The sequence below is a fragment of the Fictibacillus sp. BK138 genome (assembly GCF_004216955.1).
Taxonomy (GTDB): domain Bacteria; phylum Bacillota; class Bacilli; order Bacillales; family Fictibacillaceae; genus Fictibacillus.
Genome location: NZ_SGXL01000001.1, coordinates 285,758 through 747,130, shown reverse-complemented (window position 1 = coordinate 747,130; position 461,373 = coordinate 285,758). Strand labels below are relative to the sequence as shown.

The following is a 461,373-nucleotide window of genomic DNA, read 5'->3' as shown; positions in this document are numbered from 1 at the left end:
GCAGACCCTTCCACTGTGAATTATCAGTTTCACCTAATAAACCATGTACATCTAATGGTTCGCTCACAGCAGGCAATTTTCCTTTTTCATCACGGACCCAATCTTTCCGGTCAACATCTCGATAAATTTCTATCCCGTTGTTTTCAGGGTCTTGCAGGTAGATGGCTTCACTGAATTTATGGTTGGATGCTCCAACAAGGCGGGTATCTGATTGTATAAAATGCTGAAGAACATTCGCTAGATCCTTCCTTGTGGGTACTAGCAATGCTAAATGATATAAGCCAGCACTGCGAACCGGACGCTGTTCAAGGCTTGAATTGCCTTCCAATGTCAGAAGCGGCTGAATTCCGTCAGCTGTTAACTGTGCAGCAGAATCGGATCTAGTCAATATTTTTAATCCGATGGTCTCTGTATAATACTTAATCAGTTTCTCCAGGTCTCTTATCTTGAGTGTGACATTACCGATATGTGTATCTTTATGAATAGGCTTCATTTATAAAAACCTTCTTTCTAAATTTAATTACTTTATGTAAGTAATTATAAAATAGTTATTAACAAACTTCAAGCGCAAAAAAAAGAAGCTGATTTTCATCAGCCCCCGATATATGACATTTCTATCTTTTTTCGTTCTTCAGCATTCTTTTCTCTTCTTTCATCTGAATAGCGGTCTTTTCTATTGCCCCATGTGTTTACTACTCGCTCATAAATCTCATGATCAGGAACTCCATCACGTATAAAGTGTTTAAAATCCGTACCGCTTGAAGCAAACAGGCAAGTATACACCTTTCCATCTGCTGAAAGCCGAGCTCTCGTGCATGTGGAACAAAAAGCATCACTAATAGAAGAAATGATACCGATCTCACCTTTTCCATCTTTATATTGATACCTTTTTGCAACTTCACCATAATAATGGCCGGAAACCGGTTCAAGAGGAAGTTCATCACCGATCACCTTTAGGATTTGATCCTTAGTAACGACATCGTCCCAATTCCATCCATTCGATGTTCCAACATCCATATATTCAATGAACCGAAGCACATAAGGAGTGTTCTTAAAATATCGGGCCATCGGAAGGATCTCTCGGTCATTGATCCCTTTTTTGACCATCATGTTAATTTTCACTTTAAGACCTGCCTGGTGGGCAGCTTCAATTCCTTTTAAAATTGGCTGAACCCCTACACCCCGTCCGTTTATATGACCGAAAAGTTGATCATCAAGTGTATCCAGACTTACGGTAACCCGGTCCATCCCTGCATCTTTAAGTTCAACTGCGAGTTTAGGCAGCAGCACACCATTTGTAGTTAATGCAATATCTTTAATTCCTTCAATAGAACGAAGTCTTTTTAAAAGATCAGGTAACCCCTTACGTAATAAGGGTTCGCCGCCTGTGATACGGATTTTCTCAACGCCTGCATGAGCAAATTGAGTGGCTATCCGGACGATCTCATCAAAAGATAATAACTCTTCATTTGTTAAGAAGGGATAATCCGTTCCGAAAATTTCTTTAGGCATACAGTACGTACAGCGAAAATTACATTGGTCAGTCACTGATATCCGCAGATCCCGGAGAGGACGCTGCCATTGGTCAACAACTTTCTTTTTATCCATAACATCACGCCATTATTTTTAGACTTTTTCTAAATGTACCACGAATAAAAGGAAGTTAAAACCAGAAAGGCATTTTCAAAAGTCATCTCTATATGAGAGTGTAATTATAGTTAGTAATTACTATTTACCTAATGTCTGGTAGTTTATATGCATCGATTTTACCAAATTTTTATAAATTTTATTCATCATTTCCTTGATGGACCGCCGTTTTCAGCCGCTAAGAAATCAAACGAAAATAATCGTTTGCCACTTACCCTTGTGTATTGAAGATGAAAGTGTTACGATTAGGAAGAATTATTTTTGTTCGATTGTAACAGGTAATGATTATCTTGATATTTTTGAGCAAGGATAGTATTATTGTGCGGATTGGCACGACAGGAGGCAACAAACATGGAACAAGGTAAAGTTAAATGGTTTAACGCAGAAAAAGGTTTCGGATTCATCGAGCGCGAAGGTGGAGACGACGTATTCGTACATTTCTCAGCTATCCAATCAGAAGGATTCAAGTCATTAGATGAAGGTCAAGACGTAACTTTTGAAGTTGAACAAGGTCAACGCGGACCTCAAGCTACTAACGTACGTAAGGCGTAATAGCCTAAATAGATAAACAGGACTCTTTCGTAGAGGCCTGTTTTTTTTGCCTCTTACTCTATATATCGACATCTTTTTTAATTATTTCATACTTTTAAAAATTTTTCAGTAATTTCAAACATATATGAATTGTTTTTGCTACAATAAAATTAATGTCTGAAATTATTAGGAGTTGTAAATGGATCTTCAAATGAAGCAAAAGTCAGATCAGATTGAAATCGGAAACAAGATTAACGAAAATGCAGAACAAATCGCACTGAAGATCATCAAAAACATTACAGATAATGAAACATATGTGTCGCTTCAGCAAAGAGACCAAAAGCAGGAAGGACTAGAGGCGTCCATCACTTTTATTCGATTAGTGGGAGACGGGATTTCCGGTAAAATCGATGATCCAAAAAAGACGATCTCTGAGTGGGGCGAAAAGGTCGGAATGCTTGCGGTTCATTCCGGACAGCCGTTAAATGAATCATTGGAAAGCACTTCTTACTATCGAAATGCCATTTGGGATTTTATTAAAGAAGAAGGCTCATTGCAATCCATGTCAGCAGAATCTGTTTTACACATCTCAACTACGATTAATCCGATGATTGATTATGCCGTACAAGCGTTTAGTAAGTCCTATGTAAACAACTATAGAGATATGGCAGAAAAGTTTCACTTATCCCTTCAAGAGCTTTCCGTTCCAGTCGTTCCACTTTTTCCTGGTGTAGCTGTTCTTCCTGTCGTGGGAGAAATTGATACAAATCGAGCGAAAATATTATTAGACTCCACTTTACAACAATGTGTGGATAGCGAGATCACATCACTTGTCATTGACTTATCAGGAGTAAGCTATATTGATACAATGGTAGCCCACCGTATCTTCCAGCTTGTTTCAACGCTAAAACTTATTGGAGTGAAAACGACACTTACCGGTTTAAGTCCTGAAATTGCACAAACTTCAGTGAGTCTAAACTTGGATTTTGACGAAATCACTTTAAAAGGTAATCTCCTTCAAGCATTAGCTGATTTTGGATATGGCAAACTCAATAAATAAAAAAAGAACAGATCGTTAAACGGTCTGTTCTTTTGAGTTTTAAGGTTGTTTGCGTTTAAGATCTTCTAACTCCTTTAAGAGACTGATAACCATTTCATCACTTTTTTTCAACTCATAATTAAGCATGGTAATGGTCTCTTCCTCCCAAGCAAATGGATCTCCTTGTTCAGGTGTAGTTGGGATATTTTCATAGATATCCCCCTCTTCTCTATCATCGCGGTCAAAATATACAGCTACTTCACAAATAGGATCATTTAGAGCAATTCGTTGACGCAACGTGACTTTTCCATAACCGAATTTCCGTGCTGCAATGCCACCTAGCACACTGGATGTCATTTTGCATAGGTGTGGGGCATCCTTAACAAACTCTCCGAAAGGACACTCTTTTGCACGAATTACTACATGGTCAGGATCCACACTGACAATTTCAAAATGCCCGCCGATTGCATTTTTCAAATCCACTATTACATGAACATATTGGTCAACAGTCCAGTGCAGTGGATCATCATAAAAACTTTCGATCCATTCACCTGTTCTCAGTCCAAGCTGTTCAATATATTTATCAGCAGCAGGACCGATTGTTTTTCTATGAATTAAGGCATATTGAGTAATAAGTTTTGCTAAAAAAGTGTGTCCATTTAATTCACCTTTTGAAAGGCGCATAACACATCTACCCTTTCTTTTATGAATTACATGCTGTTCTTAAATTGTTTGGTAAGATATGGACAACACTCTTTGAATACCCGTTATAAAGAATTTGAAACCTTAAAATACATAACAATGAAATTAAATTACTTATTTTTCCCAAAAGCACATGCCATCTTTATGATCGGTTAACTGAAATCCTGATTTTTCTAATACTCTGGCCGAAGGGATGTTTGTATCTAAACACTCAGCTGTTACCTTATTTACGTCTGACCGTTCAAGAAGCCATTCTGTTAATTTTGAAACCATTTCAGTAGCATATCCTTTATTTCTTGCTTGTCTCACTAATCCATAGCCGATCTCCACGACTCCCTTGTCGTTAGGACCGCCTTTACAGCCAATCTCTCCGATTAATGTGTTGCTCTCTTTTTCAATTACAATCCGGCTCCAAATTGAGTTTTCAGGGTGTTGTTTCAGCTTTTCTTTTTTTTGCGGAATTCGTTTTGCATAAGTCGGGCTCGGCCATTCGTCAGAAACTTTGCAGCCTAAAGCCCTCTCTAACTCTCTTTTACCCTTTAATGTAGCTTCTACCAACTCATATGTATATGGAATAATAAGAAGACGACATGTTTCAATCATACTGATTTCCCCATTTCATAATTATGTTCTGCATGTTTACGAACCACCTTTTATTTTAACTGATTTTTCCACAAAAAAAGAGACTTCCAAGAAAGTCTCTTTTTCATTGCTTTATTATTCAATTTCTTTTTCGAGTTTGGAATGTCTCTTTGAATATAAGAAGTATACAGCAGCACCAATTCCAAGCCAGATGATAAACCGGACCCATGTGTCTCCATCCAGCTGTGCCATTAAGAAACCGCAGAATATAATTGCAAGTAATGGTATCCATGGTACACCTGGACATCTGAAAGCACGAGGCAGATCTGGCTGGGTTCTTCGCAGCACAAGTACTGCAATGGAAACGAGCACAAAGGCAGACAACGTCCCGATATTAACGAGTTTTGCAAGCTCGTCAAGCGGGATCAGTGCTCCCATAAGTGCAGCGACTATTCCAAAGAACCACGTAGAACCATATGGCGTACGGTATTTTTTATGAACTGTTCTGAAAAACTTCGGCAACAGTCCGTCACGTGACATCGCATAGGATACACGTGTTTGTCCATATAGCATAACAAGCATTACGGTTGTCATCCCCAGGATCGCACCTACATCGACAATACCCGCTACCCAATTCTGACCTGCCACTTGAAGAACAAGTGAAATTGGATGATCTTCGTTTCCTTTAAAGTCAGGGTACGGAACCACTCCAGTCATGATACCGGTAACAATCACATAGAGGAACGTACAGATAAGTAATGAATAGATGATTCCTCTCGGAAGATCTTTATTTGGATTCTTTGTCTCCTCAGCCGCCGACGCGATCGCATCAAACCCGATGAACGCAAAGAACACTAAGGCTGCAGCCGCAAAGATTCCTTCCATACCGAACGGCGTAAACGGTGTCCAGTTCGCCGGCTTCACATATCCGAAAGCCACAACGATAAACAGAATAACAACAGCCACTTTAATGACAACCATGATGTTGTTGACGCGTTTCGACTGCTTTACACCTACGGACAGCAAGAATGTAATCAGCATTACGATCAAAAACGCTGGAAGATTAAAATACGATGTAAGACCTGGAACCGCTCCTGGTGCTGCACTAAGTGAAGCTGGAATATAGATGCCAAACCCTTTTAATAGAGATTGGAAGTAACCAGACCAACCCACTGAAACGGCACTAACCGCCAAGAGGTATTCCAAGATCAAGTCCCACCCGATAATCCATGCTAAAAATTCCCCAAGCGTTGCGTACGTGTACGTATAAACCGATCCTGAAACTGGCACAGTTGAAGCGAATTCTGCATAGGAGAGTGCCGCAAATAAACATGCCAGCCCGGCAATCACAAATGATATGATAAGTGCCGGTCCAGCCGTTAGTGCCCCCGCACCAGTAAGGACGAAGATCCCCGTTCCGATGATCGCTCCAATACCGAGCATCGTCAAATCCCAAGTGCCTAGTTCTTTATTAAGTGTCGTACCTGTTTTAGAAGCAGCAACAAGGTCAGAAATACTCTTCTTTCTGAAAATACCCATAGAGATCCTCCATTAAGTAAACTGTTTATGTTTTTTAAACTTCTCTCTTTTCTATAATTCGTAATTTTTCGAAATTTTGTGGTGCAGTAAAAAAATGGCTGGTGAGCAAGTATGTAATTATTCTTATTCATAACGAAAAAAGAGCAACTCTGCGTATAAATCAGAGTCACCCTTACTATTCCCATAATTATCTAATTCAATGTGCCTCATTCATCTGATTCTTTTCTTTTACAAACCTGCCATCTTCCATATAAAGAATTCTATCGCATAAGTCCAACATCCGTTGATCATGCGTGACCATTACAGCTGCTTTTCCTCTTAATTTCACTTCATCTGCTAGCATCTGTACAACTTCTTTTCCTCTTTCGGAATCAAGACTAGCAGTCGGCTCATCTGCTAAAATGAGTTCGGGATCATTCATCCACGCCCTTGCAATAGCCACCCGCTGACGTTCACCTCCTGATAATTGTTCAGGATAATGATTTATTCTGTGAGACAGTCCAAGGCGTTTAATCATTTTTTTGGCTTTACTTTTTGCATCCTCTCTTTCCTTGCCTGACAACTCTGAAACTAGGATTAGCTGGTCAATAACTGTCAAATACGGAATGAGATTTGAAGACTGAAACACAAATCCTAATTTTTCTAAGCGAATACGATTTAATCCGCTTTCTGATAGTTGACTTAGTTCATGGCCACCTACAAAAGTCCTGCCACTTGTTGGAGCAAGCAATGCACCAGCAAGCGATAGAAATGTACTCTTGCCCGATCCTGAAGGTCCCACAACAGCTACAAACTCGCCTTCATTTACTTTTAGCGTCATATCTTCAATTACACTGACCCTTTTTTCACCATCCACAAAGGTTTTACTTACTTTATCTAAAATTAACTTATGCTCCATCATACAGCCCTCCCTATCGCATCAATAGCATCAACTTTTGCCACTTTGAATAAAGAAAGGAATGATCCTAATAGTGCTACCGTTAAAAAAAGTAAGGAGCAGATTACAATAAGGAATGGACTAAGATCAAAAGGGAAATGATCAGGCAGCACAAAAGAAGCTGTGAATGTTAGTGCAATGCTAATTAAGAGACTTACAGAAGACAAAAACATCACTTGAAAAATAATGTTTTTAGCAAGGTAGCCTGTTTTGGCACCTATTGCCTTTAATACCCCAAATTGATTTATTTTTTGAATGGTGATCACATAGAAAAATACGGCTAATACAAAAGCTGCAATGACAAAGAGAAACACGATCATCATCAATAGTGACCCTTGTTCTTCCTGATAACCCGGAATTCCTTTTAAAGCCTGACTCTTTGATACTGTTTCTATTCCTGAAAAATTCTTTTCAACTTGTTTGGCCGTATTCTTATCACCCTTCAATGCTATAGCATGAATCGTATTTTCATTTTTGACGGACAGCAAGGTTTTCATATTCATATGAATAACTGGCGAGTGACTAAATGATTGATTCTTCGTAAATCCAATAATTTTGAGCTTTTTTCCTGAAGTTTCATCTATGATCCTGTCTCCAAGTGAAAAACCTTCATTTTTTATGGATTGGTCAACAACAATTTCATCAACTGATTCATTGGTAAACATTTTTCCTTCTGTGATCTCTGGCTGCAGCAAACCAGGTACTTCAATTCCAAAATACGCTGCATCTAATTTTTTTGAAGTCCCTGGCTTCGTTAAAGTTGCCATGTAGATACTTAATAGAGCAGATTCCGTATCATGACGTTGTGTAAATTCTCGGATATCCGCTGCTAAGTCGTCATCTAAAGCGGAGCGGTTAATTCTCTGATCTGCTTCTTTTTGAAGAACTAAATATTCGGGCTTCATGGTTTTTATAGACGAAGCATTATCTGAAGAAAGACCATTAGCGAGTCCTGACACAAAGAGAACCAGCCAGGCGATTAAGATCATAATTAAAGAAATCAACAAATAGCGTACTTTCGCATGCTTAAACTCACGCAATGCAAGAAACATGGTTCATTCATCTCCCTCATTTGATTAACTTACAATTAAAGTATAGGAAACGAATATGAACAGAAGATGAACAGCTAATTACAATCTCGGAAATTCAACATAAAAAGTGGTGCCTTTGTTCAACTCGCTTTTCGCGTAAATATCACCTTCATGAAGCTCAATAATCTTTTTTGTTATTGCTAGCCCTAAACCGCTGTTGCCTTCTTTTCGATTTCTTACTTTATCTGCTTTATAAAAGCGGTTAAAGATATGCGGCAAGTCATTCTTAGAGATGCCGATGCCCGTATCTTGCACTTTGATATAACAACGGTCATTCTCACTCGTTAGATGAAGTGACAGCGTCCCTCCTGCCGGAGTGTACTTGACCGCATTTGTAATCAAGTTCGACCAAACTTGGTGAAGCAATTTTTGATCAGCATGAATATATACAGATGGGAGGTCCATCTCTACGGCTATATCTTTTTCACGCCAGCTATATTCCGTCATAAACAGAACTTGTTTGATTTGTTCTCCTAAATCATATGTACTTTTTTCTAAGATACCTTCTTCTTTATCCAAGGATGCTAGCGTAAGCAGCTGTTTGCTTAACGCTGATATTCTTTTGCTCTCACTTTCTATAATAGAAAGATACTGATTCCTCTGTTGCTCCGTTATATGATCGGATTGCAGCGTTTTAGAAAACCCTTGGATAGAGGCTAGTGGTGATTGGATCTCGTGTGAAACATTCGAAACAAATTCCTGCCTCATCTCTTCAAGCTGCTCTAAATTTTTTGCCATATAGGCGAAATGACCCGCCAGTTCGCCAATTTCGTCTTGACGATTAACATTCAGATCTATTTTATAGTTACCTTTTGATATCGTTTTAGTTGCCTCCGTCAAAGTAACGATAGGTTTGACTATATAGCGGGTGCTGATAAAAACAAATAAAATACTTAAGATCAATGTGAACGCTAACAGCAAAGCAAAAAAGATCCGCATCTCTCCAAATTGAACTTCAAGGTTTGGTCGTATGAATAGAGCTTGTGTCTCACCTTGATATTTTACTGGAACACCGATCGTGTTTCGAATGTCATTATCGAAAAAGCCTGTAATAAAAAGCTTTGCAGGAAAATCTTTAATTCCATGATAATTATTACCTGCAACAACACCGTGAACGACTGAAGTCTCCAGCTTTTTTTCACGGAATTCCTCACCGTAAAACGTGCCGTTTTTATTTTCACTTGCTAGAAAGAGCTGATAACCCAAATTTCCTAAACTGTTTAAATAACGATTAAATTCAACATCATTGGTTCGTTTATTAAACATTTGAATTTGATTGGCCATGGCGGTTATCTTCTCATCATTGGCTGGCTTTAGATAGAATTGATAATAAGCATTAGCAAGAATGAAGGCGATAACACTGCTTATTAACATCACTAGGATGGTCGTTAATACAATACGCAAATATAGTGTTTTCACCTTTTACACTCCAATTTATACCCGACCCCTCGGACCGTTTGAATGCTGAAGTCATCCGTAACATCTTTAAACCGTTCACGAAGTCTTTTAATGTGGACATCTACTGTCCGATCATCCCCTGCAAAATCAGCACCCCAAATGAGATGGATTAATTCCTCACGATTGAATACACGTCCTGGATAGCTTGCCAATTGAGCCAATAGGTCAAATTCTTTCATAGGAAGCATAAATATTTTCCCTTTACTATGGACCTCGTAACTTTTTCTATCAATCAACGTTTTATGAAGAAATATTTTTTCAGCGTTAACAACACGATACCGTCTTAACAAAGCTTTAATCCTAAACAATAATTCCTTCGGTTCAAATGGTTTTGTTAAATAATCATCCGTTCCAACCAAGTACCCTTTTTCTTTATCAACAAGCTGATTTTTAGCCGTTAATAAAATGACAGGAAAGTCGTAATTCTTTCTGATTTCTTCACATAGCTGATAACCATCTTTATTCGGCATCATGATATCGATCACAGCAATATGAATCTGACTGTTTAATAGAATTTGTGAAGCTTCTTCACCATCTCTCGCTTCATAAATAACATACCCTTCCGATTGAAGATGGTATCGTAAAAGCTCACGGATATGATCATCATCATCGGCAATCAAAACATGGATCATGTAACGAACTCCTTATCTATCACGTAATGTTCTCAGAAATCAAAGACGTTTCTTTTTCAGGAACTGCCAGGAATATCACTGCAATCACTATGAACGCCCCGCCTAATAGCTGATAGCTCCCAAAGGAATCATTCAGCCATGTAATGGATAAAATCCCAGCCACTAATGGTTCGATACTTGATAGCAGGCTTGTCTCCACTGCAGATAAGTATTTTAAACTGCCGATATAAAGAACAAAAGAAACCGTTCCGCTTATTATGATCAAGATAAGCATGGAGAATGTGCTTACCGTTAATGAACCGGACATCTCTGAAAAACTAAATCCCGGATTCACCAAATATAGGACGATTCCACCAATCAGCATCCCCCAACCTACAATGACAGACGTCCCCCATCGCTTAATGAGTGAAGATGGATGCAGCGTGTAAAACGTAAATCCAAGCGCTGTTAATCCCCCAAAGATGATGGCATTCTTTGATAGTACAATGTCCTGCACAGATCCGTTTGTGATCAAATAGAAAACACCTGCCAATGCAGCAATTAATGCGATGAACTGCATGGAAGAAGGAAGCTTTTTATTAAGAAATGCAACCCATACCATAATAAGAACAGGACCAAGAAACTGAAACAAAGTAGCCGTTACAGCATTACTTATGTACACCGTTTCAATAAAGGCATATTGCGCTCCTAGCATGCCAAGGACCGAAAAGATGATGAGCTGGATCCATTGACCAGGATGTTTCCAAATCACAAAGATATCTTGCTTCGTAAAAAATAAAAAACTTAATAGAATGATACCCGCTGCTATTAAACGGACAACTAAATAGTCAGCTGATGTTAGTTCAGTTTTTTGAAAAAGCCACTGAATCATGGGACCAGAAATTCCCCATAGCGTGGCACCACTTATAATCATCATTAAACCGATTTGACGAGAACGTTTCATGAAGCATACCTCCTAAGCTGCAACTTGCTTTTACCTTTATAAAATGATAAGCATAGAGGTATTATAATGAAGTTCTGACTCTATAAAAAGTGTCAGATTTTTAAAATACAAGGGGGTCAGTTTATGGTTGAAATCACACCAAGCCTCGATACACACAGCAACAAGCCTCTTTATATTCAACTCTATCATTTTATCAAACAAGAAGTGCAAAATGGCAACCTGGCTCAGAAAACGAAACTTCCTTCTAAACGAAAGCTAGCTAAGCATCTGAACCTCAGTCAGAACACCATCGAATCTGCCTACAGCCAGCTTGTCGCCGAAGGCTATATCGAATCCATTCCGCGTAAAGGCTATTTTGTCTGTGAAGTCGATCAAAACCATGTAGATGTAAATCGGAACATCTCCATTGTCAAAGAGAAAACATACAGAGATAGAACATATACTTTTGACTTCACGAATACAGGCATTGAAGGAAATGCTTTTCCCTTTTCGGTCTATCGGAAAATAGTAGGTGAAGTGATCCGGACTGAGAATAAAGAGCTTTTATTGTTAGGCCACCCGCAAGGAGAATACGGTCTTCGGGAAGAAATCTCGAAATACGTATATGAATCACGAGGTGTTCGCTGTTCACCAAGCCAGATCATTATCGGAGGAGGAACACCTTATCTAATAAAAGTCCTCTTTCAGCTGTTGAATGGCAGTACGTTTGCTGTTGAAGATCCTGGCTATCACCGAAAGTTAGTCTTATTCGAAAATCCGGCTGATAAAGTAAAGATGATTCCGCTGGATGAAGGTGGATTGGTTGTTTCTGAACTTGAAAAAAGCGGAGCGAATGCCGTTTTTGTCACACCTTCTCATCAATTTCCGTGCGGGATGGTCATGCCTATAGCCAGGCGGCTGCAGTTGTTAAAATGGGCGGAAGAGAAGACGGATCGCTTTATCATCGAGGATGATTATGACAGTGAGTTTCGGTACGAAGGAAAGCCAATCCCTGGCCTTCAAGGACTTGATACTTCCGAAAACGTCATTTATATGAGTACTTTTTCAAAAGCTCTAATTCCTTCATTACGGATAAGTTATATGATTCTTCCAAAGCCGCTTTTAACAATCTATCAAAATGATTATTTCTTTTACACACAAACTGTTTCCCGCATCGATCAGGAGATTTTAAAGCGTTTCATAAAAGAAAGACAGTGGGAAAAGCATATAAATCGGATGAGGGTCGTTTATCAGAAGAAAAGAGATGCGCTGGTTGCTGAAATTTCGAGGTGTTTTCGTGAATCGGTTGAAATAATCGGACAGGATGCAGGACTCCATATCTTAGTTCGGCCAAACAATGGGATGACAGAAAAAGAGTTGGTAGAGAGTGCCGCTGCCTGCAGCATTAGGGTATATCCCGTTTCAGCATATGGCAGATGTGATCATCAAACGGTGTTGATGGGTTTCGCTGTGCTTTCTGTAGAAGAAATTAAGAAAGCTGTTGAGCTGCTGGCAGGAGCTTGGTTTAAATAAATGGCTGTTTTAGCATACATTGTTGCTCTTAATGTGATTGATTTCCGCTCCAGGTTGCTCGCTTTCCACGGGGCGAACGGTGAGCCTCCTGCCGCTTTGCGCCATTAGGAGTCTCCACCTGACCGCTCGTCCCGTAGGACAAGGAAGGCTTCGGCAGCGTTACATCGCACGAAGAAAATGTGATTTTCATTTTCGAGGAGTCGGCAACCTTGCGCTTCAATCAATTTGCAGATGAAGAAGAGAGCCAAAAGCAACAATCCTTCGCCGAAGATTGAAATTAATAAACTCGCGGGAAGTGGTCCCGCGAGAAGCTTTATTCCTTATTTATTATATCTTCTGGTTTCAATCGGATTAAAAAGTATTCAGTGGCATCTCTTTGTTTTGAACAACCGTTTAAGATAAAAGCAGGCTCAGCTGGTTCTTCCATTAGGATTTCAGAACAGATATCTTTATAAATCCCTTTGTCTTGCCCAGCATAACCATCATGGGAATTATCATAAGTGTAATGATATTTTTCTCCGTCAAAAACAAGATCCTTAAAGATTGGGTCCCCTTCCATTGTATAGCTCGTGATTCGAATTTCATCTTTCTTTTTTGCATTCGTATTTGTTAAAAACTCTTGAAACCGCTCAATATTGTAATCTTCATATCCCCATATAATATCGCCTCTCTTTTTTGCCTCATTCATGTTGTAAGCTTCTGAAGGGGGTTCCTGAATTGGGAGAAGAGCTGTTTCCTTTCCATCTCCATGTTCATATAATCCGTTTAACCATATACCTGCCGTAATCGTAGCGACTAAACTCAAAATCTTCATTGTGCCTCCTCAAATTTCGTTCGTTTATAAGATTAGACGATATACAAAAGGATTTGGTCGCAATTTCCATTTCCACTTAAAACGAGATTTAAGTTAAAATGAAAATAAAACCGCTTTCATTAAAGTCTGCTTAACTAAAAGGAGAATTTCTATGAATTTAGAACAGATTAAATACATTGTAGAAGTTGCTAAAGAAAGTTCGATCACAAAAGCTGCAGACAAGCTTCACCTCTCCCCTTCTGCGATCAGTCAATCGATCACTCAGCTAGAAAGAGAGTTTGGCATCTCCATATTTACACGTTCTAGGCATGGTACACTCCCGACTGCTGAAGGAAAATTCATTGTATCTAAAGCGTATGAAATTCTACATAAGATGGATGAACTACAGAAAGAGCTTTCTATTAATCAAAAAGCAAAAAGACTATCATTAAAAGTAGGCTGTGCACCAGCACTCACATATATGGTCTACGATGCGTTTATCCTGTTTCATGAGAAATTTCCTGAGGTTAACGTCATGATCAAGGAAATCGACCAGGAACATATTTTAGAAGAAATTAAGAATGGTAGTATCGATATCGGATTAAGTTCCTTTACAGAGTATGATCTCTCTTCTATGAAGCATGAGAAAGGAATTGGCTATGAACCGCTTTATACGGGGCATGTATGTGTTTGTGCAGGAAAGAAATCGCCTCTATACTATAAGGAATTTATAACCCCTGATGAACTGACGGATCAAAAGATCGTCATTTACAATTCTAAAGGCGGAACAACGTTTAATGATACGTATTTTAATAGTAATCAGATCCTGTTCTCATCAAATAATGTTGAAGTGCTGCGATCAGCTATTCTAGACGGACATGCGTTTTCTTTTGTTTTGAACTTTACTTTTAAAAAGAACGCAGATGTCCTAAATGGAAATCTAGCCCTCATTCCATTTAAGAATCCAGATCTGATTTCCCAAGATTTTTGGACGCTTTATCCTCTTACTAAAGGTTTCACGGCAGAAGCAAAAGAATTCGATAGAATCGTAAGGTATTTACTAAATCAATAACAAACCGTTAATTAGCATTTCGTTCTTTCTCTAGGATGCTCTTTTGATAATAAAAGATTAACTTATCTAGCATCTGGCTTTGTTTGACCAGTTCATGGTTCGAAAAATCATTTGAGCCCGGTCTAAGGTCATACATTTTTTGACGGCATCTTTTGATTTCTTGCAATAGTAATTGCATCTCGTAATCCATTAAAGCAATCCCTTTCTAGCACACTAGTTTATTCCATTTTCTGTTTATAAGATAAGGATAGAGCGAACCCCATTTTATGTAAATTTAATGTTTTTTAATAGTCTTTCAATATGGCTGAAGTTAATGGTAGAAAGAGGTCACTTGGATTTCTTGTACATATTGCACCCTTCATTGAGTGCAACGGGTCCAACAAGATTTGAGCTTTTCGGAATCAGCACGCTTGTTTTGACGAAAATCTACATGTGTCGAAAGTACCTATTTTAAGGAAATTTATGTTAAAATCAAATGTGGTTATTAATGTTAATTGGGGTTAATGGAGGGGGAAAACTTTTGCCAAAATTTCTTCTGCATTTGGAAGGATTGTTCGTATTCATAATAAGTGTATATTTTTACTTTCAGAATGAATTTAGCTGGTTGTTGTTTATTTTGTTACTCTTTAGTCCTGATTTATCCATGTTAGGCTACCTTATTAATAATAAAATAGGTTCAATATGTTATAACTTGTTTCACACTTACATTTTAGCAATCATCTTATTGATGTCAGGTTTTATTTGGTCAATCGACCTGCTCCTTGCATTAGGACTGATCCTCTCTGCCCATATCGCCATGGATCGATCAATTGGATATGGACTCAAGTACCCTAGTCACTTTAAAGATACTCATTTACATAAAGTGGCGTCTTAAAAAATTCCACTTTTCTATCATTTATTCGTCCAATCACTTTAGACAAGCCTGCGTAAGATATAGAAGAAGGAGGATGTATTCGTATACTCTCTTTCCTAGTTTCAAAATAGGGGGGTGTCTATTTTGAGTCTAATCCGCGTTCTAGATAATTTCTTAAATAATAAGAAAAGAGCTAAGAGCAAGAAAAACAAGAAAAGAATTGGCTAACCCCAATAATAAAGAGCTGACCTGGTGGTTAGCTCTTTTCATGTGTCAATTTCTTTGTTGCTCTTGTAAGTGGTTGATTTCCACTCCAGGGTACTCGCTTTCCGCGGGGTGGGCAGACTCGACGCTTTGCATCCATAGGAGTCTCACCTGTTCCACTAATCCTGCTGGAATCTCGCACCTTTCGTCCAATCACAAAAGGATAGCAAGCAGAACAGGCAGTGTGATTAGAGAGAGTAGTGTGCTGACTAGTGTAGCGCTGGATACGAAGTCTGGCTCTGTCCCGAATTGAAGAGCGTACATGGTTGTGTTCGCCGCAGATGGCATGGCTGCCATTAAGATCATGATCGATTTAAGCATTGGGTCTATCGGTAAAAAGAGAGTGATACCATACGCGATCGCTGGTGAGACGAACAATTTTAGCAATAGCGAGTATGTCAGCTTTTCGACCTGAACATTTCGCAACGAAATTTTTGCTAGCTGCATACCTAAAATAATCATGATGGTCGGTATGGCAGAGTCTGCGACTAGATCGAGAGCTTCTGCAATGGAACCCCCAATTTTGATTTCCAGCTGTTGAAAGAGAACTCCCGCTATCGCACCATATAGGATCGGCATTCTTACTACGGCTCTTAATGCAGATGAGACACCATCGTTTTCAGGACTTCCCTTTGCGGCGTAATAAATCCCCACTGTACACATCACCAGCTGCTGAATAACCATTAGAACAACCGCATAATCAAGTCCTGCAGCTCCAAAGGCAAAAAGAGCGACAGGTGTTCCATAGTTTCCGTTGTTCATGAAGGCTGACGAGAGAATCATTCCACATGTTTCACGCATGTTGTATTTTTTTATAAAACTGACCGCGTACACAAACGTAATGAGTGTAAAACAGAGTACAAGCGTGTAAACGAGCATGTAACCATATGTCTTCGTCAATGTAGTTTCATAGAAAGTACGGAAAACAAGAAAGGGAGACATTAGATAGAGAGCCATTGTGGAAAGTGATTGTGTATCAAAGCCGATTACCTTTTGCCCGATAAATCCGATAGAAAAGATAGCAAAAACCGGCAAGACGATACTTAGCAGTTCTAACATGTATAAACCTTCTTCCTTTTTTCACTTCAATGTTCACTTCATTCATCGTAACATAACGTTAATGGAGACTTGTTATAAATAGCTCTGTTAGCTAGAAAACTAAGATCCCTCTGCCAGAACACTTTTTTCTCCTCCATTTCATTCATAAGAATTTGAACAGTTACCTCTGTTACACACCTGCATATCATGATTAGATAAATTTATCAGAGGTGGTTCTTATGAAACACAGTGATTCAGATGCATGTTTCCAGCCGTTTATCAGTCCTAACCCGATTACTTCATTTAACCCTATTCAAATTTGTCCAACCATTGATAAAAGTGCGTTTATTAGTCCTTTTACTAGTGTAATTGGTGATGTCACCATAAAGAAAAATGTATATGTAGCTCCTCTTGTTAGCATACGTGCAGATGAAGGTACTCCTTTTTATGTGGGATCTAACACCAATCTTCAGGATGGGGTAATTCTGCATGGCTTGAAAGATAAATTCATTAGTGTAGACGGGAAGGATTACTCCATTTTCATCAACAAGGAAGTCTCCATCGCTCATGGAGCGTTAGTGCATGGACCTTGTTATATAGGAAAGAAAGTATTTGTTGGCTTCAAAGCGATTGTTTATGACGCCATTATAGGAAGCGGATCATTTATTTCGTATAATGCCGTCGTCACCAATGGGGTTCATGTGGCTAAGAATCGATTCGTTCCCCCTGGAGCATACATCGATTCTCAAAAGAAAGCAGATGCTCTCTCAAAGGTACCTGCTGACAGCAAAGAATTTGCAAGAGAAGTACAGCGAGTCAATCAGGAGTTCCCAGCAGGTTATCATTTATTGTTTGGCGATTGCCGCTGTTCATGCGGGGTTGCTTATACGGATGATAGCAAAAAGAAAAAAGAGTAACCAAATTTTACAGTTAATAAATGTAAAAACACTGCAATCTGATCTGAACCCGAAAAGTTAGACACGAATGATCAGGCGGCTTCTTGGGCTTGAATCCGGTATTGAACTGGACTCAAGCCTTTTAATTTTGCCTTAATTCGTCTGTGGTTATAGTAATAAATATATTCCTCTAGCTCCAGTATAAAATGCTCCATGCTTTCAAACTTTTTAATGTAGAATAATTCACTCTTCAATACGCCAAAGAAGCTCTCCATAGCGGCGTTATCAAGACAGTTTCCCTTACGGGACATGCTTTGGATAATTCCATGTTCTTTCAGGGAATGTTGATATCGCGTCATCTGATAATGCCAGCCCTGGTCGGAATGAAGCAGAGGGGAATCATCCTTCTTTATTTTTTTAAATGCTTTATCTAACATTCTCGATACGAGTGGATAAATTGGGCGTTTCTCAAGTTGATATGCAATGATCTCACCATTATATAGATCAAGAATAGGAGACATATAGAGCTTTTCTCCATGGACATGGAACTCCGTCACATCTGTTACCCATTTTTCATTAGGTTTTTTTGCCTGAAAGTTACGTTCTAAAAGATTAGGTGCAGTTTTACCTACACTCCCTCGGTAGGAGCGATATTTTTTCATACGTACCAGACATTTTAATCCTAATTTATTCATCAGACGCAGGACTGTCTTGTGATTTAGTAAATACCCTAATCCTCGTAAAACTAAAGTAATTCGACGGTAGCCATAGCGACCCTTATTCTCATCAAAGATTTGTTTGATGGTTTCTTTCACCTCGTGATATTTGTCTGGTTGATTCATTCTCTTTGACCAGTAATAATACGTGCTTCGTGGAATATCTGCTATCTGTATGAGATCGATTATTTTGAACTGATGCCTTAACTCACGGATTACTTGCGCTTTAATTTGTTCTGTTGGCTTTCCTTTTCCTGAATTAAGGCGTGTAACTTTTTTAAATAAGCATTCTCCATGCGTAAACGTTCGTTCTCTTTACGTAGTGTTTCCTCAGATCCTTCTATTGGCTGGTTTTGGCTGGATTTTTTCTTCATGGATGTACGCCCCCTTTTTTTAGCTCGGAGAGCGTCAATACCACCCGTTTCAAATAACTGTTTCCACTTCCAAACAGTACTAGACGTGGGAATATTGAATACGGACGATGCATCTCTAGTGGACGCTCCTGTTTCGTTCATATATTTAAGTACGTCCATTTTAAACTTCACCGTGTAGTTTGTATATGGTTTTTTAAGACCTTCCAATCCATGAAGGCGATAACGAGATACCCATTCTTTTAAAGTTGTTAAATCCACTTTATACGTTTGAGCTATGTCTCTAAAGGATTCGCTTCCCTCAAGATAAGCATGAGCAGCAGCCAGTTGAATATCCAAAGAATATTTGGTCATAAAAAACAGCACCTCCAATTGTTAGTTGTGTCTAACAATTGGGGTGCAAAAGTTTATGTTCCTCAAGCATATCAATATTTCTTTTGTTCTTTGTGTAATCTTTAATATGCTTTCCTATCTTAGCGTATAATTCTACATTCTCTAAATCTGATAAAGATACCCACTTCACATTTGTTTGATTAGGGTCAGGTTTGTCAGGCAGTCTTGGTATAGAGCCCTTTTTTAACGTACATTCAAACATCATAACTAAAGTGTGTGTCTTTCCATACTTTTCGCCGTTAAGATGCGGTGCATACTCATAAACAAAGGCTAATGGCCCAACTTCAACATCTACACTGGCTTCTTCTTTTGCTTCTCTCTTTACAGCCTCAATAATTGATTCATTTGGTTCAGTTCCTCCAGCAGGCAAATCATAAAAAATTCCCCTATAAGGGTCATTAAATTCAGTTAATAAAATCTTATGATCTTCAATAATTATTGCACCAGCTCTTACTCGGATATGACCAGACATATTTATATCTTCTCCCCAATCGATCTCGGCACTAAACTAAGTTTCAGGACGAGTCTCCATTGTTTTGCATTACTTTTTAGACGGCAGATTAATCGTAAAGCATGTTCCCTTTTTCAACTCGCTCTTAATTGTAATTTGTCCACCCATTTGCTTCACGATTTGATGGCATACGGTTAACCCAAGGCCAGTCCCTTTTTCCTTTGTTGAATAATACGGGCTGCCTAGTTTTTTGATTTGGACCTCGGACAATCCTACACCGTTATCTTTAATTTGAATGGATATGAAACCATTGGAATTCTTTGCAGCAGATATCCAGATCTCCCCTTCGCTCCTAATGGCTTCGATCGCATTTTTTATGATGTTGATCAATACCTGTTGAATTTCTAGTTTCAGCCCCTCTATTTTGAGGGATGGTTCTACTTCCTGCGTGATATGTATGCTGTTCAGAATAGCGTACGAATGCATGACGTCAATGGACTGTTGAATGAGCGAGGTTAGATCAATCGTTTCATATTGTTCGGTTTGTGGCTTCGCCAGTGCCAAATATTGATTGATGATTTCCTGCGCACGGTCTAATTCCTCAATTGAGATGCTTATGTACAATTGCTGTTCCTTCGTTAGATCTTCTTTTTGCATCAACTGCATAAATCCTCGAACAGATGTCATCGGATTGCGGATTTCGTGTGCAACAGAAGCCGCCAGCTGGCTGACGACATTCATTTTTTCAGTTCGGATCAGCTCTTGTTTCATTTTAATCTGTTCATTCATGTTTTCAATTAAGTAGATGATAGCAATCAGAGTTGCCAAAATAATAAGGGAAGAGCTTAATTCGAAAAAGGTTTCTCGGGTGTCTCCTTTTAACTGAAGAAAAATCGCTCTTGTAATCGGGATTGTCATATAAAACAAACTGATTACGATAACTTTGCCTTTTATTCGATACTTATGAAACCAGTTGGATACAGGGAGTAACAATAAACTGAAGACTGTATAATTTCCTAATAGGATCAATAGTTTCTGGTCTGTAAAGTAACCGATTACGAGCAGAGCTAAAAAGGATGCAAACCCTGCCCTTTTGCCTCCGTATAAAAAAGATAAGATGATCACAATTGCTTTAAAATCATACTTATAGATTTCAAAATGATAGACAGGCTGGCTCATTGTAAAGATTAGTATAATCAGCATGAATAGAAAGAATTTGGAACGAATCTTTTTCCGCTTCTCTTCTCTTTCATTAAAGAAGACTTGATAGATAAGGATTGTAAAAAGAATGAAGACCACGTGCAAGCACATGCTTTGAATTGACTCCCACATACGGTTCCCTACTTCCTCGTTTTACCTGTCTTTTTGATTTTCGACAAAATCTAGGGATTTCCTTGTATATAAAAACTAAATTCTAGGTATTTATATCTAAGGGTTGTGGGAGTTTGTCAATCTATTCATAAAAAAATACAGGCACGTCTCGTTACGCACCTGTTAGTTAAAAAAAACAAACGATATATTCAATGATATAAGCTAATAGTGAAGTTAAGATGATATCAATAATTATCCAACTCTTTTTCCGTTTCCTATACTCCGGCTCCATGAAATATCGGATAGCATAAAAGATCATGAAGATGATGAGTATTTCTAACATCTTACATATTTACGTTTAAATCCAATTCTCCCTTTATCTACTTCCTTTTGAATATTTTTGGATGGAATCAGAAAACTGCTTTTTTTCTCATCTCGTTTGAGTTCTACTGTACCCACTGCCTTTGCATTCTCGACCGCTTTATCATGGAGCGGTAAGTATGAAACTCCTACTGTATAAAGAAAATTATTCATTGCCGATTTTGTGCGCTCAGGAGAATCGTGGATCGTATTTTTCACCTGATCCAGCATACTAGCGATCTTGTTCGTGTTAAATTCAGCATCCGGACGATTCCCCAAAAGCCAACAGTAGCAGCTCCAGCCCGCTGACATTCTCAACTCTTCGCCGCTTGCGATCCATTTATCAGCAACGGTCTGGGCGATGTCTGTTTCAGATAAAGTTACTGCAACCACATAATCGGACAACATATAAAAATACGCCGCATCCATCCAGCGATCAAAGTCTGCCTCAGTCATGACTAGCGGGTCCGCAATTACCCCTGCAAAGTACATTGCGTCGTAATTTCCGGTAGCATATAACTCCTCAGCCAAAGATTGATCTTTTTTGATTTTCTTGGAGATCGGCTTCATTTGCCCTGTAGCTACACCAAATAGCGGCTCATGTGCGCCATTTGATATGTACATCTTCTTCGTGCGTTCTTTGCCGAGAGCTTCAAGCTCTTGCATGACCATTTGTAAATCCACCTTGTTTCACTTCCTTCTTTCTTCCCTATTAGAATCATTTAAAAATGCATTTCTCCTTCTTGAAGAAATGCACACGATCGCACTAGATTGAATGTAATAGACTTATAGACTTTCACTGTATTTTTTAAAATTATCCAGAAACGCCTGCCAGCCTGCTTCTTGCATTTCAACAGGATTGGTAGCTTCCGCTTCAAACGTCTCGATTACTTTCGTTTCGTTATCTTGGCTGATAAAAGAAATCGTAACTTTTCTGCCATCATCAAGTGTGTAACCAATGAACTCGTTTGGTTTTACTTCATCATACGCGCCGCCAAAGTCAAATCCAAAGCTGCCATCCTTAGCTTCCATTCTCGTGAGAAATCTTCCGCCAGCCCTCAAATCATTTTCTGCATTAGGAGCATGCCAATCATCAGAAGCAAAACTCCACTTTGTGATATGTTGAGGCTCTGTCCAGTATTTCCAAACTTCTGCAACTGGTTTTTGAACTGTGATTTCTACCGTTATGGTTACTTTATTGCTTGTTTCCATGTGAATATCCACCTCTCATTAGTATATTTTACTAGACTTCTATAAAATTAATCCTCCTTTCTCGCTAACTAATCTATTGTTTAACTTCAAGAAAAAAGTGCACTTTTCCTCCTTGAAGAATTTCTATAAAACTACCTTATGAATCGATAAAGAAAATAGATATTGAGCAAGAAAATAGGTAGACATCACCAAATAGTTTCTATATTTTAAAGGTTTGATGAACCGATCCCAAGCAAGCGTGGCATCTGAAAAATAAAAAAGAAAAGCTGCCAAGATGATAAATAGATTTTCTGTCAAAATAGAAACCCATACCATACTCGTAATAAGTAATATGTAAGTAAACACTGCAAATTTTAATGGGGACCCACCTGTAAACCGTTTTCCTTTTACTAACCGAATAAAGTATATAAGCGCAATTGCAACTAAACTAACTGAAACTAAAACATTCAATTCTTTCTGAAGTTGTATTTGAAGGAAGGCAATAATGTAGCAAACATGAGCAGTAAGGAAAGAAGCAAGTCCTTGAAGAAATCGATCTTTAGGAACCATTAAAAATATGTCACCTAGTAACGAAAAAAGCAAACCGATGATGATCCACCAGGCATAAGTTGAAGGGGTACTCGTTAGTGCAAAAAGGATAATGATGAGCATGGTCGCTGGTTTGAGAATATAAATAAGCATTTGTTTTTTACGTTTAATTGCATAAAGGTAAGTTATAGATGAAATCAGAATAATAGAAGAAAAAAGGCTAATAGTCATTGCAATCCCCACTCCTTCATTAAACACATAACCTTTTATATCGTTCCATATCCAAGTGGACTTTTCCTTCTTGAAGAAACGCACGTAAATTACAAATAAAATGTACCTCCTCGTAAAAAAGGTACACTTTTGTTAGCAAGTTTTTTATGCACTAATCATTTAATCCTTTTCCATCGAGAATTTGCTGCATATATTTTTCAACCCTCGAAACTCGAGTCTTGGATTGTTTCGGTTTAGAAAAATAAAGAATGTATGCTCGCTGCCTTCCTGGTGTCAAAGCTTCAAAAGCAGGCTTCAAAGCAGGGGTATCGTCGAATTTACTTTGAAGTTCATCAGGAATTTGATATTCTTCATGCTTTTTTAATTCTACTTTCAAACCCGCTTTTTCAATTTCAATGGCTTCAAGAATATAGTCCTTTAAGATGGATTCCATTTCTACGATTTCTTTAACATTGGTGAATCGAATCTGCCTTGCCGCCTGCACGTTCTCCGTTTGCTGAATTAGAATACCTTGGGGGTCTTTCAACAAAGCTCCTTTATGAAAGAGAAGTGCGCAATATTCTTTGAACCCATGCATTAAAACAACATTTTTATCCTCAAACATATAACAAGGATGCATCCATTTAATATCTTCAGTCAATCCAGTTTCAAGAATGATCGTTCTTAGCTTCTCAAATTCTTCCTTCCACTGTTTTGCTTTTCGTAAAAATCCATCCACTTTACGATTCGTTCTATTATCTGTCATCAAGGAACACTCCTCTTAACTTTTCGATAGATACTCTCCCTGAGAAAAAGGTAGCACCCCCACCCATGTCTGCGATGCGATCAGGCGTAAGCGCGTTTACCAGATGTTTTGTTCCATCCACTGCACCCCAGAGGCCTTGAGTAACAGCCACACCGGGAAGAACATTGTCTCCAACACTCGCCTTTAAAATACATTCTCCTCGCTCGTTCCAAACTCGTACCTGCTCTCCATCATTTATGTTCAACTTTTCAGCATCTTCTCGATTCAAAACCACTACAGGTTCTTTTTCAAGTTCAACATGTTTTGTCTGGTTCGCAAACGTTGAATTCAAAAAATTATGGTTTGGCGCCGCAATAAATTGAAAGGGATGATCAGAATCCTTTATTATAGGTATATAGGTCGGTAATGGAGGATAACCGTCCTGTTTCATCCTTTCTGAATATAGTTCAATCTTTCCGCTCGGCGTGGGCAGTCTGTCAGGAAATTTTGCCTTTGCCTTCAGGTACTGATGTTTCGTTAAGGCTTCGTAATTTATCTCTTCCGTATAAGGATTCATAGGATTTTCTAGTGATTGCTCGATTAATTCTCCGTCCGTCTCACCAAATGCCGCTTCGGTAAAGCCCATCCCTTTAGCCAGAAGCCGGAACACGTCCGTGTTTGATTTTGATTCCTCGAATGGTTCGATTACAGGCTGCTGAAGCTGAATATAGTGATGCCAATACGATGTATAAAAATCCGTGTTTTCAAAGGATGATGTAGCCGGTAACACAATGTCTGCGTATCTTGCCGTCTCTGTTAAGAATAGATCATGAACGACAGTAAATAGGTCTTCCCGTTCCAATCCGCTCCGAATTTTATTGGCAGCTGGCGCAACAACAGCAGGATTAGTCCCATATACATAGAGCGATTTTACAGGGGGATCTAAAGTATGCAATGCTTCTCCTAACAAATTCATATTAATCACACGCGTCCTTTTCTTCTTTAACAAATCAGGCCGCTGCAATTTAGCTGTATTGTGGGAAAGATAAGCGGAATTTCCTTTTATCGCCCCTCCTCCTTTTACCAGCCACTGTCCGGTTAAAGCAGGAAGGCATGAGATCGTTCTCACAAACATACCGCCATTGTCGTGATGCTGCGGACCATTTCCAATCCGGATAAAAGCAGGCGAAGTTTCACCATACATTCTTGCAAGTTTTATAATATCCTCCACCGGAACACCGGTAATGTTCGATACAGTAACAGGATCATACTGTAAGACATGTTCACGCAACTCTTCATGACCGACTGTGAACTGTTCCAAAAATGAGGAATCCACCATATTTTCAGCGAACAAAATATGCATCAGTCCTAGAGCGAGAGCAGTATCCGTCCCGGGTAAAATGGGGATAAACCAGTCTGCTAGTCTAGCCGTTTTGTTTTTATGAACATCAATCACAACGATTTTAGCGCCATTTTGTTTCCGTGCTTGTTGAGCAAGGGTAGCTTGATGCATGTTCGTACTTACAGCATTAACACCCCAAAAAATAAACAGTTTAGTGTGGATGGTCTCCTCAGGATCGGTCCCATAACTGCCACCCATCGTATATTTGTAACCTTCTGCACCGGCAGAGTTACAGATACTCCTGTCGAGCTGTGAGGCTCCCAATCGATTGAAGAAACGGCGGTCCATCCCTTCAGCACTGAGGTTTCCCATATTCCCGTAAAAACTGTAGGGAAGAATACTTTCGGCACTGTCGTTTTGCAGCAGTTCCTTCCAGCGGGTGGTAATCGTATGGATAGCTTCCTCCCAGCTGATTCGCACAAATTCTCCTTCTCCTTTTGCACCAATTCGCTTCATAGGGTATTTGAGCCGTTTTTTATCATAGATTCGTTCTGTCATATTTCGTACTTTGTTGCAAATAAATCCCTTCGTAACGGGATGATCGGGGTCACCCTCGACTTTAATAATTTTTCCGTTCTTTTTATGAAGAAGCAGCCCGCATTGATCCGGGCAGTCCAGTGAACATACGGAAGGAAAAATCCCATCCGGTTTATCTAAAAAAGAGGACATAGTCAGTCTCCTTTCTATTGGTGTCACGCAAACATCAGTCGGGACTATTCATGCTAACCAATCTTCTACTAGTTGTTGTATGATTTTGCGTTTCTCAATTTGAAGCATGTGTCCTGTTTTATCTACTATAACAAAAGTTGAATGTGGAAATGTATTGAGGAGAAAATCATAATCTTTATATCCACAAATATGATCTTGTTTACCAAGGATAATAAGTGCTTGCTGCTGTAGCTCAGAAACATCATGAAAAGGTTCTTCTGAGAAAAAGTATCCCTCTTCTCTCCAATTTGATGTTAAAAAGTCTCTGTTGGCTAATAACCGCCCCGGTTGTATTTCTCTTAAAAAACAGTCCAAGCTCTCTTTATTTTGGTAGACAAACAGTGTTTCAAAAGCAGTTTTTTTATCAGAATCCAATCCACCGAGTATAGATTCATCTTTTTCTAGAACTACTTTTTCAGGCAATGTCCTCTCTTTTAGATGAAGAGCAGATGCAAGTAAACAAATACTTTTTATTTGGTTCCGTCTATAGTGCAAGATTCCTTGAGCTAAATACCCACCAAAAGAAAAGCCTATTAAAGAGAAGGTCTTATTAGGAATAATGGTATCTATAAAATCGAAAATATTTACAAGCATATCATCCGTTGATCTAACGTTTTCATCAATAGCACTTTTTCCGTGTGCGGGCAAGTCTATGTAAATTCTTTGGTACCCATTAATATGTTTAAAAATGGGTTCAATCCAAGCCTTCATAGAACGGTGATCTGTTCCCATAGAATGGAGGATCAATAAAGGTTTACCCTCTCCAACGACTTCATAAAAAATACTGCCCATCTTTACTTTACAATTCATCATAATGATCCCCGATCTATAACCCAATCAAAAAAATTCAACATTTCTGCTATTACATTCAATAAGAAAATGCACTTCTCCTTCATGAAGAAATGCACCTATTAAATAAAAACAAGCTCACCCAAAGATTAATTATCCTAATTCAATTTATTTGAAAAGGAGTTATCAAACATAGAAGTTCAGTGATTTTTTATTATACTTTGATTAGGTATCTTTAGCGGGAAAAATGAGAGTAAACTAAGCTAAACTAATAGTAAGTTTTTTATACATACAATGTTGTTAAGAAGGCACAATATAAAAAAGTTCAAAGTTATAGTCGTATCCCCCCTTAATACAAGTAGAAACTTAGTGGGGTTAAAATCTTTCATTTTATCGTTACTTTTCATAAGAAAATAGAGGCATAGAGAATAAATGAAAAATGGATGGTGAAAATAGTGGATTTCATATGGCAATCTTTTTTGTTAATCTTTGTTGGTATTTTGTTACTACGCCTCTCAGGCAGAAAATCTATCTCTCAAATGACACTAGCTACAACGGTTGTCATGATATCTATCGGAACGATCATCGTGCAGCCGATCATCGAAACGAGTGTAGTTCGTACAATTATTGCTGCTACCATTTTTGTAAGTGTTCTCATCATGCTTGAATTTCTTCAAGTGAAATTCAATCTTTTTGAGAATTTATTAACTGGAAAATCAATAGTCGTAATAGAAAACGGTCAACTAAATATCAAGAACCTAAAGCGCCTCAGATTAACCGTAGACCAGCTTGAGAAACGATTAAGACAAACAGGGATCTCAAATATTACAGACCTAAAAACAGGTACGATCGAAACAAACGGCCAGCTTGGCTACGAATTTACGGAAGATGCTAAACCTTTAACCGTCGGTGATTTCAAAAAAATGATGCAGGCTTACGGCTACACGTTTCCCGTACAAAAATCTGAAAAACCGAGTATTTTTAATGAAATTATCAATGGTCATACGAATTCAAATCCTGATCAACTTCAGTAGGGGATCTTTAGGAGAATAGCAGCCCTCATTTTTTATGAGGATAGATACAATATTCAACCTCACCTAGATATCTACTTTTCTGGCTTCTGCTAGCTATATTTGTCCACTTGCTAGTTTATCATCAATATTTCAATGACAGAATCATGAAAATGCCTATCGGAACCTTTCAAGCAATACTTTCATAATTTGATAAGGTAAAAAAGCATCATACTATTGGAGGAACGAGAATGAACCCTATGTATGCCTATCGCTTAAATCCGCAAGTACCACAAAACGGACCCATGCAAGTTATAGTCATAGAACCTTTCGTATATGAAGCGTTACGAGGTTTAATAGGAAAAAGAGCCGTCCTAGATACCACACGTGGTTCCGTTAGTGGAATGGTTGTCGATGCAAAGCCTGATCATGTTGTTATTCAAGAGCATGATTCTACATTCTATGTTCGCCTATGTGAAATCGTTTGGATCATGCCTGAATCTTAAACCCAGCCATGATCTATTTAGCTACTTCAGCAGGTAAGCTAACAAACCATCTGGTCTCTGTGCGCTAAAGATGTTCCTATAAACTCAAACAGATTAATCCATAAAAAAAGAATAAGTCTGTTTGAGTTATTATCATTTTTGAATCTTCTTTAATCTGGTCTGTTTCATAAAAAAGAGGCACATTTCTTATTACAGAAATGCACCCTCGCTATACTTTCCAATTCAAGGAATTTATTTTTAATTATATAAACGTTTGTACAGCCTTTTCCTTATCTTCTATAATCAGTTTCACATCTGCCAGATCAGTTATTGTATAATCGGCTGCTTCGGCTTCGTCCCAGTGAGGGCTTGTTTTCCAGACGGCTAACATTCCAGTGTTCTTCGCGGCTTCTACGTCATTTTTCGGGTGATCGCCAACGAACATGCATTCTGTCGTCTTAACATTTAATCTCTCTGCAGCTCTCTCGAACAATTGTGGATCGGGCTTCCTCAGCCCCTCCATCTCAGATATAAGGATCGCGTCGAAGTATTCCTTAATTTCAAGTGCTTTAATGGTGTCATTTTGAAACACACCGTATCCGTTCGTGACCAACCCTAGACGCAGGCCTTTTTTCTTCAGTTCATCCAGCATGCTCACAAGGTTTGGAAACGGCGTGCAATGGTGTTTGAACTGTGTTAAATAGTCATCGAGCAGTTCTCCTGGGGGCATTCTCTTGACAGCCAACTCCTCGGCTAGCTTCAGATATACTTTGTCTTTCCACACATATCCGTTCTGCTCAAGCTCAATAAATCTTTCTGCAAATTTTTTTTTAGGAATATGGGACAGCACGGATGACAGACGGGTATGCTGATCCTCTACAAATTTCTTAACCGATGTGTCGCGGTCCAAAAGCGTTCCGTCCAAATCAAACAATACAGCTTTTATCAAATTAACACTCTCCTATCCTTGCATTCACAAGATAAATACCCTTAATTATGACTTCGCACGCTTCATATTACTCACCCTATGTGGAAACATAACAAAATTGGGAAATACTTAATAACCCTTCTTCCAAAATTAAAAAAGATGCATTCCTTGTTCTAGAAATGCACCATTCGAAAATTACTCTCTCTCGTTTTCTCGATCTTGGTGTAACAATTGCAACCTTTGTCAAACAAATCCTTATAACGTTTTTATAAACCGGTCAATTCGACGCATTGCTTCTTCAAGCTTTTGAACGGAGGTTGCATAAGAACAGCGGACATGCCCCTCACCGCTTTCTCCAAAAACACTACCCGGTACAACTGCAACCTGCTCTTTCATCAGGAGCTGTTCTGCCAACTCTTCAGATGACAGTCCAGTCTTTTCAATAGAGGGAAATACATAAAAAGCACCACCTGGGACATGGCACGATAAACCCATTTCCTCTAAAGCATGAATGACCAAACTGCGGCGCTGCCGATAGCTTTCTTTCATTTTCACGACATCTTTCTGTCCATTAACGAGCGCTTCAAGAGCTGCATGCTGAGCCATGGTCGGAGCGCACATCATCGTGTACTGATGTATTTTCAGCATGGCTTGCAAAATAGCTTTAGGACCGCAGGCAAAGCCTAATCTCCAACCGGTCATAGCAAATGCTTTTGAAAATCCAGAAATTAAGATCGTTCGGTCCCGCATATTTCTCACAGCAGAAAAACTTGTATACGGTTCATCGTACGTTAGTTCCGCGTAAATTTCATCTGAAATAACGAGCAGGTCATGCTTCTCCACTACCTCCGCAATTCTTTCCAAATCTCCCTTTGACAACACAGTGCCTGTTGGATTATTCGGACTGCATAACATAATGACTTTCGTTTTTTCAGTTATAACAGCTTCAATTTGTTCAGGCTGAAGTTTGAAATCATCCTGGCTATACGTATTTACCGGAACAGGGACTCCGCCTGCCAATGTTACTGTTGGCGCATAGGAAACAAAGCTTGGCTCAACGACAATGACTTCTTCTCCGGGGTTAACGACCGCACGTAAAGCAAGATCAATTGCCTGTGAAGCACCGACTGTAACCACCATTTCTTCTTCCGCACTGTACGTAACTCCAAATCGCCTTTTCATATATCGAGAAATCTCTTTCCTCAACTCCAAAAGTCCGGCATTGGCTGTATAAGCCGTATAGCCCTGTTCCAACGAGTGATAACTTGCTTCTATCACGTTCCAAGGTGTAACGAAATCCGGCTCACCGACGCCTAGGGAAATGACGTTTTCCATAGAAGAAGCAAGATCAAAAAAACGACGGATACCAGATGGCTGAATGGATTGCACGGTATTTGCTAAATATTTTGAAGTGGGTTCTGTAATCACGGCGACACCACTATTCGTTTATCCTCATCATTATCACTAAAAACAAGGCCGTCATGCTTGTATTTTTTTAAAATGAAATGAGTAGTTGTCGATATGACCGAATCTATTGTCGAGAGTTTTTCAGATACAAAACGGCCAACTTCTGCCATCGTTTTACCTTCGATCGATACCGACAAATCGTAAACGCCTGACATGAGATAGACCGCTTTAACCTCAGGGAAACGGTAGATTCGCTCAGCAACTTTATCAAAGCCGACACCTCGCTTCGGTGTGACTTTTACATCAATCATGGCTGTTACAGCTCCTTCTTCGGTACCTTTCGTCCAGTCAATAATAGCAGAGTACCCTAGTATAACTTTTTCTTTTTCGAGCTTTTCTAGGATTTGCTTTGTTTCATCCACTGAAATACCCATTAACCTTGCGATCGTTGCTGTTTCAAGACGTCCGTTTTTTTCGATTAATTGCAATAGTTCGCGTTCTTTAGAATCCAAATCAATCACTCGCTTTTAGTAGAATATGCTGACCATTATAACAAACCCTCTAAGTTAAGCCACTCTGAAACTTTAGAATTAATTTGAAATATAAAAAACAGTGGAGCTCTTCTTCTCGAAGAAAGACACCCTTTTCTTGAAGACTTGCATTGAGATAATTTTTTTTGTTGCCTTTAATTTAAGGGATGTTAATTTATTTTAGAATAAATACAAGTGTCAATCAGCTGGCTGCCATCTGCGGATCGATCCTCATTCCTTAAAGTACCTTCGTATACAAAACCAAGTTTTTCCGGTATAAAGCGACTTTTAGAGTTTCTAGATTCACATCGTATTTCAATTCTCTTAAATCCGAGGTGATTCAATCCGAAATCAGCTAACTCCTTTACCGCTTCCGTCATATATCCATTACCGCTATATTTTGTATTAATCCAGTACCCCATTTCACATTTTGGAATGTCCCAGTCAATTCTATGAAGGCTCGCCGTTCCAATAAAGTCCTTGTCGCCGCCTTTATCAAAAATAAGAAAACGAAAACTTTCTCTTTTTAAAAAATCTATATGAGCATTCCTTAACAGGATCTCTGTTTCTTCAATAGTAGGAATTTCTTGAAAAAGTGACAACCACGCTTTTAATTCATAATAGGAATCTTTAATTGCTTGATACACAATTTCTCCCTCTCCCGAATGAAGTGGTGCTCGAAGAATTAGCCTATCGGTTTCTAATTGTAAAGGAATATCTAATAACAAAGGATTCATTTAATTTTCCCTCCCCTTGAGTATTTTAAATTAATAATGAAAAGCAGTAAGAACATTTCTCCTTCTTATAGAAATGTACCCGATGGTTTATGAGAAATCTTTAAAATTAAATCTTTTAAAGTTCTATTCAATATTTATCAGATTTTCTCCGCCAGTTCTAAAATAATTCCCTCTGGACCACGAACGTAGCATAGCTTATAACTTTCTTCATATTGCTGTATCTCACTAAAGATTTTCGTACCTTTCTTTTTCAACTTTGCAATAATAGCTTCAATATCTTCAACAGCAAAGCATATATGTCGGATACCCAGCGTATTTGCAAAAGGTTGCTGAATATCTATTTCATCTAACGGTGTATAATATTTGACTAGTTCTATCCATGCTAAACCTTCTGGCATTCCCAATCCTACACATGCCGTTTTAACATTTTGAAGCCCAACTATTCTGTCCAACTGACTTCCTTCCAATTCCCATTCGGCTTTCACTTCAAGTCCTAAATCAAGAAAAAACTCTTTAGCCTTTGCAAGATCGTTTACGTTAATACTCACATGATCTATTCTATTTATCTTCATATCTCATACTCCTATGTTTCTATTATTTTAAGGTTTGCTTGAAATTGAAATTTGCTTAAAACATAAAAATATACTTCAATTAATCTGCTAGTTTTTAAATAAGTTCCATAAAAAAAGCGTTAATCCTTTTGAGATCAACGCATCCTTGAATAACAAAGGCTTAAGAGCATGTGATTGCTAAATTATTCCTTTATTTCTTAGCAAATTGCTTTTTAGGAAACTCAAAACCTATCGTCAAATCTTCCTTTAATATGAGCATAGCATCGAACTTTCTCTTCTCTTTTGCTTTTGGCTTGAATCCTTTAATGACATTTGTTTTGCCTTTCGTACATAAATCCTTAACTTGCTTCTCAGTAATATTTTTACTTAGAATTTTCCCCGGAAAGGTTTGTTTACAACCATTCGCATATTCTGAGCAGCTATAGTATGAACGATTCGTGGTGATGTTTCCTTTTTTGCAGCGAGGACACACAGCGATTGGGACCTGATTCATATTCTTAACACCATCAATACTCTGCTGGATTGATTCAGCATTCAGTTGTCCAGGTACTTCTTCGATCAGTTTGTTAAGAAACTTTGCGATACTTCCCAAAAACGCTTGAGGTGTGCCGTTTCCGTTTCCGATTTTCTTTAGATAGTTTTCCCATTTTGCCGTCATGGAAGGGCTGGAAAGCAGGTTACCTTCTATCGACTGACAAAGAATCTTCCCTTTTTCGGTAATATATACAAGGTTCTTTTTCACTTCAATGTATTGGTGTTTTTTTATGGTTTCGATGATCCCACTTCGTGTCGCTTCCGTTCCTAAGCCTTCCACTTCTTTTAAGATTTCCATCTCTTCTTCATTTTCAACCGATTTTCCGCACGTTTTCATCATGGAAATTAGTTGACCTTCCGTGTATGGCTTGGGAGGAGTGGTCAGACCTTCTTTCATTTTGACCAGACTCTTCACGTTCTCCCCTTCTTCAAGTTTAGGAAGAGGTTGTGCAGCGTTGTCATTATTCTTACTTTTATTATCATTTGAACTGTAGTTAAACAGTTCTCTCCAGCCTTTGCTGATTTCTGTTTTTCCTACCGTCTCGAAATCTAAACCATTCACATCCGTTGTTACTTTTGTTTCTTCATACACATAATCATGATGAAACATAGCTAAAGTTGTGTTTAATACTTCATAGTAAATGTTTCTCTCTTCTATTGATAACCCTTGAATTTTCGCACGCGTTGGAACCATTTTGGTAGGAACAATCGCATAGTGTTCTTGTACCTTTGATCCATCCACATACCTTTTATTTGGTCTTTTAGAAATTGGGGTAAAACGGTTCTCAATGAGACCTTGATAGCTTTCAAGATTAGCAGATAGATAGGCAAACTCATTTTCCGTTATGTATTGCGTATCTGTTCTTGGGTAGGATAAAATTTTCTTATCGTACAATTTTTGAACCGTATCCAGAACCTTCTTCGGACTGTATTTCCATCGTTTATTTGCTGTTGATTGCAGAGTGGAGAGCGCATGCAGTTTAGGTGATTTAATACGCATTTCCTTTTTTGAGACGGATTTAATGATACCCGTATCATTTCCTGCGATGTTGTGCTGATTAAGCAGCTGTTGAACTTCTTCTTTGTTTTCACTTTTTATTTTAGCTTTTCCTTTATATTTACCATTGGAAGCTGTAAAGTGGCCATCAATCTCATAAAACGGTTTAGCTACAAAGTTCTCGATCTCGAGGTGTCTTTGATAGATCAAGTATGTTGTTGGCGACTGCACCCTGCCAATGCTCAAGCTATCTTTAAGTCCCTTTTGTTGTAAGAGTAAGGTATACAGGCGGCTTCCGTTCATGCCAACGAGCCAATCAGAGATTTGACGTGTTTTCGCTTCTGCATAAAGTAATAGATCTTTCTCATTATCATGAAGGTTAGAAAACCCTTTTCGGACCTCATCCACTTCCAGAGAGTTAATCCATAGTCGTTTAATGGTCTTGCCTCTCACACCTGTCATATGGTAGATCGAATAAAAAATGTTCGAACCCTCACGATCAACATCGCAACCGTTAATGATGATGTCCGCTTCCTTAAACAACCGTTTTACCGCATTAAACTGTTCATATTTTCCTGACGCTACCTTAAATTCATATCGTTCAGGCAAAATCGGTAAGGAAGATAAACGCCATGTTCCCCATTCTGGCTTATATTCTTTCGGTTGCTTCAGCTCTACGAGATGGCCGACTCCCCATGTAAGTGTTGCGCCATACGGAAATATGCTGCATGGGTTTAACTCAATAAAGGTTTTGTCTTTCTTTTTTATTGAAAAGGCATCTGCATAAGCCTTAGCTTGTGACGGTTTCTCAGCTAGAATGACTACTTTGCTCATAGGACTTCACCTTTGCACATAATTTTTTTTACTAAGCTGTTTCCGTATACATTGTTGCTCTCCGAAAGTAGTTGATTTCCACTCCAGGTTGCTCGCTTTCCACGGGGCGTGCGGTGAGCCTCCTGCCGCTTTGCGCTATTAAGAGTCTCCACCTGTCCGCTCGTCCCGTAGGAGTCGGCAACCTTCCGTTCCATTCAACTTGCAAAGGAGGAGATTGGAAAACACCCAAAAGCAACAATCTTTTAGAAATGAGCCTTTTTCTAAAAGAAAAATAAGGGAAGCGATGCACTACCCTTATTACACATTTCTTTTTTGACTAGTCATACCTCTTCATTTGGACTAAACATTAATTTGTTAAATCCAAGATTTCAATCTGATATCTGTGGGTTTACTTCTTATTGTACCATTTCGTTTACAGACCCAATAATCATCCACTAAATTCAAAGGGCGGCTTCTTGTTCAGTAAAAGCTCAGAATAAGAAAAACATAGGAAAAATTTAATCTTCCTATGTTTTCATTCCTATTATTTATCTGTTTGTTTCTGTTTCTTTTTTAAATAATCCGCACGTAATTTTTCAATATGCTTCTTTTTATCAAATTTGACTGGTGTCTGTTTTTCATGGAACTTTGTCACAGCTACCTGACCTTTGTTATCCAATTGATATTTCCCCACTTTGCTCACCTACTTTTCTTATCTTTAAAGAGAAATCTATTCGACAAGTATAATATACCTTTTTACTTTATAGTGTACGGTTAACTATGCAAATATCAGTAAAAACATTAGAAATTTAGTAATATATTCTAGGTTACAAATGATCGGTTATATTGATAAATACCTTATCATTAAATGTCCTATTTAACAATATGGCGCGATTGTAGAATAAAAAAAGACTCAAGTTGAATTAGAGAAGAAAATTGTAATTCGCAAGGCTTTTAGCAAGTGAATTAGTATTATAATTGGATATGTACATAACATCAAAAGCGACCAGACAAAAATCTGATCGTTTTACTCTTATTCAATTTAAGCACCCGATAGTGGAACAAAATCAACGATATTGTTCTCTGAAAATCAATTTAAATCTAGGCTTGAAAGTTATTTCAATAATATTTTCATATCTATCCGATTCACCGTGAAACAAACGTATTTTTGAATAATCCTTACTGTCTTTTACAATTTCAATTTTATTTACAGAGAGTAATTCGAGATGTGACAATTCCTCATCTGTTTTCTTTTCCTTAATACTCATAGAAAATTCGTGATAAAAAGGAGATAAGATTATCTCGTATACTTCATTATCGGTTTCTAATAGAAAGGTTGATTGATCGTAATAGAAAATATCTGTTTCATCTTTCCTTTTAGGTATTGATTCAAAAACTGAAATTAGGTCTAATTCATCTGGAATATCCATCCCCATCTTTATCTCTCCATTGAGTGTAATGTAGGTTTTTTTACAATACTTATTTATATTTAGTTTAAAGGGCATCTTTCTTCCACAATCCTGCACGTTTGCTTAATATAAAGAGCTGCATAATCAGCTCCTTGGATCTTCAATAAAAGCACCCGTTTGCTGAAAAACGAATTAAAGCTTTTCAAGAGAAAATACCAAATCATTAAATTCAGTTTCAAATCCATATGAATTACATTTATAAACACATAAACTGTCATTTTCGATTATCAACATTCCCGATGAGTGCGCTTCAGATTCTCTGCCGTCACCTTCATCCCAAATATTATAAATACTCAATTTGCCATCGTTAGTATGACATTTAATTATAACTTCTTCTGGAGATGTGTCCTCCCATAAGCTTATGCTCTTTAGACTTCACTATTTAATTCAGATATTTCTATACCTTTATCAGTTCTTATCCAAGTTCCCTGTCTGTGAGGCGAGTTTTTTGAAATGAATTTAATTTTAACTAATTGACCATCAATAATATTCTGAACATCCCATAAAACCACATTTTCTAATCCCTTTTCATTAAAGGCTTTATTAAAGATTCTTTCTTGTCCTATCTCCATTGATCCTCCTATTATGTGTATTAAAAGCTTGTTTGTACAATAGATTCAATAAAAAGAGTGCTTTACCTTCCTAAATAAACGCACCCTAATCTAATTAAAAAAGTACATTTCTCCTTCTTGAAGAAATGCACCCGTTAGTTGAATAAGAGGATGTGATAAAGACTATTATTTAAACTTAACCATTAATTTTTTACCTGATTCTTTTGTTCCTTCAAATATAATGGTATCTTTATATGCTAAATCTAATTTGGCATTGTAATAATCCCAAGTGTTCGTATTTTTTAAATTCTTTTCAATATCTTTTAATACTTCATTAATTAGCTTAGTTGCTTCCTCAACTGTTGGTTGCTCTTCGAGAAGTAGTCTAAACTTTACAGTTTCACCATCAAATGCTCCAACACAATCAATACCTTTTGACTTTTTAAAATATTCCTCTGATTTCGAAACAGCGTCACTTATATCTTTTTCTGGTGGTTTATTACATCCACTAATAATTACTAATGAAATTAAATAGATGAAAAAAAACACGAATTTTCTTTTTTTCAAATAAGTTCCTCCTATGTAAAAAATGTACACATTTAACACGCATTCATTTCTTAATGTTATTTTCATATTCAGCTAACCTGCTACGTTTGTTCAATAAGTTCCATAAAAAAGCGTTAATCCTTCTTGGGCAACCCACCTGTTAGTGAAATATCATTTATCTAATTTCCATATTTAAAAATGCAACTATCATAGTTATTGGTACACTTAAAACAAATGAGGAAATTAGGATTGTTCTCAAACTAAATTTATAAAAAGGGTTGTATGGATGCTGCACCAAACTAAGTAGCTTAAAAAAGGTACATAAACACAATAAAACAATTAATAAAGTAACCAAAGTGTTAATATCACTCAATTATAACCCTCCAAAGATAAGGTGAATATTAAATCTGACCTATCAAGAAACTATTTATTTTTATGCACCTGATTACTGAACAAAGATTAGCCTTTTTCCCATCGTAAAAAAGCCCAAAATTCTAACATATCCATTTTTAAAGGGTATGAATGATTCAAATATTCCTCATTAACTCCTTTAATTATTGGAAAGTCAGCTATTACCTCCGTACAGGCTAAGGTTAACAATCTCTTTTCTTCCTCTGATGGTTCCCCATCAAAATAACCTATCCAATGCAGAGTTTCGTTTTCAAACATTACTGTTAGTCCTCTTAAATTATGAGGAATAGCACCTAAAAGGGAGCGATGGCAACTTATTATTAAATTATTTATTGTTATGTCCATATTAAACACCACCATTAGATTTAAATAACATAAAATATATTGTTCAACAATCCTGCTAACGTTTGCTTTATAAGTTCTTAAAAAAGAGCACATCTCCTTCTTGGAAGAAATGCACCCGATTGCAGAATAAAGAATCACTTAGGTTCATGAGTTTTTAGAAACTTTATTAACTCGTTTTCGTTGTAGGTTTTGAACACAATATCGTCAGTATCAAATAGTACAAATGCAGGGGATTTTTCTAATTCAAGAAATTTATAACTATTATTGGTATCATCTAATGAGCTTCTGCCATGGATTGTTTTAACATTATTAATATCATTTTTTTCTTGCCATTCTTGACCAAGATCATATCTACCTGCCTCATTAACCACGAGAAGTGAATAAAAATTTTCATCTTCCGAGAACAAAGGATGAGAGGGTGTCTGTTCGGATTCATCTGATATGTTACATCCGATTAAAGATAATCCTAAAATACTAACCAAAATTACCAGCTTGTTCATTCCCCACCTCCATTTAGTAAAGCAAAATTCTCTAAAGCTTCTTCTAAAATCGCACGTTCGCTAAATAAGTAAGCTTCTACTATACATCAAAACTCACGTTAACTACTTTCCATTCATTATTGTGGAATTTAAATGTTAAATTAAGAAATCTTGGAGGACTTTCCGACTCTCCGTCTACATTCTTGAAAAATTCTCTTAAATGCACTCTGTAAGTATTACTTTCATTGTGAAATTCAAAACCTTGTATTAACCAATCATCTAATTGCTGACCGTCATAAGGAAATAATAGCCATTGATCGTTAGCGTGATTGTTAATGTATAGTTTATTATCCTTTTCTTCAAGAATAAGGTCCCCTGAGATCATTGATTTTAATTTTTCTTTATTGCCTGAAGTATGAGCATTAACGAATTCCCTAGATAAATTACTTACATGGGAGAATAATTCTTTTTCTTTTTCGTTGACCTCAATTTGTTTTCTCAGTTCCATAATTGTCTGATTTAGTTTCTCTTGGTTCTTTTCACTTTCATTTAAACTTGCTGTTAATTTATCTTTATCTTCTTTAAGTTGAATAGTGGTCTCTTTGGTATTTGTGCAGGCTGTAACCAAGGAAATGCTACAAACAATTACAAAAATGAAAGTCTTTTTCATTTTTATCCCCCAAATTAACAAATTCATTAAATTGTATAATTCTACCAATAGGTACAAATTCCTTCTTCCACAATACTGCTCGATTGCTTAATACCAATTATTTTAAAATCTATTAGTTAACTCAATCTTTTTTTTCAATAAAAAAGACACTTACCTATTACAAGCACCTGATTATGGAATAAGGCAAGTTCTGATTTTTCCTTTTTAAAGCTTTATAATTTTAAATTAATTGCCCCAAGTGCCCATACTTGAACGACCTCCCCAAGGTGAGGGAAATGCGTGACCCAGCCCCCCCATCCTTGAAATGAAAAAAAGGTACCCAATCAGGTACCTTTTTGTTAAAATTTCTTAGGTGTTTGTTTGTTTATACGAACAAATCATCTTTTCTTTCTCTTTTTATGACTGCAATCTCCAAGTCCATGTCCAGCCCCATTGTCTGAACTATTGCCTGAACCACTGTTTCTAGCTTCTGAAACCACTTGAACTCTTTCTAACCTGTTTCTACAACGTCTTCGCCATTCGTTATCATTTCGATGTTTATTCCAACTACTTTTGTCACACTTATTTCTTTTTTCGTGGCAGTCACACTTGTGATGTTTATGATCGTCTTTTTTGTGACAGCCACAATCATGATGTTTACGACTATCTTTCTTATGACAATCACATGAATGGTTACTCGAAGAACTTTCCTTCCAACTCATAACTAACCCCCCCTTTTGTTCTCGAAGGTAAACCTTCGATTAAAATATTTTATGAAATAAATTAGAAAGTGCTTGTACATATCGAATAACAGCACCCAATAATGCTGAGTGCTGTTGCAATACTGAATAAAATAGAACTGGATTATCAACTCTTTGGTTCTTCAATCAAAGCACCTTTCGTATTATACGGTTAGCCAGAATTTTGTGGAATAAAGACCGGCTCGAAGAATCTGGTATTGGAGGAAGATTGCCGGTAACAATCATTTCAGAGATTGGTGAGATAGAAAGGTTTAATCACATAAATAACCTATTATAGAATTCCAAAAAAAGCCCGAGTTATTTTGTTTGTTTATAAGGATAGGTGCTGAGAAGCGTTTGTTCTCACCCTTACGTAAATTATCTTGCATGTTTTTTGTAACAACCAGTCCTTCAGAGAATATGATGATATTGAATATCATTTAGGAGGCAATCTTTTGTATTACGATAAAGATAATATGAATGCTGGTTACCATATGTCTAATAAAGATTATCATATGGCAGACACCATGCAACACCACATGAAAATGTGTAAAGAAAATGTAGGGCGTTATTGTGAGGTGGAAATGGCTGATGGAAATGTGTATCAAGGTAAGATACACAGCTATGATAACGACAATATGTATATGATTATGCCTATGTCAGATCAATCCGAGCGCGTATTTGGTGGTTTTGGAGGATTTGGATTTCCATTCTTTGTGAGGCCATTCTTCCCAGGATTTGGACTTTTCGGCTTTCCATTCTTCCGTTTTAGACGCTTCAGACGTTTTTGGTGGTGATTTTTCCGTCTAAAAAGCCAATTTAAAATTGGTTTTTTCCTTTTTTTAGACAAGGATGTGACTGTAATAAATGAGGAGTCTAAAAACTTACATCCATTTTAATTTAGAAGGAACCGATTTCGATATTTGAAAATGAAAGAACTAAAAGAAGAGGAAGATGAAGAAGATTCACATCCATGTTTACACTTTCTGCAACTCATGATAAGTTCATCCCCTGAAATTACCCAAATTCGATTTCGGTTTTTTCATTATATGGAGAAAAGGACAAGTTGTGCAGTCGAAATTGGTGGAGGTGACAAAAAAAGATGTACCTATTAATTGACAATATCCATTCAATACGTCTCCAATTATAATTCCCGCATCTGTTCTATTTTTATATCAATTCTTTAACAATCCTACCTTTTAATGAAATAAAAAAGCCTCCGGCTATTAAAGCCTGGAGGTTGGATCAGGAGCTTGGCAATCCATAAGGATACTCTTACATCTAATTTTATGTAAGAAAAATAAAATTATGTCTAAGACTCAATGATTATTTTAACGACATTTAAACTAGAATTTTAACATCTGAATTCTAAGATACTTCAAATAAAGAGCACGTTTGTTGTAGTCGTCCTGGAAAATCAAAACTGAATAGATACTTCAGAAAGCACCCGTTTCTAATAAAAGGTAGATTTAGTAGCGTTTTTTATAGATTATACGGATTGCAGCGTCGGCCGAATCACCATCTCATTCACTCCAGTATCATCGGGAAAGAGAGCTGCCGTATTCAATAAAAGGACCCGATAGTTGAACAAGAGAGACACTAACACTGATTGCTGATTATGAAAACTGAGTAAGAGCAGATACAAACGACATCTTAGTAAATATTGAAGCTATTTTAAGGAAGTTTTAATGTAGCCAGGATAGATGTGGATCAGAAACAAATTGCAACCAAAGTAGACATAGGTATTACTAGATGGCCTATCAAGAATGGGGATTCAAAACAAGAAATGAGGCAAACATGAAAGGTGATTCAAAACTAATCTGTGAAATAAAAAAGGTGCATCACTATTGTAGTCGCACCACCATTGGATTGGATTAATCCCAGATACTGATTCTTGGAACACCTGCTGTTCTTAAATAATCCAATAACTGACCCGTATGAATAGATTCATGATAACCTACACGTAATAACATGTCGCCTAAATCTCTTATGTAACCCGAATCAGAGCGGTCAATCTTTAAATTTTCTAAGTCTACTTCAGAAAATGACTTGATTGTATCTATGAACGCTTTTCTATAAGGTTTAGCATATTCCAATTCGTCATTTACTGAGGTAAATGGACGATTTTCGAAAGGAGAATTGAAAACGGACAAACTCCCTCTATTTTTTATTGCTAAGTGATAGTAATGTTCACTTTCTAGTACGTGTCTAATCATTTCTAGGCAATTCATTGCTTCTCCATCCGGCTTCCAATGGAGTTTCTCATCAGGAATAGATCTCCAAACTTTAATGCTTCTTCTCCTAATTTCATTAAAGTTTAAAATAATTAAATCAATAGAATTCAATAAATTTCCTCCTTTTATTAGAATATCTTAATTATACACGAACGAATGTTCGTTTCAATGAAAAAAAGAAACATTTAGTTAACTTATTTCTCAGATATAATTATGTCGCATTTTAAGTCTACTACGCAAAATAAGAGTTACTCCACAATCTGGCCCGTTTGTTGAATAACTAAAAAAAGAGTTCACCTATTGGCAAACTCTCATAATTTTAGTTAAAAATTATTCAAAATCAATCTAATGTAATTCATTCAGAAAAATTACTAAAAATCATTCTTATAAATTTTAACCAGATTCCTGTTAATAATGAAAAATTACAGTTAGTTACCTACTGCCACATTTCGTTCCACTACATCATGAACAAGAAGGACACCCAACTGGTGATGTTCATTTTGATAAAGGGAGCCTTGAACGAATCGAATCTCTCCGTTTAGATCAAGTACTTCGAGTTTACAGTAGGCTGCGTTAATTTGCAGTGCTTTGTACAGGCTTGTTTCATGTGTCAGTGTCACACCGTTTACTTTTACAATAATTTCTCCGACCTTTAATCCCATTTTAGCAGCAGGAGTTCCAGGTACGACAGCAAGTATGATAACCCCTTTATCCCTCTGAACAAAGAGAGATGGTCTTGTGTCATCGCGCTGACTGGTAATGAGCGTAATGAGTTCACGTCCGGCAAGACCTGCAGCGATCGCGATGGCAATCAATAGCGGCAGGTTATAAAAATGACCAGCAGCTGCAATAGCTAGAACAAGCAAACCTAAAATCGTAACTTGTTTTCCAAGATGTTTAATCGCTTCAACAGGGAGCGTGTGTGTAACAAGCTGGCGATAGCCGATTGCAAACGGTACTAAGAAAAACGAGAACCCGACTGCTCCCATCGGAAACAACGGCCACCAGTCTAATACCGGGATTGAACCAACCGGTAGAACGAGAAACTGAGGAACGATCCAGAATCGCGTTGCTTCATGTGCTCCTACATAATGACCTCTTTTTCCTTTAAACAGACGTGGCGAAGTGCGGTCTGCACCTTTCCATAAGATCAAGATCCCTTCCTGAATCAGAAGCACGCCTAGGATGACAGCTAATGAATCAAGCGGTGTATTTTGAATATCTTCAATCCATCTATCCACGACCGCCATTCCGGTATTTAGTTTAGGCAGCAAAAGGCCTGCAATCGCAGCTAAGCTTACCGCATACGCTGGTGCCATAAAGCGCGTTTTCATTGTCATTACAAGGATGACATACATCAATCCGATTAATACGATCATTCCAATCGGCAAAGTCACGCCAGCTGCAATAAAAATAACCGATCCTATAAGTCCAATTAAAATACCAGGCAGCAGTGAAAATATTAGGTTATCAATCACGGGATGAACTTTTACTTTAAATTCTTTTCGTTCCCGTTTCACTCGTTTTAGTCCGATCAAGAATGCTACGAATATAAAGCCATAAAAAAGCGGGTGTAAAAACAGCAGCCCGATGCCTTCTATCAGTTCGTTCACAAAGGTGTCTGTCATGGGCGTTCTCTCCTCTTCTCTTCTTGCAGTCTATCCACTTTTTCTTCAATTCTTTTAAGTCGTCTATCACTTGATACAGCTCGTTTGATCAGCATCCCGATTCCGCTTATGATAGCGAGCAGAACTAGGAAAGCCATGAGCTGAAACAGAATGTCTCCAACATTAAGTGATCCCATCAGCGTTACCCCTTTTTCTTATACAAAAAAAATCCGCAGAGAATATTTCCTCTACGGATAGTATTCGTGTTTCGGTTGTTTTTTCCTGCCATAATGCCTTATTTTGCAAGTAATTCGATGGCTGTTTTACGCTGAACATCGTTTTTCTCGTTGCGGATCGAATCGATTACTTTCGCTTCCATCTTACCTGCTGTTTTTTGATCAATTTTCCCTGTAGCTGATAAGCTGTTCGCGCGCTGGAACGCTGTTACAGCAGCCTGGGTCTTCTCGTCAAAATACCCGTCTTCACGTCCGGTTTGGAAACCTAATCCGTTAAGCATCACTTGCGCATTTTTAACTTGTTCGTTATTCATGTCATACACAAGCGGCTTTTCGATCGAGATCGGATTCGTGTAGAAGTATTCAGGCTGTTTCACCTCATACGTTGGCTTCACGCCTTTTTTATGAATCCAGTTTCCGTCAGGTGTCAGCCATTTAAAGAGTGTCAGCTTAATATTTGAGCCATCGCCTAAATCGATGGACTGCTGAACCGTTCCTTTGCCAAACGATTTCTCGCCGACTAGATCGTAACTGCCAGCTTCTTGAAGGGCAGCAGCTAGAATCTCAGATGCTGAAGCACTTCCTTTATCGATCAAACCTACGATCGGGTAATCTTTCTTTTCTTTTAGTGTGGAAACATAACGCTCTTTGTTTCCTTTTCTGTCTTCAATCTGAACAAACGGCTTATTTTCTGGAATGATTTGGCGTAGAATGCTGTCTACCGCCTCAAGGTATCCACCTGGATTACCGCGGACATCAATCACAAGTCCGTCGATCTCTTTCTCTTCAAGTTCAGTAAGCTGTTTCTTAAAGTCTGAACCCGTTTTTTCAGAGAAAGATGTGATTTCGATGACGCCAATATTTTTGCCGTTTACTTTTTCGATATCCGAATAAACGGTCTCGATCGGAATCTCGTCACGTGTTACTTTGATCGGCATAACGTCGTTCACACCGCTGCGCTTAACACCTAAAGTAACAACAGAGCCTTTTTCACCGCGGATCTTTAATACGGCTTTATAAAGATCTAATCCTTCAACACTTTTACCGTCGATCGTAACGATCTGATCGTTCGGCTTTAAGCCCGCCTTCTCGGCAGGTGAGTCTTTAAACGGTGCAACGATCGTTACTTTGCCGTCCACCATACTTACTTCAGCGCCGATTCCTTCAAAAGAAGAATCCAATGACTGCGTGAACTGGCTTGCGGTTTCCTCATCCATATAAACGGAATAAGGGTCTTTCAATGTTTTTACCATTCCTTGAATAGCACCTTCAAGCAATTTTTCACGATCCACATCTTCTACATAACGAGAAGAAATGATCTCGTACGTCTTTTGAAGCTTCGCGAATTCTTCATCGCTGTTTACCTTTGTTTTCGTTTTCGGCAGATCGCTTACCGTGTCGTTTTGAACAAATTTCGAGTCGTTCCCGAACAGCGCCATTGAACCATACATTCCACCAGCACCAACAAGCAAGGAAACAACAATCAGCAGGGCCAACATCTTTTTATTTACGTTCATTCTGCTCACCTCATTTTTGCAGGAAAAGGCATCACACCCTGCAAAGTGCGATGCCTTCCATTGTAAGAGATTCGACGAAAGAAGCCTGTCTCCTACTTCACTATATGAATAGCTTGTTTACTTTATGAGTTTATTTTACCAATATGCCGCAGGATTTACAGCATTAGTTTTTCCTGCATTCCAAGGTCCTTTGTGAAGTTCAAAGTGCAGATGCTGACCATGAGAACGTCCTGTGTTACCCATGTTTCCAAGCTTCGTGCCTTTTGAAACCGATTGGCCAGTTGAAACTAAAGGCGTTCCGGACATATGCGCATAAACGGTCGTCCACTGCTGACCTGCAATCGAGTGAGAAATATAAACAACATTACCGTATGAAGATGAATATTCCGCTCTGATTACCGTACCATCAGCTGCTGCATAGATTGGAACTGTTCCGCCTTGAGCGATATCGATTCCTTCATGCATTCCGCTGCTTCGGTTGCCAAATGGAGACGTGATCGCACCAGCTGCAGGCTTGATGATCATGCCGTTACCGATAACAGGCGCTGAAGAGGAAGATCCTCCGCCGCTAGAACGTCTTGCTGCTTCTTGCTGTCTAGCACGTTCTTGTTCTCTCTTAAAGGCTTCTTCTTGAGACTTTAAGATTTCCGCTTCGTTTTCGATCTTATGCATTTCAGCTTCCAGGTGTCCTTGCTCTTTTTGAAGAGAAGCCATCAGACGGTCTTTTTCAGCCATTTGAGCTTTAAGCTGCTCTTTTAACACTTGCAAGTCTTTCATTGCTTTTTGAAGATTGCTAAGCTTTGTCTCAACAGATGCCATCTTGTCTTCTAGAAGCTCTTTATCTTTCTTTTGCTCTTCTAAAAGTTCACGGTCTTGTTCTGCGATCATGTTTAATGCTAGAACACGGTCAAGAAAATCACCGAAATCTTTAGAACCTAATACGACTTCCAGGTAAGAAACAGCTCCACCAGATTCGTACATGGAGTTAACACGCTCTTTTAAAAGCTTGTCACGCTTGTCGATTCTTTTTTGAACAACAGCGATTTCTTCTTTTAATGTTGCGATCTCCGTTTTTGTTTGTTTAATATCTGCTTGCTTTTTTTCGATCTTCGCATCTGTATCAGATGATAATTTATCAATTCTTGTAATTTCAGTTTCTAATGAAGCTTGGCTTTCCTTGTTAGCCTCAAGCTTAGATTTTGAATCCTTTGCTTTCTTTGCATTCTCTTGTTGTTTTTTCTTGATGCTTGATAAAGATTCCGCGTGAACGACGGATTCAGAGTGATACACAGTAAAAGCGCTCAGTGCCAAACTTAAAGACAGCACTGTACCAACCACTTTGCTTTTCATTCGTTTTCCTCCCTAACCCCTATTAATTTGTTTCGTTTTCTTGAATCTTTACTTCTGCGATCTATTAAATCTTTAAGAACTTACGAACAGACGTCAAGCTTCCCCATACTCCGATAACTCCGCCAATCAGCAGCATCAATATTGATAACTGAGGAATAAGCGGTGTTACTGGAAGCAGCTCGATAAAGACTGTCCCAAGCTTCTGATTAACAATGTCAAATATCGCTTGATATCCTACTGCAATTACGATTATTGGAAGAATAGCCCCCATAACACCTAATGCAAATCCTTCAATAAAGAACGGCCAGCGGATAAATCCATTTGTCGCACCAACGAGTTTCATGATTTCAATCTCACGTCGACGCGTTACAATGGTTAATTTTATAGTATTTGAGATCAAGAACATCGCTGTGAATACAAGTCCCAGAACGAGCACGATTCCAACGTTTCGGGCAGCATCTGTAACTTTAAAGAGCTTTTCAACTGTCCCTTGTCCATACTCTACTTTATTTACGAATTTAAGTTTGTCTACTTCTTTAGCTACCGCAGCCGTATCCTGCGGTTCTTCCGTATAGATGATAAAAGCATCACGAAGCGGGTTCTCGTCTTTTAATGAAGAAAAGGCTTCTCCTTCATCTCCAAGACTTTCAATCAATTCATCTAGCCCTTCTTCTTTCGACTGATACTTAACGGATTTTACCTTATCAAGATTCTCTAGCTGTTTTTGATAAGCATCATAATTCTCGGATTTCTCTGTTCTTTCAATATAAGCTCTGATTTGTACATCATCTTCTATTTGACTGGCGATATGGTTGATGTTCAATAGAATCGCCAGGAAAACACTTACCAACAGTAATGTTACAGTTACTGCAGAGATCGAAGCGAAAGACATCCAGCCGTTTCGTCCCATGCTCTTGAATGCTTCTACTAAGTGACGTTTTATTGTTCTAATCTTCATAGCCGTAATCCCCCTTCGCCTCATCACGTACAATTCGGCCGCCTTCGATGGCAATTACGCGCTTTGTGATTGTATTAACGATTTCTTTATTGTGAGTGGCCATGACTACTGTCGTGCCACGGTCATTAATCTCTTTAAAGATGTCCATGATTTCCCACGCGGTTTCTGGATCCAAGTTCCCCGTAGGCTCGTCCGCAATGACAACTGGCGGCCGGTTCACGATAGAACGCGCGATCGATACACGCTGCTGTTCTCCACCGGATAACTCATCCGGGAACATGCGGGCTTTATTTTTCAGCTTAACAAGGTCAAGAACTTCCATAACGCGCTCTCTGATCACTTTAGGAGTTTCCTCAATAACTTCCAGCGCAAACGCTACGTTTTCGTAAACTGTTAAACGCGGTAAAAGTTTAAAGTCCTGGAAGATAACGCCCATTTTTCTTCGGACTTTTGGAATTTGTCTTTCTTTTACCTTCGCAAGGTTCGTGCCGTTTATAATAATAGATCCTTGTGTCGGCTTTTCTTCACGGTACATACATTTTATAAATGTAGATTTTCCGGCACCACTGGGTCCGACTACATAAACAAATTCACCTTTTTCTATGTAGACGTCAATCCCGTTTAATGCCATGACACCATTCGGGTATGTTTTCCAAACATCAATCATTTCTATCAAGCTAAATCACTTCCTTACTACCCCAAAAAAATATTTCCCTATTCAATCAACAATCTATTAATAAAGTCTTTTCGACAATCACGCGATAAATGTCAGTTTTTTTCCGCAATAACTATTATAACATCTCGAACTGTCAATTTTATTACAATTGTATTTCATCTTGCCTACAACAAGGGACCTTTGTCGTGTTTTCTCATGGCTGTGATGGTTAAAATACGACACGATTCGCTGAAATCCTTCATTTTCTCATAAAACCTGCAAGTAAACTTTTCGACATTCGGAGGTTAAAGTCGACCATCGATTTGCAAATTAGGCACTTTTGTACTGTGTATACGGTACATAACATCGGCTTATATTACAGAATTTGTAGTAAGAACGGCTGATTTATGTCATAAGTCCTACAAAACCATACAAAAGCCAGCCGTGTGTGTCAACGGCTGGCAAGATTCGACTTATGGAATTATGGATTATTATCCGCGTTTGAAACCTTCTCCAAGCACTTCATTCGAATTTACAACGATTACGAAGGCTGAGGGATCAACGCTTTTGACATATTGTTTTAATTTCGTAACTTCATATTGCGCAACAACGACCATCAACATCGGACGCTCATCCTGCGTATAACCGCCGAATGCATTGATCTTCGTAACGCCGCGGTAAATATGAGTAAGGATGCCTTGACGCAGCTCTTCTTCTTGATCAGAAATGATAAGCGCCATTTTGGACGTACCCAGACCGATCTGCACAACATCGATCGTTTTTGCGGTGATAAACATCGCGATCAGGGCGTAAAGAGCTTGTTCGATTCCAAAGATAAATGCGGATGCGAGTACGATCGTCCCGTCAATAAAGAGGATAATCGTTCCGAGTGAGACCCCGATATATTTGTGAATGATCTGTGCGAGGAGGTCTACTCCCCCTGTTGATGCTTTTCCTCGGAATACGATACCAAGCCCGGCACCAATTCCAAGACCACCGAAGATTGCGCCTAAGAGAGGTTCTTGTGTAGCTGCTCCCCACTCTTCGAAAATAAAAACAAAGAATGGGAGTACAAGTGTCCCGACTAGCGTCTTCGCGCCGAATCTTTTTCCGAGGAAGAAAAGTCCCGCGATGAACAGCGGTATGTTGAGACTCCACTGCACATAAGAAGGCTTCCATTGGAAGAGTCCGTAAAGGATTGTCGAGATGCCGCTAACTCCGCCCGATGCGATTTCGTTCGGGAGCAGGAATACCGAGAATGCCAGAGCCACGAGCCCTGAGCCGATTACAACATAAATATATTCTAAAATAAGTTCAACTGTCGGGTGAAGAATTCCACCGCGTCTTTTTCTCATTGCCATCATCATAGCTGTCTGTAAACCTCAAACTTTCATAAGGAATTTCGGATTTCTTTCAAACGAAAAAAGTATACCAAGCCTAGTATGCCCTTGTAAATGAGACCTTAGTGCCGCGGTGATGAGGTGAAGTGGTTGATTTATGGATGGAATTTTGAATAGGTGCGAACTGGCGTGGCCAGTTGGGTCGTATGAGTACTGCTTGCTGTGTTGAATTTGTTGTGAATTGTCGAAAATCGTGTATTTGGAAAATAACGTGCGATTCTTGAAAATAACGTGTGATTCAATCGTTTTAACGTGCGATTATCTTGAATAACGTGCGATTCTCATAATCTGCATAACAGAATTGAGAAAATGCCCCTTTGTATAAAGCCGATGAAAGTACCATGATAAGAGTTAACTATTTTAAATTATAGAAGGAAGTGAATCCAGTAGAAAAACACCGAAAAACTCCCCTATTAATTGATAATTTATCTGCCTTCTTAAAGAGATTGCCTTCTCATCCTAAAAGAAAAGAAATGGAGGAGTATTTAGCTCGTCAAAAAGCTGGATTTAAAGGTGAGCTTTCACTAGAATATTTCTACAGGTACTTACCTCTAAACGAAGTAATCTTTTTGCACAATATTAGAATTCTTCATCAAAATTATTATTTTCAGATCGACACCCTCATTCTTACTCAAAAATTCTTTCTTATTCTAGAGATTAAAAATCTGAGTGGCCAAATCTACTTTGATAATCTGTATTCGCAAATTATTAGGAGGATTAATGATATTAAAGAATCCTTTGAAGATCCTATTTATCAAGTAGAAAGACAAGCGCATCACCTATCAGAAATTTTAATGCTATACAAGATCCCTTTTATTCCAATTGAAACTCTTGTTGTGATAACAAATCCAAATACACTCATTGAAAGTGCACCTTCTCATACTGACGCTCTTTATAAAGTGATTAAAAGTGCTGGATTAAAAAAGAAATATGTTGAATTCAAACAAAGATATAATGAAGATAAATTAACTAAAAAAGAGCTTAAAAAAATCGTAAAGCTTATAAACAAACTAAACCAGCCATACAATCCTGATCTTTGCAATTTGTTTAAAATCAACAAAGAGGAGCTAATTAAGGGAGTGTTTTGTCCTAGTTGTGAGGATGCTTTGCTTGTTAGAAGAAAAAGAAGCTGGTTCTGTATTACTTGCAAAGAGACGAATCACTATGCCCATATCAGTGCGTTAAAGGATTATGCACGATTCATCTCAACTACAATAACAAATAGAGAATGCATGCAATTTCTGAATCTCCCATCAAGAAGCCAATCCTATCATCTCCTCCACTCACTCAACCTTCCTTTTACAGGTACAACTAAAGACCGCACCTATCTTTTACATTCTTTATTGGAGGAGTGAATTCAGAAAAAACAGCCCATAATTGGCTGCCTAAAATTATTTTACTCAATCAAAGGGTTGTCAAAGATGCTTTAACAAGATTTTTGGAAATACTGTTATCTTGGACTTGGTGAATCATCCATATGCCAGTTATGCTTTAGCTCATTTTTTTGAACATATTTCATATCCTTTGCATCCGCCTTTCCGTCGAAATCACTTTCTGCCTATCTGTTTTTCCAACTAATTTCAATCGACACAAAATGAATGTACCTATTTGTTTCTAATAAAATAATTGTACGGCTAACAATGATTAAAAGCCATTGGGGTTTCAGTCGGGACTCACAGCCTATTTCAACTGCTAACTTAAGGGGGGATACCGTTAAATAAACGATAGAAATAGTAATTTTGACTTAAAAAACGTAAAACCGAATTGGGGTTTTCTTTAGTAAAATAGAAATATCAAAATAATAGTGGTTTATGTTGGGGGGCAGATGAAGTCATGCTAGAAGGGAAAATCATTAAGTTCTATCGTGAACGCAGAGATATGACGCAAAAGGAGCTTGGGGACGGCATCTGTTCGGGTACGCATGTCAGTAAAATCGAACGGGGCTTAACGGAAGTCTCAAAGGAAACGATACAATTTTTAGCAGACAGACTGGAGATCGACATAGAGAGTGAGATCAAAATCTATAGAGGATTACACACCCTTTTAAAGAAATGGGAAGAAGCCATTATCATGAAGCTTCATCCAAAGGCAGAAACTCTTAAACAGCAGCTAGGGGAAATTGCTTTGCTGCAGATTCCTGATTTCTATAGGTCGCACACGCTTCTGTTAGCCAGATTCTATTTGATGACGGGAGATCACACAAAAGCGCTATCGATTATACAAGAGATGGACAGATGGCAAAATCCTTCTCCGCTTGAGAAAAATATGATTCTTCATATTAAGGGAATCTACGGGCTCCAAAGCAAACATGATTACTCTGAAGCTATCGAATTATTAAAGAAGATTGACCATGCTCATTACCATAATCCAGAGTATTTCTATCACCTGGCCGTTGCCTATCATTCCATTAACTCTCGTGTACTTGCCTATTATTATGCGAGCATCGCTCTTCGTTTTTTTGAAGAATCTCATTGCTATGTGCGCGTGATTGAAACGGAGATGCTGATGCTCATACAAGTGGGACATGATACCACAAGCGGACCTCAATACGGAAAGTATGAACAGCTGATTGAGATGTGTGATAACTTTGGCTTGGAAAAGCAAAAAGCTCTTCTCCTCCACAACTATGGCTATCACTGCATCCTGCACGAAGACTTTGAAAAAGCATGTGAGCATTATTTTGAATCGATGAAGCTAAAGGACCCTTCTTCACCAGAGTATATTGGTTCACTTGAAGGATACATAAATGCCTCTGTACTTTTAGGGAAAAAATCAACCACAGAACTTTTATCACTTGTCGAAAAAGGGTTAAACCTAGCTAAAGACATTCATTCCACAACCTTCATCCATTTTTTTCAGCTGCACAAATACCGGCTCACAGATCAAGAAGCGCAGTATTATGACTATCTTGAGACAGAAATGTATCCCTATTTAAAAAGGTTAGGCTATGTGCTTCCTGCCGAACATTATGAAATAAAGCTTTTTGATTTTCATATGGATAAAGGAAATGCAAAAAGAGCCAATGAATACGCAGCATTAATTGCGGAAAAAAACAGACGCAGCAACCATTTTGTATAAAAAGAGGAAGCCCACATCAGGCTTCCTTTCTCATCTTTATGAAGGTCTTTTCATCTGTACGACTTTTTCTTCCTGCTCCTCTAAACGTTCAGCAACAAGCTTCTTCCGGTACACCCATCTTGATAACATGATGCTGATCTCATAGAGCACGAGCAGCGGAATCACCACGAGAAAATCTGATACAATGTCTGGCGGTGTGATTAATACGGCCACCACTACGAGTGCAAAGTAGGAAATCTTTCGGGCTTTTGCCAGCATAATAGGATTGATGATTCCGAGTGACGTCAGAAACATCACTACGAGCGGGATTTCGAACAGGAATCCGAACGGCAGTGTCAGGTTCAGCATGAACTTGAAGTATTTTTCCGATGTGAAAAAGGTCTGGAAGTTTCCTTCTGATAGTCCTAGCAAAAAGTTCAGCACCATCGGATAGACGACGAAATAGCCGAATGACAGTCCCAGCAAGAACAATAGAAACAACGCGGGAATGTACGACAGCGTCACCTTTTGTTCTTTTTTATCCAATGCCGGCTTAATAAACATCCATGTTTGATGAGCAGCAACCGGTATGGTGAGGGCTATAGCAATCACCCCTGATATCATGAAATACACCCAAAGAATTTCACTTGGTCCGAGGACGGCAAGTTGCTGGTCCAGATCTCGGATCAACCAGCTGTAGATTGGTTCCACATAGAAAAATGACACGGCGAGTACCGTCATAAACATAGCGAGTGTTATGATGATTCGTTTTCGAAGTTCACCCAGATGTTCCACAAAGTACATCTCTTCTGCTTTCACAGCTTCAGCCTCCTTCCACTTTTTAATGAAGAAAAGATGCAAGCTTGCTGTTGCGCCCGCATCTCCCTTACAAAATCTCTTTATTTCGACTGCGGTTTTTCTTCTTTTTCATCAGAAGACATTAGATCTTTTGCAGAATTCTTGAATTCACGAAGCGTACTTCCGAATGCGCGTCCAATCTCTGGCAGTTTTGATGGTCCAAAGATGATAAGCGCGATGATTAAGATCAGAATCAATCCTGGTACTCCGATATTAGTAAAACCCATGTGGATCGCCTCCTAAAATGATGTTAGTCGTTAGAACCTAAAGCCAGTGATTGCCACAACAGACGGACGCGGCTGATTGCCTCCGCGAACTTGCGGCCATGTGCTTGTCGGATTTGCTTTATCTTCCGTTTCCTCTCCTGGATGCTGCACGGAAAGGAATAGTGTTCTTTCGTTTGGTGTGAAAGATGGTCCTGTCAATTCCGCTTCTTTTGGTGCTGATGCGAACTGGAATGCAACACCCTTGTCTGGACCGACTGTCGGAATCATGAACATCCCGTTGTTTCCGAAGCTTGTCCACGCATCAGAGTTCAATTTGCTGGATGAGATATCCGTTACGGTCCAAAGGTTCGCGTTTGAGTCGAACGTCAAGTTATCTGGGGCACTGAAGCCGCTTTGGCGTCCGCCAGCTGCGAAGATCTCAAAGTCAAAATCCTCTGCGCCATGGTCTCCGTCTTTTTCAAAAAAGCGTGTGATGTGTCCGTGAATGTTTCCGTGCTTATCATTGTTCGTATGTGCGATGAACACGGTTTGATCTAAAGGTGAAATCTCAACGTCTTCCGGTCGGTCTGTTGGTGTTGCACCTAGTAAGATGGCAGCGTCATGTGCGTTTACAACAACATCAGCTTGTGTTTTAAACTTTTCTAAAAGTTCAGCTTTACCTGCCGCTTTTTCGCGAACCGCTTCGATCGTTAACGCTACCCATTTACCCTTTTGCAGGTCTGCAGTATATAGCGTTCCTTCTTCTAAAAGTTTGCTGTTTTCCTTGCCTTTTGCTTCTACGTACTTACCTTTACTCACAAACTTGTACACGCAAGCATCTTTTTTATCGTCACCCATATAAACAACTACGCGTCCGTCTTTCGCGAGACCCATACTCGCATTCTCGTGATTGAAACGGCCAAGAGCGGTGTGCTTTCTTACTTTGAAACTTGGATCGAACGGGTCTACTTCAATCACCCAGCCGTAGTGAGTTTGGTTTAAACCGGCCGCGTCAGACGTATCTTCATAGTTTTCTTCACATGACATTACCGTGTTCCAGAGAGTACGTCCGCCTGAACAGTTTGCAAACGTTCCCTGAACAGAAGTGGCTCCAGAAACCGCTGCGTTTCCTTTAGCTGGCCCTGTTAATGCGAAAGGTGTTAAGCCAGTTACACGACGAGCTAGTTCAGAATTCTTGTTCAGCGTCCACTTTCCATTTTTTACTTGGACCTCAATAATGGAACCGCCTTGGTTGTATAGCATTTTTTCGATTTGAGCTGCTGTATATTTACCACCCTTTTTTTCACCTTCTACATATAAAGGGTTCGTGTATTCATGGTTCACCCAAAGCAAACCATGTTCGCTGGAGTCCTCGATCGGAAAGTACATGGTAAAATCGTTGTTGAATCCAAATGTGTCGCCTTTTTTATTGATCACATCCCCGTAGGATGCAATCACTTCATATTTATAACCTCTTGGTAAAACAAGTTCGTCTTTGTCTGTTGGTGCAATTGGGTGAAACTTAAATCCTTTTTTGCGAGGCTTCATGCGCATTAAACTGTCTGATTGAGCGTTCGCTTTTTCCGTTAAAACGCCTAATCCAGAAGTTGCTGCAGCAAGTGCAGTTGCGCCTGTTCCTAAATACGTTAAAAAGGTTCTTCTATCCAATGGTTTCTTTTCCACTCCGTTTTCCCCCTAGGACCAATAATTTATCTTGCACCTTTAAGGATAAAGCGGAATTGTTAAGCCACTATGTAGCGCATTTAAACAAACGTTTAAGGTTTTCTAGATTTTTCTAAAAGTTGTGGAGAAGCGGACGTAAAATCCTGGAGTGCAGCGACACTTACCATTAGATATTGAACTATTGTTAGTTTGAACCTTTCCACACCTTAAGAATTCCTCTATATAACTTCTAAGTTGGGAAAATAGCTATATAAACGTAACGCTAAATGATAGGCGCATCCTATGATTTTCCCAATTTACTTAACACGGTTTATAGGTATAATTAACCAGAAGGTACTTTTATTGAGGTGAAGCGATGGATATCGAAGTGGGAAGTCGTGTCGTTTATAAAGGCGTAGAGTACCAAGTGGTGTGGATTTACGAGAATGGGAATGTGGAGATTGCAAAAAAGGGATATTCAAGTAAGATCGACCTTGTTCCGAAAAACGATCTTACAATAATAGACTAAAAAAACTTCCGAAGCTTGGGGCTCGGAAGTTTTTGTTGTTGTTGTATTTTGGTTGTATAAAAGCTTCGCTGAAAAGTTGATTGGAGCGCAAGGTACGAGACTCCTGGGGGATCAGCGGGACAGGTGAGACTCCTAACGGCGCAAAGCGCAGAGGAGGCTCACCGCACGCCCCCCGGAAAGGGAGTACCTGGAGCGGAAATCAACCACTTCCATTAACTACAAAGCCTAATTTTAAAGCTTAGATCTCAAGTAAGAATCAATAAACGGCGTGATTTCTCCGTCCATTACAGACTGCACGTTACCAACCTCAGTGTTTGTACGGTGGTCTTTTACTAAGCTGTACGGGTGGAAAACGTATGAGCGGATCTGGCTTCCCCAGCCGATTTCCTTTTGTTCACCGCGGATTTCAGCTAATTGTGCCTGCTGTTCTTCCAAACGTCGCTGTACAAGCTTCGCCATCAGCATCTTCATCGCACGTTCACGGTTCTTGATCTGTGAACGCTCTGTCTGACAGGAAACAATTGTGTTCGTTGGCGTATGTGTAATACGAACCGCTGAATCCGTCGTGTTAACGTGCTGACCGCCAGCACCTGACGCACGATACGTATCGACCTTCAAGTCCTCTGTACGGATTTCGATTTCTGTATCATCGGTGATCTCAGGCATGACTTCACATGAAACGAATGATGTGTGACGGCGACCTGAAGAGTCAAACGGCGAAATACGCACTAAACGGTGTACCCCTTTTTCCGCTTTTAAATAGCCATAAGCGTTGTGTCCTTTAATGCTCAATGTTACGGATTTTACACCCGCTTCATCACCAGGAAGATAGTCCAACGTTTCTACCTTATACCCTTGGCGCTCAGCATAACGCGTGTACATACGTAGCAGCATGGACGCCCAGTCTTGGGATTCCGTACCGCCAGCACCTGGGTGAAGTTCCAGGATCGCGTTGTTTTTATCATAAGGTTCGTTTAATAAAAGCTGAAGTTCGAAGTCGTTCAGTTTTGCGATTAGTTCTTTCGTGTCTTTCACAAGCTCTTTTTGCATGTCAGCATCCGCTTCTTCTTTCACAAGCTCGTGTGCAATTTCCAAGTCCTCATAGGAAGAAGCAAGTTCTTCGAATTCATTGACCTGCTCTTTTAATCCGTTTGCCTCATTAATAACCACTTGTGCTGCGTTCTGGTCATCCCAAAAAGTTGGTGCACTCATCTGTTCGTCTAGTTCAGCGATGCGTGCTTTTTTTGCATCGAGGTCAAAGAGACCCCCTAAAGTCGTTGATACGTTTTTCGATAACGTTGAGTTCCTGCTTTACTTCTACTAAATCCATAATCTTTGCACCTCATTTTATGATTGTAGCTACTTTTTTAACGTATGCTGTTGGATTTGAAAAATTCTTTGGGCGGAAACATGCGCAAAGAGAGCCCCGAAGAGACTCTCTTCACTCACAGAACTGAATTATTCCTGCTCAGCACCGTGACATTGCTTGTATTTTTTACCGCTTCCGCAAGGACATGGATCGTTGCGCTTAATGTCCTGCTTTTTGCGTACTGGTTTCTTTTTAGAAGCTTCCGCCTTGTCACTTGGGACAACTGCTTTCCCTTCAGCCACTTGTTCACGCTGCATGTTTTGTTCGATCTGCGATTTTAAGATGTAAGTCGCAACTTCTTCTTCGATCGCAGCAACCATCGCTTCGAACATCTCGAAGCCTTCGAACTGGTACTCACGCAACGGATCTGTCTGGCCGTAAGCACGAAGGTGAATCCCTTGGCGAAGCTGTTCCATCTGATCGATGTGATCCATCCACTTGCTGTCGACCGAACGAAGGATAACCGCTTTTTGGAATTCAGCGATTTGCTCTGCAGGCAGCTGCTTTTCTTTTTCAGCAAATGCCGCATGAACCTTCGCCTGAATCTTCTCAATGATCTCTTCACGATCGAGACCGTAGAAATCTTTTTCCGTAAACACAGGCTCTGTGAACATGACCCCGTTCACATAATCTGCGATTTCTTTCGTGTTCCACTCTTCTTGAACTTCAGATTCTGGCGTGTGAACCGTTACGATGCGGTCGATTGTAGAATCGATCATACGCAGAACGATATCGCTCAAGTTCTCAGAGTCCAGTACGTCCTGACGCTGAGCGTAGATGATCTCACGCTGCTGACGCATAACATCATCATATTGTAAAAGCTGCTTACGAGCATCAAAGTTGGAACCTTCCACTCGTTTTTGTGCAGATTCTACAGCTTTTGTAACCATTTTGGACTCAATCGGCGTATCTTCATCCATGCCAAGACGCTCCATCATCGTCATCAAGTTGTCAGAACCGAAACGTTTCATCAACTCATCTTCCATTGAGATGTAGAAACGGGAAGAACCTGGATCTCCTTGACGACCAGCACGTCCGCGAAGCTGGTTATCGATACGTCGTGATTCGTGGCGCTCTGTACCTAAAATGTGAAGACCGCCAACTTCAATAACACCTTCGCCAAGCTTGATATCCGTACCACGGCCGGCCATATTTGTCGCGATTGTAACCATGCCAAGCTGACCCGCGTTCTCGATGATCTCTGCTTCACGCTCATGGTTTTTCGCGTTCAAGACATTATGTTGAATTTTACGCTTTGTTAAAAGTTGAGAAAGCAATTCAGATGTTTCAACGGCAACCGTACCAACAAGGATCGGCTGGCCAGTCTTATGGCGCTCTTCGATTTCAGCTGCGATCGCCTTGAATTTCCCTTGCATTGTTTTATAAATTAAATCCGCTCTATCATCACGTGCGATCGGACGGTTCGTCGGAATTACGATAACATCCATGTTGTAGATGTTGCGGAATTCCTCTTCTTCCGTTTTCGCCGTACCCGTCATACCCGCAAGTTTGTTGTACATACGGAAGTAGTTCTGGAACGTGATCGTCGCAAGGGTCATACTCTCGCGCTGGATCTCCAGGCCTTCTTTCGCTTCGATCGCTTGGTGAAGACCGTCGCTGTAACGGCGTCCAGCCATCAAACGTCCTGTGAACGGGTCAACGATTACGATTTCGCCTTCTTGAACAACATAGTCCACATCACGATGCATGATGATATTCGCTTTTAACGCCTGGTTGATGTGGTGATTAAGTGTTACATGCTGATAATCATAAAGGTTATCGATCGAGAACATCTGCTCAGCACGGTTGATTCCCTCTTCCGTAAGCTGCACGTTCTTCGTCTTTTCATCAACGGTATAATCCGTATCTTTTTTCAGCTGGCGCACAAACATGTTTGCCATTTGATAAAGCTGGGTAGATTTCTGTGCAGAGCCAGAAATGATCAGCGGAGTACGCGCTTCATCAATTAGGATGGAGTCAACTTCATCGACGATCGCATAATTACGGCGCTGAACCATCTGCTCTTTGTAAACCACCATGTTGTCACGCAAATAATCGAAGCCGAACTCGTTGTTCGTACCATAAGTAATATCTGCCGCATACGCTTCACGCTTTTCCTCTTTTGAAAGGTCAGAAACGTTCAATCCAACCGTCAAACCTAAGAAATTGTAAAGCGGCCCCATGATTTCAGAGTCACGACGAGCCAAGTATTCGTTGACGGTTACAACGTGAGTCCCTTTACCATCAAGCGCATTCAAATAGACCGGCATAGTCGCTACGAGCGTTTTACCCTCACCGGTTTTCATCTCAGCAATATTACCTTCATGAAGTGCAACCGCACCCATAATCTGTACGGGATAATGACGCATGTTCAATACACGAGCTGATGCTTCGCGCACTGTCGCAAACGCTTCTGGCAGCAAATCGTCTAATGACTCGCCTTTTTCAATGCGGCTTTTGAATTCAGCCGTCTTACCTGCAAGAGCTTCATCGTTTAACGCTTTAAACTCTTCTGCTAACGCTTCTACTTTTTCAGCGATTCTTTCATATCTATTTAGCGTCCGATCATTGGAACTTGGAAAAATCTTTTTCAAAATGCTAATCATCCGATAAACGCTCCCTGTTCTCGAGAATTATATACCACTTCTATTCTACCAGTTTGTGAAACGAGCCACAAGAAATCCCAAATCTTTTCATCCGAATTGTAGCATCCGCTAGTATATAAATTCCTATTTATGTGAAAATTTCTATAGTTTAAGAAGACAATAAACCTAAATTTTGGTAAAATAATAAAAAGGTTGCTGGGAGGTTCTTAATGGAAAAAGCGGAGTTACAAAGGGATAGCACCAGCGAACAAAAGGTGCGCAGCGAAAAAAATAGAACAATTATTTTAACGCTGGTTTTAAGCTTTTTTATTATTGGGGGTCTCGGAACGTGGGGGTATTACGAGCTTTTTGGTACGAAATCCGCATCAGATTTAGATCTTCCTTCTAATGAAGAAGTGATGAATGCTGAAAAAACGAGTGGTACTTCGATCTACAAGCCCACTTTAGAAGTTCCGGTTACGGAAATCCAGCGACGGATTAATGTCATGCATGAATTCTGGAACCGCGAGCTAGGATTTAACGCTTGGAATAACTATAGCATCGCAAGGAATAAGGAAGAATTGATGGATGTGAAGGAAGATATACAGGACAAACTCCTTCCTTATGTGTCGGGTCCATTGAAGGCAGATATGGAAACTGCGATTGTAAAAATAGATTCAAGCATGAAATCAGATAGTGTAGGACCATTAAAAACCGCCCATCGTATTTTTCATGATCTGGATATTACGCTGAACGGCTATAAGCAAGATGGCGTGTATTGGGAAGTAACGAAAACGTGGGAATGGCTTCAAAAAGCACATTGACGATTTGCAACTTCATTAGAATGGTGCTATGATGAATCTAGTTATTTTTGTTCGGTGTAATCAATAGTTTGAAATATAATTTTCTTCTTGAGAATAGATTAGGGCAAGGATAGTAATATATTGTGTGGTAACGCACGAGGAGGCAACAAACATGGAACAAGGTACAGTAAAATGGTTTAACGCAGAAAAAGGTTTTGGATTTATCGAACGCGAAAACGGAGACGACGTATTCGTACATTTCTCTGCAATCCAAACTGATGGCTTCAAGTCTTTAGACGAAGGCCAAAAAGTAACTTTTGAAGTTGAGCAAGGTGCTCGTGGAGCTCAAGCTGCTAACGTTCAAAAAGCATAATCTTAGATGATTATAGGAACAGACTCTCTTTAGAGTCTGTTTTTTTGTTGTCTATAAAAATAATCAATAAAAAACCCCGCTCAACAAGTTGAGCAGGGACATGGTACAGGAAAAGTAAAAAATTTATTGCATTAAAGGTTATGCATAGTATACCATACAAAACACTTCAATAGTGTTATTATACAAGCATTGCTCTTAAACCGTTTGAGAGCAGTGCTTTTTCTTAAGTAGCCGGTGTCATATAATGATCTTTCAGCTGGTCTCGCAATGTTCGCTTCAAGAACTTCCCGACCGAAGTCTTCGGGATCTCATCCATGAACACGATATCGTCTGGAATCCACCACTTCGCAAACTGCGGTTTCAAATATTCCATAATATCTTCTTTCGGCACTTTTCCTTTTGCTTCCGGTTTCAAAACGACACAAGCGAGCGGCCTCTCCTGCCATTCCGGGTGTGGAACCGCGATTACGGAAGCTTCAAAAACATCCGGATGCGCCATGATCGCATTCTCTAAATCTACCGACGAGATCCACTCTCCGCCGCTCTTAATGAGATCCTTCGTCCTGTCGACAATCTTTACGAAGCCTTCTTCATCAACGGTTACAACATCCCCGGTATGAAGCCAGCCATCAACGAACGTCCCTTCCGTTCGGTCATCATTGTAATACTCATCAGCTATCCAGTTGGATCGGAGCAGAAGTTCACCCATCTCATTTCCGTCCCACTTTACATCGCCATTGGCCCCGATTACTTTCATTTCAACACCTTGGACAACATAGCCTTGCTTTGCTTTGTAATCTAATTTTGTCTCTTCGTCCAAATCCATTTGATAGGTTTTCAGACGCGTTGCAATCACGAGCGGACTCGTTTCGGTCATACCATAGGCGTGCATGAACGGAATGTTATGTTTTTCCTGGAACGTTTTAATCATCCCTTTAGGTGCAGCTGATCCCCCACAAATAACAGCTCGTAGACTAGAAGTGTCATATCTTTTCTGTTCGAGTTCTTGAAGAAGTCCCATCCAGATCGTTGGGACACCTGCGGCAAAGGTTACTTTTTCCATCTCGATCAGTTCCGCTAAAAGCTGTGGCGTGAATCGTGGTCCAGGCATCACTTGCTTCGCACCAAACCAGGTCGCCGCATACGGAAGTCCCCAAGCATTGACGTGGAACATAGGCACAACCGGCATCAGAACATCACTTTCCGAAACAGAACCGCCATCAACAAGTCCTAGTGACATGGAGTGAAGAACAGTCGAACGGTGTGTGTACGTTACACCTTTTGGATTTCCAGTTGTTGCTGATGTGTAGCACATCCCAACAGGATCATTCTCATCAATATTTTGAGGGAACTCATAAGCTGGGTCACCTGCCTCAAGAAGTTTTTCATAATGATAAAGCGGCTGAAGCGGTGACTTTGGTAGCTCATCTTCATCGGTCATTAAAATAAATGCTTTTACGTTCGGAATATGGTCTTTTATGGCTTCAACAAGAGGAAGAATGTCCTGATCGATCATTAAAATCTGGTCATCGGCATGATTGATAATGTATGCGATATGCTGAGGGGAAAGTCGAATGTTTATCGTGTGAAGTACTGCTTCCACACCTGGGATTGCAAAATATGCTTCAAGGTGGCGATGGTGGTTCCATGCGAGTGTACCAACGCGTTCACCTTTTTGAACACCAAGTCGTTTCAGCGAACTCGACAACCTGCGGGTCCGTTCCCCGATCTCCCGGTAACTGAACTTGCGAATCCCTGACATCGTACGGCTCGTTACTTCTTTTTTAGCAAAATAACGTTCCGCATGCTCCAACATACTCGTTACTCGAAATGGCACATTCATCATCATAACTGCTTCTCCTCCTTTAATATAAACAAAACCAATGTTGTAAGCGCTCTCACTACTCAACTAGTTCACCTTACCTAGGAGGAAATCCTGCATCAAAAACATATTTATTGGAGGGTTTTGCTGGAAAGAATTCATCAGCTGAAAAATAATGTAATGTTCTGCAGCTCATTTACGTTAAACTATAAAAAACGGCATAAAAAGGAGTGTCAATTATGCCAGATTGGTCGTATCATACATTTTTCAAACCCGTGCTGTTCCGGATGAAACCAGAAACAAGCAGGAATTTTACATTGCAGTTGATGAACACGCTCGCAAGGCTTCCGCTTGGAGATAAAGTTATAAACTTCTTCGGACACATGCAACCGTCTGCAGAATTAGTACAGAACATTGCTGGCATTCGTTTCCCTTCCCCTGTAGGCATTAGCGGAGCTTTAGATCCTAACTTAAAAGGGACTTCGGCTTATTCTAATCTTGGGTTCGGTTTTATAGAAGTTGGACCGATTTCAATAGAACCTTGTAATTTGCAAAAACCTATCATACGCAATACAGATGAAGAAACATTATGGTATCAACATTTAAAGTCTAATATGGGGTTAGATGAAGCACTTGGAAAACTTCAAAAGACTAAGCGGACCGTTCCGATGGGGATTTGGATTAAGGGTGAAACAGAAAAAGAGTTATTACAACTGGCTGAAAAACTTGATGAATATGCTGACTTTTTCATTGTTGAACTTACTGGTGCTAATCACATTAAGAAGTTGAAGAGTATGACAGGTAAGTCGATTTTCTTGGAAGTAGCTCACCACCAGTTAGATATGAACAAATTTAACGATCAAAGTATGGATGGATTTTTAATTCGGGAAGGTGTTCAAAAAGACGGCGGAATTGAATTAGGAAAATCGGAAATGGCGGCGTTAAAAAACAGCATTCAGCAGCTTTTACCTTTTAAAAAACCGATTATTGCATCCGGCGGTATCCACGAACCTGGTGATGCGATGGAACTTTTTCGCTCCGGCGCATCACTAATCCAGCTTCATAGCGGATTTGTTTTTTCTGGACCAGGTCTTCCCAAAAGAATAAATGAGCGATATGTCTATGAAAGGACTTCCGAAACCAAGCAAAATACAAAAGGCTGGCTATCGTTTTTCTTGATGGGTTTGGGTGTTTTTCTCGCAGGCATCATCGCGTTGTTCATCGGTCTTACTGAAGTTCTTCTACCATATGACGAGGCATTCTTAGGAATGAAAAGCGAAGAAATCATCGCTTACAATCACCATCTGTTTCACTTCATGTCGCATGATCGGATCTGTCTCGCTGGAGTCATGATATCCGCAGGTTTTATGTTCATGCAGCTTTCTTACCACGGCATACGAAAAGGTGAGCATTGGGCAAGAAAAGTATTCGTGATTGCGGCAGCTGTCGGTTTTCTAAATCTCTTTTATTTTATAGGGTTCGGGTATTTCGATAAGCTTCACTTTCTCTATTACTTAATTATTTTCCCTTTTTTCATTTATGGACTTTACCGGACCCGAAACATGACAATTGGAAGCGGTGGTACGAATTTACACAACAGCAATTCATGGCGTAAAAGTCAGCTTGGGCAAAGCATGTTTGTGATTTCTGGCATGTGCTTGTTGTCGGCAGGAATTGTCATTTCGACCATCGGCATGAATGGCGTATTTGTACCTGAAGACCTGATGTTCTTTTCATTGACGCCTGAACAGATAATAGCTTTCAACGAGAAACTCATTCCGTTAATCGCACATGACCGGGCAGGTTTTGGCGGTGCATTGATATCAGAAGGATTTCTCCTGCTAACCATTGCGTTATGGGGATATAAAGAAGGAGCTAAATGGATTTGGTGGATCCTTGCGATCGGCGGTCTGCCTGGGTTTTTGACAGGTATCGGCACTCACTTCATGATCGGTTACGATAATCACTTCCACCTGTCCCCTGCTTATCTGTTGTTTGTGTTTTATATTTTGGGGTTGGTTTATTCGTATCAATATTTGTGCGGCCGTAAAGAGCAGTCCATGTTATTTAATCGATATGAAGCAAAAAAAGTGTAGACGCGTTTGCATCTGCACTTTTTCTATTTACTTCACTTGAGTTTGTTTTTGAAGATTAATCGCTTTTCGGATCGCGATGATCGTTCCCATATGCAGTCCTTCATGATAAAAAGTCCGCGGCAGCACTTCGGCAAACGTACTCATGCCAAGCTCAGTCGGTTCATCTAACTCCTGTTCGAGACGATGACCGAATTGCTGCTCAATATATTGAACCTGCTCCATTAAACGGTTGCGCAATTCTTCAAGCGTTGGAGGAGTCTGCTGCCAGTTTTCAGGCTTCGTTCCGTAACCGAACAGCTCGCGGTAGTGCCGCGGTGCTGGATTATCCTCACGCGTTTTATGATAAAGCCAATCGTACTGATCTAAATAGATGTGACCTAAGTTCCAGCGGATGTTGTTGTTGAAGCCCTCAGGCACAAAATCTAATTCCTCTTCTGTTAATCCTTCAACCGCGCTGAGCGTATTATGGCGGAAAGCAGCGAGCTGTTTTAATAAGATTTCATTACTCAACTTAATAACCTCCTTCAATGACCTTCTATTTACTTTTTCGCTTAAATGTACGAAAATCCCTTCTCCGCGCAAAAAAGCACGCCCTATAGAGAGCGTGCTTTCATCAATTTTTTATTAAGTTACATATCTCCAGCAATCAGTCCATATTTGCCGTCTTTACGTCTGTACACGACGTTCATCTCACCAGTTTCGGCATTGTTATAGACGAAGAAGTTATGGCCCAGTAAGCCCATTTGAAGAATCGCTTCCTCTGTGTCCATCGGTTTAAAGTCGAACCGCTTTTCACGGACGATTTCGAAGTCATCTTCTTCCTCTAACAGAGCAGTGGATACTCCCTCTGTTCCGTTAGCGAACATGTGCTTCGTGCCTTCAGCATTTCTGAATTTGCGGTTTACTTTTGTTTTGTGTTTACGAATTTGACGCTCTAATTTTTCTACCACCAAATCAATCGCAGCGTATAAATCCAAATGACGTTCCTCTGCACGAAGCAAGAGTCCCTTCATCGGTATCGTAACCTCAATGGATTGTTCATTGTTATACACTTTCAAATTGACGTGTACTTCAGAGTTCGGAGTTTCGTTAAAGTATTTTGTGAGTTTAGTTACCTTCTTCTCCACGTAAGCCCTAATAGCTTCGGTCACCTCGATGTTTTCCCCGCGAATGTTAAAATGCATAACTTAACTCCTCCTTTCGGTGATGTATATATATTTCTATGTACCCTAAAAGAATTCCTCCGTAACATTTAAAATATTTTGACAATTTCTTTACATTCTCGACATTTTCTTAATATAACGACGCTATACAACTTTAGATATAAAGGAATTTGAATCGAATTTCATAATAAATTATAGGAATTAAAGAAGTACATTACTTTGTACACAATGGAACGCTATTTTAAAATAAATTAAAGTTCTCATAAAAAATAAAAACCCGCCTGCAAAATACAGGCGGGATCTAATGTTTGGTCATTAATGCTTTGAATTATAGTTTAGTTACGTTAGCCGCTTGAGGCCCACGTGCGCCATCTACAATATCAAACTCAACTTGCTGACCTTCGTCAAGGCTTTTGAATCCTTCAGTGTTGATTGCGGAGAAGTGTACGAACACATCGTCCCCGTCTTCGCGCTCGATAAATCCAAAACCTTTTTCTGCGTTAAACCATTTTACTTTTCCTAACATGCCTTTCACAATCCCTTCATCATGCGAATCTTTGTATAGTAAATCTATACACTTCATAGTATGACACATACCCAAAAAAGTTGTCAAAGGCTTAAGATTAGCGAATAATAAGAAGTTTTGTCGAAAAATCTCAGTGTGCGCTTATGTATAAATATACATAATATTCATGAAAATAACCGATTATGATAACCGGTTATTTTATAGCTAATTATTACATTTGAGAGACCATCTGAGCCAGTTTCGCACACAAAACAGCTGCATATGTTCCAACAACATTACCTAACAAGCCCATCAATAGACCAACTGGTGCCAAAGCCGGCTGGAAAACAGACGCAACAACTGGCGCTGAACTTGTACCGCCAATATTACCTTGTGACCCAACTGCCACAAAGAACATCGGTGAACGTAATAATTTTGCTGCAGCAAACAAGAACAGAATGTGGATCGCTAGCCATACGATTCCCATTAGAATATATTGAGGTGCTTCAACCACATAGATCAAGTTCGCCTTCGCACCAATTGTCGCAAGCAGCAAGTAGATTCCTGCGTATCCTACTTTACTCGCGCCATAGTTCTCTAATTCGCGTACTTTTGTAAAAGAAAGTGCGATTCCGATCGCAGAAACAATCATGATCGTCCAAGTCGCTGCATTTAGAATATCTCCTTGAGGCAGCTTCTCAGAAAACTTTCCTACGATAAAAGCTAAACCGAATCCAAGACCTAGAATTGCAAGCAATTGAGGAACTGCAAGCGGACGTGAGTTCTTTTTCTCAAGATCTCCAACCTGCTTATTTACCTCTTCAATAATACGGTTATCGGCTTTGTTCCATTTATCAAAACGCGCCTGATAACCAGCAAGTGCGATCATGATCCCCATCCAGCTGTATCCAACAACCGTATCAACTACGATGATCGGCGAAAGGATGTGTTCTGGTGTATCAACGGCTTCAACAAGCGCCGCCATATTCGCAGAGCCGCCGATCCAGCTCCCCGCAAGCGCTGCTACACCAGTCCAAGCATCTTCTGGCAAGTACGGCTGGAAGATCGCAAGCGCAATCGGTCCACCGATGATAACTCCAAGCGTTCCAGCTAAGAACATCAGAATTGCTTTCGGTCCAAGCTTCAATGTCGCTTTTACATTAATCGATAAAAGCAATAACAGGAGTCCGACCGGCAGGATGTAAGCGGACACAAAACTATATAAATCAGAGCTCGAAGGTATGATTCCAAGCGTCGTCGAGATCATCGGTAAGAAGTACGTCCAGATCAACGGCGGTGCATAGTGGAAAAACTTTCTCAAGAAGTTGTTTTTAGACTCACCCAAAATAAATACGAAACCCACAAGCGCTGCTAGGTAAGCAAAGATCGCCATAGGTTCCTGAATGAGCGGTCCATTGGATGTTGCAAACATATCCCTATTCCCCCTTAAAAATACTTGAGTGACAAGTATACACGAAAAAATCAGCATTCCCTGTATAGTCCTTCTATTGCTAAAGTTGCGAATAGTAGCAACCTTTTTCACACTTCTAATTCAGGCTTGACCACATATAATGCAATATACAAGCTATGGAAACTTAAACAAGTGTTTAAAAAGGAGGCAATGGACGTTGTTGCATATGATCGAAAAAGTCGTCCTAAGCATGGCCGCAATCCGTATTTTTTCCGGAACCCTCGAAATCACGGCAGCACTTTTCATGCTGCATTACAATACCGTTGAACGCGCACTCGTCATCAATTCCCTGCTCTCCATCATAGGACCGGTCATCTTCTTCTCTACGATGACCCTTGGAATCTATGGATTGTCTACCAAACTATCGTTTACCAGCTTGTTGTGGATCATGGCAGGGGTTATTTGTATTGTTTATGGGATTAAGAGGTAGTGCACCTTTTTTAGTGGGGAGAAATTGTTGGTTATCCCGTTTGGCTCATAGAGGAGCAGTTTTGACTCATAGACCTTTGGTTTTGACCCATAGAAAGGTGTTCGGTTCATAGACCTATTACTTCGGCTCATAGACTAAAGAGTTAGACTCATAGAAAGTTGATAACGACTCATAGCCAACCAGTTTCGACTCATAGAACATTCGATGAACAGAAAAAAACCACAAGTTTTCCTTGTGGTCAGTTCTTCTTATCAAAATACATCCCATCCGCCGACAGCGTCTGGTACGGGTTTGCATATTGTACATTCTTCTCTTTCTTCTTCTTCATCATCGATAAGTTGTGTTTGATCTCCTCAAACTGGCGCACCAGCAATGGTTCGATCGTTTCGTTCATCTTAACGATCATCTTCCCCATACGCTGTTCTTCCTCTGAATACATAGCAGGCAGTTTCCCTATGATTGTATGGCGCTGATCCAGCAGCTCATTCAACCTCTCGATGTATGGTTCGCGCTCATCTTTTGGAAGCCCGCTCCTTACATGGTCAAACAGGTTCTTCGTAATCTCCAGCAAAATCTTAACGGCTGACATTACACGCGACCAGCCTCGCCGTGCTGCATGCGGCGGTTGATCTGGATCACTTCTTTCCACGTATTACGGAAATCCAGCACATAATCTTCCACTTCATCTAGAATTTCAACATCACTCTGGATGTTTGCCTCGATCAGACGGCGATTAATGTAATCGTACATCTGCATCAATGACTTCGAAACTTCCAGATCCATGTTGAGCGTGACCATCAATTCCTGAATGATCTTCTGTGCTTTTAAAAGATTTTTATTCTTCTCTTCTGTATTCTTCATCTCAATCGCTGTACGCGCGAGACCGATAAACTTCAAACATCCGTTATAGAGCATGAGCGTCAACTCGCCAGGAGACGCCGTTTGGACTGAGTTGTTCTGATACGCCTTGTTCGCGTTAAGTATGGACATGTAAAGGTAACACTCCTTTTTGGTTTAAAGATTACTGTCCGCCGCCAAACTGTTGCATTAAGTACATCGATTGCTGATTTGATCGCTGGATTGCTTTTTCCATGGCGGAGAACTGACGCCAGTAGCGGTCCTCCACCTGTTTAAGACGATCTTCAAAAGCGGAGATACGCTTGTCCACATCTGTTAACTCGCGGCCAAGGGTGAATTGAGCATTTGTTCGTAGAGCGTTTCCCGCTTTTAGTTCAATTTTATCAACGGTTGTATCAATCGACTTTCGAATTTTTTTTGCGATTCCTTCGACTGAATCTGTGCCTGTAAATAGCTTCATTACCGCATCGGGACTTGCCGCTAAAGCTTCACGAAGTTTCTTTTCATCGATCTCCAGCTTCCCTTTATCCAGATAGTTTCGCGATGTTGTAATTCCGATCTCAGAAAGCTGATCATAGTTTGTATCTCCCGTATCTACGTAGGCATACATATTTTGACGCATAGTGTTGAGTCCACTTGTTAAAATAGAATCTCCTCTAAGCATTCCGCTCTTTGCCTTCTCATCCCACATCTCTGCTTCCTTTTCGGAAAGGTCTTTTCTCTGTTCATTTGTTAATGGGGGAAAATCACGGTATTTCGTTTCACTTGTTTTCTTATTAATTGCTTCAATTGTTTCGTTATATTTATCTATAAAACTTTTAATAGAGTCGACTACTCCATCGGTATCCGTATTAGAGCTTATTACTGCTTCTCCGATTGCTTTGAGTGAGTATGAAACTCCACTGATTGTAAAGTTATTAGAGGATCGTTCCAATCCAGTAAGCCCATTCAAATCAAATTTAGCATTTAAGCCGTTGTCTGTTCCACCGAGTACTTGAGGACCAGTGGAGCCTGCAATCACACTATCAAACCCAATATCCTCAAAGAAGGCTACCGTTTGATCTGTTTCAAGTGATAAATTTGAGCCACTGCCTGTTAAATTATTTGAGATAACAAATTTACCGGTTGAATCGTCATAAAAGGCAGATATATCTAATCCTGCTTCTGACAATTTTTTAGCCACTGACTCCAAAGTATCCTTTGTAGGATCGATGTTGATTTTTTTTGAGAGTTCAAATGCAGTATTCCCTGGTTTTTGAACCTTAATTTCCAGATCAAAAGCAGTGCTTCCAAATGCAGTCGGATTTATAGTATTCAACGTGGCAGTACTGCTTGCACGAGTAAGACCATCCTCGTTTTTAACTTCTGTAGAGACCCAGTTCCTAGCTGTTGCCAGCTGGGTTACATTTATTCTCGATGTAATATTTGAAGCACTTCCTGAAACCGTTGCCGAAACTGCGTTAGGATTCGTGCTAGTAACTGTTTTTTGATTAAAGGTTCTCTGTAAAGCAACGCCATCCAGAATAAAACGGTCTAGTTCATCGAGCAACTTATTCATTGAACGATAGTCATCGCGCTGCCATTCAAGAGTAGTTTTCCTCTGCGAGAGCTTGTCTAAGGGTATACGCTCGGCACGCATCAAATCACCAACTAGTGTATCGATATCCATTCCACTAGCTAATCCGCCAATTCTCATAACCACGGTTCATCACCGTCCCTAAATTTTTTTATCAACAAAAATACCCATAAAGTCAATCATTTCTGCATACATATCAAGGAACTTTTTGTTCGGAATTTCTTTTACAACTTCCTTAGTCACTTCATCTACGATCTGCACATAATAATCGTTCAGTTTTTCATGCAGAACAAACTTTGACGAAGTATGTGCTTGCTCCAGCATATCGTTCATCGCACAAATTATTTTTTCTAATTTTTCTTTACTTGGTTTTACTTGTACTGAAGCTTCGGCTTGTGGAGTAGTTTCTTGTGTGTTTTGGCTTTTAAGCACAGGCTCAGATTTTTGAATAACAGGAGAACTAATTGCTTTCAGTTCCACCTTCATCGCCCCTTTAATTTTTCTCTAAATCTTATATCGGATTGTTCATTTAATTGTTGAGGAAGAAGGGGTAAAGAAAATCTCGAGAAATTTTATTACAATTCTATGAAACTACTCTATTGGTCAGTTTTTTATTGTAAAATAGTTGATGTTAAAGAAGATTAATGAAATAAAATTAACAATAACTAACTTTCTATTTAAACCCATAAAATAAATTAACTAATAAATAAAATCCTAAAATAATACTAACGAGAGGATAATGGCAGTAATGAAAGACCAACATAAAAAACAACTAAAGAAACATGCCCGGTCTACAAAGAAACGGAAAGCAGCCATTGAAGCACCTCTACAAAAAAACCGATACATAACTGGCCTCGATGGATTAAGAGCCATCGCTGTTCTTGCAGTTATTGCCTATCATTTGAATTTTGAATGGGCAGCTGGAGGCTTGCTAGGGGTAACTGTCTTTTTTGTTTTATCAGGATATTTAATTACCGATCTCCTGATAGCTGAATTTGTTGAAACTGATAAAATCAATTTTAAAAACTTCTGGATTCGGCGAGCTCGCAGGCTACTCCCTGCCATGTTTACAATGCTTCTCGTGGTCATAACTTGGGTTACTATTTTTGAGCAAACCATGTTAGACAAATTAGAAAAAGATACATTGGCAGCTATTATGTATGTAAGCAACTGGTGGTATATATTCCAGGACTTATCTTATTTTGAGAGTTTTGGCCCCCCTTCCCTGCTAACACACTTTTGGTCGTTAGCGGTGGAGGAGCAATTTTATATTCTATGGCCACTCGTCATACTTTTAGTCTTAAAAATGAAAGTAAAAGAAGGCTCATTATTTTCTATTATTCTACTGGGAGCTATTGCTTCAGCAGCTGCAATGACTTTATTATACGAACCAGGAACAGACCCAAGCCGGATATATTATGGAACGGATACCCGTGTCTTTTCACTTTTACTAGGGGCTAGTCTGTCGGTCATTTGGCCAAGTCGAAAATTATCAACCAACTTACCTTCAGAAATTCGCTGGAAGCTAGACTTTGTAGGACTGTTTGCTCTAGCTTTCATTTTCTATATGTTTTGGAGCACGGATCAGTATCAAGACTTTCTTTATCAAGGCGGAATGGTGGCGATGTCCGTTGCTTCAATGCTCGTAGTTGCGGTAATCGTACATCCTTCGAGCAAACTAAACACTGTGTTAAGCTTCAAACCATTGCGCTGGATCGGCGTTCGTTCATATGGGATCTACTTATGGCATTTTCCTGTAATTGTGCTTACAAGCCCTCAATGGGGAGCAGATGCACCTAGCTTAGTTCGTACGTCATTACAACTTTTTTTAATATTGACTTTAGCAAGCCTATCGTGGACGTTTATTGAAAATCCGATTAGACAAGGCGCATTAACACGATTTTGCAGAGTTGTTAAGTGTGGTGAATGGAAACGAGAAAAATTCTTTATCGGAAGATTTGTAACAACCGCAACCATACTGGGTGTTTTTCTTTGCATTTCAACGATTGGCATCACAACGACTTCAGTTGCATTAAGTAAAGACAACGTGATTAACGCCATTCAAGAAAAAGTAGGAAATGAAGAACCACCAACGGAAAATTTGGTAAAAAAGCCAGATGCACCTAAAAATGAACTTCCGTCAAAAGACAATAACTCTGAAGAAGTACCTAATGATAAACCAGCCGATCAAGTGCCTTCTGCGAAAGAATCCCGCCCTGTCACGGTAATCGGTGATTCCGTTATGATTGATGTAACACCGCACCTAGAAGAGGCTTTTGCAAAAGTTGAAGTTGATGCGAAAATCGGCCGTCAATTTAGGGAAGCAGAAGATATTGTAAAACAAAAGAAACACAATGGTTCCTTAGGTGAAATCGTTGTAATTGAACTTGGAGCTAACGGGCCACTTTCAGACAAAAAGCTAGCTGATTTAGTAAATGTAATTGGGAATGAAAGAGACATCTATTTCATCACAACACGCGTCCCTAAACCCTGGCAGAGAGAAATAAACGATACTATCAAAAATGTTGCTGGAGAATTTCAAAATGCTAAAGTAGTGGATTGGTTTTCAGTAAGTGAATCGCATCCGGAATATATAGGAAGTGATGGTGTGCATCTTACATTAACCGGTGCAAAAGCATATGCCGATTATCTGATTAAACACATTCAATAAAAACAGAAAAGCCAATCACCCAATATATAGGTGGTTGGCTTTTTTATTCCTCTTTTTCTTCTCCTGAACCTGTAAGTGGATTTTCTTTCCCGCCTGGTGCCGGATAATCTTCAGCCGGCAAATCCTCTAAGTAATCTGTAAGTTCAGGTAAATAATATGCGGCAATGATAATTTCGTATTTCAGCTGATTTGGATTTGTTTCTACTGATGCCATCTCTATCTCACTAAGACCAGTAAAAGTAATCCCCTCAATAACAATTACACGTTTCAGCTCTTCAATAGTTCGCAGGAATATTAACAAACCATTATAATCTTTAGAAACAACAGACATTTCAGCAGTAATTTTTTTTACGCCTTCAGGTAAAACCTCTGGTGCAGGTGGTTCAACAGCCTTAATTGTTGTTGTATCCTCTTCCGGAGTACTTGAAGAAGCTTCTTTGTTTTCTTCCTCAGATGCTCTGTGGTCTTCCGCATTGTTTTGTGTATATTCCTCTTCATCGTCTACTTCTCCGTCGCTGAACTGCATCGTCATAATTAAGCTATCTGATAAAACTTCAGCTTTTTCAAATTGAAGCATTAGCTGATCAACTAATGGAACGACAGGTACTTCTTCTTGGAGGGAAAATGTATTTTCTATTGCCATTGGAACATCCAGAACAGCATTCTCTGATTTTATTAAAAGAACTTTTTGCTGTTTAATTTTAGAATCAACAAATGAAATTCTTTCATGCATTGGCGATAGAATACCAAAGTACCCATAAGCCCCGCCTGATAGTAAGAGAATTAACAATCCTATGCCTAAGTATGTAAGAATGCGTCTATCCTTACTCATGAACTTCACCTTTTAATTCTTTAATTTTTTCTTTTTGAAAGCCAATTATATATTGAGCTCGATACCGTGGAAGAATATTTTCAAAGGCTGTCAAATCCTCTCCCTCATTAACTTCTTCAAAATTAGTTGTTTGCATTTTATCTATTGAGGCTTCTTTTATATATGGTGAGTTCGTAAGTTCATGGAGATAATTAGATGTTTCAGCCAATGTATCAAATTGAGCTTCCACCATAATAGAAGTTCTGTCTTTATATTCATATTTAATAAAAAACCCCCGTTCTGGAAGCAGTGCAACAAGGTGCTGTAAGAGGTCAGTAGCGGCTATTTCTTTTCCCCGAATATATTCAACTTTTTCTACTAGTGGAGAAATATCCGTAACTGTTGATTGTTCCCGATTTTTCATTTTTGTTTGAACCAAAAGCTTTTCTTGTTCTAGTAAGCGTTCTTTTTCTTGAAGTGTATTTGCACTCACATAATAATCCAATCCTAACCATGTTGCTGATCCTAACAAGAAAGTAACAGCTGCAATGATAAGGATAGTAGATCTTAAAGATTTTGCTTCTTTTACGGGTAACAGGTTAATATCGACTAACATAGCTGCACCTCTTTTAATCCGAGACCAAGAACAACATCAAATTGTTGTGGAAGCTGAGTATCTGAAAGATTAAGTATCAAAACCGGAATATCTAACTTTTGCTGCATACGCTCCTGTATGTAGTGAAGTTCCGGCAATTCACCAGAAAGGATTACTTTTGTTATACCTTGTCGTCCATGATTGATTGTAAACTTGTAATAGTTAATAATTCGATCAATCTCAACCAGTTTATCTTCAATTAAACCATGAACATAACCAGGATCCCCTTCCCATCGGATGTGCTGAACCCCGCTATTATACTGGTTAAAGTTCCAACTCTTAAAATCAGTTTCCAACTTTAAATGATTAAAAAAATAGGGCTTATGGTGATGAAAAATACTAAGTTGAATAGCAGGTATCTCAAACTGCAAACAAAGTGCATGATCTTCTACCGAAACGAGCCGATTCATAAAAATAAGCCGATAAAGAGATAGACAAGAAACATCGGCTACAACCGGCTTCAATTTCGCTTGAGATAGCAGGCTGGAATATTCGCTTACCATTTGTTCAGAAGCAGCAAAAAGTAAAATCTCTTTATTTTCTTCATTTGTTTCAAGTAAAACATATTCAAAAACTGGGTCCTCAAAAGGAAGGTGAATCGTACTCCCAAGCTCCATATACAGATAACCTTTAATTTCCTCATTATTAAGATTGTTTGGGACCTGGTGTTTCCGAATGACCAGTTTGCTGTCAGGAATCAAAAATTGAACCTCTCTGCCTTTAATTCCCCAATCTTCTACACATTCTTCCAAGATATTTAATAGTGTTTCACGATCAGTAATGACCCCATCCTGAATAAGGCCTTCTGGCAGATAACGTTCTCCAGAACTTTTGACATCAAGCTGTTCTGGCTGTTTCATATCTATATAACGGATGACATGGTCTTGAATGATTAAATTAATTCTTTTCTTGTTAAATAAACTTAGCCCGAATTTCATCAGATACACCTCAATAACCCAAAGTATTAGCATTAAATTCCTTTGACCATTTCACAAGCCGTTTTGCGTAATCGTTAAAAGAATTTGTCTTAATTTAGAAAATGCCCCTCCTGGGGAGGAGGGGTAAAAATAAATATTAATTATCTCCTTCTTCTGACCCTTCTTCTTCAACTCCACCTAAATAATCAGTTATTTCTGCTTCTGTAGCGGTAGTTGCTCCCTCAGTATCTGTGGCAATAGCTGCTGCATCGTGATTATTGATAGAATAAACACCATCAGCTAAAGTAACAGTCCACCCTTCAGCGTCAACACTGCTTAAATAATCTTCTAGTTCTTCCGCATTCCATTCATTCCCCGAAGCTCCTTCTGAAGCATGAGACAACTTCGCTGCATTAATGATTTGAGATGCTTCTGTTACAACTGCTTTCTCTTCAGTACTATTAATTATCCCGCCAATACTCACTACCGCGATCGCAGCAATAATACCTAAGATTACGATAACAACCAGCAATTCGATAAGCGTTAAACCTTTTTCATTCTTCAAATGCTTTTTGATAAGTTTTAACATTTTTTAATCCCCTTTAATTTATTTGTTATTGCTTTGTTGCTGTTAACCAATGGTTTTATACACTTCAAACATCGGCACAATAATCGAAATAACGATTGTACCAACAATGGATGCTAAAAAAACGATCATCAAAGGTTCAATTAAAGCTTTTAATCTATCTGTAGAAGTTTCTACTTCTTTTTCATAAAAATCAGCCACTTTAGCAAGCATTTCATCTAAAGAACCTGTTTCTTCCCCGATAGAAATCATTTGGGTTACGAGCGGCGGGAAAATCCAGTGTTTTTTCATTGGCTCCGTTAACCGCTGACCCGCTTCAAGAGCGCCTCTTGATTCCTTTATAACCCTTGAAACCACCTCATTCTCTACCACTTTCTCTACAATTGATAGAGATTGCAAAATGGGAACAGAGCTTGAGAACAGTGAGCTTAATGTGCGAGTCATCCTGGCTATCGCTGATTTTTGAAGCAGCTTTCCAAACACAGGTACTTTTAAAAGCACGTAATCAAAATAGTATTTACTAGCTTTGTTTCTGAGAGTAAAAATGAGAGCAAGATAGATTAATAGTCCAAATAATAAAAGAACCCACCAAAATTCTTGCATAAAATCACTAGCTCCTAAGACGAACAACGTAATACCTGGCAATTCTCCTCCTGCATCCTGGAGCATTGCCGCAAATGTAGGTACAACCTTTGCCAGCAGGAAAATGACTACAAAAACTGCTACCACTCCTACAATCATCGGATACATCATAGCTGATATAATTTTTTGCTTCGTGTAGTGCTGTTTTTCAAAAAAGGTAGCAAGCTGATCAAGCGTATCATCGAGACTTCCGCCTGCCTCTCCCGCCGAAACCATATTAATTACAATAGGAGGAAAAATAGCTCGGTGCTTGCTCATCGCCATAGATAACGGATTTCCTGACCGCAATTCCTCTTCAACGTCCGCTAATACCTTCTGCAATGCTTTACTTTCGGTTTGAGCTGACAGGATGTTTGTAGAATCGACGACAGATACTCCTGCCCTCAGCAATGTAGCAAACTGCCTTAAGAAAATAACAAACTGCTGTGATTTCACTTGCTTTCCAATGTTTATCTCTTTGTTTAGCAACGTTTGTTTCATTTCTTGAACTTCTGTTACGGCGATGCCTTTTTCCTTCAGCTTTAAAACCGCTTCTCTTTTTGATAGTCCGAGAATCGATCCAGACCGCTTTTTGCCGTTCTTATCACGGCCCACATAACTGAATTGTGCCATCTCATCCCCCCTTCTCCAGGAGATATGGCTCTACGAACTCTCTTGAAACTTCATTTTTTTCAAGAGCTTCCTTGGCTGACATTTCAAACGTATGCATGCCTGCGTTCTTGCTCGTTTGCATGACACTATGAATCTGGTGAATTTTTTCATTGCGAATTAAGTTTGCTACTGCCGGCGTGTTCACCAAAATCTCAGTTATTGCCCTGCGTCTTTTACCATCGATAGTAGGAAGTAATCTTTGCGACATTACCCCGACTAATACTGATGCCAACTGAATTCGGATCTGTCCTTGCTGTTCAGGCGGGAACACATCAACGATACGATCAATCGTTGACGAAGCATTGGTAGTATGTAATGTGCCTAATACAAGGTGACCCGTTTCGGCTGCCGTAATAGCGGTCGCTATGGTTTCCAGATCACGCATTTCGCCAAGCAAAATAACATCGGGGTCCTGTCGCAATGCAGAACGAAGACCATTGGCAAAATTGTTCGTATCAAATCCAATTTCACGCTGATCGATCACACACGTTCGATGGCGGTGCAAATACTCGATCGGGTCCTCTAACGTAATGATGTGCCGGCTCATCGTCCGGTTCATAAAATCGATCATCGAGGCAAGAGTCGTGGATTTACCGCTTCCTGTAGGTCCCGTAACAAGAACAAGGCCTTGATGTTTCATCGCCATCTTTCTAACTGTTTCAGGCAACGATAAATCTTCTAAAGTAGGAATCGACGTTGGAATGATTCGAAAAGCAAGACTCACACAAGAACGTTGGCGGTAGGCGTTTACCCGGAATCGAGACAACCCTTGAATGCCATAAGAAATATCAATCTCTCCCACTTCTTCAAATTCGGAATAGTATTTTTCATCGATTACAATCCTAGAAATTTGCTGCGTATCTTCAGGCGTTAAAGATTCACTTCCGTATCGTTTCAGTCCCCCGTTAATTCGAAAAACAGGAGGCATCCCAACAGAAAGGTGTACATCTGATGCTTTTAATTGAAAGGCTGCTCTAAGCCATTGTTCCAACTTTTCCTTCATGTCAGCACCTACTCATTGATTGCTACTCGCAAAACTTCTTCTGTCGTAGTTAAACCTTGTTTTACTTTGAGAAATCCGTCATCAATCAGAAAGATCGTCCCGTTTTTCATCGCATAATCTCTTAGTTCAACAATCGGTCTGTTGTTCATGATCAACTGACGGATATGCTCGTCGATCACCAATACTTCATGAAGAGCAATTCGGCCTTTATATCCCGTCATGTTGCACATCCCGCATCCTTTACCTCGGGAGATGACTTCAATTTTAATACCGCGTTTTGCGAAAATCTCTTTCTCACGTTCTGTCGCTTTATATGTCTGCTTACAATCCCGGCAAACTCTTCGGACAAGTCTTTGTGCAATAACACCAGATAAAGAAGCTGCTACTAAGAACGGTTCTACTCCCATATCGGTTAACCGAGCAATCGTTGCGATGGAATCGTTTGTATGGAGCGTACTTAACACAAGATGCCCTGTTAATGATGCACGTACCGCAATTTCAGCGGTTTCTGTATCACGAATTTCCCCAACCATGACGATATCAGGATCTTGACGAAGAATGGATCGTAAACCACTTGCGAACGTTAACCCTACTGCTGAATTAACTTGAATCTGATTAATCCCCCCAAGCTGGTACTCAACAGGATCTTCAACAGTAATCACGTTCACTTCCTCTGTATTAAGCTTGTTTAATGTCGCATACAGTGTGGAAGATTTCCCTGATCCTGTAGGGCCTGTAATTAGTATGATTCCGTTCGGCTGTTTAATAAGCTTTTCGAACCTTTGCATGTTCAGCTTGTTAAAGCCCAGATTTTCAAGTTTGTTTAATGAACTTCCCAGATCCAAAATACGGAGTACTATCTTTTCACCATAGATTGCTGGAAGTGTTGAAACACGCAGATCAACAGGATGCATGTCCAAGTTCATTTTTATACGGCCATCCTGTGGAAGACGGCTTTCCGTAATATTTAAGTTAGCCATAATCTTAATCCGTGCTGTTAGCATATTTTGCATATGCTTTGGAAGACTTCGCTCCGTTTTTAGCATGCCATCAATACGATAACGAACAACGAGCTTCGTTTCGTGAGGATCAAAGTGAATGTCACTTGCTTTAAGCTGAACCCCTTGTTGAATAAGCTGGTTTACAAGCTTTACAACAGGAGAGTCATCTTCCGTAATGCGGCTATCATCCTTAAGAGAAGCTCCCTGAGGAAGAAGATCTAGAAACTCTTCCATTGAATCATCAATATCGTAAAACTTTTTGTGAGCGCGTATAATATCATCTTTTGCAGAGATAGCCCGTTCAATTTGAAATCCCGTGGTAAGTCTAAGATCATCTATAACCGTAAAGTCCATCGGATCAGCCATGGCAACGAAAAGTTTATCGCCATCTTTTTTGATCGGCATAAGAAAATGTCTTCTAGCAAATTCTCTCGGAACAATAGATATTGCCTGTTCTTCTATTGGATATCGGTACAGGCTGATATGCGGAATTCCAAGTTGAAATTCCAGAACTTCAATCAGTTGCTGCTCAGTGAGTAAACCTTTTTCAATAAAGGCGTCACCAAGCTTTTGGTTACTGCGTTTTTCTTTTAATGTTTGCTGAAGAACATCTTCCGTTATTAAACCAGACTCTACTAAAAGATCACCAAGACGCTTTTTTTGAACAATCACTTCGCCTCACCACCGGATTCTTTTTCGTCATCAGAAGGAGTTTTTTTCTTTTCCTCAACCTTATTGTCCTTAACATTCTCTGTTGGTGGCTGTGCATCAGCACCTGGAATCCCGGGAATGCCTGGAATGACCGGAGCATTCGGATCAAAAGGATTTGCAGGGTATGGATAAACTGGATAAGGATAAGGCATTACAGGAATACCGTTTTCAGGATTTGTTGTATCAGGAACCTCTTTGTCCTCTACCGGATAACCTCTCTCCTCAATACGGTGCTTAGGCGGATAAAAATCCTCTGAGAGTTTAATTGATTCAACAACTTCACCACCAGAACCGAATGATTCACGGTAGACCGCCGCCAAGTATCCTTCACTTCCTCCATCCACAACAACAGAACTTAAAAAACTTGCAAGCTGCTCATTAAAACGTATAATCGTTTTTGGTTTAAAAACCTGTTTATCCACTTTTACCTTATATGTAAATGGAAGTGGTACACCTACTATCGAAACCACTAGATGATCTTTGTCTATTAGAAACTCCAGTTTATAAGGCGCAGCATTTGGATTCTGAAAAGAAAAGTCCATATCAGCAGGCTTCACAAACGCTTCAAACCCAAGCTCAGCATATTCAGGCAATTCTCTCGATGTATGACGTTCAACAATAGTGAAGTTCGTTTTTTGAACCGCTGTATAGATACCGCTTGCCAAAACATTTAAATCTATTGAATCTTGGGCGGTCAGACTGACTTCTTCGATTGCATGGATGAGGGAAAATGAACTGCCTGGCTTAATCTCATAACCATGCAAACCTTTAATCCAGTCAGCGAGTAAAACATGTTCACCAGGAAGTTTAACTGTACTCTGGCTCACCACTTCCTCAGCCTGACCAAAAGTAGTAAGGAACTCATTAATATTAATTTCAAGATTACTTGTTGGAAGTTTTGCTCCAACTTGCTTTAAATGAGCATAAAGCATCTCTTCATCCAGCAATTCTTCAAGCCCAGTAACATTTAATTTAAACACTGAACTCTTAACAGATTCTTTATCTAATTCAACAAGCAGTTTATTAGAATTTCCTGAAATCTTCTGGACACTTTCTTCAACCTGAAAGAGCCACGTATCGGGACTTAATTGAACTTTTTGTTCGTTGTAAGAAAGATATACCGGATATTGATTCTGCCACTCAGAAATTTCTTCTTTTACAATAGACTCTGCTTCCTGCTTTGTGGCATCTTCAACAAGTATGGAGCCCACTCGGACCCCCTTACCAAATCGTTCTTCCTCGAAAATATTAGAGTATACGTCTGTAACAAAAACACTTGAAAAGAAAAGAAAAAGAGAGGCAAGGCTAATGGATACAAATATCATGAGAAAGCTTTTTGGATTGAATTCTCTTTTAGCCATAGCTCCCTTTTAGCCTACAACGTTCATAGAAAGTTCAGCTAGAACGGCAGGACCTTTCTCTTGTGCTTTTCTCACATCTTCTATTTCTAGTGTTGTACCATTAGGGAATAAAAGCTTACCATCTCTTTCAAAAATATCTTTTGTTGTTGTTCTGCCTGTTAACAGTGCAAGTTGTTTCTCTATAACGTGATTTATAACGACATCTTCATTCGTTGCTTCCATTTCATCTTGTATTGAATCATTTAAAAGCAACTCTTCTCTATCCAAGAAATTCAGTTGAGCTTCTTCTTTTACAACAAGCAAATCTCGTCCAAATGTAATAAGCTGATCTGCTGCTAGTACCATCTTTTTAGAAGGTGATGAAAGCTCTACACCAAGAATTGCACCATTATCATCATCAATAAAAAATTCAGTAGTTTCACCGATAAGCTGACCTTTTCTGTCTATGACCTTAGCACCGACTACACTTATTTTCTTCTGTACAAGTTCATTAGCAATCGGAATCTCAGTTAGATCGAATATGGATGTACTGTCTTCGATCATAACTGCAAACTCACCAACCCCAACAATTTTCTTGAACGGAATTGCCCGAACACTAATCTGCCAATCTCCATGTTCAACCGTCAGGAAATCCACTGTTCCTTGTTTTGGATTAACAACTAATGACTTTACGTGACCTACTTCTGCCCCATCAGCGATACTGATGATAGGTAAAGCTATAAACTGATTACTTTTTTTCATTACACTCACCCAATCTCTTATGTTTTGAAATATGTTTGATTAAACGCCTACTGGCAAAGCGTCAAAATACCGTTCAGTCTCTTCGGCTATAACGGAATAACCCCTTAATTTCTCACTCATGGCTGTTAATATTTCCTTCATATGTGCAGAGTCATCAACTTTCACATAAGAATCTAGCAAAAGCTTAGAAAATAGATAAAAGTCTCTATCTGATAATGGTTGACTAATAATGGAGTGCAGCATTACTTGATATGATTCTTCATCACCTTGTTCTTGATAAAATGAAAGTGTGTTTAATAGCATGTCCTGCACATCATAATCCATATCCTTAGTAAAGATGACTTCTTCTGTTTCACAATTTACATCTACTAAGGTTTCAACTTCTTCAAAAGTCTCTCTTATTTCTGGAGGTACTTCTCTTTCATCCATTTCGCCGATCATCGTAATCTCTGATTCTATTGAAACAAGTTCATCGAATTGGTCGTCCATTGCAAGAACTTCTTGCATGTCACTCGTTTCCTCAATCTCATGTTGTTTTTCTTCAAAGATTTGTTCCTCTGGATCCATTAACTCTTCTATCTCTAACAAATCTATAGAATCTGCTTCTTCTATAGTTATCAATTCTTCTTCAGGCTCAGTCAATGTATCTTCGAGTTGATCCATTTCATCTAAAAATTGTGAGCGCTGATTGATAACTTCTTCATTTATATCGGTAAGAACAGGTTTGTCTATAAACTCATCTGCCATGATTTCTCTGCTTTCTAGTAAAAATGAAAATTCATTTTCCGCAACTTCTTCTGTCGGAATAATAGATTCGATTTCTAGCTGAGATAATTCTTCTAATTCATCAGATACAGCCTGGATTTCTTCAACTTCTGTCTTATCTTTTACTTTAGACTCTATCTTTTCTTCCATATGTAAGTCTTGTATGTCTTCAATAGGTTCAATTTGAACGTCTTCAGGTGGCACATCCAAAGTTGCAGCACTTTCTCGGGTTTCGTCAGATATATTATCTACTGAAACTTCCTCTGGTTTGTCTTCTGAGATCGGAAGAAAAAATTCTGTTGGACCAGTGCTTATTCCAGCTAGATTCATTTGTTTTTCGGCAAAATATGAAGAGATAAATGCCGCTCCAACTATGACACCTAAAATGTTCCATACAGAGAGATTATTAACAAGAAACAAGCCACACAATGCTAGAAAAAATGATAGCCCTATAAGAATCATTTTAAATTTCAATGGAATGTTCGGTGGATAAAAATAAAATATTGAGCTTATGATCATCGTAAAAATAATTAAAATAACAAAATGGGTCAATATATCCTCACCTTCTATTACCAAAATAATCTATTTTTATCTATAATACTACAAATTTACTAAAAAACATCCAATAATAGCAAAATTTTCTGAAGAATAATGTATAATAAAATAGAAATATGAAACTTTATAGTTCTTTTTGCCTAAAACTAAAGACGAGGTGTAAATCAATGCTATCAGATAAAGGATTTTCTTTAATAGAAGTGCTCATCTCTTTAACAATCCTCTCTGTTTCAGTTATAGGCATCTCTCAATTCTTTACACAAGCTAATCAAATATCTTCTAGCAATAACAACAAATTAGTTGCTACAAACCTTGCCAGAATGACACTGGAAAGGATTCATCATGATTACACCACCTACGGAATAACACCTTTCACGCATACATACGACAAGTCAAACTGCAGCACTGCCGACTGCGAACAATTATTTCAAACGATGATTAACAATGTTACCTACGATATTGAAATTGAAGCTACTGAACAATCTGATCAAGAATTAACCATTAAACTTCTGCCTATTAAGGTCACCATCAGTTATGGTCCAGAAGATAAACGAAAACACACATCAGTAGAGGGGTATGTAAATTATGCTGACTAAGCTGCTTAACCAAAAAGGAGCTACGCTAATTGAAGCTCTCCTCTCGTTATTCCTTTTTTCTATTATCGGTACTGCTGTCTATTTTGTTTTGTTAAACGGAGTAAAGACAGAAAATAAAATTTACACAGAAACCATGATTCGTGACGAAGCAGACCTGGTTATGTCACAAATCATTGATGTACTTTATACAGCTCCAGCTTCTAAAGTAAAAGATGTATCAACTGGAAGCCAAAATCTGCTAGTCTACCAAGATGAGTCACAAACCACTTCTGTCGGTTTTGCAGGTCATAAACCTGTAATAGACGGAAAAGCAATCAGTACTAACGATTTTGATTTTAAAGATTCAACTATTATAAAAGCTGATAACAGCATTAAGATCGTTTTAAATATAAAGAGCAAAAAAAATAAAAACGCTCGTCCATTATCTTTACAAAGTCAATTCGGACTTATGAAGGAGTGAGTAAAATGAAGAAGATACTTTCTGAAAAAGGAAATACACTGATTATTGTTCTTCTAATGATTGTTATTTTTACTGTAACTGGACTCTCTTTAATTACCACGACCTTCAACGGAGTAAAGAAAACTGATGCACGTGAAGCTCAAATTCAATCGGTTGAGCTTGCAGAAAAAGGGATTGACTACTTATCCGCATTATTGGAATCAAAAACAGAGAAGCTCTTAGATCTCCCAGTTAGTGAATTCGATGGTGCCATCTCAAAACTTTTAGACCCTTATGAAGTAAGCGATGCAAAGGCAGAATTCTTGCCTGAATCAGAGCTGAAATCAGACAGCGGAACTTTGAAGGTTAAAGTCTACAACCGCTACAAGGTCGCATCATCGCCAGATGATCTATCACAGATTATGACACTGCACAGTGAAGCGATTGTAAACGGAAAGAAAAAAACATTAATCACAAAAATAAAATTAGGAGCTAAAGAAGTTCCTGAGGCACTAAAATATGCTGTTGGAGCATATAACCCGTGTAAAGGGAAAGAAGGATGTACGACGCGAAGCGATGATGGCAATATGTTTTTGCATGGGGGAGTTGCCATTAAAGGTGATCTATATGTAGAGAAAAATTTAATCACAAAAAATAAAGGAATTGTAGGAACAGATACGAACTGGATTCTATCCGATCTTCCAAGTGTCGAAGGGCAGAATGGAAGGCCGGCACAATTAATATTGCCTGGAAACCTCTATAAACTTACATCAGATCGAAACTACAGTTCACATATAAGAGAAACTGACTTCTTATCAGGATATGGCTATCAAAAAATCAATAAGAAAAATATTAACTCAGCCTTTACAGAGTATAGAGAACCTAACAAAGAATACGTCCCTATTGTAGAAACGAAATCACCTTCTTTTGCTCCTATTGATATTACAGGGCAAAAGAGTCAGTATTATTACTCAAATAGCCATTCTTCATTCCCAGTATCAGAGGTACACGATGGGAACTTTAATAACAATCCGCATAAAGAAAATATTAAAATACGGTACGAAAATGAAAACGTCTTTGTAAACTCTAATAATGATATAAAAATAGATGGTAGTTTTACTTTTAACCGTCTGAGTACTAAAGGATATTCACCATACCGGAACATCAACATTACGAGCCGCCCTGATGATTGGGGCAAACTCACATTTAAAGAAGGAGCTTATTTTGGCGGCGACGTTACCATTGGAGACCCTAGAATCTATCACTACAATACAAACTACTACGATAAATTTGAAATTGATGGACCTATCTTTATTGACGGAGATCTAACGATTTGGGGAGCGAACGTTAAGTTCAATTCTACGATCTATGTAACAGGAAAGACTACCATTCGCTACTCCAGGCTGCAAGGTACAACAGATTCAAACAGAGTTGAAAAATCACTTGTACTATTCGGCAGTGATTCTATCCTGATTGCAAATAATAATGTATTTGGAGATAACCCGAATATCATTAGAGGATTCTTTTATTCTGAAGAACTATTGGAAATCTACGGGGTTGGATCGAACGTGGAAATTCAAGGTGGAGTATTCGGAAGAAAAATTGTACTGAATGCAACCCGAGGGAAAGTTACACCAGGCTCAGGATATGACGATGAGCGAACGAATGGATTATATAATTTCCAGTCGAACCAGACTCAAATCTCTCCATCAAAGTCTCGATTAAGAATTATTTATAATCCCGAACTCATTAAAAATCCGCCAGAAGGTCTTCCTAAAGTTAAAGATTTAGCAATCACAAAATTAGAAAGAGAAATTGAGTAAAGGCTTTCCCATTCCGGGAGAGCTTTTAATTTTATGAGAACAGTAAAATGTTTAAAATAAGATGCCATATTACCACTAACGTATAAAGAGTTAACGCAATATACAGCAGTGTTTTAACTCTATCCATCAGTGGTACAAATCCGATAATAAAAATTAAATATGAGAATAAAAACTTTACGAATAAGAAAAGAATTGGATTAATCATATATAGAGCATTCATAATAGGATTTAATTCAGTCCCACCTTTTAAGAGAAGCCGATGAGTGAATAAAGCATCAGCAGCATTAAAAACAGCCAAACATACGCATATCCAAAGATGACGCTGTACCTGAAACACACTCTCCATCCAGCTCCCTCCTCTCTTAATTGGAGTATACCCAGTTTCAGAAAGGAAGTTTACTAGAATTGTGCATCAAATAGCGACAGGAGGTGTCGGAATATAGAAGTAAAAATAAAAAAGACTCGGCTAAGAGTCCTTTTTACAGTTTTAAATCGATTTGACTTCCTAAGTGTGGTTGAACCGATTGTTCTAGCATCTTTGTAAAGTTTACGCTGTTTTGCTGAGCGGTGTTCATCGCCATTTTCATGACAGAGAGATTAGCTTGCTGCTGGAGTTGAGATTGGTTTAGCATGATGGATAGAGCTGGAATGTACATAGAAAACCTCCTGTTATTAAAAAAGAGATCTTAGACGAAGCTAAGATCTCTTTTTGTAAGTTTAAAATTAACGAAGAAGTTGAAGAACTCCTTGTGGTTGTTGGTTCGCTTGCTTCGCGGCTATGTCTTTCGATCATAGAATAGACTATATCTTCATCCTTTGTTTACAAGGAGCTGGGCACTTCGAACGGTTTTACCGCCCTACGGAGTTCATTGTCATAGCGATTGCCTTAGACAGTATCTCCTAGTCGTTGAACGTTCTCCAGAGTTTCCTCTTAGGAGCTTCGCTGCTGATTATCCAATCCTTTTATTTTTAAACCCGTCACGCTCACCGTTTCCAATCACGTTGTGGGATAAAAGGCTCTAAGGAAGTTCCAGCAATTCACCCAGTGGTACTCTAACCCGTTACCAAGTTAGACGCCCTTCTCATCATTACCTTAAGAGTTGTAAAACTCCTTGAGGGGTTTGTTGAGATTGAGCCAACATTGCTTGTGCTGCTTGAGAAAGAATAGAATTCTTTGTTTGTTCCATCATTTCTTTGGCCATATCTACGTCACGAACACGAGATTCTGCGGCAGTTAAGTTTTCAGAAGACGTGTTCAAGTTGTTAATTGTATGCTCTAAGCGATTCTGAGCTGCACCTAGATAACTACGTCCTGATGAAACTGCTGCAATTTGTGTATCAAGCGCTGTCATAGCAGCATTTGCATTTGTATTGGAATCAAGTGTCAGTGCAGCAACAGCTGTATGCAGATCTGTTAACTTAATACCAGCAGTAGAAAGGTCTAAATCCATTGTTTGAGTCGCATTAGCTCCTACTTGAAGCTTAAGAACACCGGCTGTACCAGCAGAAGCGTCAAGTAGATTCATCGTGTTAAACTGAGTAGTGTCATGAATTCTCTTAATCTCCTCTGAGAGTTGGTCGAACTCATCTTGTAGAGCTGTTCTATCCGCTGTTACGTTAGTATCAGTAGATGCCTGAACTGCTAATTCTCTTTGTCGTTGAAGAATTGAATGAACTTCGTTTAAAGCACCTTCAGCAGTTTGAATTAATGAAATTCCGTCTTGAGAGTTTTTAGAAGCCATATCTAATCCACGAATTTGTCCACGCATTTTTTCAGAGATAGCAAGACCAGCTGCATCATCTCCCGCACGATTAATACGAAGTCCTGAAGATAATTTCTCCATTGACTTACCTTGTGCACCATTTGCAGTATTCAACTGACGATAGGTATTTAATGCAGCGATATTATGGTTAATTCTCATTTTAATTTCCTCCTTGAATGTGTTCCGCCCACGTCCTTGTGGTAGGATTCTTTATTGAAACTCGCCTTACTTTTACGGCCGTTAAAAGTACTGCTTGTCCCTACATCATTAATATCGGAGAAAAAAGAAACATGTTTAACTAGATTTCATTCTTTTTTAATTTTTTTAATTGTTGAAATACATTTAATGAGGTATGTGCTGCTTCATTATTTTCTTGTTGAATGGCTAGAAACACTTCTTTGCGATGAATGTCTATGTTTTTTGGTGCAGAAATCCCTAGCTTTACTTGTTCTCCATCTATAGACAATATTGTCAGTTCAATATTATCACCAATTTTAATTGCTTCTTGTAACCTTCGGGTTAATACTAACATGCTTAACCCTCCTGTCCTAAGCTAGATTCTGATAATTCATGCCTTGTTCTGTATCTGTTATCAGAAAGTACTACTTGCTTAGCCAATTTTTTTTTAACATTTATTACTACTGGTGCTTGAAGATTTGCTGTTGATTTCTCCAATGGATCTTGAATCGTTAAGATGACTTGTACCTGTACATCTGCTTCTTTTTTGATTTTTAATTGTTCTTGTACAGATTCTATTAATTCAAAATCATATTCCTTAAAAAAAAGAAATGGATTTGTTGTGAAAAAAGCTAGTTCTTTTGTAGTTACTGATTGTAATGTTGAAAAAGGAGTCCCTTCTATTGGCAGAAGAACAAACTGTTTTTCATCTTCAAAACCTGGCAAGCCATGTTCAAACTGCAATATTTCCGATTCATTAACTTCAATTGTTTCTTCAAATTTTGTATGAAGTATCAATTTAATCATCCTTTACTTTTTTCATCAACATGTAGACCTACGAAATCAATCTTTAAAGAAGGCATTTGTGTCAGATTAACACTTACAGATCCAGGTATATATTGATGATATGGTTTATTTACTTGAATATCAATTTCCGGCTTATGCGTTTGCCAGTTTAATTTTACACTGCTAGGCTGATAGTTAATCTTAACGCTGTTAACCGATGGGATAAAACCAATGTTAAATTCATAGATGGGACTTTCACTGTTTATTTTCGCATGTTCTAGAATCGGATTGCCACCATTTTCAATGCTCATAAGGTCATCACCTTCTTGAGCCACCCTAGCAAGTCCGGTTAGCCAATCTTCGTAACCTTTTTGTGCAAACTCTTCAATTCTTCTAGAAATATGTTTTAAGTCCATATCTGCTCGAGCTTCCGTTTGGTCTATGGTCAATAGTGATGGTGTACGCTCGATTTCTAAATTAGCTTTCGGTTGTTTTATCCTTAAGTCTGCTGGTTGCTGTTGGATTTTTTGTATTGGACTACTTATCTTTATTCCGATTTTAGCAGAAGTAGATTCCATTCTAATTTGAGGAAAGTTCATATTTCTCCCTCCAAAAGTTTTATCTATTGCAAGAAAAGAGCTATCAAATGATAGCTCTTCTAATTAACGTAAGAAATCCATTAATGTTGGCTGAATAATTCTTGACCCTACAGATAGTGCTGCACGGTGAATACTTTCTTGCATCTTTAAATCTGTAATAACACGCTCAATATCTGCATCTTCATTATCAGAAAGAATGCGGTTGGCAATCACTTCTTGCTCACCCACCCGAGCATCAATTAGTTCAACTCGATTGTATCTTGCTCCTAGCTCAGCACGTTCTGATAGTAAGTTGTCGATATTAGTATCCAATTTACCTAGAAAGTCATTAATAGGTGTTGTGTTGTTACCTTTTAGAGCTTCTTCCAATTCAGCAATATCACCGAAAATATCTGTATTAAATACTTTTGTTGGATTAATATTTACGGCAACATCAATCCCCTTGGACATTTCTATTTTCACTTGTTCTTGATTAATAGATACGGTTGGAGGGTTCGAAGATAAATCAACCGGTGCCTTTGTCGTGTCATTACCGTTAAAAATGTACTTTCCAGCTACTTTAGTGTTTGCAATAGAAGCTAGATGTTCTTTAAGGTGTCCCACTTCTTTTGCGATCATCTCTTTTTGTGAATCCTCGATAGTGCCGTTACTTGCCTGTACAGTTAATTCCCTTATACGGTGCATAACACTTGTAGCTTTGTCTAATGCAGCATCTGAATTTTCCATCCAATTGTATGCTTCAGATAAGTTGCGTTTATACTGTTCTACTTCTGTTAAATTCGTTCTGTATGTCATTCCCTTCATAGCTACAACGGGATCATCTGAAGGACGGCTGATTTTTTTACCAGTAGACAATTGTTCCTGTGTTTTCCCCATTCGTTCATAGCTTTGACTGATATGACGAAGCATGTTATTAGATAACATTGATTGAGTTACTCGCATTTACTGTACCTACCTTCCTCCAACGCCCATGCCGTTTATGATTTTATCAAGCATCTCATCAATCACTGTGATATTTCTAGCTGAAGCATTATAGGCATGTTGAAACTGAATCATATTTGTCATTTCTTCATCTAGTGATACTCCACTTACGGAAGTTCTTCGTTGTTCAACTGATTCTGTCAAAACGGCTGAATTATTTGTTAATCTTACAGCCTGCTGAGCATCAACAGCCATCTTACCAATAGCTCCTTCATAGAAGCTTTGCAGCGTTGCCGTACCACTTCCAAAAGGCAGATTTGTATTTTTGACTTTTGCTAGTTCAAGAGCATTACTTCCATCACCATTAAAGTTACTATTCGCAGCTGCTATATGATCCAGATTGTCAGTATCAGAATGAAGAGTAATAGCTTTTGCGGCGCCTGCTATGTCATTTATTTCATTGAAAAAAGAATAGTTTGTATTCCCATCTAAGCCTGTACCACTTTTATGAACAGTATTGAATTCAACAGTAAACTGATACGCCATTTCGTCTAATTTTGTAAGCATTTCTGGATAGATGCCATTAACTTTTCCAGCATCATTGTATCCATAGGATTCAAGTAATCCCTTAAGTTTTCCGCCTGCAAAATCCTTCAAGTTAATAGCTGAGCCATCAACAGTAATCGTATTAGCTAACTTATTTGTTCCATCATATTGAATGGATAAGTAGTTTACTTTTTGTGCATTGGATTCTAACAAACTAACTTTACTTCCATCTGCGTTAACTAATTTAATATCGTAAAGCCCTTCAGCGAATGAGTCAGGCTTACCTCCGCTTGGACTCTTACTCACTTCAATATTCACTAAAGTTGATAGACGATCTACCAATGCATCTCTTTCATCATATAATTTATTAGGCAAGTAACCATGGGGCTCTACTTCACTAATTTGCTTGTTAATGCTATTGATATCATCAAGCAGTGCATTAATTTCAGTGACATTGAGTTCTGCTTGCGTTTTAAGATCTCCTTGAATAGTTGACAACGAGTTTGATAGATAATTGAATGTTTCAGCTACTGCCAGACCACGCTGGCGAACAACCGAACGAGCTCCAGAATCTTCTGGATTAACAGCTAAATCCTGTAGAGATTGCCAGAACCGATCCATCGTTTTAGCTAACCCATTCTCAGATGGTTCATTCATGATATCTTCCATCTTCTGTAACGCCTCACTGCGGGCACCCCAAAAACCAAATTTATTATTTTCGCCTCGGAACTGTGTATCTAGAAAGCCTTCCCTAACGCGTTGAATAGATCCGGCTTCAACTCCTGTTCCCATCTGTCCAGGGATTTGAGGACGGTTCCTTGCTGGAGCAGGATAAGCTTCTGTTTGCGAAAAATTAACTCGTTGACGAGAATAGCCAGGGGTATTTGCATTAGAAATATTGTTCCCTGTTGTTTGCAAAGCTATCTGCTGCGTGAACATTCCTCGGCGAGCCGTTTCTAATCCGTGAAAAGTTGAAGTCATTTCTAGTTCCTCCGTTATGCTTAAGCTTTTGAATCAAAAAGAGATGCTGCGTTAGTATTGTATGGATTGGACTTTAAGTTGCTGTATGTTGCTGGTTCTGTATGCGGCTGAACCATGCTTAAAGACATATTCACATACTGAAGTGATTGCACCAACAATTCTTGATTTAGTTCATTCCTGCTTTTAAGAATTTCATAAGCTTGGACAAGCTGTTCTTGTAAATGTAGAAGTCTTTCTTTTTCAGGATCTTCTGCTTGTTCCAGCATATCTCCAAGAGTCACATTCGCAAACTTAATCAATCTTTCTTTTTCAATCGACTGCAGTTTTTTCACTTGAAGATCTTCTTCTTTTAATAATGCATCAAGAGCTTTCATATCGCCCTGTTTTAGAACTTCTGTTTTACGCTCTCCAAGAGCTAAAAGATCTTCATGAGATTTCAATAATCGTTCAAGCAATGATGTCATCTGTGCCGTTTCCATGAATGACCTCCTATAACTTTTGCCAGAAGTTAATAATTGATTTCGTCGTTTCAGATACATTAACTTTGTATGTTCCTTTATCTAACTGATTCTTAATTTCATTTACTTTGTCAGCACGATCTTGTTCAAATTTTGAAGAGGATAAAAGCTTTTTCGCTTCATCAGAAATCTGAAGTTCATCTCTTTTATATCCAGACTGAACTTTTTCTTGTTTCATATCATGCACCTGTTTTTTATAAGGGTTGTTTTGTATAGAATTAAAATAGTTTATACGCATAATTCGTCACCTCTTTTAGAGATTGTTTTCTCCTATTAATTATATCGGCAAAACCCTAAAAATCTTTAAAGAATGAAAAGAATATAGGTTATTTGTCCTCAGTATGGTAAGAAGGTAAGACTTCTTGTTGCTTCTTTTTAATTAAATCTTCTATTGAAAGATCAGCCATAATTCGAGTTTTACAATCCTGACATAGCCGACTATCATTTATAGGCTTTTGACATCCATCACAGGGATAGGTAAAGTTCGGAAACCCTTTTACTCGAATTCTTCCCTGATGAATAAAATATATAATTTTATTTTCAGATACAGATGTAGCTTCACTTACATCTATTATAGTGGCATTCCGATTTTCGCTTTTTCTTATAAATCTATAAACTTTGTCATATTGTTGTTCTTCTTCCTTAAAACAAACATCGCAATGTTCACGAAGATATTTCACAAATAACCTTCCGCATTGCGGACAGTTTATTACATTGTCCATATTTCCCGCTCCTTAGCAAACTATATATCTTCCTTATATATCGGAGGATGTTAATTAGGTTTTAACAGGACAATGTCTTTATTTATCTTCCCAGTGTTATAGAAGAAACTTGTTTTGCACCTGCGTCCAATAAGACTTTAGCCGCATATCGCAATGTGCTACCCGTCGTATAAATGTCATCTATTAAAGTGATTCGTTTATCTATAATCTCTTCAGAATTAATTATATCAAATGGATTTGACTTATTCTTAACTCTATCTTTTCTGTTCTTTTTACTTTGTTTCTCTTCGTGAATGTTTCTTTTTAGTGAAAAATTTAAATTCCTATTAATTCCTCTAGCAAGCAGTTCCGCCTGGTTAAATCCTCTTTCGTAATGTCTTTCATCACTTAACGGAACAGGAATAAGAATAGAGTCTCTGATCATTGGTTTACATGTTTTGTGAATAATCGGATAAAAAGCTTTCATTAATTCTGCATCACCCCGATATTTAATATTTGCTATGACCTCTTTCAGAAAATCGTTATAGACATAAAGTGACCGATTTTGCTGCAGGACTCCTGCCCATTCTTCATCTTCTTCCCACCGAATACAGTCGTAACAAGAATCACCATGTCGATATTGCTCGGGAAATAATGAAAATGGTCTTCCGCATATTCTACAAATATCCCCCATAATCAACTCAAGACTCGAAGTGCATGACTGACATAGTAAAGGTTCAGCATTTAGTCCAAAAAGTGCTGCCCAAGACCATGTTTCTGAATATGATTGATGACAATATAGGCAATAACTCAAAATCCCGCCTCCTTGTTCATTTCCCGAATATGTTTTATGGCACTTAGCATACTGAGAGATTTTCCGTAATGAAAGAAAAGCACATGTCCATTATGATCATCTTTGCTTCTGCCAGCTCTGCCTGCCATTTGAACGAGTGCACTTTCAGAAAACACTTCATGATCTGCACCAAAAATGACAACATCTAAGAATGGAACCGTTACACCCCGTTCTAAAATCGTTGTTGTTACTAGAAGCTGAATCTCTTCCTGTCGAAATCGTTCTACTTTATCTTTTCTTAGCGGATCTTCTGCATGTACAAAATCAACGATGACTTCTACATGTCTTCTTATAAGTTCAGTTATTTTTTCAATGCTGGATACAGAAGGTACGAAAATCATTGCCCGCCTTCCACAAACAGCTTGGGACTTAATCCATCTCAAAAAAGCAGGAGGTAATTTTCCTCTTTCTAAACGCTTCTTCCACTCTCCACTCCAAATCAATTTGGGTCCTGGTAAAGGAAATCCGTGAAATCGAATCGGTATTTTTACACAAGGGAGTCTGTTTTGAATGACTTCTTTTTTCATCTTCCGGGAAGGAGTTGCTGAAAGGTAAAGATGAAGAGCATCGGGGTGTGCGGCAGTAGAAGCAGCATGCTGAAGAGTTTTATCGTAGGAATATGGAAACGCATCGACTTCATCAACGATCAGAAGATTAAACGCTTGTTTAAATCTGTAAAGCTGATGCGTGGTTGAGATGACTAATTGTGCAGGTGCTCCTCTTTCTTCAGATCCGCCATAATAGCTGGCAATTGAAGTATCTGGGAAAGCCTTTTTTAGACGAGGCACGAGTTCAAGAACGACATCGGTACGTGGTGTTGCGATGCAAACACGAAAGCCCATCTTCAATGCTTTTTCTATTCCATGAAATAGAACTTCGGTTTTTCCCGCTCCACATACTGCCCAAACCAGTAGTTCCCCACATTTGCCGACTTGTTCAACAAAACGATCAGAAGCGATTTGCTGTCCTGCCGAAAGTTCTCCTTGCCACGTTAACTTATGATTTAATTTATGTTCCACTTCTGGACCTGTCCAAGACAAAAGAGGCGTACACACACTTACTCTACCCATCATGATACAGTTCCGGCAATAAACACAGCTCTCACTTTTACAACGAAAGCAAGAAAATGAAGCAAATAAATGATTATTCTCATTACCGCATCGATTGCATTGCCACCCGTACTTGGTTTTCTTAACACCGGGGTTGTACATGACAAAACCATTCTCAAAGTGCTTTTGGATATTTTCTAAAAGAAAAGGAAGTTCATCAAGAAGTAGCATCTTACCATAGAGGATTTGCTGGAGTTTTTCACTATACTCAAACAAAGATTTCAGAGGTTGGGGTTTTATTTCAGGAAGTTCTCCAAAAGGAACTGGCTTTAAATCAGGGTTTTCTACAAGTGTTTCAGGCGCAACTATTAAACGATTGTTTAAAGAATAGGAGACAAACCTCATTGAGTTGTCTCCTGGTGTGTTAGAGAATGCATTTTCATCTCTCCAATATTATTCTTATTCTTTTATCCAAGTGATTCCGAGTGAACCTTCACCTAGGTGAGTGCCGATTACCGGGCCAAAATAGCTGATCGAAATATCTGCGTTCACATACTTTTCGCGAAGTTCTTCTGCAATCTCAACTGCATCGTCTTCACGTTTCGCATGAATGACACTTATAGTCACTCTATCATCAGTCTTCAAATCTTCATCCATCAGATCAAAAATACGCTTCAACGCTTTCTTTTTCGTACGGACTTTTTCAAATGGAACGATCATTTTATTTTCGAAATGAAGAATTGGCTTGATCTGCAATAGATTCCCTACGAAAAGCTGGGCTGTGTTTAATCGGCCTCCGCGATGTAAGTGATTTAAATCATCTACTAAAAAGTACGCTGGGATTCCATTATTCTTCATCTGTAGCAGTTCGTTCATGATGTCATATCCATTTGCACCTTTACTTGCAAGCTCTGCCGCTTTTAACACATAAAAAGCTTGTGGTGAACAACTTATTTCAGAGTCGAACACATGCAGGGTAATACCTTCTACCATTTCACCAGCAGCGACTGCACTTTGGTATGTCCCGCTAATTCCGCTGGATAGTGTGATCATAACTGCTTCATCGTAGTCTTTAGATAGTTCTTCTAATAACTCGACTAATTCCCCAATCGCGGGCTGCGAGGTCTTTGGCAGTTTTTCTTCCCGACTGACCATTTCGTAAAAATCATCTACTTTTATTTCTGCTTCTTCTTTGTATGTTTCATTGTCAAAAATCACGTTGAGCGGAATCATTACAATGTTCTTTTCACTGCGGATATGCTCGGGTATGTATGAAGTACTGTCTGTAATGACGGCTACCTTGCTCATATTTTTTAATCCTCTCTTATGCAAAAATCTCGTTTTCTTTACCTTTAACAGTGTACACCATCAGGTAAAGTAATTCACCTTATTCACTTTTCTCTTTCGTTTGTATTCGACTTTTCTATAGTGTATCCTTTAACGATTTTAAAGGTCTTTTAAGCGTTTGCTGCATAACGAATAAGCACCGTACAAAACAGAGCGATTTTGCATAGTCGAAATTCTCAATTCCGGCTTAACAGGTACATATTTTTCAAGACTTTCATCTATTTTACTTAAGTATGGAGTAAGCTCGCTGCCAACTCCTCCACCTAATAGGATCACCTCTGGATTCAGAATTGCTGCTGCATTTATAATGGCCGCTGTAAGATGTCTAACCGCATCACCAATAATCTTCCTGGCACCTCGATCACCTTCTTCTGCTAACTTAAACAACTGTTTAGTGGTTACGGACCTTCCCGTTTCTTTTTCATATTTATGAGCGATTCCAAACCCGCCTGCCTGTGTACTTAAATACCCATATCCAGGACGGGCCGGCGTGAAGCCATCAATCAAGACATCATTATCCGTCACCATATATCCGACTTCACCAGCTGAGAACTGGCTTCCCGCATAAACTTCCCCGTTAATGAGTACTCCCGCTCCAATACTTGTACCAATCATGAAATAAAGAGCGTGCTTCACATTTTGCAGACTTCCTTTTTTAATTTCTCCTAACAGTCCAGTGTTCACATCGTTTCCAACATAAACAGGAATTTCAAGAATATCATGCAGTTTTTCACCTAACGGATAACGATTCCACTTTAGGCTAGGTGCTTTCAAAACCATTCCTTTTTCCGTATCAACCAATCCCGGTACACCTAATCCAATACACCACACTTCTTCCATCGTTATTCCTTGTTCGTTCATGCGCCGTTTCATTTCTTCAGCCAGACACTCGGCAACATCTGACAAAATGACTTCACTCGTGATTAACGTTTTGGCATTTAAAAGCTCTCCATCTGCATTAAATAATCCACATTCTATTGTAGTTCCTCCTACATCTGCTGCTAATATGTATTTCTTTTTCAAGCTTTTCACCACCGTTCAATATATAACGTTCTGTATTTTTTCAACACAAGAAAGTTTAATCTTTTTAAAAAATATTTTTTCGATTGAGGAAGGAAATTGTCGTATTTGGAAGAAATTACAATGTGACATAGGTTAAAAAGGAGGGGCAGGACCATTGGATCATAATCTATACATCGTCATATTATCTCTATTCGTTTGTTTTCTCTTCGCACTTGTTTCCATAGAATGGGCTCAAAGACGATCAGAAGAGCAAAAAATGCAGCAGCGATTTTTAATTTTAGGTTCCGTTACAATGGGTATTGCCGTGTGGGCGACACACTTCATGGGCATGCTGTCCATTCAAAGCCCGGTCACTATGTATTACGATCTCCAGACTATGTTACTTGCTTTTGCAGCAGGTATCTTATTTTCTTATGTATCATTCTATCTTCTTCAGTATAACGTGCAAAAGCTTCCAAAAAAAATTTGGGCACCTGTGATTATTTTTGGATTCGGATTAATTTTAGTTCATTCAATAGGTTTACTATCTATGCATGTCCATATGCCACTTCAGACAGACTTACCCTTGATACTGTTGTCCTTTAGCTCTGCGTTCTTTTTCTCGTGGGTAGGTTTTCGAATTCTGCTTTTACAAGCGTTTAAGTTTAGACTGATCATAGCCAGCCTATCCCTGACAAGCGGAGTCAGTCTTATGCATTATATCGGTGAGATGGCGTTGGTCGGCGGGACACCTACATTTAATTGGCATAACGAGTTTCCTCTTACAAACATAAATATCCTTTCAACCTTACTGGTATTAGGGGCAACGAGCATTGTACTCATTCTGTATATATTGGAGCAACTTGATCAGAAAAAAATTGTTCAGCAGAGAATTGAACTTTTAGAGAGCGAGCATCGCTATAATTCACTTTTTGATCTTAATCCAGAGGGTGTATTTGTCATCGGTCCCGATCAGAATTTTATCAAAGCAAACAAATCAATTGAATCCATTACTGGCTATTCATTCGAAGAACTTCAAAAAATGCCTTATACGAACTTGTTAAAAGAAAACCAAATCGAAAATTCATTGAACTTCCTAAAAAGAGTTATGGAGGGTGAAACCGTTAAACATCCCTTGACGATTCATCATAAGGATGGCCATGAAGTGGAACTTGAAATCACCAGTCTTCCTTATTCGATAAAAAATACCATTACAGCGGTTATAGGAATTGCGAAAGATATGACTGCCGTTAAGGAGTCTCATGAATATAAGCAAAGAGCTCAGACACTTACTTACGTTGGTGAACTTGCTGCTGGTCTTGCTCACGAAATCCGCAACCCACTTACTTCGATTAAGGGCTTTGCTCAACTTTTCAAGTCACAAGATGAAACAAACGAAAAAGACCACTTTTTAGGTATCATGCTGCGTGAAACGGAAAGAATCAATTTTATTATCAGCCAGCTCATGATTTTAGCTCGTCCCCATATGATTATCAAAAAAGATCATGACTTAAATGCCCTTATTAACCGTTCCCTAAAATTTATGGATGATGAAGGTGATTTCCACACAACTACATTTCAATTAAATCTACCTGATCAACCTGTTGATTTCCATTGTGAAGAAAACCTGATGACCCAGTTGTTTTTAAATGTTCTTAAGAATTCTCTAGAGGCCATTCCAAGTTGGGGAACGATAACTGTCACACTCACTCAATCAGATGAAACGATTCAAATCTCTATGAAAGACGATGGACCCGGTATTCCAGAAGACATATTACCGATGCTTGGTCAGCCGTTTTATACAACAAAAGATAGTAACCCAGGTCTTGGACTCATGATCTGCTATCAAATCGTTGAGAATCATGGAGGGAAGATCCATATTGAGTCAAAAGAAGGCAGTGGAACGACGGTATCGATGGAATTTCCTAATAATGTGGCAAGAGGTGAAGCAAAAGAATTAGAGATGACTGGCGCATGTTAAGTCTATGAACCAAACTAGCCCTTCTATGAGTAAAAGCAGCTCTCCTATGAGTCAAACTACAGTTCCATAACTACAACAAAAAAAGACCTTCTCACACGAAGGTCTTCTCATTCCTCATCAATTAACGTACTTTTACCCAGCCATTTTTAATTGCTTCAACTACAGCTTGTGTACGGTCGTTTACATTCATCTTTTGCAGAATGTTACTCACGTGGTTCTTAACTGTTTTTTCACTGATATACAGCTCTTCCCCGATCGTACGGTTGCTGCGTCCGTCAGCCAAAAGCTGAAGTACTTCACACTCACGGCGCGTTAAGATGTGCAATGGCTTGCGGTATTCCACTTCTACAAATCCAGCTTTGTTTTGCTGTGTTTTGTTCGTCGTTGATAGACGACGGAATTCGTTCAGCAAGTTATACGTGATCTTCGGGTGAAGATAAGCTCCACCATCAGCCACCACGCGAACTGCCTCAATCAAGGAGTCTGCGTCCATCTCTTTTAAAAGATAGCCTGATGCTCCTGTCTGAACAGCATGGGATACATATGTCTCATCATCATGAATGGAAAGGATGATCACTTTCGTGTCAGGAGACTTCTCCACAAGGCGGCGAGTTGCTTCAACGCCGTTGATGTTCGGCATGTTGATGTCCATCAGCACTACATCTGGATTGTGATCGCGGACGATACTTTCCGCTTCTGAACCATCATCACCTTCAGCTACAACAGAGAACTGATCTTCCATATCTAAAATACGTTTTACTCCTTCACGGAACAAACGGTGGTCGTCGATAATCGCTATTTTCGTTTTCTCAGGTGCTGAGGCGTTATTTTCGTACACATTAACATTATTCATGTGTGAACCCTCCTAGTCTTGAATGGGAATTTGAATGTAAACACTTGTACCGTAGTTCAAGCGGGATTTAACTTTTAATGTACCTTCAAGGAGTTCTACCCGCTCCCTCATCCCCATCATGCCAAAGGAATTGGATTTTGCAGGCTTGGATGTATCAAATCCTTTACCATCATCTCGAATATATAATGAAATGAACTTTTGAGTAAACTCCAGTTTAACCTCGATTAAGTTTGCATCTGAATGTTTAACTGCATTGCTGACAGATTCCTGAATCAAACGGAATATGGCAATCTCCATTTTTGTAGGAAAACGTCTGGATTGTCCCAGTGCATGCAGTTCAACTGTCTTTCCTGATCGTTCCTTTACATTACGTAAATACTTATCCAATGTAGGAACGAGACCAAGATCGTCTAATGCCATCGGGCGCAGATCATATATAATCCGGCGGACTTCTTTTAAAGAGTCACGAACCATTACCCTTAAGTCTTTTATTTCGGCACGGGCAGCATCAGTTCCTTTTTCGACATAGATTTTCTCTAGCAATTCTGATCGAATAAGGACGTTAGCCATTAGTTGAGCTGGTCCATCGTGAATCTCTCTGGATACCCGTTTTCGTTCTTCTTCCTGCGCCTCAATAATTTGCAAACCAAATTCCTGCTTTTGCTTAGCGTCTTGAACGAGTTCATTAATCTTTCTTAAATCACCGTTCAAATAATTCAAAACAACTGAAATTTGTCCTGCTAGAGATTCAGCTTTATGAACAGTGTCATTAAGCGCTAAGATACGCCGTTCAAGTTCATCTCTTTTTTCTCGAAGCTGTTTTTCTGTTTGTCTAATAATTGAAAGTTCGATCTGATACTTATTAGCATTTTCATATGCGTCACGAATATCTGATTCACTGTACTTTTGAAAATGCTTACTCACTTCCGCCAGACGTGTTCTTGAATACTTAGCAGATTCCTCTGTTCGGTCAGCCTTATCGATCACTTCAATAACCTGCTGTTTAACTAAATCAAGTTCACGGGTTAGCTGCATAAACTCTTGACGGGACTGTTCGCTTATTTCAAAAATTTGCGATTGACTTTCGGTTACCGTATCGATGGTTTTATTTAATATTCCGTCTAATAAATGTGGATCTATCGCTAATTTAGCTGCAGACATGTAAATTTCCCCCAATTAAAACGATAAAGAAGTACAAACGGAAGTTCTAGAACCATCTTGCCTAATTTTTATATAGGACTTCTTATCCATTTACATAGATAGTAATGAGAAGTCATTAATCCATCTTATATACTACATTCGCCAAGAAGTGGAATTTTATGACTTTTCTTACTAAAAAAACTTAAAAAATTTAAATACGTTTTAAAATACCTTATAATGAAGAATATCATGTAACATGACAGGATTGAAGATTTTTCGACAATTTTGACATTAAAATTTTTATTACAACTAATAAAGGGAGCTTTTCTATATATGTTATCCGACTATCTTACTGTCAAAGAAACTGGCCAACACGAAATCGTAATTGATAAATCCCGATTTATTGCACATATCTCACGAGCAACGACGGAAGAAGAAGCAATTAGTTTTATCCAATCTATCAAGAAAGAACACAACAGTGCCACACATAATTGTTCAGCCTATTTAGTTGGTAAAACAGACAACATTCAAAAAGCAAACGATGACGGAGAACCAAGCGGTACTGCTGGTGTTCCGATGTTAGAAGTCCTCAAAAAAAGGGAATTGAAAGACACGGTTGCCGTCGTGACCCGCTACTTCGGCGGAATCAAACTTGGCGCAGGCGGATTAATCCGTGCATATGGCAAATCCGTTTCAGAAGGCCTCAACCACATCGGTGTCGTTCAGCGCCAGCTACATCAGATCATCCACATAACAGTCGACTACACACTTCTAGGAAAAATGGAAAACGAACTTCGCAACTCGGTCTACCCCATAAAAGAAATGAACTACTTAGAGAAAGTAGAAATTCAAATGTATGTACCGATAAAAGAAGCAGACTCATTTAAAGACTGGATTACAGATCTTACGAATGCTCAGAGTGAGATCACATTAGGTGAGGAAGAATATTTGGAAAAGGATTATTTGTAGACGAATCTTTTTCTATTGAATTTTGCTTAAAGATTTTTTGGTAAAAACACTTCTTTGCTTAGTTGATTGGAGTGCAAGGTATGAGACTCCTATTGGACGAGCGGGACAGGTGATTCTCCTAATGGCGCAAAGCGGCAGGAGGCTCACCGCACGCCCCATGGAAAGCGAGCAACCAGGAACGAAAATCAACTTCTTTCAAGAGCAACACAGCTTAACCAAATATTTCATAGTCCTTTTTCCCTAATTTCAACAAAATGTAACAATAATTTTGTTGCTATTTTCCCTTTCCTCTCTTAACATTAAACTATTGCCAAAAAATTACGGTTAAGTTGACGCCAACATTATATATATTTGGTACGAAAGATTTATACTATGGGTATAGGCCCTTATTTCTTTGAATGATAAAGGAGTTTTCCATTATGAATAGAAAAGTAATGCGCCAAAGGAGAAAGAAACGCCGTCGTATACTTTTTATCTTTGTTCCATTGCTGGTCATAGTACTTGCATCTGTAGGTTACGGCTCTTATTTAACATATAAATTAGCAAATGCAACTTCTAATGCGAACGAAGAACTAGGTCGCGGCGGGAAATCCGATAAGCGTGAACAAGCTGTTGACCCTTCGGAAGATCATTTTTCTGTGCTGTTAGCAGGTGTAGATGACAGTTCAAAACGTGGTTTCAGCGCAAATGGCGGTTACAAAGGTGTCAGATCTGATGCTTTGATCTTAGCTACCTTCAATAGAAAAGATAAATCGGTTAAGATGGTCAGCATGCCTCGTGACTCAAAAGTAGAGATTCCAGGTCGACGAAACACAGACCGTATCGCGCATGCTCACTCTTACGGCGGTATGGATCTAACGGTTGAAACGGTTGAAAATCTTTTCGATGTTCCCGTTGATTATTATGTGAAATTAAACTTCGATGCTTTCCTTGAGATTATTGATGCTCTTGGCGGTGTTGAAATCAATGTAGAAAAAGAAATCACAGAACAAAACAGTAAAGATGAAGCTAAAGCGATTCACCTTGAACCTGGTGTTCAAACGTTAGGACCAGAGGAAGCACTTGCATATGCAAGAACTCGTAAGCTTGATTCTGATATTTATCGTGGTGATCGTCAGAAGCAGCTTGTTGAAGCGATCATTAAGAAGTCAGCTTCAATGGAATCTATTCCGAAGTACGGAACGGTTATTGAAACAGTTGGTGACAACATGGCAACGAACTTTACGTTTGGCAATATCTTGGCTTTATTCAAGTATTCAAAATCCATTGATTCCATTGAGAACTTAAAACTTGAAGGCTATGATGATACAAGTACTGGTGCTTATTATTATGAGCTTGACGAAGCTTCCGTTGAAGAAGTATCCGAACAGCTTAAATCTCACTTAGAACTTCCTGGTTATGAGTACAATCCTGACGATTCAACCAGCAAGTCAGAAGAAGAATCCAACGAAACACCTTAACAGAATCTTTACAAAATCTTAGTTTAGCTTCCCTATCTTTAGGGAAGCTTTTTTTGTATGCTTTTAGAGAGGTCGCCGAATTGTAAAATAACTGGAAATAAGTGATGGTTTATGTATCCCAACAAAACATGTTACACTTACGAACGTTGTTATTATGAAATTTTTATTATGAGAAAAGATTTATCCATGGAATTAAAAACGAGGTGAAAGACATGAATAACAATACTTTACAGCGACCTCAACAAATTCGTGAAATTTACTTGGTTCGTGCATTAGCCATTATCGGAGTTATTATGGTCCATTCCACTTCTGGTGTGGTAGCTGCATTTAACCCAGACTCCTCACTTTATGGAGTGTATAACTTTTTAAATATTTTCTTCAAATTTGGTACACCGACATTTATTTTCTTATCTAGTTTTGTACTTTTCTTTAATTACTATCACAAGCCTTTAACAAAAGAACGGATTTCAAGCTTTTATAAGAAGCGATTATTGTTCATCATCATACCTTACTTCATTTTTTCATTCTTGTATTTTGCGATGACTGCAACGGTGCAAGGATACGCAAGTACGGGTGAGATGTTCAAGGCGTTCATTATGGACTTTTTAACGGGTAAAGCATACACGCACTTATACTTTGTGTTTATCTCTATTCAGCTTTATATTCTGTTCCCGTTTATCTTGATGTTACTGAAAAAGTTCCCTAAAGTGACAAAGCATACGATCTGGATCGGATTCGTTCTTCAGTGGGCTTTTGTATTATTGAACCATTACTACTGGCAGTATTCTTTAAAAGGAAGTATTTCGTTCTCTTATATGTCTTACTACTTCCTTGGAGCCTTTATGGGAATTCACTATCAGCAGATTCATGATTATCTGATCGTGACAAAAGAGAAGCTTTTCTCTAAAAAAGCTCTCGTTTGGATTCCGCTTTGGGCGATTTGGATTGGTGCTTCTGCCGGTCATGTAGGAGTATGGTATGTGACTCGTGCAAATGGCGCGATGATTGACTCTAAGATCTATGAATTATTATGGAACGTTCATACCTTTACGTCTGCTTTAGTTCTGATGCAGATCGCATACTGGTTATACCGTAACCTGCATGAAAAGGTATTGAACGTCATGATTCACTTAGGTGTTGTATCATTCGGTGTTTACTTGATTCACCCGATCTTGTTATTAATCGCACGTAAGTTCTTTGTGACATCAGATCCGATCCTTTACCATGTATCAGTCGCAGGCATGTTCTTATTTGCACTTATTGGTTCATGGATTATTGTAGGAAATGTTATGAAGTTCCAAAAATCTTGGGTACTTTTCGGACCAAAACCGAAGAACCCTTATGTACCAAATACTAAAAAAGAAGCTTATCAAGCTTCTTAAGTGATCAGAACTGACTCGTTAAACGGGTCAGTTCTTTTTTAATTGAATTTTACGGTACGTGTTCTTTTATTTATTACACGTTCGCGCAGAAAAATGGGGTTTTCACGCTGAATTGTGGTAGTTTCACGCATACGTTATGAAGTTTAACGCGAGAATAGTCGAGTTCCACGCAAACGATTATGGTTTTCACGCACAAACCCATTTTTATTATGAAAAAAAGAGAATGCACAGGGCATCCTCTTACTTATTATTTAGTTTATTTAACACATGACCTGCTAAATAGTAACCTTCACTGCCTTTTAATTCAGTTTCAGGTTCAATTCGTTGCTGCAAGGTCGTATCAATATACCCTTTTTCCACAGCTGTGTTCCAAGCTTCTTCTTCAGATACTGAAACACCATTCAAAACTAACAGCATTTGAGCGGCTTGCTGTCCCGTTAAAACATCTTTTCCTTCATCAATCAGTTTTTTCATTTCCTGCATCTTATATTGGCCTGCTGTTTCTGGCATCATACGGTTAATTCCGTTCGTTAACAAGTTGCTGAATGAAACTTCACTGATTGGTTTATTTACAGGAAACTCATTCGTATAACCACCAACCACTAAGCCATAATCGATGAGAGGCTTCGTATTTTCGTAGAACCATTCTCCTTCATAAGGAAATTTGATATCAAACGCGTATAGGTTAGCGCCTTGTTCTTTCAAGGTTTCCTGAAGGTTTTTGATCAACTCTTTATTCTCAGACATCTCACGGAAAGTCGTTTCATTTTTAATCGAAATCGCTGATGCTGCACCAGCTGCCTCACCGAGTGTCATCCCCGTTGGAACAACACGTGCACTTCCTGCCGCAATCGAACTGTATCCTGCAGCCTTGCTCGCGATCAACAAGTTATCCACTTTTAATGGAATCAATGAACGGAAAGGAATCGCATACTGCTCGGGTTTTGAAATGACATAACCGTAATCTCCAGGCGATGTAGCCTGAACATCAACCGGATACGCTCCAAATCCAATGGAATCCCAGTGATCCTTGTTCTCCCAAATATCTGTCATCGGAAGCTGATATTCTGTCTTCACATGACGTGTCTCTCGAACATATAACTCTGGCGGGAAGCTTTCGACCTCAGCTTTTTCAAACCCAGGGAACTCTTTTTGCAAGTAAGCTAAAATATGCTTTGTTTCTTCTTTTGCAATTTCAATAGCTTTTTGTTTGTCGGATTCATCTAAACCGTTAATTCCAAAAACCTGCAGCGCGTTAATGTAAATCGAACCATCATCCTGCCGAACCACATTCAATCCACGCAGTCGTGTTTGTGGATTCACTGGTTTGTAGTCATAATGTAAGTCAGAAAAACCCCATGCCACATTACTCGTCACTTCCCCGCCGCCAAACACACCGTCTTTGGCTGCTTGTTGAACTTTGTCCCAATCCACATTGCTAAAGTGCAACATTAGCGTAACAGCCATTTTACGGTCTTCCAAGCCAATATCTGCTCCACCTTTAAAGAATGGAGCTTCGGCAGCCGTTGCTAGGTCTGCGTCTTGAGTCGCATCGATAAAACGTTTTGCAAAAATGGTATGTTGTTCACCACTCTCATCAGTTAGTACGATGCCTGTTAACGCATTGCCGCTCTTTACAACATCATTCATTTTTGTGTTTAAAGATAAGGTCAGATTTTCTTCTTCTTGTACAAGCTTCATGAACGCAGTTTCAGCATCTTCTAAGTCAAACCCGATCCTGCTTCCAGTTAGCTTAAACCACTCAAGGAAAACACCCTGATTCGCCCATTTACCGTTTTTATCATAACTCACATCTAGAAAGTTTAATGCTCCATATGTAAATAAACCGCCTAATCCATCCCGGTGTTCAATAAGCAAAGTCTTTGAACCATTTTTTGCAGCTGAAACCGCTGCTGCCACTCCTTCAGGTTCTCCCCCAACCACGATTACATCATATTGATCTTTCAAATCAGGCGCTTCATACGGCTGTACATCCATTTTTGCAACCGTAGTAGGATATGGATAAATCTTTTTTATAAAAATAAACGCCATTACCAGAACGACAAGCAATCCTCCTGATACAGCCCATCTTATCCAACCTTTATTCCTCATCCCCACAACATCCTTTGTAACGAAAATTTAACATAAAATTAGTATATCAGACAATTTTTACCCAGTATACTTCTAGTTTTGTCGATTTTTGCCGAATTAGACTTTACAAGAAATATACAGTTTCTTTACAAAAGAAAAGCGGACTAGGTATAATTTATTAGACTAAGGAAAATTTATTAAACAATTGTTTAACGGGGGTGTCGATTTGCAACAACGAAGGTCTGCGTTTTTTGGAACTCTTTTCTTTACATTTGTATTTTCATTGGCTTTAAAAGCCTTATTTACACGATATATATTATTTCAGGATATCAATTTACTAGATACCATTTCGCTTGAACTCAGTTATATCCTTCTTTTTGCTTGTCTTATTGAATACATAGTGAAAAACAAGCTAAAATTCCCGCTTTATTTGATGTTGAATTTGCTACTATCCACGTTCTTTTTCGGAATAGCCGTTTATCACTCTTACTTCGGCAACATTCCAACCTATTATGCCCTAATGCAAGCTGGACAAGTAGGTGCGGTGAAAGATAGTGTGACACAGCTGATTCAGCCGGAATATTTCCTTTTGTACGCTGACTTTCTTGTTATGTTAGTGGTTTTCTTAACTAGAAAACTTCCCTTATACTCTAAATTCAAACTTTCTAAAACAAAGCTAGTGGCTCCCATTTTGGTGCTTTCTTTTGCAGCTTGTTTAGCCAATTTATTTCTTCATAAAGATGAGATCATCACGAACTCTGCACTAGCTGCAGAAACGAAAGGAATTTTTAATTTTGAAGCACTGCAGGCTTATTACGGACCAAACGGCGGACTGCCTCAAGCTGCGGCGCTAACAGACAAAGAGATTAAGAGCGAAAAAACGATTCAAGATAAAATTAATGAGATTAAAGGCATTGAGGATATTCCCGATTCTGAGCGTCAATACTTCGGGGCGGCAAAAGACCGCAACCTGATCCTGATCCAGTTCGAGTCGATGCAAGACTTTCCGATTGGCTTGAAGATCGATGGCAGAGAAGTAACACCGAACATGAACAAGCTCATTCAAAACAGCTTTTATTTTAACAATCTTTATCAGCAGACCGGCGCTGGAAATACGTCGGATGCAGAGTTTATCGCGAACACTTCCCTCTACCCTGCAGGTATGGTTGCGACTTCAAGTTTTTTTGAGAAAAAAGCATTTCCGAGTATGCCGAAGCTTTTGCAAGAAAAAGGCTACGAAACCTTCACGCTTCATGCGGATAAAGTTGAGTTTTGGAACCGTGTAGAACTGTACCCTTCTTTAGGTTTTGATAAGTACTATGCGCTAGACTTTTTCGGAAAAGAAGATCTTATTGGTCTTGGCCCTTCTGATGAAGTGATGTTTAAAAAAGGAATGCCGCTGTTAGAGGAGCTACATGCTAAAAACAAACCGTTTTACGCACATTTTATCTCTATGACAAGCCATCACCCTTATGAGATTCCGGCTTATAAAGAGGTGTTTGAACTTCCGGATAAATATAAGAATTCCATCGTTGGAAAGTATATTCGAGCGATCAGCTATAACGATATGGTATTGGGCAAGTTTATCGATCAGCTAAAAGCGGAAGGAATGTGGGAGAATACACTGCTCGCTTTTTACGGGGATCACATGGGGATGCACCATACGATGTTTAAAGAGAAGGACCCTGAGATTTTGAAGGAATTTTTAGGACATGAATATACGAAGATTGACCGCTTCAATGTCCCGTTTGTAATTACAGCACCTGGGATAACTGATGGTGGAATGACTTCCGATCAGCTCGCTGGTCAGCTGGATATGATGCCAACGCTTGCGAACTTATTAGGCGTATCATTGAATGATTATGTTCATTTCGGCCAAGATCTGTTGAATCATAAGGAAAACTTAATTGGTATGCGTTATTATATGCCAGCTGGCTCGTTCTTTAATGGTGAAGTGGTGTTTCAGCCGGAAAAATCATTTGATGATGGTGAGGCTCTGACACTCGAGACTGCAACGAAGGTGCCTCATGCACCGTACAAGCAAGATTATGACCGGATTTTAAAACTTTTGGGCTTATCTGATCAGTATTTAAAATCACTGCCAGAAAAGTAGAAAAGAGTTAGTGTATTTTTACTCGATAAAAAACATAAGTAACAAAAAAGAGCTCTGCAAATTGATTTTGCAGAGCTCTACTATATTGAATCAAAAAATTTTGCGCTTGAATCCACGAATTATGGTTGTTAATCCACGAGTTTCCGCGCTGAATCCACGAGTTTAAGCAGTTTATCCACGAGTCTACAATCCTCGACAAAGTGGAGACACTAAGTGTGTTTTAAGAACGTGCAAACAACTCAATCGCTTGCTTCGCTGTACCTTTCGCTTTCGCAGTTAATGGACCAACTGCTGCAGCCAACTTTTCTTTCTCTTGCGGCAGCACCTCAAGATGGCGACTCAACGCCAAAGCTAACTCATCGCTTGTCCACTCACCATCAACATGAGCAAAAACAGGTTGATTCGCTTGCTCTGAGAATGCATCGATCTTAGGATCATATGACAACGCCAGGAACGGCGTGTTCATGATTCCCGCAAAAATCAATGCATGAAGTCTCATCGCTAAAAGCATATCTGACAAGCCAATGATCGAAACCTTCTCTTCAATTGAAGCATCAAAAGGCGCAACATACGCTTTCTCGTTCATCATCGCTAAAATCTCGCGGGAAGTATCATCATCATGCTTATCATGCATCGGAATAAACACAACCTCATTCCCTCTTCGAATAAAGTCATCCAATGCTTCAGCAATCTTCTTTTTAAAATCATTAGTCGTCGGCCACTCACGAACAGAAACAGTCAACACTGGCTTTGTAAAATCTTGTTGCTGGTACCAGTTCGACTTCGGCTCTTCTAAATGAAACCCAAGCACCGGATCTGGAACGAGCTCCATCTCATTACGCAAACCGATATCCTTCAACAACTGGATCGATCCGGTATCACGAAGGGTTATCTTCCCGGCTTTCTTAAGCATCATTCTCGTTAAGAACTGACTCACCGATTTATCGATCGGTCCCATTCCTTGTGAATAGATAAAGAATGGTTTCCCTGCCATGCGAGCAAGCATCATGATTCCAGTGTAATACGGGATACTCTTCATACCTGTTTTATCCTGAAGCAAACTTCCTCCGCCTGAAATCAATCCATCAGACGTTTTCAATACAGCAAAAACATCTTTCATCTGCCAACGGTTAATAGCATCAACGCCATACGTCCTTTTTGTAAATTCAGGATCATTAGACAGCACCACGATCTCGATATCCGGCTTTTGTTCTTTTAAAGCGGAGATGATCGATAGAAGAATCGCTTCATCCCCGATGTTGTTAAATCCGTAATAACCTGATAAAACTACTTTCATTGTATCCACCTTTCACGTACGTACGGGTACAACTTATCTTTTATTACTTTATAAAGAGCGATCATCACAAGTCCGATGACAAGTCCTATAACAAGTGCGTAAACGGAACGCAGAACAGACAATAGTAAAGGAATGTGCAGATGCGTGAATGTGTTCATCATCGATGCAAATCCGATGGAACCAGCGACCAAAAATGCACTTGCGATTCCTGCATATCTGCGGAACAAGTAAAGTCCAAACACAAAGAACGGGAATCCGATTAGGAACTCTTTCGTACGCGGACGTACAAACATAAGCTCTTCAAGCTTGCTTCTTAATGTCAACTCAAGCGCACTCGCTGTTCCTGCGTTACCTGAACGGCTTAAGTAGTATGCACCGATAACGACAACTACTCCCAGTACTAGTACATGCCAATAACGAACAGGACTATTAATGTAACTGATAAACTTTCTAAGAGATGAAGCATGGTTAATCTGAAGACCAAGAACGATTGCCGTTACGAGAATCGGCAATGCAAGAAGTACTTTAATGCCACGGAATTCTTCAAGTTTATATAGATATGGATCTCCATAAAGTAAACTCACTACAAGCCATGCTCCTGCAAAAACAATTAGAACAGCCGTTATATAATTAACAACAATTTTATTGATGTTTTCAGCATGGCGGACTCTAAGTACTGCCCAGATCGGACCTGCTACAGCTACTAATAAAGCGAATCCTTTTAACAGCATCCCTATCCCAAGTAAAAGGTAACCTGCTGAAATAGCTAATCCCCCAATTAAAGCAAGCATAGTTAGTTTTTTATGAACAGATGCAGCAGCTAATGCAAGATAAACAGAACCACCTAAAAAGGCAAATAGCTGTAAAAGCTTATAGTCCTTCATATCTTTAAAAGGCTGTGCTTCACCTGTTTTAAAGTAACCTGGTACTTCTGCATGAAAGTCTTGAATTTCGTTAATCATTTGTTTAAATTCTGCTTCAGCTGTTTTATCATCTAACTTTTGAACTTTCACTAATAGAGTTCGAATGTTACGTTCTTTTACTGCTCGTGATAATCGTTCAGAAGCGGCGTTTTCACTCGTTCTGTTCTCAGAGTAAAGTCTCTCCGCATCATAATTCATTTCATTCGCAAAAGTTTGCATCCCCTTTTGCTCTGTTCCTTCAATAACAACCACATCATAGTCATTAGCTTTTAATTGTTTTGCATATTTAACTAATTTTTCTTTACCCGTACCATCATAACCAACAACTTCTTTGCCAATGAACAGAACTTTATCTACTTCGTTTTTAGGGAACTTTAATAATTGTTTAACCATGGTATCGTTGCTGGAATGACCATCTTCTTCATCTGATGATGAATAGTCATTCTTTATACGAGGAACCACCTGAAAGCCATTGGACACTATCTCTTCGTATGTGTCTGTATTAAAATAGCCTAATGATTTATCCTCAATTTTTGGATCGTCATCTGTTTTTCCTTCAATAAAATAAAACTTCTGACCGTTAGCAGTTAAAGTTGAGATATCATCTTTAAATGCACGTTGCAGGTAATCCTCAGATTTGTGACCTTGCTTAAGATAGCTAACAAAGATACCTTCATTTGCAGGAAGTTTGCTTGTATTTAAATTGTTCGTCAAAGCAAAGTAATTCTGAATATCACTTTTACTTAGAACAGCAACTACACCTTGAGTTTCAAGTGAACTAATATTTTCAGGCTCAAGAGTGATAGAATGCACTTTAGCGTCTTTCAAACCTTTATAAATTTCTTCTGTAGAAACATCTTCACTCTTCAAAATTTCAAGGTCCGTATATGGAACCATCACTTCATATGTATTGTTTGCCGACTCGGTTTTGATGCGTTCATAGATCATGGGGCTGGTGAGCAGCAAGGATACAATCAATAGGCCGAATAATACTTTTTTCAACAAAGAACATTCCTTTCTCGGTTCAGGTCGTGGTGCTTTTATTTTACCTTAATATCAACATTCTTATAAAGAGCGGCAAGAGATACCCATAAAATAAAGGACACCAGCTAACTGATGTCCTTCTTCATTTTTATTTTCCGACTCTCGGATTCGTTTTAAGTCCGTAAAAAATCTTTCGTAAGAATTTATTTACAGGCGCGTGATCTTTTCCGACCAAACCGATTCGTTCAGCGATAAACTGAGTGATCAGCAGCAACACGGATAGGATTAAGAGTGATCCCCAAAGTGTTGTTAAGTTGAAAAGAATCGCTGCAAGTCCGAAGATTGCACTCATTGCGTAAATCACAAGTACCGTCTGGCGGTGAGACATTCCGCTGTTTAATAAGCAGTGATGCAAATGCGATTTATCTGGTGCAGACAATGGCTTCTTGTTCAAGAATCTGCGAATGATCGCAAACAGTGTATCTGAGATCGGTACACCAAGAATGATAATCGGTACAACGAGTGAGAATAATGTGATGTTCTTGAACCCTAATAGAGAAAGAACAGCGATCATGTATCCTAAGAATAGCGCTCCAGTGTCTCCCATAAAGATTTTCGCTGGATGCCAGTTGTAAACCAAGAATCCTAAAGTACTTCCTAGCAAGATGATACCAAGTGCAGCAACTAAAACGTTGCCGTTGTAAATCGCCATACCTGAGATGGTGATCAATACGGTTGATGAAACACCCGCCGCAAGTCCATCAAGACCGTCAATCAAGTTGATGGCATTCGTAATTCCGATAATCCATAAAAGCGTTAAAGGAATACCAAGGAATCCAAGGCTTAATCGGTAATCGAACGGCAAGTTGATGAAATGAACTTCAACTCCCCCATAAATAACGATACCAGCTGCAATCACTTGCCCAAGCATTTTCACTTTAGGTGAAAGCTCGTAAATATCATCAAAAACACCAGTGATGATGATCACGATTGCTCCAAGTACGATCGGAACCGTGTATTGGCTCGCCGGCTGTACGATAAGTACGCCGAGCACGAAGCTGATGAAGATCGCTAATCCGCCTAGCCGCGGCATAATTCTTTGATGAACTTTTCTCTGGTTGGGCTTATCCGTTGCACCAACGAAAAAGGCGAACCTTTTCACGACCGGTGTCAAAAGAACCGACGCAATAAAACATATTAACAATGCCCAGTAAGTCATAGTTACACTCCCCAATTGGCGTGATGATTATTGTTTGTAAAACGCAATTTATTTTTGTGTTTGATTTCGACAAAAATCAACTTTAAATTTATACACAGAGAAAATTATAGCATAGATAATTTCGATTTTGTGTGAAAAAATCGTTAACAAATTATTAAATAAATGAAAGCGTTTTTCTTCTATAGTTAGTTTCCGCTAAATACTTAAGCATTATTTTTAGAAACCCTGCCAAATCGACCCAATTTCTTTCCGATAACCGGTAGAGATTGTAATTCTTCTACTGTCATTCCCTTTGTCAGCAAAATGAAAACCGCAAAAAGCGCACCGCCGATTATTATTGCAGCACCTGCATACAATAAGCTTGCAAGACGACCTGTTAAATTAAGCAATAACGTTGGATATCCGATTGCAACTCCCATTATCAGACTTCCAACCGCAAAAGTTAAAATGGACCGATTTACAAAAGGTAATTTAAACGTTTGTTTAATTACGAGCGCATTGGCAATCGTAATAACAACATAAATAACCAATGTTGCGATGGCTGCACCTAATAATCCATACTGTGAAATCAGCATAAAGTTTAACAATGCTTTTCCGATCCCAGCTGCCACGATAATGACTGCCGCTGCTGTTGGACGGTTGATTCCTTGCAGAATACCTGTCCCTAGAACAGCAAGTGAAGTGAATACCGAACTGAAGCTCACGATCGCTACTACTAAGCTTCCTTCATCATTTGTAAAAAGCGCGATGTTTAATGGAAGAGTTAGTGCAGCGATCCCTACAGCTGCTGGCCAAGAGAACAAATGTGTTAAGTTGAACGAGCGTTTAATTACTCTATTCGCTTCATCCATCTCGTTTTTGGCTATTTTCCCCGTAATTAATGGGATTAACGGCAAAACGATTGATGTAGAAAAGACCGTTGCGATCTGGACAAGCGATGTTCCACGTGCATAAATACCGTTTAAGTAAAAGGTTTCTTTCGCTGTGTTCCCTGCCATTTTAAGCGCTGAAGGAATGGTCAACGAATCAACAACATTCAACAAAGCCATCGTTAACGCACCTACACAAATCGGCAGAGATAGCTTTAATATGTGCTTACTCGACGTTTTAAACGCCTCTATTGTATATGGACGATGCGAGCCCGGTTTAAGTTTCGATTTTTGAAAAAGAATTCGTAAAAAGATTAAAGAAATAAGTGCCGCAATAGCTGAACCCGCCATCGTACCGGCTGCGATCGTCTCGTTGTCTGCAGAAATTGATACAAAATAATAAGCAGCAACGATAACGAGTGCCACACGAATAAACTGCTCAATCACTTGTGAGTAAGCAGTTGGCTTCATGTCTTCGTAACCTTGGAAGAATCCACGGTAGACTGCCATGTAAGGCGCGATCAAAAGCGTGATAGAAACAACAATAAGTGAGCTTCTCGTTTCCTGACCACCCAGGATTTCTGCAATTTGATACGAAAATCCGTACAAAAAGCTGAAAGATAGAATTCCGAAAATAACAGCTAAAATCCCTGCCGTGTTAAATATGTTTCGGATTTCAGTATCCTCGCCTTTTGCACGAGCTTCTGAAATTAATTTTGAAATCGCAATCGGGATTCCGGCAACAGATAGAATTAAAGCTGTCATGTAAACCGGATAAACAAGACTGAAGATCCCGAGAACATCATCACCTGCGATATTTTGCAGTGGAATTCGGAAAACAGAGCCTAAGAATTTTGATAAAAAGGTCGCGACTGTTAAGATGAGCGCTCCTCTGATGAACGTATTTTTACTCATGCTTGCCCGTCACCTTTTGCTGGATTACTTTTAATGCGAAGTGCGGCAGGCTAAGCTGGCGCTTCCAGCGAGATGGCTGCTTCATCAGACGGTAAGCCCACTCCAGATTCATTTTTCGCCAGAATTCTGGTGCACGCTGAACCGCTCCAGCCAGTACATCAAACGATCCGCCGATTCCCATGAACACACCTTTTTCGAACTTGTCCATGTTCTGCCCAATCCAAAGCTCCTGTCTTGGTACACCTAATGCAGTAAAAATAAGATCCGGTTTCGTGCGCTGAATCTCGTTAGGGATGTGATCATCGTTCCAATCAAAGAATCCGTGATGAGCACCTGCAATTTTTACGTTCGGAAATTGCGTCATGATCTCAGCTACTGTTTTTTGAAGCACTTCATCCTGCGCACCAAGCAAATACACACTATATCCTCTTTCATTCGCAGTCTGGAGAAGCCCCATAAACGTTTCAAAACCAGTAACACGTTCAGGAAGCGGTTTGCCTAAAATTCCCGCTGCCTTTACTACACCAATGCCATCGGCCGTTACATAGTTTGCTTTTTCAACGACTGCTCGATAATTTGCATCCTCACGAACCTTCATGACGATCTCTGGATTCGCCGTAACAACAAACGTCTTTTCTTCTCTCTCCAAATGTCCGCTTAATGTATTTAGAAATTCAAATAATGTTGAGTTTACGAAATCTACACCTAGAATTCGAACTGTATTTTTCAATGAAAGTCACCACTTTTTCCGTAATTAACTTTGCGTGATTTAGCAAAGTTTACCTATTTTAAATAAAACACTAATAAATATATCATAAAACGGCCCTAAACCATATGGTCCGCAACTATAAGTTTCATCTTATATAGGTCGTCTTCCACTTTAGTTTTTGAGGGAGGTGGTTGGATTATCCAATATTTCGCAATGTAAACGAAAAAAAGCCCGACATCCCAGGGATATGTACATCCCATTTAGTCAGGCTTTCAATCATTTATTCTTTTGCTAAATCTAACAACTTCATATTTGTTCCATATGAAGCTCCGTGGCTGTAAACATAAGCTTTTTTATAATCAGTACCATTTAAATTTTTTGGTACAATCTCATACCATGTTCCTTCTTTTTCGGTCACAACTGTATCCAAAACTAACACTGGAGAACCTGTTACTGTAAGTTCATATAAAAGATTATCACTAACAGTTGATGTGCTTCTTACTTTAGTTGTAGCACCTTTAGTTAAAGTAACCGCAATATTATACTTATTACGTTCCCTTCCACCTAACGCTACATCCATCCTGTGCATGTGACCTGCAATCTTTTGACCCCAGTAAGGATCTGCCGCATAAAAAACGTTCATACCCAAATCTTTGTTTCCAAGGAATGCTCCATGATATCTAAATGGAGATTTTGTAAAATAACCATCATTAGGATTAGTCAATCGTTTGATAATTGCTTCAAAGCCTTCATTATAACTTTTAAACTTTGCTGCACCGGGCGTTCCGTCAACTGCATCTATTCCAAAGAGGTTAAAATTTTCCTTTGAGAACTTGCTAGTTCCCCATTCACTCTCATGAATTGCATGAGCTAATAAATACATCGCATTGATGTTATGCTCTTCTTCAACTTCCTTAAACTTCGCACCCATGTTCTCAAGAACTGAAGTACCTAGTGTAGAAGGTTTATTTTCTCTAACATATTTATTAAGATCTTCAGCTGTATAGGATGTTTTCGTGTATAGAGGCAGCTTATTGAAATACTGATGAGCTTCATATGTTGTCCCTGTTAAATTATTCTTATAGAGACTGCCATTTTCACTTACATACCTGCCGTTAGGCATATCTGCATCACTTCTGCCAAACAGATAAGATTCATGCTTTTGAGTATGTGCATTATACACGAAATGTCTTAGTAAACCTTCTCTGACTTCGTAGAAGCTCTCACCTTTAACTTGCACTGAAGGAATAAGCTTAGCTTCTCTAATTTTTACATACCCGGTCTTTTTACCAAATTTTACTTTTACCCAATTCCTACCAGACTCTAAAAATTCAACCGGTGTCCCTGATGCCACACCGATAATGACATGGTTAAACGTTGTATCATTCCAAAGGTTAACTGTTGGTGCAAGAGTACTGTTTGTTACTTGTCCATCTTTCATGGAAACAATCTTTTTATATTTTAAGACGACTTCATTTGTTCCGGTTGCTGCTACTTTTGCTTCAGCATAACTTCCATACTGCTGTCCTTGTTTTTTTTCATTAGCAGTTACCGTTCCTACATAATAAACCGGTTTTGCATAATCCAGCATACGGACTAAAAATGCTGAAGTCATTCCCCGTGTAGCATTGTCTTTTGGTTTCAGCTCATTGTTCGATCCTGCTAGAATTCCAGCACCCACAATTCTCTCCATGGAAAGTTTTGCATAGGAACTTACTTGATTTGCATCTTTATATGTAGATAAATCTTTCACCGGAAGAGTAATCCCTTGTTTCTCTAACACACTGTTCATTATTGATGCGATCTGCTCGCGAGTAATATTAGCTGTCGGAGAAAACTTTCCATTTCCTGTACCGTTAATTATTCCTAATTGCGCAGCTTGTTGAATGGCAGTATATCCCCAATAAGTTTTCGGAACATCTGTAAAGTCAGTTGGGTTGGTTACTGTCATGTTTTCTTTTCCAAGTACACGAACCATTAACGCTGCAAATTCGGCTCTAGGAATTGATTTATCATGCTCAAAATCAATTACGCCGTTTTTATCTGTACCTTTCAATAACCCAAGTTCAATTAGCTCCCTCATCGGCACTTTAAAATATTTATTTTCCAATCCATCACTGGCTGACACATCTTGTGCACCCAATCCGAACAAAAGCACAAATGGTAATATAAAAAAGTATAAAAATTTCTTCAAAACTTCCCCTCCAAAATAAGATTTTTCCACTTTCCCACTACCATTCTATCAGACTGAAGTAAATCTTTACCATTAAAGTTATAATATTTTCCTAGACGAAAAAAGAAAAAGGCTATTGAAACTAGTTTCAATAGCCTTCTACGAAAATATTATTTTGCTAATGGTAGATCTCTCATCAGCGTTCCATAAGGACCACCATGGCTGTAAACAAACGTTTTCTCATAATTAGCTCCGTTTAGATTCTTTGGAACGATTTGCAGCCACGTGCCTTCATTTGTTTTAGATGTAACTTTGTTTAATACAAGTACTGGTGTACCTTCCAATGGAATGGAGTATAATTTACTAGCACTTGCTGATGCATCATTTCTTACATTAACACCATCTGTTAATGTTACAGATATACCATATTTGTTTCTTTCATTTCCTTTTAAATATTTATCAATTCTATACATATATCCAGCAATCTTTTGACCCCAATACGGATCAGCTGCATATCGAACATTCATGCCAAGTTCTTTGTCACCGACAACTTCCCCGTTTGCTTTCCAGCCTTGAATAAAATAGCTGGAAGTTGGATCAAGTAAATATTCTTTTACAAGTACTTCGATACATGCTTCATAGGATTTATATGTGTCGCCGCTTTCATAAGCTGAACCATCATATGCTTTGATTCCAAACAGGTTTTTCTTATCAATAGCAAGTGGACTTGTTCCCCAGCCACTTTCATGGATAGCATGAGACAATAAATACATTGCATTGACGTTATATTTAGCCTCTACATTTTTAAAGGCTTGTCCTAAGTTCTCAAGAATTGTATTGTTAGCAGCAAAATCCGGCTTATTATTCTTAACAAAATCATTCAGCTGTTCTGCTGTGTAGCTAGTTTTTGTATAAAGAGGCATTACGTTAAAATATTGATACATGTTATACGTATTGCCGTTTCCTGAAAAAGAATGGCCGTCCTTACTTGAATATTTACCATCAGGCATACTTCCGCTGCTTCCAAACCAAAATGCGCCGTAAGTATCTGTGTTCACGTTATACGTATAGTGAGTCAGCTTTCCGCCTTCAGCCTTATAATAAGATGCACCTTTTACTTTAACAGTCGGATGAAGTGTTGCTTCATTCATTTTAAAGTAACCGATTGTGTTATTGAACTTTACCTTTACCCAAGTTTCACCTGCATCTAAAAATTCAGTTTCTGTTCCTGCAACTAAGCTAAAATAATGATCTCCAAATCCGCTAGTTTTATAGAGTACAGATGCAAGTGGATGTATTTGAGCTGGTGCAACCACTCCACTCTTCATGTAAACCACTTTGTTGTCTTTCAAAACAACATGATTGCTTTGTGTTGCGGCCGCTTTTGCAGCATCATAAGTTTCATATTCTTTTACCTTTGTAGTAGCATCTGCTGTTACAGTTGCAAGGTGAAAATTAGGTGCTGGAGGTGGTGGCGGCGGAGTCTTTAGTTCATTAATCATACGAACTAAGAATGCACTTGTAACACCTCTTGTAGCATTCTCTGCAGGACGGAAAGTATTATCATCGTTTCCCTTTACAATACCAGCAGCAACCATTCTTTTTACTGATAAAACAGCCCAGCTTGAAATACTTGATGTATCTTTAAATTTGAGCTCTGTTTCAGGCAGCTTAATTCCTTTGTATTCAAATGCACTATTCATCATTGCTGACATTGCTTCTCTTGAAATTGGTGCATCAGGTTTAAATGTTCCATCAGGATTACCGTTAACAATGTTCATTTCAGCAGCTTGTTGTACTACCCTGTAGTACCAAGCACCTTCTTTCACATCAGAAAAGCTTTTTGGATTAATAACCTCCAAGTTTTGTGCTTCAAGAATTCGAACTAAAAATGCTGCGAATTCAGCTCGTGTTACGTTACGATCTGGTTCATAGAAAGTTTGACCATCTTTTATCGTTCCTTTTAAATATCCCAGATCAATGAGCTCTCTCATGTCCTGTTCAAAATAGTGCCCCGTAATATCATCTGCAGCATTAGCTGCATTTGAACTGAAAAACAAAACAAATGGCAACAATAACAACGCCAACCACTTTTTCACATTTTCTCCCCCATTATGAATATTTTACTAAGTTTTACACAACCTCTATTAATCTACCAATATTCTACATTATTTTCTAGTATCTTTCTGACTATCTTTTATATGGATATAATAGTTTTTAAAATAAAAAAATCCCGCTATAAGAATAGCGGGCAAGATTTTTGATCTTTTTTAAGGAACGATCTTTTTTACAATAGGAATTTTCTGCAGAATAAGCACAGCGACATAACTCGACAAGGTGACTGTGATAAATGTTGCTGGTATACCGAATAAAACATGAAATGTCTTAGCATGCAGTGCAAACCCAAATAATTCTTGAAAAGGACCTGATTTATACAACGTTAAAAAGAAAGGGTGAACTAGATAGATTCCAAAGCTTGCAGCTGCAAAAGAGTTAACAAAACGAATATTAGCTTTAAACATATGTTTAAACAGCACGAAAATCGCCATTGATACTAACAAAGTATTCGGAGCCAGATAATCAAACCAGAAAATATCTAATTTACCTTTTGCTTCCGTCATATGATAGGTGCCGTATATGGTAACAAGTAATCCTATTATTCCACCCATATAGATAAGTGCTGTCACTCTTTTTGATAACTCGTGTTTTGCTAAAAGGTACCCTAATAAGAAGTAACCTGTGAACCCCCAAAACATCCCCATTTTAAATCCAATATGTATCGATGTGAAATAGTAAATGACATTCTCAAGCGTAAGCAAAAACCACACCACAACAAAATAAACTAGTATTCTACTATTTTGTGCAATCGGACGAAAAATTGGTGTAACAAAGTAGATACCAACGATCATATACAAAAACCAAAGATGATAATAAGCTTTCCCGCTATATATATTTTTTATCGCCGCTTCTACTGAGAACATATCTAACTGAGTGCGCATCTTAAACAGTTCGTAAAAAACTGTCCAAAAAATAAAAGGAATAATTATCTTTGAAGCTCGTTTTTTAAAAAATGTTGATAAGGATTCATTTTTACCTAATAATAATGCTCCGCTTACCATTACAAAAACAGGAACGCTCCACCGGGCGGAACTATCAATAATATTAGCGAGCCACCATGTTTTAGATATATCGATTATCATTAAATTTCCCACTACGTGAATCATTACGACGGCCATTATAGCTAGGGCTCTGAGTGCATTAGCGTATTGAATCAACTGATCCCCTTCTTTCTTACTCAATCGTTTCTTTAATCATACAAATCCCGACCATTTATGACAATATCTTCTTTTACAAAATAGAAAAACCATGCCTTTCAAAAGACATGGTTTAATTAATTTCTTTAGTTACTCTGAAACAGTTTGAGAATCAACTTTAGTATCTTCCTGACCATTGTTCTCTGTAGAAGTCTGTTCTTCTAAAACAGATTCCTCAGCAGTCGGGTCTGTTTCATTTAGCTGTTTTTCATTTGTGGCTTCTTCATCAGATGTACCACCTTCTGAAGCTTTTGAAGGATCTTCTTCTGTTTGTGTTTCTGGTTGTTCCTCAATATTCGATGTTTCTGGTGAAGTTGTTACTTCTTGAACAGGTTCCTCTGCAACCGGCTCTTCAGCTGGTGTAGCCGCTGGTGCTTCATCAGTTGTTATATGAACCGTCCATTCAGAAGGCGACCACGACACATCAAATCCAAATGCATTAGAAATGATACGAACAGGAAGCATTGTCGTATTTTGATCAAGGATGGCTGGTTCACTTACAAAGATGTATTTACCATTTACTGAAATGGTTCTTTCTTTTAGGTTAATTACCATTGTAGTATTGTCCTTAACAGCCGTTGCAACATAATCTTTATATGTTACTGTTGCACCCATTGCTGTTAATAGATCACGAAGAGGTAAGTAAACCGTGTCATACCCATACATATGAGCAGCCGGATCAAAATTTTGCACTGCGCCGTTGATAGTAACGGATACTGGATCTGGATTTTTCACTTTTGAATATTTCACATAGTTGTCTGTAATGGAAGCCGTATAGGTGTCGTTATTCCACTTTGTTTCTGCACCTAATGCATTTGCAATAAATCTTAGAGGCACCATTGTTCTGCCGTCGCTGATTTGTGGTGCAGTATCAAAAGTTATTGTCGAAGTACCTTGATCCGTAACGACAGTTGCAGTTGTTGAACCAACTTTCAGTGTAACTCTTCTATCCCAGCGAGTAGCTTTAATCTCACCTGTAGAAGCATTATAATTTACTGTCGCTTCTAATTCTTCAAACACACCTCGAACAGGTACAAATGTACGCCCATCTTTTAAATATGCGTTTTCATCATAGCTGAACGTCTTGCCATTTATTTGGACTGTTATCTTTTGTTCCGGATTATACCGAGGACTTTTCAAATAAAGTTTGTAGCCTTCTTGTGCTACATATAGCCCAACATATTTATTCTGTGACCAGATCGCAGGATATTCTGAAACCGGAACGTGAGTATTCCCTGCATAGTTGCCAAGCTCAGGCGTAAAACCTGGACGTTTGTACTTGATGATAAACCAATCTGTAAATCCTCCGCCAGAAGGATTTGTGCCTGGATACACCAAGTCGTACCCTGTCATATATCCGATAGTTTGAGCATATTTATGATCGCGTTCTTTCCAGCTTCCTGTCTGGTGGAAATTCCAATATAAAATCTCACCACTCGTATGATAAGCCACTGCCATCTCAGGGTTGATCTGATTCGTGAAGTTGACGATCGCTCTTGATTCAGCCTGGTTTACAGGCGCGGTACCTTTGTAATTACTCCAGGACGGACCTGATTTATTGTTCTTAATGTTTGCCCAGTCAGCATCGTACTGACGGTTTAAATCAACTCCGCGAGCATTCGCTTTCCAGCGTTGAAAATTTGTACTTCCCTCATTCATGTTGATTAGTTTCCAATGGTCAGCAGAAGGAAACTTGGAAAGTCCGTATTGCTGAAGAGTTACTCCGTCCGGATTCACCATCGGAACGAACCACATTGTTGTTTTATTAAGAATATCGCGTACATTATACTTACCAATATAATCCCCATTCGTATAAGCACTCGCATATTCATCAATCATGTCCATGGATAAATTTGTCGATATCCATTCACGGGCATGATGTGAGCCGTTAACAAAGACGTTCGCGTTTCCTTTTCCTAATTTAATCGCATAGATCGGGCGGTTGTATTCACTGCGGCCAATCTCTTTATAGCTGATTAAACTAGGATAATGGGCAGCCAATTCTTTCATGTCTGTAATCATCTCGTCGTATGTATAAAATTGATTCGGATTTACCAGATCATGAGCAGCCTCTGCCTTTTTCCCGCCGGATAGCATCGCTGTTGAAAAAAGTGAAATGATTAAACATAAGACTATTAAACTATGAAGTTGCCTTTTTCCCAAAAACATTCTCCCCCTCCAAATTTTAACTACCCTAGTAGCGTATAAGTAATGTGTTTTAACGTCAATGTAAAAAAGACTTATCTTTTGTTAAATTATCGTTATAAAACATCAAAAATCTGTATAATATGGTTTTCTCTACAAAACAACAAAGACCTGCCCTTAAATTTGGACAGATCTTTGTTAGGATGTGTTACTTAGTATCCTGTATATCGGTTATATTTACATAATGTTTAGTAATATTACTTAGTTTTCCAATTAATTTATATAACGATCGAGCATAGATGAAAATTCAGCTCTTGTAATAGCTATTTCCGGGCGGAAAGTACCATCTTCATACCCACCGGTAATACCATTTGCTAATATTTTTTGAATGGAATTGTATGCCCAATGTCCTGATTTTACATCAGAAAAAGTTTTTGTTGTTGTTCCTTCCAGATCATACGCTCTCTCCATAATGGAAGCCATCTGTGCACGTGTTAATGAATCATTTGGACCAAATGTACCATCAGGATGTCCTGTTATGGCTCCAATTTCTGCGACAGCTGCTATCGTTCCATATCCATACGTACTCGGTGTAATATCTTTAAAACCAGGGTCCTCAACATTTGTAGTATCTAGTCCTAAATGTCTGGAAATCATTGTAGCAGCCTGTAAGCGGGTAATTTTATCGTTTGGACCAAATTTCCCGTTAGAGTAACCGCTGATTATTGATTTGCTCGTTAATGCGAGAATGGAATTAACCGCCCAAGGTGCTTGATTTAAGTCAGTAAAAATAGGTTCTTCATAGTTTTCGTCATAGATCGCTTGCAGATTTTCCATATAGATCGTGCCTTTATTTTGTTTTGCTGCATTTGTTTCTGCAAAATAAAGCTGTTTTACTTTAATCGGAAAGGCAAGTGTAGAACCGAGTTCCACTTGAGAATAGCCCCAGCCTTTCCAAGTCATTCCTCCTGGTTCTGTAAAATCGACTTTGTGTGATTTCCCGTTCGCATCGATTACTTCACCTCTAAGCCAGTGACCAGAACCATCATTATATACCCATACACCTAAAGCATGAGGCTTACCCTCGACATGGATAGCTTGGCTAGCTTCTAAATAAGCTGCAGCCGTTTCCCCGTTTGCTTCTGTAAAATCATAGTTTACCTTTGCTGCATAACCTTCTCGAGCTTTGTACCGGTCGGCTGAAAGTGAAACATTTGCTCGTGCTCCTACTGTACTCCAGCTGCTTAATGAATCAAAGCCTTCGAGTGGTAAAAACTTTGTTCCTAAAGGTACTGAGTTTGTTACTGTTACAGGAATTCTCGCTGTAGCACTGCCACTGCTTGCTACAATCGTCCCCGTTCCTTCAGATTTCGCAACAAAGGTGTTACCTTCCATTACTCCCACGCCGCCTTCAACCGTCCATGTAAGCTGAGAGGCTGTTAGATCCATAGGGTTATAATTATTATCCAATGCGTATTTTAGAGAAATAGGAGCCTTCATTCCTACTTCAAGAGTTGGTGCAGAACCTAAAACTAGTATAGCGGCTGACCCTGTTGGCGCCATGTTTACCACCTCTAAAATAGAGGAAACCGCACGTTCCACTCCGTCAGATGGAGTATTCATTAAAACAGGCTCATATGCACCATACGGACGTGCTACCATTGCAGATGATCCGCCGCCATCAAGATTCATGGCATAGTCAGCACCAAGAGAAATTAAGTAGTTTGCCATTGCAGGGAGACTTGACCCTCTGCTATCAGATGTCCTTCCGTCATTTACAACAAAAAATACTTTTTTATTATCCGCATCATATGCTACCACTGTTCGTGGTGCACGGTCTTTTACAAGATAGTCGTTAGGAGACATCGAGATTTCTACTTTTCCATCTCTAACAAGCATTGGACCGCTACCCACGATAAATTTAGCATCTTTCCATTTCGCTTCAATATTGGCTGAAACAGAGACGGTGTCTCCCGGTTTTACACTCGATAATTGTTCCGATAGTGTTTTACCTGCAAAAGAAACGATCATACCTCCAGGCGGAATCGATTGACTGCCTGCTTGTCCTAATCTAGTAACCTTTGAAACCGTACCAGTGATAGTATCACCAAATCCAATTTGTGCTGGGTCCTTAGATGTATTTGTAATAATGATTTCTGTTCCCCATTCGTTAGTACCTGATGTTGCTAGTTTGTTATTTTTGGTATAGAGAATTCCCTTTTCAGATTCCCGTACTGAGTTCATACTGTAAATCGGTAAAGTTTTTCCGTTGAAGCCAAAGGATAGGGTAGGTTTCGTATAATCAATTATTGGTTCTCCGTTCGCACCTATACCAAAACCAACTGCAACATTCATGGGTGAAGTGGAGTCCCCGGTCACCACACCATAGTTTACAATCTTGTTGTCTTGTGAAAGGACACCCGTTGGAGCATAACCGTATTTATCATTCGATCTAAAGAATGAAGCATTTACTGCACCCACTACATAATGTCCTGCACGATTATCCAGCTTCGCTCGTTTAGACACTGTCATTAAAGAACTGATCGGATTAGGTACTCCGACTTTAATTTCCGTATTAGGATCTCCCATTTTCGTTTCTAACATATAGATATCCTGATTAATTGTTGTTGTACTCGTTTTCGTGCTATATGTAATTTCCTTAAAAGTTGCAGCTTTTGATAGATTATACTGTTTTACCGTTTTTCCATTATTGAATTCAGATGCATATGTATAACTAGCACCAAATAAAGTTTGCCCTGCCAATATCAATGCCAAAAAAGCCCCCGCTTTTCGGCGAACTTGCTTACCCCTCATTTACTTCTCCCCCATATTCTTGATGAAAAATTTTCCAACCCTATATTATTTTATAATAAAATCCATAGATTGCAAGATTATGTCAAAATATAGTGAAAAAGGACTAAAATTGTTTTATTAGGAAAATTAATGTAGAATATTTCGGCAGAAAAATAAAAGTTGTTGTATAAGCAGTTCATGAGGTAGACTTTTTTTGGTTCATTGATCCTTGGTTGGCTAGTAGATTCTTGGTTGGCTCATAGACTACTCGGTTAGACTCATAGAACCTTGGGACGGCTCATAGAAACCTTGGATCGGCCCATAGATTCTATGGTGACTCATAGACTACACCGTTTGACTCATAGAATCCTTGGGACAGCTCATAGAATCCTTGGTTCGGTCCATAGATTCTCTTTTGGCTCATAGACTACACTATTTGGCTCATAGGTTTGACTCATAGACTTCTCAGTTTGACTCATAGATGAACAATTTTTGTCCAAATAAAATAAAAGAGACTGACCTACTGCACATGGCGTGCACATTTAGGTCAGTCTCTTCATTTATTTAATTTTATTTTCAACCTTTATTAAGATACCCGAAACGAGCGCGTAGCCTTCTTTTTTCAGAAGTGGTCTATTTTCATCCACTCGCTTGAATACTTCATCATCCAGATAGCCTTGCTTTGCCGCAGCCGCCCAAGGATTGTTGCGCTGTTTATCTTTCTTGATGAACCACTCAAACATCCAGCGAGCAGCTTTATCGCGCGTTAATGGTTTGTCACCTGTCACTTCTGGCCATTCAATTGATTTGTAGAGCTCCAAGTCCGTTCTCTCAACACCATTCTTCACCATCCACACAAACTGATCCTCTGTGAAAGATTCGTTTGGCTTCAAGTCATTTTCATAGCCAGCGAACAGAATACCCCTCGTATATAGATCCTTCACAGCTGGATAGAACCATTTGCCTTCATATAAGTAGTCTAAATCAAAATGGTAGAGGTGAGCATCTTTGGCTATCAGCTCATCCTGCAGCTTTTTCACCAGTTTTTTATCCTTCGACATCTCACGGAAATCCACATTGTTTTTATACGATAAAACAGATGCTATACCTGCGGCTTCTGCTGTCGACATACCTGTTGGCACAATACGTGCGCTTCCTGCAGCCAATGAAGAATAACCAGATGCTTTACTTGCTACAAGAAGATTATCGATTTTCTTCGGAACTAATGAACGAAACGGGATCGCATACTGCTTCGGATTTAAAATGATATAGTCTTCCCCGTCTGGTTCAGTAGCCTGTACGTCAACAGGATATGACCCAAACGCAATCGAATCCCAGTGGTCTTTATACTCCCACACATCGGAAATCGGCAGCTGGTATTCCGCTTTGATGTGTCTCGTTTCACGAACATAAAGTTCCTCAGGGTAGTCAGCAATCTCTGCATTTTCGAACCCCAGGAAATTTGCCCGTAAAAATGCCAATACATGCCTTGTTTCTTCTTTCCCGATTTCAATCGCTTCTTTTTTCGATTTTTCATCTAACCCATTCGCCCCGAATATCTGCAGTGCATTAATGTAGATATCGCCATTCGTTACGCGTGCAATGTTGAGTCCGCGTAACCGGGTCCGGTCACTCTTTGGCTTATACGCCTCAACAACACCCCAGAAACCATACGCCGTTCGAGGCTGAACGACGGCTTCACCGAACGTTTCATTCTTCGCCACTTTATAGACTTTGCTCCAGTCCACATTTTTGAAATGCATCATAAGGGTAACCGACATGCTCGTGTCTTTTTTACCGATATCCTCTTGACCGATAAAATAAGGAACCTTCGCTAATGCCGCAAAGTCAGCGTGTGCCGTTGTATCAATATAACGCTTTGCTTTATAGCGCATGACACCATCAAAATTTCTTGCTTGAATTTGGTGAATAGCCGTCTGCTCATCATTCAGCTCTACTTTTTCCACTTCTGTTTCAAGCTTCAGTGTAATATTTTCTTCATTCTTCACCAGCTCATCAAAAGCTTCCTCAGCTTTATCGGTATCGAAAGAGATTTCCTTATCCACCATCTCGTGCCATTCTTTAAAGATTCCTGCGTTCGCCGGTTTTTTGTCTTTATCAAGACCGAGGTCAAGAAAATTCAACTCACCGTATGTGAACAAACCGCCTAGTCCATCGCGTTCAACCAGTAAAAGTGTTTTAGCGCCAGCTCTTGCTGAAGCAACAGCTGCTGCCACTCCCTCTGGCTCACCGCCTACAACGATTACATCATATGTTTTTAACGGAATATTTTCATCGATCCGCACAACATCATCATTTTTATAGAGGTAATAGCCAGTCCCAGCTCCCGCTATTAACACAATTCCCAAAATTATCGCTATCCACTTTTTCAACAATATCCCTACTTTTTATGGACGATTCTTAAATGACCGCCTCATTCATATGTATAAAAGTACATCTCTTATTCTAGCAAAAGTCTTTTTACAAGTTTAGACAAATTTCTTACAAATCATATCAATCTGGAAAGGAAAGTTCAAATGAAGAGTAGATTCCTCGCAATTATCACCTTGTTCTTTGCTCTGTTTTTGTTCGTTCTCGTTAAACCCGCAAAGGCTGACCATGGAAGCTCCCTTATTTTTGCGGCACATAATGACCAAATCTTATTCAATCTAAGTCCTGCTCCCAGAGTAATAAATGGTGTTTCATATGTACCGGTACGATCGTTCAGTAAGCACTTTGGATTTCAGGTGGATTGGATCGGGGCGACTGGTGAGATTAGACTTACCAAAGGCAGTCAGGTTATCACCTTAAACACGAAAACAAAACAATTTATTCAAGGAAACTCTTCTGTTCCTTTTTCCTATATAAACATCAATAATAGTGTACTCGTTCCATACCGCCAGATTAGTGAGGCTTTCGGGTACAACGTTTCTTTTTCCTATAAAGGACCGATTGCGCGAGTTTCGGATGAAAACGCAAAGTTAACGTTAGATCAGCTATACGAAACAAATAAAACGCAGATTGAAGCATATCGTAAAGAACATACTCCTCCACCGCCAAAACCGCCTGCTCCATCACCGGCAAAAAGAGCATTCTTAACTTTTGACGATGGACCAAATAAACATACAGCGGGGATTCTGGATTACTTAAAATCGAATAACTTGAAAGCTACCTTCTTTGTTCTAAAACCGAATGCAGATAGCAACCCCGCATTAATTAAACGGATGTTTAACGAAGGTCACACGATTGCCTGCCATGGGGTGACACATGACAAAAGTAAGTTCTATAGTTCGCCTTCTTCGGCAGTTGGAGAGATGAAGTCATGTTTTGATACAGTTAAGAAAATAACAGGAGGAGCGGCTTCAAACGTCATCCGAACGCCATACGGCAGCAAGCCCTACATGACAGATTCTTATCGAACGGCGATGAATACAGCAGGTTATAAAATGTGGGATTGGAACGTGGACAGTATGGACTGGAGCTATAACAGTGCGACAAAAACGAGCCAGTATACAAATGAGCAGATTAATGCAGTTATAAAATCTGGTGCAGCTCCACTTGTACTTCTGCATGATCGGACGGATACTGTTGCTATCCTGAAGTCCGTCACATCGAACTTGAAGAATAAAGGATATACATCAGTCCCGGTCACATCATCCATTCAGCCATATAATTTTTGGAATAAGTATGTATTGAAATAATAAAAAGCTGAACTCCTAAATTAGGGGTTCAGCTTAACATTTTACTTTCGGTATGAACCGTAAAAGAGGTAATAGAGCGCAAAACGATATTGTTTCAGAGTTGAATTATACTGAACAGATGTAAGAATTACTGGTTTTTCCTCATTAAATTCCGGATACCACTCAGCATGCAATTCTTCAAAATAACCATCTTCTTCTACTTCCCAATTATTATCCATTTCAGAAGCCCCACCATGAACAGCTTCTAGCTTCTGAATTAGCTCCTGATACTTTTGGGTCGCTTCTTCTTTCGTCATAGATTCTGAAGCGTAATGATATTCAATACTTTTAAGGGAACGTTCTTTCGGAAAGAATTCGTAGCCCGTTTGACCATCTGGACCTAAGACATTCTCACCTTTATAAACTAAATACGGATATGACTCCTCACCAAATTCGCCTTTTTCAAGTGAACGAACCATCGTGTCGTCCATGCCAAGTGAGATGTCCCCAATCGTTTCAATCGGTTGAGATGGAAGTTTCTCAAAAAAACCGCTTGTTTCAATGTCTGCATGCTTCATGGAGAAGTAAGAACTCCAGTCTTGTGCACCGACAGCTCTCTCAAAAAATTCAACAGAGTCATCTCCATCACGTTCCACAGATAAACCAATTAATTCTCCATCATAGTTAAATAGAGGAGTACCGAAGAGCGAGTTTGTGAATCTAGTAATAGTATAAAATTTGCTTGCAATAAGCTCCGAGAAATCTTCAATTTCGATTTCCACTGCCTCTTTTGCAGATAGAGATATAGCTTTTTCGCCTGCTTTGAAATCATTTGAAATACGAACCGGCTCAACATCTACCGGCGAAGAAAGTTTTAGAAGCGCGAGGTTTTTATCTTTATCTAACTCAACTACTCCTTCTACCGTAACCTCTTTGCCGTTGCTCATTTCAATAACTGCACCTTGTGCCTGATGAACAGCAGTTTCTGTCGTTAAAACTAGACTAGGACTAACAATCACACCTGCACCACGATACAAATAACGCTGACCGTGTTTGATTTTGTGAATTGTAACCACTTTCTCTTTATTTTCCTGAACGATTTCTTTAAATAAAGTATTCGTAATATATACACGGTGCGTATTATGATCGTACGCCATGTTAGCACCAAAAGCTTCTCCCACAAAACGCAGCGGCACGACTGTCCTATTATTTTTTATTTCAGCTGGAACATCTAACAATTTTTTCATCCCATTGATATAAGCATTTTTGGAACCGATTTTAAGGGTTACCGTTGCTTTGCTATCCTTCATAATGACTGTTTGATCAGCAGCATTATATTTAACAGTTGCACCTATATCTTCAGCAATGCCCCTCATGGGTACAAGAGTTCGATTCTCCTTTATAAATGCTGGTTGGTCATAAAATTGCTTGGCTCCGTTTACAAAAATAGAAATAGGTGATGATACAGCATGTGTTGATGTTAGAGGGGTTAAACATACTGTCAACCCAACTCCAAAGCTGATGATCTTTTTATGTAGTTTCATTAATAATCCCCCAAAATTGTTATATGGATATTATACCATTTTATGTAATATACAAAGGGTAATTTATTGATTATTGGAAAAATTAACGTAATCTTCATATAAAAAGCCCATACCAAAAAGGTATAGGCTGTTAAACGATTATTCTAATTCATCTAGAAACTCTTCTTCTAAATATTCCTCATCAATTTCATCATATAAGATGTTGTTAAGATAATCGGAAGTATAAACTTTCCATACTCCGCCTCTTTTTATTAGGTAGTATTCTCCTGATTTATCGATCGTTTCTGGAACTTCATACAGTTCGCCAGTTTCTGGGTCAATCGTGTAATAATCAACTACTAAATCTTGTACATCTACTTTAATAAATCTTGTTGACGAATCCACTACCTCTGTTAAAGGCTCCGAAACAATTTCAACTACCACATCTTGATCATGTTCAAAAAGAAGTTCAAATATTTGAGCATCTAATTTAGCATCTTCATATGCTAACCCATAACGATTAGTCTCATTAACTGCGAAAATTGTTTCAGCATCTTTATTATTAATAGCTTCTACAGTATCAAATTCACTATTGATCACTAAATCCATAGCGGCATCTGCATCTGGAAGTTCGACACCTTCAAGCCACAGTGAACGTTTTAGCATAGCAGTTGCTTCTGCACGAGTTGCATCGCTATCAGGGTAGACCTTTGTTTCCGTTTTCCCTTTAATAATACCAACTTTACTTGCCATAAGAACATGGTTATATGCCCAATGGCCAGATTTCAGATCAGTAAAGCTTTTATTTGATCCACTTTCGAAATCTACTGTAGATTTAAAAGCACGAACAATTATTGCAGCAATCTCCGCACGAGTAATCTTCATATCAGGCATAAATTCAGTATCTGTTTTTCCGGAGATAATTCCTAGTGCACTAGCTGTGTTGATATCGTTCTTTGCCCAATGTGTTTTTGTATCAGAAAACGCTTTACCAGCTTTATCTGTCTTTAATTCAAGTGCTCTAACTATTAAAGATGTAAATTGCGCACGAGTAATCTTGTCATCAGGCTTTACATACAAAAAACCAAATTCATCTTTAAATCCTTTAATAATTTTTGCCTGTAGCATATTATTCAGGTCATTTTCAGCCCAATGGCCGTCGATGTCTTCAGCATAATAGATATACGGATCGGCAAATTCAACTGGATCCTCTTCTGCAAATGCAGTTTGTGAAAAAGGTGATACAAGTAAAGTTGCTGCTAATAATCCCCCAATAAACTTCTTCAAAAAAGTCCCCTCATTTCAAAATTTTATACATTACGGAAGAATTTTATATTTTTCACACCTATTTGTCCTATGCCATTAGAACTATTTATTATGTGATTACTAAAATATTTTCTTGCTCATACTCCTGAAATGTCGCTCTTTTATTTGAAAATTAATTTTATAAGAAAAGTAATCTTTTTAAGTAGAGCATGACTTTGCTTGCTCAAGTTTTTTAAAATAATGAGTTCTATGAGCTACAATGTACCTCTATGAACCGGAATGGTAATCCTATGAATCTAATTTTAATTCTATAAGCCAAAATAAACTTGCTATGAGTCAAACTGAAGACACTATGAGTCAAACATAATTCTATGAGTCAAAAAAGAGTTTCTATGAGTCAATTCTGCCGTCCTATGAACCGAACGTTAGACCGAATTGATTTCTCAATAAAAAAACCGAACGTATCAACGTCCGGCTCTATTTTTATTCTTTTTTCATAAACTTCTCTAACACATCACTAAAAATCACTTTATCTGAGATGTTCAGTTCTTTTTTCGCTTGGTCGTAAGCTGGTTTACAGAGGTTGATGTCTGTAATCTTTCCTGTCTTTCCGTCAAAACATGTTCCTTTATCAAAGAACCCGTCTACTGATGATTTGTATGTGTAATCACCGTTCGTGAATGAAAGATCACGCTGCACAACGAGTTGGTTCTTCTCTTCAAACAAGTTACCACCCATCATATAACGGTCATCGAATGGAACGCCAAGTGCATGAAGAATTGTTGGTGAAAGATCTAGCTGTCCGCCCGTTCTTTCATACGTGCCTTTTCCTTCATCATTCGGCAAGTGCATCACGAGTGGCACTTCATGGAACGTTTTTTCAATATTGTACGGAGTGAAATCTTCCCCAGCGATTTTCATCATGGCTTCGTTATTATCGACACCATAGTCATGGTCTCCGTATAGAAGCAGTACCGTTTCATCCCAAAGATTTTCTTTCTTAAGGCGTTCAACTAGCATACCAACCGCTTCATCTACATAGTGAACAGAATGCAGATAATCGCCGACGATCGAACCTTCGTATTCTCCTACATCCAGCGTACGGAATTTAGACTGGATGTTGTATGGATGGTGACTCGTTAATGCGACCATAAATCCGTAAAAAGGTTTTTTCATCTTAACTAGCTCGTCCACTGATTGCTGCATGAATGGCTTGTCTCCAAGCGTCCAGCCTGCAATCTCGCCATCTTTAAAGTCCCCTTCACCGAAAAAGTGGTCAAAACCATAGTTGTCATACACAACGTAACGATTCCAGAAGCTCTTTTTATAAGCATGGAAAGCTGCTGTTTCATAACCGTTTTGTTTTAAGAGACCTGGTAGTGAATCGAACGTGTTGCTTGGATAGCGTACATACACAGATCCCGAATATAACGGATGAAGTGATGCGTTCGCCAAGAATTCTGCATCAGATGTACGTCCTTGTCCCGTTTGAAGCGAGAAGTTCGGGAAGTACATACTGTCGTTGATCAGTTTATTGATATTCGGCGTGATTTCCTCGCCGTTGATTTTTTGGTTGATCACGAAGTTTTGGAAGGCTTCCAACTGAATCATAATGACGTTTTTATCTTTAGCCACTCCATAAAATGGCGTTTCTTTGCTCATCTCTTTTTGATGATCGTTGAACCACTTTTTGATCTCTTTGGATTCTTCTGCAGAGATTTTTTGCTGCTGGAAGAATGCTTCATTTACATAGCGATAGATGTCGAAGCCGTGGAAACCTAAAAGACCAGTTTGACTATAAAGAGCCATGTTATACCAGTTGCTCGCAAAAAGTGCAGAGCCATACTTTTTCGTATATTCATTGATCGGACTCATAACGAAAAGGTATCCGATAACAAATGCAGCAAGACCAAGAGCTCCGCGTGTTACCATACGAGCTTTCAGTTTCCCGTTCCCGCGTTTAATTAAGATGATAACAAGCGGGATCAACACTAGTAAATCTGCGATAAAAATAATATCTTTTGCCTGGAACAAATCTAGTATACTACCAGAAATCGCACCGACCTGATTCGCTTGAGACAGCACAGTCATGGATAATAGATCGTTAAAATATCGGTAATAAATGAGGTCACCTACGATTAGAAACGTTAGCACCGCATTAAGGATAAGCAAGCTGATCCAGCGTTTGCTTTGTTTTAAAAACAATGTCCAGAAAGAAACTAGTAGTAGTGCCCCGACGCTGATTAACGTCAAACCTGCATAGAATCCAATAATCGTTCCTTCATTGAATAGTTTGCTTAAGCTCTCTTTTATGTAGCCCACAAGGCCTGTTCGAGCGAAAACTGTATCAGAAAAAGCACCAAATAAGTAGAGTTTAAGAAAAACAGCGAGCAGAAAGGCACCATAGAAAAAATAGTCCCAACCCCAACGCTTGAAAACTTGTAGAATCATTCACTGTATCCCCTTTCAGTAACTCTCTCATTTTACAGTTTTATAAAAAAAAGGGCAAACATCCCTGATGGGAGTTTACCCGCTAAATTAGTTGATTTTTACCTTCAATGAGTATGGTGTTAACGAAGCATTTCCGAATGAGTCAGTCACTTTAATGAAATAACTTCCTTTCTTCACAGAGAAGTTAAGTACTTCTGCATCGCCAATTCTATACAAATCTGAGGTTCCAATTACCTTTCCTTTGCTGTCGTACAAGCTGATCACACCATCGATCTGGGCATTGGTAAGTGTTATTTGGCCGGTATAGGAGCCTGCTGCATTAAACTTGTACCAGTCTGCATCTCCATTTGTAACACCAGGATTGAAATAACCTGTTCCTTCCCACTCTTTCTTAGACTTACTCTTTAACGTAAGAGGTTTTGAAGGAATGTTATTCTTCAAAACGGATGTTTTATCCTCGTCATTTGTGTTAACAGGTTTTACTGTCAGTTTATACTCATTCAGATTCGAAACAGCACCTTCAAACGACCATTGATCCGCTATAACAAAATAACCTTTCCCTTTTTGAGCTTTGAATGATCCTTGTTCAGGCTCGTCATCCCAGCCTTTATCAATTACACGAACATTTCCTAATTCTTCAGGGTCTAAAATGCGGTTATCGTTTTGATCATCAACGATTACTACTACTCCATCAATTGGTTTTAATAATTCTTTTGGATACTTTGCTTTTAATTCCTTTGACGCAGGAAGAGGTTCATAGTTTACCCCATAGATTCCATTCTGACCAGCAGTGACATAATAAGCATCTATATCACCAGTCATTGCATAGTTTCCAATCACAGTTTCATCTGCCATCTCTTCAACGGGCTCAGTTCTGAAATTGTCGTTGTTTTCATATTCATCTTCTGGTGCTTCGACAGTTAATTGTGAACTGATCTGGTATGGATCTAAGCTAGGCTGATAGTTGGGATTAACTACTCTTAAATAGTACTCATCACCGGCACGCAGACCAGCAGATAGCGTACTTTTTGTTTCTATGTCATTCATACCCATCATAAGATTGCTAGCAACAGGCATTAATTCTTCTGTTTCTTCAAATTGTACAACCTTGTATATCTCCATTGCAGGAGCAGATTCGCCAAAATTCATCTCAAAAATACCGCTATTTTCAGGGGTGATGCTGTACCAATCCTCATCACCATTGTATTGAAGATAACCTTCTGCGTCCCAACCTAATTCATATGGCAATGCAGCTTCTCTTATTAATGGAAGCATATCTTCTTCATATTCTTCTTCTCCCATTAACATGTCATGGAAGTTGCGGCGCGACTCATTTTTCTTTGCCACATATTCTTCAAGATCTATCTCTTCTTCCATATACTCTTCTTCAAGGTCTCCTCCCATCGGGAAACCATCTTCATCCTCAGGAAGCTCTTTGCTATCCATCGTAACTTGATAAGGGAGATGTGATGATGGAAAATCAAAACTTAACCCATTAAATAAAATATCAGGGAAGAAGAAACCTGGTGTATGATTATTGATTTCGATCATATATTCAACATCCGGCATCGCTTCAAAGGTCAGCTGTTCTCCTTGACCAGCAGGTTTGCTGTTTACGATTTCCATGAGGTTTTCAATAGGACCAAAATCTTCACCCTCGGGCATTTCCTCTTCAGGAATCTCCTCAAATACATATAAACCAAGAGCACTATCCACCCCTGCGACTCCAGTGGACGCAAATTTAACAATTTGCTGTTTATCAGATTTAAACGTGTAGTAGTCAGAGTCGCCTTCTGAATCATGTGCGGTGAATGTCACATCACCTGCTACTTGTTTAAATGGGAGTGAGTTCACTGCTGCTGGATTTTCTCTTGTATTCGTATCTTCAATTAAGCTTTTAAATCTTTCAACCGTTAATGTATATCGTGAACTTCCATCTTTATTGTAATTGCCGTTTACATCAGAAACGACTGCGACTAGAATTCCGCTGCGAGGCACTTTATATAAATGCCCTTCAGTTTGTCCTTCCTGCACTTTATTTATTTCTAATTGTTCAGGAACCCATCTATGATCCACTAAGTAAAGGGAATATTTATAATCGTAGTCCTCAGATCCACTCAAAGTGGTTTGAATGTATTCCCCAGCTTTCACATTAAACTGAATCATTTTCTCCTCGTAAGGAAGTTTAATAGCATCACTTTTTACTAACTTACTAGAAAGATTTACTTTCTCTGCTTTGTTCAATAAATTAGATCTTGTTTTCTTTAGATTGATGGAGCTTGGAATTTTAGATACATCATATTGAAGTGCTTTTACTGGATCAACCAAGCCATTCCCAAACTTAGTATCAAAACCTTTTTTTCCTAAGTCTTTTGAAGATTGTTCAAGTATGTATTCTACTTGCTTAGGAGTCAGGTTAGGATGTTTAGATAGTAATAAGGAAGCTACACCCGAAACTACCGGTGTTGCCATTGAAGTTCCACTCATTTTTACGAATGTTGATTTTTTCTCATAATCGTATAAAGGTGCATAGATCGCCTCACCAGGTGCTACTAAATCTACTGATGACCCAAATGAAGAATAAGATGAAAGTTCGTTATCTTTGTTAGTTGAACCAACACTAATTACACCTTCAAACGATGCAGGATAGTTCTTTAAATCCATGCCATCATTACCTGCAGCAGCAATGACTGTAATATTTGCAGCGAGTGCTTTGTTTACCGCATCTTCAATAAGAGGAGAAGGATAAATACTTCCAAGTGACATATTAATGATCTTTGCTTTCTTTTCAATTGCATGGATAATGGCTTCAGCAATTACATAATCTGAAGCACCCCATCCTCTATCAAAAACATCTATCGGAAGGATTTCTACATTTGGATTAATACCCACTCCGCCAATGCCATTATTTTTTTCTGATGCGATAATCCCTGCAACGTGAGTTCCGTGGAAATCAGGAGCACCAGGGTTCATCGGATTAACCATATTATATGAAGAAAGAAGTTTATTCTTTAATTCAGGGTGTTTAGAATCGATACCAGAATCTATCACGGCTACACGTACTTTGTTCTTGCCGGCTAATGATTGAGCTTTGTTAATATTTAATAATGATAAGTGATATTGTTCATTTAGTTTAGGATCAGGGGTTCCAAGTTTAACAAAGTTGGCACTTGGTGATACACCGGTTACACTGCTCATCTTTGCATAAGCTGCTGTCACGTCTTCCATCTTTTTACCTTTATTAAGCTTTACAACGTCATAGCCTAAGGAGGAAATTCTTCTTACTAATGAAGCACCAGCTTTTTTATGATCACTGCTTGATAGAACTTTCTTGTATTTTACTAATAGAACAGTCTCACTTAACTGACTCTGTTTATTGTTTTTATACAAGCTTTCTTTTCCTGTCATACCAAACTGGGAAAACCTTAACGAATCTATGGAACTCTTTTTCACCGCAAAACTGCCATCTAGTGCTGAAACAGAAGTAAAACTTGGTGTGACCATAACTGCACTTAACCCCATAGTAAGCAGTGCTTTTTTCCAGCTGTACATTCATCCATCTCCTCAAATTCATCATAATATGGAAAACTATTAATATTATACTATTTATTTCCAATTTCACAAATAATATTTTTTAATAACTTACACTTTTACCATAATCTGATATAATTGTAATAGAATTTTGTGGGGAGAGAATGACATGCTAACTTTTATAAAAAAAGCCTTTGATCAACAAAGCATAAGCTTAAAAAAGTATCAAAAAATAGTAAATGAGATAAATGAGTTGGAAACTGATATTGAAAAATTATCCGACGAGGAACTCAAATATAAAACTGTTCAATTTAAAAAGTATTTAGCGGGCGGACAATCCATTCATGATATAAAAGTTGAAGCCTTCGCTGTAGTTAGAGAAGCTTCAAAACGAGTACTTGGTATGCGACATTTTGATGTGCAATTATTAGCCGGGTTGATACTTGCTGATGGAAATGTTGCGGAAATGCCAACTGGTGAGGGTAAAACGCTAGTTGCCTCTTTACCAAGTTATTTACAAGCTCTAACTGGAAAGGGAGTTCATGTTATCACAGTTAACGAATATCTTGCTAAGCGTGATAAGAATACAATTGGTAAGATCCATGAATTCTTAGGATTATCTGTAGGTCTCAATCTATCAGATATATCGATTGATGATAAAAAACAAGCCTATAACAGTGATATTACATATGGAGTTGGAAATGAATTTGGATTTGACTATTTAAGAGATAATATGGTCTATGATCCTCAGCATCGTGTTCAAAGACCTTTCCATTTTTGTATTATTGATGAAATTGACAGCATTCTAATTGACGAAGCTAAAACACCTCTAATTATTGCTGGTATGACTGATGTTAATGCAGAATTATTGTTGGTATGTAATCGTTTAGTTAAAACATTTGTTAAAGAAGAAGACTTTTTGTTCGATGAAGAAACAAAATCCGTTTTGATTACCGATGAAGGAATTACAAAAGCGGAAAGGTTCTTTAATATTGAAAATATCTATGATCTAGAACATGCCTTAATCTATTTCTATCTTCTTCAATCTTTGCGAGCTCATATTATGCTTCAGCTCGATGTTGATTATATTGTTAAAGATGGAAAGATCGAACTGATCGATGCTTTTACAGGAAGAATATTAGAAGGAAGAAAATATAGCAACGCTCTTCATCAGGCTATTGAAGCAAAAGAAAATGTAAAGATTACAGAGGAAAACCAAACTCATGCAACTGTAACTTTGCAAAACTTTTTCAGAATGTATCCGATGGCATCGGGAATGACTGGAACAGCAATGACAGATGCAAATGAGCTAAGGAATGTGTATAACCTGGATGTGTTCCAAGTGCCAACGAACAAACCAAGAATCAGAAAAGATTATGATTTCGTTTTGTTTGGCTCGCGCAAGGAAAAATATGATGCAGTAATGACTGAAGTTCAAAAGATACATAAAAATGGACAGCCTATTTTAATCGGTACGAGTACAATAGAGCAATCTCAAGAGCTAGCAAAACTACTTGAAAAGAAAAAAATAAAATTCCAGCTGTTAAACGCAAAAAATGAAGAACAAGAAGCTGAATTAATTTCAAACGCTGGCCAAAAAGGTATGATAACAATTGCTACAAATATGGCTGGACGAGGTACCGACATCTTGCTTGGAGACGGAGTTGCAGCTCTAGGCGGTCTCCATGTTATCGGGACTGAGTTACATGAGAGCCGTAGAATAGATAATCAATTAATTGGTCGTGCAGGACGTCAAGGTGATCCTGGTTCTTCACAATTTTTCATCTCCCTAGAAGATGAAATTATAAAACGCTTTGCTTCAGAAAAGTTTAAAAAGACGATTTCAACTATTTCTACTATAACTGGAGAAATTACGGATAAAAAGATAAAAGAAGAAGTAAAGCAAGTTCAATTAAGATGTGAAGGCTACAATTTTACCATAAGAGATTACACATTAAAGTTGGATGAAAATCTTTCAAAACAACGTTCTATTATTTACGATTTAAGAAATCAAGTGATCGATTCTGAAGATCCGTTATCTATCGTACTTCCATTTATAGAATCATCAATCAAGAAGATGGTTAAGAAAGAATGTCCTGAGGAAACGTTACCTGAAGAGTGGCCGTTAAAGGAAATTTCTAAAAAAATGAATAAGTTTATCCCTATTTATATTATTTCACTAGATCCGAAAGACTTCAGCAGTCAAGAAGAATTAATTGAGATGCTGTTAATCTATCATTCCAAGTACATCAAGCATGTTGAGAGCTTCAGATCCTATTTTGAAGAATTTGATAATGTATTAAAAAGACAGATTTTAATGGTCATCGACCATAGCTGGCTACAGCATATGGAAGCAATGAACGATTTAAAAGAAGGAATTGGATTAAGAGGGTATGCGCAGGAAGATCCTATGAAGATCTTTGAAAAAGAAGGTTATGAATTATTCTTAGCAACTCATAATGAAATAAAAAAACAAATTGCAACACAAATTGCTCAAATCATGACAAACATAAATAAAAAAGAAACAACCTCAAGCAGATAGCTTGAGGTTGTATTTTTACATAAAAGCGATTTTTATTTGTGAATCCAAACTGCACCTGCAGAGTTATCAAATGCTTCTCCAATAACTTCGAATTTCAGGCCGTGAGTTGGAAGCTTTCTTCCGGCATCAGGAATAGCTGTATTCATATAAGTCTTAGAATCATCAAAGATTCTTACGCCTGCTAATCCCTTGTAATCATAGATTCCACGTGATGGACTGTTAATGTACCAAGCAGGAGAGTTGTCATAAGAGAAAGCAGCATCCGCTACTTGATAACGAGTAGATTGGTTAATTGTTGGAATACCATTCAATTTACCCCAGATAGCTTCAGGGTGTGAATCTACTACTCCAAGGAAACCTTCACCTGGGTGAACGCCTACCCAGTTATCAGTAAAGCTGTCATCTCCGTACCAAACTAGTAAACCAGTGTTATATTTAACACCACGTGATCCAGTTAAAGCTTTATCAGATCCAGCATAGTTTCTCCACTCTAGGTAGTAGTAGTTTTTAGCATATGAGAATCCGTTGGAAGTAATAAATCCATCTAAAGTAAATTTAGGTGTTCCTTCGGCATCGTCTTGGAAAACGACAGCGCCATCTACAGTAAGTTTTGCATTATCCAACGCAAAACCATCTAATGCAAGACCTCCGTCAGTTACATAATCAAAGTAAAGTTTAACTTTTTTACCCGCAAATTGGCTTAGGTTATAAGACTTATTTACCCACTGACCTTTAGTAGATTCAGCACGAGCATCTCCGTCTGTATCATCATCACCATAAACATCAAGTTCAACTTCCTGTCCATCGTTTGTAACGGCAGTAATATATAAATAATCATAATCAAACTCAATATCGAAATACGTATCAAAGCTAAATGTAGCATTTGTTGCACTTGTTAAATCAAATTGAGGTGTGCTCATTGTTGTATGAAGATCATCACCTTTTGTACTGTAATAGTATTTAGCACCATACTTTGGTGTAATACCTTTAACAGGCTTGTCCGGCAAGTTTACTTTAACAATACCTGGGTTATTTGATTTAGTTACGCTTTGGTCAATAATTCCTGCAAAACCATTGCTTGTGATATCTTTAGAATTAATTTCTGTTATATTTGCCCAGTTTCCACCCATTGTTTTTTGGAAGAATTCTTTATTCTGTGGTGAGAAACTTGTAGGCTCAGTACCTGCAATGTTACCATTCCAGCTTCCCCCACTCATAATAGACCATGAAGCTACAGGCTCACCATGTCCTGTATATTGAGTGTCATACTCGTCTGGAAGACCTAAATCATGTCCGAATTCGTGAGCAAATACACCTACAGCACCATCTTCTGGTTGAATAGTGTAATCATAGGCAGCCATTTTCCCGCCCCAATATCCAACTTTAGCAGTTGTGTTTGGTACCGCGAAAACTCCGTTTAACACCCAACGGTGAGACCAGATAGCATTATCTCCTAAGCGTCCTCCACCTGCTTCTTGGCCAGTACCAGCATGAATAATCATTAAGTGGTCAACCAATCCATCAGGTTCATTTTGATTTCCGTCACCATCTAAATCATATTGATCAAACTCATCATACTTAGACAAGTCCATTCCAGATGCAACTGCAGCTTTTAAAGCTTCTTTTACTAAATCACGCGGTCCAAGTGGAGCTAGGTTATCATGTCCACCTAGAGGATTGTCATCACCATAATCCGCAGCTTTACCTGGAACTGTTAACCAATTAGATACTGTTCCATCAACTGTATAGCTTCCACCGGATTGTTCCTCGTAATATTGTTTAAAAGTCTTAACTTTTGAACCATTAAACAATGTAAATTCCTCGTTACCAAACATTAATTTCTCATAATGTTCTTTGTTAAAATCATTAGCGTACATGTAACCTGGTTCTTGATCAACATTATTATGCTTAAAATCAGAGAACTCAGTTAAAAGAACAAGAACTTTGTCTTTTCTAACAGCACCATCATATCCTTGTGATTTAGCAACTGGAACCCTTACACTAGAGGGCTTTCCAGGAGCTAGTTTACTAGTACCAGGTAAACTTTTAGATAGTTGTTCTTTTTGTCTTTCTAAGAATTCTTTCGTCTTTTCATCCATTTCATTGGAGTGACTATCTATAGCAGCTGATGTTTTCATTCCTTTTTTAGCTATGTAGGAATTTACTGCTTTTGTAATTTCTTTTTGTGATGCATTGCTAGGAATAAGACCTTGTTTTTTTAGCGCTTTTGCTAATCGCTCTTCATCAATAATGTTCAAATCAATTGGTGCTGAAGTATAAGCTGAGTATCCATAATTTTTTGTATCCATTGTTTTGGCAAATGCTCCAGGAGCAAACGCACCTGCGATGATACTAGTTGCCAATAAGGACGTTCCAAATTTTTTCTTCCAGTTCCCCAATGTAAATCCTCCTCTTAGGTCATATGAATCAGAAAACTATAAAACTTAATAACTAGTATTTTTCGTGACTTTAGCCCCCTTTTCTACAAGAATGTATGTAAATTATATCATAATTGTCAAAATAATGTAGTATTTTTAAAATATTTCAAAATATATTTTCCAACAAAAACCTTTATATTATGACAAAAGACCCCCCTATTAGAAATTCTAATAGAGGGGTCAAAATAATAATTAGTTAGATACTGTTACTTCACGAGCAGGGTTAGCTAGATCTGCATCGTAGAATCCAGTTCCATCACCATTAAGTGTTCCATCATAATCCCAAACCCACATGTTTCCATCAACATCTTTCTTAACTTTAACAGAAAGTTTAGCAGTAGATAGATCACCATTTAGAGTGATATCTTGAGCTAGAGTTAATAGAAGCTTATTAGTGTATTTAGGGTAGTCAGGGTAGTCAACGTCAACAACTTGATATTTGATTCCATTTACAGAAACTTCAAAATTGTTTTTCGCTTTTACTACATCTGCAATAACATCTTCATTAAACGTTACTTCTAATTGCTTAGTACCTTTCAACTTAGCAGAAGTAGCTGTAGGAAGAGTATTGTCGTGTAGAGAAACGTTAGCTGTTACAGGAAGCATAGACTTACCTGATTTGTTAGTAATTCCTTCTACCTTAACTGTGTATAGACCATCACGATCGATTGAATCTTGTGGAAGAGTTATTACAACAAATCCAACTTTCTTACCAGCAACCCCACCATTACCTAGTACTGTTGCTAATGTATCAGAACCATTAGTAACTAGATCCTCAGCAATGTGGTAAGTTACAGTTGCTTTTTGGTCAAGTTTCTTACCATTAACTGTGTAGTTGTTTTTGTTTAGTGCACTTGACTCAAGAACTTCTCCGTCAAATACTACTACAATCTTCTCACGGTTTTCTGGTAATTGCATGTAATCATAAGATCCAACAGTGTTTTCATTTCCTTTTATTGTTGAAATCTTACTTGCAGATCCAGCGTAAACACCACCTGCAAAATCCCAAATATCATGACCAGAGTAGATTAAGCCCTTAGTTGTTTGAGGAACAAGTCCTTCAACTGAAGGTGCAGGTGTAGTTACTGGTTTTGGTACAGTAATGCTGATGTTAGATTCTTTAATAGCATTTAAATTCCCAGTAGATTGTGGAGTAACTTTAATTTCGCCAGCACGGTTTGCATCTGTAATCGAACCAGCTGTGAATGCTACAGTATATACTGCATCAGTTTCAAAGTTGTCAACATCAACTACTACAGTTTTTCCTGCAGAATAAGTAACGTTATCAAGTTTTGTGTTAGCTCCAAGGATTGTTACTTTAGCGTTAGCTACATCTACATCATAGCTTGATGTAACACCTTTAGAATTTGTTTTACTTACTGTTAACTTACCAGCACCTTTTTGGATGATTCCATCCCAAGGAGCGTCTACAAAAGGAATGTATAAGTTACCAGCAGTATCAAATCCACCCTTAGTTCCAATTACTGGTGCAACAGTATCATGCTTAAGTGTTAGAGATTTGCTGTAAGTTGTACCAACATAATAAGCTTTGTCTGCATCTTTAATAGCAGTCGTAGCTTTAACATTTGTTGGATAGTAGTTTTCAACAACTACATCACGGATCGCTTGATCTTGACCATCATAGTTAAGGTCTTCTGAACCATTATCAGCTTCTGCTTTATTTAGATTAGCATCTAAAGTTACTGTCCATACTTTACCATCAGCAGATTTAACAACATCGCTCTCTGCAACTGTGATGTCAGTCCACTCACCTGATTGGAAATCAGATTTTTTGAATGTAACAACTGGTTTGCTAGCATCAAATGATGTTACTGCTTGATCAAATGTTACTGTGAACTTGTTATCCGCAATTTGCTGAATACCTGTTACAGATGGACGAGCAAACACTTCAGGTGTTGGAGGCTTAACTTCAGGTGCCTTAAGAGTAAACGTACCAACATAAGGGTTTTGTGTGCCAGTGTTTACATTTTCATGTAAATCCATAGCGCCAACAACTTTAACTGTATGTGCAACATCTTTTTCAAGATCAAGTCCAGCAAGGTCAACAACTAATTTCTTATGATCAGCAACTGAACCAGTTGTAGAAGCGATTTCCGCAGCTACCACATTGTTGTTGATAGAAACTAGCATTCTATGGTTTTCATTGTAGCTCTTAACAGGCTCATCAAATGTGATTACAAGCTTGTTATTGTCTGTGTAAACAACAGATGACATACCAACTACAGATGGAGCAACTTTATCTTCTACTTTTAAAGTAGCTTCAGAAGTGTTGATGTATCCTTTTGTAGCAGCATCTTTCACGTTACGAACTTGGATGTTTGCAGATTCGTTGTACTTTAATCCTAAAGCATCAACTTGCTCGCCATTAGTAGATTCGATGATTACATAGCTAACTGCTTGACCAGTAATTTCGTTACCATCTTTGTCTTTCTTAATTTCTTGGCTGCCAGCTGTTACTGTCCATTTACCATTAGCTGCAGCTGCGATTGAATCATCAGCTAAGTTACCATTTCTGTCACCCATATCTGATAATAGGTTCATGTAGTAGTTACCTAGGTTTTTAACGTTAGCATCCCAAAGTACAGGGTTTTTAAAGCTAACTTTGATTTGACGCTTGTTCATTAATTGAACAGCTTCAACATTTTGTTGTCCTACTAATGTAACTGCAGTGAACTTAACAGAACTGCCTTTGTAAGTTACTGTGTACTCTTTACCAGCTTCAAGTGGTGCAGAAGTATATACAGTTACTACGTTATCAGTAGTAGTTACACCTTCAACAGTTGCTCCAGCGATTGAGATGTCGTCTTTAGTCAAGTTAACAAGAGGAGCATCGCTTAATACTAGAGTTACTGCATTACTGCTGCGTGCTTCTGCAGACTTAATTGTAATTCCAGTAGTTGGAGGTGTTGGTGGTTCAGGCTTAGGCTCTTCAACCTTAGGAAGTTTTGTTAACGTTTTATCAAGGAATGCTACAAATCCTTTACGGTCAACAACTTCTTTTGGATTATAAGCAGTTCCGTCAGCAAGGATTCCATAAGAGTAAAGAATCGCTACATCGTTACGGTACGCGTTTCCATCAAGATCCGTGTAAGGAATTTCTACTTTACTTCCATCAACTTTATCACGAAGTTTGAAAGCATTTACGATAGCAGTTGCCATTTGCTCACGAGTAAGTGAAGAACCAGCACCGAACTTGCCGTTTCCAACACCATTTAATACGCCATGTGCTTTAGCTACAGCTACAGCTTTGTAGTACCAATCACCAGGCTTTGCATCAGAGAAACCAGGATCGGCAACTTCTTCATTAATGTCAAGTTCTAGAGCGTAAACTAGCATTTTTGCTAATTGCTCACGAGTTACTGCTTGGTCTGGAGCGAACTTACCGCCGCCAACACCACCGATAATATTTTTTTCTACTAAATTAGCTAAAGATCCACCATACCATGCATTAGCTGGCACATCTGTGAATGTTGTAGCTGCACTTGCTACTGGTGCTACAGCTGAAGCAACTACTGCTGCAGAAAGTCCAGTTGCGATAAACTTACGAGACTTAGACGCCATTGCGTTATTTCCTCCCTTAATATGTAACTAGAAATTTATGATTTAACTAAGCTATGAGTCCCAGGGCCCATAGATTAGTAAATACCAAATTATACAAACATTAACAATAAATAGTATATTTGTGGGTAAAAGGTATGTCAACAAAAATATCCACTAGTTACAAAATATTATTGTTTTACCATCTTTCCTCACAAGTGGTAGGTTTTACCTTATTACAATCATTTTACAATATATTTCATTATTTGCAATATATTTCCCAGTAGTGAATTCAATAAAATATATTTTCTTGTAATATTTGGTCGAAAACAAGGTCTATTGTCCCCTACAATTACCTATATCGACACATTTTTAACAATGTTTAGGAGAAATGGAAATAAAATATATTACAATATTTTCTTGTTATTCCAAAAAAATATAATTCGTTTTGTTACAATTGTTACATAACTGTAAACTACTAAAGTCCCGAATTGTGATAGACTAACTTTTGTAGAAAAAAATAGAAAATTCACTAAATACTAGTTTAAAAGGTCACTTCTTAGGGAAAGGTAGGGTTTTATGGTTAAAAAGTTGGGTGCTTGGATCTTATCTCTATTAATGGTACTTACTCTTTTGCCAGGACAAGCTAAAGCTGACGATAGAGAAAACTTAGTTGCAACTGCAAAAAAATACATAGGTATAAAGTACAAGTGGGGCGGCACTTCACCATCCACAGGTTTTGATTGTTCAGGTTACCTTACATATGTATTTAAGCAATACGATATTACACTTCCTCGTACGACAACGGATCAGTTCAATGGAGGTACTGCCGTTAAGAAAGCTGATTTAAAATTAGGAGATCTTGTTTTCTTCACGACCTATAGAGCGGGAGCATCCCACTCGGGTATATATGTAGGAAACGGAAATTTCATTCACGCTTCATCATCTAAAGGTGTAATGATCTCGTCATTAAATGATCCTTATTATTGGGGAGATAAATATATTGGCGCACGCAGATATATGAAAGAAACTGTTGCATCATTAGCTGTATTACCTAAAGGACAGTACCATGATGTTCCTTCTAACTATTGGGCTTTTAATCCCATCACAAACTTAAGCAAAAAAGGTGTAATGAATGGTTATGAAAATAGCCAGTTTAAACCAACGAAACCAGTAACACGGGCTGAAGCTGCAGCGATTATCGCAAATGCACTAAATATTGATGCTTCCTCTCAATACAGTCACTTTAATGATGTCTCTACGAAGCATTGGGCTGTTGGATCGATTAATGCTGTGAAAGAAGCTGGCATTATTTCTGGTTATCCAGACGGAGATTTTAAACCAAATCAAGAAATGACACGTGAAGAGATTGCAGCTTTAATTTCTAAAACTTTTGTATTAACTAAGAAAACCACAGACAATTCTTTTGTAGATGTTAGCACTGATGATTGGGCATACAATTCCATTCAGCTTTTAAATGCAAACAACATTGTGTCTGGCTTCCCAGATAACACTTATAAGCCATTAAAAGATACATCTCGCGCTGAATTCTCTGCTTTCTTCTATCGAGCATTCACTACATTGCCAGTTAAATAAGACAAAGCCATCTGAACAAAATCAGATGGCTTTTTTTGTTTATTTAAGATTTTCTTCTATCGTTCTGGAAAGAAGTACGGCCATTTCTGAACGTGTTACAGGATTGAATGGCCTAAACGAGCCGTCTTCATAACCATTTGCTATAGAAATGGATGAGTATCGTTTTATTGCTTCAAAGGCAAAATAGTTTGATGATAAATCGTGAAATGCTTTAGATTTTTCTAAGTCAGTCTTCAATTTGAAAGATCGATCTAATAGAGCGATTACTTCTCCCCTAGAAATAGTTTGCGAGGGTTTGAACTTCCCGTCAGGATATCCGCTGATTAAGCTTTTTTGTGTCATAGAAGCGATGTACCCTGAAGCAAAATAACTGCTTTTTACATCTGGAAAAAGAGTGTACCTTGGTGTTCCATCAAGCTTTAATACCCGTCCGATCATTGATGCTGCTTCGCCGCGGGTTATCTGTTTATCTGGATAAAAATTACCGTCTGGATAACCCCCTAAAGCATTTCTTGCGTTTAAGTCATACACATATTTTGCATACCACTGCGTTGCAGTAAAATCAGGAAACTGCTGATAAACTTTAGCCATAATTGCAGCTTTTTCTGATTCTATTCCGTTTTCGTTAACCGCTGTTACTTCATAGAGATAAAAACCGGGTTTTAATTGTTCTTTAATTTTCTTTGATTTTGTAAGATTAACAACCTTTTTGCCATCTCTATACACATTAAAACCAACTATAGAAGATCCAGTAAAAGGCGATTCCCAGCTTAATGCGATATGAGCATCACTTGTGAGCTGATAATGAAGTTTGTATGGAAAACCAGGTTGTGTCATCAGCTCAGGTGCTTGGATAAGTCCATATCCAAATTGATTATCTCTGCCTATTGGTCCTAAATCTTTAGCATGTTTTTGTATTTTTGTTCGAAGTTCATATGTTGATAAGTTTGGATAGGCTTCCTGATACAGTGCATATATTGCCGTAACAAAAGGGGTAGCCATAGAAGTTCCTGTTAAAAACTCATAACTTTCATTCTTATATGTACTAAAAATATTTACACCTGGTGCTACGAGTTCCAACTCTGGTCCTGAACCTGAAAAATATGGATGATTGTTGTTCTGATCCACCGCTCCTACTGCTATTACGCTTTCATACTTTGCTGGATAATAGACAAACTGCTGGTTGCTAAATGTATCATTTATAAGATTTCCGGAAGCTGCGACTATAAAGAGTCCCTTTTTATAAGCTTCATCAACTGCAAGTTTAAGAGCATAAGATCCATCTTCCCCTGCCAAGCTTAAATTTACAATGTCTAAGTTATTTTGAGTAGCCCATTCTAATCCCTTTATAATCTGTGAGTGCTGACCAACACCATCTTTATTTAAAACTTTAATAGCATATATATCAGCATCTGGTGCTAAACCCTTTATCCCGAACAAATTATCCTGAGCCCCAATGATACCTGCCACATGTGTACCATGCCCATTTTGGTCATCATAGGAAGCAGTCTCTGGAACGAACGAAACTCCCCCAGCAATCTTTAAGTCTGGATGATCTATATCAATTCCTGTATCTAAAACTCCTACCTTAATACCTTTTCCACTATAAAAGCTGTTTGATTGTAATGACTGAATTTGGGGGAAATTCAACTCCTGCAAGTAAGGACTGATGTACTGTTCTTCTGCCTCAACCTTTTTATCTACTTCTAAAAAGCGGATTAATTTTGAAGTCCTTAAGTGTTGTGCAGCTTCTACTGTCAGGGTTGCAGAAACAGCATTGATACTCTCAAGTTCAGTGGTAACTACTCCCCCATGTTCTATAATGAGACTTTTATTAATTTTATCAATAAAGCCAATGATGTAAGAGTATTCCTTGTGCTGATCTTCACTGTAATTTGCATAAGTCTGTTCGGAAGGTATTATTGTGGTTGTTAATAAAGAAGCAGAAAAGAAAAAGACCCCTATTTTGGACTTGAAATTGAGCATAATAATCCCCCTGTAAAAGTAAATGAAAGAAAAAATGAAATTGTTTGGGGACAGTCCCCTTTTCTTAACTATCGGTTTTATGCTACACAGATTAATAGAAATCGGAAATAGTTTAGCTGTGAAGGAAAAAGTCCACCTGTGCAGGAGTAAAGTGTCCTGCTCAGGTGGACTTTTTATGAGTTTGTATTTGTCTGGGGTCAGACCCCATTTTAATTATTGGTGAAATAATCTTTGATACCTAGATGGATCTGATAAGCTGCTTTTTTGCGCCATGTATCTGATGCCAGTTTAGCAGCATCTTCTTTATGATCAATAAAACCTAGTTCTACTAATGTGCTTGGCATGTTGTATTGATTTTTTATAACATAGAAATTAGCTTCTTTCACTCCACGGTCTCTCATGTTTAGATCGGAATTTATCATTCGCTTTTGAATGTAGGTCGCTAATTTTTTGTTTTCTGCACTCTTGCTGTTGTCACCATTATAATAAGTTTCTGTCCCGTGAGCATCTCCATTGAACTTATTTACATGGACAGAGACAAATGCTTGACCTCCAGCTAAATTAGCAATAGAGACTCTTTTTTCTAAGGAATGAAAAATATCGGTCTCACGAGTCATAACCACCTTTGCCCCAGCTGCCTCTAAATAATCTCGGAGGTGCTTTGCAGTTATTAAAGTAAGATCTTTTTCATTCATTCCGTAACCGATAGCTCCTGGATCATGATCTCCATGTCCTGCATCGACTACTATTATTTTTCCTTTTAATCCAGTGGATTGATCCGTATCTTTTAAATACGCACCGTGTACATAACCCTTTAAACTATTAGTACTTACGTAAGCCCACCCATTTGATAGCTTTGTATATACGTTAACGATTGTTCCGTTTGGATACTGTCCAATACGGGATGCATTCGCATCAGGAGCGGTTCTTACATTTAAGAAATCAGCTGTTACTTGCGCTATACCAATTGGTTTTGGTTCAGCTGGGTTACTCCGAAAAGCAGGATTTAATACTCTTGCAAGCATTAATGCAAAATCAGCACGCTTGATATAGTCTTTTGCGCCAAATGCCCCGTTTGAATATCCGCCAACAACACCTGCTGTAGCTAGCTTATTAATAGGAACATATGTAGGAGAATTCGAGCCAACATCCGTAAATGTAAGATTACTTGTCTCAGTAAAAGTCCAAGCTCTTGTTAGTATTGATGCCATTTGTTCGCGTGTAAGCTTGTCATTCACACCATAATAACCATTCCCGTAGCCCGCCAAGATGCGTTCATTGCTCATATCTTGAATGTATCCAGAGGCAAAGTGCCCTTTTGGAACATCATGATATTCTGTTTCCCTATAACCACCCTTTAATTGAAGGGCACGCCCGATCATTGATGCTGCTTCTGAACGTGTAACAAAATTATCAGGTTTGAAAGCACCATCGCTATACCCGCCTACAATCTTTTTGTTAGCTAAATACATGATTTCATCGTACGCACGGTGACCTGCAGACACATCAGGAAATGAAGCAGCAGAAACATAGCCAGGCGACGAGAAGCAAAGCGCAGCCATCATCAAAAACATCAATATGGCGACAAAATTCTTGCCTTTCATCTAAATTCCTCCTATTTTTTCTAAGATGTAATAGTTTACTAGCACCTGCTATAGGGTATTTATACAATTTGTACTTATTGGAACCATCATGAACAAGTAGGAATTAGTTGAAGTATTTGTTTAGCAGCAGGTAACTTCACTATTTCTATGTTAATATCGACAAAATCTTACAGTTTTGAATAATATTTTTGAAAATTTAATTTTTAAATTTGAATATAAAAAAGCCTTAGAAATCAGATTTCTAAGGCTTTTTTCCTTACTATTTAGTTTTTTGCCATTGTTCGATAAGGTTTCCATATATAACATCATCAGAGATACTTAATTCTTCTACACTTGTTTCATATAGTGGCTGACACTTTTCAACTGACACAGTTTCCCTTGAACTTAGGTCATAACAAGTACCGTTCTGCAAATTCAAATCATACGAGCTCTTATAATAGAGATCGTCTGTTTTAACAGACCCATATCGGAAAACGACAGTTCCCTTTTTCCCATCTAATAAATTGTTACCCATGTGATGGTACTCTTTTTCTATTCCGAACAAATGCAGCAAAGTCGGCATAATATCTACCTGGCCGCCAGCTTTGTCAAATTCTTTCCCTTCTACATCAGGAACATGAATGAATAAAGGAATTCCATCTTTTACTTCAAGCTCACCAAGAGCATCAGCATCTTTTCTCGCAAATATGGAAGACTTTGTGTTTGCCTGCATATATCCCGTATCATGATCTCCATAGAAAACGACTACTGAATTCTCCCATAAACCTTCTTTTTTAAGTTTATCGATAAAAGTACCTACTGCTTTATCAACATAATGGACTGATTGCAAATAGTTTCGAAGGTTTGCATCACCCACATCATCTAGTTTTAAATTTTGATACTTTGCTGGCATTGTATATGGGTAGTGTGACGTTAATGCAATCATGAAGGAATAAAACGGCTCTTTCATACTCTTTAACTTGTCAGTTGATTGTAAAAAGAAGTCCTCATCACCAATTGCCCAGCCAACTTGTTCACCCTCTTTATAATCTTCAATACTATGAAACTCATTAAATCCTAAATTCGGGTAAACGATATATCTATTCCAAAAACCAGGTTTGTAGGCATGAAAAGCGGCCGTATCATACCCGTTTTGTTTAAAAATACTTGGTAATGAATCATAGCCGTTTCGAGGATACCTCACATATGCTGAACCGGTTGGCAGCGGATAAAGTGATGTATTTGCTGCAAATTCTGCATCTGAAGTACGTCCACTGGCTGTTTGATGGTGAATATCATTAAAATATAACGATTCTTTCTTTAGCTTATTTAAATTAGGCGTGATCTCCTGCCCGTTTATACTTTTATCAATAATGAAGCTTTGATACGCCTCTAACTGCACCATAATTAAATTCTTGCCTTCAGCTTTTTTAAAATATGGAGTTTTTATTGAAGGTATCTCATTTTTCTCATCGAACCACGCCTTCGCATCTTTCCGATCTTTTGCACTTACTTCCTTTTTATTTAAAACATATTCATCTAGATATTTATACGTATCGAACCCATGAAAACCTAACAATCCCGTTACCTCATAGACCCTCATACTCGATAAGGTTTTATCAAAAAGATATGCGCCGCCTTTTTGAACAAAATCATGAAGAGGATAAAAGAAAAGCCATGCCCCGGCAGCCCCGGCTAACAAACCAGTGGCTAAACGCAATGCAGGATTGGCATTACTTTTATTTGATGTTTTCTTAAAGAACAAGATAGTCAATGGAATAAGCAGGATAAGATCAAAGAATATGATAAAATCATTCCAGCTAAACAAATCTCCAACTGAACTGCCCAATGAACTCATCTGCTTGATTTGCAATAGGACTGCGCTGGAAATCAGATCTTCAAAATACCTAAAGTAAATGGTATCTGCTAAAATGATAAAGGATAAGATAAAGTTAAGTATAAGCAGGGCAATAATTTGCTTACGAACCTTTAAAAATAATGTCCAGAACGATGTTAGGATGACAGCCCCAAACGAAACTAGTAAAACCCCTTTACGTAAAGGTGAAAAGGATTCATTATTTATAAAAAATTCATACATGTGTTTAAACATGTCCACTATTCCAAATTGGGAAAACAGAGTATCTGATTGATCTGAGAACCAAGTTAATTTCCATCCAACTAAAACAACAAAAATTCCGTATATAATTAAAGAAATACTTAATGTTTTGAATTGTTTTTTCATTGCTGCCTCCTTCAGGCCACATTACATTTATTACATAAGTGTAAACTTTATGTAAATGTACTATTAAAACATATATTTTTCAATGATATCCTACCTATTCCCTATATTTCCAGTTAATCTAACTCGTAAAAAAGTTTTTCACTAGGAGAGTACATACGCATATGAAAAAATTATTTATGTTGCTGCTCATAACCTTTCTGTTAGGTATGGGATACGCTGCTTACAATGGGATAGAAAATGAAATTAAGAATAATAAAAATCACGAGAACGTGCTTGGAGCAGCTGTAAACACAAAAATAGAGAATAAAATTCCACCTATAAAAGTACCTTTGATACTGCAAAAACCTGAGCTAGATCGAGGATGTGAAGTTACTTCACTGGCTATGATGCTGCAGTATGCAGGTGTTGATGTTGGAAAGATGGAGCTCGCTGAAAAAATAAAAAAGGATACTACTCCTTACAAAAATGAGTATGGGACGTATTATTACGGCAACCCCAACGACGGGTTTGTCGGTGACATTTATACCTTTGATAAGATGGGCTATGGTGTTTATCACGGGCCGGTTGCTGAGTTAGCTGAGGAGTATATGCCGGGGAAAATTCGTGATTTGAGTGGAAGTTCATTTAAGAAAGCTGTATTGGAGCCATTGTCTAGCGGAAAGCCTGTGTGGATAATCACAAACTCCAAGTACCAGAAGCTCAAAGAATCAGAGTTCCGAACATGGAACACCCCATCTGGACAAGTCCGAATCACATGGAACGAGCACTCTGTTGTCGTAACAGGATATGATGATGAATATGTGTATTTCAATGATCCGTTAGGTGCAACAGTCAAAGCAGGACGAACAGGATTTGCAGAAGCTTGGGTTCAGATGGGCTCCCAGGCGATTACGTACAAATAAGAATGATTACTATTAGGGGACAGACCCGGGTCTGTCCCCTTTTTACATGGTGTGAAAATTTTATTGTAAAATACGAAACCTTACAAATCTTTCCTTCGTCTTACTTTTGAAACAAATATAGAGAGGGGAAAATCAATGTTGAAAAAGTATTTTGCACTAATCATTACATCCGTTTTTATGATCAGTATGTTTTCATCTACTGCTAGTGCTGCAGACTCCAACCGAATCAAAGTTTATATGAACGAAGGAGAAGTATATTTTAATACGTCTCCTTTAATTAAGAACGAAAGAACCTTCGTTGAGTTGAGACCAATCTTTGAACAAGCACAGATTAAACTTTCTTGGGATCAAGGCACTCAAACCGTTACTGGAAAAAAAGAGAATACGACGATTAAGTTAAAAATCGGAAGTAAGACCGCTTACGTAAATGGAGAACCCGTTGCCTTAGAGGCAGCTCCTTTCATTCACAAGAATTACACGTTTGTCCCGCTTCGTTTTATTGCAGAAGCTTCTGGTTATAAAGTCGAATACAACCATTCGTTACGCCTCATTCATATTCATAAAACTGGTGAATTTATCGAACAACGTGCTTTTAAAGAAGAACAGCTTACGAAAGAAATGCTGCTTACTCTAAGAGAAGGGCGTTTCCCTGAATCTCCAGTCGGATTGAATGCTGGTCCTGGCCCTCTATTGGATTTAGCTGGCCCACCTAAAACATTTTTCGTTAAAGTACCGGAAAAAGGTGTTACTGAAAAATGGATTTACGGTAATTACTGGTATGACTTTGGGTATTATGAGAACGGCTTTCGAGCTATACATGTAAAGCCTACACTTACGACCATAACGATAGATGAAGTATTGGATGCACTTGGACCTGCTGAAAACATATATAGCGGCATGAATCAAGGAGAGACCATTTACGCATATTACGAAGGAATCTATATGTATGAAGTGTTAACAAATGCTGAAGGTAAAGTTGAATTTATCACATTAAAAACATGGATCTCAGATGAAAATATTTAATACAATTTAATGATCGATAAAAAACCAGCCATCGGAAGTATTACACATTCCGAGAGCTGGTTTTTCTGATAGGTCTGTTACGGTAGATTAAACTTGCAAGCAGTATAGCAGTAGCTCCACCGCTCATGTCTATGAGAACATCTTCCACATGGGGTGTGCGATTTTCGGTAAAGTTCTGATGTGTTTCATCAAATGCGGCATAGCTCGCGACTAACGCTAATGCAATAATTGCTGATTTTATCGTCTTGCTTCCGTTTATTCGTATAGCCCGAAAAGCAAAGAATCCGAGTGCAAAGAAAACGGTAAAGTGAGCACCTTTACGTATAAAGAATTCAATAAAACTCGCTGGACCTTTCGCTTCTACGCTCACTTCTGAACCAGCGTAATTAAGTTTGACATTGCCGAAGTTTTTCTCTACTTTTTCTAAATCCACATATTTGCCGATCTCTGGCCGAACGTCTTGCTTTTGATACGGCTGCGAGGATGAATAAAATACACATATAACAATCAACAGAACAGGAATCCATTGATAGAATTTATACAATCTCAAATTTCAAAACTCCTTTACACTTCGTAATTGTTCATTATACAGCATATCCAAATGTTTCTGAATAAGACCTGCACATTTACATAAAAAAGGCATCAGTTCGCTTAACTGACACCTTTTAATCAATATGCTTATTTAATTGACATTATGAAGATCTACTAACTCGTATGTAAGCTGTGTTTTGTTGTTCTTCCAGGTGATTTCAGTTACTCGCGCTTTTCCAGCCGGCTGTGATTTTTCTGACTTTTGAACGGTTTGAAGGTTGTTTAGAACGTATAGATGGTAGCCTTCAATCTCAAGTTTAAACGTATTTCCTTCAATTCTTTTTTCGTTGCCGCTCGTTAATATACATGTATGCATCGTAAAAGGCATGTTCATTAATAAACACTCCCTGCTTTTCTTTTCTTACTTTCTATTTTAAAAGAAGCTGCCTCGTTCGTCTAATATTAATTGAAAATAAAAAAGCCTGCGGCGAAGCGTGTGGCTTCCACTGCAAGCTATGGTTCTATCGTGCTGTTTTTCTAAATTTAAAAACAAATCCAACGATAAAAGATAAAATTGTCATGATAAACAATGCTGTTGAGATCGTTGTAACGCCGGCATTCATATTTAATACGTGATACACTTGTGCGCTGATGCCAAATGGAATCGCAAAGAACAAGAACAACATTCCAAAAATCGCATTTTTTGTATTATATAGTTTAGTCTTATGTGCGATGTCTAAAACTTTTAAACTTAAGATCCAAAATGCACTCGTAATCGACCAGAATAGGAGTATGGAAGAAATAAATGAAGTTGAAGTTAGTCCTAGAATTCGGTCGATGACCAAATTAATATTCCCCCATACCATCACTGTTTGATACAGTCCTAATGTAAATAGTGCTGCTAAGAAGATAAACGCAAATCCAAACCCCGATGTAATATGTTTCATCCCCAAATATATTCTCCTTCCCCAATTCCGCTAAAACGAAACCTAATTTTCAAATTATTTTACAATATTTTTTAGAAAATTGGAACCCTTTTGTACACATTGTCAAATAATTTACATAAGTGATCTAGAATTTAGGGGGGTCTGTCCCAGGGACAGACCCCCTATAAATACAATTTTGATGATTTTGTACTTTTAGGAGAGACATTTAAATTCCTTTCTGATGTTTCTAATAAATGCTATATAGGTTTAAGGCCCTGTATTAATTGAATATAATGGTATGCCTTGCTGAAGGCATTCTTATTAAGAAGGGAGATTTTAATGGGCAACTATTCTAACACAAGTATTTCAAAAGCTGACGTATTGATCGATACACCTCAAGGCGAGAAGCTAGCACTATTTGTAGGAGAGAAGAAAAAAGACTTCTATTTTAAGAAGCGGCAAAAGGATAATAGCTGGAATTGGGCTGCTTTTTTTCTCACCTTTTTATGGCTCGGTTACAGGAAGATGTACCTTCCTATCCTTTTTGTTCTTATAGGGTTTTTAGCAATTGATATTATCGCGTTACTTTTAGGAACAATTAGCACAACGGTTGATACCTCAATGGGCTTTGCTCTATCTGGGGGATTAGGTGTTGGCGGTAACCTAATCTACAAAAGACATGCCCAAAAGCAGATCAATGAAATCGAAAAACACTCCGTAAGTGAAAAGGTAAAGATGCATGAGATTAGAAAACGCGGTGGAACGAGCTGGATGGGTGTTCTTTTGGCATTGTTAATGTTTATTGGCTATCTTGTAATCTCCGCTATTCTTTTAACAACCTTTTCATAACACCTATTAAAAACAGAAAAAGATAACTCGATGATGAGTTATCTTTTTCGTGTTTATGAGAATACTTTTTCTCTTTTGTTTAAAATCTGACCAAGGTTATGCTGCAATAAAGCAGCCTTGTTTAATATTCCCTTTTCAAACTGTTGAATTGTCGTGTTATTGCCGTTACTTTTAATCGGTTCAATGTTAATGATGTCTTCTAGCTGTTTGCGGTCTGCCTCGCTTTCGTCATCCAAAATCAATTCTTCATTTTTTAACTTCTTCATAAAAATGAACGTATCCATATCTCTGTAGTTGAGTTCGATTTCAATCCCAATCTGGTCATTGACATATAAGAAGGTTGTCTTCCAGCTCCCATCTGTCGCAACCGGTTCGGAAAATCCAAAATCGTTTACTAGATATGAGAAACTCTCTTCCGTGATCGATGAGAATAAATTCAATGGTAGCACCTCCGTTTATTATAGTTATCCTTCACTTAATTATTTTCGTAATTAATTCCTTACAGTTTACATGGTTTCTTTACATAAAGATATTACTAATACTTCGCTCTGTTTGCGTCGACTCCTCTTTTAAGAGAAAAAAGGACATAAAAAACCACCAGGAGAGGAACACGGCATCTGCCATGTCCTTTCCTGGTGGACAAAATTGGTGTTTTTGTATTTGTATGGGGTCAGACCCCAAGTTTTATTCTGCTACCTTAGTTACACGGCCTTCGATTTTAGGTTCAACTGTTCCAGCTGCTTTAACATACTTGATTAATGCATCAAGGTCTGTAATGTTTACAGTTGGGTTAGTACCGCTCTTAAGTACTGTGTACCCGTCTCCACCAGTAGCCATAAAGTTGTTTACAGTTGCAGTATAAGTCTTTGTAAGGTCGATTGGTGTACCGTCTTTAAGTTTAACTTCTTTTACTTCACCTGTAACTTTTCCTCCGCTATCCGTTGCAGAAGTATACGTGAACGTTAATCCAGAAACTTGAAGGATTTTTGCTGTTCCTGTTGCCCATTGCTGGTTTAATAAGTCTACTACTTGCTGACCTGTTAACTCCATTGTAACAAGATCATTTCCGAATGGCTGAACTGTGAACAGCTCTTCCCACGTGATTTCACCCGCATCAACACTTGCACGAACTCCGCCTGGATTCATGAATGCTAGATCCGTTCCTGTTTGTGCAATCATGGAATCAGCAATCAGGTTACCCATCAAGCTTTCTCCATTTTCATTTAGATCCTTCGTGATTTCTATTTTAGCAGTTCCAATTACTTCGTTTAATTTTTCTTTTACTTGATCATAAGCAGCTTCTACCATATCCTTAATTTCCTTATCAGGTGTGATACCCTCGTGGAAGGTAGTAATGATTTCTGCTGATTTTTTCACGATATCTCCTGTTTTCTTGTTAATTAACAAGTCGATATCAGAGAAGGCTGTTCCAGAAGAGAAAGATTGAACGATTAGCTTATTATCTACAATTGTATTTGTATATTTATGATTATGTCCTGCGTAGATTACGTCAACTTCATCATCAATCTCTTCAGCCATTTCGATAACTTCGCCTCTTGCGTTTGTTCCATCTACGTTAGATTCTGCAGGATTATGAGCTAGAACAACAATCGATTCAACACCTTGCTCTTTTAGTTCAGCCGCATATTTGTTGATTGCTTCTGTTTCATCAGTAAAGCTTACTCCTTCAACACCGCTTGGAATAACAATGCTTGGTGTTTCAGTTGTAACAACACCGATAAATCCAATTGGTACGCCGTCTACTTCATATACTGCATACGGATCTAGAAGCGGCTCACCTGTTTCATCTTCAATTACGTTTGCAGCAACATATGGGAAATCAGCTCCAGCAAAGTCACCCGTTGTTTCATGCTCACCACCAAAGATCAGGCGAAGCATTTCATCTATACCTTCATCAAACTCGTGGTTTCCTAGAGTACTAACATTAAAGCCTAGTGTATTCATAATATCAATAGTAGGCTCGTCCTGTAGAAGAGCTGATGCAGGCGCACTCGCACCAACAGAATCACCAGCAGAAACTTTTAGTGTGTTCTCTGGGTTTTCTGCTTCATGCATTTTTAAGTAAGCAGCTAAGTATTCAGCTCCACCAGCTAACTTACCATCAACCTTTTTATACGTATTGATCTGTCCGTGGAAATCGTTGATTCCTAAAAGCTGAACAGAAACTAGTGAACTCTTAAGCAAGTTATGTATTACTGCCGCACCTTCTGCACGAACTGTAATATCCTTTGGCTCTAAAGTAGTATCTGTTTTACCATTAATCAATCCATGTTCTACGGCTACTTTAACTACTTCTTTAGCCCATGTGCTAACTTTATCCATATCGTCAAAATCAGGAGTTTCAGAGGATACTAGTTTTTCGCCTCCAAGATGGTGTTCATAAGCACGAACAAGCATCGCAATCATTTCTTCACGAGATAATGTTTTGTTAGGATCTAGCTTTGTTTCAGACATCCCTTTTACTAGACCAGCTGCATAAGCTGCTGCAATGTCATTTGAAGCCCATGCAGGAACATCAGTAAATGGTGTTTTCTCATCAGTAGCTGGCAAATCTAAAGCACGTGTAATCATTACAATAAATTGTGCACGTGTAATGTTTAATTGTGGACCAAATTTGTTATCGCCTATACCAGAAACAAGACCTTCATTAGCTAACTCATGAATAACTTTGTTTGCCCAATGATTTTGTGAAACATCTGAAAACTTAATAGTTTCTTCCGCGTTCACTACATCTTTCCAAGTGATCGGTGTTGCTAATACAGAAAGAGCCATTGTTGTTGCCAACATAGTACGGCTAACTTTAGATATTGATTTATTCGCCATGCTTATCCCCCATTTGACAATTTTTTTACTTCCAAAGTTTATTATATATTTTGAAAATAATAATGGAAGCCCTTTTTTGTAATTTTTTTGTTAATTTACTAGAATTACCTAATTTAATAGTCTTTTTCTCTCAAAAATTATTTTTTTCTCAAGTTATTTTGAAATAGCCTTTTTTTACCATAAAAAATACCCTTCCAGATGAAGGGCTTCTATTTTTTAAAGAGGAGCTTTTTGTTCAGATAGAAATTCTTGTATGATAAGAACCTCTGCAGGATTAATATTAGAAGGCAGATTATTAAGAGGAAAAAACTGCAGCGCTGCCACTTCCTGTTCGTCAATTTTTAAATTCCCTTCATAATCCCTGCAAACGTATGATGTTATGACATTATAAACTTCATCACCATGAGGATATTGGTAATAATATTCCTCTCCAGAAAAAATGTTAAAAAGGGTTAGATGCTTAGCTATAAGTCCGGTTTCTTCCTGAAGTTCTCTTTTAGCGGCATCCTCCAAGCGTTCCCCTGGTTCAATCGCTCCACCAGCTAATCCCCACATGTGATTATCTGTTCTTAATTGCATTAAAAGTTCGTTGTTTTCGTTTAACAAAATTACGTTTGCACCTACCATGATGATTGGACGTGTCCCGATCAATTTTCTTAAATCGCTGATGTATCCCATTTTTATCTCCTTTATTTTTATCTCTCTTCTGTTCTCTAGTAAGAGTGTGAAATCCTTTTTTCGAGTTGACAAGGTTTTTGAGTCTTTTCGTACTGGTCTATATTATGGGGTTAGTTTACGATGGAAATATTAGTATAAGAAATATAGATCGAGGGTGAAAAAATGAAGAATCGTTGGATGTTGTGTGGCGTAGCTTTATTATTATTTTTAGCCATTTATGCGAAACCAGCTTTTGCGGATTTCCCCCGTCAAAAACTGATTTCCAGTAAGTTTTTTAACGAATCTCAAATGATTATTGTAGAAGCAAACGGCTGGGATACCAAATATGCAAAACTGAGTACATATGAAAAGATAGACGGAGTTTGGCAAAAAGCTTTATCAGACATGCCGGCTACAATTGGATATAATGGTTTTGCTCAAGTGATGAAGGAAGGCGGCGGAGCTTCTCCTACGGGGATTTATAACATTGGAACGGGATTTGGCTGGGCTGCAAAACCTGCTGGAACTACATATTCCTACCGTGTAACCACGTCGTATGATTATTGGGTAGATGATGTTTCATCCCCAGATTATAACAAATGGATTTATTTTACTGGTAATCCAAGCTCTCGCTGGAAATCATTTGAGAGAATGAACCATCCCCTCTATAAATACGGCGCAGTTATTAAATATAATGAAAATCCAATCGTCGCTGGTAAAGGAAGTGCGATCTTTCTTCACGTTTGGAAAAGTTCAACTTCAGCAACGGCAGGTTGTGTAGCTGTATCTGAAGCAAACATGAAAAATATATTAGGCTGGATGAACTCAAAGAAAAAGCCATTAATTGTTATGGGACCGACGGCCAAAATTGATGGATACTTATATGCTCGAAGTGAGAAACTTAATGAGGTGGACATTTTAGTTAATGGAGTTAAACATGAGTTTGATCAGCCACCAGTCTTAATTGACGGACGGACACTTGCTCCTTTCCGCGGAATTGGCGAACTATTAGGGGCAACAGTCGAATGGGATGCTACTAATGAGACGGTACATGCAGAATTAAACGGAACAACTGTGGAGCTAAAATACCTATCCAACATTGTAAAGATAAACGGAAAAAGTATCACGCTAGACACCGCACCTATTATAATAAATAACAGGCTAGTCGTCCCTGTAAGGTTTTTTGCAGAAGCTTTCGATGCAGAAGTGAAGTGGGATGGAAGTAAGAACATGGTGTTTATTAATAAATAATAGTTTATAATCGCATGAAAAACATGGGGTAAAGCTTATGTAAAAACCTCCACGGCAGCGGATGTGTCCGCCTGACGTGGAGGTTTTGTGGTTTTGTATTTGTGTGGGGTCAGACCCCTACTTTTGTACTACAGAACGCGGAATGTATCGGGACGCTCTGTTGATTTACCAAAGTAATGCAGGATTGCTTCAACAATTCTGCGGCTCGCTTCCCCATCACCATATGGGTTAGATGCTTTAGCCATTGCTTCATATGCTGTGTCGTCAGTAAGTAATTCCTTCGCAAGTCCGTAGATTGTCTCTTCATCAGTTCCAGCTAGCTTTAACGTCCCTGCGTCTATTCCTTCAGGACGCTCAGTTGTGTCACGTAGCACAAGAACCGGAACGCCAAGTGACGGTGCTTCTTCTTGTACACCGCCGCTGTCGGTTAAGATGATATGCGCGCGAGATGCGAAGTTGTGGAAATCAACAACGCCAAGAGGCTCGATCAAATGGATGCGGCTGTCACCTTTTAGGATTTCGTCTGCCACTTCACGTACAGCTGGGTTTAAATGTACAGGGTAAACCACTTGTACATCGTCATGTTCATTTACTAAGCGCTTGATTGCACGGAACATGTTACGCATTGGATCACCTAAGTTTTCTCGGCGGTGAGCTGTTAATAGAATAAGACGATCATCACCTAGCTTCTCAAGAACTTCATGCGAGTAGTCCTCTTTTACAGTTGTCTTCAACGCATCAATTGCCGTGTTCCCTGTTACATAAATGCTGTCACCTGGCTTGTTTTCGTTCAGCAGGTTACGAGCTGCTGTATCGGTCGGCGCAAAGTTCAAGTCTGAAATAACACCTGTTAACTGACGGTTCATTTCCTCCGGATATGGAGAATATTTATTCCACGTACGAAGTCCCGCTTCAACGTGTCCAACTGCAATTTTGTTATAAAGTGCAGCAAGGCTCGCAACAAACGTCGTTGTCGTGTCGCCATGAACAAGGACAACATCCGGCTGTTCTTTTTTCATAATTTCATCTAACCCTTGAAGCGCACGAGTTGTCACATCGATCAAGGATTGGCGATCTTTCATGATATTTAAATCATGGTCCGGTGTTACTCCAAAAATCTCCAGCACTTGGTCCAGCATTTCACGGTGCTGAGCTGTAACCGTTACAACGGATTCAATTTGTTCATTATATTTTTCCAACTCCAATACAAGCGGTGCCATCTTAATTGCTTCCGGTCTTGTACCGAAGATTGTCATTACTTTAACTTTTTCAGCCATTCGTTAATTCTCTCCTTTAATCAGGACATATGTATACCATTATGGGCGAAACACCCTCATTTCATGCTACTTCTTCATACGAATCCCGTCAATAGTTATCAATTTCACAAAAAAATAGTGACCAACAACATGTTTCGTTAATAATACTCGAATTACTAGCCGTCATTATGCATCTTGAAACATTTCCCTTCATGAAATCTTCCAAAATTATAGTTACAAGATTCAAAACAGCGATTGCATGCTAGATTTTTGCCGACCAAAATAAAAAATCCGCCAAAACTAAGTTAGGCAGATTTTTTTCTATTATTTAAATACATTATAGACATATTCTGCCCATAATTTATGTCCTTCTTCGTTCGGCATTAACTCAGTAACATACTGATTGATATCCTCTGAATCCACACTTGGCCAAGCTTCCCAATGATTAATGTAAGGGATACCTTTCTCTTTTGCAAAGGCTTCTATACTGCTTACTTGCTCTGCGTATTTTTGTGGCTGATAGATCGGATTTGATGGCTGAAGTACCACTACTGCTTCAGGATTAGTATCCTTAACCCCTGTAATCATTTGTCCTAAAATGTATAGCGTGTCATTAATACTAACCCCATTATTATCATTCCACAGCACAGGTTCAATTAAGATTACATCCGTTTTCTTTTGAATGAAATCCGTATAAACCTGCTCATTAGCTAACTCCAAACTAGTTAGCTTTCCAAAACTAGTTGTTTCAACCTTTACATCATTTCCGTAAGTGTCCATCATTTTCTCAGTAAAAAGTTTAGCCCAATTGCCTTCTTCAGTTGATGTAATGGATGAACCCACTATTGTGAAACTTAAGCTTTCTCCTGCAGCTTTTTTCTGATTATAAAGATCAGCAATTCCAGCCGGCGCGTTCTTGAAGTGAACAGTATCAGCTTTTTGCGATGATGATGTGGAATCTTTATTCTCAGTTTTCTCGGCTGGCTTTTTACCTAATTCAAGTTTAGCTGCATGTGCAGTTTCCTCTAATTTATTGTTGTAATAAAGATGCCCACTAATCACACTAAGGACGCAAGCGATCATAATAAACAAAGTTATAAAACGACGTTTCTTCATTTGGTCCCAACCCCTTATATAGTCTCCTTCTATCATAAAGGGGAAAATTTCCTATTACAAGAAAATTGTTGAAAAATGTAGAAGATTGCTAAAATAAGGGGAGTAAGCCGTTTTTGGTTCATAGAGGTGCAGTTTTGACTCATAGACATGTGACATTGACTCATAGGAACACATTTGGTTCATAGACCTCTTAGTTTGACTCATAGACTCTCTACGAAGACTCATAGACCAGCGGTTTTAGCTCATAGAAATATTCTTTCGGCTCATAGACTTTCATTAAATCAATTCTGCTTCAGTTCCAGCTTAAACCCAATCTCAAATGTGCGGTTCCATGGCAGAATAACGTTACCTATTTCAACATTATAGTCCTTCTCAAAAGATGTTTTCTTTATGAACGCAGCTGTTTCTTCTAAAAAAGTTTTTTCCACTCGTTCCAGTAGGTCAGGAGCATCATCCTTTACTTCCGCACGTACTTTTTGCCTCACGACTGTCTGATACACATAGTCTTCCAGTAATCGGAATAGAATTTGTTCATCAATGAATTGCTGATCAAAATCCACGCCTTTCTTTTTTGCCAAGTGAACCATAGCAGCTTGTGCGACGACTGTCCCAATTGTGTTGCCTGCCGTGTTCCACGCAGCAAACCCACACAATTCACGAACATCTACATCTACCCGAGCCAAGAGCTGCGGAATCATCGCCGGATCAGCCCCGTTTGCATAAGCTACATCGGCAACTGCCACCAGGTGACCTTTATCCATGTAATGTTTCATCCGCTGCACCCACTCACCTATGTTACGGTCCGGCGTATCAACGTCCCCCAAAAAGATCTGAATGGCAGGGTCGCCTTGCTTTTTTCCAGGCACATTAACCGCAAGCAGGACATCTGCTTCCCCTGGTATCGCCTCTATAAAACTGCCAAACGCATACACTTGCCCTTTTACACTCTCCGCAATCGGCCGGTCCTCATACAACGCGTTGATCAGAGCACCTTTTTCACCACTATAAAACGGATAAAAGATTGGCTTCGGCAACCCCTCAAGTTCATAGATCATCCTTGCTGCCAACGAATTCGCTACTTCATCAGCACCAGGATAAATCGCTACTTTCACAAAAAGTTCTTTCTCTAAAACTTCCCTAGACAGCTTCTCTTGTTCCAAGATATTTAGCCCGTATTCAGAAGTATCATCCTGCGGAAAAACAAGGCGATCCAGCCAGCCATCCTCGATCCCTTTTAAAAGAGCCAAGTTCAGCTGAAAGTTCTTCTCTCGCGTTTCCTTGTAATCTTGCAAAATAGCAGCCGGAATCTTCTTCTCCATTTCTTCCATCTCAAGTTGTGCTTCCTTAAGACCCGTCTTCAAAAAACGATGATACTGATAGGAATACGAATAGATCTCCATTCCATACTCCGACCAATACGGCTTCTCCTCTTCATTCACATAGTTATTGGATATACGCATCGTGGCACTAAACGCCATGATGGGCTTTTCAGGATACTTCTTCTTCAATTCTTTTATAGAATTTAAACGATTGTTTAAAATTTCATAAGAATCGGGGGAAATTCTTGACGGTACAAGACCGCCATAACAAAGCATGTCTATTGATATCACAAATCCATCAACTTCCCCTGCGACACTAACCAACCACTCACGAACAGCATCAATATCCCCAGGTATTTTTAAGAATCCTAAAATCTCTTTTGGCGGTACAACTACATCCCACCCGCCGATTCTGGCAATTTGACCAGGCAAGTCACGTGTAACCGGCCTCGCATCAACAGGAACAAGTGCAATTTTTTTGTTCATCTGAATTGCTCCTTTTATATGTAATCAAAAGAAAAAACGGCATTCCAGAGAAATGTCCGTCTAAATTAAGTAACTTCCTTTCCTTGCAGTGCTAAGTATTTTTGCTCGATGTTTTTGAACACTTTTTGTCCAAGTATCGTTAAGAACATGGCTATCGTACTGCCGCCAATGAGAATTAAAAGACCTGAAAACATCACATACAACACGATCAGCAATCCCACTCCAACCATAGCGAGCAGCCCATAATGACAATGCGACAAGCATACAAACACACTCTTTTTGATTCCTTCCCACACTCCCACATCGTAATGGGCATAGATCGGGAAAAGGAAACAAACGATCATTCCGGCAAAAAAGCTGATCGTTAAGATAAGAAATGCAACTGCACTCATTGTTTCATGTGCGATAAAAAAACGATAATCAACATATAAAATGGCTGATACGAGAAACAGTATTGCCCCTACACCATTACCTTTCCAAAACTGGCTGAAAAAGCTTTCCTTAAAGGTTCGAAAAAGAGGGACATCTTCATTCTTCATAACAAGCTGTCTCGTGACAGAAAACATCGCCATTGTGGATGGGACTAGTCCTAATACAACAAGACCGAGTAATGAAAACAGGACCCAATAGAACTGGATCAGGACGAGCCGCACCAGCCATTCACAAAGTACGTTCATTTTCCCCATTACACCATTCATGAAGATCCCCCCTTTCTTTTATCCTTTGACCGCGCTAGAATAAGCACTTTTAATGAAGTAACTCTGGAAAGCTATAAACACGATTAAGATCGGTATCAAGGCTATGAGTGCTCCTGCTGCAATTAAACGGGTGTTTGAAACGAACGTTCCTTTTAGCTCATACAGTCCGACGGTTAACGGATACATGCTCGAGTCCTCAAGGATCAAAAGCGGCCATAGGAAGTTGTTCCATGCCCCGATAAACTTCAGGATTGCTAGTGTCGCAAGCATTGGTTTTACCATCGGCAGCAAGATATGCCACCAGATCTGCCAAGCGTTAGCGCCATCTATAATGGCTGACTCATCCAGTTCTTTTGGAATCGAGATAAATGCCTGCCGCATTAGGAAAATAGCGAACGCACTGACCACCCCAGGCAGGATTACTCCAGAATAAGTGCCGATCAAGCCTAACTTCGAAATCGTCAGATAAACAGGAATCATCGTTACTTCACCAGGGATCATCATCGTCGCTAAGATGATCATGAAAACGAGGTTCTTTCCTTTAAAATTCATTCGTGCCAGTGGAAAAGCAGCGAGTGAACAAAAGAATAATGGCAGAATCACACCCCAAAAGGACAGGACCACAGAGTTCCACAAATATAGAGGCAGATTCAATGTGTTCCATACGGTGACAAAATTTTCGAATGTAAAGTTCTCAGGAGTAAAATTAGGCGGATACGAAAAAATTGTTTCGTTCTGCCCTTTGAGTGATGTTGATACTGTCCATAAAAACGGCATGATCGTGACCACCGCGAGAATGGTTAAAAGCGTATAAGAGACACCCCAGCGCAATATGTTTCGTCGGTGTTTGAGAGACAGCTTTCTCGATTTTTTCACTTGAATCTTCGGCTGCAGTTCGGCAGTTTTCAGTTCCATTTTGTCACCTCCCTATTGTTGTGTCGTGTCCAGTGCCCGTTTGTTAATCAGCGTTAAGATGAGGATGATGACGAATAATATCGTCGAGACGGCACTTGCATAGCCCATTTCGAGATCTGTAAATGCTTTTTCAAAAATCATGTAGACGAGTGTTGTAGTTGATCCGATCGGTCCTCCTGCTGTCATCGTTAACATGAGTGTAAACTCTTTAAACGCAGACATGGTTGAGACTACGGTAACGAAAAAGATGATCGGCTTCAGGCTCGGAAATGTAATGTAGATGTGTTTTGCCCAAAAGCCCGCGCCGTCCAGTTCAGCCGCTTCGTAAAGATCTTTTGAAACGGACTGCAAACCAGCGAGATAAAAAAGCATGTAATAACCGAGTCCTTGCCAGACCGTTACGATCGCTAAACTCGGCATAGCGGTGAATTTATCAGTCAGCCAGTCGACCGGATTGATGCCGATAGAATGAAGAGCTGCATTAAAAAGTCCGTCACTTTTAAACATCCATGTCCAAAGAATCGCTGTTACAACAACGGAAACGAGCGCCGGGAAATAGAATATTAGCCGGTACACTTTAATTCCCATCAGCTGCTGGTTCACGAGGATCGCCAGGAAAACCGGGATCACGATCAAAGCTGGTGTAACGAGAATCCAATAATAAAATGTATTCCAAAGTGCGTTCCAAAAATCGTCGTCCGAGAAGGCTCTCGAGAAATTCTCGATACCGACCCATTCGATCGGCTGGAAAACATTATAGTTGGTGAAGCTAAGCCCGAGCGCCGCGACCGCTGGAATGATACTGAAAGTGAGCAGCAGGACACCTGTAGGAATCAAAAACAACCAAGCTGTTCTAGCTTTATACATGAAATGCCCCCTATCTTTCTAAAAAGAGCCTTAATACTTACCTATAATGAAACTTGGCTGACGCCAAGCCGTATGCGTCAGCCATTTTGTTCATTATGAAATTGCGTGAAACATTTTCTATGAGTCGTTACGTGCGGTCTATGAGTCTAAACAGCTGCACTATGAGTCAAAGTTGTAGGTCTATGAATTTCTATCGGCCAAACCCATTTCTATGAGTCAAACTCGTTTCTCTATGAGTCAAAACCTACACTCTATGAGCCAAACGCTGCCACACACACTCAACTTCTACTTCAACAGCTTATTAATCTCCGTCTCAGCATCCTTCAATGCCTGCTCCGGATCTTTATCTTCTAACAATACTTTCTGGAACTCCTCTTGAACCGCTTTGTTGATTTGGGAGATGTTCTCTACCGGCGGGAATAGGTTCGCGCCTTTTTCAAGCTGTTTTGCAGCCAGGTAGCGTCCCTTATCTGCCGGGTCCTTAGCTTCTTTAACATCCGTGTAGAACTCATCTTCTGTTGCTTCGATAACCGACGGAAGGATCGGTACGATCTTACCGAATGCTAATTGGTTCTCAGCGTTTGTTACGAACTTCGCAAACTTGATCGCTGCTTCTGGATGCTTGGTTTTCTCAGCAACCGCAACGTTCATGATTCCTACGTGGATCTTTTCTTCAGAACCTAGGATTGCCGGTGATGCATCAGACTTGGCATACACTTCAGGCGACAAGTCTTTTACTTGTCTGAATAGCTGTGGTCCAATGTTCCACCAAGCTAGCTTCTCTTGAGCAAATGCTTCGTTATGCTTGTATATTCCTAAAACCGCTTCTTTCGGGATTAAACCGTTATCGTAGCGCTCTTTAAATTCTTTGAAGATTTCAAGCGCTTTCGGGTTGTTGATTGCTGCACTCTTTAAGTCTTCAGAGATAATATCAGCACCGTTAGCTGGCAGATAAACGTGGATGTCTTTGACAAGATGCCCGATCGCACCCGTCTTTTCTTTAATCACTTTCGACATTTCCCACGCTTCTTCCTCTGTTGTTGGAGGATTATCGTAGCCTGCTTTCTTTAAAAGCTCTTTATTGTAAAGAACCACACCTGTTGATAGGTACCATGGCAAAGCATACGTACCATCTTCAAGCTTGCCTGCATCCCAGATTCCCGGGAAGAAATCGTCCTTCACGTCTTTTGTATCTTTTTCTAGATTCTTAACTGCACCAAGGGCAGCCAGCTTTTTTAGGTAATCGGTGTTCAGGTTCATAACATCACCAAGCTGTCCAGAAGCTGCTGCAGTAAGCGTTTTCTTTTCTACTTGATCAAAAGGAATGTCCTGCCACTTCACTTTAATATTCGGATTCTCTTTCTCAAAGTCTGCGATCATGCCGTTGATGTAATCATCGAAAGTAGGGCTTAATGAAATGGTCCAAAATGTAATTTCTGCTTTTTCATCCTTACCTCCACTGCCGCTCGACGAGTCGTTACAAGCGGTTAGAGCTAAGAGTGAGAAAATCATGACGAACGCCAACACTTTTTTTACGTGTTTCACTTTACATCCCCCTCATTTTTCTTAATGACTAGCATGTTTCGTACCCCTGTAAAAAAGGAATTTTATTTCCTAAAAATTGATAAAGAAGAAAAATTCCTCCATTTTCTTAATTTTAAGATAATACTGACAATTTTGTCAACGGCTATTTTCACTGTTTTATAGAGGGCTTTTTAACTAGATCCCACCATTGAAAACTAATAAGATGACTTGTATCGAACAGCATCACACCAGCGGACCTTTCTTTGCACATCTTTATCGCTTTTAAAAACTGTTCTGGATTATTTTCATAGTCTTTAAGATAGAGAGAGGCAACAACAGGTGTCTTTCCGTTCAACGCCTTTAGGCTCACTTCAATTCCACCCTCAACGCTGTACCAGTCGGCTGGCTTTTGATTAGAAATCGCTTCATCCTTCGTCACATCAGGATAATAGCAACCGGTCATGATGAAATCGAGCTCATCACCATAGCCAGTCACATGATAGGTTTCTGAAGTCCAATCGTAATCAGGCTGGAACGTGTTGCTGCCCCAGTTCACTCCTTCGTGATAATAGAGCGGATGCCACGAGCCCACATAGATGCTGAATAATAGATTCGGATTTCTCTTCTTTACGATTCTCTTAGCTTTTTTCACATATTCTGTGATGTTTCCCGCGCGCCATTCAGCCCACTTATTGAAATGATTTCCTCTGACTAGCTCTCCTTCTGCTGTAAAAGAGAGGATATCTTCAGGCCAATTTTTGAGCTTCTCTCCTGTAAAATCTTCAAATCTATTTTTGCTACAATCACTAAAATCGCCATACACGTTCGGATATCTGCAGCGGTCGAGCACAACGCCATCCACATCATAGTTTTCCACGACTTCTTGTAAAATAGAAAGCTCGTAATCTTCCACTTCAGGGAGGATAGGGTTCACCCAGACTGCGTATTCACTGCTATCTTCCGCTGCAACGAACTCTCCTTTTTTAAGTGAAGGATTGTATTGATAAAAGGTCGTCTGCCATTCCTTCTTCTCGTAAGCAACACCTTCTTCTGCCGCTTTCTCTCCTTCAGCAAAAACATCGAGGTTTGCAAGTACAATAAACCCTTCTTGATGCCCGAGCTCGAGCATCTCTTGTAAGAAGTTCCGCCCTCTCCACGCATCATAACGACCGTCTTCTACAGAACTCACGTGCGGCGCGATGGAACTCGGAAAGGTCACCTGCCCAAAAGGGATCTTCGCATCAATGACAAGCCTTGTAACTCCAGCATTCTTTGCGTTTTCCATAAAAATCTTTTGATTTTCTTTTGAGGCTAGATAATCAGCATTCGCGATAAAATCGACCCATAAAATCGTTGTATCCTTCAACTTTTTGTCACCCTTTCCTCTATATATTCTGCCAGTATCTCGACAAGATGATCGATGTGACTGATACTACCGGGAAGATCATGCCCGGAGAATGAATAATAGTTGATGTTCTTGTTTGTCTTAATCAGGTTAAACACACCATAGATGGTCTGAGGGGGACAGATCAGATCCTTGCCTCCTGCAGAAATCCAAACCGGACATGAGATGTTTTCAGCTAGGTTTTTATTATCATAAAAGGAGAGCGTTTTAAACACTTGTTTAAGCTGATCAGGATATTGACGCAAAAATTGTTCTACTGCCGTTAGCGAACCTTCCATCTTTAGTTGAATAGCGAGAGGCAGGTCACACATATTGGGCACATCTGCGATCACGTAGGATGCCCGGTTATCTAGTCCCGCAACAGCTAGCGCAATACCTCCTCCCATACTTACACCATAGATCACGATTCTCTCAGAATTCACCTCAGGCAGCGTTTCGGTGACATCCAGCGCACGAATCACATCCATATAAACGTGACGGTAATAATAAGTGGCGGGATCGAGGATTCCTTGCGTTACCCAAGAACCGGTTCCACCCGCTGGATAGCTGCCGTTTCCTGATTCACCGTGACCTCTCGTATCTAGTGCTACCACGGCATAACCCATCATGAGATATTTTGCGTAGTTCGCGATTGAACCTTTGTTTCCGCCATAGCCGTGCAAAACGAGCAAACATGGTAATCTTTTTTTTTCCGAATCAGGTTTTAAGTAAAAACCTGCAAGTTCAGTTCCGTTGAACCCTTTAAAAATTAGTTTTTGAGCGTTAATGTTTCGAATCGGGTATGGAATGTCTGAGAGCCGGACCTCAAGCGGCTGATTTTTAGACTCGAGTTTAGTCTCTTCCCAAAACGCATCAAAATCGGGCTCACGATTACTCTCAGGTATATAATCTTTCCACCGTTCATCGATCACGAAATATCACCTCCCTACACGGCATGAACGACCGGCCATTGAAGTTCGATTCCTTGCTGGGTAAGCACCTTTTGGAAATCCTTCAGCAATGGATCATGGTTTCGGACATGTCGTGGAATTGTACTCTTTTTCATTGAATAACCCGCAAGGTATCCCGCTACTTCTCCAATGTTCCATTCAACGGGATGAAGCCGGTAGCATCCGTTTGTAATATGAGTCGTTGCGATATTCTTACAGGCGGGAATCAGATTTTGAAACTGAACCGGAATAAAACTGCCGAGCGGAATTTGGAACGGTAAGGATGAGATATCGATATAATTATCTCCACCCGTACTAGGATGAAGATCGATGCGGTAGCAGCCGATTCCAACAGAATCTTCATATTGGGAGGCACCTTTATCTCCACGGATTTCAGCACTAAAATGCTGCTCAAGTACCGTAAACTCAGCCTGGATCCGTCGGGATTCCCGAATATACGGATACATGGCAAGTCCATCTTCTGTACCGACAACATCAGGTCTAAGTTTCAATCCTGGATATCCTTGCCCGCCATCCGGCCTTGGTGCCTCAGTTTGCATCCAGTATAAAAGCGAAAGACTTAATTCTTTTGCTTGTTTTAGATGTAGCATGCGCTCTTTTTCTTCTATATCAAAAACAGGTCCTAACAGATAATCGTTTTGCGGCCAGTTAATTAAGCTAATGTCATGAGGAAATTCGTTGTTGTCAAATTGAGAGGAATCGATCAAACGTCGATAGTGAAAAAGTGAGAATTGATTGGCGTTCGGCATTAATGAATACGTGATGGGTTTTAAACTGATCGGCTGAGGCGCTGTCCAGCTTAAAAGCCGATCTGGCCAAACATCAGGCTGGTAGTTCCGCCAGAAGGAATAGGATTCAGGTTTTTCAATCGTGTGGTCTTCACCCTCGCGATAATCAACGGCAAAACAATGCGTGATTGCCTGCATGTTAAGAGGTTCAGGATCACCAGAAACCGCATGGGGTTCACCGGTCTGTTCTTGAGACTCTGCCCCTGTCACATATTGAACGTTCGCGAGTGGCAGTACATCACCGCATTCTGTGGCATCGAGAAAATAAGTTCCTTGCAGGATTAATTCTTTTTGGGTAGGTTCGTGGATGACTGTTGCTGCTTTTATATAATCGCCATCCACTTGAACGGAGGTGATTTTGTGTTCAGTTAAAATGGTGAGAAGTCCGTTATGTACGTATGGTGCAAGCATTTCCTCCAATACATGAAGAGCCGCTCTTGGTTCGTGTGAAATTCGGCTGACCAGTGAGTTCCCTGGATTGAACAACAAATGGTGATGCTCAGGTTTTACGGAATACTTGCATAAATAATGTTCTCTTACTTTGTTCCTGAATGTTCGGTAGCTCTGCGTGCAGCCAAACTGCTCGATCCAACGGTGTTCATCGGGAGGCACAGCCTGGCTTGTCAGCTGGCCGCCGATCCACTTCGTCTCTTCGGTCATGACGACGTGGTAGCCCATCTTGCAGGCAGAAAGTGCTGCGGCACATCCCCCTGTGCTTCCACCGATAATGACGATATCTGCTGATTTTTCATCCCTCATTAGATGCACCCTCCTTTTGAACGTTTTGACTATACAAAAAGCTTTGATACGCGGCACCAATTACCCCTGCTTCATCACCAAAAGCTGCTTTTTTAAAAGAAACAGATTGAACAAGCGATGAAATACCAAGGCTCCGTACACGATTCTGCAGATCCGTAATGATCCAGCTGTGCTGATCGATGATTCCGCCTCCTATAACAAGCAGTGAAGGGTTGAAGGCATGAATGATGTTAACGGTTCCGTAAGCCAGGGCGTCTATCGCTTTATCCAAAAGTGATTTTGCAAATTGTTTTCCTTCAGATGCCCATTGAAACACATCTCGTGCGGTTATGTTTTCAATTTGGCCATCATAGAGCTCAGGATTTTTACGAAGCATGCGTTTCATCTGATTAGCAATTCCAGTTCCAGAAGCATACGCCTCGAGGCAGCCTTTATAGCCGCAGTTGCACGCTGGACCGTTACGGTCTACTGACATATGGCCAAGTTCTGCTGCTCCTCCCCACTCTCCGTGCAAAAGCTTTCCTTCCTGAATAACAGCGCCTCCGATTCCTGTACCAAGTGTTAAGAAAACGACGTTATTATATCCTTTAGCCGCGCCGAGATAGGATTCCGCGAGAGCCACTACATTCACATCGTTATCAATCCAGGTCGGGAATCCAAATAAACGCTGGATCTCATGTTTAAGCGGTATATCGTTCCAGTCTTTAATGTTCGATGTTCCGCTTCTGACGATTCCGTTTTTGAAATCGATCTGACCAGCAGTTCCGATGCCAATACCTTTTAAAGTCGGGAGCCTTAGCTTATGCGCCTCTTTTAAAAGATCATTTATCATCTGCTGCAGCTGAAAGATAATCTGTTCTTTTCCTTCTGTCGCTGTTGGGACGATCTGTTTGTAGAGGACCTCGCCTTCAACCGTCACAAGTCCCGCTACGATTTTTGTTCCTCCGATATCAATACCGATACTGACATCTCGCTTCATACGTCCACACCCCTTAAGACGTTTTATAACAAGTACTTTGCGATCCATTCTAGACGTCGCTCTTCTTTAAAGTGGTTTGGCTCGTGGCCATAGTCCGGATAAATATCAATTTCTTTTATTTTTGTTGCCAAGTGATTAAATGCAGCAAACACCGTTTCAGGAGGCGTCACTGTATCCTTTAAGCCAATGCTCATTAGAACAGGACAGAAGATATCCGGACAAAAGTTCATGGCATCCACGTAGGAAAGGTTTTGCATAATTTTTTCATAGGAACTTCGTGTCGGATCGTTGTATTTAAAATACTGCGCGACCTCGACATATGGTCCGTCTAAAGCAAGCTCGACTCCTTTTTCAATATGAGACAAAAAAGGAAAATCAGAGATTGCGAGTTTGATATCGGAATCTACTCCGGCTGCAGCCAATGCCAAACCACCGCCTTGCGATTCACCCATTACGGCTATTCGGTTTGAATCGATAAAATCAAGCTTCTTCATCCAAGACAGATAAGCAATCATGTCCTCATACACATGCACGTAATAATAGTTTTGGAGATTCTCAATATCGTTCGTCATCCATCCCGGAAGATAGTTTCCTCTATTATAATGAGCGTGGTCTGGTGAAACTCCCTGCCCTCTGAGCTCAAAACAAAAAACGGCGATACCCATCAGTGCATATTTTAAAAACTCATGAACTGCTCCCCGTCCTGCTGTATATCCGTGAAAGTGAACAACAGCGGAATACGATTTTTGATCGCTGTTCGGTATGATCATCCAGCTTCTGATCGGTGTTCCGTCTCGGCAATTAAACGTAACATCTGCCACTTTAACTTGTTTCACTGGGTAATCATTGAGCCAATTCACCGTGACATCTGGCTGAAAAGATCCCTTTCGTTTTTCCCAAAAAGCATGAAAATCGGGCTGTCTCGTCAAAACAGGCTTATAGTTTTTTAGATTCATAAGGTTTGTCACCTCATAAAATTAATACATCTTATCAAGAACCGCTTTTGCTGTTTTTTCAATTGCTTGAATGGATTGTTCTTTTTGTTGTAAAAGAACAACCGTTGTTAAGATGTCGAGAAGATGAAGCTGTGCCATCTTCGCTGCGAACGAACCTCCTTGTAGCGGTGTCTCTCTAGAGGCAGCAAGCAAGATTTCATCGGTGTACTTTGTGATCGGTGAACGGTTGTGGTTTGTAAGACAGATCACGAAAGCTCCATTTTCTTTTGCGATACGGACTGCGTCCACAAGATCCTTCGTGCTGCCAGATGTTGAAATACCGATCACGACATCCTCTTTCGTTGCCAGTGCTGCGTTCATGGCAATGATATGTGAATCCACCGAACAATCAACATTGAACCCGATTCTCATAAAACGATACTTGGCGTCCGTTGCCGTGATTCCAGATGAGCCTACTCCAAAAAAGTAGATTTTACGGGCACCTAAAAGTTTTTTAGCCACTTTTTCTATGTTGTTCTGATCCATAAGTCCAAGTGTATCCTGAATAAACCCTGTATTTTGAGACGTGATTTTTTTTGCAATCACATCAATGCTGTCTGTATCTTCAATTTTTCCGTATACCGATTCGTTCGGATTCACAAGATTTTGAGCAACGGCGAGTTTAAATTCTTGATAGCCCTTGTAACCAAGCTTCCGGCAAAAACGGATAACTGTCGTTTCTCCCACATCTGCTTTTTCAGAGAGATCTGTAACCGAATAGTATACGGCTTCATGCGTATCGGCTGTGATCACATCGGCTACTTTTTGCTCTGCTTTTGTGAGCGATTTATAGATGCTTGGAATTAAAACGAGTGGACTCGCCGTTTGTATTGTTGCAATTTTCATTGGATAAGTGCTCCTTTCACTGGCACGACTATTTTTAAAACGTTTCGCCATTCACCAGCTCAAAGGTTTGATAGCTTGATGGAAAATGACGAATTACGTAATATTTCGATTTAAAAGAGTCACTTCCTCTACAAATCGTTTTGTAATTAACTGAGGCCGAGTGATGGCCGAGCCTACTACGACCGAGAAGGCACCTAGCTCGAGTGCTTTTTTAGCTTGTGCAGGTGTCGCGATTCTGCCTTCAGCGATGATAGGAACTTTTCTAAGCTTAGACAATCGCTCAATCAGGTCAAAATCCGGCTGTTCGATTTGCGGACTATAAGACGTGTAGCCGGAAAGAGTAGTGGATATAAAATCTGCACCGAGCTCGATCGCCATAACCCCTTCTTCAAACGTGGATATGTCCGCCATGATAAACGCTTTAGATTGATGGCGGATATAGTTCACCATCTCTTCCAAACTGAAATTTCCAGGTCTTTGTCGGGAAGTCGCATCAATGGTGACCACATCCGTTTTTGCTTCTAACAGCTCCTGCACTTCTTTTAAGGTTGGTGTAATAAAAACGTCGCTGTCAGGATAGTCACGTTTTACAATGCCGATCACAGGCAGCTGCGTTACCTTTTTAATAGCTATAATGTCTTCTTTACTGTTCGCCCGTATCGCTGTTGCTCCACCTTGTTCTGCCGCAATCGCCATTTTTGCCATGATGTCTGATCCATGCAGCGGCTCATGTTGAAGGGCCTGGCAAGACACGATGATTCTTCCTTTGATTTGCTGCATCAGTTCTTGCTTACTTATCATGTACACACCTCTTTTACACACAATTTATGTTTCAATAACCAAGCCATCGTAAGCAACGTCGATATTGTGCGGTTGAAAAATCTTGATCAGGTCTTCATGCAGAAGTCCGATATTATGAGAAAAATGGGTAACATACACTTTGGAATGATCGAATAAAATGCTGTTTTCCTGAAGCCTGTTCTTCGTCTCGATCACCGCATTTACGTTCATGTGATTTCGGTACTCCGGCAAGTTGCCGTTCGTACAATCAAGAAGAGCAATGTCAATCTTTGCGTTTGTCTCCAGCCAGTTCCACGTTTCATCCGGAAAACATCCCGTATCATGTCCATAAAGCAGCGCGGTGTTGCCTTTTTTTATGTGGAACAGCAGACACGTTTCGATCTGATTATGATCTGCTAATAATGGTGTCACTTCTGCATCGTCTATTTGGTATGTTGAAAAAGGACGAAGCAGATGAAACTGAACATGATCGTTCTGTTTTTTCAAGCTTTGAGATAATTTGGCTAAAACTGCATCATTTCCGTATATATGAAATGGATATTGCACGCCATGCGCATAACCCGGCAGCCTCATATTTAAGTCTTCTGGATAAAAGTGATCATGATGTGTATGTGTAAAAAGAAGATGCTGAATCTTGGTGAGGTCTAGATCGTCACGCAGAACATGGTGCAGTGTATCAGGCGGAAAATCAATTTTGAGTGTGTGGTCTATAATGGCTGATGTGCGTGTTCGAATGTTTTTACCGCCTAGTTGTCTGGCTTTTTGACAGTGCGAACAAGTACAAAAGATAGCTGGATAGCCTTCTGATGCAGCTGTACCAAGAATATGGAGTTTCAAAAGTTGATCCTCCTTTTGCGGATGTGTTATTTATGAGTTTGGTTCATAGAGATCCATTTTTGACTCATAGAACATGCATTAAGACTCATAGGACTGCTTGTTAGACTCATAGGATTGAGTTTGGTTCATAGAAGTATCCGGACGACTCATAGAGCAATGTGTTTGACCCATAGAGGAGTCGTTTTGACTCATAGACACGTCCTTTGGCATCTAAAAGCTATTTTAGCGGACCGAGAAAATATTCCTCCAAAATATAAATAAATTATGGATATTTCTTTCACTTTACATTAGTTTATACTATTCCAAACATTCTAACAACTAAATGTGTGAAAAAACTCCCCGGCAATTTTGCAGCGGGGAGTTCATTTTTACTTATCTTCTCGTACAAGATCCATGTACTTTTTGATATGGTGTGGGGAGACAGATTTCTTTGCGAATTCTTCTTCAACGATATACCACCAGTCGAACATCTCAAGATAGATCAGGTCGAAAATCATGATACCGTGTGTTTTATCGACCGCCATCTGAAGGGCGCGTCTAAACGTTTCCGGATCGTTGATGTATTGATTTAAATAAAGACTGCCGTAGTTGAACGTTGAATAATTGATCGCATCCATCGCAATATCAGCTGACCCCTCAACACTGTGCCAGTCAGGTCTGCCTGATGCCACCGCTTCTTCCTTCGTTACATCTACAAAATAGTTACCTGTCATGATAAAATCGAGGGTTTCAGCATACCCTTTTGAATGGTAGTCTGGACTTGCCCAATCGTATTCTGGGTAGTGCGTGCGGCTTGCCCAGTTTACACCCTCACTGTAATAATCCGGGTACCAGCTTCCAACATACGTACTGAAGAAAGTCTCAGGTTCTTTTTTATGAATGAGGTTCTCGGCTTTTTGGAAGAATGACTGAATATTGCCGGCACGCCATTCAATCCACTTTTGATAAAGAGGTCCCGGTACGTTTACTTTTTCATAGTTCTCTACTTTAATTTCAAAAATATCAGTCGGCCAGTTCTCCACTTTTTTGCCGATATACGCTTCAAACTTCTCTCGGCTTAGATCACTGAAATCCGCATAAATGCTGGAATACCGCGCACGGTCCAGTACGATTCCATCCACATCATAGTTATCGATCAATTCTTCGATGATGCTGAGTTCATAACGCTGAACATCGTCTCTGATCGGATTCACAAACGTTGAGTGAGACGGTTTGTAATCCTGTCCTTTAACAAATTTCGTTTCCATTTCAGAAACGGAAACTGTATCGCCAACCTTCAGATGCTCCAGCATCCATGTGCGAGCTGTTCCGTTACCCGAAAGCACATATCCGTTATCTGGAATTGCTACTCGCGGTCCATCAGTTGTGTTACGGTCACTCACTTCTGTAATGACATCATCAGTTACTTGAACTTCAACACCCCATCTGTTTGTAGGTGTTTCTTCATATTTTGATGGTGTGTAAAGAATCATATTATTCGAATTACGCGTTGTATTAATTCCTGTTAGTTCAAGTGATGAACCATCAGCTGCCTTTACTTTTTGTATGGCAGTATAGTATGTAGTCTGCCACTCAGGATGAAGCATGGCTGGTCCGTCTTGATACGTTGTGCTCGCTTCTGAAAACGTATTGATGGCTGCATGGACTTTAATATTATGCTTTTTCGCTTCTGTAATTACCGTTTGTAAGAGGTCATAGTTTTCCGGATAGCCTTGATAGCTAGGAATCTTAGAAGTGCTGACATGAGGAGCAATTTCACTGTTGTAGGCTACAAAACCTGTAGAGTTTTTAATGTCGAGAATGATCGTATCGATGTTAGCATTCGCGGTTTTTTCTACAATGTTACGTACTTCTTCTGGTGTATCGAGGCCAAATAAGTTAGCGGATAGATCGTACCAAAGGATCCTCGATTTCTTGTTGTCCTTTTCAACCAGTTTCGTCAATTCTCGAATCCGTTTTTTGTCATCGTCTTTCTTAGCTAGGGTGGTTTGCGGGATCATGGTTGTGAAAATTAAGGCAAAAGCGATCAACATGAAAAATATTCTTTTCATTCCTAATCCTCCCTTTTCTGTAATTGTTTAAATATTAGCATAATTCGTAATTGAAAAGTGGAGTTTTTCTCCAAAATAGTTCTTTTAAATGGAAAAAACCTTCTTTTAGACTAGGAACTTTTATATTTGCTGGAAAAGCAGGACTGTTGTACTAAGGAAGTTAATGTTTAGAGGTTTGACCCATAGAGAGTTATGTTTGGTTCATAGAGGAGCTGTTTTGACTCATAGAGAATGGCTAACGACTCATAGAATTCAGGAAGGCTTTTAGAGGTTATTTAACGACTCATAGACAGCGCTTTTTGGTTTATAGACTACTAATTTGGGCTCATAGAAAATAGAAGTCATCATGCAGGGCAGGAAAATATATGACTGTAGCAGAACTAAACTAATAAAGAAGGAGAGTGATGCAATGAAATGATTATGAAAAAGCGTAAAACACCAGTTGTTGTCTTGATTTTAGAAATGCTTTTAACACGGCTTCATCCCCAATACCCCAGAAGACCGGACTTAGAAGATGAACTCGCGAAATATCTATCTGGTCATAAAGGTGAACAGTCTCTCGATTTTTATTTGGATGAACTTCCTCAGAAAGAGTACTTCATTTTTCACAACCTCCGAATTTTACAGAACCCTAATTACTTTCAGATCGACATCCTTATTCTCACACAGAATTATTTTTTAATAATCGAAGTGAAGAACTTTTCTGGCATTCTTTACTTTGATCAAGACCTCTACCAGCTTATAAGGAAAATAAATGGTGTAGAAGAAACGTTTGCAGACCCCATTTCACAAGTGAAAAGACAGCATTACCGCTTAAGAGATTGGCTAAAGGATCATAAATTCACGAACATCCCCATTGAATCTCTTGTTGTTATCAGCAATCCACAAACGCAAATCAAAGTTCCCCCTGGCCGCACCGATGTCTATCAATGGGTTACCCACAAAACTCACCTTCCAGAAAGAATTCGTTTTTACGAACGAAAATATAAAAATGAATGCATCTCTATCAAAGAGTTGCGTAAACTTACCAAACTTCTTCTAAAGAGCCATACTTCTCCAATCCCAAATTTGCTTCAGAAATATCAAATCTCAAGTGAAGATATCATTAAAGGGGTAGTTTGTCCGAAATGCGGTGCGATTCCAATGGTAAGGAGTAAAAGAAAGTGGCTTTGCATTACGTGTAAAACCCACTCCAGAACGGCGCATATCCAGGCATTGCGAGATTATTCGCTTCTAATCAGCCCCACGATAACCAATAGTCAGTGCCGTGATTTTCTTAAACTGGAGTCTCGTACGACAGCTAAGAAATTGCTTTTAGACTTGAACTTTCCTACTTCAGGTCAATTAAGGCATAGAAAGTATCATTTAGATTTTGATGACTTGGATGAATAGAGTGTTCTGTTAGTTTGAATTTTCGACTCATAGAGCATGTTATTTGGCTCATAGAGATGCGATTTTGGTTCATAGGATTTTGTTAGACTCATAGGACAAGGATTTAGACTCATAGAAACACGATTTTGACTCATAGGTATCGTAGTATGGCTCATAGAGCGCATGTAACGACTCATAGAACTTAACAACCAATGCTTTATACAAAAAATCCCCTTGATCATCAAGGGGATTTACCACTTTATATTATACTTCCTGCCCCATTACAAGCTTCCTAATCCGATTCACTGCCTCCGGAACAGCTACCTTTGCATCCTTATCTCCTTCATACTCTAGAGAAAGCCACATTTCGCTATGATCACGCTTCAGTTTCGAGATGATTTCTGCGAGCTGCACTTCACCATCTCCTGGAATCACGCCGATCCAATACTTCTCACCCAATCCTTTAAAGCCTCGTTCACCATCAGCGGCTGTTCTTTTTCTAAAATCCTTAAAGTGAACATGCGCGATGTCATTCTTTAAATTCTCGTAGGCAGAAAGCGGATCGTCTTCCACCAGTAAAAAGTTTCCCGTATCGAAGGTGGATTTCACAGCAGGGCTTCCCACTTCTGCTAAAATCTCTTTCACTTGACCGCTCTTTCCAGCGAGCAATCCATGGTTCTCGATCGCAAGCACAACGCCTTGTGACTCCGCGTATTTTGCACATTCTTTTAACGAGGAGATGATCCAATCCTTCCCGACTGAATAGTCCATACCTGGTTTGAGGTCACCACAAAATACGCGGACACAATGTGTACCTAGCTGTTTTGCCGTATCCACAGCATCCATCACTTTTTGAATCTCACTCCTTCTTTCTTCAACCGTTTCTTTTACGAAGTCGTTAGATGCATCATAACAGGACACGGTCAAAGATGAATTCTTTAAACACTCAATTACTTCAGGCAGCTCTTCCTCCTTGTTTTTCCAATAAAAATCGAGCAGCTCCACACCCTCTAGATTTAAGGTTTCAGTATGCCGGCAAAAATCCAGAACACTCCACTTTTCCTTTTGAATAACCGAATGAAAACTGTACATACTTACGCTGACCTTCATGAAAAACAGCTCCTTTTATAAAAGTACTTCTTTTCCAAGTCTTGCAGATTCATAGGCACCGCACAGCATCTTCATCACTTCAAGCCCATCTTCAACTGGACTTAATGTGGTTGTTTTTCCTAAACAGCTAGAAACAAAATGTTCAATTTCACTTTGGAAAGCTTCTTCAAATTGAAAATTGAGGTGGTCGATCTGAGGTGTGATTTTAATAATAGTGTCGTGTTTTTCAGTGGTCATAGCGAGCTTCGGTTCCAGTTCGAAACCACCTTTGTCGCCGTACAATTTCACAGCAACCTCATCTTGAACGCCATGAATCGTAAAGCTCACATCCACGTATAATGAGGCTCCGTTTTCGAAACGGATCAGTGCTGTAGCAAGGTCTTCAACAGAATTGAGAGAGGCGTCATAATCAGACGCTTTATAAAATGATAGATTTTGGACATTAGAACGGTCCCCTAACTTGGAGTATGTGTGGCCGCTAACGGAAACAGGCTTCGGTTTACCCATGAGATACCAGCAGATGTCGATCATATGTACACCAAGATCCATGAGCGGACCGCCGCCTGACCGTTCTTTATCTGAGAACCAGCCGCCAGGATTGCCGAGCCGTCTGATGCATGAAGCTTTTGCGTAATAGAGTTCCCCGAAATCTCCGTTATCTAAAAAAGATTTTATGAGTTTAGTATTCTTCGCATAGCGTCTTACAAAACCGACCTGCAGAACTTTCCCGCTCTTCTTCACAGCTTCCTCTACTTGAATCGCTTCTTCCACTGTCGTACATAACGGCTTCTCGACAAGCACATGTTTCCCTGCTTCTAGTGCGGCAATCGCAATCTCTGCGTGTGTGGCGTTCCATGTGCAAATGCTTACCGCATCAACATTTTGATTCGCAAGCAACTCTTGATACGAGGTGTACAGATTAGGAACATCATAGAGTTGTCCGGCAGCTTCTAACCGTTTTTGATTCATATCACAAAAAGCGACTAGCTTGACTTCAGGGTTGTTTACGTAGGGTTTGATGTGCAAATCTGAAATCGACCCTAGACCAATCACGCCTACTTTAAGCATGAATGCATCCCTCCTTTTATTGTAATCTATTCGTCTAGTTTTGGATATTTCCCCCTTTTTCATAAATGAAAAAGAAAAAAACTTCCTATTGCAGGAAGTTTTCTTCAAACACCTTCTTCACTTTTGGCACGAGGTAATGACTGCCGCCTCTTCCTTTTACATCCTCAATCATCATCGAAACAAGAAGTGACGGATTCTCTGTGTTATAAGCGACAAACCAGCCGAGTTCCATACCGTTTTTATCTTCTTTATTTTTTTTGAGTTCAGCTGTTCCGGTTTTTCCGGCTAGAGGCAGTTTTTGCATATACGCCTCATGTGCGGTTCCGTTTGAGCTAGTAACAACTTTAGTTAGGTCGTCTCGAATGATTTTTGCAGTTTCAGGTGAAATCACGTTTTCTTTCCAGATAGTCGCATCCTTTTTAGCTAGATCCAGTTTCGGTGCCAGCAAGTTCCCCTCATTCAAGAAAGGTGTGTAGGAGATGCCTAGATGTAGTGCGCTCATCTCTACTTTTCCTTGGCCGTAACCACTATCGGCTAGCTGGACTTCAGTCATGCCTTTTTCTCCAATCGATGAAGCAGTAAATGGATACCCGACCGGCATTTTTTCTCCTAAACCAAATTCTTTTAGTCCGCTCACAAACTTTTCCTGACCTAGATCAAGTGCTTCTTGCGCAAAGTAAATGTTATCTGAGTAGATGAGCGCTTTTTCCAGGTTCACACTTGGTACTGCACTCACGCGAGTTACGTGATAGTTCCCCCACGACTCACCTTTTCTCCACGTTTTCCCGCTCACCTTCATGACGTCACTTGGATTTAGTGTTCCCTTTTCTATACCGATTGCGGCTGTCAACGGCTTAAGGGTCGAACCTGGTGCATACGTGTAGATAAATCGATTCAACTTTGGTTTTTTCGGATCGTTTTCCAGTTTGTTTTTTGTTTCGTTTGAAATGCCAAGCGTATATTCATTCGGGTTGTAAGACGGGCTATTCACAATAGCCAGTACTTCACCGGTTTTCGGATGAATGGCAGACGATGTCCCTACATCAACTTTAAGCTGGGCATAAATCGAGCGCTGAACATTACTGTTGATCGTCGTTTTCACATCTTCTCCATTTACAACTTCTTTTTCCGCTAGTACTGCTTTCTCTTCCTTTTCTTTCGTTAAAATCTTGATGATCCCACCGGATGTTCCTCTCAGCTGCTCTTCATACACTTGCTCAAGCCCTGCTTTCCCGACCCAGTCTTGTGCAGTGTATCCTTTGCCTTCTAACCTTTTTAGGTCATCGGCGTTCACCTGGCCGATATAGCCGGTTAGGTGCGCCGCCGCTTCCTTTAATGGATATATCCGTGTTTCCTTTTTCGGAGATTTCACGCCCTCTAATGCCACGGCGTCATGTATTTTGAAATTGTCTGTCGCCATTTTTTTAATCGGAACGCCGTAGTGCGGCTTCACCCATGGCTGATCCAGTTTTTTCTGAATTTCTTCCGGTGTCATTCCCAGGATTTCAGCTAAAGGTTCAATCGTTTTGCTCGAATCCTCCGGCAGTTCTTGAGGAACAATCGTCACCTCATAAGCCGTTCCGTTGAACGCCAGCGGATTTCCTTCGCGATCTAAAATCGCACCTCTTTTTGGTGAAAGAGTTGAGGCTGAAATTCGGTCGCCTTCCTCCATTTCAGGAAAGATGTGCGATGTGTTCCATTGCACCTTCCATTCCTCTTTATCCTTGCTTTCCTCAAGCTTCATATTCATCTTATGTGTATATTCAATCGGTCCAGCGAGTGTAACCATCTTAACTGAGTAAGCTAGGCTTGCTTTCTCGCTTTCTTCCTCTTTTTTCTCTTTGGAAGTTTTCGTTTTCACGGCTAGATTATTAGCTTCAATCCCGCTATAGATGTCTTTATAGCGTTTTACAAAGTCTTCTTTGGTGATCTTCTTCTTAGACTCTAAATCTAACATCTCATACATACTCTCAAAATCTTGTTTTTGCCAGGAAGCTACATACTTTTTTAATGCGTCTTCTGGCTTCGGAGGTTCCGAACATGCGGACAATAGCGTAAGACAAAGAATAGCCAACAACATTATTTTGCAAAGATTTTTCAAAACAGATCTCCTTCCATTTAAACATTTGTTTAAGTATAACAAGCGCATGGTAATAAATGTATGATAAACACATGATAAAAAAAACACCTTATGAGTTTTCGTTTACTCATAAAGTGTTTTAGATTAATAGTTTATACGCTTTGATCCAAGGTATCGATCCTGCCAATACGCATAGTTCAAGTTGCTTATCGTTACTCCAGTGCTTGTCCCTGCATGGACAAACTGGTTGTTACCAAGGTAGATTCCTGCGTGAGACGGACCTGTTGTGTATGTTTCAAAGAATAAGAGATCGCCAACTGCAGGTTCACTGACTGAGGATGTTGCATCCCACATCTGTGCGACTGTCCTTGGAAGCTTTACGCCTTCTTTTGCATAAACGTATTGCAAAAATCCACTGCAGTCAAAACCTTGCGGAGTCGTTCCCGCCCATACATAAGGAGTTCCCATCAGTTCAGCAGCGTTCGCGATAACATTGATCGTAATCTGATCAGACGTTTTAGGCGTTTCACTTTTTTGTTTCTCCACTTCTGTCATTTTATCTAAAACGGCTTTCGTTACGATTCCTGTAACCGGCAGCCCGTACGTCTTCTGGAATTTCTCAACACTCTCCTCTGTCACCGCTCCAAAATAATCCGTAATCATCGGGTATGTAAAGAATCCTAGATTTTTCAGGCGTGTTTGAAGCTGTTTTACTTCCGGACCAGTTACACCGAATTTTAATTCTTTCACTGTATTTTGCTGCGGAACGGGTGCTGGTTTAGGTGCTGAGGGTGTTGCCAGTTTTGGCGCAGCAGGCTTCGGCTTAGCAGGCGCCTGCACTGGGTTTTTCTTTACCGCAACTGCTTTCATAATGCGGTCTAATGTCGTCGCATCTGCAACCCCCGTCGCTTTTAGTTTCTGGCTGATTTGAAATTTCCGTACCGCTTCCGTCGTGATCGTTCCATAATAGTCAGTAGTTTTATAATATGTAAAAAACCCAAGAAACTTAAGATCTTGCTGCAGCTTCATGACAGCTCGTCCTGTCGAATGCAGCTTTAAATCTTTTGAAGAAGAAGATGGTGCAACAGTTTGAGCCGGCTGTTTTTTGGGCGGTGCTTCTTGAAAAGATTTCTCTAAAAGCTTTTTGTACGTTTGTTTTCCGACGATCCCATCAACCACAAGGCTGTTCGCTTTTTGAAAATCCATTACTGCTTTTTTCGTTACCGGTCCAAAATAGGTAGTCGTTTGCTGCTCTTTAAAATACCCTTTTTCTTTTAAAAGCGATTGCAGATGTTTTACATCATTATGGTTGATTCCTTGCTTCAAGGTTAGGTCGCCTAAAGCAGCTTCACCAACGAGAGGAACAGCAAAAAAAGCACCAGCAAACGCAGAAGTCATCACTAACCGTTTTACCACTGTGTTATCCATGTTTTCCTCCTTCAAAGTCCCGTTTATTACATATATCGGCAATATTGGATATTTATTTAAACTTAATTTCGACATATAAATAAAAGTTTCCTTCTTGCATGCAGTTCTCTCTAGAAAAATCTTTGGGCGTACGTGATGCGTCATAGGGATAAAGTAAATAGGTGGTGTAATCTGATTTTTGCTCATAGAAAGTCTCTTTTGGTTCATAGACCTGGATTTTTGATCCATAGAATAGTCTTTAACTCATAGAACTCTTACTTTGGTTCATAGAATATATAATTAGACTTATAGAAAAGCGCCTTTGACTCATAGAGCTAACATTTTGGTTCATAGACTTCTATAAAACAAATGAGGAAACAACAGTAAGGGGCATGAAATACCCTTTACTGTTGATCCCTCATTTTTTTAACGGCATTTATTAACTTCTGCTCGGCTGATAGCAGTTCGTTTTTTTCATTTTTTAGTTGGAGTTCTAGCCGAGATATACTTTTTTTCCTCTTTTCTGCTATTTTTACAACATTCTCTGGATTCGGACCACCTTGTATGTTTCGCTTCTTCACAAATTCAATTGGACAAATGATTTTGTTCCACTCTTCCTGACTTAAAGAGTCGTTGCACCATTTACTGATTTCCTTGTTTACAGTTTGTAGTTGTAGTTCGTTTAACTCGAGTTTCTCATGTGAAAATTTTTTTGCGATCGAACTTGCAATCTGATGTGCCATACGAAAAGGAACGTTTTTGTCGCGTGCCAGTTCATCAGCAAGTTCCGTTATTGTGATACAGGAGTTCCTCGCCTGATTAAGCGCTCGTTCTTTATCAACTTCCATTGTCCGAATAACAGCATGCATAAGGCGAATAACGCGGTTTGCTTTTTCATAGCTTCTGTAAAGATGCGGCTGAAGATCATCCTCTGTATCCACGATATCACCGAATGGCGTGTTGTGAATCATCTGAATGGCTGCGAGTGCTTCTCCTGCTGAAGAACTGGCCAGTGAACGTGAGTGCTCGATAGAGACCGGATTTCTTTTTTGCGGCATGATAGAACTGATTTGAACATAAGGATCCGCAACTTTTACTATGTTGTATTCACGAGTTACAAGCTGGAGAAAATCTTGAATCCACCTGCCGCAATTCACCATCATAGAGAGGACTGCAGTTGCGGACTCGACGAGATAATCCGCTCCAGCTATGGCATCATAGGAATTCTCGACAAGTTCACTGAAACCTAGAAGCTCGCACACTCTTTTTCTATTTATGGGAAAGCCGGTTGTAGCTAAAGCAGCCGCACCCATTGGTGATCGGTTTACCGTTTCATATGCGGACCAAAGTCTATGAATGTCTCGGAGTAAAATATCTAAAACCGCAGTTAAGTAGTGGCCGAGTGTTGTTGGCTGTGCGGGCTGAGTGTGGGTGTAGGCAGTTATGACGGTTTCGGCGTGTTCATTAATTTGTTCAAGGAGTGCATCTGCTAACAGTATGGAACTCTGCAAAAGCGTTAGAATATGTTCTCGTAAAACAAGCCGGTACATAGCCACACCCATGTCGTTTCGGCTTCTGGCGATGTGCATTTTCCCAGCGAGGTCCGGTCCGATTAGCTCACTTATTTTGTGTTCCATCATAAAAAATAGATCTTCAAATTGTGGGTCATATTGAAGTGTTTGTGGATCCGTTTGAGATACGGTTTCCACTCCTTGGAGGATGGTTGCTGCCTCTTTTTTATCTAAAATACCTTGTTCGGTCAGCATGACGACATGAGCTCGATGAATGTTAAACATTTGTTTAAAAAGATAGTCTCTTTGGTCGTTAAAAACCGGACGCAACAGGTGATCGACATATGTTTTGCCTGGAAAAGTATTGCCTTCGCTTTTGATGAAGTCATCTTTTGATAGCATGTGTTCACTCCTTATAAAAAGGAAGATTAATTGTAATTAGTGTATGGACTGGATGGATGTTTGGGAACTCGTTGGATTTGAATTATATGATAAAAGGATGATCGGTTTACGGTACGTGTTTTTTTATTTGTTACACGTTCGCTCAAAATAGCTGATCTACGCTCAAAACATACTGATCTTCGCTCAAGAATCTTGAGTATCGCTCAAAATAACTTACTACCGCTCAAAAACTCGCTTGTACGCTCAAAGTGTAGTTCTGGCGACAGAAATATGTACTCCTGACAATGAAAACAGACATACAAAAACCCAAAAGATGCTTCACAACACCTTTTGGGCTTCATTCCCACCTATTTTGCTTCTAAAACTTTAATAAACTCTCTCAAATAATCCGGCAGATCCGGCGGACGGCGGCTTGAAACGAGATGACCGTCAACAACGACGGGTTCATCGATCCATTCGGCACCCGCATTCTCCATGTCATCCTTGATTCCTGGTGTGCTTGTTACTTTCTTGCCATCAAGCACTTTTGCCGAGATCAGCACCCAGCCAGCATGACAGATCTGGCCGATCGGTTTCTTCTCTTGTTCCATGTGCTGAACCATTTCCAATACTTCTGGAAAACGGCGCAGCTTGTCCGGTGCCCAGCCGCCAGGAACTAGGATAGCATCATAATCGGCAGCATTTACATCACCGAACGCGAAATCCGCTTCAGCAGGTACACCATATTTTCCGATGTACGTTTCCCCTGCCTTTTCTCCTGCAAGTTCTACAACAGCACCTTCTTCACGCAACCGAAGAATCGGATACCACAACTCCAGATCCTCAAAGTCATGATGAACGAGACTGATTACTTTTTTACTTTTTAAACGCATGTTTTACAACACCTCCACTACCTATATTTCCTTTTCAGCGTAACATTAATCTTTATTTGAATGATAGTGTGATGGTAGCATATGTATGTATGAGCAGACTGTCTGATAAGAGGAGTATAGGAAATGAGTAAAAGAAAAATAGTGGGAATCGTTTCGTTTGTAGTGGGATTTGTTGCATCGTTTTTAATCGTTCAGTGGATATTGTCATAATGATAAAACCTGGAAATGGGTTTTTAGTGTTTCCGTATGTGATTGTAAGACCCGGTTTTAGGGGGCATTTATGAAGTTTGAAGGATTGCACGTGGGGTTAGTTCTGTTGTTTTAATTGGAATATTTCACGATCCTGCTCAGCAATTTTAAAATCATAATACTTAAGGTCGCTTTTTCTAACCATATTTTCTTCGATGTTTGTCACTCTTACTTTTAAATCTGCTACATCTGCTTTTATTACGTTTACATCATCTCTTAATTCTAGAACACTTTGTTGAAGCTGTACCATTACATCCATCATTTGATCTATTTTCTTTTCCAAATTATTCACCTCCTTTTGGCTATTATACCAAACTGCCAATTCAATTTCTGCTGTTAAAGTTAAACAAATGTTTAAAAAACCACACCATCCCTGATGTGGTTCCTTCCTTATTTCTGCCCGTAAACCTTGAACTTTTCAGTCATGAGCTCCATCTCTTCATCATCTAAAATAACCGGTTCGCCGATACATTTTGTGCGGTAATAAATCTCGCAGCAGAACTCGATTTCCTCAGCGATTGTAAAAGCTGTTGCGATGTTGTTCGCTCCGGATAGGAAGCCGTGGTTAGCGAGCAATACTGCTTTTCTTCCTTCCATCGCGTGAAATGCATTCTCGGCCAACTCTTCTGTTCCGAAGCTTGCATATTCCGCACATCGAACATTTTTCCCAGCATGTGCGACAAGATAGGAAACAGCCGGCAGATCCCAGCGCATGGATGAGATTGTCGTTGCGAACGGTGAATGCGTGTGAACGACCGCATTGATGTCATCTCTTCTTTTATAAAAAATCGAATGCATGGAAAGTTCACTTGATGGCTTCAAGCTGCCTTCCACTATTTCACCATCTAAATTCACAACCACTACATCTGCTGGCTTCATCACATCATAGTCGATTCCGCTCGGACTGATCGCAATCAGCTGCTTTTCACGATTAAAAATACTAACGTTCCCGCCTGTTCCTTTTGTCAGTCCGCGTTTGATCATTTGCTGGCAGTAGTGAACCACTTGTTCCCGCTCATTTTGTAATAACATCTGGTGCTCCTTTAAACAGTTTTTGCAGATTTTCTTCATATGGTGCTTCAACGATTCCTTTTTCCGTAACGATCGCAGTCACGAACTCGTTTGGCGTCACATCAAAAGCTGGATTGTAAACCTTCACGCCTTTTGGTGCTGTGTAGACGCCGAATCGGTTCGTTATTTCTTCCTCTTCGCGCTCTTCAATCGGAATCTCTTTTCCTGTTGGCGTTCTAAGGTCGATCGTTGGTGTAGGAGCCGCCACATAGAACGGAATGCCGAAGTTTTTCGCTAAGATCGCTACACCCATCGTTCCAATCTTATTCGCTACATCGCCGTTCGCCGCCACTCGGTCACAACCTACGATCACAGCTTGTACCTTCCCCTGTGACATGACCATCGCCGCCATGTTGTCGGTAATCACCGTAACATCGATTCCCGCACGCTGAAGTTCAAGCGCGGTGAGGGTTGACCCTTGCAATCGCGGTCTTGTTTCATCAGCGTAAACCTTGATGTCCCAGCCTTTTTCTTTTGCAAGATACATAGGAGACGTCGCCGTTCCATATTTAGTCGTTGCAAGAGCTCCCGCGTTGCAATGAGTTAAAATCCCCATACCATCAGATAAAAGCGTTAAGAGATTTTCACCAATCATACGGTTGATTTCTTCGTCTTCCTTATGGATGGCGATGGCTTCCTGGAGCAAAGCTTTCTTAATTTCAGCAACAGGACTCAATGACAAAGCTTTCTTAATTTCAGCAACAGGACTCAATGACATTGACTTCGCCTTTCCCTCCATTCGCTCCAATGCCCAGAAAAGGTTAACCGCCGTAGGCCTTGAAGTCGCGAGGTAATCGGACTTCTCTTTTAAATAAGAAAAGAACGTTTCAAAAGAGTCCTCTGGCGCATCCATCACACCCAGGTATAGTCCGTAAGCTGCAGACACGCCAATCGCTGGTGCACCGCGAACTTTCATCGTCACGATCGCGTCCCATACGCTCTCTATCGTTTTATAAGAATCATATCTCACTTCATTCGGAAGCGTCGTCTGGTCTAGCAAAACCAGCGCGTCATCCTTCCACTGAATCGGTATTAGCTGTTCTGACATTTACATCACCTTTAAGCCTTTCACCATTTTTTCCGCTTCTTTAAATGCAACAACGAAATCTTTTCCTTCAGTAAATTGAGAACGCTGCTTCATGAAACGGATCGCTGCTGTTAAACAAATCCGCTCGGCTTCGATACGTTTATTTGAGTCTAAAATAGACGAAATATCCTTCACCTTTGCTAGTCCAATGATCCTGCGAGTCAGCTCCAGTCCCGTAACGGCTGCCGTATCAGCAAGTACCTCATCCAGATACCACTCTTTAAAGCCAGCTTGTTTCGCTGTTAGTTCCGTTACTTCCTGGTCCCATTTATACGAGAATTTTTCTTTAAATTGGTCAACAACCTCTTCAATTGTTTTTTCGATCCATTCCGTAAAATTTTTATTTTCGTTTGCGTTGCCGTTCGCCCAAGCAAAGAACAGGTTCGCAATCACGTTTCCGACGTCATATCCCATAGGTCCGTAGAACGCAAACTCCGGATCGATCACTTTTGTACGATCATTTTTTATAAAAATTGAACCGGTGTGAAGGTCGCCATGAAGCAGCGCCTGAGCGTTGTTCATAAAACTGAACTTCAGCTTTGCCGTTTCTAATTTTAAGTCTTCATCGTCATAAATGGTAGACTTAATCCACTCTTCGTTACCAGGAGTCAATTCATTTCGATTGTTATTGTCGTAAAAAGGTTCTGTGTACACGAGATCCTCTGTAATCTCACAAAGTTCTGTGTTGATATACTGCTTCACGAGTTCCTTTTTTGCTTTATGTTCCATAACAACATCAGAAGTCAGAAGCAGGTTGTTCACCATAAACGTTGTAATGTGGTCTGCAAAAGCTGGGAACGTTTCGTGGTTTAGGAGTGCCGTTCGCATGATCGTATAATCCGAAAGATCCTCCATCGCACAGCTGCTCATCACATCATCAAACAACAAGACAGTCGGCACCAATCCAGGTGACAGCTTGTCCTGCAGCAAGAGGACGTTGGATTCGATTCTGATCCGGTCTGTCGAAAGCTTGAACTCATCTGAAATTCGTGCAGTGTGACCCGCTTGTTTGATGATTACAGAATCACCGTGCTTTTCATCAACCACGCGGAAAACATAATTTAAGTTACCGTCTCCGATCTCTTTACACGTCAACTCAGCATCTTCTCTAAAGATTGTGAGCTTCTCTTTTACATAATCTATGACATCATCTGTGTTCATTAAAAAATAGCTAGAAAAACGCGACATTCAGCTTCCCCCTCTATTCTACGCACTTAAAAAGTAAGCGCTTACACTATTATTATCAAGATATAGCGAGTGAGAGTCAATGATTAAGAGAAACAAGTGTGGTATAAATAAAGAAAATCGAGTAGAGGAGTGAAAGCCGTGGGAAAATGCATGATTGATCATACGTTAGAAGATGTGAAAGGAAAACTAGCTGACCAAACTCCTTTTATGCCAGAAGAGTTGATCGCTAGAGTAAGTGATTCTTTGACAGAAGAAGCAGATCAGGAGTTCTTAAACGATGTCTTTCATCTATTGAAGAAGTACGATCTTGCGGATGAAACAGAAAGAGAAGAACGAAATGAAAAATTGAATGATTTAGTAAAATAAGAAAACCCGGCGCCCCTGTCCGGGTTTTTATCTGTTCTAATTTGGTTTCACGGTTCCCAGCATAGCCCACAAACTCGGTTCCACACCTTCCATTTCTGCTTTTGAAGGGATATGAAGCGAGAAGTAAAACAATTCTCCTTCTACTTCCTTCACAAGATACATCACCACATCGTACTCTTCGCTGGTACCCTTAACGAAAAACTTCGCATCATGAAAGTAAGGGAAGTAAATGTCGGTTGCTGGTAACTCTTTCGCATTTCCGGTTTGTTCCTCGGCTTTTTTCAATGATTCTTCTTTCAAGCTATCGATTTCCGCTGATTCATCAAGCTTTTCTACTATGGCATATAAAGATGGATCGTTTGCAAACGAAATCTTTCCAGTCGTCTCGTTCTCTTTTTCAAAATTGTAAAGGTCAAGCATATAAAAGTGGTAGCCGTTAGAGCTTTGCTGTAGTTCAGCAGGTCGCTGTTCTTTCATCCCCTCGATTTCTAATTCAATATTTTTAGTTAGTGGAAGGTTTGATTCTGGCTGGCCCTCTTGCTCCTTATTGTTTTCTTTTTCTTTTATTTTAGTAGGTGGTGTTTGAGGTTTTACTGTTTCCTTTTCACCGCTGGAACATGCAGTTAAAGAGAAAATAAGTGTAAATAAGATTCCATACTTAAGGATTCTCTTCATCAACTCATCCCCTTTTCCAATATATCTATTCCTTCTTTTTCTTACATCAAATCCTTTAAAAAACATGACTTTACACTTTATGAAACACCTATAATGTTATGCCTGAAAAGTCATCCCAGTTTATTTTTAAGCATTTAAGATATATAAAAACGTCATTTGGTGAATCGTTTCGATTTTCCGTTGACTCTTAAAATGAAAGCGCTTATAATTCATAGTAACAGAATTGTCGAAACGTTTCGATTGCCGGTTACGTATATATAATGAAAAAACTCTCTGGAGGGACTTATTCATGCTTAAGCAAAACGTACAACATTTGATTGACGAAATGACATTGGATGAAAAGATCGGCCAACTGATTCAGTTAGCTACACCTTTTTTCAAAGGTTCATCTGATCAGGGATTCATTACTGGGCCAATGCAGGAAATGGGAATCACTGATGAAAATGTCCGAAATACTGGCTCCGTGCTCGGAGGATCTGGAGCAAAAGAAACAAGAAATATTCAGAAGGCTCATCTAAAGGAGAACCGCCTCGGCATTCCTCTTTTAATGATGGCTGACATCGTCCATGGGTTTAAAACCATCTTCCCCGTTCCGCTTGCGATCGGCTGTTCTTGGGATATGGAACTCGCTGAAAAAAGTGCTGAGATCGCGGCGAAAGAGGCTTCCGTTTCTGGGGTTCATGTCACGTTTGCCCCGATGGTCGATCTAGTTCGTGATCCTCGCTGGGGCCGAGTGATGGAATCTACAGGTGAAGATTCTTTCCTGAACAGCGAATTTGCACGCGCGTTTGTTCGGGGGTTCCAGGGGTCAGATTTAACGAACGATAAAGACCGGGTTGCAGCTTGTGTGAAGCACTTTGCAGCATATGGCGCTCCAGAAGGCGGACGCGATTACAATACGGTAAACATGTCAGAGCGCCAGCTTCGTGAATCATACCTTCCAGCTTATAAAGCAGCTCTAGATGAAGGCTGCGAGATGGTTATGACTGCTTTTAACACGGTCGATGGTATTCCTGCTACTGCGAACAAAAAGCTGATGCGTGAACTGCTTCGTGATGAGTGGGGCTTTAACGGTGTCATCATCTCCGACTGGGGTGCTGTGAAAGAACAGCTGCCGCACGGTGTAGCGGAAGATGAAGCGGAAGCGGCGTACAAAGCGCTTCAAGCCGGCGTTGATATTGAGATGATGACCACTTGTTATATCGACCATGTAAAAGAGCTCGTGGAAAGCGGAGCATTACCAGAATCGCTTGTCGATGAGTCGGTTGAACGGATTTTAACGCTTAAACAGAAACTCGGTCTCTTTGAAGATCCATACCGCGGAGCAGATGAGAAACGTGCAGCTGAAGTTATTTTATGTGAAGAACACCGCCAATCAGCTCGTGAACTGGCAGCCAAATCATGTGTTCTTTTGAAAAATGAAAATGTACTGCCGTTAAAACCGGAACAAAAGATCGCATTGATCGGTCCGTTTGCAGAAAGCGGCGATCTGATGGGACCTTGGTCATGGCAAGGAGCTCATGATGACGTTGTAAAAGTGGATGCTGGATTGCGTACAAAATTAGCAGATCCTTCCCTTCTTTCTATTGCTGCCGGCTGTGATGTTGAAACCGTCACACCTGAACAGTTGAAGAAAGCAGTGGATACAGCGAAAGATGCTGATGTGGTTGTGCTGGCGCTTGGGGAAGCCTCTTTCATGAGCGGTGAAGCTGGCTGCCGTGCAGATATCCGACTGCCAGAACCACAGCTTCAATTAATTCAGGAGATCAAGAAACTTGGAAAACCAACTGTTGCAGTACTGTTTAACGGCCGTCCGCTCGACCTGCATGGTGTCGTGGAACATGTCGATGCGGTGCTGGAAGCTTGGTATCCAGGTACAGAAGGCGGCGCTGCAATTGCCGACCTATTGTTCGGAGATGTGAATCCGTCTGGACGTTTATCGATGTCGATGCCGTTCTCAGTCGGACAGGTTCCTGTGTACTATAATCATTTTAATACTGGCCGTCCGCAGCCGACTCCTGATAACAAAGAGCGCTACCTGTCGCATTATCTCGATATTCCGAACGAGCCGTTATTCCCATTCGGATTCGGATTGAGCTATACCGAATTTAAATATGATGATGTGAAATTATCTGGTGATACGTTAACCGAGGACGGAAAGCTGACTGCTTCTGTAACCGTAACGAACACTGGGGATCGAGCTGGAGAAGAGCTTGTCCAATTGTACATTCGCGATATCGCCGGCGAAGTCGTACGTCCGGTAAAAGAATTGAAGGGTTATAAAAAGATTGCTCTTGAAGCTGGCGAGGCAACAAAGGTGACGTTTGAGATCACAGAAGAAATGCTTCGCTATCATCACGAAAACCTGGAGTTTAAGAGCGATGCAGGCAAGTTTACCGCGTTTATTGGAAAAAACAGCTATGACGTTACGGAAATTCCTTTTAGATTAGTGAAATAAAGAGAAAGAGGACTGTTCAGTGGAGCAGTCCTCTCTTTTTTACATTTTCACGGTACGTGTTTCTTTTTTTATTACACGTTCACGCAAAAAAGGGTTAGTTTCACGCGGAATCTAAAGATTTTCACGCAAGAAGTTACATGTTTCACGCGCAAAGAGGCAGGTTCCACGCACAAATAGCTTCGTTTCACGCACAATTCTAATTCCACATAAAAACGGACCTCAAAATTGTCTCCGAGATCCGCATTTTTTTACTTATCTACATATAACACGCAAAAGGTCATACATTTTTTGCGTGTTTTTCGCTTTTATAGTCCAACACAGACAGTCATTACTAGCACCATTTAAATTTACTTTCCATAAAAGTACTCACAAGAATAGATTCGATCCTTCCCATTAGAAACTTCGGCGTAAAGAAAATCAGTACCATCCTCATTTACATGAAAAACTTGTGTATCAATGGGTAACTTAGAAGCATACAAATCAATGTTTTTATATAATTTACCTTTGAATTTCCTTTGTATTTTTCTATCTAACTCATTTTTATCAATACGGTTATCTTCCCTCTCAAATTTGCATACCTTGCCTGAAGCAGGTTCGAGGATAAAATCTTTATATTCTTTTAACAACTTTTGTCCTTCTTTTAGTATCTTTTTAGTTGTTGCATTTTCCATCTTTTCTAGTTGTATAGCCCCTTGAGCTTTAGGATCTTCTGTCACAATTCCACATCCAGAAAACACGAGCAAAGAGACGAGCACTATATATTTTCTTAACATTCCCTGCACCCCAGTTATGTACATCCATAAATTATTTTCTACTCCTTTATTCCCCTCCTAATGTATTTCTCCTCTTTTTGATAAAAGTAAAAAAGCATATCCACTCAATAATGGATATGCTCTAAAAAATACTATTCTTTTAACCTAGTAAAACACGGAGCTGATCATCCACTTTCGCATGTTTCTTGCTTTTAACAAGCGTTAATTCTTGGGATTCTTCCACTTCATAATCTTCACTCGGCAAAATTTCCGCACCATTTTCAAACGCGATAACATCCTTTGCTTGAGTTAAGCGAAAATCAATACTTCCTTCATACACTGCTTCAATTTCAGCCGTTGAATAAGCTATTTTCACATTTCCCAACGATAGATTCATAGGAAGCATGACACCGTCTTTGCTTTGAAGAAGGATCTTCCTTCCTTCAAACAGCACATCTTCACCATCAGTAACCGTAAATTCTTTATCAAAACCATCCAGGTTCAAAAGATGAATAAAACGCTCGCCTTCACGATTAGATGTGGATGTCATAAAGATACCATGATGCTTGAAGTCATGCGTTAGCTGAGCGGTTGCACCTAATCTCTCGAGTGCTTTCTTAAAGAAAGGCAGATCACAGCGATATGCTCCAGCTACAACGATAGCGCGTCCACTGCCAACCTCAGACTCAAAGCCACATATGTCATCTGATCCATACACGCGCAAAATCGGGGTTACACTTTCTCCAACCTCAAATCCTTGCGCAAAGTAAGAGCGAATTTCAGGCTGCCCTTCAGCCCATCCATCTCCATAGATGGATAGATAGTGACGGTGACTGTCCCGGCTATAACTCTTGTATTTTACATTAAGAGCATCAGCAAGAATTATACAGTCCTTTCCTTCCATATCAAAAAGAGGAACCTCGCCATATAGAAGAATTTTACCGCCATCTTGGAGATAGTTTACTAATTTTTCTTGAATTCCTCTGTCCATATAACGAGCAGATGGAAGTGCCAGTACTGGCGTCTTCTCTTTCAAAAGCGGCTTGTTCTGGATATCAATCGCTGTAAACCGGTATCCGTTCAAAAGCATCGCACGACCCATGATCTCCCATGCACCAGATCCGCGGTTCGCCTCAATGTTGGAGAGGATCTCACGCATTACTTCACTGCCCGGATATCGGTATTCTGTCATATAATAATCCGGGATAAAAGCAAACGACACATCGTCACGGTCTTCGTCCATGGCAGCCAGCTTATCACCTACCGCCATCACACTCTGATTCACACGTGACATGCGCGGAAACGTATAGTTATAGTCTCCTTCTGGACCGATTGGCGCTGCAAATCCGTGACGTTCACCGGTTGATGCGATCCTATCGTTTCCGTCATCCACCAAAGAATCCAGCCGAGCATTTTTCCCGCCGGAAAACAGATAATAGTTGATCAACCGGTTTCCTTGAGCAAGACACATGCGCAATTTGAAATCGGCAGCCGATGGATCGTAACGCTCACCTAGCGTCTCTCCAAAGTTTCCGTCGCCACAGTTAAATTCGACAGACGTTAACGGCTGATCGTCATTATGAACAGCATCCATAAAGCCATTAATAATATAAAGGTCCTGGAACGTCTTCATATCCAGATCACCAAAATAGATATCAGAACCCGAGATATAACCTGGTGCCTGTGTATAAGATTCATAGAGCTGACTGATACCGATTGGATACGTCAGCCCGCGACCGCCACCTGTCCCATGGATATTCACAACAAACGGGATTTCCTTTACACCAAATTCTTCCGCATATTCCCGGAGTATCGCAATGTATTTGGCAAAACGGTACCGCATGTAATACCCGAGATCTTTTAAAAGCTGTGCCGAGTATTCTTCCTTCGGCGAACGAATCGCATCATTCCGTTCAGCACTCTCTTTTAAAGAGAACGGATAGCGAGACTTAACATCCTCACCATAACGCTCGCCTACCCAGCGGGAAAAACCATTCAACAAGTTATCTGTCAGATCAGGCGTATTGCTCACCCACGATAGCATCCCTACTTCGTTATCGAGCTGGAACGCGATAATCTTGCCACCGTTCGGATATAACCTTGGAGTAATCACTTCCATTACTTTTTCATAATACTTGCGAACTTCCTTTAAAAAGCCTGGAGCTAGATAATCAACCGTCGGCGTTGTTGCTTCACTTCCGTCCCAGCCTATCGGGATAATCTCAGGATGTTTTTCGTATACCCAATAAGGGAGGCCTTCGTTCTTCATCTCAGCCATGATAAAAGGACCTGGACGAACAAAGAAATAAAAGCCGTTCTCGGTACAAAGGTCGATAAAGCCGGCAAGGTCAGTCTCAGGACGCGTTTTCCCGGTAAAATCAAACTGTCCTTCAACAGGCTCATGCCAAAGCCAAGGCACATAAGTCGCCACGGAGTTGCATCCTGTTTCTTTTAGCTTGTCCAACCGGTCTTGCCATTCACTTTTATCCACACGGTAATAGTGGATTTCACCGCACGTGATCAATACCGGCTTTCCGTCAATGATGATCTGTTTGTTCTTGATCTCAATCATTTTACTGTGCTCTCTTCTTTCTTTTTCCAGCCTAGAAGGTCAGCACCGCTTTTCACATATTTGTTTTTCATAAAAAGATCCCACACTAAACCAGTTTGATAGTTTTCAATCATGAGTAGTGTAATACCTTTGTCGATTCCGATGACGTGATCCGAGTACCAAGGCGGACTAACATCAAGGTTGTAAGAATCCCAGAATCCATACTCTCCCCAAAGCTGAGGATGTTCTTCATAAAAATAATTCATCGCGGCAATCGATTCATCAGGCGTGAACGCGATAGAGCCCGCTGCTCCAGTCGGGGCGATCGTACCCTCAAGCTCTGGTTCACACCCTTCATAATAAGGAGGAGCACCCGGCACACGATAACCGGTCGGGCTCGCACAAGCGGTTAAGCCCCAAGAATTTTCATGATACGTCTTAAATTCACTCGACTTTTCTTTGCAGAAGGCACGGTTCGCTAGAGTCGCTTTTACCGAATTCTCGAACCAGTCTATTCCATCACCATCTACAATTCCTCTAAAATCCACGAACGCATGTGAATATTGATGAACGAAAAGCGCGTTTCCTGGCGCGTGAATGTATTCGTACTCTTTGTACTTGCCTTTACTGCGCTTAAAGCCTTCATAGATCTTCGCAGGAACCGGATGTGTAGGTGATGCCACACCAAGTACGTACATCATCATCTGCTCCGCGTACATGTCCCAGTGGTGGAAGCCTCCTCTTTCGGGAGTGTAGCCCATATAAAACTGGTTCACTGCCTCATCGTAATAAACGTTCCAATCCACCCGCGCATAGATTTTTTCAAAAAGCTCTTTGATTTCTCCGCCAAAATATTCAGCAGATGTAACAGCTCCGCATAAGAAGATCGCTGTATCGATGATCGACGCACAATCATACCATTCCTCGTTCTTCTTACCTGTCTGCATGTTTAAAAAGTGATAAAAGAATCCGCTCGCATGCTCCACGTTGTTCAAGTATGTTTCAAGTGTTCCTTTTGTGCGTTCATAGCCTTCCTCACGTGTAATCCAGCCGCGCTCGATTCCGATAATGATCGCCGTCAATCCAAATCCGTTGGATGCGATGCTTGCCACTTTCTTATTCGCTGACTGATCCAAAATCAATCCATAACCAGGACTATTTTTATCAGCGTTTGCTTCTTTCCAGAAAAAATCAAAACAGCCTTTCGCTTCTAAATCCAAAAGTTTTTGCGTATCCATCTTTATTCCCCTCTCTATCTATTGAGTGAGTTTTAATAAAATTTATCTTCATTATTGAAAAATGTGGTGAGAGAATCCTATGGGACGAGCGAGAAAGTCTAGTGATCGAAAGCGGCTCGTTGTTTCACGGTACGTCTCTTATATTCTGTTACACGTTCGCGCAAAAAACGCCGAGTTTCACGCACACTACCCCTAGTTTCACGCCAAATTGTCTTAGTTCCACGCAAATCACCCCTAGTTTCACGCGAAATGCTCCTCGTTTCACGCAATCTGCCTATTCTTACATAGGAAAACAGATCAGAAATCACGGAACTCCATGGAAAGCGAGGAACCCAAAGCGGATTAAGCTCCCTACTACTCTATTTGCTTAATTTATACAAAAAATTTCTACTTTCAAACGTTTTTTGCAAAGTATCTGTATGGGTAAATTGAACCAGTACTTATCCTTACTCCCCAGTAATCCCGGAACGATCCACACCCTCAACAAACCATCGTTGCGTGATGAAATATACGATCAAAAGAGGAAGAATGGAAAGCACAGTCCCAGCCATCTTAATTCCCTCATTGAGCTGGTTGCCCCCGCTCACACCCATCTCGGCCGGGAACATCTTCTGGTACGTCGCCACGAATTTTTGTAGCTGAAGCGGCAGGGTCGTCAACGCGTCCCCGAAATAGATCGCCGCCAAATACGTTTCGTTCCAATACCACACGAACGAGAACAAAAACGAGATGATGATCGCCGGCAGCGCCATCGGAAGCGCGATCGTAAAGAAGATTCGGAAATGCCCTGCTCCATCCAGTTGCGCCGCTTCTTCCAAAGCTTTTGGAACTGCTCTAAAAAACTGATAAAAAATCAGGATAAAAATCGCACTGTTCAAGCCTTGCCCAAAGGTTGCCGGCAGCAAGAACGCGGATAGACTTCCTAAGATGTTCAGCTCATTAAAGAAGATGTATCTTGGGATGAGCGTTACTTGGGGTGGAATAATAAATGTCGCAAGAACGAGTACAAAGATGATTTTTTTCCCTTTGAAATCAAAGCGTGCTAGCCCGTAGCCAACAACCGCTGCAACCGCTGTTTGAGCTAATGCAGGTAACACCGTAACGTAAAGCGTTTCCATTAAAGTAGAGAAAAAATCCATCACTTTATTCGCTTGTTCATAATTTCCTGTATAAAACTGAGTGGGAATCCAGTTCACGAGCGGATTTAACAAATCATCTAAACTCTTAAAACTGTATACACCCATATAGAGAAGCGGATATAAATACACGAATCCGATTCCGATTAAGAGTCCGTAGATCAAGAGTTTGAAAAGAAGACCGTCCGTCCCTTGCATGCCCAAAAACATTCGTTTCGTTTTAAAATAATATTTGTTTAAATGCTGTGTTTTTGTTTGCACCCTGATCACATCCTCTTAGGTGTAATTTTTCTTTCTTTTTAACGTCATCGCACCAACCGAAATGGCCAGAGCTGCCGCGATGATAAGAAAGTAGATCCAGGACAGTGCTGATGCATAACCATAGCCTGTGTCTACTTTAAACATGTTCTTCTGTATATGTTCGATGATCGGATTCAAAGAAAAAACAGAATACGTGACGATCGTATAGATCAAATTCACGACGATCATCGGCACAAGGCTAGGCAGTGTAATCTTCCAAAAGAACTCCCAGTTGCTTGCCCCATCGATCTTCGCCGCCTCAAAGATCTGCTTGTCCATCTTCTGAAGAGCGGCAAGAAAGATCAAAATCTGAACACCGGAGTACCAAAGAATGACGATTAAGTTTTTGATCAAATACAGCAAAATTCCGTTAAAAAAACCTTCCGGGTTATCATTTAACGACTGGTAGATCGCGTACTGCTCAATGGAGGGAATCGTCGTGATCCCTTGATCGATCAGTTCTTTGATTACCGGTCCGCTCGCGATGATAACGGGCAGAAAGAAAATCGTCCTGAACACACCGCGAAATTTTACCTTTTGGTTTAAGAGAAGCGCGATAATCAAGGAAAAAACAATAATGATCGGGACAGAGATCACCATTTCTTGCAGGTAAGTCTGCACCTTATCCAAAAACGTACCATCTACTGTAAAGGCATATTCATAGTTTCCAAATTTCACAAATTTCGTTTTAATACCATCAGTCGTGATCTTGACTTGCTGAAAGCTCAAAAACAGCGAGTATAAAAGAGGAAAAGCCGTAAAGATGAGAAAGCCGATAATCCAAGGTGAAACAAAGAGCAGCCCTGTGATGTTTCTGTTATTCCTCAGCCTTTTCATCTGCTTCTCCTCCTTCTGTTACAGCAAAATCTTTCGCATCTACTTCTATGCCATTTTTTTTATACGCATTGTTTGTGTAATTGACGATAATGACTTTCCCATTTGAATACCCTACTTCCACGACTCCAGTCTGAGGTATCGTACGGCTTACGATCTCCTGGCCTTCCACCTGACCTAGACTCTTTTCTACCTGTTTGTACTGAGCGATGATCTTGTCTTTCCATATGGAATACTCAGACGTGTAGATATGCTTGGATGCTGTTTTTGCCAGTAAGTGAGATGGCTCTTCTGTTAAAAGGAATGAAGGATATGCTCCATACTCAATCATGCGCAGCATCTGATCTTCTGTGTCTGAGTTAAAATTCGAGAAAGGCGCATAATACGGCATGTACCCTTTAAGAACGATCTGCATGAACGGTACTGTGTCAGTTTCAAACACGTAGTTGGACGAATTCATCGGAACATCCAAATACCGATCTGTCTCGCTCCATAAATACGTGTTCGGCTCATACAGCGCCACGTTTTCAACTTGCTTTTCCAACGTTCTGAACAGTTCTTTATACGTCTTGATCGTCTGGCTGCGCTCTGACGATTTTTTCGTGCTGAAATCGGAAAACAGCGTGTAGCCGCTCGTATCAATCGCAACATTTGAGATTCCAAGCTCTTTGTATTCTTTACTTTCATCCTTTGCGGCAAGTAAAGCTTTTTCAGGCGATAAGTAAAAAACCGTCTTTTTATCCTCACTATGTGAGATCGTCTCGGAACTGATCTTCTTCGCTACATCTTTACTGCCCGAATAGCCTGAAGCACCATCATAGGCTTTTGTATAATCGGTGTAAAAATAAGTCAAAATGTTATCTTTTTGAAGAGCTTTGATCGTATCTTTTACTTCGTCTTCATCACCGAGGTTGTTTTCAAACGGAAACTTGTTTGGCAGGGTTCCTGTCATTCCGCCCTTTGACCACCCTTTATAAACGACAAACATGTTCTCAACTTCTTGCTTAAGTTCGTCTGTCATTCTAGGAATGTCCGTAATCTTTGTCATCGGCAGAACAGAGTCCCATAGGAGTCCTTCTTTTACTTCTCCTCCAAGAAACTCAAGTCTTACTCCTGTTTGGTCTTCCTTTTTTTCCAGCTGTTTCGTGTCTGTCAGATGGTTCTGGTAAGCCTTCGCCATCCCGACATAGTCCGCTTCACCTTCTTGAAGGAACTTGTATCTTAGCTTTACACCGAACGGATTCTTTGATTTTTGGTATAAGGTTAAGCCTTTCATGTTCTTACTCGTCGGCTGATAGTATTCTTTTCTAAAATGGTACTCGGAAGCGATCCAGTTGAAGTCGGTTGAAACACCGGATGGATAAGCTAAAATATCGCCATGAGTGTATCCCTCTTCGATGACGGCTAAAAAGGCATTCTGCTTTACGCCATGAACAGCACCAAAAACAGGCATCTTAATCTGTTCAGCAGGTGTAACTTTTGTGTCCTTCTTCGTTTCTGTTTTTTTGAACGCTTCGTCTGTCCCATAAATAGTGCCTGTAAACGGAGCATCTGCCTTGCTGCTGCTCTTTTCATAGCGGATCAGGGCGCCGCTTCCATCCGGAATGAACATATACCCGTTAATGTCGTTTTCGTTCACCGCACCTAAGAACGGATAGACGCGCATTGAGATGAGCTTTGTATACTTGCTTTCTTTGATCTCTTCTTCAGGAATGGAAACAACAACATCGCTACCGTCAAGTTCCACCTTCACTTCAAACTCAAGCTTGGACTGGTTCAAATAAAGAGAAGCTGTAAATCCATTGTCCGTCATCTTCACTCTTGGACGGGAATCGTTCGTTGTAATACTTTCTGTTCTTACCTTTCCTCGCCGGTCCATGTAGTCGACAGTGATTGCAGATTGTGCCATCTGTTCCCACGTTTTGTTCAGACGGTATTGATCGGGTTGATCAAGTCCTGAATTCCAGACGTAATTCGTCTTTTTGTTTTGAATCTTAATGGCCAAGTTTTCTTCATTCACATATAAAGCAAGACTTTCGTTTTCCGCGGCTTTCTCAAAACCCACGAACGAATTCTTTTGCTGAACAGCCTTTGCGTCTTTCTTTTCAGGCTTCGTGAACGAAGAAGACGTATATTTCATCAGATTTTGGCCCGTTTTGGATATAACAGGAGGCTGATCTGTATTTTTCTTATCATCTTGTGCCGCTAGAACCGTGATGGGTACAAGCAATAATACAAGTGCAAGCATGATTTTTTTATACACGTAAAACAGCCTCCTTTATGATGGAATAAACGAAATCGTACACTTGGTCGATCAGTACGAATACGATGAACACGACCAGAAGCATGATCACCATGCCAAACAGCGTAACGAAAATGTTTCGTACTGTATCAGAAAATGTATAGTTGTGAATTTCTTTAATCATAATGAACAGGATGATCAGGCACCATGCGTAAATGATGCGAATCGAGAACACATACACAAACGCTTCGTTGTACGTGAGAACGTTTGACAGAAGCGTGATCGGTATACTGAACACAAGGAACGGTGCCAGCGAATAGATGGTTCCGATATAGATATCCTTAAATCTTCCTTCTCCGTCATTAATCGTACTGACTAGATAGTTTACGATAATAAAAAGACTGAGAGGAACGACAAGGAGCAGAAGTTCTCCGAGCAAAGTTGCTTCCGTTCCAACCGTGTTGTAGATGAATCCGGTGTAAAACCGGCTGTAAATATATTCAGCGATCAGGACTATATAAAGGATGGTTGCTGATACCACCGATGCATAGTTCTTGCGTTTCAAATAATAGAAGCTGTCGATCGGATGTCTGAAGAATTGAAACAGAAAGAGCAGTTCCCCGATCAGTTTCTGTTTTTTCACGGCTCTCAAACTGCTGCGCGGCTTGTCGAGGATGCCATTTCTTTTATCAACAGCCTTCAAGACATAGAATAGGACGATCAGGATGATTACGATAAACAATACAGTCTCCAGATTTTCCTGCATCCACGCATGGCGGACTTCCCAGAATGAATCGGAATAACCGTACACATCGTTAGCAAACTTGTATTCTTCTAATGCTTTTTCATAGTCTTGCTGTTTATAGTAGGCAGAGCCCATAGCGGAATGCGCCAGTCCGAAAGAGGAGTTCATCTCCAGAACAGATTCCCAATACTTTTGACTTTGTACATAACGCCCCTCTTTAAAGAGTGCGATTCCTTTATGTACTTGATTCGAAAAGGCCGTTGATTCAAAGACTTGGATCAGTCCGCGTTCTTTATCGGTCACATACAGTCTGCCGTCAGGATCGATGGTGATGCCGGTAGGCTGTTTAAATAATCCAAGCCGGTTCGTACCATCGTCTTTCCCTCCAAAGATGAATAATAGATTCCCAAAGCTGTCATATTCATAGATTTCGCCTGAGCTCGATACGACAAACATGTTCCCGTCAGCATCAACCGCGATATCCTGCAGTGATTTTTCTTCTGAAATATCTTCAAACAGCATGTTCTTTCCTGCAACATTCAGCTTTTTTATAACCTCGTTCGTCGTTCCTTCTGTGACGGAATACACGAGTCCCTGGTCATCAAGCGCAATGTTATCCGGTGCAGGCGGTGTTTTCATGAACATTCTTGCTTTTTTGCTCTCAGACGTTAGTAGCTTTTGCACGAATGAGCCGAACGAAGCCTCTGTGCTGTTAACCCCGTAATAACCAAGGAACGAACCTTCGTTGCTGAGCTGAATCATCCCGTTCGTAGATCCTTCACTGATCACATAGATGTTGCCGCGTCTGTCGACGGCCACTTTTTGCGGTTTAAAAGATGATTTTTTACCGAAAAGCGGAGAATCTGGTTTTCCAAATTCCGCTTCTACTTTTCCATCACGACCAAAGCGGAAGACCTTCTCTTCTTCATAATCCGCAACATAGATCTTTTCTTTATCGTCCACATAGACGCCAGTCGGTGATTTTAAAATGCCTTTTCCGATCTCCCCGACTCTGTTTCCGTTCTTGTCAGCTACAAGAATGGTTTTCGTGCCTGAATCAGCCACATACAGGTTTCCTTTTGTGTCGGAGAAGATATCTTCAGGATTCGTAATCCCGGCATCCGGCATGAGTGTGCTTACCGGCATATAGGCGGTCTGTGTTTCGATCGTCTGTCCATCCGCCGATAATGTCTCTGTCTTATAAGGGACAGAAGCAGAAGCGATCGACTGGAGCGGAACGAGCAAAAATACCAATAATGCTGCAAGTTGTAATGTACGCTTCATTTCTCCCCCCTCCTACTTTCTTACTTGATTCCTGAATGGGCCATCGTGTTCATCACTTGGCTCTGCAGTATGATAAATATAACGAGATTCGGTATGAACATGATCAAGGAGGCAGCAGCTGCAAGTCCTTGTCCTGCTACATTATTACCGTCCACCGTTGAAGTTAAGGTCGACATGTAAAAAGAAAATGTCTTCAGTCCCTCATCGTTCACATAGAGTGACGAGCTTTCGATACTGTTCCAAACGAGCTGGAACGATAATATCGCAATCGTTGCGATAGCCGGCTTTACGAGCGGAACGATGATCCGTACGAAGATCTGAAAATCAGATGCTCCGTCAAGCCGTGCTGCTTCGAGCAATTCATCCGGTATCTGGTCGATGAACTGCTTGACCAGGAACAACCCGATCGGCATCGCCAGTAGCGGGAGGATATGCACCAAGAACGTGTTGATCAGTCCCAGTTCGTCGATTAAAAGGTAGCGCGGAATGGCTACGGCCGCCGGGACGAACATGAGCGCGAGCGTGTTGATCTCAAAGATCGCTTTTTTCATCTTGAAATTTTTCTTAGATAGCGCGTAGCCTGCCATCGTGCTGATGATTACGGTAAGGACAACAACGATAAGCGTAACGACAACACTGTTGAACAGGAAACGCGACATCGGTACTCCCGTATCATTCGTTTTCGTAAACAGGTCCACAAAGTTTTGAAACGTTGGCTTGTCTACAAAAAAGCGCGGCGGATACGCGAACAATTCATCAATTGGTTTAAATGCATGAAAAAATATATAGACGATCGGCAAAGCCATAAATATAGCCAATGGAATCAAGAATGCAAGGAACTTCAATTGGCTTTTATGAAACTTTGACGGGTTCATCTTTGTCCCTTGAAAGGCCGACATGTTTATCACTCCCTAACGTCTAGTCCTTTTCTCCAAACAGCCTCCAGGCTACTTTTGAGAACGCATATACAACAATGAGAAGAACAACGGAGATCGCAGCGGCATATCCCATTTCGTAGCGGATAAACCCATAGTCCTCCAAGTGGTTCACCATCAGCTGACCGGCATATTGCGGTGTCGGGTTCGCTCCCGACAAGGCAACACCGATCGCCCCAGCCTGAAATGTTCCGACCACTGCCATAACAGCGCCGAACAGCATCTGCGGCTTCATGGAAGGAATCGTAATGTAGATGATCTCCTGAAAACGATTGTTGATCCCATCGATATAACCTGCTTCATAAATCTCTGTGTTAATATTGAGAACGCCAGATAGCATGGCAAGGAATCCTACTCCCATACTGCCCCAGAGTGTTACGAAGATCATAATCTTCATTAAATATTCAGGGGACTGCAGCCACTGGATCGGCTCCAGCAAAACACCCATCGTAAGAAGCAAGCTGTTCAAATAACCGGTTTCATCTCCGCTGAAGATGATCGTCCAAACAACCGCCATCGCAACACCTGCTGTCATCGAAGGTGAGTAGATGACGAGCGCCAGGATCGTCCTCATTCGTTTCGGTACTTGAGCGAGTGCCCAGGCGAGAATGAACGATAAGACATACCCGCCTGGTCCAACGATAAGGGCAAACGTTAACGTGTTCGGCAAGACTTTCTGCATGAACACTTCATCTTGCGTGATCAGACCAACGTAGTTGCTCAACCCGATAAATGTTGGGGTCTCGATCGCGTTAAAATACGTGAATGACAATAGGATAGCCGCCCCAACGGGTATGATGATAAATGTTGTAAACAGGACGATGTACGGTGCAAGGAACATCCAATGTGAGTGGTCTCGTTTAGTTGTTTTTGTTTTCATTCTCATCCCCTGCCCAACTTTTCACTTGTTCGATCGTAGGAATCGGATACGGCTTGACCATCTTGCCGTCCTTTACATACCCGAACTCTTCCATTTTTCTTTTGATCTCCCGGTCGATCGCAACGACGGAATCATCGACTGCCGACCTTGGGTTCACCCCGTCGAATACAATGCGGTTCCAGATGTTAGAAAGCTCACGCTCGATCATATAGGAACCTGGATTCTTCGGAACTTCGTATAGATACTCCCATTGTTTAAGGATCGTTTTCTTATGCTCTTCCGGCCAAGGAAGGTTCTTAAAGGCTTCAAGGTTGGACGTGTTCCACATATATTCTGGTCCGTACAGCATCTGCAGATTTGTCGCGAACTCGGTCTGTGTATCCGTAGACAGCCACCATTTTAAGAGCTCCCACGAATCTTCCTTGCTCTTTGTTCCTTTAAAGATCATCGCAGACTGTCCAGAACCGGTTGCCCATCGTTCGACTGTTCCATCTTCCTTTTTCACACCTGGATGTGGAGAGATATCCCACCATCCTGCGATTTCAGGAGCAGCAGCTGTCAGCTGAGTGTACGTAGTAAAGTTTGCCGTCCCAATCGGAAGCGTTGAGTAACGGAAATGGTTATAAAAGTTTGGCACTTGCAGCGGTAAGCTGTAGATTGTGTTCAATTCCGCCATGAATTGGATTCCTTTTAAAGATTCTTCAGATCCGATCGCCGTTTTCATGCCATTTTTTCCGTACAGATCACCATCGAACTGATAAACGAAAGGAGCCGTTGCCTGAAACGGTTTGAAACCAGTAGCACCTGCGATGTGAGTATAATAGTTCATCCCGTAACGCTGAAGTTCTGGCAAGATGCCCTTCACGTCATCCCAGGTATCCGGAACCGGCAAACCTAGCGCCTGCATAATATCTTTTCTATAAAATTGAACGAAGAAGTCTTGTGTTTCTGGCATCGCATAGACAGAATCACCGATCATAAGCGGTAAAAATGCGCCTGGTGAGAACTGTTTGCTGAACGCCTCAAAATCGTCAAACTGATGAAGATCAACTGCTGCACCACGGATAGACAACTCATATGGCAACCAAGAACTGATGCCGAGCGCGATATCCGGCTGCTTGTTGGAAGCATTCGCTAAAATAAGCTTCTGCTCTTCCGGCATGATCGAGAATTTAACTTTGATTCCAGTCTCCGGTGTAAAGTTCTGATCCGATAAGTTTTGCAATAGCTCCACGTATTGACGCGGCCTGTTCACCCATACTTCTAACGTATCCTCTTCTGCTTCACTCGCAGAATAGTTCTCCGAGAAGAACGATAAGAAGAATCGCTGGATGGAATCGAATAGTTTTTCCCAAAAGCCTGCTTCTGCATCAGGCACTTCCTTTTGATCACCGTGTACGTAGAAACGGTCGACCGTTAACGGCTGTTTCGGAAGCGTAACGAGCATGTTCCCCAACAGCTGTGCGGCTGATGATGAACCTTCTGAAAGTTCCGTCAGCCTGCTCGGGATCTCGTCTGGTTCATCGCTTAAACTTCTAAGCTTTTGTACGGCCATTTTTAATGAGACCATGTCTTTTGAATCTTCATCAGAATTGTCCAATGTGCGTAAGTATTTCAGTTCTCTTTCAAGCTCATCCGCCCAGCCGGCAAGCTTTTTATCGATACCCGGTATATATTCACTGATCTTCCAGCCACGGGCTGTATCCGTTTGGTTTCCAGTCAGTTTTCTGATCTCAAGCGTAAGCTCTTCCATCTCCCTCATGATGTTGTTCGTCGTATGAAGGACGGGCTCAACGGGCGAAGCGTCAGCTTCTAATCCGATCTCATGCTCACCTTTAGAAAGGTAAAATAAAAAGGCCTTCCCGTTTTTATCTTCAAGCGTTACATTCGACCAGTTTTTATTAAAATCAAATGTGATCAGTGCTGCCTCAGAGAAAGGAACTTCTCCATCGATCAATAGTTTTCGAAAAACAGGTCCGGTCGTTTCTTTGTTCTGCAGAACTTTAAACGTCAGCTTGTAAAAGCCATCTTTCTTCGCGTTTACTTTCCAGTTAACGGTCTGTCCGGACTTTGTCCAAGATTCACCGCCAAGCGTGTTTAAGAGAAGTTTCTTCGGACTGCTCGGAACAGCCGATGTATCATTTGCAGCAAACGGCCGTATGTACGAGCTGTTCTTTTCGTAGTTCTTTTCTGCTTCCCGTGTGATCAGTACATCGTCAACGAGCTTCTTACTGCCATGTTTTTTTACATACTCTTTATAGCTTGGCAGTTTGCCAGGTGATGTCACGTACGCGTTCCCTAGAAGCATTTCACCCGATAAGTTCGTTAAAGTAATCGTATTTTTTCCTTTTTGCAGCTCGTATTTTAACGGTTCGGCTTGCAGCTGGCTCGCATCTTCTGCGGTGATCCGGCTCCACTCCTCGATCCGTTTTTGCTTTGGGATCATGTCATTTCCAAACCGGTCTTTCTCGAAGGTTTGTTTTGCATTCTTCCAGTTAGCCGGAAAAACAATTCTTCTACTCTCGTAAAATGAATATTTGCCGTTCACTTGAATAGCGCCCTCTATTGGAACAACCTCGTTGCTCAGCGGGTAATAATCAAAAGATAGTTCATAAAGCCCCGCTTCTTTTACATCAACCTCGTAAGATACGGATGCCTGGTTATGCCAATAGAAAACACGATCTTTGTATCCTTTGCTTTTCTCAATCGGCAGCAAGTTTTTTTCATCTGCTGTTTGAAAGTTTGAAGGAGATACGGACGCTTCAAACGTTGAAGCGTCCTTCTTTCCTTCTTTCTTCCAGTTTTCAAGGACGGTATGATAGTTTTCCTCCACGACTTGTTCGGCAGGTTTATCATTACTGTTCGTTTCAGCATTTACAAAATGTTGTGGAAAGATCAAGCACAGCATTAAACCTAACCAAAGAAATCTTTTAAACCTCATACTATCAACCTCCCCTTAAAATTCCGGCTTCTTATTTATCTTTTAAAGCCTCTTGTGCTTCTTTGCTCTTTTGGTCTGCTAATTGATCAAGCTGCTTCGCATAATCTTCAATCTTTAAGTTGCCTTTGATCACGTTATCCATGATTAAAGCTACTTTTGCATTTGCTTCATCTCCTACTTTCACTCCAGTTGGTGCTTCCCAGCGTGCATCCACATAACCCGGTACCGTTTTAACCGGCTCTACTACCGCATTATCTAAGTTGTCATAAGCTGTCTTGATTCCAGGCACTTCGTTAATCGCAAAGTATTCGTCTAAGATTTCAGGGTCTGCGTTAACAGGAAGTGTGTTTAAAGCTTTTCCTTCTTTTTGAGCAATCTCCATACGCTTCATGAAACCTTCTTTACCAAATGACATCCACTTCGAGAAAAGGAAAGCTTCTTCTGCATGTTTACTTGTTTTAGAGATACCAACAAAGTCGTTCGTTACGCCCGTTCTCCCACCAGGAAGTCCGATATAATCAAATTCAAACTGTCCTTTTTCGATGAGTGCCGGAATACCCCAAGTGCCGTCCCATTTCACAGCAACCTGGCCGTTCATCCAAACTTCCTCAGGATTTTCGCCTTTAAAGTTTGCTTTTAGATCATCAGGAAGAGATTCGTATGCATAGTTGTTCGTTGTGATTTCTTTTGCAAGATTTGCACCTGCAATAAACTCTTTTGAATCAAGTGAATATTGACCATCGTTCAATGTGTACCAGCCCATATCAGGGTTAACAGCAGCCGGATACCAGTCTGCTACTGAGAAAGCATGGTTTGTTCCAGCAACACCTTTTGAGATGTTTGTTACTTCTTTAATCGCTTTTGTGTATTCTTCAACCGAAAAACCGAACTCTGGATAATCCAGGTTTGCTTCGTTAAAAAGATCCTTATTTACTAAATAGCCTAAGAAATGCTGAGCGAATGGAATCGCATACACTTTTTCGTTGTAAGTTGCAGAATCACGAACTGCTTCTGGAATGTTTGCAAAGTCTTTGTCTTTTTCCGTCATTTTCGTAAGATCCATCAGCCAATCGTTGGATAAAGAAGATGGAATTTGCGGTAAAGCAAAAACATCAGGCATCTTGCCAGCACTTGCCGCTGCAGCTAATGTGCCGTTCCAGTCTGTTGTGCTGATTGATTCATCGATCTTTACCTTAATGTTTGGATATTTCTTTTCGAATGCCTTAATCATAAGACGCTCAAGGTTTTGTTCTTTTTCTGTACCAAGTGACCAGCTTGCATAAGAAATGGTCACATCTTCTTTTTTCTCATCGGTGCTAGCCTTTTCATCTGAGCTGCAGGCAGCCATTGAGAACACAAGCGCCAAGATAGCGATTAGTGAGAAAACCTTTTTCATAAAAAAACCCTCCAATGTACTAGATTTATAGATTTGAAGCCTTTACTGCCACAGGATTAAAAAGAATGCTTTCGGATTCGTCTCTCGAACGAATCACCACTTTGTACTGGTTCTCCGTCAGTTTGTGAACGAGAACGTTTTCGTTTTCAGACGGAATCCATTTACTTGACGTGAAAACGAACTCTTCTTCAGGCTGAGTGATTTTGATCGCTAGCTGAAGCTTGTTCTGATCATGCTCGGTGTTGTAGATCTCACCTGTTCCATATGTGATAGTCAGGTCATCTGTAAGTGGTACGTCCACCGGCAGCATGAGACCCATTCTTTGCGGAATGACGAGTTCTTTGCCGGCAAAAAGCGGCTCGCCTTTGTAATGAATGGCCGTCTTCTTTTTGAATTCATCAAAGTTTTGAATAAAGATGAAGCTGCCTGTTTCCGGATGAGTGCGGACCGTGATATCAAGCTCTTCTTCCAGCTGGAACCTGCTCTCGATCCCTGCTCTTTTTGCAAGATGCACAATCGTATCGTTCTGATAGTAAAAATTGTGATCCATACCGATGCCAAACATGACAAGCTTTCCTTTACCAAGCGGTTTCTCAAAAGCGATCACGCTCTGGTTATCGTCCTCTGCCCACGCAAATGCGCCACTTTCAATGTCGTACAACTCCTGCCTTTGAACAGGTATATTGTCCATCTCACCGATCTTAGCGAACCCATGGCTTTTATGTCCTTTAACCGTGACGCCGATATAATCTTTCAAAATCGTACATGGTACGTTTTTCATCGTTTTTATCGGAATGGTCGGGAACAGGATCAGCTTTCCGCCATTTTGGAGATAGTTTACGAGCTTCTGTTGAATGTGCTCGTCCATCCACTCTGTCGCGAACATCCAGAGTGTCGGAAGTTTTATAGGATCGAGTTCTTCTGAGTCCAATAGATTGACAGCGTCATAGATGATGTTGTTCACTCTGAGCGACTTAGCGATCCCGTTGTACAAATAGGCATCGCGATCATGGTGCATTTGATCGGTCATGCTTTTCGTATGCTCATCATAAAACTCGGTCATGTAGTAATCCGGATAAAATCCAAAATGAGTATCAACTTCAGGCTTCGTCTCGAGAAGCGGACGCTCGAATACGTGAAGCATCTTCCCGATATGCTGGATCACACTATAGTGCGGGGCCTTTTTTCCATCCGCGGTTAGTGGCGCCTGCCAGTCATGGCGTTTTCCGTGCAAACCGATATTTTCATAGTTTTCTCCGGCGGCGAACATGTAATAGTTCACACCGTTCATTCCGTCCGCAACACACAATCTGGTTGTCAGATCGTACGTCGGCGGCTGAAGTCTCGGTTTATCGCTGAGACATCCACCCTGGAACTCTGCTGAGAACAGCGGCTGTTCGTTCCATTGAATCGCTTTTGTAAACGCGTTTGCGAGCACGATATCTGTGTAGTTGTCGTACTCAATGTTGCCGATATAATAATCTCCAGCCATGAGGACGTTTTCAATCTTCGCCGTTTCTAACAGCTGTGAGATCCCGATCGGATACATCGTTCCCCGTTTCGTAAGGTCGATCGTATGGAATCCGTGGATGTTCACGACGAACGGTACGTCGATTCCCTTTTCTTCTGCAGATTGCTTTAAGTACTCGATGAATCTTCGGTAGTGCTCCCGGAGGAACAACCCAAATTCGTTTCGCAAAGCATGAGAGTAGATCGGTTCGGGTTTCTGAATCTTTACTTGTGCGAAGCTGCTGATATCCGCGTAAGGAACGCGGAATGTATGTTCAAATTCTTGCTGCGTGTATTTATTTGTTAGATGTTCTGTAAATTCTTTGAGCGTCGAATCGTTAAAGTCCGGCTGATTCGTCACCCAATGGAACATGCCCACTTCGTTATCGAGCTGAAAAAGAATGACCGATCCGCCATTTGTTGCAAGGAATGGTTTGATGACTGAACAAACTTTTTCATACCAGATCTCCACTTTTTCAAGAAAAACGGGATGGCTGTAGCTTACGACTCGTGTCGGATGCTGTTTTCCTTCGTTCGTCTTCGCCACCGCTTCAGGATAAGTATCGATGAACCATGTGGGAACACCGTGATCCACAATCTCCGCCATGACATAAGGACCTGGACGAACAAGACAAAACATGCCTTCTTCTTTTACGAGTTGAAGAAATGTTGCTAGATCTCGTTCAGGACGTGTCTCACCCGTTAAGTCGATCGTACCTTCTTCATATTCATGAAAGATCCATGGTACATACGTGCTGATCATGTTCGCTCCGGCTTCTTTCACCTGGCGGATTCTGGTTCGCCAATCTTTTGCAGGAACACGGAAATAGTGAAGTTCTCCGCCGAACAAAAGAGCTTCTTTGCCGTCCACGATCACTTTCTCATTTTTAATCTGAATCATCTTTCACCTCTTCACCCGGTAGTCCGGCATTCGTAAACGTTTCGGTTCTTTAAGGTTGTGGTTGAAACGTTTCAATTTTCTTGTAAAAAAAGAGTGAGGAACGAATTATCGAAACGTTTCACCGAGCTCCAAAAAAATTTAAGGCTTTACAATTTATTGAAACGTTTCAATGATGATATTATAATAAAACTTGAAACCGTTTACAATAGTACTTTTTAAATATTTTGAAATTTTATGGGTTACTTTTTACTTTCTTTCTCTAATTCTCATTCTCGGTTCAACAGGGAAACCTGGAGTTTTTTCAAGGTATTGTTTGGAGATGATCAACCCTTGTTTCGTTTTTGCCAAATCTCCTCCCCAAACTGGATCTTCATGTTCTACGCTCATGACTCCTGTATATCCGATCTCAGTCAGTTCAGAAATGAATTTTGTCCAATTGAGATCTCCCAATCCTGGTAATCGGTATCTCCACCAGCTGAAATCTGTTAATGTTCCGGCCCTCTTTAATTGTTCATGATTGATCTCTGTATCTTTTGCATGAACATGAAAAATTTTGTGCCCGAATTCTTTAATCGGAAGATACGGATCGATAAACTGCCAGATCAGATGAGAAGGATCGTAAGCCAGTCCTGCGTTAGGTGAATCCAATCTTTCAAAAAGCTTTCCCCACAGAACTGGTGATATGGCGATATTCCCCATGAGCGGACAGTTCTCAAAAGCGATCTTCACGTTCTTTTCCTCAGCAAGTTCGATCACGTCATGAAACAAAGAAACGACCTTTTCCAAACTATGCTCAGGTTTTGAACGGATGGCATCATAGCCATCGTAATGATCATCTTTCGCTGAAGCTGATATCCCAGTAGAGGTTACGACAACAGGGATGCCTAAATCACCGGCCATTCTTACCCGGTTATAAAGTTCTTTTTGATGTAAAGCTGCAAGTTCTTCGTCTTCACTTAAAAAATTTCGGCAATACGTTAACGCTGCGATTTCAATCTTTCTTTCGGAAACTACTTTTTCTAGTGAATGAAAAGGAATGTTTGGTCCTACTTCTAATGCTTGGAACTCTTGTTCAACCGACCAATTCACTAGATCTTCCATGTTGTCCATTCCGTGATGAACCAACGAATTCGTTAAAAAACCAAGTTTCATATCCTCACCTTTTTCTATTGGTTGTTTTAGTAAGCTTTGTTGCTTTTGGGAGTGGTTGATTTCCGTTCCAGGATGCTCGCTTTCCGCGGGGCGTGCGGTGAGCCCACTCGTCGCGTTGCGACATTGATTTGTCTCACCTGTCCCGCTGATCCCGCAGGAGTCTCGCACCTTGCACTCCAATCAACTTGCAAGGAAGCAAACACAATCCATCCTAAAATAATTTTTAGTAAGGCTGTTTCGGAATCATTGTTGTCCTTGAAAGTAGTTATTTTCCGCTGCAGGGCTCGCTTTCCGCAGGGTGTGCGGTGAGCCCAATCGTCGCTTTACGACATTGATTGGTCTCACCTGTCCCACTGATCCTGCAGGAGTCTCGCCCTTCCGCTCCAATTAACCTTCCAATGAAGAAGAGATTAAAAATAAATATAAGTAACAAAAATTAAGAAAAAAAGACTTTCTATTAACTCTTGTTGAATATGGCGTAGAGCAATGCTAGACTGGCTGCACCAATCACTCCTACATGTTCTCCCATAGATGAAGCTTCAATCTCAACTTTTCTTTTTTTATCCAGAAAAGACAGTCGGCGGACTTCTTTTCTGATTTCTGAAATTACGGGCAGCTGGGGATCAGCAAGCTTTCCTCCTATCATGATCTTATTAACATGGAGCATGTTGATAATGGAAGCAAGGACAGTGCCGATCTGTTTTCCAGCGTCTTTTGCTCCTGTTAGCATCTTCTCTTCATCTTGCTTGCATCCGGTTATAAAATCATCGATCGAATCGATCTGAAATTCTTTCATTATAGCGGCTTCAGAGGCGTATCGCTCCAAACAGCCTCGGCTTCCGCACCAGCAGGGAATACCGTCTGGCTGATAGATCATATGTCCCAGCTCGCCTGCTCCTGTCAGATCACTGCGAAACAATTGGTCTCTTAAATACATGCCGGAACCGATCCCTTGTCCAACATACACACTAAGAAAATTCGCTTCATTTTTGCAAGAACCGAACAGCTTCTCAGCAAGTGCCATTCCACGAATATGGTGATCCAAATATACAGGAATAGGAAAACGGGCAGAAATAGCCGATACGAGTTCGACGTTCTCCCACCCCATATGATCCGCTTCTAAGATTCTTCCATTTTCAAAGTCAACAAGTCCAACTGATCCTATTCCGATGCAGGATACGGGAACTTTTGAAGTCGCCAAAAAGCTCTCGAGTTCTTTTATTACAATAGCTAAAAAATCGTTTTGACCGATTTTTTCAGGAAGTGGAAAATGATGAAACTGCACCACTTTCCCCTTTAATGTCATGATTCCGAATTCAACACGATCACTGCGGATATGAACACCCGCAATACGCTTGGACTCTTCATTTAAATCAAGGACGATCGTTTTGCGCCCCGCCCTCTTTTCCCCGTTTTCCATACTGCCTGTCTCTGCTACAAGTTTCTCAGCCATCAATTCGCTGATTATGTTTGTGATCGTAGCTGGCGTCAGCTTCGTAAAAGCCGCAATTTCCTGACGAGATGGCTTTTCCAGCCTAAGAATTGTCTGCAGGACGAGTGAGCGATTTAATTGTTTTGTTCGCAACGTATTTTGACCGATGAATGACATACTTCCTGACTCCTTAATTGACTAGATTTTCACTTTGCATAGACGCAGTTCATGCGCACCGTCTTCTCTTGTATATTCATAATAGTACCATACGGAATCTTCATGTATGATCGCATCCACGTAACGAACGGCTTTGCCTGATGCGGTTTCGAGGGCTGGACCATCCACGTTTAGTTTGGCAAATGTACGCAGATCGAAGGAAACAGCAAGTGCCATTTTTTCTTCGTAATTCTGTTCTACACCGACACTGCCATCCCAAAGGACCGTGTATCCGTTTTGTGTTGGAATGATCGTGGTGAGACGTGATTGATACTGATCCCATCCTGCATCACTTACCGGGATCACTGTATCTACCCAATCAAAATGGAGCCCGTCTTCACTTATCGCTAGAGCTGTTGGCGCGACAGCCAGTCCTGTATTATGGACATCGCCCGTTTGGTGCATCTCTTCTGATTCAGCCGAATCCAATCCTTTTGCATAAACGAAATACATATAGTACTTGTTTTCAAGTTTCACGATATACGGGTCTTTTACCCCTTCGACTCCAGGACGGTCACTTGCAGTCAAAACCTTCTTGCGGTTTTCAACCTGAAATGATGATGGTGATTCTGCCTCAACAACATCGATGCGCCAGCGGTTATCAGCTGGATCGACATAGCTGATGTAGAGACGGTACAGATCATCGCTAACTTTTACAAGCGAAGAACGTTCAATAGAACTAGAGTTTAGTTCGCGTTTATGAACACTCCAAACGTCCGTAAAGTTCTCACCATCTTTGCTGCTCGCGATTCGGACTTCAAAGCCACGCTCATCTTCACCGTGTCCGCGTGGGTTGCGAAGACGGTAATATAAATAAAACGTCTCATCTTTGTCATCATATAAAACAGTTGGCGCGCCTGCCCAATATCCTGTTTCGTTTCCAAGCGGTGAGATAACCGTCTTTCCTTCTTCCGGGTTGAAGAGTGGTGCAAGATTCACGATTGTGTTCTGTGTTTTTGTTTGTTCCATTGTTGTAATCCTCCTTTAGTATTGAATCGTTTTAAAAAATCACTTCGTTGTAGAGTTACTTGGAGCGAAAGGTGGAGACCACGTCTAGGAAGAAATCTTCTGCCGGTGGTCGATGCCGTTTTACGGTACGTGTTCTTATATTTATTACACGTTCGCTCAGATTCATTGAGGTTTCGCTCAAAAACGTCGAGTTACGCTCAGAATCTTCTCGCTACGCTCAAACTACCTTTCGTTTCGCTCAAAATCTTTGTTTTTCGCTCAAAGTACATATTCTTTGCAAAGAATCTCTTTATTTAATCTCTGAAACAGAGACTTTTCTTCCTTCTTGACTGGATAATACAGCCGCATCTATTACTTTTGCCGCTTGAGCTGCATATGCAAACGATAAATCATGTTGTTGATTGTTTTTTACCGCCTCATAAAACTCTTCATATTGTTTGCCGCGCGCAAGTCCAGTGAACTTGTGCCTCTCCTCGATCTCGAGCTCTTCCAGTTCGCCTGACCACGAACCGTCAGCATTTCTTTTTCTTAAAAAGAGCTGGCCGTGCTGATCCATTGAAAGGGCTGCTTTCGTCCCCACGATTTCAAGACCATCGCCATCTTGCGGCAGAAGCCTTGAGTTGTTCAGCGTGATCATCGCTCCGTTTTCTAAGCGTGCGATCACAACGGCAAGATCATCGTTTGTAACAGGGGCTGCTGACGTACCTTCTGACTGGCGCGCTTGGATGAATGTCGCAAGTTCAGCCTGTACGCTTGTTATTTCTCCGCACGTTTCATGGAGAAAGAAATGAATAAGATCCACTTGATGAATGCCGAAGTCTGCAACTGCTCCTGCTCCAGACGTTTCTTTTTTCATCCGCCATTCGAGACTAACGTTTGGGTTTCCAATCCTTCCTCCGCCAAGCTTATGGCGGTATGAAAAGATGTCTCCAAGTTCGCCTGATGAGATGATCTCTTTGATCAGCTGCGCGTATGGATGGTACCGATATTGCATGCCCATGTAGTTGACGACACCCGTCGCCGCTGCTTCTTCAGCCAATTTTTTTGATTCGTGATAGTTGATCGAGAGCGGTTTCTCACATAGAACAGGCAGCTTCCTTTTGAACGCTTCTCTTGCGATCGTTCCGTGAGATAAGTTATCGGTGCAGATCACAACAGCATCTACTTTGTCCAAAAGTTCATCAAGGCTGGAACAGATCAGTGAAGAAGCAAGATTGTGCTGCTGGATCCAGTGTTTCGCGTTATCCGGGACGATATCGTAAACTGCTGAGAGAATCCATTCCGGATTCGCTTGGATGCCGTGCAGATGATCACTTGCCACACCGATCGTTCTTCCGGTTCCAACAATTCCGATTCGTAAGCTCATTTTGTGCACCTCCTATGAATGATTAAAAAACACAATTAATTAATTCATTAAATTTATTAATTTAATACTGATAATACCACCTGCTTATCAGCCAATCAACCTCTGAATATAGTTGTAACTTATTTGTAAACTATCAAAGGGATCTCCCGGACATTCATCTTGTTCCACCACATACCATTCAATCCCCGATTTTTCTCCCCATTCGATGATCGGCTTAACGTCGATACTTCCTGTACCGAGTGCAGCGTATGTCTCTTCTTCATCGGTCGTCATGTCTTTTAAATGGATGATGGGCATGCGATTTTGATACGTTTGGATAAACTGCAGTGGATCTCTTCCAGCCTTTTTCACCCAATACACATCGATCTCTGCCAAAACTTTATTTTGTTCTACAGGATCTAATATGTACTCCAATGCTGATTGTCCGTTGATCTTCGTATGAAACTCAAAATCATGATTGTGGTAGCTGACACGAAGATGTGGATGCGTTTCGGCTATTGAGTTAAGCATCTGTTTAACATGCTCATACCCTTCAGTTGTTCGGAGATCTTCAGCTAAGTAAGGACAAACGATATCCATTGTTTCATAAAGGTTCGTTTCGTTTAAAACATTCTTCATATCATTTTCCATCCTGTGGATCGGGATGTGCATTCCAGCCGCTTTTAGATTTAGTTCTTTTAAAGTGTGTGCGACTTCGGCAGGGTCATACTTGGGTGGCAGGGCTGAAATTTGAACACCTCTCCATCCCATTCTTTTAAGGTCTTTAAGAACACTAAAGAGATCTTGTTCCACTTCATGACGAAGGGTATACAGCTGTACGGCAAATTTTTCTATCATTCTTACACTCTCCTTTTTATTGAGCTGTTTGTACTGTTTTAAATGGCAATGTAACTTCTTTTCCGGTTCTAGCAGATTCATAGATCGCCAAAATGATCTCGAGCGGCTTCAATCCTTCTTCACCGTTAACTAAAGGCTCTCTATCTTCACGGATCGCATTCATCATGTCTTCGATCTGCAAGCCATGGGCATAGCCAAATACCGTTGCAGGGTCTGGCGTATCTAGATTTTTTGCTGCTAGATTAGAGGACGGTTCGGCAGTTTTTAAGTATAAATGGGTGAGTTTATCATGTTCGATAACTGCTGAGCCAGACGTCCCAAAGACCTCAAGTCTCGAGGAAAGACCAGGGTACGCACTCGTTGTTCCTACGATCGTTCCGAGTGCACCATGTTTAAATTTAACGGTTGCAACTGCAACATCTTCCACTTCGATTCTTTCATGGGCGAGTGTCGCCGTATGGGCAAAAACACTTTCAACAGGACCGACCAAGTATTGAAGCAGATCGATCGTATGGATAGACTGGTTCATTAATGCGCCGCCTCCATCCATGGCCCACGTCCCTCGCCAAGCTCCACTGTCATAATAGTCTTGCGTCCGATACCAGTTTACTGCACATTCTCCAAGCACTAATTTTCCGAGCTTTCCTTTTTCAACCAAATCCTTCACTTCTACCGTGGACTTATCGAACCGGTGCTGGGAGATCACGGCTAGCTTAACCCTCGCTTCCCTGCATGCCTGGATCATGTTGACGGCTTTTTCATACGTTACATCGATCGGTTTTTCAGCGATGATATGTTTTCCGTGCTGTGCAGCTGCAATCGCAATTTCAGCCCTCAAACCACTTGGCGTCAGAATGTTTACGATATCAATGTCTTCACGTTTCAGTAGGTCCTGATAATCGGAATACCCATCTACTCCGTAAGCTTCGGCCATATTTTTTGCACAATCTGCTGCCACATCAGCTACCGCGACTAGTTTTGCTCCTTTAATCTTTTGGATCTCGTCTGCGTGTGTACGGCTGATCACCCCGCAGCCAATGATTCCGAATCGAAACTCTTTTGTCATCTTGTTTCATCCTCCTTTTACTTGAGTGTTTGATAAGATGCTGTTCAATGCTTGTGAAGCCTGGTGAAAAAGTTTTGAATGGCTGTACCCTTCAAATTCACCTTCTGGACCTAGATGATGCTCGATGGATAAAAATCCGTTATAGCCATCCTCCTTTAGCTGGGTCAGCAGTTCTTCCACCTCCCCATCTCCTAAACCCGGCGGTACCACTTTAAAATCGGAAAAACGCGCATCCTTAATATGCATATATTCGAGGTATGGTTTTAAAAGGGGATAAGCTTTTGCATACGGCCTAACTCCGCATTGGACAAAGTTGGCGATGTCAAAGATAGCCCGGTAGTTTGGAGAATCAACCTCTGTGAGCAGATCTAAGCATCGTTCTGGAATATCACCGTAAATGCCCTTTTCATTCTCGTGTAGCAGAATCACGTTATTTGCTTCTGCTTTTCTTACCAAGGCTTTTGTTTTGTTGATGACATCCTCCCTGTAGGTGTATGGATTATGACCTTGAGGAATAAAATAAGAAAAAACCCTAATGTAAGCGGTGTCAAAAGTTTTCGCAAGAGCAATCACTTTATCCAAGTCGTTTAGCTGTGGTGAAAAATCATCCTGAATGTTGATCTTACCAATAGGTGAGGCAATGGATGATACACGAAAATCACGTGTATCGAGCTCTTCTTTTATGAGTGTAATCTCATGTTCGTTTAGCTCGATCACACTTTTTCCCCGTACACTTCTAAAGTCTAAAAACTTGATTCCTTCAGACTCCAAAACGTCCAATTGTTCCGTAAGATCGGGAGAAATCTCATCTCCAAAACCTGTTAATCTCATCACGTGAACCGTCCTTTCTATAGTGTCATAGATGATTTTTGAAGGTATCTTTGGCTTGGTCGGTATTATCATTCTTCCAGCATTGTTAATTACTTTTGCAGAAGATTAGTGAAACGTTTCGAAAAATGACGTGGCATCTCCTGCATTTTTCAGAATATTAAATTCATTTAATTAATTATCTATCATTATAGTTTGATTGAAAAAGGATAACAACACTGATTCATAGGTATTAGGAGTTATTTTTTGCGTGATGGACCAAACAAAAAGCTGATTCTTTTTTGAATCAGCTCAGTTTCGTGTTCTTATTTTTTGCCAATGCCAAAGCCCCGCACAATCCCGCATTATCATCTAATTCAGGCGGAACGATATATTCATCAATACATACTAATAGATTCTCGTGCTGAATATAGCCATTTAACAGATTCACTACGTTTTCGATGATGATCGGAAACAGCTGCTTTTGCTGCATCACGCCACCGCCGAGTATGAGTTTTTTCGGTGAGAGTACTAAAATATAGTTCACAAGTGCTTGTGCAAGATAATAAGCTTCGAGTTCCCAGACCTGAGGATTCGCAGAAAGGACAACGCCTTTTTGACCCCAGCGGTTTTCAATAGCCGGTCCTGAAGCTAGTCCTTCTAAGCAATCACCATGAAACGGACAATTTCCTTTGTACGTGTCGTCTTCATGACGCTTAACGAGAATGTGCCCCATCTCTGGGTGGAGCATTCCGTGAATGAGCTTCCCTTCCGTTACAGCTCCAACTCCGATTCCAGTTCCGACAGTCATGTAGATGCAGCTGTCGAGCCCTTTTGCCGCTCCCCACTCCCGTTCGCCGAGCGCTGCTGCGTTTACATCTGTATCTAATGCCATTGGCACATCGATATGTTTTTTGAGTTCACCGAGCAAGTTCACGTTTTTCCAGTGCTTTTTCGGTGTACTCGTGATAAATCCGTACGTGGAGCTTTCTTGGTTCAGATCGATCGGTCCAAATGAGCCCACGCCAAGCGCTTCGATCTGCTTGTCCTTGAAATAATCTGTTACGAGTTTTAGTGTTTCTTCCGGTGTTGTCGTTGGAAAGCTGATTTTCTCTATGATATCTCCGTTTTCGTTGCCGATTCCGCATACGAATTTTGTACCGCCTGCTTCAATTGCACCTAAAATCATGTTGACCGCTCCTTTCGTTAGCTTGATTTTAACATGAATCTCGTATTTGAGTTTACTTGAGCTGTCTTGTTGATGGTTTACGGTACGTGTTCTTTTATTTATTACACGTTCGCGCAAGATGAAGGAACTATCACGCAGAATCCCTTGGTTTCACGCAAGTAAGTCCGACTTCCACGCAAAACACCCTGCGTTCCACGCATAAAGTATGTCTTTTCACGCAGTATATCCTAAAATGCCAGTCAGTAATGATTAATTCCCCAAAAAAAAAGCCAAAACGCAATGTTTTGGCATTCATCTTCCTTATAAATACGTCAACGAATCCAAAATCTCCTGTAAACTGAGCTCTGCGCATGCCATTGAAGTGTCTGCCACGCCGTAATACATCTTCACCACATCGCCTTCAACGAGAACTCCGCATGAAAACACGACATTCCCGAAGAATCCGTCCACTTCATAATCGGCTTCTGGCTCTAAGATCGGTGTTTCCGACCGAGCGATCACTTTTGCCGGATTCTCTAAATCTAGCAAAACAGCCCCCATGCAATATCGGTCTTCTTTTGATGCCCCATGATAGAGTTCTAGCCAGCCTTTTTCCGTCTTGATCGGAACCGCACCGCCTCCGATTCGGCCGTTATCCCACTTACCATCTCGCAACCCAATTAAGTGCTTATGGTTGCCCCAATGCAATAGGTTCGTAGATTCCGCGACCCAGATTTCCGGTGCACCCGTGCTTTTCGGAACTGGTCGGTGCAACGCATAATAATGGCCGTTAATTTTTTCAGGAAAAATTAACACGTCTTTGTTCTCAGGGCAGAAGATCATCCCGTGATGCTCCACTTCCACAAAATCTTTCGTCGAAACGAGCGACTCTCCCACACCTGCCGGAGAAACCGCACTGTAATAGATGTAGTACGTGTCTTCAATCTGTGTGACGCGCGGGTCTTCGATTCCGAATGTCTCCAGTTCATTTGATGGATAGATGAAAGGTTCATCATCGATTGTAAAGTTGCGTCCATCCTTACTGCGCGCCAATCGAATATAGGAAAGCGATGTTAAAAACGAAAAACTTTTCCCATTCTTTTTTTCACAAATCACACGCGGATCAGAGAAATCATATCGTTCATCGTCCAAATCCAACGAATGGATCTCCAGTTCCCCCGTCTCAACATTGTAAACTGGCGCTTTCACCACGTTCGAATCGTCACTTATCGGACGCTCGGCCACACGCAAAAGCATGATCACTTCGTCATTATATTTAGCAATTCCAGCGTTAAACGCGCCGATCACTTCAAAATCGTCACGGTGCGGCTTCACGTCACGAGGCGTAACGAGCGGGTTTTCTTCATATCGATACACATTCATGCTGCATGTCCCCTTATTTTTCAAATTGATCAAACGGATCTTTTATCGTAATTTTGTGTGCCTCCGCGTCACTGATCCCTGCGTAAAAATCGGCAGTTCCGCCTTCCTTCCGAACAAGTCCGCCGCTAAACACCACATCCACTAAATCTGGACGTTTAGACTCGCCAGCTAAAAAGTCATCACGAATGGCAATGAGCTGAATTTCAGTATGCTCACCTGTTTCAGGATCTAACGCAAACACCATCGGGTAGTAATGACGGTTTCCTTCTTCATCAAAACTTGCGATGTGTCCAAGTACGCCGATCTGTCCGTTACCAAGAATGTGAAGCTCGTTCGCACCGCCCCATTCTCCTTCAGCAAACTGTCCTTCAAAAAGTGGCGCTTCTTCAACCACATCGAGTGTTAACTCTTTTAATGATGGAATGCGCGCAAAACCGATCTTTCCGCGTCCACCCTTTTCCCCTTGAGGACGAGTCAGCACAGCAACGCTTCCATCTTTTAATTCTGCTAGCCGTAAATCTTTCATTCCGTCTGGCCCTTTGAAAAATTGTTTCAACATTTCAATAGAAGAACCTTTATAAAAAACGGTCCGCCAGCCAAGTGCGCCTTCATTCGTCGGATGCGGAAAAATTTCCACTCCGCCAAGCACTAGCACTCCGGCAATTCGTGTCACGAACGGATCTTGCAGTTCAAAAACAGGCGCTCCTTCTCTCGGTGTCCAAACCCCATCACGGTTCACGAAAAAGTAAACTTCGGAGTGCTCTGTGTCACGGGCTTCAACACGGCCAGCGATCACTAGCTCTCCTTCGTCTTCAAACGGAGCTGTGATGTTGTACACATCACGTTCCCCAACACCCGTAAATGTTAGCTTTTTGGGATTCGCCGGCTGATCTTTTTCTAAATAAATCTCCACTAATTCTGCACATGTTTTTGTCATAAAATTTCTCCTTCAACCTATTTAAGCGTAAACTGCATGCCTTCTTTGAACTGTTTTGAAAAGAATAGAAACAAGATGATGATTGGAACCGTGAGTAGAACGGATGCTGCGTACATCGGACCAGGGTATCCGCCGTATGGTCCGAACATCTGCGACAACAGTACGTTCAGCGTCAGCATGCCATCACTTCTGACCACAATCATATCCCACAATAATTCCGTCCATCTTTCCATGAAAAGAAATAAGAAAACGACAGTTGTGATCGATTTTGACATCGGCATCACGATTTTATATAAAATTTGAAAGTTGGAAGCACCGTCGAGTTTAGCCGCTTCGATAAATGTGTCCGGGATCGCCCGGAAAAAGTTCGTGTACATGAAGACGGCCCATAAACTCATCGCTTTCGGCAGGATCATTGCTGTATATGTGTCATAAAGCCCAGCATTTTGGATGATCAAAAATGTTGGGATCAGCAAGATGATCGCCGGGAAAAACATTTGGAACAATACTGCGTTATTGATGAAGTCGCGTCCTTTAAAGTTCATTTTTGCGAGTGCGAAAGCGACCATCGCGCCTGTCACCATCATGAGTGCAGTCGATGCCGTTGAAACGATGACGCTGTTGAAGAAAGCTTTCAGCCATGGTCTCGCGATCCCAGCTTCCCCGCCTGAGAACAGCCACTCATACGATCTCATCGTAAATTCCGTCGGCACCACTTTTTTATCGACCTGCGTCCAGTCGGCAAACGAGTTCATCACCATATAGAGATATGGAAAGACCATAACGATAAGCAGTGCAAAAGCGATTAGATATCGAAATGTTAATCCTTTTTTAGACCCAACCATTACGTTTCCCCCACATCTCTAATAGTTTTCTGATGACTAAGATGGATGCGAACGTCACGACCGAAGCGATGATCGCAACCGCTGACGCATAACCTGCGCTTAGGTTTGTAAACGCTTGTTTAAAAATCTCCATCTGCCATGTGTTTGTTGCGTAGTTTGGTCCACCACCTGTCAGCTGGTAAACCTCCGTAAAGATCCCGAAAGAAACACCTATTGAGAGAATCAACACGGTAAATAATGCTGGATATAGCAGTGGCAACGTTATCTTCCAAAAACGTTGTGATGGTGTTACGCCATCAATCGCAGCTGCTTCATAAACGTCTTTATTGATGCCTTCAAACCCTGCAGTCAAAATAAGTGCATAGTAACCGGTAAACTTCCAAGCAATGATCGCCGCAACCACAAGCAAGGCGGATAACGGTGTGCTCAGCCAGTCGACTTCGATTCCAAACTTACGCAAAAAGACGTTGAACGCACTGTTATGCGACAGCAATCCTTTTACGATCAAGGAGGAAACAACCCCTGATGCCAAATACGGCAGGAAGAATCCGATTAAAAACAGTCCTTTAAACTTTGGCAGTCCATGAATGACAAGCGCCACCGCAAGCGATGAAACGATAACCACCGGCACGAACGCTGCCATGAACTTAAATGTTACGAAAAATGCCGCCTGTACTCCTGGATGTTTCACTGCTTCTATAAAATTATCAAACCCTTTAAAGTAGTAGACTGGCGAGATCAGATTCCAGTCCGTAAACGATAGATACATCGACCAGATCAGCGGTATGGCGAAGAAAATGACCGCATATAAAAGGTAAGGACTGGCGAATAGCCAGCCCGTCCCGTTTCTTTTCATCATTTTTTAAGTTCCTCCTTTATGGCCTTCTTCATTTCTTTCCAGCCTTTTTCAGGATCAACTTCTCCCTTCACGACAGGGTTCACAGCGTAACGGCCGATATGTGTCTGAAGCTCGTTGTATTTTGCGTTATCAATAGAAGGTATTGCGTTTGGTACTGCGTCTGCATAAGGCTTCAGCTCAGGATTTTTATCAAAGAACGCTTTGAACGAATCGTTTGATGAAAGGTCATCACGTGCTGGCGGAAGTTTTGTAGTCTCGAGCCACTTCAGATCGTTTTCTGGATTCGAATAAACGAAATTCATAAACTCCATCGCAGCTTTTCGCTCTTCTTCTGTTGCTGACGCATAGATCACGATTCCTTTAGTGTCAGCGAACGTGTTCACGTTTTCCGTATCAGCACCATCTGGAACTGGAGGAAGCGCGAGCCCAAATGTCTCGTTGTACTTCATCTCAGGGAACTTTTCTTCCCAATAGCTGAACGTCCATGGTCCAAGATCTGTGAAAATACCTAGTCCGCTCTCAAACGGATCGGTAGCTTGCTTCGTTAACAGTGCGTCCTCTTTTTGAAGATCGCCCATAAATTTCAGAACGTTTAAGCCAGCTTCATCTTCTGCAACGAACTTGTCACCCTCAATAAAATTGTTGCCTCCGGATGCTGCATCATAGAGCATGAAGAAGTCAAACCAGCGTTTCCAGGCAGTTGGGTCTGCAAGGTCACCCTTCGCCCACAAGTATTTATCCGGGTGTTTGGCTTTTAGCTTCTTAACTGCATCAAGGACCTCGCTGTACGTTTTAGGAATTTCATTTACTCCCACTTCTTTTAAAATGTCGATTCTCCAGCCAAACAACATTGGATTTGAGTAAATCGGCATAACATATTGATTGTCATCCGCGAACTTCCACGTTTTAACCGTGTCTGTCATATTACGATTTTTCAGCAGCTCATCCCAGCCTTCGACCTCGTTTAGCGGAACAAGTGCTTTACTTTCAGCAAGCTGTGCTGCGAATCCACGGTTGATATTCTCAGACATCGTTGGTGCACTTTTACCTGCGATCGCAGATTGAATGCTTGCTTCTGATGTCGGACTTTCTTTTATTGGACTTACTTTAACATCGATTTTCGGATTTTCTTTTTCAAATTCCTCCGCCATCTCTTTCCAATACACTTGCTGCGTCGGGTTTGGAGCTGCCCAGAATTCAATCGTCGTTTTTCCGTCAGCAGATTTACTGCCGCCGTTACCGGTTGAACAGCCAGCCAGTGCGGATGTTGCGATCGTTGCGGTAAGGAAAAGAGATGCTGCCTTTTTCATTTTCATCAGAATATCCCCCTTGTTAATAGTGTTTCCGAATTATGGTGTAAGACTCAAAATGACAGCGCTATCATTTAGAGTTAAAAAATAAAAACCCAATAACATTACAATAATTTAAAAATAATCAATAACCGTTATTTTGTAACTTTATGTAATGTGATTATTTCATGTAACTGTAATGTTGTCAAATAATTTTTCTATCAATTTTACATCTAGATATATCCCTTTATTGCAGGCTGTTCTAATCGAATTAAATTTATTATTAGAATTTATTTACTTAATCTACCTTTTCGTTTATATTTAATTTGTAACGTGACAAAATTCTTTTTTTGGAAGGTTTGTATAAATAATGGCGAAAAAAGTATCCATGCAAGACATTGCGGATCATTTAAATATCTCAAAAAACTCCGTGTCACAGGCTCTCTCTGGAAAACCTGGAGTAAGTCCTGCCACGCGTAAAAAAATTGAAGAAACAGCTAAGGAACTAGGTTATCAATACAAAACGATGTCAGTGAAAACAAATAACGGTGGAACAGGAAACATCGGACTAATCGCTTCAGATTTAGCTTTTTCGTTGCAAAGCTTTTTTGGAAAGATCTATTTGAGTGTGGAAAAAGAGGCGACAAACAAAGGGCTTAATGTACTGATACAGTCGGTAAGCAACGAGGCGAAAGAGAATCTGACTCTCCCTTCTTTTATAGAAAACAAACAAGTCGATGGCGTGCTGATCTTATCGCATATCAGCACAGAATATATCAACAAAGTCATCGCAACCGGCATTCCGACGGTAACGATTGACCATCATCACCCGCTCATTCAGGCTGATGCGATTCTGACGAACAACCGATTCGCGGCATATTCGGCTGTTAAACATTTGATCGACCTTGGTCATAAGAAAATTGCTTTCGTTGGGGATACCCGCTTTTCACCGAGTTATCAGGAACGACTTGAAGGGTATTTGCTCGCTTTTGGGGAGCACGAGCTGTCAGTCGATCAGCAATTGATTTTTTCTTCAGTTGAAGAAAGTGAAGTGGTAGTACGTGATCTGGTGGATTCAGTGGGGACACAGCCGACAGCTTGGTTTTGTGTAAACGATGGACTTGGATTTTTTGTTCAGTCTGCGCTTCAGCAAAAGGGGTTACGCGTGCCTGATGATGTTTCAGTCTGCAGTTTTGATAACGGACAGCTTTCGAGATTGGCGAACCCGAAGATTACAACGGTGGATATTGATTTGGAGCTGTATGGGAGAAAGGCGATCGAACAGCTCGTTTGGCGGATGGATAACACAGATGAACCGATCACAGAGCTTCTTCTTCCAGCAACACTATTAAAACGTGAGTCTACTTCAAAAGTTAATAAATAAAATGATGCCCCTTGGTAGCAAGGGGCTTTCATTATTGGTGATTGGTAGTTTTACGGTACGTGTTCTTTTATCTGTTACACGTTCGCGCAAAATAATAGTAGTTTCAAGCAAAACACCCTTTGTTCCACGCCAAAATTCCCGATTTCCACACAGACCACCGTCGGTTTCACCCAGAAACACTTTTGTTTCACGCAAAATAACGGAACTATAATCCGCTTGCAGGACTATCCCGTCACATAAGAGAATTTTTTCATAAGGAGTGATGTTATGATAGTAAAAGAAGCAGCAGAATCTATTAAAATTAAGAAATTAAGACTTCTACATAAGCGTTTTTCACCTGATCATCCTGCAGAGAAGGAAATTGAAGGCGAACTTATGAGGAGCATTGCAGGTTATAAAGGTGAAAAATCCCTCGATTTTCATCTGGACCTACTCCCAAAAGAGGAAACTCACATTTTCCACGATCTCCGTCTTCCGTTCGGCTCCAGTCATTTTCAAATCGATATCCTTATCATAACACCATCTTTTTTTCTCATTATTGAAGTGAAACATATTTCTGGTACTCTACTCTTTGACCAAGAATTTCACCAGCTAATCCGCACTTATAAAGATATCGAAGAAGTGTTCCCAGACCCAATCTCACAACTTTATCGGCAAACTCATTTGTTCAAAGAATGGTTGGCTCTCCATAAATTTACCACGATTCCCATTGAATCATTGGTGATTATCAGCAACCCCAACTCCAAAATTATGTCCATTCCTAAAAATATGAATATCTCCAAATCTGTTACTCATAGCACTAACCTTCTAGCTAGATTCCACACCTATCAAAAGCACCATAAAAAGGACATCATCACTAAAAAAGACATCAAAAAATTAACTCGGCTTCTGCTTAAACATCATAATCAAACCGATCAAGATCTTTTCAAAAAATTTAATATATCTGCGGATGACTTAATTAAAGGTGTAGCCTGTCCGAAATGTTGTAAAATTCCTATGATTAGAGCAAGAAGGAAGTGGTTTTGTCTAGACTGCGGTCATTATTGCAATCAAGCACATACTGAAACATTAAAGGAATATGCACTATTGATAAGCCCGAAAATACCAATTCATGAGTGTTGCGTCTTTCTTCAAATTCCTTCAAGGCATACAGTTAAACACCTTTTAGATTCTCTGAAACTACCTAGTAAAATCGCTGGAAAGCACAAAACATATCTTCTCGATGAGTTAGTATAATTTTTTACGGTACGTCTTCTTTTATCTGTTACACGTTCACGCAAAGTGAAGGGAGTTTCACGCAGGACGCGTCCGGTTCCACGCCAAAAATCCCAGTTTCCACGCAGACTAGCTACCGTTCCACGCAGAAACACCTCTGTTTCACGCACATGCCCTTTTTCAAACAAAAAACAACCGGAATCCCTCAGATTCCGGTTGCTCCTTTTCTTTAAATCGTCGGATGTGACACGATAAACTTCGCTTTCCCGCTCATTCCGAAGTTTTTCACGGTCGATGGCACGATAAAGTGGTCGCCTTTTTTAAAGTGGTAAGAAGATTGACCACCAATCTTCAACTCTCCTTCACCTTCAAGCACACTCACCAAAAGATACGACGGATTTTCTACTGCACCCACTGAACCTTCTAAGTTCCAGTGATACACCGTAAAATAGTTCTCTTTAATCAGCTTCTCGATTTTCAAATCCTCATTCGCTGATAAAACAGGCTCGAAGTCAGCATCCTGATGAGGAATCATCGCGACTTCGATTGATTTTTCGATGTGAAGCTCACGCGTGTTTCCAGCATCATCACGACGGTCATAGTCATACACGCGGTAAGTGATATCAGAGCTTTGCTGCGTCTCCAAGATCATCGTTCCCGCACCGATCGCATGAATCGTTCCGTTTGGCACATACACGAAATCGCCTGGCTTAATAGCAACCCTACGTAAAAGATCGTTCCAGCGGCCATCTGCGACCATCTCTTCAAATTGAAGCTTCGAGCCCGCGTGATGACCGTACACCAATTCAGCACCTGGCTCACAATCGATCACGTACCAGCATTCTGTCTTACCGAATGCCTCGCCTTCTACTTCACGTGCATAAGAATCATCCGGGTGCACCTGCACAGAAAGATCTGTCTTCGCATCTAAAATTTTTACCAATAAAGGAAAGTCTTCTCCTTCTTGATCGGCGAAAAGTTCGCGATGCTCGTTCCATACTTGATCAAGCGTTTTTCCCTTTAATGGTCCGTTCACGACTTCACTCGGTCCGTTCGAATGAGCGGAAATTCCCCAGCACTCACCGGTTGTTTTTGATGGAATATCATAGCCGAACTCTTCCCGAAGCTTTGTTCCGCCCCAGATTCGGTCTTTGAATACAGGTTTTAGAAAAATCGGTTCATTATACACTTTTACAACACTCCCTATCTGGGTTTTCTACTCCCCATTCTATACGTTTGTTTAAAGATAAACCACCTGTATGGAAAATTCGAGACTAGAAATAATTACTATCGGGAAACAATTGATAAGAAGGTTTGATTTTAAAGCGTTTTCCTTTATACTAGACCTTTATAAATATACAAATATTCTGATTAATTTTACATAAATAGATAGGGGAGAAAATGATGGAGTTTAAATTGCAGCCTTTAGGTGACAACAGTGTGATCATCGAGCTCGGCGAAGACATCAGCCGAGACATTCAGCAAAAAGTGAATAAAGTCTCCTCTTTTTTAGAGAAAAAGTCTTTTGATTGGGTGATTGAGTACGTGCCTGGTTTTACGACGGTCGCCGTTTTTTATGACCCTTGTAAAATCGAAACAAACACTCTTCCATATGAACAGGTGTGTGAGAAATTAAGCGCACATTTGGAAAAACTAGATGTGGAGCAAGGTGCAGAACCGCGCGTTGTGGAAATTCCGGTATGCTATGGCGGAGAGTTCGGACCAGATTTGGAAGAAGTGGCAGAACGAAACGAATTGACCCCTGAAGAAGTGATCGACATTCATTCAAACGGCGAGTACATCGTTTATATGATCGGGTTTGCGCCAGGCTTCCCTTATATTGGCGGGATGGATGAACGGATCGCTGCACCTAGACGGAAAAATCCGCGACTGAAGATTCCAGCTGGATCAGTCGGGATTGCCGGCAAACAAACAGGAGTCTATCCGATCGAAACACCTGGCGGTTGGCAGCTGATCGGAAAAACGCCGCGCAAACTTTTTCTTCCGGAAGGCGATACACCAAGCCTTCTACAAGCGGGAGATCAAATAAAATTCGTCCCGATTACAGAAGAAGAGTTTCAAAAATGGGAGGAGAACAAGAATGATTAAGATTACGAAGCCAGGCCTCCTTACAAGTGTTCAGGATTTTGGCCGCTACGGCTATCAAAAATACGGTGTGATCGCGAGTGGTGTGATGGACTCGACCGCTCACCGGATAGCAAACCTGTTAGTTGGCAATGATGAAAATGAAGCTACCCTGGAGCTCACTTTATTAGGTCCTGACATGGAATTTTCCGAAGACACGCTAATCTCGATTTGCGGCGGAAACCTCTCTCCTTCTATTAATGGGAAGCGGGTCAAACTATGGCGTTCTGTTTTAGTGAAAGCCGGAAGTAAACTGAAATTTGGAGGATGCAAAACAGGTTGCCGTGCTTACCTCGCCGTCGCGGGTGGATTCGTTTTGCCAGAAATCATGGACAGCAAATCAACTTACATACGAGCAGGAATCGGGGGCTTCAACGGAAAACCGCTTCAAGCAGATGATGAACTGACACTCGGGGAACCTAGTGAATTTGCTGCTCAAATTACGGAAGTGTTGGCTGCTGAATTAGACGGGCAAAAGTTTGCTGAGATGCAGTGGACGATCGCGTCAGATTTCACGTCAACAGCTGTTTCAAAACCGAAAGTGCGCGTGATGAAAGGCAGACAGTACGACTGGTTCACGCAAGACAGCCAGATGAAGCTTTTTACAGAATCGTTTGACGTGACATCGCAGTCTGATCGGATGGGTTACCGCTTGAAAGGACCTGAACTCCAACTCGAAAAAGAACAAGAAATGCTTTCAGAAGCGGTGAACTTCGGTACGATCCAAGTTCCGTCAGAAGGAAATCCAATCGTGCTCCTCGCCGACCGCCAAACAACAGGCGGCTATCCGAAAATCGGGCAGATCGCAACGGTTGATCTTCCCATCATGGCACAGCTGAAGCCTGGCGACAAAGTACAGTTCACCGAGGTTTCACATGAAGTCGCGCAACAGCTCTATTTAGACCGAGAAAAACAAATCCACCAGTTGAAACAAGGAATCTCACTAAAAATCAAACAAGAATCGAAGTAATCAAGGAGGAAGAGTATGAAGAAAGAATCGAAAGCTAGTATACTGCTGGGCGCGGCGTTTTTAATGGCGACATCCGCTATCGGACCAGGATTTTTAACACAAACGACGCACTTCACGTCCATTCTCGCTGCCAGTTTTGGTTTTGTTATTTTAACTTCCATCATTATTGATATTGGAGCGCAGATGAACGTGTGGCGCATTATCGCGGTTTCCGAAAAAAGAGCGCAGGATATCGCAAACGATGTTCTCCCTGGCTTAGGCTTTTTCCTTGCCGCGTTGATCGTAATGGGTGGACTCGCGTTTAACATCGGTAACATCGCTGGAGCTGGACTTGGAGTTAACGTTCTTTTTGGTGTTTCTCCTAAAATGGGGGCATTGCTCAGTGGAATTATCGCCATTTTAGTATTCGTTGTCCGTGAAGCTGGAAAAGCGATGGACCGTTTCACACAAGTGGCTGGTTTCATCATGATCGCGTTAACGATTTACGTGATGTTCACCGCTCAGCCTCCTGTTGGAGAAGCGGTTGTAAAAACGTTCGCTCCAGACACGATCGATGTACTTGCGATTGTAACGCTTGTCGGAGGAACAGTCGGCGGTTACATCACATTTGCCGGTGCACACCGTTTGCTTGATGCAGGAATCAAAGGGAAAGAAAATTTAGGTGAAGTGACACGCGGATCCATCTCGGCAATCGGGATTGCGTCTATCATGCGTATCTTCTTGTTTTTAGCGGCACTTGGCGTCGTGGCGCAAGGATTGACGCTTGATCCAGCTAACCCGCCGGCTTCCGTGTTTAAATTAGCTGCCGGTAATATTGGTTATAAAATTTTCGGTGTTGTCATGTGGGCGGCTGCCATCACTTCTGTTGTTGGGGCAGCTTACACGTCCGTTTCATTCATTCGTACATTCAGCCCTACTTTGGAAAAATATCATAAGTGGATCATCATCGGGTTTATTGCTGTTTCAACATTGGTTTTCACAATTATTGGACAGCCGGTTAAGATTCTCATTTTAGTAGGATCATTAAACGGATTAATTTTACCGATTTCATTAGGTGTGATGCTGATTGCGGCTTACAAACCAAAGATTGTCGGTGACTACAAACATCCCATGTGGATGACAATTTTCGGTGTGCTGATCGTTGTGATCATGGCGGTCATGAGTGTTTATTCACTGTACACAGGACTGCCTAAGTTATTTGCATAAAGTCGAGGGGGAGCTTTCATGAATGCACTAGACCGTATGAATCCTGCTGAAGCGCGCGATATGATCAGACGCGGTGATTGGCGGAAGCCGACAAGCGGACTCGCTAACGGGTACACGCAAGGAAACTTAGTCGTTTTGCCAAAAGAATTGGCGTTTGAGTTCCTTTTGTTTTGCCAGCGGAATCCGAAGCCATGTCCTGTACTGGATGTAACGGAGCCAGGTTCAGCTGTGCCTGCGCTTGTCGCTCCTGATGCGGATCTGCGAGTGGATATTCCTAAGTACCGCGTTTATCGAAACGGTGAATTGGCTGAAGAAAGAACAGATATTAAAGATCTCTGGGATGATGGCATGGTCGGTTTTTTACTCGGCTGCAGCTTCACGTTTGAACATGCATTGATGAATAACGGCATTCCAGTACGCCATATTGAGCGCGGGTGCAACGTTCCGATGTTTAAAACGAACATCGAATGCGTTGGGGCTGGGCGGTTTGAGGGTCCGATGGTTGTGAGTATGAGGCCGCTACCTGAAAAAGATGTCGTTCGGGCCGTTCAAGTCACAAGCCGCTTCCCTTCCGTTCACGGTGCGCCCGTTCATATCGGAAATCCCGAGAGCATCGGGATCTATGACCTGTACCAGCCTGATTTCGGTGATCCCGTTCAGATTCATGAAGGCGAAGTTCCGGTGTTCTGGGCATGCGGGGTGACACCTCAAGCGGTGGCGATGCATGTGAAGCCTGAAATCATGATTACTCACGCCCCGGGGCATATGTTTATTACTGATGTTCGTGATGAGAAGTTTGGGGTTTTATAATATTGTACAAAGGTGTCTCCTTTGCGGAGGCACTTTTTTTGGTTTGAGCGAAAAGTGGGTATGTTTGAGCGGTACTCACAGATTCTGAGCGAAACTCAAGACATTTTGAGCGTAGATGAAGAATTCTGAGCGTAGCGAGCTTTTTTTGAGCGAACGTGTAACAGATTAAAAGAACACGTACCGTAAAACCCGATTTCATCACTTGAAGAATGCGATGAAAAGCCCCTTTACACGAAAGGGGCTTTAATTAATCACTCGGAAAGACCACCGTATTCAGCAGCCCACCCAGTATAATAATCATCGCAGACAGGTAAAACCACAGCATCAGCACAACTAAACCGGCCACTTGACCGTACAGCGCTGAATAATTACTTCCACTAACGTAAGAGGCAAACCCCATCGAAACGAGCTGCCAGCCAATCGTGGCGAAGAATGCTCCTGGAACTACTTTGCTAAAACCGAGCCTGATGCTTGGTGCGAATGAATACAGCACAAGAAAAAAGACCAGCAAAAAAACAGTCCCAATCCCCCACTGCACGACGATCCACAACTTCTGAAATTCAACAATCGAAAATATCCCCTTCAAATACACACTTAATATTTTTTCAAAAAGAGGCACGATCACCGAAAACAGCACCGCAATCATAAACCCAATCGTCAACAAGAGACTCTCGAATATTTGTTTCACCATATTCTCATCGTTTCGCACCTCATACGCATCATTCAATATGCGTTTCATACACTGAAAGCCCATCGAAGACAGCCACAATGTAACAACCAAGCTCAACGAAAGGAGATTTCCCTCCTGTCTTCTCACCGTATAAGATAACGTCTTTTCGATCAGCGCGTACGTCGCATCTGGTGCATACGGTTGGATCAGCTCCAAAATATTGCCTTCATTTAGAGGCAGATACGTCATGAATGAATAGATCACTAACAAGAACGGAAAAACCGACATCAGAAAATAATAAGCCATCTGAGCTGACAGATCGTACACCCTCATCTTAAAAAAGCGGTCGCTCAATTGATTCAGGATCTCGACGATATTCATGATGCAGCACCTCTTTTTTTAAGCCAGTCCGTAAAACTCACTATTCTAGAATACGCAGAGAGCTGTCCGTTTAGGTCACTTTTTTATTGATGCTGATTCCTATGTTAGTATTTTTATAGGATAAATTTTCAAAAGGAGATTACGAATGAAGAAGCTATACATCGTTTCACTTCTGTTATGGGGCGTGTTTTACACGATTACACTCTATCGATTTTTTCAGGGAACGGGCTATTGGAATAACACCATCATGTTGTCAGCAGGTTTTTACATACTCGCAATTATTTTAAACAAAGGCTTTAACAAGCTATTAATCGTCATCGCCTTATCGTATGTTAGCTTTATTCTGATATTTACCTTAGACCTTTTATATGGCTTTTCGTTATAGGGGTAGTAGATTCTTAATCTGGGAGGAAAGATTCTTGAGTGCATTAAAAGAATTTACGTTCAGTTTCTTGATTATTGTTGGCTGGTTTATCTTAATTGCCGGCATCATCGGGTTGATCGTTTCTCTATTTGCTGAGGGAATGTGGATTTTCGTTCCTTTATCTTTCATTTCTATAGGTTTATTTCTCATATGGTTTTATAAAAAGTTCTCACACTAAAAAGAGTGCCCTCTGACATGAAGGCACTCTCTCCTACTCTATTATTCTATTCCTCTAGCAGCCGCTTTGACTAATTCCACCGTCTGATCGACCGTATCTTTACGGAATTCTTTAAATTCATCGGTAATGTAAACCGATTTGTCTTCTGGATAAAACTCTTGGGCCGCGATGTGAAGGTGACCACCCGGGATATCCATTGCACCTAGTCCAAGTCGAACGCGGTTGGATCTGTACATGCTCTCGTTTGATAAATAGCTGCCTCCCCCGCCGGCTCTTGCCTTTGAACCTGAAGTTGGACCGCCATCATGACAAACCGCTGGATCCTCATAGTTTGGCGGCAGCCATTCACAAACCTCATCGTTTCGGAATACCGGCCATGGTCCTGTTCCTGCCGCAATCATCTCTTCAAACGGCAGTGTTGTTTCGATGAATTCAGGGAGTGGCTCCGGCATCGGCCAATTTGAAACAGTCGGTGTCACTTCAGCCCGCTCTTCCAGCTTATTATCAGCCCCTGTGTGCCAGCGGCCGGCATAGCCTTCGATTGCCATTTTGCGAGGTCCACCTTGGCTGATCGTCATCATTAAATCTACGCGCTTCGGACCTTCTTTTAAAAACGGACCAAACGTATCTTCAACAATTCCTTCTTCAAAATCATCCCATCGAACAGGAAAGTTAGCCGCTTGGATCACAGCTAGTCCATCATCCGTCAAGACCCATCGGCCATCGAGCTGCAATCCGCTTGCTCCTGACGGGTTCGTTCTTCTGAATTCCTGCTCCAAACGGTACGGATCGAATCCACTTACAAGAACACGCTTAACTCGCTCACCCTTTGGAAAATGAATCGTTGTGATTCCCCTTGATGTATATTCTAATTTTTTCATGAGCTGTGCTCGCTTTTCTTCCGTTACCTCAAAATCAGGATTCCATTGTCTTAATGCACTTGTCATGCTGAGTCTCGCCCAGTATAGCGGACGATCATCATATGTATCGAGTTCTCCTAAATCAGGTCTTTTGCCTTGCGCACGGTCAACCGCTGTCTTCCATAGCTTCGTTCCGTGTCTTTTGATTAACTTCTCAGCTTGTTTTTCACTTTTTGCCGAACAAAGATCTCGCTTAAACTTATCTACGTATTGAGTAAATTCGCTGTCCTCTAAAATCTGCTGCGGAATCGGCTTACCATCCTCAATCCTCTGTTCCTCTGGGGTTAACGTTACACTTGAGTCATAACAGCTTGTCTTATCCTTTTCTTTTGCCTCAGCCAGTTGAGAACCAAAAAATATCATACTACATAAACACGATATCCCAAAAATAAGTAATCGTTTACCTTGTATTCTCACAATAGCCCTCCTTTTCACCCTATTGTAGAATAACAACGAAATCGTTTAAATAGTATGAATTGTTTAAAAATAAACAAATAACTTGTTATACTCCTTCCTCCTGCCCGGGTATAAATGATTATTTTCTTCTACCCATATTCAGTACGATCACTAATAAAATAAACGCTATTCTAACAGCGCGATCTTTTGTCACCGCTTTAAGGAGTCCTACAAAAACAATACCCAGCACAGGGTTATCTTCAACCGCTAAAATCACAATGATATCCAATACAATCAGTACGTCATCTAGTAAGGCTTGCTGTTCCTCATCCATATTATCACCCAAGTTTTTAACTAGTTTATTTCGGTAGGCAACTTAATGTGAATTCAAAATGAAATCATGTAAGCTGTACACATCATAATTTTTACAGGGATGAGATGTGAAATGGAATCGACACAAAATTATAAACAGTCTACGATTGTAACACTGCTTCTTGCTGGAACGTTTATTGCAATCTTGAACCAAACGCTGATGATTACAGCGATACCGCCGATCATGGAAGAGATGAACATCACTGCGAACAGCGCACAATGGCTGACGACGGTTTTTATGCTCGTGAACGGCATCATGATTCCAGTCAGCGCGTTTTTATTAGAGCGGTTTACGACAAGACAGCTCTTTCTCTCTGCTATGGGCGTATTCGCTTTTGGTACACTAGTCGCGGGATTAGCACCTAACTTTGAAATGCTCCTGCTCGGTAGAGTGATACAGTCAAGCGGAGCTGGTGTTATGCTGCCGCTTATGCAAACCGTTTTCCTTATGATTTTTCCGGTGAACAAACGCGGATCTGCGATGGGGTTAGTCGGGCTTGTCATTTCCTTTGCACCAGCAATCGGACCAGCTTTATCAGGATGGGTAACGTCGCATTACTCGTGGCGTTTGCTATTTTTTATTATCTTGCCGATCGCACTCATCGATATAATCGTGGCTTATTTTGCTTTAAAAAATGTGACAGAGACGGCAAAAACGAGGGTCGATGTTCTATCCATTATCCTGTCCTCGTTCGGTTTCGGAGGACTTCTTTATGGATTCACATGCGCCGGCAACTTAGGATGGACAGCAACAAGCACCTTGTTGTGGTTAGGAATTGGTGTCGTTGCGCTTGTTCTCTTTATCACGAGACAGCTTCGATTAAAACATCCGATGCTTGAGTTTCGTGTGTTTGCCAACTCAGTCTTTCCGCTCACTGTCGCGATTGGGATGATCACGTTCATGGGGCTAATCGGGGCTGAGACGATTATTCCTCTATTCATGCAAAACATGAGGGATTTCACAGCGTTTGAGGCAGGATTGGCACTGTTGCCTGGCGCGTTGATTACGGGGTTATTGTCCCCGATCACCGGCAGGCTATTTGATAAATTCGGAGCGAGATGGCTTGCATTCACCGGTTTGACCATTATCACGGGTTCTTCCTTTGCTTTCGCAACACTGGGACCATCAACATCCTTTACGTTTATCACGGTCATGTACAGCATTCGGATGCTAGGCCTCGGGATGGTTATGATGCCAGTCGCGACTGCTGGTCTGAATCGGCTGCCAAAACGATTGATTCCGCACGGCGCGGCGATGGATAATACGATGAAAATGATTGCAGCATCAGTCGGAACGGCGATATTAGTGACCGTTATGACGACGGTTGCAGGTAACGCCGCAGATAACCCTGAGATTTCTTACCCTGATATGCATGGCGCAAACATGGCGTTCATGGTTGTTGCTGTTTTATCCTTAATTGGGCTTATAATTTCGTTTTTTATTAAAAACGAGAAAGCTGAGGAAGCTGAAACTGAAGGTTAGGTTGAAAATGCATGCTGGGGAGTCCGAAAGTGGTCATTTTCAGTGTACCTACAGGGGTATTTCTACCGTCATGTGGATCTCAATCCACAAAAAACAGGGGTGAATCCAAAAATTTTGATGCTGAATCCACGAGTTTCAGGCTCCAATCCAAAAGTTTTTGGACTTTATCCACGAGATGTCATTTCCAGACAAATTACGACAAACAAAAAGCTGGCTCATATCCATATGAACCAGCTTTTTTAACGTTTAAATACTTTCACCGATTTTTCGAACAGTAATCCCCGAATCCTCAAGCGTCTGCCTGATCTTTTTCGCAAAAGAAAGCGCATGAGCTCCGTCTCCATGGATGCACACAGTATCCGCGGTTATATCCACGTCCACATCTTGCTGCGTCAGCACTTTCCCCTCTTTTACCATGCGGATCACTTGTGCCACTGCCTCATCGTCATCTTCAATCATGCAGTTCGGCAGCTTGCGGGAGGTCAGCGTGCAATCCTGCTGATACGTTCTGTCTGCAAAAACTTCTGATGCCGTGCGGAGTCCTGCCTTCTCGCCTGCCTTCACAAGCTCACTTCCAGCCAGGCCGAACAGGATCAAATCCGAATTCACCTTATAAACCGCTTCTGCAATGGCTTCAGACAGCTCACGATTCACCGCAGCCATGTTGTAAAGCGCTCCATGAGGCTTCACGTGTTGGATCGCCCCGCCTTCTGCCTGAACGAACGCCCATAACGAACCGATCTGATACACCACCATCTCATACGCTTCTTGAGGCGAGATATCAATATTACGGCGGCCAAACCCAGCAAGGTCAGGCAAACCAGGGTGAACACCGATTCCAACCCCATGTTCAATAGCCAATTTTACCGTTTTTCTCATAGTCGCTGGGTCACCAGCATGAAATCCACACGCAATGTTAGCTGACGTCACATACTTTAAAATCTCTTCATCTGTTCCGAGTCTGTAAGCTCCAAAACTCTCGCCCATATCACAGTTAATATCAATAACACTCATGCAAAAACCTCCCCGAATTTAAACACATGTTTAATTTACCCCAACTGTACGACAAGTTTTATATATTGTAAAATGATTAGGAATACTACTGAGGGAGGTGAGGAATATGGAAAAAGTATTGAATGAAATCTTAGTGAAATTGCTTAGCATCGATAACAAAGTTTCTGATTTGGATAATAAGGTTTCTAACTTAGATAACAAAGTTTCTAATCTAGATAATAAAGTTACAAACTTAGAAGCTGGCCAGCAACAGATTGTAACCAGACTCGATACATTGGAAACCGATGTTAAAGAAATTCGTGACACGGTGAACCGAATTGAAGTTAGCCAAAATGACGATGTGATTGCGTTATTAAAAATGATGCATAAACAAAAGCATTAACGTTCATTTCGTGTAGGTTGCCTCATAATAAGTCCCCAAACATCACACTTCAAGAATCACTTCTAAAATTCTCAAATCCTATAAAAATGAGGAAAGCCCCTTGAGAGCAAGGGGCTAATTTATTTTTAATTGTAATAAGCGCGCGATGTTCTCCGCAGTTTTTTCAACATTAACCGATCCGTTCTCCAGTGCTTCTTCTAACGTAACCACACCGTTAACAACACTAAAAACCGCATTGATGCCATGCTCAAACACCGCTTCATAATCTGGACCAAGACTACCTGCAATCGCAACGACCGGAACATCAGCTTCCGCAGCTTTCGCTCGTTTCGCTACACCAACCGGCGCTTTCCCATGAACCGTCTGCGAATCAATCCGTCCTTCGCCTGTAATTACAAGATCGGCATCACGAACCGCTTCCTCAAACCCTATAACATCAAGCACCAGGTCGATTCCACTTTGCAGTTTTCCATCTAAAAATGCAACTACTCCAGCACCTAATCCGCCTGCAGCCCCTGCTCCTGGAAGCTCATCCACTTGCAAGCCAAGATTCCGCTCAACGACTTCTGCGTATCTTTTCAAACTCGCATCTAAAACGCCAACCATCTCAGGTGTCGCACCTTTTTGCGGTCCAAAGACAGCAGATGCTCCAAGCGGTCCAGTCAACGGGTTTGTCACATCACAAGCAACATCTACTTTTACCGACTTCAATCGCGAATCGATGTCAGATGTATCGATCGTAAGCAGTTCGCCTAACGCTTTTCCGCCCGGACGAAGTTTCTCACCATTTACATCCAAAAACTTCACGCCCAGAGCTGAAGCCATTCCTGCTCCGCCGTCGTTCGTCGCCGATCCGCCAAGACCGAGCACAATACGTTCCACTTTTTTATCAAGTGCATCTAATATCAGTTCGCCCGTCCCGCGAGTCGTTGTCACTAAAGGGTTTCGCTGCTCTCTCGGGACAAGATGGATACCAGAAGCGGCAGCCATCTCGATCACTGCTGTCTTCCCATCACCTGTCAGCCCATAAAAGGCATCTACTTTTTCACCGAGCGGACCTGTTGCTGTAACTTCAACAATCCGGCCAGCCGTCGCATCCACGACCGACTGAACCGTTCCTTCTCCACCATCTCCAACGGGAACGTGCACATATTCAGCGTCCCCAATCACTTTCTGAAATCCAGCCTCGACAGCGGCACAGACTTCTGCCGCCGTCATGCTTTCTTTAAACGAATCGGGAGCGATGACAATCTTCATTGCGTCCACCTTCTTTTATTGTTTGATCCACATAAACTGATACGGCGCGAGCTCAACAGATCCTTCTACTGTTTCTCCGCTCCAAAGGTCTTGTCCGCCAAACGGAAGTTCAACTTCTACCGTGTCATATGCTGCGTTCACAACAAACAGCACCGTTTCACCTGTCTCTTCATTTCTACGCACTAACGCAAATACCTGCTCGCCAAGCTCTAAAATCAATTGAGCCGCAAACGGATTAAACGCGCTCTCGCCTTGGCGTGTACGAATCAGTTTCTTCAAACCTGTAAAAACCTTCTGCCTGCGTGTTGACGTTTCCAGCTGACCAACCAAATCTTCATAGTCGAATTTTTCACGGTTGATCCGGCGGTTGATGCCTGATGACTCCAAGCCTTCATAATCATTTTCCGATCCTAAAAGCGAATGATAATACACAGCCGGAACACCCATCACTGAAAAGAGCACGGAATGAGCCGCAAGCATCTTCTGCACTTGAACGTCCTCACTCACATCTTCGTCCTTATTGATGAGCGCGTCCATGTAATTGATATTCAGCTCATAAGGAGATTCTGTTCCATCAGGATTGCTCTTATAAGAAACCCGTCCGCCGTTCTTCTGCACTTTTTCAGCTAAAGCCGTACGCTCTTCTTCCGTTAAAATGCCTTCTGTCGGCCGCATGCCGATTCCGTCATGACTCGCTAAAAAGTTAAAATAAGTCGCTGAATCTGACACTTTTTCAATCGTTTTGGCCCAGCCAGTCAGCTTGCTCGCATCATGTGTTGTTAACGTGTGCAAGACAAGTGGCGGCAGTGAGAACTGATACACCATGTGCGCTTCGTTCTCGCCATTCCCAAAATAGCTAATGTTCTCTTTATGCGGAACGTTCGTCTCAGTAATCAGAAGTGTGTTTAACTCAAGCTCTTCTAAAATCTCACGCCATAACTGAATAATCGCATGCGTCTGCGGTAAGTGGATACATGTTGTGCCAGATTCTTTCCACATAAACCCGATCGCATCTAAGCGAATGCTTGTCCCGCCGCGGTTCGCGTACTCCAACAGAATATCCGTCATTTCCTTCAAAGCCGGGAAATGCTTAAAGTTCACATCCACCTGGTCTTCAGAGAACGTTGTCCAAGCGTTCTTCCCGCCTTCGTACTCATGGAAAAGGGGTGACGTACGTGGACGAACCACGTTGGATGCATCGAATCCTTCTTCGCGAGGAATGAAGTAGTTCGCATACTCAGGCTCACCCTTCAGATACCCTTGAAACCACTTGCTCGATTTGGACATATGATTAGCTACAAAATCGAACATGAGACGGTAATCGTTTGAAAAGCGTGCAATATCAGACCAGTTGCCAAGATTAGGATGGATCTCACGGTAATCGACTACCGAGAATCCGTCATCAGAAGTGTAGGGGAACATCGGAAGCAAATGAACATCCGTGATCTCATTTTTCGCAAATTCATTAATGAACTTGTTAAGCGTCTTTAACGTCGGCTGACCTTCTTCTTTAATGATGTCGCCGTACGTGATCAGATACACGTTTTTCTCAGAAAGTGGAGCTGTTTCGTTCCACTCTTTCTGTTTCCACGCTTCAACTAGATCTAAAATCTCGTTTTTGTATTCAGGTGAAAAGTCTTCACCGTAGATCGTTTTTAGCAGATTCTCAACTTTTTCTGGAAAACTCATTTACGCATTCTCCTTCATAACCAGTTTCAGTGTCACATATCCTTTTGGCCGAACTGTAACTTCATCCTTAACGTCGATCACACTTTTTTCGTTCAGTTTCGTTTGTGAAACAGACTGGATGTGTTCACTTGATAACACTACCGTCTGCTCTTCCTCACTCGGATTAAACAAGCGTAAAATAACGGAATTGTCATCATGTGCTTTTTTTAACGTGCTCAAGAAAACATCTCCTGTTGATTCAAACAAACTGAAGCTAGCTGGCAGAATCTCAACTGGATACGGAATCTCGAAACGATTGAGACGCTCTTCAAATGTGTTCAATGACTGCTTTTGATAGCTTAAGGAATGACCGCGATATTCGTCCACAAATTTAAACAACTGTTTAACGTCGTGACCTTTTCCGACATGAATCGCGTACTCAAAGGTCATCTTTTCCTGCATCTGAGCATCAGGCGTGTAAACGACTTTGTTGTTGATTCCAGACGCTCTTCCAGGTCTCCAAGCCAAGTTGTCACGGCCAAGCAGCCCAACACTTCTAAACAATGTCAGAGCCATTTCTCCTGTTTCTTTGATCAGCTCATATTCCTTGATTCCTTTTGTCAGGAACGCGGCAGTTCGTTCACCGTTCGTCGCACCAGCCAGGTTTTCCAGTGGATAGATCGGTACTGGAGCTTCTGCAAACTTCTGTTCACGCCAATTTTCCATATATGGATTTACTGTCGGTCGCTGAATCAAGCTAAAGCCTTGGTCACCAAAAGAATGTTCAGGTAATTCAATCGATGTTTGAAGCAGTACGCGAACGCGGTGATCCTTCACATCGTTTTCGATATCATGCTTAACTCGTATAAAATCTGCACCTTTACGAAGCTCAAATCGCGTTACGACCGCTAATCCCTTTTTAATATCACCAGATTTTCGGTCCTCTAAGTTGCCTGGAACGTTCAACACATGCACAACTTCCATGAACTCAGTCCCCGCACTCGCTTCTACGAACACAGATAACACTTTTTTCGAGTAGATCGGTGAATCTCCTTCTAACGGTGAGAAATCGTAAGAGTCACCTGCGTCTGCAACATTTTCGAATCTCATAAAATCAGAAATCGTTTGATTTGTAGCTTTTACCTCAAGATTTAGGACACCATTTTCCTCAAAAATACGGAAATGGTCGTTCTCTATTAAATGACTGTTTAAAAACTTATGAGATAGAAGGTCGTTTTCTCCGCCTTCAACCACTTCAAAGGTTTCATAGCCCATCGCAGGTAGCTTCACATCACGAAGTAGTACTTCGTTTCTGTAATAACCAGGCGCATCAACTTCTCTCTCGCCTTCTGCTGTAACAACGATCGTCTTCCCGCCCGAGATGTACTCCTGATTCAACACATCAAGCGCAACCGGATTTCCATTTAGATCACGAACGTTAAATGCATTTCCTTTTGTAAAAAGTACGACTTTCTGAGATCCAGTGAAAGCTTTCGGAAGCATGTGAAACACAACAAAAATAGAGTCTTTGCCAAGCTTACGGCTTACCGCTTCTGTCATCTGCTTTTTCAATAGATTCAGGCAGCCGTCAGCCATGCGGATCACTTTTGTTAGACGGTTCACGATCTCTTGATTCGTGTCATCAGAGTTACAGCCGCCGATGCTGTCATGCGCATGCACGTCAAACAGCATCTTCCACATTTCATCAATCCATTTTTGCGGATACTTGAATCCGATCGTACTCGCCAAACTCGCTAGTGGTTCTAGCTCATAGATTACTTTTTCTTCTGCAATATCGTTTAGCTTTTTAATATCATAACGCTGTGATCGAATCGTGTTGTGGATTCGGGATTTTTGAGTCGCGATCATTTCACCTTCGATCACGTTTTCGAAGTTGCCAGTCTCCCAAGTGTCTTTCATGAACGTTTCATAATCTGAAAGAACATACTCATGTTTCATATCGATTTCGTTCAGCTTTTTCACCGTTTCCGGGAAGTGCTCGCGGACTAGGACCTGGTCTCCGCCCGCTGGCAGCAGCAAGTTATCCGTATTCTCGTTTAGATCTGCTATTTTTTCTAAAATCGGCAGCAAACGTTCTTCCATATACTTGTCATCAGCCGATAAAAACTTCCCAGGGCCGTAACCGAAATAGATGTTGTTCGCCTTCACGCTCTCTCCGTCTGGAGATTTCCACGTAAAGTTCAAGTCACCATTCAGCTGATCGGTGTAAATTCCGCGTTGAAGGACGCTATAGTCAATATCAAACTCTTTGAACATTGATGGCAAATACGTGTTCTGTCCGAAAATATCAGGCAGATAACCAACGTTCATCGAATGCCCCATTTTTTCAGCGATTCGTGTTCCATACATCAAGTTGCGAATCAATGACTCGCGGTTCACGAGCAATGAATCGGCTTGTGTGTACCAGGGTCCGACGAAGATGCGCTTGTCAGCGATCAACTGCGATAAACGTCCCTTCTCTTCTGGTCTGATTTTCAAATACTCATCAATAATAGAGCTTTGCGCGTCAAACACATAGCCAGTATATTCCGGATCGTTCTCCATCACGTCCAGCAAACGGTCCATATTTTCAACGAGTAAAAGGTTTGAATCTTCTATTGTAAAGTACCACTCGCGATCCCAGTGAGAATGCGGTACGACGTAAACTTTCTTCTGTTTCATGCTGATTTCCCTCCCAAGTTGCTCCACTCTTATTACTCCATTTTAAAAGAAAGAGGGGTCACCTTTTTAAAAGATGCGCCCCTTTTCTTTTTTCTTTTTTTGCTTTTATCTAAATGATTGTTATGGTTAACATTTTTTTCATGTCGGTTTGTACTTTTTCGAAGCACAGTTATAGTTTTTTTGGTTTTTACGGTACGTGTTTTTTATCTGTTACACGTTCGCTCAAAAACCAGCCCGTTTCACGCAGAACACCGCTCATTTCACGCAGAAACCTTCCCGTTTCACGCAAAATGCATCTCTGTTCACGCAGTACACCCTTACTTTCATGAAAAACCAACCACTTTCTACAGCATTATACTTGTGCTTCTCTCTCTTTTTTCTTTAAAATCGCAAATCGTACAAAGATATTCGCGAATGCGATGAATCCTGCACCTACTACTAATCCAAGGAGGTACGCCCATAGGTTTTCAACGAGCGGCCAGCCCCAGATTGCTGGAAGAGGCAGCCATTGAACCGCTCCTAAAAGTACAGCTGTACTTGCTCCAAGGATTGCACCGATAATGTTGATCGGAATCGTGATCAGCGGGTTACGAAGCATGAACGGAATCGCACCTTCAGAGATTGCAAGGAATCCTAACAATAGTGACGTGTTACCTGCAATTCTCAAGTCAGCCGGGAATACACGGCGTCCCACTACATATTTGTCGATAATAACTGCAAGTCCAAGCCCAATCGGCGGAATAACGATTGCCAATACACGAGCCGTTAACGGATAAACTTCGTCAGCTGCAAGTCCGATTGCGATCGCACCGGCTGCTTTGTTGATCGGTCCGCCTAAGTCAAAGGCAGTTGCAGACGCGATAATAGATGCTAACACAACATCACCAGTACCTTGCGCCGCTTCAATCCAGTTACGCAGAACAACATTCAACCCGCCAAACACTGGGTCTACAATATAAAAGTTTAAGAAGAAAATCGATAATACAGAGACTGCTGGGATGATAAACATCGGTTTCATCGCAGCCAAGTTTTTGTTCAACTGAATCTTTTGGTTCAAGAAACGAGCGATATAGCCCGCTGCCAAACCAAGAATTAACGCACCTAAGAATCCAGACGGAATACCTTCTGGGTTATTCCAGAACGTATAATGAAGTCCGCCCGCAAAAGCTCCTCCGATAAATCCAGCTACTAATCCAACACGATCAGCCAGTGAATAGGCGACGAAAGCAGCGAATATCGGATACATAAACTTAAAGATCAATCCGCCAAACTTATCTAAATGATGCAAAATAACGAATAGTTCATTTGAGTGTGTTGCATATTTCGGATCAGCGAGTTCGTTTACAAGACCAAATGGCATCGCACCAAGTTTCGCGATCCCCATCATCAGACCGCCCGCAACGATTACCGGAATCATGTAAGAGATTCCCGTCATAACAGCTTGGACCATGTCTTTAAAGAATCCGCCGCCGTTTGAAGTTGTTGTTGATGACTCGTCTTCGTCACTTGCTTCAACTACGCCATCAGGATTATCGAGTGATTTTTGAATCAATTCCTTACCGCGTCTTAGCGGTTCAGCAACACGTGTTGCCACATATGCTTTTCCTGCGAAACGCTCTTTCTTTTTAGGAGCGATATCTGTTGCGAAGATTACTGCATCTGCATTTTTAATCACATCCGCAGTTAGCTCGTCTTCGATTCCATTCGCCCCTTGTTTTTCAACAAGTACTTTAACGCCAAGTTCACGGCCCGCTTTTTCTAAAGCTTCAGCCGACATGTACGTATGGGCGATACCTGTTGCACAGGCTGTAATCGCAACGACCGTCTTCGTAAACTCTTTTTCAACCGGAGCTTCTGATTTCTCTTCAACATCCAGTCTGTTTAGAAACTCTTCAGATGTTTCTGCCGCCATCAAGCCCTCTAAGTAGCCGTCGCGCATTAAGTTCGTGCTCAATGTAGACAATACTTTCAAGTGCGTTGTGCCAGCTTCACTTTCTGGAATCGCGATCAGGAACACGAGCTGAACTTTATTGCTCGGATCGATGCTCTCCCAATCTTCAAGTGGCGTCTTCAAACGCGCTACAGCGAAAACGGCTTTCTTAACTGTAGATGACTTACCATGCGGAATCGCAAGGCCCTTCTCCATTCCTGTCGGAGATTGCTCCTCGCGTTTTAAAACCGCTTCCAATAAAGCGTCTTCTGATTCTATATAACCTTGCTTTTCAATGTTAGAAATTAGCTGCCGAATGACTTGCTCTTTATTTTGAGCGTCAACATCGAACATCACTAAGTTCGGATGTGTCATGTTTCTAAGTTGCATGACGTTCACTCCAATCTTTCTTTAGTATGAAAGCACTTCCAACTTCCTATACTTAAGTTTTAACACAAAAGTAAGCGTTATCTTTGTACAGTCGCTGTATATTTGTACAGAATGAAAAATGGGCTATACTAAGGGAAAGACATGTGCGGAAAAGAGGAAGTTTGGAATGGGGAAAGTCTTAGATCAGTTCGGCAGCAGTCTGGCCGAACTCACACCGACGGAAAAACAAGTGCTCTATTATATTGATGGGAATTTGGACGAAGCGAAGAAACATTCATTAACTGAAATTGCAAAAGTGAACAACGTGAGCACTACTACGATCGTTCGGATGTCTCACAAACTCGGATTAGAAGGCTTTTCGGAGCTGAAATATATATTGAAGACGATTGAAAACCAGCAATCGTTACTGGATGACAACCCTGTTGACCGGTATAAAGAGGAGTTTGTCTCAGCATTCGAAACGATCCAGACGCGTGAACTTGAAAAATTGAGCGAGAGAATGGCAAACGCCAAACGCGTCATCGTAGTCGGAGTCGGCTTGTCCAAAATGATGGCCGAGTATTTTAGCAAGCTTTTGATGCAGACGAACAAGCAGACCCACTATACCTATGAATCACACATGATCGACCTGCTGCCGAACATGGTGGAGCCGAACGATCTAGTGTTCTTCATCTCATCAAGCGGCGAGACGAAAACCCTGGTGCAGGCAGCTGAAAAACTGACGTATAAAATTGTTGATACAGCAGCGATCACAAACTCGTCCGATTCCACACTAGGTAAAATGGTGAAGACAAATTTGAGCATGACAGTGGACCGCGTGAAGTTCGCCGGCTATGACATCACCGCAAGATCTACATTAATGTTGCTGATTGATTTGCTGTTTGAGAGTTATTTGAAGAAGAGCGTGAAATAAAGGAGGATTGTCTCTAATGAGTCAATCCTTCTTTTATTGTTTTTGTATATTAAAACCTATTCAGAGCATACTTATATGTAACAAAAACACATTTTCGTTTCACGGTATGTTATAATTTAAAGAAAGGAGGAAATTCAATGGCACCTCAAACCTACGAAAGTTCGGGTTTATCATTGTTTGAAAATCTCCACTTTAATCTTGCACAAGACCCAGTGATTCTTTTACTATCAATCACTCAAGCAGTACAGACTAAATTCCAGCGTTTTGTAGTTGGAATCACGCAATCCAATGACACTATTTTCAAAAAACATACCACCATTGATGAAAATATTATAAGTAAGATTGAAAAAGAATTAAAATCAAAAGGTAGCGGATTGAACCACTCGATTGCATCATTCGCAAAAGTTAAATACTACTTAGATAAATTTTTTTATGATCTTACACAAAATGGAACTATACTATATTCATATAAGAACTCCTATTTAGTCCCATCTTCTGTCCTTACAAAGCAGGCAAATATTTCACGCCCCACATTATCAAGACGCGTCCAGCAAGGCTTAGAATGCATAAAAGAAGCTGGACATAACAGTTACCCAAGGCACAACCAGTTTTACTTAAAAAGTTCATTATGGACTTCACGCATAAAGTCCCTTCAAGAAAGTTATCGCATTCGAAATGTAAACAAAAAGCAATTAATCAGTAATATTAAAGAAGAAATTAAGAAGTATGAAAAGCAGTATAATGCTTCGTTTGAAAAAGCATTTAAAGATGTTTTGGATGGCACCATCGATATATACGAACTAGATGAACCTGATGATTTTAAAGATTGGAAAGACCTAATCGAAGAACTTCAGGAGTTAGAATAGATGGGTAGTTTTCAGTCAGATCGACTTCAATTCATTCAGAAACTATTTGAGGAAAACCCGCGTCTATTCGAGCATAAAAAGTATTCAGAAATAGTCCGCTACGATACGAAAGGTTCTAAAAAAATCATTACTTCGCTCCCTCTTCAAGATCACAAAGACTATGGAGAAACTATTCTTTTTATTAGTGAAAAACTTAGTGATACTGGTCAGATTATTGAATACCATTATGCTTGGGAACTATCACAAAGACGTAAAAAAATGGGCAAACAGCCAAGGCATATCATGGCATTTGGAAATGAAAACCATGAACCCGGAACACATGCGTGGGTACCCTCAAATCCTTATCATCACCATCATGTACCAAATGAACCTAAAAAACGAAAAGAAACCACCGTAGAAGAACTACATCGAGTTATTGAGATTCTAACCGATTACATTCACGGTGGTTTAACTTATGAGAGCACTCAATCCTTTTAAACTCTGGAGCTGTATAACTTTTATCTTGTGCATTTTTCTGTTAAGCTTATGACTTTACAAAAAAACATAACTTTTTAACAGAAAATGGTCTATCATAGAGATAGAGTACTTTTTAAGGACGTGTACAATGAAAAAACATATTCCGAATTTATTAACTTTAGGGAACTTATTTTGTGGTTTTCTTTCAATAGGTTATGCCACACATGGTGACTTCCGAAACGCAGCCATGCTCATTTTTATCGCGATGATGCTGGATGCTGTTGATGGAAGGGCAGCACGAATCCTCGGCGTTTCCGGCACACTTGGCAAGGAACTGGATTCCCTCGCGGACGTCGTATCGTTCGGTGTGGCTCCAGCGTTCATAGCGGCTAACTCCTACTTTGCGCATTTAGGGATGTGGGGTTACGTTCTTGCTGGTCTATTCCCGCTATTTGGTGCTTACCGTTTGGCGCGCTTCAATATCACTGACGCAGAAGAATCCATGAAATACTTCAAAGGCATTCCGATCCCGCCTGCTGGTGGCATCGTTGTTTTCTTAGTCTTTTTTGTGAAAATGATTCCGCTATGGATTTTCGTCTTAATCTTTTACGGAGTAGCATTAATGATGGTTAGCACCATCAAAATCCCGAGTTTGAAAGACATCCCGCTTCCAAGATACGGAACGATCATCACGCTGTTTTTATTCTATATGTTTTACCTGCTCGCTAAGAACAAATTCGAAAGCGTGCCTATCTTCTTTTATGTCGCACTCATAACGTACATCTTATTTATTAGCATGAGGTTCATTAAAGTAAAAGAGATCAAAATTATCAGACGAAAACGAAAACCCCGTAACAAGAGACGACGGTTTTAATTTCTCTTAAATTAAGTAGAGCCAACAAGCTATGCAGCTTGCTGGCTTTTTTAGTGCTTAAATCCAAAGTTTAAATAATCCTTCCGTAACCCCCAGGTTGTACATATAGTAGAGTCCAAATATGGTACTTATTACGCCTGTAAGATGAATAAGTGGTTTATTAAAAGTCTCCTTATTGGCACTCATTATAAAAGGAATCCCTATTAGAGTAGTAAAGAAAAGCATACTTACTACTGTTCCTGCTCCAAAAACAAGAATATAAAGACCGCCTTCAAGAAGATTATCCACTGTACTCATCGTTAACAGAACAAGAGCTGCACTTCCTGCTAATCCATGTATGAAACCCATAAATAGTGATTTACCATATGAAAATTTTATATTTGGCTGTGATTGCCCATGAGTATCCGAGTGAATCTTATCTTTATTCGAATAAATTGAGGCTAGCCCGAAATACACAAGCATGATTCCAACTAGAAACTCCAAACTCATAGCATATTTTTCTGGAATATCACTTTTAAGAAAAATAAGCCCCATGCCAACAATAAGCAAGGTCACTGTATGCCCCAAACCCCAAAAAATACCAGCTAAAGCTGACTTCGATAACTTTTTACTCTGACTCGCAATTGTTGATACCCCAATGATATGGTCGGGTTCTAGTGCATGTTTAATACCAAGCATAAAACCTATACTCAGAATGGATACTACTTCAACTTCATTCATCTCCAGACCTCCAAAGCTGCTGAAACTAAGATAAAATTATGAATTTAATAACCCTATTTGCGTTTTAGATGCACGTTCAGCTTCTGAATAAACATCAACAAAAGAAATGTTATGCTGATAAGAAGCTTTTTTTACATCCTCATACTCTGGAAACACTTTTATGATATTTCCTTCTAACTTTCCTACTTTAACTGTTATTTTTCCGTATGCCGTTTCAACATCTTTGAATTCCCTTGATAATATACGCCTTGACCATTCGGACTTACGGACGCCAAAGGTACTTGTTTCTCGCAATAAAAGTTCTTCTAGAGAAAAAACCTGTTCAGGTTTTACTAGAACAGTAATAAGCGTTCCCGGCCTGCTTTTTTTCATAGTGACAGGGGTAAAATAAACATCTAATGCACCTTCGTTCAACATTTTTTCCATTAAATACCCTAATGCTTCACCAGTGAAGTCATCTAATTGGCACTCTAGTACAGATATTTGCTCCCTTTTTGCAGCTTCTTCAACATTGAAAAGGATAGCCCTCAAAACATTCGGATGATCAAAATCCTTTTTTCCTGCTCCATAACCAATATTTTCTATTGCCATAGGAGGAATATTGCCATATTCATGTGCTAATGCTTTTATAAATCCAGCACCTGTTGGGGTCGTTAGCTCTCCTTTAACGTGAAAATCGGCTAAAGGAACTCCTTTTAAAATCTCTGCAGTTGCTGGAGCTGGAATCGGATAAAGTCCATGAGCCATCATTAGTTTTCCATGTCCGGTTGGAACGGGTGAAGCGATTATCTTCTCCACCCCTAAACTTTCAAGAGCTAGACAAACACCAATAACGTCGATAATCGAGTCCATTGCACCTACTTCATGAAAATGGACATCTTTTGGATCCATGCCATGAATTTTCCCCTCGGCTTCAGCGATCACTTGAAAAACAGACAAACTTCTTTCTTTTACACGTGCAGGAAGATGACTGCTCTCGATCATTTCTAAAATCGTTGATGCTTTCCGATGTTCATAATGATGCCCGTTATGGTGATGGTGGTGGTGATCATGCTCATGATGATGTCCATGCTCATGATGGTGATGATGATGATGGTTGTCCACATCGTCATCATCATTGAAATGCAGGACCAGCTGCTTAGAAGAGATCCCTTTTTTATCAACTTCCTTTACTTGTAGTGAAAAAGAATCAATAGGAAGTGTTTCTAAATGCTCTGTAATATACTCAATGTTTGCTCCAAGATCGATTAATGCGGAAAGCGTCATATCTCCTGAGATTCCTGATTGGCAATCAAGATACAGGGTCTTCATGATGAACCCCCTCTGAAGCAAGCTTTAAAATCAGCGCTGCCTGATATGCTGCACCAAATCCATTATCAATATTAACTACACTCATTCCTGAAGCACATGAAGTCAACATGGTAAGGAGAGGTGTTAAACCTTGAAGATGAGCCCCATATCCTACAGATGTTGGGACTGCAATCACTGGACGCCGCACCATTCCCCCAACGACACTCGGCAATGCCCCTTCCATTCCTGCTACTACGATAAGCACGCTTGCTTTTGTAATTTCTTCTCGATAGGCTAATAGCCGGTCTATTCCTGCTACTCCTACATCATATAATCGTTTAACTTTACATCCCATCCACTCGGCCGTAATAGCAGCCTCTTCTGCGACGAATAAATCGGATGTTCCCGCACATAACACCATCACTTCTCCACCATACTGCCGTTCAGGAACTCCATATTGCAGAATCCGTGATGTACAATCATATTGTGCCAAAGGAAAAGCTTCGATCAAAGAACTTCCTTTTTCTTCATCAACTCTTGTTACAAGCACTTTTCCATGCTTTTCAATGAGTTTAGTCATGATTTGCTGAATTTGCAGAGCTGTCTTACCTTCTCCATATATGACTTCTGGATACCCTGTTCGTTTTTCTCTGTCAAAATCAACCTTACTGAATCCTAGGTCTTCAAATTTCTCCATACCATCACCTGCTGACTTGTTTTTATTTGACTTTTTACTGCTAGTAAAAGACATGGAACTCCTTTTACGAAAACAGCTTTAAACGCTATGCTAATTCGATTCCTTGAAGTACTTTGTTCATGCTTCCACTTTTATACCCTGTGAGGTCCATCGTTACATACGTATAGCCAAAACTTTTTAGTTTTTCAGTTATCTCCTGATGATGTTCCATTAATTTAGGCATCTCAGATGGTTCTACTTCTATTCTTGCCATTTCTCCATGTGTACGGACTCTTACCTGGCGAATTCCTATTGCTCTGACTGCTTGTTCAGATAAGTCCACTTTCCTAAGCTTTTCCATCGTAATTTCTTCACCATAAGCAATTCTTGAAGAAAGACAGGCAAAAGACGGCTTGTCCCATGTTGGTATACCCATCGCTTGAGATAATTCTCTAATCTCACTTTTATAAAGGTCTGCTTCCTGCAGAGGGCCTCTAACTTTGAATTCTCTTGCCGCTTTTGTCCCTGGGCGATGTTCACCAAGGTCGTCCGCAATAAGACCAAATGCAATGTTTTTATACTGATGTGCGTGCATGATTGGGACAAGGTGTTCAAACAAGCTTTTCTTGCAAAAGTAGCATCGGTTTGGCGTATTTTCAGAGTATCCTGGAATATTTAATTCTGAAGTTTCAATTACTTCATGCCTTGCACCGAGTTTAACAGCCAGTTTCTTTGCTTCCTCTAATTCCTCAAAAGGGTAAGTTTCACTATCAGCTGTAACCGCAAGAACGTTATCACGACCAAGAGTGTCAACGGCAACTTTTAATAAAAACGTACTGTCTACCCCGCCTGAGAATGCAATAACAACCGTCTTCATTTCAGTTAAGATATCCTGAAGTTTCTTTAATTTAGCATTCAGCAATGTACCCCATCCTTTTGCTCGTTTTTTGGAGCAAGCTCAACAGCTTGTCTGATCGCTTCTACTAAGCTTTCTTCACTTGCAATTCCTTTTCCAGCAATATCAAAAGCTGTCCCGTGATCAACACTAGTTCTGATAATAGGAAGGCCTACTGTAATATTGACGCCTGATTCCAGTCCGAGCACTTTGATAGGTCCGTGACCTTGATCATGGTACATGGCAATCACAATATCAAAATCTCCTCGAGTCGCCCTGAAGAACAGCGTATCCGCAGGCAGCGGTCCAACAACATCGATGTTGTTATCCTGTGCCTTCATTACAGCCGGAACGATTTTTTCTTCTTCCTCCCCGTTACCAAACAACCCGTTCTCGCCAGCATGCGGGTTGATGCCGCATACAGCAATTTTAGGCGCTATATTGCCTGCTTTTTTCAATGTTTCATCTGCCAGCTTAATAACTTGATAGACACGGTCTGGATTAATAAGTTCCACTGCCTTAATTAAACCAACATGAGTTGTAACATGGATCACCTTTAGATTTGGCGCAGACAGCATCATGGCATAATCAGATGTTTCTGTCAGTTCAGCCAGAATTTCTGTGTGCCCCGGATAAATATGTCCGGATAGATGAAGTGCTTCTTTATTTAAAGGAGCTGTGCAAATCGCATCGATTGTCTTTTCCTTAGCAAGAGCAATGGCTTTTTCTAAATAACGAAAAGCTGCATTTCCTGCTTCTTTTGACACTTTGCCTACTGGAAGTTGTTCATCTAACAATCCTAAGTCGTAGCAATTAATCGTCTCCTGCTCAAATACTGCTTCGTTAATTTCTGATATCGGATTTATATGAAGGGTTGAATTTACAAAGTTTAATGCACGCTTTAAAATCGTGCTGTCTCCAATCACCACAGGTTGGCACATTTTATGGATCATTTCTTTTTCCAGAGCCTTTATAATAATTTCCGGACCAACACCAGCCGCGTCACCCATCGTAATCGCTATAACAGGTTTCATAGTTTACAAGTCTCCTTTTAATCGTTTTACAGCATGATACAAAGAAGTATCCGAACCAAAAGCACCGGCTTTCGTCACGGTAAGGTATCCCGGACCCCCTATCATCTTTGATAGAGGCAACCCGCTTTCTATTTCATCGATAAGTTCGATTCCTGTTACTCCAAGCTCTTTGCATATTGCTTTTGCGGTGTCTCCACCCGTAAGGACAATTCCATTCAGTTTAATATCTCTGCTAGCATCTAATACGATTTTGCTTAAACAATTCTCAATCAAAGATGGCAATTCAGAAGATTTTACTGCTGAGTTTTCTTGATTCACATATAAAACAACATCATGACCCTTTTTTAAATAATCGGTTACTTCTGCCTCACATCTATCTATCTCAGAATCTCTCGTATGTTCCTCAGGCAGCACCTCTACAGACAGCTTAACTCGCCTCATATCCGCTAAACGCAATAGTGTATCTACCTGGTTTTTTGCTACACCAGAGCGGCTTCCTGCGACCACTAAGACTGGATGGTCGCCTTTTTCAAGTTGTTGATTTGTTTCGTACTTGTTGCCCTCATAACTAGAAGTAAGCCATTCTGCCAGTCCTGCAGAACCTACCCATAGTATTTTATAAGGAAGCAAACGAAAGACAGCAGCAATTTCTTTAAGATCGTTTTCACTTTCTGCATCACATACAAACAATGAAACTCTTTTCTCTAAATGGTCTTTTACGAGTTCTTGAACCCTTTTAATATTTTCCTTAATAAAAGACTTAGGAAATAAAGATGCTGCTCGCTGAGATTGGAAAGATAGTAATTTAACTATACTAGATTCTGTTACCGGCGTTTTCGGATCATTTGCAATTTCCGTTTTTTCAACCGGTGTACCTTTTAAATATTGAACACCGTTTTTTGTCGTTCTCCCGAGCGAAGGCAACGCAGGTGCAATTATTGCAAAATCGAAAGAATGACTGTTCATTAAAGCATCTATCTCCGTTCCGAGATTACCACGGAGAGTAGAATCAATCTTTTTATACACCAATTCAAGGTCTTCTTTGTTTAAATCTGATACCGTTTTTTTGACTGCGCTGTATGCGTCTACTTTTGGCAAGGCCCGGCTGTTTGTATCCATTACGACAACATCAGCCTGAATCTTGTCTGCTGATTCTTTCTCAAAACAGACAACCGTCTTAAACCCTTTCTGTGTGAACTGTACACCCGCATCGCAAGCACCTGTCAGGTCATCTGCAATCATAATTATCTTTTTCATTATGAAAATTCCCCTGTCTTATTCTTCAACATATGGAATGGTTAACGGACCTAACGGCATAACTGCAACAGACATGTTTTCTCCAAATTGACTCTTCAGCTCTTCTAACGTTTGTTCTATATTTTGGGTGCTCTTCAGCATAGCTCCATTAACCTGTTCTTCTGTCAGTTTCGAATATACATACACATCTGCCCAGACCTGAATAACTGCTTGCTTTTGGACCTGCCACTGGTCAAACATTTTAAATTCTGGATTGTTAATCATATCCAGGAGCTCTTGAGGGCTGCTCGCCATCTCGAAGATTTTTGAATAGTTCCCGTGGCTTGGAAGTCCGTCCGAACATTCAGAAGCTATAATAATAGCCCCACCCTTTTTTACGATTTTGTGTGCTGCACTCATTCCCTTTACAGCTTGGTATAGGTTCTGGTCGAGTGGATAACCTGAGTTCGAAGTTATAACAACATCAAATCTTTCATCACAGCGAATCATGGCATGTTCTTTTGCAAAAGCACATCCTCTATCATGTGCTTCGTACAACTCACCTGCAAAAACAGAAGTTATTTCTTTTTCTCTGTTTAATGTTACGTTCAACATGAAGTCTGCCTTGCATAAACGATTAATTTCTCTCGTCATGTCCTGAACAGGATTATCTTCCATGTTCCCCCATGTTGCTCTTGGATCACCGATCATTCTGGCATTATGAAAGGTCATGATTGTTTCAATTCCAGCGATTCCAGGCATAGTTCCTTTTGGTCCTCCTGAAAAACCTGCAAAAAAGTGTGGTTCAATGAATCCCGTTACAATACGAAAATCCGCTTCTACATAATCCTTGTTCAGGTAAACATCACAACCGTATTTACTCTCTCCAAGGTTAACTAATGTTTCCTTGTCATGGCAGTGGTTGTTAATAATCCGAATATTATTCACCACCCACTCGCCCAGCATCTGAACGAACTCTTCACGTGTCTGATCTCGATGAGTACCTGTACCATTGATGATTACAAAATTTTCGTGTGGAACATGCTTTAACTCTTCAATCAGCCATGGAACTAACTTATGGTTCGGTGTTGGCCTTGTGATGTCACTGATTACGATGGCAACTGTATCCGTTGACTTAACCATTTCCTTTAATGGTGCTGTGCCTATTGGATTTTCCAGCGCATTCATTACAGCATCCTTATCATTTTCTAAGCCTGGCAGATTTTTGGGCTCCACCAAAAATGCATTATTCGGTAAATTGAGTTCTAATCCGTTATTTCCATATAATAAAGTAGTATTCATTGGATGCATTCCCTTTCTATTTTAGGTTGTTTTATATCAATCACTTTTAAAGAAGGAAAGGCCATACAGAGTGTCACTTCATCTGTAATAGCCTTGATTTGTTTACCCTATATTGACTTCTTTGTTTCCTTCATATTGAGTTTGTCGATCAATGTCTTCAATCTTCCCGTCAATGCCTTTTTTCTTTTGCCACTTGTCGACTAAAATGACAGCGACCGGGCATAGAAGGGCCGTTGTTAAGGTTGCAATGGAAATTTGGGCTGTTGCGATATTAACGATGTTTGCATAACCATCAGCTTCTGCCTGGGTCATCATTCCTGAGCTTGCAGCAATTGCCGCTGCAGCAGCGATAGCAGCTGGTGTAGCAGCCGCATTACCTGCTGTCGATGCTTCAGAAACAGGCGCAATATAACTCTTTTCTTTAAATAGTTTAAAAACAAGTATTCCTGTTGCAGCTGTAAGGACAGTAGTACCAACTCCGATTGCAAGACCTGCTGCAACTACTGAAGGGTTAAAGAAGTTAGCAAGGTTCATTCCTGCCCCTAAAGCAAATGCAAAGAATGGAACCGGCAAAAGTTCACCTGGTTTTAAGAACTCTCTGATTTCAGGATCTAAGTTGCCAAGAAGCATACCTAGAGCAATCGGCAATAGAACAGCGATAAAAGCAATCATCGGGAAGCTTGAACCAAGTAACCCTAATGACATTAGTGTGAAAAATGGACCATCGTTTAATGAAAGTACAGAAACAGCCCCAACATCTGAACGGTTGCCATATTGTCCTGTTAAAGCAACATACATTCCACCATTACCATTAGTCATCGCTGCAATAATTGCTAGTGTTGATAATCCAAGGAACCCGTCCATCGGATCAAAGAAATAACCAAATAATAGACCAACAGCTAGACCGGTTAAATACTTAGAAGTTGTCAGCAATACTCCCTTTTTTAACGCACGTCCTCCCACTTTCAGATTCATTTGGCTACCTGCACTGAAAAGGAACAAGGCAATTAAAACAAGTGCACCATTTTTAAATAACGCTTCTGAAAAACCGCCGATTCTTAAGAATTCATAGTTACCTTCAGGAGTCTCTGCAGCCCCCAGCGATTTTAGGATGTCCATAACAAAAGGAATATGCAGCTGGTCTATCGTATTTAAAAGTGCACCGAACAAAAGTGGTACTACCATTAACCCTCCTGGTACTTTTTCAATCGTCTGTTTAATTTTCATACTGTAAAACCTCCTTCTTTAAATTGATTTGTTTATGAAAAAAAGTGCGAACAATTTGTTCTGAGCTTTCTTCAACAAGCTCAGAGGCACGTTCAAAAGCTTGATTTAGCGTCATCGGTTTATTTAAAATACTGTTAACGCTTACAATTCCAAAACGATACAATTCCTTAATTCCTTTTCCGATTGAACCTGCTATTACTACCGTTGATACGTTATTAGACTTTGCTGCTTGTGCTACTCCCATCGGTACTTTGCCCGAGGCCGTCTGGAAATCAACTTGTCCTTCCCCTGTAATCACAAGGTCAGCTCCAAGAAGAGCTTCATTAAGCTTTGAATACTCAATGACAATATCTATCCCACGTCTCGTTTCAGATGGAAAAAAAGCTTGAAATGCTCCTCCAATACCGCCTGCAGCCCCTGCCCCTGGTAGGTTATGAAGATGGACTCCTGTATGTTTTTCAACAATATTTGCCCAATTCGTCATGCATGAATCCAAGAGAAGTACGTCCTCTGAAGAAGCTCCTTTTTGAGGACCGAATACATGAGATGCTCCAAGCTGCCCAATTAACGGATTTTGTACATCAGAAGCGATTATAAATTCGCTAGCTTTTATTCTGGAGTCAAAGTCACTCATATCTAGAGATTGAACTTTGTCCAATTCCTCTCCGCCAAAGCCAATCTGCTTATTCTCAGCATCCAAGATTTTCATTCCTAAAGCCTGCAACATTCCAGCACCACCATCATTTGTTGCAGAACCGCCTATCGCCAATATAAAAGAGTAATATCCATCATTTAATGCTTGCTTTAATAATTCCCCTGTACCGTAAGTCGTCGTTTTTAGTGGGTTTAGTTTTTCTTTCGGGATAAGAGATAAACCGGAGGCACTCGCCATCTCGATCACACATGTTTTGTCATCCCCTAGCACCCCATATTCCGCTTCTACCTTTTGACCAAGAGGATCAGTAACCCAAACTGTTTTTTTACGTCCACCTGTTACAGCTACAAGGGTGTCCATCGTCCCCTCGCCACCATCACCCATTGGTTTTAAAACAATTTCTGCGTGAGGAAAGACTTTCTTTACTCCCCTTTCAATAGATTTTGATGCTTCTACAGCACTTAAAGAACCCTTAAATGAATCAGGTGCTATAACGATTTTCATAATTACCCCCTCTGTAAACGCTTTCATGTATGTTTTTTACAGTATACTAGACTTGACTATTAATATCTTCGTATATAATCTATAAATAAAAGGATAAAATGTCAGAAAATTTTATAGATTATGACTAAAATGGGGACTGATTATGTTAACTCGGGATATTGCGAGTTCTATTGTGAAAGAAACAGCATTAAAACTAAAAAGAAACATCAATATAATGAATAGCCAAGGAGTTATTCTCGCGTCTTGTGACCAATCTAGAATCGATGATTTACATGAAGGCGCCCTTGAAGTTTTGAAGAATGGAGAAACGCTTAAAATATATGAGGGGGAACGTGCCAAATGGCGAGGTGCTCAGCCAGGTGTTAATCTGCCAATTATGTTTCAGAGTAAAATTGTAGGTGTTCTTGGCATTACTGGAAATCCAGATGATTTAACAGATTTAGGTGAAATCGTTAAAATGACAACGGAATTAATGATTAAACAAGAATATATTTATTCTCAACTGGAGTGGAAACTTCGTACGAAAGAAATGATTATTGAAGAACTCTTAAAGGCTGCACCTGACTTTAATAATATTGAACGTGGTCTTAACTTACTGAATTCAACCTTAATACCGCCTTTTATTACCTTGGTGATCCAAATGTCTAATCGAACCGTTCCGAATCAAACCCTCATTAGCAGTCTTGAGAATATTATTGGGAAGGAACATGGTATCTTAGGATTTATAAATGTGAATCGTATCTTAATCGCATTATCCAATATTACTTCTAAAGAACTTTTAAGAATAGCTGATCAAATTGAACGAACTTTTCATAATCTTAATGTTAATTATAGAATTGGCATCAGTACTCAATTTGAGCAGTTGGAGAAATTCAGCCAATCCTATCTTGATTGTGATCTTGCTCTTACAATAAGTAATCCCCAAGATGTAATGGTCTACTATTCTGATATAGAATCTAAAGCTCTGATCTTCCAATTAAATAAAGAAGTGGCAGAACGTTTCTCAAAAAGGGTCCTTCATGAAACATTAATCAAATATAAAGAGACTCTAGAGTGCTTTTTCAATAACGATTTTAATATCCAGCAAACTTCTGAGGAACTTTTTATTCACCGAAACACCCTGCTCTACCGGCTGAATAAGATTGTTGAAGACACTGGTTATAATCCAAGAAATTTCAAAGACGCAGTCACCTTGCAACTCGCGATTTGGGGGTCTGAAAAGTTAAATAGTGATAACGTTGAATCAAACCTTTTAGTATCAGAATATTGACCAAATCGATATCATCCGATACATTTATAAAAAAGTAAATACAATCAGCAAAGGAGCTTTCCATCACTATACTTCGGGTATAGGACTGGGGCTCCTTTTTTGTTTAAGGAGGGATAAATGTGTCTTTTTTACAGTTGGCAGAATCCATTAAGCATCGAATCATTGAATACCGACGTCACCTGCACCAATACCCAGAGTTGAGTTTTTCCGAATACAAAACCGCTGAATTTGTTGCAAACATATTAGAAGAAAACAACATTGAGGTGTTAAAAAACGTAGCTGAAACAGGCGTGGTCGGACTCATTAAAGGAGACTCACCGGGTAAAACTATTGCACTGCGGGCAGATATGGACGCGCTCCCGATTCAGGAACAAACCGACCTCAAATTCAGCTCAAACAACCCTGGTGTCATGCATGCTTGCGGGCATGATTTCCACATGTCAATCCTGCTAGGCGCTGCGATACTTCTAAACCAGCACCGCCACTTAATCAACGGAAACATCAAGCTCATCTTACAGCCGGCTGAAGAAAAATTGACAGGTGCCAAAAAGATGATCGAAAAAGGTGTGCTTCAGAATCCAGATGTAGATGCGATTGTTGCGCTGCATTGCTGGCCTGACCTTCCTGCCGGTACGATTGGCCTCAGAAAAGGTCCGATTACAGCAGCTGCTGATTTTCTCGACATCACCATTCACGGAAAGGCAGGTCACGCGGCTCATCCTCATAAGTGTGTCGATCCGATCGTGATTGCAGGTCATGTTGTTTCGACCTTACAAACCGTCATTTCACGCGAGGTTGCACCTACAGACCCTGCTGTCCTAACCATCGGAAAAATCAACGGCGGTACAGCACCAAACGTGATTCCATCAACCGTTCACTTATCTGGCATGATCAGAACCGTAAATCCCGATCTTCAAAAAAGAATGCCTGAGATCATCAAACGGGTTGTTACGAAAACAGCAGAAAGCATGAACGGTGAAGCTGAAGTGACTTACACGATGGCAACTCCTCCACTTATCAGCGACGATTCGATGGTTGAGCTGATCGACAGCGTCGTTTCCGAAACGCTCGGACAAGACCGTGTAGTCTATCTCGAAAATCCATCATTAGGCTCTGAAGATTTTTCGTTTTACGCGGAACAAGTCCCTGGCGTTCTCTTCCGCTTAGGTACACATAATGAAAAAGCAGAATCAAAACTTCCCTTGCATAATGCTGGTGTAATTTTTGATGAAGATGCGCTCACAACCGGTGTTTCAGTCATGTGTGAAGCTGCCGTTCGCTTTTTAAGCAAACGAACTCCAACAAAACAAACGCTTACTGGAAAAGTTTGATTATTGACAGAATATTAACATTATTTTAGAATCAATTTATAAGTGAAAAGTACGTTAGCAAAGGGGCTATGTATGGGTATTCCTGCGGATTTAGCGGGGGTATTTGTGCCGCCCCTTTTTGTGTTTCTAAAAGATTGTTGCCACTTCTTTGATATTTGGTTGGAGTGCAAGGTGTGAGACTCCAGTGGGACGAGCGGGACAGGTGAGACTCCTGACAGCGCAAAGAGCTAGGAGGCTCACCGCACGCCCCACGGAAAGCGAGCAACCTTGAGCGGTAACCAATGCTTTCTATCTGCAACAATTTTTACGAAAACAGGAGTCAGCCTTCTTAAAGTAGTAAGAAAGGAGACAGCCATGCACCGTACCATTCAAGAACTTTGCACCCAACATACCAACTTAACCATGTCAGACATTGAAATCATTATTGAAAAATCAAAGTCCCTTCAACTCACTGCCGATCTAACCCAAGCAAACCTGTTTATCGATTGTCCAGCAAACGACGGCAAGCATGCCATCGTCGTTGCTGAAGCAAAGCCTGCCAATGCTCCTTCTCTTTACTCAAAATCTGTTGTCGGAAAGTACGCATATGCATCCTTTGAGCCTGCCGTCGCTTTTACCCATAAAACCGGCAAGCCGATGAAACGGATGCGCGCCATCACGCAAGAAGCTAAATACGTGAAACAAAGTGTTGTACCTATTAAAAACGGACGCGGCGAAACGATCGGTTCACTCATCATGGAAGAAGACGTGAGCGAACAGGTCCAGCACGAAAAGAAAGTAAAAGTTCTTTCAGAAACAAACGAACAGCTTAGCCAAACACTGATCGGACTGACCGAGCAGGATTCCATTATCTCCAATATGATCCAGGAGTCCCTGCTGCTTCTCGATTCCAAAGGGAAAATTCTGTACTTCAACTCATGTGCGGGTTGTCTGATTAAAGAGCTGGATGGTAAAGCCGAGATACTCGGTACTTTTATTCACGAGCGCCTCCCTTTTATAAAGGGAATCTATGAAAATAGTGAAGGAATTCTGCAGCAAGAAGTAAATGTCGGAAAAAAAGTGCTGGAAGTGAAACAGATCGTACTCGTTAACCAGCGGCAAATCACAGGAATTCTCGTTGTAATACGTGACCTTACGGAGCTCCGGGAAAAAGAACGCCAACTCATGGTGAAGTCAGCGGTCATTCAGGAAATTCATCATCGTGTAAAAAACAACCTTCAAACCGTGTCCAGCCTTCTGCGGCTGCAGATGAAACGAGGCGGTGGTCCAGAAGGCATCCAGCAAAGTCTAAACCGGATCTCAAGCATCGCTGCCGTTCATGAAGAACTCCTTGAAAGCTCTAAAATTGATGAAGTCGAAATTAAACAGTTGATTGAACGAATTGGTCAGATGTCAATTGGAAGCCGGATGTGTGCTGATGCTGATGTGTCTATCGATTTTCACGGTGAAGAGATGTATTTGAAGTCTGATGTTGCCGTTTCTCTGGCACTTACCATCAATGAACTCATTCAAAATTGTTTAAAGCATGCTTTTAAACAGCAACATCAAGGGAAGATCCGCATTTACTTTTCAAATATGCAGGACCATTTTGAAGTCGTGGTTGAGGACGATGGCATCGGCTATTCTTCCTCTACCCAAACATCACTCGGGCTCGATATTGTAACCACGATTGTCTGTCACGACTTAACCGGAACGTTTAGCATCGAAAAAACAAACAGCGGTACAAAAGCGGTTATCACTTTTCCATTAAAAGAGGTGGAAGCAGTTTGAAACCAAAAATTATTGTAATTGAAGACGAAGCGATATTGCGGATGGATTTGAAAGAAATGCTTACCGATGCGGACTATGACGTGATTGCTGAAGGTGATAACGGAGAAAAAGCAATTGAGCTCGCTCACCAGCTGCAGCCTGATTTAATGATTATGGATATCAAAATGCCGAAGATGGATGGGCTGAAAGCGAGCCGAATTATCGCGAAACAAAGTAAAACACCGATCTTGATGCTGACGGCCTTCAGCCAAAAGGAGTTCGTGGAAGATGCAAAAAAAGCGAATGTGCTTGGGTATCTTGTAAAACCGATCTCTGAGGCGAACTTGATTCCAGCCGTTGAAATCGCACTCTCCCAAGCACAGCAGCGTGTGCAATATGAAGATGAACTTTTACAAAAAGATAAAAAAATGAATGCCCGAAAGCAGATTGAACGTGCAAAAGGCGTTCTTATGAAAGTGAAGAAACTGAACGAACAAGCTGCCTATGAAAAGATGCGAAAGTTCAGTATGAAACAGCAAGTCTCGTTGGAACGTACAGCACATGCGATTTTGAAAAAGTACACGAATGACATGTGACCAAGACATGCCACCAATAACAAGTAAATAGTCACCCGGCAAAGACGCCTAGAGATTACATCTACCATGTATGACCTTAGGCGTCTTTTGTCTTCTTTTAATCTCTTATTCTCCAAAACTATCCTTACAGGAGGTATGAAACATGGAAAAAACAACACTTAACTACTTATGGATCAACGGTGAGAAAGTCAGTACATCAGAGACCATAGATGTAATCAACCCCGCGACTGGTGAAGTCATCGATCAAGTGCCTAACGGAGGTGAAAAAGAAACGAAGCTTGCGATCAACGCAGCCTATGAAGCTTTTAAACCGTGGAAGAAGCTCACACCCGAGAAACGTGAATCGTACCTAGTAAAATGGGCTGATAACTTACTAGAAAACCGTGATGAATTGGCTGACATCTTATCGGAAGAACAAGGAAAGCCATTAAGCGAATCGCGAGGTGAAATTGAAGGATGTGCAAAGTTCATCAGATGGTACGCGGAGGAAGGAAAACGGGTTTACGGCGAAGTGATCACGGGCTCGAATGAAAACCAGCGTATCTCTGTGATCAAGCAGCCGGTTGGCGTATGCGGATTGATCACACCATGGAACTTCCCTGGCGCGATGGTGGCACGGAAAACCGCTCCTGCTCTTGCAGCTGGCTGTACGGTCGTTGTGAAACCTGCGAGTGAAACGCCGAGAATCGCCATCGCCATTTTCGAACAGCTCATGAAAACCGGCATTCCAGCTGGGGTTGCAAACCTAGTAACAGGGAAAGCATCCGTAATCGGCGAGACCCTATTTGAAGATAGACGCGTGAAAAAGATCTCATTTACAGGCTCTACTGAAATTGGAAAGCAGCTCATGAAACGGGCAGCCGATCAAGTAAAGCGAATCTCACTGGAGCTTGGCGGAAACGCACCTGCCATTGTCTTCCCTGATGCCAACCTGGATCTTGCGGCTGAGCGAATCGTCGACAACAAGTTCGAGAACTGCGGGCAGATGTGCAACGGCATAAACGTCATTTATGCCCATGAAGAAATCAAGGAAAAGCTTACTGAAAAGATTGTAAACCGAGTAAAAGAGCTAAAAGTTGGCTCGGGGTCTGTCCCGGGGTCTGACCCCGGGACAGACCCCATACAAATCGGCCCTTTAGTCAACGAAGCAGCCCTCAAGAACGTCGAAAAACTGCTTCAAGACGCGAAAGCAAAAGGTGCCACTGTAGAAACCGGCGGTCACCGAACCGGTGACGCCAACGGCTACTTCTTTCAGCCAACCGTTCTGAGCGGCGTCACACTCGATATGAATCTCACGCAGGACGAGATATTCGGGCCCATCGCTCCTATCCTTTCCTTCCGTAATGAAAAGGAAGTCATGGATTTTACTGAAAAAAGCCCGTACGGATTAGCGGCCTACTTCTTCACCCGTGACGTAAACCGCGTCTACCGTATGGCGGAAGAGCTCGACTCGGGCATGATCGGCGTAAACGGTACATCGCTCAGCGTTCCTCAAGCTCCGTTTGGCGGCATTAAAGAGAGCGGCATCGGCCGTGAAGGCGGATTTTACGGATTAGAAGAGTTTCTCGAACTGAAATACATCTCACTCACGCTCGAAAATGAAGAAGGAGGTTATTAAAATGAGTCAAGAAACAATCGTAAATCTATCTCAAAAGGAAGAGTCAAAGAAAACAGGATTGATCTCCAAAGATACCTTGCTTTCATTGCTGGAAGACGGGTCGATCGACACGGTGAATCTAGCAATCTGCGATATGCAGGGAAGGCTGATGGGAAAGCGTCTGACCGCTGCCTATTGTTTAGAAAACAACCTCGATAAAGGCACACATTTTTGCAACTATCTGCTCGGTACCGACTTTGAGATGAACACACCAGACGGCTACGAAATGATGAACTGGGAGAACGGTTACGGTGACTGGCTCGCACAACCCGACTGGTCAACGCTTCGAATCGTGCCTTGGGCGGACCGAACCGCCATCGTATTTTGTGATGTGTACGATGAAAAGACCGGCGAACCGATTCCGATCGCTCCACGCACCTTGCTCAAAAACCAGATCGAAAAAGCAGCAGCAAAAGGCTTTGAACTCAACATGGCAAGTGAGCTTGAATTTTATCTGTTCAAAGAGTCCTTTGAGGATCTTCATCAAAAAGGCTATGAAGATGTAGAGACGGCTGGCCACATTAATGAGGATTATAACCTGCTTCAAGGAACGCGTAATGAACCTTTTTATCAAAAAATCCGCCGGAACATGGCGAAAGCGGATATTCCGATCGAGTCTTCAAAAGGAGAAGCGTTTAAAGGACAGCATGAGATCAACATGCGTTATTCCAATGCACTGAATGCTGCCGACAACCACATCATGTTCAAACACGGCATGAAAGAAATCTGCATGCAAGACAATTTATCTGTCACGTTTATGGCAAAGCCAAACCACCAATGGACAGGCTCGAGCGGCCACATCCACCTCAGCCTCTGGGACAAACAGGCAGGCGAAAATGTCTTTTATGATCCAGATAGCTGCAACCATAACATGTCGGAAACGATGCAGCAATTTTTAGCCGGTGTTTTAAAATACTCGCGTGATTTTGCCCTCTTTTTTGCACCATACGTGAACTCGTATAAACGTTACGCTCAAGAGAGCTGGGCGCCGGTAAATATCATCTGGAGTCATGACAACCGTTCGTCCGGATACCGAATCGTTGGCGACGGAAAAAGCCTCCGCATGGAAACGCGTATTCCAGGAGCAGACATGAACCCTTACCTCGCCTACTCTGCCCTGATCGGTGCCGGGCTTCAAGGCATTGAGGAACGCGTGGAGCTTGAACCGGAATTCAAAGGCAACGCATATAAAGATAAAAGCATCCCGCGTATTCCTGGCTCGCTTTATGAAGCCATCCAATGCTGGGAAGATAGTGAAGTCGTTCAAAAGGTTCTGGGCGAAAAAGCAGCTTCCCACTATCTTTTTACCGCAAAACTCGAGCAAAAACAGTTTGATCGCATCGTTACAAAATGGGAACGCCAGCGTTATTTCGAACAGTGCTAGCAGATTAACGAAACATAAGGAGGAACAACGATGAGACTACAAGACAAAGTATGCATCATAACAGGGGCCGGCGGCGGGATGGGAAAAACCGCTGCTGAAATGTTCGCTAAAGAAGGAGCAAAAATCGCCATATTTGAGATGAACGAAAAAAGCGGTACAGCGGTGGCTGAAGAGGTTTGCCAAGCTGGCGGCGACGCAGCGTACTTTTATTGCAACGTAACAGACGAAAAAAGTGTAAAAAAAGCAGTTGATGATACGGTTGAAAAATACGGAAAAATTGACGTGCTCTACAACAACGCCGGCGTCATGATCGCTGAAGACCATTCAGTTATCGATACGCCTGAAGAGGCGTGGGACTTGGTCATGAACGTAAATGTCAAAGGAATCTATTTTATGTGCAAGTATGTCATTCCCGAAATGCAGAAGAACCAATCAGGATCGATCATCAACATTGCAAGCTTTGTCGCGTTCCTCGGGTGCAGTGTTCCACAAGATGCGTACACCGCCTCAAAAGGGGCGGTCAACGCATTGACTAAATCACTTGCGATCCAGTTCCGCCCAGAAGGCATCCGTACCAATTCGATCTGCCCTGGCCCGATCGAAACGCCGCTATTGATGGAATGGCTCGTAAAAGATGAAGAAGCAAAAAAGGTACGGTTGTCACGCCAACCGGCCGGACGATTCGGAAAACCGGAAGATATCGTGTATGCAGCGATCTATTTAGCATCAGACGAATCGGATTGGACGAACGGAGCGTTGTTAAACATAGATGGCGGGATTACATCGAACTACTTTTAATGAAATTAGCGTCCTAAAACTAGCCGCAAGCTGACCAGTCCATATGATTCACTGCTCAATCCAAAAGTTTGAGCGGTGAATCCAAAACCACCAGGGCTGAATCCAGAAATTTTGTGCTTCAATCCACGAGTTTTTAACATTTATCCACAAGTTTCAACTACAAACTTAAAATCGAAAGGAGTGTTTACATTGGGGGAAATGAATTACGATAAGCAAGGACTGCAAAAAGCGCTAAAGCCCATACACTTATGGGCAATCGCCGTCGGTATGGTTATTTCAGGCCAGTACTTCGGCTGGAACTACGGGTTCGAACAAGGCGGAACGCTCGGCTTAATGGGCGCCGCCATCTTTATCACGATTTTCTACACAGCGTTTATTTTCAGCTATTCAGAGCTTTCGACCTCCATCCCCCACGCCGGTGGGCCATCCGCTTATGCCAGGCGTGCGATGGGACCTTATGCAGGTTTTATGACGGGGATCTCGGTTCTGATCGAGTTCGTGTTCGCGCCACCAGCCATTGCCGTTGCGACAGGCGCGTACATAAACTTTCTCATCCCGTCGATTAACCCGGTTTATGCGACAGTTGCCGTGTTCGTCTTCTTCATATTAATCAACATGATCGGTGTAAAAGGCGCCGCACTAATCGAGCTCGTCGCAACCATCATCGCACTCATCGGGCTTGCTATTTATTTTGCAGCCGGCTCCACACACGTCCAACTCGACTACATTTTTAACGAAAATGCCCTTCCGAACGGATGGACAGGCATGTGGATGGCGATTCCGTTTGCGATCTGGTTTTATCTCGCGGTTGAAGGCGGTGCGATGGCAGCTGAAGAAGTGCGGAATCCGAAAAAAGACATTCCAAAAGGCTTCATCGCCGGCATCTTAACACTCGCCATTTGTACGATCGGAACGCTCTTCATCACAGCCGGACTTGGAGGCGGTGTTGGTCAGCCAGCAGATAATCCGCTACCACAGGCACTCGCGTCTGTTTACGGTGAAGGTCATTTCCTACCGAAGTTAGTTGCCGTTATCGGACTTGCTGGACTAATTGCGAGTTTGCATGGAATCATCATCGGCTACTCGCGCCAGACATTCGCCCTATCTCGCGCTGGCTACCTGCCTAAATTTTTATCAAGATTATCAAAGCGTCAAATTCCAACGTGGGGACTTCTGCTCCCGGGAGGTATCGGTGTCATTGCAGCAGCAAACGCCACATTTGCCAACCAGCTCATTATCCTAGCGGTATTTGGTGCTGCGATGATGTATTGCTTAAGCTTAGTTTCCCTGTTCATCTTAAGAAAAAAAGAACCAAACCTGCACAGGCCGTTTAAAGTCTCATACCCGCTCGTTCCAGGTGTGGCAATCGTGCTCGGTGTCATCTCGCTATTTTGTGTCATTTATTACAGCGTGTTCAATCAATCCCTGCCGCTGTTTGGAGTAAACATTCCGCTTCTCGGTGTACTACTTTTCATTTATGGAGCCGCAACTGTTTATTATCTTGCGGTCGGACGACATAAGCTTCTTCCGATTGAAGAAGAGTTTGGGGTGTTTGATGAATTAGAGGCGGAAAGTGATGAGAATTTGGAAGTAAAGAAAAACGCATAAAGAAAAGGCCATCTTTATTGGCCTTTTTTTACGTTCATAATAGCTTCATAGAGCCCATAACATATATAGATGATTAATAGCATATGCGTTAAAATTCCAATAAAAGGATGTTGGGTGCTGTATGAAAAATCTCATTAGTCTTAAAATGACCAGTAATTTCTTGCTTGTTATGAATGGGTTAATACTTTTATTACATATCTTAATCATACTTAAAGTTGTGCCCTATCATTTCATTTGGGGCGGACAAATAAATAACACGGCAGATCTTTATCGACTGGAAGGCATGTCGATCTTCATACAATGCTTGTTTATATTTATCATCGGACTAAAAGCAGGTTACATCTTTCCGGGAAAACTTAAAAGAACAGCAAATGCTGGTGTATGGATAATCTTCATCTTCATGATCATAAACACATTCGGCAATTTGGCATCTACTTCAGGTCTTGAAACATTGATCATGACCCCTCTAACAATTGTTCTCGCTCTGTTAACATTTAGGTTAGCCGTCGAAAAAGAAGACCACAATAACACAATTTCCTATTAAACAGCTCTTCATCAGAGCTGTTTTTTATTTTTATATTTGAGACAACTGCCTATCATCTTCCCCCCTATCCCTGCATACAATGAGTTAATACATGAAATATGGTTAAGCCATTACCGAAAGAAATGGACAAATCATGTTTTGAAGGGAGAGATCATATGAGCGGATATCCGAACATGAGGGAGTTTTACCAGAAGGGGCTCATTCTTATCGGAGAGAATGATCGAGCAGCTCTTTTGCAGAAATCAGGAGAGAATACTTCGCACGAAGGGTCCACACACTGGCTCATCGCGATGGAAGGCAGTGAAAAACAGCCCGATATTTATCAGTGGAAAGTTCTCATCTACCCATCTGATTCAAAAAAAGTAAACTGTTACAAGTCACCGTACTTCTCGTCACAGCACTTTTCATCCATACACGACGCTATCAACTATTCAAACGAACTGAGTCAGAAAGCACGGGAAGATCAGCTGAATACCCTCGAATAACCACATAGATAGATCACCAGTTTTACCCTCGCTTTTCTTTTTACCCTTGATTGTGAAATAGTGTACATAAGCCCTCATTATTACATAGAATACCAGTCAATGAAGTGGAAAAGAGCCAGTTCATTTTTATTATGTCTTTTTTTTACTTTTCATCTGTGCTTAAGTTATATTTTACTAAATTAGAAAAGAGGAGGTTGAATGAACCAGGTTATGATAATATCCTATTGATCGTCTTTTATAACAACTGTTTGTTCATCAAATTCCCATTCACCTGCTGGTGTTCGAACAACCACCTGCCACTCTTTTGTTTTTTCATCATATTCTACTTTTTTTATGACTAGAAAATTCTTGTCCAGCTTCTCCATCGCTTTTGCAACTGCTTCATATTCTTTAAGCTTGGTTTTATTTTTAACTGTAGCATGAAGAACTTTTACACTTTTTGCAGAACTTTGGCCAGGCATTGACTCTAATACTAACCCATCAATTTCCACGCTAACTTTTTGACCAACCTTAATACTTCGAGGGACATCTGAAAAATAAATGGCAGAGTAATATTCTTTATCCTTTTGCCCTAGATTCCTCTTTTCCGTCGAGATCACTAAAGCCCTGCCTCTCTCATCCCAGCTTGTTACATAACCAACAAAACCATGGTCTTTTTGGGGCTTTCCTTTTGATTTGGCAGTATTTGTATCAATATTGGAGCACGCTGTAACAAGTATGAAGAAGCAGACAATTAAAGAAAGAGTAATTTTTTTAGGCATGGAAATCCCTCCTGTCTTGATTAGACGACGTACAAGAGACCTTTGTTTCACTGTTTAGTCAGACTGTTTTCTTAGACATCCATATAATTTTTAATATAACAATATATTGAAATAGAACAAATTAATGTAATAATAAAAATGAGAATACTAGAGAGGGCTTTCAGCATGGATCTTATTAGACAGCTTCAGGAAGAACAAGTTCGTAATCGGCAGAAAAGGAGAAGTTGGTTTTTTTTCTGGCTGATCATGATTGACGGCGTTATCATGTCTTTCTTCCAACATATCTATTGGTGCTTCACACTTATGCTATTACTTACAAATATAGGTTTAGTTGCATTTGGTGTAGCCGCTTTTAAAAGGAAAGAGATATTTACTGGCCCTCTTGCTGCAGTTGGAAATTATTTAGTGAGAACATTGTGGCTAGTTATTTCAATCGGAGGTCTATTCATATTTTTTTATTCATTTGCATTTTGGAATTACGTTTTAGATCTCCCTGACTACATAAGTAATAATACTGAAAAAACTAGAGGAATCGCTGAATTCAGAACAACAACAAATAGAGGACATGTGGCTCAAACCATAACCATTCACGATGTTGAGTATCAGAATACAATTATTCTTGATGAATTTAAGTATGAACGCAGAGTACTAGAATTAGAGTATCTTCCTAGAACTAGATATGTAGTGGGGATATGGAGTATTGGACCGGAAAAGTGGGGGGAATAAGGATTTGCAATCTCTTCTTTTTTCCTTTGGTTTATAGGAAGGATTATTTTAGGTTGTATAGCTCAAGAAAATTTTAATAAAGGAAGGATTGAGTAAATATTGCCTGTTTTTCCCGACGAAACTGACCTTCTCTCTTTATTTGAATGCGAACCGAGATTGTATGACACCTCTTCAAAAGATTTACCTTTTTACTACAATCAAGCAACCTATCAATTTTCAAATGGTGAGGAAGACTTTCTAATCGTGCTATCTCCTTCCTATGGTGAAGTAAAAATACAAGTGATTTGTCGCAAATCTAATCGGTTAATCTCTTTGCTAGATTTAAAACAAGTTCAAAAACTAGAGATCACAGCCGATGAAAAGGAACGTTCTTCTATGCTTTTAACCAGGTTTCATGAGGATTTGGAGCAAACAATCGAAATTGGTTTTAAGCCTTTTTTTAAACAAGTGTTTAAAGAGCATCTAATTCGTTAAACGAAAAGAACCCGCAATCAACGGGTTCTTTTTTAATGCACCTCAGCTGTCGATTCTCCTTGCAAAACCTCTTCCATCGCACTCGCCGAAATGGGACGGCTGAAAAAGTAGCCTTGCGCTTCGTTACATTGCTTTTGCTGCAGAAACTGGAGTTGTTCTTCTGTCTCTACTCCTTCTGCAATTACTTTCAGGTTTAAGTTGTGCGCCATTGATATAATCGTTTCAACGAGCGAAGCATCTTTCGAATCTGTATATATGTTACTTGTAAAACTTCGGTCAATCTTCAATGTATGGATTGGGAAGGTCTTCAGATAACTTAACGATGAGTAGCCTGTTCCGAAGTCATCGATTGATAAATGAATCCCCATCTCCTTTAGCTGCTGCATTTTCGCCACCGCATACTTGGAGTCTTGAATGATGCTCTCGGTAAGCTCCAGTTCAAGATACTCCGGCGCAAGTCCTGTTTCTTTCAATATTTCGCTTACCCTTTCAACGAGATCACTCTGCTGAAATTGGCGGGATGATATATTAACAGCGACACGCAACTCACGGAAACCATACTTCTGCCACTGCTTATTCTGCAAACAAGCCCCGCGCAGCACCCATTCCCCAATTTGTAGAATGAGTCCTGTTTCTTCTGCAATTGGTATAAATTCAGCAGGCGAAATGCTCCCCCATTCCGGGTGCTCCCAGCGAAGGAGTGCCTCGGCTCCAATTACTTGCCCCGTCTTCACATCGATTTGAGGTTGATACACGATGTGAAATTCATTCCGTTCTAACGCTTTTCGAAGTCCAACCTCAAGCTGCATTTTTTTCGTGACAGCTTCATTCATCTCTGGCGTGTAGAATTGAAAGTTGTTTTTCCCTTGTTCCTTTACTCGGTACATCGCCGTGTCGGCATTTTTGATCAGCGCCTCAATATCCCGGCCATCTCCAGGATACATGGAAATCCCAATTGAAGGGGTAACAAACAGCTCCTGTTCATTCAACATCACAGAATGACTAAACGAATCAATGACTTTTTGCGCTTTTTTCGTAACCTCATCTGAAGTCGTATTCGGCACAAGGACAATAAACTCATCCCCGCCCTGGCGAGAGACCGTATCTGCTTTGCCGACACACGCCTCAATGCGCTTGGCAACTTCGATCAATAATTCATCACCGACAGCATGCCCCAGCGTATCATTAATGTATTTAAAACGATCTAAATCAATAAACATGATGCCAAGCGTCTGTTTGTTGTTGTTCGCTTGATCGAGCGCTTGTCCCAGCCGGTCATTTAATAAAAGCCGGTTCGGCAGTCCTGTCAGCGGATCTCGATAAATCATCTGGTTAATTTTTTCTTCGTTTTTCTTTCTTAGACTTATATCTCGGATTATGCTGCTGAAGAACACATTACCGTCTTCCTTCCAGCTAGCGAGTGACAGCTCGATCGGAAACTCGCTGCCGTCTTTTCTTACTCCTTCTAATTCAACGGTTTTACCCATGACTTTTGGTTCGCCAGTCGCAAGATACCGGGCCATCCCTTTTTGATGCGCTTCTTGATACTTTTCAGGAATGATGATCTGCAAATTTTTCCCCAACACTTCATTTTTATGAAAACCGAAAATACATTCTGCACCTTTATTCCAAGAGATGATAGTCCCTCGGCTGTCCGATAAAATAATCGCGTCGTTGGCGGACTCAATCAGCGAACGGAACTTTCTCTCAGACTGAATGGATTGATATTCAAACCGCCTATCAATAAACGTACTAAGGAATACGAGTCCCAACAAGATTAGGATTACAATTCCAATGGCATAAGCTAGCAACGTGCTATTAAAAGGTGCTGCACCATTTAAATCAGCATGTTGATGCGGCTTATAGCTCGCTGCCGCCATCCCGGTATAATGCATTCCAGAAATCGCGATCCCCATGATCAGCGCACTGACTGTTTTTATCCATGGAAGTTTTCTTGACCGATAGTTTTGGCTGACAAAAGATAATAGATAAAGAGCCACAATTGATACGACAAAAGCGATTATCGCGGAAAGTCCCCATATAAAACGGTTATATTCAATAACCGCGTCCATCTTCATCGCTTCCATGCCCGAGTAATGCATCGATACAATACCTGCAGCCATAAAAAACGCACCGAGCAAGACTTGCCTTCTCCCCATGGTTGTTCTGCTAATGATAAAGAGGGCTAACGCCGAAGCGATGATCGCCGGAAGGATGGAAAAGATGACGAGTGTAACGTTATAGGTTACCGGGATGGAGAGGTGGAAAGCCAGCATCGCAATAAAATGCATTGCCCAGATCCCTAAACCCATGGCAAAAGCACCTGCACCAACCCATATATGCCGTGCGATTGATTTTGCTTTATTCACCTGAATGGCCAAGTCCAAAGCTGCGTAAGACGCTAAGATAGCAATAACGATTGATAGAATGACGAGCGGTATATGATACGAACTAGAAACAGCGTCCATTGTGATAACTCCCTGTATATAGAAAATAGAAATACTACCTATTCTATATCGGTAAAATATATTTGTACTTACATGGTTTTCGAAAGAAAAAAACAAAAAAGAGAACAACCCTTTTCCAGGTCATCCTCTGCCTTTTTCCAGCCTTTATATATTTGAATTACCGTTTTATTCGGTCACTTCCGATTTATGTACTAAAATAACGCGTGAAATAAACCTTTCTCCTACTCTTCTTATTTCTATATAATCAGACGTATAAACGTGGACTATTATATGAGGTTCATCCTGATATGTAACGATATTTCCTTTTTGGATATGCATGCTTATCACCTTAGATGTTATTTGTCATAGATAATTATACCTAAAATAGAAGCTGTGAAAATTGGGAAACATTGCGGATAAAAGGGTACTAATCTTGCGAAAATGATCATTGTTTCCCAACTTGGAATCATTCAGCTTTCCTTATTAATTACTAAACAGATTGATAAAGGTATTTTCCTATCATATTAAGTGTTAAAATCAAAGAAAAATGGCGGGGGTAAAAGAAATGCATCTTGGCGAAAAGATTCGGTACTTTCGAAAAGTCAAAAACTTATCCCAACAAGAACTGGCGGCCGGGATCTGTTCGATTCCTTATTTAAGCAAGATTGAAAACGGTGTGACTCAGCCTTCAAATGAAATCCAGCAGCATTTAGCCGCCCGGTTAGAAGTAAGACTCGAGTCCATTAACGAAAATGAGATGATTCAAAAGTATATAGAACTTTTTTATTCTCTTTATCAGAGAGACCATAAATCTGCGGAGCAAAAGTTTAACGCTTTGGCAGCTTCCCCTCTGCAATCTGTCGATGATGATATCTTGCACAAGATTTTCAAAAGTATCTATATTATGATGACTAAACTAGAAACCCATGGGGTTCACGCGTTGCTAGACGAAGTTTCACATATAGGCAATGTGATGAAAGGGGAAAAAGCCTTTTATTACTTGCTCGCCAAAGGTCAGCTATCCTACTTTTTAAATGAATATGATGAGGCATTTCACTATTTTTTGAAGGCGGAAAAACAATTGGAAAATCATCGTTTTCAAGATTGGGAAAAAGGATATCTGCTGTACATGATCGGTCTCACAGCAAACCAGCTGTATAGAAATATTGTTGCTCTGGAATATACGGCGCGGGCATTAGAGATATTTGAAAAAAACTACTTCTTTAAAAGATGTGCCGATTGCAGAATAATCCTGGCAATCGTACATCTTCGCGTTAAAAATTTTGATGAATCTACTAATCAACTATTGCTTGCCGAAACCATTGCGAACACTTTTAATGACGACGTTTTACACGGCGTGATCTATCACAACTTAGGAAGCATCGCAACACACAAAGGTGAAGCAGATCAAGCAATCGAGCTGTATTTAAAAAGCCTGGCAGCAAAAGAAAAGGTAACCCTATCTGCAAAAATAATGACGATCTTTGCACTAGTGAAAGAATACGAAAAGACCAATCAATCTGCAAAAGGCTTAGAGATCATAGATGCATGGATGGAACAAGTTCAAGCTGATCCGCTTAACCGGGGATTTGAACTGCATTTTCTCTATTTTAAACACCTGTTTAAATACGGTGAAATAAACGCTGATTTTATGGTCAACGAACTGATTCCCTACTTCGAGCAAAGAAACGAATGGGTCCACCTTGCCGATTATTATCCCATTCTCGGAAAGTATTACGAGAATCAGCAAAAGTATAAACAAGCGAGTCAGTATTATTCCTTGGCATTTGAGGCACTGAAAAATATGCATCAAGTTGGGGTTACATATGTGTAAGATGGGACAACTAAAATTATTTTAGTTGTCTTTTTTTATGGTAGCGTTTTACGGTACGTGTTCTTTTATCTGTTACACGTTCGCTCAAAAATACTCCGTTACGCTCAGAATCCTTGATCTACGCTCAAAATGCTCGAGTACCACTCAAAACAGACGAGTATCGCTCAAAATACATCGCTTTTCGCTCAAACCTAACAAAAAAATGATTCATAAGATCGGATTTCCCCTTATGAATCACCTCTTCATAGAATATTCACCTGCGTTCACGTCAATACTGCATACTATCGACTTTAAAGAAAGAAGATGGATGCCATATGGCCGAATCCCACAATGAATTCCTTAGTTCGGATCTAACGCAAAACTTAAAAATAATAGAAGAAAAAATGAAGCAAACGGCGGATTTAAAACGAAGAAAGTTAACGTTTCATGGTGAAGCTATTATTCTTCTGTATCTTGATACGATGACGGATAAGGAATCGATTGAACTCCATATTATCAGTCCGATCAACAAACAAGAATCCAAAAGTATCGAGAATGCATTAGGTACTAAACAATTTTCTATCATGACAACATTTAAAGACATTAGCTGTTCTTTAGCGGAAGGTAATACCATTTTACTAACGGAAAATTGCAACATTGCCTACTCCATTGCGACCTTATCGGATGAAAAACGTGCGATCAATGAATCATTGAACGAAAAAGTAACGATGGGCGCACATGATAGTTTTGTGGAAAGCGCCGCTACAAATATATCGTTGCTTCGCAAAAGACTCAGAACACCAGAGTTTAAAGTGGAGTATCAAACTTATGGATCGGAAACAAATGTTGAAGTTGCGATATGTTATCTCGAGTCAAAGGCGGATCCGACTGTCCTTCATTCGATCAAGAGCAGATTGGAAAAAATCAAGAATGATGATCTCATTAACTCCCGCCAGATACAAGAGGCTCTTGAAGATTATCCGTATTCGCCCTTCCCGCAATCCTTACGAACGGAAAGACCGGATCGGGCAGTCTTTAATCTTCTAAACGGGAATACTGTGATTTTTCTTGAGCATGAACCATCTGCGTTAATTACGCCTATATCTTTTTATTCTTTTTTAAGAAGCCCTGAAGATTATAACTCCCGCTGGTTCGTTAACTTTTTTTATTATTCATTGCGATTACTGGCTTTTATCATGTCGGTGACACTCCCGGCTTTTTATATTGCTGTTAATGCGTATCATTCTGCGATCTTACCGGTGAGCACTTTTTATACACTCAAGCTTTCCGTTTTGAACGTCCCGTTTCATCCTCTTATTGAAGCGGTCATGATGCAAATTGTTTTGGAATTGTTAAAGGAAGCTTCGGTCAGACTCCCGTCAGCCATTGCACAAACGATAGGGACTGTAGGGGCTATCGTAATTGGTTCGGCAATTGTTCAAACCAATTTTATTTCCAACACCATGGTTGTAGTCATCGCGATTACAGCCGTTTCATCCTTTGTCATTCCAATCGGGGAAATGAGCACAAGCATGCGACTCATGGGTTTTCCATTAATTTTCCTGGCGGCTATTTTTGGCTTTATTGGAATTGCATTCGGATTGATGGTGTTTACGACACACCTTGTTAAACTGACTTCTGCTGGGAAAGTTTATGTGGAGGCACCTGAAATATTTGAATCATTCCTAAACAAACATCCTAAAAATGGAAAGGGTCAGGATACGAATGCTCACGAATAAGAATTTATTTTTCTTAATCATACAAGCCCAGATCGGTATCGGTATCCTCGGTCTGCCCTATATTCTGTATAACCATGTGCAGCAAGACGGCTGGATGTCACTATTGATCGCCGGAGTTTTGGCACAAGGAATCATCATTGTACTTGTGGCACTAAGCAGAACGTCACCGAAGGAAACGTTTTATGAACTCAACCTTAGACTGCTCGGAAATGTTTTAGGAAAAATCGTTAACATCAGTTATGTGCTATATTTTATTTCGTTTTCCCTGCTGCTCATGATCCTTGTTACAGATGTGATCAACACATGGATCCTTCATCAGACACCGAGATGGGCGATCATCTTAATGCTGCTGATCGCAACATCTTATATTGCGAAGGAACGAATACTGACGATTTCAAGATCGTTTCTCTTTTTTTCATTTTGGTTTATCGTCCTGATCTTTTTACTTATTCTGGTCTACCCTCAAGATATTCACTTTGGAAGACTGCAGCCTGTAGGTTCAAATAGCTTTACAGAAATAATAAAAGCAAGCCCTGATGCATTCGTTTCACTTATTGGTTTTGAGCTCATTTTGTTCATCATGCCATTTATAAAAAATCCTAAGAAGAGCTTAATGGTTCTCTCGATTGCCAATTTATTTACCCTTATGCTGTATATATTCTTATTCATCACATGTGTAATTTCATTTAGCGGCGTGCAACTCAGCCTTATTCAAGCGCCGTTACTATATCTTTTTCGAGGTCTGTCATTTGAATTCGTTGAGAGAATTGATATTATCTTTCTTTCGTTTTGGATTGTGCCTATATCGACCACACTGGTTATTCAACTTTTTAATGCAAGCCTTGGTGTCCAGAAATTATTTTCGATTCAGAGGAAAAAATCAGTGTATTTACTTTCTTTCATTTTATTATGCTTAGGTTTGTTGCCTATAAATTTAACTATGACAGAATCACTGTCTAGTATCATGATCTATTTAAATATCATCTTTGTATTTATCTTTCCGGCACTGTTACTCATAATCGCTAAACTGAAGGGGATAAAGGGATGAAGAATACGAATCAAAAAATAATCACTCTGTTGTTCATATTCCCTCTGCTGACCGGCTGCTGGGATCAAAAATTAATTGTGGACCAAGAAGTGATTAACGGTGTAAGTTTTGATTTAGAGGATAATAAGATAAAGTCTACGATCGTAGTGCTTAACATCATACCAAAGGGAACAAACTTTTTTGACTTTAAAAATCAGATGTCTTCTGCTACGGGTTATTCTTTAGAAGATACATACCGTGAATTAAGAACGTATTATACAGGTCCTTTAACCGCTTCAAAGTCACGAATCATTTTGCTCGGAGAAAGCTTCGCAAAGAAAAATTTAAACGCCTATCTCGATTTTTTCTATCGTGTTCCTGATCCCTATTTAGGAAGTAAAGTAGCGATTGTAAAGGGTGTGGAAGCGAGTGAACTCTTATCAACAAAAGAGATCGGCACAAACCCTGTTGCCTTTGGCTTATATGAAATTATTGAAGCTGCGGAAGATAATTCTACAGTTACTAAAGGAACCCTTAACACATTATTTACTTATTTTAATGAAGAAGGAAAAGATTTTCTCCTCCCTATCTTAGAAAAAAAAGGCGAAGATATCTTAGTTTCGGGAGCAGGTTTAATCAGTGATAATGCCTATTCCGGACAGATGATTTCATTAAAAGAATGTTCCCTGCTTTTATTGATTATGGATAATTATGGGGAACTTGTCGATTTGGAAACCTATCTAAATGATAAAAAGAAATTAAATAATCAAGTTTCCTATAGGATTATAAAGTCTAAGCGGAAGTTTAATTTAACGAAAGATGCTGCAGGAAAACCAAGGGTTGATATTAATTTGGACCTTAAAATATTTCTTCATCAATATCCCATAACCGAAAAAATAAGCCCAAAGCAGATCAAAGAGTTAGAAGAAACCATTTCTCGGGATTTAACGAAAAAATCTCAATCGATCATGAAAAAAACACAAAAAGCCAACAGTGATGTATTGGGAATTGGACGAGAACTAAAAGAAACAGATCCAGCTGCTTGGAAAGCTCTTGACTGGGGGCAAACGTATCCTGAAATCAAGATAAACACGCGCGTTAAAGTAGCGATTGAGAAGACGGGGATCCTTAAATAAAGAGGTTGTCGATTTTAACAGTTAGCTTAATTATTGTTTTGATGCAGTTTACGGTACGTGTTCTTTTATCTATTACACGTTCGCTCAGAATCGTTGAGTTTCGCTCAAGAACGCCGAGTTTCGCTCAAGATTCTCTTGCTACGCTCAAAATACCATTCGTTTCGCTCAAGATCTTCCTTTTTCGCTCAAAGTACCTCTTAAAGACGATAGATATGCTGTTCTAAGCCATAAAATTTACAAGGCAAATCAAAAAAGCACGTCTCTGCGTGCTTTTTTCAAATTAGATTTAAACATCTGTTTAAAAATATCCTCTTATCTCAGGAAACTTTACCCCAACCGAAACACAATCCCATGCCCGCCTTTTGGATATTCCCACTTAATATTCTGATGCGGACACCCAATTCGGCAGCTTCCGCATTCGTGGCAGCCTTCATAACCGACATGCATTCGAATCTCTTCCCATTTATACACTTCCGCCGGACAAAAAATCGTACAGATTTTATCCGGACAGTGGTTCAAACAAATATCGGCATCCATAACGGTGAGATGTGATTTCGTGTCTGCGTTAAAACGAACGAGATACTGCTTTTCTTCGATGGTCTGACACTTCTTTTCGCTCATCTACTTCATCACCTTCCACGCCCGGTATGCATCACGAGCTAGTTTCAATTTCTCTCCAGCCGTCCCCACATCACGCCAAATCTTCTTCTGTTTATCCCACTTCGACGTGCCATCAACCGTGAACATCTGGCTCATCGCCTTGTTCGCCATCGGAATGTACTTTTCAAAATACTGCGGGAACTTATCAAAGTGGTGGGTCGAATCCTTGTATTTCTTCATATCCTGACCGACGAAACTGCTCATCAATCTTGTTTTGTAATGGTTGAGAGTAGCCTCTGAATAATCTTCGCGCTCTTTAGCGAGTAGCACCGCTTCAGCCGCAAACTGACCTGACTTCATCGCCAGGTTCGAGCCTTCCCGGTGGATCGCGTTCACGAGCTGAGCCGCATCCCCAACGACGAGCACACCATTCCCCGCTACTTTAGGCATTGATTTGTATCCGCCTTCCGGAATCATGTGCGCCAAATACTCAACCGGCTCCCCGCCAGCGATGTAAGGACGGATCATCGGATGATTCTTCACATACTCTAAAAGTTCATATGGTTTAATCTTATGCTTAATGAGCCCAGATAGAAGTGAGCCAACCCCAAGGCTCAGCGTGTCTTTGTTCGTATATAAAAATCCGGTGCCAAGGATTCCTTTTGTCGCGTCACCAAAGAGCTCGATTGTCGTCCCTTGGTTCTCTTCCAGATTAAAACGATCTTCAATCGTCTTTTTGTCTAGTTTAATGATTTCCATGGTGGCGAGTGCTACTTCATCTGGCCTGAACTCTTTATGAAAGCCGAGCGATTTGGCTAAAAGAGAGTTAACGCCATCAGCCAGTACCACAACATCCGCGTAAAGATCGCCATCAGGGCGGTCAGTCCGAACTCCGACCACTTTTCCATCCTCAACAATGCACTCTAAAACTACTGTTTCATTAACCAGCAAAGCCCCCTGTTCAACAGCCTTCCCCGCAAACCACTGGTCAAACTTCGCGCGCAGCACCGTAAAGTTGTTGTACGGTTCTTGTCCCCATTCCATTCCTTTATAGCCGACGGTGATCGCCGACTCCTTATCCATCATCATGAACCGCTGTTCCACGACCGGCCGCTCGAGCGGTGCTTCCTTCCAAAACTCTGGGATCACATCCTCCATCATTTTTCGATAGAGGACGCCGCCCATTACGTTTTTCGAACCTGGATATTCACCGCGTTCAATTAATAAAACATTCACTCCCGCTTTCGCCAGTTCGTACGCGCAGGAAATGCCGGCAGGACCTGCCCCTACAACTATACAATCAAATTTTTCAGACATGGTCGACCGCCTCTCTATTAAACGCTTGTTTAAATTGTTCGATTAAAAGTGGCACAATTTCAAAGGCATCGCCTACGATTCCGTAGTGACTCGATTGAAAAATGGGAGCTTCGGGGTCGTTGTTGATTGCGATAATAAGACCAGAGTTCTGCATTCCAACAATATGCTGAATGGCACCTGAAATACCGATTGCAAAATAAATCTTAGGTGTAACTGTTACTCCTGTCTGTCCAACTTGATGATGATGTTCGATCCAACCCGCTTCTACTACATCCCGGCTTCCCCCAACCGCACCGCCTAATGTCTCAGCTAATTGATGGACGAGCTGAAAACCATTCGGACTGCCTAACCCTTTTCCGCCAGCGACAATAATATCTGCTTCATCTATTTTCACTTTTTGAGTCGTGTGCCGGACGATCTCGAGCACCTTTGTCCGGATATCTTCCTCTTTTAAAGAAGCTGTTTCTTCTACTAATTTACCTTTACGCCCAGGTTCTGGTGTTAATGCTTTCATCACTTTCGGCCGGACCGTCGCCATTTGCGGCCGGTACTTTTTACAAAGAATCGTAGCCATGATGTTCCCGCCAAACGCCGGACGGCTCGCAAGCAATAAGCCTGTATCTTCTTCAATGTCCAAAATGGTAGAGTCGGCCGTGAGCCCCGTCGGAAGGTCTGTCGCGACCGCGCTTGCCAAGTCCTTACCCGTCGACGTCGCCCCATACAAAATCACTTCCGGCTTGTATTTTTGACAGCACTCCAGCAACGCTTTCATGTACGACTCTGTCCGGTAATCTTTAAAAATCGCGTCGTCATACACGTAGACGGTGTCCGCTCCATATTCAAAAAGAGAGTCTGTTAGATGTGTCACGTTTTCTCCGATCAAAACGCCTGCGAGCTCAGTCCCGCGTTTGTCCGCAAGCTCTTTTCCCGCTCCTAGCAGCTCCAGCGAAACCGGCACAACTTCTCCGTCCTTCACCTCGATAAAAACCCAAATACCTGAGTATTCCTCAAAGTTCACTTAAGCCCCTCCCTTCCCCGCAAAAAGTTCTTTTTTCTCTAGCAAAATATTGAGAAGCTTCTCTGTCTGTTGAGCTGCATCGCCTTCCAGCATCTCTCCGCCACTTGGTTTTGTCGGCGCCCAAACTTTCGAAACAATTGTCGGCGAACCCTTCAACCCGAGCTGCGTTCTCTCCACATCCTCAAGATCCGCAACTGCCCAGATTATTGGCTGGTACCTTGCAGCCTTCAGCATGTTTGTCATCGAGGAATACGGTACTTCGTTGATCTCTTTTTCAACCGACATCAAACATGGCATCGTCGACTGAATCACTTCATACCCGTCTTCGAGCTTCCGTTGAACGACCGCATATCCTTCTTTCACATTGATCTCTTTTACCTTGTTGACCGAGGTCAGAGGAGGCATGTCTAATCGGCGTGCGATACCAGGTCCAACTTGTCCGGTATCACCGTCGATTGTCATCTTGCCGCAGATGATTAAATCCACTGGTTTTATCTTTGAAATTTTTTCAATTGCTTTGGTGAGTGCATAGCTCGTTGCTAAAGTGTCCGCCCCGGCAAAAGCACGGTCTGAAATCATGTAGCCTTCATCTGCACCGATCTCGATGCATTTTTTGATCGCTTTTACAGCTGGCGGCGGTCCCATCGTCAATACCGAAACTGTCCCGCCGTATCTCTTTTTCAAACGCACCGCTTCTTCCACCGCGTGCGCATCGTAAGGATTCAAGATGGCAGGCGCACTCGCGCGGTCCATCGTATTCGTCTTCGGGTTCATCTTGATGATCTTCGTATCCGGCACCTGCTTAATGCAAGCCACAATATGAAGCATTCGATCCCTCCTCTAATCACTGGCCAGTCTTTTTTTAGAAGCCACTATTATGATGATTACTACTACTATATGGAGGGCTTATCCGATACATGACGAAAAATAAAAAAGAAAATCACTATGTTCTGACAGGTACATTTTTAAAGTGGAAATTAGTAAATAACAAAAAAAGCACTGCAATCGCAGCGCTTTAAAATCTTCTATTTATAGGTATAGGTTTATTCTCATGCCTATGTATAAGGAATCTCCCAATCAAGTTACATAAGAGAGAAACACCCAATATACAAATGATTACCCATTTTTCAAAGTGATCTAAAAAGCAAATAACAGAAAATAATAAGAAAAATATAGGAATACTAAGTTCCTTAAGTAGTCTATAAGGTTCATCATTTACTATAAATGTCATGACACCATATATAATACCTATCATTAGAAAAAATGTGCCCATAGCTTTATCTAATCCGAAATTATTTTCAATCGGTGATATTATTAAAAATCCTATCAACAAGATTACAGCACCAGATATTAAAATGCCTAGAATACTATAGAACAGTAATTTAAATTTCTGAACCTGTTCATATGTTCCATTTCTTATGGCATAAACAAATCCGAAAACCAGCCATAAACCAAACATTACACTGATAATCATATAGAAATTAGCAATATCGATCATATCTAAAAAATCGAATGGTAAATAGATTCCTAAAGAAGTTAGCAAAAAAAGCCATGCGAAAATCATGTGCTTATTGTTCGGCTCACGAAATCGTATAGACAAAAAATATTGAAGAGCAATGAAAATATCTAAGAAAATAATAAACCCCACCAAAATCATCTCTATATTATCCAAAAGACCACCCTTCCAATCACAAACATATCTTTATCATACCAAAGTCACTCGATGTAGCCGTAATGCCCTATTTTAATCTTCGTATTCCGGATGTCCATGCCGTTTGCAACCAAAGAGATAACAACCGGTTTCTGGCGAGGGTTCAAATGTAAGTTGAGGAAGCACGCCAGCAGAAACCCGTTCTATCATCGTTTGGTACTCTTTTATTTCATTTGAAAGTTGGATAATATTTTGCTGTTTATCTTGTACCGACCAATCTTCATCTATTTTTTCCTCGTATGCTTCAACGAGTTCTTCCTTCTTTAACTGTATGACCTCATTGATGATCTTCTGTGCACGCATTTTTTGATTCGTTTTTATAAGAGAATGCACATACCATGCAATCCAGTCAGGCTGTTTATAATAAATTCCCCACCCTTTGTCATACCAATGAACCGCTTCTTTATAAAGTTCTAGCTCTGCATATAGTTCTGCTAGATCAACCTCACCTATAAAATCATCATCATTTTCGTTAAAAGTGGCTAGTATTTTTTTCGCTTCAGCTAACTGACGACTTACGATCAAACATTTCACTTGATTAAATAAGGTGAAATCTGATTTCCCTTCTGCTAGACCGAAGTACATGGCAGCCTCTGCAGGTTCACCAAGGTGGTACTTGGCAACCCCTAGATTATGATAGGTAGCTGAACTTGGCTGAATGGAAATAGAGGTGAGTAAAGGATGAAGTGATTCTTCATACTTTTCCATTTTCAAGATAAGTTCGCCACATAAGCTGTATGGAAAATGAGATTTCGGATTAAGGTTAATAGCTTCTTGAATAAGAGTCAGCGCATTTTCAATCTCGTCTTCTTCATGCAAGTAAACCCATGCAAGGTTTGTAAGTGATTGAACACCTCTTTTTTCAAGAACCGCTTTTCGAAAAAGTTTTAGAGCAGCTTCAATATTATGTTCCTCAAGTAATTCCATCGCTTTTTGGTTTGTGTTCATATTATCCCCCACCGCTTTTATCTCCTACTTTTCATTATAACTTCTGCAAACCGTATTCTTTTACAAAAGTTGCCTAAAAATTGATATTGATACACTTTCGTAAATAAGTTACCATTACAGTGGTTACTTTTTTTGAAAGAAGGTAGATAAACGTGAATAAACGTGTTTACTTATTAACGATTGTTTCGTTTGTTGTCGGAATGGTCGAATTGATTATAGGCGGGATTCTAGACTTAGTGGCAGAGGATCTTGGGGTGAATTTCGGAAAAGCTGGATTCCTCATCACGATTTTTTCACTAGTATTTGCGATTGCTGCACCAATCTTGCTGACGATGACTGCTAAAATCGAGAGAAAACGGTTAACCCTTATCTCTCTTATCGTATTTTTAGCAGGAAACATCCTTGCAATCGTGAGTCCTAGTTATACGATGTTGTTACTCGCTCGGATTTTATCAGCAGCCAGTGGTTCATTGCTCGTCGTTTTATGTGTGACGATCGCTTCCAATATAGTTGAAGAAAAATACCGGGCCCGTGCGATCGGTGTGGTCTTCATGGGAATCAGCGCATCGCTTGTACTCGGCATTCCAATCGGGTTAATGCTTGGAAATGTATTCGGTTGGCGCGCTCCATTTATCTTTATCGCGGTACTAACGTTATTATCAATGGTCGGTGTGTATTTCTTTATGGGACGCATCGAACCAAAACCGGCAATCCCAATTAAACAACAGCTAAGCACGCTGAAAGACCGAACCGTATTGTTTGCTCAACTAACATCATTCCTGTTCCTGGCCGGACATCTTACGCTATACGGCTATCTCACACCATTTTTAAAAACGGCACTCGGACTAAACGGTACATGGGTAAGTATTGTATACTTGATATTCGGTGTGGCAGCGGTATTTGGTGGCGGATTCGGCGGCATGCTTGCTGACCGGTTCGGCACGAAACCTACAATTTTAGGCGTTACCATCATTTTTGGCATCTCAATCTTTATGATTCCATATACAACGTTTGCGTTTCCGCTATTTTTAGTGGTCATGATCATTTGGAGCATGCTCAGCTGGGCAATCACGCCAGCGATGCAGAGTTATCTTATTGAATCTGCTCCCGAGACATCCGATATTCAGCAAAGTCTAAACAACTCTGCGCTGCACTTCGGCATTGCATTTGGATCGATGATCGGCGGAATCGTGATTGAACAGGCATCTGTAGAGATGAATGCAACAGTTGGCGGATTTTTGGTCATACTGGCATTAGGTGCAGCCGTTCTTTCCATGACAAAAAAAGAGCGTTCTGAGAGAACTGCCCATACCATTAGCTAGTCTCGTAAAACTATGGCATGATAATGAGAGATAAAAAATTCTGAGGAGGTGAAACCGTTACAGCTACCAATTACGGGTTGTAACGGTGGACAAATGAGTATTCATATTGGTGCAAAACAAGGTGAAATTGCAGAAAGCATTCTATTACCAGGAGATCCGCTTCGTGCAAAATATATCGCAGAAACATTTTTAGAAGATGTAACTTGCTACAACGAAGTACGCGGAATGCTTGGGTTCACTGGAACATACAAAGGAAAGCGCGTATCTGTACAAGGGACAGGCATGGGGATTCCATCGATCGGGATTTACGCAAACGAACTCATCCGTGAATATGGTGTGAAAAACTTAATCCGTGTTGGAACATGTGGCGCGATCCAACAAGACGTTAAAGTTCGTGACGTGATCCTAGCGATGACAGCATCTACAGATTCACGCATGAACCACCTAGCGTTCCCAGGAATCGACTTCGCACCATGCGCAAACTTCGATCTATTGAAAAAAGCGTATGAAGCTGGAACAGAAAAAGGCTTGAAAATCAAAGCTGGTAACGTGTTAACGGCTGACCTGTTCTACCGTGACAGCATGGATATCGTAAAAAAATTAGCTGAAAACGGCGTACTAGCTGTAGAGATGGAGACAACAGCATTGTACTCAATCGCAGCGAAATACGGAGTGAACGCACTTTCGATCCTGACAGTAAGTGATCACATCTTTACAGGTGAAGAAACTTCAGCAGAAGAGCGTCAAACAACGTTTAATGACATGATCGAGATGGCGTTGGAAGTAGTTAGTTCAGAACAATAATAATGTAAAGGACATGACTGTTATCAGTTATGCCCTTTTTATATTCCTCGGGTTTGACTCATTGGAAGGCCGGTTTGACTCATAGACCCTTTGTTTTGGCTCATAGAATTTTGATTGGTTCATAGAAGTTACATTTCGACCCATAGACTCACGATTTTGACTCATAGACCTGACATTTCGGTTCATAGACTCTTCGTTTTGGTTCATAGAATCTATTTAACAAAAAAGGAATGAACTAAAGTACCCTCTTAGTTCATTCCCTCTTCATTTAGTATCTCAATTTCATCAGAACACTTCTTATTTCTTCATCATTCATCAACAGATCAGAGTGCTTCTCATTGATTTTCGCTAAAGCCACATCATGGTAAAAGAACTCGATAAAAACTTTAATAAATGGCCGAGATTTTGTTTTCAACGCTTGCCAAAATTCACTTTCCACTCCGGCAAAAATCACTTCTTCCTCATCCACAACAACTAATCGAAAGCGTTCTAACGAATGATGCTCCTGTGCTGGAATCAGGATATGTACATTCTTTAACGAAGACTCCAACTCTCCGACCACAAGGAGTTCCACATCGACCCCCTGCTTTTCTTTTTCCTCAAGGATGTGTAAGTAATCACGCACATCATCCTGCCAAGCGGAAACCTTGATCGATTTCTCTGCCGCTTGCAAAATCTGCTTCGTCTGCGCACGAATCGATGAATCAACTTTCAGACTCCAGACGTGTTCATCATAAAACTTTCTTTTTGACGTGCTCGTTTTTAACTGCTCCACGTTTTCCTGAAATTCCGTCGTTAACTTTTCGATCACGATGGACAATGGCAACGCAGAATACAGCTTCTTCTTCTCTGAAACGGAATCCAACACCATCCCTTTTTCGATCATGCGCGTGAGCACTTCATATATTTTTGATTTCGGTACACCCGAATATTTAACGATGTTCGTCGCGTCCATTGGTTCCTCACTCGATGCGAGAACTTCGAACACCTGACTCTCATATTGTGAAAAACCGAATTTTTGTAACATGGTTCCTCCTAAAAATTACATCTATAATTTTCCTCACACTATCTTAAAACAATTATGTACTATTCTAAAAGTTTTTTTACATGCGAATAGACGCTTATCACCCAAAACAAGGCAGCTAAGGCTCTCGGATCATTGCGTGAAATTAAAACCTCAAGCCTCTCTATCTTATCAAGTCTTACGATAAACATATCCCTCTTCACTAAAATTACCATGTAAGTATGCAGGATAATTATGATTAGCGGAAGGATTAATGTGACGAAAATCCAGAAAGGTTTGTGAAGTGCCGGCCACACCTCGATTTCAAAGATTAGAAGCAACACCGGTATTGTAAATGTAAAAATAATAAGAGAAACATTAATTAAGGCAATGTAATAATAATATTCTCTTTTTTTCCACTTAATAATTATAAACATGATAAATGGAAGTGCCGTGAGAAGAAATAGTAAACCTGTAAAGATTTTATCCAAAGTGTCCATAGACATGATGCTAACCTCTTTCAAGTACTTCTATTACTTTTATTTTCCTTTTATTGCTTCCTGCGGTCAATAACTATTCATCTATTACTTTTGTTTTAGTTAAGACATTTTTCTTTAGGCACATGTAACCAACTTCATGACAAAACTCATTTGTAACTTGATAAAATAATTCGTCATGTAATAATGTAATTAAAACGCTTACATGAAAGGGGAAAAAGATGCAGAAGTATTTTCAGATTGCACTCGCATTCATTCTTATGGTTTCAATTGTGTTTCCAACTCAGTCAGAGGCAGCAGAAACTCAAACCTCTCTAGTAAACCTAGACCACCTGGATTTTTTAAATGAAGAGGTCACGATTGACGGTAAAGAGATGCTGATTACACACATTTATTCTGAGTATCCCAATTACGAATGGGTGGATGATGCGGACGAAGGAATTGCTTGTGTGGATGATGTGGCACGGGCGGCTGTTGTGTATTTGAATCACTACGAACAAACAAGGGACAGTACATCCCTAGAAAAAGCAAAGAAAGCTTTAAACTTTGTCATGTACATGCAAACGGATGATGGAGAATTTTATAACTTTATTTTTGACGACTATTCGATTAACACAGACGGTCCGACGAGCAAGAAGTCTTTTGACTGGTGGGCTGCAAGAGCGATGTGGTCGATCGGCCATGGCTATAAAGTATTTTCCGAAACGGACCCTGCTTATGCAAACGAACTAAAAGAAAGTTTCCTACTAGCGAACAATGCCTTACAAAAGAAAGTGAACGAAAAATATGGAGAGTATAACATAGTTAATGGCTACAAGATTCCTGCTTGGATCGGCGGTTTTGACGCGATGTCCAATGCATTACTCGGTCTCTCAGAATTTTATGAAGCGGAGAAAAATCACTTAGTAAAAAATTCGATGTTAAAGCTCGGAAAAGGTTTATCGGAGTATCAGTTCGGATCCTACACAAAATATCCGTTCGGTGCTCACCTCGACTGGGACGGCTCCCCTACTCTTTGGCATGCTTGGGGCAGCGGACAATCCATGGCTCTCGCTAAAGCTGGCAATCTACTAAACAAAGAAGAGTGGGTCGAATCAGCACAGCAAGAAGCCGATCAGCTTTTCACTCACATTCTTGTGACAGGCATGATCAAAGAGATGGCACCAACACCAACAAAAGATGAGCAAATCGCATACGGTGTAAACATGCTGACACAAGCTTTTACTGAACTTTACCACGCAACAAATGAGAAAAAATACGCACAATATGCGGGAATCGCTGCCTCTTGGTACACTGGCAACAATGACGCGAACTTCCAGATGTATGATCCAAAAACAGGCAGAGGCTATGACGGATTAAACGGTGTGACCGGAAAAGTGAACATGAACTCTGGAGCAGAATCCACGATTGAAGCGTTAATGTCGATTCAGTCAATTCAACAAATGCCTGAAGCCATGGAGACGTTTAACGTTAAAACAAAAGAAAGACACACATCAACCATCCATGAAGCTGAATCGTTCACCGTGAAGAACGGCAGCCCCGCTATCGAAACACCAGAAAGCGCATGGACTGGCGATGCACTTTTCAGCAACAAAATCGTAAAATTAACCAACGGGGATACAATTCAAAAGGAAGTAAACATTGATAAACAAGTTTTATACCTCATCTATGGTGCACTTGAAAAAGCACCAGCGTTAGGCGGTGAGCTAAAAGTAGATTTAAAGATTGATGGACGAAAAGTAAGTTCAACAGATGTTTCAGCTGCGAACAAGTACCTTACTTTAGTAAACTTAAACAGAGTGAACTATCTTACAACTGGAAAACACACCATTACATTGACAGCGAAGACAGCTTATAACGAAACACTGACTCTCGATAATGTTGTGGTACAGCCTGTTAAAGAATATGCCCTATTTGAAGATGAAGATGGTCGTACAATTAAATTTACACGCCATCTAATCACTGAAAAGCATAACCTTCAATAAGTTAACTTTGTAAATAAACCTGGAATTTATTCCGGGTTTATTTACAAAGACCAAGTGTATGTAGCAATCACGTAAAGAGTATTGCGGCCTTCTTCATGTGTCTGGTATGAAGTTTAGAATGAGGATGGAACATACACTGTTATTGAGTATGTTGTTTGACTCATAGAACATGGTAACCGTCCCGTGCTTCCCTTTTAAAATATAATCCAAATGGTGACGATGACCAAAATGAGCAACAGCCATAAGAAAAGTGTTAATAAAGTTCCCCATAAGAAGACCTTTGCTATTTTCTTTTTTCGTTTCACAAAAAAACCTTCTATCTTCTCAGTTATAATCGCTAAATATTATACGCTGATTAAAATAGAAAGTTTCAGTTCAATCTTCATTTGGACACTTTCCAAGCTTCTATTAATTCAACAAGATCCTTTCCAAATATCTTACGTATGGATTCATTATCATTGTACGAAATTAATTTTAACGTCTTCTCTTTACCATAGGTTTTCATCAGATAATCTACAAAAGATATACTGTCTATATAGTCATCCCAATTAGACGTATAGGTATGTAAAAACGCTTGATCATTCCATAATTTGATAACATCTAATTTTTTCGGTGCTTGTGCTACATCCTCAAGTGTAGTATAGAATTGATTCTCAGGCTCTTGCTCGCTCTCATATTTAGTAGCATAGTATTCAGAAATCATATAATGCGGTGCAAAACTACCTTTTGTATCATTAGAATTCTTATAATTGGATCTAAACAAAGCCCCTGCTGTTAAGTAGAATTCTTCTTCTTCGTCCTCATATATATCAATTGAACCTGGAACAGAAGATGTATAGCCTTTTCCTTTTTTAAAAAAGACAATAACTTCAGATCTCTTTTTTTGCAGGTTGCCAATTTCATTATCTATATAATTACTATACATTTCAATTTGATCTTTATAATAGTTCAAGATTTCATCATCTTTTTTATACCCTTTTTCAAACAGAAATTTGTACGTAATATCATTAATAACCACTTGATCTTCACTTGCTTGATTACTAGTCACAGCTGGTACGTTAGCCTTTTCTTGCTCCGAACATGCACTTAGAATAAATACTAATGTCACTGCAGCAAGCGCACTTTTCATCATGATTATTCAACTCATTTCAATATTATCAAATAACTTTATTAGTATATTAAACCATTTTTTGTTAGGTAGCAATGGGACGGTTATGCTCACAAACATCACTCCTAACAGTAATCCTACCAAATTCAACTAATAAGGATAAACTTCATCCACTTATTGAACAATGTAGAGGATCGTTTAAGGATTATCCTGTTGAGTATGTTCAAAACAATCAATTAAAATAATATAATGTGAGAGATAAAAAAAGGCAGGCTTTTAAACAAATGTTTAATGTCTCGCCTCTTTTTGTTCTAAAGTTCCTCTTACATCTTTTAAATATGAACCTTACTGTGTTTTCATTTATGATAGTTCCAATATAAAGTTAATTAAACTCCACTTCTTTTTATTAATACGCATATCTCTCAATCAACTGAATGACTTCATTCCCACTCAAACCATGCGGAATATTTATCCGGTCCAGCTCATATTGTGGTGAATCTTTATAGACATGTCCTTTTTTTACGGTAAAGGCTGCTTCAAAGCCAACTTCTTTTGCAACCTTTTTAGTAGTCGCACTATAAGAACCATAAGGATAAGCTAAGGCTAGGCTTTCCTTCCCTAAGTGCTTCTCGATCAAGTCTTTTGATTTTGATAGATCTTTTCTAATTCTTTCTTCATATTGATATGTATCCTCACCGTTTATAGCAGAACTCAGCAAAGCTCGATTTCCTACTTTATAATGTGAATCATTCGTATGACTCTGAATGTCTACAAAGCCGCTAACCTGCATCTCTTTTGCTTGCTCCCAGCTGAAATGAGGATTATAGTACGTTTTCTTCCCCATCTCTTCTGTTACTACAAAAATTGTTGCTTTCATCTCTAATTCTTTTAGAATAGGAAAAGCATATTCATAGTTACTAGAGTATCCATCGTCCATTGTAATTAGGATCGGATTCTCAGGAAGAATGCCTGTCCCTCTTTGATTATTGATCAATTCATCAACAGTAATTGTTGTATAGCCTTTTGATTTTAAGGTTTGAAGATGCTCCCTAAATTCACTTGGTTTAATCGTGGTATTACCATCAGAAATAGTATTTGAAAAATGATGATACATGAGGACAGGAATAGTGGTCTCGTTATTAATTGAAACTACGTTCGTTTGACCGTTCCAGCTTACTTTTGCATCAAATGCCTCACTTATAAAACGAAGAGGAACCATCGTCCGGTTCTTTAAGATTCTAGGTTCAACGTCCATCATGAGGGACTTGCCATTTTTAAGTACCTTCTTATTCCCAACATTCATGGAGATCAAGTTCCAGCCATGATGAATCTTAATATTTCCTTTTTTATAATCAACTTTGGCATTTGCCAGAACTTTTGATACTTTACGCACAGGAATCATTGTTCGACCGTTAAGTATGGTTGCGGAAACATCATCAAAGTTCACTTTATTTCCGTTAATAAAAACATCAGGGTTTTTGGATGTCTCTGCGGTAACAGGTGTAGTCGTTAAGAACATACAACAAACAAAAGTAAAAATAGACAAACTAAATAATTTCTTCAAGCTTTAAACCTCTCATCTTCTCTTAGTTGATATTTTCAAGCGTCGATACAGTAGTAAAGAACCAATCGTTATATCGTCATTTAGACCTATTAATTGATAGTTATAGTGAAATATAGTTATTTAGAATTACTATTTATGTAATTCAATTCCTTTTACGAATTTCATAGATATAATGGAATTTATAGGTTTGTAAGTGAGGGTTAATTGATTTACTGGAGGTTTTTTTATGTACAGAAAACTGCCAATTATAGGGGCATTATTCTTATTCATCATTACGATCGTGAACTTACTATCTGAAAACGACTATGTAACTGACTATGTCAGTCTTACATTGTTTATTATTATTTTAGTTTTGTATTTTGCATTTAAAAAGGGAACATCTTCAAAGTGAAAGTCTATCAGATTAGATATTGGAAAAATTATATTGCAGTTGTTCTTATATTATTAATCTTAATTAGTTTATTGCTACCTCAAAAAGCATTTGCCACATCCTTATAAGGGCGGCATTCCTTCAAATTCTCCATTTTTTAATAAAATAGTTTTAAATTAAACACTTTTCGACAAAACACGACACATCCTAGCATTATAGTCATGCTATATTAGAATAGTATGACAAATTTGAAAGGATTGTGATGTTATGTCAGTTAAACGATCGTTTAAAAGATTACTAGCTTCCTCTCTTGCCATTGGGTTAATTTCTTCCCAAGTCGCAACCGCTACATATGCCGCTCCAAAAGATTTTCATAAGAAAAAAGAACCAAAATCGTTCAACCTGTCTCTCATGCATACGAATGATACGCATGCACATTTAGATAATGTAGCAAAACTTGTTACTGCTGTTAAAGAAGAGCGCGCGGAAAACCCAGATGCTTTATTGCTCAATGCAGGTGATGTTTTCTCAGGAACTCTCTATTTTAACGAGTTCAAAGGACAAGCCGACCTGGAGTTTATGAACTTGCTAGACTATGACCTTATGACTTTCGGTAATCATGAGTTTGACCTAGGCTCTAGCCCTGAAGGTCACCAGGCTCTTGCTGATTTTGTAAAATATGCAGAATTTCCGTTCGTTAGTACGAATGTTGATTTTTCTAACGATCCGAAGTTAAGTCCTTTATATAAAGACAAGATGAAACGCAATGCAAAAGAAGGAAACATCTACCCCACTGTAATTAAGAAAGTAAACGGAGAAAAGGTAGGATTCATCGGTCTTACAACTGAAGAAACGGTTGACATCTCCAGCCCTGAAGGTGTCGTTTTTGAAAACTACATTGAAGAAGCTGAAGAAGCTGTTAAGAAGCTTGAACGCCGTGGAATTAATAAAGTTGTAGCGATCACACACCTCGGCTATGATGATAATCCAGCGTATGACAACGACCTTGAACTGGCAAAACACGTTGAAGGGCTTGATGTAATTGTCGGCGGACACAGCCATACAAAACTAACAGAGCCAGTTGTAGTCGCTAATGATGAAAACGGGCAATCAAAAGACCCTACGGTTATAGTACAAGCTTCACAATATAGCGAATTCCTCGGAACACTTGATGTTCAGTTCAACAAAAAAGGTGAAGTGATTGGACAAGCTGGGGAGCTGATTGAAGTAAAGACAAAAGCTGAAGACCCTGAAGCTGCTGAACTTCTTCAAAAGTACTCTAGTAAAATCGAAGAATTAAAGAATACACCAACTGGCGGAGTTGCCGAAAAAGAACTAGCTAACCCCCGCTCAGAAGGTGACGGTCCAAGTGTAAGAAGTAATGAAACAGAATTAGGAAACCTGATCACAGACGGGATGCTCGATAAAGCAAAAGAATTCAATCCAAATGTTCTGATGGCTTTCCAAAACGGCGGCGGAATCCGTGCACCGATCGATCAAGGTGAAATCACTTATGGTGATGTACTAACGACGCTTCCATTCGGAAATACACTTGCGACAATGACATTGTCTGGAGCAGAAATCAAGAATGCTCTAGAGCACAGTGTAAGCCAGTCACCTAAAGAACATGGTGGCTTCCTTCATGTTTCTGGCATGAAGTTCACCTATGACAGCACGCAGCCAGTTGGCAGCCGAGTTGTGTCAATGGATGTTGAAACGGCAGAAGGAGAATTCACTCCACTTAGCTTGGATCAAGAATATGTAATCGCAACAAATGCCTTTACAGCTAAAGGCGGCGATGGATTTACAGTATTCAAGAATGCATATGAACAGGGTCGCGTAACTGATTTGGGTGCTTCTGACTGGGAGAATCTTCGTGATTATGTAGCGGAATTAGGAACGGTAAATCCGCAAATCGAAGGCCGAATTGTGGATGTATCTAAATAATAGGATTGGGCTGACCCAAAAGTGTAACAACTTTTGTGGTCAGCCTTTTTTTTGTGGTTGAAATAGTGTTTGGTTCATAGAAATGCTCTTTTGACTCATTGAACTTCCACTTTAGCTCATAGACTCAACTTTGACCCATAGACTCTTCGTTTTGACTCATAGATCTTCCACTTTGGTTCATTGGCTCTTCCTTTTGACTCATAGAATCTACTTTGACCCATAGACTCTTCCTTTTGACTCATAGAACTTCCACTTTGGCTCATAGACTCTTCATTTTAACTCATAGAACTTCTACTTTAGTTCTAGGCCTCCAAAAATCACTCACCAAAAAGATTTTCTAAAAAGCCATCCATATCAATCCCTATAAAAGAAGTACAATTCCGCTTCTCTATTCATATGAATTTATATTCTACCGCTATATTTTGTAAAAAAATATTCAGGTTTTGTAATAATATGGTAAAATTGATTAAAACACTATGAGGTGGATTTCGTGGTCTTAAAGATTACTGTAATAACGATCATCTTACTAGCAATTGCGGCTGCTTTTGCAGCTTGGTTTAATACGCATCTCATCCTTAAGGATTTAGAGGAAATCAAGGATAAGTTAGGTATTAAATCGATTTACAAAGCTTCCTTTCTTGATCGCGACCTCGATAATGATCAATGATTACTCTAAAAATTTAATACTGTCGAAAATAGGAAAATATGCTATATTAAGTCGTGGAAAATTTTTATTGTGGAGGTAAGATTTTGGAGAAAGAAGAATTAAAAAAGGTAATAATGCTCGGCCTTCCCATAGCAGTTAAATATGAAAACATAAAGCAAAAACGTGACAGCATCGTGTTTCCGATCTTCATTGGATCCTTGGTGATAAGTTTGATTCTTTTATCCTTTCTGGTAATCTCGTTGCCTGGTATAAATAAAACAATCGTAACTTTTGGGTTTTTTTATTCTGTAAAAGAACTTCTTAAACTTAGTTTGGGTATCGTATTAATTTTTGCTTTCGTTCCTGTTCTTAATTTAGTTCCTTTAAGCATCGGAAGTCTCATTCTAATACCGAGAAATAAAAGTTTAACGAACGAGATGTCGAACGTTCAAACAGAATTTAATCAGATAACGAATCTCCCAAGTACGTTTAATAACACTAAAGCACTTAATAAATTTAACGACTATCTTTACAGCGGCAGAGCTACTAATTTGCAGGAATGTTCCTCTATTTACTTTAATGAATTCAAGCAAGTTAGCTCTAATATAGCTTTAGAAGCAGAAATACCTTCTATTACCCCTCGTAACATATAAACTAAAAAAAAACTTTGGAGTAGGACAAAGGGGTATAATGATGAAAAAATGGATTTTTACAATTTCATCCTTAATCAGTTGGTGGATATTTTTTGTATGGATTTCTTCCAATATATATTTTACTGAATCAATGGATTTTGGGGCTTTCCTATATACCTCAGTTTTCGGTTTTAGTCCTTTTTTATCAGCTTTAATGACATATTTAACATATAAGTTCTGCATTAAATTATTATCTGATTTTACGCTTCAGGTGCTAATTCTTTTCTACATCCTTATATCCATTTATGGAATAAATTTCATTTTTAATATTTAATTAAATGTTAATATTTGTAAAAAGACTGGTGCAATTGAGGAAGAAAACTTCGTCTAATTTAATTCAATAAGAAATGTTAAAAGCACTGCGATTTGCAGTGCTTTTTCGATTGCTATATTTAATATGCGATTCCCTTTTTTATTTCACTTTTGTATTCCAAAAGAAACCCGTAAATAAATGGGTATCGGTCTTTTGTTATAACCACTCTTTTTTATTTTCCAAGAACCTCATTGTTTTTCTATAGATTTGTATATTCCATTGTTTTAATAGAAGGAGAACAATCACTAATACGACCATTGCTATGCTATAAACTATTCCGGCCATTACGAAAGCACGCAGCAATCCAAATTCACCTTTGATTAAAAGCAATACAGTAACGGAGATCATTAAGATTTTTAGTGAGACTGCTAACTTTCTAGTTTCAAACGTGTAATTCTCGTTAAGCTTCACTTTGCTTCTTAGTAAGCCAATGATCCAGAGATATAAAATTGTAAGCACACCACTTGAAATCCCTAATATCATATCCATTACTAGATCCTAATAAGTAAAGTAACTAACATAAATAATTGAAAAGATAATGTATGCAAAAGAAAGTGAACATACTGCCGTGCTTCTTACCGTCTCTTTATCTTGTTTGATATTTTTAGCTAAAGTTGCACCGCTAACAACAAAAATGATTGCTGCAATTGGAGCCGTGTAAAATAAAAACCCCATCCCTTTACCCCTTTCCTCACTAATAAATCATTCTTCTTCAATATGGATTACACCTTCTCAAGAAGAAAGTGTTTTAGTTTCTGAGCATCCGTTTCATTTATGAATTTCATTTGTAATACCAAATCTCTTTCTCCTTCGATTTTCAATATCAATTGATTTTCTTTACGTTTCACTTCTTCTATACTTCCAAGACTTATTTTTCTTACTTTTCTTAATAAGACCTTATAGAATAATTCACCTTTTTTAATTACTACATAGTTAATCTTGTGTGCATTTAGAAAATAGATCCCTAAATAGATATAGGTTACTAAAAATGCAGCATTCCAGAACAAAAAAAGATAATTTCGTTCGTCAAAACTTAAATAAACAATGTAACCTTGTAAGGCAGCTACTACAAAACATAGGAAACCACTTACCTTCAATCGAGACATTAATTTATATTTGATTTCCATTGATCAAGACCCCTTATGAAAAATTGGTATATATTCCTAATAATTAAGAAACCCGTTAAACACTTGTTTAAAACATTAATAGTCTCAAATATGGAATAGATGTTGAAATAGTTCATTTCCCTAAACAACTATTACAGTTCAAACCCGATGCTTGAGCTATTTTCCTTTCACTTTGGATAAAGCGCTAAGTTATGTATTTAAATTAAACGGCATCTAACTGCCACAGTGTAATGATAACTGGCTGCCTTTTTGGATGGGAGCAGCTTGACCTAAACTGATTTTGTCCCTGTGAATACGAGTAAAAACTATTGAACCTCAGAAGCATCATGCTCTTGAGGTTCATTTTTATGCTTTATTTAAAAAGTTAATGTTCTCACCTTCAATGATGAATAGGACAAATGAACTATGAATAAAGTGGTTCAGGGAGGTGGTGAACAGATGAAAAAATACATTTTAGCAAGTTTTCTGGTGTTAGCTTTCATTCTGTCTGGCTGTAGCGACCCTGTTCAAGACGATCTAATGGATTATATAAATGAGAAAACACCGAAACTCGCTGAAAAAGAGTTGGCTGCTGTTGGTAAGTATGAAAACGTAACGGGAGCAAATTATACGAATGATGAAACACTTTACTTCGCCCTAAAGGATGAGATCATTCCAGAATACAATGACTTTATCAATGAATTGGAAGCTGTAGAGATCGAAACGGATGACTTAAGAAAAATACATGAAGATTACATTGAAGCTGCCAATATTCAAAGCAGCGCTTTTTTAATGATCGTAACCGCTATTGAAAATCAGGATAGCTCGTTGATTAATGAAGCCAATGAGAAGTTAAATACGGCAAGAAAGATGATTCGTGACTACCAGACTGATATTGATAAGCTGGCGAAGGAGCATGATGTAGAGTTAGAAAAAACGAAGTAATATTGTTCATCCATAAAAATCCCCTTCTCAAATTGAGAGAAGGGGTTAACTTGTTATCTATATCTCTGCTTATAAGTAATCGCTTGCCAGAATTCTTTAGCAATCGCTTGATATCCATTAAGGTTTAAATGTATATCTAACGGATTTTCTAAGTACTCTTTTGCAATGATGTCATCCACCTGTACGTAGATGTCTCCATTTGCTTTTGCTTGTGCCTTTATATTTTGATTCAATGCATCAAGTACCGGCAATAACTTCGCTTGCTCACTTTGAGGATAATGCGGGAATGCGTTGTAGTAACCCATGATATAGACCTCTGCGCTAGGATTCATTTGATCGATTGACTTGAGGATTAACCCGATGTTATTACTCGCATTCATTAAAGCTGTCGGTACATTCTGCGGATCGTAACGCAGAGCTCCAAGAACATCATTCGCCCCGATATCAATGGTGATGTGCGTTGCTTCTCTAAGTTCTTTTTGAACAGTAGTGTTAAACATTACGTCATTCAATAAGTGATAAGTAGTATAGCCTGATACACCAAAGTTGTCATAATCAGCTACAGCTCTTTTGTACGTTTTAAAATGATTGACCAAGTAATCAGGATAGCTAAAATCAAATGTTTTGAACGGCGTTTGCCCGGCAGCTAAGGAATCCCCTAATGCAACGTATTCCACAGTATTGCTTCCTTTAGCAAAAGCACCCATTGGCATTGCTGTTAACAATGCTCCCGCAACCAATAAACTTGCAGCTTTCTTCCTTAAATTCAAATCGATCCACTCTCCCTTAAAGATATTAGGTCTTTCAACCTGCACCTTTACTATAATTCTTCCAATTAAAGGGGCTACCTTCCTATAAAACTGGTTTTTTGTTAGACAAATTACTACATTCTCCCTACTAAATTAATTCGGATACACTTTTTAAAAATAAAAAATTCGAATCTTATCTGGTACCCTATTAAAAAAGAAATTTGAGGAAATCTTAACGGGTACACGAAATAACAAGCGGGATCGCATAGCAATTAGCATTATAAATTGCAGCGTAATTCGTTGCGTTTTTTCTTGATATATAAGAATTCGGGTTAAAAAAACACCATTTTCATCATCTTAATTAGCATCCCAACTTGAACAAATTTTAGCAAGATGACAATAACTTTACTGACTCATTTTTAAATGTTTTTTTCTTTAAAAAGATTTTTTAAATCTAAATGAAGGTCAGCAACGTCATTACTATTGTAGAGAAAAAAAGCGTAATTCCTCTTCTTTTTAACGGTTCCCACAGACCTATTTCCTGTTTTTTGAGAAACCGTAGTTAGGTCTTATTGCTTATTTTATATATTTAAAAACAAATATCATAACTATATAACTGTTTTTTATTGGAATTATTTACAAATATTTTCAATTAATCTACTATTCATTCATACACATTAACTCTACAGGATAGTGTCAAACTTTATTCCTATCAATTTTCTCATTTACATAATCCCATCGCCTATTTGCTTTGATGAAAATTGAGTATTCAGCAAATAAATTCAGAAGTTAAAAGGAGAGAGAAACATGAAAAAGGCAAAATTAAAGGTTTCGGCATTATTACTAGGGGTAGGGATTTTATCTTCACAAGCTGCTTTAGCAACTTATAGTTCATATGGTACTTTTGAAGTTAAAGAGGGTACTACACAAACTGTAACTACTACCGGAAGTAAGTTAAAGCAAGCTAAAGAGACTGATGCCACTACTGTAAATTTTTACGCTATCGTAAAGACAATGTGGTCAGATCCTGATGCACGAATTGTTAATTCAGATGGTGAAAAAAGAAGTGATTGGGTAGAAATCAAAACAACTGATGAAACGTTCACAGCAGGTAATAATACGGGTACAAAAGGCTACAATTATTATGCTCAGGTAAGACCAGATGCTACGCAAAGCGGGACTGATTCTATCAAGCTAAAATTTAATCCAAGATAAGTAGAGTAATCATCATTTAATCATGATATTATTTCTGTAGAGTGAGATGTGTATATTTTACATTTGATAGAGAAACTGGGGGAGCGTTTGTGGTCTTACAAGAATGTTTACGTTACTATAAATCTAAGTTTAATATTCTCTTAACTGTTGTTCTCTTGATTATTATTGGTGCTAGCTATTATGCGACTTATCTAGAAAAAAAAGAATGGGTAGTTGTCCTTCAATCTGGTGCAGAGGATGTTAATGTTACCAAAGTGTCAGAAATTATCTCTGGATACACTGGTTCTTTATATTTTGAAAGCTTTTTATTCTCAAGTGATTACAATGCATTAGCAGCTCTTATTCTGCTGATTGGTTTTGGAATTTCAATTGGTTCAACTACATTTAAGTCTGTACAATCAAACTATGGCACCATGGTTATGACACGGATGTCCTATAAGAACTACCTTAAAAATGTGCTGATAGCCCAAGCCTTATACATGGCAACGTTTGTCATTGGTTTTTTCTTTATTATTTTTTGTCTTACGGTAGTATTTTTTCCAGGCGGAATACAAATTTCATCTAGTTCGTTTGTTGGAGATCTTCCTTTCTTCCAATACCTTGCTCTTCTTGCAACAGCTATTATTCATTTATCTATTTATATTATCGTGATCATCCTTATTACTACTGTAAGTCCCTTGTTTCTGAAGAATAAGTACGTTATCCAGCTTTTCCCGTTTGCGATTGTTATGGTCACTTATTTCATTGCGAATGTCTTAGGAAATGTGAATGAGGATTTAGCCTTTCTAACATCCTTTATCGTTCTTGATAATGTACTTTTTAATAGCATAGGTTTATTCAATTCGTCTCAATCTGCGTTAATGATCATCTTGACTAGCATCCTATTTATTATGATGAGTATAATCGTTTTTATCTATATGTTTAAAGCTAACATTAAGAAATTCGGACAGGACTATATCTAATATGAGCAAAAAATATAGCATCTTGGTTTGGGCAGCTTTCTATTTGGTCATGGTTCACTACATATATAGTGAATACGTAAAACTGCATAATCCAGAAGAAGAAACATACCTATTTTTAGAGCAGTCTCTTTTTCGGCTGCAGAAGTTTCTCTACAATACCAGCATCTTTTTTACAATTTACTTATTTATCATGAAATTACCCTTTACCTCACCTATGTTTGTAAGCCGGTGTAAAGAAGCTTACACAAAGCATATCCTTATGTATGGTTTAAAAATATGCAGCATCTATGTTTTGTTCACATTGCTTATACACCTTGGGATTCCTATGCTGTTTGGTACCTATATACCTATCACAGGTGAAATTATTTTAAACACGGCTAGACTCCTTTCCTTTGTACTATCCATGTACTTTCTATATTTATACTTATATTTAAAAACGAACAAGCAGATCTTAAGCATGCTAAGTATCTATGTAATCAATCTCACTATCCTAGTCATTTATTATTCCGTTTCTTTTGCACTCGGGATAAATTCTACGATAGAAATGGAACTGCGTATACTTACTATCCTATCTTCCGTAATCAATATCGTTGGTCTGCTAGCCATCATCAATATAAGTAGAAATAGGGATTTTATATGACAAGAAAAAACATTGTGCTGCTCTCGGGAATATTTTTACTCTATCTTAGTGTTAACAATAGTGAAGGCGTCCATATTTCCTCTCTTGAACGATTGGCCACTGGCTATAACGATGTAACGAATAAGATGCAATTTTATAACTATCTGCTTAATTTAGGTACAATGGTGATTTATATCTCCATCATAGAGAGCGCGATCGCCTCCAGATTTAGGCTTCGCAATTATATAGCAACACGCGGAGGACATAAAACGCTAATCAACTGCTTGTTAAGAACAGTCATCCAACATATATGTGTCATTCTATTCATTAAACAGGTTGTCTACCTTTTCTTTTATTTCATTTCGGAATCATTCTCATCCTTTTATGGATTTGACATGTTATCTACCTTTTTAACACTAAGTTTGTTAGCTTTGTTCCTAATCTTGCTGAAACTACAAGGAATCAAAGAGAAACTTTCTCTGTTTTCTATCGTATCGATTACAGCAATCGCCCAATTTTTGTCTTATCATTATCCTATCTTTTCAACGATTGTTATTGCTTCTGCAGGATGGCAGGAATGGCAAGCATTGATGCTAGTTTGTAAAAGTGTGGGGATTTTAATTATGATGAGCATTGTTATTTTCTTATCGAAGCCAGGTAAAATAATGGAGGTTGTCGAACAATGATTACGTTAGAAGAAGTAAATAAACAACTTAAAGAAAAAAGAGTCTTACAGGACATATCTCTAACGTTACAGAAAGGAAAAGTCTATTTATTAAGAGGGCATAACGGAAGTGGTAAAACGATGTTGCTAAGACTTCTCTGTGATTTATTGCAACCAACCTCTGGGACTGTAAAGAAGCCTAGTTATACGTATGGTGTGATGATCGAGAACCCTTCGTTTATTGAACATGAAACCGCTCGTTCCAACTTGAAATTCCTTGCATCGATCCAAAAGAAAATCGGTGTAAAAGAAATAGATTCATCCTTACAAAAAGTAAATCTGCTCGAATACGCAGATACAAAAGTTAAAAACTTTTCACTTGGAATGAAACAGCGTCTCGCATTCTGTCAAGCCATCATGGAAGATCCTGACGTGCTGCTGTTAGACGAACCGTTTAATGCACTGGATGATGATAATTTTGCAGAAATGGTCCATTCCATACAAGAAATGAAAAAAGACAAGATCATCGTAATCGCCGCTCATGGCTTTAACCTCTCAGAAATCCCTCTGTTTGATGAAGTAATTACGATGAATGATGGTAAGATTAAAAGTGTTGAAAGTATATAAACAGGTTTTCAAAAAGATGTAAATTAAAAGCTCGCCTATCGGCGGGCTTTATTTAAATTTAAATATAAAGGGATAATCACATCGTTGTGATTAGGCATCTTACCACTTTTATTTATAATGAGTAATTCCGAATATGACAGAAAACGTGACTAATGAACAAATATTACATAACTAAACAATCATTTTACTTCAAAAATAAGTTCTTTGTTTACTGCTACACTGCTATCATAGATGGCTTCTTTAATATCTTGATTATTAAATTCTTTCGTTACCGTGAACGATTCCGTTTTATTTTCTATTTCCTCATATTTCTCACTATCGAAAACTAAAGACCCAGATAATAATTTATCCAGGTCTTTGTTATTTAAAGAGTTTTTTTCTAATTTCAAAAGAATGTGTTTCTTACAAAAAAAAATAAATGTTATGAGACCTTCGTCTTGACATCAGTGTTCACCGAGATTTTGTGAAGCGATTCTTGCATTTTGAATAAAACAATTAAAAGTTCACAATAAATACGAGTAAGTACTGGGCCCACTAGTATTAAAACTAAGCCCATAAAAAACCTGTCTCAAAGGAAACATTGATTTTTATATAAGTTAATGCTGGTTATTATTTTACTAAGATTTTCAATACATCCACTACAGGATCAAAATATCGGTCCCTTTCACGCATGGAGAATCCTGGGTGGTATGTGCGATATGTATGATAAGGTAGATCTGGATGGCTAACTCTAGCAAACTGTCTAGGATTAAAATGTTCAACAGGCTCAAAGACAGCATCATTGAATGTCTTTTGAATACGAGCGTCATAAAAAGGACCTGTGAAAAAGATGACCACATCTGGTTGAAGCATTTGTATCTCATGATTTAGTACAGGGAATGTAGAACAGATAATGTCTTCTACAGTTTTTGGAGGTCTTTTTTTCTTAACATGATTCATTTTAATTAAATTGGTTGTCATAAAGGTCGGTGCAGATGATGCTGGATTTAACGCTTTGTGTATGGCATGTGATCCTTTCCAGAATGGAGTATGTGACCATCTTTCTTTTTCCCTAAAATCAACATACTTCTGCTGAAGTTTCGTTATCGCTTCTTCTTTATCTTCATGCAGCAATTCTTCATATATTCCCCATCCGTTCGGCTCTTTACCTACGATAAGTACTTTCTTTTCATTCTCCTCATATCCAGGAACAATGTCCACGAGCCATGGTTTTGAATACTGTGAAACATCCACTCGTCCATCAACTAATTCGTCTTTCAACTTCTCCCAATACTCTTTATAAACTAGCTGGAGTTCTTTTTCCTTTAATGTCGTACGATTGTACATTCTTTAACCCCCTCGTTGCTGTATCTATTAACTATACCAATAAATGTAAAATATTTCTATATAGTGTAATTATTTGGATTTCTGACTAAAGGAATGAGTATGGAAAGACGATATAAAACAACAGAAGTAATAACTCGAGGTGAACATTCTAACTATGAAAAAAGTGTTTATTCCATCACTGCTCGTGATGATTGTCCTACTCCTGGGCATGTTGCTCGCCTATTTTTTGTATACCTTAGATACACCAAAGCAAGATAAGGTTTCGGCTCCTGAAGTGAAAACGGAAATCGTTGAGAAAAAAGTAGAAGTAAAAGTACCCGTTAAGGTTCCTGTAAAAGTTTCTGAAACGAGCAGCTTGAAGAAAATCATTAAAGACACACAGAGTAAGGTCGTCCAGATTGAGACTTCTTCTGGATCACAAGGGTCTGGTTTTCTATACAACAACAGAGGCGACATCGTTACGAATGCCCATGTGGTGGGCTATGAGGTGGACGTGACTGTCAAAACGAGTGACCAGCAAATCTATCAAGGACAAGTGATCGGACGCAGTGAAGATACAGATATTGCTCTTGTTCGTGTAACTGGTTTAGCGAATATCACCCCACTTAAAATAAACCAGAAAAAAGCGGAGCTCGGCGATGATGTCGTTGCAATGGGAAGTCCTCTTGGCCTGCAAAATACTGTAACGGTCGGAATCATAAGTGGTCTTGATCGCTCCTTTCAAGGCGAGTCCTATTATTACAATAACTTGTATCAGATTACAGCTCCTGTATCTCCCGGGAACAGCGGCGGACCGATTGTGAGTGGCACAGACGGATCAGTCCTTGGAATCAACTCAGTTAAACATTCGACTGAGCATATAGGCTTCAGCATCCCGATTTTCGCCGTACTCCCTACCTTAAAGAGCTGGTCTGATAATCCTATGAATCTTACTGTCTACGAAGAAGAGTATGAATTTGAATTACCTGAGTATGATGGGGAACTTTATGAAGATTACGAGGGTTATGAGGAATATGATTCATATACTGAACCAAATGATGGCGTAACCGAATATTACGATTTCATCCCTGATGATGCACTTGGTGTTGTCTATCATTATTATGATTATTTGAATGCTGGTCAATACGAACAAGCATATGAGTTGATCGGAGGTAACTGGAAAGCATCTTCTCCATCATTAGAGAAGTTTGCAGCAGGGTATGCTCAAACTTTAAACACATCGATAATCGATCCTTACGTTTATGATAACGGAGACGGAACCTATCAAGTAGATTTAACAATAGAAGCTCAAGAATTCGTGAGTGATGGTGAACAAACCTCTTATTATGATCTTAGTTATGTTATTGGGTTAGAAGACGATGTTCTAAAGTTACTAGGTGTGGGATCGCGTTAGGTATGAAAAGTGAGATTCTTGAAGTTAAGAGACAAGTTAACAGAATAAAGTGTAATAACTGAGACAATGGTGTAAAAACAAAAATACTCCACGGAAAAAAAACTTTGAATTTATGAAAGGTATAGAGCTAATTCAATATTTCCTCGATTTGTAAAATTTCTAAACCATAATTTTATATTAACTTAATCATTTGTTAATTAATAATAAATGAAGTTTAGTATAGATGTTCTAATTTTATTTCTAGAACTTTTTATAGAAAGACGATAAATATTAACTTTTGGAGGAACTAATGCAAGAAATTCGACAACTTTCAAGATTTCATAAAGTGGGACAAGGACAATTTTATTCTTCTTCCTTTTATAATGTAGATAGTGATGAAGAGATTAGATATGTAATTGATTGCGGTGCTGATAAACCATATTTAAAATCACTTAATACGGAAATAGATATATATCTTCAAACTTATAATAAAAGTTCTCTCCACTTATTAATTTTGTCGCATTTACATTATGATCATGTCTCAGGACTAAAGAAACTATTAGACGGTTTTAAAGCTCTAGAAACTAGTGTAGATTACATCATTATACCTTATATAGACGATTTAATGAGAATTTTTCTATTTGCAAAATATCAAGAGGAGACTTTGGAAGAATGGTTTTTTGAATTTTTATTACAGCCAGTAGAATTTTTAAAAAGTTATACGTTTGTTAAAAATGTATTAATTATACATCCCTCAGATAATCAATCCTTAAAAGACGATAGAATTTTACCTTCAGATTATAATAATGATTTTATACACATTTCACGAAGCATTGTTACACCATCAACAAGTACGAGTTTAAAAGATATAAATACACCTAATGTTTTCCATATAAAAAATACAAAAATTAGTTTTTATTCGTTAATTGAACTAGACTTTTGGTATAAACAATGTAACCAGGACGTTCTTATTAAATTTAAAGAAGCATTGAAAGGAATAGATATAAACAAAGAATTAGAAAATTTTACTAAAAAATCTAAAGTTTATAAACAATATTTAAAATTAAATAAAGATATAAATGACACCTCATTGTGTGTTTCAATAACTTTTAATGAACATAAGTTATACCGATCTCGATCTTATTTTCATTTTAATAATACAATGGGATTTTTATTAAAAGACGACTTTTTATTGAATTATAAAGCTCTTAAAGTTAATTCTTTTAGTAAATTTAAAATTGATCTAAGACATAGTAACGACTATGAGTTAAGACAACTAGGTATTTATTGTAATACTCCTAACTTATTTAATAAATCATATGGTTACTTGTTTACTGGAGATATCAATTTATCTCCTAATAAAAACGGTACTATAAGTAGTACTTTTGAATCCTTTACTAATCATTACTTATCTAAATCAGGTAACATAGGAATCATTGTAGTCCCTCATCATGGTTCTGAAAAAAACTGGGATGTAAGATTATTAAATTATTTTAATGATCCATTTTTTGTGATCTCATCAGGTATAAAAAATAAATACCGCCATCCTGATTTTTCGGTAGTTAACGATTTGTATAATACTGGATGGGCTTGGGCTAACAATGAGATAAGTTTTAATCATGGGTTAGTTTTGTATTTTAAATGATATAATAGAGCCCCCATTATAGGGGGCTAACAGCACTTATACGAAATTCATAACACTTTGTTTTAATGATACAAGCTTTTTTTCATTATCTCTAAAATTAAATCCCTTTACCCCAAAATAAAACTTAATCTTTGGTTCAGTCCCTGATGGTCTTAAACAGAACCAACTTCCGTCCTCTAATATAAACTTCAGTACATTGGATTTTGGCAACTGCATTCCTTCCATTTCAACGTCTACTTTGCGGATGCTGGTCTGATAATCTTCAACAGCTATTACCTTCAGCCCGGCCACTTCAACAGGTGGTTTCACACGAAAGTCGTTCATCATCTGCTGGATCTCTTCTGCTCCGTCTTTTCCTTTACGTGTTTGAGAGACTAGATCTTCTCTATAGAAACCATACTTCTCAAAGACTTCTAGTAAACCTTCGTATAATGACATTCCACGAGATTTATAATAAGATGCTACTTCTGCTGCTAACACACATGATTGCACCGCATCCTTATCTCGAACAAAATCTCCAATGAGGTAACCATAGCTTTCTTCATAACCGAATAAGAACTTGTGCTCACCTGTTGCTTCATACTCCGCAATCTTTTCTCCAATAAACTTAAATCCAGTTAGGGTGTCTACTGTCTTAATACCATAATGAGCTGCAATCTCTATACCAATCTCAGACGTTACAATAGTTTTGAGGACTACACCGTTTTCTGGAAGTGTTCCGTTATCTTTTTTCTTCATTAATATATAATCCAGCATTAATGCTCCTAGCTGGTTACCCGTTAGCACTTCATATTCACCATTATGATTCTTTACTGCTACTCCAACACGGTCAGCGTCTGGATCGGTCCCCATTAACATATCTGCGTCATGCTTCTTGCCGTACTGAATTGCTAATTCGAATGCCGCATGTTCTTCTGGATTCGGTGACGTCACCGTACTGAAGTTAGCATCCGGTAACTCCTGCTCTTTCACCACCGTTACATCTTTAAAACCTAACGATTCAAGTGCTCGGCGAACTGGCAAGTTGGCTGTACCGTGAAGTGGTGTAAAGACGACTTTCAGATCACAAGCATGTTTCTTTACTAACTCTTGATCTTGCACAATGGTCATCAGCAATTCGTTATAAGCTGTATCCACTTCCTCCAGTACATAAGTTAAGAGTCCATTCTGGAGGAGTTCTTCTTCCATTGCTACTTCAACCCTTAACTCATCTTCAACATTATTAACATATTCAATAATTTGATCAGCCATAGCTGGAGGAATTTGACCACCGTCTGGTCCATATACTTTGTATCCGTTGTATTCCGGTGGATTGTGACTGGCTGTAATGACAATACCCGCATAAGCATTTAGATATCGTACTGCAAACGATAACTCTGGAGTTGGTCGTAGTTTTTTAAATAAGTACACTTTTATTCCATGTCGACCGAGATTTAATGCGGCTTCCCGTGCAAATTCAGGTGACATATGTCTTGAATCATAAGCTATTGCTACACCTCTTTCTTTTGCTTCTTCACCTTGCTTCTCTATGTACTGAGCCAGTCCTTCTGTTGCTTTCCGCACCATAAACTTGTTTATACGGTTTGTGCCAGGACCAATTTCTCCTCGCATTCCACCCGTACCAAATTCAAGGTTCTTGTAAAAAGCATCTTCTTTCTCTTTTTCCGAAAACCGCATCATTATTTCTCTCATTGACTTATCAACAATAGAACTGTTTAACCATTTTTCATATGTTGCTTTCCAATCCATACAATGATCTCCTTTTCTAAATGTAAACATAGCGAAACAAGGGCAGCCGATTCACGACTGCCCTTGTCTACTACTATTTAATTCTTTAAAATTGTTTCAAAGCCTAACACATTTTCTTGTATTTCTTCCCAAGTCATATAAAGACGAACAATATCTTCTTCTATTAACTGTGTACCTGTTTGTACTTCAATTATTTCTAAATCTGTTATTGCTCTAATAGCATGTTTATCTCCAGATTTTATTTTAAGAATATCTCCGGGTTTAACAAAAATAAGTTCACCATTTAAGATAAATTCACCTTTACCTTTTATAATCGTCCAAACTTCATCTCTAAAGTCATGTAACTGATAACTTAAGTTTTTACCTGCAGAAACACCAATTCGTTTTGTTAAAACTTCCTTATCCTCTTCAAACTTTGTATAATCTAAAACACGATACCAACCCCATCTGCGTTCTTCATACATGGGACGATTATCAAATACACCTACTAATTCCTTTATGCGTGGACTAGCATCTTTGTCTGATACAAGGATTCCATCCGGACTAACTGCTACAATTAAATTTTTTGCGCCTAATACAGTAACCGGAATATCAAGTTCATTAATTAAATGTACATTTTCACTATCTTCACTAATGACACCTTTTCCAATTTGAGTTGTAGCCATTTCTTCTGTTAAGGTATTCCATGTTCCAAGGTCTTTCCAATACCCATCATAAGGAAGAACAACAATTTCTTTTGTTTTTTCTACAACTTCATAATCAAAGCTGATTTTTGGTAATTGATTATATTGTTTAAGAAGTTCTCCATACTGAATTGGTAACCCTTTTTCTTCAAGGATTGAGATAATGTAACCTAATTCAAATGCAAATACCCCACAGTTCCATAACGCACCGTTGTCAATTAACTCTCTTGCAGCATCTTCAGAAGGCTTTTCAGTAAAGCGTGTTACTGCAAAGTAATCTTCCCCACTCTCATTAAGACTTGGAACAATATAACCATACTTAGAGGATGGATATGTAGGTTTTACCCCAATCAACGCTAACTGAGCATTGCTATTCATTATGGTTTTTTCTAGATCTTTTACCCGATTGAAAAATTGATCGTCTACATAAGGATCTACTGGTAAAATTCCAACTACCTCATCTAAGTTCCCACCCATATGGCTGTACAAATATGATGCGGCTAAAGCAATAGCAGGAAATGTATCTCGGCGACTCGGTTCAATAATTAAGCCAGCTTGATTATCAAGCTGGCTTTTAATCATATCTTCTTGTGATTTACCTGTTGCTATAATTGTTGAATCCGCTAGACCTACATTTTGAATCTGCTCCCACACTTTTTGTACCATAGATTGCAAATTTAATTCTGTATCTTCTAATACTTTTAAAAATTGCTTAGAGCGAGAGTCGTTCGATAATGGCCAAAGACGTTTTCCAGAACCACCTGAAAGTAAAACAAGCTTCATCCTAATAAACCTCCTCTTTTGATAAAGATAAACTTTTTTCCTTTAATGTCTCATCTACAAATCTTTTAAACTCTTCTCTAAATCGTTCTGGAGAGTATTTTATTGAGTTTTCTCTACAATTTATTGGCGATATAAAATCACTAATTTTTTCAAATTGTTTTACTGCATCTTCTATAGATTGTGGAGTCTGCTCTTTAAAAAATAAACCAGTTGGATTTTCTGTTTCATTAAATCCGTTAACTGTCTCTAAAGCACCACCTTTTCCAAAAGCAATGACAGGTGTACCACAGGCTTGTGCTTCAACAGGAGTTATTCCAAAATCCTCCTCAGCTGCAAAGACAAAAGCTTTTGCTCTTTGCATATGGTCTTTTAAAACTTCAAATGATTGATATCCTAATAGTTGTATATTATTTTTTGCTTTTACTTTTATTTTTTCAAAATCAGGACCGTCACCAATTACTATTAATTTCTTATCAGGCATATTGTTAAATGCTTCGACAATAACGTTTATCTTCTTGTAAGGTACCATTCTTGAGGCTGTTAGGTAAAAACCTTCTTTTTCATGCCCCATAGTAAAACTGCTAACGTCTACAGGTGGATAAATCGTCGAAGATTTTCTTCTATAAACTTTCCAAATACGATTAGAAATAAAATTTGAATTGGATAAGAAATAATCTACACCATTAGAAGTCCTATAGTCCCAATTTCTAATCTGAAATAACAAAAATTTAGCTATTAAACCTTTTAAACCCTTATTTAATCCAGCTTCTTTTAGATATTGATGTTGCAAATCCCAGGCATACCGTATTGGAGAGTGTACATATGAGATATGCAATTGTTCCGGTCCAGTTATTACTCCTTTTGCTACCGCATGAGAACTAGAAATAATAACATCATATTTTGAAACATCAAATTGTTCAATTGCTATAGGCATTAATGGTAAATAACTACGGTATTTAGTTTTTGCTAAAGGTAAGTTCTGAATAAAAGATGTATTTACCTTTTTATTCAAAATAAAATCTCGTTGCCCTTCAGGAATGAAGTCAACGAGACTAAAGATATCGGCCTCTGGATATACTTTTAATATTTCTTCTAGTACTTTTTCAGCACCAGCATAAGTTACTAGCCAATCATGTATAATTGCGATTTTCATTTAATACCTCTTTTATTTTATTAATTAATTCTTCGGAGGTCTTAGACCAATGGTACTTTTTACTCCTTCTTAAACCATTTCTTTTTAAATCTTTAATCAAGGTTTCATCATTGTAAATTAAATTAAAACAATTCTGAAGCTCTTGGAAATCATTCGGATTAAAATATAATGCTGCATCTCCACAAACTTCGGGTATTGAAGCGGCGTTGGAAACTATTACCGGACACCCCATATTCATTGCTTCAAGTGGAGGTAATCCGAAACCCTCGTATAATGATGGGAAAATAAATGCTTTTGCATTTTTATATAAAGCTTTTAGCTGCTCATCTGTTACGTATCCAATAAACTTTATATTATTATTTTTTTTGTATTTTTCTTTAGAAAACACTTTGCCATTAGAAGATCCAGCAATTACTACTTGCCCCTTAAAACTAGTCATCTGTTCTAAAGCATTTATTATTAATTTAAAGTTTTTATTTGGATGCATACTACTTACTGCAAAAAGATAATCTTTTTTATCCAATCCGTTATTAATTAGGATTGATTCATCACTTTTTAATTTATCAATATGGTTAGCTGCTATAGGAATAACTGATATCTTTTTCTTTAAGTTGGGTAAATACCTCACTAGTTCACCCTTCGAAAAATTAGAAACAGTAATTATTTTATAAGAAAATCTAGCAACAAATAAATATAAAAGTCTATACCATAAAATAAATTTCAAAGAATAACCTTCTGGTTTAGAAAATATAGCAGCATCATGAATAAAAACCATTTGTTCTTTTTTTAATGCAGGTGCAGTATTACAAAAATTAATTAATAATTTCTTTTTGCAATAAAAGGGTAACTCTAATTGTTCCCATAAATGTCCAGTTAAGTGGCCGACTTTTTTCATCTTAATATTTTTCAATTCCAATTTTAATGTTTGATTTTTAGGCAATAATATTTCAAAAGAAATAGGTTCACCTTTATAAAACAGTAGTTCACAATCTAAACTTTTTATTATTTCTTGAGCAACTCTTTGTACACCTGTAGTATTCTGAGTTAAAAATCTTCCATTTATATATATTTTCATGATTTCCCTCCACTTCTTTTCTAATTATTATTAATCCTTGAATTTGAAATTTGACAACTGTACAAAATAAGCTACGAACTTTAAATTACCGATAATTCTTTGTGTCTTTTGTATCTAAAAAGGGGGGTAATTATCCTTTCCACAATAACTTTTTCAGTATCAAAAAAGCAAAGTCGGATATCGACTTCGCAAGTTTTGGTATAAGCAGTTAAAAATTCTAAATGAAGTAATATAAACCACTTTATTTTATCATTACACATTGTTATTTATTTATAAATCTTTTTTCCATATAGCAGGAACACCAGCGTACAAACTATTAGGTTTACAATCCTTTATAACAACAGAACCTGCCGCAATTATACAACCTTCACCAATTGTTACTCCTGCAAGAATTGTAGATCTAGCTCCTATCCAACATCCATCCCCTATAGTAATTGGTAGACTAATAACTTTTCCTGCTCTTCGCTTTGAATCTCCCAATTCATGTGTATCACTCCCAATAATTACATCCATAGCAATACAGCAGTCTGTTCCGATTGTAACTCTAGCATTACTTTCAATAAAACAACGATTGTTTAAAAATGAGTTCTTTCCTATAACAACATTTGGAGTTCGGAAATAACAATGCGAGTTAACATTTATTCGATCGTTATTTATTCCGAAAATACGGTACCATCTCCATCTAACCCTTTTAGGAAATATTGTGCAACCTCCAATAACATTAACTAAAAAAGACCAGGCATGATGTTTAATCCTTTTTAACAAAGATATCCCCTACTTAATGATGATGTATTAAATAATTATAAAATTTCGTTTAACAAATTCATATATAAACGTAACATTAGTAAGAGTATTAACTAATAATTTTCCTTTAAGTACTCCTAATACTCGGTTTCTATAAGCTCTGGTTCATCTATTAATATACCAAGGTAAAACCAAAAATATAAATTATATGGATATATCTCTAAAGTATTAGTAAAAAGACAAGAAACTATAGTGCCTATTATTATTATTATCCCTAATTGCCCTTTACTTCTTTTTTTAAAGAACACATAGAGTATATAAAATATAATTAACAAAAATATTATTATACCTAGTATACCTATTTGATAATAAATAGCTAAAAATTGATTATCAACAGCATATCCATTTAGAGATCTGTTGATTTCTTCTAATTTTACACTCGAAGCTCCAACTGATCCAAGTCCACTCCCGATTATTCCTTTGGTTGAAAATGGATCAAACTCTATTAAGTTCCAGTGAGAGAGCCTATCTTCAAGTGAGTGAATTGAAAATAATGAATTATTTACTTTTGACATGATGAATAAAAAAATGGGTACAAAGATTAATAAAAGTGAAGAATAAATAATAAACTTGGTACGACTTGTAAGAACTCTTAAAAAGAAAAGGGTGATATATGCGACTAACCAGTACATTATTGCTGATCTTATAGTACTAGAAAGTATAAAAACCATAGAAACTATAAAAAATAGTATTTTTATTTTTTTGTTTTTTATATTTCTTTCAATTATAATTGATAAAAATGCTAGTAGAATTGCATAACCATCTGGTGTACCTATTGTTGAGGGCAGCCTTAAGTAACCATAAAAATGCTTAACATTTATTCCATACTCATATCCGAAATTTAATAATTTTTCAATACCTAAAAAATATTGTATTAACCATGTAGCTGTAATAATGAAGAAAATACCCTTAAAACAATTTAATATTTTATCTTTTTTTATAAAATTGCTTAATAATATACCTGTAAAAAGCATGACTATAGGAAGTATAGTAATTTTTAAACCATATAATAATGATTGTTCGCTTAAATTTAAGAACATGTAAGGAATAATAATTATAGGGATATAAAAAAGAAACAGAACAAACAAAACAAATAAATCCTTTTGTTGCTTTTTGAAAATAATTATAAATAATGTTATAAACGAAATCACTAGAAGAATAATATCTTTTATTGACCTTATCATCATATTTTCTTCAAATACTGCGATAGTTCCATAAATTGCTGCATAATAAAAAAATATTATTATGAAATTTAAATTATATCGATTTAAATTAGCTAATCCCGTGTTTATTACCATCGATAGTAACCTCGTTTTTTTTATTAAAAAATTTATTATAAACATCAATATATAGCTTAATATTATTAATATATTTGCTAGATTCAATATAACAATTACTAATTATAGATTTTCTTTTTTGTGTGCTTAATTCAGAGAAGAAAATTATTTTTTTTATAAAATCACTATAAGTAGGACTTGCCAATAATATTTGTTTTTCAACTAATATCTCAGGAATACCACCAACATTAGAACCCAATACAGGCGTACCTTGTCGATATGATTCAATTATTACTCTTCCAAATGGCTCATTCCAGATCGATGGGACAATAGTAAGATCGGATTGTGCCATAAGTTTATAGACTTCATCTTTTGTAGTTTTACCCAAAAAAATAATTCGTTTATCAAAATTACTTAGTTCTTTAATTTTACTTTCAAACGAACCAGAACCACATATATATATTTTTGAAATAAGATTTTCTTTAGTGTTATTTATTATATCTATTAAAATTTGAATTCCTTTATTCTCCGCAAGTTGTCCATAATAGCCAATAATTAGCCCTTTTGTATTTGAACTTAAATAAGTTTTTTTGTATTTTTTAGTATGAACTACATTAAATATACGATCTACTGGGATATTTTTAAAAAAACCTTTATTTGTATGTTCCTTATAGATAAAATTTGAAATACCTACCACAAAATCTATGTTTTGTGCACGTTTAATATTAATTTTAGAAATAATATTACTTAGTGTTTTATTTTTCACAGGATCGATTAAAGCATAATCTCTTAATGTATGAATTACAGGTATTGAGAGTTTTTTTCCTATCCTCCATATATATGTGCCTATACACATTAAATTATTTGTATGAATAATATCCGGTTTAATAGTGGTAATTGTTTTTAATAATAGATTATATTGCACAGGATTAAAGGTATTTATTAAATGCCACAGAAGTTTTGTATAATTACTTTTCACTTCTTTTTCTGGTGGCCAATAAATATTTTTAATAGGCATTCTATATATTTTTACCCCATTAATTTCCTCAATTATTATATCGTTACTTTTATTTTTAGTAGATGTTAATACAAATACTTCAAAGTTATTCTGTAACCCTTCTGCTAAGAGTTGAGTAGATATCTCCGCACCACCTATGACAGTTGGGTCGTAATAAGAATTAACAATTAAAATTTTCTTTTTCAAAACTAATCCTTCCTATACTCTTATTTAAAGTATTTTGCTTTTTAATTCGATTACTATTCTTCTATTTAAGAATATGTGGACTAATAAAGATATAACTAAAATAGAAAAAGTAAATAAATTTGTCTTAGTGAAGGTGAAAATCAATGATATGATTAACAATAATGATAAACTTACAAAGAATTTTTTTAGAGTTAAATTCATATTGAAATAAAAATTCCCAACGATAGTTCTCAAAAACATAAATAAAATATATGAAATACCAGTTGATATTGCTGCTCCTTTTGCCCCCCAATTCGGAATAAACAAATAGTTTAAGATTATATTTAATAAGCAAGTAACTATTGCAATAATTATTTGCCATTTTTGTTTTTTGTAAAAATTTATTCCGACTACACTAATCTCTGAAATTGTGTACATTATAGGAATAAATATCAACATCGGAAACACATATATTGCATTTTCGTATGAGTTGCCAAAGATATATATTAAGAAATCTCTAAATAAAATTAAGACAAAGCCAAGTGTTATCATAACGAATGAAACCAAATTAAACATTTGTTTAAAAAAATCAGTCGAATTCTTTTTTAAGCCGAAAAATTTTTCATTACTAACAGGTACCCAAAAAGTAGTAAAACTTACTTGTAATATATTTAATATTGATATAATTTTAAATGCTGCTGAATAGATTCCTAATTCATTATAACCAGCTATATTTTTTATTAAGAACCTATCGGCATATTGAAATAACCATGTGATTATTAATGATATAGCTAAAGGAAATCCGTAGCGAAAAAGTTTACTAAATTTAATAGTTCTACCTTCAATTCTTTGGAGGTTTTTTATGTTTAAACTACTTTTAAACATGTAACCAACTAAAGTTGTAAAAAATACAGACAATAAGAATGATATTATTGGTATTAAATAATTTTGCAAATGATTATTTAAAAAATAATACAAAACAATCAAAAGAATTAATTCTGTTACCTTCATAGTTACTTGAAATAATGAATATAATTTGGCTTTTTGTTCCATTCTAAACAAAAGTAAAATAAATTTATTTAAAATACCAATAATTAAGCCGAAAATTAATAGGAAACCTATTAAAGTACTTTCTATATTAAAAATAAATTTAATTACAACATTCAGCCATGGTAATAATATTAAAGAAAATACTATACTAATTAATAAGGAAGAAGTTAAGGTAAGATAAAAAAGTTTAAGAGGATTAGATCCATCATAATAATACCTCGCGTAACTTTGGTCTAATCCCATTGTAGCAATCACAATTAAAAAATTTACGGTAATAGTAAATAAAGAAAAAACCCCAAATTCTTCCGGTGTTAAAATTCTTGTAATAATTGGTGTGGATATTAGTGCAATAAGTAAAGTAATCCAATTTCCAATGGAGAATGCAATAAACTTTTTTAATAGTTGGTTCTTAAATATTTTCACTGATGAGGTACATCTCCTTGGAAATGGTTAAATCGTTATTACACAAACTTTGTATAGTTTTCGAAGCTTCTTCAGACATTTTTTGAAATAATATTGGATCATAATATAGTTCTTCAATTGCTTTAGCCATTTCTTCTGGGGTGTTTCTTAAGAAGCCACTTTCTCCATCATGAACAAATTCAGGAATTGCTGTATTTAAAGAAGTGATAGGTATCAAACCGCTTGACATGGCCTCACACATTGATACACCTTGTGCATCTTGTCTTGTTGGGCATAGAAAAATCCCGTGTTCTTTGTGTATATCTGAGATTTCCTCTTGCGTTAAAAATCTATTGTTTATGGATATATTTTCAAAAGCACTAAGTTGTGAGGTTAATTTATCAAAGTGTCTCCCTTTACCATAAATAGTAATTTCTAAATTTTCGAAAAAATGTTTTCTACTCAACATTAAAATTGTTTTTATTGCAATATCATTTGCATATTTTTTTGAATCAAATGGTCTTATTAATAGTATTTTTTTTCTGTGTTCAATAGGCTTCTTAACATAATTAAAAAGTTTGATGTCTATCGGATTTGGAATAATTGAACTATTATTTAATTTTGAAAAGGTATCCGTTTCAAGAATTTTCTTCATCCATTTTGAAACAAAAACAAATTTAACCTTTTTATTTTTCGTAGATGATATAAATCTATTAAGTAAGTACATTTGTAAAGTATTCTGCAATATATATTTAGGGAATTCCTTTAAATTGAAATTAAATAGTCTTCTATACCACCCCAATGCTTCTACACCATGTACCCATATAATTGTAGGAATACGAAAATTAATATTCCTAAGCACTTTCATCATATGTCTATCAATAAAATGAATTAAAATCTTGTTATAATAATTTCTATCTATTAAGTTTTGTAATTCTTGTGAATTGCCTTCAATTACATTTACATTTTCAAATTTATATTGTTCCTTATTTGAATGATTTAAAACAAAAATTGTAATTTCAAGATTTGGATTAAGAACTTTATAATTAAGAACTCTTCTATGAACAAAAGCGTTTCTATATAAATTATCTTGCTTCGGATACATACTAGTTATTAACAGTAATTTCATATCGTCACTACTCTCAAAAAGTGGTTAATGCTCTTATTTTAAAAGGCACCATTTGATTTTATTATACTAGTTATTGTTTTAATAATTATCTTAATATCATACATGATACTTCTATTTGAAATATAATATAAATCTAACTCTACCATTTGATCAAACCCTAGATTATTTCTACCACTAACTTGCCAAAGACCTGTACAACCAGGTGTCACAATTAATCGTTGTTTGTGATACTTGGTATATTCTCTAACCTCTCTTGGAAGAGGAGGACGTGGACCTACAAGGCTCATATCACCCCTTAATACATTCCACAACTGAGGAAGTTCATCAATGCTAGTCTTTCGAATAAACTTCCCGATTTTTGTAATACGGGGATCTTCTTTCATTTTAAACATAGCTCCTTCAATCTCATTATACTGAAGAAGTTCTGCTAACCTCTCTTCAGCATCACTAACCATAGAACGGAACTTATACATATAAAACTTTTTGCCGTCTTTTCCAACGCGAATTTGTTTAAATAAGATTGGTCCTTTGGAATCTTCTTTTTTAATTAATATTGCTGTAGCTAAGAATACTAATGATAATAATATAATTCCTATGAGTGCACCAACAATGTCCACCCCTCTTTTTAACAGTAAATAAAGTGGTTTATCATCAGCTGTAACCACAATATGCTTTTGAGTAGTATGCGTATTTACAGTCATTTTATGTTCTGCTACTACTGGCATTCGTTACCCTCCCTTTCATTATTCTCAAACTTTAACTACTTCTTTTGCATTAATAGCTGGTCTTCCCATTGAATAATATTCAATTTTGGAATTTTTTAACTTCTCTATATCCATGCAATTACGCCCATCAAACACAATCGGATGAGTTAGGTTAGATTCATCTAGTAAATTGTGTAGATTTTTAATTTCAGACCATTCGGTAAGTATAAGTATCGCATCAACATTTGTTATCGCTTCTTCAATACTAGATTTATAATGAATATTTTCATTCAATACTTTTTTTGCATTTTCAGAAGCTATTGGATCATATGCATTAACATTAGCTCCTTGGATAATTAGATGATTTGTTATAGGAATTGAAGGAGCTTCACGCATATCATCTGTATTAGGCTTAAATGCAAGACCTAACACTGCAATATTCTTTCCTTCTAAACTTTCAAATCTCTTATGAAGCTTATTTAACAAGATACTTTGTTGCTTTCTATTAACCTCAATAACACCTTTTAACAATTCAAATTCATATTCTACGTTTCCAGCTATTTGCACCAGAGCTTTTGTATCTTTTGGGAAGCAAGAACCGCCATATCCTATACCAGCATTCAAAAATTGAGAGCCTATTCGATTGTCTTTTCCCATTCCTATCGCAACATCTTCAACATTTGCTCCAACTCTTTCGCAAATATTTGAGATTTCATTAATAAAACTAATTTTAGTTGCAAGAAAGGCGTTCGCTGCATACTTAATCATTTCCGCGCTGCGAATATCCGTTTTGAACACTGAGATACCAAAAGGCTTATTAATCTCTTCAAGTAAACTAGCTGTTTCTGGATTTTCAGTTCCAACAACGATTCTATCTCCATTAAAAGAATCATAGATAGCCGATCCTTCTCTTAGAAATTCAGGATTGGAGACCACTTCTACATTTACATTTGTCTTTAGATGATTTTGAATCGTTTCTTTAATCCAATGATTCGTCCCTACAGGTACAGTACTCTTTGTTACAACAACTAAATCTTTAATAGCATTTTGGGCTATATCAATAGCAACTTGCTCAACAAATGATAAATTGGCTGAACCATCTTCATTCTCCGGTGTACCTACTGCAATATAGATCACATCAGATGTTTGAAAAGGAACGATATATTCGGTTGTAAAGTCTAAACGACCAATTTCTATATTTTTTACCATGAGCTCATCTAGTCCTGGTTCAAAAATAGGAGATATCCCTTTTTTCATCTTTTTTACTTTTTCTTCATCGATATCTATGCATATCACGTTATGTCCGATTTCCGACAAACAAGTGCCTGTTACAAGGCCAACGTAACCTGTACCTACTACAGTTATTTTCACTATTAGTAAATCTCCTTTTTATTAATTCATAGTAAATACCTAATGAAAGAGCACTCAAAAATGTCCTTTCATTAGGTATCCATAATGTAAAAGCGTTTTCATATAAGCTGGTTTTCTAAAAATAATAAGAGGGGCATTTAACCCCACCTCACACCACACCTTTGACGACTAGCGTCTAAGGTAAGCTTGGTACCCACAATGTGACCGAGTGCCACCTTTGATAAAGGTAAGGAGGCATCACCTATTATTAACAATCCTTAATGATACTTCTGTTTCTGTTAACTTAACTTCTTACTTTTACCTGCTCAATCAATCGCTCTAATTCTGGTAAAAGTTGTTTACTAATTTCTTTATCTTTTAGTGCGAACTCAATCGTTGTTGTTATAAACCCTAATTTCTCACCTACATCAAATCTTTGTCCATTAAAATTATAAGCAAACACTCTCTGTAATAGATTAAGTTTCTGAATTGCATCGGTTAATTGGATCTCTCCGCCTGCACCTGTCTCCTGTTCATCCAAATATGTAAAAATCTCAGGAGTTAAGATATAACGACCCATAATTGCAAGATTAGATGGTGCAGTTCCTTGTTTTGGCTTTTCTACAAAGTTATTAACCCCGTAAAGATTTCCTAACTTACTCATCGGATCAACAATTCCATAACGACTTGTTTGATCTTCGGGAACTTCTTGAACTCCTATTACAGAAGAACCAGTTTTTTCATATTGTTCAATTAGTTGCTTTAAGCAAGGTTTGTCTGCTTGTACGATGTCATCCCCTAGTAATACGGCAAAGGGCTCATCTCCAATAAATTTTTTTGCACAATTTACGGCGTGACCTAAACCTTTTGGTTCTTTCTGACGAATATAATGTATATCAGCTAATTTTGAGGACTGTTTGACTTTATCTAATAGATCAAACTTCCCCTTTTCAAACAGGTTTTGTTCGAGCTCAAAGGCATGGTCGAAATGATCTTCAATCGCTCGCTTTCCTTTACCTGTTACTATAATGATGTCTTCAATGCCCGATTCGATGGCTTCCTCAACGATGTACTGGATCGTTGGTTTGTCCACTATTGGTAGCATCTCTTTAGGCATCGCTTTTGTTGCCGGCAAAAAACGGGTCCCTAATCCTGCTGCCGGTATAATGGCTTTTCTTACTTTTTTCATTATTTAGGTTGTCCTCCTTTAAAATATCCCTAGAAACTTCTTTTTCTTGATCTGTTGTGGTTGTTCAATTAGAACACTCTCGCCACTCATTACCTGCTGTGCATTTTCTTGTAAATAATATCTTGTGTCCGTTCCAAACTGTTTTTGAATAGTTTCATAAGCTTGCGTTAAATGAAACCCTCGACTCGTTATGTTATGTGCATCTGATGCAATGAAGTGAGCCATATTTGACTTTATTAGGTCTTGAGAGAAATTCATGATTTTTTTACCGAAGTTTCCGATCACGGAATTTGCTGTTATTTGTGTTAGTGCACCTGTGATAATGAAGTCTTTAAGCAAGTCAGGGTTTTCCATAATTTCACTGTTTCTTTCTGGATGAACAATAATAGGTGTGTAGTTTCTAAGACTGAGTTCATAGAGAATTTCTGTGGCGTATGCTGGAACATTGCTTGAAGGAAGTTCAATTAATAAATATTTCAACTCATGGTGTAACGGCATTAATGTATCCCGATCAAGATCTTCTATAAGTTCTTTATATATACGAATTTCCTGTCCGGGAAGAATGGTAAGTGGGATTCCTCTTATTATTAGTTCTTGATTCAATTGGTCTACTACATTTAAAATTGTTTGCTTTTCATTTTCAAATCTGCCGTTGCGATGATGTGGTGTTGCGTAGAGATATGTAATCCCCTCTTTTACGGCTGCCTCTGCCATATTGATTGCTTCATTTAAGTTCTGGGCCCCATCATCTACTCCCGGCAAAATATGACTATGTATGTCGATCATTCATACTTCAGCCCCTTACCATACTTAAGAACTAGCTTTCTACAAAACTAGTTCTTAATACTTACACAGCCTATCAAAAATTATCGTAACATACAGACATATTCTGACAACCGTGTATTTTTGTCGATTTGTGTCATTTTACAGGTTAATTCGCCCCGTAGTAGTAGTAATAGTTATCGTTACTTACGTCTTTACCATTTAAAACCGTTCCTAGTATTTTTGCATTTGCATGAAGAAGGAGTTCTTTAGACTTGATTGCAGCTTCTACTTCGGTTTTCCCACTAGAAATAACAAGGATTACTCCATCCACTCTATTCGCTAACAATTGCCCATCTGTAACAGCCATAATTGGCGGTGTGTCAAACAGTACATAATCGTATAAGCTGCTTGCTTCTTCAATTAACTGATCCATCGAATTAGAATTAATTAATTCAGAAGGGTTAGGTGGAACGGGCCCACTTGGCAATACATCGATGTCTGGAATCTTTGTTGCTACTACAGCTTCTTTTAACGATCGCTGGCGTGTCAGTACGTTTGTTACTCCATAAATGTTACTCACATTAAACGTGTAATGTACCGTTGGTTTACGAAGGTCTCCATCAATTAAAAGGACTTTCTTACCTTGTTGAGCGAGAACAACCGCTAAGTTAGCTGCTGTCGTGGATTTACCTTCTCCCGGACCAGATGAAGTAATCATCAATGTCTTAAACTCTTTATCAACAGATGCGAATTGTATATTCGTACGAATGGTTCGATATTGCTCAGAAATTGGTGACTTCGGATTGTTATGTGTGATTAAACTACGTTGAGTTAAATCTTTAATAGTTTTTTTAAACTTACGACTCAAGCGTTCCACTTCCCATCCGCTTACTTGCTGCTTTATTCATCATTGGAGCTCTTTCATCTTCTACTGATATTTTTGGAATTACACCAAGTATCGGTAACTGAAGAGCATTTTGAATATCTTCTTCTGTTTTTAATGTGTTATCTAAGTATTCAAGTAAGAATGCAAGTCCTACACCTGCCATTAAACCCACAACTAAAGCGATTGCCATGTTTAGAAGTGGCTTTGGATTAACTGGTGTTGGATTATCTTTTAATACTGCAGGCGAAAGTACTCTTACGTTATCAACATTCATTAATTCAGGCACTTCTGTACTGAATGTTTCCGCAATGCTGTTTGCAATCTTAACTGCTTGTGCAGGATCTTCATCTTCTACAGTTAAATTAAATACTTGAGCGTTTTGTTCACTATTTACTGTAATCTTATGTGTTAGTTCTTCAGTTGTTTGCTTTAAGTTTAATTCTTTTCCAACTTGATCTAAGATCGTTGGGCTTTTAATAATAACGCTATATGTGTTAATCATTTCAACGTTTGTACGAACTTGATTCGGGTCGAGTACGGGTTGATCACTTGATTTTTGGTTAACTAGAAGTTGAGTTGAAGCTTGATAAACCGGTGTAAGTATAAAATAAGAGATAATACCGCTAATTGCTACGGCGACAGCTGAGATTAAAGCAATCAACGTAAGCCGTTTTTTTAATGTAACGGCAATATCTTTTAACGAAATCGTTTCTTCCATGAAACCCTCCACGTTAGCTAAAAAGTATTTTAAAGTCCGTAGTATTATAGCATATATCATTGTCAAAACAGGGACTTTTTTATAATTTATTGTAAAAAATGGTCGTAATTTAACGTTATTGTAACATAACTATAACATTTTGTAACAGTGCTTTTGGCATATTCTATTAAAGTTGGACATGATATACTTTTAAAATAGATTGCTAAATTAATAAGAAAGAAGAGATTAAGTAAATGAAGAAATTTCTAATAATTATAGGGATTATGTTAGGTCTTGCTGTTTTAGGAGTAGGAGGCTACGCTTTTTATCTGTATGATTCGGCAAAAGACGCTGTATCTGAAATGCACGAGAAGATTGAAACTGACAAACCCAAGCCTGTTATTACGGGAAAAGAGGAAGACTTAAAACCGATTTCTATTATGTTACTAGGTGTGGACGAGCGTGAAGGTGATAGCGGCCGATCAGATACAATTATTATAGTAGCTGTTGATCCGAAGGAAGACAAAATGCTCATGTTCAGCATCCCGCGTGACACTCGTACTGAAATTGTCGGAAAAGGGATGGACGACAAGATCAACCACGCATACGCATTCGGTGGCACACAGATGGCAATGGATACTGTAGAGAATTTCCTGGATACACCTATTGATTATTATGTAAAAGTGAATATGGAATCGTTTAAAGATATTGTTGATGCAGTTGGTGGCGTTAATGTAAATAACCCAAGAGCATTTGATTATGAGGGATACTCTTTCCCGGCTGGTCAACAGGAATTAGAAGGAAAAGAAGCATTAGCCTATTCCAGAATGAGATATGAAGATCCTAAAGGCGACTTAGGACGAAACGACCGCCAGCGCCAGGTGATCAATTCTATTATAGATAAAGGTGCACGTGTTTCTTCTATTACTAAATTTGATAACATACTTGATATTCTAAGTGATAACGTAAAAACGAATATGACGTTCCAGGAAATGAAGGATATTCAGAAAAACTATAAAGGTGCAAGAAGAAATCAACAGTCTACCGAAATAAAAAGTTCCGGAAAGATGATAAATGGCACGTATTATGGAATCGTTGATGATAGTGAAAGAAACCGAATACATGATCTTTTGAATGAATATTTAAATTAATAGGACATTAGAACCAGACCTTGTAATCGTCTGGTTTTTTGTTACACTTTTTTAAAGTAATAATACGAATCACTAAATTACTGAATTGAATTGGATTTTTATGAAAACATTAACCCATCTTAACGTACTATTACTTTTGTAGAAAAATGATAGTTTTCGTAATTTTTCGACAAAAATAATCATTTTACACCCATTACCAAATTAAAGGGTATATGATACTATGATATTAGTAGGATAAATAAGGAGGTACCGTCTTTGTCTACGATTTCCGTATTAATGGTTGAACCATCCAAACGTCCATCCATTGTTTCGATTAATAATGACATGAGCACTTTTGAAGATATTGTTAATGGGCCACTAGATTTGCAGTCGTTCTATCGCTCACCATTCAAAATAGTTTGCAGCGTTGATAACGGTTATGAACTTACATATGCTAAGAAAAAACCCCGAGATAGCTTTTTTATTGTAAAGCACGATGGAGATTTCCGAAGCATTGATCGCGCAGAAGCAGAAGAAATCCGCGAATATCTTAAAGATAAAATGAAAAAATGGAAATAAAAATACCAGCCCCGTTGGCTGGTATTTTTCATTTTATAGTTAATTAATCACTCGTGATAAGAATGCGGCGAATTCTGCTCTTGATAATTCAGCGTTTGGTCTAAAGGTGTTATCACTAAAACCGCTTGTTAGATTATTAAATACTAACACACTAATCGGTTTATATGCCCAATGAGTAGAAGGTACATCTGTGAATCCAAGTGTTCCTTCACCCTTTAAGTTATAAGCTCTTTCCATAATAGAAGCGATCTCAGCCCGTGTAATCGGAGCATTAGGCTTAAACGTTCCATCATTGTAGCCACTCATAATCTTGTTCGCTTGAATAGCACCTATGACATTAGACGCCCAATAATTTGAGGGAATATCAGTAAAAGTTGAAGGAGTTCCCTCTAATTTAAGGTGTCTTGCGATTATAGATGCGACTTCCGCTCTCGTTATCTTTTTACTTACACCGAAAGAGCCGTCAGTATATCCTTTCACCAATCCTAGTTCAGATAATTTAATCATCTCATTCTCAGCCCAGTGACCTTTAATATCTGTAAAGTACTGAGGTTTGACTGGTGGTGTTGCGTTCTTTACAACGATTTCGTAAATTTCACTCTCATTACCTATGAGATCCGCTGCTCTCACTAATAGCTTTGTATCAGCATTTTGTTGAGGTATTGAAACCTCGAAGCTCCCGTCTTCTGCAGCATAAGCTGATCCTAATAACTCAGATTCATGATGAACAGAGACAATTGCTCCCGGTTCTGCTGTTCCTGTAATAATTGTAGATTCACTTGTTACCTCATTTACACTCGTTAATTGAGGAGGTGTTGTATCCTTTACCGTGATTTCTAATACTTCACTTGGATTACCGGCTGTATCAGTTGCTGTGATAGTTAACTTGGTATTAGATGATTGAACTGGAATACTGATTGTGAAAGTTTCATCTTCTTTTGCAACAGCAGAACCGATTTCTTCAGATCCAGCTTTTACAGAGAGCGTTGAACCAGCTTCTGCAGTTCCTTTAATTCCAGTGGTTTTATCAGTCACTTCCTGGACAACAGGCTTTTCAGGATTTGTTACATCCTTAACCATTATCTCTTGAGCTTCACTCTTGTTTCCGGATTGGTCTGTTACTGTGATAGATAGCTTTGATCCAGCCTTTTGAACTGGAATTGCAACTTCAAAAGTTCCGTCTTCCTTAACAACAGTTGTTGCTAATTCTTGTGTTCCTGCTTTTATCGTAATCGTTGAACCTGGTTCTGCAGTTCCTGCAAGAACAGTTGATTTGTCTGTCACTTCGTTAACAACAGGCTTTTCAGGAAAAGTTACATCTTTAACTGTAATCTCTTGAGCTTCACTTTTGTTCCCAGCTTGGTCTGTTACTGATGTAACTAATTTTGTTCCCGCTTTTTGAACTGGAATCGTAATGTTGAAAGTTCCATCTTCTTTTGCAGTTGTTGAACCTATTTCGTCTGATCCTACTCTCACAGAGACAGTTGATCCTGCTTCTGCTTTTCCTGTAATAGAAGTGGACTGGTCAGTTACTTCGTGAACAACAGGTTTTTCAGGATTGGTTACGTCTTTAACTGCGATCTCCTGCGCTTCACTCTTGTTACCAGCTTGATCGGTCGCTGCAATAATTAACTTTGTTCCAGCCTTTTGAACCGGAATTGCAACTTCAAAAGAACTATCATCCTTAACAACTGTTGTTGCCAGAATTTCTGTTCCTGATTCTACTGTAATAGTTGATCCTGATTCTGCAGTTCCTTTTACCAAAGTTGATTTATCAGTTACTTCTTGAACGGAAGGCTGATCAGGATTTGTTACATCCTTAACTATGATTTCCTGAGATTCACTCTTGTTACCAGCTTTGTCTGTTGCTGTGACAGTTAACATTGTTCCTGCTTTTTGAACTGGAATAGCGACTTCAAAAGTACCGTCTTCCTTAACAACTGTAGTTGCTAGGTTTTCTGTTCCTGATACAACTGTAATAGTTGAACCAGATTCAGCAGTTCCTTTCACCTCAGTTGATTTATCCGTTACTTCTTGAACGATAGGCTTTTCTGGATTCGTTACATCCTTAACTGTGATTTCCAGCACTTCACTCTTGTTACCAGCTTTGTCTGTTGCTGTAACAGAAAGCTTTGTTCCTGCTTTTTGAACTGGAATGTTGATGTTGAAAGTTCCATCTTCTTCAGCAGTTGTTGAACCTATTTCGTCCGTTCCTACTTTTACATAAACTGTTGAGCCTGCTTCTGCTTTACCAGTTACAGCAATTGATTTATCCGTTACTTCATCAACTGTTGGAGTATCTGGAGCTATTACATCCTTTTTATTGATAGTAAAAGTACCGCTGTTTAAATCCGACTCTCCATTATGGAGGATGGTCGCGTTTTGATTTGTATCTTTGATTTCAATAGTATCAATCAGCCAGTTTCCGATTTCTGTGGATTCATCAACTAAGAATTCACCAAAGAACTTTCCACTTGTCGCGTAGTAGTTTAAAACGATTGAATGCTTAGTCTCACTTACAGGAGACGTATAGTGAACAACCGCTTCCTGTAGATGAGTATCATCAGCAGCTTCTACAGTAATTCCTATTTTATCTCCTGATTCCGCCATTTTCTTATCGATAGTTAGGCTCTTGAATGTAGGAGGGTTTTCTTCTGTATATACTTTAAAATCTCCGGAATTAAAGAGATCACCATAGTATGAATCATATAGAGCAGTCGTATTATTGAAAGTGTAATAGAGGCTTATCATGTATACATTGTAGTTTGTTTCTTCTTTATGCAATTCTACCGGCATACTTCCTTCAAATGCATTTGATTCAGGATTGTAGTGAAGACCTACCGTAAAGTTTTTTCCATTATCAGGCGATTCGTAGTACAAATTCATGTAACTTAACCCTGTGGGATCTGTTACATCTACACTCACATGCATTGTGTCACCAGCAGTTACTTCTTTATTTATGACCTTGATACTCTCTATAACATCTTTCCCGCTCGTTCCACTAACAGTAAAATCTCCCGTATCGAACAGACTTCCATATTGCCAATTGTATAGAGCGGTTGTAACACCAGGGCCATACATACTGAGCATGTCTAATTGATATATCCCTGAGTCAAAGTTACTTTGAACCGAAACTATCCCTTCGTACACATCTGTTTCTGCGTTATATACTACAGTGACGTTATGACTTTTATTCGTGATCGGCGTATCATAATATAAAATCATGGTATGTACATCTAACTTTTGAGATGTTTTAACCTTGATTCCCAATGTCTCACCAGCAGCAACTTCTTTTTTATCTAACGTAATACTTTCAATCACATTGATTCCTGAAGTACCAGTAACAACAATATCCCCGTTCTCAAATTGAAGAGGATCCTCGTATTTCTGGATACTATGAATACCTAATACACCATACGTACTTAACATAGTCAGCTCATATGTACCTGTTTCCAGATAACTATTAATAGGAAAATATCCCTCATAACTTCCTGTTAACGGGTTGAGATCCAATCGCACAGTATAATTCTGACTAGTGACTGGTGAATGGTAATAAGCATTAAGATAATCAATACCCGTATAATCTTTCATTTTCACACTAACTTGTACAGTTTCACCTATCGTAACTTGTTGTTTATCGATACTTATACTTTCAACGACTGTATTTTCATCTTCTGTAACCACGATGGCTGTTGGATCACTGGTGTTCCCAGCGGCATCTTTCACTTCAACTGTCAACTCTGTTCCCGTCAACTGAATAGGGATATAAACCGTGAAATACCCGTCTTCTCCCACTACTGCTGAACCAATCTCTCCAGTTCCTGCTTGGACGGAAACAGTTGATCCAGCTTCAGCTGTTCCTGTAAGTGTAGATGACGTATCCGTAATTCCATTAACGATTGGCGCTTGTGGCTTTGTGACGTCTTTAACAGTTACACTCTTCGGCTCACTGCTATTTCCCGCTTTATCTGTAGCTGTGATTGATAATATTGTCCCTGCTTTTTGCATGGGGATAGTGATGGTGAATGTTCCGTCTTCTGCCGCTTCAGTAGAACTTAATTCTTCGGTTTCAGCTTTTACAGATACCGTTGCGCCAGGCTCAGCAGAACCTGTGATGGCTGAAGATTGGTCTGTAACTTCATCCACTGTTGGGATTTCAGGAGGTGTGGTGTCTTCAGTTTCGTGAGTTATTTTGAAATCTGTTTGACTTTTAAAAGGTAATAATGCACCACTATTTTGGCGGACTGTTTCGTAATTACCTGCCTTATCTCTTAAATCAATCCAACTTATACTCCATACTCCTGCTTCATCCGTTGAGTTTATTGGATAGTTCCCTTCCCAAACACCCTCATTAAAGTTATAGTTCAATCTAATTCCTTCCACTCTGTTACCAGAAGGCGATTTATAAACTACGTAAGCATATTCTACTCCTGACCTATCATCTTTCAGGTGTGCTTTTACTGTTATTTTATCTCCAGGTTGAGCTTCTTTTGGACTTACATCAATATTCGTAATTTCTGGAGGTGAGGAGTCTCCATTTTCATTTGCTATTGTAATATCTGTTTGGCTTTTAAAAGGCAATAACGCATCACTATTTTGGCGGACTGTTTCGTAATTACCTGCTTTGTCTCTTAAATCAATCCAACTTATACTCCATATTCCTTCTTCATCGGTCGATTGAATTGTATAGGTTCCTTCCCAAACTTCTTCAGTAGAGTTATAGTTTAATCTAATTCCTTCTACTCTATTTCCAGAAGGCGATTTGTAAACTACGTACGCATACTCTACTCCTGACCGATCATCTTTCAGGTATGCCTTTATTGTTATATTATCTCCAGGTTTAGCTTCTTTTGGACTTACATCAATACTCGTAATTTCTGGAGGTGTGGAGTCTCCATTTTCATTTGCTATTGTAAAATCCGTTCGACTTTTAAAGGGCAATAATGCATCACTATATTGGCGGACTGTTTCGTAATTGCCTGCTTTATCTCTTAAATCAATCCAACTTATACTCCATATTCCCTCTTCATCGGTCGATTGAATTGTATAGTTTCCTTCCCAAACTTCTTCAGTAGGGTTATAGTTTAATCTAATTCCTTCTACTCTATTTCCAGAAGGCGATTTATAAACTACGTAAGCATATTCTACTCCTGACTGATTATCTGTAAGGTGAGCTCTTATCTTCAATGTATCCCCAACACTTACTATTTGTTGGCTTACTTCAATACTTTCTATTTCTGGAGGTATTGAATCACCCATAGTAGCAGCAAACGCCTCTATCCCAGGCATGATTGGCTGTATGATTAAAGCAAATATAAGTCCAATCATGATCGTAATTTTTAATCCTTGTTGTTTAAGAACGTTCATTACATATCTCCCCTTTCTTATAAGATCAACTACCAGATTATTTTTATAAGAAAATAAAACTTTATCCTAGTATGATATTTTTTACCTAGTTTGTTTTATCCTCCCTTTTTACTACTTACTAATATTACTATTTATTTTATTATTTTCAAATAGATATTTTCTTTGAGTGCTATTTTAATAGAATTACGCATCCAGCCAGTTGTAATCTGGTCTATTTGTATTTACATGCTCTTTTCTTTTTTCTGAACTAAACATGGCGCTAAGGGTACCGTAGAAATATTGCGTGAAGCTAGTTTTAATTGCTTGTCGCTTGTAATGGAATACAGTTGTTTTGAAGGCGTCTATGACCATTGGGGTTAAACTCTCGAGGGGCGTTTGGAAATTAAATTTCTTATAAGCAGTAAGGGCTTTGTGCCAGAAGGAATATATTTCTGTGGCTCTATCATAGAAAGGTTTTACCGTTTGGATAAATTCTTTAGGGACGTTATCCGGTACAAAGGTGTGGTCGAGATCTTGAAGTTGAGGAGTGGTTAAAGAAGTGGGTGTGGTAATGTTGACGGTCTTTTTCTGACGTATGTTTAGATCTTTATTTTGGAGATTTGAGAAGAGATTCATAGATTCTGATGTCGATTGTATGCGATCCTGCTTATTCTCAGAAGGTATTCCTGGTTTTTCTCGGTGTGTCATTTGTGTTTCATTCAATACATCAATTCGGTGAAAAACAAAAATATTATGAGCGAATCCACCATGTGATCGATACGTTTTATGTATTTTTAGGAAGCCGGTTGTTTTGGCTTTTCTTAGCATTCTCACGAAGGTTGCTCTGGAGATGCCTCCTTGCTTGGTGGAGCAAGCTGAGACAAGTGTCGCAATCTTAGCGTTGGCTATACCTGGGACAACAACACTATATTGGGTGAGCACTTCAAATGCTATGTATTCTGATCGAGTAAATAGATCTGGATGTTGCTGTAGAAAGATGTCCTTATGTTGATTGAACTCCACTACACTTTGGAATCTACTCATTTGTTTGTACTGATAAATGTTCCCTGCTCTCATTTTTTTCTTCCTCCTTTTAATTGACTCATCTATAAGTGTTTTGAGAAAGAGAAAAAGAGCCATGGAGTAAAAAAAAAATTTTCGCAGCACGTATCTATGTTTATTCCAATGTGAGATGGGAAGAAAGAAGTTATGAGAGATTAAAAGGAGTGATATATAAAATGTCTAATCAAAATCATCCAACAGGTCAACCCGCACAGCACCAAAACCAACAGCCTGGTGTCGAATCTGAAATGACACCAAAACCGCAGTCAGAAAGCCCTGCGTATAAAGGCAGCGGTAAATTAAAGAATAAGTCTACTTTAATTACTGGAGGAGACAGCGGTATTGGAAAAGCTGCTGCAATTGCTTTTGCAAAAGAAGGCGCAAATGTTGCCATCGTATATTTAGAGGAATCTGGTGATGCAGAGGAAACGAAGCAGCAGATTGAACAAGAAGACGTAAAATGCTTACTTATTCGAGGAGATATTGGAGATGAATCTTTCTGTGAGCAAGCCGTACGTGATGTAGTTGGTTCATTTGGGGGACTCGACGTTCTGGTGAATAATGCAGCAGAACAACATCCACAGCAAAATTTCGAGGATATTACAGCTGAACAGCTCGAAAAAACGTTCCGCACAAACATTTTTTCTATGTTCCACTTAACAAAAGCTGCTCTTCCTCACTTGAAACAAGGAAGCAGCATTATTAATACAGCTTCAATCACAGCGTATCAGGGACATCCGGAACTAATCGATTACGCTTCAACAAAAGGTGCAATTGTTTCGTTCACCCGTTCGTTGTCGAATAATTTGGTTAAGAAAGGGATACGTGTGAATGGAATCGCACCAGGCCCTATCTGGACACCCCTTATCCCTTCAACATTCTCTGCAGATAAAGTGGAGCAGTTCGGTAAAGATACTCCGATGGGACGTCCTGGACAACCTGAAGAACTTGCTCCAGCTTATGTGTATCTGGCGAGTGAAGATTCTTCTTATGTATCTGGGCAGATGATTCATATTAATGGTGGTAAAGTCGTAAATGGATAACAAAAAGCCGGCGCTGTTTCTTTAAGCGTCGGCTTTTTTATACAAAATTAACTAACTTTTTCAATTTGATATACTCTCCCTGTTCTAGTGACTTTATTCCAATCATGTTTGTTAAAAAAGTATAAAATCGTTCCTAACATAATGAATAGAAATGTTATGAATCGAAAAATAGCTAAGTCTAGTATAATGGTATTTACTAATCGAAGCTTATCATAGTGAGTAAATTTTTGACCATGATATCTTGCAATATAGACAGCTGTTAAACTATAAATACCGTTCAATAGAGTTGAAATAAGTATATAGCTCCATAATAAATGAATGGTATTTTCCTCATTAACAATACATAGTAAAGTTAGAGAAACAACTGTAAAATAGGTTGCTAACGTGCCAACCACAAACGCTTCTATTAAAAAGAAAAAGGACAACTGTTTCGTGAAAACACTTCTTACCAGCGATCCCGCAAATCTAAATACACAATCAACAAATGCTTTTTGCCAACGAATTCGCTGCTTAAATAAATCAGTCCATTTCTCTGGGCACTCGGTGTAACAAACTGCTTCAGGTATGAATAATACTTTTTTATCTCTGTGTTTTTGAATATAATACTGAAAACGTAATGTTATATCAATATCCTCTCCTAACGTTTTTCTGTATCCGCCTATTGTTAACAACGTCTTTTTATCAAAAACTCCAAATGCTCCAGATATAATCGCTAAAGCATTTAATTTTGCCAACGAAGATTTATAGATATAAAAACCCTTAAAATATTCAAAAATTTGAAATCGAATAATATGTTTTTGTTTGAACGACAAACTAAATTTCTCATTGCGTCCTTGGAGAATATGCACCATCCCTCCAGCAGCAACAACATTTGGGTCTTGAAATGCTTGGTTAATGATTTCCAACGAATTATCTGCAAGTATACTGTCAGCATCTAAAGTAATAATCAATTCTTTTGATGCAAAATCAATACCTGCATTTAGAGAATCGGCTTTGCCTCCATTTAATTTGTCAATAACATACACATTAGGAAAAAGCGAGGACTGATAAATAAATCGAATTGGCATATGATCCAATGTTGAAGAATAGTTCATCTTGAGTGGTTTTAAATCTAGAAGAGTATGAAGGGTGTACATTGTTTGGTCGATAGAACCGTCATTTATATAAATGACTTCTTTATTCTGGTATTCAAGCCGGTTCATCCCTCTAATTGTTAAGTCAAGGATTCTTTCTTCGTTATAACAAGGAATTAAAATACTTATCCCTTTATCCTTACAATTCAATTTATTTAAAGGGACTTTCCTTTTAGATAAAAAAGGAAGTGCGTTGCACATATGAAGTAAAGGCAAGAGTGTACACAAAGCAATGACGATTAATATAAGATAGAACATCATATTTAATCTCCCTGATTATTAGATTTGTAGATCTTCACATAATCAACGTTCATGCTTGCAGGAAACAGGGTATGCTTATTAGGATTTCCTGGCCAGTTTCCACCTACCGCTAAATTTAAAATAAGATACATCGGCTCTTGTGGAACTCCATTCTTATTGGAAAAACGGAGTTCATTATCGATATACCATCTAAGCTCTTTTTCATCCCACTCCAAAGTGTATGTATGATAGTTTTTATAATCTTTTAGAATAAACTCCTCATAATCACTCGAGTAATTCTTTCGATTACCGTAATGATTCACCATATAGACTTTTGCAGGGTCTTGTCCAATCGATTCGAAAATGTCAATTTCAGGTAAGTTCTTCTTGTTATTAGATGGTAATAACCATACAGCCGGAAATAGCCCTTTCCCTTCTGTGTACTTCAACCTGATATCAATTTTTCCATAATGAATTTTTAATTTGTCTTTTGTATTAATCTGCCCAGATGTATATTTATGTTTTTTGTAATTCTCTTCTCTTGCCACTAGACGTAGAGAACCATCCGAGACTTCAACATTTTCTTTCCTATAAAATTGAAGTTCATTATTATAATTATTTCCTCGCTCAACAACTGTCCAAATATTTGAGTCCAATAAATGAAAATCTTCATAATAGATTAACTTCCATTTCCCAGTAGACGTTACTAGCAACTCCTTTTGAACTTTTTCCATTGTCATTTCCTCTTTTTTGGATGATGGTGAAATAATACTGCCCCTCGATGTACTTGAATTATTTAATAAGAAGATTATGATGATTAAGGTTATAAAAGTTACAGAAGGTAATCGTTTCATACCCCGCCTCTCTTCATGTTTTTTAGCTTTTGTTCTACACAAAGAACAATACGTGTTAATTATAGGACAAAACTCCTAATGGACAAAACGTTAAATAAGTCTATTTTGTTCTTTTTAAAGCACAAATCGACTAGTTTACGACCGATTATGTTGATTTTCATCGTTTTTTGTTTTTTAATGAAGAATGGAATGTTCTTTCAAATGAACAAACAATGAACATAAAAAAGCTAATACCTCATAAGGAGGATTAGCTCTCATTAGAAGTATTAACTTTGTTAGAATTAAATCGAATAATCAAGAGTAGGTTGAAATTCTCTAAATTTATAGTGGGTTAATTTAGATGTATTCCATCTCTTTTCTATGAAATTTAATTTTTTTTTCACATAATCGAATGGGGCATTCCCTTGGTATTCATCCCCTAAATAAATTTCACATTCATTATTTCCTTTATAAACAACCTTTAAGAGGTATCCATTCAGATGACAAATGTACAGTCCATTTCCTAGCCGGATCACGACTACACCTCTTCCTTAACATTTTGCTTCCACGCTTCATAGGCCAAGAATGCACGAATATCTTCTTTATTAATTCCTATCTCTTTTGCTTGAGTCACAAGTTCCACCCACTCTGGATCAAGCTTTTCAACACGAACATCTAATAATTGTTCCACAGGTACCTCCAGCGCTTTTGCTAATTTTTGAATTATATGCGCAGACGGGTTGGTTTTATAACTTTCGATGCTGCTTAAGTATCCTTTTGAGACATCAGCAATTTTAGCAAGCTTGCTGATACTCATTCCTTTTCTTAATCGTTGTTTTTTAATTTGTTTTCCTAAACTCTGCTTCACATTAAACAACTTCCTTTTCTATAAGACCTCCTCTTTTTTCAAAACAGCTTTTACGATATATCGATGTGTTGGATTTTTCATAGGATGGCACGTGATTAACGTTACGATACTTTCAGTTTGATTTGATTGTAAAACCGATAAATCTGTTGGTTTTACTAAAAGGTTATCCGTAACGGTGTAGGTTAATATTTTTTGTGCTGTTTCAATCTGAACAATGTCTCCTTTTTCCACTTCAAGGAGTCGATTGAATTGCTTTCCGTATGTGTAACTTCTGTGTGCCGCAATGGCAGCATTCCCAATCTCACCAATCGGAGAGGTGCCCTTCATATGACCAGCAGCTACTTTTAAATTCTGCTGAGAGGCACCTTCCATAATAGGGAGAGTGAGATTAATTTTTTTAATGGACATTTTACCGATAATGCCATTTGTACTTTTAAGTGATTTTTGTTGAGTCTTTGGCCTGTTTTTTTCTTGGAAGATATCATCCAGCTGCTCTGAGCTCTGTTGGATCACAGAATCTACCGTGGTAGATTCCCAGTTCTCTAGCAACTGTTGTTCTTGCTGTGAAAAATACATACTTTTGACTTTTGGATACAACATGGTTGATAGACCTATTACGATTAATAGGTAAGCAAGCCCCTTCATATCCTATCCTCGCTTAAATGGATTTTGCAGGTTTGACCTCTTGAGAAGCAGCAAACCAAATCCAGCGATCATGATGAATAAACCGGATAAGATAATGTAAATTGGATTCTCTTCACCTGTTTGCGGTAAAGACCCAGTGTCTTTACTTGGTGGTTCAGTAGGATTCGTTGGTGTCGGATTGTCGCCTGGTGGTTGGTTTCCGTCGGTGTCTGGCGGATTAGTGCCTCCGTCATCATCAGGCGGATTGTCTCCATCGCCAGGGTCTTCGCCGTCACCTGGATCTTCACCATCATCTGGATCGCCGTCGTCTGGTGGAGGTGGAGGCGGGTTATCCCCTTCTGCATAGATAATGAATTCCACTTCAGTTTGCAATCCCTGATATTCATTACCTGATTCATAAGGGAATGAGACAGTTAGTGTGAGTTTCTCTTCTGAAAAGCTTTTTAGTGGACGCGGATCAAGTCCATTAAAATCTTTCAGACTGCCTTCGAAAAGAGTTTTAGAGCTATCTTCAATCTTTAATTGAAAGACATTGTATAGTTTTTCAGATCCCGACTTCATTTGAGATTTTATATTGTAAGAAAAGTCCAGATTGCCGTTGTTCTGAATGGTGAGCTCACGCGGCGCCCAATCACCAGGTTTGAAATTTTCTATATCAAAAAGAACACTTTCCGGGAAAGTATCAATCTTAATTTCTGGTGTACTGGTGTCGGCACCTGTGTTTCCGACAGGGATGAACACTGCTATAGCAAGTAAAATACAACTATAAATAAGAAGTAACTTAAATTTGTTTGAGTTAATCTTCATTGGATTTACCTCTCAATCTTTATATTTAGAGGTACTCTTTTATTTAAAAAAGGTGGGAGTAATTTCCCACCTCACATAATCAATTATTTGTTTGTTCCAGCAGTTTGCTTAGCATCAAACTTCCACTCTAATTTTAAAGTGTCACCTTGGAATTCATTCTGGTCAGCGCCATTGTCTACGAATTCAAATTGCACATATAGATCATCTGATGTACCTGCTTTAATTCCACTTGCTTCATCTCCCCAACCAAACCAAGCCCAAATCTTATTCTCAACTGCATCAGGCATTTGTCCTTTAAGATCAGCTAGAGTAGTTGATACAATAATATTTTCCTCAGGTTGTATTACGCCATTTTTATCTTCATTTTTCAAGAAATTTACTCGAATGTGTTTCCCTAAATCATCTACATTTACAGGTTCACCAGCTTTATTGATTACTTGATAGTCAGTTAATATGTTTACCTGTGAAATATCTAAAGTCCCTGTGTTCTTAAGTTCGAATGTACGGCTCATTAAATCTCTAGGCTTAATATTGGTAGCATTAATAATTGTTGTTGGATCAACCGAGAGATCTAAAGTACCTGCTGCAAAGGTATTATTAGTAGTTTCTGTGTCACTAAAGTATGCATAAGTTCCTCCACCAACTAACGATAAACCAAGTGCTGCTGAAGCTACCCCAAGCCCTAATTTCTTTTTCAAACTCATTTTCATTTCCTCCCTTTCACCCTTTTTCGGGTATGTACAATTTTTATATTGAATCCGTAAAGATTTGTAACCTATACGGAGATTCAACCAAATTAATTGGAAATCGTTGAAGCGTCTTTCTTTACGTCAACTTCTTTAATCGCCTTCCAGATTGTGATACCGGAATATAACAGTAATAAAATTCCTGGTAGGATTAAAAGTAAAGCAGAACCCGTTTTAGATTGTGCAGTGCTCAAAAGATAACCAATATAAGGTATAGTAAATCCTTTATATTCTCCGACCACATTGGCTGCTAAAACCGGATCCAAATCAGCTGCGTCATTGTTGTCACCTTTTGTAATATATTGCGTGTTGTCTCCAGTACCTTTTACTTCCATTACACGGTGAGTAATTAACTTTTCTTCTGATTCCTTAAACGTAATAACATCACCTTTTTGAAAACGGGTCATGTCACCACCTGGTTTAATAGCTATGATAGAACCAGTTTGTATACCAGGCTCCATAGAACCAGATAGAACGGTTTTAAGTTGATATCCCATTACAGTAGGCTCGCCACCAGATGCTTTTGAGGAGATAACTACTACAGCTGTAAAAATTAAAGTTAAAAAAAGTAATGAAGTAATAATGTTGCTAACCCATTTTTTAATCTTTATAACATTCATATAGAATCACCCTTTTTATTTTTCATTTTGGTTTTTAGGTTCTTCAGTTGGTGTTTCTTGTATCTGTTGATCATCTGTATTAGTAGTCTCATTTTCTTTAGGTAGTGCAGGTGGTTCTGTAACTCCCGCTTCTTCAGAAGGTGGTGGTTCCACTGGTTCTTCAGTTTTCACAGGAGGATTTGTAGGTTTATCTTTCTTTTTGGGTTCTTCAGTTGGTGGTGGTTCTTGATTGCCTTCGTTTTGCCCGTCACTTGTGTCACCACAATTAGAAACTGCGATGCTTTCACTCCAAAGCTCTCCCAGACCCGGATGTCCTGGTCGTTGCATAGCTTTAAATTTATAGTTGCCGTTTTTGTTAGGAGTGTATGATAACTTTTGAGTTTCACCACTCTTAAGTGCATTAACTTGACCTGTAGCTAACTTAAGCCCATCTTTAGGATTTTTATCTTCCTCTGCCCACCATACTTCATAATCCACTGGGCCTTTCATGTCCTTATCTCCACCGTTTTTAATAACAACCTCAACTGGAGTACACTGTGTGACACTTGAAGTTTTTGCGTTCTTGTTTGGAAACTCTAATGAACTATTGTCCCAAGGTATTATGTCTTCCCAGGTACCAACTTCAATGATTCCAGTAACTTCAGCTCTATCATTAAAATAAGCAGCGGTAGATCCAGTGAGATGTAGTATGGTAAAAATAGATAAGTAAAATATGATTCCAAGTTTCATAGAAAACAAATAATAGTAATTTTTGTTCCTGAACTTCCTTAAGCGTTTCATTCTAATTTTGAATCCCTCCTTCTCAGGATTAGGGCTGTGTTCTTTTTTTGTTCGTTTTAAAGAACATTTATGTTGTTATTATAGAACGTTATACCTAGATTAAAAACCCTCATTTAAGTTCATTTTTGTTCTTTTTAACGTACAAATGTACTAAATATCTGTATTTTTCTTCTATTTTCTTACATTTTTAATTTTTTTATTGTTTTTTTGTTCTTTTTATTGAACTTTATCTTCATTTAATCATCCGTTAATATTGTTGATTTGAAATCATTACAACTTGACTCTTGTCTTACTTTAAAAATAAGTAGTAGGATGTGCTTTAAACGAGTTATTGGCCATTTCAAAGATGAAGTAGACGCCACTACATGTAAAACGGTGACTGAGTTAAGAGGAAAGACTGAAGATTACATGGAGTATTAAAACTCTGCACGCTATCAATGGGGATAAAAAAAAGATGACCCCGGAACAATTCCGAGGTCAACTACTATCTGAATAAAAGATCCTTTTTATAAACTGTCTATTTTATAAGGTGCAGTTTATTTAGTGCGCGTCTGCTCTTTTGTAAATCGATTAGAGATAATCCCGCAAAATAAGCTAGCCTTTTGATTGTAATCGTTATTTTTTAGAGCATTATTGATGTACAAAAGTTTCTTCTTTTTCTTCAATAAACCTCTTGCATACTTGGTAGCATTCCTCGATATGAGAATTTCCTAACATTTTCATCGCACCAAAACTGATGCCTGCTGCTGCAAGCTGTCCAACGATCGGAATAAACTTGGCAACACCTTTAACAGCTACGCGCGCTCCCACCTTCTTCAGCAATTGTGCCACCAATTGTTTCGTGATCAGTTTTCCAACGATGTCACTACCAATTGAGGTAACAATTACAAGCAGCATCTTTTTCGTTTCGGGGTCTAAGCCATCAATTTGATCTTGAGATAACCCGAATTTTTTATTTATTGTAGATAATAGTTCCATCATAATTGCTACATCAGCTGCAATATCAGCACCAGGAACTGGAACTGCAGCAGCTAACCCAGAGGCTGAAGCTCTTTTGTTTACAATTGATACGCACTCTCTTTTAATTCTATCTAATTCTGCAATATTTTTTGGAACCATTCTTCTTCCCCCTGCTTATCTTTTTATGTGTAAATATACCTACTATATCGGTCTTAACATATTAAAATTTAGCTTTGATTATTCATAATGGAAATATGGAGGACAGATTGGGTCTGTACCCCCTTTATATCCAATATGAAACCACATTTCACGTTATATCGTCTTACTATCGGATGTGCATCACAAGGAGGCTAGCTTTCGTGGAAAATAAGGGGTTACAAGAGTTTATAAGTATGGATGGCATGAATCGTAACGATGCCATCATCTACTTGATGAGAAGGTATGGAGAAGAAATTAAACGCGTTGTATATATGTTCGTTCAAAACTGGCCGCAGGCAGAAACGATTACACAAGACGTTTTTGTAACAGCTTATACTCATCTTGATACATTTAGGGTTGAAGATATAACGGTTCGGAATTGGATTTATTCGGTTATGATCAAAAAACGAAAGAGCATTTGGTTAGCTGGACTTTTCGTATGCAAGTGTTGAGAGGGAAATCAAAATTACGTACTCGTAATAATGATAACGTGTCAGAAGATCAATTGTTGTATGAAGCGATTTTGAAGTTACCTATTAAATTTCGTGAAGTGATCATTCTGCATTATTATTGTCAGTTTTCTTTAGTAGAAATAGGCCATATTTTAAAGGTGCCGCTTTCAAAAGTAGAACTTCGCGTCAATGAAGGTAAAAAGCACTTGCAAAAATCTCTTGAAACTTTAGGAGGTGACATTTCATGGGAGATCATCTGAATCGCTTAAATAAAATTATGGATGAACAAATATCTGCAGACTCTGTGTTTAATGAAAAGGATGAGCAGAACATTTTACGGGAAATTCAGGAACAAAAGAAACGGCCGGTATTGAATCGAAGATCGTTTGTCCCTGCTTTACTGACTGTAGCTTTATTTGCTGGACTATTACTGGTCTCTTTCACCTACTTAGATGAATTTTTTCAGCCTAAACAACAGGCTGTTCAAGATAATAAAGAGCTAGAGATGAAAGAAGATAAAGAGAGTAAAGAGAACGAAAAGGTTGCGGATGAAAAAGAGGTTAAAGAAGAGAAACCTGAGGAACTATCTATCACATATGACGCATATTTCACAGATCCAAATGGCGGCGTCGAGATCAATAAAGAAACAGGCACTTTGAAGATATGGGGCGGATTTATCAACCTTGCTGAAAAAGAAAGTCCTCAATTCGCAGTTAAAGCGAATATACTCAATCCTAATTTAGAAAGTGCTTTAAAAGAGTTATCCTTTTATTTTGCGGATGCGAGATATGCAAACACACAGCACGACGAAGTCTTTCAGTTTTTAGAAGAAGTTCCGCTTTTGAAGGATGTTACAAAAGAAGAGTTAGAGAACAAAGTACAACTTGCTTTTATCGTGGATGATAAAGTGGTCAAAACACATGTGATCAAAGAGGTTCATGTTATTGAAAAAAGCGTAACACCTGTTGAAGAAAGTATGAAAATTGAAGAAATTAAAAAGAACCTTAAGCTTGGAATGACTCAAAAAGAAGTTAAAGCATTGTTTGGCGATAAATATACAGCCGTTGAGGGTGCAAAAGGTAATGAGAACTTCTGGCGGTTCGATCTAGGAGCAGATCCTGGTTACACTTTTTCTCCGGAAAATAAACTTCCTGATGCTATCGATGATAAAGGATTATTAGACGGTACGGTTGACACCATATTGTTTGTCGAATGGGATGAAAATTTAAAAGTAAACAGTTTTAGTTTTTATAACATGCTAGAGTATGGATTCAAGTACACATATCGTGTTTTTCCAGATGGTACGGTTAAGGAAGACAGAGCAGACAGTGGAGGAATAGAAGATTGATGGTGTAGAAGCTGGCTTTGTTAAGCCAGCTTTTACTCTGCTTGTGTCCTCCTGAGGCGGAAAAACAGGGTGCTTGTATTTGTGTGGGGACTGACCCCCAACAATTTGATGGAAAAATTATACTCATATTCTATAATAATGAAACTTGTGTTACGATTGCTTCGTCTTACTTTCGGAATAGCATTTGCAAGGGGGTTGTTAAGTGAGGAACCAGGGATTAAAGGAAAACGTCAGCATCTCAGGGATGAGCAACGATGAAGCGATCGTATTCCTTATGAAAACTTACGGGGAAGAAATAAAGCGTCTTGTTTATACGTTCGTGAAGAACTGGCAATCAGCTGAAGATATTACACAGGACGTTTTTGTAACACTATATACAAAGTTAGATACGTTTCGGGGAGATTCAGCTGTGCGAAGCTGGATCTATTCGATCGCCATAAACCGCTCTAAGGATTTTTTAAAGAGCTGGAGTTATCGAAAACTTGCATTCACAGACAAGTTTTCAAACGATCAAAAAGACAGTGCCTCTTCCGCAGAAGACGGTGTCATTTCTGACAGCGAGGATCAGATTCTCTACCAAGCTGTACTCTCGCTTTCTATTAAATATCGTGAAATCATTTTATTACATTACTATAAAGATTTTTCTATTCGAGAAATATGCGAGCTTCTTTCTATGAACGAATCGACTGTCAAAACTCGTTTGAGTCGTGCCAGGAAGCTGCTGCAGGATCAATACCTTCAGCTTGGAAGTGAGAGATAATGGAGAATCGTTTCAAACAATTAAATAGAATTATAGACAATGAAATTTCGAAGACACCTGTTTTTACGGAAAAAGATGAGCAAACTATATTATCTGTTATTAAAAATGCATCACCTAGCCGAATAACTAAAAGAAAAAAAACAGTTCTCCCTAGACTTTTGACTGCTGCTCTTTTCGCCGGTATCATCTTTGCATCTTACACATTGATTGCTAACTATTTAACACCTGATACAGCGATAGAGGAAAAGAAGCATGAAATCCGGTATGCGCAGGAATTTACGCAAGCTTCCAACCAACTGACTTATGATGTGAGTACGCGTGAACTGACTGTTAAAGGCATGGTAAAAAATAATACTAATTTCGAAAGTGAACCTTTTCAGGCAAAAATTAATATTTTGAGTGATGTAATGGCTTCTTCATTAGGCACAAAAAGTTTAGTCCTCGATGTACCATTAAATAAGGTCTTAAAACCAAACGAATCCTATTCATTTGAAAAAGTAGTTACTGTGGACTTGGATATCGTTGATGAAAATACATTTAAAGACGCTTTAGAAGTAGAGGTCTATAGTAAAAACAAAACATTAGCATCATTTGTAATGAATAATATCACTTACGAAGAAGCTACTGTTAAAGAGCCTGTAAAATCTGAAGAAACACCTGTTCAAAAAGATCCGGAACCATCAAATGATGAAACCACCACACCATCCACTCAGCAAGAAACGAACGGAGAAGTTTCCCTTGCTGACTTAGAAGCGAAATATGGAAAGAAGAAAACCCCTTTTGAAAGAGTAAATATCTTAAATAATAATGGAACATTTTATTTTAATGGTATTACTGTTGGAATGAAGTCAGAAGAAATTAACCGCATATTAGGACCTTATGATAAGCACTCTATTTTACATGATGATTTATCAGGCCATAACACTGCAAGGTGGAAGGTTAAAAAAAATGATAATCTTTATGTTCATTATGAGGGAGACCCTGAAACTGATTATACGGCTAGAATGTTAACGGTACATTTAAATGAAGATGAAATAAGAGAATTAACGACTACGCTTGGAGAACCTTATTATGTGAATAATAACGGGTATACCTTCTATTATTTAGAGAAGTCTCAACAACTGTTGTACATTAACGATGGCTCTTTAGTACAACAAAAAGATTATGAAGGATACCAAGTTGTACTTCGTTTTGATGATAATCCCGAAATGTTAAAAAGTGTACCACCGAAAGAATAGTAAATGAAAAAGAAGAGCGTGGCAGCCAACGGGTTCTTTTGGATGATGAAATTGCAATTTCCTTTTAGTTAAGGTAATAGATAATTGAATATGCAAATAATATCCAATACGACCAGACATAATCTGGTCGTTTTCTTATGCGCTTATTGTGAAATTATACTAACGTTGAAATATACTGAAAAGTAAAAAATGTTGCTTCGTTGATTAATTGTTATTAATATTCATTATTCCAGACTGAATATCATCTAGTTTATCTTGAATTCCTTCTAACACGCTAATTTGATTCACAATATTCAAAGCTATAATTGATAAACTTACTGCTATCATAACTAAACACGCAACCTTTATGTATTCTAACTTGTTATTCCCCATAAATTTTATCTCCCTTTTTTGTTATATAATCCATCTGCCTCACTTGATACATTTCCAAAGTCGAATAGGAAATTATCCGTTTGTATCTACTTATAATAAGGTAAGGATATTTATTCCATTTATTTATTCAATCAAATTATCTATTTATCCTTTTTCGCCTCAATTGCTAAGTCAATTAACAAGTGAAATTGGCATACCAATTCGCAACGTGACAATAGTTATTGTCACCCTGTTAAACATATGCAGATCAGAGTGTTAATTAAGGTAATAAAAGTGGTGTTTTCAACCAAAACCCTGGTACACCAAAAAACCACAACGAATTTCGTTGCGATTTATAGTACTAATTGCTATGCAATTTGGTTTGTATTTTCTTGTTTTTAGAAAGACATCAAATTCCTCCTGAGCTTCCTGTCCATGAATTTGAATTCAATGAGAAAAAAACGTTACCTGTAAACTCATTTCATAGATAGCATATGAAAGCCTTAGGACAAGGATTGAAAGTTTCGGCAAGGTCAAGAACTGATGGTTTGGTTGAAATTTTAGAATCTTAAGTCCCATCCTTTTCTATACGGTTTTCAATTCCATCCTGAAAAATTGTGGACAAAGCAGCCTACGTGGATTAAGTTTTTCGAAGAATTTGCTAGGGCTGCAAAGAGGGCTGAAACGAGTAACAGTGGTGAATTACATTAATATTGATGATATGAAAATATAAATCCCCCATTTTTCAGGTTTATCTCCTGCTATAATGGGGGATTTAGTTCTAAAAGACTATCATTTTCCTTAATTTGGTTTATTGGTTTGTAGTACCACTAGTACTAAATGTATCATTTGTTTTCAATGCATTCTTGTATTCTGTTTTTAATTCTTCAATTACTTCTTTAATCGTTGATATTTTTTTAATACTTCCTACTCCTTGGCCAGCTGACCAGATGTCTTTCCATGCTTTTGCTTTCGATTCCGAGAAAGATAAGTCTACTTCTTTTTTCTTAAGGTTTTCAATATCCATTCCCGCTTTTTGTAAGGATGGCAGCAGATAATTTCCGTTGATCCCACTTATTGCGTCCGTATAAATGAGATCCTCTAACGTAGAATCAACCAGCATTTGTTGATATTCTTCACTTGCAGATGATTCTTCTGTGGCAATAAAACGGGTTCCCATGTACACTAAATCAGCTCCCAGAATTTTAGCAGCCATAATTTCTTCTCCCGTCGATATTGACCCTGCAAGTATTGTCATTCCATCCCAGAACTCTTTTACTGCTCTTAAAAAGGCAAACGGGTTTAAAGTTCCTCCATGACCGCCGGCTCCACTGCAGACAAGAATTAAGCCATCTATTCCTGTTTTAGCCGCTTTACGTGCATGATCAAGTGAAATCACGTCAGAGAAAACGAGCCCGCCATACGCATGTACGATTTTTGCTACATCTGTTGGATTACCTAAAGAGGTAATCACGATCGGTGGTTCATGTTTTTTTATCAGCTCTAGATCTTCCTCAAATCTCTGGTTTGTACGATGGACGATCAGATTTACACCCCAGGGAGCAATCTTGTCCGATTGATTTTCAGTTCGTGCATGTTTCAGGTCCTCTTTAATATGAATCATCCAGTTCTCAAGCAATTCTGTAGTTCGAGCATTTAATAAAGGAAATGTGCCTACTATTCCATTTTTGCAGCTCTCTATAACCATTTCTGGATTTGATACCAAAAACATTGGTGCATTTATTACAGGTAGCGTTAACTGATTCGACAGTTTCATTGGTAATTTTGACATATCCCTTTCACTCCTCTTGAAATGACTGTCTGTAAGTTTTCCACAATCTAAATCAAAATCCTTTAAGTTGACTGATATTGAAAGTCAAAACGCATGATTCCATTCCATAATATTACATTTATGTTACAGTCATTATCTGACAACATTTTCTAATTTGCTCGTATATAATCAATTTGTGTTAGGGAATTATACCTATTCATCCTTCAGACAAGGGCAAACATCTTCGAAAGAGATGGGCGCAAAGCCACGGGTCTAAGGCTATATGCTAAGATCGCCGGGTTACCTGAATAAAAACGCTTATCTGGAGGGATTTTTTAGTGGAGAATACGTTGACGTTGGATCGAGAGTGGATTGAGTTGATGAAAGAAGCTAGAGATCACGGTTTCACTAAAGAAGAGGTCATAAATTTTTTAAAGAATCCAGAAATATTTTTTAAAGAAAAAACATTATTAAAACAAAATTAAGTAGTAAGTACGGCTCAGATTTTGTTTACTTCCCACTTGTAGAAAGATATAATTAAGGCAAATTACTACTTAAATGGGGATTGCAAATGATGATTGGTGAACGAGTAAAAAAATACCGCACTGAAAAAGGCCTCTCCATTACAGCTTTGGCTGATAAAGCAGGGGTAGCGAAATCGTACATAAGTGCATTAGAACGTAATATTCAACAAAATCCATCCATTCAGCTCCTTGAAAAGATTGCGGATGTATTGAATATTTCAGTAGATCACTTAATAAAACCTGAAGTGGATACAAAAAACTTAGATCAGGAATGGGCTGACCTTGTAAAAGAAGCCATGGGATCTGGTGTGAGCAAAGAGCAATTTAAAGAGTTTCTTGAATTTAATAAATGGAAAAATAAACAAAATTAATCGAGCCACCAGATGATGAGATCTGGTGGTTTTTACTTTGGATTTTTTCAGGGTGTCTTCGTGGAGAGAACAAATAAGGAATTTGTTTTTTTATGGGGACAGACCCGGGTCTGTCCCCATGTCGAAAAATTTATGTTTTATCCAATACAATTAAGGGTAAATGATAAGGGTGTTTGTTATTTTTGAGTCTTTGGAGGAATTGCAGATGAATAAGACGCCGAATGAATTATTAAATACTCAAAAAAGTGTAGATGTAAATGGTTCCTCTTTTCAATGGGACACTTCCAAGGGAGTTTTTCAATTTGAAGGCGGAGACGTCATGCTGTTTTGGATCGATTCTGCGTTTAAGGTTTTTCTCGATTCTATTGAGGAGATTACAGGTGAAGGTACAGCGGACCTTGTTTTTGAAACGGCTGGTTACCGAACTGGTTTAGTAGTTAGTGATTTTTATAAAAATAAGATTGGTGATATTAAAAAGTCGATAGAAGCTCTGCCGAATATCTATGTAACAGCCGGATGGGGTAAAACGTTCATCGATGTAAATATTGAGAAGAAAGAAGCTGTTATCTCAATATCAAACAGCTGGGAAACAAAGGTTAAAAAGGCGCAAGGAAGTAACCGTATGGGACGCTTTTTACCTGGCCACTGGGCAGGTGTTTTCACCGGATTGTTCGATACACATATGTGGTATGAAATCCAAGAAGATGATTCCAAACAGAATATAATGAAAATAAAAATTACTGAGACAGATATTACACCGAGCGATAATATTCGTGATCTTGTTCAGCGTGAAGAACAAAATGAAATTATGAAGCTTGAAGCGATGGTTGAAAACCGCACAAGAGAGCTAACTGATTTAATTAGAGAAATTTCATCCCCTATTATTCCGGTAACCGATCACATTGTCGTTATCCCGTTAATCGGAAAATATAATGAGCTACGGTCTAAAGATATGCTGGAGCATACTCTTACTTCCCTGCCGCAGCATCGAGCGAAGTTTGTAATCTTAGACTTAACGGGTATTAAATCCATTGATTCAGAGATGATTGATATGTTAAATAAACTCGTATCATCTGCCCGTCTTTTTGGAATGGAAACGCTGCTTGTAGGTATTTCACCAGAGTTGAGTATGGAAGTAACGAAGCATCAATATTCACTAGGTGACAGCACTTATTTTAGAAACCTTAAGCATGCGATTCATTTTGCATTCGCAAAAGAAGGTATGTTCATACAAGAACCGAATCAGCCTTAGAGATTCATAGAAAGAACTCGCCATCCTTTAGGCGAGTTTTTTTGTTAGGCTTTTATGGTTTCTTTCTTTTGATCCATTTTTTGAACGGTCTTTAATCCAAATAAAACGCGTAATAAATTGACTCTACGAATGATAAAGTGATGTATGAACATAATCGAAATAAAGGCGATCGGTACTAAAAACGCTACCTTAACATGAACCTGCCATTCCAAATCATAGATAAAAAACCCAATGAGAATAATGATTGGTTGGTGAAGCACATAAAAAGGCATAGATGCTTCACTGCAATATTTTAATACGCTATTGGAGAAGTTTAAGAATTTGTCACCTAAGTACAAGATAAAGAAGAGCACGTTCCAAACTACTATAACTCGAATAATCATAAAAATGACCCAATCCATTGATACATTTACCGGAAACCCGATGTACATGACCCAGAATATATAGCCACCTGTGCTAAGTACACTTATAATCCCTGCCAGAAACCCTATCCGGCGTACAAAATTCCTCAATGAAACCCTTGCAAAAAAATAATATCCGTACACAAATAAAAGTAGATAAAAGACTATCCCCCAACTTGCTAAATTTACTATAGAATTAATCGTTAGCGCAGCAGCCGTTAAAAGGATCGGTAAAAGCAGGTAATGAGATATTCCAAAAACTCTGTCTTCCACATTTCTTCTTACCTTTAAAAAAAAAGGCAGTGTGACAACCGAAAAGAGTAATAACATCAGAAGATACCAAAGATGATGGCCAAAAAATGCAAAATTACCTCCCCCTCCAATTTCAAGGTATAGTCCGTCAAAATAGTGAGGGAAAAATTGAAAAAAAGAACCTTCGAATTGATCGCTCGTTATTCTTTCAATATAAACTTGCGGTGGTGACAAAAGAAAGATTCCTAAGAGTAAAGGTACTCCAAGCCGTAAAAACCTTTCTTTTATAAAACTTTGAGAATATTTTTTTAAAGCGTGATATGTACCAATTCCTGAAATCACAAAGAAAATGGGCATTATCCAATTACCGACCAAAAGAGAAAAAAATTCTATATAGGATCGATTAATAATATTGTTCTTGATGTGCCATTCAAAAGAATTAAAAAACATCGAACAATGGTAAAGGAACACGACTAACATAGCCAACACCTTTATCCAGTCTAAATCGTAGTGTCTTACAAATGGATTGTTATCTTTCATAGTTACCTTCCATAAACCAATTTTGGTTTTATTATCCATTAATAGACCAAAAAAGAAAAGAGGATTTTATTTCAATTCACCCTTCTTCTCAACTTGTATTTGTGTGGGGACAGACCCGGGGTCTGTCCCCATATGTCCCAAATTTTTTCAAACCCCAACATTCGTCTATGCAACTTGTCTCCACCTACATAGTATATAGAGAAACCGAAGCCTGATAACAGGAAATCGGTATCATTCCAGTGAGGTGAAATTTTTTATGTGTTACAAGTGTGGAGATTTTGACCACTGCAAGTTCAAGAAAGAGAAAAAGCATGACAAGAAAAAGCATGATTGTAAATGCGAATCTTCTTCATCATCTTCTTCCTCTTCTTCTTCCTCTTCAAGCTCTAAAGTCTTGAAGTGCAAAAAGGTCAGAAAGAAAAAGCGTCATCACTGCTGCGATCCTTGGGCAAAAATCTTGTTCTGCTAAAAAAAAGGAGCACAAGCCATTACTATGGTTTGTGCTCCTTTTTTAGGTTAGATATAAGGAGAAAATGGGTAAATAGGTTTGGAGTAATAACCCTTTTCAAAGCTTCCCTTCAAATTTTATTGAATTCTAAATCTCTATCTAAATAATCCACTAAATTATACAAAGTTATATTAAAGAATCAGTGTTTCTATTGATAAAAATATGACAAAATGCTCAAAACATTAATTTTGTGACAAAAGCTTTAGGGCTTTATAATGATACAGAAATATTAGTAATTGATGTACAATATTAGTATAAGTACATAATATTGTAAAATTCATTGTCCTTTTTTAATCAATAGTGGTCAAAAAAGTATTAGTAAAACTTATTATGGAGGTACTTAGTTTGGATAATAAAATAGGAATTAAATTTACATATTATCGCATGGGAACAACAATATCTAGAATGACGGAATTAGAGGATATGCAGGAATTAATTGAACACGGTTTCGAACGTGTAGCTTCGGATTGTATAAAAGAAGTATACAATACTACTGGAGTTGACCTGAATAAGCTAGCTCACCCTTACCCTGCCACAAGATTCTGTTTCTTTTCTGAATTTAGTTTTGATACAGATAATGGCACAATAACTGAAAGTAATAGACAAAATTGTTATGATATAAGCAAAAATAAAGAATATGCTTCTTAATACATACCCCTAACAAACAAAGAACGAGACCATTTATCGCAACTAGACAGGTTGCGATTTTTCTTTAATATTGCCTCTATAAAAAATAAGAGGTTTGTTTAAACATTAAGGAGTATTATAAAAAGCGGAAAATAACAAAGGGGCACATAATGGATATTGAGTATGACGATAACTATCACATGCATTTAGGTTATTACGAAAATAATTGTGATTATGAGTCAGTTGCGTACAAAAGACTAACAGAGGATATATGGGATATCTACTTTGATTTTAAACAGTATGGAATTGAAAATACTAACCTTGTAAATGAATTAACTATAGAAGGTAGTGGAACAAGAATTTTCTCGGTCAACCAAAAGGAACTAGATTATGATATTGGAGTACAAAAATTTGAAAAGTGGCTAACCATAAATAAAATAATCCACTTTTAATTGAACTACTTAATTTCATACAGATATTCTGAATGATAATAACCTCATATCTCATCATTTCTCTTGGAGAAGAAGTTTTATAAGTAAATAGAGGGGATAGATAAATGAAATTGCAGCGATAAAACTTAGGAATGCTAAAGTCTTATTTGTTTTGCTCGTAAAAGAGCGGATGAGAAAAGCAACTATGATAAGAATGAATGAAAGGATAATTAATAATGCACTGAAAGGGATTCCTAAGAAATCAACATCTTTATAAAACATTGAGAAAAAAATCAAAAAAATGACTAAGCTTATACTAAGCAAAGCGTATCCTCGATTTTTTTTATTTACCATAATAATCCCTCCATAGGTATTTACCTACCCATAAATTGTAAAGTTCTAACATATAAAGGATTTCAAAATAAAATAGATAAAAGATAATGATTAGATACTTACAATAAAAGATGTCTATTAGAAAAACGACCAGACACTAAGTCTGATCGTTTGTAATGTTGTTTAATATCTAATTTGATGTTATGTCATCTTCCAAAATCAGTGTGCTTTATGATTTTGTACTCCAAAAGAGAACACCTGTTACTTACTTCCGTATAGTCAGTCCCGTGATTAACAGCAAAGAGTCATCCTCTTTTTTTTACTACAGACGTTTTGTCCCAATATAACGCGGCTTCCAATAGCTGTTATCCATCTCAGAGATCGTTACACCAGATGATGATCCAGCGTGGATGAACTTACCGTTTCCAATATAGATTCCCATATGAGACGCGCCTGGCTCATATGTTTCAAAGAATACTAGATCTCCAACCGCTTGACTATACACTTTATATCCTGTGTTCGCCCACATATCTTTTACAGTACGCGGAAGGTATATGTTGTGCGAGTTTTTAAATACATAATTAATATATCCAGAACAGTCGAAACCATCAGGTGTTGTCCCACCCCACTTGTAAGGGGTTCCCACATAACGTTTTGCATAATCTACTAAGTAGGAATTGTTAACGTTATAGACACCTAGTTTGTTGAACGTGTTGCGTCCAGCGATTCCATCAGCTGTTAAACCTTTTGCACGCTGGAAGCTAACAACGGCACTCTTTGTATAAGATCCATAATAAGTAGTCGGTGAACCGCTATATGTAAAATAACCTTTATCTCGCAATATGGTTTGAAGTGTTTTCACATCTGAATGTGTCATTGTCGGACGAAGCGTTTGATCTCCGATATTTGCAAAAGCTTGTACGGGTGATAATAATAAAGCCGATCCTAGAACCATAGTTGTAATCCATTTTTTCATAATATATCCCTAACCCCTTTTATTTTCCAAGTAATCTATTATTATCCTACTATAGAAAAAGAGGGTTGTGTTTTACGCTTCAATTACGAAAAATAGGCATATTGTCCATCTTGCAAATATTATTATTTTAGTATTGCTTTTATTCTAATCCTTCTCTTTGAAGAATTTCCTCAACTGACAGAGAGTGTTTTATATTAGGGCTTTTTATTTTTCCATTTACTATAAATGTTTCTCCGCATCCGAAATCTGTGATTTTAAATTCTATAAAATCGTATACATCATGCCCCCCGCTTCTACTGTCATGAATACAACTATAATCAATTTCAGTCCTTTTCCCTTTTTTATCAACATAATAATATTTGTTATCGATTTCGCCACGCGGTTCTGATAAAGAAGTTAAAGCATACCCTTCATCATTCACTTTAATTACTTTATAGTCTTTTATTTTCTGGAGTTCAGGCGCTTTTTCAACGTTATATAATACAGTTACCTTACCTACGTAACCTTCAGGAATTAAATAATATTCTCTAGATTTAAACTTGAGGTATTCGACTAAATTGCAGGATAAATAACCTATTAAAACAACGAGTGCAAGTAATCCTGATCCATTTTGGACGATAATTTTCTTCGTTATAACCCCCTTCTCTCTTTTTAGCCATTCATCACATAGAAAAAATAGCAAAGAAGTACCCACTGCAAATAACCCAAATCCTTTAATAACCAATATAGTGAGAAAACCAAAGAACATATGTATGAATCCAGCTATTAAAAAACGTGTATTATAAAGATTTTTGGTCAGCTTTTCCGATAATAATGAAACCGGAATACCATAAAATAAACTACCTAATAAAGCTATTATAAAAATAGGAATTACCTCAATAATACTAGCCCAAGAAATACCATAATTCATAAACTCAGGAATCATGAGTGAAATTATTATTAAAATAAATATTATAGAGGAATATAAGGCTGCCTCACATTTATCGGTAAAATTTTTGTTCATAAAAACCACCCTATATAAGGTTGTGAATCATTTCACAAATAAGTATACCAATTATTTCTTTTTCTGGTCTATGGAAAAATAAAAAAACCTGCAGAAGATGCAGGTTTTTCAACTTTATCTACTCCATTTATCCAACAATCTCACCCAACGTCTCCGCAAAATTCTTAGACTGTGCAACTGACCCAAACTGTCTTACTTTTTGCTTTGAACCGTAAAAGAGCAGTTCTCCTTCTTTTAAAATTAAGAAAGAAGTGCATAGTGTCTCAAGTTCTTGTGCGTCATGGCTGGAATATAGAATCGTCTTCCCTTCACTTCCGAGCTGCCGAAGATCATTTACGATCTCCTGTTTTGCAGAAATATCGATTCCTACTGTTGGTTCATCCAGTATCAAGATTTCAGGATTGTGCAGGAGAGCGATCAAGATGTTGAGCTTACGTTGATTTCCACCGGACAGGTGCTTCACTTTTTTATCAAGATGTTCAGACAACTTCCATTCCTCACACCTTCTCATCCAGATTTCTTCAGATGAATTTTTAGCAAGCTTTGCAAAAAAACGAAGATTCTCGCGTGCCGTCAGTTCGTGATACACCGCGATTTCCTGCGGTACATATCCGATCTTTTCCCGAATCTTTTTCGTCTCTTTTTTAGTATCCAAACCATCGACTTGAATAGATCCACTTGTACCCCTCATGAGCGTTGCAATGATTTTAAGAAGCGTGGATTTCCCCGCACCGTTCGGGCCGACAACGCCAACAATTTCCCCTTTTTGAATATAAAAGTTTATATCCTGTAGTACTTCTTTACGTCCAAACTTTTTTGATAGATTTTCTGCTGTGATCAAGCGTTGTCACCTGCCTTCATTGTTGAGAGTCCGTATAAGAAGATGCTGATTCCAACAAACACCAATGGAATCATGAGCGTCTCTTGGTTTAAAGCTGAGATGATCCAATATTGCGGCGTCCATTGCGCTGCTTTTTCTAAAATGCTCGACAGTTCGTCACTTGGGAAAAAAGTTCCGCTTAAGAGTGAAGTTGCGAGTACGACAAAGAGTGTTACCGCTTGCCACGTTCGGTTGGAATGAACAAAATAAGCAAACAAAAGTGATAAAGCATTCAAAAACAGTATATATCCTAGCAATGCTATAACGGTTGAGGCATTAACCACGAGTGCACCTTTCCACCAGCCAAAACCGACTAACAGCAGCAGGAGTTCGAGCTGAAGAATCAGCACACCTAGCGCATTACCTCCCCAATAAACCGAAAATCCACCAACGGAATACGGCACTCTTGAACGCATTCCTGAATCCCGGTCTTTGATCGGCCAGCTGTTCCATAAAAAACTGAACAGCATAAGCATCACTAGCATTCCAGGTACGTAAATTGATACTGCTTGATCTTCAACGGATTGAGCTTTTTCTTTTGTAGCACCAACCTTATAATCAACTGTCATCAGGGGCACAGGCTTCCAGTGTTTGTCACTGTACGCCCAAGCATCTTTCCAAACGGAAGCCTGTTCTTTCGCATCCAGTTTCTCGCTTTTTCCATATGTTTTTAAAACGGTATTGGCACCATAAGAGTTGCTCGATAACCGCTTCACTTCACTTGCAAAAATTTCACGGACAAGGCCGTGTGACAGGGTTCCGGTTGAAAGCCACATCGTCACAAGTTCGTCTTCATCATTCTTTTGGACTTTTTCCATAAATCCTTCTGGGATTAAAAAGCCGATCGCCGCTTTTTGCGTTTCAATTTCGTTTTGCGCCTCTTCTTGATCAACCACGCTAACGGCAACAGCTGGATTCTGGCTCACACGTTCAATAACGGTCTCGGAATATTCAGATGTGTCCTCGTCCACAATCACAACGGGGATTTTCGTTGCGTTTGCTGTTTTTTCAACAGACAGATCTAAGAAACCGAGCAAAAGCACAGAAATGACAAGCCCTGCCCAGCTCCACGGACTTTGAAGTAATAATTTTATACGTGTAATGGCAATTGTCCAGACCATGGCAACCTCTTCTTTATCGTGATTATCAGGATTCCGAAGACCCAGAAAACAACGGAGAATCCAATTAATGTGCCGACCAGATTCCATTCGTCCGCACCAGTAAACAGCGTTTCAACTAACCCGTTATGTGTGTGAAGCAGTACGTTTAAAAAGCTCACATTGCGCCACATTTCTGGTAAGTATGATAACGGCAATATACTTCCACTCGTTGTAGTTACTCCAACTACCAGCAGAATTCCCGCTCCCCATTTTGCACCGTTTCGCTGAAAAAGTTCCTGACAAAGGGCAAACAATGAAGAAACGGCTAAACAGTAGGCTAATAGAATGATAGTGGCGAGTAAACTCCACGTTTTTGTCACGCTATAAAAAAGCACAATCAAAAGTGCGCTTTGAATCACGAGCAGCATAAATACAGATATGATATTACCGAAAAAGAAAACGGAAGACCTCACTCCTTGAAGAGAAAGCCGCTCCCTTAATGCAGTTTGTTCACTTCTCGCGGTTAAGCTCATACCAAACAGGCCGCCGATTAAAAGCAGAATCAGCACACCTGAAAGACTGTAAAACTCAACAGGTGTAATGCCTCCAAACGCACTCAGCGTTTCCGTTTCGTAGATTTTGTTCCGGTTCAGAGCCTGCAGTGTAAAATCGGTAATAATTGCGTCTCGGTAAGTCGCAAATTCCTCAGAACTCAACCCCATTTTTCGCAAGTAGTGAAAAGCTGCGTTTGCTCCACTTTGTGCGGCAGAGATTAAGTTGGCGTTCGACACCATTACTTGCTGCAGCAACTCAGCTTGAAACGGACGTTCTGGATTCCCTATTACCGTAACAGGAATATTTTTACCTCGACGAATTCCTTTCGTAAACCCGTCAGGCACAATCACCATTCCAGCGATCTTGTTATCCGCGAGCATCTCACTCGCTGTCTTTCCATCTGTTTTTTGAAAGGAAAGGACAGCTTGCAGCTCTTCGGATTCTTCGTATTGTTTCATTAATAATTTCGTTTCGAACGTGTTATCTTCATCCACGATTGCCACAGCAAAAGGCTCGACCCATTGTTTCTCGTCTAAAAGAGGCTTCAAGCCCAGATACGTGATGCCGAGCAATAAAAGCGGAAAGAGCATCATAGCGAACAGCGGCATCGGCTGCTTCAGCCAGCATTTTACCGTCAAATGGGCAATGAGTAACGTTTGCCTCATATCATAATTCCTTTCGCGTAAGAAGTTTTAAAAGATTATTTTCTAATAGATTGTTGTTTTTGTAAAAGCTTCGTTGATAAGTTGATTGGAGCAGAAGGTGCGAGACTCCTGCGGGATCAGGGTGACAGGTGAGACTCCTAAGTGCGCAAAGCGCAGAGGAGGCTCACCGCACGCCCCGCGGAAAGCGAGTACCTGGAGCGGAAATCAACTCTTCCAAATACAGACTTTAAAAAAAGGACAAAGATCAACTTTATCTTAAGTTATCTCTGTCCTTCTTATTATATATTACATTCCTTGGAGCATCTGAGCGTTTTCACCGACAAACTGTTCGATGTTGCGTTGAATCTCAGACATCATGCCCATCATTTCAGCGTCACTCATCTCTGCAACGTTAACTGCTTTTCCTTCAGATAACTCAGGGAACTTAAGTTTTTCGCCGAATGTTGTTTTTGTCTTGATGTTCAAGCCAACATTGATGTCACCCATTGAAGGGTCGTTACCGATCAATGTTACTTTGTAATCGTGGTTCGCATAATCTTTATCAAGGTTTTGGTCTGCTTTATGCTCGATTTCGATCGTCATATCAGGTAGTTCCATTGGAGCTTCACCTGCTGGAACAAGTTGAATCGTCCAGTTAGACTTCTTGTCAGTGCCTTCGCCTTTTACATGGAATCCGATACCTTCTGTTGTACCGTTTTCGTTCACTTCAAATTTCGCTTTAATGTCTCGCTTCTTGCCATCTTTGCCTTTTGGCTCACTTTCCATTTTTACATCAACAAGCAGTGCTTCGCCTTCAGGACCTGCGTTCAGAACCCAAGATGAGTTCGATACGTCGCCCTTTTCCCAGCTTTCAGACTTGTAGTTCATCGGAACAGCTTCTTCGCCGTTAGCGCCGATTTTCATAGAAAGGTCGCGGCTTACTACTGTATCATCGCCGTCAACAATCACAACTTGCTTCATGCCGCCAGGGATCTCTAGATCTTCATTGATTGCTTTTTTAGCATCAGCTAGCATTTTTTCGATTTCTTTTTTCGCATCTTCTTTGCCCATTGGAGCTGTTGATGTCATATCGAAGTTGAAACCGCCTTGCAATGCTGATTGCTCAGCTAGTGCATTCATGATTTCTTCCTCATTCTCAACTTTTTCAATAAAGTTGACTAAAAGTGTTTTTGTTTCTTTTTCAGAAAGAGCTACCGTTAACTGATCAAGCTTTTCGCCTTTAAAGTCAACATCTTCTTTAAGTGTTACGTTTTCGTCTTTCACGCTGTCTGCGTAAACTTTTGCAAACTCTTCGAACGCTTCATCGCGTGCTTCTTCACTTAGGTCGCCTTCAACCGCTTTAAAGAAGTTTTGAAGCTTTTCCATTCCAACATACGCTGGATCGAACTTGCGCATTACATCGCCAAACTTGTTGTTCGGGAAATATACATGCTTATCGTAAGCAGCAGGTACGCTTAATGCTGTTTGTTTATTGTTTTGGTAAAACTCAGCTTTTACAAGGTCTGTATTGTTCAAAACAAGTGCAACGTCAGCTGATCCTTCTTCTTTCTTAGGATCGTGCTGTGTTGTCATTTTAATCTCACTGTTAGATAGAATAGAACCGATCATTGCCGCTTCCATTCCGCCCGCTCCAAACATGGACGGATCCATTTCTACACCAACGCGTGCTTCAGACTTATATGCTTCTTTCATTTGCTTTTCTGAAAGTGCTAATGCATCTCCAAAGCTGTCTTCAAATGACTCGTTCATCGCTTTGAACGTGTTCAGTTCTGATTTTAAATAAAGTTCACGCGGTGATAGATCGATGAACATTGCATAAGCTGTTGCTCCGATCGCGATGATCGCGATAAGTGCAAGCCCAATGATCAACGGACGTTTCTTACTGCCTGTACTCTGATTAACTTGAGTTTCCATCGTTTGGTTGTCCCCCTCTTAATAAATGTATAAGCTTTTCCCTACCAACTTATTACACTGTTATTCTAAAAAAATATCAGCTTATTTCTCTACTGGTAAAGATGGGTAATATAGGAATTTCACACCCACAGTTTTCTACTATACCCTAATTATAGAATTATATCCATCAAATTGCGTAGTAAGAAAGTTACATTTTAATTGGTAATTAAAACCGTCCGAAGCCTCTTGATTGCTGATTTTCTCCACGATTTCACAGCATACACGGTAACCCCGTACATCTCGGCGACCTCCGCCTCACTCTTCATCTGAAAAACGCGCTGTGTCACCCATCTCTGCTGGTTCTCTGTCAAGTGCATTAAATATAGATTCATTGTTTCATCCTCTAAAAAAGGAATGGTGTCTTCATGAGAAAGAGTACGGAAGGTCATCGATTCATGGGGATCCTGAATTTCTTCTGCCTCCTGCCGTCTCGCCTCTCCTCTCAGCTCTTGAAGGATACGGCCCCTGACCAACAGGTACGCATATGAGGAGAATTGTCCTTTTTCAGGATCGAAGGTTTCGTAAGCTTTCCAGAGTCCTAGTAAGCCAGCTTGATAGTATTGGTCAAAATGAGTCGTTAGATGGTAGAGACTGATCTGTGATTTGATTAGTGGATCATACATAGAAGCGATTTGTTCGAAAGGCATTTCTTTCATGGGAATACGTCCTTTTGGAATGTGCGCACATTCGGGGAATTCCGCGGTACCCTCACTATAAAATTTAAATTTGAAGAGAAGCAAAGAAGCGTTTTTCAAGAGTTAAACGCAGTTTTGGATCAGAAGAAAAATATTGTTAGAAAATCGTTTATTAAGTTATCCACAGAATAAAGATCATCTGACAAATTACGACACGTTTTCGGTGTGATATTCTCGATATCAGAAAAAACCATTCGTGTTTTTGAGTAAATCAGCCGCAGTTGTGGATAAATAGTGAATGGAAAAAATTTTATACAGATGGCTCTTTCCTTTTCTTCTCTGGAACTTATGAAGTGAAAGGAGGTGAGGTACATGGCTACAGCAGCATTGATCGATTCCGCAATGCGCTTAGAGCTTGACGGAGGTTTAGACGCAGACAACAAACCGGTGATGAAGTACAAAAACTTCGCACATGTAAAAACAACATCGACTCCAGACCAGCTTGAAGCCGTTGCGACTGCACTTGCAGGACTTCAGATTTACCCGCTAGTCGGTATCAGACGTAACGATTCCTTCGCGATTCAGCAGTAATGATTGATTTGTGAGGAAAATATAGAGGAAAGGAGGGATTTCGATGGCCAAAGTACTTGAATTGCAGTTTCTTAACCAGGAGAACAAAACGGTGACAGTCCGTTTGGACGCACCAATCGAACCGGTTGATCCAGCAGCTGTTAACGCTGCTATGGACACGGTAATCGCCCAAAACATCTTCACTTCATCAGGCGGTAGCTATACGAGTAAAAAAGGTGCGCGTATCGTTGACCGTGAAGTGAGTGACATCGACCTAGGTTAATTCATAAAATAAGTGACTTCAGCGACCGTAAAAAAACCGTCTTCCACCAATTGGTTAGAGGACGGTTTTTTGTAGTTGTGGATAATGTTGATAATGTGGATAAGTATGGCTATTTATACACATGAAGCAGGATTTTACTTTTCGCTACTTGTGGATAAGTCTGGCTTGAAACGACTATATCAATTGATGCCGACTCTTTTTCCATAGATGCGATAGTTCCTTCTATCGTGATGGTCTCCCCAACTAAAACAGGTGCTCGAAACTTCATTTCATACGACTTTACCCAATAGCCTTCCTGCAAAAATGGTTCCACGATGTTAGATGCGATCGCCATGGAAAGCATGCCATGAATGATTTTAGCCGGAAATCCTTTTTCTTTTGCAGCACGATCTTCAAAATGAATTGGATTAAAGTCTCCAGACACTTCCCCGTATTTTTTTACCATTTGTTCTGTTACTTCTATATGTAAAGGCTTGAGTGTGTCACCTGCTTTTATAGAATCAGAAAGCATTTTTCACTCCGCCTCCTTTAGAAGAGTGGATTTTGCCAAAAATATTATGTTTTTATGCTCGTTTCTGCCAATAAGCTCTTGGTGCAAAACGAGAAATTGACGTCTTTTTTCAACTGAAATCAAGGAAACGGTACATTGAAGTGTGTCTCCGATCGAGATAGGATGTTCGTAATGAAACACTTGATCTTTGTGAATAAATGATTGCTCCTGAAACCACGGGACATTAATATATTGATAAAAAATCATCGGTAGAGCAGGCGGAACGTGTTGTGAAGCATTATTAGGGATGCTGGCCGCTTCATAGTAAGCATGAACGAGTTCTTCTGTTACCTTGATTGGAACTGGCAGTGTTGTTGCCTCTTCCCACTGTTTAAAATTCATACTGCTCACACCTTTCAAATAGTGTCGCGATTCCAAGCCCGCCGCCAATGCCTAAAGTGGTTATGCCAAAACGGTCCTGTGGCGTCATTTCCCTTAGCAGTGAAGTCACTAAAATGGCTCCTGACGCCCCATAAGGATGTCCGAATGCAATCGCACCCCCGCCTTTGTTCAGCTTGTTCCACGGAATACCAAGTTCTTGAGCGGACGCGACAACTTGGGACGCGAATGCTTCATTCAGTTCAAATACATCAATGTCGCTAATAGAAAGGTTCATCCGCTGTATAAGTGTATTCACAGCTGGAACGGGTCCGATTCCTGGTAAGTTTGGATCGACACCTGCAGTGACTGCATCGATAAATTTTAATTTGGGTGGAAGCTGTAGCTCTTTCGCTTTTTCTTCACTCATGACGAGTACAATAGAGGCACCATCATTTAAACCGCACGAATTCGCAGCTGTAACCGTCCCATTCTCTTTAAATGCAGGCTTTGCTCTTTTTATAAGTCTTTCGATCACAGACAATCTCTTGATGCCTTCGTCGATGGGAGGCATATCTTTAATGGAAACAAGTTCATTCTTAAAGCGATTTTGTTCAATAGAAGCAATCGTTCTCTTATAGCTTAAAAATGCATATTCATCCTGGATCTCACGGGTTATGTTGTATCTTTCAGCTACGTTTTCAGCTCCAACACCCATGTCAGGATCACCTATTGAATCTGGAGAAAAACGAGCTCTCTTTGGAAACATTGATGTACTCACAGATTCAGTACCACCTGCTAAATAAATGTCTCCTGCACCTGATTGGACGAGACGACATGCGAGGTTAACCGCTTCAAGCCCAGAACCGCATTGACGATCTACTGTAAAACCCGGAACAGTCACCGGAAGACCAGCTGTTAAAGCAGATAAGCGCGCAAGGTTGCCGCCAGGACCGACTGTATTCCCTAGTATCACATCTGACACCATTTCTGGAGGAACGTTATTTTCTTGCAGTATTTCTTGTATAACAGCAGCCGCTAGTTTTTCAGCTCCAACATCTTTAAAATAACCCGCTTTTTTGCCGATTACTGTACGTTTGGCGTCGACGATCACAGCATTTTTCATGTACTGAAAACTCCTTGGCTATAAATCTCTTTTACTTTTGACCGTGCTATTTTTCCGCTCGACGTATAAGGAAACTCATTCGTAAAAATAATGTGCTTTGGCACTTTAAATGTAGATAGATGCTTTCTGCAAAAACGCTGGATGTCACGAGTTGTCAGTTCTGAATTATTGTTTAAAATGATTGCGGCCGAAATCTTTTCTCCCCAATAGGAGTCTGGCATGCCAAAAACAACGGCTTCCTCAATACCATCCAGTGAATACAGTACATTTTCGATTTCTTCCGGATAAACGTTTTGTCCTCCGGAGATCATCATGTTGTTGCTTCGTCCAATGATATAAAGATGACCTTCTTCATCTAGCTTGGCCAGGTCACCTACTGTCAGCCAGCCGTCGTCGTCCCATACTTCTTTATTCGCGTCAGGACGATTAATGTAATGCGAAAAAAGCATCTCGCTTTTTACGTAAAGAGTACCGATTTCACCTGAATCCACTTCTATACCATCTTTTCGTATGGACAGTTCTACATTATGAAAAGGACGTCCAACAGATAAAGGCTTTTGTATGTCAGCGCGATGATTAATAAAACTTACAAAACTTAATTCAGACGCACCGTAAAACTCAAAAAGCTCTGTATTAGGAAATAGAGTATTAATCTTATCTTTAAGCCCCGGTTCCCATTTGGCCCCTGAGGATATAATTCTCTTTAGTCTTGGAGTGTCATTCTGGTTATTCATTTCTTTCGTGAGTGCAGCAAGCATAGTAGGTACAGCATAAAGAGCCGAAATCTCGCCCGTCTCGATCTCTTTTAACGTTTGGGTAGCTGAAAACTTCGGCAGCAGTTTAACGGTTCCTCCTAAATAAAGCGTGCTGATCGCTGCATATAAAAATAAAGAATGCACGAGTGGTCCAGGTACAAGTACTGCGTCACTGTCTGTTAGTCCAAAATCTTTTTTACTGCACGCAAAACTTTTAACCCAAGAACGATGGCTGCGAACAAAGCATTTAGGAATTCCTGTTGAACCTGAAGTGAACCCCATATAAAACAACGATTCTCCTTCACTATTACTGTTGATTTCTTCTATTGGTTCCTGCTTTTCTAATGAGGAAACTGAAGTTAGCTTTGAACCCTTATAAGTAATTTTGTTCTGCAATTCTTCTGTCGTAGTGATCAGATCAGGCTGACTTTGCCCAAGTCTTTCGTTCAGTTCACTTTCTTTCCATTTCAAATCGAGCGGAATGGAAATCCATCCTGCAGAAATAGCCCCTAAGAAGTATTGTAGAAAATCAATTCCGTTCGGCAGATAAAGTGCCACTTTTCCTTGAGGTTCTTCAAATGGCTGCTTCCTAAAAAAAGCTGCGATTCTTTTAAGGTTTTTGTTCAAGTCTTGATATGAAATTCTTTCTTCTCCCATTTGAATCGCTGTTTTTTCTGGATATAAAAGAGCACTTTTTTTGATTGTATCGGTAATAAGCACACGAATTCCTCCTATAGAAAAAGACTGCCCGAGGGCAATCTTATTGGCTGATCGTTCTATTTTGAGTAAGGGCTGTCTGATTTTTAAATAATCTTTGTCTTATTTTAACACCAAGTGTTGCTGCGATAACAGCTTTTATTAGATCGCCCGGCAAGTAAGCTAATCCTGAAACTGCTGCTGTCCCTAGGCTGATGTCCATAACAAAAGCAACGACTGGAATACCGCAAATATAAACAAATACGATACCTGCTACAAAATTATATAAAAACACTTTCCACACCTGAAGTGGCTGTTTCGCTTTTTCAACAAGAAGTCCGATCAAGAACGCTGATAATGGCCAGCTTAATAGATAACCTGCACTCGGTCCTACAAAAACAGCTGCACCGCCTCGTCCACCAGCTAATCCTGGAACACCGGCTGCAATTACTAGTAAGAAAACAATCATGCTTAATCCGCCTAGTCTGGCACCAAGCACGACACCTGCAAGCATTACACCAAGAGTTTGTGCAGTAATCGGAACTGGCGTAAAAGGTAAGACAATTGGAGGAAGGAATCCTAATACGATCATAATTGCAGCAAATAAAGCTACATACGTCATCTCTTTTGTTTTCATGTAAATAAACACCTCGTTGATTTAATGTTAACTATGATATATTTTAAGTTAACATTAAAAGCGCTTCAATGGCAATAAGTAATTGTTTCCGCTATAATGCTTAACAAATAGAAGTTTTTCATAAATAAAAGGAAATTCTATAACAATTATGGTAAAATAGGACAAACAAGATGAAGTTGGAGGAAAAGGCATGGAATTTAAAATCGGTGATATCATTGAAACGTTTGACGGATTAAAAGGAGAAATTACATCTTTATTAACCAACACCGCTGTTGTGGACTTTTCCGTAACAGAAAACTACGAAGAACATTTTGAAGATGCCAAACAAGTAGTCCGATTAAACGATATTAGACAAGTAGTAAATAGCTGAATATTATACCAAAGCAGCCCGTTAAATAAATTTGGGCTGTTTTTATTTTATTTTTAATTAAAAATGACGATAGAAAGGAAGTCTAAATTCATTAAGAAATTAGGGGTTACTCATGTTTCTTTCAAAATTATTTTCAAAAAAGAAAAAGTCTGTTCAAACTTCTCCTGTCAAAACAACTTTCAATAGAGCCAAAGAACATCTCTCTGTTCGGAAGGGAGAGCTTGGAGAATACAAAATCTCTATTCAATTATCACAGCTTTCAAAAGAATATAGGGTGTTGAATGACATACTATTACCTAACCCAAAAGCAAAGTCAGGGTATTCCCAGATCGACCATGTTGTACTTTCCCCTTATGGAATATTTGTTATTGAAACGAAAAATTTTCAGGGTACCATCTATGGATCACCACAATATAAGCAATGGCTTGTAAATGGAAAGTTTAAATTCATGAATCCCTTTGTTCAAAATTATGGACATATCGCATGTATAAAAAAGTTGGTTGGTCCAAAGTTAAAAGATGTATTCATATCAATTGTTTCCTTTACGAAGAGGTGTACTTTCAAGACAGATCTATCTTATCGAAAAATACAGTCTTCAGAATTAATCATTTATGATGTTGAGCTAACAGAGACGATTAAGAGAAAAGAAGCAGTAATAAAATTGAAAAATCCTATGCCTTTAATGTCAAAGGACGAGATTGAAGAATGTTACTCGCTTATAGCACAGGCGAATATTATTGAAGAAAAGATCAGATTACATATCGATACTTTGAAAAGCAAAGATTAACCTAAAAAAATTCTCCGTTCATCATAGAACGGAGAATTCTTAAATCCTGGGTTTAATAATTATTTGATTTATTCGTCCCTGAGGAAACTGGATCATTTGCATTTTTCGATGGGAAGCCTGTATTATAGTTGCTCAAGCTGTCGTTTTCTGATGACTTAGTTGAATCAAGTGGGTTTTCCGTCATTTCCGTTCCGGCATCTTTTAGCTTTGAAGTGATATTATTCAGGTCGCCTCTCGCTTCCTTTGTAGTAGTGAATACATCATTCGAAATTTCTTTTAATGTGTTGATGTTACCGAAGACATCTTTGTTCAAGCGTTCATACAGTTGTTGCGCATCAGTAATCGCTTCTTTCAGTGTGTTTGAAGCTGTTTTGAATTGGCTGATCATCTGATCTTTCACGTCACCTGGATTTTGTTTAACCTCTGTGATCATTTTGCTTGATGAATCTTTCAAGCCTACCGCTGTATTTTTTACTTTTGTTCTCGTATTGTAATCAATCAGTGCCAAAGCTCCGCCAACTAGCCCGCCAATGACAATACCCTTTAAAAGCTTGCTGTTTTGTCCGTTTTCGTACATTTCATTTTGTAATGAGTCATTTTGATAAAATTCGTCTTGATACATATCTCCTGAATTTAAATTATGTGCCATGTTAATTCCTCCTCTAAAATTTAGTCTCTTGTAACTACGGATTTCCCTTTTATATGAATGATAAACGTTCTAATGCGCCGGTAAATAATGACTGCACTACGTTTTCTTTCAAAATTTTGTTCATTCGAATGGACCGTTTTCCACATAAAAGGGTCTATTTTTTTGCATACTATAGGGAAATCATGCAAAAAAGGAGGTTGTTCAAATGGGAAAAGACAGACAGGAAAAAAAGCTTAGAGAATCAGGGCGTGTTGAGTCGGACCGAGATCAAAGCTTGAAGTATTCAGGTGCTGCAAAAATGGAAAGTCCTGATGAGGCACTTGCTCGCAATCATCAAGATCAATAAACAGCAAAAACACTTGGGATTCCTTAAATTCTCCCAAGTGTTTTTATTTGAGTTTGATCGATCTCACGATAAAAAATGCAATTGATGCGGTTATGGCGATAATAAAAATCGGCAGAATCCACAGTCCCAGTCCATCTGATTCTCCTTTTGCAACTCCAGTACTAACCCAGCTCATATATACGAAGAAAAGCAGGATCTCATTTTTTATCACATTCAGCATCAGCCGTCCGTTTTTGTATTGTCTTTCCGCGTTTTCATCTGTTAAAAAAAGATAGTTATACACATGTGGATACCTTTCAAGGACCGTTAGAAGCACCCACATCAAGAATCCTATCACTAGTAAAATCCATAAATTATTTTTACTTCCCCATCCGTCCGGTTCACCTGCTCCGTTAAAATGAATCGGCACCGTTCCAGGTATCGAACCCCATTGCATGATCAAGTTTGCGGTCCCGGCGATAAACAATATAATAGCCGTTATATCTAAAAAATTCTCAAGAAATGTTCTAGGAATTTTTAATTTGGGGCGATTTTCGTAAAACATCCATCCACCTCCCTTTATTCTTCCATACGTTTTTTTCCAGATGAAGTTTCATATTTATGAGCATTTAAAAAAGCCGCCTATTGTGGCAGCTTGGTTCCTTAAGTATTATTCATCACTAATAATCCCGTCATCGAATGAAATGTTTTGGTATTGTGTTTGACCAAACTTTTTATACGTAATTCTTACTGTTTTTATATCACTATCCCACTCATGCTCATAGGGTTCAACTCGCAATACTAAAGAAAAAGAATCATCTGGTTTGAAGCCTTTTATAGGAAGTAGTTTGTTAACAATCCCTTCTTTTATTACATCTTCCTCATAATATGCTCCGAAATCCATCTTAGTTATATAAGGTTTGATTTGCATTTGATCATCATCTTTCGCAACAATTGTTCCATCACTTTTAATAAATTCAACCTTTTGAAGCCTAGGATTCCCCATGCCTTCCCATCGGAATTGATACCCTAAGTAAACTGCTTTTCCTTCTTTGAGGGATTCCTTTCCGATCGTGACATGACTATACTTCTCAAACTCACCTTCATGACTTAAATAACGAAGTGCGAATAGAGCACCGATAACAAGCGTACATACAACGATCCACTTGATAAGCGTTTTTTTCATAACAACTTTCCTTTTGTGTTTTTTCTGTTTTATATTCAGTTACCTCATGAATAATTCCCGCTCATAAAAAAGATGGCTCATCTAAAAGCCATCTCAACAAGCTATTTATTTACTTTCAATCCCCATCGCGATGATAAACCAGTTGGCTCCGTTCTTGCTTCCGATTTGGAAAAAGAGCGCAATGATTTCTTCACGGGTAAAGTGTTCGGTTAATCTGTTGTACATTTCATCCGGCAGCTGTCCGTGATAGGCCATGATGTGGTCGGCTAATTCGAGGGCCAGCTTGTGGCGTTCGGACAATTCTGCTTCCCCTTTTTTCATAGCTGTTTGTCTTGAAGACTCATCCAGAGTCCCGTAGTCCATGTTTTGTCAGTAATCGCATCCGTTGTTTGATGCGGATCGCAAACGTAGCATTTCCATGAGCTCTGGTTCCAGGATGTTGTTGAGCGCCTTGTCCATTTGCTGAAATGCATCAAGAATTTCAGGAGCATTGGCAAGTGCTTTTTTAAAAGGTGTTCCTTCTACATTCACTTCGGGTAGTCGTGCCATATTTCCAGCCTCCCTTTAACATTATTTCTTCTTGTTTTTAGATTACGATACCTTCTTTTATTTCTCTACCATTCTGCTTTGTAAAAACATTCAGATATCATTTTTACATGTGTGTTATGTAATGTTTACTATCGTAACTCTATCTTAAGATAATAGTTAAGTCTTACATGTTAGGCTTTATACATAGTCACATAGACTCATTCATCACTGTGACGTGGTAAATTTTCATTATTTTCAGATAATGTTAAAGGATTCTGTAGAAAATTGTTGAATCCCTTTAGCAACCCAGCCAAGCTTGCTTGGTAAATACATCAGAGGAGTGATTTTATGTTAAAGCGTTTCGTGGCAGGCGCCGCGTCTTTACCACTATTGATATCTTTAGCTCTCCCGGCCTCAGCTGCAGAGCCCGAAGTTCAGGAGGCTTCATTTACATCTGCTAGTAAACAGCAGGCTGCACCACAGGAAATCATCGTTCATTATAAAGATTCGGTTTCTGCTGCTTCAGCTGGAAATGGTGCTTCAAAGTTTGGTGAGGTTGTCGATTCAACGGAAGATTTCACTGTTGTAAAGGTGAGTGGAAATGTAGCAGATGCGGTTAAGAAGTTTGAAAGTCTCGATTCTGTAGAGTACGCAGAGCCAAACACTACTTTACACGTAAGCTACGTTCCAAACGATCCAGATTATAAAACAAAACAATATGCTCCTCAAAAAGTGAGTGCTGAACAAGCTTGGGATATAACACAAAGTTCATCCAACGTAAAAATTGCAGTTATCGATACAGGTGTTGATTACAACCACCCTGATTTAGCAGGAAAGGTAATCAAAGGTGCTGATTTTGTTGATGACGATAACGACCCAATTGACGAAAACGAGCACGGTACACATGTTGCTGGTATTGCTGCAGCTAACACGAATAACGGCGTTGGTATCGCTGGTCTTGCTCCTAAAGCTTCTATTCTTGCAGTTCGTGTTTTAGATGCAGATGGCAGCGGATCGCTAGACGATGTTGCTCAAGGTATCCGATATGCGGCTGACCAAGGTGCTCAAGTGATCAACTTAAGTCTTGGCGGTTCAATTGGATCACAAACACTTCAGGATACGGTTAACTACGCTTGGAATAAAGGTTCTGTCGTTGTAGCAGCAGCCGGAAACTCTGGCGTTGCTCTCCCAAGCTATCCCGCTTATTACTCGAATGCGATCGCGGTAGCGGCAACTGATCAGAACGATCAGAAAGCGTCCTTCTCAAACTTTGGTACGTGGGTTGATATTGCAGCACCTGGTGTAAATATTTATTCTACGACACCAAATAATCAATATGCGAGTTTCTCTGGAACTTCCATGGCATCACCGGTTGTTGCAGGTGTAGCAGGGCTTTTAGCTGCTCAAGGTAAAAACGCTTCGCAAATTCGCGCAGCACTTGAAGATACAGCTGATCCTGTTACGGGTACAGGCACACTTTTCCAAAACGGACGTGTGAACGCAGCAAAAGCTGTTCAACAATAAATAGATGTTTCATAGCCTCCGGAAGTATCCTCCCCCTATGCTTCCGGGGGGTTTTTTGTTTAAACTCCGCCGCTTTTTGAAACACTGATATTAAGGATTAGTTGTAAGAGCGGAGGAACTGATATGTTTGGTTTTGGAAAAAAGAATGAGCATGAGCAAGGCAAGGAAAATGGAACTCAAGATCAGTCTACTGATGCAGAAAAAAAACAGACTGAGAATGAAGCAGAAGAGAAGATCGTGTATTTCTTTTTAATCGGTACAGCTATATTCGGTGCAGTGCTTTTGTATCTTGGCATTTCGAAAGAGTTTACTTGATTCTATCGACTTGTGAGACAGCCCTCTTTATTATAAGAGGGCTTTTTTTCCGAAAAATAGTCGTATATATAGAAGGACTCATGATAGAATATGTCGAATTTTGAAGAGATGAAAAATATGTAAAAATTAAAAAGACGCTGCGGAGACTGTAATCACTTTCCCCGAAGCGCTTTGATTTCTTTTTTTAATGCAGTCAGTTGGTCTTGAATATCTTTCATTTGAGTTTCTTGTTCTTGCTGATCTTTCTGTTCCTGGATTTGATCAATGTAAATTTGTCTAAGTGCAATGGCAGCACTTACTGTGGCAAGAAAGTCTGCGGCTGTTGTAAGAGCTGACGCAAACAGGGCAAGCTCTGCTGCAAATGTAGTTGCATCTTTGTTGTTTGCCAAGAATTCTTCTTCTGCTGTTTCCAAAACGACGTCTACCACACGTTGGTTCAAGCCATTCACCCCTTCTTTCCTACTTTTTAATACAATATGCGTTTGCCTCAGTTACGGTGCTTTTGCCTATTTGTATTTACAATGATTTTAGCAGCAATAATTTTGTTTTTTCGTAGTTGTTTATTGAATGAATAGGCATTTCGACCGATATAAAAGATATTAGGGGAGGTTTGGCGATGGAACAATGGCTTTCTTTTCGAATTCCGTTTGATATTTTTTCGATTTATATCTTGGTCGCAGCATTTATAGTAGTCGGAATTTTTTCAAGCCTGCTTCGAACAGCCTTACCAGAATGGTCTGTCAAAATTTTTAGTTATGCAGGGTTCTTGGGAGTCGTTTTTGCTTGGTTGAAGCTTTTGGAATATTAATACTTACATACATACAGAAAACGCCCGTGGTCATGATGCCACTGGGCGTTTTAACATTTATATCGATTTAAAAAGAAGTTTTCTGAGAACCGGCATGAGATAATCGACGAGTTCAGCAGCACTTGGAACGACAACGTTTTGCGGACCATAGATGTTTTGCATGAGTTTCTCTTCCTCTTCCGTAATTTCTCCGTTCGCGATGAACATGCCGATTGTTTCGATTCCGAGCTTTCGTGTACGGGTAACAGCTTCATATGTATCGAGTACTCCGTGTGATTCGTAATCAAAAGCTGCCGGTTCACCGTCAGAGAAAACGAGCAGAACTTTTTGCTGTTCCGGACGTTTTGCCAGTTCTTCACCCATTCGGCGGATAGAGTAGCCGTCGCGGTTGTCTTCCTGGGGTTCTAATTGCATGATCGAAGCGCCTGGCTGATGAAGCGAGTTTCTGTACGAGATCACTTCATGAAAATAGTTCGGCTGATCGTCTGTTGTCGCGTCAGCTGCATCTTCCCAGAAACCGACGACAGAGTGCGGAATTCTGAGAGCTTTTAACGTTTCATGAAAAAGGACGATCCCTTTTTGGGTCTCTTCCATCTTGTTGAACATGGACGCAGAACAGTCGACAAGAAGCGTGAAAGTTGTATCGAGTTCATGCTGAGACTCTTGTTTTTTTCTAAAAAGTCTAGGGTTTTTGTCTGTTGCGAGTCTTGTAAGCTTCTTTCCTAGTCTTCCAAAGTGCAGGTCTTCTCTTGGTGCCGATCGTTTATGTTCCATCGTTTTCAGGAAATTTTGTTTAAGCTGTGTGACAAATGGTGCGATTTCTTGTTCAAAGAGCTGATATTGAGCGAACTCTTCAGGTGTTGCCGGTTTGGCTGGCAGGATGTGTTCTGTCACGTTTTTGTTCACTTCGCCGTATCGGTAGTGATTCGCTGAGTCTGAGCCGGTCTCGTTGTTGTCGGTCTCAGCTTCATGTTCGTTTTGAGAGTTGAAATCGTTGTTGTCCGTCGTTTGCGCGCTCGTTTGGATAGATCCGAACACCGCGTCACCACTATCTGCTTCTCTCGCTGCTTCTCCTAATAGATCGGTATTCGTTCCTTGATCCAGGTCCATCTGTAAAAAGGAATCCTGCGGGTCAGACGTTTCATCATGCCAAGAAGAATACTCTTCTTTCTCCTGCTCGTCTTTTTTATCTTCTTTATCTTTGTCTTTTTTGATCGTCTTTTTCGTTTTTGTTTCGGTGTTGCGGGTTAGGTCGTCAAATGTTTGATCTTCGTTTGCGGTATCATTTATGTTCGGCTTATCGCTGAAACTGCGATAGGTTGTTTTCATGTCTTGGAATTCTTGGTGTCGCTTTGTGATCTCGGCCATTTCGGTTATCGTTGCCGCGATATCTTGGGTGGACTCTGCAGTTGTGAGCTGTGTAAGCATTGGGCGCAGTTCTTGATAGAGTTCTTGTGTTTCAGGCGGCACCGCCACAAAGCGTTTATTCGCTAAAAGAATGACATGACAAAATAAAGCGTCAAGAATGCGCTTTTGCTGGATATGCTTTCTGTATTCACGGTTGTAATGCACCTGGAACGTCTCTTTGCGGAGCTTGAACGCATGAGTCATCCCAGGTCTTTTTTCTATGCAGATCTGTTCCAATCGGAAGTCTTCCGCAAAGAGCAGCATCTGTTTTAAGAACTCACGGTGCGGATGTGTTTTCAATTCATCCAGCGTGTTCCAGATCACGTTATCATCGGTATGAAACTGTGTGCCATAGCTGCGCAAATATACGTCAGATTTCCAGCCTTCAAGCTGAATCTCCCGCGGGTATGGGTTCCAAAACTGACTGACATGCGTGATGCCCTTCTTTCTCTCGAGGTTAGAATGGTACGAGAAAGAAACGTCCATCTTTTCCACCTTTGAGAGGGAACGCGCAAGGTCAATCAGCTGCATATGAACGAAAGAATCGATCTTTGTATCCGCAAAAACTAGGAATTTCATCTAGGCGAAACCTCCAAAATCATCGTGGGAAATAAATTGTAGGGGGTCTGACCCCATTTCCCAGCTTACACAAACAGCGTCGCAGCCACGTTGGCAACGAGGGCGCGTTCACGGGCATCTTCAAGCTTATCAGCGATTGCACGCTGGATTGCACGCTTCGCCGGCAAGTAAACAGAGAGATCAGCAGCATCCAGCAATGCGCGGATGGATGCGGCATCCTCAGACAGATGGCCGGCTTTCGCTTGACCGATCAAGTCTGACGAAAGCTGAACAAACTTCTCAAGCACCTCTTCGTCTTTTTGCTGAGACTGGCTTTTCAACATTTCTTTTAACGTATCTCCCTGAATATATGGCACCTCGATTACGACAAAACGATTTTTCAGCGCTTCATTCAACGGCACCGTTCCGATATAACCTTCGTTGATCGCAGCGATCACATTGAAACCGGGTTCAGCTTTTACCACTTCACCTGTAAATGGGTTTGCGATCGTACGGCGATAGTCCAGCATACCGTTTAAGATCGGCAGCGTTTCAGGCTTTGCGATGTTGATTTCATCGATGTATAAAAAGTGACCGTTGTTTGCTGCTTTTGTTACAGGTCCAGGGATGAATTCAATCTCTTGTTTGCCGTCTTTGTAGCTTAAGGTTTTATGGCCGAGAAGCGCTTCGGCATCAAGGTCAACAGAAGCGTTTACCTGGTGCAGCGGCTGTCCGAATAAATTCGACAGCAATTCTGCAAGCTTTGTTTTACCTGATCCTGTCGGGCCTTTCAGCAATACATTCTTCCCTAATGCAAGTGCGATCACCGCGTCCTCCACAAGAGAAGCATCAGGAGCAGTGTAGCCTGTCTTCCCGATCAATTCTTTATATACATCAGGTAATTTTTCTATTCGTTGAGCCGCTTCATTCTGCAGCTTTTCTTTTATCTCAATCGGGATTTGAAGGTTCATAATCAAAAATCCTTTCTTTCATCTATCCACAGTATTTCCAGTAATTTCGTTACATAAATCCTTACACAATGTAACATTGTAAGCTTTTTCAAGGCAAGTCTGTAGAATTTCGCAAAAAAACACTTAGTTCGCGACAGCGACCTAAGCGTCTTTATCCTTTTTCATAAGTTCGATTATATGCGGCTTCGGCTCCCAGCAATTAAACGTATAATCAGGTTTGGTCTCGTATCCAAGACGTGTGCAATAATAAAACATTCCTTGGTCCGTTTTCTGAGGCTTAAAATTCACGCATGTGGCGCAGCAATGGTACTTATTTGTTTTCATAAGAGTCACTTCCTTTTTACCGGTCGGTGAAGTAGCTTTTGATGATCGCCATATACTCTCTTACATGAGCTTGAGGAATGGATGAAATTCTAAGCGGTGATCCGAGCCCTTCCGCTTCAACCCCGACACGCTCCGCAATCATTTTTGTTCTAAAAAGATGAAAGTCACTTGTCACGATCAACACCTGGTCGTCAGGCTGTATCATCTTTTTCGTATATAAAAGGTTTTCGTATGTACTCGTCGCTTTTTCTTCAATGGTTATACGTTCAGGCTGTATGCCATTCTCCATCAGATAATTTTTCATAATGGTGCCTTCACTCATCGTTTTCCCGAACCCAAGACCGCCGCTTACGATAAAAGTAACTTCAGGATGATTCTCTGCGTATGCTAACGCTTGATCAAGTCTGCCCTTTAAAACGGCACCTGGACGATTGTTCTTCGTACCTCCACCAAGAACAAGGATGGTATCGATTTTTCCAGAAACCTTCTCTGGATCCGTATTGGCAGATGCAAGAATAAGAGTTTCTAGGGTTGCTGCAAAAAGAAAAAGGGTTATTACAATTGTTAGAGTCGTCTTCTTGTACTTTTTAAAAAGATAGATTGCTGCTTCGTACTTGAAAAAAAGGACAAAAAACATAGCACCCAATAAGAAAAAAACTGCTAAACCCATGTCCATGTTGGTCGTTTGAACGAGCATAGCTGTCGCATATACAAAGAAAACAGTGCTGAGAGTAAAAAAAACTTTTTTCATAGATTCGGCTCCGATTTGTTAGATTCTACCTTCTAGTATATAGGAAAAAGAAAAAGAGCGGAGTTTGAGTTCCGCTCTTTTTAACTACTTTTTATTGATATCGGCTTTTTTAATTTCTTGTTCAATTTCTTTTGTGATATCCACTTTAATGGCTCCGGTTGTTTTTGTTGCTTCTTGTTCGATCTCAGCTGTCTTCTTTTCTACAGCCTCATTTTTTCGTTTTGTTATTTCTTCAATTTCATTCGTGTAATGAGCATTCAATTCTTTCTTCTTTGCTTCAATGATGTCTCTTTTATTTGTATCTAATTCATCTTTTGCACTGGATACAATTGATTTTACAGTCGCACTAACATTTTTTAATAAAGTTTCTTTCTCTTTGTTAAGCTCACTATCAATCTCAGTTTTGAATGTATACTCCAAAATTTTAGCATATAAGGCATCAGCGAGCTCTGGCTTTGCAGCGAATACCGAAGTTGTTCCGATGCTCATTGCAAACGTTGTTGCCAACACCACTTTCGGCCATTTCTTTGCTGCCTTCTTCTTCGTACCAAACTTTTCTTTTCTTGAGATTTCCATAAAAAATACCCCTTCCTTAATCTAATAGAACGAAAAAAGAAGCGGTCGGTTGCGCTACTAGCTCTGGTCATTCCAAGCGCCCACATACAGAATGACCTTCAATGCTCCACACTTATTTAATTATATTCTGATATTAAATTACCACCAAAGGATATTACTGTAAATAGGTATTTAGAATTTTTTACATACGTTACAAATTTTAGCGAAAACGTATGTTACAAAAGAAAAGCGGTATCGTCCACCTGAAGCGGACAATATCGCTAAAATGTATTTGTCTGGGGACTGTCCCCTTTTGTGAAACTTCCCACAATGTATGCAAAGAAAGCAAGTACAATCGGCATGACTACCGTGTGCATACCCCAAAGGTTAGGATAGTTCAAGTGAATCCACATGTATGAACCTACTCCGACTACTATCGAAGCAATCGCGCCGTTCGCATTTCCTCTCTTCCAATAGAGACCCATCACAATCGGCCAGATGAAGGCTGCTTCTAAGCCACCGAAGGCAAAAAGATTCAACCAAATAAGTAGATCAGGCGGGTTGATAGCCATCGCAAAAACACTCAATCCTACTACTGCCGTAATACCAAAGCTTAATCTTTTTACAAAACGTTCCTCAGCATCAGGTTTAATATAATTGATATAAACATCTTTAATGATTGCTGAACTTACGAGTAGAAGGACTGAGTCAACAGTAGACATCACCGCTGCGAGTGGTGCAGCAAGAACGATACCCGCTAACCAGCCCGGCAGTACTTCCAGCGCAAGTAATGGCATAACTTTATCAGGCACTTCAATACCTGGCAGAATCACTCTTCCAAACACTCCAGCTAGATGCATCCCCAGCATGATAAAACCAACCACAAACGTTCCGATGATCATGGCACGGTGCATTGCTTTCGAATTACGGTAGCTCATAGCGCGTACCGATATCTGTGGTAATCCAACGACACCTACACCAACCAAAATCCAGAAAGAAGATACAAATAACGGTGTTAGTGATTCATCGGAGCCAAAAGGCGATATAAGATTCGGATTTTCTGCTCGTAGTTCACCCATGATGTTTTCAATCCCGCCACCAGCCACAATGGTACCGGCTAATATAATTATTGTACCTATTACCATTACGACGCCTTGAATGGCATCCGTAATAACAACAGCTCTGAAACCACCTGCTATGACATACACTAATACGGAACCTGAGAAAATGAACAATGCAGTGGTGTACGATACACCTGTAAACGATTCGATCAGCCTTCCTCCTCCAACCCATTGTGCAGCCATGGCTGAAAACAGAAAGATAACGATACTTAATGCTGATAAAATAACAACCCACTTACTTTCATATCGGGCTTTCAGGAAATCAATAAGGGTTACAGCATTGATTTTCCGGGCTACGATTGCAAACTTTTTTCCTAAAACAGCGAGTGTAAAATAACCTGTTACAAGTTGCGCCATCGCAAGAAGAACCCAGCCAAGACCAAGCTGATAAGCGGCACCAGGGCCCCCAATAAAACTCGATGCACTTCCGTATGTAGCGACCATCGTCATCGCAAGAACAAAACCACCAAGCTCACGTCCGGCTAAAAAGTAATCTTGTAAAAAAGAAGGTCCGCTCTTAATGTGCCTTGATGTATATATACCAATCAAAAATACAAGTACTAAAAAGAAAGCTAAAGGAAGAATAACGTCCAAGTTCATCGAGAGTCACCCTCCCCTTCATTGTCATCAGAGTCAAATGGAACTTCTTTAAAGAAGAACTTCACCATTATAAAAACTAAAATGGTAAAAACAATAAACCCTAAGATACAGCTATAAAAAAACCATGCAGGAAAACCGAGTATGTATGTATATTCCTTAACCGGCCGGCCACCTAGTCCATACGCGAAAGCATACCACCAAATAAAATTCAAAATCGCAAGCACCGAACCCATAATCGCTTCTTTATTAGAGATCCTGTATCGCCAGTCGTTCCCTTTTTTCATTGTTCAACCTCCTGGACTTACCATAAAAAAGAATAAAAGCTCCTCCATTACTATGGCAAATTCACAAACTCTTGTCGAGTTCTTTCGACTAATTGTACACTTCGATAAAGTTATTTATAATCCTTGTTCCGTTTTTCTATAAACGGTTTCACTTTTAGGGCGCTTGTATTGCTACTATAACTAGATTTAGAGGAATAAATATGAGTATTTCCGGGGAAATTTGATAGAATTTGCGTAGAAAATACAGCACTCGACAAAATGCGAAGGTATCATCAACATTCTAAAATTAACAAAATGGTACCGTTTGTATTTTCCTTTTCTCTTAGGTGTTTTACTCCAAAACATTAAGGGAAATAAATTGTTTGGGGACAGTCCCCATTTCCCACTTTGGCAGCTTCCATAGTAAAATATAAGAACCACCCGAAAGGAGGTGATATTTATTCCTAGAACCCGTCGCATTTGGTACCCCGATGCTGTTTACCATGTGACTACGCGTGGAAATCGCAGGGAGCCTCTCTTCTATTCCCACTTGGATTTCCATCGTTATCTTAAGATCTTAAGTCACTGCGTACAAAAGCATTCTGTTGATTTATTCGCTTATTGCCTCATGTCCAACCACACTCATCTTCAAATTCAGTGCAGCAAGTCCCCACCCGGAGATTTCATGAAAGAATTAAACGAAACTTACGCCATGTATTTCAACAAAAAGTATGAACTTACTGGTCATGTGTTTCAAGGTCGCTATGGTGCAGAATTAATAGAGGATCGTTCCTATCTCTTAGACACTAGCCGATACATTCACATGAATCCGGTAGCAGCAGATCTCGTCATGTTTCCTCTTGAATATCCGTGGAGCAGTTACCGTTATTATGTTACTCAGTCGGTATGTCCCTTCGTGGAAACCTCAATGATTCTAGAACAATTTCAAAATTCAAAGCCTCAATATCGTGATTACGTAGAAAGCAGGACCTCACCGGTAGCAGAACTTTAACATCATTTTATATAACTCTATGAAAATTAAAGTCAGTCGTGGCAAGGAAAAGCCGGTTATGTTCTTCTCACGAAGACAAAACCGGCTTAAGTGTATTTGACTGGGGTCTGTCCCCCTCTAGAACTTGAATTTTCTTACATGAACTCGCATTTGTTCAGCATATTGCTCCAGCTGTTCAGCAAGGTGGTTCAATTGCTCCATAGAAGCTGCTTGCTGTTCTGAAGATGCAGAGACTTCCTCCGTTCCGGCAGCAGTTTCCTGTGTAATTGCTAATATATGTGATGCATTCTCTAATAGTACATCTTTTTGCTTTGTCATTTCTTCAACGGAAATAATAACATCTCTTAATTTTTCCGAGTTACCTTGCACCGCTTCTGAAATAGCTGAGAAAGAATTTTCCGTTTCTTCTACAGCTTCACCTTGAGATAGGATGAGTGCTGCTGCAGCTTGAACTTGTCCGACAGTTGTTTGAGTAACTGACTGCATTTCAGAAATTAAATGGCCGATTTCCTTTAATGATCCTTCTGTCTGCTCAGCGAGTTTACGAACTTCGTCTGCGACAACAGCAAACCCTCTGCCTGATTCTCCAGCACGAGCAGCTTCAATTGCCGCATTCAGAGCTAACAAATTTGTTTGATTAGCTATGTCGCTAATGGTGTGTACAATTTCCTGAACACTCCCTGACGATTCATCTAGCTTTTTTATAGATGTGATCATTTCTTTTGTCATTTCGGTTGTTAATACAGACTTTTCTTTTAGGAAGCCTACTTTTTCAACTCCTGTTAACGATGCTTGATTCATTTGTTCAGTAGCTTTTTCAATGGCTTCTCCTTGTTTTTGCACTTGAATAATACGATCTGCTAGAACGTTTGCGGCTTTTGCATTTCCTTCCATCAATTCTGCCTGATGCGATGATCCGGCTGCAATTTGCTGCATAGTCGTTGAAACTTCCTGTGCTGATGCAGAATTTTCTTCAGCACTGGCTACTACCGTTTGAGATGCATCTGTAACATGGTCGGTAATTTGAGACATCTCCCTTATTAACATGCGCATTTGGTCTGACATTTCTATAAAACTATCTGACAATTGGCCGATCTCATCTTCTCTATCGATGGATACACTTGCTTGCAGATTTCCATTTTTCATTTCATGCATAGCTTCAGAGAGCTGTTTCACCGGTTTTGTAACTCTTCTGGATATATATATGGAGATAATTGCAGCCACTACTAGAGTTATTAATAGAGCTATTCCAATGGGCAGGAGAATGATAGATGCCTTTTTCTCAAATTCACTTATGGCCACCGTGCCCACAAGTTTCCAACCGGTCATATCATTTTTTGTGTAGCTGAAGACCCGATCCTGATCATTCATTTCTGTTATCACTACACCTTCGTTTTCTTTGATCTTTTTATAATAAGGCTCGTTCGTTGCCGTTTTCCCGAGCTTTTTTGCCTGAGGATGCACCATATAATTACCAGAGTTATCAAGAAGGATTGCATATCCTGTGCTTCCAATTTTCACATTTTGCATGAGTGTCAGAATGTCATTAACCGCAATATCAATAGCTGCAACCCCTATAATAGTTTCGTTATATTCGACAGCTTTAACCGCTTTGACAACTGGACGGTCTGTTGCAGGGTCAATAAAGGGATCTGTCCAAATGACATGTTTCGGATCTTTTTTAGCTTGCTTATACCAGGATGTAAGCGTCTGGTCCTTTACATGTTCTGAAGGTATCGGATATATGATAGCTTCTTTTGTTTCCGAAATAAAATAACTATTCATGATTGCTTCGTTTGATAGATGATAGTCTTCAAATTTTGAAATAATAAAATCGGGACTATCTCCTTCTCTAAATAGTTTAATTCCCATTGAATCCGCATAAGCTGAGACAAAATCAGCGTTATCTTCTAAAAATCGATTCAGTGATTCATTTAAATCGTGTATTCTGGCTGAAGTATCTTCGGACGAGTTATCAACAGTTGACTTCACACTAAAAAAATAGCTCACTCCACTTACTATTAAACCAGTCATAATTATCAACAATAAAAAAGGCACTAGAATTTGCCTTTGCAGACTTTTTTTAATCATTTTCTTCCTCCATGTGTGTACTTTTTCTAGGCAGCAAAAAGTATATCGACAGGATGTTACAAATTATTTAACAAAAAAACCGAAAATGTATTTTCCAGAAAGACATTTTCGGCAAATTTGTATTTGACTGGGGTCTGTCCCCCTATATGTGTAAAAAAATAATAGACTAGACACAAAATATGGTATATAATTATTACAAGATTTACCGATATTAATGGTGCAGAAGCAGAAGTGGTTATTATAATTTAGGGGGAATGGACCATGAGCAGAAGCAATGCTCTTGTCTTAACTACAGAGATAGACGCCATTCGCACGACCATGTATGAGGTAAGCAAAAAAGTCAACAATCTAGCAGATCCGCTGCTTGTTCAGTTGAGTCAAATTCTTGATGAAAAGTTAAACAAACTTGATCAAATTAGAGATTGTGCTTAAATAACATCATAATATAACTGCGAATTTTACCGGAGTCCATGTCTGCATTGATAGGAAGCCGGTTTTTTATTGCATTCTATCCTTCTATCAATTTACTAACTGTACTTATTTAAACTCTTCCCCAGTCATCACGCTCATAAAATCATTGAAAAAGTAAGTGTAATCAAAGTCAAAAGCGATTCGATGCTTTTTTTCTTGCTCCCCGAACTGAATATACGGCCTGATATCGGCAATACTTTGACCTCTAGCAATCATTTCATCGCTAAAGACGATATGTACCGGCAGCGTCTTGTAGCTGAACATATTTTCGCGAATACTGGCCATCAGTGTTATCACATCGTGTACTGGGCTTCCTTGAATCAGAGGGTTGTTATTTTTATAAAACTTATAATAGAAATCCAGCAATGGTTTTACAAGAGGAGCTTTTCCTTTGTAGTCAATGTAATTCACCATTTCTGGTGTGACTAAGGCGCGGTCTGTCACATTCAAAGGGATGATGGTTACATTTTCAGCGTAGGTCAGGACAATTCTAACCGCTATCGGATCACCATGAAAATTCGCTTCAGAAACCGCAGTAACGTTGCCAGGGACCCAGAACGCTCCACCCATAATATAGTAAGCTTTCACTTTCTTCATCAAGGATTGAAACAGAATAAACATCGTGGCTAGAGATGTAAGTCTGCCAACGTTAACGATTATCAGTTCGTTTTCGTATTGATTGATTAAGTTGACAATCTCGAAAAAGTTTTCAATAACCCCTTCATAGGTTCCCGGTTCGATCGGTCCTAAGCCGTATTCTCCGTGCACTTCAGGATAAAATGTCGGTTGTTCCCCTGTCATCGGAACCTCTGCTCCACCAATGATTTTTACTTGTTCAGGGAAATTAAACATTTTAGCAATATAATGCACATTGGCAATCGTCTTCTCTCTGGAAACATTTCCATAGTCAGAAACCACGCCAACAATATCTATTTCGTCGCTTAAATATGCGTATGTCAAAGCTATGGTATCATCTATTCCAACATCCCCAAAGAACAAGACTTTTTGCCCCATAATAAAAACCCCTTTTAGGTTTTTCTTCTATCCTATTAAGAGGCTTATATTTTTATGAAATTTGTCATTAAAAACTATTTTAAAAACCTTTTCCTTAGCTCTGGTGTTGGAATCATACAACTCTCGCGCTTACCAAACCAGTTGTACCGGTTTTGAGCGACCTTTTTATAAAAGAAATTTCGGATTACTTTTGGCACAACCGCTAAAATTTTCCCTATGCTGTATGGGAACTTTAGATGATGCGTTACTTTCAATACGGCGTCAGATGCCGTATATACCTGATCACCGGATATCAGGATGACCGAGTTTGTCTCGTTTGGATCAATCTTAAAGTGAGTTAGCAGCTTTTCCCCTGCTTCAGACTGGATGGCAGCGAACTTAAGATTCTGGTTCTTCTCGTTTTTTAATATGAATTGCACACTGGAGTTACAGAGGTTGCATACCCCGTCAAAAAGAAGAACAGGCTGATATTCTCGTTCAAGATTACTCATTTGCACCTCTCCAGTCCGTTTAATCACTACTTCTATTTTACTAATAATCTGGTGTTAAACAAAATGATAGTGTACCCATAAATTCGTACTATTCACCATAATATCGTAGTATAATCAACTGAGAGTTCAGGAAAGGTGAAGAGGTATGAAAATTAAAACGTTTAAGAAAGAAGCGAAACAGCATTTAAAAGGACAATGGGGACGAGCAGCGTTATTCACCCTGCTTTTTGGTGCTATATATTACGTAATTCCATTGATCATTGAAATAAATCAGAGCGGCGGGTTTGAAAATTGGATATCAACTGATGCTACTACCGGTGCTACCGCAAGTACTTTCGTGATAACACTCGTACTGCTGCCATTGTATATCGGATATTTATGGACATTCTTATCTGTTATTCGTAAAGGAGAAAAAATTAGGTTTTCCGGTCTTTTTCAAGCATTTTCAGAGATCAGCATGTACTTAAAACTCCTTGGAACGTACCTCGTTATGATGGTTTATATGTTCTTATGGTTTCTTCTTTTTGTCATTCCAGGTATCATTAAAGCTTTTGCTTATTCACAAACGTATTTTGTATTAAAAGATAACCCTGATATCGGGATTAATGCCGCGATCACAAAGAGCCGCAAGCTGATGCACGGCCATAAGTGGAAGTACTTCCTCCTGCAGCTGAGTTTTATTGGGTGGATCATCCTGAGTTTAATCACTCTTGGGATCGGTTTTATCTGGCTATCTCCTTATATTAGTGCGTCAAATGCCGCATTTTATAATGAGTTGGTGAAAAAGCACAGCGATGATGAAGTTATAGCTTAAAAAAGATAAAACATAGTTCTTTGGAAAACCCCGGAATTGTCCATTCGAGATGGACAATTCCGGGGTTTTTGTATTTGTTTGGGGTCAGACCCCATTTCCCTAAATATTTCCCGCAACTAGGACATATCTATCAGTAAAGAAGACAAGACATCTAAGGGGGGCATTATGGATCAGCTTACGTTAATCGTCGTCGGGGTCATTGGATTTCTGATTTTCCTAGGTATCGTTGGATATACACAGACTGCCTATCATTTTCGGAAATGGACGAAAGAAGTGCAGCAGCTTGAAACGAATCCGGAGCAGCAGGCTTACTCACATTGGATTCAGCGTGTTACAACAGACTACAAGCAGTTTCATCTCGCTGGTGTTCCGCAGCTCAACACACAAGCGCTCATCGAAAAGCACCTATATAACGAAAGGATTCCGTTGCTCGGAATTTTCAGGGTGCCTGTCGGCAACATCCAAAAACTGCTGAGCCAGCTTCCGTCGTTCACCATCATCCTTGGTGTACTCGGAACTTTTATCGGACTTACCCTTTCCCTTTTATCCATGCAAGATACACTAATGACGCTTGGCACACAGCCAGCTGATTCAAATCTTACTTTGAACTCGATTATCTCATCGCTCACAGCTCCGTTTGAGGGCATGAGTGTTGCCTTTTTCACGAGTATCGCCGGGATTGGGGCGGCGCTTTTTCTCAACCTGATTCAGTCAGGCTTTTTTTCACAAGGTACTTCCCTTTCTTATATGCAAAACAAGCTTTTAGCAGATTGTGAAGTCTATCTGGATCACCATGTGAACAGTGTCCTGATCAACGACAAGCCTCAGGATTCTGTTGAACGCTTGCTCGACCGACTTGCTGCACGTGTCGAATCTTCATTCGATAAAACACTTGGAGAGTTCGCTTCACAGATGGTGAATTTTACAGCAGGTCTGCAAAAAGCGATGGAAGACGTAAATGGCATTTTTGAAGCGCAGCGCCAGCATTCTGAACGTTTCGCCGCTTCCACTACTCAGCTCGATGAGTTCGGCCAGCGTTTTAACGAAACAACAAAAGAGCTTGGTACGATTCAAAAAACAGTCGACACAAGCATCAACGCACTCGCCAAAAATATCTCCTCGTTCGAGCAGCAGCTAAAAACGAGCAACGAACGGCACACACAAGGCCAGCAAAAATTTGAACAGCTCATACAGCGTTCGGATAAAATGCTGCAGGAAGCTCAGCGCAGATCAGAAGAACACGCTCAGGCCGTGCTTCGCGGCATGCAAGAACAGCTTCAGCACTACCAGAACCAGCATGACGCCTTAGAAAACCGTCTCGCTCAAAAGCAGGATGAGTGGCATTACCGCTATTCTGAAAAACAAGGCGAATACGGCAGAGCTTCAGCTGATTTCGCATCATCTGTCGGCCAGCTTGAAAAAAGCTTTTATTCTGCGGTTGAACACATCAAACGAGATTTTACAGACCAAGTCCGAAACATCATGGACAGCCAGAGTCGCCAGCTAGCATCGATCTTGAATAACTCGCAAAATCAGCACAGCCGTGATGACGATATGCGTGAACTTGCACGTACGCTTGAGAATCTGCATCAAGGCTTAAACCGCAGCATCACTGACAACAACCGGACACTTTCAGACATGTATCATCTTATGCAGCGCATCTACCAAGCTGCCATGAACCAATCGAACCAGGTTGTCTATGAGACTCGGATTCCCCGTCAGCCTGACTATGTCGAGGATGAGCGGATGCCTGAGATCTCTCAGCAGAATTTTAGGAGACGGTGACCGGTATGAAGGCGCGTAAATCCTACTACAACAGCGACGATCAGGATACGAAAGAAATTTTCTGGCCGAGTTTTACCGATATGATGGCCATGATGGTGCTCGTCATGGTGTTCATCGCCATTCTCGCTTATGTGCAGAGCATCTACAACGCGTATGATCAGGCGCAGATCAAGCGTGAGCTCGGTCAAGTGGCTGAGGTGAAGAAGCATATCTCTGACCTCATTCAAAAACAATTGGAAGAAAACGTTGGCAAAGACAAGATCATTCGCGGTCCGAACAACACGATCTCAGTGGAAGGAAACATTTTATTCGATACCGGGAGTGCGGATATCTCTGAAAAAGGAAAGCAGGTTCTCGATCCGTTAGCCGATGCGCTCGCCGCGATCATCGAGGAAAAAGACATGAGCCAATACCTCTACATCATCTTAATCGAAGGACACACCGACTCGGTTCCTTATGACAACTGGTCGCTTTCCACTCAGCGTGCGGTTGCGGTCGTTGACTATCTCGGAAAAGCGAACCCTAAACTCGCTAAGAAAGAATATGCGCAGTACTTGGCAGCAACAGGCTACAGCGAATATAAGCCGATTGCAGAAGGCAATTCAGCAGATGCACTTCAAAAGAACCGCCGAATTTCCTTTCAAATTATCTTGGATGACGACAAGTGGCAGAGCAAGCTGAAGGAGATCGTTGAACAGTAACAAATAAAAAAACGAGCGGGCTTCCGCTCGTTTTTCTGTTTTCTCATCCACTCAACTGAGAGGGCTTCCTGTTCAATTTCCGACTAAAATAAATAAAAATTGGAAGCGGAATCACAATAAACCCTAAACTTTTTACAATTTTATTTGCTGCTCTCTGTTTCTTATGAGCGATCTCATCCTCTTTCGCCTGATGGTACTCTTTTAGCAGTTCCTCTTCTGTCTCTCGTTCCGGCAACGGGTTTCCGTTCACATCGAATTCCCCCGGCCGGCTCAGTTTGAATTCATTAAAGCTAACCGTATACGGGTTTGGACTAACAATATCCGCTAAGTTCGTGAAAACACTGATGCCTCCTCCGATCGTTAACAGAAGCGTTGTGAATAAAGTCAAATACACATACAGATGCTTAAACAACAGTGCCCCTCCATCCTCTACAGAAGCAGATTTTGAGCGGGTTGCTGCTACAGCAACACCGGCAAACATCGCGATGATCACAGCCATGAATAGAATGATATAGTTTGTATCGATCATGCTCCTGCCTCCTCTCATTGAAGTTGTCCACTCTCTCTATATATTTCGATTCATAAAAAAGCATTCCTTTATTTAGAACTTTTTCACCAGCAAAAAAGCATCGGCTGCAGGAAGACCGATGCTTTCTTTATCTTTATTTCTTTTTAACAGGTATCCAAATCTCACTTCTGAACGTTGGCGACGAGGTGTCTTTATCCGCGTTCCATAAGATTTCCGGCCCTTCCGTCTGTTCATAACTCGATGACGGAAACCACTCAGAGTATATCCGTCCCCATATATTCTGCAGCGTTTCCGGAAACGGTCCGACCGATTCAAAAACAGCCCAAGACGATGCCGCAACCTCCAGCTTCCCCAAATGGTCCAGACATTCCTCCGTTGTTGCTGCACCAATATAATGATCCAGCTCACTGTTCTCAGCAAGCCTCTCTGAAAAGTTTGCTGATGCACTGATCAGTCCTTTTGGCTCGACGTTCGATAAGCCCTTCAACTCGTTGATCAGATTCATATTCATACTCTGCCACATAGCCGCGATCTCAGGATTTACTCCCTCATAGATCAGCGGCACTCTCTTTTTTATACCAACGATACGAAACTCGTCTTTCTCCACGATCCGATAGTTCATTTCACTTCCTCCTTTTATTGATAATTGGAAGGTCATGCGTGGATAAGCTTTTAACGAATGCCCATTTTTTCTGGCTTCTGATGGTGTCACGCCATGCAGCTGCTGAAACGCTTTTGTAAAAGCATCAGGTGAGCTGTACCCGAATTTTATCGCTACATCAATAATCTTTGCATCACCATGTACGAGTTCAAAAGCGGCTAGTGTCAATCTTCGCCGGCGGACATATTCAGATAACGGGAAACCCGCGAGAAAGGAAAACATCCGCTTAAAATGGTACTCCGAGCACCAGGCGCGTTTTGCCACTTCCACCATATCAATCTCATACTCTAGGTTTTCCTCCAAATACTGAATCGCATCATTTAAACTTTTAAGCGTATCCACATCTAAACCCTCCTCTCACCAATAAAGATAGCTGGAAATCTTGTTAACCACCCGACATTCTATATATTCATTCTAACGGATTTTTCTGCATCAAAAAAAGAAAGGTGGATGTTTTTATCCATCTTTCCCTTTGTTATGTGTTCGTTTCACGGTACGTGTTCTTTTTATTATTACACGTTCACGCAGAAACAGGCCTGTTTCACGCAGGATGAGACCACTTTCACGCAATACAATGCTTGTTCCACGCAAGACTGCCTTCGTTTCACGCAGAACACCTTCTGTTTCACGCACTAACCCCTTTTCTCACAAAAAAACAACCGCTGCTACGGGCAACGGCTGTTCAAAAGTTACTATATAAAAGGGGGGGTAGTACTACTATTCCCAACTCACATTTTTTTATTCATCATTTTGCAAGATTGATAGATTTTTTTTGAACGACTTCTGTTTTTCCGTAATAGCTGTGTAAAAACATGCCCAGCATGATGACGAGCACACCAAATAATGACAGCATGGTTGGCGTGGCGATCGATAACAGCCACATTTCGCCTGCCAGCACGAAAATGATTTCAGCGGATTGCGTCGCCTCCACACCTGCTAGTTTCACAGGGTTATTCGAGCAAAGATCAGTTGCCTGGAAAAAGAGAACAGTTGCGATAACACCTGAAGAGATCGCGACTAAAAAACTTTGCCAAAGCTGGTCTGTTGTCGGTGCCCCGCCTTGAAACCAGCCGACAGCCGCAAGCACAATCCACCATGGAAGCGATGCGATTGTCATACCAAAAGCCCGCTGAAACGCATCAAGGCGCTTATTCGTAACGATCATCATCTTTCGGTTGCCGAGCGGATAGGCGATCGCCGCAATGAGAACCGGCAGAACCACATACAGCCAAGCCGCACCGTTCACTCCGTCCGCTTCCTGAATTTGAACAAGTCCGACCCCTGCCAATATGAGCACAGAGAAGCCAAGACCCTTAAACGGAATTTTTTGCCGTGATCCTTTGTTCTTCCCTTCTCCTTCATAAAAAAATGGAACGAGCAGAGATCCCGCGACAATCGTAATCTGCCAGGTTGCCGCGACGAGCCATGCCTCTCCAAATCCTGCTGCATAAGTGATCGGTGCATAAAACAGCACAAATCCGACCGAACTCCATAAAAACCACGTTCCGAACCGCGCTCTTAGTTCCTGAAAGACCGGCTTGATGTTTCCACGCATCCAAACGATGATCCACAATAACGGAACCATGTAAAAAAAGCGAAGCGATGCACTCCAGTGCCAGCTTCCACCCGTTAAATCCATCGACCGGTTCAATATAAAGGTGACGCCAAAGAAAAAGGCGGCAGCGATACCCAACAATATTGGTTTCATTCTGATGACCCCCGCTTCCCTAAAAAGTATTCATTTGTTTTGTCCAGAATGACTGTTACATAATATTGAAATAATTCTATCACAAGGAAGTTAGAAAAAACTGTTTCAACGTTTACTAAACACAAAAAAAACGCCTGGAAGACTATCATCCAAACGTTCCACTCACTTTACCCAAGAGGATTCTTCTCTAAAGTTTTCTGTTTCATAACATCCCACGCTGCTTTTCCATCTGTTGGATAGCCGTTGTGAGTGATTGGAATCAACGAAAAGAACACGAAATAGAAGGAAAAATACACAAATTGATAGGTGAAGATGCCAGCTTTTATGATTTCCGTATGAATGAGCCCATTAACGATCAACATGCTAAGAATCGTAAAAAAGGGACCGCCAAGATAAACCGCAACTAGATGTCTTCTTGTATGGTTCTTCAAATTTTCATATTCACACCAGCCATCCCAAAAGTATAGCTTTCGGATATGACATGGGCCGATCTTAAACAATCTGTTGCCGCTTCCAATATGGATGTGCACTTTCCCGCCCGTTACTTTTCCAAAAAAGAGATGACCTGCTTCATGTATGAAGGTCACAATCGGTAACACAAGAAAAAATGAAAAGAAAAACTTCCACATATCCTCAAACCCAAACATGTACATCCCTCCTATTTCCTAGATTTTTCAATAGTTAGGTATACTGTTTCCTATATCTCGTACTCTCACACTAGGCTTTTGACCTGAGTTTTTTACAGAAAAAGTAGGGAGAGGATGATGATTCCAATAATTCAACGTTTATCTTACGTGCCCCTTCTTTTTAACTACTTAAACACGAAAAAGACGAAACCCACATCCAGGTTCCGCCTTTCATCAAGCTAAAAATACTGCACCATATCCAATTGATCCGATAATCACGAACACAGGAGACACCTTCACTTTCTCCATCAGGAAAAAGCTTAATACGGCCAAGAACAGTGTATGCATCCAGCCAACACCTGTAAATGATTCGAAAAAGAATTGATACGCCATGATTCCGAGCAGTACAGCGATTGTTGGTTTTACATACCCACTCATATTCTTCACTCTTGGGGAGTCTTTGAATTTATAAACGAGTCCAAGGAAGGCTACCATCAGTAATAGGGATGGAGCCACTGTGGCAAAAACGCCTACCAATGCTCCTAGCCATCCGCCTTCCTGAAACCCGATATAGCCTGCCATTTTCGTAGCGATCGGTCCCGGAAGTGCGTTACCAAGTGCCAATACCTCCGTAAATTCGGTTACCGAAAGCCACTCGTAACGATCTACCACTTCATTTTCAATCAAGGGAATGGAAGCAGGACCGCCGCCATAACCAAGGATACCTGGTATAAAAAATGCGAGAAAGATGTGCCAGTATGTCATCCTGTCTTTTCTCCTTCCCGCACGCGTACTACGTTTTCCTTCTTTTCTTTAACTGGACCAAAAAGGGCGTATGCAAGTAATAATCCGATCACGATACCTGGATGCACACCAAGAAACTGCAAAAGCAAGACGCCCGCAAATATATGAATCAGACTGATCTTTAGTCCGAGGCTCTTTTTCGAAGCATCAACGAACTGCCATGTTAAAACGGCTAGCATCACGGCAACTACTGGTATAACGCCTTTTGTCATCCCTTGCACCCATGGCTGATCTTTATATTCTCTTAACGACGTCAACAATAGGATCATGAGAAAAATCGTTGGGAGCATGGTAGCCAGGAGTGCGATGATTAGGCCGGGAAATCCAGCGACACGATAGCCGATATAGCCTGCCATCTTGGTTGCGATCGGTCCCGGCAGTGTGTTTCCGAGCGCCAGCACATCTCCGAACTCTTCATCGTTCATCCATTTGTATTTTCCGACTACTTCTTTATGAACTAAGGGGATAGAAGAGGGTCCTCCCCCGTATCCAAGCATGCCTGACCGGAAAAAGGCAAGAAACAAATTGAGATAAGTCATGTTATCAAGTCCTTTGTTCTGGGTTGTTTTTGATGGTCTTTTTACCAAGCGGCAATCGAGCCATCTGTTCTTCCTTCTGTTCCTCCTGCGAGCACGCCTGTTTCTGGATCTCTCCATATGATCTGGCCGCGGCCGAAATTCCCCGAATCCATCGCAACCTGCACATCGTGCCCTCTTCTTGCTAATTCATCTGCAATATGAGCTGGCAATGAGCGTTCAACAAGTACTTTTTTATCCTCCATCCATTGCCATCGTGGCGCATCCAATGAAGCTTGAGGATTTAAATGGAAATCTACCGTGTTCATCACGACCTGCACATGGCCTTGGGGCTGCATATATCCGCCCATCACACCAAACGGACCGACCGCTTCCCCATCTTTTGTTAAAAATCCTGGGATGATTGTATGATACGTTTTCTTACCAGGTTCAAGTGCGTTATCATGGTCAGGGTCTAATGAAAAATCGTGTCCCCTGTTCTGAAGTCCGATCCCTGTTCCAGGAACAACGACGCCTGATCCGAAGCCCATGTAATTGCTTTGGATAAACGACACCATGTTTCCATCATCATCTGCTGTTGCTAAATAGACCGTTCCTCCGCTTGGCGGAATGCCAGGCTCCGGCTGAAGCGCTTCAGATCCGATCAATTCTCGTCTTACAGCCGCATACTCCTCACACAATAACCCTTCAACCGAGACACTCATTTTCGCCCTGTCGGTTACATATTTTTTAGCATCCGCAAAACCGAGTTTGATCGCTTCAATTTGTTTATGATACGTTTCCGCTGATTCTTTTTCTGTAAAATCAAAGCCTTTTAACGTGTTGAGTGCCATGAGTGCAACGATTCCTTGCCCGTTCGGCGGAATCTCCCACACCTCATACCCCCTGTAATTTACTTTGATGGGATCTACCCACTCTGGGTAAAACGAAGCCAGATCCTCACTGCGTAAAAATCCAGCTTGCGTTTCAGAAGCTTCGGCTATCCTTTGTGCGAGAGCACCTCTGTAAAAGGACTCGCCATTTGTGTTTGCGATATCTCGTAGTGTCTGTGCATGGTCAGGCGAACGCCAAATCTCGCCCACTTCAGGAGCACGTCCATCAGGTGCAAAGGTTTTAAACCAGCTCTCAAATTCTTTACCCTTTATTTCCCGTTTGTACGTTTCATAAGCTCGTTTCCAGTACTTTCCGAGGATTGGAGTCAGCGGGTAGCCTTCTTCTGCATATGAAATCGCGGGTTGGAGTACTTCTTCAAATGGCAGTTTTCCGAACCGGCTAGAAAGCTCTGCCCAGGCTGCCGGAGCTCCCGGAACAGTGACAGGCAGCCAGCCGAACTTTGGCATCGTGTCAAACCCAGCCTTCTTCACTTCCTCAATCGAAATTCCTCTTGGCGCGGGACCGCTCGAATTCAAGCCATGCAGTTCGCCGTTCACCCAGACGAGTGCAAAAGCATCTCCCCCGATTCCGTTTGATGTCGGTTCAACAACAGTGAGACAAGCTGCTGTTGCGATCGCTGCATCAATCGCGTTTCCGCCATTTTTTAAAATATCAAGACCCGCTTGTGCCGCTAATGGCTGGCTCGTTGCGACCATGCCTTTTTTGGCGTAAACGGTCATCCTCTGAGAAGAATAAGGGTTATTCAATGCATTGTACGTTACGTTTTGTTTTTTATGTGGTAATGTTTGATTCGTTTGATTCATCTTCTTCACCTCTCGTATTTACCTTTCATGGCAGGCAATAAAATGGCCGGCATCAATTTCGCGCCACACCGGTTTTTCTGTTGCGCAATGATCTTTCGCGATCGGACAACGGGTATGAAACGGACAGCCCGTCGGTGGATCGGAAGGACTCGGCAGATCGCCTGTGAGCCGGATCCGTTCTCTTTTTCGTCCGACAGCTGGTCTTGGAATAGCGGACAACAACGCTTCTGTATAAGGATGCGTAGGATTTTCATATAATTTTTCTACAGGCGCAAGTTCAACCATCTGACCTAAGTACATAACGAGCACCCGGTTACAAAGGTGACGAACGACTCCCAGATCATGCGAAACGAACAAATACGTCAATGCGTGCTTTTCCTGCAGATCTTTTAGTAATTTAATAACTTGTGCTTGTACGGAAACGTCGAGTGCTGAAACGGGCTCATCACATACGATAAAAGAAGGATTGATGGAAATCGCACGGGCGATACCGATCCGCTGCCGCTGACCACCGCTGAACTCATGCGGATAACGCTCATAATGCTCTTCTTTTAAGCCTACTTCGTTTAAAAGCTGGATCACTTTTTCTCTTCTTTTCTGAGCTGACAACTGAGTATGAATAATTAACGCTTCTTCTAGTGCATCGCCAATCCGCTGTTTTGGATTAAGTGAAGCGTACGGATCCTGAAAGATCATCTGCATCTCTTTTTTGAACGGCTTTAACTGGCGTGCTGAGTACTTACTGATGTTATTCCCGTTAAAGACAAGTTCTCCTTCTGTCAGAGACTCAAGTCCAAGGATTGTTCGCCCCAATGTTGATTTTCCGCAGCCCGACTCACCAACGACACCTAATGTTTCTCCTTTATAAATATCGAGGGTAATTCCATCAACTGCCTTCACATGGCTTTTTACTCGCTGAAGCAAACCGCCTTTTACGGGAAAGTGCTTCTTTACATTTTTCACACTATAAAGAACTTGCTCGTCTACCGCCATTCTGTCCTACCTCCTCTTGCAGCCAGCATCGTACGTTCTGTTTATCGGTTACGGAAAATGTCTTTGGTGAGTCACTGAAACATTTGTCAAAAGCATGCGGACATCTCGGATGAAAACGGCATCCGCTGATCTTTTCATTCAGCATCGGCATGGATCCTGCGATTGGCTTCAGTTCAAAATCAGGATCATCCACGTTTGGTACCGAAGACAGAAGTCCTTTCGTATACGGGTGCTGCGGGTTTTCAAAGATTTCTTCTACCCGTCCTTCTTCTATCACTTCTCCTGCATACATGACGATGACACGGTCTGCGATCTCGGCAACAACACCCATGTCATGTGTGATCATGATCATGCTCATGTCTAATTCTTCTTTTAGATCGTTCAATAGATCAATAATCTGCGCCTGGATGGTTACATCCAATGCGGTTGTTGGTTCATCTGCAATCAGCAAAGACGGATTACAGGATAAAGCGATGGCGATCATGACCCGCTGTCTCATCCCGCCGCTTAATTCATGCGGAAATTGGTTCATCCGTTCTGCTGGCGACGGAATTCCTACCATTTTTAAAAGCTCGATACCTCTTGCATGCGCTTGTTTCTTTGATAGTTTTTGATGGATCATCAGAGGTTCACGAATTTGAAAACCTACTGTAAAAACAGGATTCAAGGCTGTCATCGGTTCCTGGAAGATCATCGAAACATCGTTTCCGCGCAGCTTCTGCATTTCTTTTGGAGACATCGAAGCTAAGTTTTTATTATTAAACGAGATTGAACCCTCTGTTATACTTCCGTTTGAAGGCAGGAGCCCCATGATGGAAAGGGCTGTGATACTTTTACCACAGCCTGATTCTCCAACGATGCAGAGCGTTTCTCCTTTTTTTACCGAAAAAGAAGCGCCGCGGACAGCCGGCAATAGACCGTCCGCAGACTTAAACTTTGTTACTAGATTTTTCACTTCTAATACAGAATCTTTCATCGTTATCCCTACTCTCTATGAACGCTGTATAGTGACCACTGTCCTGTAGGTTCCATCTTAAAGCCTTTAACAGATTTGTCGTAAGCAGCTGATGCGATCCCATGATAGATCGGCAATACTGGCAGCTGTGTCATGACGTATTCGTCTGCTTTTGTTAAGATTTCCTGGCGCTGTTCCTGATCGACAACTGAACGAGACTGATCGATCAGCTTATCAAGTTCAGCATCCTTATAACGGCTTAAGTTTGTTGCATCAATGTTCGCTGAATGCAGACGCGGGAACAATAGTTCACTTCCGTCACCTGTTACATTCGACCAGCCGGCAATCGTAATATCAAAGTCACCTGTTTTGGATACATCAAGATATGTGCCCCATTCAAGCGTTTCGATCTTGGCTGGAATCCCGACTTCTTTTAATTGAGCTTGGATGACTTCTGCCATGTTCATATATGATGCTGTGTTCGCGACAAGCATCTTGACTTCTTTTTTATCAAATCCGTTAGCCTTCACGAGCTCTTTTGCTTTTTCTTGGTCAAACTCAGGTCCTTTTTCGTCTCCCGGATGTCCGAATACTTCAGGTCCGATGAAGGAGTTGGAGAAGACGCCTAGTCCGTTCAGCTTTTTCAGATAGCCTTCGCGGTTGATCGCATGTGATACTGCTTGTCTGAATTTCAGGTCGTTCATCGGTGCTTTTTCCATGTTGAATGCCAGATAATAAACCGGTGTTCCGTCCACTTTTTGAGTTTCAACGTTCTTGATCTTTTCTAGTCGCGGCATAAGTTCAGGTGCTAACCCGTCGATCAGCTGAACTTTACCGGTCTGAAGCATGGAGATCGCTGTTGATACTTCTGGAACGACGGTGAACGTAATCTTCTCTAGCTTAGCCGGCTTCTGCCAGTAATCTTCATTCTTCACAAGTACAATGTCATCACCGTTTACTTTTTCAGAGAACTTGAATGGTCCTGTTCCAACAGGGTCTTTCATAAGATCCTGCTTTTTGTCAGCTGTCGGTGAAACGATGGCTGCATTTGAGTGCGTTAACGCCGCAAGCATCGGACCGTACGGCTTTTCTGTTTTTAAAACGACAGTATGCTCGTCCTGAACTTCGATGGATGAAACCGGTGCTAAAAGAGAGGCACGCGGTGCAGCGGTTGCAGGATCTTTTAATTTATCGAACGTGTATTTCACCGATTCTGCGTTAAAAGGCGTCCCGTCATGGAACTTGATATCTTTCTTTAGCTTGATCACCCATGTATTTTCATCAGGATTCTCATAGGATTCTGCAAGGTGGGGAACAATTTCCCCTTTGCTGTCACGGACAAATAGCGTTTCATAGATCTGCTCGATAACCGTAGATGATACAGAATCATTTGTAAGAATTGGAGATAGACCTACAACTTTCGAGGTTGTTGCATACGTTAGTTCTTGTTTGGCATCACCCGCACTTCCACCTGATGAAGAACTGCTGCTGCAACCCGTTAAAGCCAAAGACAATACAAAAAGAACAGCTAGTAAACTAGTAAACCACTTTTTTCCCATTTGTAATCTCCCCCTTTTATTTATCCAAACTCATTCCTTGATCGAGAGCGTCGCGAAGTGCGTCGCCGACAACATTAAACGCAAATACAACAAGCATGATCGCTATACCGGGAACGACGATCATATGAGGCGACGTCCACATATATTCTTGCCCTGCCGCGATCATCGCTCCCCATTCAGGAGTCGGCGGCTGTGCACCTAACCCTAAGAAACTTAATGATGCGGTCGATAGAATCGCTGTTGCCATTCTCATGGTGGCAAATACGATGATCGGCGCTGCACAGTTCGGCAGCACATGTTTGAACATGATACGAAGATCGCTCGCCCCGAGAGATTTCATGGCTATGATGTACTCTTGTTTTTTAATAGAGAGGACACTTCCCCTTACGATTCTTGCACAGGTTGGAATGGACCAAATACTGATCGCAATGACGACATTTACAAGGCTTGTCCCTAAAATGGCGATGATTAACATGGCTAGCAGAATCCCAGGAAAGGCAAACATTAAATCTACAAATCTCATAACGATGCCGTCCAGTCTTCTGTAATAACCTGATAGAAGTCCGAGGATCACGCCGCCGACCAGTCCTAGACTTACTGCGCCAATTCCGACTAAAAGCGAGATCCTTGCGCCGTATACGATCCTGCTCCAAATATCACGTCCGTAATTATCCGTCCCGAGCACATGGCCTTCTGTACCAATCGGCAGTTCACTCAGTTCCAGGTTCTGCTTGTTCGGATCAACCCCTACGATGGCAGGTGCCGCAAGCGCCATGAACAGTTGTAAGGCGATTATGATTAAGCCGACGATCGCCATTTTGTTCCTAATGAGGCGTTTCCATGTTTTTAGCAGTGCAAACTCTTTCTTTTTCTTATGTGCAGGCAATTGATGTGTGACCACTTCCGTTGACATGTTATCCCCCCTTTCCTTTTATTCGTAACTGATTCTCGGGTCGATAAAGGCGTACACGATATCGACAATCAGGTTTACTAAAACGAAAAGTGTTGCTACTAGAAGAACCGAACCTTGAACCATCGGAAAGTCTCGAGCGGCGATCGATTCAATCATGAGCCTTCCTACTCCATTAATGGCAAAAACAGATTCTGTAATGATGGTGCCTCCAAGCAGGAAGCCGAAGTTCAAGCCGATGACCGTAATGACTGGTATCATGGCATTTCTCAAACAGTGCATCATGATGACTGTTTTTTCGCGAACGCCTTTTGCTCTGGCTGTTCTTACATAATCTGCCCGGATGACTTCGAGCATCGCCGACCGGCTCATTCGAGCGATCATGGCAGCTGAACCTGTACCAAGTGTGATGGCGGGAAGTGCGAGCTGTTTCATCCCTTCGATCGTCCAAAACGGTTCGGTAAGCCCGCCTACAGGAAACCATTGAAGATTGACGGCAAAAATGAGGATCAATATAGCACCTAGCCAAAAGTTAGGTATGGAGATGCCTCCTAATGCGATGACGGTGCATAATCCGTCAAACCAAGTGTTATGTTTTAGTGCAGATATAATGCCTGTTGTTACTCCAATCACGATTGCAACGATAATACTCGCGATCGCTAGATTAAGTGTGTTTGGAAACCGATCGATGATGGCTTCTGATACCGCTTGTTTCGTTTGATAGGAGAACCCTAAGTCACCGGTAAAGATGCCTTTTACGTAATCAAAATACTGTGTGAGCAATGGCTCATTCAATCCGAGATTTTCTCGTATTGCCTCTACATCTTCCTGGGTTGCGGTTGGTCCGCCTATGATACTTGCAGGATCTCCCGGCGCAATGTGCATGCTCATGAAAACGATAAATGAAATGCCTATTAATAAGAGCACCAGCTGGAAAATCCGTCTTACAATCAATCCTGCCATTTCCTCTTCACCTCTCCCTTTTTTTCAACTTTTCGATTATATTTCGTTCATTTACATTCCGTTTGTTAACCGAAATAAGGATTTAAATTAACAAACGATTTTAATATTGTTTCTGATTATAAAATATATTCTGACTATTTTCTATACGTTATTATAAACAAAATAAAATCACGACTATGTTCTTACAAACTTTGATAGAGTATGCGGAAATTTGTCCTAGCAGAGCGGAAAACGTAGTAATTTTTGCTTATAAAAGAAGTAATGAGGGAGATGAGTGGGCTCAGTGAGGGGTATGAATGCCGGTTGGTAGGTTTAGTAGTTCTTCATTGATACACTGTTAGACAAACCCACAGCCATAAAGAAAGACCACACGCCTAAATTACTAGCATGCAGTCTTACTCTTTCTATCATTCAATTATAGTTTTAATCCGGATCTGCTCTTGAATCTTCTTAATAGGATATGAGATTCCACTCTGGAAATCCCTTTGATTCCATAGAGTTCGTTGTTTATGAACTTCTCCAGCGAAGGAAAGTCTTCTACTAAAACGTGCATATGTAAGGTACTCGGGCCAGTCATCTGATAGCAGCTGGCTACACTGGGATTATTCACCAGCTTCTCGGCTACTTTTACGAGGTAGGCGGGTTCACAGTCAACTTCAAAAAAAGCTGAGACTGTTTTTCCGGCCGCCTCAGAATCAATGACGACGCTGAACTTCTCAATAACGCCTGCTTTTCTCATCTGGTTCACACGCTCTCGAACGGAGACCCGCGAAAGGTTCAACTCTTTACCGATCTCTGCATAAGACATTCTTCCATCATGAGTCAGCAGCTCTAATATTTTTCGATCTGTATCATCTATTTTCAATAAAATCACCACGTTTACTTTGAATGCATTCATTGTAAGCGTTATTTTCTAAAAATTCAAATAGAGTTCCCGATTTCAGATTCATTCTCTGTACTACAACAGTTTGAAAGACTCTATTTTTTATAAAAATATGGATAAAAGCCAATAAAAACGTAGGGCAGATGACTTAATTTGCGAAAAAAATGAAAAATGTTATAAAACAGTTGTTGCAAAATTTAATCTGTTATAATACAATGCATTATAATCAAATCAAACAAAAAAACAGGAGGAATTTAAAATGAAAAACTATCTTGAGCTTCACTTCAATATTCCAAAGAAGACGTGTGTCGAGTGTGGATGTGTGATCGAGGAGCAGCATGAATCTTACCTTTATGAGTGTGAACGCTGTATCGGAAAACACGAAAGGTAAATTTTTTTACACATACTGTTATATAACAATTAATTTCTGTTTCACCTGTTCAATAACATAATCAGAAAGGAATGTCGCTAAAAATGAAAATTGATACGTCAAGTCTTCATGTAACAGGAAATACCCCGCCCGAATATGAAAAGATCTTAACACCTGGTGCAATTCTCTTCTTAAAATCACTGCATCTGCAATTCAATTCAACACGAAAAGAACTTCTGAAAAAGCGCACGATCAAACAACAGGAAATTGATTCTGGGGTATTCCCCACCTTTCTGAGTGAAACAGAACATATCCGTAACAGCAATTGGACGATCGCTCCCCTTCCTCAGAATCTTCAAGACCGCCGGGTTGAAATTACAGGACCTGTTGACCGGAAAATGATTATCAATGCTCTAAATTCCGGCGCAAAAGTTTTCATGGCTGACTTAGAGGACTCCAACTCACCGACTTGGGAAAATACAATTGAGGGTCAGATTAATCTGAAGGACGCGGTCAACCGTACGATTTCTTTTGAAGGACCAAACGGAAAAAAATACGAGCTCCGGAATAATCCAGCTGTACTAATCGTTCGTCCCCGCGGCTGGCATTTAGAAGAAAAGCATATCGTGGTCGACGGTGAACCGATGTCTGGGAGTTTAGTAGATTTTGGACTTTATTTTTATCACAATGCCAAAACGCTGATCGAAAACGGTTCTGGCCCTTACTTCTATCTTCCTAAAATGGAAAGCCACTTGGAAGCACGTCTCTGGAATGATGTATTCATCTACGCACAGGAACAGCTAGGTATTCCAAGAGGAACAATCAAAGCAACCGTACTAATCGAAACGATTGTTGCAGCGTTTGAAATGGATGAGATTTTATATGAACTGCGCGATCATTCGGCAGGCGTCAACTGCGGACGTTGGGATTACATTTTCAGCTATATTAAGAAGTTCCGCAATCAGCCACATGTCATTTTGCCTGACCGTTCACTTGTTACGATGACGGTACCATTCATGCGATCGTATTCTCTTCTTGCGATCAAGACGTGCCACAAGCGGAATGCACCGGCAATCGGCGGAATGGCGGCACAAATTCCGATTAAAAATGATGAAAAAGCGAATGCGGCTGCTTTTGAAAAAGTGCGAGCTGACAAAGAACGCGAGGCGACGGACGGCCATGACGGAACATGGGTTGCCCATCCGGGACTCGTACCTGTTGCGATGGAAGTATTCGACCGGATCATGCCAAAGCCGAACCAGATCGACCGTAAACGTGAAGATGTCGTTGTAACAGCTGACGATTTAGTGGCTGTGCCAGAAGGTGAGATTACAGAAGAAGGATTGCGCGTCAACATAAGTGTGGGCATTCAATACATCGCTTCATGGCTGAGAGGAAAAGGCGCAGCGCCGATCAATCACCTGATGGAAGACGCAGCTACGGCGGAGATTTCGAGAGCCCAAGTGTGGCAATGGATCCGCCATCCGAAAGGCGTTTTAAGCGATGGCCGTAAAGTGACTTTCGAGCTGGTAGAGGACTTAAAGTTAGAAGAAGTTCAAAAGTTGAAGCAGCAAATGAATGAGGATTCATTCAATAAAGACCGGTTTATGGAAGCAGTCGGGTTGTTTGATGAACTGATCCGTGAAGATGAGTTTCAAGATTTCCTGACTAATAGAGGTTATGACATTTTATAAATCATATGCTTCGTGACTCTTGAAAGAAGTTGATTTCCGTTACAGGTACTCGCTTTCCGCGGGGTGTGCGGTGAGCCTCCTTGGCGCTATGCACCATTAGGAGTCTCACCTGTCACACTGATCCCGCAGGAGTCTCGCACCTTTCACTACAATCAACTTGTCAATGAAGAAATGTAAGCAACTATTAAATAACTGTCAAAAATAAAAACATTAAGGAGAGGGACTAATGAGTAATTCACGTGTGGAGAAGCTTAAGGAAATGTGGAAAAATGAGGAGCGCTGGCAAGGTGTAAGCCGCCCTTATACGGCTGAAGAGGTTATCCGTTTGCGCGGATCGATCGATATTGAACATACCCTAGCAAAACATGGGGCGGAAAAGTTCTGGAACATGCTTCAAAATGAAACATATGTAAACGCTTTAGGAGCTTTAACGGGGAATCAGGCCGTTCAGCAGGCGAAGGCAGGTCTGAAAGCCGTATACTTAAGCGGTTGGCAGGTCGCTGCAGATGCCAACCTTTCTGGAAACATGTATCCGGATCAAAGTTTGTATCCGGCGAACTCTGTGCCACACGTGGTAAAACGAATTAACTCTGCTCTTCAGCGCGCGGATCAGATCCAGCATTTAGAAGGCGGAAATGAAGTGGATTACTTCTTGCCGATTATAGCTGACGCTGAAGCTGGATTCGGTGGACAGTTGAACGTATTTGAATTGATGAAAGGCATGATCGAATCTGGCGCTTCCGCTGTTCACTTTGAAGATCAGCTGTCTTCTGAGAAAAAATGTGGTCACTTAGGCGGGAAAGTATTGCTGCCGACTCAAACAGCGGTTAAGAATTTGATTTCTGCTCGCTTGGCAGCGGACGTTATGGGTGTTCCGACTGTGCTGATCGCCCGTACGGATGCAGATGCTGCTGACTTGATCACCAGTGACATCGATCCGGTCGACCAGGAGTTCATCACGGGTGAACGTACAGCTGAAGGATTTTATCGTACAAAAGCTGGGCTGGATCAAGCGATCGCTCGTGGTTTGGCTTATGCGCCTTACGCAGATTTGATCTGGTGTGAGACATCTGAACCAAGCCTTGAGCAGGCTCAAAAGTTTGCGGATGCGATTCATGAACAGTTCCCTGGCAAACTATTAGCCTACAACTGTTCGCCGTCTTTCAACTGGAAAAAGAAGCTGGATGATGCCACGATCGAAACATTCCAGCAGCAGCTTGCGGCGATGGGCTACAAGTTCCAGTTCGTAACGTTGGCTGGCTTCCACGCATTGAACCACAGCATGTTTGAATTGGCAAAAGGCTACAAAGCTCGAGGAATGGGTGCTTATTCCGAGCTGCAACAGCGTGAGTTTGATAGTGAAGTGGACGGCTATACGGCTACACGCCATCAGCGCGAAGTCGGAACAGGTTACTTTGACGAAGTAACACAGCTCGTTTCAGGTGGTACAGCATCTACAACAGCATTGAAAGGATCGACGGAAGAAGATCAGTTTCAGCAGCAGGAAGCTTAACTCGTTATATAGATAGAGTAAGTGGATAGGAGAAATATAAAGAAAGGACAGGAGACGATGGCTCCTGTCCTTTTTGGGTTTTTTACGGTACGTGTTATTTTATTTTTTACACTTTCACGCAGAAAAGATGAGGTTTCACGCAAACGGTAAGGAGTTCCACGCCGTTCCCCTCTAGTTCCACGCACGTATCTTTGAGTTTCACGCACAACCTCCCTTGTTCCACGCACAAAAGGGGACAGACCCGGGTCTGTCCCCTACCATTTTACTATTAAGCCTTTACATCGCGCTTTTGGAAAACGGTGAACGTGATGGCGAGCATCACTGCTGTGTAAATCGCTAGCATGCTGATGGAAAACGGCAGCGTCAGATCTTTAATCAGCTGGTTTTGCCCATCAATCAGAGTACTGAGGTCCATGTTCGCAAACAGTGTGTAGATGATCCAGTCTTTTGTAGCGAGCAGCATCACAATTGTATTTCCTGCAAACATCGTGAACATCGCAACACCGATTGCGACTGAGTTACTCATGAAGAGTGTGGAGATCATGAACGACAGTGCGACAAGTGCAGTCAATTCAATAAACTCTACACCGATGTTCGCAAATACATATTCTACAACTGTTCTTTCTCGCACTTCCTCGGTGCCATTTACGACGAGGTATGTCTGGTCGATTCCGCCGAATCCATAGGCGAGACCGCCGACGAGCCAGGTTGTCGCAATCACCACAAGCCACATGACAAACGCAAATCCTAGTGTAGCTAAGAACTTCGACAATAAAATCTTCCATCTGCTGTACGGGCGAATCAGGAGCATCTTAATCGTACCTTTAGAAAACTCGCTCGATACGATATCACTCGCAACAACGATTACGAACAACCCGATTAAGGATGAGATTGGCGCCATTTCTTTCATGAACTTCCATGTAGTTTTTTCATATGGGGAAATGTCGTTTTCAATGGCATATTCGTTCTGCTTGATATTTGATTCAAGCATCTCGATATAAAACGCGTCATCTTCATTCTTTTTCGCTTCTGCTAGCGCTTTTTTATCGTCTTCCGTCGTCTGTATTAATTCTTGCTTCCAGTTCTCGTTCACATCCGCATCGGTCGCCACTTTGTCGTAAACCGCAACACCGATAATAATTAAAATAGGCAGTGCGATAAAAATCCATGTTCTTACTCTGCTAAAGATCTTGATCCACTCATTCGTTAACAGGGACAGCCACTTCATTCAGATCGCCCCCTTTCTTCGTCATCTCTAAGAATCGCTCTTCAAGTGTCTTCGTCTTGCGCTGAATACCGACAACGAGAACTCCCGCTAAAACGAGCTGTTTATTTAATTCGGCGATCGATTTCAAATCCGAAACCTGAACGATCAGTTCGTTCCCGCTTTCCGAGACATCCAGTTCTGGATTCATGTCTGAAAGGACCTTCTTCGCCTGATGAACATCGCCTTCGATCTGGAAGTGAACCTTCACATCTGCTTCATCTTCCTGGTTCGTGATCTCATCGATTCGAACGAGTTTTCCGTGCTGAATGATCGCAACACGGTCACACATCATCTGCATCTCAGCAAGCATATGAGAAGAAACGATAACCGATGTTCCGTTGTTCGCGAGCAGACGCAGATAGTTTCTCAAATCATAGATTCCTTGTGGATCAAGTCCGTTAGTTGGCTCATCCAGAATCAGCACGTTCGGCTTATGTAAAAGTGCCTGTGCAACACCAAGACGCTGTCTCATCCCGAGTGAATATGTCTTTACTTTATCGTGAATCGCATATTCCAGGTCTACGAGCTTTATTACTTCATCAATTCTTTCCTTCGTAACGCCAGGCATGATTCTCGCATACTGCATCAAGTTTTTGTAGCCCGACATAAAATCATAGAGCTGCGGGTTCTCAACGATCGCGCCCACTTGTTCCATCGCTTTTTCATAGTTTTCGCGAACATTGGTGCCATTTATAAAAACATCACCGTCCGTGATCGAAATCAGCCCTACAATCATACGAATCGTCGTCGTCTTCCCTGCACCATTCGGCCCGAGCAATCCAAAGATCTCGCCTTCTCTGACAGAGAAAGATAAATCATCAACGATCGTCTTGCTCTTAATCTTTTTCGTTAAATTTTTGAGTTCAAGCGTATGTGTCGTCATAGTTCCTCCTATCCTATCCCTCTAACTTATCGTGCAATAATAGATACGAATTAGAATGTACAATAGTTTCATAAATTTGTAAATAAACCCAATTATAGGGGTGGGGGTAGGGGTCAGACCCCTACCCCCACCCCTATGCAGTCATTTTTTTCTTCTGTTCAAGTTTAGTTAATCTCGTTGAAATAAAGACACCAAATATCACAAAAACTCCGCCTAACGCTTGGTACCAAGCTAGTTTTTCATCAATAAACAGTACAGCGAAAATAGCTGCGAAGACCGGGATCAAATTTAGAAAGATTCCGGCTTTATTTGGCCCCACTCGTTCTACGGCCGTGTTCCACGACATAAATGCAACAATAGAAGCAAAAACACCTGTATAAAGGATCGTTAAAATAGATCCTGCAGACCAAACGATTTCAGTCGTCTTCGCTTCCTGTATAAAAAATGGAAGCAGAATAAATATACCAAGAACCATCGAGACTGCAAAGGTGCTATATCCTGGTAATTTACCGGCATTTTGTTTTACCAATAACGAGTAAATGCTCCAGCAGATCACCGCTGCAATCACAATGAGATCCCCTGCGTTAAATGAAAACTTCAGTAAGACATCAAGTGAACCTTGAGAAATAATAATCAGCAGCCCCGCCAACGATAGCACGGTTCCGATGATCTGGTTCCGGTTCAACCGTTCGCCCAACATGAAAAAGGACAGTATATAAATGATGATCGGTGTTGAAGTATTCACAAGTGATGCGTTTATAGAAGTCGTGTAATGAAGAGCAATATATAGAAGCGTGTTAAATCCGGCAACGCCAGTGAGTGCCATGAGCAGTACAATCGGCCACTTCCTTTTCACTGTCGAACATTCTTTTTTTATTAGCGGCCACACAAAAGGCAGAAAGATAAGGAAAGCCGTGCACCACCGCAAAAAGGACAGCGAAACAGGCGGTAAACTGCTTGTGATCGCCCGACCGATCACAAAATTGCCTCCCCATATTAAAGTAGCTACCACTAGCAGTACGTATGGATTCACTTTTTTCATCGTTGTCTTCACCGCTTTTCTGTAGATTAAGTCTATTTACTGTACAATTAAGTCTAAATGCGAATAATTAGGTCTAATATTAAAAGATTAAGTCTTCATACGATGAATTAGGTCTAAATGAAAATAAATAGGTCTTTCGACAAATCTAATTTATTCCTCCAACTATATCACTTTTGAATAACAGCGGTAATCGTTCTGCTTATCTCCAATGAAATTAGTCATTTCGCCTTAATCTTAAAATTCCAAGCATTTTCTCTTTAAAAATTCTTCCAATAAGGTACAATTGAAACTAAAATCATTTTAATACTTTACTTCGTTAAGTAAAAGCAGAAGAAAGAAGATGACATGATGAAACCATACCGAACGTATTTGATCTTATTCTTTGTTATGATCGCGTGGGGTTTGAACGTGACAGCAACAAAAATTCTCGTTACGAACTTTCTACCTGTTACCATTACGGGGATCCGTGTGTTAACAGCTGGACTAACCGTATTTCTGCTACTTTTTCTCATAAAGAAAGTCCGTTGGCTGACAAAAAAGGAATTCTGGTACGTTTTTGTCGCCTCTATCTTTAATGTTGTTGCTCATCACTATTTCTTGTCGATTGGACTGACAGGAACAACAGCGACGAATGGCGGATTGATCATGGGGATGTCGCCGCTCCTTACGACGATTCTGGCTATCCTTTTTATCGGTACACCTTTAACGCCGCTTAGAGGAATTGGCCTATTGTTAGGGTTCACTGGAGTTGCTTTCATCGTCCTTGAAGGCAGCGAAGTTACCGGCATTTCGTTTGGAGATGCCTACATTTTATTATCAGTACTCACTCAGGCGGTAAGTTTTATCCTGATCAAACGGGTCGCGCACACGCTCGATCCCCGCTTGATGACCGGCTATATGATGGTCATCGGTTCGCTGTTTTTGATTGTGATTGGACTATTTGAAGAACCTGAAGGGTTTGCTGGAGTGGCCGCAAATTCAACCGTGTCATTATGGCTGATCTATTTTGCTTCTGCTTGTATTGCAACAGCGGTCGGACACATGCTCTATAACGAGGCGATCGGAAAAATCGGTGCGTCAGAAGCATCGATTTTCATAAATCTAAATCCGTTCTTCGCACTAGTCGGCGCATCCTTATTCTTGAATGAAAAAATCGGATTTCAGCACATCTTAGGATTTTTGCTAATCATAACAGGGGTTCTTTTGGGGTCTGGTGCTGTTGAGGAGATTCGCGCCAGAAGACTTCGTAAAAGGAATGCCGCTTAAACTAAACACAATCAAAAACGACCAGATCAATGTCTGGTCGTTTACTTATTTCCGTCGTTTTATTAAAAACTATTAGATGCGGTTTTTCTCTTTATTTTTTGCAACACCACATTTTGAATGGTTAAGAACACATTCCCAACGATCCAATACAGTGGCAGCACAGCTGATAGTTTCCATGCAGAAGCAAGAATAATAACCGGCATAACGTAACCCATCATTTTCATTTGCGGGTTTGCCTCCGTCACCTCACTCGTACTCAATTTGAATTGAACGAAAGTTGTAAGTGCCGCTAAGATCGGCAGCAGATGCAAGGGATCTGCTGAACCTAGGTTAAACCAAAGAAAATTGTGCAGGGCAATTTCTTTCGTTTTGATGATGGCGTAATAGAAGGCGAACAATATGGGCATTTGGATCAAGAGAGGCAAACATCCCATGGATATTGGATTTACCTCGTATTTTTTATAAACCGTCATTAATTCATTTTGTAATTTTAACTGAGTTTCCCGATCTTTTCCGGAATATTTATCACGAAGCAGTTTGATTTCCGGCTGGATCTTTTTCATCTTTTCCTGGTTTTTTGTTTGTTTTAAAGTGAGTGGCATAATCAGGAATCGAATGATGATCGTTAAAAATATAATGGCAAGCCCATAGTTATCGTTAAAGATAGCAGCGACCAACTGAATGAGCTGTGAAAACGGATATATGAAAAAATGGTTCCAGACTCCAGTGCTCTCTGCTGTGATAGGAGCGTTATTGCAGCCTGATAGAATGAAAATAAACATTAATGAAAGAATGGATAAATACTTTTTCAACAATTGTTCCTCCTTGTTTTTAAAACTCTAAGCAAACAAGGAGTGTAAGTGTCCCTCTTTATCATCAGGTGTTTCTTTTCTGAACATTTTACGTGCTATTTCGTTTCGAATGAAACAATAGTTTTGAACGAGGCGTGGGTCTGTCATTATCCTTTCTAGACAGTACTGATCCCTTTTCTCAGGACGATTTGACTTATGGGCTACACGACTGCTTACAAAAGTATAAAACTGTCCAACAATGATGAAAGTCAGCGCGATACTAATCGATAAAAGTATGGCGTCCATATTACATAACAGCTCTAAATACTCCATAAACTCCATAATTCAAATCACCTCCTATTTTCTATTATACAAAAACAGTCAACCTATTCCTATTTTTTATCCTATGAATCTATGATAGATTGATTTCGCTTCTGCAATATCTTTCGTTCCATGAACGAGCGCACGGCCATCTTTAAAAAGAACCAATCGACGACTATCGCTTTGCACTTCCAGCAAAAACGCGTTTCGCCGCACATTACCGTTAGACACCAACTTCTTCTCCATCTCTTCCAAGTCGATCTCGCGGTTGTAGGATGGGCGGATCTGAACTGTATCCCGACCGCATAACACAGCCGTCTTTAATTCAGATCTTCTTTCTAAATAAGGATAAGACGGATTTGGACCGCATGAAGGACAATCCTTTTTCTTCGCCTTTTCCATCCCCAGCTGCATCTGCTGGTTCTCCCAAAGATCAAACGTCACGACCTTACGTCGAACCGCTTTAAAATCGTCAACCAAAATTTTCAAAGCCTCTGCCGTCTGGTAAGCGACGACCATCTGAACTGCCGGGGCAATGATTCCAGCCGTATCACATGTTTGGCCGTTTGCAGGAATTTTATCCAGAAGACAATTCAGGCACGGTCCTTCTCCAGGAAGTATGGTATAGCTGATTCCGTAGCTTCCCACACATGCCCCGTATATCCAGGGTACCTGATATTTTTGAGCCAAATCGTTGATCAAAAGTCTCGTTTCAAAGTTATCTGTGGCATCTAAAATAAGATCGATTCCCGAGATGAGCTCTTCTGCTTCCTCGATGCCCATATCCATCACATTAGCCTCGATTTCTACATTACGATTAATCTTTTGCAATTGATTTTTAGCCGCAATGACTTTTGGCAGCTGATTCTCAGCGTCTTCTTCTGAATATAGCTGCTGACGGTGAAGATTTGTCCAGTCCACATAATCCCGGTCGACGAGGACAATCCTCTTCACACCTGCACGGGTGAGCGCTTCGGCACTAGATGCACCAAGTGCACCTGCGCCTATGATCAGCACGCTTTTTCCGCGAATTTTCGCTTGCCCTTCTTTCCCTATCGGACTAAAAAGTTCTTGCCTCGAATACCTGTCATTCACTTCACACTCAACCCTTCTATAGGACTGCTCGCAGTTGCTGTTTCTTTTCTCGGGATTCTGCCCGCTTCAAATCCTAATTGACCTGCTTCTACAGCTAACTTCATTGCCAAGGCCATCTTCACAGGGTCCTTTGCACATGCAACCGCCGTGTTCAAAAGCACACCGTCCGCACCGAGCTCCATCGCAATCATCGCATCACTCGGCGAACCGATTCCTGCATCCACGATCACCGGAACCTGCGTCTGTTCTATGATAAATTTTAGGTAGAGAGGGTTGATGATCCCTTGCCCAGAACCGATCGGTGAAGCAGCAGGCATGATCGCATGGGAACCCAGCTCTTCCAAACGCCTAGCGAGCACTATATCATCAGACGTGTAAGGCAGAACGATGAATCCTTCTTTCAAAAGTTCTTCTGTCGCTTTTAATGTTTCAACTGGATCCGGCAGCAGCGTTTTCGCGCAGCCGATCACTTCTACTTTTACCATATCACATAATCCCGACGCTTTCGCCAGTTTTGCAATACGTACGGCTTCTGCTGCCGTTTTAGCACCAGCCGTGTTAGGCAGCAAGGTGTATTTTTTCAAGTCGAGCATCTCCAGAAAGTTTGGCTGGCCCGCTTCGTAAATATTCATCCGGCGGACCGCAAACGTTAAAATCTCAGACCCAGAAGCATCTACCGCTTTTTTCTGCGTCTCAAAATCCGTGTATTTCCCTGTTCCTAAAAGCAGTCTTGATAAAAATGAATAAGGTCCAATATGTAACATCAAATCATCCTCCTCCAACAAATCGTACAAGCTCGATTCTGTCGTCTTCTTTTATTTGCTTGTTGTTTTGCTCTTCATTTTGAATAATTTTTTCGTTTACTTCTGCAATGATCATCTGATCGTTCAGTTTTAAATGTTCGAGCAGTTCTGTGACTGATTGAAGCGCATCTGGCACCTGTACCTCATCGCCGTTTATTTTAAGCTTCATTTAAAAGCACCTCTCTTTCTATTTGGTCGGCCATCATAGTTCCGGTGATCGGTGACAGCAGGATTCCGTTGCGGAAATGCCCTGCTGCAACAAGCAGCCCCTCGATCTGTGGATGATGGCCGATATAGGGTCTCCCCTCTTTTGTTTGAGGCCGGATCCCCGTCCACGCTTTTTCAAACGCGGCTTCTTCAATTCCCGGAACCATTTGCCTTGCTCTTTCCATCAATTCAATCATTCCGGCACAGGTAACTTTTTCATCGAAAGTATGAGGAATGCTTGTGGCACCGATCACGAGCCGATTGTTCGGCTTTGGTACGACGTAAACGTTCTTGTATTTGATGGTTCCGGTTAGAAGTGGTCCACTCGTCGTAAACGAAAGGCATTCACCTTTTACGGGCACCATACCAAGCGGAGGTAAGATACTAGAACTCCATACACCGCCTGCTAAAATGACTTGTTGAGCCAATATGGTTTCCGTATTTGTTTCCACACCTGTCACCTGATCTCCGTTTTGCGCGAGCCTCATTACTTCCGTATATTCTCTTACTTCTGTTCCGTAAAATCTTGAGCCTTCCAGAAAAGCTTTTGTAAGCTTTATGGGTGAGACCTGCCCATCGCTAGGAAAGTACACTGCTCCTTTTATGTCAGAGGAAAGTGCAGGCTCCCGTTCCAGAACCTCTTCAGACGATAACCAGCCTACCGACTCTCCATAAAATGCCTCTCTGGCTGCTCGTTTCTGAAGCTGATCAGACTCGGCATCTGTATAGGAAAGCTCATAAATTCCATTTTCAATAAGTTCAATGTCAACACCGCTTACTGCGTACAACTCTTGCGACAATGCCCCGAACATCTGACGGCTCCTTTTTGCAAGCGGAAAGAGAGGGTGATCAACACCAAATTCCATTTGTGCACCAAGCATTCCCGCTGCCGCACTAGACGCTTTCTCTCCGACTCTGCCTTTTTCCAGCAGAAGAACTTTCTTTTGCTTTTTGGATAACTGATAGGCGATGGAACAACCGATCACACCACCTCCAATGACAATGGCATCATACGTTGAACTCATTGGAACACCTCCAGTTCGCGTTTGTATGCTTTCACTGCTTTAAGCGGTGATTCAGCTTCCATAATCCCTGACAAAACGGCAATTCCTGCTGCACCTGTCTGCAGAACTTCTCGAACATTTTCCGGCTGGACGCCCCCGATCGCGATAACTGGCAATGTGCTCTGCTCTACGATATACTGCAACTGATCGATGCCCCTTGGATCTTGATCTCGTTTTGATTCTGTCGGAAAAATGTGACCATAAAAGAGGAAATCTGCTCCGTTTTGTTCCGCATTTCTTACTTCCTCCAAGCAATGAACCGAACAGCCGATCATCAAACCAGGAAAAGCTGCCCGTACGAGAGCTGTGTCCAAACTGCGAAAGCCGAGTTGCACCCCTTTCGCCTGACAGCATACCGCCACATCGACACGGTCGTTTATTATGATTTTACTCATTGGCACGCCGTTACTTTCTAGCTGTTTGAGCAACATGGTCAGTTCTTTCGCAGTTATTGTTTTTTCACGTATGTGAAGAGCAGTGATGTATGAGTGTATTTCACGCGCGATTCTGATGATCTGTTCAGTTCTTTCCTTTCCGGTCGTTATGACATGCAGTTGTTTTTCCAAAATAAAAAACCACCTCCTTTATGCAGCAAAGAGGTGGTTTCACAAATTTTCAGTGTATCATTTCGTTAAAAAAAATCTGTTCCACACACCACTTCCCTACGCTGGTTCTAACCAAATCAGGTTCCAAGGGTCTTAAAGTTCACTTCAATCTCAGCCTTTTACAAGGCACCCCTAGTGGTAATGATCACTATTTAATTCTATATGCTATTATTCTATCGTTAAAGGGCTTTCATCTCAACCCGTTTTACGTTTATTGAAAAACATTACAAAAAACCAGTCAAAGCGCGATACTCTGACTGGTTTTGACTTATTATCTTGCTTCTTTTATATAAACCTCTACTTTATCACTTTCGTTCCCTGCGGAATCTTTTGCATCTACAAAAATAACGGTATGATTTTTCTGTTTGGCGAATTTCACAAGAAAGCTGCCATTTTTGTCTGCTTTAGAGGAGCCAAGCACTCTTCCGGCATGATTTGTTACAGAAACAGTCGATCCAGGTTCTCCCGTTCCAGCAGCCATTTCCTTTGTTACTTTCGTTACTGTCGGAGATTCAGGAGCTGTTTTATCTAAAACTGTTATAGTTGCAGCCTCTGATTGGTTACCAGTAGCATCCACAGCGGTTACTTCTAGTAAGGTACCTGTTTTTTGAACTGGAATTTCTACTGAGAATGTTCCATCATCATCAGCTTGACTCTCTGCCAACACCTCACCATTTATCATGACGGAAATCGTAGAAAGTGGTTCTGCCGTACCTTTTACCATTGTATCTCTATCACTGACTTCATCAACCAATGGCGCTTTAGGGGCAACGGTATCGTTATTTACAAACAACTTGCCGAAATTTGCTGGGTAGTCATCAGCGCTGTATGTGTAGACCGCTTCGTTTCCGGCGATGTCCATAATCTTCACTTGTTTAACAAGCCATTCTCCGTGTTCTGCATCACCAGGAACTGGGATCGAAATATGCATCAATCCGCTCTCGTCCAAATAGTCGGTGTTGCCTGTTAATACTTGCTGACCGCTCGGGCTCACCAGTTCAACCTCAACAAATGCTGGTACCGTTTGAGAATCTTCTGGGTAAACCGTCAATCGAGCTTCTTCGCTGCCTTTGACTTCAGGTGTTTGGAAGATTACCTTATTAATGGTAGGCGGCGTAAAATCATATTCACTGTTCTCCACGTTAAAGGTTCCGAATGATTCTGGATAGTTCTCTACTGTATATGTGACATCTAACACATTTCCGGCAAAGTCTCTCGCGACGATTTGAGATACTCTCCACTCTCCTGGTTCTGTGTAAGGCGGGATAGAAAACTCTCCCATAAAGTTACCTTCTTCATCTTGATAAAGGTATGTACTCGTCATCCCTTTACCTGTGGGACTCTGCATATAGATGTCCATACTCTCAATTCCACTGTTATCGTCAGTTGCCGCAACCCTTACTACGTTCGTATCTTCTGTCACCATTGAATCTTTGTCAAAGGTTACAGATTGAACGATTGGAGCATTGGTATCTTCATTTGCATTTTGGACTTCAAAAGTGCCAAAGCTAGCCGGATACTCATCTTCGTAAAACTGATGATCCACATTTCCCGCATTGTCTTGTGTATATACATTCCAAACTTTGAACGTTGAATTTTTCATATAAGAAGGAACAACAAAGCTGCTTGTCCAGAAACCTTCTTCACTTAAATAGATTCCATCTATATAAAGTCGTTGTCCAAATTCATTTCTCAGTTCCACTGAAAGATAGTTGATTCCAGACAAATCATCATCTGCTTCAAGCTGTAGTGTATTTTCTTGCCCTGCCTCAGCAACTCCGTTTAAAAATAGAATGCTGGAAACCGTTGGTGCCGTATTATCAGGATTGTCGTTTAACACTTGAATGGTGCCAAATGAAGCTGGGTAGTCACCCATATAGTCATCCCAGTTGTACTGATTTCCTGCAGCATCACCGGCATACACCCAGTTTACTTTCCACTTGCCGGGGTCTGTGTATTGCGGAACCCACCATGTAGCTTCAAACGTTCCATCTTCTGTTTTTACAAAATTCGTCACGTAATCGTTTCCGCGTCCTGCTGTATTGTATAAACCAAGTGTGACCCACTCTACTCCTGTATCATCACTCGCTGAAACTTTAATTTTAGTGAAATCGCCTGCTTGAACTTGCTCTTTTTCAAAAGTAATAGCATCCACGATGGGAGCTGCTACATCTATTTCTGCTTCTTCATTCAATATCGTAAAATCATAATTCTCAGGCTGATCGATTTGTTCTCGCGTAAAAGTACTGCTGTTGTAGCTGTCATCGTATAGATAGATGCTTTGAAGCTGCCACGTTCCCACTTCGTCAAATGAAGTTGCTGTAAACTGGCCTGTCCAATGATCGGGACCAGATAATTCAATCACACGCTCTTCCCCCTGTGGAGATAAATACGTAAGGCGTGCTTCTAGCATAAAATAAGCCGAATCCGGTGCATAAAGATCAAACCATACCTGTTCGTTTATCTTCGCTTCTTGCGGACTTACCGATAAACTTTGATAAGTCGGATAGTCTTCGTTTGCAAAACTAGTAAAAGGAAAAATACTAAACATTAATACTGCCATTAAAAATAATGAACTGAATTTCCTTTTCAACTCTTTCTTCTCCCCATTCCATTCAAATCACTGCTTCATTATCATACAATAATTACTGGAAAAATAAAGATATATTTTGATAATTTTAGAAAATAGTACTAGATTACTAAACCACATAAAAAAGGTGCTGCCTAAACACTTCAGCAGCACCCTTAAATCTATTTTTATAGAAGAAGATAAGCCAGTGGAGTCGCTAAAATTAACGCCAGCACCGTACGCTGGAACCAGATCAGTACAAGCTTCGGTAAGCTCACTGGGATTTCTGTAGACAGCACGCACGGAATGCTTGCTGAAAAGAACAGAATAGAAGCGACAGATACAACTCCAATTACAAACTTCGTAACAAGCGCCGCTTCAGCTACAAGGAGTGCCGGCAGGAACATCTCAGCCACTCCGATTGACGCCGCTTTTGCCGCCAGCATCGCATCCGGAAGCTGAAGCGCCCATGTGATTGGATAGAACACGTAGCCGATCCAGTCAAATACAGGCGTGTATTCTGCTAACAAAAGTCCGATCAGACCGACGCTCATGATGGAAGGCAGAATGCTCATCGCCATCACGAATCCATCTTTTAAGTTGGACCAGATGTTGTTCAAAAAAGCTGGAGCGTTCTGTGATGATTCCATCGCGCTTCTCCACGCGGTTTGCAGATATTTCTCGCTTACCACTTCTTCCGGCTGCCCCTCCCCGCCTGAATACGTATCATCCATTCTGCTTAACGGACGGATTCGAACCGTGATCGCTGTTACGAGGAATGTGACAACAAGCGTCGTCCAGAAGTACGTGTTCCACATTTCCATCAGACCGAGCGTGTTTGCCACAACGATCATGAACGTTGCAGAAACGGTAGAGAATCCTGTCGCAATAATCGCCGCTTCTTTTACCGTATACTTCCCTTCTTTAAACACGCGGTTCGTGATGAGTAACCCGATCGAATAGCTTCCTACGAAGGATGCAACGGCATCAACCGCTGACCTGCCCGGTGTTTTCCAGATCGGCCGCATGATTTTTTGCACGAGTACACCGATAAACTCCATCAGACCATAACCGACGATAAAGGCTAAAAATACAGCTCCGATCGGAACGAGCAACCCAACCGGAATCACGAGTTTTTCGAATAAAAACGGCCCCATGTTCGGGTCGCTTAACCAGCCTGGTCCCCACTCAAAGTAAAGAAGAACAGCTGCGACCAAGCCCACAACTTTTAACAAGGAGAACGTGGTTGTGACTCGGTCTTTGTTCCACGTTTTCGTGTAGAACGGATAAACCGCTCCAAGGAGAATGACAAGCAACGCATAGAGCGGAACCGCTTCACCAGCCGTATCTCTTACCCACGTTACAAGGTGATCGAGCGGAATAGACGACTTTCCTTTGACCGTAATCGGAATGAAGAACATGAAAATACCAACTGCACTGAACAAAAGAAATTTTAAGGAATGAGACCAGGAACCTGCAGTTTTCACTTCTTTCAACTCCCTTTCCGTTTGATAAGCCCGCCGTGCCGGGCCCTCCCTACATCTTATCGGGACAAAGTTCGAAATATGCCGAGTCCTGCTTGTACTATTTTTATAGGTTATTTTCCCTTTCCGTACCTTTTCATGTCTGATTATTACGTGTCTGGGGAATACCATTTACATAACTAAATCAATAGGAGTGTTGTGTGGATGAAGTATTTTATTAACGTGAATAAAAGTGTGGAAGAGGAGTACGGGAAAATGTTTGTTTATGATCCCGGTCAAAACCGTGAAAATGATGATGAACTTGAAGTGGTGAACAACCTGGACGAACAGGATCAAGGAAAGCCTTATATCTTTCCAAAGAGCTTTTTGCTGGAAGTTTCAGCTGAGGATTATGAGAGGTATGCTGAGGCTAAGAGAGAAAACAAAAATATGGAAAGCTTGACCGAACAGATTTTAGAGAGGTATCGAAACTAAAGGCGAATTAAAACGAGTAGCGCAGAGAGTGCTTACTCGTTTTTTTATGGAGACATTTATTCCGAGTTCAAAAAGGGAAAATATGTTAAAATATAGCTAATAATTAAGAAAAAAGGAGGTAAATGATGAATTGGGCAGTGTTAAAAGATAAGATGACAGTAGCCGGATTTAGTCTAGCGATCATATTGAACGTAACAGCGATCTTTCTCGCCTCGAAGAGCAACAGTTTTTGGATCTCAATCATTGTTTTTGCATTCGTTATTTTGACATTGAGTGTCCGCAGAGCGGATAGATTATATAGAGAAGGTTAAAGAGCCGCCAATATTGGCAGCTCTTTTTCTCTATGAACCAAGGTCTCTTTTCTATGAGTCAAACTAGGTTTCTATGGCTCAAACTAACCTTTCTATGAGTCAAAGTGCAGGCTCTATGAACCAAACCAATTTCTATGAGCCAAACTGTAAGCTCTATGAGTCTAAACTGTCCATCTATGAGCCATTCCCCATTTAAAAAGGATGCCTCATGAAGAGACATCCTTTTTTTTATGGTCGGATAAACATCTGCGTCCAATACGTCTTATATCCAGTCGTTCCTTTTATATAACCAACACCGATTTGTGTGAAATTATCACTTAAAATGTTAGCCTTGTGGCCCGGACTGTTCATCCACCCTGTCATAACGGCACTCGTTGTCGTATACCCTGCGGCAATGTTTTCACCTGCAGATGTGTAGGATATGCCAAACTGCTTCATCATATCAAAAGGGGAACCGTATGTTGGCGATGTGTGGTCAAAATAATTTTTTACGAGCATGTCACGTGATTTTTCACGAGCCACATTACTTAATGTTGGGTTAAGTGCTAACTCTTTTTTACCATAGCTCGCACGATACTTGTTTACAGAAAAGAACGTCTCAAGCTCATAAACGTTCTGCTTACCGATTGATCCAGTAGACAAATGGGTTTTATAAGTTGGATCTGCTAGATGAAGTGATCCTGTTTCTTTATAAGTTGCTGTATTCGTACTGCCGTTCCAAACGACGTCATATCCGTATGCTTCTCCAACTAAACGAAGCGGTATGTATGTACGATTGTTGATGACAACCGGCTTAACATCAGATTGCTGAATGTAGTATTTATTGCTGTATTGTTTTTCTAAAAAAGGTGATTGAATGTTTAATGCTAGTTTAGCTGTTGTCCCATATTTCGATAGCTGTGAGGTAACAGCGTTTGTGTCAGGATTCCACTTCACATCGGCGTTCATCGATTCGAAAACCGGTCTCAGCGGAACTAACAATCTATTATTTTTCACGATTGGTTGAGCATCAGGAAATACAACACTATCAGTCCCGATTTTCACTTTAAAAGCTTCAGCAGCTGCCTCTGTGCTATTAAAACCTAGAAAAAGAAAAGTGGCAGCTAAAAGACTTCCTATAAATTTCATCCTCTTCCCCCCTCTAAAATCATATATGAATATAGCATATTTATTCTTCCATATTTCTTCAAAACTAGAATAGTAAAGAAAATGTAATGAAAAAAGGTGCTTCCGGAATTTTAATCCAGAAGCACCTCGTTATTTACTAGTTTTTATTGATGGTCAATGTAATATCTTTCGTATTCTTCCCAATCGCCCCGCCATCGTTTTTAAAGATAGCAGACTTATTCTCTTCTGAAGGCTCGATATGAATGTTTAGCTTGTTCTCACCTTGAGATAAGTTCACTGTATGTGAGAACGTCATGTCATCGTTGATCGTGACCGGCTCACCGTTGATCGTCATCACGCCCTCTTTAATCGCATTACCTTTTAACGTGATCGTGTCAGATGTTACGGTTTGGCCGTCTGTATGGGACGTTACGACAACCGGCATGTCGATCCAGCGCAGGATCTTGTCTTGAACGACCATCTCGTTGCCGCCTTGGTTCGTGACAACAATGCTCAGGTCCGTTCCTGGTGCACCGTAGCCGTAGTAGCTCACGTCATCATCGTTCGGGTTGTTTGGCGTGTGATCCGCAAGACCTTCCTGATCCCACGAGCTGTTCTTCGCGTACTTGTACGTGATGACTTCGCCTTCTTGCGCTTCGAACGTGTACTCGTAATCGTTCGTTACCGCACCACCGCGCGTCATCTTCCACGCACCTGTGTTCCAGCCATTCTTACTACCCGGCATCGTGATGTCCACGCCCTGTGGAGTATAAGCTGGTGCATTCACTTTCATCGTCACTTTTACCATGACAAGGTCAGGCGTTACGGTTACCGCGTTCGACTTCACGCTGTTACCCGCTTTGTCGTAGATATGGACTTCATATGAATACGACTTGCCATTTGTTACGTTCATGTCCTTGTACGTCGTAGCGTTCGTATCCAGAATCTGACCGATCACTTCTCCGTCACGTACAATCGTGAACAGGTACGGCTCGTTTGCCCCTTCAACTGACCATTTCAGGTTCACTTGACCAGATTCTTGAGCTGGCTGCTCCAGTGTAACTGAAGATGCCGGAGCCGTTGTGTCGTCACCTTTTGTGTATGTTACAGATTTTGCTTCACTCGTTACCCACGTTCTTCCTAGATCTGTCGAGAACGCGTAGCGGTATTCGTACGTCCCCTCGTTAAACGGCAGGAATGTCCCGCTAAAGTTGTTGAACTCGTCATTTTGCGTTGTGTAGCTTGCTGGATGTGATGTCCAGTTGTCCTTGCCTGGTTCCTTCACTTGAAGTTCGGCTTGCAGACCTTCTGCTAAGTCGCTTTCTGTTTCACCTTTTATAAAAATATCAGCTGAAACATTTTGTGCTTTGGAAAGATCGATCACACCATCTTGAAGCTCTGTTACGTTTGCGATCTCATAGTTTCCGTCTTTTAACGCAACATGCGGGATTGCGGCATCCGATTCTGTTTTTACCGATTCGTTGTTGTCTTTGTCGATCGCAACTACTGCGAAATAGTACTTGCGGCCGTTATCTAGATCGTCAATTTTGATAGAATTCCCTTTTGTTTCTGCTACCTTTTCATAAAAAGCACCGGAGATTGTCGTTTGGTAGACGGCATAACTTCTCGCGTCGCCTTCCCATGAGAGTGAAACGGAGTGGCTAGCTTCCGTTGCCTTCACATTCGTTACCGCTTCAGGACCCTTTAAGTTCTGTCCCTTGTCAGCCACGAGCATGCGACCCGTCATCGCTGGAACTGTAACAGTAAGTTTTCCATCTTTCACAGTTGCTTTGTACTTTTTATCAAGCTGATCTGTCAGCTTCACGTTGTTTACGATCAGCTTCTTCACATCCAGCTCAACGGTTTTCTCTTCACTGCCGCGGTTTGTGATCACGACAGCTGCATTCTTTTTATCCGTACGCGTGTAAGCCAATACATCTTTTTCAGCATACAGATGATTCAGTTCGCCATAGCTGAACAAGTTATGATAGTCAGCACGCACTTTTCCGATTGCTTGATAGTGTTTTACAAGATCCTTATCTTCAGAACCCCAAGGATATGTTCTGCGGTCATCCGGATCTTTAGAGCCTGTAACGCCAGCTTCATCTCCGTAATAAACGGTCGGTGCCCCGGCATAACCCATTTGTAAAATCGCCGCAAGCTTCAAGCGCTTTACGCCAAGCTCGTGGTTGTAGTTCGGATCCAGTTCAGCACGCTCATAGGAATCTGTTCCATTTCCAAGCACGAATGCTGCACGTGGTGTATCGTGCGACCCCATCAAGTTCATAAGCGCATAAAATGCTTCTTGCGGATAGTCTTCAAATACAGCGTTCAGCTGATCTTCAGCACCTTTTGCGTTTCCGTTTTTCAGGTAATCAATCATCGCACCGCGGAAACGGTAGTTCATAACTGAGTCGTAAAGATCACCGAGGAAGTATTCAGACGCGTCATCCCAGATCTCGCCAAGGATCAGCGGATCATCCTTCTTGCCTTCTTTTAGCTCGTCACGGAACTCTCTCCAAAACTCGGTATCTACTTCGTTCGCTACATCCAAGCGCCAGCCTGATGCACCGCGATCGAGCCAAGATTTTGCCGCAGAATCTTCGTCATACATGATGTAGTCTGCGAAAGGTTTGTTGTTCAGTTCAGAATCATAATCTACTGCTTCACCTGGAATTGATTTGATCTCAGGAAGCGAGTCAAATCCCCACCACGCCTGGTATTTATAGACGCCATTTACTTTATCGTTTTCGATGTTGAACCAGTTGTGGAAGCCATATGAGCTGAACTTCTGGCCTTCCGCTGTAAACTTCTCTTCAGTTTGTTTTTTCGCTTCTTCTTCTGTTAAGCCTTGCTCGTTCATCAGGTCATAGATGCTCGCCCAATATTCGTAAGCACCAACCGTGTTGTATTTTCCGTAACGGTCAAAATAGATCGAGTCGTCGCCAACATGGTTGAACACGCCGTCTAAGATCAGGTGCATCTTGCGTTTTTTCAGTTCTTTTGTAAAAGCTTTAAATTCCTCAGGTGTTCCAAACATCGGATCGATCGCCTTGTAGTCAGTCGCATCGTATTTGTGGTTCGATGCCGCATGTGCGATCGGATTCAAGTAAAGTGTATTCACGCCAAGGGACTGAATATAGTCGAGTTTTTTCTGAACGCCGGCAATGTCACCGCCAAAGAAATCGTTCGACCAGATTTCGTCGCCTTCGTATCCTTCTGTTTCAGCTTGACGCGGATTGTCTGGGAGCTCACTCCACTCTTGATGTTCGATCGGTTCTTCACCGCGCGCTGTTGTTTTTGCTGTGTCGTTCTTTTTGTTCCCGTTGAAAAAACGGTCAGGGAAAATCTGATAAACGACAGATTCCTTCATCCAGTCTGGTGTTTTATAAGAAGGATCATAAACCGTAATTTGGAAAAGACCAGCGTTCGTGTCAGCAACCACACCTTTTCCGCCTTCTTGCGTGTCTTCACCATATTCTTTTACAGCGTCTCCATCACGCGCCGTAAATTTATAGCCGTAAACGCCTTTTTCTTCAGGTGTAACCGTTGCTTCCCAAAGCTCGATCTCTTCACCGTTAACAGTTGTCCATCCGGCATTCTCCATATCTTTTACAGTAGTACTGCCAGAGTTGTAGTTTCGAAGGTAAAGTTTCGCGCCAGTCAGGTCGCCTTTTTTCGTTTGAAGACGCAGTGTTACGCTGTCTTTCGCTTTAACTGCTCCAAAAGGTGCACGGAATGCCTCGTTCCACGTATCATGGAAAAGCTTGTCCCCGTTCACGCTGCCGTCCGGTAATCCAGCATCATAATTCGTATACACTTCTTTCGTGTCATGGTTATAAAAGAACGTAATTTCAGCGTCTTTTATGACGTTTAATACAAAGTTGTTGGCTGGATATGCAGGCGCATTCCAATCGTTTCCGAGAACAATTTTAAACTCATGCTTCCCTTTTGGTACTTGTGTTGTATATGTGTAAATGTTGTCTAGATCTTCATCTTGTAAAAGTGCTGTGGATTCACCTGGTGCCCATTCACCGCCAGCTCCGATATCAGGCTGAATGTCGCCGACGATACGCGGAGTCTGTTCTTTCGGAAGGGGCTCGGGAAGTGTCACTTTATGCGTCGTGTCATCATACATAAACGTTACCTCTTTTTCAGAATCGAGAGTAAGTTTGTAGTTGTCACCACCGGCTTTCCCGTCAACGCCATAGTTCTCATCCCAAGAACCGTTGATGGCGATCTTGTATTCGTACGTGCCTGCTGGAAGAGTTCCTGTCAGCTTGTACTTTCCGTTCGGCTGCAGCTCCATCTTTGTAGCAGAATCAGCTGGATTCCATTCACCAGCACCGCCAAGTTCTTCTTGCAGGCTACCAACGAGCGTCACCGTTCTTTCTTCAGCTGTCGCTTTTGCTGGCTGTATAAGCAATGCAGATGCAAACGTTTGCAAAATCATCGTAACTAATAAAAGCCATGAAACTGCGTAACGCGATTGTTTTTTCCTCACTTCTTTATCCCCCTTTTAAAATGTTGTGCAAATAAGTGAAAGCGTTTGCACAAAACCATTTAAGTTAGCGCTTTCATTTCAATTATTATCCCATGTTTTCTTTTATTGGAAAATGCGTCATTCGGCTGATAAGGCTGTAAATAAATAGGTAAATATTCTTATTTTCCTTTAAAACCTTTATATATAAATCACTTCTAACCGATATAAAGCATGAATCAAGAACACTGGAAACGTAAAAGGATAAAGGCAAACCTATGGAAACATAGCGACGCAAAGCTAAAGGGGCTTCTGCACACCGTGCAATGCCAGCCAGCTGCCGTTTTTTCGGAGCACACTCCGCCAAACGGCATGAGTGTGTCTTTTTATAGTTTTCCAATTCTTTAAATAAGAAAGGGAGAATGAAAGTGAAGAAGATTTTAAGTTCATTTTTAGCATTAGGACTTGCGACAACTGGGTTTGGACCGTCCGTTTTTGCTAACACAGACGCTGCAACACCAGTGGAAGAACCTGCTGAACAAACGCAGACAGAGGAAACTAGTGAGACGACAACACCAGAAATGACAGACGAAAATACAACAGAAGATCCAGCGGCTGAGGAACCATCAGCATCTGAAGAGCCTGCTGAAGAACCTACGGAAGAAGAAGCACCAGACTTAGTACCAGGAGATTTCTTTTATTTTGTAAAAATCATGATGGAGAAAATCCAGCTTGCTGTAACGACAGATGATTATGAAGAAGCGAAACTTTTGGCTGATTTTGCAGCTGAACGTATAAAGGAAGCGAATGTTCTTTTGCAAGATGGTGATGTTGAAGGCGCAACAAAGCTTTTAGAAGAAGCGTTCGCTCAGCAAGAAGAAGCTGTTGAAAAAGAAGAAGAAGCTTCTGAAGAAGAAGCTGGGGATGTGACCGAAGAGGAGACACCTGCTGAAGAAGGCACAGAAGACGAAACGACTGGTGACGAAGAAACTGCAGAAGAAGATTCAGCCGCTGAAGAGGAAGAAACTGCTACTGAGCTTGAGAAAAAGTTTTTCCAAAATATCGTAGCGTTAATGACTGCTCTTGAAAAAATTGATAACCCAAAAGCGCAAGAAGCTCTATCCAAAAATATTGCAAAAGCGTTTGGCAAGCTTGAAAAGAAAATAGCAAAACATGAGAAGAAACAGAATAAAGAATATGATGAGTCCACTGAGGAAGAAGATTCTTCAACTGAATCACCTGAAGCTGAGGAGCCTGCGTCTGATGAACCAGCTACCGATACGACAGAAACGGATGAAGACACTACTTCCGCAACAGCAGTACCTGTAAAAGAAAAGCAAACAAAGCAGCAGCCTGTTGTTCCAGCTCCCAAAAAAGAGCAGCCCAAAAAGGAACATCCTAAAAAAGACGATGTGAAGAAAGAAGCTCCTCCAGCAAAGGAACAGCCGAAGAAAGAAGAGCCAAAGAAAGAGCATACTAAAAAAGAGGAAGCTGAAGACGAAGATCGCGGAAAAAGTGATGATCATAAAGAAGAAAAAGGCAATGATGAAAAAGAAGATAAAGAGAATAAAGGCAAGAACAAAGAATAATAATGAACCCCTGCCAATGATTTGGCAGGGGTTTTTTCACATAATCGCACGTTATTTTATAAAATCACACGTTAGCGGTCTTAAAACGCACATTAAATTGAAAAATCGCACGTTAATTGAGAAATACACGATTTTCGACACGGGGGTTCATTCCGGCAACCTCGCTCCACAAAAAATAAAACACCAGGTCCTCTCTGGTAGGTAGAGGCCTGGTCCGTTTTTATATCTTATTCAGCTGACTCCTCAGTTGATTCCTCATCTGTTGAAGTTTCTTCAGTAGAACCTTCATCTTCTGTTGATGTTTCCTCGTCTTGAGTTTCAGTTTGTTCTGTATTTGTTTCTTCTTCGGTGTTGTCTTCCTGGTTGTTACATGCAGTGATTAACATAATTGCCAAAAGAGATGCTCCGATTTTCGCCATAAACGTTTTGCTCATCTTAAAATTGCTCCCTTCGGATTTTCATTATGATTTTTGCATGAGTATGGGATTTGTTTGTCCCTGCTCAGAATATATCACGAAAAAATCCTGAAAAGACGCAATTTACCAAGTCATAACCGAGACTTTACACTTTCTAAACCTTCTTTATATTGGCTTAATATAAAACGACTTTAAACATCATAATGCAGCACATATTGAGGTCCGACCGGTCCATGTTTAATCTGGCCGCGGTCTTGGAATCCTGCTTTTTCGTACAGCTTTTTGGCAGGTTCGTTTTTAAAGTTAACCGCTAAAATAAGTGCGTTAATTTCAGAGAAATGGGTGGAAACAAATGCTGGCAGCAGCAGCATCGCTTCTTTCGCATAGCCTTTCCCTTGCTCTTTTTGATTGATGGATAATGCACGAATGACCATGGCATTCGGGTTCGCTGTGAAATCACGAATCTTCTCACCTGCATGCAGAACAAAAAAGCCTACTGGCACGTCTGAAGCCATGATAACTACAGGAGTCCGGCTAAGATCTTCTTCGCATGTTTTCAAGGCATCACTTGGCATGGCGGTGAATTTCTTTTGATCTTCTGCTAGAACAAATGCATTTAGAGCTTCACGATGAATTTCTTCAAAAAAAGTGAGTGAAACGTTCCCCATATTCATAACTCCTGTTCCTTTTATTGTTCAATTATTGATTCTGCTGCTTTTAGCCAAGCTTTTGCCATCAGTTCGTTCCCTTTTTTTCTCATATGTACACCGTCGGTTGTTAATGAAACGTCAGGCTTTTTTGTTAGGTGATCGATAAAAACGTCATGTGTCGGGACAAGCACTGCATCAAACTCTACCGCCAGCTTGCGAACGACTTCTACATACGGGATCAGCATCTGGTTTCCTTGAGATTGCGGGTTTTCTTTTATGATCGTCGGTTCCATGAGTACGAGTTTTGTAGTGGCTGGAAGCTGTGACAACAATTCACGATAAATCTCTTCGAATTTAGAAACATCAACTTGTGTGAGATCTGGACTGTCGAGCTGCCGCCACACATCGTTGATTCCAATAGAAACCGTTAAAAGATCTGGTTCTAGATCAATCACGTCCCGTTCCCAACGAAAAGCAAGGTCTGTCACGCGGTGCCCGTTGACACCTTTATTGATGACTTTCACGTCTTCCGGCAAAACTTCTTTAATCATCCGCACATACCCGTTCCCCAGTCTTTCGGGATCTGTATTTTTGTTAGAAGCTGTGATGCTGTCTCCGATAAAAATGATTTTCATGACTGCTTCCCCCTCCGATTCTTTGTTGCTCTTATTTTACCATGTGTGCAAATAAAAGATGATTTAGAGGATTTTGGACGGCCGTTTTGGAATACATATAGAAAATCCTTTTTACAGGAGGAAGAACATGATCGAAACTGCTGTTCATCGCCCGGTTACATTAGGTCAGACGGAAAAGATGCCGTCCTATCGTATGGATTTACGGCAATATAAAAATCAGAAAGAATATGAGAAGTTTGTAAAAGTAAATACGGTGAATGACTGGTCGACCGTTTCATGGAAAGACATTGGTAAGCCGTATGAAGTGACTTCGTTTTCGAAAGATAAACTGGATTGGGAGAAAGAGCATGGCGAGACCTTGCCTGTTCACACCTCTTGGACGATGTTCAACCAGTCTTTTCATGAGTGGTTTTCGAAGGATGTTCCCACTGAAATCCACGAAAAGAAGGGTGCCTTTTTTCATAGTTTAAAAAGCTTTAAGTCTTCTGAAGTAAAAGTAGCGCTCGGAGATTATTTACGCATTCATTTATGGAATTATGTTCACCGGGTACAGGATGGCATTTGGGATCCTCGCGGGAAACGAGCGTTGTTTGAAGGGCTGGATGTTCAAAAGCCTCGCATTTTATTTTTGGGAGCAGCGGAAGGTTATGAGGCGATGCAGCTTTCTGCCATGTATCCCGGCGGTGAAGTGGTGATGGTCGATTATGATGCATTCTGCCGTGATACGAGATTTGCAGAGTTTCCTGAGTCATACCCGTTCTTGGGGAAAAATCCTAGTACAGGCGGAGAAAAAGTTTATTTTAAAGATGATTTTAACATTTCATATGTGGTGGACGACATTCGCAATCTTCCTTATGGGAAGGAGTTTGATATCGTGCTGAGCGTCGGTTTGCTCGAGCACTTCCCGGATTCCATGAAGGCTGAGGTCGTGGAGTGGCACCGGAAGTTTTTAAAGCCTGGTGGTTATATTGTGATGACGACACCGCGAGCCCAGCTTCGGTCCAAGCTGTATTACGAGATCATGGCGGATGTGATGAACCATACGTACCGGGAGCTCATGACGCTAGAGCAGATGGGGCTTTATCTGTATGAGAACGGACTGGATATTATGAAGCACGGGTTTATCAAAGTTCATAATGGAATTGTGGCGAAGGCGAAGTAATAATTTAGCGAAGGGTGGTCGTTATGAAAGTTGGGACAGCACGAGCCATTGCTGCTGAATGGGTGATGCTGCATTTGAGTGAAGAGCCATGGTTTCGCGGAGCATATTTCAGTGGTTCAACGATTCTTCTAAACGAAAACGAGGATATGTCGGCATCGTCTGATATGGATGTTGTTGTCGTTATGGCTCATGATGAAACGCCTCTGAAACTTGGAAAATTTCGATATGAGGGCGTACTAATCGAAATTACATATTTGCCGTGGAATAAGTTTCAATCAGGTGAAGATGTGCTGACAGACTACCATCTTGCAGGAAGCTTTCGAGTAAATACCCTCATTAGCGATCCCACCGGACATTTGGGAGAATTGCAACAATATGTGTCAGCGCATTTTGCGGAGAAAAAGCGGGTTCTTAAGAGGTGTGAGAATGCTCACCTTCGCATCGAGCACGGGTTGAAGTCTATTAATCCCCGGGACCCTTGGCATGATCAAGTGACCTCTTGGCTGTTTCCAACCGGGGTGATCACTCATGTCATTTTAGTAGCATCCCTTCAGAATCCAACGGTCAGACTGCGGTATTTGAAGGTCCGAGAAGTCTTGAGGGAGCATGATTACGAGGATGTTTATGCCGAACTACTGAGATTGCTTGGTGTCTGTGATTTGACTGCGGAACGGGCAGAACATCATTTACGCGCGCTTGAACAAACATTTGAAGCCGCTGTTTCGATAGCAAAGACTCCTTTCTTCTTTAGCAGTGATATTACGGCGGAAGCACGGCCGATAGCCATTGACGGAAGCCGAGAGCTTATACGATCTGGATTTCACCAGGAAGCTGTTTTCTGGATGGTTGCGACTTTTGCCCGGTGTCATAAGATTTTTGAAGTGGATGGTAGTGACGAAATTCAGTTGAAACATCGTCCAGCTTTTGATGCGATGGTTGCAAACCTTGGTATTTCTTCAACGGATGATTTAACTCGGAGGGCTGATGACGTTCTGGATTTCTTGCCTAAACTTTGGGAGATCGCTGTATCGATTGTATCTGCAAACCAGCATATTTATAAAAAGAGACATTAACAAAAAAACATTTGCGAGGAAACGAATGATGAATCAGAGTGAGGATGATCATAATAAACTCCTAAAGATATATAAAGCACAAAAAGTTGCTCTTATATATACTGGTTTCTTAGGAACTCAGCTTGGAAGGATCCAAGCGATTTCAGACTTTAATTATACGCTGCATGAATTATTACTTGTACCAGCGACATTGGCCTTTTACCTGGCACCTGTTATGTTTCTCGTTTATTTGAATCTTCTCATAAAATATATAAAAAAACGTGAAAGAGGTCATTGGTGCATTAAATCAGCTGCCAAAACCATTTCGGTCATAGCTTCTATTGTGGCGATTCTAATCATAATAAATCACCAATCCCATGAAGTATCAACAGCCGGTATTTTTGTTTTGGAACAGAAACATCTTGTCGAGGGAAACTATTATTTAGTTATTGATGAAAGACAGATTAAGGTCTCTAGGAATGAATATCAGTTAGCGGAAGTGGAAAAAGAGTATCTTGTAAGTTTCATCTGGAATCCACGCTCTCAAAAAGGAAATCTGGAAACAATTGAACCAGTTAAATAAAAAAGGGTGCACATAAACGAGTATATGTGCGCCTTTTATATTGTTCAAAAATCAAAAGCTATGAAATTGAATGTTGAATGGAGCAATTTCGTCTAGGCGGTTTGCTCCATTTCAAGCTTTTATGATAATTGTGTGGGGACAGTCCCCACTTGTGTTTTATTTTGAGTTAAATAAGTGCTGTATCGCTTTTGTGAAGTAAAAATTCTTTTAGTTCTAATACAGTGCCTACTTCGTACGTCGGGTTAATTTGAGAAATTTCTTCTTTAGAACCGTATCCGTATGTTACGCCTATCGAATCGATTCCTGTGTTATGAGCACCTATGATGTCGTGCTTCCTATCGCCGATCATGATGAAGACATCAGAAGGATGTTCTCCGTAATGATCGAGTATGTACTGAATGATTTCGGTCTTTGCTGTTCGTGTTCCGTCCAGATTGCTTCCAACAACTAAATCAAAATGATGATGAATGTTAAAATACTTTAAAATCTCTTCTGCAAAAACAGTAGGTTTTGAAGTAGCGACAACTAAATGATGGCCATTTTCTTTGAGTTCCTGTAAAAGAGCAGGGATATGGTCGTAGAGTGTGTTTTCATACATCCCTACATCACTGAACCTTTCACGGTAATGCGTGATAGCCGTTTGTGTTTGAACTTCATTAAAAGAATAATAGTCGGAAAAGGACTGTTGAAGAGGTGGACCAATAAAAACGTCTAAGTCATCAAGGTTTTCTATTTGGATGCCCATTCGATCTAATGCAAATTGAACAGATTTCGTGATTCCTATTTTCGGATCGGATAGCGTTCCATCTAAATCAAAAAGGATAAATTTCTTCTGCAACTTTAATCTCCTCCACCTCTGTTTTTAATACACTAAATCTAAAATAGCATAAAATGAAAGCTTGAAATGCAGCATTTTCCCTTAGGCGTTTGCTCCATTTCAAGCTTTTATGATAATTGTGTGGGGACAGTCCCCACTTGGATTTGTTTATTTACCTAGAGCGAAGGTGATCTCTACTTCGCATGCTACCTGACCATCGACAGTCGCAATTCCTTTTCCTTTGCCGATCGAACCGCGAACACGTGTCATCTCAACTTCGAGACGCAGCTGATCCCCTGGTACGACTTGCTTTTTGAAGCGGCAATTATCGATGCCAGCAAAGAATGCAAGCTTCCCTCGGTTTTCTTCTTTCTTCAGCATCGCTACTGCTCCAACTTGTGCTAGAGCTTCAACAATTAACACCCCTGGCATTACTGGGTACTCAGGAAAGTGGCCGTTAAAGAACTCTTCATTTGCCGTTACATTTTTGATGCCGACTGCACGCTGACCTTCATCTACTTCTAGGATACGATCAATTAACAAAAATGGGTAACGATGCGGGATAATTTCTTTGATTTCTTCAATGGTTAACATACGCTAACATCACCTTTCTACTCATCTAAATTATTCTCTATTTTTTATTATACTTGGTATTGTTACCTGGTACTAATTCTAATCAAAAGAAAAACAATGACTCTGTAAATCTGCCATTGTTTTATTATTATATCTTTACTTCTCTTTTTCTACAAGGTCGATAATGTGTGTCCACGTTTCCTTCTCAAAAACATTCATCGGCTTACCGTCACCGAGCACACCATAACCCACCATTGTACCGACAGCAAAACAAACCACGATTCCGCAGATAAGCAGTAAAAGCCGAAGCCAGATCGGAAAGCTTCTTTTTGTGCCGCGGTGGATCAGTTTCTTCTTCTCTTCCTTTGAAGAACTCTTTTTCTCCTGATATCGCTGTGTTTTTTGATTTTCTTTTTTATTTAACTCTTGCTCATGCATTTCATTCGTTGTCATACAAACCTACCCCATTTAGCGAAGCCCGTTTACCAACCCCATCATCTGGTCAGCAATTGTAAGAGAACGCGCATTAAATTGATAAGAACGTTGTGTTTGAATCAGTTCTGTCATCTCGGTTGAAATGTTCACATTGGAAGATTCCAATACGCCCTGCTGAACAAAGTTTCCTGCTGCTCCATTAACTTCTTCAAAGAGCTGATTTAATGGAATGCCTTCTGGCAGCTGAAGATTCTGTCCAACCGCTAACATGAGCTGCGGACGAATCATATTTACGACACCAATTCGACCTGATTCAACAACTTCTCCATTATTTAACGTTACCGAAACTTGGCCGTTTTGTCCAATGGTAATTTTATTTTGATCCTCAGGTATCAAAATGGGACCCTCATCTCCCAACACTTGATTTCCTTCAGACGTAACAAGCTCAAGGTAACCAGGGTTTTGGGCAGATGGTGATAAGTAGAACGCGCCATCTCTTGTGTATAGCGGCATTGGGTTTCCATTGTTGTCTGTTCCGCCAATTGTAAAATAGTGTCCCGGTTCAGTCAGTGCCACATCAAGTGCCCTGCCCGTCTGCTGCAATGTTCCGGTTTCCATGCTCATTGCTGTAGAAGAAACACGCGCGCCGCTCCCGAGCCGGATGCCGTTCGGAGTCAACCGTCCTGCTTCAGTCGGGTTTAATTCCTTACTCTCCATCTGCTGAAAAAGTAGATCAGAAAATTGTGTTTCCCGGCGCTTGTAGCCGTTCGTCGTGCTGTTCGCCATATTATTTGAAATGGTGTCCAGCTTGTGCTGAAGCTGTCCCATCGTTACTGCTGCTGAAATCATAGACTGGTTCATGTGTGATCCCCCTAGCCGATTCGGCCAATTTCATTTGCGGCTTTTTCCATCGTACGGTCATAGGCTTGAAGCACTTTTTGATTTGCTTCAAACGCGCGGTATGCCGTCAGCATCTCTGTCATCGTCTGTTCTGTGTTCACGTTCGAACGTTCAACAAACCCTTGCTGCAGGTTATATGTGATTGCCGGGTTGCCGATCGCACTAGCGGCTGCCCCATCTCCCTCTAGTCTGAACAGTCCTGATCCTTCTTTTACTAGGTTGTTAGGATTCGCTACAAATGCAACATCAATCTGTCCTGCGACCACACCGTTATCGATCACCTGACCGTCCTTGTTCACGGTAAAATTATCGCTTGTAACAGTGATTGGATCTCCATTCGTTCCAAGAACATAATGACCCTCAGGCGTTACGAGACTGCCATCTGCATCAACTGAGAAATGGCCGTTTCGTGTAAAACGCTCCTGCCCATTGACGTTCAATCGGAAAAAAAGTTCCCCTGGAAGACCTGTTTCAGGATCAGCTGGTACTTGTCCTTGTAAAAGGGCAAGATCTGTTTTGATTCCCGTCTCGCGAAGGTCACCTTGCATGAAGTTTGGTGTCGTCTCTTGAACATATACTCCCGTTGATAGGATGCCTACTGGGTAGTTGTTCGGAATTTTATTGCCGTTGATTTCGGTTTGTCCCATATGCTGCAGAAGCATCGTCGGGAACGTGCGCAGACTTGCGTTGTCCGCTTTATATCCAGGCGTATTGGCATTCGCCATATTGTTCGTTAAAATTTCTTGTTTGCGCTGCTGTGCCAGCATGCCGGCTGCAGCATTATAAAAGCCTCTTAACACGGAGTATTCCTCCTGTAATTGTAATCTGGACACAAAATGTCTCATCGATCATATCGACAGATTTTTACATTTCTTAATAAGATTCTGCGAAAAATGACGGATTCCTTTTTAAAATGAGGAATTTGTACCAGAAAAGTGCAATGAATTTGTTTAAAAGTTTATAAGATCGAATTTACATCTTAATAATCGTCATCAAGTACATAATGAACATCTTAAATCAGTCTAGCTGTGTAATCTTGGAGGGATTCCTTCCATAATGGAGAAGGTAGTGAAAGTAAATACAATGCTTTAAGAACGAGGTGAATTTTATGCTATTTCATTATCATTTTTGGACCCCTTATGTTGAAGAAACAGAAAAATTCTATACGGATCATGGTTTTCGAATCTCTCAGCGCATAGGAAAATATAAAGGTAAGTTCCAAACGTTTGATCCGCCTCTAACATGGAATGATTTTCGCGAAAAGAAGATTCTGTTCCGTATCATTGAAGCAAGAAAAGGGGCTGTAAATATTACGTTCGGTTTTGGAAAGAACGTGATGTTTGATCATATTGGTTATTTTGTCTCTGAATCGGAACTAAATATGATTTGTAATCATGCAAAGGAAATGGGATGGGAAGTGAATAAAGGAGAACGGCGAACTTTTATTTCTACTCCCTATTCATTTAGGATTGAGCTCCAATCCCACCCGGATGTAATCGATTCTCAGACTGATTCCTTTCAAATCAGACAACTGATGCTAGAGACTACAAGGAATGGACTTGAACAGGATCTTACCCTTTTATTTGGAAAGCCCATTAAAAACATAGTCTCAAAAGTTGGAGATGAAGTTACTATTCAAAAGGCTATCATTAACGGATTTTCCTCACCAAGCGCTACTGATCCAAATGGTGTTAGAATTCTAGAAAAATAAATAAATGCCGCCCAATCCGGGCGGCATTCCTTCATTAAAACACTTTTCTTTTCGCGATTTTATCCATATGTTCAAGCATTAAGCCTGTACCGTTCGCTACGGCTTTCATTGGCTCTTCAGCAACGAGCACTGGAACCTTCAATTCTTCAGCAAACAGCTGGTCGATTCCGTGCAATAAAGCACCGCCGCCTGTCAGCATGATGCCGCGGTCGATGATGTCAGCTGATAGTTCTGGCGGCGTCTTCTCAAGCACGCTCTTCGCTGCCTGAACGATAACCATCACAGGCTCCATCAACGCTTTTTGAATTTCTTTTGAGTGAACCGTAATCGTACGCGGCAAGCCGGATACCATGTCACGGCCCCGGATTTCAAGCTCTTCGTCACGCGCGCCAGGATAAACCGTCGCTACGTTCAGCTTGATGTTTTCTGCTGTGCGCTCACCGATCAACAGCTTGTACTCTTTCTTTATGTACTGAAGGATCTCCGTATCGAACTTGTCCCCAGCCATTTTAATAGAAGAGGAGGTGACAATATCGCCCATGCTCAAGACCGCAACGTCAGTTGTGCCACCACCGATGTCAACAACCATGTTGCCGCTTGGCTGGAAGATATCCATCCCCGCCCCAATTGCAGCCACTTTCGGCTCTTCTTCAAGAAAAATATGTTTAGCGCCGCATTTTTGTGCAGCTTCTCTAATGGCTTTTTGCTCTACGGACGTAATGTTCGTTGGTGTACAGATCAAAATTCTTGGCTTAGCAAACACGCCCTTCACTTTTATTTTATTAATAAAGTGTTTCAGCATTTGCTCGGTTACTTCAAAGTCAGCAATTACGCCGTCTTTCAGCGGACGAATTGCTACGATGTTGCCTGGTGTACGGCCTACCATGCGGCGGGCTTCTTCTCCAACAGCGAGTGCTTTTCCGGTATTCGTGTCGATCGCAACGACGGATGGTTCGTCAAGCACAATCCCTTTTCCTTTTACATAGATCAATACATTAGCGGTACCAAGGTCAATTCCAACGTCCCTTGAAAACATGTTATATCCTCCCTGTTAAACATCCTTACAATATAATGACATTTTTAGTAAAAAATCGAAGTTCTATCCAATTTATCATTATATCACAAGTTTGTCGAACAAGGTGAAATATTGTCAAAAATTAATTATTGGACGTCAGACCTATGCGGCACATAATGATTTTGGTGTCATGTTGCATCCCTATCAATTACAGACTTATTTATTGAACAACTTCCTCTGCGCCTTTTTTATATTTTACGCGCGTCGCTTCTCCACCCCGCAAGTGGCGGATGGACTTGTGGTATTCGAGGATTTCTTTTACATTGTTTGCAAGATCCGGATTAATTTCAGGCAGCCGCTCGGTGAGGTCTTTATGCACCGTGCTTTTGGAAACCCCGAATTCTTTTGCGATCATGCGGACTGTTTTTCTTGTCTCCACGATATACCGTCCTATCTTGATGGTTCGCTCTTTGATGTAATCGTGCACACCACTCGCCTCCCTAAAATGGATGTGAGAGATGCGATAGAGACTTCTATGAACAAGCTACGTGACAAGTTTCGTTGTCATCTTCGGCTTATAAGTATTGCTTCCATTCCCCTTTTTCCACCGCAGCCATAGTACGATTTCTCACCGCTCACCCTCAATTTGAATTATTGTAGGTTTTGTAACATCTTATTAACCAAGTTTTCGTTATATGCCTAAATCTCAACTGGGACAAGGGGAAATGTCCATTTTTGTGAAAAAACCTGCATAAACAGGTGAAAAATTTATTAGTGAAAGGAGGCTCGGGTGAGGAAATCCTTGGGGATTATGTGTGTTACGGTACGTGTTCTTTTTTCTGTTACACGTTCGCTCCAAATAAGGCTCGTTTCACGCAGAGAAGCTTAACTTTCACGCAGAAAGATACCCGCTCCCCGCAAAAGTTGCTTGGTTCCACGTAGAACTTTGTTCGTTTCACGCAGGAAATAAATTTGATGCGATTTTTCGAGTGTAAAATCGTCTTGATTTGCTTATCCCATTTATTTTTGCAGCAAAAATGAAAAAACTGCCCCGAAAATCTTCGGGACAGCTTCTTTTTCATACTTATTCGTTTGCACCTGAATCATCTGCTGATGTTTCATCTGATTCTGCTGGAGCATCAGTGTCTTCTGCAGATTGAGATGATGATTCTTGTTCACGGTTAGCGTCTTTTCCATCTTTGCCGTCTTTACCGTCTTTTGTGCCTTTAGTATCTTTGCCGCCTTTATCGTCGGCTTTTGGTGCTGCTGGTTTTTCCTCTTTACCAGGCTTTTGCTCTTCTGCTTTTTTCTGCTCTTCCGCTGCTTTTTTCTCTTCTGCTTTCTTCATCTCTTTACGAGAATCTTCAACAGCTGAAGCGAGCTGTGCTACAGATTGATCCCAAGCCATTACTGGGTCCACTGCTTCTCCGTCTTTGCGGACTTCGAAGTGTGCGTGAACTTTTGCGTCCTTATCATATGCATTTTCGCCAGCTTGTCCAAGGACTGCTCCTTGTTTCACTTGGTCACCTTGCTTAACAGATACAGAAGCTAGTGATGAATAGTGTGTTACAACACCTTTGTCATGTTCCACTTCTACAACAAAGCCTAGGGCAGGGTCTTTTGCGACTTTTACAACATTACCACTCAGTGCAGCGGTTACATCGAACGCTTTACCATCTTCCGTTGCTAAATCGATACCGCGATTTTGGTAGTAGATATTGTTATAGAATACTAGTGCTGCTTCTTGCTCTTGAGCTGTAGCGTCTGAACTAAAGAAATCCTTCACGACTTCAACGGCTTCAGGGTCAGCGACTGGCATTTGGAATACTTCTTTTGTAAGTGAAACTGGTACTGCTGTTCCATCATCTTCTAATGCGCTTTCTGGAGTATTATTATTCTCCGTATTTTTCGCATCGTTTTGATACCATAGAACAGATGTTAAAATGACTGCTGCAAAACTAAGATACACTGCAGGATAAACCCAACGTTTTTTCATAGCATTCTTACCTTTCATCGGTACTGTTTTTTTGTTTTGTTTTTCTTCTTCTTTCATTTTTCATCACCTCAGCAACAAGTTTGAACAGAATTCTGAAAATATATACTTTAGTGCGAAAATTTTTTGAAAGTTTCTTTCGACATAAGAAAAAACCGCATTATGCCTTATCGCACAATGCGGTTCTCTATAGAGAAGGGGTCTGTCCCGGGGACAGACCCGGGACAGACCCCCTACAATTCTCACACAATTCACTTCAGAGCCAATCCCTTGTCTGCAATCGGCTTGTAATCTGTTATCTCGATCCCCTTATAATAATAGTTTACGATCTCCTTATACGACTTGCCTTCCGCCGCCATTCCGTTCGCGCCGTACTGACTCAAACCAACTCCATGGCCATAGCCTTTTGTGGTGATGGTAATCTCTTTCCCCTTTTTCTCCATTTGAAAATCAGTGGAGCGGAGACCGAGCTTCTCTCGTATTTCTTTTCCGGTGAACTCTTTTTTCCCGATCGCGAACTTGCCGATTCGTTTCCCGCTCGTTGTCGCGACAACTTTACCAACTTTTCCGTCCTTTTTGATCGAAACGCCCAGCTTCTCCTCAACGGTTCTAACTTGCAGCTGAACAGTCTGCACATACTTCGGCGACTTTTTATCCCATGGACTTTCTACACTTCTTAAGTATGGGTATTTATTTTTCCAATAGTCTTCTGAATTAACGGTGAAACCATTGCTCGTAGAGAAGAAGCTCGCCTGAATCGGCTCTCCTTCATACGTTAAGATCTGTCCCTTTGTCTCTGTGACCGCTTCTACGATCTTTGCGAGCTTCTTGTTAAAATCGTCTCCCCAAAGCGCCTCCAGTTCATCGTTTCCTTTGTACACTTGATGCATGATCGTGTCGGTCACGATGGCTTCCTCTGGCAAACTATCATCTTTCCCGGGGTTAAGCATCGCTTTTACAATAAACGTTCTTGCGGTTAGTGCTTGTGCTTTCAGTGCCTCGAGCTCAAAGTCCGCCGGCATCTCAGAGGCTACTACTCCTGCCACATACTCTTCTAACGGGATGTTCTCAACCGTATCTTTTTCCGTTCGAAATACAGGGACGACGATGTCCGAGTGCGGAATTTCCAAAGCTAGCATTCTCTCAGACGGCCTTGCCTGATTCTGTTCTTTCCATTCAGGAGGCGCCGACGAAAATGGTAGTACGAGTATGGCAGGGAGTAAGACGATTATGGCAACAAAAATTGCTAGAATCCAGATCAGTGGCTTAATTTTAACATTCACGTTCCAATGCCCTCCTATTTGTTTTCTACCATACAACTTATACAAAAGGTTGGGCCTTTAGAACATGAAAACTAGTATTTTTACAATTGAAATGTGCTGGCTATGACCGCTTTACAAGTTTTGTTTTCAAGCCTTCTGTTACAAGCTGCACGCTGCATAAAATGAAAAAGAGACCCAACGAAAGGGTGAGCAGTATGGACAACTTTCAGCCTCCTGTTCTTGTCAGGACACTTACCTATTCTCCTGGCCAGATGAGAATCTACTACCCGCAGATCGAAGGCATGATCAATCCTCGTATCCAGCAGCAAGTGAATCAGCAGATCATTCAGATCAACCAAGAGCTTCAGCAGATGCAAAATCCTGAAGCACGGCCTACTATGTACGGAGAGTTCGCGGTAAAAACCAACGAAAAGAACATTCTGAGCATTGGATTCCTAAATTACGGCTACACCCCAATGGCGGCACACGGGATGACGTATATTAAATCGCAAACATGGGACCTGACAACAGGACGGACATATCAGTTAAAAGATCTCTTCAAACCGGGCAGCAACTACGTGCAAGTTTTAAGCCGGATCATAAAAGAACAGATAAAGCAGCAGCAGATCTTCACGTTCGAACCTTTCAAAACCATCAGCCTGAATCAAGATTACTATATTGCCGATAAAGCGCTCGTCATCTACTATCAGCTGTATGACCTTACTGCTTATGCTTATGGATTTCCAATGTTTGTTATTTCGCTGTTCGACCTGCAGAATATCATCGATGAGAACGGACCGCTTGGAAAGCTGGCGGTGAATGGTCTATAAAAAAGGGTATCCGGCAATCGGATACCCTGCTTTATTTTTTCGATACATACAACTTTTTGTGTTGATCAACAGTCGCCAGGTACACGGACTCTACACGGTCAACTTGATGCGTCTTCAAATTTTCTTTTAGCCACGTCAGGTCTACTTCAGCTTTTTTCAGATTCTCTTCAAAAAGATTCCCATCATTAATCACAACTAACGGAATCTCAACAGGGGATGCGGCAACTTTCACATCTGATGGCGTCACAGGATCATGCGCACTGTATTTCATGATACTTAACTGCCCGTTCGGCAGCATGCAATACCTGACTTCTGAAATATTAAACACTTTTCTGATTCTAAGTTCAGCCAGCAAGAGATCAATGTTCATAAAGTGCTTTTTCAGATGTTTCTTGACGATTTTCCCGTCATCGATCAGAAGAAGTGGTTTTCCGTTAAAAAAGTGGGCAAAAGATCTGCTCTTCAACGAAATCAGACTAAGGAGGGTATGCCAGAAGAATAGTGTTAATATGGGTGTGATTGTTCGTGTAAAGGTCACCTCTCCATCTAATAAAGGTGAAACCGTTAGTGCCCCTAGAATCCAGATCAGTGCAAAGTCAAAGGTAGTCATCTGGCTGAAAGATCTTTTTGACACAAACCTTCCAACCAAAAAAACGATCATCCCTACCAGGATGGTTCTAAACACATAGCCCATTAATGTAATGTCTTTTAGTTCACCAAAAACTTGAGGCATCTTAATCCCCCTGCTTGTTTATGTATAGTGTTCCACCAGGTGTAAGAATCCCCACAAAAACATCTTTGACCGCGTAAATATTAAACTTCTTGAGCTGCTGGTCTACCCACTCGCTGTCTAGATTATTTTTCTGAAGCACCCGCTTATCCAGTTTTCCTTCATAGATCAAAAGCTGAGACAGCTCATTTGGAGTGGTTGGAATCCCCATAGAAGACTTTGAAACAGGCTGCTCTTTACTGTCGATTGCGACACTAAAATCTCCTGTTGTTTCGGCAGCTAGATATTTTACTTTTTCAAGATTAAAAGCATCTTTTACTCTTAAAATGGAAAACACATTGTCTAGCGTAAGCCTTGTTTTCTTTAAGTTTTTCTGAATGATCTTACCGTTTTTCACGATAATCGTTGGAGTTTGGGATATCACGGATGGGAACTTGAGATAACCGAAATAGGACATAAACAGCATGAAAATGGTATAAACGATGATTATGGCAAAGGCATCGATCGGCCGCGATTCAGGAACCACGATTCGGGTTGCAGAGATATGACTTATTCCAGCTGCCATGATGAAATTATAAGGTGTCGTAATAGCATTTTGCTTAAAACCCATTGCTTTATCTGACGCAAATAATAAAAAATACAGCAAGGAAGTTCTAAAGATTTGTTCGATTATGCTTAAATCTTCTGCTTGAAATAACACTTCTTTCAGGTTCATGATTCATCTTCCTTCTATGAAACAAAATCTACATCTCTATCTGTTAAACTTCCCATTCTTTCATTTATTATTGAACAACGATAAAAAAAACCTGATCCTCACATGGAAGATCAGGGGTTTACGGTTATTTAGTTTACGCCTACTGCATCATAAGATTTTTTAACAGCATTTACTTCAGCTGATGTTGCACCATATAGGTCAGATGCCGCTTGAACAAGAGCCGCTCTCGCTTGGCTGAAGTTAGAAGAAGCCGTTAAGTAAACCGTGTTTGCTCTGTAGTAGATCGCTCCCACTTTATCGTTTCCGATCGCAGGAACCGTCACACCGTAATGCGTTCCGCCAACTGCCAGCAAGTATGCTGCTTTGTTGATGATTCCGCTGTTAATGTGCACGCCGCCGTTATCTCCTGTTCCTGTGTAGCGAACAGAATAATGGTCAGGATCATTGTATTTTGTTGGATCACTCATCGAACGAAGTGCATCGCCATTCGTTCCTGGCGTGTAGATGTCTTCACCGATCTCATAATCCGGGTTGTTGTTTTCATGATGCTCTACTAGCGTTCCGAAGATATCAGACATCGCTTCGTTTAAAGCACCTGACTCATTCTGATAGATCAGATCAGAGGTGAAGTCGGTAACCGCATGTGTTAATTCATGCGCTACAACATCCAGTCCGCCGGATAGTGAAACGAATGTTGTACCGTCTCCATCTCCGTATACCATCTGCTGGCCATTCCAGAATGCGTTGTTGTAGCTGCGTCCGTAGTGGACAGAAGATTTAAGCGCTGCCCCTTTATTGTCATAAGAATTGCGGTTAAATACTTGTTTATAATAATCATAAGTCGCACCTGCATAAGCGTGAGCATCTACAGCCGCTCGGTCATAGGAAGCATGGAACTGGTTATCCGCATCCGCCCAAAGACTGCCTGGAATCTGCTGGCGGTTCTTTGCATCGTACGTGAATACACCGTTTCCTCTTGTGTTATCCTGCAGGTAGTATGTTCCGTTTGATAAAATCGTGTTCAGCGACTTCGTGTCACCAAGGACACCCGTTCCAGAACCAACAGCATCAGTTCCGACTAATGTACCTCCACCGCCTCCAGGAGGTGCTTTTGTGCCCCCGTTCGCTTCATCCAGATCGTTGTAAGAGTTAAGAATCTTTCCTGTTTTCGCGTCAACAAAATAATTGTAGTTCCCTGGTTCAGGAGATAAGAAGTTCAAGTTTACGAGATACGCATAAGATGCTTTGTCTCCTTGTGTGTAAACCACTAAATCTGAAGTTGGATCTGCTTCATATTCAGGTGTGAAGCCCAAATCTGCAACAGCTGCTTCAACTGCTTTGGAAGCCGTGATCTTTTTCCCAAACCCTAGTCCTGGCTTGTCCTGTAGATTCGGAACCACTGTTCCAGAGAATACTAGAAGTTCTCCTTGATCATTCACATGTGCCACTTGTGTAGAGCCCCAAACAGGTACTCCTTTATATGTTTGCTGCAGGCGGACCATTTGGCGCCCAAGCTCATCTTTTGTTACGGATTTTACCGTGAAAGCCTCATTGGCTTTTTGGCTTCCAAGTTTGAAAGTCTGGGATTCTTTTTGAATGTATGAAAGAACGACATCTTTCGCAGATTTGCTTGATGCCTCAGACAATTTACCTGATACGAATGATGGCGTACCCGTTAAACTGTTAAATTGCTTTGTCGATAAAACGTTAACCGGTGAATCTGCTGATGCTTGTCCTCCTGCTAGCGGACTCACTGCCAACCCAAGTGCTAAACCCCATGCTGCAAATTTCTTATTGTTCATCCCTGTTCAATCCCCTTTGCTTTATGTAATTTTTTTGAAGCCAGTGGATTCATATTACCATCATTTATTTTATTTTCAAACTATTTTAAAAATTTTGATTATAACGTACCATTTGAAAGCTTATTTTTAATAAAACAGGAGAATAGAACTACTTTTTGGCATTATTTAGTTCGGTTTACGGTACGTGTTCTTTTATCTGTTACACGTTCACGCAAAAAGCAGAGGTTTTCACGCAAACAAGGTTCCGTTTCACGCAGGAATCATGAGTTCCACGCCTACTCCCCTTCGTTTCACGCAGAAAGAGATTGTTTCCACGCAGACGCACAAAATGCTCCCGTTGAGTGCTTCTACATCTGTAAAAAAATAAAAGCTGGACCACAAGAAGGTTAGCTTTTTACGAATTTCTTTTTAATTTTACTAATAAAACCTCTATTAAAAACAAAAAAGCCAGCCATCATGGCCAGCTTTTCATTGAATAAAGCTATTTCATTTTTCTGCCTTTAAAGAAGTTTAAGAGGAACACGATCACAGCGATGACGAGTAAAATATGTATGATTCCGCCAGCTACTTTAAAGATTACACCTAGTAACCAAAGTACGATTAATATTCCGATTATGGTCCAAAGCATGAGTTCGACATCCTTTCAAATGGTTTTCGTGCAACTAGTTATAGATTTCCCGAACCGCTATCGTTATAAACGCTTTTACAACAAAAATGAAAGGATGCTTTCTAAAAGATGGTTGCTTTAGAAGTATTTTGTTCAACCTCTTCTTAGCTAAGTTGATTGGAGCGTAAGGTGCGAGACTCCTACGGGACGAGCGGTCAGGTGGAGACTCCTAATGGCGCATAGCGGCAGGAGGCTCACCGCACGCCCCGTGGAAAGCGAGCAACCTGGAGCGGAAATCAACCCCATTCACAGCATAAAAAAGAACCCTCTTATCGAGGATTCTTGGATTAAAAATATTAAGCTAAATTACTTTTTAATGATTGCTCTTTCGCTGGTGTTGTTTCTACACCTTCGTTTACACGTTCGATGTCAGCACCTAGTGCAGCCAATTTTCCAGTAAAATCAACGTATCCACGGTCAATATGCTTCAGTTCCGTTACACGAGTGTAACCTTCTGCAACAAGCCCAGCAAGTACTAAAGCAGCACCTGCGCGAAGGTCTGTTGAAGCAACCTCTGCACCTTGAAGATTTACAGGTCCGTTGATTACAGAAGAACGGCCTTCAATTTTAATGTCACCATTCATGCGGCGGAATTCTTCCACGTGCATGAAGCGGTTCTCAAACACAGTTTCCGTAATTACACTCGTTCCGTTTGCACGGAGCAATAGTGCCATCATCTGCGACTGAAGATCAGTCGGGAATCCTGGGTGAGGCATTGTTTTGATATCAACCGGCTTTAATTCACGAGGTCCGCGAACACGAAGTCCGTTGCCTTCTTCATGAATTTGAACACCCATCTCTTCCATTTTTGCGATCAAAGGACGTAAGTGTTCAGCGATCGCATTTTCAATTAATACGTCACCTTGTGTAATCGCAGCAGCTACCATATAAGTTCCTGCTTCGATACGGTCTGGTACAACCGAATGCTCAGCACCAGCTAGCTCTTCAACACCGACAATGCGGATCGTGCCAGTTCCTGCACCGATGACAGTAGCTCCCATCGCGTTCAGGTAGTTTGCTAAACAAACGATTTCTGGTTCTTTTGCGGCATTCTCAATAACGGTTGTTCCTTCAGCAAGTGTTGCTGCCATCATGATGTTCTCAGTAGCACCTACACTTGGGAAGTCTAGATAGATCTTAGCGCCTTGCAAGCGGCCGTCGATTTTTGCTTCGATAAAACCGTTGCCGATCTTAACACTAGCACCCATTGCTTCGAAACCTTTAAGATGCTGATCGATCGGACGTGATCCGATTGCGCATCCTCCAGGAAGTGCAATACGAGATAATCCTACACGAGCAAGCAAAGGTCCCATAACTAGGAATGATGCTCTCATTTTACGGACATACTCAAATGGTGCTTCCGTCTTTAATTCACTTGTAGCGTCTACATGGATCTGCCCATTTTCGAAAGCTACATCAATATTTAAATAGCGTAATACTTCATTAATCGTAAAAACATCAGCAAGAGTGGGCACCTCTTTTATAGTACTCGTGCCTTTACTGGCTAAAATGGATGCTGCGATGACAGGAAGTACGGCATTCTTAGCTCCTTCAACACGTACAGAGCCCTCTAACCGCCTACCACCACGGACAATGATTTTTTCCAACGATATTCCCCTCCGCGTCCAATTTGTATATTAATATTCAGACGTAATTATTGGTGTGCCAATTGTGACAGTAGTTTTACTGCCCAATCCTTCAGATCTTAAAGCCACCTGAAGATTCATTTTATTTTGATGACCGGTATAAATCGCTTGTTCCCACTGTCCAGTATATGCAGATAGTGACACAAACGTCTCTTCCTTTAATTCCTCTACAGAAACGCCAGAAAAAGCTTGTACCAATTCATTTGCTTGCGAATACAAATCAACCACCATTTTATCACCGTATGTACCGGTAACACAAGAGAAAATTTTGGGATTTCCTCCTACAGAATTTTCAATACGGTCATCCAACAAGCGTCGAATTTCTTTCCAATTCTGATTTGTATTTACAAGTCCTTCAACCGCATAAATAAAATACGATGCAGTTTGCTCTTTTTGGGGGTATGTGATGATGGTGACCTTCTCCGTTAGACCAAGTTCATCATGCTGAAACTTTCCAGTCATTTTGTAATGTCCAGCCTCATCTTCACTTGCCGCCCAGCTAAATTCAGGATAATTACGCTTAAGCTCTTCTGCTTGTTTTAAATACCCTAGTCCTTTAGATGTAAAACCTAATTCTCCATTAAAATACATGGTCCATTTGTCAGGTTCTGCACCTTTTTCTTTTAAAACGTCTATTATATATGCTACTTCATTTGTTTGATCGTCTTTTGCATATCCAGATGAAACCATAATAATAAGCAAAATTGCTGTAATCGTCATTGTCCATTTTTTCATCCCCAGCACATCCTCTCTATTTCTCATTGTTGCCAAAGAGAGAAAGGATATCCGTGGAACTTGTAGTCATATTCCGACAATTCCGTTAATGGAACTTTGCTGCGGAACTAACCAAATAATTGACTCAGATTGGTGGAATACTGTAGATACTTTAAAAAGAAATCACTGGCTAGACTTGCGAGGCTGATTACCATTAAGATGTATAGCACTCTCGCCTGCATGATCTTTCCTTTTTTGATCCATTTGTCAAAATGGATTGCCTGCATGGCCCACCAAGCAATAACAAGAAACAATAGATGTACGATTATATGTAATAAAGCCTGTTGTCCTACTGGAATCATAAATCAACTTACCCCCTATTACATATTTCGACAACTTTAAGCATAATTCTTTCTTCTCATTAAAAAAAGATACTTTATCCCTACTTTTTCCTTATGAAAGCCCTTACTTTTCAAGTGTTCAAAAAGTTGTAACGATTTTGGATCTGAAAATTTTCTACATACTATTTAGTCGTATAAAAATGGGCAGAGTTACGGGAGTTTCGGCTCATTTTTATAGATTTTTTTAGTCGTGTAAAGAAGTGTGTTTGTATGAAGGATTTTAATGTGATCTGTCCGCCTTAAACATACACTTAACTAGTTATTTTAATCGTGATTAAAGAATCGCACATTATTTTAAAAAAACGCACATTAAATGAAAAAATCGCACGTTAGCCTATACGAATCACACGTTATTTTTGAAATACACGATTTTCGACAAACAGCCCCATCCACCACTCCTAACCTGAACATAAAAAAACCCGCTAAGGTCAACTAGTAACCTTAACGAGCAATTGGTCAATGATCGTGCGTATGAGTATCAACGGCTTCGATATTCATAAAAAACTCATTAATATCAAAATTCCCATAAAAGAAATCCAGTGCGAGATCTGGCATTACACCAAGGACGACCGTGGATACCGCGCAAAAAGCGAGTACGGCTGCCATGCCTGATGGAACAGAAACCTTCGCCCCTTCATCATCCCTGAAAAACATCACCGCGATTACATTAAAGTAGTACACATATGAGACGAGCGTGGTTGCCATCATTACGGCTGCTAGCCAATAATGAGCGGGCTCCAGTCCAAGAGCTCCCATAAAGATTCCGAACTTCCCGACGAATCCAGCGGTGATCGGGATTCCTGCCAATGATAAAAGGAAAAACGTCATTGGTACAGCGAGCCAAGGTGATCGTTTAAACAACCCCCTGAAAATACTGATGTCGTTTGATTTTTCCTGTGCGGTTAACACCTGAATAATCGTAAATGCTCCAATATTCATGAACAGATACGCTAATAGATAGAACCAGATCAGTTCGAATAAAAGCGACGAGTTCGATACAAAGGGAACGAGTATATAACCTGCTTGTGCTATAGACGAGTAGGCGAACATCCGCTTGATGTTTCGTTGGCGAAGTGCCGTTACGTTCCCGATGATCATTGTGGCAGCTGCAAGTATCATGACATACGGCTGAACTTCCAGCAGCAATGATTCACTATCGATTCCAGGTGCTGCGATAAACGTGATGATGATAAAACGCAACAAGATCACGAATCCCGCTGTTTTTGAGACAACACTCAAGAATGCAGTGACCGGAACCGGTGCTCCTTCATACACATCTGGTGCCCACATGTGAAGTGGTGCTGCTGCAATTTTAAACGTAAGCCCGGCAAACGTGATAAGAAATGCGAACATCAATAAAAATCCGTGCTTCAGTAATTCTGGATTCTGCATATTCTGTGCGATCAAAAACAGATTCGTCTCACCTGTCAGACCGAATACATAACTCATTCCGAACAACGTGATCGCCGTTGCAATTCCGCCAGAAACCACATATTTAAACGCAGATTCGTTGCTTCGCTTATTGCGTCTTTCAAGCCCTGCCATGATATAAGAAGAAAGAGAGAGAAGTTCAAGACCGACAAACAAGGTGATCAAGTCTGCACTTGAAGCCATCATCATAGCCCCTAATAGAGCAGACAGCAGCAAATAGTAGAATTCTCCGCGGTTCTCTTCAATGTCTTCTTTTTTGTAGTTGGATGCTAAGACCAAAACAAGCAATGTTCCGAGCAATAGCAAGATCTTGAATGCTTTCGAAAAAGAATCAAGCCGGTACGTATCATACAGAATGGATGTTACTTCTGTATCCAGCTGCATGAAGATCGCAGCAAGTGCACCGAGAACTCCTGCCCCGGCAAGCCATGCCAAAGGTTTGCGGCTCGCTTCTTTTTTCATAAAAAGGTCGATCACTGATAGCAGCGTCGCAACACCAAGTATGATAAATTCAGGAGCCATGGCGCTCCATTTAAAGGATAATAACGTATCTAGATCCATCGATTAGCCCCCTAACCCTAGCAGAATGGCATCTAATGTTGGTCGGAGCATATCACTTAACCATGCTGGATAGATTCCGATAAAAAGAATCGCTGCGAGGAGCACGAACGCCGGAACCCGCTCTGACGAAGTTAAGTCACGCGGTTCATGCAGTTCTTTTTCAGCACCAAACGTGATTGCCAGCACAGCTCTCAACACATAGACCGCTGTTAAAATCAGGCCGAGAGTTCCCACTGCAGCGAGCACTGGCATTTTTTCAAACAATCCTAAAAAAGCCATGAACTCGCTGATGAATCCGGACATTCCCGGAAGACCAAGTGATGCGAGACCGCCAGCTAAGAATACCCCTGCCAGAATCGGCATCCTTTTCGCCACTCCGCCAAATGCACTTAACTCAGAACTGCCTGACCGTTCATATAAAGCACCGACTAAGAAAAACAGCAGTGCTGAGATCAACCCGTGAGAGACCACTTGGAAAACGGCACCTGTCATCCCTGATTCGTTGCCGGCAGCTAGACCGATCAGCACGATTCCCATATGCGAAACGGAAGAATAAGCGAGTACGCGTTTGACATCGGTTTGGGTTAAAGCTAAAAACGCTCCGTAAAGCAGGTTGATCACACCGAGAAGTCCGATCACAAAGGCGAGTGACTTGAACTGATCAGGAAACATGCCAGCTCCAAACACGATCACTCCGTAAGCTCCAATTTTCAACAAAATCCCTGAGTGGATCATAACGATCGCCGGCGGCGCCTGAACGTGCACACGGACCATCCATGAATGCAGCGGGAAAACCGGCAGCTTCACGGCAAACGCAACGAGCAGTGCAATCAGCATTCCCATCTTAAAGCCTTTTGTAATAAACAGCTGATTTAGTTCTGCTTGCGGTAGTGAAAACGTGTAAGCAAGCTGTTCGAAGTTCATCGTGCCTGTTTTCATGAAAAGCGCGACGAACACGATAAGAAGAATCGCTGAACCGACTCCGTTATAGATCAAAAAGCTATAAGCCGCTTTCTCTCTTTCTAAGTAACCCCAGCGTCCGATCAAGAAAAACATCGGGATGAGCGTGACTTCAAAGAAAATAAAGAACAAGAAAAGATTTTGAGCGGCAAACACGCCGAGCATTCCCATCTCCAGCAGGAAGAACAAAATGAAGTAGCTTTTCCAGTTTTGTTTGATGGAGAAAGAAGCGATTGCTGCCAGCACGGAAACGACAGCGGTCAAGAGGATCAGCACCATCGAAAGTCCGTTAACCCCTATTTCATAAAAGATCGGATAGCTTACCTGACCTTTTGATTGAAAAACTTCATAAGAGATCCAGCTGAATTTCTCCGTCAGCTGCAGCCCTTCTCCTCCCATTTTGAATGCTGAGAGGACGACAAGCGCGATGCCTAATGGAAAAAATGTTCCTAAAACACCAAGCCATTTAATCGATTTTTCGTCTGTGGATGGTACAAACATGAGTACCAGCACGCCTAACAAAGGGGAAAAGATCAAGATGGAAAGAAGCCATGCGTTCATGAGAAATACCCCCCTGTCAATGCCACGATAAGCAATAAAATCACGATTCCAAAGATAGCCGCTGTTCCGTAGGACTGCACCTGGCCGTTCTGCAGACGCGAGCCGATCTTGCTAAGTCCTTGAACACCGTTCGTTACAGCTGTTACGAGTCCATCCACAACATAGCGGTCAAAGAGAACACCAAGCTTGCTCAATGCTCTTGTTCCTTTTACAACGGTTTGATCATATCCTTCATCGATGTACCACTTGTTGTAGATGACCTCCGCAAGACTAGGAAGCGACCTCGTAATCCAGTCTCTGGAAAGAGTCCCTTTTTGATAGATCAAATAAGCAAGACCGATTCCTAAAGCGGCAGCTAGTGTCGCCAAAAGCGGGATCCACGCAGGTCCATGGTGGTCGCCATGCGGCAGGTCAACAGGTCCTTGAGCCAGGTAATCGGATAAAAAGGTTCCAAACCACGTTGTGTTCAAGTAACCCGCAACGACCGCTAA

424 protein-coding genes and 4 riboswitches (2 of these 428 only partly in view) are annotated in these 461,373 nt (G+C 40.0%); of the genes, 118 read left to right on the top strand and 306 right to left on the bottom strand.

The window, feature by feature from the left end; genetic code table 11:
- Together EV282_RS03565 and moaA are read right to left on the bottom strand one after the other, a co-directional pair.
- A protein-coding gene (locus EV282_RS03565; RefSeq protein ID WP_130293861.1) for a VOC family protein crosses the window boundary here: on the bottom strand, positions 1–493 show its 5' portion. It extends 362 nt beyond the left edge of the window; only the first 493 of its 855 coding nucleotides appear in the window; the start codon lies at positions 491–493; its stop codon lies off the left edge, out of view.
- A 98-nt stretch (positions 494–591) separates the two neighbouring features.
- On the bottom strand, positions 592–1,608 hold the full coding sequence (moaA, locus tag EV282_RS03560) for a GTP 3',8-cyclase MoaA (protein WP_130293859.1): 1,017 nt from the start codon (positions 1,606–1,608) through the stop codon (positions 592–594).
- Between the two features lie 390 nt (positions 1,609–1,998).
- On the opposite strand from moaA, the gene EV282_RS03555 reads away from it, so the two are divergent.
- Both EV282_RS03555 and EV282_RS03550 read left to right on the top strand, forming a co-directional pair.
- A complete protein-coding gene (locus tag EV282_RS03555) occupies positions 1,999–2,199 on the top strand; it encodes a cold-shock protein (protein ID WP_066292711.1) in 201 nt (66 codons plus the stop codon).
- A 178-nt stretch (positions 2,200–2,377) separates the two neighbouring features.
- Positions 2,378–3,238, top strand: coding sequence for an STAS domain-containing protein (locus EV282_RS03550; protein WP_130293857.1), 861 nt, complete (start codon positions 2,378–2,380; stop codon positions 3,236–3,238).
- 39 nt (positions 3,239–3,277) lie between these two features.
- On the opposite strand, the gene EV282_RS03545 is transcribed toward EV282_RS03550, so the two are convergent.
- The 8 genes from EV282_RS03545 to EV282_RS03510 form a co-directional block, all read right to left on the bottom strand.
- Complete coding sequence (locus EV282_RS03545) at positions 3,278–3,901, bottom strand: methanogen output domain 1-containing protein (protein ID WP_130293855.1); 624 nt, start codon at positions 3,899–3,901, stop codon at positions 3,278–3,280.
- Between the two features lie 132 nt (positions 3,902–4,033).
- Complete coding sequence (locus tag EV282_RS03540; protein WP_242611822.1) at positions 4,034–4,522, bottom strand: GNAT family N-acetyltransferase; 489 nt, start codon at positions 4,520–4,522, stop codon at positions 4,034–4,036.
- 114 nt (positions 4,523–4,636) lie between these two features.
- The gene (locus EV282_RS03535) at positions 4,637–6,040 is read right to left on the bottom strand and encodes an amino acid permease (protein ID WP_264191166.1); all 1,404 of its coding nucleotides are present in this window, start codon (positions 6,038–6,040) and stop codon (positions 4,637–4,639) included.
- Positions 6,041–6,236: 196 nt separating this feature from the next.
- Positions 6,237–6,941 (bottom strand): ABC transporter ATP-binding protein, encoded by a 705-nt coding sequence (locus tag EV282_RS03530; protein WP_130293849.1) that lies wholly within the window; start codon positions 6,939–6,941, stop codon positions 6,237–6,239.
- On the bottom strand, positions 6,938–8,029 hold the full coding sequence (locus EV282_RS03525; protein WP_130293848.1) for an ABC transporter permease: 1,092 nt from the start codon (positions 8,027–8,029) through the stop codon (positions 6,938–6,940). Before EV282_RS03525 ends, EV282_RS03530 begins: the two co-directional genes overlap by 4 nt.
- A gap of 78 nt (positions 8,030–8,107) precedes the next feature.
- Positions 8,108–9,487: a sensor histidine kinase gene (locus EV282_RS03520; protein ID WP_130293846.1), complete on the bottom strand. Its 1,380-nt coding sequence runs from the start codon at positions 9,485–9,487 to the stop codon at positions 8,108–8,110.
- The gene (locus EV282_RS03515; RefSeq protein WP_130293844.1) at positions 9,484–10,158 is read right to left on the bottom strand and encodes a response regulator transcription factor; all 675 of its coding nucleotides are present in this window, start codon (positions 10,156–10,158) and stop codon (positions 9,484–9,486) included. Before EV282_RS03515 ends, EV282_RS03520 begins: the two co-directional genes overlap by 4 nt.
- A gap of 19 nt (positions 10,159–10,177) precedes the next feature.
- Positions 10,178–11,101, bottom strand: coding sequence for a DMT family transporter (locus EV282_RS03510; protein ID WP_130293843.1), 924 nt, complete (start codon positions 11,099–11,101; stop codon positions 10,178–10,180).
- A gap of 123 nt (positions 11,102–11,224) precedes the next feature.
- On the opposite strand from EV282_RS03510, the gene EV282_RS03505 reads away from it, so the two are divergent.
- Positions 11,225–12,613, top strand: coding sequence for a PLP-dependent aminotransferase family protein (locus EV282_RS03505; RefSeq protein WP_130293841.1), 1,389 nt, complete (start codon positions 11,225–11,227; stop codon positions 12,611–12,613).
- Between the two features lie 313 nt (positions 12,614–12,926).
- On the opposite strand, the gene EV282_RS03500 is transcribed toward EV282_RS03505, so the two are convergent.
- Positions 12,927–13,427 carry a DUF4362 domain-containing protein gene (locus EV282_RS03500; protein ID WP_130293839.1) on the bottom strand — a complete coding sequence of 167 codons (501 nt, stop codon included), beginning with the start codon at positions 13,425–13,427 and terminating at the stop codon, positions 12,927–12,929.
- 151 nt (positions 13,428–13,578) lie between these two features.
- Between EV282_RS03500 and EV282_RS03495 the strand changes: the two genes are divergently transcribed.
- Entirely contained in the window at positions 13,579–14,478 is a 900-nt protein-coding gene (locus EV282_RS03495; RefSeq protein ID WP_130293837.1) for a LysR family transcriptional regulator, read from the top strand.
- A 7-nt stretch (positions 14,479–14,485) separates the two neighbouring features.
- Here the strand turns inward: EV282_RS03495 and EV282_RS03490 are convergent, their stop codons facing one another.
- Entirely contained in the window at positions 14,486–14,668 is a 183-nt protein-coding gene (locus EV282_RS03490) for an aspartyl-phosphate phosphatase Spo0E family protein (RefSeq protein WP_130293835.1), read from the bottom strand.
- 330 nt (positions 14,669–14,998) lie between these two features.
- Between EV282_RS03490 and EV282_RS03485 the strand changes: the two genes are divergently transcribed.
- Positions 14,999–15,352 (top strand): DUF4260 domain-containing protein, encoded by a 354-nt coding sequence (locus tag EV282_RS03485; RefSeq protein WP_130293833.1) that lies wholly within the window; start codon positions 14,999–15,001, stop codon positions 15,350–15,352.
- Between the two features lie 396 nt (positions 15,353–15,748).
- Here the strand turns inward: EV282_RS03485 and EV282_RS03480 are convergent, their stop codons facing one another.
- The gene (locus EV282_RS03480; RefSeq protein ID WP_130293831.1) at positions 15,749–16,654 is read right to left on the bottom strand and encodes an AEC family transporter; all 906 of its coding nucleotides are present in this window, start codon (positions 16,652–16,654) and stop codon (positions 15,749–15,751) included.
- Positions 16,655–16,872: 218 nt separating this feature from the next.
- On the opposite strand from EV282_RS03480, the gene EV282_RS03475 reads away from it, so the two are divergent.
- On the top strand, positions 16,873–17,550 hold the full coding sequence (locus EV282_RS03475; protein WP_130293829.1) for a carbonate dehydratase: 678 nt from the start codon (positions 16,873–16,875) through the stop codon (positions 17,548–17,550).
- 71 nt (positions 17,551–17,621) lie between these two features.
- Here EV282_RS03475 and EV282_RS03470 read toward each other — a convergent pair.
- From EV282_RS03470 to EV282_RS03430, 9 genes are all read right to left on the bottom strand, one after another.
- Positions 17,622–18,970, bottom strand: a protein-coding gene (locus tag EV282_RS03470) for an IS3 family transposase (protein WP_130293827.1) whose coding sequence is annotated in 2 segments (ribosomal slippage) — positions 17,622–18,511 and positions 18,511–18,970 — 1,350 coding nt in all. Because the reading frame shifts where the segments join, the coding sequence is not laid out codon by codon here.
- Between the two features lie 31 nt (positions 18,971–19,001).
- Positions 19,002–19,481: an NUDIX domain-containing protein gene (locus EV282_RS03465; RefSeq protein WP_130293825.1), complete on the bottom strand. Its 480-nt coding sequence runs from the start codon at positions 19,479–19,481 to the stop codon at positions 19,002–19,004.
- A 69-nt stretch (positions 19,482–19,550) separates the two neighbouring features.
- A complete protein-coding gene (locus tag EV282_RS03460) occupies positions 19,551–20,771 on the bottom strand; it encodes an ATP-binding protein (protein ID WP_165389343.1) in 1,221 nt (406 codons plus the stop codon).
- 336 nt (positions 20,772–21,107) lie between these two features.
- Entirely contained in the window at positions 21,108–21,815 is a 708-nt protein-coding gene (locus EV282_RS03455; protein WP_130293821.1) for a DNA alkylation repair protein, read from the bottom strand.
- A 102-nt stretch (positions 21,816–21,917) separates the two neighbouring features.
- Complete coding sequence (locus EV282_RS03450; protein WP_130293820.1) at positions 21,918–22,343, bottom strand: SRPBCC family protein; 426 nt, start codon at positions 22,341–22,343, stop codon at positions 21,918–21,920.
- Positions 22,344–22,466: 123 nt separating this feature from the next.
- Entirely contained in the window at positions 22,467–23,102 is a 636-nt protein-coding gene (locus EV282_RS03445) for a lysoplasmalogenase (RefSeq protein WP_130293818.1), read from the bottom strand.
- A 151-nt stretch (positions 23,103–23,253) separates the two neighbouring features.
- Positions 23,254–23,847 (bottom strand): YdeI/OmpD-associated family protein, encoded by a 594-nt coding sequence (locus tag EV282_RS03440; RefSeq protein ID WP_130293816.1) that lies wholly within the window; start codon positions 23,845–23,847, stop codon positions 23,254–23,256.
- The gene (locus EV282_RS03435; RefSeq protein WP_130293814.1) at positions 23,837–25,897 is read right to left on the bottom strand and encodes a molybdopterin-containing oxidoreductase family protein; all 2,061 of its coding nucleotides are present in this window, start codon (positions 25,895–25,897) and stop codon (positions 23,837–23,839) included. Before EV282_RS03435 ends, EV282_RS03440 begins: the two co-directional genes overlap by 11 nt.
- Before the next feature lie 48 nt (positions 25,898–25,945).
- Positions 25,946–26,746 (bottom strand): alpha/beta fold hydrolase, encoded by an 801-nt coding sequence (locus EV282_RS03430; RefSeq protein ID WP_130293812.1) that lies wholly within the window; start codon positions 26,744–26,746, stop codon positions 25,946–25,948.
- A gap of 434 nt (positions 26,747–27,180) precedes the next feature.
- On the opposite strand from EV282_RS03430, the gene EV282_RS03425 reads away from it, so the two are divergent.
- Together EV282_RS03425 and EV282_RS03420 are read left to right on the top strand one after the other, a co-directional pair.
- Positions 27,181–27,759 (top strand): DUF421 domain-containing protein, encoded by a 579-nt coding sequence (locus EV282_RS03425; protein ID WP_242611821.1) that lies wholly within the window; start codon positions 27,181–27,183, stop codon positions 27,757–27,759.
- 227 nt (positions 27,760–27,986) lie between these two features.
- Complete coding sequence (locus tag EV282_RS03420) at positions 27,987–28,241, top strand: YuzF family protein (protein WP_242611820.1); 255 nt, start codon at positions 27,987–27,989, stop codon at positions 28,239–28,241.
- A gap of 241 nt (positions 28,242–28,482) precedes the next feature.
- Here EV282_RS03420 and EV282_RS03415 read toward each other — a convergent pair whose 3' ends face one another.
- From EV282_RS03415 to EV282_RS20095, 14 genes are all read right to left on the bottom strand, one after another.
- Entirely contained in the window at positions 28,483–29,169 is a 687-nt protein-coding gene (locus tag EV282_RS03415; protein WP_130293808.1) for an HAD family hydrolase, read from the bottom strand.
- 234 nt (positions 29,170–29,403) lie between these two features.
- Positions 29,404–30,573, bottom strand: coding sequence for an aminotransferase (locus EV282_RS03410; protein ID WP_130296885.1), 1,170 nt, complete (start codon positions 30,571–30,573; stop codon positions 29,404–29,406).
- A complete protein-coding gene (locus EV282_RS03405) occupies positions 30,573–31,067 on the bottom strand; it encodes an Lrp/AsnC family transcriptional regulator (protein ID WP_130293806.1) in 495 nt (164 codons plus the stop codon). The genes EV282_RS03410 and EV282_RS03405 overlap by 1 nt, the downstream gene beginning before the upstream one ends.
- A gap of 188 nt (positions 31,068–31,255) precedes the next feature.
- Complete coding sequence (locus EV282_RS03400; RefSeq protein ID WP_130293804.1) at positions 31,256–31,822, bottom strand: GNAT family N-acetyltransferase; 567 nt, start codon at positions 31,820–31,822, stop codon at positions 31,256–31,258.
- 137 nt (positions 31,823–31,959) lie between these two features.
- Positions 31,960–32,394, bottom strand: a complete 435-nt coding sequence (locus EV282_RS03395) for a VOC family protein (protein ID WP_130293802.1) — start codon at positions 32,392–32,394, stop codon at positions 31,960–31,962.
- Between the two features lie 190 nt (positions 32,395–32,584).
- Positions 32,585–34,759 (bottom strand): type IA DNA topoisomerase, encoded by a 2,175-nt coding sequence (locus EV282_RS03390; protein ID WP_130293800.1) that lies wholly within the window; start codon positions 34,757–34,759, stop codon positions 32,585–32,587.
- A 523-nt stretch (positions 34,760–35,282) separates the two neighbouring features.
- Positions 35,283–35,432, bottom strand: a complete 150-nt coding sequence (locus tag EV282_RS20100; RefSeq protein WP_165389342.1) for a hypothetical protein — start codon at positions 35,430–35,432, stop codon at positions 35,283–35,285.
- A gap of 373 nt (positions 35,433–35,805) precedes the next feature.
- On the bottom strand, positions 35,806–36,174 hold the full coding sequence (locus tag EV282_RS03380; protein ID WP_130293796.1) for a hypothetical protein: 369 nt from the start codon (positions 36,172–36,174) through the stop codon (positions 35,806–35,808).
- A 401-nt stretch (positions 36,175–36,575) separates the two neighbouring features.
- Positions 36,576–36,779 carry a hypothetical protein gene (locus EV282_RS03375; RefSeq protein ID WP_130293794.1) on the bottom strand — a complete coding sequence of 68 codons (204 nt, stop codon included), beginning with the start codon at positions 36,777–36,779 and terminating at the stop codon, positions 36,576–36,578.
- Positions 36,780–36,944: 165 nt separating this feature from the next.
- A complete protein-coding gene (locus EV282_RS03370; RefSeq protein WP_130293792.1) occupies positions 36,945–37,325 on the bottom strand; it encodes a hypothetical protein in 381 nt (126 codons plus the stop codon).
- 438 nt (positions 37,326–37,763) lie between these two features.
- On the bottom strand, positions 37,764–38,060 hold the full coding sequence (locus EV282_RS03365) for a hypothetical protein (RefSeq protein WP_130293790.1): 297 nt from the start codon (positions 38,058–38,060) through the stop codon (positions 37,764–37,766).
- A 134-nt stretch (positions 38,061–38,194) separates the two neighbouring features.
- Complete coding sequence (locus tag EV282_RS03360) at positions 38,195–38,560, bottom strand: hypothetical protein (RefSeq protein ID WP_130293788.1); 366 nt, start codon at positions 38,558–38,560, stop codon at positions 38,195–38,197.
- A gap of 79 nt (positions 38,561–38,639) precedes the next feature.
- Positions 38,640–39,209 (bottom strand): hypothetical protein, encoded by a 570-nt coding sequence (locus EV282_RS03355; RefSeq protein ID WP_130293786.1) that lies wholly within the window; start codon positions 39,207–39,209, stop codon positions 38,640–38,642.
- A gap of 490 nt (positions 39,210–39,699) precedes the next feature.
- Positions 39,700–39,873, bottom strand: a complete 174-nt coding sequence (locus EV282_RS20095; protein WP_165389341.1) for a hypothetical protein — start codon at positions 39,871–39,873, stop codon at positions 39,700–39,702.
- 510 nt (positions 39,874–40,383) lie between these two features.
- On the opposite strand from EV282_RS20095, the gene EV282_RS03350 reads away from it, so the two are divergent.
- Positions 40,384–40,725: a hypothetical protein gene (locus EV282_RS03350; protein WP_130293784.1), complete on the top strand. Its 342-nt coding sequence runs from the start codon at positions 40,384–40,386 to the stop codon at positions 40,723–40,725.
- Positions 40,726–41,802: 1,077 nt separating this feature from the next.
- Here the strand turns inward: EV282_RS03350 and EV282_RS03345 are convergent.
- The 8 genes from EV282_RS03345 to EV282_RS03310 form a co-directional block, all read right to left on the bottom strand.
- Entirely contained in the window at positions 41,803–42,273 is a 471-nt protein-coding gene (locus EV282_RS03345) for a DinB family protein (protein ID WP_130293782.1), read from the bottom strand.
- A 317-nt stretch (positions 42,274–42,590) separates the two neighbouring features.
- The gene (locus EV282_RS03340) at positions 42,591–43,790 is read right to left on the bottom strand and encodes a PDZ domain-containing protein (RefSeq protein ID WP_130293781.1); all 1,200 of its coding nucleotides are present in this window, start codon (positions 43,788–43,790) and stop codon (positions 42,591–42,593) included.
- Positions 43,787–43,966 carry a hypothetical protein gene (locus EV282_RS03335; protein WP_130293779.1) on the bottom strand — a complete coding sequence of 60 codons (180 nt, stop codon included), beginning with the start codon at positions 43,964–43,966 and terminating at the stop codon, positions 43,787–43,789. The genes EV282_RS03340 and EV282_RS03335 overlap by 4 nt, the downstream gene beginning before the upstream one ends.
- Before the next feature lie 98 nt (positions 43,967–44,064).
- Positions 44,065–45,522 carry a S41 family peptidase gene (locus EV282_RS03330; protein WP_130293777.1) on the bottom strand — a complete coding sequence of 486 codons (1,458 nt, stop codon included), beginning with the start codon at positions 45,520–45,522 and terminating at the stop codon, positions 44,065–44,067.
- 135 nt (positions 45,523–45,657) lie between these two features.
- Positions 45,658–46,872 (bottom strand): murein hydrolase activator EnvC family protein, encoded by a 1,215-nt coding sequence (locus EV282_RS03325; protein ID WP_130293775.1) that lies wholly within the window; start codon positions 46,870–46,872, stop codon positions 45,658–45,660.
- Between the two features lie 64 nt (positions 46,873–46,936).
- Entirely contained in the window at positions 46,937–47,830 is an 894-nt protein-coding gene (ftsX, locus tag EV282_RS03320) for a permease-like cell division protein FtsX (protein WP_130293773.1), read from the bottom strand.
- The gene (gene ftsE / locus EV282_RS03315) at positions 47,820–48,506 is read right to left on the bottom strand and encodes a cell division ATP-binding protein FtsE (protein WP_077359946.1); all 687 of its coding nucleotides are present in this window, start codon (positions 48,504–48,506) and stop codon (positions 47,820–47,822) included. Before ftsE ends, ftsX begins: the two co-directional genes overlap by 11 nt.
- 470 nt (positions 48,507–48,976) lie before the next feature.
- Entirely contained in the window at positions 48,977–49,840 is an 864-nt protein-coding gene (locus tag EV282_RS03310; protein ID WP_130293771.1) for a YitT family protein, read from the bottom strand.
- Positions 49,841–50,262: 422 nt separating this feature from the next.
- Between EV282_RS03310 and EV282_RS03305 the strand changes: the two genes are divergently transcribed.
- Together EV282_RS03305 and EV282_RS03300 are read left to right on the top strand one after the other, a co-directional pair.
- Entirely contained in the window at positions 50,263–51,240 is a 978-nt protein-coding gene (locus tag EV282_RS03305) for a nuclease-related domain-containing protein (protein WP_130293769.1), read from the top strand.
- Between the two features lie 478 nt (positions 51,241–51,718).
- Positions 51,719–52,963, top strand: a complete 1,245-nt coding sequence (locus EV282_RS03300) for a helix-turn-helix transcriptional regulator (RefSeq protein WP_130293767.1) — start codon at positions 51,719–51,721, stop codon at positions 52,961–52,963.
- A gap of 36 nt (positions 52,964–52,999) precedes the next feature.
- On the opposite strand, the gene tatC is transcribed toward EV282_RS03300, so the two are convergent.
- The 3 genes from tatC to EV282_RS03285 all read right to left on the bottom strand — a co-directional run bounded on the left by tatC (position 53,000) and on the right by EV282_RS03285 (position 55,689).
- Complete coding sequence (gene tatC, locus EV282_RS03295; protein ID WP_425590200.1) at positions 53,000–53,746, bottom strand: twin-arginine translocase subunit TatC; 747 nt, start codon at positions 53,744–53,746, stop codon at positions 53,000–53,002.
- A gap of 95 nt (positions 53,747–53,841) precedes the next feature.
- Positions 53,842–54,027, bottom strand: a complete 186-nt coding sequence (gene tatA, locus EV282_RS03290; protein WP_066245439.1) for a twin-arginine translocase TatA/TatE family subunit — start codon at positions 54,025–54,027, stop codon at positions 53,842–53,844.
- Between the two features lie 30 nt (positions 54,028–54,057).
- Positions 54,058–55,689, bottom strand: coding sequence for a PhoX family protein (locus EV282_RS03285; protein WP_242611819.1), 1,632 nt, complete (start codon positions 55,687–55,689; stop codon positions 54,058–54,060).
- A 355-nt stretch (positions 55,690–56,044) separates the two neighbouring features.
- On the opposite strand from EV282_RS03285, the gene EV282_RS20090 reads away from it, so the two are divergent.
- Positions 56,045–56,197, top strand: a complete 153-nt coding sequence (locus EV282_RS20090) for a hypothetical protein (protein WP_165389340.1) — start codon at positions 56,045–56,047, stop codon at positions 56,195–56,197.
- 231 nt (positions 56,198–56,428) lie between these two features.
- Here the strand turns inward: EV282_RS20090 and prfB are convergent.
- Both prfB and secA read right to left on the bottom strand, forming a co-directional pair.
- Positions 56,429–57,527, bottom strand: a protein-coding gene (gene prfB, locus EV282_RS03280) for a peptide chain release factor 2 (protein WP_242611818.1) whose coding sequence is annotated in 2 segments (ribosomal slippage) — positions 56,429–57,463 and positions 57,465–57,527 — 1,098 coding nt in all. Because the reading frame shifts where the segments join, the coding sequence is not laid out codon by codon here.
- A gap of 128 nt (positions 57,528–57,655) precedes the next feature.
- Positions 57,656–60,172 (bottom strand): preprotein translocase subunit SecA, encoded by a 2,517-nt coding sequence (gene secA, locus EV282_RS03275; protein WP_130293761.1) that lies wholly within the window; start codon positions 60,170–60,172, stop codon positions 57,656–57,658.
- A 209-nt stretch (positions 60,173–60,381) separates the two neighbouring features.
- Here secA and EV282_RS03270 point away from each other — a divergent pair, with 209 nt between their 5' ends.
- Both EV282_RS03270 and cspC read left to right on the top strand, forming a co-directional pair.
- Complete coding sequence (locus EV282_RS03270; protein WP_130293759.1) at positions 60,382–60,975, top strand: hypothetical protein; 594 nt, start codon at positions 60,382–60,384, stop codon at positions 60,973–60,975.
- Between the two features lie 151 nt (positions 60,976–61,126).
- Complete coding sequence (cspC, locus tag EV282_RS03265; RefSeq protein ID WP_077359956.1) at positions 61,127–61,327, top strand: cold shock protein CspC; 201 nt, start codon at positions 61,127–61,129, stop codon at positions 61,325–61,327.
- A 223-nt stretch (positions 61,328–61,550) separates the two neighbouring features.
- Here cspC and EV282_RS03260 read toward each other — a convergent pair whose 3' ends face one another.
- Positions 61,551–63,173 carry a long-chain fatty acid--CoA ligase gene (locus EV282_RS03260; protein ID WP_130296883.1) on the bottom strand — a complete coding sequence of 541 codons (1,623 nt, stop codon included), beginning with the start codon at positions 63,171–63,173 and terminating at the stop codon, positions 61,551–61,553.
- Between the two features lie 215 nt (positions 63,174–63,388).
- Between EV282_RS03260 and EV282_RS03255 the strand changes: the two genes are divergently transcribed.
- A complete protein-coding gene (locus tag EV282_RS03255; RefSeq protein ID WP_130293757.1) occupies positions 63,389–65,245 on the top strand; it encodes a dihydroorotate dehydrogenase in 1,857 nt (618 codons plus the stop codon).
- 27 nt (positions 65,246–65,272) lie between these two features.
- Here EV282_RS03255 and EV282_RS03250 read toward each other — a convergent pair whose 3' ends face one another.
- The 4 genes from EV282_RS03250 to EV282_RS03235 all read right to left on the bottom strand — a co-directional run bounded on the left by EV282_RS03250 (position 65,273) and on the right by EV282_RS03235 (position 68,345).
- Positions 65,273–65,755, bottom strand: a complete 483-nt coding sequence (locus EV282_RS03250) for a DinB family protein (RefSeq protein WP_242611817.1) — start codon at positions 65,753–65,755, stop codon at positions 65,273–65,275.
- Positions 65,756–65,874: 119 nt separating this feature from the next.
- Complete coding sequence (gene hpf, locus EV282_RS03245) at positions 65,875–66,429, bottom strand: ribosome hibernation-promoting factor, HPF/YfiA family (protein ID WP_077359967.1); 555 nt, start codon at positions 66,427–66,429, stop codon at positions 65,875–65,877.
- A gap of 307 nt (positions 66,430–66,736) precedes the next feature.
- The gene (locus EV282_RS03240; protein ID WP_130296881.1) at positions 66,737–66,934 is read right to left on the bottom strand and encodes a cold shock domain-containing protein; all 198 of its coding nucleotides are present in this window, start codon (positions 66,932–66,934) and stop codon (positions 66,737–66,739) included.
- Between the two features lie 211 nt (positions 66,935–67,145).
- Positions 67,146–68,345, bottom strand: coding sequence for a DUF819 domain-containing protein (locus EV282_RS03235; protein WP_130293755.1), 1,200 nt, complete (start codon positions 68,343–68,345; stop codon positions 67,146–67,148).
- Positions 68,346–68,550: 205 nt separating this feature from the next.
- Between EV282_RS03235 and EV282_RS03230 the strand changes: the two genes are divergently transcribed.
- Entirely contained in the window at positions 68,551–68,814 is a 264-nt protein-coding gene (locus EV282_RS03230; RefSeq protein WP_207224313.1) for a DUF2619 domain-containing protein, read from the top strand.
- Positions 68,815–69,052: 238 nt separating this feature from the next.
- Here EV282_RS03230 and EV282_RS03225 read toward each other — a convergent pair whose 3' ends face one another.
- The 4 genes from EV282_RS03225 to flaG are packed head-to-tail and all read right to left on the bottom strand — an operon-like array spanning position 69,053 to position 71,728.
- On the bottom strand, positions 69,053–69,463 hold the full coding sequence (locus EV282_RS03225) for a hypothetical protein (protein WP_130293753.1): 411 nt from the start codon (positions 69,461–69,463) through the stop codon (positions 69,053–69,055).
- Positions 69,403–69,804, bottom strand: coding sequence for a flagellar export chaperone FliS (fliS, locus tag EV282_RS03220; protein ID WP_130293751.1), 402 nt, complete (start codon positions 69,802–69,804; stop codon positions 69,403–69,405). The genes EV282_RS03225 and fliS overlap by 61 nt, the downstream gene beginning before the upstream one ends.
- Positions 69,805–69,835: 31 nt before the next feature.
- Complete coding sequence (locus tag EV282_RS03215) at positions 69,836–71,368, bottom strand: flagellar hook-associated protein 2 (RefSeq protein ID WP_130296879.1); 1,533 nt, start codon at positions 71,366–71,368, stop codon at positions 69,836–69,838.
- A gap of 21 nt (positions 71,369–71,389) precedes the next feature.
- A complete protein-coding gene (flaG, locus tag EV282_RS03210) occupies positions 71,390–71,728 on the bottom strand; it encodes a flagellar protein FlaG (RefSeq protein WP_242611816.1) in 339 nt (112 codons plus the stop codon).
- Between the two features lie 268 nt (positions 71,729–71,996).
- On the opposite strand from flaG, the gene EV282_RS03205 reads away from it, so the two are divergent.
- Entirely contained in the window at positions 71,997–73,919 is a 1,923-nt protein-coding gene (locus EV282_RS03205) for an acyltransferase family protein (RefSeq protein WP_425590187.1), read from the top strand.
- 43 nt (positions 73,920–73,962) lie between these two features.
- Here EV282_RS03205 and EV282_RS03200 read toward each other — a convergent pair whose 3' ends face one another.
- The 10 genes from EV282_RS03200 to EV282_RS03155 all read right to left on the bottom strand — a co-directional run bounded on the left by EV282_RS03200 (position 73,963) and on the right by EV282_RS03155 (position 84,315).
- Complete coding sequence (locus EV282_RS03200) at positions 73,963–74,751, bottom strand: hypothetical protein (RefSeq protein ID WP_130293747.1); 789 nt, start codon at positions 74,749–74,751, stop codon at positions 73,963–73,965.
- Positions 74,744–75,346 carry a PilN domain-containing protein gene (locus EV282_RS03195; protein ID WP_130293745.1) on the bottom strand — a complete coding sequence of 201 codons (603 nt, stop codon included), beginning with the start codon at positions 75,344–75,346 and terminating at the stop codon, positions 74,744–74,746. Before EV282_RS03195 ends, EV282_RS03200 begins: the two co-directional genes overlap by 8 nt.
- Positions 75,340–76,323 (bottom strand): type IV pilus biogenesis protein PilM, encoded by a 984-nt coding sequence (gene pilM, locus EV282_RS03190; RefSeq protein ID WP_165389339.1) that lies wholly within the window; start codon positions 76,321–76,323, stop codon positions 75,340–75,342. The genes EV282_RS03195 and pilM overlap by 7 nt, the downstream gene beginning before the upstream one ends.
- Before the next feature lie 136 nt (positions 76,324–76,459).
- Positions 76,460–76,891: a type II secretion system protein gene (locus tag EV282_RS03185; protein ID WP_130293741.1), complete on the bottom strand. Its 432-nt coding sequence runs from the start codon at positions 76,889–76,891 to the stop codon at positions 76,460–76,462.
- 42 nt (positions 76,892–76,933) lie between these two features.
- Entirely contained in the window at positions 76,934–78,142 is a 1,209-nt protein-coding gene (locus EV282_RS03180) for a type II secretion system F family protein (protein WP_130293739.1), read from the bottom strand.
- A 1-nt stretch (position 78,143) separates the two neighbouring features.
- Positions 78,144–79,184, bottom strand: a complete 1,041-nt coding sequence (locus EV282_RS03175) for a type IV pilus twitching motility protein PilT (RefSeq protein WP_130293738.1) — start codon at positions 79,182–79,184, stop codon at positions 78,144–78,146.
- An 8-nt stretch (positions 79,185–79,192) separates the two neighbouring features.
- A complete protein-coding gene (locus EV282_RS03170) occupies positions 79,193–80,857 on the bottom strand; it encodes a GspE/PulE family protein (protein WP_130293736.1) in 1,665 nt (554 codons plus the stop codon).
- Positions 80,854–82,107, bottom strand: a complete 1,254-nt coding sequence (locus tag EV282_RS03165; RefSeq protein WP_165389338.1) for a VanW family protein — start codon at positions 82,105–82,107, stop codon at positions 80,854–80,856. Before EV282_RS03165 ends, EV282_RS03170 begins: the two co-directional genes overlap by 4 nt.
- 159 nt (positions 82,108–82,266) lie before the next feature.
- Entirely contained in the window at positions 82,267–82,998 is a 732-nt protein-coding gene (locus EV282_RS03160) for a PRC-barrel domain-containing protein (protein WP_130293732.1), read from the bottom strand.
- 39 nt (positions 82,999–83,037) lie between these two features.
- Positions 83,038–84,315, bottom strand: coding sequence for a hypothetical protein (locus EV282_RS03155; protein ID WP_130293730.1), 1,278 nt, complete (start codon positions 84,313–84,315; stop codon positions 83,038–83,040).
- Between the two features lie 170 nt (positions 84,316–84,485).
- On the opposite strand from EV282_RS03155, the gene EV282_RS03150 reads away from it, so the two are divergent.
- Genes EV282_RS03150 through EV282_RS03140 form a run of 3 tightly spaced genes read left to right on the top strand, consistent with a single transcriptional unit; the run spans position 84,486 to position 87,176 of the window.
- The gene (locus EV282_RS03150) at positions 84,486–84,914 is read left to right on the top strand and encodes a prepilin-type N-terminal cleavage/methylation domain-containing protein (RefSeq protein WP_165389337.1); all 429 of its coding nucleotides are present in this window, start codon (positions 84,486–84,488) and stop codon (positions 84,912–84,914) included.
- The gene (locus EV282_RS03145; RefSeq protein WP_130293726.1) at positions 84,904–85,374 is read left to right on the top strand and encodes a PulJ/GspJ family protein; all 471 of its coding nucleotides are present in this window, start codon (positions 84,904–84,906) and stop codon (positions 85,372–85,374) included. The genes EV282_RS03150 and EV282_RS03145 overlap by 11 nt, the downstream gene beginning before the upstream one ends.
- A gap of 5 nt (positions 85,375–85,379) precedes the next feature.
- Positions 85,380–87,176 (top strand): hypothetical protein, encoded by a 1,797-nt coding sequence (locus tag EV282_RS03140; protein WP_130293724.1) that lies wholly within the window; start codon positions 85,380–85,382, stop codon positions 87,174–87,176.
- Positions 87,177–87,207: 31 nt separating this feature from the next.
- Here the strand turns inward: EV282_RS03140 and EV282_RS03135 are convergent, their stop codons facing one another.
- From EV282_RS03135 to EV282_RS03065, 15 genes are all read right to left on the bottom strand, one after another.
- Positions 87,208–87,522, bottom strand: a complete 315-nt coding sequence (locus EV282_RS03135) for a DUF5658 family protein (RefSeq protein WP_130293722.1) — start codon at positions 87,520–87,522, stop codon at positions 87,208–87,210.
- A gap of 133 nt (positions 87,523–87,655) precedes the next feature.
- Complete coding sequence (locus EV282_RS03130; RefSeq protein ID WP_130293720.1) at positions 87,656–87,832, bottom strand: YjfB family protein; 177 nt, start codon at positions 87,830–87,832, stop codon at positions 87,656–87,658.
- A 432-nt stretch (positions 87,833–88,264) separates the two neighbouring features.
- Complete coding sequence (locus EV282_RS03125) at positions 88,265–89,098, bottom strand: flagellin (RefSeq protein WP_130293718.1); 834 nt, start codon at positions 89,096–89,098, stop codon at positions 88,265–88,267.
- Positions 89,099–89,237: 139 nt separating this feature from the next.
- The gene (gene csrA / locus EV282_RS03120) at positions 89,238–89,471 is read right to left on the bottom strand and encodes a carbon storage regulator CsrA (RefSeq protein ID WP_130293716.1); all 234 of its coding nucleotides are present in this window, start codon (positions 89,469–89,471) and stop codon (positions 89,238–89,240) included.
- Between the two features lie 2 nt (positions 89,472–89,473).
- Positions 89,474–89,914: a flagellar assembly protein FliW gene (gene fliW, locus EV282_RS03115; protein WP_130293715.1), complete on the bottom strand. Its 441-nt coding sequence runs from the start codon at positions 89,912–89,914 to the stop codon at positions 89,474–89,476.
- Between the two features lie 5 nt (positions 89,915–89,919).
- On the bottom strand, positions 89,920–90,501 hold the full coding sequence (locus tag EV282_RS03110; RefSeq protein ID WP_130293713.1) for a DUF6470 family protein: 582 nt from the start codon (positions 90,499–90,501) through the stop codon (positions 89,920–89,922).
- A 63-nt stretch (positions 90,502–90,564) separates the two neighbouring features.
- Positions 90,565–91,443, bottom strand: a complete 879-nt coding sequence (gene flgL / locus EV282_RS03105) for a flagellar hook-associated protein FlgL (protein WP_130293711.1) — start codon at positions 91,441–91,443, stop codon at positions 90,565–90,567.
- 9 nt (positions 91,444–91,452) lie between these two features.
- Complete coding sequence (gene flgK / locus EV282_RS03100) at positions 91,453–92,949, bottom strand: flagellar hook-associated protein FlgK (protein WP_130293709.1); 1,497 nt, start codon at positions 92,947–92,949, stop codon at positions 91,453–91,455.
- Between the two features lie 20 nt (positions 92,950–92,969).
- Complete coding sequence (locus EV282_RS03095) at positions 92,970–93,428, bottom strand: flagellar protein FlgN (protein WP_165389336.1); 459 nt, start codon at positions 93,426–93,428, stop codon at positions 92,970–92,972.
- 10 nt (positions 93,429–93,438) lie between these two features.
- On the bottom strand, positions 93,439–93,705 hold the full coding sequence (locus EV282_RS03090) for a flagellar biosynthesis anti-sigma factor FlgM (RefSeq protein ID WP_130293706.1): 267 nt from the start codon (positions 93,703–93,705) through the stop codon (positions 93,439–93,441).
- 88 nt (positions 93,706–93,793) lie between these two features.
- A complete protein-coding gene (locus EV282_RS03085) occupies positions 93,794–94,189 on the bottom strand; it encodes a TIGR03826 family flagellar region protein (RefSeq protein WP_130293704.1) in 396 nt (131 codons plus the stop codon).
- 82 nt (positions 94,190–94,271) lie between these two features.
- On the bottom strand, positions 94,272–94,982 hold the full coding sequence (locus EV282_RS03080) for a ComF family protein (protein ID WP_130293702.1): 711 nt from the start codon (positions 94,980–94,982) through the stop codon (positions 94,272–94,274).
- On the bottom strand, positions 94,979–96,475 hold the full coding sequence (locus EV282_RS03075; RefSeq protein ID WP_130293700.1) for a DEAD/DEAH box helicase: 1,497 nt from the start codon (positions 96,473–96,475) through the stop codon (positions 94,979–94,981). Before EV282_RS03075 ends, EV282_RS03080 begins: the two co-directional genes overlap by 4 nt.
- A 54-nt stretch (positions 96,476–96,529) precedes the next feature.
- Entirely contained in the window at positions 96,530–97,378 is an 849-nt protein-coding gene (locus EV282_RS03070) for a DegV family protein (protein WP_130293698.1), read from the bottom strand.
- A gap of 138 nt (positions 97,379–97,516) precedes the next feature.
- Complete coding sequence (locus EV282_RS03065) at positions 97,517–98,440, bottom strand: ROK family protein (protein WP_165389335.1); 924 nt, start codon at positions 98,438–98,440, stop codon at positions 97,517–97,519.
- Positions 98,441–98,594: 154 nt separating this feature from the next.
- Between EV282_RS03065 and EV282_RS03060 the strand changes: the two genes are divergently transcribed.
- A complete protein-coding gene (locus tag EV282_RS03060) occupies positions 98,595–100,400 on the top strand; it encodes an ATP-binding protein (RefSeq protein ID WP_130293694.1) in 1,806 nt (601 codons plus the stop codon).
- 121 nt (positions 100,401–100,521) lie between these two features.
- Here the strand turns inward: EV282_RS03060 and EV282_RS03055 are convergent, their stop codons facing one another.
- Both EV282_RS03055 and EV282_RS03050 read right to left on the bottom strand, forming a co-directional pair.
- Positions 100,522–101,253 carry a response regulator gene (locus EV282_RS03055; protein WP_130293692.1) on the bottom strand — a complete coding sequence of 244 codons (732 nt, stop codon included), beginning with the start codon at positions 101,251–101,253 and terminating at the stop codon, positions 100,522–100,524.
- Positions 101,254–101,265: 12 nt separating this feature from the next.
- Positions 101,266–102,414, bottom strand: coding sequence for a sensor histidine kinase (locus EV282_RS03050; protein WP_130293690.1), 1,149 nt, complete (start codon positions 102,412–102,414; stop codon positions 101,266–101,268).
- Positions 102,415–102,726: 312 nt separating this feature from the next.
- On the opposite strand from EV282_RS03050, the gene EV282_RS03045 reads away from it, so the two are divergent.
- The 3 genes from EV282_RS03045 to EV282_RS03030 all read left to right on the top strand — a co-directional run bounded on the left by EV282_RS03045 (position 102,727) and on the right by EV282_RS03030 (position 106,204).
- On the top strand, positions 102,727–103,362 hold the full coding sequence (locus tag EV282_RS03045; protein WP_130293688.1) for a YigZ family protein: 636 nt from the start codon (positions 102,727–102,729) through the stop codon (positions 103,360–103,362).
- A gap of 419 nt (positions 103,363–103,781) precedes the next feature.
- On the top strand, positions 103,782–104,822 hold the full coding sequence (locus EV282_RS03035; protein WP_130293685.1) for an LCP family protein: 1,041 nt from the start codon (positions 103,782–103,784) through the stop codon (positions 104,820–104,822).
- A gap of 212 nt (positions 104,823–105,034) precedes the next feature.
- Complete coding sequence (locus EV282_RS03030) at positions 105,035–106,204, top strand: acyltransferase (protein ID WP_130293683.1); 1,170 nt, start codon at positions 105,035–105,037, stop codon at positions 106,202–106,204.
- Between the two features lie 240 nt (positions 106,205–106,444).
- On the opposite strand, the gene EV282_RS03025 is transcribed toward EV282_RS03030, so the two are convergent.
- Positions 106,445–108,316, bottom strand: a complete 1,872-nt coding sequence (locus EV282_RS03025) for an FAD-dependent oxidoreductase (protein WP_130293681.1) — start codon at positions 108,314–108,316, stop codon at positions 106,445–106,447.
- Positions 108,317–108,521: 205 nt separating this feature from the next.
- Between EV282_RS03025 and EV282_RS03020 the strand changes: the two genes are divergently transcribed.
- The gene (locus tag EV282_RS03020) at positions 108,522–110,408 is read left to right on the top strand and encodes an LTA synthase family protein (RefSeq protein ID WP_130293680.1); all 1,887 of its coding nucleotides are present in this window, start codon (positions 108,522–108,524) and stop codon (positions 110,406–110,408) included.
- Between the two features lie 220 nt (positions 110,409–110,628).
- On the opposite strand, the gene csaB is transcribed toward EV282_RS03020, so the two are convergent.
- From csaB to EV282_RS02965, 11 genes are all read right to left on the bottom strand, one after another.
- Entirely contained in the window at positions 110,629–111,705 is a 1,077-nt protein-coding gene (gene csaB, locus EV282_RS03015) for a polysaccharide pyruvyl transferase CsaB (protein WP_130293678.1), read from the bottom strand.
- Positions 111,702–113,630: a DUF5693 family protein gene (locus EV282_RS03010; RefSeq protein WP_130293676.1), complete on the bottom strand. Its 1,929-nt coding sequence runs from the start codon at positions 113,628–113,630 to the stop codon at positions 111,702–111,704. Before EV282_RS03010 ends, csaB begins: the two co-directional genes overlap by 4 nt.
- 130 nt (positions 113,631–113,760) lie before the next feature.
- Complete coding sequence (locus EV282_RS03005) at positions 113,761–114,831, bottom strand: glycosyltransferase family 4 protein (RefSeq protein ID WP_130293675.1); 1,071 nt, start codon at positions 114,829–114,831, stop codon at positions 113,761–113,763.
- Between the two features lie 203 nt (positions 114,832–115,034).
- Positions 115,035–116,615 carry a putative polysaccharide biosynthesis protein gene (locus tag EV282_RS03000; RefSeq protein ID WP_130293673.1) on the bottom strand — a complete coding sequence of 527 codons (1,581 nt, stop codon included), beginning with the start codon at positions 116,613–116,615 and terminating at the stop codon, positions 115,035–115,037.
- Positions 116,608–117,345, bottom strand: coding sequence for a WecB/TagA/CpsF family glycosyltransferase (locus EV282_RS02995; protein WP_130293671.1), 738 nt, complete (start codon positions 117,343–117,345; stop codon positions 116,608–116,610). The genes EV282_RS03000 and EV282_RS02995 overlap by 8 nt, the downstream gene beginning before the upstream one ends.
- A 259-nt stretch (positions 117,346–117,604) precedes the next feature.
- Entirely contained in the window at positions 117,605–119,518 is a 1,914-nt protein-coding gene (locus EV282_RS02990; RefSeq protein ID WP_130293670.1) for an S-layer homology domain-containing protein, read from the bottom strand.
- Positions 119,519–119,667: 149 nt separating this feature from the next.
- Entirely contained in the window at positions 119,668–121,596 is a 1,929-nt protein-coding gene (locus EV282_RS02985; protein ID WP_130293668.1) for an S-layer homology domain-containing protein, read from the bottom strand.
- A 171-nt stretch (positions 121,597–121,767) separates the two neighbouring features.
- Positions 121,768–122,772, bottom strand: a complete 1,005-nt coding sequence (locus tag EV282_RS02980; RefSeq protein ID WP_130293667.1) for an acyltransferase — start codon at positions 122,770–122,772, stop codon at positions 121,768–121,770.
- Positions 122,773–122,901: 129 nt separating this feature from the next.
- Positions 122,902–124,974, bottom strand: coding sequence for a stalk domain-containing protein (locus EV282_RS20085; RefSeq protein ID WP_242611815.1), 2,073 nt, complete (start codon positions 124,972–124,974; stop codon positions 122,902–122,904).
- A gap of 255 nt (positions 124,975–125,229) precedes the next feature.
- On the bottom strand, positions 125,230–127,770 hold the full coding sequence (locus EV282_RS02970) for an S-layer homology domain-containing protein (RefSeq protein WP_130293665.1): 2,541 nt from the start codon (positions 127,768–127,770) through the stop codon (positions 125,230–125,232).
- A 539-nt stretch (positions 127,771–128,309) separates the two neighbouring features.
- Positions 128,310–130,142, bottom strand: coding sequence for an FAD-dependent oxidoreductase (locus tag EV282_RS02965; RefSeq protein WP_130293664.1), 1,833 nt, complete (start codon positions 130,140–130,142; stop codon positions 128,310–128,312).
- A 144-nt stretch (positions 130,143–130,286) separates the two neighbouring features.
- On the opposite strand from EV282_RS02965, the gene EV282_RS02960 reads away from it, so the two are divergent.
- The gene (locus EV282_RS02960) at positions 130,287–131,450 is read left to right on the top strand and encodes a polysaccharide deacetylase family protein (RefSeq protein WP_130293662.1); all 1,164 of its coding nucleotides are present in this window, start codon (positions 130,287–130,289) and stop codon (positions 131,448–131,450) included.
- A 41-nt stretch (positions 131,451–131,491) separates the two neighbouring features.
- Here the strand turns inward: EV282_RS02960 and EV282_RS02955 are convergent, their stop codons facing one another.
- The 4 genes from EV282_RS02955 to EV282_RS02940 form a co-directional block, all read right to left on the bottom strand.
- A complete protein-coding gene (locus EV282_RS02955; RefSeq protein ID WP_130293660.1) occupies positions 131,492–132,973 on the bottom strand; it encodes a stalk domain-containing protein in 1,482 nt (493 codons plus the stop codon).
- A gap of 138 nt (positions 132,974–133,111) precedes the next feature.
- Positions 133,112–134,239: an S-layer homology domain-containing protein gene (locus EV282_RS02950; RefSeq protein ID WP_130293659.1), complete on the bottom strand. Its 1,128-nt coding sequence runs from the start codon at positions 134,237–134,239 to the stop codon at positions 133,112–133,114.
- 462 nt (positions 134,240–134,701) lie between these two features.
- The gene (locus tag EV282_RS02945; protein WP_130293657.1) at positions 134,702–136,669 is read right to left on the bottom strand and encodes an LTA synthase family protein; all 1,968 of its coding nucleotides are present in this window, start codon (positions 136,667–136,669) and stop codon (positions 134,702–134,704) included.
- Positions 136,670–136,756: 87 nt separating this feature from the next.
- The gene (locus EV282_RS02940; protein WP_130293656.1) at positions 136,757–140,221 is read right to left on the bottom strand and encodes a S8 family serine peptidase; all 3,465 of its coding nucleotides are present in this window, start codon (positions 140,219–140,221) and stop codon (positions 136,757–136,759) included.
- 148 nt (positions 140,222–140,369) lie between these two features.
- Here EV282_RS02940 and secA2 point away from each other — a divergent pair, with 148 nt between their 5' ends.
- Positions 140,370–142,742, top strand: a complete 2,373-nt coding sequence (secA2, locus tag EV282_RS02935) for an accessory Sec system translocase SecA2 (protein WP_130293655.1) — start codon at positions 140,370–140,372, stop codon at positions 142,740–142,742.
- A gap of 32 nt (positions 142,743–142,774) precedes the next feature.
- Here the strand turns inward: secA2 and EV282_RS02930 are convergent, their stop codons facing one another.
- On the bottom strand, positions 142,775–145,141 hold the full coding sequence (locus EV282_RS02930) for an immune inhibitor A domain-containing protein (RefSeq protein WP_242611814.1): 2,367 nt from the start codon (positions 145,139–145,141) through the stop codon (positions 142,775–142,777).
- A gap of 231 nt (positions 145,142–145,372) precedes the next feature.
- Positions 145,373–148,762, bottom strand: coding sequence for an S-layer homology domain-containing protein (locus EV282_RS02925; protein ID WP_130293653.1), 3,390 nt, complete (start codon positions 148,760–148,762; stop codon positions 145,373–145,375).
- A 555-nt stretch (positions 148,763–149,317) separates the two neighbouring features.
- Between EV282_RS02925 and EV282_RS02920 the strand changes: the two genes are divergently transcribed.
- Entirely contained in the window at positions 149,318–150,334 is a 1,017-nt protein-coding gene (locus tag EV282_RS02920; protein WP_130293651.1) for a C40 family peptidase, read from the top strand.
- A gap of 39 nt (positions 150,335–150,373) precedes the next feature.
- Here EV282_RS02920 and EV282_RS02915 read toward each other — a convergent pair whose 3' ends face one another.
- The 3 genes from EV282_RS02915 to EV282_RS02905 all read right to left on the bottom strand — a co-directional run bounded on the left by EV282_RS02915 (position 150,374) and on the right by EV282_RS02905 (position 156,145).
- Positions 150,374–152,320: a S8 family peptidase gene (locus tag EV282_RS02915; RefSeq protein WP_130293649.1), complete on the bottom strand. Its 1,947-nt coding sequence runs from the start codon at positions 152,318–152,320 to the stop codon at positions 150,374–150,376.
- A 209-nt stretch (positions 152,321–152,529) separates the two neighbouring features.
- Complete coding sequence (locus EV282_RS02910) at positions 152,530–153,924, bottom strand: N-acetylmuramoyl-L-alanine amidase (RefSeq protein ID WP_130293647.1); 1,395 nt, start codon at positions 153,922–153,924, stop codon at positions 152,530–152,532.
- A gap of 259 nt (positions 153,925–154,183) precedes the next feature.
- Positions 154,184–156,145 carry an LTA synthase family protein gene (locus EV282_RS02905; protein ID WP_130293645.1) on the bottom strand — a complete coding sequence of 654 codons (1,962 nt, stop codon included), beginning with the start codon at positions 156,143–156,145 and terminating at the stop codon, positions 154,184–154,186.
- Between the two features lie 161 nt (positions 156,146–156,306).
- Here EV282_RS02905 and EV282_RS02900 point away from each other — a divergent pair, with 161 nt between their 5' ends.
- Entirely contained in the window at positions 156,307–157,047 is a 741-nt protein-coding gene (locus EV282_RS02900) for a C39 family peptidase (protein ID WP_130293643.1), read from the top strand.
- A gap of 135 nt (positions 157,048–157,182) precedes the next feature.
- Positions 157,183–158,070 carry a copper amine oxidase N-terminal domain-containing protein gene (locus EV282_RS02895; RefSeq protein WP_130293641.1) on the top strand — a complete coding sequence of 296 codons (888 nt, stop codon included), beginning with the start codon at positions 157,183–157,185 and terminating at the stop codon, positions 158,068–158,070.
- 40 nt (positions 158,071–158,110) lie between these two features.
- Here the strand turns inward: EV282_RS02895 and EV282_RS02890 are convergent, their stop codons facing one another.
- The 3 genes from EV282_RS02890 to EV282_RS02880 form a co-directional block, all read right to left on the bottom strand.
- Positions 158,111–158,620 carry a VanZ family protein gene (locus EV282_RS02890; RefSeq protein ID WP_242611813.1) on the bottom strand — a complete coding sequence of 170 codons (510 nt, stop codon included), beginning with the start codon at positions 158,618–158,620 and terminating at the stop codon, positions 158,111–158,113.
- A 132-nt stretch (positions 158,621–158,752) separates the two neighbouring features.
- Positions 158,753–158,995: a DUF2584 family protein gene (locus EV282_RS02885; RefSeq protein WP_130293639.1), complete on the bottom strand. Its 243-nt coding sequence runs from the start codon at positions 158,993–158,995 to the stop codon at positions 158,753–158,755.
- A gap of 127 nt (positions 158,996–159,122) precedes the next feature.
- Positions 159,123–159,548, bottom strand: coding sequence for a hypothetical protein (locus EV282_RS02880; protein ID WP_130293637.1), 426 nt, complete (start codon positions 159,546–159,548; stop codon positions 159,123–159,125).
- A gap of 318 nt (positions 159,549–159,866) precedes the next feature.
- Here EV282_RS02880 and EV282_RS02875 point away from each other — a divergent pair, with 318 nt between their 5' ends.
- The gene (locus tag EV282_RS02875; protein ID WP_130293635.1) at positions 159,867–160,376 is read left to right on the top strand and encodes a DUF2628 domain-containing protein; all 510 of its coding nucleotides are present in this window, start codon (positions 159,867–159,869) and stop codon (positions 160,374–160,376) included.
- 53 nt (positions 160,377–160,429) lie between these two features.
- Here the strand turns inward: EV282_RS02875 and EV282_RS02870 are convergent, their stop codons facing one another.
- From EV282_RS02870 to EV282_RS02860, 3 genes are all read right to left on the bottom strand, one after another.
- Complete coding sequence (locus tag EV282_RS02870; RefSeq protein WP_130293634.1) at positions 160,430–160,816, bottom strand: hypothetical protein; 387 nt, start codon at positions 160,814–160,816, stop codon at positions 160,430–160,432.
- Between the two features lie 244 nt (positions 160,817–161,060).
- A complete protein-coding gene (locus EV282_RS02865; RefSeq protein ID WP_130293632.1) occupies positions 161,061–163,220 on the bottom strand; it encodes a 5'-nucleotidase C-terminal domain-containing protein in 2,160 nt (719 codons plus the stop codon).
- A gap of 216 nt (positions 163,221–163,436) precedes the next feature.
- A complete protein-coding gene (locus EV282_RS02860; protein WP_130293630.1) occupies positions 163,437–163,898 on the bottom strand; it encodes an NUDIX hydrolase in 462 nt (153 codons plus the stop codon).
- Positions 163,899–164,060: 162 nt separating this feature from the next.
- On the opposite strand from EV282_RS02860, the gene EV282_RS02855 reads away from it, so the two are divergent.
- A complete protein-coding gene (locus EV282_RS02855) occupies positions 164,061–165,128 on the top strand; it encodes a stalk domain-containing protein (RefSeq protein WP_130293628.1) in 1,068 nt (355 codons plus the stop codon).
- 128 nt (positions 165,129–165,256) lie between these two features.
- On the opposite strand, the gene wecB is transcribed toward EV282_RS02855, so the two are convergent.
- From wecB to EV282_RS02775, 16 genes are all read right to left on the bottom strand, one after another.
- Positions 165,257–166,405, bottom strand: coding sequence for a non-hydrolyzing UDP-N-acetylglucosamine 2-epimerase (gene wecB, locus EV282_RS02850; protein WP_130293626.1), 1,149 nt, complete (start codon positions 166,403–166,405; stop codon positions 165,257–165,259).
- 303 nt (positions 166,406–166,708) lie between these two features.
- Positions 166,709–167,500 carry an SGNH/GDSL hydrolase family protein gene (locus tag EV282_RS02845; protein ID WP_165389333.1) on the bottom strand — a complete coding sequence of 264 codons (792 nt, stop codon included), beginning with the start codon at positions 167,498–167,500 and terminating at the stop codon, positions 166,709–166,711.
- Positions 167,501–167,781: 281 nt separating this feature from the next.
- Positions 167,782–169,305, bottom strand: coding sequence for a DUF4127 family protein (locus EV282_RS02840; RefSeq protein ID WP_130293622.1), 1,524 nt, complete (start codon positions 169,303–169,305; stop codon positions 167,782–167,784).
- Positions 169,306–169,370: 65 nt separating this feature from the next.
- Positions 169,371–170,003 (bottom strand): YesL family protein, encoded by a 633-nt coding sequence (locus EV282_RS02835; RefSeq protein ID WP_130293620.1) that lies wholly within the window; start codon positions 170,001–170,003, stop codon positions 169,371–169,373.
- Between the two features lie 18 nt (positions 170,004–170,021).
- Positions 170,022–170,918: a carbohydrate ABC transporter permease gene (locus EV282_RS02830; RefSeq protein ID WP_130293618.1), complete on the bottom strand. Its 897-nt coding sequence runs from the start codon at positions 170,916–170,918 to the stop codon at positions 170,022–170,024.
- 12 nt (positions 170,919–170,930) lie between these two features.
- On the bottom strand, positions 170,931–171,785 hold the full coding sequence (locus EV282_RS02825) for a carbohydrate ABC transporter permease (RefSeq protein ID WP_130293616.1): 855 nt from the start codon (positions 171,783–171,785) through the stop codon (positions 170,931–170,933).
- 285 nt (positions 171,786–172,070) lie between these two features.
- The gene (locus EV282_RS02820) at positions 172,071–173,330 is read right to left on the bottom strand and encodes an ABC transporter substrate-binding protein (protein ID WP_242611812.1); all 1,260 of its coding nucleotides are present in this window, start codon (positions 173,328–173,330) and stop codon (positions 172,071–172,073) included.
- A gap of 148 nt (positions 173,331–173,478) precedes the next feature.
- Positions 173,479–174,675, bottom strand: coding sequence for an alpha amylase family protein (locus tag EV282_RS02815; RefSeq protein WP_130293614.1), 1,197 nt, complete (start codon positions 174,673–174,675; stop codon positions 173,479–173,481).
- Positions 174,672–175,625: an acetylxylan esterase gene (locus EV282_RS02810; protein ID WP_130293612.1), complete on the bottom strand. Its 954-nt coding sequence runs from the start codon at positions 175,623–175,625 to the stop codon at positions 174,672–174,674. The genes EV282_RS02815 and EV282_RS02810 overlap by 4 nt, the downstream gene beginning before the upstream one ends.
- A 14-nt stretch (positions 175,626–175,639) precedes the next feature.
- Positions 175,640–177,211: an FAD-dependent oxidoreductase gene (locus EV282_RS02805; RefSeq protein WP_130293610.1), complete on the bottom strand. Its 1,572-nt coding sequence runs from the start codon at positions 177,209–177,211 to the stop codon at positions 175,640–175,642.
- Positions 177,201–178,190, bottom strand: a complete 990-nt coding sequence (locus EV282_RS02800; RefSeq protein WP_165389332.1) for an ROK family protein — start codon at positions 178,188–178,190, stop codon at positions 177,201–177,203. The genes EV282_RS02805 and EV282_RS02800 overlap by 11 nt, the downstream gene beginning before the upstream one ends.
- Before the next feature lie 23 nt (positions 178,191–178,213).
- The gene (locus EV282_RS02795) at positions 178,214–179,146 is read right to left on the bottom strand and encodes an acetylxylan esterase (protein ID WP_130293606.1); all 933 of its coding nucleotides are present in this window, start codon (positions 179,144–179,146) and stop codon (positions 178,214–178,216) included.
- A gap of 21 nt (positions 179,147–179,167) precedes the next feature.
- Positions 179,168–180,031 (bottom strand): MurR/RpiR family transcriptional regulator, encoded by an 864-nt coding sequence (locus EV282_RS02790; protein WP_130293604.1) that lies wholly within the window; start codon positions 180,029–180,031, stop codon positions 179,168–179,170.
- 93 nt (positions 180,032–180,124) lie between these two features.
- A complete protein-coding gene (locus EV282_RS02785) occupies positions 180,125–180,832 on the bottom strand; it encodes an N-acetylmannosamine-6-phosphate 2-epimerase (protein WP_207224279.1) in 708 nt (235 codons plus the stop codon).
- 24 nt (positions 180,833–180,856) lie between these two features.
- Positions 180,857–181,669 (bottom strand): MBL fold metallo-hydrolase, encoded by an 813-nt coding sequence (locus tag EV282_RS02780; protein ID WP_130293602.1) that lies wholly within the window; start codon positions 181,667–181,669, stop codon positions 180,857–180,859.
- Positions 181,670–182,037: 368 nt separating this feature from the next.
- Entirely contained in the window at positions 182,038–183,720 is a 1,683-nt protein-coding gene (locus EV282_RS02775; protein WP_130293600.1) for an alpha amylase family protein, read from the bottom strand.
- Positions 183,721–184,134: 414 nt separating this feature from the next.
- Here EV282_RS02775 and EV282_RS02770 point away from each other — a divergent pair, with 414 nt between their 5' ends.
- Positions 184,135–185,112 (top strand): nuclease-related domain-containing protein, encoded by a 978-nt coding sequence (locus EV282_RS02770; protein ID WP_130293598.1) that lies wholly within the window; start codon positions 184,135–184,137, stop codon positions 185,110–185,112.
- 243 nt (positions 185,113–185,355) lie between these two features.
- Here EV282_RS02770 and EV282_RS02765 read toward each other — a convergent pair whose 3' ends face one another.
- The 10 genes from EV282_RS02765 to mtnK all read right to left on the bottom strand — a co-directional run bounded on the left by EV282_RS02765 (position 185,356) and on the right by mtnK (position 197,136).
- Positions 185,356–186,201: a sugar phosphate isomerase/epimerase family protein gene (locus tag EV282_RS02765; RefSeq protein ID WP_130293596.1), complete on the bottom strand. Its 846-nt coding sequence runs from the start codon at positions 186,199–186,201 to the stop codon at positions 185,356–185,358.
- A gap of 15 nt (positions 186,202–186,216) precedes the next feature.
- The gene (locus tag EV282_RS02760; protein ID WP_130293594.1) at positions 186,217–187,269 is read right to left on the bottom strand and encodes a Gfo/Idh/MocA family protein; all 1,053 of its coding nucleotides are present in this window, start codon (positions 187,267–187,269) and stop codon (positions 186,217–186,219) included.
- Between the two features lie 85 nt (positions 187,270–187,354).
- Entirely contained in the window at positions 187,355–189,370 is a 2,016-nt protein-coding gene (locus EV282_RS02755) for a penicillin-binding transpeptidase domain-containing protein (RefSeq protein WP_165389331.1), read from the bottom strand.
- Positions 189,371–189,493: 123 nt separating this feature from the next.
- A complete protein-coding gene (locus EV282_RS02750) occupies positions 189,494–190,777 on the bottom strand; it encodes a peptidoglycan-binding protein (protein ID WP_130293590.1) in 1,284 nt (427 codons plus the stop codon).
- A gap of 383 nt (positions 190,778–191,160) precedes the next feature.
- Complete coding sequence (gene argH / locus EV282_RS02745; protein ID WP_130293588.1) at positions 191,161–192,669, bottom strand: argininosuccinate lyase; 1,509 nt, start codon at positions 192,667–192,669, stop codon at positions 191,161–191,163.
- Between the two features lie 347 nt (positions 192,670–193,016).
- Complete coding sequence (locus tag EV282_RS02740) at positions 193,017–193,541, bottom strand: type 1 glutamine amidotransferase domain-containing protein (RefSeq protein WP_130293586.1); 525 nt, start codon at positions 193,539–193,541, stop codon at positions 193,017–193,019.
- A 307-nt stretch (positions 193,542–193,848) separates the two neighbouring features.
- The gene (locus EV282_RS02735; RefSeq protein ID WP_130293584.1) at positions 193,849–194,073 is read right to left on the bottom strand and encodes a hypothetical protein; all 225 of its coding nucleotides are present in this window, start codon (positions 194,071–194,073) and stop codon (positions 193,849–193,851) included.
- Positions 194,074–194,180: 107 nt separating this feature from the next.
- Entirely contained in the window at positions 194,181–194,822 is a 642-nt protein-coding gene (locus EV282_RS02730) for an L-fuculose-phosphate aldolase (RefSeq protein ID WP_130293582.1), read from the bottom strand.
- Positions 194,806–195,909 (bottom strand): S-methyl-5-thioribose-1-phosphate isomerase, encoded by a 1,104-nt coding sequence (gene mtnA, locus EV282_RS02725; protein WP_130293580.1) that lies wholly within the window; start codon positions 195,907–195,909, stop codon positions 194,806–194,808. The genes EV282_RS02730 and mtnA overlap by 17 nt, the downstream gene beginning before the upstream one ends.
- Positions 195,910–197,136, bottom strand: coding sequence for an S-methyl-5-thioribose kinase (mtnK, locus tag EV282_RS02720; RefSeq protein WP_130293578.1), 1,227 nt, complete (start codon positions 197,134–197,136; stop codon positions 195,910–195,912). It lies immediately after the preceding gene.
- Between the two features lie 138 nt (positions 197,137–197,274).
- On the opposite strand from mtnK, the gene EV282_RS02715 reads away from it, so the two are divergent.
- A complete protein-coding gene (locus EV282_RS02715) occupies positions 197,275–197,502 on the top strand; it encodes a 50S ribosomal protein L7ae (protein ID WP_130293576.1) in 228 nt (75 codons plus the stop codon).
- A gap of 36 nt (positions 197,503–197,538) precedes the next feature.
- Here the strand turns inward: EV282_RS02715 and EV282_RS02710 are convergent, their stop codons facing one another.
- Positions 197,539–198,177: a hypothetical protein gene (locus tag EV282_RS02710; RefSeq protein WP_130293575.1), complete on the bottom strand. Its 639-nt coding sequence runs from the start codon at positions 198,175–198,177 to the stop codon at positions 197,539–197,541.
- Positions 198,178–198,466: 289 nt separating this feature from the next.
- On the opposite strand from EV282_RS02710, the gene bglX reads away from it, so the two are divergent.
- Positions 198,467–200,635 (top strand): beta-glucosidase BglX, encoded by a 2,169-nt coding sequence (gene bglX, locus EV282_RS02705; protein WP_130293573.1) that lies wholly within the window; start codon positions 198,467–198,469, stop codon positions 200,633–200,635.
- A gap of 347 nt (positions 200,636–200,982) precedes the next feature.
- Here the strand turns inward: bglX and EV282_RS02700 are convergent, their stop codons facing one another.
- From EV282_RS02700 to EV282_RS02580, 25 genes are all read right to left on the bottom strand, one after another.
- Positions 200,983–201,351: a hypothetical protein gene (locus EV282_RS02700; protein ID WP_130293571.1), complete on the bottom strand. Its 369-nt coding sequence runs from the start codon at positions 201,349–201,351 to the stop codon at positions 200,983–200,985.
- A gap of 196 nt (positions 201,352–201,547) precedes the next feature.
- On the bottom strand, positions 201,548–203,959 hold the full coding sequence (locus EV282_RS02695) for a beta-galactosidase (protein ID WP_130293569.1): 2,412 nt from the start codon (positions 203,957–203,959) through the stop codon (positions 201,548–201,550).
- A complete protein-coding gene (locus tag EV282_RS02690) occupies positions 203,956–205,176 on the bottom strand; it encodes a glucoamylase family protein (protein WP_130293567.1) in 1,221 nt (406 codons plus the stop codon). The genes EV282_RS02695 and EV282_RS02690 overlap by 4 nt, the downstream gene beginning before the upstream one ends.
- A gap of 446 nt (positions 205,177–205,622) precedes the next feature.
- Positions 205,623–206,573 (bottom strand): carbohydrate ABC transporter permease, encoded by a 951-nt coding sequence (locus tag EV282_RS02685; RefSeq protein ID WP_242611811.1) that lies wholly within the window; start codon positions 206,571–206,573, stop codon positions 205,623–205,625.
- Between the two features lie 15 nt (positions 206,574–206,588).
- Positions 206,589–207,449, bottom strand: coding sequence for a carbohydrate ABC transporter permease (locus tag EV282_RS02680; protein ID WP_130293565.1), 861 nt, complete (start codon positions 207,447–207,449; stop codon positions 206,589–206,591).
- Positions 207,430–209,709 (bottom strand): DUF5696 domain-containing protein, encoded by a 2,280-nt coding sequence (locus tag EV282_RS02675; protein WP_130293563.1) that lies wholly within the window; start codon positions 209,707–209,709, stop codon positions 207,430–207,432. Before EV282_RS02675 ends, EV282_RS02680 begins: the two co-directional genes overlap by 20 nt.
- Positions 209,702–211,717 (bottom strand): YIP1 family protein, encoded by a 2,016-nt coding sequence (locus EV282_RS02670; RefSeq protein ID WP_130293561.1) that lies wholly within the window; start codon positions 211,715–211,717, stop codon positions 209,702–209,704. The genes EV282_RS02675 and EV282_RS02670 overlap by 8 nt, the downstream gene beginning before the upstream one ends.
- A 20-nt stretch (positions 211,718–211,737) precedes the next feature.
- Positions 211,738–212,616 (bottom strand): carbohydrate ABC transporter permease, encoded by an 879-nt coding sequence (locus EV282_RS02665; RefSeq protein ID WP_066293245.1) that lies wholly within the window; start codon positions 212,614–212,616, stop codon positions 211,738–211,740.
- Between the two features lie 19 nt (positions 212,617–212,635).
- Positions 212,636–213,532: a carbohydrate ABC transporter permease gene (locus EV282_RS02660; protein WP_130293559.1), complete on the bottom strand. Its 897-nt coding sequence runs from the start codon at positions 213,530–213,532 to the stop codon at positions 212,636–212,638.
- On the bottom strand, positions 213,513–216,473 hold the full coding sequence (locus EV282_RS02655; RefSeq protein WP_130293557.1) for an extracellular solute-binding protein: 2,961 nt from the start codon (positions 216,471–216,473) through the stop codon (positions 213,513–213,515). Before EV282_RS02655 ends, EV282_RS02660 begins: the two co-directional genes overlap by 20 nt.
- Before the next feature lie 31 nt (positions 216,474–216,504).
- Positions 216,505–217,869, bottom strand: a complete 1,365-nt coding sequence (locus EV282_RS02650; protein WP_130293556.1) for an ABC transporter substrate-binding protein — start codon at positions 217,867–217,869, stop codon at positions 216,505–216,507.
- A 25-nt stretch (positions 217,870–217,894) separates the two neighbouring features.
- A complete protein-coding gene (locus tag EV282_RS02645; RefSeq protein WP_130293554.1) occupies positions 217,895–220,279 on the bottom strand; it encodes a beta-galactosidase in 2,385 nt (794 codons plus the stop codon).
- Positions 220,280–220,525: 246 nt separating this feature from the next.
- On the bottom strand, positions 220,526–221,431 hold the full coding sequence (locus EV282_RS02640; RefSeq protein ID WP_130293552.1) for a sugar phosphate isomerase/epimerase family protein: 906 nt from the start codon (positions 221,429–221,431) through the stop codon (positions 220,526–220,528).
- Positions 221,432–221,888: 457 nt separating this feature from the next.
- Positions 221,889–223,040: an ROK family transcriptional regulator gene (locus EV282_RS02635; protein ID WP_130293550.1), complete on the bottom strand. Its 1,152-nt coding sequence runs from the start codon at positions 223,038–223,040 to the stop codon at positions 221,889–221,891.
- A 21-nt stretch (positions 223,041–223,061) separates the two neighbouring features.
- A complete protein-coding gene (locus EV282_RS02630; protein ID WP_130293548.1) occupies positions 223,062–224,048 on the bottom strand; it encodes a hypothetical protein in 987 nt (328 codons plus the stop codon).
- A 289-nt stretch (positions 224,049–224,337) separates the two neighbouring features.
- Positions 224,338–225,414: a Gfo/Idh/MocA family protein gene (locus EV282_RS02625; protein ID WP_130293546.1), complete on the bottom strand. Its 1,077-nt coding sequence runs from the start codon at positions 225,412–225,414 to the stop codon at positions 224,338–224,340.
- Positions 225,415–225,501: 87 nt separating this feature from the next.
- Positions 225,502–226,251, bottom strand: a complete 750-nt coding sequence (locus EV282_RS02620) for a sugar phosphate isomerase/epimerase family protein (RefSeq protein WP_130293544.1) — start codon at positions 226,249–226,251, stop codon at positions 225,502–225,504.
- 16 nt (positions 226,252–226,267) lie between these two features.
- On the bottom strand, positions 226,268–227,317 hold the full coding sequence (locus EV282_RS02615; protein WP_130293542.1) for a Gfo/Idh/MocA family protein: 1,050 nt from the start codon (positions 227,315–227,317) through the stop codon (positions 226,268–226,270).
- 6 nt (positions 227,318–227,323) lie between these two features.
- Positions 227,324–228,148, bottom strand: a complete 825-nt coding sequence (locus EV282_RS02610) for a sugar phosphate isomerase/epimerase family protein (protein ID WP_242611810.1) — start codon at positions 228,146–228,148, stop codon at positions 227,324–227,326.
- A gap of 283 nt (positions 228,149–228,431) precedes the next feature.
- Positions 228,432–229,313 (bottom strand): ROK family protein, encoded by an 882-nt coding sequence (locus tag EV282_RS02605; protein ID WP_130293538.1) that lies wholly within the window; start codon positions 229,311–229,313, stop codon positions 228,432–228,434.
- Between the two features lie 300 nt (positions 229,314–229,613).
- On the bottom strand, positions 229,614–230,675 hold the full coding sequence (locus EV282_RS02600; protein ID WP_130293536.1) for a BtaManbiosPhlase: 1,062 nt from the start codon (positions 230,673–230,675) through the stop codon (positions 229,614–229,616).
- A gap of 13 nt (positions 230,676–230,688) precedes the next feature.
- The gene (locus EV282_RS02595; RefSeq protein ID WP_130293534.1) at positions 230,689–231,612 is read right to left on the bottom strand and encodes an MTP-1 family protein; all 924 of its coding nucleotides are present in this window, start codon (positions 231,610–231,612) and stop codon (positions 230,689–230,691) included.
- Between the two features lie 17 nt (positions 231,613–231,629).
- Complete coding sequence (locus EV282_RS02590; RefSeq protein ID WP_130293532.1) at positions 231,630–232,457, bottom strand: carbohydrate ABC transporter permease; 828 nt, start codon at positions 232,455–232,457, stop codon at positions 231,630–231,632.
- Positions 232,444–233,316: a carbohydrate ABC transporter permease gene (locus tag EV282_RS02585; protein ID WP_130293530.1), complete on the bottom strand. Its 873-nt coding sequence runs from the start codon at positions 233,314–233,316 to the stop codon at positions 232,444–232,446. The genes EV282_RS02590 and EV282_RS02585 overlap by 14 nt, the downstream gene beginning before the upstream one ends.
- Positions 233,313–234,632 (bottom strand): ABC transporter substrate-binding protein, encoded by a 1,320-nt coding sequence (locus EV282_RS02580; protein ID WP_207224278.1) that lies wholly within the window; start codon positions 234,630–234,632, stop codon positions 233,313–233,315. The genes EV282_RS02585 and EV282_RS02580 overlap by 4 nt, the downstream gene beginning before the upstream one ends.
- A gap of 343 nt (positions 234,633–234,975) precedes the next feature.
- On the opposite strand from EV282_RS02580, the gene EV282_RS02575 reads away from it, so the two are divergent.
- Positions 234,976–235,989 (top strand): LacI family DNA-binding transcriptional regulator, encoded by a 1,014-nt coding sequence (locus EV282_RS02575; protein WP_130293528.1) that lies wholly within the window; start codon positions 234,976–234,978, stop codon positions 235,987–235,989.
- A gap of 267 nt (positions 235,990–236,256) precedes the next feature.
- The gene (locus tag EV282_RS02570; RefSeq protein ID WP_130293527.1) at positions 236,257–237,225 is read left to right on the top strand and encodes a nuclease-related domain-containing protein; all 969 of its coding nucleotides are present in this window, start codon (positions 236,257–236,259) and stop codon (positions 237,223–237,225) included.
- Between the two features lie 208 nt (positions 237,226–237,433).
- On the opposite strand, the gene manA is transcribed toward EV282_RS02570, so the two are convergent.
- Positions 237,434–238,393 (bottom strand): mannose-6-phosphate isomerase, class I, encoded by a 960-nt coding sequence (gene manA / locus EV282_RS02565; protein ID WP_130293525.1) that lies wholly within the window; start codon positions 238,391–238,393, stop codon positions 237,434–237,436.
- A 215-nt stretch (positions 238,394–238,608) separates the two neighbouring features.
- Between manA and pxpB the strand changes: the two genes are divergently transcribed.
- Genes pxpB through EV282_RS02545 form a run of 4 tightly spaced genes read left to right on the top strand, consistent with a single transcriptional unit; the run spans position 238,609 to position 242,335 of the window.
- Complete coding sequence (pxpB, locus tag EV282_RS02560) at positions 238,609–239,313, top strand: 5-oxoprolinase subunit PxpB (protein WP_130293523.1); 705 nt, start codon at positions 238,609–238,611, stop codon at positions 239,311–239,313.
- Positions 239,306–240,319 (top strand): biotin-dependent carboxyltransferase family protein, encoded by a 1,014-nt coding sequence (locus tag EV282_RS02555; RefSeq protein ID WP_130293521.1) that lies wholly within the window; start codon positions 239,306–239,308, stop codon positions 240,317–240,319. Before pxpB ends, EV282_RS02555 begins: the two co-directional genes overlap by 8 nt.
- 15 nt (positions 240,320–240,334) lie before the next feature.
- Positions 240,335–241,525 (top strand): NRAMP family divalent metal transporter, encoded by a 1,191-nt coding sequence (locus EV282_RS02550; RefSeq protein ID WP_130293519.1) that lies wholly within the window; start codon positions 240,335–240,337, stop codon positions 241,523–241,525.
- 18 nt (positions 241,526–241,543) lie between these two features.
- On the top strand, positions 241,544–242,335 hold the full coding sequence (locus tag EV282_RS02545) for a putative hydro-lyase (RefSeq protein ID WP_130293517.1): 792 nt from the start codon (positions 241,544–241,546) through the stop codon (positions 242,333–242,335).
- Positions 242,336–242,582: 247 nt separating this feature from the next.
- Here EV282_RS02545 and EV282_RS02540 read toward each other — a convergent pair whose 3' ends face one another.
- Positions 242,583–243,386: a YihY/virulence factor BrkB family protein gene (locus EV282_RS02540; RefSeq protein ID WP_130293515.1), complete on the bottom strand. Its 804-nt coding sequence runs from the start codon at positions 243,384–243,386 to the stop codon at positions 242,583–242,585.
- A gap of 145 nt (positions 243,387–243,531) precedes the next feature.
- On the opposite strand from EV282_RS02540, the gene EV282_RS02535 reads away from it, so the two are divergent.
- Both EV282_RS02535 and EV282_RS02530 read left to right on the top strand, forming a co-directional pair.
- Positions 243,532–243,771, top strand: coding sequence for a hypothetical protein (locus EV282_RS02535; protein WP_130293514.1), 240 nt, complete (start codon positions 243,532–243,534; stop codon positions 243,769–243,771).
- 34 nt (positions 243,772–243,805) lie between these two features.
- Positions 243,806–243,988 (top strand): hypothetical protein, encoded by a 183-nt coding sequence (locus tag EV282_RS02530; RefSeq protein WP_130293512.1) that lies wholly within the window; start codon positions 243,806–243,808, stop codon positions 243,986–243,988.
- A 41-nt stretch (positions 243,989–244,029) separates the two neighbouring features.
- On the opposite strand, the gene EV282_RS02525 is transcribed toward EV282_RS02530, so the two are convergent.
- Both EV282_RS02525 and EV282_RS02520 read right to left on the bottom strand, forming a co-directional pair.
- A complete protein-coding gene (locus EV282_RS02525) occupies positions 244,030–245,325 on the bottom strand; it encodes a pyroglutamyl peptidase (RefSeq protein WP_130293510.1) in 1,296 nt (431 codons plus the stop codon).
- Positions 245,326–245,443: 118 nt separating this feature from the next.
- Complete coding sequence (locus EV282_RS02520) at positions 245,444–245,650, bottom strand: hypothetical protein (RefSeq protein ID WP_165389329.1); 207 nt, start codon at positions 245,648–245,650, stop codon at positions 245,444–245,446.
- Positions 245,651–245,749: 99 nt separating this feature from the next.
- Here EV282_RS02520 and EV282_RS02515 point away from each other — a divergent pair, with 99 nt between their 5' ends.
- Positions 245,750–247,159, top strand: coding sequence for a DHA2 family efflux MFS transporter permease subunit (locus EV282_RS02515; protein WP_130293506.1), 1,410 nt, complete (start codon positions 245,750–245,752; stop codon positions 247,157–247,159).
- 246 nt (positions 247,160–247,405) lie between these two features.
- On the opposite strand, the gene EV282_RS02510 is transcribed toward EV282_RS02515, so the two are convergent.
- Entirely contained in the window at positions 247,406–248,173 is a 768-nt protein-coding gene (locus tag EV282_RS02510; protein ID WP_130293504.1) for a LamB/YcsF family protein, read from the bottom strand.
- A 106-nt stretch (positions 248,174–248,279) separates the two neighbouring features.
- On the opposite strand from EV282_RS02510, the gene EV282_RS02505 reads away from it, so the two are divergent.
- The gene (locus EV282_RS02505; RefSeq protein ID WP_130293502.1) at positions 248,280–248,555 is read left to right on the top strand and encodes a hypothetical protein; all 276 of its coding nucleotides are present in this window, start codon (positions 248,280–248,282) and stop codon (positions 248,553–248,555) included.
- Between the two features lie 114 nt (positions 248,556–248,669).
- On the opposite strand, the gene EV282_RS02500 is transcribed toward EV282_RS02505, so the two are convergent.
- The 4 genes from EV282_RS02500 to EV282_RS02485 form a co-directional block, all read right to left on the bottom strand.
- Positions 248,670–249,812, bottom strand: coding sequence for a glycerate kinase (locus EV282_RS02500; protein WP_130293500.1), 1,143 nt, complete (start codon positions 249,810–249,812; stop codon positions 248,670–248,672).
- A gap of 15 nt (positions 249,813–249,827) precedes the next feature.
- Positions 249,828–251,501, bottom strand: a complete 1,674-nt coding sequence (locus EV282_RS02495; RefSeq protein ID WP_130293498.1) for an alpha-amylase family glycosyl hydrolase — start codon at positions 251,499–251,501, stop codon at positions 249,828–249,830.
- Positions 251,502–254,162 carry a glycosyl hydrolase-related protein gene (locus EV282_RS02490; protein WP_130293496.1) on the bottom strand — a complete coding sequence of 887 codons (2,661 nt, stop codon included), beginning with the start codon at positions 254,160–254,162 and terminating at the stop codon, positions 251,502–251,504.
- 352 nt (positions 254,163–254,514) lie between these two features.
- Positions 254,515–256,482 (bottom strand): fructose-specific PTS transporter subunit EIIC, encoded by a 1,968-nt coding sequence (locus EV282_RS02485; RefSeq protein WP_130293494.1) that lies wholly within the window; start codon positions 256,480–256,482, stop codon positions 254,515–254,517.
- A 166-nt stretch (positions 256,483–256,648) separates the two neighbouring features.
- Between EV282_RS02485 and EV282_RS02480 the strand changes: the two genes are divergently transcribed.
- The 4 genes from EV282_RS02480 to pssA all read left to right on the top strand — a co-directional run bounded on the left by EV282_RS02480 (position 256,649) and on the right by pssA (position 259,591).
- Entirely contained in the window at positions 256,649–257,395 is a 747-nt protein-coding gene (locus EV282_RS02480) for a MurR/RpiR family transcriptional regulator (RefSeq protein WP_130293492.1), read from the top strand.
- A gap of 137 nt (positions 257,396–257,532) precedes the next feature.
- Positions 257,533–258,261 (top strand): hypothetical protein, encoded by a 729-nt coding sequence (locus EV282_RS02475; protein ID WP_130293490.1) that lies wholly within the window; start codon positions 257,533–257,535, stop codon positions 258,259–258,261.
- The gene (locus tag EV282_RS02470) at positions 258,262–258,738 is read left to right on the top strand and encodes a toxin-antitoxin system TumE family protein (RefSeq protein ID WP_130293488.1); all 477 of its coding nucleotides are present in this window, start codon (positions 258,262–258,264) and stop codon (positions 258,736–258,738) included.
- Positions 258,739–258,865: 127 nt separating this feature from the next.
- Positions 258,866–259,591 carry a CDP-diacylglycerol--serine O-phosphatidyltransferase gene (gene pssA / locus EV282_RS02465; protein WP_130293486.1) on the top strand — a complete coding sequence of 242 codons (726 nt, stop codon included), beginning with the start codon at positions 258,866–258,868 and terminating at the stop codon, positions 259,589–259,591.
- Between the two features lie 57 nt (positions 259,592–259,648).
- On the opposite strand, the gene EV282_RS02460 is transcribed toward pssA, so the two are convergent.
- The 9 genes from EV282_RS02460 to EV282_RS02420 form a co-directional block, all read right to left on the bottom strand.
- Positions 259,649–260,311 carry a sulfite exporter TauE/SafE family protein gene (locus EV282_RS02460; protein WP_130293485.1) on the bottom strand — a complete coding sequence of 221 codons (663 nt, stop codon included), beginning with the start codon at positions 260,309–260,311 and terminating at the stop codon, positions 259,649–259,651.
- A 36-nt stretch (positions 260,312–260,347) separates the two neighbouring features.
- Positions 260,348–261,622, bottom strand: a complete 1,275-nt coding sequence (gene larC, locus EV282_RS02455) for a nickel pincer cofactor biosynthesis protein LarC (protein ID WP_130293483.1) — start codon at positions 261,620–261,622, stop codon at positions 260,348–260,350.
- Complete coding sequence (gene larB, locus EV282_RS02450) at positions 261,603–262,298, bottom strand: nickel pincer cofactor biosynthesis protein LarB (RefSeq protein ID WP_207224277.1); 696 nt, start codon at positions 262,296–262,298, stop codon at positions 261,603–261,605. Before larB ends, larC begins: the two co-directional genes overlap by 20 nt.
- A gap of 85 nt (positions 262,299–262,383) precedes the next feature.
- Positions 262,384–263,199, bottom strand: a complete 816-nt coding sequence (larE, locus tag EV282_RS02445; RefSeq protein WP_130293480.1) for an ATP-dependent sacrificial sulfur transferase LarE — start codon at positions 263,197–263,199, stop codon at positions 262,384–262,386.
- Positions 263,193–264,206, bottom strand: coding sequence for a 4-hydroxythreonine-4-phosphate dehydrogenase PdxA (gene pdxA, locus EV282_RS02440; protein WP_130293478.1), 1,014 nt, complete (start codon positions 264,204–264,206; stop codon positions 263,193–263,195). The genes larE and pdxA overlap by 7 nt, the downstream gene beginning before the upstream one ends.
- 3 nt (positions 264,207–264,209) lie before the next feature.
- Entirely contained in the window at positions 264,210–265,463 is a 1,254-nt protein-coding gene (locus EV282_RS02435; RefSeq protein ID WP_130293476.1) for a four-carbon acid sugar kinase family protein, read from the bottom strand.
- An 18-nt stretch (positions 265,464–265,481) separates the two neighbouring features.
- Complete coding sequence (gene larA / locus EV282_RS02430) at positions 265,482–266,744, bottom strand: nickel-dependent lactate racemase (protein WP_130293475.1); 1,263 nt, start codon at positions 266,742–266,744, stop codon at positions 265,482–265,484.
- Positions 266,745–266,846: 102 nt separating this feature from the next.
- A complete protein-coding gene (locus tag EV282_RS02425; protein ID WP_130293473.1) occupies positions 266,847–267,971 on the bottom strand; it encodes a 2-keto-3-deoxygluconate permease in 1,125 nt (374 codons plus the stop codon).
- On the bottom strand, positions 267,961–269,130 hold the full coding sequence (locus tag EV282_RS02420) for a glycerate kinase (RefSeq protein WP_130293471.1): 1,170 nt from the start codon (positions 269,128–269,130) through the stop codon (positions 267,961–267,963). Before EV282_RS02420 ends, EV282_RS02425 begins: the two co-directional genes overlap by 11 nt.
- A 142-nt stretch (positions 269,131–269,272) precedes the next feature.
- Between EV282_RS02420 and EV282_RS02415 the strand changes: the two genes are divergently transcribed.
- The 10 genes from EV282_RS02415 (at position 269,273) to EV282_RS02370 (ending at position 280,552) form a co-directional block, all read left to right on the top strand.
- Positions 269,273–270,400: a CdaR family transcriptional regulator gene (locus tag EV282_RS02415; protein WP_130293470.1), complete on the top strand. Its 1,128-nt coding sequence runs from the start codon at positions 269,273–269,275 to the stop codon at positions 270,398–270,400.
- Between the two features lie 119 nt (positions 270,401–270,519).
- Positions 270,520–271,731 carry a M20 metallopeptidase family protein gene (locus EV282_RS02410; RefSeq protein ID WP_165389328.1) on the top strand — a complete coding sequence of 404 codons (1,212 nt, stop codon included), beginning with the start codon at positions 270,520–270,522 and terminating at the stop codon, positions 271,729–271,731.
- Positions 271,732–272,085: 354 nt separating this feature from the next.
- Positions 272,086–273,501, top strand: coding sequence for a sensor histidine kinase (locus EV282_RS02405; RefSeq protein ID WP_130293467.1), 1,416 nt, complete (start codon positions 272,086–272,088; stop codon positions 273,499–273,501).
- A complete protein-coding gene (locus EV282_RS02400) occupies positions 273,498–274,076 on the top strand; it encodes an ANTAR domain-containing response regulator (RefSeq protein WP_130293466.1) in 579 nt (192 codons plus the stop codon). The genes EV282_RS02405 and EV282_RS02400 overlap by 4 nt, the downstream gene beginning before the upstream one ends.
- A gap of 142 nt (positions 274,077–274,218) precedes the next feature.
- Positions 274,219–275,694, top strand: a complete 1,476-nt coding sequence (locus EV282_RS02395) for an NAD-dependent succinate-semialdehyde dehydrogenase (RefSeq protein WP_130293464.1) — start codon at positions 274,219–274,221, stop codon at positions 275,692–275,694.
- A gap of 1 nt (position 275,695) precedes the next feature.
- Positions 275,696–277,117, top strand: a complete 1,422-nt coding sequence (locus EV282_RS02390) for a glutamine synthetase family protein (RefSeq protein WP_130293463.1) — start codon at positions 275,696–275,698, stop codon at positions 277,115–277,117.
- Between the two features lie 30 nt (positions 277,118–277,147).
- Positions 277,148–277,915 carry an SDR family NAD(P)-dependent oxidoreductase gene (locus tag EV282_RS02385; protein WP_130293462.1) on the top strand — a complete coding sequence of 256 codons (768 nt, stop codon included), beginning with the start codon at positions 277,148–277,150 and terminating at the stop codon, positions 277,913–277,915.
- 198 nt (positions 277,916–278,113) lie between these two features.
- Positions 278,114–279,523: an ethanolamine permease gene (gene eat / locus EV282_RS02380; protein ID WP_130296872.1), complete on the top strand. Its 1,410-nt coding sequence runs from the start codon at positions 278,114–278,116 to the stop codon at positions 279,521–279,523.
- Between the two features lie 121 nt (positions 279,524–279,644).
- Positions 279,645–280,067 (top strand): hypothetical protein, encoded by a 423-nt coding sequence (locus EV282_RS02375; RefSeq protein WP_130293460.1) that lies wholly within the window; start codon positions 279,645–279,647, stop codon positions 280,065–280,067.
- A 155-nt stretch (positions 280,068–280,222) separates the two neighbouring features.
- Entirely contained in the window at positions 280,223–280,552 is a 330-nt protein-coding gene (locus EV282_RS02370) for a hypothetical protein (RefSeq protein WP_130293459.1), read from the top strand.
- A gap of 221 nt (positions 280,553–280,773) precedes the next feature.
- Here EV282_RS02370 and EV282_RS02365 read toward each other — a convergent pair whose 3' ends face one another.
- Positions 280,774–281,313, bottom strand: coding sequence for a DUF3221 domain-containing protein (locus EV282_RS02365; protein ID WP_130293457.1), 540 nt, complete (start codon positions 281,311–281,313; stop codon positions 280,774–280,776).
- A 165-nt stretch (positions 281,314–281,478) separates the two neighbouring features.
- On the opposite strand from EV282_RS02365, the gene EV282_RS02360 reads away from it, so the two are divergent.
- Entirely contained in the window at positions 281,479–282,039 is a 561-nt protein-coding gene (locus EV282_RS02360; RefSeq protein WP_130293456.1) for a hypothetical protein, read from the top strand.
- Between the two features lie 99 nt (positions 282,040–282,138).
- Entirely contained in the window at positions 282,139–282,513 is a 375-nt protein-coding gene (locus EV282_RS02355) for a hypothetical protein (protein ID WP_130293454.1), read from the top strand.
- 32 nt (positions 282,514–282,545) lie between these two features.
- Here EV282_RS02355 and EV282_RS02350 read toward each other — a convergent pair whose 3' ends face one another.
- Positions 282,546–284,981 carry a bifunctional diguanylate cyclase/phosphodiesterase gene (locus tag EV282_RS02350; protein ID WP_130293452.1) on the bottom strand — a complete coding sequence of 812 codons (2,436 nt, stop codon included), beginning with the start codon at positions 284,979–284,981 and terminating at the stop codon, positions 282,546–282,548.
- 544 nt (positions 284,982–285,525) lie between these two features.
- Between EV282_RS02350 and EV282_RS02345 the strand changes: the two genes are divergently transcribed.
- The 4 genes from EV282_RS02345 to EV282_RS02330 all read left to right on the top strand — a co-directional run bounded on the left by EV282_RS02345 (position 285,526) and on the right by EV282_RS02330 (position 290,675).
- The gene (locus EV282_RS02345) at positions 285,526–286,794 is read left to right on the top strand and encodes a helix-turn-helix domain-containing protein (RefSeq protein ID WP_165389327.1); all 1,269 of its coding nucleotides are present in this window, start codon (positions 285,526–285,528) and stop codon (positions 286,792–286,794) included.
- 314 nt (positions 286,795–287,108) lie between these two features.
- The gene (locus EV282_RS02340) at positions 287,109–288,512 is read left to right on the top strand and encodes a spore germination protein (RefSeq protein WP_130293448.1); all 1,404 of its coding nucleotides are present in this window, start codon (positions 287,109–287,111) and stop codon (positions 288,510–288,512) included.
- Positions 288,499–289,560, top strand: coding sequence for a GerAB/ArcD/ProY family transporter (locus EV282_RS02335; protein WP_165389326.1), 1,062 nt, complete (start codon positions 288,499–288,501; stop codon positions 289,558–289,560). The genes EV282_RS02340 and EV282_RS02335 overlap by 14 nt, the downstream gene beginning before the upstream one ends.
- Positions 289,557–290,675, top strand: a complete 1,119-nt coding sequence (locus tag EV282_RS02330) for a Ger(x)C family spore germination protein (RefSeq protein ID WP_130293444.1) — start codon at positions 289,557–289,559, stop codon at positions 290,673–290,675. Before EV282_RS02335 ends, EV282_RS02330 begins: the two co-directional genes overlap by 4 nt.
- Positions 290,676–291,002: 327 nt before the next feature.
- Here EV282_RS02330 and EV282_RS02325 read toward each other — a convergent pair whose 3' ends face one another.
- The 6 genes from EV282_RS02325 to EV282_RS02300 form a co-directional block, all read right to left on the bottom strand.
- Complete coding sequence (locus tag EV282_RS02325) at positions 291,003–291,296, bottom strand: ferredoxin family protein (RefSeq protein WP_130293442.1); 294 nt, start codon at positions 291,294–291,296, stop codon at positions 291,003–291,005.
- The gene (locus EV282_RS02320; protein WP_130293440.1) at positions 291,297–292,592 is read right to left on the bottom strand and encodes an FAD-dependent oxidoreductase; all 1,296 of its coding nucleotides are present in this window, start codon (positions 292,590–292,592) and stop codon (positions 291,297–291,299) included.
- Positions 292,585–293,610 carry an electron transfer flavoprotein subunit alpha/FixB family protein gene (locus tag EV282_RS02315; RefSeq protein ID WP_130293438.1) on the bottom strand — a complete coding sequence of 342 codons (1,026 nt, stop codon included), beginning with the start codon at positions 293,608–293,610 and terminating at the stop codon, positions 292,585–292,587. The genes EV282_RS02320 and EV282_RS02315 overlap by 8 nt, the downstream gene beginning before the upstream one ends.
- A complete protein-coding gene (locus EV282_RS02310; RefSeq protein WP_130293436.1) occupies positions 293,611–294,438 on the bottom strand; it encodes an electron transfer flavoprotein subunit beta/FixA family protein in 828 nt (275 codons plus the stop codon).
- A 187-nt stretch (positions 294,439–294,625) separates the two neighbouring features.
- On the bottom strand, positions 294,626–295,282 hold the full coding sequence (locus EV282_RS02305) for a hypothetical protein (protein ID WP_130293434.1): 657 nt from the start codon (positions 295,280–295,282) through the stop codon (positions 294,626–294,628).
- Between the two features lie 72 nt (positions 295,283–295,354).
- The gene (locus tag EV282_RS02300) at positions 295,355–296,269 is read right to left on the bottom strand and encodes a tetratricopeptide repeat protein (RefSeq protein ID WP_130293432.1); all 915 of its coding nucleotides are present in this window, start codon (positions 296,267–296,269) and stop codon (positions 295,355–295,357) included.
- Between the two features lie 152 nt (positions 296,270–296,421).
- Between EV282_RS02300 and EV282_RS02295 the strand changes: the two genes are divergently transcribed.
- Together EV282_RS02295 and deoD are read left to right on the top strand one after the other, a co-directional pair.
- Positions 296,422–297,591: an MFS transporter gene (locus tag EV282_RS02295; protein ID WP_130293431.1), complete on the top strand. Its 1,170-nt coding sequence runs from the start codon at positions 296,422–296,424 to the stop codon at positions 297,589–297,591.
- Between the two features lie 93 nt (positions 297,592–297,684).
- On the top strand, positions 297,685–298,395 hold the full coding sequence (deoD, locus tag EV282_RS02290; protein ID WP_130293429.1) for a purine-nucleoside phosphorylase: 711 nt from the start codon (positions 297,685–297,687) through the stop codon (positions 298,393–298,395).
- Positions 298,396–298,663: 268 nt separating this feature from the next.
- On the opposite strand, the gene EV282_RS02285 is transcribed toward deoD, so the two are convergent.
- Together EV282_RS02285 and EV282_RS02280 are read right to left on the bottom strand one after the other, a co-directional pair.
- Positions 298,664–299,422, bottom strand: coding sequence for a TrmB family transcriptional regulator (locus tag EV282_RS02285; protein WP_130293427.1), 759 nt, complete (start codon positions 299,420–299,422; stop codon positions 298,664–298,666).
- A gap of 59 nt (positions 299,423–299,481) precedes the next feature.
- Complete coding sequence (locus EV282_RS02280) at positions 299,482–299,904, bottom strand: hypothetical protein (RefSeq protein ID WP_130293425.1); 423 nt, start codon at positions 299,902–299,904, stop codon at positions 299,482–299,484.
- A gap of 212 nt (positions 299,905–300,116) precedes the next feature.
- Between EV282_RS02280 and EV282_RS02275 the strand changes: the two genes are divergently transcribed.
- The gene (locus EV282_RS02275; RefSeq protein WP_130293423.1) at positions 300,117–301,880 is read left to right on the top strand and encodes a hypothetical protein; all 1,764 of its coding nucleotides are present in this window, start codon (positions 300,117–300,119) and stop codon (positions 301,878–301,880) included.
- Positions 301,881–302,262: 382 nt separating this feature from the next.
- Here the strand turns inward: EV282_RS02275 and EV282_RS02270 are convergent, their stop codons facing one another.
- Both EV282_RS02270 and EV282_RS02265 read right to left on the bottom strand, forming a co-directional pair.
- A complete protein-coding gene (locus EV282_RS02270; protein WP_130293421.1) occupies positions 302,263–303,012 on the bottom strand; it encodes a hypothetical protein in 750 nt (249 codons plus the stop codon).
- A 382-nt stretch (positions 303,013–303,394) separates the two neighbouring features.
- Positions 303,395–304,552 carry a stalk domain-containing protein gene (locus tag EV282_RS02265; RefSeq protein WP_130293419.1) on the bottom strand — a complete coding sequence of 386 codons (1,158 nt, stop codon included), beginning with the start codon at positions 304,550–304,552 and terminating at the stop codon, positions 303,395–303,397.
- A 226-nt stretch (positions 304,553–304,778) separates the two neighbouring features.
- Here EV282_RS02265 and EV282_RS20080 point away from each other — a divergent pair, with 226 nt between their 5' ends.
- The 4 genes from EV282_RS20080 to EV282_RS02255 all read left to right on the top strand — a co-directional run bounded on the left by EV282_RS20080 (position 304,779) and on the right by EV282_RS02255 (position 308,168).
- On the top strand, positions 304,779–304,943 hold the full coding sequence (locus tag EV282_RS20080) for a hypothetical protein (RefSeq protein WP_165389325.1): 165 nt from the start codon (positions 304,779–304,781) through the stop codon (positions 304,941–304,943).
- A gap of 246 nt (positions 304,944–305,189) precedes the next feature.
- The gene (locus EV282_RS02260; protein WP_130293417.1) at positions 305,190–306,869 is read left to right on the top strand and encodes a bifunctional metallophosphatase/5'-nucleotidase; all 1,680 of its coding nucleotides are present in this window, start codon (positions 305,190–305,192) and stop codon (positions 306,867–306,869) included.
- A gap of 490 nt (positions 306,870–307,359) precedes the next feature.
- A complete protein-coding gene (locus tag EV282_RS20075) occupies positions 307,360–307,536 on the top strand; it encodes a hypothetical protein (RefSeq protein WP_165389324.1) in 177 nt (58 codons plus the stop codon).
- Positions 307,537–307,619: 83 nt separating this feature from the next.
- A complete protein-coding gene (locus tag EV282_RS02255; RefSeq protein ID WP_130293415.1) occupies positions 307,620–308,168 on the top strand; it encodes a hypothetical protein in 549 nt (182 codons plus the stop codon).
- Positions 308,169–308,676: 508 nt separating this feature from the next.
- On the opposite strand, the gene EV282_RS02250 is transcribed toward EV282_RS02255, so the two are convergent.
- Genes EV282_RS02250 through EV282_RS02245 form a run of 3 tightly spaced genes read right to left on the bottom strand, consistent with a single transcriptional unit; the run spans position 308,677 to position 309,647 of the window.
- Positions 308,677–309,009: a hypothetical protein gene (locus EV282_RS02250; protein ID WP_130293413.1), complete on the bottom strand. Its 333-nt coding sequence runs from the start codon at positions 309,007–309,009 to the stop codon at positions 308,677–308,679.
- A gap of 9 nt (positions 309,010–309,018) precedes the next feature.
- Positions 309,019–309,195, bottom strand: coding sequence for a hypothetical protein (locus EV282_RS20070; protein ID WP_165389323.1), 177 nt, complete (start codon positions 309,193–309,195; stop codon positions 309,019–309,021).
- Positions 309,196–309,242: 47 nt separating this feature from the next.
- Positions 309,243–309,647: a hypothetical protein gene (locus tag EV282_RS02245; protein ID WP_130293411.1), complete on the bottom strand. Its 405-nt coding sequence runs from the start codon at positions 309,645–309,647 to the stop codon at positions 309,243–309,245.
- A 438-nt stretch (positions 309,648–310,085) separates the two neighbouring features.
- Between EV282_RS02245 and EV282_RS02240 the strand changes: the two genes are divergently transcribed.
- Positions 310,086–310,571: a membrane lipoprotein lipid attachment site-containing protein gene (locus EV282_RS02240; RefSeq protein ID WP_130293409.1), complete on the top strand. Its 486-nt coding sequence runs from the start codon at positions 310,086–310,088 to the stop codon at positions 310,569–310,571.
- A gap of 53 nt (positions 310,572–310,624) precedes the next feature.
- Here EV282_RS02240 and EV282_RS02235 read toward each other — a convergent pair whose 3' ends face one another.
- Positions 310,625–311,341 (bottom strand): SGNH/GDSL hydrolase family protein, encoded by a 717-nt coding sequence (locus EV282_RS02235; RefSeq protein WP_130293407.1) that lies wholly within the window; start codon positions 311,339–311,341, stop codon positions 310,625–310,627.
- Positions 311,342–312,127: 786 nt separating this feature from the next.
- Here EV282_RS02235 and EV282_RS02230 point away from each other — a divergent pair.
- From EV282_RS02230 to EV282_RS02210, 5 genes are all read left to right on the top strand, one after another.
- The gene (locus EV282_RS02230) at positions 312,128–312,535 is read left to right on the top strand and encodes a hypothetical protein (RefSeq protein ID WP_130293405.1); all 408 of its coding nucleotides are present in this window, start codon (positions 312,128–312,130) and stop codon (positions 312,533–312,535) included.
- 89 nt (positions 312,536–312,624) lie between these two features.
- Positions 312,625–313,497 (top strand): hypothetical protein, encoded by an 873-nt coding sequence (locus tag EV282_RS02225; protein ID WP_130293403.1) that lies wholly within the window; start codon positions 312,625–312,627, stop codon positions 313,495–313,497.
- A gap of 1 nt (position 313,498) precedes the next feature.
- Positions 313,499–314,137 (top strand): hypothetical protein, encoded by a 639-nt coding sequence (locus EV282_RS02220; RefSeq protein WP_130293401.1) that lies wholly within the window; start codon positions 313,499–313,501, stop codon positions 314,135–314,137.
- Positions 314,134–314,802 carry a hypothetical protein gene (locus EV282_RS02215; RefSeq protein WP_130293399.1) on the top strand — a complete coding sequence of 223 codons (669 nt, stop codon included), beginning with the start codon at positions 314,134–314,136 and terminating at the stop codon, positions 314,800–314,802. The genes EV282_RS02220 and EV282_RS02215 overlap by 4 nt, the downstream gene beginning before the upstream one ends.
- Entirely contained in the window at positions 314,799–315,407 is a 609-nt protein-coding gene (locus EV282_RS02210) for an ATP-binding cassette domain-containing protein (protein WP_130293397.1), read from the top strand. The genes EV282_RS02215 and EV282_RS02210 overlap by 4 nt, the downstream gene beginning before the upstream one ends.
- A gap of 179 nt (positions 315,408–315,586) precedes the next feature.
- On the opposite strand, the gene EV282_RS02205 is transcribed toward EV282_RS02210, so the two are convergent.
- From EV282_RS02205 to EV282_RS02195, 3 genes are read right to left on the bottom strand one after another with little or no spacing between them, the layout of a single operon-like run.
- Complete coding sequence (locus tag EV282_RS02205) at positions 315,587–315,796, bottom strand: hypothetical protein (RefSeq protein ID WP_130293396.1); 210 nt, start codon at positions 315,794–315,796, stop codon at positions 315,587–315,589.
- Positions 315,797–315,828: 32 nt separating this feature from the next.
- Entirely contained in the window at positions 315,829–315,963 is a 135-nt protein-coding gene (locus EV282_RS02200) for a DUF4282 domain-containing protein (protein ID WP_130293394.1), read from the bottom strand.
- A gap of 53 nt (positions 315,964–316,016) precedes the next feature.
- Positions 316,017–316,733, bottom strand: a complete 717-nt coding sequence (locus EV282_RS02195) for a hypothetical protein (RefSeq protein ID WP_130293392.1) — start codon at positions 316,731–316,733, stop codon at positions 316,017–316,019.
- A 154-nt stretch (positions 316,734–316,887) separates the two neighbouring features.
- Between EV282_RS02195 and EV282_RS02190 the strand changes: the two genes are divergently transcribed.
- Together EV282_RS02190 and EV282_RS02185 are read left to right on the top strand one after the other, a co-directional pair.
- Positions 316,888–318,126, top strand: coding sequence for a S1C family serine protease (locus tag EV282_RS02190; protein ID WP_130293390.1), 1,239 nt, complete (start codon positions 316,888–316,890; stop codon positions 318,124–318,126).
- 289 nt (positions 318,127–318,415) lie between these two features.
- Complete coding sequence (locus tag EV282_RS02185) at positions 318,416–319,750, top strand: MBL fold metallo-hydrolase (RefSeq protein ID WP_130293388.1); 1,335 nt, start codon at positions 318,416–318,418, stop codon at positions 319,748–319,750.
- 36 nt (positions 319,751–319,786) lie between these two features.
- Here EV282_RS02185 and EV282_RS02180 read toward each other — a convergent pair whose 3' ends face one another.
- The 15 genes from EV282_RS02180 to EV282_RS02110 all read right to left on the bottom strand — a co-directional run bounded on the left by EV282_RS02180 (position 319,787) and on the right by EV282_RS02110 (position 336,650).
- On the bottom strand, positions 319,787–321,499 hold the full coding sequence (locus EV282_RS02180; protein ID WP_130293386.1) for a phospho-sugar mutase: 1,713 nt from the start codon (positions 321,497–321,499) through the stop codon (positions 319,787–319,789).
- A 77-nt stretch (positions 321,500–321,576) separates the two neighbouring features.
- A complete protein-coding gene (locus EV282_RS02175) occupies positions 321,577–322,965 on the bottom strand; it encodes a sugar phosphate nucleotidyltransferase (protein WP_130293384.1) in 1,389 nt (462 codons plus the stop codon).
- 1 nt (position 322,966) lies between these two features.
- Positions 322,967–324,118 carry a glycosyltransferase family 4 protein gene (locus EV282_RS02170; RefSeq protein WP_130293382.1) on the bottom strand — a complete coding sequence of 384 codons (1,152 nt, stop codon included), beginning with the start codon at positions 324,116–324,118 and terminating at the stop codon, positions 322,967–322,969.
- The gene (locus EV282_RS02165) at positions 324,096–325,193 is read right to left on the bottom strand and encodes a glycosyltransferase family 4 protein (RefSeq protein ID WP_207224276.1); all 1,098 of its coding nucleotides are present in this window, start codon (positions 325,191–325,193) and stop codon (positions 324,096–324,098) included. The genes EV282_RS02170 and EV282_RS02165 overlap by 23 nt, the downstream gene beginning before the upstream one ends.
- Positions 325,194–325,463: 270 nt before the next feature.
- Positions 325,464–325,958, bottom strand: a complete 495-nt coding sequence (locus EV282_RS20410) for an acyltransferase (protein WP_207224275.1) — start codon at positions 325,956–325,958, stop codon at positions 325,464–325,466.
- Positions 325,959–326,074: 116 nt separating this feature from the next.
- A complete protein-coding gene (locus tag EV282_RS02155) occupies positions 326,075–327,295 on the bottom strand; it encodes a hypothetical protein (RefSeq protein WP_130293378.1) in 1,221 nt (406 codons plus the stop codon).
- Positions 327,270–328,478 (bottom strand): glycosyltransferase family 4 protein, encoded by a 1,209-nt coding sequence (locus tag EV282_RS02150; protein WP_130293376.1) that lies wholly within the window; start codon positions 328,476–328,478, stop codon positions 327,270–327,272. The genes EV282_RS02155 and EV282_RS02150 overlap by 26 nt, the downstream gene beginning before the upstream one ends.
- Positions 328,479–328,502: 24 nt before the next feature.
- Positions 328,503–329,930, bottom strand: coding sequence for an oligosaccharide flippase family protein (locus tag EV282_RS02145; protein ID WP_130293374.1), 1,428 nt, complete (start codon positions 329,928–329,930; stop codon positions 328,503–328,505).
- Complete coding sequence (locus EV282_RS02140; RefSeq protein ID WP_130293372.1) at positions 329,917–331,038, bottom strand: glycosyltransferase family 4 protein; 1,122 nt, start codon at positions 331,036–331,038, stop codon at positions 329,917–329,919. The genes EV282_RS02145 and EV282_RS02140 overlap by 14 nt, the downstream gene beginning before the upstream one ends.
- 38 nt (positions 331,039–331,076) lie before the next feature.
- The gene (locus tag EV282_RS02135) at positions 331,077–331,739 is read right to left on the bottom strand and encodes a sugar transferase (RefSeq protein WP_130296871.1); all 663 of its coding nucleotides are present in this window, start codon (positions 331,737–331,739) and stop codon (positions 331,077–331,079) included.
- Positions 331,740–331,787: 48 nt separating this feature from the next.
- Positions 331,788–333,113 (bottom strand): UDP-glucose dehydrogenase family protein, encoded by a 1,326-nt coding sequence (locus tag EV282_RS02130; protein WP_130293370.1) that lies wholly within the window; start codon positions 333,111–333,113, stop codon positions 331,788–331,790.
- 283 nt (positions 333,114–333,396) lie between these two features.
- On the bottom strand, positions 333,397–334,281 hold the full coding sequence (gene galU / locus EV282_RS02125; RefSeq protein ID WP_130293368.1) for a UTP--glucose-1-phosphate uridylyltransferase GalU: 885 nt from the start codon (positions 334,279–334,281) through the stop codon (positions 333,397–333,399).
- An 18-nt stretch (positions 334,282–334,299) separates the two neighbouring features.
- Positions 334,300–335,067, bottom strand: a complete 768-nt coding sequence (locus tag EV282_RS02120) for a tyrosine-protein phosphatase (protein WP_130293366.1) — start codon at positions 335,065–335,067, stop codon at positions 334,300–334,302.
- A gap of 145 nt (positions 335,068–335,212) precedes the next feature.
- On the bottom strand, positions 335,213–335,914 hold the full coding sequence (locus EV282_RS02115; protein ID WP_130293364.1) for a CpsD/CapB family tyrosine-protein kinase: 702 nt from the start codon (positions 335,912–335,914) through the stop codon (positions 335,213–335,215).
- Complete coding sequence (locus EV282_RS02110; RefSeq protein WP_130293362.1) at positions 335,904–336,650, bottom strand: YveK family protein; 747 nt, start codon at positions 336,648–336,650, stop codon at positions 335,904–335,906. The genes EV282_RS02115 and EV282_RS02110 overlap by 11 nt, the downstream gene beginning before the upstream one ends.
- A 233-nt stretch (positions 336,651–336,883) precedes the next feature.
- Between EV282_RS02110 and EV282_RS02105 the strand changes: the two genes are divergently transcribed.
- Both EV282_RS02105 and EV282_RS02100 read left to right on the top strand, forming a co-directional pair.
- Entirely contained in the window at positions 336,884–337,780 is an 897-nt protein-coding gene (locus tag EV282_RS02105; RefSeq protein WP_130293360.1) for an LCP family protein, read from the top strand.
- A 255-nt stretch (positions 337,781–338,035) separates the two neighbouring features.
- Positions 338,036–338,338 (top strand): hypothetical protein, encoded by a 303-nt coding sequence (locus EV282_RS02100; RefSeq protein WP_130293358.1) that lies wholly within the window; start codon positions 338,036–338,038, stop codon positions 338,336–338,338.
- Between the two features lie 39 nt (positions 338,339–338,377).
- Here the strand turns inward: EV282_RS02100 and EV282_RS02095 are convergent, their stop codons facing one another.
- A complete protein-coding gene (locus EV282_RS02095; protein ID WP_130293356.1) occupies positions 338,378–343,705 on the bottom strand; it encodes an Ig-like domain-containing protein in 5,328 nt (1,775 codons plus the stop codon).
- Positions 343,706–343,888: 183 nt separating this feature from the next.
- Positions 343,889–344,761, bottom strand: coding sequence for a hypothetical protein (locus EV282_RS02090; RefSeq protein ID WP_130293354.1), 873 nt, complete (start codon positions 344,759–344,761; stop codon positions 343,889–343,891).
- 161 nt (positions 344,762–344,922) lie between these two features.
- On the opposite strand from EV282_RS02090, the gene EV282_RS02085 reads away from it, so the two are divergent.
- The gene (locus tag EV282_RS02085; RefSeq protein WP_130293353.1) at positions 344,923–345,789 is read left to right on the top strand and encodes an SDR family oxidoreductase; all 867 of its coding nucleotides are present in this window, start codon (positions 344,923–344,925) and stop codon (positions 345,787–345,789) included.
- A 47-nt stretch (positions 345,790–345,836) separates the two neighbouring features.
- Here EV282_RS02085 and EV282_RS02080 read toward each other — a convergent pair whose 3' ends face one another.
- From EV282_RS02080 to EV282_RS02040, 9 genes are all read right to left on the bottom strand, one after another.
- Positions 345,837–347,183, bottom strand: a complete 1,347-nt coding sequence (locus tag EV282_RS02080) for a glycosyltransferase family 2 protein (protein ID WP_130293351.1) — start codon at positions 347,181–347,183, stop codon at positions 345,837–345,839.
- Positions 347,184–347,185: 2 nt separating this feature from the next.
- Positions 347,186–348,016 (bottom strand): glycoside hydrolase family 16 protein, encoded by an 831-nt coding sequence (locus tag EV282_RS02075; RefSeq protein ID WP_130293349.1) that lies wholly within the window; start codon positions 348,014–348,016, stop codon positions 347,186–347,188.
- A gap of 517 nt (positions 348,017–348,533) precedes the next feature.
- A complete protein-coding gene (locus EV282_RS02070) occupies positions 348,534–348,863 on the bottom strand; it encodes a helix-turn-helix domain-containing protein (RefSeq protein WP_130293347.1) in 330 nt (109 codons plus the stop codon).
- Between the two features lie 18 nt (positions 348,864–348,881).
- Positions 348,882–349,508 carry a class D sortase gene (locus tag EV282_RS02065; protein ID WP_130293345.1) on the bottom strand — a complete coding sequence of 209 codons (627 nt, stop codon included), beginning with the start codon at positions 349,506–349,508 and terminating at the stop codon, positions 348,882–348,884.
- Between the two features lie 3 nt (positions 349,509–349,511).
- Positions 349,512–350,315 carry an LPXTG cell wall anchor domain-containing protein gene (locus tag EV282_RS02060; RefSeq protein WP_130293343.1) on the bottom strand — a complete coding sequence of 268 codons (804 nt, stop codon included), beginning with the start codon at positions 350,313–350,315 and terminating at the stop codon, positions 349,512–349,514.
- 83 nt (positions 350,316–350,398) lie between these two features.
- A complete protein-coding gene (locus EV282_RS02055; RefSeq protein WP_130293341.1) occupies positions 350,399–351,019 on the bottom strand; it encodes a TasA family protein in 621 nt (206 codons plus the stop codon).
- Between the two features lie 92 nt (positions 351,020–351,111).
- The gene (gene sipW, locus EV282_RS02050) at positions 351,112–351,681 is read right to left on the bottom strand and encodes a signal peptidase I SipW (RefSeq protein WP_130293339.1); all 570 of its coding nucleotides are present in this window, start codon (positions 351,679–351,681) and stop codon (positions 351,112–351,114) included.
- Positions 351,682–351,696: 15 nt separating this feature from the next.
- Positions 351,697–352,461, bottom strand: coding sequence for an amyloid fiber anchoring/assembly protein TapA (gene tapA, locus EV282_RS02045; protein WP_130293337.1), 765 nt, complete (start codon positions 352,459–352,461; stop codon positions 351,697–351,699).
- A gap of 630 nt (positions 352,462–353,091) precedes the next feature.
- Complete coding sequence (locus EV282_RS02040) at positions 353,092–353,580, bottom strand: hypothetical protein (protein WP_130293335.1); 489 nt, start codon at positions 353,578–353,580, stop codon at positions 353,092–353,094.
- Positions 353,581–353,780: 200 nt separating this feature from the next.
- Between EV282_RS02040 and EV282_RS02035 the strand changes: the two genes are divergently transcribed.
- From EV282_RS02035 to EV282_RS02015, 5 genes are all read left to right on the top strand, one after another.
- On the top strand, positions 353,781–354,071 hold the full coding sequence (locus tag EV282_RS02035; protein WP_165389322.1) for a sigma factor: 291 nt from the start codon (positions 353,781–353,783) through the stop codon (positions 354,069–354,071).
- Entirely contained in the window at positions 354,059–354,331 is a 273-nt protein-coding gene (locus tag EV282_RS02030; protein WP_130293331.1) for an RNA polymerase sigma factor, read from the top strand. Before EV282_RS02035 ends, EV282_RS02030 begins: the two co-directional genes overlap by 13 nt.
- The gene (locus tag EV282_RS02025) at positions 354,316–355,419 is read left to right on the top strand and encodes a hypothetical protein (protein ID WP_130293329.1); all 1,104 of its coding nucleotides are present in this window, start codon (positions 354,316–354,318) and stop codon (positions 355,417–355,419) included. The genes EV282_RS02030 and EV282_RS02025 overlap by 16 nt, the downstream gene beginning before the upstream one ends.
- Positions 355,420–355,621: 202 nt before the next feature.
- A complete protein-coding gene (locus EV282_RS02020; protein WP_130293327.1) occupies positions 355,622–356,179 on the top strand; it encodes a sigma-70 family RNA polymerase sigma factor in 558 nt (185 codons plus the stop codon).
- A complete protein-coding gene (locus EV282_RS02015; RefSeq protein ID WP_130293325.1) occupies positions 356,179–357,417 on the top strand; it encodes a DUF2382 domain-containing protein in 1,239 nt (412 codons plus the stop codon). The genes EV282_RS02020 and EV282_RS02015 overlap by 1 nt, the downstream gene beginning before the upstream one ends.
- 204 nt (positions 357,418–357,621) lie before the next feature.
- Here EV282_RS02015 and EV282_RS20065 read toward each other — a convergent pair whose 3' ends face one another.
- On the bottom strand, positions 357,622–357,789 hold the full coding sequence (locus tag EV282_RS20065) for a hypothetical protein (RefSeq protein ID WP_165389321.1): 168 nt from the start codon (positions 357,787–357,789) through the stop codon (positions 357,622–357,624).
- A gap of 790 nt (positions 357,790–358,579) precedes the next feature.
- Positions 358,580–359,560, bottom strand: a complete 981-nt coding sequence (locus tag EV282_RS02010; protein WP_130293323.1) for an NAD(P)H-dependent flavin oxidoreductase — start codon at positions 359,558–359,560, stop codon at positions 358,580–358,582.
- Between the two features lie 202 nt (positions 359,561–359,762).
- A riboswitch (cyclic di-GMP riboswitch) is annotated at positions 359,763–359,847 on the top strand.
- Between the two features lie 30 nt (positions 359,848–359,877).
- Between EV282_RS02010 and EV282_RS02005 the strand changes: the two genes are divergently transcribed.
- From EV282_RS02005 to EV282_RS01995, 3 genes are all read left to right on the top strand, one after another.
- A complete protein-coding gene (locus EV282_RS02005) occupies positions 359,878–360,024 on the top strand; it encodes an anti-repressor SinI family protein (RefSeq protein WP_242611809.1) in 147 nt (48 codons plus the stop codon).
- A gap of 89 nt (positions 360,025–360,113) precedes the next feature.
- Positions 360,114–360,434 (top strand): helix-turn-helix domain-containing protein, encoded by a 321-nt coding sequence (locus EV282_RS02000; protein WP_130293321.1) that lies wholly within the window; start codon positions 360,114–360,116, stop codon positions 360,432–360,434.
- 205 nt (positions 360,435–360,639) lie between these two features.
- A complete protein-coding gene (locus EV282_RS01995) occupies positions 360,640–361,686 on the top strand; it encodes an STAS domain-containing protein (RefSeq protein ID WP_165389320.1) in 1,047 nt (348 codons plus the stop codon).
- Positions 361,687–361,730: 44 nt separating this feature from the next.
- On the opposite strand, the gene EV282_RS01990 is transcribed toward EV282_RS01995, so the two are convergent.
- On the bottom strand, positions 361,731–362,879 hold the full coding sequence (locus EV282_RS01990) for an acyltransferase family protein (protein WP_130293317.1): 1,149 nt from the start codon (positions 362,877–362,879) through the stop codon (positions 361,731–361,733).
- Between the two features lie 853 nt (positions 362,880–363,732).
- Between EV282_RS01990 and EV282_RS01985 the strand changes: the two genes are divergently transcribed.
- Both EV282_RS01985 and EV282_RS01980 read left to right on the top strand, forming a co-directional pair.
- The gene (locus EV282_RS01985) at positions 363,733–364,035 is read left to right on the top strand and encodes a hypothetical protein (protein ID WP_130293315.1); all 303 of its coding nucleotides are present in this window, start codon (positions 363,733–363,735) and stop codon (positions 364,033–364,035) included.
- A 149-nt stretch (positions 364,036–364,184) separates the two neighbouring features.
- The gene (locus tag EV282_RS01980) at positions 364,185–364,466 is read left to right on the top strand and encodes a DUF3986 family protein (protein WP_130293313.1); all 282 of its coding nucleotides are present in this window, start codon (positions 364,185–364,187) and stop codon (positions 364,464–364,466) included.
- Positions 364,467–365,100: 634 nt separating this feature from the next.
- Here EV282_RS01980 and EV282_RS01975 read toward each other — a convergent pair.
- The 7 genes from EV282_RS01975 to EV282_RS01945 all read right to left on the bottom strand — a co-directional run bounded on the left by EV282_RS01975 (position 365,101) and on the right by EV282_RS01945 (position 372,566).
- Positions 365,101–365,754, bottom strand: coding sequence for an NlpC/P60 family protein (locus EV282_RS01975; protein ID WP_130293311.1), 654 nt, complete (start codon positions 365,752–365,754; stop codon positions 365,101–365,103).
- A gap of 139 nt (positions 365,755–365,893) precedes the next feature.
- Positions 365,894–366,757: a DUF6843 domain-containing protein gene (locus EV282_RS01970; protein WP_130293309.1), complete on the bottom strand. Its 864-nt coding sequence runs from the start codon at positions 366,755–366,757 to the stop codon at positions 365,894–365,896.
- Positions 366,758–366,884: 127 nt separating this feature from the next.
- Entirely contained in the window at positions 366,885–367,598 is a 714-nt protein-coding gene (locus tag EV282_RS01965) for an ABC transporter ATP-binding protein (protein ID WP_130293307.1), read from the bottom strand.
- Complete coding sequence (locus EV282_RS01960; RefSeq protein ID WP_165389319.1) at positions 367,595–368,758, bottom strand: ABC transporter permease; 1,164 nt, start codon at positions 368,756–368,758, stop codon at positions 367,595–367,597. Before EV282_RS01960 ends, EV282_RS01965 begins: the two co-directional genes overlap by 4 nt.
- Positions 368,728–369,957 (bottom strand): ABC transporter permease, encoded by a 1,230-nt coding sequence (locus EV282_RS01955; RefSeq protein ID WP_130293303.1) that lies wholly within the window; start codon positions 369,955–369,957, stop codon positions 368,728–368,730. Before EV282_RS01955 ends, EV282_RS01960 begins: the two co-directional genes overlap by 31 nt.
- Before the next feature lie 285 nt (positions 369,958–370,242).
- On the bottom strand, positions 370,243–371,871 hold the full coding sequence (locus EV282_RS01950) for a DUF6583 family protein (RefSeq protein WP_130293301.1): 1,629 nt from the start codon (positions 371,869–371,871) through the stop codon (positions 370,243–370,245).
- Between the two features lie 194 nt (positions 371,872–372,065).
- Positions 372,066–372,566 carry a sigma-70 family RNA polymerase sigma factor gene (locus EV282_RS01945; RefSeq protein ID WP_130293299.1) on the bottom strand — a complete coding sequence of 167 codons (501 nt, stop codon included), beginning with the start codon at positions 372,564–372,566 and terminating at the stop codon, positions 372,066–372,068.
- Between the two features lie 351 nt (positions 372,567–372,917).
- Here EV282_RS01945 and EV282_RS01940 point away from each other — a divergent pair, with 351 nt between their 5' ends.
- Positions 372,918–373,136, top strand: coding sequence for a DUF1659 domain-containing protein (locus tag EV282_RS01940; RefSeq protein WP_130293297.1), 219 nt, complete (start codon positions 372,918–372,920; stop codon positions 373,134–373,136).
- Positions 373,137–373,179: 43 nt separating this feature from the next.
- Positions 373,180–373,398, top strand: a complete 219-nt coding sequence (locus tag EV282_RS01935) for a DUF2922 domain-containing protein (protein WP_130293295.1) — start codon at positions 373,180–373,182, stop codon at positions 373,396–373,398.
- Positions 373,399–373,507: 109 nt separating this feature from the next.
- Here EV282_RS01935 and EV282_RS01930 read toward each other — a convergent pair whose 3' ends face one another.
- Genes EV282_RS01930 through EV282_RS01910 form a run of 5 tightly spaced genes read right to left on the bottom strand, consistent with a single transcriptional unit; the run spans position 373,508 to position 377,480 of the window.
- Complete coding sequence (locus EV282_RS01930) at positions 373,508–373,909, bottom strand: MaoC family dehydratase (protein ID WP_130293293.1); 402 nt, start codon at positions 373,907–373,909, stop codon at positions 373,508–373,510.
- A 3-nt stretch (positions 373,910–373,912) separates the two neighbouring features.
- Entirely contained in the window at positions 373,913–374,290 is a 378-nt protein-coding gene (locus tag EV282_RS01925) for a hypothetical protein (protein WP_130293291.1), read from the bottom strand.
- Positions 374,280–375,392: an acetyl-CoA C-acyltransferase gene (locus EV282_RS01920; protein ID WP_130293289.1), complete on the bottom strand. Its 1,113-nt coding sequence runs from the start codon at positions 375,390–375,392 to the stop codon at positions 374,280–374,282. Before EV282_RS01920 ends, EV282_RS01925 begins: the two co-directional genes overlap by 11 nt.
- A complete protein-coding gene (locus tag EV282_RS01915) occupies positions 375,389–376,867 on the bottom strand; it encodes an AMP-binding protein (protein WP_165389318.1) in 1,479 nt (492 codons plus the stop codon). The genes EV282_RS01920 and EV282_RS01915 overlap by 4 nt, the downstream gene beginning before the upstream one ends.
- 40 nt (positions 376,868–376,907) lie before the next feature.
- Positions 376,908–377,480, bottom strand: a complete 573-nt coding sequence (locus EV282_RS01910) for a biotin transporter BioY (protein ID WP_130293285.1) — start codon at positions 377,478–377,480, stop codon at positions 376,908–376,910.
- A 190-nt stretch (positions 377,481–377,670) separates the two neighbouring features.
- Here EV282_RS01910 and EV282_RS01905 point away from each other — a divergent pair, with 190 nt between their 5' ends.
- Positions 377,671–377,850: a DUF2187 domain-containing protein gene (locus EV282_RS01905; protein WP_077360435.1), complete on the top strand. Its 180-nt coding sequence runs from the start codon at positions 377,671–377,673 to the stop codon at positions 377,848–377,850.
- A gap of 112 nt (positions 377,851–377,962) precedes the next feature.
- Complete coding sequence (locus tag EV282_RS01900) at positions 377,963–378,637, top strand: nuclease-related domain-containing protein (protein WP_130293284.1); 675 nt, start codon at positions 377,963–377,965, stop codon at positions 378,635–378,637.
- 52 nt (positions 378,638–378,689) lie between these two features.
- Here EV282_RS01900 and EV282_RS01895 read toward each other — a convergent pair whose 3' ends face one another.
- Entirely contained in the window at positions 378,690–379,286 is a 597-nt protein-coding gene (locus EV282_RS01895; protein WP_130293282.1) for a hypothetical protein, read from the bottom strand.
- 205 nt (positions 379,287–379,491) lie between these two features.
- Here EV282_RS01895 and EV282_RS01890 point away from each other — a divergent pair, with 205 nt between their 5' ends.
- Entirely contained in the window at positions 379,492–379,632 is a 141-nt protein-coding gene (locus EV282_RS01890) for a YpzI family protein (RefSeq protein WP_130293281.1), read from the top strand.
- Positions 379,633–379,675: 43 nt separating this feature from the next.
- Here the strand turns inward: EV282_RS01890 and EV282_RS01885 are convergent, their stop codons facing one another.
- The 4 genes from EV282_RS01885 to EV282_RS01870 form a co-directional block, all read right to left on the bottom strand.
- The gene (locus EV282_RS01885) at positions 379,676–380,176 is read right to left on the bottom strand and encodes a DUF1648 domain-containing protein (RefSeq protein WP_130293279.1); all 501 of its coding nucleotides are present in this window, start codon (positions 380,174–380,176) and stop codon (positions 379,676–379,678) included.
- Positions 380,177–380,281: 105 nt separating this feature from the next.
- Positions 380,282–380,797, bottom strand: coding sequence for a hypothetical protein (locus EV282_RS01880; protein WP_130293278.1), 516 nt, complete (start codon positions 380,795–380,797; stop codon positions 380,282–380,284).
- Between the two features lie 105 nt (positions 380,798–380,902).
- Positions 380,903–381,097, bottom strand: coding sequence for a carboxymuconolactone decarboxylase family protein (locus EV282_RS01875; RefSeq protein WP_130293276.1), 195 nt, complete (start codon positions 381,095–381,097; stop codon positions 380,903–380,905).
- A gap of 69 nt (positions 381,098–381,166) precedes the next feature.
- On the bottom strand, positions 381,167–381,346 hold the full coding sequence (locus EV282_RS01870; RefSeq protein WP_077360450.1) for a hypothetical protein: 180 nt from the start codon (positions 381,344–381,346) through the stop codon (positions 381,167–381,169).
- A gap of 327 nt (positions 381,347–381,673) precedes the next feature.
- Between EV282_RS01870 and EV282_RS01865 the strand changes: the two genes are divergently transcribed.
- A complete protein-coding gene (locus EV282_RS01865; RefSeq protein WP_130293275.1) occupies positions 381,674–382,849 on the top strand; it encodes a S8 family peptidase in 1,176 nt (391 codons plus the stop codon).
- A 123-nt stretch (positions 382,850–382,972) separates the two neighbouring features.
- Positions 382,973–383,164, top strand: coding sequence for a hypothetical protein (locus tag EV282_RS01860; protein ID WP_130293273.1), 192 nt, complete (start codon positions 382,973–382,975; stop codon positions 383,162–383,164).
- A gap of 152 nt (positions 383,165–383,316) precedes the next feature.
- Here the strand turns inward: EV282_RS01860 and EV282_RS01855 are convergent, their stop codons facing one another.
- Positions 383,317–383,604: a hypothetical protein gene (locus EV282_RS01855; protein ID WP_130293271.1), complete on the bottom strand. Its 288-nt coding sequence runs from the start codon at positions 383,602–383,604 to the stop codon at positions 383,317–383,319.
- 176 nt (positions 383,605–383,780) lie between these two features.
- Between EV282_RS01855 and EV282_RS01850 the strand changes: the two genes are divergently transcribed.
- Positions 383,781–383,972, top strand: coding sequence for a hypothetical protein (locus tag EV282_RS01850; RefSeq protein ID WP_130293270.1), 192 nt, complete (start codon positions 383,781–383,783; stop codon positions 383,970–383,972).
- Positions 383,973–384,029: 57 nt separating this feature from the next.
- Here the strand turns inward: EV282_RS01850 and EV282_RS01845 are convergent, their stop codons facing one another.
- From EV282_RS01845 to EV282_RS01815, 6 genes are all read right to left on the bottom strand, one after another.
- Positions 384,030–385,958, bottom strand: a complete 1,929-nt coding sequence (locus EV282_RS01845; RefSeq protein WP_130293268.1) for a vWA domain-containing protein — start codon at positions 385,956–385,958, stop codon at positions 384,030–384,032.
- Between the two features lie 65 nt (positions 385,959–386,023).
- Positions 386,024–386,908: an ATP-binding protein gene (locus EV282_RS01840; protein WP_130293266.1), complete on the bottom strand. Its 885-nt coding sequence runs from the start codon at positions 386,906–386,908 to the stop codon at positions 386,024–386,026.
- A gap of 340 nt (positions 386,909–387,248) precedes the next feature.
- Positions 387,249–387,983: a YdcF family protein gene (locus EV282_RS01830; protein WP_130293263.1), complete on the bottom strand. Its 735-nt coding sequence runs from the start codon at positions 387,981–387,983 to the stop codon at positions 387,249–387,251.
- Positions 387,984–388,067: 84 nt separating this feature from the next.
- Positions 388,068–388,559, bottom strand: coding sequence for a hypothetical protein (locus EV282_RS01825; protein ID WP_130293262.1), 492 nt, complete (start codon positions 388,557–388,559; stop codon positions 388,068–388,070).
- A gap of 34 nt (positions 388,560–388,593) precedes the next feature.
- Positions 388,594–388,676: riboswitch (cyclic di-GMP riboswitch) on the bottom strand.
- Between the two features lie 143 nt (positions 388,677–388,819).
- Positions 388,820–390,259, bottom strand: coding sequence for a sodium/pantothenate symporter (gene panF, locus EV282_RS01820; protein ID WP_130293261.1), 1,440 nt, complete (start codon positions 390,257–390,259; stop codon positions 388,820–388,822).
- On the bottom strand, positions 390,256–390,543 hold the full coding sequence (locus EV282_RS01815; RefSeq protein WP_130293260.1) for a YhdT family protein: 288 nt from the start codon (positions 390,541–390,543) through the stop codon (positions 390,256–390,258). Before EV282_RS01815 ends, panF begins: the two co-directional genes overlap by 4 nt.
- Before the next feature lie 430 nt (positions 390,544–390,973).
- On the opposite strand from EV282_RS01815, the gene EV282_RS01810 reads away from it, so the two are divergent.
- Positions 390,974–391,534 carry a transposase gene (locus tag EV282_RS01810; protein ID WP_347400179.1) on the top strand — a complete coding sequence of 187 codons (561 nt, stop codon included), beginning with the start codon at positions 390,974–390,976 and terminating at the stop codon, positions 391,532–391,534.
- 117 nt (positions 391,535–391,651) lie between these two features.
- Here the strand turns inward: EV282_RS01810 and EV282_RS01805 are convergent, their stop codons facing one another.
- Positions 391,652–393,625 carry a methyl-accepting chemotaxis protein gene (locus EV282_RS01805; RefSeq protein WP_130293258.1) on the bottom strand — a complete coding sequence of 658 codons (1,974 nt, stop codon included), beginning with the start codon at positions 393,623–393,625 and terminating at the stop codon, positions 391,652–391,654.
- A gap of 261 nt (positions 393,626–393,886) precedes the next feature.
- Here EV282_RS01805 and EV282_RS01800 point away from each other — a divergent pair, with 261 nt between their 5' ends.
- Positions 393,887–394,057 (top strand): aspartyl-phosphate phosphatase Spo0E family protein, encoded by a 171-nt coding sequence (locus tag EV282_RS01800; protein ID WP_077360478.1) that lies wholly within the window; start codon positions 393,887–393,889, stop codon positions 394,055–394,057.
- Between the two features lie 105 nt (positions 394,058–394,162).
- On the opposite strand, the gene EV282_RS01795 is transcribed toward EV282_RS01800, so the two are convergent.
- Positions 394,163–395,110, bottom strand: a complete 948-nt coding sequence (locus EV282_RS01795) for a nucleoside hydrolase (protein ID WP_130293257.1) — start codon at positions 395,108–395,110, stop codon at positions 394,163–394,165.
- Positions 395,111–395,184: 74 nt separating this feature from the next.
- Positions 395,185–395,601 (bottom strand): thiol-disulfide oxidoreductase DCC family protein, encoded by a 417-nt coding sequence (locus EV282_RS01790; protein ID WP_130293256.1) that lies wholly within the window; start codon positions 395,599–395,601, stop codon positions 395,185–395,187.
- 145 nt (positions 395,602–395,746) lie between these two features.
- On the opposite strand from EV282_RS01790, the gene EV282_RS01785 reads away from it, so the two are divergent.
- From EV282_RS01785 to EV282_RS01775, 3 genes are all read left to right on the top strand, one after another.
- Positions 395,747–396,415 (top strand): DUF975 family protein, encoded by a 669-nt coding sequence (locus EV282_RS01785; protein WP_130293255.1) that lies wholly within the window; start codon positions 395,747–395,749, stop codon positions 396,413–396,415.
- A 165-nt stretch (positions 396,416–396,580) separates the two neighbouring features.
- Positions 396,581–398,200, top strand: a complete 1,620-nt coding sequence (locus EV282_RS01780) for a hypothetical protein (protein WP_130293254.1) — start codon at positions 396,581–396,583, stop codon at positions 398,198–398,200.
- 5 nt (positions 398,201–398,205) lie between these two features.
- A complete protein-coding gene (locus EV282_RS01775; RefSeq protein WP_130293253.1) occupies positions 398,206–398,901 on the top strand; it encodes an OmpA/MotB family protein in 696 nt (231 codons plus the stop codon).
- A 43-nt stretch (positions 398,902–398,944) separates the two neighbouring features.
- Here EV282_RS01775 and EV282_RS01770 read toward each other — a convergent pair whose 3' ends face one another.
- From EV282_RS01770 to EV282_RS01710, 14 genes are all read right to left on the bottom strand, one after another.
- On the bottom strand, positions 398,945–399,430 hold the full coding sequence (locus EV282_RS01770) for a hypothetical protein (RefSeq protein WP_130293251.1): 486 nt from the start codon (positions 399,428–399,430) through the stop codon (positions 398,945–398,947).
- Positions 399,431–399,563: 133 nt separating this feature from the next.
- The gene (locus EV282_RS01765; RefSeq protein WP_130293250.1) at positions 399,564–400,433 is read right to left on the bottom strand and encodes an AraC family transcriptional regulator; all 870 of its coding nucleotides are present in this window, start codon (positions 400,431–400,433) and stop codon (positions 399,564–399,566) included.
- A 114-nt stretch (positions 400,434–400,547) separates the two neighbouring features.
- Positions 400,548–400,724 (bottom strand): hypothetical protein, encoded by a 177-nt coding sequence (locus EV282_RS20060; RefSeq protein ID WP_165389316.1) that lies wholly within the window; start codon positions 400,722–400,724, stop codon positions 400,548–400,550.
- A gap of 112 nt (positions 400,725–400,836) precedes the next feature.
- Complete coding sequence (locus EV282_RS01760; RefSeq protein WP_130293248.1) at positions 400,837–401,799, bottom strand: DMT family transporter; 963 nt, start codon at positions 401,797–401,799, stop codon at positions 400,837–400,839.
- Between the two features lie 167 nt (positions 401,800–401,966).
- Entirely contained in the window at positions 401,967–402,446 is a 480-nt protein-coding gene (locus EV282_RS01755; protein WP_130293246.1) for a hypothetical protein, read from the bottom strand.
- 213 nt (positions 402,447–402,659) lie between these two features.
- A complete protein-coding gene (locus EV282_RS01750; protein WP_130293244.1) occupies positions 402,660–403,190 on the bottom strand; it encodes a chromate transporter in 531 nt (176 codons plus the stop codon).
- Complete coding sequence (locus EV282_RS01745) at positions 403,187–403,768, bottom strand: chromate transporter (RefSeq protein WP_130293242.1); 582 nt, start codon at positions 403,766–403,768, stop codon at positions 403,187–403,189. The genes EV282_RS01750 and EV282_RS01745 overlap by 4 nt, the downstream gene beginning before the upstream one ends.
- A gap of 41 nt (positions 403,769–403,809) precedes the next feature.
- Positions 403,810–405,462 (bottom strand): gamma-glutamyltransferase family protein, encoded by a 1,653-nt coding sequence (locus EV282_RS01740; protein WP_130293240.1) that lies wholly within the window; start codon positions 405,460–405,462, stop codon positions 403,810–403,812.
- Positions 405,463–405,480: 18 nt separating this feature from the next.
- The gene (locus tag EV282_RS01735) at positions 405,481–406,455 is read right to left on the bottom strand and encodes an ABC transporter ATP-binding protein (RefSeq protein ID WP_130293238.1); all 975 of its coding nucleotides are present in this window, start codon (positions 406,453–406,455) and stop codon (positions 405,481–405,483) included.
- A complete protein-coding gene (locus tag EV282_RS01730; RefSeq protein ID WP_130293236.1) occupies positions 406,427–407,431 on the bottom strand; it encodes an ABC transporter ATP-binding protein in 1,005 nt (334 codons plus the stop codon). The genes EV282_RS01735 and EV282_RS01730 overlap by 29 nt, the downstream gene beginning before the upstream one ends.
- A gap of 8 nt (positions 407,432–407,439) precedes the next feature.
- Entirely contained in the window at positions 407,440–408,969 is a 1,530-nt protein-coding gene (locus EV282_RS01725) for a glutathione ABC transporter substrate-binding protein (protein ID WP_130293234.1), read from the bottom strand.
- 16 nt (positions 408,970–408,985) lie between these two features.
- Positions 408,986–409,882: an ABC transporter permease gene (locus tag EV282_RS01720; protein WP_130293232.1), complete on the bottom strand. Its 897-nt coding sequence runs from the start codon at positions 409,880–409,882 to the stop codon at positions 408,986–408,988.
- An 18-nt stretch (positions 409,883–409,900) separates the two neighbouring features.
- On the bottom strand, positions 409,901–410,842 hold the full coding sequence (nikB, locus tag EV282_RS01715) for a nickel ABC transporter permease (RefSeq protein WP_130293230.1): 942 nt from the start codon (positions 410,840–410,842) through the stop codon (positions 409,901–409,903).
- A 415-nt stretch (positions 410,843–411,257) separates the two neighbouring features.
- Positions 411,258–411,707, bottom strand: coding sequence for an Lrp/AsnC family transcriptional regulator (locus tag EV282_RS01710; protein WP_130293228.1), 450 nt, complete (start codon positions 411,705–411,707; stop codon positions 411,258–411,260).
- Between the two features lie 277 nt (positions 411,708–411,984).
- Here EV282_RS01710 and yhfH point away from each other — a divergent pair, with 277 nt between their 5' ends.
- The 3 genes from yhfH to aceA all read left to right on the top strand — a co-directional run bounded on the left by yhfH (position 411,985) and on the right by aceA (position 415,302).
- On the top strand, positions 411,985–412,116 hold the full coding sequence (yhfH, locus tag EV282_RS01705; RefSeq protein ID WP_083207884.1) for a protein YhfH: 132 nt from the start codon (positions 411,985–411,987) through the stop codon (positions 412,114–412,116).
- Positions 412,117–412,199: 83 nt separating this feature from the next.
- Positions 412,200–413,789, top strand: coding sequence for a malate synthase A (gene aceB, locus EV282_RS01700; RefSeq protein ID WP_130293226.1), 1,590 nt, complete (start codon positions 412,200–412,202; stop codon positions 413,787–413,789).
- 226 nt (positions 413,790–414,015) lie between these two features.
- On the top strand, positions 414,016–415,302 hold the full coding sequence (gene aceA / locus EV282_RS01695) for an isocitrate lyase (RefSeq protein ID WP_130293224.1): 1,287 nt from the start codon (positions 414,016–414,018) through the stop codon (positions 415,300–415,302).
- Positions 415,303–415,570: 268 nt separating this feature from the next.
- On the opposite strand, the gene EV282_RS01690 is transcribed toward aceA, so the two are convergent.
- The 3 genes from EV282_RS01690 to EV282_RS01680 form a co-directional block, all read right to left on the bottom strand.
- Positions 415,571–416,530, bottom strand: coding sequence for an ABC transporter permease (locus tag EV282_RS01690; protein WP_130293222.1), 960 nt, complete (start codon positions 416,528–416,530; stop codon positions 415,571–415,573).
- Positions 416,502–417,452, bottom strand: a complete 951-nt coding sequence (locus EV282_RS01685) for an ABC transporter ATP-binding protein (RefSeq protein ID WP_130293220.1) — start codon at positions 417,450–417,452, stop codon at positions 416,502–416,504. Before EV282_RS01685 ends, EV282_RS01690 begins: the two co-directional genes overlap by 29 nt.
- 133 nt (positions 417,453–417,585) lie before the next feature.
- Complete coding sequence (locus EV282_RS01680) at positions 417,586–418,494, bottom strand: DMT family transporter (protein WP_130293218.1); 909 nt, start codon at positions 418,492–418,494, stop codon at positions 417,586–417,588.
- Positions 418,495–418,842: 348 nt separating this feature from the next.
- On the opposite strand from EV282_RS01680, the gene EV282_RS01675 reads away from it, so the two are divergent.
- Positions 418,843–419,760, top strand: coding sequence for a DMT family transporter (locus EV282_RS01675; RefSeq protein WP_130293216.1), 918 nt, complete (start codon positions 418,843–418,845; stop codon positions 419,758–419,760).
- A 62-nt stretch (positions 419,761–419,822) separates the two neighbouring features.
- Here EV282_RS01675 and yidC read toward each other — a convergent pair whose 3' ends face one another.
- From yidC to EV282_RS01635, 8 genes are all read right to left on the bottom strand, one after another.
- Complete coding sequence (gene yidC / locus EV282_RS01670; protein WP_130293214.1) at positions 419,823–420,572, bottom strand: membrane protein insertase YidC; 750 nt, start codon at positions 420,570–420,572, stop codon at positions 419,823–419,825.
- Positions 420,573–420,950: 378 nt separating this feature from the next.
- Positions 420,951–421,967 (bottom strand): MoeB/ThiF family adenylyltransferase, encoded by a 1,017-nt coding sequence (locus tag EV282_RS01665; protein WP_130293212.1) that lies wholly within the window; start codon positions 421,965–421,967, stop codon positions 420,951–420,953.
- Positions 421,964–422,731, bottom strand: a complete 768-nt coding sequence (locus tag EV282_RS01660) for a thiazole synthase (protein ID WP_130293210.1) — start codon at positions 422,729–422,731, stop codon at positions 421,964–421,966. The genes EV282_RS01665 and EV282_RS01660 overlap by 4 nt, the downstream gene beginning before the upstream one ends.
- A 4-nt stretch (positions 422,732–422,735) precedes the next feature.
- Positions 422,736–422,939, bottom strand: a complete 204-nt coding sequence (gene thiS / locus EV282_RS01655) for a sulfur carrier protein ThiS (RefSeq protein WP_130293208.1) — start codon at positions 422,937–422,939, stop codon at positions 422,736–422,738.
- Positions 422,929–424,002, bottom strand: a complete 1,074-nt coding sequence (thiO, locus tag EV282_RS01650; protein WP_130293206.1) for a glycine oxidase ThiO — start codon at positions 424,000–424,002, stop codon at positions 422,929–422,931. Before thiO ends, thiS begins: the two co-directional genes overlap by 11 nt.
- The gene (locus EV282_RS01645; protein ID WP_130293204.1) at positions 423,999–424,607 is read right to left on the bottom strand and encodes a thiamine phosphate synthase; all 609 of its coding nucleotides are present in this window, start codon (positions 424,605–424,607) and stop codon (positions 423,999–424,001) included. The genes thiO and EV282_RS01645 overlap by 4 nt, the downstream gene beginning before the upstream one ends.
- A gap of 76 nt (positions 424,608–424,683) precedes the next feature.
- A riboswitch (TPP riboswitch) is annotated at positions 424,684–424,790 on the bottom strand.
- A gap of 127 nt (positions 424,791–424,917) precedes the next feature.
- Positions 424,918–427,239, bottom strand: coding sequence for an Ig-like domain-containing protein (locus tag EV282_RS01640; RefSeq protein WP_130293202.1), 2,322 nt, complete (start codon positions 427,237–427,239; stop codon positions 424,918–424,920).
- Between the two features lie 164 nt (positions 427,240–427,403).
- A complete protein-coding gene (locus tag EV282_RS01635; RefSeq protein WP_242611808.1) occupies positions 427,404–428,702 on the bottom strand; it encodes a YjiH family protein in 1,299 nt (432 codons plus the stop codon).
- A gap of 201 nt (positions 428,703–428,903) precedes the next feature.
- Between EV282_RS01635 and EV282_RS01630 the strand changes: the two genes are divergently transcribed.
- Positions 428,904–429,173, top strand: coding sequence for a hypothetical protein (locus EV282_RS01630; protein ID WP_130293198.1), 270 nt, complete (start codon positions 428,904–428,906; stop codon positions 429,171–429,173).
- Between the two features lie 125 nt (positions 429,174–429,298).
- Positions 429,299–429,484: a hypothetical protein gene (locus EV282_RS01625; protein ID WP_130293196.1), complete on the top strand. Its 186-nt coding sequence runs from the start codon at positions 429,299–429,301 to the stop codon at positions 429,482–429,484.
- A gap of 228 nt (positions 429,485–429,712) precedes the next feature.
- Here EV282_RS01625 and EV282_RS01620 read toward each other — a convergent pair whose 3' ends face one another.
- Both EV282_RS01620 and EV282_RS01615 read right to left on the bottom strand, forming a co-directional pair.
- Positions 429,713–430,612, bottom strand: coding sequence for a stalk domain-containing protein (locus EV282_RS01620; protein ID WP_130293194.1), 900 nt, complete (start codon positions 430,610–430,612; stop codon positions 429,713–429,715).
- A 136-nt stretch (positions 430,613–430,748) separates the two neighbouring features.
- Positions 430,749–435,044 carry an alpha-amylase family glycosyl hydrolase gene (locus EV282_RS01615; protein ID WP_130296869.1) on the bottom strand — a complete coding sequence of 1,432 codons (4,296 nt, stop codon included), beginning with the start codon at positions 435,042–435,044 and terminating at the stop codon, positions 430,749–430,751.
- A gap of 286 nt (positions 435,045–435,330) precedes the next feature.
- Positions 435,331–435,416: riboswitch (cyclic di-GMP riboswitch) on the top strand.
- Between the two features lie 83 nt (positions 435,417–435,499).
- Between EV282_RS01615 and EV282_RS01610 the strand changes: the two genes are divergently transcribed.
- Positions 435,500–436,660, top strand: a complete 1,161-nt coding sequence (locus tag EV282_RS01610) for a DUF5667 domain-containing protein (protein WP_130293192.1) — start codon at positions 435,500–435,502, stop codon at positions 436,658–436,660.
- A 227-nt stretch (positions 436,661–436,887) separates the two neighbouring features.
- Here the strand turns inward: EV282_RS01610 and EV282_RS01605 are convergent, their stop codons facing one another.
- The 3 genes from EV282_RS01605 to EV282_RS01595 form a co-directional block, all read right to left on the bottom strand.
- The gene (locus EV282_RS01605) at positions 436,888–437,094 is read right to left on the bottom strand and encodes a hypothetical protein (RefSeq protein ID WP_130293190.1); all 207 of its coding nucleotides are present in this window, start codon (positions 437,092–437,094) and stop codon (positions 436,888–436,890) included.
- Between the two features lie 173 nt (positions 437,095–437,267).
- Complete coding sequence (locus EV282_RS01600) at positions 437,268–437,744, bottom strand: GNAT family N-acetyltransferase (protein WP_130293188.1); 477 nt, start codon at positions 437,742–437,744, stop codon at positions 437,268–437,270.
- A 20-nt stretch (positions 437,745–437,764) separates the two neighbouring features.
- Positions 437,765–438,361, bottom strand: a complete 597-nt coding sequence (locus EV282_RS01595; protein ID WP_130293186.1) for an SGNH/GDSL hydrolase family protein — start codon at positions 438,359–438,361, stop codon at positions 437,765–437,767.
- A 127-nt stretch (positions 438,362–438,488) separates the two neighbouring features.
- Between EV282_RS01595 and EV282_RS01590 the strand changes: the two genes are divergently transcribed.
- The 3 genes from EV282_RS01590 to EV282_RS01580 are packed head-to-tail and all read left to right on the top strand — an operon-like array spanning position 438,489 to position 441,158.
- The gene (locus EV282_RS01590; RefSeq protein ID WP_130293185.1) at positions 438,489–439,523 is read left to right on the top strand and encodes a class I SAM-dependent methyltransferase; all 1,035 of its coding nucleotides are present in this window, start codon (positions 438,489–438,491) and stop codon (positions 439,521–439,523) included.
- A 23-nt stretch (positions 439,524–439,546) separates the two neighbouring features.
- On the top strand, positions 439,547–440,596 hold the full coding sequence (locus EV282_RS01585) for a hypothetical protein (protein ID WP_130293183.1): 1,050 nt from the start codon (positions 439,547–439,549) through the stop codon (positions 440,594–440,596).
- A gap of 25 nt (positions 440,597–440,621) precedes the next feature.
- Positions 440,622–441,158, top strand: coding sequence for a hypothetical protein (locus EV282_RS01580; protein WP_165389315.1), 537 nt, complete (start codon positions 440,622–440,624; stop codon positions 441,156–441,158).
- A gap of 166 nt (positions 441,159–441,324) precedes the next feature.
- On the opposite strand, the gene EV282_RS01575 is transcribed toward EV282_RS01580, so the two are convergent.
- The 5 genes from EV282_RS01575 to EV282_RS01555 all read right to left on the bottom strand — a co-directional run bounded on the left by EV282_RS01575 (position 441,325) and on the right by EV282_RS01555 (position 444,683).
- Positions 441,325–441,996 (bottom strand): HAD family hydrolase, encoded by a 672-nt coding sequence (locus EV282_RS01575; RefSeq protein ID WP_130293179.1) that lies wholly within the window; start codon positions 441,994–441,996, stop codon positions 441,325–441,327.
- A gap of 147 nt (positions 441,997–442,143) precedes the next feature.
- A complete protein-coding gene (gene fabZ, locus EV282_RS01570; protein WP_066244840.1) occupies positions 442,144–442,569 on the bottom strand; it encodes a 3-hydroxyacyl-ACP dehydratase FabZ in 426 nt (141 codons plus the stop codon).
- 135 nt (positions 442,570–442,704) lie between these two features.
- On the bottom strand, positions 442,705–443,001 hold the full coding sequence (locus tag EV282_RS01565; RefSeq protein WP_130293177.1) for a DNA-directed RNA polymerase subunit beta: 297 nt from the start codon (positions 442,999–443,001) through the stop codon (positions 442,705–442,707).
- 15 nt (positions 443,002–443,016) lie between these two features.
- Positions 443,017–443,844 (bottom strand): flagellar hook-basal body protein, encoded by an 828-nt coding sequence (locus EV282_RS01560; protein ID WP_130293175.1) that lies wholly within the window; start codon positions 443,842–443,844, stop codon positions 443,017–443,019.
- An 11-nt stretch (positions 443,845–443,855) separates the two neighbouring features.
- Complete coding sequence (locus tag EV282_RS01555) at positions 443,856–444,683, bottom strand: flagellar hook-basal body protein (RefSeq protein WP_130293173.1); 828 nt, start codon at positions 444,681–444,683, stop codon at positions 443,856–443,858.
- Positions 444,684–444,991: 308 nt separating this feature from the next.
- On the opposite strand from EV282_RS01555, the gene EV282_RS01550 reads away from it, so the two are divergent.
- Complete coding sequence (locus tag EV282_RS01550; protein WP_130293171.1) at positions 444,992–445,594, top strand: hypothetical protein; 603 nt, start codon at positions 444,992–444,994, stop codon at positions 445,592–445,594.
- A gap of 34 nt (positions 445,595–445,628) precedes the next feature.
- On the opposite strand, the gene EV282_RS01545 is transcribed toward EV282_RS01550, so the two are convergent.
- From EV282_RS01545 to spoIID, 4 genes are all read right to left on the bottom strand, one after another.
- On the bottom strand, positions 445,629–446,630 hold the full coding sequence (locus EV282_RS01545) for a rod shape-determining protein (protein WP_130293169.1): 1,002 nt from the start codon (positions 446,628–446,630) through the stop codon (positions 445,629–445,631).
- 199 nt (positions 446,631–446,829) lie between these two features.
- Complete coding sequence (gene spoIIID / locus EV282_RS01540) at positions 446,830–447,096, bottom strand: sporulation transcriptional regulator SpoIIID (protein ID WP_026677325.1); 267 nt, start codon at positions 447,094–447,096, stop codon at positions 446,830–446,832.
- Positions 447,097–447,693: 597 nt separating this feature from the next.
- Complete coding sequence (locus EV282_RS01535) at positions 447,694–448,662, bottom strand: M23 family metallopeptidase (RefSeq protein ID WP_130293167.1); 969 nt, start codon at positions 448,660–448,662, stop codon at positions 447,694–447,696.
- A gap of 191 nt (positions 448,663–448,853) precedes the next feature.
- The gene (spoIID, locus tag EV282_RS01530; RefSeq protein WP_242611806.1) at positions 448,854–449,885 is read right to left on the bottom strand and encodes a stage II sporulation protein D; all 1,032 of its coding nucleotides are present in this window, start codon (positions 449,883–449,885) and stop codon (positions 448,854–448,856) included.
- Between the two features lie 194 nt (positions 449,886–450,079).
- Here spoIID and EV282_RS01525 point away from each other — a divergent pair, with 194 nt between their 5' ends.
- Positions 450,080–450,694, top strand: coding sequence for an RsiV family protein (locus EV282_RS01525; RefSeq protein WP_130293165.1), 615 nt, complete (start codon positions 450,080–450,082; stop codon positions 450,692–450,694).
- Between the two features lie 31 nt (positions 450,695–450,725).
- On the opposite strand, the gene EV282_RS01520 is transcribed toward EV282_RS01525, so the two are convergent.
- The 10 genes from EV282_RS01520 to nuoL all read right to left on the bottom strand — a co-directional run.
- On the bottom strand, positions 450,726–451,427 hold the full coding sequence (locus EV282_RS01520) for a YetF domain-containing protein (protein WP_130293163.1): 702 nt from the start codon (positions 451,425–451,427) through the stop codon (positions 450,726–450,728).
- Between the two features lies 1 nt (position 451,428).
- The gene (locus tag EV282_RS01515) at positions 451,429–452,139 is read right to left on the bottom strand and encodes a DUF421 domain-containing protein (RefSeq protein ID WP_130293161.1); all 711 of its coding nucleotides are present in this window, start codon (positions 452,137–452,139) and stop codon (positions 451,429–451,431) included.
- Positions 452,140–452,267: 128 nt separating this feature from the next.
- On the bottom strand, positions 452,268–453,941 hold the full coding sequence (locus EV282_RS01510; RefSeq protein WP_130293159.1) for a M4 family metallopeptidase: 1,674 nt from the start codon (positions 453,939–453,941) through the stop codon (positions 452,268–452,270).
- 481 nt (positions 453,942–454,422) lie between these two features.
- Positions 454,423–454,569: a lmo0937 family membrane protein gene (locus EV282_RS01505; RefSeq protein ID WP_130293157.1), complete on the bottom strand. Its 147-nt coding sequence runs from the start codon at positions 454,567–454,569 to the stop codon at positions 454,423–454,425.
- Positions 454,570–454,904: 335 nt separating this feature from the next.
- Positions 454,905–456,215: a UDP-N-acetylglucosamine 1-carboxyvinyltransferase gene (gene murA / locus EV282_RS01500; RefSeq protein WP_130293155.1), complete on the bottom strand. Its 1,311-nt coding sequence runs from the start codon at positions 456,213–456,215 to the stop codon at positions 454,905–454,907.
- Between the two features lie 30 nt (positions 456,216–456,245).
- Positions 456,246–456,989: a YwmB family TATA-box binding protein gene (locus EV282_RS01495; RefSeq protein WP_165389314.1), complete on the bottom strand. Its 744-nt coding sequence runs from the start codon at positions 456,987–456,989 to the stop codon at positions 456,246–456,248.
- A 107-nt stretch (positions 456,990–457,096) separates the two neighbouring features.
- On the bottom strand, positions 457,097–457,330 hold the full coding sequence (locus EV282_RS01490; protein ID WP_130293151.1) for a DUF1146 family protein: 234 nt from the start codon (positions 457,328–457,330) through the stop codon (positions 457,097–457,099).
- Between the two features lie 495 nt (positions 457,331–457,825).
- Positions 457,826–459,361, bottom strand: a complete 1,536-nt coding sequence (nuoN, locus tag EV282_RS01485) for an NADH-quinone oxidoreductase subunit NuoN (protein ID WP_130293149.1) — start codon at positions 459,359–459,361, stop codon at positions 457,826–457,828.
- Between the two features lie 3 nt (positions 459,362–459,364).
- Positions 459,365–460,882, bottom strand: coding sequence for a complex I subunit 4 family protein (locus EV282_RS01480; protein ID WP_130293147.1), 1,518 nt, complete (start codon positions 460,880–460,882; stop codon positions 459,365–459,367).
- Positions 460,879–461,373, bottom strand: the 3' portion of a protein-coding gene (gene nuoL / locus EV282_RS01475; protein ID WP_130293145.1) for an NADH-quinone oxidoreductase subunit L. It continues 1,383 nt past the right edge of the window; only the last 495 of its 1,878 coding nucleotides appear in the window; its start codon lies off the right edge, out of view; the stop codon is at positions 460,879–460,881. Before nuoL ends, EV282_RS01480 begins: the two co-directional genes overlap by 4 nt.

Excerpts from the sequence above, each read along its gene's own strand:
- moaA (WP_130293859.1), bottom strand. The coding sequence starts at position 1,608 with ATGGATAAAAAGAAAGTTGTTGACCAATGGCAGCGTCCTCTCCGGGAT.
- EV282_RS03555 (WP_066292711.1), top strand. The coding sequence starts at position 1,999 with ATGGAACAAGGTAAAGTTAAATGGTTTAACGCAGAAAAAGGTTTCGGA.
- EV282_RS03550 (WP_130293857.1), top strand. The coding sequence starts at position 2,378 with ATGGATCTTCAAATGAAGCAAAAGTCAGATCAGATTGAAATCGGAAAC.
- EV282_RS03545 (WP_130293855.1), bottom strand. The coding sequence starts at position 3,901 with ATGCGCCTTTCAAAAGGTGAATTAAATGGACACACTTTTTTAGCAAAA.
- EV282_RS03540 (WP_242611822.1), bottom strand. The coding sequence starts at position 4,522 with ATGATTGAAACATGTCGTCTTCTTATTATTCCATATACATATGAGTTG.
- EV282_RS03535 (WP_264191166.1), bottom strand. The coding sequence starts at position 6,040 with ATGGGTATTTTCAGAAAGAAGAGTATTTCTGACCTTGTTGCTGCTTCT.
- EV282_RS03530 (WP_130293849.1), bottom strand. The coding sequence starts at position 6,941 with ATGATGGAGCATAAGTTAATTTTAGATAAAGTAAGTAAAACCTTTGTG.
- EV282_RS03525 (WP_130293848.1), bottom strand. The coding sequence starts at position 8,029 with ATGTTTCTTGCATTGCGTGAGTTTAAGCATGCGAAAGTACGCTATTTG.
- EV282_RS03515 (WP_130293844.1), bottom strand. The coding sequence starts at position 10,158 with ATGATCCATGTTTTGATTGCCGATGATGATGATCATATCCGTGAGCTT.
- EV282_RS03510 (WP_130293843.1), bottom strand. The coding sequence starts at position 11,101 with ATGAAACGTTCTCGTCAAATCGGTTTAATGATGATTATAAGTGGTGCC.
- EV282_RS03505 (WP_130293841.1), top strand. The coding sequence starts at position 11,225 with ATGGTTGAAATCACACCAAGCCTCGATACACACAGCAACAAGCCTCTT.
- EV282_RS03500 (WP_130293839.1), bottom strand. The coding sequence starts at position 13,427 with ATGAAGATTTTGAGTTTAGTCGCTACGATTACGGCAGGTATATGGTTA.
- EV282_RS03495 (WP_130293837.1), top strand. The coding sequence starts at position 13,579 with ATGAATTTAGAACAGATTAAATACATTGTAGAAGTTGCTAAAGAAAGT.
- EV282_RS03490 (WP_130293835.1), bottom strand. The coding sequence starts at position 14,668 with ATGGATTACGAGATGCAATTACTATTGCAAGAAATCAAAAGATGCCGT.
- EV282_RS03480 (WP_130293831.1), bottom strand. The coding sequence starts at position 16,654 with ATGTTAGAACTGCTAAGTATCGTCTTGCCGGTTTTTGCTATCTTTTCT.
- EV282_RS03475 (WP_130293829.1), top strand. The coding sequence starts at position 16,873 with ATGAAACACAGTGATTCAGATGCATGTTTCCAGCCGTTTATCAGTCCT.
- EV282_RS03465 (WP_130293825.1), bottom strand. The coding sequence starts at position 19,481 with ATGTCTGGTCATATCCGAGTAAGAGCTGGTGCAATAATTATTGAAGAT.
- EV282_RS03460 (WP_165389343.1), bottom strand. The coding sequence starts at position 20,771 with ATGTGCTTGCACGTGGTCTTCATTCTTTTTACAATCCTTATCTATCAA.
- EV282_RS03450 (WP_130293820.1), bottom strand. The coding sequence starts at position 22,343 with ATGGAAACAAGCAATAAAGTAACCATAACGGTAGAAATCACAGTTCAA.
- EV282_RS03445 (WP_130293818.1), bottom strand. The coding sequence starts at position 23,102 with ATGACTATTAGCCTTTTTTCTTCTATTATTCTGATTTCATCTATAACT.
- EV282_RS03440 (WP_130293816.1), bottom strand. The coding sequence starts at position 23,847 with ATGACAGATAATAGAACGAATCGTAAAGTGGATGGATTTTTACGAAAA.
- EV282_RS03435 (WP_130293814.1), bottom strand. The coding sequence starts at position 25,897 with ATGTCCTCTTTTTTAGATAAACCGGATGGGATTTTTCCTTCCGTATGT.
- EV282_RS03430 (WP_130293812.1), bottom strand. The coding sequence starts at position 26,746 with ATGAATTGTAAAGTAAAGATGGGCAGTATTTTTTATGAAGTCGTTGGA.
- EV282_RS03420 (WP_242611820.1), top strand. The coding sequence starts at position 27,987 with ATGAACCCTATGTATGCCTATCGCTTAAATCCGCAAGTACCACAAAAC.
- EV282_RS03400 (WP_130293804.1), bottom strand. The coding sequence starts at position 31,822 with ATGAATCCTTTGTTATTAGATATTCCTTTACAATTAGAAACCGATAGG.
- EV282_RS03395 (WP_130293802.1), bottom strand. The coding sequence starts at position 32,394 with ATGAAGATAAATAGAATAGATCATGTGAGTATTAACGTAAACGATCTT.
- EV282_RS03390 (WP_130293800.1), bottom strand. The coding sequence starts at position 34,759 with ATGAGCAAAGTAGTCATTCTAGCTGAGAAACCGTCACAAGCTAAGGCT.
- EV282_RS03380 (WP_130293796.1), bottom strand. The coding sequence starts at position 36,174 with ATGGGGATGGATATTCCAGATGAATTAGACCTAATTTCAGTTTTTGAA.
- EV282_RS03375 (WP_130293794.1), bottom strand. The coding sequence starts at position 36,779 with ATGGAGATAGGACAAGAAAGAATCTTTAATAAAGCCTTTAATGAAAAG.
- EV282_RS03365 (WP_130293790.1), bottom strand. The coding sequence starts at position 38,060 with ATGGACATAACAATAAATAATTTAATAATAAGTTGCCATCGCTCCCTT.
- EV282_RS03360 (WP_130293788.1), bottom strand. The coding sequence starts at position 38,560 with ATGAACAAGCTGGTAATTTTGGTTAGTATTTTAGGATTATCTTTAATC.
- EV282_RS03355 (WP_130293786.1), bottom strand. The coding sequence starts at position 39,209 with ATGAAAAAGACTTTCATTTTTGTAATTGTTTGTAGCATTTCCTTGGTT.
- EV282_RS03340 (WP_130293781.1), bottom strand. The coding sequence starts at position 43,790 with ATGACAGACACCTTTGTGAACGAACTGATAGAAGGCATCGGGCTGCTG.
- EV282_RS03335 (WP_130293779.1), bottom strand. The coding sequence starts at position 43,966 with ATGGGATCACTTAATGTTGGAGACATTCTGTTTCAGCTCATGGCTTTC.
- EV282_RS03330 (WP_130293777.1), bottom strand. The coding sequence starts at position 45,522 with ATGAACGTAAATAAAAAGATGTTGGCCCTGCTGATTGTTGTTTCCTTG.
- EV282_RS03325 (WP_130293775.1), bottom strand. The coding sequence starts at position 46,872 with ATGAAAAGCAAAGTGGTTGGTACAGTGCTGTCTTTAAGTTTGGCACTG.
- ftsX (WP_130293773.1), bottom strand. The coding sequence starts at position 47,830 with ATGAAGATTAGAACAATAAAACGTCACTTAGTAGAAGCATTCAAGAGC.
- EV282_RS03310 (WP_130293771.1), bottom strand. The coding sequence starts at position 49,840 with ATGAGAAAAAGACGCGGTGGAATTCTTCACCCGACAGTTGAACTTATT.
- EV282_RS03300 (WP_130293767.1), top strand. The coding sequence starts at position 51,719 with ATGCTAGAAGGGAAAATCATTAAGTTCTATCGTGAACGCAGAGATATG.
- tatC (WP_425590200.1), bottom strand. The coding sequence starts at position 53,746 with ATGTACTTTGTGGAACATCTGGGTGAACTTCGAAAACGAATCATCATA.
- tatA (WP_066245439.1), bottom strand. The coding sequence starts at position 54,027 with ATGGGTTTTACTAATATCGGAGTACCAGGATTGATTCTGATCTTAATC.
- EV282_RS20090 (WP_165389340.1), top strand. The coding sequence starts at position 56,045 with ATGGATATCGAAGTGGGAAGTCGTGTCGTTTATAAAGGCGTAGAGTAC.
- secA (WP_130293761.1), bottom strand. The coding sequence starts at position 60,172 with ATGATTAGCATTTTGAAAAAGATTTTTCCAAGTTCCAATGATCGGACG.
- EV282_RS03270 (WP_130293759.1), top strand. The coding sequence starts at position 60,382 with ATGGAAAAAGCGGAGTTACAAAGGGATAGCACCAGCGAACAAAAGGTG.
- cspC (WP_077359956.1), top strand. The coding sequence starts at position 61,127 with ATGGAACAAGGTACAGTAAAATGGTTTAACGCAGAAAAAGGTTTTGGA.
- EV282_RS03260 (WP_130296883.1), bottom strand. The coding sequence starts at position 63,173 with ATGATGAATGTGCCATTTCGAGTAACGAGTATGTTGGAGCATGCGGAA.
- EV282_RS03255 (WP_130293757.1), top strand. The coding sequence starts at position 63,389 with ATGCCAGATTGGTCGTATCATACATTTTTCAAACCCGTGCTGTTCCGG.
- hpf (WP_077359967.1), bottom strand. The coding sequence starts at position 66,429 with ATGCATTTTAACATTCGCGGGGAAAACATCGAGGTGACCGAAGCTATT.
- EV282_RS03240 (WP_130296881.1), bottom strand. The coding sequence starts at position 66,934 with ATGTTAGGAAAAGTAAAATGGTTTAACGCAGAAAAAGGTTTTGGATTT.
- EV282_RS03235 (WP_130293755.1), bottom strand. The coding sequence starts at position 68,345 with ATGTTTGCAACATCCAATGGACCGCTCATTCAGGAACCTATGGCGATC.
- EV282_RS03230 (WP_207224313.1), top strand. The coding sequence starts at position 68,551 with ATGATCGAAAAAGTCGTCCTAAGCATGGCCGCAATCCGTATTTTTTCC.
- fliS (WP_130293751.1), bottom strand. The coding sequence starts at position 69,804 with ATGTCCATACTTAACGCGAACAAGGCGTATCAGAACAACTCAGTCCAA.
- EV282_RS03215 (WP_130296879.1), bottom strand. The coding sequence starts at position 71,368 with ATGAGAATTGGCGGATTAGCTAGTGGAATGGATATCGATACACTAGTT.
- EV282_RS03205 (WP_425590187.1), top strand. The coding sequence starts at position 71,997 with ATGAAAGACCAACATAAAAAACAACTAAAGAAACATGCCCGGTCTACA.
- EV282_RS03200 (WP_130293747.1), bottom strand. The coding sequence starts at position 74,751 with ATGAGTAAGGATAGACGCATTCTTACATACTTAGGCATAGGATTGTTA.
- EV282_RS03195 (WP_130293745.1), bottom strand. The coding sequence starts at position 75,346 with ATGTTAGTCGATATTAACCTGTTACCCGTAAAAGAAGCAAAATCTTTA.
- pilM (WP_165389339.1), bottom strand. The coding sequence starts at position 76,323 with ATGAAATTCGGGCTAAGTTTATTTAACAAGAAAAGAATTAATTTAATC.
- EV282_RS03185 (WP_130293741.1), bottom strand. The coding sequence starts at position 76,891 with ATGTTAAAACTTATCAAAAAGCATTTGAAGAATGAAAAAGGTTTAACG.
- EV282_RS03180 (WP_130293739.1), bottom strand. The coding sequence starts at position 78,142 with ATGGCACAATTCAGTTATGTGGGCCGTGATAAGAACGGCAAAAAGCGG.
- EV282_RS03175 (WP_130293738.1), bottom strand. The coding sequence starts at position 79,184 with ATGAAGGAAAAGTTGGAACAATGGCTTAGAGCAGCCTTTCAATTAAAA.
- EV282_RS03160 (WP_130293732.1), bottom strand. The coding sequence starts at position 82,998 with ATGAAAAAAAGTAATCAGTTTATAGCTTTACCTATCATCAGTATCGCT.
- EV282_RS03150 (WP_165389337.1), top strand. The coding sequence starts at position 84,486 with ATGCTATCAGATAAAGGATTTTCTTTAATAGAAGTGCTCATCTCTTTA.
- EV282_RS03145 (WP_130293726.1), top strand. The coding sequence starts at position 84,904 with ATGCTGACTAAGCTGCTTAACCAAAAAGGAGCTACGCTAATTGAAGCT.
- EV282_RS03140 (WP_130293724.1), top strand. The coding sequence starts at position 85,380 with ATGAAGAAGATACTTTCTGAAAAAGGAAATACACTGATTATTGTTCTT.
- EV282_RS03135 (WP_130293722.1), bottom strand. The coding sequence starts at position 87,522 with ATGGAGAGTGTGTTTCAGGTACAGCGTCATCTTTGGATATGCGTATGT.
- EV282_RS03130 (WP_130293720.1), bottom strand. The coding sequence starts at position 87,832 with ATGTACATTCCAGCTCTATCCATCATGCTAAACCAATCTCAACTCCAG.
- EV282_RS03125 (WP_130293718.1), bottom strand. The coding sequence starts at position 89,098 with ATGAGAATTAACCATAATATCGCTGCATTAAATACCTATCGTCAGTTG.
- csrA (WP_130293716.1), bottom strand. The coding sequence starts at position 89,471 with ATGTTAGTATTAACCCGAAGGTTACAAGAAGCAATTAAAATTGGTGAT.
- EV282_RS03110 (WP_130293713.1), bottom strand. The coding sequence starts at position 90,501 with ATGAACTTTCCTCAAATTAGAATGGAATCTACTTCTGCTAAAATCGGA.
- flgL (WP_130293711.1), bottom strand. The coding sequence starts at position 91,443 with ATGCGAGTAACTCAATCAATGTTATCTAATAACATGCTTCGTCATATC.
- flgK (WP_130293709.1), bottom strand. The coding sequence starts at position 92,949 with ATGACTTCAACTTTTCACGGATTAGAAACGGCTCGCCGAGGAATGTTC.
- EV282_RS03095 (WP_165389336.1), bottom strand. The coding sequence starts at position 93,428 with ATGGAAACGGCACAGATGACATCATTGCTTGAACGATTATTGAAATCT.
- EV282_RS03090 (WP_130293706.1), bottom strand. The coding sequence starts at position 93,705 with ATGCGTATAAACTATTTTAATTCTATACAAAACAACCCTTATAAAAAA.
- EV282_RS03085 (WP_130293704.1), bottom strand. The coding sequence starts at position 94,189 with ATGGACAATGTAATAAACTGTCCGCAATGCGGAAGGTTATTTGTGAAA.
- EV282_RS03075 (WP_130293700.1), bottom strand. The coding sequence starts at position 96,475 with ATGAGGTTTGTCTCCTATTCTTTAAACAATCGTTTAATAGTTGCGCCT.
- EV282_RS03070 (WP_130293698.1), bottom strand. The coding sequence starts at position 97,378 with ATGAGCAAGGTAGCCGTCATTACAGACAGTACTTCATACATACCCGAG.
- EV282_RS03055 (WP_130293692.1), bottom strand. The coding sequence starts at position 101,253 with ATGAATAATGTTAATGTGTACGAAAATAACGCCTCAGCACCTGAGAAA.
- EV282_RS03050 (WP_130293690.1), bottom strand. The coding sequence starts at position 102,414 with ATGTCTGCAGCTAAATTAGCGATAGATCCACATTTATTAGACGGAATA.
- EV282_RS03045 (WP_130293688.1), top strand. The coding sequence starts at position 102,727 with ATGTTATCCGACTATCTTACTGTCAAAGAAACTGGCCAACACGAAATC.
- EV282_RS03035 (WP_130293685.1), top strand. The coding sequence starts at position 103,782 with ATGAATAGAAAAGTAATGCGCCAAAGGAGAAAGAAACGCCGTCGTATA.
- EV282_RS03030 (WP_130293683.1), top strand. The coding sequence starts at position 105,035 with ATGAATAACAATACTTTACAGCGACCTCAACAAATTCGTGAAATTTAC.
- EV282_RS03025 (WP_130293681.1), bottom strand. The coding sequence starts at position 108,316 with ATGAGGAATAAAGGTTGGATAAGATGGGCTGTATCAGGAGGATTGCTT.
- csaB (WP_130293678.1), bottom strand. The coding sequence starts at position 111,705 with ATGAAAGTAGTTTTATCAGGTTATTACGGATTTAACAACATCGGGGAT.
- EV282_RS03005 (WP_130293675.1), bottom strand. The coding sequence starts at position 114,831 with ATGACTTACTGGGCATTGTTAATATGTTTTATTGCGTCGGTTCTTTTG.
- EV282_RS03000 (WP_130293673.1), bottom strand. The coding sequence starts at position 116,615 with ATGAGTAAAAATACGTTCATCAGAGGAGCGCTCATCTTAACAGTCGCG.
- EV282_RS02970 (WP_130293665.1), bottom strand. The coding sequence starts at position 127,770 with ATGAGGGGTAAGCAAGTTCGCCGAAAAGCGGGGGCTTTTTTGGCATTG.
- EV282_RS02960 (WP_130293662.1), top strand. The coding sequence starts at position 130,287 with ATGAAGAGTAGATTCCTCGCAATTATCACCTTGTTCTTTGCTCTGTTT.
- EV282_RS02955 (WP_130293660.1), bottom strand. The coding sequence starts at position 132,973 with ATGAAACTACATAAAAAGATCATCAGCTTTGGAGTTGGGTTGACAGTA.
- EV282_RS02945 (WP_130293657.1), bottom strand. The coding sequence starts at position 136,669 with ATGATTCTACAAGTTTTCAAGCGTTGGGGTTGGGACTATTTTTTCTAT.
- EV282_RS02940 (WP_130293656.1), bottom strand. The coding sequence starts at position 140,221 with ATGTACAGCTGGAAAAAAGCACTGCTTACTATGGGGTTAAGTGCAGTT.
- secA2 (WP_130293655.1), top strand. The coding sequence starts at position 140,370 with ATGCTAACTTTTATAAAAAAAGCCTTTGATCAACAAAGCATAAGCTTA.
- EV282_RS02925 (WP_130293653.1), bottom strand. The coding sequence starts at position 148,762 with ATGGCGTCTAAGTCTCGTAAGTTTATCGCAACTGGACTTTCTGCAGCA.
- EV282_RS02920 (WP_130293651.1), top strand. The coding sequence starts at position 149,318 with ATGGTTAAAAAGTTGGGTGCTTGGATCTTATCTCTATTAATGGTACTT.
- EV282_RS02915 (WP_130293649.1), bottom strand. The coding sequence starts at position 152,320 with ATGCTCAATTTCAAGTCCAAAATAGGGGTCTTTTTCTTTTCTGCTTCT.
- EV282_RS02910 (WP_130293647.1), bottom strand. The coding sequence starts at position 153,924 with ATGAAAGGCAAGAATTTTGTCGCCATATTGATGTTTTTGATGATGGCT.
- EV282_RS02905 (WP_130293645.1), bottom strand. The coding sequence starts at position 156,145 with ATGAAAAAACAATTCAAAACATTAAGTATTTCTTTAATTATATACGGA.
- EV282_RS02900 (WP_130293643.1), top strand. The coding sequence starts at position 156,307 with ATGAAAAAATTATTTATGTTGCTGCTCATAACCTTTCTGTTAGGTATG.
- EV282_RS02895 (WP_130293641.1), top strand. The coding sequence starts at position 157,183 with ATGTTGAAAAAGTATTTTGCACTAATCATTACATCCGTTTTTATGATC.
- EV282_RS02885 (WP_130293639.1), bottom strand. The coding sequence starts at position 158,995 with ATGAACATGCCTTTTACGATGCATACATGTATATTAACGAGCGGCAAC.
- EV282_RS02880 (WP_130293637.1), bottom strand. The coding sequence starts at position 159,548 with ATGAAACATATTACATCGGGGTTTGGATTTGCGTTTATCTTCTTAGCA.
- EV282_RS02875 (WP_130293635.1), top strand. The coding sequence starts at position 159,867 with ATGGGCAACTATTCTAACACAAGTATTTCAAAAGCTGACGTATTGATC.
- EV282_RS02865 (WP_130293632.1), bottom strand. The coding sequence starts at position 163,220 with ATGGCGAATAAATCAATATCTAAAGTTAGCCGTACTATGTTGGCAACA.
- EV282_RS02860 (WP_130293630.1), bottom strand. The coding sequence starts at position 163,898 with ATGGGATACATCAGCGATTTAAGAAAATTGATCGGGACACGTCCAATC.
- EV282_RS02855 (WP_130293628.1), top strand. The coding sequence starts at position 164,061 with ATGAAGAATCGTTGGATGTTGTGTGGCGTAGCTTTATTATTATTTTTA.
- wecB (WP_130293626.1), bottom strand. The coding sequence starts at position 166,405 with ATGGCTGAAAAAGTTAAAGTAATGACAATCTTCGGTACAAGACCGGAA.
- EV282_RS02845 (WP_165389333.1), bottom strand. The coding sequence starts at position 167,500 with ATGAAGAAACGTCGTTTTATAACTTTGTTTATTATGATCGCTTGCGTC.
- EV282_RS02840 (WP_130293622.1), bottom strand. The coding sequence starts at position 169,305 with ATGAACAAAAAAATTGCACTTGTTCCTGTTGATGCGAGGCCGGTTACA.
- EV282_RS02835 (WP_130293620.1), bottom strand. The coding sequence starts at position 170,003 with ATGAATGGTGTAATGGGGAAAATGAACGTACTTTGTGAATGGCTGGTG.
- EV282_RS02830 (WP_130293618.1), bottom strand. The coding sequence starts at position 170,918 with ATGGAACTGAAAACTGCCGAACTGCAGCCGAAGATTCAAGTGAAAAAA.
- EV282_RS02825 (WP_130293616.1), bottom strand. The coding sequence starts at position 171,785 with ATGTATAAAGCTAGAACAGCTTGGTTGTTTTTGATTCCTACAGGTGTC.
- EV282_RS02805 (WP_130293610.1), bottom strand. The coding sequence starts at position 177,211 with ATGAGGGATGAAAAATCAGCAGATATCGTCATTATCGGTGGAAGCACA.
- EV282_RS02800 (WP_165389332.1), bottom strand. The coding sequence starts at position 178,190 with ATGAAGCGAGATGTCAGTATCGGTATTGATATCGGAGGAACAAAAATC.
- EV282_RS02795 (WP_130293606.1), bottom strand. The coding sequence starts at position 179,146 with ATGAATCTAAAAAACTATAAGCCTGTTTTGACGAGACAGCCCGATTTT.
- EV282_RS02790 (WP_130293604.1), bottom strand. The coding sequence starts at position 180,031 with ATGAAAATTGCAACAATACAAACGGCGAGTCCACTCGTTTTAATTCCA.
- EV282_RS02785 (WP_207224279.1), bottom strand. The coding sequence starts at position 180,832 with ATGATAAGTAAGCAAGAACTGATGCAGCAAATCAAAGGAAGAATCATC.
- EV282_RS02775 (WP_130293600.1), bottom strand. The coding sequence starts at position 183,720 with ATGAAAAGAATATTTTTCATGTTGATCGCTTTTGCCTTAATTTTCACA.
- EV282_RS02770 (WP_130293598.1), top strand. The coding sequence starts at position 184,135 with ATGATTATGAAAAAGCGTAAAACACCAGTTGTTGTCTTGATTTTAGAA.
- EV282_RS02765 (WP_130293596.1), bottom strand. The coding sequence starts at position 186,201 with ATGAAGGTCAGCGTAAGTATGTACAGTTTTCATTCGGTTATTCAAAAG.
- EV282_RS02760 (WP_130293594.1), bottom strand. The coding sequence starts at position 187,269 with ATGCTTAAAGTAGGCGTGATTGGTCTAGGGTCGATTTCAGATTTGCAC.
- EV282_RS02750 (WP_130293590.1), bottom strand. The coding sequence starts at position 190,777 with ATGGATAACACAGTGGTAAAACGGTTAGTGATGACTTCTGCGTTTGCT.
- argH (WP_130293588.1), bottom strand. The coding sequence starts at position 192,669 with ATGCTATCAAAAGATGACTTCATCAAAAGCGAAGGCAATACTTTTCCA.
- EV282_RS02740 (WP_130293586.1), bottom strand. The coding sequence starts at position 193,541 with ATGCGTTTAAAAAGTAAAAAAGTAATCAGTCTCGTTCATCATGACTTT.
- EV282_RS02730 (WP_130293582.1), bottom strand. The coding sequence starts at position 194,822 with ATGTTATTACAAAATGAGCGGGAACAAGTGGTTCACTACTGCCAGCAA.
- mtnA (WP_130293580.1), bottom strand. The coding sequence starts at position 195,909 with ATGTCAGAACAGCTAATACCGATTCAGTGGAAGGATGACGCGCTGGTT.
- mtnK (WP_130293578.1), bottom strand. The coding sequence starts at position 197,136 with ATGTCGCGTTTTTCTAGCTATTTTTTAATGAACACAGATGATGTCATA.
- EV282_RS02710 (WP_130293575.1), bottom strand. The coding sequence starts at position 198,177 with ATGAAGAGAATCCTTAAGTATGGAATCTTATTTACACTTATTTTCTCT.
- bglX (WP_130293573.1), top strand. The coding sequence starts at position 198,467 with ATGCTTAAGCAAAACGTACAACATTTGATTGACGAAATGACATTGGAT.
- EV282_RS02695 (WP_130293569.1), bottom strand. The coding sequence starts at position 203,959 with ATGATTGAGATCAAGAACAAACAGATCATCATTGACGGAAAGCCGGTA.
- EV282_RS02690 (WP_130293567.1), bottom strand. The coding sequence starts at position 205,176 with ATGGATACGCAAAAACTTTTGGATTTAGAAGCGAAAGGCTGTTTTGAT.
- EV282_RS02680 (WP_130293565.1), bottom strand. The coding sequence starts at position 207,449 with ATGAAAAGGCTGAGGAATAACAGAAACATCACAGGGCTGCTCTTTGTT.
- EV282_RS02670 (WP_130293561.1), bottom strand. The coding sequence starts at position 211,717 with ATGAAGCGTACATTACAACTTGCAGCATTATTGGTATTTTTGCTCGTT.
- EV282_RS02665 (WP_066293245.1), bottom strand. The coding sequence starts at position 212,616 with ATGTCGGCCTTTCAAGGGACAAAGATGAACCCGTCAAAGTTTCATAAA.
- EV282_RS02660 (WP_130293559.1), bottom strand. The coding sequence starts at position 213,532 with ATGAAAACAAAAACAACTAAACGAGACCACTCACATTGGATGTTCCTT.
- EV282_RS02655 (WP_130293557.1), bottom strand. The coding sequence starts at position 216,473 with ATGAGGTTTAAAAGATTTCTTTGGTTAGGTTTAATGCTGTGCTTGATC.
- EV282_RS02650 (WP_130293556.1), bottom strand. The coding sequence starts at position 217,869 with ATGAAAAAGGTTTTCTCACTAATCGCTATCTTGGCGCTTGTGTTCTCA.
- EV282_RS02645 (WP_130293554.1), bottom strand. The coding sequence starts at position 220,279 with ATGATTCAGATTAAAAATGAGAAAGTGATCGTGGACGGCAAAGAAGCT.
- EV282_RS02640 (WP_130293552.1), bottom strand. The coding sequence starts at position 221,431 with ATGAAACTTGGTTTTTTAACGAATTCGTTGGTTCATCACGGAATGGAC.
- EV282_RS02635 (WP_130293550.1), bottom strand. The coding sequence starts at position 223,040 with ATGTCATTCATCGGTCAAAATACGTTGCGAACAAAACAATTAAATCGC.
- EV282_RS02630 (WP_130293548.1), bottom strand. The coding sequence starts at position 224,048 with ATGGAACAAACAAAAACACAGAACACAATCGTGAATCTTGCACCACTC.
- EV282_RS02625 (WP_130293546.1), bottom strand. The coding sequence starts at position 225,414 with ATGAGCTTACGAATCGGAATTGTTGGAACCGGAAGAACGATCGGTGTG.
- EV282_RS02620 (WP_130293544.1), bottom strand. The coding sequence starts at position 226,251 with ATGATAGAAAAATTTGCCGTACAGCTGTATACCCTTCGTCATGAAGTG.
- EV282_RS02615 (WP_130293542.1), bottom strand. The coding sequence starts at position 227,317 with ATGACAAAAGAGTTTCGATTCGGAATCATTGGCTGCGGGGTGATCAGC.
- EV282_RS02610 (WP_242611810.1), bottom strand. The coding sequence starts at position 228,148 with ATGAGATTAACAGGTTTTGGAGATGAGATTTCTCCCGATCTTACGGAA.
- EV282_RS02605 (WP_130293538.1), bottom strand. The coding sequence starts at position 229,313 with ATGATTTTAGGTGCAATTGAAGCAGGCGGTACAAAATTCGTATGCGGA.
- EV282_RS02600 (WP_130293536.1), bottom strand. The coding sequence starts at position 230,675 with ATGAATGTGTATCGATATGAAGAAAACCCGCTCGTTACGCCTCGTGAC.
- EV282_RS02595 (WP_130293534.1), bottom strand. The coding sequence starts at position 231,612 with ATGACAAAAACATGTGCAGAATTAGTGGAGATTTATTTAGAAAAAGAT.
- EV282_RS02590 (WP_130293532.1), bottom strand. The coding sequence starts at position 232,457 with ATGGTTGGGTCTAAAAAAGGATTAACATTTCGATATCTAATCGCTTTT.
- EV282_RS02585 (WP_130293530.1), bottom strand. The coding sequence starts at position 233,316 with ATGATGAAAAGAAACGGGACGGGCTGGCTATTCGCCAGTCCTTACCTT.
- EV282_RS02580 (WP_207224278.1), bottom strand. The coding sequence starts at position 234,632 with ATGAAAATGAAAAAGGCAGCATCTCTTTTCCTTACCGCAACGATCGCA.
- EV282_RS02575 (WP_130293528.1), top strand. The coding sequence starts at position 234,976 with ATGGCGAAAAAAGTATCCATGCAAGACATTGCGGATCATTTAAATATC.
- EV282_RS02570 (WP_130293527.1), top strand. The coding sequence starts at position 236,257 with ATGATAGTAAAAGAAGCAGCAGAATCTATTAAAATTAAGAAATTAAGA.
- pxpB (WP_130293523.1), top strand. The coding sequence starts at position 238,609 with ATGGAGTTTAAATTGCAGCCTTTAGGTGACAACAGTGTGATCATCGAG.
- EV282_RS02555 (WP_130293521.1), top strand. The coding sequence starts at position 239,306 with ATGATTAAGATTACGAAGCCAGGCCTCCTTACAAGTGTTCAGGATTTT.
- EV282_RS02550 (WP_130293519.1), top strand. The coding sequence starts at position 240,335 with ATGAAGAAAGAATCGAAAGCTAGTATACTGCTGGGCGCGGCGTTTTTA.
- EV282_RS02545 (WP_130293517.1), top strand. The coding sequence starts at position 241,544 with ATGAATGCACTAGACCGTATGAATCCTGCTGAAGCGCGCGATATGATC.
- EV282_RS02540 (WP_130293515.1), bottom strand. The coding sequence starts at position 243,386 with ATGAATATCGTCGAGATCCTGAATCAATTGAGCGACCGCTTTTTTAAG.
- EV282_RS02535 (WP_130293514.1), top strand. The coding sequence starts at position 243,532 with ATGAAGAAGCTATACATCGTTTCACTTCTGTTATGGGGCGTGTTTTAC.
- EV282_RS02515 (WP_130293506.1), top strand. The coding sequence starts at position 245,750 with ATGGAATCGACACAAAATTATAAACAGTCTACGATTGTAACACTGCTT.
- EV282_RS02510 (WP_130293504.1), bottom strand. The coding sequence starts at position 248,173 with ATGAGTGTTATTGATATTAACTGTGATATGGGCGAGAGTTTTGGAGCT.
- EV282_RS02505 (WP_130293502.1), top strand. The coding sequence starts at position 248,280 with ATGGAAAAAGTATTGAATGAAATCTTAGTGAAATTGCTTAGCATCGAT.
- EV282_RS02500 (WP_130293500.1), bottom strand. The coding sequence starts at position 249,812 with ATGAAGATTGTCATCGCTCCCGATTCGTTTAAAGAAAGCATGACGGCG.
- EV282_RS02495 (WP_130293498.1), bottom strand. The coding sequence starts at position 251,501 with ATGAGTTTTCCAGAAAAAGTTGAGAATCTGCTAAAAACGATCTACGGT.
- EV282_RS02490 (WP_130293496.1), bottom strand. The coding sequence starts at position 254,162 with ATGAAACAGAAGAAAGTTTACGTCGTACCGCATTCTCACTGGGATCGC.
- EV282_RS02485 (WP_130293494.1), bottom strand. The coding sequence starts at position 256,482 with ATGCAACTTAGAAACATGACACATCCGAACTTAGTGATGTTCGATGTT.
- EV282_RS02480 (WP_130293492.1), top strand. The coding sequence starts at position 256,649 with ATGGGGAAAGTCTTAGATCAGTTCGGCAGCAGTCTGGCCGAACTCACA.
- EV282_RS02475 (WP_130293490.1), top strand. The coding sequence starts at position 257,533 with ATGGCACCTCAAACCTACGAAAGTTCGGGTTTATCATTGTTTGAAAAT.
- EV282_RS02470 (WP_130293488.1), top strand. The coding sequence starts at position 258,262 with ATGGGTAGTTTTCAGTCAGATCGACTTCAATTCATTCAGAAACTATTT.
- pssA (WP_130293486.1), top strand. The coding sequence starts at position 258,866 with ATGAAAAAACATATTCCGAATTTATTAACTTTAGGGAACTTATTTTGT.
- EV282_RS02460 (WP_130293485.1), bottom strand. The coding sequence starts at position 260,311 with ATGAATGAAGTTGAAGTAGTATCCATTCTGAGTATAGGTTTTATGCTT.
- larC (WP_130293483.1), bottom strand. The coding sequence starts at position 261,622 with ATGAAGACCCTGTATCTTGATTGCCAATCAGGAATCTCAGGAGATATG.
- larB (WP_207224277.1), bottom strand. The coding sequence starts at position 262,298 with ATGGAGAAATTTGAAGACCTAGGATTCAGTAAGGTTGATTTTGACAGA.
- pdxA (WP_130293478.1), bottom strand. The coding sequence starts at position 264,206 with ATGAAACCTGTTATAGCGATTACGATGGGTGACGCGGCTGGTGTTGGT.
- EV282_RS02435 (WP_130293476.1), bottom strand. The coding sequence starts at position 265,463 with ATGAAAAAGATAATTATGATTGCAGATGACCTGACAGGTGCTTGCGAT.
- larA (WP_130293475.1), bottom strand. The coding sequence starts at position 266,744 with ATGAATACTACTTTATTATATGGAAATAACGGATTAGAACTCAATTTA.
- EV282_RS02425 (WP_130293473.1), bottom strand. The coding sequence starts at position 267,971 with ATGAAAATTAAACAGACGATTGAAAAAGTACCAGGAGGGTTAATGGTA.
- EV282_RS02420 (WP_130293471.1), bottom strand. The coding sequence starts at position 269,130 with ATGAAAATCGTTATAGCACCTGATTCATTTAAGGGTTCTTTAAGTGCT.
- EV282_RS02415 (WP_130293470.1), top strand. The coding sequence starts at position 269,273 with ATGTTAACTCGGGATATTGCGAGTTCTATTGTGAAAGAAACAGCATTA.
- EV282_RS02405 (WP_130293467.1), top strand. The coding sequence starts at position 272,086 with ATGCACCGTACCATTCAAGAACTTTGCACCCAACATACCAACTTAACC.
- EV282_RS02395 (WP_130293464.1), top strand. The coding sequence starts at position 274,219 with ATGGAAAAAACAACACTTAACTACTTATGGATCAACGGTGAGAAAGTC.
- EV282_RS02390 (WP_130293463.1), top strand. The coding sequence starts at position 275,696 with ATGAGTCAAGAAACAATCGTAAATCTATCTCAAAAGGAAGAGTCAAAG.
- EV282_RS02385 (WP_130293462.1), top strand. The coding sequence starts at position 277,148 with ATGAGACTACAAGACAAAGTATGCATCATAACAGGGGCCGGCGGCGGG.
- eat (WP_130296872.1), top strand. The coding sequence starts at position 278,114 with ATGAATTACGATAAGCAAGGACTGCAAAAAGCGCTAAAGCCCATACAC.
- EV282_RS02375 (WP_130293460.1), top strand. The coding sequence starts at position 279,645 with ATGAAAAATCTCATTAGTCTTAAAATGACCAGTAATTTCTTGCTTGTT.
- EV282_RS02370 (WP_130293459.1), top strand. The coding sequence starts at position 280,223 with ATGAGCGGATATCCGAACATGAGGGAGTTTTACCAGAAGGGGCTCATT.
- EV282_RS02365 (WP_130293457.1), bottom strand. The coding sequence starts at position 281,313 with ATGCCTAAAAAAATTACTCTTTCTTTAATTGTCTGCTTCTTCATACTT.
- EV282_RS02360 (WP_130293456.1), top strand. The coding sequence starts at position 281,479 with ATGGATCTTATTAGACAGCTTCAGGAAGAACAAGTTCGTAATCGGCAG.
- EV282_RS02350 (WP_130293452.1), bottom strand. The coding sequence starts at position 284,981 with ATGGACGCTGTTTCTAGTTCGTATCATATACCGCTCGTCATTCTATCA.
- EV282_RS02345 (WP_165389327.1), top strand. The coding sequence starts at position 285,526 with ATGCATCTTGGCGAAAAGATTCGGTACTTTCGAAAAGTCAAAAACTTA.
- EV282_RS02340 (WP_130293448.1), top strand. The coding sequence starts at position 287,109 with ATGGCCGAATCCCACAATGAATTCCTTAGTTCGGATCTAACGCAAAAC.
- EV282_RS02335 (WP_165389326.1), top strand. The coding sequence starts at position 288,499 with ATGCTCACGAATAAGAATTTATTTTTCTTAATCATACAAGCCCAGATC.
- EV282_RS02330 (WP_130293444.1), top strand. The coding sequence starts at position 289,557 with ATGAAGAATACGAATCAAAAAATAATCACTCTGTTGTTCATATTCCCT.
- EV282_RS02325 (WP_130293442.1), bottom strand. The coding sequence starts at position 291,296 with ATGAGCGAAAAGAAGTGTCAGACCATCGAAGAAAAGCAGTATCTCGTT.
- EV282_RS02320 (WP_130293440.1), bottom strand. The coding sequence starts at position 292,592 with ATGTCTGAAAAATTTGATTGTATAGTTGTAGGGGCAGGTCCTGCCGGC.
- EV282_RS02310 (WP_130293436.1), bottom strand. The coding sequence starts at position 294,438 with ATGCTTCATATTGTGGCTTGCATTAAGCAGGTGCCGGATACGAAGATC.
- EV282_RS02300 (WP_130293432.1), bottom strand. The coding sequence starts at position 296,269 with ATGAACACAAACCAAAAAGCGATGGAATTACTTGAGGAACATAATATT.
- deoD (WP_130293429.1), top strand. The coding sequence starts at position 297,685 with ATGAGTATTCATATTGGTGCAAAACAAGGTGAAATTGCAGAAAGCATT.
- EV282_RS02285 (WP_130293427.1), bottom strand. The coding sequence starts at position 299,422 with ATGTTACAAAAATTCGGTTTTTCACAATATGAGAGTCAGGTGTTCGAA.
- EV282_RS02280 (WP_130293425.1), bottom strand. The coding sequence starts at position 299,904 with ATGTCTATGGACACTTTGGATAAAATCTTTACAGGTTTACTATTTCTT.
- EV282_RS02275 (WP_130293423.1), top strand. The coding sequence starts at position 300,117 with ATGCAGAAGTATTTTCAGATTGCACTCGCATTCATTCTTATGGTTTCA.
- EV282_RS02270 (WP_130293421.1), bottom strand. The coding sequence starts at position 303,012 with ATGATGAAAAGTGCGCTTGCTGCAGTGACATTAGTATTTATTCTAAGT.
- EV282_RS20080 (WP_165389325.1), top strand. The coding sequence starts at position 304,779 with ATGTACAGAAAACTGCCAATTATAGGGGCATTATTCTTATTCATCATT.
- EV282_RS02260 (WP_130293417.1), top strand. The coding sequence starts at position 305,190 with ATGTCAGTTAAACGATCGTTTAAAAGATTACTAGCTTCCTCTCTTGCC.
- EV282_RS02250 (WP_130293413.1), bottom strand. The coding sequence starts at position 309,009 with ATGGATATGATATTAGGGATTTCAAGTGGTGTGCTTACAATTTTATAT.
- EV282_RS20070 (WP_165389323.1), bottom strand. The coding sequence starts at position 309,195 with ATGGGGTTTTTATTTTACACGGCTCCAATTGCAGCAATCATTTTTGTT.
- EV282_RS02245 (WP_130293411.1), bottom strand. The coding sequence starts at position 309,647 with ATGGAAATCAAATATAAATTAATGTCTCGATTGAAGGTAAGTGGTTTC.
- EV282_RS02240 (WP_130293409.1), top strand. The coding sequence starts at position 310,086 with ATGAAAAAATACATTTTAGCAAGTTTTCTGGTGTTAGCTTTCATTCTG.
- EV282_RS02230 (WP_130293405.1), top strand. The coding sequence starts at position 312,128 with ATGAAAAAGGCAAAATTAAAGGTTTCGGCATTATTACTAGGGGTAGGG.
- EV282_RS02220 (WP_130293401.1), top strand. The coding sequence starts at position 313,499 with ATGAGCAAAAAATATAGCATCTTGGTTTGGGCAGCTTTCTATTTGGTC.
- EV282_RS02215 (WP_130293399.1), top strand. The coding sequence starts at position 314,134 with ATGACAAGAAAAAACATTGTGCTGCTCTCGGGAATATTTTTACTCTAT.
- EV282_RS02210 (WP_130293397.1), top strand. The coding sequence starts at position 314,799 with ATGATTACGTTAGAAGAAGTAAATAAACAACTTAAAGAAAAAAGAGTC.
- EV282_RS02200 (WP_130293394.1), bottom strand. The coding sequence starts at position 315,963 with ATGGGCTTAGTTTTAATACTAGTGGGCCCAGTACTTACTCGTATTTAT.
- EV282_RS02195 (WP_130293392.1), bottom strand. The coding sequence starts at position 316,733 with ATGTACAATCGTACGACATTAAAGGAAAAAGAACTCCAGCTAGTTTAT.
- EV282_RS02190 (WP_130293390.1), top strand. The coding sequence starts at position 316,888 with ATGAAAAAAGTGTTTATTCCATCACTGCTCGTGATGATTGTCCTACTC.
- EV282_RS02185 (WP_130293388.1), top strand. The coding sequence starts at position 318,416 with ATGCAAGAAATTCGACAACTTTCAAGATTTCATAAAGTGGGACAAGGA.
- EV282_RS02180 (WP_130293386.1), bottom strand. The coding sequence starts at position 321,499 with ATGGATTGGAAAGCAACATATGAAAAATGGTTAAACAGTTCTATTGTT.
- EV282_RS02175 (WP_130293384.1), bottom strand. The coding sequence starts at position 322,965 with ATGAAGCTTGTTTTACTTTCAGGTGGTTCTGGAAAACGTCTTTGGCCA.
- EV282_RS02170 (WP_130293382.1), bottom strand. The coding sequence starts at position 324,118 with ATGAAAATCGCAATTATACATGATTGGCTAGTAACTTATGCTGGTGCT.
- EV282_RS02165 (WP_207224276.1), bottom strand. The coding sequence starts at position 325,193 with ATGAAAATATATATAAATGGAAGATTTTTAACTCAGAATACTACAGGT.
- EV282_RS02155 (WP_130293378.1), bottom strand. The coding sequence starts at position 327,295 with ATGGTAATAAACACGGGATTAGCTAATTTAAATCGATATAATTTAAAT.
- EV282_RS02140 (WP_130293372.1), bottom strand. The coding sequence starts at position 331,038 with ATGAAATTACTGTTAATAACTAGTATGTATCCGAAGCAAGATAATTTA.
- EV282_RS02135 (WP_130296871.1), bottom strand. The coding sequence starts at position 331,739 with ATGACTGTAAATACGCATACTACTCAAAAGCATATTGTGGTTACAGCT.
- galU (WP_130293368.1), bottom strand. The coding sequence starts at position 334,281 with ATGAAAAAAGTAAGAAAAGCCATTATACCGGCAGCAGGATTAGGGACC.
- EV282_RS02120 (WP_130293366.1), bottom strand. The coding sequence starts at position 335,067 with ATGATCGACATACATAGTCATATTTTGCCGGGAGTAGATGATGGGGCC.
- EV282_RS02110 (WP_130293362.1), bottom strand. The coding sequence starts at position 336,650 with ATGGAAGAAACGATTTCGTTAAAAGATATTGCCGTTACATTAAAAAAA.
- EV282_RS02105 (WP_130293360.1), top strand. The coding sequence starts at position 336,884 with ATGAAGAAATTTCTAATAATTATAGGGATTATGTTAGGTCTTGCTGTT.
- EV282_RS02095 (WP_130293356.1), bottom strand. The coding sequence starts at position 343,705 with ATGAACGTTCTTAAACAACAAGGATTAAAAATTACGATCATGATTGGA.
- EV282_RS02090 (WP_130293354.1), bottom strand. The coding sequence starts at position 344,761 with ATGAGAGCAGGGAACATTTATCAGTACAAACAAATGAGTAGATTCCAA.
- EV282_RS02085 (WP_130293353.1), top strand. The coding sequence starts at position 344,923 with ATGTCTAATCAAAATCATCCAACAGGTCAACCCGCACAGCACCAAAAC.
- EV282_RS02080 (WP_130293351.1), bottom strand. The coding sequence starts at position 347,183 with ATGATGTTCTATCTTATATTAATCGTCATTGCTTTGTGTACACTCTTG.
- EV282_RS02075 (WP_130293349.1), bottom strand. The coding sequence starts at position 348,016 with ATGAAACGATTACCTTCTGTAACTTTTATAACCTTAATCATCATAATC.
- EV282_RS02065 (WP_130293345.1), bottom strand. The coding sequence starts at position 349,508 with ATGAAGGGGCTTGCTTACCTATTAATCGTAATAGGTCTATCAACCATG.
- EV282_RS02060 (WP_130293343.1), bottom strand. The coding sequence starts at position 350,315 with ATGAAGATTAACTCAAACAAATTTAAGTTACTTCTTATTTATAGTTGT.
- EV282_RS02055 (WP_130293341.1), bottom strand. The coding sequence starts at position 351,019 with ATGAGTTTGAAAAAGAAATTAGGGCTTGGGGTAGCTTCAGCAGCACTT.
- sipW (WP_130293339.1), bottom strand. The coding sequence starts at position 351,681 with ATGAATGTTATAAAGATTAAAAAATGGGTTAGCAACATTATTACTTCA.
- tapA (WP_130293337.1), bottom strand. The coding sequence starts at position 352,461 with ATGAAACGCTTAAGGAAGTTCAGGAACAAAAATTACTATTATTTGTTT.
- EV282_RS02040 (WP_130293335.1), bottom strand. The coding sequence starts at position 353,580 with ATGGTTCCAAAAAATATTGCAGAATTAGATAGAATTAAAAGAGAGTGC.
- EV282_RS02030 (WP_130293331.1), top strand. The coding sequence starts at position 354,059 with ATGCAAGTGTTGAGAGGGAAATCAAAATTACGTACTCGTAATAATGAT.
- EV282_RS02025 (WP_130293329.1), top strand. The coding sequence starts at position 354,316 with ATGGGAGATCATCTGAATCGCTTAAATAAAATTATGGATGAACAAATA.
- EV282_RS02015 (WP_130293325.1), top strand. The coding sequence starts at position 356,179 with ATGGAGAATCGTTTCAAACAATTAAATAGAATTATAGACAATGAAATT.
- EV282_RS20065 (WP_165389321.1), bottom strand. The coding sequence starts at position 357,789 with ATGGGGAATAACAAGTTAGAATACATAAAGGTTGCGTGTTTAGTTATG.
- EV282_RS02010 (WP_130293323.1), bottom strand. The coding sequence starts at position 359,560 with ATGTCAAAATTACCAATGAAACTGTCGAATCAGTTAACGCTACCTGTA.
- EV282_RS02000 (WP_130293321.1), top strand. The coding sequence starts at position 360,114 with ATGATTGGTGAACGAGTAAAAAAATACCGCACTGAAAAAGGCCTCTCC.
- EV282_RS01995 (WP_165389320.1), top strand. The coding sequence starts at position 360,640 with ATGAATAAGACGCCGAATGAATTATTAAATACTCAAAAAAGTGTAGAT.
- EV282_RS01990 (WP_130293317.1), bottom strand. The coding sequence starts at position 362,879 with ATGAAAGATAACAATCCATTTGTAAGACACTACGATTTAGACTGGATA.
- EV282_RS01980 (WP_130293313.1), top strand. The coding sequence starts at position 364,185 with ATGGATATTGAGTATGACGATAACTATCACATGCATTTAGGTTATTAC.
- EV282_RS01975 (WP_130293311.1), bottom strand. The coding sequence starts at position 365,754 with ATGAAAAAATGGATTACAACTATGGTTCTAGGATCGGCTTTATTATTA.
- EV282_RS01970 (WP_130293309.1), bottom strand. The coding sequence starts at position 366,757 with ATGAACAAAAATTTTACCGATAAATGTGAGGCAGCCTTATATTCCTCT.
- EV282_RS01960 (WP_165389319.1), bottom strand. The coding sequence starts at position 368,758 with ATGGTCTGGACAATTGCCATTACACGTATAAAATTATTACTTCAAAGT.
- EV282_RS01955 (WP_130293303.1), bottom strand. The coding sequence starts at position 369,957 with ATGAGGCAAACGTTACTCATTGCCCATTTGACGGTAAAATGCTGGCTG.
- EV282_RS01950 (WP_130293301.1), bottom strand. The coding sequence starts at position 371,871 with ATGGAAACTCAAGTTAATCAGAGTACAGGCAGTAAGAAACGTCCGTTG.
- EV282_RS01945 (WP_130293299.1), bottom strand. The coding sequence starts at position 372,566 with ATGAAAGAAATGCCTTTCGAACAAATCGCTTCTATGTATGATCCACTA.
- EV282_RS01940 (WP_130293297.1), top strand. The coding sequence starts at position 372,918 with ATGGCTACAGCAGCATTGATCGATTCCGCAATGCGCTTAGAGCTTGAC.
- EV282_RS01935 (WP_130293295.1), top strand. The coding sequence starts at position 373,180 with ATGGCCAAAGTACTTGAATTGCAGTTTCTTAACCAGGAGAACAAAACG.
- EV282_RS01930 (WP_130293293.1), bottom strand. The coding sequence starts at position 373,909 with ATGCTTTCTGATTCTATAAAAGCAGGTGACACACTCAAGCCTTTACAT.
- EV282_RS01925 (WP_130293291.1), bottom strand. The coding sequence starts at position 374,290 with ATGAATTTTAAACAGTGGGAAGAGGCAACAACACTGCCAGTTCCAATC.
- EV282_RS01920 (WP_130293289.1), bottom strand. The coding sequence starts at position 375,392 with ATGAAAAATGCTGTGATCGTCGACGCCAAACGTACAGTAATCGGCAAA.
- EV282_RS01910 (WP_130293285.1), bottom strand. The coding sequence starts at position 377,480 with ATGAAAACAAAAGAGATGACGTATGTAGCTTTATTTGCTGCAATTATG.
- EV282_RS01905 (WP_077360435.1), top strand. The coding sequence starts at position 377,671 with ATGGAATTTAAAATCGGTGATATCATTGAAACGTTTGACGGATTAAAA.
- EV282_RS01900 (WP_130293284.1), top strand. The coding sequence starts at position 377,963 with ATGTTTCTTTCAAAATTATTTTCAAAAAAGAAAAAGTCTGTTCAAACT.
- EV282_RS01895 (WP_130293282.1), bottom strand. The coding sequence starts at position 379,286 with ATGGCACATAATTTAAATTCAGGAGATATGTATCAAGACGAATTTTAT.
- EV282_RS01890 (WP_130293281.1), top strand. The coding sequence starts at position 379,492 with ATGGGAAAAGACAGACAGGAAAAAAAGCTTAGAGAATCAGGGCGTGTT.
- EV282_RS01885 (WP_130293279.1), bottom strand. The coding sequence starts at position 380,176 with ATGTTTTACGAAAATCGCCCCAAATTAAAAATTCCTAGAACATTTCTT.
- EV282_RS01880 (WP_130293278.1), bottom strand. The coding sequence starts at position 380,797 with ATGAAAAAAACGCTTATCAAGTGGATCGTTGTATGTACGCTTGTTATC.
- EV282_RS01870 (WP_077360450.1), bottom strand. The coding sequence starts at position 381,346 with ATGGCACGACTACCCGAAGTGAATGTAGAAGGAACACCTTTTAAAAAA.
- EV282_RS01865 (WP_130293275.1), top strand. The coding sequence starts at position 381,674 with ATGTTAAAGCGTTTCGTGGCAGGCGCCGCGTCTTTACCACTATTGATA.
- EV282_RS01860 (WP_130293273.1), top strand. The coding sequence starts at position 382,973 with ATGTTTGGTTTTGGAAAAAAGAATGAGCATGAGCAAGGCAAGGAAAAT.
- EV282_RS01850 (WP_130293270.1), top strand. The coding sequence starts at position 383,781 with ATGGAACAATGGCTTTCTTTTCGAATTCCGTTTGATATTTTTTCGATT.
- EV282_RS01845 (WP_130293268.1), bottom strand. The coding sequence starts at position 385,958 with ATGAAATTCCTAGTTTTTGCGGATACAAAGATCGATTCTTTCGTTCAT.
- EV282_RS01840 (WP_130293266.1), bottom strand. The coding sequence starts at position 386,908 with ATGAACCTTCAAATCCCGATTGAGATAAAAGAAAAGCTGCAGAATGAA.
- EV282_RS01830 (WP_130293263.1), bottom strand. The coding sequence starts at position 387,983 with ATGAAAAAAGTTTTTTTTACTCTCAGCACTGTTTTCTTTGTATATGCG.
- EV282_RS01825 (WP_130293262.1), bottom strand. The coding sequence starts at position 388,559 with ATGGAAATCTCAAGAAAAGAAAAGTTTGGTACGAAGAAGAAGGCAGCA.
- panF (WP_130293261.1), bottom strand. The coding sequence starts at position 390,259 with ATGAACTTGGACGTTATTCTTCCTTTAGCTTTCTTTTTAGTACTTGTA.
- EV282_RS01815 (WP_130293260.1), bottom strand. The coding sequence starts at position 390,543 with ATGAAAAAAGGGAACGACTGGCGATACAGGATCTCTAATAAAGAAGCG.
- EV282_RS01805 (WP_130293258.1), bottom strand. The coding sequence starts at position 393,625 with ATGATTAAAAAAAGTCTGCAAAGGCAAATTCTAGTGCCTTTTTTATTG.
- EV282_RS01800 (WP_077360478.1), top strand. The coding sequence starts at position 393,887 with ATGAGCAGAAGCAATGCTCTTGTCTTAACTACAGAGATAGACGCCATT.
- EV282_RS01795 (WP_130293257.1), bottom strand. The coding sequence starts at position 395,110 with ATGGGGCAAAAAGTCTTGTTCTTTGGGGATGTTGGAATAGATGATACC.
- EV282_RS01790 (WP_130293256.1), bottom strand. The coding sequence starts at position 395,601 with ATGAGTAATCTTGAACGAGAATATCAGCCTGTTCTTCTTTTTGACGGG.
- EV282_RS01785 (WP_130293255.1), top strand. The coding sequence starts at position 395,747 with ATGAAAATTAAAACGTTTAAGAAAGAAGCGAAACAGCATTTAAAAGGA.
- EV282_RS01780 (WP_130293254.1), top strand. The coding sequence starts at position 396,581 with ATGGATCAGCTTACGTTAATCGTCGTCGGGGTCATTGGATTTCTGATT.
- EV282_RS01775 (WP_130293253.1), top strand. The coding sequence starts at position 398,206 with ATGAAGGCGCGTAAATCCTACTACAACAGCGACGATCAGGATACGAAA.
- EV282_RS01770 (WP_130293251.1), bottom strand. The coding sequence starts at position 399,430 with ATGATCGATACAAACTATATCATTCTATTCATGGCTGTGATCATCGCG.
- EV282_RS01760 (WP_130293248.1), bottom strand. The coding sequence starts at position 401,799 with ATGAAACCAATATTGTTGGGTATCGCTGCCGCCTTTTTCTTTGGCGTC.
- EV282_RS01755 (WP_130293246.1), bottom strand. The coding sequence starts at position 402,446 with ATGTTTGGGTTTGAGGATATGTGGAAGTTTTTCTTTTCATTTTTTCTT.
- EV282_RS01750 (WP_130293244.1), bottom strand. The coding sequence starts at position 403,190 with ATGACATACTGGCACATCTTTCTCGCATTTTTTATACCAGGTATCCTT.
- EV282_RS01745 (WP_130293242.1), bottom strand. The coding sequence starts at position 403,768 with ATGACTTATCTCAATTTGTTTCTTGCCTTTTTCCGGTCAGGCATGCTT.
- EV282_RS01740 (WP_130293240.1), bottom strand. The coding sequence starts at position 405,462 with ATGAATCAAACGAATCAAACATTACCACATAAAAAACAAAACGTAACG.
- EV282_RS01735 (WP_130293238.1), bottom strand. The coding sequence starts at position 406,455 with ATGGCGGTAGACGAGCAAGTTCTTTATAGTGTGAAAAATGTAAAGAAG.
- EV282_RS01730 (WP_130293236.1), bottom strand. The coding sequence starts at position 407,431 with ATGAAAGATTCTGTATTAGAAGTGAAAAATCTAGTAACAAAGTTTAAG.
- EV282_RS01725 (WP_130293234.1), bottom strand. The coding sequence starts at position 408,969 with ATGGGAAAAAAGTGGTTTACTAGTTTACTAGCTGTTCTTTTTGTATTG.
- EV282_RS01720 (WP_130293232.1), bottom strand. The coding sequence starts at position 409,882 with ATGTCAACGGAAGTGGTCACACATCAATTGCCTGCACATAAGAAAAAG.
- nikB (WP_130293230.1), bottom strand. The coding sequence starts at position 410,842 with ATGGCAGGATTGATTGTAAGACGGATTTTCCAGCTGGTGCTCTTATTA.
- yhfH (WP_083207884.1), top strand. The coding sequence starts at position 411,985 with ATGAAAAACTATCTTGAGCTTCACTTCAATATTCCAAAGAAGACGTGT.
- aceB (WP_130293226.1), top strand. The coding sequence starts at position 412,200 with ATGAAAATTGATACGTCAAGTCTTCATGTAACAGGAAATACCCCGCCC.
- aceA (WP_130293224.1), top strand. The coding sequence starts at position 414,016 with ATGAGTAATTCACGTGTGGAGAAGCTTAAGGAAATGTGGAAAAATGAG.
- EV282_RS01690 (WP_130293222.1), bottom strand. The coding sequence starts at position 416,530 with ATGAAGTGGCTGTCCCTGTTAACGAATGAGTGGATCAAGATCTTTAGC.
- EV282_RS01685 (WP_130293220.1), bottom strand. The coding sequence starts at position 417,452 with ATGACGACACATACGCTTGAACTCAAAAATTTAACGAAAAAGATTAAG.
- EV282_RS01680 (WP_130293218.1), bottom strand. The coding sequence starts at position 418,494 with ATGAAAAAAGTGAATCCATACGTACTGCTAGTGGTAGCTACTTTAATA.
- EV282_RS01675 (WP_130293216.1), top strand. The coding sequence starts at position 418,843 with ATGAAACCATACCGAACGTATTTGATCTTATTCTTTGTTATGATCGCG.
- EV282_RS01660 (WP_130293210.1), bottom strand. The coding sequence starts at position 422,731 with ATGTTACATATTGGACCTTATTCATTTTTATCAAGACTGCTTTTAGGA.
- thiS (WP_130293208.1), bottom strand. The coding sequence starts at position 422,939 with ATGAAGCTTAAAATAAACGGCGATGAGGTACAGGTGCCAGATGCGCTT.
- thiO (WP_130293206.1), bottom strand. The coding sequence starts at position 424,002 with ATGAGTTCAACGTATGATGCCATTGTCATTGGAGGTGGTGTGATCGGT.
- EV282_RS01630 (WP_130293198.1), top strand. The coding sequence starts at position 428,904 with ATGAAGTATTTTATTAACGTGAATAAAAGTGTGGAAGAGGAGTACGGG.
- EV282_RS01625 (WP_130293196.1), top strand. The coding sequence starts at position 429,299 with ATGAATTGGGCAGTGTTAAAAGATAAGATGACAGTAGCCGGATTTAGT.
- EV282_RS01620 (WP_130293194.1), bottom strand. The coding sequence starts at position 430,612 with ATGAAATTTATAGGAAGTCTTTTAGCTGCCACTTTTCTTTTTCTAGGT.
- EV282_RS01615 (WP_130296869.1), bottom strand. The coding sequence starts at position 435,044 with ATGATTTTGCAAACGTTTGCATCTGCATTGCTTATACAGCCAGCAAAA.
- EV282_RS01605 (WP_130293190.1), bottom strand. The coding sequence starts at position 437,094 with ATGAGCAAAACGTTTATGGCGAAAATCGGAGCATCTCTTTTGGCAATT.
- EV282_RS01600 (WP_130293188.1), bottom strand. The coding sequence starts at position 437,744 with ATGGGGAACGTTTCACTCACTTTTTTTGAAGAAATTCATCGTGAAGCT.
- EV282_RS01595 (WP_130293186.1), bottom strand. The coding sequence starts at position 438,361 with ATGAAAATCATTTTTATCGGAGACAGCATCACAGCTTCTAACAAAAAT.
- EV282_RS01590 (WP_130293185.1), top strand. The coding sequence starts at position 438,489 with ATGATCGAAACTGCTGTTCATCGCCCGGTTACATTAGGTCAGACGGAA.
- EV282_RS01585 (WP_130293183.1), top strand. The coding sequence starts at position 439,547 with ATGAAAGTTGGGACAGCACGAGCCATTGCTGCTGAATGGGTGATGCTG.
- EV282_RS01580 (WP_165389315.1), top strand. The coding sequence starts at position 440,622 with ATGATGAATCAGAGTGAGGATGATCATAATAAACTCCTAAAGATATAT.
- fabZ (WP_066244840.1), bottom strand. The coding sequence starts at position 442,569 with ATGTTAACCATTGAAGAAATCAAAGAAATTATCCCGCATCGTTACCCA.
- EV282_RS01565 (WP_130293177.1), bottom strand. The coding sequence starts at position 443,001 with ATGACAACGAATGAAATGCATGAGCAAGAGTTAAATAAAAAAGAAAAT.
- EV282_RS01560 (WP_130293175.1), bottom strand. The coding sequence starts at position 443,844 with ATGAACCAGTCTATGATTTCAGCAGCAGTAACGATGGGACAGCTTCAG.
- EV282_RS01550 (WP_130293171.1), top strand. The coding sequence starts at position 444,992 with ATGCTATTTCATTATCATTTTTGGACCCCTTATGTTGAAGAAACAGAA.
- EV282_RS01545 (WP_130293169.1), bottom strand. The coding sequence starts at position 446,630 with ATGTTTTCAAGGGACGTTGGAATTGACCTTGGTACCGCTAATGTATTG.
- EV282_RS01535 (WP_130293167.1), bottom strand. The coding sequence starts at position 448,662 with ATGAAAGAAGAAGAAAAACAAAACAAAAAAACAGTACCGATGAAAGGT.
- EV282_RS01525 (WP_130293165.1), top strand. The coding sequence starts at position 450,080 with ATGGACAACTTTCAGCCTCCTGTTCTTGTCAGGACACTTACCTATTCT.
- EV282_RS01520 (WP_130293163.1), bottom strand. The coding sequence starts at position 451,427 with ATGCCTCAAGTTTTTGGTGAACTAAAAGACATTACATTAATGGGCTAT.
- EV282_RS01515 (WP_130293161.1), bottom strand. The coding sequence starts at position 452,139 with ATGAACCTGAAAGAAGTGTTATTTCAAGCAGAAGATTTAAGCATAATC.
- EV282_RS01510 (WP_130293159.1), bottom strand. The coding sequence starts at position 453,941 with ATGAACAATAAGAAATTTGCAGCATGGGGTTTAGCACTTGGGTTGGCA.
- EV282_RS01505 (WP_130293157.1), bottom strand. The coding sequence starts at position 454,569 with ATGCTTTGGACCATAATCGGAATATTAATCGTACTTTGGTTACTAGGT.
- EV282_RS01495 (WP_165389314.1), bottom strand. The coding sequence starts at position 456,989 with ATGAAAAAATGGACAATGACGATTACAGCAATTTTGCTTATTATTATG.
- EV282_RS01490 (WP_130293151.1), bottom strand. The coding sequence starts at position 457,330 with ATGATTCCAGTAGGACAACAGGCTTTATTACATATAATCGTACATCTA.
- nuoN (WP_130293149.1), bottom strand. The coding sequence starts at position 459,361 with ATGGATCTAGATACGTTATTATCCTTTAAATGGAGCGCCATGGCTCCT.
- EV282_RS01480 (WP_130293147.1), bottom strand. The coding sequence starts at position 460,882 with ATGAACGCATGGCTTCTTTCCATCTTGATCTTTTCCCCTTTGTTAGGC.